The sequence below is a fragment of the Sutcliffiella sp. FSL R7-0096 genome (assembly GCF_038595065.1).
Lineage (GTDB): Bacteria > Bacillota > Bacilli > Bacillales > Bacillaceae_I > Sutcliffiella_A.
Map to the genome: position 1 here is coordinate 4,430,216 of NZ_CP152003.1, position 461,373 is coordinate 4,891,588.

General features: G+C 43.0%; 422 protein-coding genes, 4 tRNA genes, 4 pseudogenes and 2 riboswitches (2 of these 432 only partly in view). Of the genes and pseudogenes, 87 read left to right on the plus strand and 343 right to left on the minus strand.

All coding sequences use genetic code 11. From position 1 onward, the window contains the following. The 13 genes from MKY77_RS22770 to MKY77_RS22830 all read right to left on the minus strand — a co-directional run. Window positions 1-1,069, minus strand: partial view of an ATP-binding cassette domain-containing protein gene (locus MKY77_RS22770; protein WP_339147890.1) — the 5' portion only. Its footprint begins 575 nt before the window's first position; the window shows 1,069 of its 1,644 coding nt (coding positions 1-1,069); its start codon is at window positions 1,067-1,069; its stop codon lies beyond the left edge, outside the window. An 18-nt stretch (window positions 1,070-1,087) separates the two neighbouring features. After that, window positions 1,088-1,891 (minus strand): ABC transporter permease, encoded by an 804-nt coding sequence (locus tag MKY77_RS22775; RefSeq protein ID WP_339147891.1) that lies wholly within the window; start codon window positions 1,889-1,891, stop codon window positions 1,088-1,090. Then, window positions 1,888-3,168: a nucleotide sugar dehydrogenase gene (locus tag MKY77_RS22780; protein ID WP_339147892.1), complete on the minus strand. Its 1,281-nt coding sequence runs from the start codon at window positions 3,166-3,168 to the stop codon at window positions 1,888-1,890. The genes MKY77_RS22775 and MKY77_RS22780 overlap by 4 nt, the downstream gene beginning before the upstream one ends. A gap of 33 nt (window positions 3,169-3,201) precedes the next feature. Beyond that, complete coding sequence (locus MKY77_RS22785; protein ID WP_339147893.1) at window positions 3,202-5,421, minus strand: glycosyltransferase; 2,220 nt, start codon at window positions 5,419-5,421, stop codon at window positions 3,202-3,204. 27 nt (window positions 5,422-5,448) lie between these two features. Next, window positions 5,449-7,014, minus strand: a complete 1,566-nt coding sequence (locus tag MKY77_RS22790; protein WP_339147894.1) for a methyltransferase domain-containing protein — start codon at window positions 7,012-7,014, stop codon at window positions 5,449-5,451. Between the two features lie 40 nt (window positions 7,015-7,054). Further along, entirely contained in the window at window positions 7,055-8,332 is a 1,278-nt protein-coding gene (locus tag MKY77_RS22795; protein ID WP_342515733.1) for a glycosyltransferase, read from the minus strand. Between the two features lie 29 nt (window positions 8,333-8,361). Then, window positions 8,362-9,609 (minus strand): glycosyltransferase family 4 protein, encoded by a 1,248-nt coding sequence (locus MKY77_RS22800; protein WP_339147896.1) that lies wholly within the window; start codon window positions 9,607-9,609, stop codon window positions 8,362-8,364. A gap of 279 nt (window positions 9,610-9,888) precedes the next feature. Continuing rightward, window positions 9,889-11,019, minus strand: coding sequence for a UDP-N-acetylglucosamine 2-epimerase (non-hydrolyzing) (gene wecB, locus MKY77_RS22805; protein ID WP_339149894.1), 1,131 nt, complete (start codon window positions 11,017-11,019; stop codon window positions 9,889-9,891). A gap of 247 nt (window positions 11,020-11,266) precedes the next feature. Then, window positions 11,267-11,959 (minus strand): DUF4956 domain-containing protein, encoded by a 693-nt coding sequence (locus tag MKY77_RS22810; protein ID WP_339147897.1) that lies wholly within the window; start codon window positions 11,957-11,959, stop codon window positions 11,267-11,269. A 26-nt stretch (window positions 11,960-11,985) separates the two neighbouring features. After that, window positions 11,986-12,582 carry a leucine-rich repeat domain-containing protein gene (locus MKY77_RS22815; RefSeq protein WP_339147898.1) on the minus strand — a complete coding sequence of 199 codons (597 nt, stop codon included), beginning with the start codon at window positions 12,580-12,582 and terminating at the stop codon, window positions 11,986-11,988. Between the two features lie 19 nt (window positions 12,583-12,601). Further along, on the minus strand, window positions 12,602-14,368 hold the full coding sequence (locus MKY77_RS22820) for a CotH kinase family protein (protein ID WP_339147899.1): 1,767 nt from the start codon (window positions 14,366-14,368) through the stop codon (window positions 12,602-12,604). Window positions 14,369-14,380: 12 nt separating this feature from the next. After that, the gene (locus MKY77_RS22825; protein WP_339147900.1) at window positions 14,381-15,139 is read right to left on the minus strand and encodes a polyphosphate polymerase domain-containing protein; all 759 of its coding nucleotides are present in this window, start codon (window positions 15,137-15,139) and stop codon (window positions 14,381-14,383) included. A 191-nt stretch (window positions 15,140-15,330) separates the two neighbouring features. Further along, window positions 15,331-16,611: a nucleotide sugar dehydrogenase gene (locus tag MKY77_RS22830; RefSeq protein ID WP_339147901.1), complete on the minus strand. Its 1,281-nt coding sequence runs from the start codon at window positions 16,609-16,611 to the stop codon at window positions 15,331-15,333. Window positions 16,612-16,938: 327 nt separating this feature from the next. Here MKY77_RS22830 and MKY77_RS22835 point away from each other — a divergent pair, with 327 nt between their 5' ends. Then, the gene (locus MKY77_RS22835) at window positions 16,939-17,865 is read left to right on the plus strand and encodes a LytR family transcriptional regulator (protein WP_339147902.1); all 927 of its coding nucleotides are present in this window, start codon (window positions 16,939-16,941) and stop codon (window positions 17,863-17,865) included. A gap of 150 nt (window positions 17,866-18,015) precedes the next feature. Here the strand turns inward: MKY77_RS22835 and MKY77_RS22840 are convergent, their stop codons facing one another. From MKY77_RS22840 to MKY77_RS22855, 4 genes are all read right to left on the minus strand, one after another. Beyond that, window positions 18,016-18,714: a hypothetical protein gene (locus MKY77_RS22840; protein ID WP_339147903.1), complete on the minus strand. Its 699-nt coding sequence runs from the start codon at window positions 18,712-18,714 to the stop codon at window positions 18,016-18,018. Window positions 18,715-19,152: 438 nt separating this feature from the next. Beyond that, window positions 19,153-19,761, minus strand: a complete 609-nt coding sequence (locus tag MKY77_RS22845; RefSeq protein ID WP_339147904.1) for a class D sortase — start codon at window positions 19,759-19,761, stop codon at window positions 19,153-19,155. Between the two features lie 78 nt (window positions 19,762-19,839). Continuing rightward, a complete protein-coding gene (locus MKY77_RS22850) occupies window positions 19,840-20,157 on the minus strand; it encodes a hypothetical protein (RefSeq protein WP_339147905.1) in 318 nt (105 codons plus the stop codon). A 138-nt stretch (window positions 20,158-20,295) separates the two neighbouring features. Further along, entirely contained in the window at window positions 20,296-21,084 is a 789-nt protein-coding gene (locus MKY77_RS22855; protein WP_339147906.1) for an N-acetylmuramoyl-L-alanine amidase, read from the minus strand. Window positions 21,085-21,307: 223 nt separating this feature from the next. On the opposite strand from MKY77_RS22855, the gene MKY77_RS22860 reads away from it, so the two are divergent. The 3 genes from MKY77_RS22860 (at window position 21,308) to MKY77_RS22870 (ending at window position 26,780) form a co-directional block, all read left to right on the plus strand. Then, window positions 21,308-21,850 carry a BsuPI-related putative proteinase inhibitor gene (locus MKY77_RS22860; RefSeq protein WP_339147907.1) on the plus strand — a complete coding sequence of 181 codons (543 nt, stop codon included), beginning with the start codon at window positions 21,308-21,310 and terminating at the stop codon, window positions 21,848-21,850. 573 nt (window positions 21,851-22,423) lie between these two features. Beyond that, window positions 22,424-23,974, plus strand: coding sequence for a hypothetical protein (locus tag MKY77_RS22865; RefSeq protein ID WP_339147908.1), 1,551 nt, complete (start codon window positions 22,424-22,426; stop codon window positions 23,972-23,974). After that, complete coding sequence (locus MKY77_RS22870; RefSeq protein WP_339147909.1) at window positions 23,967-26,780, plus strand: DEAD/DEAH box helicase; 2,814 nt, start codon at window positions 23,967-23,969, stop codon at window positions 26,778-26,780. The genes MKY77_RS22865 and MKY77_RS22870 overlap by 8 nt, the downstream gene beginning before the upstream one ends. A 126-nt stretch (window positions 26,781-26,906) precedes the next feature. On the opposite strand, the gene MKY77_RS22875 is transcribed toward MKY77_RS22870, so the two are convergent. Further along, window positions 26,907-27,437 carry a VanZ family protein gene (locus MKY77_RS22875; RefSeq protein ID WP_339147910.1) on the minus strand — a complete coding sequence of 177 codons (531 nt, stop codon included), beginning with the start codon at window positions 27,435-27,437 and terminating at the stop codon, window positions 26,907-26,909. 289 nt (window positions 27,438-27,726) lie between these two features. After that, window positions 27,727-28,215, minus strand: coding sequence for a hypothetical protein (locus tag MKY77_RS22880; RefSeq protein WP_339147911.1), 489 nt, complete (start codon window positions 28,213-28,215; stop codon window positions 27,727-27,729). A 231-nt stretch (window positions 28,216-28,446) separates the two neighbouring features. Between MKY77_RS22880 and MKY77_RS22885 the strand changes: the two genes are divergently transcribed. Next, complete coding sequence (locus tag MKY77_RS22885; RefSeq protein ID WP_339147912.1) at window positions 28,447-28,848, plus strand: helix-turn-helix transcriptional regulator; 402 nt, start codon at window positions 28,447-28,449, stop codon at window positions 28,846-28,848. A 291-nt stretch (window positions 28,849-29,139) separates the two neighbouring features. Here the strand turns inward: MKY77_RS22885 and ssb (MKY77_RS22890) are convergent, their stop codons facing one another. Beyond that, window positions 29,140-29,715: a single-stranded DNA-binding protein gene (ssb, locus tag MKY77_RS22890; RefSeq protein ID WP_339147913.1), complete on the minus strand. Its 576-nt coding sequence runs from the start codon at window positions 29,713-29,715 to the stop codon at window positions 29,140-29,142. A gap of 343 nt (window positions 29,716-30,058) precedes the next feature. On the opposite strand from ssb (MKY77_RS22890), the gene MKY77_RS22895 reads away from it, so the two are divergent. After that, a complete protein-coding gene (locus tag MKY77_RS22895; protein WP_339147914.1) occupies window positions 30,059-30,487 on the plus strand; it encodes a YwpF family protein in 429 nt (142 codons plus the stop codon). A 472-nt stretch (window positions 30,488-30,959) separates the two neighbouring features. Here the strand turns inward: MKY77_RS22895 and MKY77_RS22900 are convergent, their stop codons facing one another. From MKY77_RS22900 to MKY77_RS22915, 4 genes are all read right to left on the minus strand, one after another. After that, window positions 30,960-31,604 carry a class D sortase gene (locus MKY77_RS22900; protein WP_339147915.1) on the minus strand — a complete coding sequence of 215 codons (645 nt, stop codon included), beginning with the start codon at window positions 31,602-31,604 and terminating at the stop codon, window positions 30,960-30,962. Window positions 31,605-31,633: 29 nt separating this feature from the next. Then, window positions 31,634-32,578 (minus strand): processed acidic surface protein, encoded by a 945-nt coding sequence (locus MKY77_RS22905; protein ID WP_339147916.1) that lies wholly within the window; start codon window positions 32,576-32,578, stop codon window positions 31,634-31,636. A 198-nt stretch (window positions 32,579-32,776) separates the two neighbouring features. Next, the gene (locus tag MKY77_RS22910; protein WP_339147917.1) at window positions 32,777-33,832 is read right to left on the minus strand and encodes an SEC-C metal-binding domain-containing protein; all 1,056 of its coding nucleotides are present in this window, start codon (window positions 33,830-33,832) and stop codon (window positions 32,777-32,779) included. A 188-nt stretch (window positions 33,833-34,020) separates the two neighbouring features. Then, window positions 34,021-34,167: a hypothetical protein gene (locus tag MKY77_RS22915; protein ID WP_339147918.1), complete on the minus strand. Its 147-nt coding sequence runs from the start codon at window positions 34,165-34,167 to the stop codon at window positions 34,021-34,023. A 224-nt stretch (window positions 34,168-34,391) separates the two neighbouring features. On the opposite strand from MKY77_RS22915, the gene MKY77_RS22920 reads away from it, so the two are divergent. From MKY77_RS22920 to MKY77_RS22930, 3 genes are all read left to right on the plus strand, one after another. Beyond that, entirely contained in the window at window positions 34,392-34,817 is a 426-nt protein-coding gene (locus MKY77_RS22920) for a hypothetical protein (protein WP_339147919.1), read from the plus strand. A 145-nt stretch (window positions 34,818-34,962) separates the two neighbouring features. Further along, a complete protein-coding gene (locus MKY77_RS22925; RefSeq protein ID WP_339147920.1) occupies window positions 34,963-35,487 on the plus strand; it encodes a hypothetical protein in 525 nt (174 codons plus the stop codon). Between the two features lie 581 nt (window positions 35,488-36,068). Further along, on the plus strand, window positions 36,069-37,424 hold the full coding sequence (locus tag MKY77_RS22930; protein WP_339147921.1) for a general stress protein: 1,356 nt from the start codon (window positions 36,069-36,071) through the stop codon (window positions 37,422-37,424). Between the two features lie 106 nt (window positions 37,425-37,530). On the opposite strand, the gene MKY77_RS22935 is transcribed toward MKY77_RS22930, so the two are convergent. From MKY77_RS22935 to MKY77_RS22960, 6 genes are all read right to left on the minus strand, one after another. Further along, window positions 37,531-38,568 carry a Gfo/Idh/MocA family oxidoreductase gene (locus MKY77_RS22935; protein ID WP_339147922.1) on the minus strand — a complete coding sequence of 346 codons (1,038 nt, stop codon included), beginning with the start codon at window positions 38,566-38,568 and terminating at the stop codon, window positions 37,531-37,533. A gap of 37 nt (window positions 38,569-38,605) precedes the next feature. Next, window positions 38,606-39,364, minus strand: a complete 759-nt coding sequence (locus tag MKY77_RS22940) for a helix-turn-helix domain-containing protein (protein ID WP_339147923.1) — start codon at window positions 39,362-39,364, stop codon at window positions 38,606-38,608. Next, entirely contained in the window at window positions 39,345-41,138 is a 1,794-nt protein-coding gene (locus tag MKY77_RS22945) for a sensor histidine kinase (protein ID WP_339147924.1), read from the minus strand. The genes MKY77_RS22940 and MKY77_RS22945 overlap by 20 nt, the downstream gene beginning before the upstream one ends. A 290-nt stretch (window positions 41,139-41,428) precedes the next feature. After that, window positions 41,429-42,706, minus strand: a complete 1,278-nt coding sequence (locus MKY77_RS22950; protein ID WP_339147925.1) for an ABC transporter substrate-binding protein — start codon at window positions 42,704-42,706, stop codon at window positions 41,429-41,431. Between the two features lie 94 nt (window positions 42,707-42,800). Next, entirely contained in the window at window positions 42,801-43,628 is an 828-nt protein-coding gene (locus tag MKY77_RS22955; RefSeq protein WP_237662964.1) for a carbohydrate ABC transporter permease, read from the minus strand. After that, a complete protein-coding gene (locus MKY77_RS22960) occupies window positions 43,628-44,596 on the minus strand; it encodes a sugar ABC transporter permease (RefSeq protein ID WP_237662963.1) in 969 nt (322 codons plus the stop codon). The genes MKY77_RS22955 and MKY77_RS22960 overlap by 1 nt, the downstream gene beginning before the upstream one ends. A 313-nt stretch (window positions 44,597-44,909) precedes the next feature. Between MKY77_RS22960 and MKY77_RS22965 the strand changes: the two genes are divergently transcribed. Continuing rightward, a complete protein-coding gene (locus MKY77_RS22965) occupies window positions 44,910-46,538 on the plus strand; it encodes a diguanylate cyclase (protein ID WP_339147926.1) in 1,629 nt (542 codons plus the stop codon). Between the two features lie 181 nt (window positions 46,539-46,719). Then, window positions 46,720-48,099 carry a Glu/Leu/Phe/Val dehydrogenase gene (locus MKY77_RS22970; RefSeq protein ID WP_339147927.1) on the plus strand — a complete coding sequence of 460 codons (1,380 nt, stop codon included), beginning with the start codon at window positions 46,720-46,722 and terminating at the stop codon, window positions 48,097-48,099. Between the two features lie 105 nt (window positions 48,100-48,204). Here MKY77_RS22970 and MKY77_RS22975 read toward each other — a convergent pair whose 3' ends face one another. From MKY77_RS22975 to MKY77_RS22985, 3 genes are all read right to left on the minus strand, one after another. Next, window positions 48,205-48,687 carry a VanZ family protein gene (locus tag MKY77_RS22975; RefSeq protein WP_339147928.1) on the minus strand — a complete coding sequence of 161 codons (483 nt, stop codon included), beginning with the start codon at window positions 48,685-48,687 and terminating at the stop codon, window positions 48,205-48,207. Between the two features lie 341 nt (window positions 48,688-49,028). Continuing rightward, complete coding sequence (locus MKY77_RS22980; protein WP_339147929.1) at window positions 49,029-50,099, minus strand: acyltransferase family protein; 1,071 nt, start codon at window positions 50,097-50,099, stop codon at window positions 49,029-49,031. 154 nt (window positions 50,100-50,253) lie between these two features. Then, the gene (locus MKY77_RS22985) at window positions 50,254-51,381 is read right to left on the minus strand and encodes a glycosyltransferase (protein ID WP_339147930.1); all 1,128 of its coding nucleotides are present in this window, start codon (window positions 51,379-51,381) and stop codon (window positions 50,254-50,256) included. Window positions 51,382-51,558: 177 nt separating this feature from the next. Between MKY77_RS22985 and galE (MKY77_RS22990) the strand changes: the two genes are divergently transcribed. Then, the gene (gene galE / locus MKY77_RS22990; RefSeq protein WP_339147931.1) at window positions 51,559-52,572 is read left to right on the plus strand and encodes a UDP-glucose 4-epimerase GalE; all 1,014 of its coding nucleotides are present in this window, start codon (window positions 51,559-51,561) and stop codon (window positions 52,570-52,572) included. 109 nt (window positions 52,573-52,681) lie between these two features. Here the strand turns inward: galE (MKY77_RS22990) and MKY77_RS22995 are convergent, their stop codons facing one another. Further along, complete coding sequence (locus MKY77_RS22995; RefSeq protein WP_339147932.1) at window positions 52,682-53,080, minus strand: hypothetical protein; 399 nt, start codon at window positions 53,078-53,080, stop codon at window positions 52,682-52,684. Window positions 53,081-53,220: 140 nt separating this feature from the next. On the opposite strand from MKY77_RS22995, the gene MKY77_RS23000 reads away from it, so the two are divergent. Together MKY77_RS23000 and MKY77_RS23005 are read left to right on the plus strand one after the other, a co-directional pair. Further along, entirely contained in the window at window positions 53,221-53,748 is a 528-nt protein-coding gene (locus MKY77_RS23000) for a competence protein ComK (RefSeq protein ID WP_339147933.1), read from the plus strand. Window positions 53,749-54,063: 315 nt separating this feature from the next. Continuing rightward, the gene (locus MKY77_RS23005) at window positions 54,064-56,922 is read left to right on the plus strand and encodes a leucine-rich repeat domain-containing protein (protein ID WP_339147934.1); all 2,859 of its coding nucleotides are present in this window, start codon (window positions 54,064-54,066) and stop codon (window positions 56,920-56,922) included. Window positions 56,923-57,023: 101 nt separating this feature from the next. On the opposite strand, the gene MKY77_RS23010 is transcribed toward MKY77_RS23005, so the two are convergent. The 8 genes from MKY77_RS23010 to MKY77_RS23045 all read right to left on the minus strand — a co-directional run bounded on the left by MKY77_RS23010 (window position 57,024) and on the right by MKY77_RS23045 (window position 67,364). Further along, window positions 57,024-57,956: a DMT family transporter gene (locus MKY77_RS23010; RefSeq protein ID WP_339147935.1), complete on the minus strand. Its 933-nt coding sequence runs from the start codon at window positions 57,954-57,956 to the stop codon at window positions 57,024-57,026. Window positions 57,957-58,123: 167 nt separating this feature from the next. After that, a complete protein-coding gene (gene galT, locus MKY77_RS23015) occupies window positions 58,124-59,656 on the minus strand; it encodes a UDP-glucose--hexose-1-phosphate uridylyltransferase (RefSeq protein ID WP_339147936.1) in 1,533 nt (510 codons plus the stop codon). Between the two features lie 31 nt (window positions 59,657-59,687). Continuing rightward, window positions 59,688-60,677, minus strand: coding sequence for a UDP-glucose 4-epimerase GalE (gene galE / locus MKY77_RS23020; protein WP_339147937.1), 990 nt, complete (start codon window positions 60,675-60,677; stop codon window positions 59,688-59,690). A gap of 15 nt (window positions 60,678-60,692) precedes the next feature. Further along, the gene (locus MKY77_RS23025; protein WP_339147938.1) at window positions 60,693-61,865 is read right to left on the minus strand and encodes a galactokinase; all 1,173 of its coding nucleotides are present in this window, start codon (window positions 61,863-61,865) and stop codon (window positions 60,693-60,695) included. A 28-nt stretch (window positions 61,866-61,893) separates the two neighbouring features. Continuing rightward, window positions 61,894-63,312 (minus strand): glycoside hydrolase family 43 protein, encoded by a 1,419-nt coding sequence (locus MKY77_RS23030; RefSeq protein ID WP_339147939.1) that lies wholly within the window; start codon window positions 63,310-63,312, stop codon window positions 61,894-61,896. A gap of 1 nt (window position 63,313) precedes the next feature. Beyond that, window positions 63,314-65,086, minus strand: coding sequence for a sugar-binding domain-containing protein (locus MKY77_RS23035; protein WP_339147940.1), 1,773 nt, complete (start codon window positions 65,084-65,086; stop codon window positions 63,314-63,316). Between the two features lie 14 nt (window positions 65,087-65,100). After that, a complete protein-coding gene (locus MKY77_RS23040) occupies window positions 65,101-66,201 on the minus strand; it encodes a M24 family metallopeptidase (RefSeq protein WP_339147941.1) in 1,101 nt (366 codons plus the stop codon). 125 nt (window positions 66,202-66,326) lie between these two features. Next, entirely contained in the window at window positions 66,327-67,364 is a 1,038-nt protein-coding gene (locus MKY77_RS23045) for a family 43 glycosylhydrolase (protein ID WP_339147942.1), read from the minus strand. A gap of 366 nt (window positions 67,365-67,730) precedes the next feature. On the opposite strand from MKY77_RS23045, the gene MKY77_RS23050 reads away from it, so the two are divergent. From MKY77_RS23050 to MKY77_RS23070, 5 genes are all read left to right on the plus strand, one after another. Then, entirely contained in the window at window positions 67,731-68,987 is a 1,257-nt protein-coding gene (locus tag MKY77_RS23050; protein ID WP_237662948.1) for an ABC transporter substrate-binding protein, read from the plus strand. Window positions 68,988-69,054: 67 nt separating this feature from the next. After that, the gene (locus MKY77_RS23055) at window positions 69,055-69,984 is read left to right on the plus strand and encodes a sugar ABC transporter permease (protein ID WP_339147943.1); all 930 of its coding nucleotides are present in this window, start codon (window positions 69,055-69,057) and stop codon (window positions 69,982-69,984) included. A 17-nt stretch (window positions 69,985-70,001) separates the two neighbouring features. Continuing rightward, window positions 70,002-70,835, plus strand: coding sequence for a carbohydrate ABC transporter permease (locus tag MKY77_RS23060; RefSeq protein WP_339147944.1), 834 nt, complete (start codon window positions 70,002-70,004; stop codon window positions 70,833-70,835). Window positions 70,836-70,838: 3 nt separating this feature from the next. Further along, a complete protein-coding gene (locus MKY77_RS23065) occupies window positions 70,839-71,501 on the plus strand; it encodes a YesL family protein (protein WP_339147945.1) in 663 nt (220 codons plus the stop codon). A 67-nt stretch (window positions 71,502-71,568) separates the two neighbouring features. Further along, on the plus strand, window positions 71,569-72,789 hold the full coding sequence (locus MKY77_RS23070) for an ROK family transcriptional regulator (RefSeq protein WP_339147946.1): 1,221 nt from the start codon (window positions 71,569-71,571) through the stop codon (window positions 72,787-72,789). Between the two features lie 169 nt (window positions 72,790-72,958). Here MKY77_RS23070 and MKY77_RS23075 read toward each other — a convergent pair whose 3' ends face one another. Further along, window positions 72,959-78,727, minus strand: coding sequence for a pullulanase (locus MKY77_RS23075; protein WP_339147947.1), 5,769 nt, complete (start codon window positions 78,725-78,727; stop codon window positions 72,959-72,961). Between the two features lie 381 nt (window positions 78,728-79,108). Further along, window positions 79,109-79,202, plus strand: a riboswitch (cyclic di-GMP riboswitch). A 41-nt stretch (window positions 79,203-79,243) separates the two neighbouring features. On the opposite strand from MKY77_RS23075, the gene MKY77_RS23080 reads away from it, so the two are divergent. Next, on the plus strand, window positions 79,244-79,420 hold the full coding sequence (locus MKY77_RS23080) for a hypothetical protein (protein WP_339147948.1): 177 nt from the start codon (window positions 79,244-79,246) through the stop codon (window positions 79,418-79,420). A 384-nt stretch (window positions 79,421-79,804) separates the two neighbouring features. On the opposite strand, the gene MKY77_RS23085 is transcribed toward MKY77_RS23080, so the two are convergent. From MKY77_RS23085 to MKY77_RS23100, 4 genes are all read right to left on the minus strand, one after another. Further along, a complete protein-coding gene (locus MKY77_RS23085) occupies window positions 79,805-80,230 on the minus strand; it encodes a DUF4064 domain-containing protein (protein ID WP_339147949.1) in 426 nt (141 codons plus the stop codon). A 391-nt stretch (window positions 80,231-80,621) separates the two neighbouring features. Then, a complete protein-coding gene (locus MKY77_RS23090) occupies window positions 80,622-80,900 on the minus strand; it encodes a hypothetical protein (RefSeq protein WP_342515533.1) in 279 nt (92 codons plus the stop codon). Window positions 80,901-80,920: 20 nt separating this feature from the next. Further along, on the minus strand, window positions 80,921-81,307 hold the full coding sequence (locus MKY77_RS23095) for a VOC family protein (protein ID WP_339147950.1): 387 nt from the start codon (window positions 81,305-81,307) through the stop codon (window positions 80,921-80,923). Window positions 81,308-81,758: 451 nt separating this feature from the next. Next, window positions 81,759-82,313 carry a hypothetical protein gene (locus MKY77_RS23100; RefSeq protein ID WP_339147951.1) on the minus strand — a complete coding sequence of 185 codons (555 nt, stop codon included), beginning with the start codon at window positions 82,311-82,313 and terminating at the stop codon, window positions 81,759-81,761. Window positions 82,314-82,499: 186 nt separating this feature from the next. Between MKY77_RS23100 and MKY77_RS23105 the strand changes: the two genes are divergently transcribed. Then, a complete protein-coding gene (locus MKY77_RS23105; RefSeq protein ID WP_342515534.1) occupies window positions 82,500-82,778 on the plus strand; it encodes a hypothetical protein in 279 nt (92 codons plus the stop codon). Between the two features lie 69 nt (window positions 82,779-82,847). On the opposite strand, the gene MKY77_RS23110 is transcribed toward MKY77_RS23105, so the two are convergent. From MKY77_RS23110 to MKY77_RS23205, 20 genes are all read right to left on the minus strand, one after another. Next, window positions 82,848-83,594, minus strand: a complete 747-nt coding sequence (locus tag MKY77_RS23110) for a hypothetical protein (RefSeq protein ID WP_339147953.1) — start codon at window positions 83,592-83,594, stop codon at window positions 82,848-82,850. 239 nt (window positions 83,595-83,833) lie between these two features. Next, window positions 83,834-84,019 carry a hypothetical protein gene (locus tag MKY77_RS23115; protein ID WP_342515535.1) on the minus strand — a complete coding sequence of 62 codons (186 nt, stop codon included), beginning with the start codon at window positions 84,017-84,019 and terminating at the stop codon, window positions 83,834-83,836. Further along, window positions 84,019-85,203 (minus strand): phosphopentomutase, encoded by a 1,185-nt coding sequence (locus MKY77_RS23120; protein WP_339147954.1) that lies wholly within the window; start codon window positions 85,201-85,203, stop codon window positions 84,019-84,021. Before MKY77_RS23120 ends, MKY77_RS23115 begins: the two co-directional genes overlap by 1 nt. Before the next feature lie 3 nt (window positions 85,204-85,206). Then, entirely contained in the window at window positions 85,207-86,358 is a 1,152-nt protein-coding gene (locus MKY77_RS23125) for a YhfX family PLP-dependent enzyme (protein ID WP_339147955.1), read from the minus strand. 18 nt (window positions 86,359-86,376) lie between these two features. Beyond that, on the minus strand, window positions 86,377-87,486 hold the full coding sequence (locus MKY77_RS23130; RefSeq protein WP_339147956.1) for an aminotransferase class V-fold PLP-dependent enzyme: 1,110 nt from the start codon (window positions 87,484-87,486) through the stop codon (window positions 86,377-86,379). Next, window positions 87,483-88,409, minus strand: a complete 927-nt coding sequence (locus tag MKY77_RS23135) for a phosphotriesterase (protein ID WP_339147957.1) — start codon at window positions 88,407-88,409, stop codon at window positions 87,483-87,485. The genes MKY77_RS23130 and MKY77_RS23135 overlap by 4 nt, the downstream gene beginning before the upstream one ends. A 25-nt stretch (window positions 88,410-88,434) precedes the next feature. Beyond that, entirely contained in the window at window positions 88,435-89,733 is a 1,299-nt protein-coding gene (locus tag MKY77_RS23140; protein ID WP_339147958.1) for a YhfT family protein, read from the minus strand. A 21-nt stretch (window positions 89,734-89,754) separates the two neighbouring features. Further along, the gene (locus tag MKY77_RS23145; RefSeq protein ID WP_339147959.1) at window positions 89,755-90,114 is read right to left on the minus strand and encodes a DUF2620 domain-containing protein; all 360 of its coding nucleotides are present in this window, start codon (window positions 90,112-90,114) and stop codon (window positions 89,755-89,757) included. A 24-nt stretch (window positions 90,115-90,138) separates the two neighbouring features. Further along, on the minus strand, window positions 90,139-90,453 hold the full coding sequence (locus MKY77_RS23150) for a PRD domain-containing protein (RefSeq protein WP_342515536.1): 315 nt from the start codon (window positions 90,451-90,453) through the stop codon (window positions 90,139-90,141). A 179-nt stretch (window positions 90,454-90,632) separates the two neighbouring features. Further along, entirely contained in the window at window positions 90,633-91,571 is a 939-nt protein-coding gene (gene yhfZ / locus MKY77_RS23155; protein ID WP_342515537.1) for a GntR family transcriptional regulator YhfZ, read from the minus strand. Window positions 91,572-91,671: 100 nt separating this feature from the next. Beyond that, entirely contained in the window at window positions 91,672-92,127 is a 456-nt protein-coding gene (locus tag MKY77_RS23160) for a hypothetical protein (protein WP_339147960.1), read from the minus strand. A 67-nt stretch (window positions 92,128-92,194) separates the two neighbouring features. Beyond that, window positions 92,195-92,572 carry a nuclear transport factor 2 family protein gene (locus MKY77_RS23165; protein ID WP_339147961.1) on the minus strand — a complete coding sequence of 126 codons (378 nt, stop codon included), beginning with the start codon at window positions 92,570-92,572 and terminating at the stop codon, window positions 92,195-92,197. 342 nt (window positions 92,573-92,914) lie between these two features. Continuing rightward, the gene (locus tag MKY77_RS23170) at window positions 92,915-93,394 is read right to left on the minus strand and encodes a GNAT family N-acetyltransferase (protein ID WP_339147962.1); all 480 of its coding nucleotides are present in this window, start codon (window positions 93,392-93,394) and stop codon (window positions 92,915-92,917) included. A 740-nt stretch (window positions 93,395-94,134) separates the two neighbouring features. Then, window positions 94,135-95,049 carry a nuclease-related domain-containing protein gene (locus MKY77_RS23175; protein ID WP_339147963.1) on the minus strand — a complete coding sequence of 305 codons (915 nt, stop codon included), beginning with the start codon at window positions 95,047-95,049 and terminating at the stop codon, window positions 94,135-94,137. Between the two features lie 164 nt (window positions 95,050-95,213). Next, window positions 95,214-96,152, minus strand: a complete 939-nt coding sequence (gene rarD, locus MKY77_RS23180; protein WP_339147964.1) for an EamA family transporter RarD — start codon at window positions 96,150-96,152, stop codon at window positions 95,214-95,216. Between the two features lie 104 nt (window positions 96,153-96,256). After that, complete coding sequence (locus tag MKY77_RS23185) at window positions 96,257-96,577, minus strand: hypothetical protein (protein ID WP_339147965.1); 321 nt, start codon at window positions 96,575-96,577, stop codon at window positions 96,257-96,259. After that, on the minus strand, window positions 96,574-98,055 hold the full coding sequence (locus MKY77_RS23190; RefSeq protein ID WP_342515538.1) for a DUF6792 domain-containing protein: 1,482 nt from the start codon (window positions 98,053-98,055) through the stop codon (window positions 96,574-96,576). Before MKY77_RS23190 ends, MKY77_RS23185 begins: the two co-directional genes overlap by 4 nt. 85 nt (window positions 98,056-98,140) lie before the next feature. Continuing rightward, window positions 98,141-98,809 (minus strand): hypothetical protein, encoded by a 669-nt coding sequence (locus MKY77_RS23195; RefSeq protein ID WP_339147967.1) that lies wholly within the window; start codon window positions 98,807-98,809, stop codon window positions 98,141-98,143. 141 nt (window positions 98,810-98,950) lie between these two features. Further along, complete coding sequence (locus MKY77_RS23200; RefSeq protein ID WP_339147968.1) at window positions 98,951-99,613, minus strand: hypothetical protein; 663 nt, start codon at window positions 99,611-99,613, stop codon at window positions 98,951-98,953. A 247-nt stretch (window positions 99,614-99,860) separates the two neighbouring features. Then, entirely contained in the window at window positions 99,861-100,019 is a 159-nt protein-coding gene (locus tag MKY77_RS23205) for a hypothetical protein (protein WP_339147969.1), read from the minus strand. A 334-nt stretch (window positions 100,020-100,353) separates the two neighbouring features. On the opposite strand from MKY77_RS23205, the gene MKY77_RS23210 reads away from it, so the two are divergent. After that, complete coding sequence (locus MKY77_RS23210) at window positions 100,354-101,049, plus strand: hypothetical protein (protein WP_342515539.1); 696 nt, start codon at window positions 100,354-100,356, stop codon at window positions 101,047-101,049. Window positions 101,050-101,129: 80 nt separating this feature from the next. Further along, the gene (locus MKY77_RS23215) at window positions 101,130-101,840 is read left to right on the plus strand and encodes a hypothetical protein (protein WP_339147971.1); all 711 of its coding nucleotides are present in this window, start codon (window positions 101,130-101,132) and stop codon (window positions 101,838-101,840) included. 287 nt (window positions 101,841-102,127) lie between these two features. Here MKY77_RS23215 and MKY77_RS23220 read toward each other — a convergent pair whose 3' ends face one another. The 5 genes from MKY77_RS23220 to MKY77_RS23240 form a co-directional block, all read right to left on the minus strand. Beyond that, the gene (locus tag MKY77_RS23220) at window positions 102,128-103,621 is read right to left on the minus strand and encodes a zf-HC2 domain-containing protein (RefSeq protein ID WP_339147972.1); all 1,494 of its coding nucleotides are present in this window, start codon (window positions 103,619-103,621) and stop codon (window positions 102,128-102,130) included. Continuing rightward, entirely contained in the window at window positions 103,602-104,168 is a 567-nt protein-coding gene (locus tag MKY77_RS23225; protein ID WP_339147973.1) for a sigma-70 family RNA polymerase sigma factor, read from the minus strand. Before MKY77_RS23225 ends, MKY77_RS23220 begins: the two co-directional genes overlap by 20 nt. Before the next feature lie 184 nt (window positions 104,169-104,352). Then, window positions 104,353-104,916 carry a thioredoxin family protein gene (locus tag MKY77_RS23230; RefSeq protein ID WP_339147974.1) on the minus strand — a complete coding sequence of 188 codons (564 nt, stop codon included), beginning with the start codon at window positions 104,914-104,916 and terminating at the stop codon, window positions 104,353-104,355. A gap of 27 nt (window positions 104,917-104,943) precedes the next feature. Then, complete coding sequence (locus tag MKY77_RS23235) at window positions 104,944-105,747, minus strand: nucleotidyltransferase domain-containing protein (protein ID WP_339147975.1); 804 nt, start codon at window positions 105,745-105,747, stop codon at window positions 104,944-104,946. 22 nt (window positions 105,748-105,769) lie between these two features. Then, window positions 105,770-106,123 carry a hypothetical protein gene (locus tag MKY77_RS23240; protein ID WP_342515540.1) on the minus strand — a complete coding sequence of 118 codons (354 nt, stop codon included), beginning with the start codon at window positions 106,121-106,123 and terminating at the stop codon, window positions 105,770-105,772. 455 nt (window positions 106,124-106,578) lie between these two features. On the opposite strand from MKY77_RS23240, the gene MKY77_RS23245 reads away from it, so the two are divergent. The 4 genes from MKY77_RS23245 to MKY77_RS23260 all read left to right on the plus strand — a co-directional run bounded on the left by MKY77_RS23245 (window position 106,579) and on the right by MKY77_RS23260 (window position 110,532). Then, the gene (locus MKY77_RS23245; RefSeq protein WP_339147977.1) at window positions 106,579-108,045 is read left to right on the plus strand and encodes a hypothetical protein; all 1,467 of its coding nucleotides are present in this window, start codon (window positions 106,579-106,581) and stop codon (window positions 108,043-108,045) included. Continuing rightward, complete coding sequence (locus MKY77_RS23250) at window positions 108,042-108,419, plus strand: GtrA family protein (RefSeq protein ID WP_339147978.1); 378 nt, start codon at window positions 108,042-108,044, stop codon at window positions 108,417-108,419. The genes MKY77_RS23245 and MKY77_RS23250 overlap by 4 nt, the downstream gene beginning before the upstream one ends. An 11-nt stretch (window positions 108,420-108,430) precedes the next feature. Then, window positions 108,431-109,420: a glycosyltransferase family 2 protein gene (locus tag MKY77_RS23255; RefSeq protein WP_339147979.1), complete on the plus strand. Its 990-nt coding sequence runs from the start codon at window positions 108,431-108,433 to the stop codon at window positions 109,418-109,420. A 185-nt stretch (window positions 109,421-109,605) separates the two neighbouring features. Beyond that, window positions 109,606-110,532 (plus strand): LD-carboxypeptidase, encoded by a 927-nt coding sequence (locus MKY77_RS23260; protein ID WP_339147980.1) that lies wholly within the window; start codon window positions 109,606-109,608, stop codon window positions 110,530-110,532. A 391-nt stretch (window positions 110,533-110,923) separates the two neighbouring features. On the opposite strand, the gene MKY77_RS23265 is transcribed toward MKY77_RS23260, so the two are convergent. After that, window positions 110,924-111,601 carry a hypothetical protein gene (locus MKY77_RS23265; protein ID WP_339147981.1) on the minus strand — a complete coding sequence of 226 codons (678 nt, stop codon included), beginning with the start codon at window positions 111,599-111,601 and terminating at the stop codon, window positions 110,924-110,926. A 217-nt stretch (window positions 111,602-111,818) separates the two neighbouring features. On the opposite strand from MKY77_RS23265, the gene MKY77_RS23270 reads away from it, so the two are divergent. Beyond that, a complete protein-coding gene (locus MKY77_RS23270; RefSeq protein ID WP_342515541.1) occupies window positions 111,819-112,115 on the plus strand; it encodes a DUF3889 domain-containing protein in 297 nt (98 codons plus the stop codon). 261 nt (window positions 112,116-112,376) lie between these two features. On the opposite strand, the gene MKY77_RS23275 is transcribed toward MKY77_RS23270, so the two are convergent. The 10 genes from MKY77_RS23275 to MKY77_RS23320 form a co-directional block, all read right to left on the minus strand. Beyond that, window positions 112,377-113,333: a carbohydrate kinase gene (locus MKY77_RS23275; protein ID WP_339147983.1), complete on the minus strand. Its 957-nt coding sequence runs from the start codon at window positions 113,331-113,333 to the stop codon at window positions 112,377-112,379. Window positions 113,334-113,403: 70 nt separating this feature from the next. Next, complete coding sequence (locus MKY77_RS23280) at window positions 113,404-114,885, minus strand: glycoside hydrolase family 32 protein (protein ID WP_339147984.1); 1,482 nt, start codon at window positions 114,883-114,885, stop codon at window positions 113,404-113,406. Window positions 114,886-115,001: 116 nt separating this feature from the next. Further along, entirely contained in the window at window positions 115,002-116,603 is a 1,602-nt protein-coding gene (locus tag MKY77_RS23285) for an extracellular solute-binding protein (RefSeq protein ID WP_339147985.1), read from the minus strand. 214 nt (window positions 116,604-116,817) lie between these two features. After that, window positions 116,818-117,720 (minus strand): carbohydrate ABC transporter permease, encoded by a 903-nt coding sequence (locus MKY77_RS23290; RefSeq protein ID WP_339147986.1) that lies wholly within the window; start codon window positions 117,718-117,720, stop codon window positions 116,818-116,820. Between the two features lie 15 nt (window positions 117,721-117,735). Further along, the gene (locus MKY77_RS23295) at window positions 117,736-118,641 is read right to left on the minus strand and encodes an ABC transporter permease subunit (RefSeq protein WP_339149897.1); all 906 of its coding nucleotides are present in this window, start codon (window positions 118,639-118,641) and stop codon (window positions 117,736-117,738) included. A 294-nt stretch (window positions 118,642-118,935) separates the two neighbouring features. Beyond that, window positions 118,936-119,580: a DUF624 domain-containing protein gene (locus MKY77_RS23300; RefSeq protein WP_339147987.1), complete on the minus strand. Its 645-nt coding sequence runs from the start codon at window positions 119,578-119,580 to the stop codon at window positions 118,936-118,938. 1,034 nt (window positions 119,581-120,614) lie between these two features. Continuing rightward, the gene (locus MKY77_RS23305; RefSeq protein WP_342515542.1) at window positions 120,615-120,848 is read right to left on the minus strand and encodes a hypothetical protein; all 234 of its coding nucleotides are present in this window, start codon (window positions 120,846-120,848) and stop codon (window positions 120,615-120,617) included. Next, the gene (locus MKY77_RS23310; protein WP_342515543.1) at window positions 120,841-122,163 is read right to left on the minus strand and encodes an ABC transporter substrate-binding protein; all 1,323 of its coding nucleotides are present in this window, start codon (window positions 122,161-122,163) and stop codon (window positions 120,841-120,843) included. The genes MKY77_RS23305 and MKY77_RS23310 overlap by 8 nt, the downstream gene beginning before the upstream one ends. 25 nt (window positions 122,164-122,188) lie before the next feature. Further along, complete coding sequence (locus MKY77_RS23315; protein ID WP_339147990.1) at window positions 122,189-123,781, minus strand: response regulator transcription factor; 1,593 nt, start codon at window positions 123,779-123,781, stop codon at window positions 122,189-122,191. Next, complete coding sequence (locus MKY77_RS23320; RefSeq protein WP_339147991.1) at window positions 123,762-125,549, minus strand: histidine kinase; 1,788 nt, start codon at window positions 125,547-125,549, stop codon at window positions 123,762-123,764. The genes MKY77_RS23315 and MKY77_RS23320 overlap by 20 nt, the downstream gene beginning before the upstream one ends. Window positions 125,550-126,555: 1,006 nt before the next feature. On the opposite strand from MKY77_RS23320, the pseudogene MKY77_RS23325 reads away from it, so the two are divergent. Then, a pseudogene (locus tag MKY77_RS23325) lies at window positions 126,556-126,956 on the plus strand (hypothetical protein); the annotation flags it as partial. Between the two features lie 73 nt (window positions 126,957-127,029). Here MKY77_RS23325 and MKY77_RS23330 read toward each other — a convergent pair. From MKY77_RS23330 to MKY77_RS23385, 12 genes are all read right to left on the minus strand, one after another. Further along, window positions 127,030-127,935 carry a Ppx/GppA family phosphatase gene (locus MKY77_RS23330; protein WP_339147992.1) on the minus strand — a complete coding sequence of 302 codons (906 nt, stop codon included), beginning with the start codon at window positions 127,933-127,935 and terminating at the stop codon, window positions 127,030-127,032. A gap of 83 nt (window positions 127,936-128,018) precedes the next feature. Continuing rightward, the gene (locus MKY77_RS23335; protein ID WP_339147993.1) at window positions 128,019-129,116 is read right to left on the minus strand and encodes a plasmid pRiA4b ORF-3 family protein; all 1,098 of its coding nucleotides are present in this window, start codon (window positions 129,114-129,116) and stop codon (window positions 128,019-128,021) included. 107 nt (window positions 129,117-129,223) lie between these two features. Continuing rightward, window positions 129,224-129,538, minus strand: a complete 315-nt coding sequence (locus tag MKY77_RS23340) for a multidrug efflux SMR transporter (RefSeq protein ID WP_339147994.1) — start codon at window positions 129,536-129,538, stop codon at window positions 129,224-129,226. A gap of 1 nt (window position 129,539) precedes the next feature. Beyond that, window positions 129,540-129,875 carry a multidrug efflux SMR transporter gene (locus MKY77_RS23345; RefSeq protein ID WP_339147995.1) on the minus strand — a complete coding sequence of 112 codons (336 nt, stop codon included), beginning with the start codon at window positions 129,873-129,875 and terminating at the stop codon, window positions 129,540-129,542. 68 nt (window positions 129,876-129,943) lie between these two features. After that, the gene (locus MKY77_RS23350) at window positions 129,944-130,513 is read right to left on the minus strand and encodes a TetR family transcriptional regulator (RefSeq protein WP_339147996.1); all 570 of its coding nucleotides are present in this window, start codon (window positions 130,511-130,513) and stop codon (window positions 129,944-129,946) included. 215 nt (window positions 130,514-130,728) lie between these two features. After that, window positions 130,729-134,394 carry a S8 family serine peptidase gene (locus tag MKY77_RS23355; RefSeq protein ID WP_339147997.1) on the minus strand — a complete coding sequence of 1,222 codons (3,666 nt, stop codon included), beginning with the start codon at window positions 134,392-134,394 and terminating at the stop codon, window positions 130,729-130,731. Between the two features lie 315 nt (window positions 134,395-134,709). Beyond that, window positions 134,710-134,862, minus strand: coding sequence for a DUF1540 domain-containing protein (locus MKY77_RS23360; RefSeq protein ID WP_339147998.1), 153 nt, complete (start codon window positions 134,860-134,862; stop codon window positions 134,710-134,712). A 676-nt stretch (window positions 134,863-135,538) separates the two neighbouring features. Continuing rightward, the gene (locus MKY77_RS23365; RefSeq protein WP_339147999.1) at window positions 135,539-136,441 is read right to left on the minus strand and encodes an NERD domain-containing protein; all 903 of its coding nucleotides are present in this window, start codon (window positions 136,439-136,441) and stop codon (window positions 135,539-135,541) included. Between the two features lie 74 nt (window positions 136,442-136,515). Continuing rightward, entirely contained in the window at window positions 136,516-137,820 is a 1,305-nt protein-coding gene (locus tag MKY77_RS23370; RefSeq protein WP_339148000.1) for a trypsin-like peptidase domain-containing protein, read from the minus strand. A 694-nt stretch (window positions 137,821-138,514) separates the two neighbouring features. Further along, entirely contained in the window at window positions 138,515-138,739 is a 225-nt protein-coding gene (locus MKY77_RS23375; protein WP_339148001.1) for a hypothetical protein, read from the minus strand. An 86-nt stretch (window positions 138,740-138,825) separates the two neighbouring features. Then, on the minus strand, window positions 138,826-139,296 hold the full coding sequence (locus MKY77_RS23380) for a DUF600 domain-containing protein (RefSeq protein ID WP_339148002.1): 471 nt from the start codon (window positions 139,294-139,296) through the stop codon (window positions 138,826-138,828). Window positions 139,297-139,306: 10 nt separating this feature from the next. Beyond that, on the minus strand, window positions 139,307-141,151 hold the full coding sequence (locus MKY77_RS23385; RefSeq protein WP_339148003.1) for a T7SS effector LXG polymorphic toxin: 1,845 nt from the start codon (window positions 141,149-141,151) through the stop codon (window positions 139,307-139,309). Between the two features lie 265 nt (window positions 141,152-141,416). Between MKY77_RS23385 and MKY77_RS23390 the strand changes: the two are divergent. Further along, a pseudogene (locus MKY77_RS23390) lies at window positions 141,417-141,680 on the plus strand (hydroxymethylglutaryl-CoA lyase); the annotation flags it as partial. A 286-nt stretch (window positions 141,681-141,966) separates the two neighbouring features. Here MKY77_RS23390 and MKY77_RS23395 read toward each other — a convergent pair. The 7 genes from MKY77_RS23395 to MKY77_RS23425 all read right to left on the minus strand — a co-directional run bounded on the left by MKY77_RS23395 (window position 141,967) and on the right by MKY77_RS23425 (window position 148,483). Continuing rightward, window positions 141,967-142,365, minus strand: a complete 399-nt coding sequence (locus MKY77_RS23395) for a YndM family protein (protein WP_339148004.1) — start codon at window positions 142,363-142,365, stop codon at window positions 141,967-141,969. A 268-nt stretch (window positions 142,366-142,633) separates the two neighbouring features. Then, window positions 142,634-143,572, minus strand: coding sequence for a ribokinase (gene rbsK / locus MKY77_RS23400; protein ID WP_339148005.1), 939 nt, complete (start codon window positions 143,570-143,572; stop codon window positions 142,634-142,636). Between the two features lie 9 nt (window positions 143,573-143,581). Then, window positions 143,582-144,517, minus strand: coding sequence for a substrate-binding domain-containing protein (locus MKY77_RS23405; RefSeq protein ID WP_339148006.1), 936 nt, complete (start codon window positions 144,515-144,517; stop codon window positions 143,582-143,584). Window positions 144,518-144,536: 19 nt separating this feature from the next. Beyond that, complete coding sequence (locus MKY77_RS23410) at window positions 144,537-145,526, minus strand: ribose ABC transporter permease (RefSeq protein ID WP_339149898.1); 990 nt, start codon at window positions 145,524-145,526, stop codon at window positions 144,537-144,539. After that, window positions 145,507-146,988 (minus strand): sugar ABC transporter ATP-binding protein, encoded by a 1,482-nt coding sequence (locus MKY77_RS23415; RefSeq protein ID WP_339148007.1) that lies wholly within the window; start codon window positions 146,986-146,988, stop codon window positions 145,507-145,509. Before MKY77_RS23415 ends, MKY77_RS23410 begins: the two co-directional genes overlap by 20 nt. 30 nt (window positions 146,989-147,018) lie before the next feature. Continuing rightward, the gene (gene rbsD, locus MKY77_RS23420; RefSeq protein WP_339148008.1) at window positions 147,019-147,417 is read right to left on the minus strand and encodes a D-ribose pyranase; all 399 of its coding nucleotides are present in this window, start codon (window positions 147,415-147,417) and stop codon (window positions 147,019-147,021) included. 46 nt (window positions 147,418-147,463) lie between these two features. Further along, window positions 147,464-148,483 (minus strand): LacI family DNA-binding transcriptional regulator, encoded by a 1,020-nt coding sequence (locus tag MKY77_RS23425; protein WP_339148009.1) that lies wholly within the window; start codon window positions 148,481-148,483, stop codon window positions 147,464-147,466. 296 nt (window positions 148,484-148,779) lie between these two features. Here MKY77_RS23425 and MKY77_RS23430 point away from each other — a divergent pair, with 296 nt between their 5' ends. Next, the gene (locus MKY77_RS23430) at window positions 148,780-151,851 is read left to right on the plus strand and encodes an Ig-like domain-containing protein (protein WP_339148010.1); all 3,072 of its coding nucleotides are present in this window, start codon (window positions 148,780-148,782) and stop codon (window positions 151,849-151,851) included. 108 nt (window positions 151,852-151,959) lie between these two features. Here MKY77_RS23430 and MKY77_RS23435 read toward each other — a convergent pair whose 3' ends face one another. The 5 genes from MKY77_RS23435 to MKY77_RS23455 all read right to left on the minus strand — a co-directional run bounded on the left by MKY77_RS23435 (window position 151,960) and on the right by MKY77_RS23455 (window position 157,474). Further along, window positions 151,960-152,529, minus strand: a complete 570-nt coding sequence (locus MKY77_RS23435; RefSeq protein WP_339148011.1) for a glycerol-3-phosphate responsive antiterminator — start codon at window positions 152,527-152,529, stop codon at window positions 151,960-151,962. 17 nt (window positions 152,530-152,546) lie between these two features. Beyond that, on the minus strand, window positions 152,547-153,332 hold the full coding sequence (locus MKY77_RS23440) for an HAD-IIA family hydrolase (RefSeq protein WP_339148012.1): 786 nt from the start codon (window positions 153,330-153,332) through the stop codon (window positions 152,547-152,549). Window positions 153,333-153,344: 12 nt separating this feature from the next. Next, window positions 153,345-155,111: an iron ABC transporter permease gene (locus MKY77_RS23445; protein WP_339148013.1), complete on the minus strand. Its 1,767-nt coding sequence runs from the start codon at window positions 155,109-155,111 to the stop codon at window positions 153,345-153,347. Continuing rightward, entirely contained in the window at window positions 155,108-156,232 is a 1,125-nt protein-coding gene (locus MKY77_RS23450) for an ABC transporter ATP-binding protein (RefSeq protein ID WP_339148014.1), read from the minus strand. Before MKY77_RS23450 ends, MKY77_RS23445 begins: the two co-directional genes overlap by 4 nt. Before the next feature lie 219 nt (window positions 156,233-156,451). Then, a complete protein-coding gene (locus MKY77_RS23455) occupies window positions 156,452-157,474 on the minus strand; it encodes an extracellular solute-binding protein (protein WP_339148015.1) in 1,023 nt (340 codons plus the stop codon). 549 nt (window positions 157,475-158,023) lie between these two features. Here MKY77_RS23455 and MKY77_RS23460 point away from each other — a divergent pair. Beyond that, window positions 158,024-160,348 (plus strand): glycerophosphodiester phosphodiesterase family protein, encoded by a 2,325-nt coding sequence (locus tag MKY77_RS23460; protein WP_342515544.1) that lies wholly within the window; start codon window positions 158,024-158,026, stop codon window positions 160,346-160,348. Window positions 160,349-160,423: 75 nt separating this feature from the next. Here MKY77_RS23460 and MKY77_RS23465 read toward each other — a convergent pair whose 3' ends face one another. The 6 genes from MKY77_RS23465 to MKY77_RS23490 form a co-directional block, all read right to left on the minus strand. Next, on the minus strand, window positions 160,424-161,017 hold the full coding sequence (locus tag MKY77_RS23465) for a flavin reductase family protein (protein WP_339148017.1): 594 nt from the start codon (window positions 161,015-161,017) through the stop codon (window positions 160,424-160,426). Window positions 161,018-161,091: 74 nt separating this feature from the next. After that, window positions 161,092-162,597, minus strand: a complete 1,506-nt coding sequence (locus tag MKY77_RS23470; protein WP_339148018.1) for a sodium:solute symporter family protein — start codon at window positions 162,595-162,597, stop codon at window positions 161,092-161,094. Next, entirely contained in the window at window positions 162,594-162,851 is a 258-nt protein-coding gene (locus MKY77_RS23475) for a hypothetical protein (RefSeq protein ID WP_339148019.1), read from the minus strand. Before MKY77_RS23475 ends, MKY77_RS23470 begins: the two co-directional genes overlap by 4 nt. A gap of 19 nt (window positions 162,852-162,870) precedes the next feature. Further along, window positions 162,871-163,482, minus strand: a complete 612-nt coding sequence (gene leuD, locus MKY77_RS23480) for a 3-isopropylmalate dehydratase small subunit (protein WP_339148020.1) — start codon at window positions 163,480-163,482, stop codon at window positions 162,871-162,873. Beyond that, window positions 163,479-164,903, minus strand: coding sequence for a 3-isopropylmalate dehydratase large subunit (gene leuC / locus MKY77_RS23485; RefSeq protein WP_339148021.1), 1,425 nt, complete (start codon window positions 164,901-164,903; stop codon window positions 163,479-163,481). Before leuC ends, leuD begins: the two co-directional genes overlap by 4 nt. Before the next feature lie 17 nt (window positions 164,904-164,920). After that, entirely contained in the window at window positions 164,921-166,123 is a 1,203-nt protein-coding gene (locus MKY77_RS23490; RefSeq protein ID WP_339148022.1) for a CoA transferase, read from the minus strand. A gap of 206 nt (window positions 166,124-166,329) precedes the next feature. Between MKY77_RS23490 and MKY77_RS23495 the strand changes: the two genes are divergently transcribed. From MKY77_RS23495 to MKY77_RS23505, 3 genes are all read left to right on the plus strand, one after another. Then, a complete protein-coding gene (locus MKY77_RS23495; RefSeq protein WP_339148023.1) occupies window positions 166,330-167,001 on the plus strand; it encodes a GntR family transcriptional regulator in 672 nt (223 codons plus the stop codon). Then, complete coding sequence (locus MKY77_RS23500; RefSeq protein WP_339148024.1) at window positions 166,998-167,876, plus strand: hydroxymethylglutaryl-CoA lyase; 879 nt, start codon at window positions 166,998-167,000, stop codon at window positions 167,874-167,876. Before MKY77_RS23495 ends, MKY77_RS23500 begins: the two co-directional genes overlap by 4 nt. Before the next feature lie 249 nt (window positions 167,877-168,125). Next, complete coding sequence (locus MKY77_RS23505) at window positions 168,126-168,947, plus strand: nuclease-related domain-containing protein (RefSeq protein WP_339148025.1); 822 nt, start codon at window positions 168,126-168,128, stop codon at window positions 168,945-168,947. Window positions 168,948-169,100: 153 nt separating this feature from the next. Here the strand turns inward: MKY77_RS23505 and MKY77_RS23510 are convergent, their stop codons facing one another. Further along, window positions 169,101-170,423: a hypothetical protein gene (locus MKY77_RS23510; RefSeq protein WP_339148026.1), complete on the minus strand. Its 1,323-nt coding sequence runs from the start codon at window positions 170,421-170,423 to the stop codon at window positions 169,101-169,103. Between the two features lie 186 nt (window positions 170,424-170,609). Between MKY77_RS23510 and MKY77_RS23515 the strand changes: the two genes are divergently transcribed. After that, window positions 170,610-170,888 (plus strand): hypothetical protein, encoded by a 279-nt coding sequence (locus tag MKY77_RS23515; protein WP_342515545.1) that lies wholly within the window; start codon window positions 170,610-170,612, stop codon window positions 170,886-170,888. Between the two features lie 521 nt (window positions 170,889-171,409). After that, complete coding sequence (locus MKY77_RS23520) at window positions 171,410-171,874, plus strand: hypothetical protein (RefSeq protein WP_339148027.1); 465 nt, start codon at window positions 171,410-171,412, stop codon at window positions 171,872-171,874. Window positions 171,875-171,941: 67 nt separating this feature from the next. Here the strand turns inward: MKY77_RS23520 and MKY77_RS23525 are convergent, their stop codons facing one another. The 7 genes from MKY77_RS23525 to spoIIID all read right to left on the minus strand — a co-directional run bounded on the left by MKY77_RS23525 (window position 171,942) and on the right by spoIIID (window position 177,411). After that, a complete protein-coding gene (locus tag MKY77_RS23525; protein WP_339148028.1) occupies window positions 171,942-172,139 on the minus strand; it encodes a hypothetical protein in 198 nt (65 codons plus the stop codon). A gap of 119 nt (window positions 172,140-172,258) precedes the next feature. After that, the gene (fabZ, locus tag MKY77_RS23530; protein WP_237662829.1) at window positions 172,259-172,690 is read right to left on the minus strand and encodes a 3-hydroxyacyl-ACP dehydratase FabZ; all 432 of its coding nucleotides are present in this window, start codon (window positions 172,688-172,690) and stop codon (window positions 172,259-172,261) included. 79 nt (window positions 172,691-172,769) lie between these two features. Beyond that, window positions 172,770-173,072, minus strand: a complete 303-nt coding sequence (locus MKY77_RS23535) for a DNA-directed RNA polymerase subunit beta (protein ID WP_339148029.1) — start codon at window positions 173,070-173,072, stop codon at window positions 172,770-172,772. A 183-nt stretch (window positions 173,073-173,255) separates the two neighbouring features. Further along, complete coding sequence (locus tag MKY77_RS23540; protein ID WP_339148030.1) at window positions 173,256-174,092, minus strand: flagellar hook-basal body protein; 837 nt, start codon at window positions 174,090-174,092, stop codon at window positions 173,256-173,258. A gap of 29 nt (window positions 174,093-174,121) precedes the next feature. Next, entirely contained in the window at window positions 174,122-174,943 is an 822-nt protein-coding gene (locus MKY77_RS23545) for a flagellar hook-basal body protein (RefSeq protein ID WP_339148031.1), read from the minus strand. A 520-nt stretch (window positions 174,944-175,463) separates the two neighbouring features. Beyond that, window positions 175,464-176,465 (minus strand): rod shape-determining protein, encoded by a 1,002-nt coding sequence (locus MKY77_RS23550; RefSeq protein WP_339148032.1) that lies wholly within the window; start codon window positions 176,463-176,465, stop codon window positions 175,464-175,466. A 682-nt stretch (window positions 176,466-177,147) separates the two neighbouring features. Continuing rightward, window positions 177,148-177,411, minus strand: coding sequence for a sporulation transcriptional regulator SpoIIID (gene spoIIID / locus MKY77_RS23555; protein ID WP_063559319.1), 264 nt, complete (start codon window positions 177,409-177,411; stop codon window positions 177,148-177,150). Window positions 177,412-177,803: 392 nt separating this feature from the next. Here spoIIID and MKY77_RS23560 point away from each other — a divergent pair, with 392 nt between their 5' ends. After that, the gene (locus MKY77_RS23560; RefSeq protein WP_339148033.1) at window positions 177,804-178,652 is read left to right on the plus strand and encodes a DUF4309 domain-containing protein; all 849 of its coding nucleotides are present in this window, start codon (window positions 177,804-177,806) and stop codon (window positions 178,650-178,652) included. Window positions 178,653-178,671: 19 nt separating this feature from the next. On the opposite strand, the gene MKY77_RS23565 is transcribed toward MKY77_RS23560, so the two are convergent. Continuing rightward, window positions 178,672-178,821 (minus strand): hypothetical protein, encoded by a 150-nt coding sequence (locus MKY77_RS23565; RefSeq protein WP_339148034.1) that lies wholly within the window; start codon window positions 178,819-178,821, stop codon window positions 178,672-178,674. A 172-nt stretch (window positions 178,822-178,993) separates the two neighbouring features. Between MKY77_RS23565 and MKY77_RS23570 the strand changes: the two genes are divergently transcribed. Next, the gene (locus tag MKY77_RS23570; RefSeq protein ID WP_339148035.1) at window positions 178,994-179,380 is read left to right on the plus strand and encodes a BsuPI-related putative proteinase inhibitor; all 387 of its coding nucleotides are present in this window, start codon (window positions 178,994-178,996) and stop codon (window positions 179,378-179,380) included. A gap of 17 nt (window positions 179,381-179,397) precedes the next feature. On the opposite strand, the gene MKY77_RS23575 is transcribed toward MKY77_RS23570, so the two are convergent. The 10 genes from MKY77_RS23575 to MKY77_RS23620 all read right to left on the minus strand — a co-directional run bounded on the left by MKY77_RS23575 (window position 179,398) and on the right by MKY77_RS23620 (window position 189,500). Beyond that, entirely contained in the window at window positions 179,398-179,841 is a 444-nt protein-coding gene (locus MKY77_RS23575) for a hypothetical protein (RefSeq protein ID WP_342515546.1), read from the minus strand. A gap of 69 nt (window positions 179,842-179,910) precedes the next feature. Next, window positions 179,911-180,555, minus strand: coding sequence for a 3'-5' exonuclease (locus tag MKY77_RS23580; RefSeq protein WP_339148037.1), 645 nt, complete (start codon window positions 180,553-180,555; stop codon window positions 179,911-179,913). A gap of 46 nt (window positions 180,556-180,601) precedes the next feature. After that, window positions 180,602-182,134 carry a DUF294 nucleotidyltransferase-like domain-containing protein gene (locus tag MKY77_RS23585; protein ID WP_342515547.1) on the minus strand — a complete coding sequence of 511 codons (1,533 nt, stop codon included), beginning with the start codon at window positions 182,132-182,134 and terminating at the stop codon, window positions 180,602-180,604. Between the two features lie 507 nt (window positions 182,135-182,641). Continuing rightward, window positions 182,642-184,294 (minus strand): sodium:solute symporter family protein, encoded by a 1,653-nt coding sequence (locus tag MKY77_RS23590; RefSeq protein WP_339148039.1) that lies wholly within the window; start codon window positions 184,292-184,294, stop codon window positions 182,642-182,644. 162 nt (window positions 184,295-184,456) lie between these two features. Then, the gene (locus tag MKY77_RS23595) at window positions 184,457-184,759 is read right to left on the minus strand and encodes a DUF4212 domain-containing protein (protein WP_339148040.1); all 303 of its coding nucleotides are present in this window, start codon (window positions 184,757-184,759) and stop codon (window positions 184,457-184,459) included. 566 nt (window positions 184,760-185,325) lie between these two features. Further along, the gene (locus tag MKY77_RS23600; protein ID WP_339148041.1) at window positions 185,326-185,829 is read right to left on the minus strand and encodes a hypothetical protein; all 504 of its coding nucleotides are present in this window, start codon (window positions 185,827-185,829) and stop codon (window positions 185,326-185,328) included. A gap of 161 nt (window positions 185,830-185,990) precedes the next feature. Then, window positions 185,991-186,605 carry a pyroglutamyl-peptidase I gene (pcp, locus tag MKY77_RS23605; RefSeq protein WP_339148042.1) on the minus strand — a complete coding sequence of 205 codons (615 nt, stop codon included), beginning with the start codon at window positions 186,603-186,605 and terminating at the stop codon, window positions 185,991-185,993. Between the two features lie 91 nt (window positions 186,606-186,696). Further along, entirely contained in the window at window positions 186,697-187,224 is a 528-nt protein-coding gene (locus MKY77_RS23610; RefSeq protein WP_339148043.1) for a chromate transporter, read from the minus strand. Then, window positions 187,221-187,784, minus strand: a complete 564-nt coding sequence (locus tag MKY77_RS23615) for a chromate transporter (RefSeq protein WP_339148044.1) — start codon at window positions 187,782-187,784, stop codon at window positions 187,221-187,223. The genes MKY77_RS23610 and MKY77_RS23615 overlap by 4 nt, the downstream gene beginning before the upstream one ends. 99 nt (window positions 187,785-187,883) lie before the next feature. Next, complete coding sequence (locus MKY77_RS23620; RefSeq protein WP_339148045.1) at window positions 187,884-189,500, minus strand: gamma-glutamyltransferase family protein; 1,617 nt, start codon at window positions 189,498-189,500, stop codon at window positions 187,884-187,886. A 261-nt stretch (window positions 189,501-189,761) separates the two neighbouring features. On the opposite strand from MKY77_RS23620, the gene MKY77_RS23625 reads away from it, so the two are divergent. Both MKY77_RS23625 and MKY77_RS23630 read left to right on the plus strand, forming a co-directional pair. Further along, window positions 189,762-190,271, plus strand: a complete 510-nt coding sequence (locus MKY77_RS23625) for a hypothetical protein (protein WP_339148046.1) — start codon at window positions 189,762-189,764, stop codon at window positions 190,269-190,271. 100 nt (window positions 190,272-190,371) lie between these two features. Beyond that, complete coding sequence (locus MKY77_RS23630; RefSeq protein ID WP_342515548.1) at window positions 190,372-190,674, plus strand: hypothetical protein; 303 nt, start codon at window positions 190,372-190,374, stop codon at window positions 190,672-190,674. Here the strand turns inward: MKY77_RS23630 and MKY77_RS23635 are convergent. The 38 genes from MKY77_RS23635 to spoIIR all read right to left on the minus strand — a co-directional run bounded on the left by MKY77_RS23635 (window position 190,658) and on the right by spoIIR (window position 228,152). Then, a complete protein-coding gene (locus MKY77_RS23635; RefSeq protein WP_339148047.1) occupies window positions 190,658-191,512 on the minus strand; it encodes a peptidoglycan DD-metalloendopeptidase family protein in 855 nt (284 codons plus the stop codon). The two genes, MKY77_RS23630 and MKY77_RS23635, sit on opposite strands and share 17 nt — an antisense overlap. 247 nt (window positions 191,513-191,759) lie before the next feature. Further along, window positions 191,760-192,788 (minus strand): stage II sporulation protein D, encoded by a 1,029-nt coding sequence (gene spoIID / locus MKY77_RS23640; protein WP_339148048.1) that lies wholly within the window; start codon window positions 192,786-192,788, stop codon window positions 191,760-191,762. A gap of 435 nt (window positions 192,789-193,223) precedes the next feature. Beyond that, window positions 193,224-194,528 (minus strand): UDP-N-acetylglucosamine 1-carboxyvinyltransferase, encoded by a 1,305-nt coding sequence (murA, locus tag MKY77_RS23645; RefSeq protein WP_339148049.1) that lies wholly within the window; start codon window positions 194,526-194,528, stop codon window positions 193,224-193,226. A 32-nt stretch (window positions 194,529-194,560) separates the two neighbouring features. Continuing rightward, window positions 194,561-195,361, minus strand: coding sequence for a YwmB family TATA-box binding protein (locus MKY77_RS23650; protein ID WP_339148050.1), 801 nt, complete (start codon window positions 195,359-195,361; stop codon window positions 194,561-194,563). A 332-nt stretch (window positions 195,362-195,693) separates the two neighbouring features. Continuing rightward, on the minus strand, window positions 195,694-195,924 hold the full coding sequence (locus tag MKY77_RS23655) for a DUF1146 family protein (protein ID WP_237662805.1): 231 nt from the start codon (window positions 195,922-195,924) through the stop codon (window positions 195,694-195,696). Between the two features lie 292 nt (window positions 195,925-196,216). Next, the gene (nuoN, locus tag MKY77_RS23660) at window positions 196,217-197,746 is read right to left on the minus strand and encodes an NADH-quinone oxidoreductase subunit NuoN (RefSeq protein ID WP_339148051.1); all 1,530 of its coding nucleotides are present in this window, start codon (window positions 197,744-197,746) and stop codon (window positions 196,217-196,219) included. A gap of 7 nt (window positions 197,747-197,753) precedes the next feature. After that, on the minus strand, window positions 197,754-199,292 hold the full coding sequence (locus MKY77_RS23665) for an NADH-quinone oxidoreductase subunit M (protein WP_339148052.1): 1,539 nt from the start codon (window positions 199,290-199,292) through the stop codon (window positions 197,754-197,756). Then, complete coding sequence (gene nuoL / locus MKY77_RS23670) at window positions 199,289-201,157, minus strand: NADH-quinone oxidoreductase subunit L (RefSeq protein ID WP_339149899.1); 1,869 nt, start codon at window positions 201,155-201,157, stop codon at window positions 199,289-199,291. Before nuoL ends, MKY77_RS23665 begins: the two co-directional genes overlap by 4 nt. A 260-nt stretch (window positions 201,158-201,417) precedes the next feature. Continuing rightward, on the minus strand, window positions 201,418-201,732 hold the full coding sequence (gene nuoK / locus MKY77_RS23675; protein ID WP_339148053.1) for an NADH-quinone oxidoreductase subunit NuoK: 315 nt from the start codon (window positions 201,730-201,732) through the stop codon (window positions 201,418-201,420). Next, window positions 201,729-202,274, minus strand: coding sequence for an NADH-quinone oxidoreductase subunit J (locus MKY77_RS23680; protein WP_339148054.1), 546 nt, complete (start codon window positions 202,272-202,274; stop codon window positions 201,729-201,731). The genes nuoK and MKY77_RS23680 overlap by 4 nt, the downstream gene beginning before the upstream one ends. Beyond that, window positions 202,271-202,690 (minus strand): NADH-quinone oxidoreductase subunit NuoI, encoded by a 420-nt coding sequence (nuoI, locus tag MKY77_RS23685; protein WP_047970231.1) that lies wholly within the window; start codon window positions 202,688-202,690, stop codon window positions 202,271-202,273. Before nuoI ends, MKY77_RS23680 begins: the two co-directional genes overlap by 4 nt. A 223-nt stretch (window positions 202,691-202,913) precedes the next feature. Next, window positions 202,914-203,924 carry an NADH-quinone oxidoreductase subunit NuoH gene (gene nuoH, locus MKY77_RS23690; RefSeq protein WP_339148055.1) on the minus strand — a complete coding sequence of 337 codons (1,011 nt, stop codon included), beginning with the start codon at window positions 203,922-203,924 and terminating at the stop codon, window positions 202,914-202,916. Next, window positions 203,924-205,024 (minus strand): NADH-quinone oxidoreductase subunit D, encoded by a 1,101-nt coding sequence (locus MKY77_RS23695; protein ID WP_237662799.1) that lies wholly within the window; start codon window positions 205,022-205,024, stop codon window positions 203,924-203,926. The genes nuoH and MKY77_RS23695 overlap by 1 nt, the downstream gene beginning before the upstream one ends. A gap of 3 nt (window positions 205,025-205,027) precedes the next feature. Beyond that, complete coding sequence (locus MKY77_RS23700) at window positions 205,028-206,320, minus strand: NADH-quinone oxidoreductase subunit C (RefSeq protein WP_339148056.1); 1,293 nt, start codon at window positions 206,318-206,320, stop codon at window positions 205,028-205,030. A 2-nt stretch (window positions 206,321-206,322) separates the two neighbouring features. Beyond that, window positions 206,323-206,835, minus strand: a complete 513-nt coding sequence (locus tag MKY77_RS23705; RefSeq protein ID WP_010200368.1) for an NADH-quinone oxidoreductase subunit B — start codon at window positions 206,833-206,835, stop codon at window positions 206,323-206,325. Further along, complete coding sequence (locus tag MKY77_RS23710; protein WP_010200369.1) at window positions 206,826-207,200, minus strand: NADH-quinone oxidoreductase subunit A; 375 nt, start codon at window positions 207,198-207,200, stop codon at window positions 206,826-206,828. The genes MKY77_RS23705 and MKY77_RS23710 overlap by 10 nt, the downstream gene beginning before the upstream one ends. An 853-nt stretch (window positions 207,201-208,053) precedes the next feature. After that, complete coding sequence (locus MKY77_RS23715) at window positions 208,054-208,455, minus strand: F0F1 ATP synthase subunit epsilon (RefSeq protein WP_339148057.1); 402 nt, start codon at window positions 208,453-208,455, stop codon at window positions 208,054-208,056. A gap of 25 nt (window positions 208,456-208,480) precedes the next feature. After that, window positions 208,481-209,899 (minus strand): F0F1 ATP synthase subunit beta, encoded by a 1,419-nt coding sequence (atpD, locus tag MKY77_RS23720; RefSeq protein WP_060664610.1) that lies wholly within the window; start codon window positions 209,897-209,899, stop codon window positions 208,481-208,483. Window positions 209,900-210,074: 175 nt separating this feature from the next. Further along, window positions 210,075-210,935 carry a F0F1 ATP synthase subunit gamma gene (locus MKY77_RS23725; protein ID WP_339148058.1) on the minus strand — a complete coding sequence of 287 codons (861 nt, stop codon included), beginning with the start codon at window positions 210,933-210,935 and terminating at the stop codon, window positions 210,075-210,077. Between the two features lie 113 nt (window positions 210,936-211,048). Then, window positions 211,049-212,560 carry a F0F1 ATP synthase subunit alpha gene (gene atpA / locus MKY77_RS23730; RefSeq protein ID WP_339148059.1) on the minus strand — a complete coding sequence of 504 codons (1,512 nt, stop codon included), beginning with the start codon at window positions 212,558-212,560 and terminating at the stop codon, window positions 211,049-211,051. A gap of 18 nt (window positions 212,561-212,578) precedes the next feature. Continuing rightward, window positions 212,579-213,121, minus strand: coding sequence for a F0F1 ATP synthase subunit delta (locus MKY77_RS23735; RefSeq protein ID WP_339148060.1), 543 nt, complete (start codon window positions 213,119-213,121; stop codon window positions 212,579-212,581). Further along, window positions 213,118-213,663 (minus strand): F0F1 ATP synthase subunit B, encoded by a 546-nt coding sequence (atpF, locus tag MKY77_RS23740; protein ID WP_339148061.1) that lies wholly within the window; start codon window positions 213,661-213,663, stop codon window positions 213,118-213,120. Before atpF ends, MKY77_RS23735 begins: the two co-directional genes overlap by 4 nt. Window positions 213,664-213,890: 227 nt before the next feature. Next, window positions 213,891-214,103 (minus strand): F0F1 ATP synthase subunit C, encoded by a 213-nt coding sequence (gene atpE, locus MKY77_RS23745; protein WP_010200387.1) that lies wholly within the window; start codon window positions 214,101-214,103, stop codon window positions 213,891-213,893. Window positions 214,104-214,161: 58 nt separating this feature from the next. Next, complete coding sequence (gene atpB / locus MKY77_RS23750; RefSeq protein ID WP_339149900.1) at window positions 214,162-214,914, minus strand: F0F1 ATP synthase subunit A; 753 nt, start codon at window positions 214,912-214,914, stop codon at window positions 214,162-214,164. Window positions 214,915-214,916: 2 nt separating this feature from the next. After that, window positions 214,917-215,303, minus strand: a complete 387-nt coding sequence (locus MKY77_RS23755) for an ATP synthase subunit I (protein ID WP_339148062.1) — start codon at window positions 215,301-215,303, stop codon at window positions 214,917-214,919. 2 nt (window positions 215,304-215,305) lie between these two features. Then, window positions 215,306-215,527 carry an AtpZ/AtpI family protein gene (locus tag MKY77_RS23760; RefSeq protein WP_063559278.1) on the minus strand — a complete coding sequence of 74 codons (222 nt, stop codon included), beginning with the start codon at window positions 215,525-215,527 and terminating at the stop codon, window positions 215,306-215,308. Window positions 215,528-215,967: 440 nt separating this feature from the next. After that, a complete protein-coding gene (locus tag MKY77_RS23765) occupies window positions 215,968-218,277 on the minus strand; it encodes a S8 family serine peptidase (protein WP_339148063.1) in 2,310 nt (769 codons plus the stop codon). 160 nt (window positions 218,278-218,437) lie between these two features. Continuing rightward, window positions 218,438-219,067, minus strand: a complete 630-nt coding sequence (gene upp, locus MKY77_RS23770) for a uracil phosphoribosyltransferase (RefSeq protein ID WP_339148064.1) — start codon at window positions 219,065-219,067, stop codon at window positions 218,438-218,440. A 351-nt stretch (window positions 219,068-219,418) separates the two neighbouring features. After that, complete coding sequence (glyA, locus tag MKY77_RS23775) at window positions 219,419-220,660, minus strand: serine hydroxymethyltransferase (RefSeq protein WP_339148065.1); 1,242 nt, start codon at window positions 220,658-220,660, stop codon at window positions 219,419-219,421. Between the two features lie 379 nt (window positions 220,661-221,039). Then, window positions 221,040-221,609, minus strand: coding sequence for a TIGR01440 family protein (locus MKY77_RS23780; protein ID WP_339148066.1), 570 nt, complete (start codon window positions 221,607-221,609; stop codon window positions 221,040-221,042). Window positions 221,610-221,708: 99 nt separating this feature from the next. Further along, window positions 221,709-222,146 (minus strand): ribose 5-phosphate isomerase B, encoded by a 438-nt coding sequence (gene rpiB / locus MKY77_RS23785; protein ID WP_339148067.1) that lies wholly within the window; start codon window positions 222,144-222,146, stop codon window positions 221,709-221,711. 518 nt (window positions 222,147-222,664) lie between these two features. Next, the gene (locus MKY77_RS23790; RefSeq protein ID WP_339148068.1) at window positions 222,665-223,954 is read right to left on the minus strand and encodes a methyl-accepting chemotaxis protein; all 1,290 of its coding nucleotides are present in this window, start codon (window positions 223,952-223,954) and stop codon (window positions 222,665-222,667) included. 60 nt (window positions 223,955-224,014) lie between these two features. After that, window positions 224,015-224,443 (minus strand): low molecular weight protein arginine phosphatase, encoded by a 429-nt coding sequence (locus MKY77_RS23795; protein ID WP_339148069.1) that lies wholly within the window; start codon window positions 224,441-224,443, stop codon window positions 224,015-224,017. 140 nt (window positions 224,444-224,583) lie between these two features. Continuing rightward, the gene (locus MKY77_RS23800; protein ID WP_339148070.1) at window positions 224,584-224,862 is read right to left on the minus strand and encodes a hypothetical protein; all 279 of its coding nucleotides are present in this window, start codon (window positions 224,860-224,862) and stop codon (window positions 224,584-224,586) included. A 95-nt stretch (window positions 224,863-224,957) separates the two neighbouring features. Further along, the gene (locus tag MKY77_RS23805) at window positions 224,958-225,512 is read right to left on the minus strand and encodes a manganese efflux pump MntP family protein (protein ID WP_339148071.1); all 555 of its coding nucleotides are present in this window, start codon (window positions 225,510-225,512) and stop codon (window positions 224,958-224,960) included. A gap of 121 nt (window positions 225,513-225,633) precedes the next feature. Continuing rightward, the gene (locus MKY77_RS23810) at window positions 225,634-226,686 is read right to left on the minus strand and encodes an L-threonylcarbamoyladenylate synthase (RefSeq protein ID WP_339148072.1); all 1,053 of its coding nucleotides are present in this window, start codon (window positions 226,684-226,686) and stop codon (window positions 225,634-225,636) included. 269 nt (window positions 226,687-226,955) lie between these two features. After that, entirely contained in the window at window positions 226,956-227,396 is a 441-nt protein-coding gene (locus MKY77_RS23815) for a hypothetical protein (protein ID WP_339148073.1), read from the minus strand. A gap of 66 nt (window positions 227,397-227,462) precedes the next feature. Beyond that, window positions 227,463-228,152 (minus strand): stage II sporulation protein R, encoded by a 690-nt coding sequence (spoIIR, locus tag MKY77_RS23820; protein WP_339148074.1) that lies wholly within the window; start codon window positions 228,150-228,152, stop codon window positions 227,463-227,465. 279 nt (window positions 228,153-228,431) lie between these two features. Between spoIIR and MKY77_RS23825 the strand changes: the two genes are divergently transcribed. Then, window positions 228,432-228,743, plus strand: coding sequence for a hypothetical protein (locus MKY77_RS23825; RefSeq protein ID WP_339148075.1), 312 nt, complete (start codon window positions 228,432-228,434; stop codon window positions 228,741-228,743). Window positions 228,744-228,871: 128 nt separating this feature from the next. On the opposite strand, the gene prmC is transcribed toward MKY77_RS23825, so the two are convergent. The 13 genes from prmC to MKY77_RS23890 form a co-directional block, all read right to left on the minus strand. Then, window positions 228,872-229,741 (minus strand): peptide chain release factor N(5)-glutamine methyltransferase, encoded by an 870-nt coding sequence (gene prmC, locus MKY77_RS23830; protein ID WP_339149901.1) that lies wholly within the window; start codon window positions 229,739-229,741, stop codon window positions 228,872-228,874. An 8-nt stretch (window positions 229,742-229,749) separates the two neighbouring features. Continuing rightward, the gene (gene prfA, locus MKY77_RS23835) at window positions 229,750-230,826 is read right to left on the minus strand and encodes a peptide chain release factor 1 (protein WP_082380790.1); all 1,077 of its coding nucleotides are present in this window, start codon (window positions 230,824-230,826) and stop codon (window positions 229,750-229,752) included. 150 nt (window positions 230,827-230,976) lie between these two features. Then, window positions 230,977-232,809 (minus strand): hypothetical protein, encoded by a 1,833-nt coding sequence (locus tag MKY77_RS23840; protein ID WP_339148076.1) that lies wholly within the window; start codon window positions 232,807-232,809, stop codon window positions 230,977-230,979. Beyond that, window positions 232,809-233,879: a bifunctional glycosyltransferase family 2/GtrA family protein gene (locus MKY77_RS23845; RefSeq protein ID WP_339148077.1), complete on the minus strand. Its 1,071-nt coding sequence runs from the start codon at window positions 233,877-233,879 to the stop codon at window positions 232,809-232,811. The genes MKY77_RS23840 and MKY77_RS23845 overlap by 1 nt, the downstream gene beginning before the upstream one ends. 268 nt (window positions 233,880-234,147) lie before the next feature. Further along, window positions 234,148-234,585 carry a hypothetical protein gene (locus MKY77_RS23850; RefSeq protein ID WP_339148078.1) on the minus strand — a complete coding sequence of 146 codons (438 nt, stop codon included), beginning with the start codon at window positions 234,583-234,585 and terminating at the stop codon, window positions 234,148-234,150. A gap of 255 nt (window positions 234,586-234,840) precedes the next feature. Continuing rightward, complete coding sequence (locus MKY77_RS23855; protein ID WP_339148079.1) at window positions 234,841-235,446, minus strand: thymidine kinase; 606 nt, start codon at window positions 235,444-235,446, stop codon at window positions 234,841-234,843. 130 nt (window positions 235,447-235,576) lie between these two features. Continuing rightward, a complete protein-coding gene (locus MKY77_RS23860; RefSeq protein WP_010200435.1) occupies window positions 235,577-235,822 on the minus strand; it encodes a type B 50S ribosomal protein L31 in 246 nt (81 codons plus the stop codon). Window positions 235,823-236,196: 374 nt separating this feature from the next. Further along, window positions 236,197-237,468, minus strand: a complete 1,272-nt coding sequence (gene rho, locus MKY77_RS23865; RefSeq protein WP_237662774.1) for a transcription termination factor Rho — start codon at window positions 237,466-237,468, stop codon at window positions 236,197-236,199. A gap of 509 nt (window positions 237,469-237,977) precedes the next feature. Further along, window positions 237,978-238,946 carry a class II fructose-bisphosphatase gene (glpX, locus tag MKY77_RS23870; RefSeq protein WP_063559259.1) on the minus strand — a complete coding sequence of 323 codons (969 nt, stop codon included), beginning with the start codon at window positions 238,944-238,946 and terminating at the stop codon, window positions 237,978-237,980. A gap of 342 nt (window positions 238,947-239,288) precedes the next feature. Continuing rightward, entirely contained in the window at window positions 239,289-240,581 is a 1,293-nt protein-coding gene (locus MKY77_RS23875; RefSeq protein ID WP_339148080.1) for a UDP-N-acetylglucosamine 1-carboxyvinyltransferase, read from the minus strand. Between the two features lie 456 nt (window positions 240,582-241,037). After that, window positions 241,038-241,682, minus strand: a complete 645-nt coding sequence (gene fsa / locus MKY77_RS23880) for a fructose-6-phosphate aldolase (protein ID WP_339148081.1) — start codon at window positions 241,680-241,682, stop codon at window positions 241,038-241,040. 282 nt (window positions 241,683-241,964) lie between these two features. Beyond that, window positions 241,965-242,822, minus strand: coding sequence for a class II fructose-bisphosphate aldolase (locus MKY77_RS23885; protein ID WP_064099593.1), 858 nt, complete (start codon window positions 242,820-242,822; stop codon window positions 241,965-241,967). A gap of 260 nt (window positions 242,823-243,082) precedes the next feature. Next, window positions 243,083-243,457 (minus strand): response regulator, encoded by a 375-nt coding sequence (locus tag MKY77_RS23890; RefSeq protein ID WP_237662771.1) that lies wholly within the window; start codon window positions 243,455-243,457, stop codon window positions 243,083-243,085. 338 nt (window positions 243,458-243,795) lie between these two features. Between MKY77_RS23890 and MKY77_RS23895 the strand changes: the two genes are divergently transcribed. From MKY77_RS23895 to MKY77_RS23905, 3 genes are all read left to right on the plus strand, one after another. Next, window positions 243,796-244,338, plus strand: a complete 543-nt coding sequence (locus tag MKY77_RS23895) for a DUF2529 domain-containing protein (protein ID WP_339148082.1) — start codon at window positions 243,796-243,798, stop codon at window positions 244,336-244,338. Window positions 244,339-244,487: 149 nt separating this feature from the next. Further along, window positions 244,488-245,051: a GNAT family N-acetyltransferase gene (locus MKY77_RS23900; RefSeq protein ID WP_339148083.1), complete on the plus strand. Its 564-nt coding sequence runs from the start codon at window positions 244,488-244,490 to the stop codon at window positions 245,049-245,051. Next, entirely contained in the window at window positions 245,051-245,332 is a 282-nt protein-coding gene (locus MKY77_RS23905) for a hypothetical protein (protein WP_339148084.1), read from the plus strand. The genes MKY77_RS23900 and MKY77_RS23905 overlap by 1 nt, the downstream gene beginning before the upstream one ends. A gap of 299 nt (window positions 245,333-245,631) precedes the next feature. Here the strand turns inward: MKY77_RS23905 and MKY77_RS23910 are convergent, their stop codons facing one another. The 10 genes from MKY77_RS23910 to MKY77_RS23955 form a co-directional block, all read right to left on the minus strand. Next, the gene (locus MKY77_RS23910) at window positions 245,632-247,245 is read right to left on the minus strand and encodes a CTP synthase (protein WP_339148085.1); all 1,614 of its coding nucleotides are present in this window, start codon (window positions 247,243-247,245) and stop codon (window positions 245,632-245,634) included. 497 nt (window positions 247,246-247,742) lie between these two features. After that, the gene (locus tag MKY77_RS23915) at window positions 247,743-247,952 is read right to left on the minus strand and encodes a hypothetical protein (RefSeq protein ID WP_339148086.1); all 210 of its coding nucleotides are present in this window, start codon (window positions 247,950-247,952) and stop codon (window positions 247,743-247,745) included. 123 nt (window positions 247,953-248,075) lie between these two features. Beyond that, a complete protein-coding gene (gene rpoE / locus MKY77_RS23920) occupies window positions 248,076-248,645 on the minus strand; it encodes a DNA-directed RNA polymerase subunit delta (RefSeq protein ID WP_339148087.1) in 570 nt (189 codons plus the stop codon). Between the two features lie 233 nt (window positions 248,646-248,878). Then, on the minus strand, window positions 248,879-252,130 hold the full coding sequence (icmF, locus tag MKY77_RS23925; RefSeq protein WP_339148088.1) for a fused isobutyryl-CoA mutase/GTPase IcmF: 3,252 nt from the start codon (window positions 252,128-252,130) through the stop codon (window positions 248,879-248,881). After that, a complete protein-coding gene (locus tag MKY77_RS23930) occupies window positions 252,108-252,764 on the minus strand; it encodes a TetR/AcrR family transcriptional regulator (RefSeq protein ID WP_339149902.1) in 657 nt (218 codons plus the stop codon). Before MKY77_RS23930 ends, icmF begins: the two co-directional genes overlap by 23 nt. A 19-nt stretch (window positions 252,765-252,783) precedes the next feature. Then, the gene (locus MKY77_RS23935; RefSeq protein WP_339148089.1) at window positions 252,784-253,923 is read right to left on the minus strand and encodes an acyl-CoA dehydrogenase; all 1,140 of its coding nucleotides are present in this window, start codon (window positions 253,921-253,923) and stop codon (window positions 252,784-252,786) included. 442 nt (window positions 253,924-254,365) lie between these two features. Beyond that, the gene (locus MKY77_RS23940) at window positions 254,366-255,502 is read right to left on the minus strand and encodes an acyl-CoA dehydrogenase (protein WP_339148090.1); all 1,137 of its coding nucleotides are present in this window, start codon (window positions 255,500-255,502) and stop codon (window positions 254,366-254,368) included. 285 nt (window positions 255,503-255,787) lie between these two features. Further along, complete coding sequence (locus MKY77_RS23945) at window positions 255,788-256,642, minus strand: 3-hydroxybutyryl-CoA dehydrogenase (RefSeq protein WP_339148091.1); 855 nt, start codon at window positions 256,640-256,642, stop codon at window positions 255,788-255,790. A 28-nt stretch (window positions 256,643-256,670) separates the two neighbouring features. Next, window positions 256,671-257,849 carry an acetyl-CoA C-acetyltransferase gene (locus tag MKY77_RS23950; protein ID WP_339148092.1) on the minus strand — a complete coding sequence of 393 codons (1,179 nt, stop codon included), beginning with the start codon at window positions 257,847-257,849 and terminating at the stop codon, window positions 256,671-256,673. 308 nt (window positions 257,850-258,157) lie between these two features. Beyond that, complete coding sequence (locus tag MKY77_RS23955; protein WP_339148093.1) at window positions 258,158-260,272, minus strand: (Fe-S)-binding protein; 2,115 nt, start codon at window positions 260,270-260,272, stop codon at window positions 258,158-258,160. A gap of 266 nt (window positions 260,273-260,538) precedes the next feature. Here MKY77_RS23955 and cls point away from each other — a divergent pair, with 266 nt between their 5' ends. Next, window positions 260,539-261,744 (plus strand): cardiolipin synthase, encoded by a 1,206-nt coding sequence (cls, locus tag MKY77_RS23960; RefSeq protein WP_339148094.1) that lies wholly within the window; start codon window positions 260,539-260,541, stop codon window positions 261,742-261,744. A gap of 26 nt (window positions 261,745-261,770) precedes the next feature. Next, window positions 261,771-262,724: a UV DNA damage repair endonuclease UvsE gene (uvsE, locus tag MKY77_RS23965; RefSeq protein ID WP_339148095.1), complete on the plus strand. Its 954-nt coding sequence runs from the start codon at window positions 261,771-261,773 to the stop codon at window positions 262,722-262,724. Window positions 262,725-262,791: 67 nt separating this feature from the next. Here uvsE and MKY77_RS23970 read toward each other — a convergent pair whose 3' ends face one another. From MKY77_RS23970 to speE, 5 genes are all read right to left on the minus strand, one after another. After that, window positions 262,792-262,968, minus strand: a complete 177-nt coding sequence (locus MKY77_RS23970; RefSeq protein ID WP_339148096.1) for a DUF1427 family protein — start codon at window positions 262,966-262,968, stop codon at window positions 262,792-262,794. A gap of 94 nt (window positions 262,969-263,062) precedes the next feature. Then, window positions 263,063-264,733, minus strand: a complete 1,671-nt coding sequence (argS, locus tag MKY77_RS23975; RefSeq protein WP_339148097.1) for an arginine--tRNA ligase — start codon at window positions 264,731-264,733, stop codon at window positions 263,063-263,065. After that, entirely contained in the window at window positions 264,730-265,185 is a 456-nt protein-coding gene (locus MKY77_RS23980) for a DUF1934 domain-containing protein (RefSeq protein WP_207556172.1), read from the minus strand. Before MKY77_RS23980 ends, argS begins: the two co-directional genes overlap by 4 nt. 396 nt (window positions 265,186-265,581) lie before the next feature. Next, window positions 265,582-266,454, minus strand: coding sequence for an agmatinase (gene speB / locus MKY77_RS23985; protein WP_237662757.1), 873 nt, complete (start codon window positions 266,452-266,454; stop codon window positions 265,582-265,584). 324 nt (window positions 266,455-266,778) lie between these two features. Further along, the gene (speE, locus tag MKY77_RS23990; RefSeq protein WP_237662756.1) at window positions 266,779-267,606 is read right to left on the minus strand and encodes a spermidine synthase; all 828 of its coding nucleotides are present in this window, start codon (window positions 267,604-267,606) and stop codon (window positions 266,779-266,781) included. 565 nt (window positions 267,607-268,171) lie between these two features. Here speE and MKY77_RS23995 point away from each other — a divergent pair. Continuing rightward, the gene (locus MKY77_RS23995) at window positions 268,172-270,244 is read left to right on the plus strand and encodes a PBP1A family penicillin-binding protein (protein WP_339148098.1); all 2,073 of its coding nucleotides are present in this window, start codon (window positions 268,172-268,174) and stop codon (window positions 270,242-270,244) included. A 328-nt stretch (window positions 270,245-270,572) separates the two neighbouring features. Here the strand turns inward: MKY77_RS23995 and MKY77_RS24000 are convergent, their stop codons facing one another. Continuing rightward, window positions 270,573-271,088 carry a YwhD family protein gene (locus MKY77_RS24000; protein WP_339148099.1) on the minus strand — a complete coding sequence of 172 codons (516 nt, stop codon included), beginning with the start codon at window positions 271,086-271,088 and terminating at the stop codon, window positions 270,573-270,575. A gap of 136 nt (window positions 271,089-271,224) precedes the next feature. Here MKY77_RS24000 and MKY77_RS24005 point away from each other — a divergent pair, with 136 nt between their 5' ends. Continuing rightward, window positions 271,225-271,410: a 2-hydroxymuconate tautomerase gene (locus tag MKY77_RS24005; protein WP_339148100.1), complete on the plus strand. Its 186-nt coding sequence runs from the start codon at window positions 271,225-271,227 to the stop codon at window positions 271,408-271,410. A 163-nt stretch (window positions 271,411-271,573) separates the two neighbouring features. On the opposite strand, the gene MKY77_RS24010 is transcribed toward MKY77_RS24005, so the two are convergent. From MKY77_RS24010 to MKY77_RS24025, 4 genes are all read right to left on the minus strand, one after another. After that, window positions 271,574-272,854: a DUF2254 domain-containing protein gene (locus MKY77_RS24010; RefSeq protein WP_339148101.1), complete on the minus strand. Its 1,281-nt coding sequence runs from the start codon at window positions 272,852-272,854 to the stop codon at window positions 271,574-271,576. Window positions 272,855-273,159: 305 nt separating this feature from the next. Then, window positions 273,160-273,666, minus strand: a complete 507-nt coding sequence (locus MKY77_RS24015; RefSeq protein WP_339148102.1) for a YwgA family protein — start codon at window positions 273,664-273,666, stop codon at window positions 273,160-273,162. A 30-nt stretch (window positions 273,667-273,696) separates the two neighbouring features. After that, window positions 273,697-274,995 (minus strand): HD domain-containing protein, encoded by a 1,299-nt coding sequence (locus MKY77_RS24020; protein ID WP_339148103.1) that lies wholly within the window; start codon window positions 274,993-274,995, stop codon window positions 273,697-273,699. A 357-nt stretch (window positions 274,996-275,352) separates the two neighbouring features. Next, window positions 275,353-275,577: a DUF1450 domain-containing protein gene (locus MKY77_RS24025; RefSeq protein WP_339148104.1), complete on the minus strand. Its 225-nt coding sequence runs from the start codon at window positions 275,575-275,577 to the stop codon at window positions 275,353-275,355. Between the two features lie 425 nt (window positions 275,578-276,002). Between MKY77_RS24025 and MKY77_RS24030 the strand changes: the two genes are divergently transcribed. Then, window positions 276,003-276,782 (plus strand): RsfA family transcriptional regulator, encoded by a 780-nt coding sequence (locus tag MKY77_RS24030; protein WP_339148105.1) that lies wholly within the window; start codon window positions 276,003-276,005, stop codon window positions 276,780-276,782. Between the two features lie 56 nt (window positions 276,783-276,838). Here MKY77_RS24030 and MKY77_RS24035 read toward each other — a convergent pair whose 3' ends face one another. Continuing rightward, window positions 276,839-277,705 carry a biotin/lipoate A/B protein ligase family protein gene (locus MKY77_RS24035; protein WP_339148106.1) on the minus strand — a complete coding sequence of 289 codons (867 nt, stop codon included), beginning with the start codon at window positions 277,703-277,705 and terminating at the stop codon, window positions 276,839-276,841. Window positions 277,706-278,115: 410 nt separating this feature from the next. Continuing rightward, the gene (pta, locus tag MKY77_RS24040; protein ID WP_339148107.1) at window positions 278,116-279,090 is read right to left on the minus strand and encodes a phosphate acetyltransferase; all 975 of its coding nucleotides are present in this window, start codon (window positions 279,088-279,090) and stop codon (window positions 278,116-278,118) included. 278 nt (window positions 279,091-279,368) lie between these two features. On the opposite strand from pta, the gene hemQ reads away from it, so the two are divergent. Together hemQ and gerQ are read left to right on the plus strand one after the other, a co-directional pair. After that, on the plus strand, window positions 279,369-280,112 hold the full coding sequence (gene hemQ / locus MKY77_RS24045) for a hydrogen peroxide-dependent heme synthase (protein WP_339148108.1): 744 nt from the start codon (window positions 279,369-279,371) through the stop codon (window positions 280,110-280,112). A 277-nt stretch (window positions 280,113-280,389) separates the two neighbouring features. Further along, window positions 280,390-280,920: a spore coat protein GerQ gene (gene gerQ, locus MKY77_RS24050; protein WP_339148109.1), complete on the plus strand. Its 531-nt coding sequence runs from the start codon at window positions 280,390-280,392 to the stop codon at window positions 280,918-280,920. 139 nt (window positions 280,921-281,059) lie between these two features. Here gerQ and MKY77_RS24055 read toward each other — a convergent pair whose 3' ends face one another. The 9 genes from MKY77_RS24055 to MKY77_RS24095 all read right to left on the minus strand — a co-directional run bounded on the left by MKY77_RS24055 (window position 281,060) and on the right by MKY77_RS24095 (window position 286,861). Then, window positions 281,060-281,428: a DUF423 domain-containing protein gene (locus MKY77_RS24055; protein ID WP_339148110.1), complete on the minus strand. Its 369-nt coding sequence runs from the start codon at window positions 281,426-281,428 to the stop codon at window positions 281,060-281,062. A 170-nt stretch (window positions 281,429-281,598) separates the two neighbouring features. After that, window positions 281,599-281,898: a hypothetical protein gene (locus MKY77_RS24060; protein WP_339148111.1), complete on the minus strand. Its 300-nt coding sequence runs from the start codon at window positions 281,896-281,898 to the stop codon at window positions 281,599-281,601. 128 nt (window positions 281,899-282,026) lie between these two features. Continuing rightward, window positions 282,027-282,368 (minus strand): YwdI family protein, encoded by a 342-nt coding sequence (locus MKY77_RS24065; protein WP_339148112.1) that lies wholly within the window; start codon window positions 282,366-282,368, stop codon window positions 282,027-282,029. Between the two features lie 227 nt (window positions 282,369-282,595). Beyond that, on the minus strand, window positions 282,596-283,117 hold the full coding sequence (locus MKY77_RS24070; protein WP_339148113.1) for a DUF420 domain-containing protein: 522 nt from the start codon (window positions 283,115-283,117) through the stop codon (window positions 282,596-282,598). 14 nt (window positions 283,118-283,131) lie between these two features. Further along, complete coding sequence (locus MKY77_RS24075; protein ID WP_342515549.1) at window positions 283,132-283,314, minus strand: hypothetical protein; 183 nt, start codon at window positions 283,312-283,314, stop codon at window positions 283,132-283,134. A 131-nt stretch (window positions 283,315-283,445) separates the two neighbouring features. After that, window positions 283,446-285,146, minus strand: coding sequence for a methyl-accepting chemotaxis protein (locus MKY77_RS24080; protein ID WP_339148114.1), 1,701 nt, complete (start codon window positions 285,144-285,146; stop codon window positions 283,446-283,448). 11 nt (window positions 285,147-285,157) lie between these two features. Continuing rightward, complete coding sequence (locus MKY77_RS24085; protein ID WP_339148115.1) at window positions 285,158-285,340, minus strand: hypothetical protein; 183 nt, start codon at window positions 285,338-285,340, stop codon at window positions 285,158-285,160. Next, window positions 285,337-286,146 (minus strand): ion transporter, encoded by an 810-nt coding sequence (locus MKY77_RS24090; RefSeq protein ID WP_339148116.1) that lies wholly within the window; start codon window positions 286,144-286,146, stop codon window positions 285,337-285,339. The genes MKY77_RS24085 and MKY77_RS24090 overlap by 4 nt, the downstream gene beginning before the upstream one ends. Window positions 286,147-286,183: 37 nt before the next feature. Further along, complete coding sequence (locus MKY77_RS24095; RefSeq protein WP_342515550.1) at window positions 286,184-286,861, minus strand: uracil-DNA glycosylase; 678 nt, start codon at window positions 286,859-286,861, stop codon at window positions 286,184-286,186. A 358-nt stretch (window positions 286,862-287,219) separates the two neighbouring features. On the opposite strand from MKY77_RS24095, the gene zwf reads away from it, so the two are divergent. Both zwf and MKY77_RS24105 read left to right on the plus strand, forming a co-directional pair. Continuing rightward, entirely contained in the window at window positions 287,220-288,698 is a 1,479-nt protein-coding gene (gene zwf, locus MKY77_RS24100) for a glucose-6-phosphate dehydrogenase (protein WP_339148118.1), read from the plus strand. A gap of 191 nt (window positions 288,699-288,889) precedes the next feature. Further along, on the plus strand, window positions 288,890-289,504 hold the full coding sequence (locus MKY77_RS24105; protein WP_339149903.1) for a cyclase family protein: 615 nt from the start codon (window positions 288,890-288,892) through the stop codon (window positions 289,502-289,504). Window positions 289,505-289,907: 403 nt separating this feature from the next. On the opposite strand, the gene gndA is transcribed toward MKY77_RS24105, so the two are convergent. Continuing rightward, window positions 289,908-291,317, minus strand: a complete 1,410-nt coding sequence (gene gndA / locus MKY77_RS24110) for an NADP-dependent phosphogluconate dehydrogenase (protein WP_339148119.1) — start codon at window positions 291,315-291,317, stop codon at window positions 289,908-289,910. A gap of 138 nt (window positions 291,318-291,455) precedes the next feature. Beyond that, window positions 291,456-292,127 carry a DUF1836 domain-containing protein gene (locus MKY77_RS24115; RefSeq protein ID WP_342515551.1) on the minus strand — a complete coding sequence of 224 codons (672 nt, stop codon included), beginning with the start codon at window positions 292,125-292,127 and terminating at the stop codon, window positions 291,456-291,458. Between the two features lie 141 nt (window positions 292,128-292,268). Between MKY77_RS24115 and htpX the strand changes: the two genes are divergently transcribed. Further along, complete coding sequence (gene htpX, locus MKY77_RS24120) at window positions 292,269-293,147, plus strand: protease HtpX (RefSeq protein WP_339148121.1); 879 nt, start codon at window positions 292,269-292,271, stop codon at window positions 293,145-293,147. An 86-nt stretch (window positions 293,148-293,233) separates the two neighbouring features. Here the strand turns inward: htpX and MKY77_RS24125 are convergent, their stop codons facing one another. Then, window positions 293,234-293,491 (minus strand): GlsB/YeaQ/YmgE family stress response membrane protein, encoded by a 258-nt coding sequence (locus MKY77_RS24125; RefSeq protein ID WP_237662731.1) that lies wholly within the window; start codon window positions 293,489-293,491, stop codon window positions 293,234-293,236. A gap of 354 nt (window positions 293,492-293,845) precedes the next feature. Here MKY77_RS24125 and MKY77_RS24130 point away from each other — a divergent pair, with 354 nt between their 5' ends. Both MKY77_RS24130 and MKY77_RS24135 read left to right on the plus strand, forming a co-directional pair. Then, the gene (locus MKY77_RS24130; RefSeq protein WP_339148122.1) at window positions 293,846-294,316 is read left to right on the plus strand and encodes an SRPBCC family protein; all 471 of its coding nucleotides are present in this window, start codon (window positions 293,846-293,848) and stop codon (window positions 294,314-294,316) included. Window positions 294,317-294,539: 223 nt separating this feature from the next. Further along, on the plus strand, window positions 294,540-295,121 hold the full coding sequence (locus MKY77_RS24135; RefSeq protein WP_339148123.1) for a VanZ family protein: 582 nt from the start codon (window positions 294,540-294,542) through the stop codon (window positions 295,119-295,121). A gap of 61 nt (window positions 295,122-295,182) precedes the next feature. On the opposite strand, the gene MKY77_RS24140 is transcribed toward MKY77_RS24135, so the two are convergent. The 5 genes from MKY77_RS24140 to ccmA form a co-directional block, all read right to left on the minus strand. Continuing rightward, window positions 295,183-297,945, minus strand: a complete 2,763-nt coding sequence (locus MKY77_RS24140) for a M14 family zinc carboxypeptidase (RefSeq protein ID WP_339148124.1) — start codon at window positions 297,943-297,945, stop codon at window positions 295,183-295,185. Window positions 297,946-298,342: 397 nt separating this feature from the next. Then, a complete protein-coding gene (gene nfsA / locus MKY77_RS24145; protein ID WP_339148125.1) occupies window positions 298,343-299,092 on the minus strand; it encodes an oxygen-insensitive NADPH nitroreductase in 750 nt (249 codons plus the stop codon). Window positions 299,093-299,156: 64 nt separating this feature from the next. Then, window positions 299,157-299,780, minus strand: coding sequence for a TetR/AcrR family transcriptional regulator (locus MKY77_RS24150; protein ID WP_339148126.1), 624 nt, complete (start codon window positions 299,778-299,780; stop codon window positions 299,157-299,159). 26 nt (window positions 299,781-299,806) lie between these two features. After that, a complete protein-coding gene (locus tag MKY77_RS24155) occupies window positions 299,807-300,817 on the minus strand; it encodes an ABC transporter permease (protein WP_339149904.1) in 1,011 nt (336 codons plus the stop codon). Window positions 300,818-300,819: 2 nt separating this feature from the next. Continuing rightward, window positions 300,820-301,545 (minus strand): heme ABC exporter ATP-binding protein CcmA, encoded by a 726-nt coding sequence (ccmA, locus tag MKY77_RS24160; protein WP_339148127.1) that lies wholly within the window; start codon window positions 301,543-301,545, stop codon window positions 300,820-300,822. A 145-nt stretch (window positions 301,546-301,690) separates the two neighbouring features. Here ccmA and MKY77_RS24165 point away from each other — a divergent pair, with 145 nt between their 5' ends. Together MKY77_RS24165 and MKY77_RS24170 are read left to right on the plus strand one after the other, a co-directional pair. Then, window positions 301,691-303,202, plus strand: a complete 1,512-nt coding sequence (locus MKY77_RS24165) for a BCCT family transporter (RefSeq protein WP_339148128.1) — start codon at window positions 301,691-301,693, stop codon at window positions 303,200-303,202. Window positions 303,203-303,362: 160 nt separating this feature from the next. Beyond that, the gene (locus MKY77_RS24170; RefSeq protein WP_339148129.1) at window positions 303,363-304,688 is read left to right on the plus strand and encodes a short-chain fatty acid transporter; all 1,326 of its coding nucleotides are present in this window, start codon (window positions 303,363-303,365) and stop codon (window positions 304,686-304,688) included. A 52-nt stretch (window positions 304,689-304,740) separates the two neighbouring features. Here the strand turns inward: MKY77_RS24170 and MKY77_RS24175 are convergent, their stop codons facing one another. The 9 genes from MKY77_RS24175 to MKY77_RS24215 all read right to left on the minus strand — a co-directional run bounded on the left by MKY77_RS24175 (window position 304,741) and on the right by MKY77_RS24215 (window position 314,358). After that, window positions 304,741-305,271, minus strand: coding sequence for a hypothetical protein (locus tag MKY77_RS24175; protein ID WP_339148130.1), 531 nt, complete (start codon window positions 305,269-305,271; stop codon window positions 304,741-304,743). Window position 305,272: 1 nt separating this feature from the next. After that, window positions 305,273-305,746 (minus strand): hypothetical protein, encoded by a 474-nt coding sequence (locus tag MKY77_RS24180; protein ID WP_339148131.1) that lies wholly within the window; start codon window positions 305,744-305,746, stop codon window positions 305,273-305,275. Between the two features lie 293 nt (window positions 305,747-306,039). Then, window positions 306,040-307,482 (minus strand): sucrose-6-phosphate hydrolase, encoded by a 1,443-nt coding sequence (locus MKY77_RS24185; RefSeq protein ID WP_339148132.1) that lies wholly within the window; start codon window positions 307,480-307,482, stop codon window positions 306,040-306,042. A gap of 15 nt (window positions 307,483-307,497) precedes the next feature. Next, the gene (locus MKY77_RS24190; protein ID WP_339148133.1) at window positions 307,498-308,442 is read right to left on the minus strand and encodes an aminoimidazole riboside kinase; all 945 of its coding nucleotides are present in this window, start codon (window positions 308,440-308,442) and stop codon (window positions 307,498-307,500) included. 189 nt (window positions 308,443-308,631) lie between these two features. Then, on the minus strand, window positions 308,632-310,017 hold the full coding sequence (locus MKY77_RS24195) for a sucrose-specific PTS transporter subunit IIBC (RefSeq protein WP_339148134.1): 1,386 nt from the start codon (window positions 310,015-310,017) through the stop codon (window positions 308,632-308,634). 404 nt (window positions 310,018-310,421) lie between these two features. Then, complete coding sequence (locus MKY77_RS24200) at window positions 310,422-311,255, minus strand: PRD domain-containing protein (protein ID WP_339148135.1); 834 nt, start codon at window positions 311,253-311,255, stop codon at window positions 310,422-310,424. A gap of 114 nt (window positions 311,256-311,369) precedes the next feature. Beyond that, window positions 311,370-311,879 (minus strand): PTS glucose transporter subunit IIA, encoded by a 510-nt coding sequence (locus MKY77_RS24205; RefSeq protein ID WP_339148136.1) that lies wholly within the window; start codon window positions 311,877-311,879, stop codon window positions 311,370-311,372. Between the two features lie 303 nt (window positions 311,880-312,182). Continuing rightward, the gene (locus tag MKY77_RS24210; protein WP_339148137.1) at window positions 312,183-313,064 is read right to left on the minus strand and encodes a carbon-nitrogen hydrolase family protein; all 882 of its coding nucleotides are present in this window, start codon (window positions 313,062-313,064) and stop codon (window positions 312,183-312,185) included. A gap of 421 nt (window positions 313,065-313,485) precedes the next feature. Further along, window positions 313,486-314,358, minus strand: coding sequence for a Cof-type HAD-IIB family hydrolase (locus MKY77_RS24215; protein WP_339148138.1), 873 nt, complete (start codon window positions 314,356-314,358; stop codon window positions 313,486-313,488). Window positions 314,359-314,540: 182 nt separating this feature from the next. Here MKY77_RS24215 and MKY77_RS24220 point away from each other — a divergent pair, with 182 nt between their 5' ends. After that, window positions 314,541-315,572 carry an HD-GYP domain-containing protein gene (locus tag MKY77_RS24220; protein WP_339148139.1) on the plus strand — a complete coding sequence of 344 codons (1,032 nt, stop codon included), beginning with the start codon at window positions 314,541-314,543 and terminating at the stop codon, window positions 315,570-315,572. 144 nt (window positions 315,573-315,716) lie between these two features. Continuing rightward, complete coding sequence (locus MKY77_RS24225) at window positions 315,717-317,072, plus strand: YjiH family protein (protein WP_339148140.1); 1,356 nt, start codon at window positions 315,717-315,719, stop codon at window positions 317,070-317,072. Window positions 317,073-317,139: 67 nt separating this feature from the next. Here MKY77_RS24225 and MKY77_RS24230 read toward each other — a convergent pair whose 3' ends face one another. The 3 genes from MKY77_RS24230 to MKY77_RS24240 all read right to left on the minus strand — a co-directional run bounded on the left by MKY77_RS24230 (window position 317,140) and on the right by MKY77_RS24240 (window position 320,392). After that, complete coding sequence (locus tag MKY77_RS24230) at window positions 317,140-318,093, minus strand: alpha-L-glutamate ligase (RefSeq protein WP_339148141.1); 954 nt, start codon at window positions 318,091-318,093, stop codon at window positions 317,140-317,142. Between the two features lie 38 nt (window positions 318,094-318,131). After that, a complete protein-coding gene (locus MKY77_RS24235) occupies window positions 318,132-319,184 on the minus strand; it encodes an LLM class flavin-dependent oxidoreductase (RefSeq protein WP_339148142.1) in 1,053 nt (350 codons plus the stop codon). A 281-nt stretch (window positions 319,185-319,465) separates the two neighbouring features. After that, window positions 319,466-319,571, minus strand: a riboswitch (SAM riboswitch). A 320-nt stretch (window positions 319,572-319,891) separates the two neighbouring features. After that, window positions 319,892-320,392 (minus strand): hypothetical protein, encoded by a 501-nt coding sequence (locus MKY77_RS24240; protein ID WP_339148143.1) that lies wholly within the window; start codon window positions 320,390-320,392, stop codon window positions 319,892-319,894. 443 nt (window positions 320,393-320,835) lie between these two features. Here MKY77_RS24240 and MKY77_RS24245 point away from each other — a divergent pair, with 443 nt between their 5' ends. Together MKY77_RS24245 and MKY77_RS24250 are read left to right on the plus strand one after the other, a co-directional pair. After that, window positions 320,836-322,479, plus strand: a complete 1,644-nt coding sequence (locus MKY77_RS24245; RefSeq protein WP_339148144.1) for a PTS transporter subunit IIBC — start codon at window positions 320,836-320,838, stop codon at window positions 322,477-322,479. A 6-nt stretch (window positions 322,480-322,485) separates the two neighbouring features. Continuing rightward, window positions 322,486-323,280, plus strand: a complete 795-nt coding sequence (locus MKY77_RS24250) for an endonuclease/exonuclease/phosphatase family protein (protein WP_339148145.1) — start codon at window positions 322,486-322,488, stop codon at window positions 323,278-323,280. Between the two features lie 77 nt (window positions 323,281-323,357). Here MKY77_RS24250 and MKY77_RS24255 read toward each other — a convergent pair whose 3' ends face one another. The 3 genes from MKY77_RS24255 to MKY77_RS24265 form a co-directional block, all read right to left on the minus strand. Then, entirely contained in the window at window positions 323,358-324,455 is a 1,098-nt protein-coding gene (locus MKY77_RS24255) for a PRK06851 family protein (protein WP_339148146.1), read from the minus strand. Window positions 324,456-324,801: 346 nt separating this feature from the next. Then, window positions 324,802-326,991: a DNA topoisomerase III gene (locus MKY77_RS24260; protein WP_339148147.1), complete on the minus strand. Its 2,190-nt coding sequence runs from the start codon at window positions 326,989-326,991 to the stop codon at window positions 324,802-324,804. Window positions 326,992-327,162: 171 nt separating this feature from the next. After that, a complete protein-coding gene (locus tag MKY77_RS24265) occupies window positions 327,163-328,188 on the minus strand; it encodes a S16 family serine protease (protein ID WP_339148148.1) in 1,026 nt (341 codons plus the stop codon). Between the two features lie 175 nt (window positions 328,189-328,363). Here MKY77_RS24265 and MKY77_RS24270 point away from each other — a divergent pair, with 175 nt between their 5' ends. Then, entirely contained in the window at window positions 328,364-329,917 is a 1,554-nt protein-coding gene (locus MKY77_RS24270) for an ABC-F family ATP-binding cassette domain-containing protein (protein WP_339148149.1), read from the plus strand. Between the two features lie 62 nt (window positions 329,918-329,979). Here MKY77_RS24270 and MKY77_RS24275 read toward each other — a convergent pair whose 3' ends face one another. Beyond that, window positions 329,980-330,672, minus strand: coding sequence for a tryptophan 2,3-dioxygenase family protein (locus MKY77_RS24275; protein ID WP_339148150.1), 693 nt, complete (start codon window positions 330,670-330,672; stop codon window positions 329,980-329,982). A 369-nt stretch (window positions 330,673-331,041) separates the two neighbouring features. After that, complete coding sequence (locus MKY77_RS24280) at window positions 331,042-331,935, minus strand: NAD(P)/FAD-dependent oxidoreductase (RefSeq protein ID WP_339149905.1); 894 nt, start codon at window positions 331,933-331,935, stop codon at window positions 331,042-331,044. Window positions 331,936-332,098: 163 nt separating this feature from the next. Here MKY77_RS24280 and MKY77_RS24285 point away from each other — a divergent pair, with 163 nt between their 5' ends. Both MKY77_RS24285 and MKY77_RS24290 read left to right on the plus strand, forming a co-directional pair. Further along, entirely contained in the window at window positions 332,099-332,443 is a 345-nt protein-coding gene (locus MKY77_RS24285; protein ID WP_339148151.1) for a general stress protein, read from the plus strand. A 159-nt stretch (window positions 332,444-332,602) separates the two neighbouring features. After that, complete coding sequence (locus tag MKY77_RS24290) at window positions 332,603-334,000, plus strand: hypothetical protein (protein WP_339148152.1); 1,398 nt, start codon at window positions 332,603-332,605, stop codon at window positions 333,998-334,000. Window positions 334,001-334,054: 54 nt separating this feature from the next. Here the strand turns inward: MKY77_RS24290 and MKY77_RS24295 are convergent, their stop codons facing one another. Continuing rightward, a complete protein-coding gene (locus tag MKY77_RS24295) occupies window positions 334,055-335,251 on the minus strand; it encodes a class I SAM-dependent rRNA methyltransferase (RefSeq protein WP_339148153.1) in 1,197 nt (398 codons plus the stop codon). Between the two features lie 91 nt (window positions 335,252-335,342). On the opposite strand from MKY77_RS24295, the gene MKY77_RS24300 reads away from it, so the two are divergent. Next, window positions 335,343-335,501, plus strand: coding sequence for a hypothetical protein (locus tag MKY77_RS24300; RefSeq protein WP_342515552.1), 159 nt, complete (start codon window positions 335,343-335,345; stop codon window positions 335,499-335,501). On the opposite strand, the gene MKY77_RS24305 is transcribed toward MKY77_RS24300, so the two are convergent. Continuing rightward, window positions 335,485-336,354, minus strand: coding sequence for an ATP-dependent Clp protease proteolytic subunit (locus tag MKY77_RS24305; protein WP_339148154.1), 870 nt, complete (start codon window positions 336,352-336,354; stop codon window positions 335,485-335,487). The genes MKY77_RS24300 and MKY77_RS24305 overlap by 17 nt on opposite strands. 285 nt (window positions 336,355-336,639) lie before the next feature. On the opposite strand from MKY77_RS24305, the gene MKY77_RS24310 reads away from it, so the two are divergent. Next, window positions 336,640-337,596, plus strand: a complete 957-nt coding sequence (locus MKY77_RS24310) for a M20/M25/M40 family metallo-hydrolase (protein WP_339148155.1) — start codon at window positions 336,640-336,642, stop codon at window positions 337,594-337,596. A gap of 167 nt (window positions 337,597-337,763) precedes the next feature. On the opposite strand, the gene MKY77_RS24315 is transcribed toward MKY77_RS24310, so the two are convergent. Continuing rightward, window positions 337,764-338,195 (minus strand): hypothetical protein, encoded by a 432-nt coding sequence (locus MKY77_RS24315; protein WP_342515553.1) that lies wholly within the window; start codon window positions 338,193-338,195, stop codon window positions 337,764-337,766. Between the two features lie 335 nt (window positions 338,196-338,530). Here MKY77_RS24315 and MKY77_RS24320 point away from each other — a divergent pair, with 335 nt between their 5' ends. After that, window positions 338,531-339,538 (plus strand): DUF3231 family protein, encoded by a 1,008-nt coding sequence (locus tag MKY77_RS24320; protein WP_339148157.1) that lies wholly within the window; start codon window positions 338,531-338,533, stop codon window positions 339,536-339,538. Between the two features lie 453 nt (window positions 339,539-339,991). On the opposite strand, the gene MKY77_RS24325 is transcribed toward MKY77_RS24320, so the two are convergent. The 37 genes from MKY77_RS24325 to MKY77_RS24505 form a co-directional block, all read right to left on the minus strand. Continuing rightward, window positions 339,992-342,730, minus strand: coding sequence for a GTP-binding protein (locus MKY77_RS24325; protein ID WP_339148158.1), 2,739 nt, complete (start codon window positions 342,728-342,730; stop codon window positions 339,992-339,994). A gap of 496 nt (window positions 342,731-343,226) precedes the next feature. Next, window positions 343,227-343,799: a hypothetical protein gene (locus MKY77_RS24330; protein WP_339148159.1), complete on the minus strand. Its 573-nt coding sequence runs from the start codon at window positions 343,797-343,799 to the stop codon at window positions 343,227-343,229. A gap of 13 nt (window positions 343,800-343,812) precedes the next feature. Beyond that, complete coding sequence (locus MKY77_RS24335; RefSeq protein ID WP_339149906.1) at window positions 343,813-344,991, minus strand: ParM/StbA family protein; 1,179 nt, start codon at window positions 344,989-344,991, stop codon at window positions 343,813-343,815. A 324-nt stretch (window positions 344,992-345,315) separates the two neighbouring features. Then, window positions 345,316-346,089, minus strand: coding sequence for a PDR/VanB family oxidoreductase (locus MKY77_RS24340; protein ID WP_339149907.1), 774 nt, complete (start codon window positions 346,087-346,089; stop codon window positions 345,316-345,318). A gap of 34 nt (window positions 346,090-346,123) precedes the next feature. After that, window positions 346,124-346,282, minus strand: a complete 159-nt coding sequence (locus MKY77_RS24345) for a hypothetical protein (RefSeq protein WP_339148160.1) — start codon at window positions 346,280-346,282, stop codon at window positions 346,124-346,126. A 21-nt stretch (window positions 346,283-346,303) separates the two neighbouring features. Then, complete coding sequence (locus MKY77_RS24350) at window positions 346,304-346,777, minus strand: hypothetical protein (RefSeq protein WP_339148161.1); 474 nt, start codon at window positions 346,775-346,777, stop codon at window positions 346,304-346,306. After that, window positions 346,774-347,733, minus strand: a complete 960-nt coding sequence (locus MKY77_RS24355; RefSeq protein ID WP_339149908.1) for a DUF3445 domain-containing protein — start codon at window positions 347,731-347,733, stop codon at window positions 346,774-346,776. The genes MKY77_RS24350 and MKY77_RS24355 overlap by 4 nt, the downstream gene beginning before the upstream one ends. Window positions 347,734-347,835: 102 nt before the next feature. Continuing rightward, entirely contained in the window at window positions 347,836-348,639 is an 804-nt protein-coding gene (locus MKY77_RS24360; RefSeq protein WP_339148162.1) for an alpha/beta hydrolase, read from the minus strand. 65 nt (window positions 348,640-348,704) lie between these two features. After that, window positions 348,705-348,902, minus strand: a complete 198-nt coding sequence (locus MKY77_RS24365) for a helix-turn-helix transcriptional regulator (protein WP_339148163.1) — start codon at window positions 348,900-348,902, stop codon at window positions 348,705-348,707. Between the two features lie 5 nt (window positions 348,903-348,907). Continuing rightward, a complete protein-coding gene (locus MKY77_RS24370; RefSeq protein ID WP_339148164.1) occupies window positions 348,908-349,432 on the minus strand; it encodes a DUF6773 family protein in 525 nt (174 codons plus the stop codon). A 354-nt stretch (window positions 349,433-349,786) separates the two neighbouring features. Beyond that, a complete protein-coding gene (locus MKY77_RS24375; protein WP_339148165.1) occupies window positions 349,787-350,764 on the minus strand; it encodes a zinc-binding dehydrogenase in 978 nt (325 codons plus the stop codon). Between the two features lie 173 nt (window positions 350,765-350,937). Continuing rightward, on the minus strand, window positions 350,938-351,429 hold the full coding sequence (locus tag MKY77_RS24380) for a lactoylglutathione lyase family protein (protein ID WP_339148166.1): 492 nt from the start codon (window positions 351,427-351,429) through the stop codon (window positions 350,938-350,940). 266 nt (window positions 351,430-351,695) lie between these two features. After that, window positions 351,696-353,735: a catalase gene (locus MKY77_RS24385; RefSeq protein WP_339148167.1), complete on the minus strand. Its 2,040-nt coding sequence runs from the start codon at window positions 353,733-353,735 to the stop codon at window positions 351,696-351,698. 665 nt (window positions 353,736-354,400) lie between these two features. Continuing rightward, the gene (gene murQ, locus MKY77_RS24390; RefSeq protein WP_339148168.1) at window positions 354,401-355,318 is read right to left on the minus strand and encodes an N-acetylmuramic acid 6-phosphate etherase; all 918 of its coding nucleotides are present in this window, start codon (window positions 355,316-355,318) and stop codon (window positions 354,401-354,403) included. 32 nt (window positions 355,319-355,350) lie between these two features. Beyond that, entirely contained in the window at window positions 355,351-356,175 is an 825-nt protein-coding gene (locus MKY77_RS24395) for a carbohydrate ABC transporter permease (protein WP_339148169.1), read from the minus strand. Between the two features lie 10 nt (window positions 356,176-356,185). Beyond that, complete coding sequence (locus tag MKY77_RS24400) at window positions 356,186-357,139, minus strand: sugar ABC transporter permease (protein ID WP_339148170.1); 954 nt, start codon at window positions 357,137-357,139, stop codon at window positions 356,186-356,188. A gap of 187 nt (window positions 357,140-357,326) precedes the next feature. Beyond that, the gene (locus tag MKY77_RS24405) at window positions 357,327-358,607 is read right to left on the minus strand and encodes a sugar ABC transporter substrate-binding protein (RefSeq protein ID WP_339148171.1); all 1,281 of its coding nucleotides are present in this window, start codon (window positions 358,605-358,607) and stop codon (window positions 357,327-357,329) included. A gap of 220 nt (window positions 358,608-358,827) precedes the next feature. Then, window positions 358,828-359,838, minus strand: coding sequence for a serine hydrolase domain-containing protein (locus MKY77_RS24410; protein ID WP_339148172.1), 1,011 nt, complete (start codon window positions 359,836-359,838; stop codon window positions 358,828-358,830). Then, window positions 359,831-360,691 carry a MurR/RpiR family transcriptional regulator gene (locus MKY77_RS24415; protein WP_339148173.1) on the minus strand — a complete coding sequence of 287 codons (861 nt, stop codon included), beginning with the start codon at window positions 360,689-360,691 and terminating at the stop codon, window positions 359,831-359,833. Before MKY77_RS24415 ends, MKY77_RS24410 begins: the two co-directional genes overlap by 8 nt. Before the next feature lie 209 nt (window positions 360,692-360,900). Next, window positions 360,901-362,313, minus strand: a complete 1,413-nt coding sequence (locus MKY77_RS24420) for a sodium/glutamate symporter (RefSeq protein WP_339149909.1) — start codon at window positions 362,311-362,313, stop codon at window positions 360,901-360,903. 728 nt (window positions 362,314-363,041) lie between these two features. Beyond that, window positions 363,042-363,242: a helix-turn-helix transcriptional regulator gene (locus MKY77_RS24425; protein ID WP_339148174.1), complete on the minus strand. Its 201-nt coding sequence runs from the start codon at window positions 363,240-363,242 to the stop codon at window positions 363,042-363,044. A 304-nt stretch (window positions 363,243-363,546) separates the two neighbouring features. Then, complete coding sequence (deoC, locus tag MKY77_RS24430; RefSeq protein WP_339149910.1) at window positions 363,547-364,194, minus strand: deoxyribose-phosphate aldolase; 648 nt, start codon at window positions 364,192-364,194, stop codon at window positions 363,547-363,549. Window positions 364,195-364,374: 180 nt separating this feature from the next. Next, the gene (locus MKY77_RS24435; RefSeq protein WP_339148175.1) at window positions 364,375-364,638 is read right to left on the minus strand and encodes a EutN/CcmL family microcompartment protein; all 264 of its coding nucleotides are present in this window, start codon (window positions 364,636-364,638) and stop codon (window positions 364,375-364,377) included. Then, window positions 364,635-364,910 (minus strand): BMC domain-containing protein, encoded by a 276-nt coding sequence (locus tag MKY77_RS24440; protein WP_064099689.1) that lies wholly within the window; start codon window positions 364,908-364,910, stop codon window positions 364,635-364,637. The genes MKY77_RS24435 and MKY77_RS24440 overlap by 4 nt, the downstream gene beginning before the upstream one ends. Then, window positions 364,911-365,195 (minus strand): EutN/CcmL family microcompartment protein, encoded by a 285-nt coding sequence (locus MKY77_RS24445; RefSeq protein ID WP_063559153.1) that lies wholly within the window; start codon window positions 365,193-365,195, stop codon window positions 364,911-364,913. Between the two features lie 16 nt (window positions 365,196-365,211). Further along, on the minus strand, window positions 365,212-365,667 hold the full coding sequence (locus MKY77_RS24450; protein ID WP_064099691.1) for an RpiB/LacA/LacB family sugar-phosphate isomerase: 456 nt from the start codon (window positions 365,665-365,667) through the stop codon (window positions 365,212-365,214). Between the two features lie 3 nt (window positions 365,668-365,670). Beyond that, on the minus strand, window positions 365,671-366,510 hold the full coding sequence (gene tpiA / locus MKY77_RS24455; RefSeq protein WP_339148176.1) for a triose-phosphate isomerase: 840 nt from the start codon (window positions 366,508-366,510) through the stop codon (window positions 365,671-365,673). Between the two features lie 13 nt (window positions 366,511-366,523). Next, complete coding sequence (locus tag MKY77_RS24460) at window positions 366,524-366,802, minus strand: BMC domain-containing protein (protein WP_339149911.1); 279 nt, start codon at window positions 366,800-366,802, stop codon at window positions 366,524-366,526. A 125-nt stretch (window positions 366,803-366,927) separates the two neighbouring features. Next, the gene (locus MKY77_RS24465; protein ID WP_342515554.1) at window positions 366,928-368,361 is read right to left on the minus strand and encodes an aldehyde dehydrogenase family protein; all 1,434 of its coding nucleotides are present in this window, start codon (window positions 368,359-368,361) and stop codon (window positions 366,928-366,930) included. A gap of 2 nt (window positions 368,362-368,363) precedes the next feature. After that, window positions 368,364-368,663, minus strand: coding sequence for a EutN/CcmL family microcompartment protein (locus tag MKY77_RS24470; protein WP_339148179.1), 300 nt, complete (start codon window positions 368,661-368,663; stop codon window positions 368,364-368,366). Between the two features lie 192 nt (window positions 368,664-368,855). Further along, window positions 368,856-369,599, minus strand: coding sequence for a hypothetical protein (locus tag MKY77_RS24475; RefSeq protein ID WP_339148180.1), 744 nt, complete (start codon window positions 369,597-369,599; stop codon window positions 368,856-368,858). Next, window positions 369,571-370,260 (minus strand): phosphate propanoyltransferase, encoded by a 690-nt coding sequence (locus tag MKY77_RS24480; RefSeq protein ID WP_339148181.1) that lies wholly within the window; start codon window positions 370,258-370,260, stop codon window positions 369,571-369,573. The genes MKY77_RS24475 and MKY77_RS24480 overlap by 29 nt, the downstream gene beginning before the upstream one ends. Further along, window positions 370,241-371,212: a sugar-binding transcriptional regulator gene (locus MKY77_RS24485; protein ID WP_339148182.1), complete on the minus strand. Its 972-nt coding sequence runs from the start codon at window positions 371,210-371,212 to the stop codon at window positions 370,241-370,243. The genes MKY77_RS24480 and MKY77_RS24485 overlap by 20 nt, the downstream gene beginning before the upstream one ends. 600 nt (window positions 371,213-371,812) lie before the next feature. Continuing rightward, window positions 371,813-372,763, minus strand: a complete 951-nt coding sequence (locus MKY77_RS24490) for an ABC transporter permease (RefSeq protein ID WP_063559147.1) — start codon at window positions 372,761-372,763, stop codon at window positions 371,813-371,815. 3 nt (window positions 372,764-372,766) lie between these two features. Continuing rightward, window positions 372,767-373,861, minus strand: a complete 1,095-nt coding sequence (locus MKY77_RS24495; RefSeq protein ID WP_339148183.1) for an ABC transporter permease — start codon at window positions 373,859-373,861, stop codon at window positions 372,767-372,769. Beyond that, complete coding sequence (locus tag MKY77_RS24500) at window positions 373,858-375,381, minus strand: ABC transporter ATP-binding protein (RefSeq protein WP_342515555.1); 1,524 nt, start codon at window positions 375,379-375,381, stop codon at window positions 373,858-373,860. Before MKY77_RS24500 ends, MKY77_RS24495 begins: the two co-directional genes overlap by 4 nt. A 326-nt stretch (window positions 375,382-375,707) precedes the next feature. Continuing rightward, the gene (locus MKY77_RS24505; protein ID WP_339148185.1) at window positions 375,708-376,814 is read right to left on the minus strand and encodes a BMP family ABC transporter substrate-binding protein; all 1,107 of its coding nucleotides are present in this window, start codon (window positions 376,812-376,814) and stop codon (window positions 375,708-375,710) included. Window positions 376,815-377,207: 393 nt separating this feature from the next. Between MKY77_RS24505 and MKY77_RS24510 the strand changes: the two genes are divergently transcribed. From MKY77_RS24510 to MKY77_RS24530, 5 genes are all read left to right on the plus strand, one after another. Continuing rightward, window positions 377,208-377,915 carry a pseudouridine synthase gene (locus MKY77_RS24510; protein WP_339148186.1) on the plus strand — a complete coding sequence of 236 codons (708 nt, stop codon included), beginning with the start codon at window positions 377,208-377,210 and terminating at the stop codon, window positions 377,913-377,915. Window positions 377,916-378,156: 241 nt separating this feature from the next. After that, window positions 378,157-379,269, plus strand: coding sequence for an ABC transporter ATP-binding protein (locus MKY77_RS24515; RefSeq protein ID WP_339148187.1), 1,113 nt, complete (start codon window positions 378,157-378,159; stop codon window positions 379,267-379,269). Continuing rightward, on the plus strand, window positions 379,259-380,062 hold the full coding sequence (locus MKY77_RS24520; RefSeq protein WP_339148188.1) for an ABC transporter permease: 804 nt from the start codon (window positions 379,259-379,261) through the stop codon (window positions 380,060-380,062). Before MKY77_RS24515 ends, MKY77_RS24520 begins: the two co-directional genes overlap by 11 nt. Window position 380,063: 1 nt before the next feature. Further along, on the plus strand, window positions 380,064-380,870 hold the full coding sequence (locus MKY77_RS24525; protein WP_339148189.1) for an ABC transporter permease: 807 nt from the start codon (window positions 380,064-380,066) through the stop codon (window positions 380,868-380,870). Further along, on the plus strand, window positions 380,867-381,940 hold the full coding sequence (locus MKY77_RS24530; RefSeq protein ID WP_339148190.1) for an ABC transporter substrate-binding protein: 1,074 nt from the start codon (window positions 380,867-380,869) through the stop codon (window positions 381,938-381,940). The genes MKY77_RS24525 and MKY77_RS24530 overlap by 4 nt, the downstream gene beginning before the upstream one ends. Before the next feature lie 34 nt (window positions 381,941-381,974). Here the strand turns inward: MKY77_RS24530 and MKY77_RS24535 are convergent. Continuing rightward, window positions 381,975-382,136 (minus strand): annotated as a pseudogene (locus MKY77_RS24535) (glycosyltransferase family 2 protein); the annotation flags it as partial. 139 nt (window positions 382,137-382,275) lie between these two features. Here MKY77_RS24535 and MKY77_RS24540 point away from each other — a divergent pair. The 4 genes from MKY77_RS24540 (at window position 382,276) to MKY77_RS24555 (ending at window position 386,186) form a co-directional block, all read left to right on the plus strand. After that, window positions 382,276-383,121 carry an ABC transporter ATP-binding protein gene (locus MKY77_RS24540; RefSeq protein WP_339148191.1) on the plus strand — a complete coding sequence of 282 codons (846 nt, stop codon included), beginning with the start codon at window positions 382,276-382,278 and terminating at the stop codon, window positions 383,119-383,121. After that, the gene (locus MKY77_RS24545) at window positions 383,072-384,013 is read left to right on the plus strand and encodes an iron-hydroxamate ABC transporter substrate-binding protein (RefSeq protein WP_339148192.1); all 942 of its coding nucleotides are present in this window, start codon (window positions 383,072-383,074) and stop codon (window positions 384,011-384,013) included. The genes MKY77_RS24540 and MKY77_RS24545 overlap by 50 nt, the downstream gene beginning before the upstream one ends. Window positions 384,014-384,171: 158 nt before the next feature. Next, on the plus strand, window positions 384,172-385,185 hold the full coding sequence (locus MKY77_RS24550) for an iron ABC transporter permease (RefSeq protein ID WP_339148193.1): 1,014 nt from the start codon (window positions 384,172-384,174) through the stop codon (window positions 385,183-385,185). Then, on the plus strand, window positions 385,182-386,186 hold the full coding sequence (locus MKY77_RS24555) for an iron ABC transporter permease (protein WP_339148194.1): 1,005 nt from the start codon (window positions 385,182-385,184) through the stop codon (window positions 386,184-386,186). Before MKY77_RS24550 ends, MKY77_RS24555 begins: the two co-directional genes overlap by 4 nt. 58 nt (window positions 386,187-386,244) lie before the next feature. Here the strand turns inward: MKY77_RS24555 and MKY77_RS24560 are convergent, their stop codons facing one another. The 3 genes from MKY77_RS24560 to MKY77_RS24570 form a co-directional block, all read right to left on the minus strand. Further along, entirely contained in the window at window positions 386,245-386,922 is a 678-nt protein-coding gene (locus tag MKY77_RS24560; protein WP_339148195.1) for an ABC transporter ATP-binding protein, read from the minus strand. After that, window positions 386,923-388,563 carry an iron ABC transporter permease gene (locus MKY77_RS24565; RefSeq protein ID WP_339148196.1) on the minus strand — a complete coding sequence of 547 codons (1,641 nt, stop codon included), beginning with the start codon at window positions 388,561-388,563 and terminating at the stop codon, window positions 386,923-386,925. It lies immediately after the preceding gene. 153 nt (window positions 388,564-388,716) lie between these two features. Beyond that, window positions 388,717-389,823 (minus strand): Fe(3+) ABC transporter substrate-binding protein, encoded by a 1,107-nt coding sequence (locus tag MKY77_RS24570; protein WP_339148197.1) that lies wholly within the window; start codon window positions 389,821-389,823, stop codon window positions 388,717-388,719. 234 nt (window positions 389,824-390,057) lie between these two features. Between MKY77_RS24570 and MKY77_RS24575 the strand changes: the two genes are divergently transcribed. The 3 genes from MKY77_RS24575 (at window position 390,058) to MKY77_RS24585 (ending at window position 392,998) form a co-directional block, all read left to right on the plus strand. Next, window positions 390,058-390,753 (plus strand): DUF421 domain-containing protein, encoded by a 696-nt coding sequence (locus MKY77_RS24575; protein ID WP_339148198.1) that lies wholly within the window; start codon window positions 390,058-390,060, stop codon window positions 390,751-390,753. Window positions 390,754-391,019: 266 nt separating this feature from the next. Continuing rightward, window positions 391,020-391,535, plus strand: coding sequence for a PH domain-containing protein (locus MKY77_RS24580; RefSeq protein ID WP_339148199.1), 516 nt, complete (start codon window positions 391,020-391,022; stop codon window positions 391,533-391,535). After that, window positions 391,535-392,998 carry a PH domain-containing protein gene (locus MKY77_RS24585; protein WP_339148200.1) on the plus strand — a complete coding sequence of 488 codons (1,464 nt, stop codon included), beginning with the start codon at window positions 391,535-391,537 and terminating at the stop codon, window positions 392,996-392,998. Before MKY77_RS24580 ends, MKY77_RS24585 begins: the two co-directional genes overlap by 1 nt. Before the next feature lie 44 nt (window positions 392,999-393,042). On the opposite strand, the gene MKY77_RS24590 is transcribed toward MKY77_RS24585, so the two are convergent. From MKY77_RS24590 to MKY77_RS24635, 10 genes are all read right to left on the minus strand, one after another. Then, on the minus strand, window positions 393,043-395,025 hold the full coding sequence (locus tag MKY77_RS24590; RefSeq protein ID WP_339149912.1) for a TRAP transporter permease: 1,983 nt from the start codon (window positions 395,023-395,025) through the stop codon (window positions 393,043-393,045). 41 nt (window positions 395,026-395,066) lie between these two features. Next, window positions 395,067-395,534, minus strand: coding sequence for a DUF1850 domain-containing protein (locus tag MKY77_RS24595; protein ID WP_339148201.1), 468 nt, complete (start codon window positions 395,532-395,534; stop codon window positions 395,067-395,069). After that, window positions 395,524-396,501 carry a TAXI family TRAP transporter solute-binding subunit gene (locus tag MKY77_RS24600; RefSeq protein ID WP_339148202.1) on the minus strand — a complete coding sequence of 326 codons (978 nt, stop codon included), beginning with the start codon at window positions 396,499-396,501 and terminating at the stop codon, window positions 395,524-395,526. The genes MKY77_RS24595 and MKY77_RS24600 overlap by 11 nt, the downstream gene beginning before the upstream one ends. A 165-nt stretch (window positions 396,502-396,666) precedes the next feature. After that, the gene (locus tag MKY77_RS24605) at window positions 396,667-397,083 is read right to left on the minus strand and encodes a hypothetical protein (RefSeq protein ID WP_339148203.1); all 417 of its coding nucleotides are present in this window, start codon (window positions 397,081-397,083) and stop codon (window positions 396,667-396,669) included. A gap of 36 nt (window positions 397,084-397,119) precedes the next feature. After that, window positions 397,120-397,905: a hypothetical protein gene (locus MKY77_RS24610; protein WP_339148204.1), complete on the minus strand. Its 786-nt coding sequence runs from the start codon at window positions 397,903-397,905 to the stop codon at window positions 397,120-397,122. A gap of 18 nt (window positions 397,906-397,923) precedes the next feature. Then, window positions 397,924-398,646 (minus strand): hypothetical protein, encoded by a 723-nt coding sequence (locus MKY77_RS24615; RefSeq protein WP_339148205.1) that lies wholly within the window; start codon window positions 398,644-398,646, stop codon window positions 397,924-397,926. 36 nt (window positions 398,647-398,682) lie between these two features. Then, the gene (locus MKY77_RS24620; RefSeq protein WP_339148206.1) at window positions 398,683-400,131 is read right to left on the minus strand and encodes an LXG domain-containing protein; all 1,449 of its coding nucleotides are present in this window, start codon (window positions 400,129-400,131) and stop codon (window positions 398,683-398,685) included. An 18-nt stretch (window positions 400,132-400,149) separates the two neighbouring features. Further along, window positions 400,150-400,428: a YwqI/YxiC family protein gene (locus tag MKY77_RS24625; protein WP_339148207.1), complete on the minus strand. Its 279-nt coding sequence runs from the start codon at window positions 400,426-400,428 to the stop codon at window positions 400,150-400,152. Window positions 400,429-400,446: 18 nt separating this feature from the next. Continuing rightward, window positions 400,447-400,812 (minus strand): DUF5082 family protein, encoded by a 366-nt coding sequence (locus tag MKY77_RS24630; RefSeq protein WP_339148208.1) that lies wholly within the window; start codon window positions 400,810-400,812, stop codon window positions 400,447-400,449. Between the two features lie 614 nt (window positions 400,813-401,426). Continuing rightward, window positions 401,427-402,368, minus strand: coding sequence for a D-2-hydroxyacid dehydrogenase (locus MKY77_RS24635; protein WP_339148209.1), 942 nt, complete (start codon window positions 402,366-402,368; stop codon window positions 401,427-401,429). A gap of 194 nt (window positions 402,369-402,562) precedes the next feature. On the opposite strand from MKY77_RS24635, the gene MKY77_RS24640 reads away from it, so the two are divergent. The 3 genes from MKY77_RS24640 (at window position 402,563) to MKY77_RS24650 (ending at window position 406,164) form a co-directional block, all read left to right on the plus strand. After that, window positions 402,563-403,543 carry a TAXI family TRAP transporter solute-binding subunit gene (locus MKY77_RS24640; RefSeq protein WP_339148210.1) on the plus strand — a complete coding sequence of 327 codons (981 nt, stop codon included), beginning with the start codon at window positions 402,563-402,565 and terminating at the stop codon, window positions 403,541-403,543. 85 nt (window positions 403,544-403,628) lie between these two features. Further along, window positions 403,629-404,156 carry a DUF1850 domain-containing protein gene (locus MKY77_RS24645; protein WP_339148211.1) on the plus strand — a complete coding sequence of 176 codons (528 nt, stop codon included), beginning with the start codon at window positions 403,629-403,631 and terminating at the stop codon, window positions 404,154-404,156. Next, complete coding sequence (locus MKY77_RS24650; RefSeq protein WP_339148212.1) at window positions 404,149-406,164, plus strand: TRAP transporter permease; 2,016 nt, start codon at window positions 404,149-404,151, stop codon at window positions 406,162-406,164. The genes MKY77_RS24645 and MKY77_RS24650 overlap by 8 nt, the downstream gene beginning before the upstream one ends. A gap of 362 nt (window positions 406,165-406,526) precedes the next feature. On the opposite strand, the gene MKY77_RS24655 is transcribed toward MKY77_RS24650, so the two are convergent. The 21 genes and pseudogenes from MKY77_RS24655 to MKY77_RS24755 form a co-directional block, all read right to left on the minus strand. Next, window positions 406,527-407,471 (minus strand): biotin-dependent carboxyltransferase family protein, encoded by a 945-nt coding sequence (locus MKY77_RS24655; RefSeq protein ID WP_339148213.1) that lies wholly within the window; start codon window positions 407,469-407,471, stop codon window positions 406,527-406,529. Continuing rightward, window positions 407,464-408,240, minus strand: coding sequence for a 5-oxoprolinase subunit PxpA (locus MKY77_RS24660; protein ID WP_339149913.1), 777 nt, complete (start codon window positions 408,238-408,240; stop codon window positions 407,464-407,466). Before MKY77_RS24660 ends, MKY77_RS24655 begins: the two co-directional genes overlap by 8 nt. Beyond that, on the minus strand, window positions 408,215-408,973 hold the full coding sequence (gene pxpB, locus MKY77_RS24665) for a 5-oxoprolinase subunit PxpB (protein ID WP_339148214.1): 759 nt from the start codon (window positions 408,971-408,973) through the stop codon (window positions 408,215-408,217). The genes MKY77_RS24660 and pxpB overlap by 26 nt, the downstream gene beginning before the upstream one ends. Before the next feature lie 30 nt (window positions 408,974-409,003). Next, a complete protein-coding gene (locus MKY77_RS24670; protein ID WP_339148215.1) occupies window positions 409,004-410,233 on the minus strand; it encodes an NRAMP family divalent metal transporter in 1,230 nt (409 codons plus the stop codon). Window positions 410,234-410,541: 308 nt separating this feature from the next. Further along, window positions 410,542-411,408, minus strand: coding sequence for a DegV family protein (locus tag MKY77_RS24675; RefSeq protein ID WP_339148216.1), 867 nt, complete (start codon window positions 411,406-411,408; stop codon window positions 410,542-410,544). Window positions 411,409-411,535: 127 nt separating this feature from the next. Further along, entirely contained in the window at window positions 411,536-412,303 is a 768-nt protein-coding gene (locus tag MKY77_RS24680) for a YibE/F family protein (protein WP_339148217.1), read from the minus strand. Beyond that, complete coding sequence (locus tag MKY77_RS24685; protein ID WP_339148218.1) at window positions 412,300-413,421, minus strand: YibE/F family protein; 1,122 nt, start codon at window positions 413,419-413,421, stop codon at window positions 412,300-412,302. Before MKY77_RS24685 ends, MKY77_RS24680 begins: the two co-directional genes overlap by 4 nt. Before the next feature lie 174 nt (window positions 413,422-413,595). Then, entirely contained in the window at window positions 413,596-414,456 is an 861-nt protein-coding gene (locus tag MKY77_RS24690) for a pirin-like C-terminal cupin domain-containing protein (protein ID WP_339148219.1), read from the minus strand. A gap of 139 nt (window positions 414,457-414,595) precedes the next feature. Continuing rightward, window positions 414,596-416,104: a malate dehydrogenase (quinone) gene (mqo, locus tag MKY77_RS24695; RefSeq protein WP_339149914.1), complete on the minus strand. Its 1,509-nt coding sequence runs from the start codon at window positions 416,102-416,104 to the stop codon at window positions 414,596-414,598. Between the two features lie 640 nt (window positions 416,105-416,744). Beyond that, window positions 416,745-417,581, minus strand: a complete 837-nt coding sequence (locus tag MKY77_RS24700; RefSeq protein ID WP_339148220.1) for a MetQ/NlpA family ABC transporter substrate-binding protein — start codon at window positions 417,579-417,581, stop codon at window positions 416,745-416,747. 30 nt (window positions 417,582-417,611) lie between these two features. Then, the gene (locus tag MKY77_RS24705; protein WP_339149915.1) at window positions 417,612-418,274 is read right to left on the minus strand and encodes a methionine ABC transporter permease; all 663 of its coding nucleotides are present in this window, start codon (window positions 418,272-418,274) and stop codon (window positions 417,612-417,614) included. Beyond that, window positions 418,267-419,016, minus strand: coding sequence for an ATP-binding cassette domain-containing protein (locus MKY77_RS24710; protein WP_339148221.1), 750 nt, complete (start codon window positions 419,014-419,016; stop codon window positions 418,267-418,269). The genes MKY77_RS24705 and MKY77_RS24710 overlap by 8 nt, the downstream gene beginning before the upstream one ends. 481 nt (window positions 419,017-419,497) lie before the next feature. Beyond that, window positions 419,498-419,968: an inner membrane protein YiaA gene (yiaA, locus tag MKY77_RS24715; protein WP_339148222.1), complete on the minus strand. Its 471-nt coding sequence runs from the start codon at window positions 419,966-419,968 to the stop codon at window positions 419,498-419,500. Between the two features lie 203 nt (window positions 419,969-420,171). Continuing rightward, a complete protein-coding gene (locus MKY77_RS24720; protein WP_339148223.1) occupies window positions 420,172-421,065 on the minus strand; it encodes an EamA family transporter in 894 nt (297 codons plus the stop codon). 82 nt (window positions 421,066-421,147) lie between these two features. Beyond that, entirely contained in the window at window positions 421,148-421,744 is a 597-nt protein-coding gene (locus MKY77_RS24725) for an AraC family transcriptional regulator (RefSeq protein WP_339148224.1), read from the minus strand. 145 nt (window positions 421,745-421,889) lie between these two features. Further along, on the minus strand, window positions 421,890-422,171 hold the full coding sequence (locus tag MKY77_RS24730) for a DUF1232 domain-containing protein (RefSeq protein ID WP_339148225.1): 282 nt from the start codon (window positions 422,169-422,171) through the stop codon (window positions 421,890-421,892). A 246-nt stretch (window positions 422,172-422,417) separates the two neighbouring features. Next, window positions 422,418-423,002, minus strand: a complete 585-nt coding sequence (locus MKY77_RS24735; RefSeq protein WP_339148226.1) for a dihydrofolate reductase family protein — start codon at window positions 423,000-423,002, stop codon at window positions 422,418-422,420. Window positions 423,003-423,333: 331 nt separating this feature from the next. Next, window positions 423,334-424,413 carry a Ger(x)C family spore germination protein gene (locus MKY77_RS24740; protein WP_339148227.1) on the minus strand — a complete coding sequence of 360 codons (1,080 nt, stop codon included), beginning with the start codon at window positions 424,411-424,413 and terminating at the stop codon, window positions 423,334-423,336. Continuing rightward, a complete protein-coding gene (locus MKY77_RS24745; RefSeq protein ID WP_339148228.1) occupies window positions 424,410-425,501 on the minus strand; it encodes a GerAB/ArcD/ProY family transporter in 1,092 nt (363 codons plus the stop codon). Before MKY77_RS24745 ends, MKY77_RS24740 begins: the two co-directional genes overlap by 4 nt. 12 nt (window positions 425,502-425,513) lie before the next feature. Continuing rightward, a complete protein-coding gene (locus tag MKY77_RS24750) occupies window positions 425,514-427,043 on the minus strand; it encodes a spore germination protein (protein WP_339148229.1) in 1,530 nt (509 codons plus the stop codon). Window positions 427,044-427,492: 449 nt separating this feature from the next. Continuing rightward, window positions 427,493-428,128, minus strand: a pseudogene (locus tag MKY77_RS24755) (peptidase M14); the annotation flags it as partial. A gap of 134 nt (window positions 428,129-428,262) precedes the next feature. On the opposite strand from MKY77_RS24755, the gene istA reads away from it, so the two are divergent. Together istA and istB are read left to right on the plus strand one after the other, a co-directional pair. Further along, on the plus strand, window positions 428,263-429,807 hold the full coding sequence (istA, locus tag MKY77_RS24760) for an IS21 family transposase (protein ID WP_339149856.1): 1,545 nt from the start codon (window positions 428,263-428,265) through the stop codon (window positions 429,805-429,807). Further along, a complete protein-coding gene (istB, locus tag MKY77_RS24765; RefSeq protein ID WP_339149857.1) occupies window positions 429,807-430,571 on the plus strand; it encodes an IS21-like element IS643 family helper ATPase IstB in 765 nt (254 codons plus the stop codon). Before istA ends, istB begins: the two co-directional genes overlap by 1 nt. On the opposite strand, the gene MKY77_RS24770 is transcribed toward istB, so the two are convergent. The 7 genes from MKY77_RS24770 to MKY77_RS24800 all read right to left on the minus strand — a co-directional run bounded on the left by MKY77_RS24770 (window position 430,526) and on the right by MKY77_RS24800 (window position 438,513). After that, window positions 430,526-431,176, minus strand: a complete 651-nt coding sequence (locus tag MKY77_RS24770; protein ID WP_339148230.1) for a M14 family zinc carboxypeptidase — start codon at window positions 431,174-431,176, stop codon at window positions 430,526-430,528. The genes istB and MKY77_RS24770 overlap by 46 nt on opposite strands. A 665-nt stretch (window positions 431,177-431,841) precedes the next feature. Further along, complete coding sequence (locus tag MKY77_RS24775; protein WP_339148231.1) at window positions 431,842-433,689, minus strand: DUF3732 domain-containing protein; 1,848 nt, start codon at window positions 433,687-433,689, stop codon at window positions 431,842-431,844. Continuing rightward, the gene (locus MKY77_RS24780) at window positions 433,686-434,144 is read right to left on the minus strand and encodes a three component ABC system middle component (protein ID WP_339148232.1); all 459 of its coding nucleotides are present in this window, start codon (window positions 434,142-434,144) and stop codon (window positions 433,686-433,688) included. The genes MKY77_RS24775 and MKY77_RS24780 overlap by 4 nt, the downstream gene beginning before the upstream one ends. After that, complete coding sequence (locus MKY77_RS24785; RefSeq protein ID WP_339148233.1) at window positions 434,137-435,435, minus strand: hypothetical protein; 1,299 nt, start codon at window positions 435,433-435,435, stop codon at window positions 434,137-434,139. The genes MKY77_RS24780 and MKY77_RS24785 overlap by 8 nt, the downstream gene beginning before the upstream one ends. 1,088 nt (window positions 435,436-436,523) lie before the next feature. After that, window positions 436,524-436,799: a hypothetical protein gene (locus MKY77_RS24790; RefSeq protein WP_342515556.1), complete on the minus strand. Its 276-nt coding sequence runs from the start codon at window positions 436,797-436,799 to the stop codon at window positions 436,524-436,526. Then, complete coding sequence (locus MKY77_RS24795) at window positions 436,762-437,181, minus strand: hypothetical protein (protein WP_339148234.1); 420 nt, start codon at window positions 437,179-437,181, stop codon at window positions 436,762-436,764. The genes MKY77_RS24790 and MKY77_RS24795 overlap by 38 nt, the downstream gene beginning before the upstream one ends. Window positions 437,182-437,199: 18 nt before the next feature. Next, window positions 437,200-438,513 (minus strand): metallophosphoesterase, encoded by a 1,314-nt coding sequence (locus MKY77_RS24800; protein ID WP_339148235.1) that lies wholly within the window; start codon window positions 438,511-438,513, stop codon window positions 437,200-437,202. Between the two features lie 840 nt (window positions 438,514-439,353). On the opposite strand from MKY77_RS24800, the gene MKY77_RS24805 reads away from it, so the two are divergent. Further along, entirely contained in the window at window positions 439,354-441,078 is a 1,725-nt protein-coding gene (locus MKY77_RS24805) for a recombinase family protein (protein ID WP_339148236.1), read from the plus strand. Here MKY77_RS24805 and rlmH read toward each other — a convergent pair. The 22 genes from rlmH to ychF all read right to left on the minus strand — a co-directional run. Further along, a complete protein-coding gene (gene rlmH / locus MKY77_RS24810; RefSeq protein ID WP_339148237.1) occupies window positions 441,019-441,498 on the minus strand; it encodes a 23S rRNA (pseudouridine(1915)-N(3))-methyltransferase RlmH in 480 nt (159 codons plus the stop codon). The two genes, MKY77_RS24805 and rlmH, sit on opposite strands and share 60 nt — an antisense overlap. A gap of 82 nt (window positions 441,499-441,580) precedes the next feature. After that, a complete protein-coding gene (locus MKY77_RS24815; protein ID WP_339148238.1) occupies window positions 441,581-441,829 on the minus strand; it encodes a CxxH/CxxC protein in 249 nt (82 codons plus the stop codon). A gap of 16 nt (window positions 441,830-441,845) precedes the next feature. Then, window positions 441,846-443,099: a S1C family serine protease gene (locus tag MKY77_RS24820; RefSeq protein ID WP_339148239.1), complete on the minus strand. Its 1,254-nt coding sequence runs from the start codon at window positions 443,097-443,099 to the stop codon at window positions 441,846-441,848. Window positions 443,100-443,207: 108 nt separating this feature from the next. Then, the gene (locus MKY77_RS24825) at window positions 443,208-444,002 is read right to left on the minus strand and encodes an MBL fold metallo-hydrolase (RefSeq protein ID WP_339148240.1); all 795 of its coding nucleotides are present in this window, start codon (window positions 444,000-444,002) and stop codon (window positions 443,208-443,210) included. A gap of 6 nt (window positions 444,003-444,008) precedes the next feature. Next, complete coding sequence (gene yycI, locus MKY77_RS24830) at window positions 444,009-444,815, minus strand: two-component system regulatory protein YycI (protein WP_339148241.1); 807 nt, start codon at window positions 444,813-444,815, stop codon at window positions 444,009-444,011. A gap of 1 nt (window position 444,816) precedes the next feature. Continuing rightward, a complete protein-coding gene (gene yycH / locus MKY77_RS24835) occupies window positions 444,817-446,154 on the minus strand; it encodes a two-component system activity regulator YycH (protein WP_339148242.1) in 1,338 nt (445 codons plus the stop codon). Next, on the minus strand, window positions 446,151-447,986 hold the full coding sequence (gene walK, locus MKY77_RS24840; RefSeq protein WP_339148243.1) for a cell wall metabolism sensor histidine kinase WalK: 1,836 nt from the start codon (window positions 447,984-447,986) through the stop codon (window positions 446,151-446,153). The genes yycH and walK overlap by 4 nt, the downstream gene beginning before the upstream one ends. 5 nt (window positions 447,987-447,991) lie before the next feature. Next, window positions 447,992-448,693 (minus strand): response regulator YycF, encoded by a 702-nt coding sequence (gene yycF, locus MKY77_RS24845; protein ID WP_339148244.1) that lies wholly within the window; start codon window positions 448,691-448,693, stop codon window positions 447,992-447,994. A 326-nt stretch (window positions 448,694-449,019) separates the two neighbouring features. Next, on the minus strand, window positions 449,020-450,522 hold the full coding sequence (locus MKY77_RS24850) for a peptidoglycan DD-metalloendopeptidase family protein (protein ID WP_339148245.1): 1,503 nt from the start codon (window positions 450,520-450,522) through the stop codon (window positions 449,020-449,022). 1,235 nt (window positions 450,523-451,757) lie between these two features. Further along, window positions 451,758-451,830 (minus strand) — tRNA-Phe (locus MKY77_RS24855). Between the two features lie 35 nt (window positions 451,831-451,865). Beyond that, window positions 451,866-451,941 (minus strand) — tRNA-Asp (locus MKY77_RS24860). Between the two features lie 15 nt (window positions 451,942-451,956). After that, window positions 451,957-452,031, minus strand: a tRNA-Glu gene (locus MKY77_RS24865). An 18-nt stretch (window positions 452,032-452,049) separates the two neighbouring features. Then, a tRNA-Lys gene (locus MKY77_RS24870) sits at window positions 452,050-452,125 on the minus strand. Between the two features lie 341 nt (window positions 452,126-452,466). Next, the gene (locus MKY77_RS24875) at window positions 452,467-453,756 is read right to left on the minus strand and encodes an adenylosuccinate synthase (protein ID WP_339148246.1); all 1,290 of its coding nucleotides are present in this window, start codon (window positions 453,754-453,756) and stop codon (window positions 452,467-452,469) included. Between the two features lie 502 nt (window positions 453,757-454,258). After that, entirely contained in the window at window positions 454,259-455,626 is a 1,368-nt protein-coding gene (gene dnaB, locus MKY77_RS24880) for a replicative DNA helicase (protein WP_237662600.1), read from the minus strand. Between the two features lie 307 nt (window positions 455,627-455,933). After that, entirely contained in the window at window positions 455,934-456,383 is a 450-nt protein-coding gene (gene rplI, locus MKY77_RS24885; RefSeq protein ID WP_339148247.1) for a 50S ribosomal protein L9, read from the minus strand. Further along, window positions 456,380-458,350 carry a DHH family phosphoesterase gene (locus tag MKY77_RS24890; RefSeq protein ID WP_339148248.1) on the minus strand — a complete coding sequence of 657 codons (1,971 nt, stop codon included), beginning with the start codon at window positions 458,348-458,350 and terminating at the stop codon, window positions 456,380-456,382. The genes rplI and MKY77_RS24890 overlap by 4 nt, the downstream gene beginning before the upstream one ends. Window positions 458,351-458,383: 33 nt before the next feature. After that, window positions 458,384-459,331 (minus strand): YybS family protein, encoded by a 948-nt coding sequence (locus tag MKY77_RS24895; protein WP_339148249.1) that lies wholly within the window; start codon window positions 459,329-459,331, stop codon window positions 458,384-458,386. A gap of 322 nt (window positions 459,332-459,653) precedes the next feature. Then, window positions 459,654-459,893, minus strand: a complete 240-nt coding sequence (gene rpsR / locus MKY77_RS24900) for a 30S ribosomal protein S18 (protein WP_010197852.1) — start codon at window positions 459,891-459,893, stop codon at window positions 459,654-459,656. Between the two features lie 70 nt (window positions 459,894-459,963). Further along, window positions 459,964-460,479 carry a single-stranded DNA-binding protein gene (gene ssb / locus MKY77_RS24905; RefSeq protein ID WP_237662596.1) on the minus strand — a complete coding sequence of 172 codons (516 nt, stop codon included), beginning with the start codon at window positions 460,477-460,479 and terminating at the stop codon, window positions 459,964-459,966. Window positions 460,480-460,524: 45 nt separating this feature from the next. Next, on the minus strand, window positions 460,525-460,815 hold the full coding sequence (gene rpsF / locus MKY77_RS24910; protein WP_237662595.1) for a 30S ribosomal protein S6: 291 nt from the start codon (window positions 460,813-460,815) through the stop codon (window positions 460,525-460,527). Between the two features lie 391 nt (window positions 460,816-461,206). Beyond that, window positions 461,207-461,373, minus strand: partial view of a redox-regulated ATPase YchF gene (ychF, locus tag MKY77_RS24915; protein WP_226683773.1) — the final stretch only. Its footprint extends 934 nt past the window's final position; the window shows 167 of its 1,101 coding nt (coding positions 935-1,101); the start codon falls outside the window, past its right edge — the gene reads right to left on this strand; it ends in the stop codon at window positions 461,207-461,209.

Below are 461,373 nucleotides of genomic sequence, written 5' to 3' on the forward strand. Positions count from 1 at the left end.
TTGTATATTTAATACTTTCTTCTTTTTCGGTCTCTTCATCAATATTATTTTCTTGGTCAGCAACTTCTTTATTTACTTCGATTAATTTACTCTCCTGAGAGGAGGATAAATTTTTAAATATTGCTGCAGGTTCTTCAGCAAACATGAAATAAACACTTAAGAGAATTCCAAGGAAAAGAAATGAAATTTGCGTTATAAAAACAATACTTTTAGGTTTGTTTTTATTATTTCTCTCGGTCTTGGTTCTTGTATAGTTTTTGTTATCAATTATTTCTTTAGATTGTATTTTTAATTGTTCTAATTTATATTTCTTTTTGTCAGATTCATTTAATGTATTATACCATTTTATAAATTCATTGTAGTTTTTCAAGATGATATCAGTATTACCATACTCTTTAACTTGCCCATAGTGTAACCAAAGAACTTTATCAGAAATTGCTTTGATTTGTCCTAATGAGTGACTGATAAAGAAAATTGTTTTACCATTCTTCTTAAACTCATTTATTTTATCTAAGCATTTCTGGTAGAATGTATCATCCCCAACTGACAAAGCCTCATCAATAACAAGTATATCTGGATCAGTATATGCTGAGATAGCAAATCCCAGCCTTGACTTCATACCACTCGAATAATTTTTAACAGGTTGTTCAATAAAATGGCCAATGTCAGCAAAATTTGTAATGTCAGGAGTTATTTCCTTTATTTGCTCCTTTGTTAACCCTTGCATTAGACACTTCAATTCAATATTTTCCAATCCTGTAAGGCCATTATTCAAGCCGACTGAAATTGCGATTAAAGAAGTTTGTCCATTAATTAACACGTTCCCTGAAGAAGGGGGAACTATTTCCGCTAATAGATTGGAAAGAGTAGATTTACCAGAACCATTTACTCCAATAACACCAATTGTCTCTCCTTCATTAACTTCAAAGGAAATATTATTCAATGCATAAAATGATTTATTATTTTTTTTTCTATTTATTAAAAATAATTCTAAAAGTTTATCCGATTGTTTACTATAGAGGCTATATTGTTTTGAAACATTTTCAAACTTAACTTTTAATTTATTCATAAGGTGTTAGTCTCCATTTTACAAGTAATCCACAAACTTGTTTCGAAATTTTATATGCAAAAAGGATCCTACAGTAAGCATTAACAAAGTAATAAACCAAAAATAAAATGTATAACTCATATCGTTAAAAAACCATTCATCACCCAATAGAGTATTTCTGAATCCTTCTATAAGATAATAAAAAGGATTTAATTTCAAGAAATTTTGAAGATTTGTAGGCATTTCTCCAAAGTCCCATAATATTGGTGTAAGGAAAAACAAAATTCTCATTGTGGATTGAACTGCAAATTGAAAATCTCTTACAATTGTTGATAAAGTTGAGAATAATAGTGTTATAGAAAATAAGAATGTATACATTGCAAAGAAATAATAAGGAAGTTGTATTAAATAACTTCCCGGATTAATCCCATAAATATACAGTATCACCCCCAAAATCAAGAACATTACAATAAAGTTGAAGGAATTCTTAATAATGGTTATCATTGGTAATACACTTATAGGGAATTTCATTTTTGAAACTAAATTCACTTTAGAATATACACTGTTTGAAGCCTGAGTAATAGTTGGACTAATAAAGAACCAGGGGATAAGGCCTATAACCAACCAAACAAAAAATGGAACATCTCCAACTGGACTACCACCTCTAATCCCTAAACCAAAAACAAACCAATACACAAGAACTTGTGCAACTGGATTTAAAAATTGCCAGACCACCCCTAAATAATGCATTTGGTAGCTACTTTTAATATCATAAGTAGCTAGTCTGACAATTAGATGTGAGTTGGAAAATTGTTCACGTATGACTTGTGTCACAAAACTCATGCTAAGACTACATCCCGTGTCTTTAGGTTACTAGATAAATTTCCAAAATGAATATAGTTAAATTCCTCTGAGTGATTAACTACAATGTTCTTTGTATCAAAAATTTGCTTTGTAGCCATTCCATTCAATACATCATAATCTAAAAATTTAAATTCATTGTGATCAGCTAAAATTAAAATTAAATCCGAATTATTTACAGCTTCTCTTATGTCTTTTGTTACCATCTTATGATTAACATGGGGATCAAATGCCCTTACTTCATATTTCGATTCACCTTTAAGTAACTCAAATATTTCCAAAGCGGGACTTTCTCTTATATCATCAACATTCCCTTTGTATGTTAAACCGAATACGGTAATCACTTTTCCATTATTTTTTTCTAATAATGCATTTACATTTTGAATAACATACTTTGGCATAGATGTATTAATCTCTCTTGCCAGACTTATTAATTTTGCAGTTTCTGGAGCTTTCGAAACTATAAAGTATGGATCAACTGCTAAACAATGTCCACCTACACCAGGTCCAGGCGTATGCAAATTTACTCTAGGGTGTTTATTTGCCATTTCAATAACTTCTAACGCGTTTATGTCCAATTCATTACACACTTTTGTCATTTCATTAGCTAAAGCAATATTTACATCACGGAATGTATTTTCCATTAACTTTGACATCTCAGCAGTCTTTGCATTGGTTTTAATTACTTCACCTTTGACAAAGGTTCTGTAGACTTTTGCACCTGCTTCCGTACATTTATTAGTGATTCCGCCTACAATTCTATTATTATAAACTAGTTCGTGTAAGATTTGACCTGGTAAAACTCTTTCTGGACAGTGTACTAAAAATATATCTTCCCCAACTACAAAACCAGCTTCTTCAACAAGAGGCTTTACATAATCATCCATACTTCTTGGAGCGATTGTTGACTCTATAATTAATACATTTCCTGCAGTAACATGTGGTAATACCGCTGAAACTGCACTAAGTACATAGCTTAAATCACAAGATTTATTTAAATCATCATTATTAGGAGTAGGTACAGCAATAATAAATGCATCTGCTTCTTCTGGTTTAAGAGAAGCTTTAAACTTTCCATTTAACACAACTTCATTTAATGCTTCTTGAAGTCCAGGTTCCTCAATATGAATTCTCCCAGAATTTAATGACGATATCACCTCTGGTCTTATATCCACCCCTACTACATCTACCCCATGCTTTGCAAACATAATAGATGTTGGCAAACCAATATAACCTAATCCAACTGTACATAACTTCATATTTTTCCCTCCAGCTAATATATTTATTTGTATTTAACTTATAACGTGTTTATTTGAATCTCTTACTATCTGTTCAAAAGCATTAGTAGCTTCATTTATATTTCCTAGTTCGGATTTATATGGAAGTTCTAATCCACTTAATATACTCCCTTTTTCATAAATAGCCCATATTTTTATCCCACTTCCCAAATAGTCACTGATCTTTGAAGGAAGATATGGATTAATATCTTTTTTGTTTTTAGTATAGGCATCGTTAACTACGAGACAATCAAAAGCTGTAGTCAAATTTAGAAATTCCATATAACTTTCATATGGATTCACCTTAATATAATCCTTTATGTTACTATCACTCAAGCTATTTATTAATGTCTTAGGATCGGATGTGAAAATATGAAGTCTAATATCTTTTTTTATATTTTCTTTAACATTATCAAGTCCAATAAATAAATCATCTAAATTCCTTGTTTGATAAAATGTTCCAAAATAGGCTAAATTAACTTTCTCAGTATCAAGATGATAGTTACTTTTCTTGATATGATAATATTCTTTAGGTAATGTAGGTTGAGGAGATATTTTTGCTTTATTTTGTATAATTCCTCTAACTTTTTTTATAGGGAAAGTTTCTAGCATATATTCAAGCTGATTTATATTAGTGAAAATAAGTTCATCTGCAAATAAATAAGGTAGATATTCACACCAAAAGAATAGATTATTGTTTTCTACTCTTGGAAGTTTATGCATCTTACCTATTTTTTTGTTTGCTTCTTTTAGGAACGATTCATTTTCTATACTTGCCTCTCTATTTTTTCCATGTATATCTAGTAATATAGGATCCGAAAATTCTGCTACCCATTTAACTTTCGGATTAGACTTTTTATACAAATATGCCAAAAAATGAGATCCTGGCCACATCGCCCTACTATAAATTTCTTTATATTGTTTACCTTCATTTAAATTGCTAATTCCTATTTGACAAAATTCCTCTATCGCTTTCCAATTAGAAAAGCTAGGATATGAGGGAACTTCTATTCTTTCATCAATTAAGTCATCAACCAGATAATTAAGGTTATAATCTTTAGTTCTAACTTTGTCCATTTTATTAAAAATTACGTCTACAACCTCGTTCATGTTTCTTAACCTTTTCCCCATAACATTTCCACTCGTATCAACATAAGGAGGGAAACAGTATGAAATAATTAACTTTGTAGCCAATCCTTTATTAATTATTGGATAAGGTATATATGTTAAGTCTAATTTCTTAATATCAGAAATTACCTCAATTCTATTATTAGGATTTTCTTTAAGGAATTTATTAATAAATGTTGATTGGGCATTAATCTTTTGCTTTATAAAAACTACTTTATTTTGATCGGAAGCAACTTCAAGTAACTTATTGAGTTCTTTTATAACTGCTAACCTTTGTGTTATATAAAAATCATATGTCATTGCTTTTCTGGATACAGAATTTTCCCTAATTACTCTATAGTAGACAGCTTTATTTGGAATTGGAATTACTTTAAATTCAAAATCGTTATTCAAATATAATTCTGCAAAAAATACTATGTCTTCCCCGCTTCTTAAATCTGACTTGAACTTGATTTCCTTGACTTTTGTGGTAGGGATAAGTTTGCAAGCGTTTATGGTAACTACCATATTTAATGTATTAAGATTATTGGTATCATTTTCTTCAGATGCTTTAATGATTTCTTTGTTTATAGGATTTTTTTTGTCTATATTTCCATTAGCATCAACATTATATATTTGTGACACAACAATTCTGTTAGAATCTGCAATTCCTAATAATTCCTCAAGAAAGTTATCAGATACATAGTCATCATCATCTAAAAAAACAGTATAAGCCCTTATTGCTTTTTGAATTCCAAGATTTCTAGAAGAAGATGCACTTGCTATTGGTGAATAAATAATACTGATATTGTCTATTGCATAATCTTTTATAAATTCTTGTATAATATTTTCAGTATTATCTTTTTCGCCATTTATTACGATAATAACTTCAAATTTTTCACTACTTAAGGTTTGGTTTTTCATTGATTCCAAACATTTTTTTATTACCTTCTCGCCTTTGTAAGTAGGAATAATTACACTAATACCTTCTTTAAATAGTTCTTCATTTCCCCCCACTTCTTTAGTCTTAAGAAAATTCTCATTAATTCCAGGAGTAGTTAATTGCTCTAATTTCTTTTTTAAATTTTCGATTTCCTTTAACCTTGCAAGGATTTCTGCTCTATTCATTTAATTTACTCCTCATATTTTTCCTGGTTAATTTTTTATACTTCTTCTTAATTTCCAATACTTCAAGGTAATTTTACCTAATTTAGAACTTTTCAAAGCAGCATATTTTCTTTCTAACATAGATAGTTTCTTTTCTTGAGCTGATATAATTGTGAGATTTCTGTCAAGCTGCTCTTTTTGTTCTAAATATTTAACTAACACTTCTTCTTCAGAGGTTAAGCTTTTACTAAAGTCATTCTTTAGATTATTAATTTGGCTAATTAAATTTTCTACTTCTCTCTTCTTAGAATCAATTACACTTTTCATTTCTTTATTTTCCTTTAAGAGTAGAGAATTTTGGTTTTTCAGTATTGTAGAGGATTCTTGTTTTTCTTTACTCTCACTAACAATAAGGTTTTTTAGTTCATCTATATGATTAATTAAGGTTTGGCCCCCATCATTATTCTTTTCTAATTGAACAAATTTTTCATTTATCTGTTTTTGAAAAGCACATACTATTTCATTTTGTTCTTTAGAACGAAATTCATTTACATCAATTATTCCTTGAAGTTGAGTTTTTATAGAATTAATAAGGTTTCGGTCTTCCTTATTTCTTTCTAAGAGGCTGCTCATTGCAATGTTTTCTTTACTTGAATACATAAATATATCACTGCTCAATTTATTTATAGCAGAATTGTTATCTTTTGATTGATAAAGAATACTATCCATTTTTGTATTAATTTGAGTGTTTTCATCGATTATTTTATTCAATAACTGGTTATTAAGATTTTTTTCCTGAATTAAGTTTCTTTCTAACTGTTTTATAGTTTCCTCTTTTAATAGGAGTGTCTCTTTATACTCTTTAATATTATTTGCATATTGGGAATGGATATTTTTTATTTGGTTGTCTTTTTCTGTCAAGTTTTTGCGAGAGTATTCAATTCTATCAATTAAATCTCTTTCTACATCGTAAAACGCCTTTTCCAAAGTACGCAATGTTTCTTTGAAATTTTTTTCTTTCATTTGAGTTTCTTTAGATTGAACACCTTTTTTGATACATACAACTCCTGTCCACTTCCCTAGAAACTCTACTTTCACAATTTCAAAAAAGGTGGATAAATGCTCATATAACTCTAAATAATAGTAAGTTCTTTTGTGATCGAAATAATCATTAATTCCAAACGGGACAGTTACAATAAGCACACCTGAGCCTTTAAGTATTTCTTCTATTTTTTTTAAAAAACTTTTGGGATCTGAGATATGTTCCAACACCTCAGTAAGAAGCACAGTGTCAAATTGATAAGTTAATGTGCTTTCCGTCATAAAGTTTCCGACTCTAAATTCAATCTTCTCTTGTACAGAAATGTGCTCATTTTTCAAATTATTTAAGGCGTAATCAATTGATTCTTGCGCTATATCTAAACCTAGTACTTGTTTGCCTTCTCTGCCTAATATTATTGGAACAATACCTTGTGAACAGCCGATATCAATGACTTTCTCTCCTTGGACATGGTTAACAATCCAATTAATTCTATTTCTAGTTTTGTTTCCAAAATCTTTTCCCATCTCTCCATTATAGGCTTCAGTTATACGATCTAATGGTTTAATGCTCAACCGACTCACCCTTCACTTTCATGAATAATATCCCATTTTTTTAGTTTTTGGTGCATATATTATTGTAGATATTTAAGAATTCAAGCTTTTCATTATCCCAGTTGTATTTAGAACTGGCTACCAAGCTATTTTCACTTAACTCTTTTCTTAATTTAACGTCAGAAAGTAATTTATTTACAGCAGCTGCAATCTCATTGGGGTTATGAGAATCAATTGTAATACCAGTTTTTTCATTCTCAACAACTTTTTTTATTTCTGGAAAATCACATGCCACTACTGGTACACCGCTCATCATATATTCAAATAATTTGTTTGAGGAAGCAGAATAGTGATTAAAACAAACATTATTTAATACTTGAAATCCAATGTACGCATTTTTTGTATATTTCGGTAGATCGTTCAGTGGCACTTTTGGAAGGAATTTTACTTTCTCTTCAAGATTTAACTCTTTAACTTTCTTTATTAAATCCGGTTTGATTTTGCCATCACCTATTAATACAAGCGTACCTTCTTGAAAGTATGGAACTGCGTCAATTAATTTATCTAGACCTCTTCCTGTTTGTATTCCACCTTGATACAGTAAGATTTTTTCTTGGGTAGGAAGATTTAGTAATTCATGTATATTAAATTTCTCTATTGAGACTTCAAAATTATTGAATGGGTAATTATGCACTACATTAGGATAAAACCCATATAATTCTTTGTTATACATTGCTCTCGTATGGTTCTCAACAATCATAAAATCAATCTTATTAATATAGAAAGACTCCAATTTTGCATAAATACTACTGTTATAGCCTGTTCTACTTGTTTGAACTTCATGTGAATCATAAATAAGATACTTTTTATGCAATCTCAATTTTGCACATATGTATCCTTGTGTTAAAGTGTTTAAGTCATTGGAATGATAAATGTCATAATTCTTTTCAAATCCCTTTTTAATCATACGAATAACAATACTTGTTCTAATTAATAATGTTTTGAATTTCGTTTTAAGAGAAAGCAACATTAAGATAGAAAAACCTATAGTAATTAGTGGTAATAAATATAGTAATAGTAGATAAGTTGATAGAGCTAAAAGGCCTGCAACCTTATTACTTTTGCAGAAAACTACAAACTTTTGTAATTTAATTAGTAGAGAAGGATATCTTTTAACCCTATGAACTCTAAAATGCTCACTACGTTCTTCAAACAATGGTAGTGTTTTATCAGTTGGATCTTCTATACAAACTAAATCTACATTATAGTTATTTTCAGATAAAGCTGTGCATTCCCTTAATACACGGGCATCATTTGTAAAATGGTTCCACACAAACATACATACGTTCTTTCTTTTATTCATAATTATCATACCTTGCCCATCTGTTTATTATTAGTAAATCCCCTAATGTATTTTCTTTTAGGAGGTTCTTTTTCTATTAATTCAATTAATTTGTTAATATTTTTCTCCCAAATAAAATTTTTCTCTATATATCTTGTTGCATTTCTCGACATTTGATTATACATTTCTTTCTCGTTAATAAGTCTTATTATACCTTCTATCATCTCATCTATATTCTGAGAATCAGTTACGAACCCTGTCTTTTGTTCCTCGATAACTTGTTTTGATATTCCAGATACTGATGCTACAATAGGTACACCACAAGTCATATAGTCTATTACTTTACCAGGAAGAACCGTTTTAAATACCTCTTTATCACATAAGGTTACAATACCTATGTAATAATTTGATATTATAGAGAGACATTCTTTACGAGTTATGGGCTTTATAAAAGAAACATTTTTCAATTTGTTGTTTTTCACAAAATTCGCAAGTTTATTTACTTTCATCCCATAACCAATTATGTCTAGTCTAATATTCAACTCTGATAATCTTTCAGCTAATAGTTTTATTATATTAAAGTCTTGAGCCAGTCCTATATTTCCTGCATAAATAACATTAATATTATCTTTTTGGATATCAGAATACAATTCTTCGAGGTTCGCTCCATTAGGTATAAATATAATATTTTTACTTTTGTCTTTTGTTTTTTTTCTTATATGTTCAACAAACCCGAGACTGTTAACTATAATTTCATCTGATTTATTGTATAATAGTTTTTCTAAATAGCTAAAGATAGATATTATAATAGATTTATCAAGCACTCCTACTCCTTTTAAAGATTCTGGCCATAAATCCCTAACATCTAAAAACATCCTAGTTCTGTAACGATATTTAGCGATTAAGCCTACAAATCCTACAAAAATTGCTGGAGAAGTAACAAATATCAAATCGTACTTATTTTTGTCCCGAAAAATATATAACATCATTTTCAAAGCAATTTCTAAGTAATACATTAACCTATGAAATATATTTCTAGAATATTTTCTAGTTTTCACACTTACTCTATGAACATCTTTACTCTTCACTTCAGAATCATCCCAAAATTTTTCATCTTCATAAATACTTTTTTGGGGATAGGCTGGAACAGTTGTTATTACCTTTACACTGTAGCCTTGTTTATTAAGTAACTTATAAACATTTTTAATTCTGTTAGCGGCGCTTCCTATTTCAGGATAAAAGTTTTGTGAAATTAATAAAATTCTTTTTGACATCGTTGTTCCCCTTCATTAACTAAACTACATTATCTATACATCCTAAAAATTTTAGCTTTCCGCTTTTTAATGTAACTTGCCTTAAAATTGATTTAAGCACTTTTAATATTTACTATTAATGATTATGAACTAAAATACTTTAATTAGATAAATTGTCGAATTTTTCTTATTCAATAGTAAACGAATCATTTACTTATGTAAACACCTATCAATTTTTACCAAAAAATGTTGAGCAAAACAAATCCTCACTCCATTTTAGGTTAGTGAGGATATATTTTATTAGGTGCTAGTTTCAAATTCTATTGGCTTTAATTTATTGATATTAAAATGATATAAAATTGCTTCAACTATACGCCTGGATGCTTCTCCATCTCCATACGGATTAGATGCTCTAGACATACTTTCATACACTGTTTCATCTGTTAGAAGTTCAGATGCTAGCATGTAGATCCCTTCCTCGCTCGTTCCTGCTAATTTTAAAGTTCCTGCTTCAATACCTTCTGGGCGTTCTGTAGTGTCTCTTAGTACTAGAACAGGAGTCCCCAATGAAGGAGCTTCTTCCTGCACTCCACCTGAATCGGTCAGAATAATGTGCGCACGTGAAGCAAAGTTATGGAAATCCTGAACTCCTAACGGCTCTATTAAATGAATTCTGGAATCGTTCCCCAATACCTCATCTGCTAATTCACGGACTACAGGATTCAAGTGGACTGGGTAAACAACCTGTATATCGTTATATTCTTCAACTAATCTCTTAATAGCTCTAAACATGTTTCGCATTGGTTCGCCTAGGTTCTCTCTTCTGTGTGCAGTTAATAGAACCATACGGTCGTCTCCAATAATGTCTAGCACCTCATGATGATACTTTTCCGTCACAGTTGTTTTTAGAGCGTCTATTGCTGTATTTCCTGTTATATACACATTTTCAGTTTTTTTGTTTTCATTAATTAGGCTAATCGAAGCTTGTTGAGTAGGAGCAAAGTGTAAATCAGCCAATACTCCCGTTAATTGTCTGTTCATTTCTTCGGGAAAAGGTGAGTACTTATCCCATGTTCTTAGCCCTGCTTCGACGTGCCCAACTGAAATTTGATTATAAAAAGCTGCTAATCCAGCCACAAATGTAGTGGTAGTATCGCCATGAACAAGTACAATGTCAGGTTGTACTTGTTTTAAAACCTTGTCTAGTCCATGAAGTACATTGGAAGTAACATCAATCAAAGTCTGTCTTTCTTTCATAATATTTAAATCATAGTCGGGAGTTACATCAAATATTTCCAATACTTGATCCAACATTTCTCTATGTTGACCTGTGACGGTGACAATTGATTCTATATGTTCAGAGTTCTTTTGTAACTCTAATACTAAAGGAGCCATTTTTATTGCTTCAGGTCGAGTCCCAAAGACAGTCATTACTTTAATCTTTTTCACTTTGTGTACCTCCAAAGTTGTACATTAAAATTTGATATAAAGAATCTACTATATATAATCCAATTGATAAATTAATCCCCTATATATCCTAAAGGATTGGAATTGTAATGTAAATGTAATAAAGGAAAATTCTTTAAAAAGTTTCTGTAGACCTCACTAAAGAGAAGATTTCTAATTTAATAGTTTGATGGATATACGGGCCAATATAAGGAAGTTAAATTCTCTTCAACTACCTCCCCTCATACCTCACATAATTCATACTAACCTTCAAATTAGCATTACGCTCTCGAATCTCATCAATGATAACCTTATCACTTACATCCGTCTTATTATTAATGAGGTATTCCATTTGGATCATCGTTCCGAGATTAGTAGTTTCAACTTTTTGCAAACTGTAGGTTTCGAGATATTTCTCAAAGATGTCGTCGAATAGGTTTTCGTAGTGCAGGTTTTCCGGCACGGTGATTTTCAGACTTTTAGTTGCTTCTCCTCTGCGTCCGTAGTTAAAGAGGAACAGGATGTATATCAGGATGGATAGGGATACTGTGAATAGGATGGCAAGTAGATAGAATCCCAGTCCACATGCGATTCCTGTTGCCATTCCGAAAAAGATGAAGGCGATGTCTTTTGGGTCTGCCATCGCACTTCTAAACCGAATAATGGAAAAGGCTCCGACAAGGCCGAATGCTACTGCGACGTTATTACCTATAACAATCATGATGACCGAAACGACCACACCCATGATGATGATGGTATGTACAAAGGATTGAGAGTAGTTGTTCCCTTTATGTGTTCTTTTATAGACCTGTGTAATGATTATAGTCAGGACAAAGGTCAGGAATATGGCAATGAAGGCCTGGACAATCGTAAGCTTGGTGGTTAGATTAGCGAGTTTGGAAAACTCTTCGATTAGTTGGTTCATGCTTGTCACCTTTCTTTCTCTTCCGATTAAAAGTCTTTGTCTTCAATAGAAGGATAATAATGGTCAATCGGACTGTAGTCCGTGATAGGATTGCCTTCTAAGTAAAGGCGGATGGTTAAGTATTCGTGGTCCTGTAATGCTTCAATGTTCTCAATTCGATTATGTCTAAGGTTAACATCCTCTAAGTACGCTGTTTTTGAAAGAGGAGAAATATCCTCTATTAGGTTATTTCGTAGATTGAGTACCCTGAGATCTTCGAAATTCGTCAAAGTCGAGATATCGGCGATTTGGTTGCCCCTGAGATTTAGGTCAACAAGTTTGGTCAATCCCCCAATAGGTTTAATGTCAGTTATCCGGTTGTCTCGCAAATCCAATGTTTTGAGCTCTGTAAGGAAATGTATGCCTTCGAGATTCTCGATCCCCGCGTCACGGATAGCCAGTTCTTCAATTGTTTTTAATTGATCTTGGGTGATGAGACCGTCCTCTTGGATGACCTCACGCACTGCCTCTTCCACTTTTTTATCTGCAAAATATATCCCTTTTGGTGCGAGCTGGAACATAATGCCCCAAAGAATCAGTAGAGGGAGTAGTAACAATATAATGAACATTAGCTTTTTCTGCATAAATCGGCTCCCCTCCTTGCTATGGTTTTTTCAGTATGAATTCCTGTTTTTCTGACAGGTCGATAGACTTTACACTAGTTACTTTATTGGAGAATGGATTTACATAGGAATCTATTATGGTATTTACTGTACCGGCTTCATCCAGTTGAACAAGCTGCAAGTCCCACTGTTCACCAATAGATACGTCCTCATGGTACCAGTTTTCTTTTCCAATCCATCCTGTATCGTTTCGATAGTAAAGTGTCAGTTGTCCTTTCAAACTACCACCACTAGTTTCAATGACCCAGCAACGGTCAATGTCTGTAGATGAGCTGCTCGGTTGGACTGTAACGGTTAGGCTTTGGGCATTTTCATTACTTTCCACATCCACTTTTCCGATTACCCAACCCTCTTTGTCTCGTAAGTAAAGTACATCACTAGCCTTGACGTTGGTAACATCTATGGTGGCAGTATTTTTCACTGTCCCAAGTCCTTCAAGATATTGCGTTAGATATTGATAACGCAATTCAATGAAATCTAGTATGTTTTCTTTATAATACTCCTCATGCCCTTTTTCGCCTATGCTGTTCTTTTCATGCAAAATAAATTTCTTTTCCGCTGTATGTTCACCGTTTAATTCGAGGATGTTAGAAAATTCATCCATTTTATTTTGAAAATAATAGGACGAAAAGGTTTCAGACATCAAGTATTGCATTCGTTCATTTAACTGTGCTCTTAGCTCTGGTGTATCCAAAAACTTTTGGAGCAATTGGTTATCAAACCTTGATTGGATTGGGGATTCATAGGCAAAGAAATGGTTCCCCGTCCCTGCCCCTTGACGGTAATGGGAGCCAAAAGAAAGGTCTTTATCCCATGGAATCAGTTTCCATTTGGCTTCGTCTGTTTCTGAATCCAAGTACATCCAATAGTCATCGGAGAAAGCGTCTACATCAGCAATCAAAAAATGAACGATTAGCCAGTCGATAAAGGCCTGCGTATCCACCCGTTCTTCAATTCCATTAACAAAATCCGGGCCAGCCTCTGTATGATAGACCCATTCCAACAACTCTGAAAAAGCTTTCCAGTCCGGCTTATTTCGATAATTGGTGGTTTGCTCCAAAAACTCTGCTCTATTTTCTACCGTTTGAATATCAAAACTGAAGATCGAGGAAGACTCTACATTTTCCAGTTGCAGATTGTGTCTGAATTCGTCCCTAACCAATGTCCCACTAGGGTTCAATCCGAAATGGGCAAGCATGTGATCGTCAATTCTTTCAATATGAAGGTATAATCCTTCAAAACTACCATTTACATAAACATTGAAGTATTTTGTCCGGGGGGCAGGCAGCCCCAACTCATGAAACATATCAAATGATAGTTTCTCCCTCATCATGGAAGGGTCTGTGTACATGGCATTCAAGTTCATATGTGTCCCACCAAAAATAAACTCCTTTGGTGAATCAAATCGAATACTGAACGATTTCTTCGGAAGTCCTCTTGAAGAATTCCCTCTGAACCTAAGTTCTGCATTATGTTCCTTTAAAGACCCGTCTACCGCTATGGCTTGAATACGTTGATCGTCTTTAGCATCCCTGCTATATAGGTAGTCGAGATCAACCTCGTTCATAGTCAAATAAAGATTTCCGATTTGGTCATTTTCTTCTGGTGTGTTTTCAGGAATATGAGCTCCATCATTTTCTTGCAGACTAGTAGTCACTTTTTCAGGGGATGCCGCCAAAAAGAAAGCCAACCCGAACACACCAAGAAAACATATTGATAGTAGTGAAAGTGTTAACCATTTATTCATAGGAATAGCTCCTTAACCGGTATAGACCGCTGTATTCTCTAATGTTGAGCTTCTATTTTGTTCTTCTGCCATTAGGTCGATGCTCGTGCAAAATTTGGATACACTTTGCTTTTTGCACCGATAGTCACTGAGTAGTCTTGTAAGCCATAACGGCACACTGTGCGTAACCTTCACTTCCATAATGACAAGTTCAGGATTTACGAAATTTGTTCCAAGCGGCCCATTTTCAATCCGCAAACCATGAGACCGGCACATAAGATTATAATCAAATGTAACCCTTAAATCTTCATCATAAATACCGTGAAACGCTTGGCGGTCATAACTCACTACCACTTCCGGCTGCAATTGATAAAGAGTGCGAAAGGAATGAACTTCTTTCATTGTTTGGGGATTGGAAATGTTTAAATCCTGTGGAAGGGATAAATCGCTTTGATTTAAATAGCGGTATGCATCCTGCAGGGTAATTTTCGTCCTTCTTTTATTAACAACATTTTTATACTTTTGTTTTACTTCAAAAAAAGCGGGATCCTCCATTGTGACCTCGTTATAAACCCGTAATCTTAATTTCTGTCGGAAATTTAATTTATTCCGTGTTTCATAGTAGACCTTATAATCTGGGGAATCAAAATACAAACTAATAATGTTGTACTTTCCCTCTTCTCCAAATTTGTCATACCTCATGTATGGTTGCATTTCGTCCACAAGCTTCAAATACATGTCAAAGGGGATTAAGTACTTCAGTTCATATCTGCTGAAAATCTCTAGTGCCATAATGAATTCTCGTCCTCCTTTCTTCTGCTAATCTGGACCCTTCTTTCTTTTACATGTAAGTATAATGTTAATACAGTGTAAATATTTTGTAAACTTTGTTATAGGAGGAGGGGGAGTCCTCGAAAGAAAATCCGTTTCAAAACAAAAAAAGAGCTTGGGTGCAATTGTGCACTCCAAGCCCCTCTCACTTTCTATAATCTCCACAACGTCACATTTTCCGGACATTCTTCCTTTGCCAATTTACTCTTAATATCCACCACTACTCCAGAACTACCTTTCAATAGTTCGGCAAATTGGCTCCACCCTTTATTTACATACTCTTGATGTGGAACTGCGAATACTACTGCATCGGCCGGTTGTAGGTTCTCATAATCCACTAACTCAATGCCGTATTCTCTAATTGCATCTTCTTTTTCGGCATGTGTATCCGTAACCTGTACTTCAACACCGAACTCCTTCAATTCATCGATTACATCGATGACTCGTGAATTTCTTAGATCTGGCACATTCTCTTTAAAGGTTAAGCCAAGAACGGTGACTTTCGCTCCCTGCACCTTCATATCTTTTTTTATCATCTCTTTTATTAAGGAAGTAGCGATGTGTTTACCCATATTTTCATTAATTCTGCGTCCTGCCAGAATTACTTCTGGGTGGTAGCCAACACTTTCCGCTTTAGATGTTAGGTAATAAGGATCAACACCTATACAATGTCCTCCCACCAAACCGGGTGAGAAGCGAAGAAAATTCCACTTTGTCCCAGCAGCTTGGAGCACTTCATCTGTATCAATATCCAATCGATCAAAGATTAAAGCTAATTCATTCATCAGTGCTATATTCAAATCTCTTTGTGTGTTCTCAATTACTTTGGCTGCCTCTGCTACCTTAATGGTACTAGCTCTATACACTCCTGCCTCTACAACGGAATTATAGACAGAAGCAATTATTTCTAGAATTTCTTCATTTTGCCCCGATACGATTTTAGTGATCGTTCTGAATGTACGCTCCTTATCCCCCGGATTGATTCTTTCAGGTGAATAACCAATAAAGAAATCTTCTCCACCTTTTAATCCTGATTGTTCTTCTAAAATCGGTAAGCAAACTTCTTCCGTTGCTCCTGGATAAACAGTGGACTCGTACACTACGATCGTACCTTTAGATAAGTTTCTCCCTACGGTTTCAGAAGCCTTTTTCAAAGGTGTGAGGTCTGGAACATTATGCTTATAGATTGGGGTTGGGACCGCCACAATGATAAAGTCTGCTTTAGATAATTCTGATTCATTCATCGTAAAATTAATATTTGCTTTCACCAAATCTTCAGATGATACCTCATTCGTGTAATCTGTTCCTTGTTTCAATGTGTTAATTCTATTTTCATTAATATCAAAGCCGATGATAGGATGGTTTTTACCAAATTCTACCGCTACTGGTAAACCAACATAACCTAGTCCTACGACTGCTATTTTTCTATTCATAATCCATTTATCCTCCTTGGTTAAATACCTTAAGTGATGGAGATTTTTTATTTTATGATATAACTAAACTTTATAGTGAATTAAAATATATAGAATTACTCTATAAAACACAAGTGACACCTAAGGAAATATTATAGTTTGATATCCTAAAAAAATCTACTTTCAGCCCGGATTGTAAAACTAAAGTAATACTTTTAATCAAAAATACAGAATAATTCTACAAAAACTTACAATTAAAAGGAGCATTTTCCTTTAAATGTATTGTTTTAGATTCAATTTGACCATATAATCAAGAATATCGATAACTAACAGAAGGAAGAGTGCTGAATGTTCAAGAAAAAATGGTTCATTATATTAGTCAGTTTTTTAAGTGTCGCTACCATTGGTGTTGGAGTTTTTGCTTTTAGTATTTATAAGTCACTAGAAAATGCTGCCACCTCCATGCATACACCATTGGAAAGATCTAATTCGGAAAAAAGAACAACTGAAGTAGATTTCAGTAAGAAAGACCCGTTAGCCTTCTTAATCTTAGGGGTAGACGAAAGACCTGGAGACAAAGGCCGCTCAGATTCTATGATTGTACTCACTGTTAACCCTAATGACAAATCCATGCAGATGGTAAGCATTCCTCGTGATACAAGAACCGAAATCATTGGTAAAGGGTTCGACGACAAAATAAACCATGCCTATGCGTTTGGAGGTCCAGAAATGTCCATTGCTACAGTGGAGAACTTCTTGGATATCCCGATTGATTATTTTGTTCAGGTAAATATGGAGAGCTTTAAGGATATAGTCGATGCTGTGGGCGGAGTGACTGTAAACAACAAATTAGAGTTTAGCCAAGATGGACATCAATTTTCTTTAGGGGAAATTGATTTAAATGGAGAGGAAGCGCTAAGCTTCTCCAGAATGCGTTCTGTTGACAGCGATTTTGGTCGCCAACAAAGACAGCGGGATATCATTCAAGGCGTTATCAACAAAGGAGCTTCTATATCTTCCGTAACAAAGATTGATGACATCTTAGATATATTGGGGAACAGTGTACGTACAAATCTTACATTCAACGAAATGGTAGACATTCAATCCAACTATAAAGATGCCCGTCACGAGCTATCCCAACATCAGCTGACAGGCTCTGGTACAAGAATCAATAGCATTTATTATTTAATTGTTCCGGAAGAAGACCGCCTGGCTATCTCCAACCAACTGAAAAAACATTTAGAACTCGATTCAGAGGTTGCAAGCAATCACTAAATAACAAGAGGACTACCAACTATCGTAACGGGTTAGTTTTGAGGTGCAAGCATAGGAAAAATCATATCAATCCGCATAAGATTAATCCTATCAAATCATAGTAACTATCACATACAAAAAAGCATTGGAAACAATAGGTTCCTATGCTTTTTATTTTATGTATTCATATATCGCCCAAGGAAGCCATAAAACAGGTTCTGTACCTACATCTTCTTCATTACTATATCCACAATAGCGGGCAGCTTCTTCAAGAGAAGGTATAAATCCATTTTGGTTCAAAGTGAATTTAAAATGTTCATTAAAGTCTTTTTCTAAACCATTACACAAATATGAGTGAAATCCCCCGTTCTCGTATCCAAGGATTTCATAGCCAATAAATTTTGATTCCTTTTCTTCAATAGGGAGCCTGGTTAACAATAATTTTTCAATTCCGTATTGGTTTTCTGCTATGTTAAGAGGCTCTTCATATTTGATAAACTCATCAACATACTTTTCTGGTAATCCAATCCCGATAATTTTAGCATCAGATAAATGGCAAAGAAATTTGTAAAGGAATTCTTTTGCGAGTTCTTTTGTTGTAAATACCTGTGGATATGCAAAAATTCCTCCTTCAAAATTATCTCCAACCCAATTTTCTATTTCTTCATAGGTGCTTTGAGATATATTTATGCGTTGAATGTATTTTTGTTTTGCTTCTTTCGAGCGCCCCCATAAAGCATTAATTTCAGGGTGGAAATCACAAATACAATCACTAGCTGATAATATGGTTTCTGGAATTAAATGTTTATCTTTGTAATCAGGTCTTACAACAGGAGTTATGATGTAATACGCTCCTAAGATAAAATTCATTGTTACGCTTCCCCCCATTTCACACACTATTTCACAACTATTTTGGCACAAATAATCACACTGAACAACAAGCATTGTCACCCTCAAGAAAAGCGATGTGAATTTATCAAGAGAAATGATGATATAAGAAGGTAAAATGTTGATATAGCAATAAAAATAAAAGCGTGAATTCTTATGAGAATCCACGCTAGAAACTTAATGTGATTTACCATTTTGCACCCTATATCGGAACCCGTTACAACTATCGACAGCCCTCTTTTTTGTTATTTCCTTCATGATAATTAATCCTTTAACTAACAGTAGCATTTTCCATGAGTATGTATTTGCATCTAGACCGCATTCCCTTTCAATACCTGAAAGCGTCCATCATATGAAAGGTCCTCAAAGCTAGGGGCATCGCCGATAGGAACCCAAAAGAAAAACACCTCGAAAGGTGCCTCATCTTGTATCCACAGGTTTGGCATACAATATATATCTTTCCGGCGCAGCCCCGGTCAATGTGAACGGATAACATGTTGTCAAAAGTAAATCCTCTTTCTCTTTTTGCAGTGTGATGACTGTTCGGTCGTCTTCATCCACAATTTTCGAATCATAAATTTCATACATATAATCCCCGTAAGGCATCCTAACAAAAAATCTATCTCCCATCTCCAGCTCTCCTAGACGTAAAAATACCGTATCCCTGTGTCCCGAAAAGACAATCTGGCCGTCCTCACCCGGAAAGGATGCTCCCTTATAGTGTCCTACCCCTTTTTTAAGTTCGTCTGGATCCGTCCCCTCTACTATAGGAAGCTCAGCCTCCAGCTTTGGGATTTCCAACAATCCGATAATCTCACCTGTCTCCGGTGCAAAGTCATCCGGCTTCTTGGGGCGATCCTTTTTATCGGGGCTCGCTTTTGAATCGACCTTATCCTTTGTCATTCCGACCGCATCCCTTAAGGCCGCTTCCGTCTTTCTATCCATGCTGAGCTTCTCAAATAGGCCGTAGCCTATGAATGAAACGCCTGCAACGATAAACAAGAGGGCAATGATCATTCCCTTTTTCAATGTATTCAGTCTCCCAACAATTTTATAATTTAATTTTACATTATCCGGGAAAAACAACAAGCCCAGCGGTTCGACAAATTACAATACTTTATCAAATACCCCGGATATGTTTTTCATGATGATCGGTAAAAATGCGGCAATCAGGTGCAAGCCAATCAATGCGAAATGATAAAATTTACTCTTTGTCAATCGAAATACTAATGGAATGACAACCAATAGAATGCCCGCTACGCTGATCATGGAATATATCATTGTGCCCTGCGCTTCCCCAAAAGTCATAAGTAAATAGAAGAACCCAACAATACTTATGTTATAAAGTAAGAATAAAAATGAAAGTGCAAAGCAGATGAAATTGCTGAAACTCTTTATTTTTGACCGCCAATCAATAGATTTCATTCTTTCTATATCCCCCTAAATACCATTTCAGTTGTCTCCCCTATTCATTCGATAAATAAGTACATTTTCCCTGTTTTTTTCTTTATTTTGGAGAAAAAATGTCGAAATTAAAAAAAGCCCCTGTTCGGAGGCCTTTATTTATATGCTGATAAATGTTGAATATCCTTGTGATCTTAGCGTTGACGCCAAGCGATCCGCATTTTCTTTTTGGGAAAAGGCCCCTGCCTGCACTTTATATAAATTCTGCTCTCTGAACACAAACGTGTTAAAGCCTTTTCGATTTAATTCTGCTGCCAAGTTGTCGGCATTTTCCTTAGCTTGGAAGGCCCCGACCTGGACTCTATAGATCCTTGTAGTGGGCGGTGGTGACGGTTTGAGTCTCAGGTTGAAATATTCAACCAATCCCTCTGCAATGGCAATCGCACAGGTTCTGCGGTAGCTGTCTGTTTTGAGCAATTGTGCTTCCTGATAGAATGTCATAAAGCCGCATTCACACAATATCGATGCCATGTTCGTTTCTCTCAGTACATGGAAATTTGCGGATTTGATTCCTCTATCTCTCCGTCCTGTTGCTTGAATAAGCCTACGGTGTACCATGTTGGCAAGGCGGTCGGAGTTAGGGGAGTTGACCACTGGAGTATAAGTTTCTATCCCTTGAGTAGTATTCCAGCCCCCGTTACCGAAAGCATTGGCATGGATGGAGACAAACGCCCGCGCCCCCCAGCTGTTAGCTCTATCTGTACGTTCCTGCAACGGTACATCTCTGTCATCCGAATGGGTAAACAGGACCTCCACATCTTGATAGCGCAATAACTCCTGCCTCGCATACTGGGCAACCACCCTATTAAATTCATATTCTCTCATACCATCAGGTGTTCGCTTACCAGGTGTACTATAGCCATGACCAGCATCTAGTACTATTCTCATCAATTCCACCTCTTTCTACAGATTTAGACCATTTGCACTATCATTGTATGTCCCGAATGTAAAACATTTACAAAAAGAGGCATCTGACCAGTCCGTCCTCTTGTAACCTTTTATATAATTTAACGTCTAAAGTTACAAAGAGGGGTATGGTATATATAAAGTGTTAGCAAGTGCAGGAATGGTGCATTCCCCTATTACTAATCTGATGAACGGAGGTGTTGACATGTATAAAATAATACTTTTTCTAACAATGTTCCACATGCTTGCCGCATGTGGAACGAGTGGTAATTCCACCCAGGAAGAACCTGTCGAAAACAACTCCTCTACAGGCAGCGAAGTTTCAGATGGAAATGAAGAAGAAACCCCTGAATCGGACAAGGCAAAGGAAGAATTGAAAGAGAAGATGAAAGTAGAGGAAAACAAAGACGGGGAGCTCAACGGACAGATTGAGCGAAAAGATCAGGACTTCCTATTCACTGTCATAAACAACCAAGAAAAGGATGCAGAAATCACCTTTTCTTCCGGACAGGAATACGACTATGTGGTCATCGATGAATCAGGCAAAGTCGTTAAAAAGCTGTCCGAGGGGATGATGTACACCCAAGCTATAAAAGAAGTCGTTTTAGCACCAGGTGAAAAGCTGGAATACCCAGTATCCTATGACGACGTAACAGCAGACCTAGCTGTTGGAGAATACACCATTGAATTTTTCTTCACAGACTCCAACCACCACGCTTCAGCAAAGGAAACATTCACCATCGAATGATTTGGGCAACCTTTCATAAGGTTGTAACTCCACCGTAAAGTATCTATAATAGAATAAGAAGATTTTACCGCCAAAGGTCTACGAGTCGAAGTAGACCTTTTCGTTTTTTGGCTGTGGTATAAAATTTATAAAATAAGGCCCATTTTGTGAAATGGGGTTCACCCTGTTGACTGAAGTGCAAGGTGAGAGACTCCTCGAAAATGCTAGCGCTTTTTCTTCGTGCGATGAATCGCTTCCGTAGCCTTCCTTGTCCTGAGGGAGGAAGGGACAGGGAAAACCCTACAACGAAGGAGGCCACTGAAAAACCTTAAAACTTATCTTCATTTTGGTTTCTAGCTGTTGATTGGAGCAATAGGCGAAGACTCCAGCGGGGTAGTAGCGACATTCTTGAGACCCCGCAGGGCGTAGCCCCGCGGAAAGCGAAGCCGTTTGCGGAAATCAACAGCGGCGTTTTTCAGTGGCTTCCAACGAAGTGAGGAGGCTTCCGGACCGCCCCGCAGGTAAGCGAACGCATGGAACGAAGGAAACAGGAGTAATAGAATCAACTTACAAGCAAATGGAAGGTGACACAAAATGGAGCAGTTCACAACATGGCTGATAGATACATATCCGCTCACGGAAGAAACCAACCGGCACAACCTAAAAGAAGGCTTAAAACTCTTCCGCCAAGGTAATGTCATCAACGCCTACGAGGAAGGCACAAGCATATTCGGCAAAGTGCAGGATAACGGACAAAAGCACGTACTGCTCGATACCGAAATCGGTGACCTCAGCAGATGCTCATGTGGTGCCTCTACCCTTTGCTCCCACCAGATAGCCACCTTTCTAGCCATATGGTCAGAACATCATACCATTGCTTCCCTTATAGATAGCTGGAAAACTGAAACAACCGTAAATGCTGTTCCTGTCCTAGCTGCCACAGCTAAAAAGAAGGCAACCAGCTATGAGGAGAATTCCCTTTCTAGCTGGCTGGAATTTGTGAACGATCAGCATGAAGAATTCAAAAGCTCCATCCCGACAAAAAGGACCTACCTGACCGGGCTTACTCACGCATTTTTTCCAAAACTGCGTTTACAGGCTCCAAAAAAGGCAGAAATCCGTCCGTTATTTTTGTTGCATGCCTCCATCTATTGTATGGAGCAAGTGATCAAGAGTTATGATAATACTCAACCATATCAATACATAGCAGATATCCTGCACCGATTCGTGGACATTGTCGAAGAGGAAGCAAAAGGCCTTTTTCATAGTGCGATAGCCTTTCAACTTGACTCATTGCTGAAGGAAAGCAGACAGTTGATCCGCGAAAAGCTATTGCAGCAAGAAGAACCTTTTATACGGGAAATGTTTTATATCTACCAGTTCACCTGGAATGACGTGTTCCAGCGCCGCAACTGGATGGCATCAGAGTTGAAGGAATTGGAAGGGGATGCTTCCCTGCAAGCGGAACTGGCAAAAACCCACTTGCTTTTTTTACAGAAAAAGGATGAAGAAGCCTTGAAGCTAGTCAAAAAAAACGGCAACCAGTATGCCCCGTATATTTTTCATTGGTTACAGGCACTAGTTAGTGCCAAAGCGAAGGACAGACTGGACAGCTGGCTCTCCATCTCCCTTCCCATCGTGACGGACTATATCCATTCAGAGCCAACCTACGACCGGAAAAGGCAGCTGACCAAGCACCTGCTGAAACTGTTGACGGACTACGCGCTCGAAACAAAACATGACCGACTATACAAGGAAGCTCTACGTAATCTCATGCCTTACAGCTACGGCGAATATGAATGGTACCTTTTTGAAACGAAAAGTTTCCGAAAATGGGTGGAACTGCAACTCTGGATGGGCTTTGAGCTCAGCGGCTTGGAGGCATACAAGCTTAAAGAGATAAAAAAAGCAGATCCTTATGCCCTTTTTCCGCTTTATCATGTGGCGATACATAAGGCGTTAGAACAACGAAACAAGACCGCCTATAAAGAGGCCACCTCACTTTTAAAAGCTTTACATAGCCTCTATAAAAAAGAAAAACTAGAGGATGTCTGGCTTCAATACTTGCAGCAGTTAAAAGAAGGAACCAAGCGACTCCGCTCCTTCCAAGAAGAATTGAAAAAAGGAAGATTCAGTTATGATTAATGAGGCTTTATATGCCAATTCAACCTACATCGAAGAACAGAATCAGTTTTTTCTTTATGTAAAACTCAGATCTTCTGTCCTTCCGCCATCAAGATTCATTCCGCTCCTGTTCACCTGGCATGAAGGTTCTTTTTTCGGTTCCTTTTTTCAGGAGTCCACCCATGATGGGATGGCTGGGGTATTTTTAAATCCCGGTGATGCACTGGAGCTTTTTGCGAACAATACGGAGAACTCCTTTTTAGAGCTTGAGTGGTGCGATCAATCTGAACAATATCGCCTGATTGCCCCTGCTGTTTCAGATGTAATGAACCAAAGAGCCTTTCAACCGGACTTTGCAGCTTGGCAGGCTGGAAGGCTTTCCTTCTCCTTAACCGTAGAAGGAGAGGAGCTTATTAAGCAGAACCCCCTTCTTCCCTCCTATAAGGAAAAGATGGAGGAGTGGGTCGATGCCATCATGAAGGATTGGCTGGATCGGAAAGAGGAGGAAAATCTGCAAACCTATTGGATGAACTACTCTGGGGATCCACGTGTACTTGCTGCAGAAGGCAGACTTGTGCAGTATCTTGACGAAGAGGACTGGCTCCGGGACATCGGGTGGACAAAGGATTCCACTCCCTTTAAACTTGGCCTCCGTTTATTGGAGCCGGAAAAAGGCGAGCAGGATTGGAAGTTGGAAACCCTCCTGAAGGATAAAAAAACAGAAGAACTATATGTATGGGAGGAAGATACCCTTCCTTCTTCCTATAAAAAATACAAAAAAGAAGTGAACCGTGGATTTAAAAAATGGCAGCAACTGACTCCCTCCCTCTTTTCTAATGGCCAGATCAGAAGCTATTTAACGGAAGAAGACGCTTGGCGTTTCCTTGTGGACGGAAGCGAAAGGCTACTCGCAATCGGCAGCTTCATCCATCTGCCTCCATGGTGGCAGGCTATCAAGGATTCCAGGATTAAGGTGAAGGCTCGAGTAAATGGTTCTAAAAAAGGTGGTGGCCATTCACAGTCCTTCGTGGGTCTTCAATCTCTGGTTAATTTTGAATGGCGCTTTTCAACCCGCAACACAGAGCTATCCGAGGAGGAATTTCTCGCCATGGTCGAGGAGAACCGCCGACTTGTACAGATCAAAGGCGAGTGGGTTGTACTCGATCCAGGATTTATCGAAGAGATTAAACGGATGATGAAGCATGCGGAAGAGAACGGGATCCGCATGGAAGATCTGTTGAAAAGTAATGCGGCTGGCATGGGTGGAGAGATTCCGGATGATTCAGATTCCAATTCAAGCTATTCTGTCCAGGATATCTCTTACGAAGTGACCGGCTCAGCTGAGTGCCTGATTGAACAGCTATATCAGGGCAAGGACATCCCTCCTTTTGACGTCCCGGAGACATTTAAAGGGGAGCTTAGACCCTATCAGGAACACGGAGCAGCTTGGCTGTCCTTTTTAAGGGAGCATGGTTTTGGTGCATGTCTTGCAGATGACATGGGGCTTGGGAAAACGATTCAGCTTATCGCCTACTTCCTCTCCTGCAAGGAAAAGGAACCGGATGGGCCGCCAGTGCTGATCATCTGCCCTACCTCCGTCCTTGGCAACTGGCAAAAGGAGCTGGAAAAGTTCGCTCCTAGCCTGGATGTCATGTTGCATTACGGACCAAATCGCGGGAAAGGGTCTATTTTTCGGGAGGCTGTACTAGGGTTTGATGTCGTACTGACCTCCTATGCCATCTCTCATCTGGATGAAGAGGAGCTAGCGAGTGTCGGCTGGCGCACCATCTGCCTGGATGAAGCGCAGAACATCAAAAATGCAGACACGAAACAGTCACAAGCAGTACGGAACCTGAGTGGAGAGCATCATATCGCACTCACTGGAACGCCAATGGAAAACCGTCTATCTGAGCTGTGGGCCATTTTTGATTTTATCAATCCAGGCTATCTGGGTTCCCTTGGCTCTTTCCATAAGCAGTTTGTTCTCTCGATTGAAAAGGACCAAGATAAAAAGAAAATTCAGCAGCTTCAGATGCTGATTCAGCCATTCCTGTTGCGTCGGACCAAGCAAGACGAACAGGTAGCCCTTAACCTTCCTGCCAAACAGGAACAAAAGGAATATTGCCCGCTGACCATTGAACAAGCTTCCATTTATGAGCAACTCGTAAAAGAGACATTGGATAAGGTGGAAGAACTCGGTGGCATCCAGCGCCGCGGCCTTGTTTTGAAAATGCTTGGACAACTGAAGCAGGTCTGCGATCATCCTGCCCTTTATTTAAAAGAAGAGGCGCCGGAGAATCTGTTGATGCGCTCCAGTAAGATGGAAAAGCTCGTGGAGTTAGTGGAGCAGATCCGCTTGCGCGGAGAAAGCTGCCTTATTTTCACCCAATACATCTCGATGGGGAATATGATCATCGACGCTTTGGAGTCAAGTTTAGGGGAAAAAGGGAGATTTCTGAATGGAAGTGTGGTCAAAAAAGATCGAGATCAGCTTATCCAAGATTTCCAGGCCGGGGAATTCAATGTGTTGGTGCTTTCCTTGAAAGCTGGTGGAACCGGGTTGAACCTGACAGCGGCCAACCATGTCATCCATTACGATCGTTGGTGGAACCCTGCTGTTGAGAACCAGGCAACGGACAGAGCCTACCGTATCGGGCAGAACCGGTTTGTGCATGTGCATAAATTTATTGCCACCGGAACGCTTGAAGAGAAGATTGATGCCATGATCGAATCCAAGCAAGCGCTAAATAACCAGATCATCACTAGTGAAGGCTGGATTACGGAGCTTGATAATGAGGAATTGAGAGACTTGTTGACATTGCGGTGATGATGCTTCTTGGATAGTAATCGACGTAAAGAGAAGCCATAGTAATGTTGGGGATAATGACTACCTCACTCGCATTTTGGCGTTAGGATTGTCTTCATTACCAAAGAAAAAGAGCGCAGCTCCCATCTACATAGATGGATCTTCGCTCTTTTTTGTTTCAGCTTTACGGCTCTTCTTAATATAGGTGGACAGGAACCCAGTAATGATCCCCTTCACCCCACCCATACCATTCAACCAAACATCCGCCCACTGTCCGCTTCGTTCGGGGTGCAGATGCTGCAAATACTCGTCAAGCATCGCAATCGTAAGAAGTATAGATAGACTAAACAAACATACCCTCCAATACTTCCTCCCTAAAGAACTTGCAAAATACCGGACAAGCAGATAACCAAGGACACTATAAAAAAACAGGTGGGCTCCTTTTCGGAAGAGAAACTCCACAAACTGGTAGCCTCCCATATTGTCCACACTCACCGTGCTGTCCCTGTACGTAATTTCGACGTCGGAAAATACTTGGGCGATGTGTTCTTCCGCTACAAGCATTTGCAAGTACGGCCTGATATCCTGCTCCGCGTAGGACATAGAAGACAAATAGAACAATATGACGGTCCAGCCAAAGGCCAGGAACAAATAGTATAGGATTCTCTTATTTTTCATAGGAACCACCACCGTTAATGTGTTAGATCTTTTTATTGAGGCTCTTTTTTCGATGTTTGTTGCTATTCACTAGTAAAAAGTCGGCATTTGGACTTTTTACAGCCTATCAACTCTAAAGCAGGCATGTAGTTCATTATTTACAGCCGGAAAAAGAGCACGACAATGAGAAATATAACGGTCGTTTGTTAGGTACGGATAAGCAACCAATATTTACGAAAACAGCCTTTCAAGAAAAAAATTCTACTTAATTACGGTGTGTCCCAACTGGGCATCCCTTATACACTCACGATTAAATTCTCTTACTGGTCACACCCGGTTTCGATTCCCTCATTGTAAGATAGGCTGTTTTCCCTTTATGTTTTACAAAAATACGTTGCAATAGCTCTTCAATCACATCATGGCCCACTTGTTCTGGATAATCGACCTTGAGAAATGCTTTTCGATGCCGGTACCAGGCATAGGAGGAGATATCAAGCTGGTAACTTGGGAGATTGATGGTGACCGAAATGATCCTTTTATCCGCATAAGAACGGAAGTGCAGTTCAACAGCCTGGTTGCTGGAAGTGGAAATGCAACGCAAATTCTCTTTTAAAGATAATTCTTCCTTACTGATCTCCAATGCGTCAAAAAATGAAGCCCTTGATGCAGAATAGTCTTCCGATGGTTCTTTTATATAAATAAAGTACTTTTGCCCATCAGCGTTCCAGTCATCCGGACCAGGATGAAAGCTAACTGTCGTCAACTTGAAATCTGCCACATTCATCACTCCCTCTTGCATAATTCACTCCTCCTAAGTATAAATAAATTTACTTTTTATAGAAAATATAGGTAATTTTACGTTTCCGCTATGTTTTTCTAGGTATTCTTACCTATACTCAATCATTCTCTTTAAATTGCAAAATTCGACATTTTCCATATAGGAACATTAAGCGCCATTGTTCTATATAAGAACAGTCACTCCTTCTCTTATCTATTACGTTAAAAGAAATGCGGAAAAGAGGCAGGAGATATGATGAACACGTCCTTTTTAGCCAGAAACATCAAATACCTTCGCAATCAGAAAAACTGGTCCCAGCAAGACCTTGCCGATCGCCTGAACAGGGTACATGCCACCATCAGTAAGTGGGAAACGGAAAAGGAAGTGCCACCATTAGAAACCCTCATCGAGCTTAGCAAACTATTTAAGGTCTCCATCGATTATCTGGTAGGCAACCATTACGAACAAGAGCATTATGTAAAAGAATTCAACCGACTCTATCAGATTAACCAGACAGACGAAGAACTTATGCAAATTGTCGACTACTTGAAACAGCATCAAAAGTTCAAAGAAATACTACATAAACATACCAAGCAAAACATAACAGATAGAAAAGTGATGGAAGAAATGATGGGTATCTATGTGAATAAATGAGGGCTTCAAGACCCGATCAAGCTAACCAATATATCCGAAAAAAGCCAACCCCTCAAAGGCTGGCACCATGAAATGGAGATACATAGAGGCAATTCTTCTCTCTAGAGGAACCTGGAGGGCTTATCCTCTGCTTCATGCTGATAAGCAAAAAAAGAAAGGCAGCTTGTTTCCGCAAGTTGCCTTTTTCATGAAAGGCCAAAGCAAAAATGGGAGGGGAGCCCTTTGCTTTATAGGTAATAGGTTAAAAATCACTTGATACATAAATATGGACGAACTTAATTGGCGTTGAATTTAAACTTCGACTTTTTCAGGCTGCCTGCCCATGAAATTCGGATGATCCTGTGCATAGGAGGACACTTGGGACTCCTGTGTTTGATGGGAAGCGTTCTGATTATCTTGTGGGACCTGAACCTGGTTCCATTCCCGCGGTCTGGTTCTACTATCCGTTTGTCCTTGGGTTTGGGTGTACGGTTCATTGTCAGGGTTTGGCGGTGGCGGCGGGGGAACTGTTGAATGGGAAGCCGCAGGGACCTCCTGTTTTTCCTCTCGCTTCTTTTCCAGAAATCGCACATTGTCCACCACGATATCTGTCACAAAAACAGTGGTGCCATCCTTCCCTTCAAACCGGCTTGTCTGAATCCTTCCGGTAACTGCCACCAAGGCGCCTTTCCTACAATAATCAGCTGTTGTCTTCGCAAGATTTCTCCATGCAGTGCAGGAAACAAAATCCGCCTCAATGACCCCTTCGTGATTTTTAAAAGAGCGATTGACAGCCAAACGGAAGCTGGCAACCGGGATTCCCTCCTTTGTATACCGCAGGTCCGGGTCTTTCACCATCCTGCCAATGAGCACTACTTCATTTATCACTTTCTTCCCTCCTTTTTCTACAAATTTCGTGCTGCTTCGTTATCATAACTGCTCTTGGAGATCTGGTAAAATGAGGGTTTTAGGATTTTAATCGATGTTTTGTGTGTAAAAACATGTTTTTACCTTAGGAGAAAATACGATTTTGTTTGGCCATGTGCATGTCGAATTATGATATTGCAAGAAATGGTTTTTTTTTGAGCTTTCTTTTTGAGAAGGTATCTTTCTTTGCGCTTATGTTATAATAAGACAAAATATTGGTACATGTGATTGGTGTTCTCCAGTGCCTTTAACGTATGTTTGACACTGTGACCAAGCCAAAAAAATGACCCGTTGGAGGAAAATCATGAAAACGTTCAAACTAGTAGCATTATCCCTCGTACATGGTGAAGACGTTGAACAGCTGGATTTACAAGACGGTTTGATTATCAATAGAGAGTACGGAAAAGAAAACTGGCTTATTGAGGCATTGCTTCCAAAGAGCGAGCCGGAAAAATATGAAAAGTTCCGTGATAATGAAGAAATGCTTCATATTCAAGCTACCATCTCGAAACCGACAAATGACCCCGCTTCCTTTGAGGCTGTCGTTCGCCAAGTGGCTGTGATGGAGGACAAAATGAGCATTCTCTTTGAAGGCGAGCTCTTCCGCAAAAACACCAACTACCACGAAAAACTGCTCGAACGCCTCGTCCTTGAAGGCTACGCAGGCGAAGAACTCGTCCAAGCATTTAAGACAAAAGTCAAAGAAAAGCCTGTATTGGAGAAGAGTAAGTAGAAGGCTATAAGAGGGGTCTGACCCGCTGTGCGTTAATGCGCTAAAAGGGGTCTGACCCTCTATGCGTTAATGCGCTAAAATCACCGTTAGTTCTAGGGATTTTATTAATGGATTCAGGCGGACTTTGAGGTAAATGTCCGAAGTTTTTCTGTTTATGTCCGAAGTTTCCGGGAAGTTGTCCAAAGTTTCCGGATTTTTGTCCGAAAATTTCGGAAAGTTGTCCAAACTAATTTTTCAAATGTCCGAACCCTACCTTGTCATTGTCCAAACGAACAAAGTCTTTGTCCGAAATTAGCTGAAAAGGAATAACCTTTTGTCCGAACCTCATCCAAACTTGCACGAACACTTTCAGAAGCAATGTTTTTTAGAAATTCGCGCTCAATTTCGGGGGATTCTCGAAACCAATGTTGCACAAAGACATGGCCTCTCTCACTCACCTTTACCTATACGTCCCAACGTCTCACTAACTAACTCAACGACTTTCCCCCTCCATCCTTCTCAAAAACTCAGCCTCCACCACATACCGCTCAGGCGCACTTCCAATAAACCGAAATGGATAGCAAGTCGTGATCGTCAACACCTCACGTGCTCTCGGGACCACCACAGAAGTATCCTCTTTGTCTACAACCCTGACCCTTGCGACTTTATAAATATACTCCCCACCATCAAACCCCAGCACAACCTTATCACCGACTTTAAGCTCCCCAAGCCTCCGGAATACAGTGTCCCTGTGACCTGAAAGTACAATATTTCCCCCTTCTCCAGGAAACCGGCTTCCAGGAACATGGCCAACTCCCTTTACCAGCTCATCCTCAGAAACTCCATGGAAGACCGGCATTCCAACTTCCAAAACAGGAAAATAAACTTCGCCGATTTCTTCACCGACCGCCACCTTTGCCTCTACCTCTACAGACTCACCATGTTCCCCCTCCTCGGCAACCCGAGATTCGCCCAAACGCAAATCCTCCAAACCCGACGACGAAAACTCCTCAACAGTATCCGACCTCTCTTCCACCGCCGAAATCCCCTTCCAATACAAAAGGCCGCTTCCAACAAACAAAGCAGCCCCCACAACAAACAACACTATTCCACATATTCGAATTACATGCAGTAACATTCCAGTATAACCTCCAGCTCCACTACCCATCAGCTACCTCTGCGTGCCATGCCCATTCCACTCCATCTCACCAACACACCTGCCGCAACAAGCATACATAGCCCAGCCATTATCCCAAAACCATACAGGGAAGCCGTATCAGGCATTCTATTATGATAAAGCTCATCGCTCATCTTTACCCCAACCTGTCCTAGGTGGACAAGCTCGGTCCCCGTGGACTTCGCAAACGATGGAGACACAATCTGCTCATCCATCACCGCAGATGCAAGCAGGCTGCCTTCCCCATTATATAAATCTAGGTGGACATCCTTTCCTTCCAGCCAACCTGGTTGCATCAAGGTTTCCTCTGTCACTTGCACCCGTTCGCCGTCCTCTACATGCAGATCGGCATCCACCTGGAATACACTCATCATTTCTGTCCAAAGGGAAAACACCTTATCTACTGAATTCGGCTCCTCTTCAAGCATCCCCTCCAACCTTTCCAACTCTTCTGCCAGCACGTCTTTAGGAAGGCTTAAAATATGATGGAAAATTAACCTTGCTTCCTCGGCCTCAAATCCCATGGAAACAAGAAAATCCTCCGCTCGTGCCACTTCCTCCTCGTGGGTCATGTAAAAGTCCACGGCAAGCTCCAAATCCTCAATGAACGTATAATCCTGCACTTTTTCACCAAACCGAGATAACAGCACCTCCAACTCTTCTTTCGTCAGATCGTACGTTTCTAGCATAATCAAAAGATTTTCTTCGTTGATCGGGGTGCCAAGCTCATCACGAAGATGGTTGATATCTTTAAAGTCCTCTAGACTTACCTCATAAAATTTCAAATAGTTATCCAAGTCCTTTCTCGTCCAACCAATTTCCTTCAAATAGGAATCCACTTCCTCCTCTTTCGGTGCCGCAGCAACAGCGACCGGTCCAATAAACAATGTCGCCCCCACCATCAATGCACAAGCAAACAATAAAATCCGTTGCATACCATCATGCCTCCCTATTCTCGCTACATTTTTTTAGTAGGATGCGCACAAACGGAAAAATTATACAAAAGGAGATCGACCAATTGAGAAAAGGACAAACCCATTTTAAATGATTGTTTCCTCAAAAATCCCCCAACAAAAAAACACCCAGCCTCCCCGCCAAAATAAACGGTAGAGACTAGATGCCATTGAACTTTTTTAAGAAGCGCCTTTCAATGCGGCTTCAATATCCTCTTCAAATGTCTTCAGAACAGGCTGTAACACCTCATCAAGTTTGCGGAAGGTGGATGATACACTTCCGGGTGATCCTCCAAACTCCTCGGCTAGCGCCTTTTGGGTTTCCATTTGCTCTTTCATAAAATGGGTATCCAAGAAGTAAACCAAGGCTGCAGCGTAGTTCTGTTCATTGCGGATCATCGGACTTTCCTTCATGCAATAGATGGACCACAGCATGTTGGCAAATTCCAAGAACCTTTCCGGATATCCGCGTTTTTTCGCCGCCTCAGCAAACAGCTCCAATACTCGTTCCTGCGCCGCATCCTGGACAGGAAGCTCCTGAACATCCTCTTCACTCAACTCAAATTCAACCATGCGCCCTGCAAGGTCTGGGAAGTTTTCACGAATATAGTCTTCGTTTACAGCAATGTCGCTAAGTGCTTCTTGTATTTTTTCTTCCAAGCGGATCGTCTCCAGCACGCCCCGTTCAAAGGTCGACATGAATACAACTTTCTCCTGCTGATAAGGGACAAACATCCCGATGACCAGCTCGTTTTTGCTTAAGCTGTCCTCCCTGCCAATATAAGTGACCTTCACTTTTTCTTTGGTAAAAAAGTCTTCCATGGTATAAACATCCCCACGAAGATTCGCCACCTTGTAGATGGAAGGATAAGCGTCCTGCCAGCTTTCAGCCCACTCTTTTACTTGGGAACGAGAGAACTTCCCTGCATGGACTTCAACAAACTCCTCCACAATCGTGCGGCCGTTATCACGTTTTACCGTGAACATATACCAGAGATGGAGTAGCTCATTAAAAGCTTCTTCCTTCATCTCATCCATTGAAAATTTATGTAGGTATTTTGTGCTTACACTTTCAAGCTCTCCTGCAAATTTCTCATATGCAAATCGCATGATATCGACTTGCAAACCCATCAATTCCGACTCCAATACTTTTTCAAGGCCGTCCTGCTTCTTTTCACAGCATTTCTTATATTTCTTGCCACTGCCGCATAGGCATGGTTCATTTCTTCCAATCATTCTATCACCTTACACTTTTTGTATTTTCGTAGTTGATTGTCCTTCTAAAATAAAGACAACGAGTTTAATTCTAACATACTTCTTCTCTTCATGGAGGAATTCAGAGACTGGGTATGTTAGCCAGCGACAATAATAAAAAAACACTTCTGAACATTTAATTCAGAAGTGCCATCTATCAATCTATCAATTTATTTTATAAGAATCTGCAGCTTTTCTCTCATCTCATCTACAAGCTCCATCATGGAGATATTCTCCCGTTCTGTACCTTGTTGGTAGGCATACTGAAGAACTTTTATGATTTCATCTTTATTATCAATTACTTTATAGTCATTCATTTCTCAAAATTTCACCGCCTAATTAATTACAAAATATACTACAATTCTACTACTTTCTCGAAAAAAGACAAGATTATTTTGAAAATATTTCTAATAGTATAAAATTCACGTCGATATTTGTTTTATATTCTATAGCCTTTTCCCCATAAACTTAAACATATTTTTAAAATTTGCTTTTCCCCCTCCCAATTTTATATAGTAAAAAGAGAAAGCAGGTGTTCTACATGAAAGTAATCAAAGGAATATTTATCACTGCCATTGTGGTTGGCGGACTTGGTTTTGCAGGCTATTATTTCATTAATAAATATATGGAAGATCAGGCTGTGGAATATGTGGAAAATGATATGGTGAATAATAATGACCTTGCGGTGGCAAGGGAATATGTGGACAACTCCCCGGCACTTAAGAACTATATCGCAGAGGGTGCACAGGCAAATTTGGAAGAATTGCCGATTCAAACAAGGGAAGAAGCGACAAGAATGGTCATGAATAAGCTAAGCTTCCAAGAGATGCAGCAAATCCAATCGAAGGTTTCCAACGGCATGACGGAACAGGAAGCCATGGAGATGATCCAGACATTTGAAGATAAAATGACAGATGAGGAATTGCTGGCATTGAAGGCGATTGTATATAGGGAATTGTATGAATAACCAAAGATACCTGTAAGCCCCAGCAATATGTATGGGTTTACAGGCTTTTTATTTTTTCCTTTTCAAGGCTCCTACCGTCGCCAAACAATCATGACAAGCATATGTTATGGAGTGGATAGTATGTCTAAAGGAGGCATTTTATACTATGTCATTATATTTTGAATGGAGGAAGAGCTGCGGGTGCAGGGTACCATGTAATTGCGATATTCAGCCGAAGAAGGCGGAACCGCGCTACTATTTTAATCAGTCAGATGAAATGCTGACTATTCCTGCTGATACCCCGACACAGATCATTGAACTAGAGGTAACTACTCTTCTAACAAATGAACCTGTAAAATTGGATGCAATGCTGGAGGCATTCATCCTGACGGAAAATGACCCGTACTATAGCTTTATTGTCGAGTTTTCATTATTGCGGGGGACGACTCCCCTGACAAGTGAAAGCTTTGCCATGATCAATCAGGTGGGTAAAAGCGAAAGCGAGAAAACCATCATCAATACAACAAAAATCACGTGGACAGATATAGTCCCTCTACCGGGAACCTATACCTATGTCATCGAAGTAAATCATATTACCTTGCCTGACCAGCATATCGCCAGTGTCGAGGTACAGGATCGCTCGTTAACAGCCATCGCTTTTCCACCTCGTAAAATTTCAAATCCAGAATAGTAATTTTTGAACAAACGTTTGATTAATTGAATGTAAAAAGTTTGATTCCCCATGGGTTTCAGCTGTTGCATAATGGATTAACTTTTGAAAAAGCTATGTTGGTAACATTTATGAAGAGATGTCGAAACCCCTAGAAAAATGGGGATTTCTAGGATTTCTTTTTTGATTAATATAGCTTTTTTCAAACAAACGTTTGATTAACCGTAAACTGAAAGTTAGGATTCCCATAGGGTTCAGCCATTGCATTTCGGATTAACTTTTGAGATAGCTATATAAGAAAAATAAATCCCCCATCCATTACTAGATGGGGGATTTATTTTGGGTAGCTTATTGTTCGGCACGATCTAATATATGGTTCGCAGAACTTTCGCAGTAAGCATTTGTCATTAATTTCCCTAAATAGACGATTCCTTAACATAAAAGGTTGCCTTTCTAGATTATTTTTCAAGGTTGGTTTACGTTTTTTCGAGTACCGGGTATATAATCATTAAGCTATTTTCGTTCATATACGAGAAGGATAACGATGCAGAATACGGAATATGCCCATATAAAATAAAAGCAACCCTTGAGGAGGAAGTAGCATGACTGAGCAACGCATGGAAATTGTAGGATCTTACCTAATGGAAGAAGAGGCAATGAATAAGGTCAATTGGTTAAAAAATGAAGGCTACCATCCTGAGGAAATTTGGATCATCCGCGACCGACGTGGCGTGTTGGAGCAATTGGGAGAAGAACCGATCAGCGGTGTTTCTTCCTCAGAGGAAACCAATTACGCTAACACGAGTGCCACCAGTTCCGTTGTATCTCCCGGCAGCCTGCTGAAGCCTGAATCCAAAAGTGTCGCTGCTACCCTGATGGAGCTTGGAATCGATAAAGAAGAAGCCTACCGCTATGAATTTGATGTGAAGGTCGGGAAAATGCTGATTCTCGCTACCCCGGTACCAACCAGCGAAGTTGGTACGGCTGAGAGCCACGTGGATAACTATAGTGTGAGCGAGGAGCCGGCAATGATGATAGATGAAGATGATAAGCAAGGGGGGGCTATGAAGAGCACTTCCGAGCATCACATCAAGATAGATGGACCAGAGAATGTAGCCGGTACTTCCAGCCATACTTCCGGGAATGCACCTGGTAGCTCCATCAACAGACCTATGCCGGATGCCAATATTGATGGCACTGTTCCTCTTGACGAGCAATTGCTTAGGGAGGAGCCGGTTGTGGATGAAAAAGTGGAAAAGGATTTCGCTCGGGAGGAGGTAATTTCCCTGCATGACCAGGCAAGTGTCACCAATGAATCACCTACAATGGAACGGGAGGAAATGCGAGCGGATACTCTCTCACGTGAGTCAAATAATGGCAAGCGTTATGCGGAAAACAAAACAGAGGAAGATGTAGATAAGGCTCTACTTTATGAGCATGGCCAACCATTTCCAATGGAAAAGCCGTATGAAGAAGAAGTATACGATAAAAATGTCATCGCAGACGGGCCATTGCATGTCGAGGATGTTCCGGGTGATGCCACTACAACCGAACGGGAAAAACCGTTATTTCAATCTGATGAGGGTGTGAGACCAAAGTCTGCACTAGAGCAGGAAGAAGAAATGTCGAATGAGGATAACGGTCCCATACTCTTTGAGGATACGTTGAACGAGATGGAGCGCGACAAACCTGGTGTGGGGATGGAGCCTGGTTTGGATGAGGAAGGAACGCTTGTGACAGAGAGCCAAGAGGATCTTTACACAACCGAGTATGAAGAAGGCGAATTGGTTGATGAAGAGGCCGATATCTATCCTGAAGCACCTTCCAACTACGAGAATGAGACTTCTGTTTTTGAAGAGGATACCCCGGAGCCATTTTCCTCCCGTAAAAAAGAGCGAATGGAAACAAGACGAGCTGAACTCTTTGACACAGAGGACGATGACCTGTTCCGCAAATAGTAGGATAATAGTAAGGGGCACCAGCCGGGGGCTGGTGCCTTTTTAATAAAAAAGAAAAAAAAGGGGTCAGACCCCTAAAGGATTTTCCCCCTCGACGTCGAAGCCCCTATAAACTAACACTCTTCCCTGTTTCACTGCTACGGTAAATCGCATCGATGATCATTGAGGTTTGCATTGCCTCTTCAGGCTTGACCACCAGTTCCTCCAACCCTAGGCAGCTGTTTACGAAATTCAATGCTTGTGGCAGACTTGGATCCTCCTCGCCTGGTACCCACTCAGCTTCTGTATTCAAGAGCATCCCATGTTTCATCTGGTTGACGTGGAACGGGAATAGGTCCACTCCCCCACTCAGACCGGAAATGCTGACACTCTCCTCATCACTCTTCACATTGGCAGACCAGGACGTTTCAAACAGCATCGACGCTCCACCCTCAAACTTGATGTATGCGGTCACATGGTCGTCCACTTCAAACGTTTCATGATCAAAGCTTCCCCACTGATTCACCTGGCCGGGTATTTTGCTTAACTCATTATAAGTTGATCCCATCACTTCCACCGGTTTCGGATTGCCAAGCAGCCATAAGGACAGGTCCAATAAATGGCAGCCATAATCGATCAGGCTTCCACCGCCCTGCAACTCCTTATTCGTAAACACACCCCATCCAGGAACCTTGCGACGACGTATCCCTTTTGCCCTTGCCACCATCGGGCGACCGATTTCATCCTCCAACACAAGGCGCTTAGCGGCAACCGACTCCTTCATAAATCGGTAATGGTATGCAATCGCCAGTTTTTTCCCGGCAGCTTCTGCAGCAGCGATCATCGCTTCACATTCATCAGGACGCATCGCCATCGGTTTTTCACAGAATACATGCAAGCCAGCCCCAAGCGCCGCGATTGTAATTTCTGCATGGAACTTGTTCGGTGTACAGATGGTCACTGCATCCACATCCCCAAACATATCGGCATAATGCGCATACACTTTGGGAATACCGAATTTCTCTCCCACCATTCTTGCTGTCGCTTCATTCACATCACTGATCGCGACAATCTCCACTTTATCGCTCATTTTTAAAAACGTCGGGATATGGCGGTTCTGCGCAATGCCACCCACTCCGATAACTCCCATTTTTAACTTTTCCATTTATCTGCACCTCATATCTGTTCTCTATGTCTGGTTGTCACTTTACTAGTGAAGTCCTGTATTCATTAGGGGTGACCCCATAAAACTTTTTAAAAACCTTGCTGAAGTATTTTTCATTATGATAGCCAATATGATAGGCAATTTCATAGATTTTAGATCCCGGATTTGCCAGGAGCTCCTTCGCCTTTTCCATCCGGATCCGCGTCACATAATCGGTGATGGTCTCATGATATTCTTGTTTAAATTTACGCGAAATATGCTCCCTGCTCAAATAGAAGCAGTCCGCGATCTCCTGGAGGGTGATATCCTGCTGATAATTCGCCCGCAGATATTCTTCTATTTTTTCCATACTAGAGGGCGTCCCAAATCCAGAAGTGGCAGGAATCGTTTCCACACTGCCCGAAGACCTCCGTACCAGTGCCTCCTCCTTCCACTTCTTCACCGCCCGCTCCAACGTTTCATTTAACAAATCAGGGTCAATTGGCTTCAGGATATAGTCAAAACTTTTATACGTAATGGCATTCCGCATAAAGGTGTAATCGTCATAGCCACTGACCACAATCGTGATGCTCGTGAGTTCTGATTCGGCAATCCACTTCAACAAGCTGATGCCATCCAGCTTTGGCATTTGCATATCGGTGAAAATGATTTCGGGGCGATGCTCTTTGATGAGCCTGATTGCCTCGTCCCCATCTTCGGCTTCATATACCGTATCGATTCCATTTCCTTTCCAATCGGCCAGCAACTGCAGACCATCTCTCACATGCTTTTCATCATCAATGATGATTGCCTTCATCCTGTTCACCCCCAACCTCGAGCGGAAGCTTCAGTGTTACCATGAACCCACCGTCCTGATGATTTTCCAAACGAAGCGCCGCTAAATTATCATAATATAATTGCATACGAGTATAGATATTTCGGAGTCCTATATGTGTTTCTTCTTCATCAGAACCAGAATTTCCTTCCGGAAAGCCCTTGTAAATTTCGGCCAGTCTGCCATCACTCACCCCTGCACCGTTGTCACGGATGGTCAGATGCAGATGCTCACCCTTTACTTTTCCGGTAATATCGATCTTCCCGACGCCATCCCGGATATCAAAGCCATGTTTAAAATAGTTTTCGATGACTGGCTGAAGGATCATTTTTGGCACCTCAACATTCAGCGCTTCCTCTTCCACGTCAAAGTCATATTCAAAGTGCTCCCCGAATCGCTCCTTTTGCAGCAAAAGAAAAGCTTTCAAGTAGTTGATCTCCTTTTTCAAAGGGACCATGTCCTCCTCCATGTTCATGCCGTAACGCATAATCTTGGACAAATGAGTCAGGAGCGTATAAATCTGAGGGACATTATTTTTCAATGCCAGTGTTCCGATCGATTGAAGGGCGTTATAGAGAAAGTGTGGATTCAGCTGGGATTGCAAAACCTTTAATTGATTGGTCTTGTTTTCAATCTCAAGCTTATACTCCCTGTTAATGAGCATATTAATGCGCTCCATCATCTGCTTAAAACGATATCCTAAAATACCGATTTCATCATTCCCCAATGACTCAAACTGTACCTTCATGTTCCCCTCTTTAACCTGCTGGATATTTTGCAAAAGCACCCGGATCGGAGAAGTTATTTTAAAAGAAACAATCAAGGAAGCCAAGATGACAAGGCATAAACCGATGACGCCAAATAAAATATTAATCTTCGTCACAACAAAAGCATTATCATAGAGGGTCGAATACGGAACGCGCTTGACCAAAATCCAACCACCGACTGCAAGCTCTGTCCGGTCAAACATCATCACGCCTTGGAACTCACCATTCTCCCACTCCATCGTCCCTTTCTCAGCGTCGGATTGCATGATGGCGGGGATCCATTCTTGTTCCTCCTGCTCTGTCGCTACCACGGGATTCGAACTGTAGATAAGATCACCTGTTGGGGAAAGAATGAAAAATTCCTCCGTTTCCCTCCTATAGAGATTTTCACTCAACTCTAAAATCTTTTCCGTTCCTACTTCAAGTGTAAGAAAAGCGAGTACCCTGTCGGAAGGTACATTCCTCAGCACCCGATGCACATATATTGTATTGCTACCCTGTTGAAGCTGATCTGTTTCGATATGGTAGTTAAACGGACTGATTTGTGCAAGCTTATAGGCATCGTCATATGCATCCGAAACTCTATCAGAAAAGACAACCGTCGAACGCTTGGAGGCAGTGATCCCCCTATTGTCATCTGCAAAAGAAATCTGCACCCTAGTGATATTATCCTCTGCATAAAGGATAGTCTGAAGGACGTTCCGGACCATTCCTATTGTTATATAGTTATCATCCTTATCAGGAGCCCTCATATAGTTGATAAAATCAGGATTATTATAGAGGGATAGCGTAAGTCCGTTCAGCTCTGATAAATAGTTTTGGAGATTTATTTTTCCCTGATAGAGCAGATTGCTATTTTCTTGGACGACCAGGTCCTTGAATGCCTCTTTGGTCTGGTAGTAGGTGATGATGATGGATGTTCCGAATGGCAGGATGGTGATGATCAATAGAAGTGCGATTAGCTTATTACGAATACTTTTCTTGAACATCCCAACTACCTCCGAAGCGCTTACATTTAATTGTGTAAATTCTTTTAACTCCCTGTTTCCTTGCGTTCCAGGTGTTCACTTTCCGCGGGGCGGTGCTTGAGCCTCCTCGGCGTTCGCCTGCGGGGTCTCAAGCTACCGCTACCTCCCGCCGGAGTCTCACGCCTTGCACTCCAGTCAACAGGGGGGAATTTCTCTAACAAAAACCTCTTTTTAAGGGGAACTCAAAACCTTTTCTATCATTATAGCAGAAAAGCATGCCCGCTAAGAGACATGCTTTTCGAAAAAAGTACTTATTTTAGGTTATCCCAAGTAGTCTGGAAGCGCTCAAGAACTGTGTCGTAATCGATTCTTCCGGCTGCATACTCCTGAATCGTTGCAGCAAACTCTTTGTTTGCTCCGTCCGGCCACATGAACCAAGTCCAAGGAACCGTTTTTTCCGCAGTAGAGTACTCAAGGATGGATTGACCAAGATCACCTAGGCCAGCAGGCTCGATGTTATCGAATGCCGGGATGAAGGCGAACTCTTCTGTGATGAAGCGTTGACCAGTTTCAGAGGAAACCATCCAGTTAAGGAATGTTTTCGCTTCTTCGATATTTTTAGAGTTTTTGTTGATTGCCCAGTTGTTTGGAACCCCAACAGGCAGGCTGTCAGCACTTGCATCGTCGTTGATCGGAATCGGCAAGAAGCCCATGTTCATGTCCGCATCAATTTCATAGATCATGTTCTCTGTCCAGTTACCTTGTTGTAGCATGGCTGTTTTACCGCTAGCAAACTGAGTTACTTGCGTGTTGTAATCTGTTGTTAAAGGATTTGCGTTCCCAAAGTTGATTTCTGCATCAAGAACCTCTTTGAAGTCCTCGAAATGCTTATTGCCAACGATTTTCTCCGAACCGTCATATAGACCTGCGATGAACGCTTCCGGGTCGTCTTGTTGTGCAAATGGAATGTTAAGTAGATGTTGACCGATTACCCACCACTCTCCATATCCTGCTGAGAAAGGTGTGATGCCTGCAGCTTCCAATTTTTCAGCAGCCGCTTTTAATTCTGTGATATTAGTTGGAGCTTCTGTAATTCCAGCTTCTTCAAATAGATCTTTATTGTAGATGAATCCATATCCTTCAAGGTTGACTGGCATTCCGTAAAGTTTGCCGTCTTCCGTATCTGTCATTGGAACTTTTCCGATTGGAAGTACGTGTTCTACCCAAGGCTCCTCAGAAAGGTCAGCCAAATGCTCTTTCCATAGCTCAAGCTCTTTGAATCCACCGTTGTTGAAGATGTCAGGCTGTTCACCGGATGCGAATTTCGCTTTCAGCGCCGCACCGTAATCAGCACCCCCACCAACTGTTTCAAGCTTCACTTTGATATTTGGATGCTCTGCTTCGAATTCTTTGATCATTTCCGCCAGTTGATCGGCGATTTCCACTTTAAATTGGAAAAGGTTCAATGTTACTTGATCTCCATTCCCTGAGTTATTGCCATTGTTGCCGGAAGAATTATCGCTAGAACATCCTGCGAAAATCCCCACAACCAATGACAACGATAATAATAGAAGTACTAAGCGTTTCATTGAAATGCCCCCCTTGTTTTTAAATGAAAAATTTTATAGTAACTTGGCAGGGACTGCAAAGTGTGCGATTTGCAGCATGCAGCCCTTGCAAAGCTTACTTAACAGAACCTGCAGCAATACCTTTGATGATATGCTTTTGTAAAAATAAGAAGAAAATGATGATTGGTGCGATACCGAGCATCAATGCTGCCAGCCCCATATCCCACTGCTTCGTATATTGGGCGAAGAACGAGCTTGTGGCAAGCGGAATCGTTCTAAGCTCTGCCGATTGCAGTACCAGTAATGGCAACAGATAATCGTTCCAGATCCACAGTGTATTCAGGATGACGACGGTCACCGTGATCGGCTTAAGCAACGGGAATACGATTCTCCAAAATACCCCGAACTGACTGCAGCCATCGATTCTTGCCGCTTCCTCTATCTCCACTGGGACCGTTTTGACGAATCCGTGGTAAAGGAAGAGCGATAACGGAACCCCGAAACCGAAGTACATGATGATGATTCCTGGGATGCTGTTGATCAGATTAAGTGCTCCACCTAGCTTCATCAATGGGATCATGACAGTCTGGAACGGAATGACCATAGCTGAAACGATGATGACAAATAATATTTTACTAAACTTTCCGGGAGTGCGTACCATTTTCCATGCCGCCATCGAACTGATGACCACAATTCCGATGTTACTGAGAACCGTGATGATCAGCGAGTTCCAGAAGGCACGCGGGAATTGGATGATCTCCCATACCTTTGCATAGTTGCTGAAAAGGATTTCTGTCGGCAATGCCGCTGCGTCAATCAGTATTTCACTGAAGCTTTTTACCGAGTTTATGATGACAAAATAAAAGGGAATGAGGAAGATAATCGCTATTAAGATGCCGATGATCTCCAGCACAAAGGTTCGTTTTGTATACTTTTGATCCATTATGCCTCAACCTCCCTTTTCTTTGTCGCCATTACTTGGAATGTCGTGAAGATCGCTACTACCACAAAGAAGATGATTGCTTTTGCCGTTCCAAGGCCATATCGGTTATTCTGGAACGCTTCTTGATAGATATTGATGGCCACCGACTGTGTCGAATTGAATGGTCCACCGCCTGTTAAGCTCAGGTTCAAGTCGAATATTTTGAATGCCATTGCGATCGTCAGGAAGAAACAGATCGTAAAGGCCGGTAAAATTAAAGGGATGATGATTTTGGTGATAAGGGTGAAGCTGTTGGCTCCATCGATTCTTGCAGCTTCGAGCAGGGAATTGTCCACCCCTTGTAGGGCTGCGATATAGATGATCATCATGTAACCGCTGATTTGCCAAGCGAACACGATGACGATCCCCCAAAATGCCGTTGTTTCATCTCCAAGCCATGGTAGCTGGAAGAAGGAAAGTCCGGTAAGTTCCCCAACGGATGCGAATCCTCTTACGAAAATGAACTGCCAGATGAAACCGAGCAATAGTCCCCCGATGACATTCGGGATGAAGAAGACGGTTCTGAGTATGTTTTTCGTTTTCAGTGCTGCGTTTAATAACAGCGCGAGGCCGAAGCCTATCAAGTTACTGATGATAACTGCCGCGAACATGAATTTTGTCGTGAACATGAAAGAGTTGAAGAATACTTCATCATTTGTGAAAATTCGTTTGTAGTTCGCAAGACCCACCCATTCAATGGCTGAACTGACACCATTCCAGGAAGTAAAAGAATAATAGATTCCCATCAGGAACGGGATGATTTGGATTACAAAGAAAAAGATAAGTGCAGGGCCAACAAACGCCGTGTACGTCAAAATACTCTTAAGCCTGGCTTTCCTTTTCGGATCGCCCTTCACATCATGCAACTTCGTCCTGCCTGACGTATTCGGCACAACAGGATCCACCTTAGGTTCAATTTTAGTCTCCATCGTTACTCACCGCCTATTTGTAAACGCTTTCCTACATTATAAAACGCTTACAAGGTATTTCAGGGTCACTCAATTGACACCTTAGGAGTACTAAATTGACCGATGGACGCAGGGATTCGACATGAAGACGGAAAATCCTTGAGGGGTCTGACCCTTTTTTTAAATATTTTTGCACCTTCGACTTGAGAGGAGAAATTCCTGCAAGGGTCTGACCCCTTTCCCTTTCTTTTTTCACTTATTTTTGTTAATTCGCTCCATTTATTTGGTATAATGAGAGGAAATTTTACTATATTTCAAGAAAAGTAGGAATAAAATGAATATTAAGCTGCAATTTTCATTGTTTTTTGAAAACATGGCCGATTTGGTCTTTTTGGTAGAGTGGAAGAATCATGAGCTGTGGTACACAGACGTAAACCCAGCTGCCCAGCAGAAGCTTAAAATAGATATGGTCGGAAAGAGGCTAGTAGATGTTCTTCCCCTATCCGTATATACCTTATTAAATGAGAACTATTTAAAATGTATTGAAACCAGGCAGCCTCTCACCTATTCAGACCTTAATCTTTTTGCTGCAGACTTACCTGCCTCGGAAACAAGCCTGACCTTTATTGAAGAGGAAGGAAAAACTTTCGTTCTTGGTATCACTAAGACCTTGAATGCCCAAAAAAAGAAGGCGGAAGATTATATTTTCCTCGAATCCTTAGTGGAAAATACAGTAGATGCCATGCTCGTCATCGATACTGATGGTTATATTCTTAAAATTAATAAAGCCTTTGTCCGACAATTCGGCTGGGATGCATGCGAACTTATTGGAAACCCTTTGGAGTCACTTGCTGTTATTCCAGAAGAATTGAAACAGAAATCATTGCATACCCTTGCCTTACTTAAGGAGGCAAAGTCCGTACCCACGGAAGAAGCTATCCGGTTGACTAAAAAAGGAGTTGCAATTCATACTTCTATCAGCTATTCCCCTATCCTCAATGAGGATAGTAAAGTCGTCGCCATTTCTATGATTTATCGAAACATACAACATTTAAAGGAACTGGAAGAAAAGCTTGAGGAAAGTCATGACGCGTACAAATCATTATTTTCCTATCATAAAAGTGCGGTTTGTATGGTAGATAATGAAGGGATAATTGAAGATACTAATGATGCCTGTATGACAATCACAGGCTACTCTAAAGAAGAGATTATTGGTTTTAATATTGTAAGATACGCAAAAAAAGTTGTACCTGAACTTGACCTGGACAAGACAAAGCGTGGTAAGGTGGCAAACTTCGAAATACTTTTTCCCAATGCCAAGGGACGTGACCTTTATTTATCCGTAACGAATGTCCCAATTATTGTAAAAGGCGTCACCAAGGGGACTTATATCATCGCACAGGACATTACTGACAAAAGAATTATTGAAAAAGAAAGAGAAAAACTTCAAGAGCAGCTAACCTTTCAAGCCTATCATGATAGCCTGACAGAGCTGCCTAATCGCAGAATGCTGAAGGACAAGCTAGAAGAATCATTAGCCGAGGCCAAAAAAAATGAAGCCCTGCTTGCCGTGTTTTTCCTTGATTGCGATCATCTTAAGGTAGTGAACGACACATATGGGCATGAAGTTGGAGACGACCTACTTATCGCTTTTTCCAAACGCTTATTAAAGTGTGTAAGAGAACGAGATATGGTGGCCAGAATAGGCGGGGATGAATTTGTCATCCTGTTGCGCAATATCGACGACTTGGAACAGGTGGACCAAGTAGCAGAACGCATCCTGACAACCTTGGCAAACCCATACACCATCCAAGGGCACACCATACATGTCACCTCTTCCATGGGTGTCTCCACCTACCCAGCCAACGGCACAACCGTTAAACAACTCTTCCGTAAAGCCGACCAAGCCCTCTACGCCGCCAAACACGCCGGCCGCAACGGCTACAAAATGAGTGGGTTTTAGTGCGGTAGAGGAGTAAAAGGGGTCTGGCCCTCACCCCTTTAAAATGGCAACGCGATAAAAGGGGTCTGACCCTTTTTTTTTGACCCCTTTTTTTAGCACCCTCGAGTAAGCCTTCTCGAGGGTGCTTCCTTTTTTATTATGTTATACTTTTTAGAAAATATAGAGAATATGGAGGTCTTTTATGATTAGCCAGACGAGAATGATTGTACAGGAGTCTTTGGATGCTTTGCTGGAGGATACTGCGTTCCTGCCGGAGCTTGTTGGAGAAGCAAGAAAGCAGGCATTTACATCGCTTGGTGCTATCCTTTCCACACCGAACCATTTACATAAGTCGTTTTTACGAATCGCGCTTGAAAATGGAAGCGTTGTCAGAATTCCGGCATTCAGGGTCCAGCATAACAATGCCCTGGGACCTTATAAAGGCGGGATCCGCTTTCATGAATCGGTGAATGAGGATGAAGTCATCAACCTCGCTTCCCTGATGACGTTGAAGAACGCATTACATGATGTACCTTATGGTGGTGGTAAGGGTGGTATTGTGCTGGACCCCCGATCTTACACCGAGAAGGAACTACATCTAATCTGCAAGAAATATGTCCAATACTTCAGTGACATTTTAGGACCGGACAAGGACATCCCGGCACCTGATATGGGATCTGGGGAGCGTGAAATGGATTGGATGATGGCGGAGTACAAAAGCATTCGGCCAGGCCAGGCTTATAAGGGAAGCTTTACCGGAAAGAGTGTCATAAACGGAGGATCTTTGGGACGGCGGGAAGCAACCGGTAAAGGTGTGTATTTTACATTCCGCTATTTGTTGCATGACTTCCTAAAAAACCAACGGAAATTTCTATCTAATACGGACAATGCATTTGCTAAAACTGCTTTGGAATACGAGGGAAGCCCTTTGACAATCGCCGTGCAGGGTTTTGGAAACGTTGGGTCGGTAGCTGCGCTTGAGGCTTATCAATGCCAGCATTTACAAAACAAAGTGGTGGCGGTCAGTGATCGGAATGTCACCCTGCACAACCCTGACGGATTGGATATTCCAGCATTGATAAAATTTGTTGCCCTGAATAATGGCGATCTACCAACCAGCGAGAATCAGCTCTTAGATGCAAATATAAAAGCAACCATTATGGACAGAAACGGTTTATTGTACATGGACGTGGACGTATTGATCCTTGCCGCACTTGAGGACCAGATCCATGATACCAATAAAGAAAGAATCAAGGCACGCATCATAGTAGAAGGAGCCAATGCTCCAGTGACAAGCGCGGCAGACGAATACCTCATCGACAAAGGGGTCATCATCATACCAGATATCCTTGCGAACGCAGGGGGAGTCATCGTCTCCTACTTAGAATGGATGCAAGGGCGCGAAACCCAATTCTACTCAGAGGATCAGGTATATAAACTCCTGCTCGACAAAATGAAAAACACCATGGACACCATACTACCAGCCTTCTTCGGTGACCCCCACCCACTAAGGCAAAACTGCTACATCCACTCCGTCATGAAGCTCTCCACCGTACTTTATAGGCAAGGGAAGCTTTATTGAGGTAGCGTGTTAAAAGGGGTCTGACCCTCAATCAGTTAAAGCACTAAAGCACCTCTTAAAAAAAGCCTGAATGCATAGGGTTCTCCCTTGCATTCAGGCTCTAGTTTAGTTTGTGGTTTCATCCGTGGTGTTTTTCTTTTTTAGATGTCTGCCTACTAGATAGAGTCCAATTCCTGTTAGCGCCCCTGCGCTGTCAAGTATCACATCACTGAACTGTCCGCTTCTTCCAGGAACATAGAGTTGATGTACTTCATCAGATATTGCATAAACAACAGATAAAAATAAAGCGAAAATAGCACTTTTTTTCAAACTGACACCACTTGTTCTTATCGCATTTAAACAAAGCAATCCAAGCAACAAGTAGGCAAAGAAGTGCGCATTCTTTCTTACAAAATAGCTTATTGCTTCTACATTTATATTTGCTTGCGGAGCAACCTGTTCAACAAGCACCTTCACCGTTTCGGTAATACCCCCACTTAGACTTGCCGATTGTTCCCCATGTTGGGCAGATAGGAAGAATATGAGTCCCATCCAACCAAGCACCAATCCCCAGGACAAAAACATCCAATAAAAACTTCTCTTTTGCATTCTTATACTCCCTTGAAACTGTTAGAATTTAACTGGTAAATATATCATAATTATAGCATATAAGTATCCTTCCCTATATCGATATAGAAAGGAATTGCGGCAAACGATACAGTGTACCCTGACATCCGATATCTGTATTTTCACACCTTGGTCGATATGATGAGGAAATAACTGAGGCCGACCACCACCTATAACAACTAAGATTGGCAATAGTTCGACACAACTTGTTATGAAACCTACTATTTCCTGAGAAATCTTCATTAATTTTCGACACAGTGGTAAATAAAGAGGCTAAAGTAGAGAATTTCCCCTCCACTTTAGTCTCATAATGAATACCTCGATTAAGTAGAACTAGGTTGACGTTTATCTTTTAGCTTTTTAGGCTGGCGGATTGGACCGACAATATATTTTCCAAAAGGTAACAAGTTAATGATCCAAGCAAGTAAGATCGAACCAAAAACTCCCGCCAAAAATAAAATCAAAGCATACCATTTAATGTTCATTTCCGGTAGGACAAGGTTAATTAGGTTGAATGACAGATAGTGTAATAAGAATATCGGAAATGAATACTTGCTAATAAACATGATAATTTTCGGAACAGATGGCAAATAAGAAAACAAGTAAAAAAATACAAAGAAAAGAGAGACGGTATAAAACAAAATATCAAGTCTTACGGAAGATAATAGTGTATAAGTTCCTGATATAAATATGTTGACTAATAAATATCCGGTAATCCCGGTAGCTATGAGAGAGAATGGGAAAGCCCATTTCCTGTTTTCCTTTAATTCGTCTATATATCTTCCCGCATAGTAAGCGACTGTGAAATAAAATATCCAACCAATAAATGGCATTCTAACAAAAGGGAGCCACTCTTGCATAATTTTCGGGAGCATGTCCGTTTGATAGTTAGCAATGTAGAGGTAAGTTACATTGATGATAAATGTAATTGATAGCATGGTCCATGCAGAGATATTTTTGAACCACTTTATATATATCCAGTGGATGAACATAAACTGTAATATTATAACGATAAAATACCCATGCCAAGCACCTAGGAGTATATCATCTAGTATGTCTCCTTTGACTTTTTCAATAGAGGCATTGTTTATAATCAAGTGATATAAACCATATAAAAAAGGTGTAAATAAGTAGGGTAAGAATAGGAACTTGAATCTTTTATTAAAAAAACTTTTTGGCAAGCTATCCGGATATACCCTTGAACTGATGACTTCTGAAATCAAGATGAACATCGGTGTGGCAAACATCAATAATATTTGTATGGTTTGTAACAACTGGACAGTGCTTCCCGGTACTTCATAGTTGGAGTATGTTCTTGTTAATGCATGGATGAACACTACACTTAAGCATGCAGTTGCCCTTATCCAATATATCTCATTAATCTGTTTTTTCATGATGTCCCTCCAATCAAATACTGTTCATTTTAACATTCCTTTAATTATTTCTGCCTATGTATCAGGATTTGTTATTAGAATGTACGGAACAGGATATGTTTGAAACTTTCATGTAAAATGAGAAACCCCGGAGTAATTACATCCGGGGTTTCCATTATTTATATAGTTTTAAATATTTATTGCCTATATTCCTCCAATTAAAAGGTCGTGCTTCTTTTCTGCAACGATTTGAAATTTCTATATAGTTCTCTAAAATGGAATGAATGGTATCAGTAATCATGGTTTCACTATTAGGATCAACAGCATAACCTACTTCCCCATCTTTGAACATTCCATCCAGCCCTTCTCCTTTTGCATAGATAACAGGAAGCCCTTTTGACATGGCTTCTATATACACAAGGCCGAAGGTTTCTCTGAAGGACGGCATGACAAAAATATCCGAATGCTCCATTGTCTTAGCTATCACTGTTTTATCGGTAATGTAACCATGAAAGTTGATTTTTTCTTGAATGGACAATGACTCGGCCAAGTTTTTACATTCTTGTTCAAGTGGACCATTCCCGAATACCTCTAATGATGTTTCAATACCTTGTGAGTTAAGCAATGCACAAGTTTTCATGACCGTTCTAATATTTTTATTTTCATCAAGAATTCCTACGAAGACAAGTTTGAGTTTATTTGTAGGTGCTGATTTCTCAATAGATATGGCATTTTCATGCCAGTATTCGTCAATGCCATTAGGTATGATCAGACATTTATCTTTAATCTTATGAAGCACTTTGTCAGGCAGCAATTCGAACACCTTTTTTTGATACGCATCAGAGATAAAAACTACATTCTTCGCATTTAGAAGTACTTTATACATAAAAGGACGAAGATGGATACCATATTTGTAAAAGAAGTTAATATCCGTACTTCTCACTGACACTACGTAATCAATATTATACTTCTTGTGAATTTTGTAAGCAGATCCACCATCACTGAAAATGGTATGAGCATGAATGATGTCGATTTGATTTTGCGATAAAATGTCCTTTTCAATCTCTTTCATTTGTTTGTTGATCTTATGAAAGAATAAAAATTTGTCGTGAGGTTTAATCATGTGTTTGAAATGATAGTGAACGGTTTTATTTTCAGCAGGTAATTGATTTACTCCTATGCTTCCACTACTTTTTACAGGGATGAAAACATGTTGTTCCAATCCCTCAGTCGATAATTGCTTAAATAAATTCATGTATAATTTATTCGTTATATAGTACGATGATAGGTGTAGTACTTTCATTAATTAGATCATCCTTTAACATATTAGAGAAATCATCTCATAGTTTTTTTCTATTCTATCATAATTTATACATAATGCACGAAATCACCTTTTCCGGTATTATTACTTTAAAGCTATTTAAATTTCCATTATGATTGTAATGGGAATAGTCATTATAGAAAATTGGAGGAACTTAACATGGCAATTTTAATTACTGGCGGTGCCGGTTACATTGGCAGCCATACTTGTGTAGAGTTATTAAATGCTGGCTATGAAATTGTAATTGTCGATAATATTTCCAATAGTAATCATGTCTCATTAGATCGGATCAAAGAAATAACAGAGAAAGACTTTTCATTTTACGAAGTGGACCTTCTAGATAAAGACAAGCTAGACAAGGTGTTCGATGCCCATAAAATTGATGCTGTCATTCACTTCGCTGGCTTGAAAGCGGTCGGAGAGTCTGTGGAAAAACCTTTATTTTACTATCACAACAATATAACTGGGACGTTATATTTGTGTGAGGTTATGCACAAGCACGGCGTCAAAAATATGGTATTCAGTTCTTCTGCAACCGTTTATGGTTTACCTGAGAGTGTGCCTATTTCAGAGTCTTTCCCATTAAGCGCTACAAATCCTTATGGGCAGACAAAATTAATGATCGAGCAAATTCTGCGTGACCTTCATGTTGCAGACGACGAGTGGAGCATTTCGCTATTGCGCTACTTCAACCCAATTGGAGCGCATGATAGCGGACGAATCGGTGAGGATCCGAATGGTATTCCAAACAACCTTATGCCATTTATCACACAAGTTGCCATTGGGAAGTTACCAGAACTACAGGTGTTCGGAGATGATTATGACACGGTGGACGGAACAGGAGTACGCGATTACATCCATGTGGTGGATCTTGCGAAAGGGCACCTTAAGGCACTTGAAAAAGTCTTGAATGACAAAGGTGTGCATGCGTACAATCTAGGAACAGGAAAAGGCTACTCTGTGCTGGAAATGGTAAAAGCTTTTGAAAAAGCATCCGACAAAGAAGTGCCATATAAGATAGTTGCAAGAAGACCTGGGGATATTGGTGCATGCTTTGCGGATCCGGCTAAAGCTAAGGAAGAATTGGGCTGGCAGGCGGAAAAAGGACTAGAGGAAATGTGCCAAGATTCTTGGAAATGGCAAAAGAACAATCCAAACGGATATAAAGAATAACCTAATAAAAACAGAAGCACTGCTGACAAAACAAGCAGTGCTTCTATCATTTACCATTCAACCCAGAGCATTACACTTTAGTACAATAGAGGATGAATAGTCCTGTGTACTACTCTTCTATCAAACAGTCTTCTAAAAACTCTTCCCATTCTTCCTTAACAGCTTTAACTGGTTCATCTATCAATTCACCCGTCACCTTACTACCCATAATTCTTTTTGAAATAGGCATACCTAAGAAATAACGATTACATTCCCAGATATTGAGAGAATGTAGACTAAACGCTTCCTCCCCTTTTTCTGCTACTCCGATGTTAATAAAAGAGTTATAACCAGGCTTAAATGGGTCTTCCCCTTCCCTAAAAAAACTTATGTCTAGTTCCAGGGCTCTTTTTATAAAAATAGGCTTGTATTTTTTTAGAAGTTCCCTCATATGACTTTGTAGCATCATTTCGTTTTTTCTAATTTTGTTTAATAACTCATTCGAAAAGTCACTCTGTTGATACTCCATAATTCGTTCACTCCACTCCATCTACATTTTTTTACAAAATATCACAAAATCTTAAGAAAAAGCTAGGTATTTTTTACCACTTTCTATATAATTAGTTTTGTAAGCGCTTTATTTATTTTGTATGGGAGGGATTTAAGGATATGGGGAATGAATTACCTGTGATTCATCAATATCGGATTGGCCTTTCGACGATGGCATTGCTGTCCTATCGTCATCCTCAGTATCAGACAAAGATAATGGATATGGAGGGGAAATTCATGACAGATGAGACAGCTAAGGAAATTTTGCATAGGGGCTGTCTAGATGACAGTTGCACCTATGAAGGGAGAAGAATTGCTACCATCCACTTCACCAATTACATTCAGAAAACACCGATTCTGATTGACCAAACAGAAGGAATAATAGCCATCCCAACTCATTCACCTGATCAGGAAGCCTGCTGTTGGCTGTTCCTGCAGCACTTATCACATGTTGAGTCTGTTTCCTCCACAAAATGTATTGTGTTTTTCAACAATCATGAATATCTGGAGCTCAATGTTTCTGCCATTACAGTTTATGAACAAGTGAAAAAAGCCGCTGTAGTATTAACAAGGTTCTGCTCCAACAAACAATTCAATTTCTCGTTAAATCCAAAAGTAAGGCGCTCGCGAAAAGATATCAGGAGATAAAAGCTTAACCCATTTTCACCATGAATTAGTAAGATATTGCTGCAACCTTAATAGGGGACAGGTTACAACAATCTGTTACTAATAGACAGGATTCCAGGTTCTCGTTGCAATTCTTTGAAATGGAACAAGAACCCGGATACTTACCTCTTTTACACTTTTTCGCCCTCCACCACTCATCTCCCAGGATACGATGATTATTTTCCACTTTTTTCTACAAAATTACATAAAAAAGTAATTCTCTAAAACGAACTTTGGTAGTATAATCTTTTTGTTGGATATTATTTTATATAATTTAGAATTGGGGGATTGTTTTAGTTGAAAAGAAGTTTTTGGCTAAATGTAACAGTTGTATTTACCTTACTACTTTCTTTACTTAGTCCTGCTGCACAGGCTTTTTCGGAAGGAACCGAATATGTGCTTGCCAAGGTATCATTAAAGGAAGCAGTATCATCGGAAGAAGGCAATGTTTTAGTGTGGGAAACGTATGGCGAGGATTTGACATCTTCCGCTGATGTTCAGAGTTTCCTACTAGTTAGGAATGGTGAAGAAGTAGAAGTTACCCCTGAAGAAGTGGCTAGCTTAGCTACTGAAAGCAAGAAAGTCTATACATATACGGACAAGGTAGAAGAACCAACGGCTATCGTGTACAGTGTTGTGTGGAAAAATGCTGAAGAAATTCACCAGAGTAACGAACTTACTGCAGAGGTACCGGCAGCACCTGCAGAGGAAGATGTATCTTCTGACGAAGAAAATGTAGATTCATCTGAACAAGCGCCGGAAGAAACAGTACAGGAAGATGTATCTGAAGATAGCACCACCGTCACAGAAGAGGAGCAGACGGAAAATATCTCCTCGGAACAGACTGCAACCGAAGATGTTGTTGAGGTCGACGAAAGTGCTCCCGTTTCCGTTGAGGAAGTAGAAGGAGCAGAATTGAATTTTGTTCCATCAGAAAAAGAGAATTATCTAAAAAGCACCCTAATTGATGAAAATGCGGAAGCTTTCATGTTTCTTGACAAAATGTTCGTTAATGAGCACTCTTTTGCTGTAATGTGGTATGGCTATGTCGATAATAGCCTAGGGCGTATTTCGACTTACGAGTTATACCTTAATGATACACTCATCACATCTGGTGGACCTAGATTATCAGACTACGAGTTTACTAATTTAACACCAAACACCGTTTATGAGGTTAAGGTGAGAGCGTTAAATAAAACGAATGATGTTTTAGTAGAAGAAACGTTGACAATAAAGACCCTTCCTAAACCAACTGGTAAGATTGTTAAGTTTGAAGACGCAAATTTGAAAGAGGCCATTCAATCCCAGATGAGGCTTGACAGGGAAGTCTTTGAGAGCGATTTGGAACACTTGACTATGCTTGATGCAAGCTCCCTTGGGATCAAAAGCCTAGTGGGTCTTGAGAAAGCAGTCAATCTGGAGGTCCTATTCTTATACTCCAACAGCATTGAGGATATTACCCCTCTGACAGGGTTGACGAAGCTTTTCATCCTTGACTTGGAAGAGAATAAAATAAAGGATGTTTCAGCTTTAAGTAAATTAACAGACCTTTATATTTTAGGCTTAGCTAACAATCCAATCACTAACATCCAACCGTTGGAGGGATTAACGAGTTTGGAAGGTTTATTCCTTCATAATACCGAGATCAGTGATATTTCTTCATTGGAGTATCTGCTTAACTTAACTTTTATTACATTAGCAGACACCAATATTGATTTTTCACCGGACTCGGTTGTTTGGGACCTACTAAATGTTTGGGCCGACGCCGGAGTATATGTTGATGTACTTGAGGAAGAATACTTTGAACCTCTAGAATTAAGCATTTATGGTACCACTGAGCAAAGCATTTCTATTGGCTGGTGGTATTATTCAGAGAATGAAGAGGACTATGAAAAAGAATACCTCTACAAAGTGTACGTAAATGACAAATTTTACAAGGAAACAACTTTAACAGAGCTGACTATTTTAGGTCTTGATTCGCAGAAAGACTATATCGTGAAGGTGGAAATGTATGATACAGACGGGACGTTTATGTACGATACATTTGAGATGGCACAGACTCTCGCGCCACCATCAGGGGATATCGTCAATATTCCTGATAAAGGCTTAAATGATGCTATTCGTCAACAATTGGGACTTCAAGATCTCGACCGTGAAATTTACCAATCAGATATGGAACGCCTTGAGTCTTTATATGCTTCCTGGATGGGAATTAAAAAACTGAACGGACTTGAGTATGCAATTAACCTATTTGATCTGGATATCAGTGGAAATGAAATCAAGGACCTTTCTCCTTTAAAAGGACTAGAATTCTTGCATTTTCTAACTCTATCAGACAATTTGATCACAGATATCAATCCGTTAAAAGGATTGAACATCTATTGGCTTGATCTGTCTTATAATCCAATTACGGACATTTCCGGCTTGAACGGGTTACTTGACTTGCAAGTGCTACACTTGCATAACACAAACATCGCAGACATCAGTGTCCTTCTTGAGCTTGACTACCTCTGGGAAGTTACTTTATTCGATATAGAAGGATTAACCTTCGAAGAAGGCTCACCTGAGCTTGCTGTTGTAGAAAAGCTAAGAGCTATAGGGATTATGGTTTATCTTTCAGAAGAGGAGTATCACGGTCCCATTCCTTACACGATTGAAGTGGTGAGTGTAACAGAAAGCACCATTGAGATTGAATGGACTTACGAGTATGAAGTAGAATTTGAAGTGGACTATTACGAAGTGCTTCTTGATGGGGAAGTTATTGATACTACGGATGGGAACTCCTATGTCTATACGGACCTTGAAGCGGATACAACTTATGAACTTGCCGTTGTACCAGTTGATTCAGCAGGCGAAGAGCTGGATTATATCTACATCTCCGCTTCTACTCTACCGGCTGCAGAAGAGCCAGTAGAGGAAGAAGAGCCTAAGGAAGAAAATAAAGATAAAGAGAAAGAAGATAAAACACCAGTTGTCGTAAAACCCGTGGATAAAGATAAAAACAAGACAGATAAAAAGACAGCTACCGATACGAAAAAAGGAAATATGCTTCCTTTCACTGCTACTAATACATTAAATTACATCCTGATTGGATTGGCCTTATTAGTGGTTGGTACAGCTGGACTTTGGTGGACTCGACGTAGAGTTATAGCTTGAGTTTCTAATTGATTTAGACTTATGCATGCTTCAATAATAATAACAGCCGAGCGGAGATTCTTTCCCTGCTCGGCTGTTTTCAATTTGAATGGCTATATTATTTATCTTCCGATTCCCCTTAAATGATTGACCGGTTCTTGTCTCGACAATTTTTTACGCTCCAATGCACCAGATCCCAATAACACTCCTGCCACGATTAGAACTAGCCCTATCAGATGGAAGATTGTGACCTTTTCGCCAAGCAAAAAGACCGATCCAATGAGTGCGAAAAAAGGCGTGAAATTCAAAAAAATAGAAGCTTCTGCCGGACCAATTTTCCCAATGATAAAGTTATAGGACATATGTCCAAGCGCCGTCGCTATGATGGCTGAAGTAAAAAATGCCAGCCATACCTGCCAGGATATCGTAGCAAATTCCTTTACTGCTCCTGGCTCCGTCATCAGTCCAATAACCATGAGGGCACTTGCCCCAATTACCAGCATGTATCCTGTCAGCAAGCGTGGATCCAGGGTTTTTGCCAGTTTACTGATGAGGATGAAGCTGAAGGCTTGGGTGAGAATCGAAATGAAAACATAAATATCTCCGATGTTGATTTCGGATACACCATTGCTTCCTACAAGGATGGTGACTGCAACACCTGCTCCGCCGAGGAGGAAGCCGGTCCATCGTTGAAAGGTTGTTTTCTTTTTGAGTAAGACAGACGCAATCAAGGCAGTCAGGATCGGTCCCGCTCCCAAGATGATACCTGCATTTGTGCCAGATGTACCTTTTAGGCCAATCGATAGAAAGTAATGATGGCAGACTACATTAAGGAAGGATCCTAGAATGATATAGTAGAATTCTCTTTTGGTTGGAAGCCTGACAAGCTTGAATATGGAGAGGATCAGAAAGACGGTAAGGCCTGCTGTCATGATGCGGAAAGCGGTCATGGTGACAGGGCTCAAGTTCTCCACAAGGATTTTAACTAACGGAACGTTCATGCCCCAGAATATCATGATGAGTAGGAGCGATAGATAGTATTTAGTTTGGTGCATTGCGGCTGGGCTCCTTGGTACGGAAGTGTGATATCAGTCCTTCCGTAATTTTGTTTCTTCATATGGTAGCATAAAGAAGATTCAACCGTATAGTGGCAAGTTCTAGTTTTTCATTAGATGTTTTCCAATTCCTTGTCATATTCCAGCCTCCAACCTACACCATCAAGTTACAACGTCTGGCAAAACCTCCGAAATGCCTCCCTGCCTTCCTCGTTGCGTTTAAAGACTCCAGCATGTTCGAGGATCGACGCAAATATCAACCCAACTTCTTTTTTCAAAATCGCCTGGACATCCACGTCTTCCAAAGGTGTGCGGATCTCTGGATATTTCTCTATTATTCTCTTAGCCCAATGTAGATGTTTTTTCATATTGTCATCAGCTAAACGGTCCAACCCATCATCAGATACCATCAATTCCCCAAGAATCCGAAACTCTTCCTGAAGGCGGCCGGGTAGGACAGCAAGTCCCATTACTTCTATAAGGCCGATGTTTTCTTTTTTGATGTGGTGCACTTCCTCATGTGGGTGGAAGATTCCCATAGGGTGTTCTTCACTTGTTCGATTATTCCGCAGTACTAGATCCAATTCGTATAGTTCCCCTTTTCTGCGGGCAATCGGGGTCACAGTATTGTGCGGGATATCCTCCGAATAGGCAAGAATATCAACCGTCTCATCGGAGTAATTTTTCCACGCTTGATAGATGGTATCTGCAGCCTCGATGATTTCCTCTTTTGCAAGGCCATTGAGGCGAATGACACTCATCGGCCAAGAAAGCCACCCTGCGGTCACATTGGGGAAGCCTGATAAGGAAAAGGATTCCTCTATCTCTGCTTTGGCCATCGGGAAATCATGAAATCCACCTTGGAAGTGGTCATGACTAAGGATGGAACCACCTACAATTGGGAGGTCAGCGTTAGATCCGACAAAATAGTGTGGGAGTTTGTCAGTGAACTCTACCAATCTGTGAAAGGTGTTTTTTGAAATTTTCATCGGTTCGTGTACACCTTTTAATATAATGGCATGTTCGTGGTAGTAAACATAAGGAGAAAATTGAAGATGCCACTGTTCCTCCATTAAGGAAAGAGGAATGGTCCGGAGGTTTTGACGTGCAGGATGATTCACCCTCCCACCGTAACCTACATTTTCCACACATAACAAACAGGATGGATATCCTGTCTCTTTCATGTTCCGTGCAGCGGCGATAGCTTTTGGATCCTTTTCAGGTTTGGAAAGATTAATGGTTATTTCTAGATTGCCATACTCCGTTTCCGCCAACCAATGCGCATTTTTTTCAATACGATCTCTTCGAATATAATGGGAGTCATTCGCTAGTTTATAGAAATAATCTGTCGCCTGAACCGGCCCTTCCTCTTCATTGATCCGATTAAATTCTTTTGTTACCTCTGATGGTCTTGGTACAAAGCAGCCCATTATTTTCGTATCCAAAAGGTCACGGTAAGTGACAGTATCGGCCTCCAGCAAGCCTTCGTCTGCCGCCCAATCTAAAATTTTCTCTAAAATCGGGACAGGAGAGTGAAGTTCGCCAACCTCCACGGAATTTGGAGCTGGTGTATAATCCTCCAGCTTTAAAATGGATAGGATGGAATTCCTTGTGTGAGCTATATCTTGGTCCTCTATCAGCTTCGTTTGCAGGCCATATTGAATGAGCTGGTCTATCTTTCCGTAAATATTTACAGTCACGTTAAGACACTCCTTCCATTTCGATAAAACTTTAATTCTCGTATCTCTCGGGATGTTGTTGATGCCACTTCCAAGCGCTTTGAATCATTTCTTCCATGGAAGAGTGCTGTGGATTCCAGCCTAATTCTTCTTTTGCACGGAGAGAGGAGGCGACCAGTTTAGCAGGGTCCCCAGCTCTGCGCGGGGCAATTTCTGCCGGGATTTCTTTTTGTGTCACCTTCCGGGCGGTTTCGATTACTTCTTTGACAGAAAAACCGTTTCCATTGCCAAGATTATACGTCCCATTCCCTCCACCATTTCTCAGCTTATCTACTGCAAGCAAATGAGCAGAGACCAGGTCGGTGACATGTATATAATCGCGGATACATGTACCGTCTTCTGTTGGATAATCATCTCCAAAAATCATGATCTTCTCCCTCTTCCCGAGTGCTACCTGCAAAATAAGGGGAATCAGGTGGGTTTCTGGTGTATGGTCCTCCCCGATATCTGCTTCCAAGTGGGCGCCCGCCACATTGAAATATCTCAAGACAATGAAATTTAATCCATAAGCAACCGAGCTCCATTTCAGCATCCTTTCAATGGCAAGCTTGGTTTCACCGTAAGGGCTTGTTGGATTCGTTGGATCTGTTTCCAGAATAGGGATGCTTTCGGGTTCACCATATGTTGCAGCGGTGGATGAGAAGACAATTCGATGCACTTGATGCTTTTTCATCATTTTTAAAAGGCAAAGTGCCCCATAGACATTGTTGTCATAATAAGCCAATGGATTTTGGACACTTTCTCCAACAAGGGAATCTGCTGCGAAATGTATAACCGTATCGACTTCATTTTCGTCAAAGACCTTTTCTAAAAAGTCGAAGTCCCGAATATCTCCTTCATAAAAGCGGACATTTTCGTGCAATGAGCCTGCATGCCCTGTTTTAAGGTTATCAATTACAATGACAGCTTCCCCTCTTCGCACCAGGTCCACGACCGCATGGCTTCCAATATAACCGGCTCCCCCACATACTAATACAGCCATCTATTTATCATCTCCTTAGCCTATATTCATTTCCCTTGCCCCGTCACCAATTTCTACTGTGTAAAATTCAGGAATCAATCCGGTTGCTTCTTCATATTGCCATTTCACATTTTTCAGGAACTCATCCAAATGTGCATTCTCCACGAGATTGACAGTACAGCCGCCAAATCCAGCTCCAGTCATTCTAGCTCCTATGGTTCCTTGTTGATTCCATGCTGCTTCCACAAGAGCATCCAGCTCAAGCCCAGTCACTTCATAATCATCTCTAAGGGAACGGTGGGAGTCATTCATCAGCTGGCCAAAACCTTTTATATCACCCATTTCAAGCAAATGCACGGCTTCTTTCGTCCTGTCATTTTCATACACGGCATGTTTGGCTCGCCTTTGGATGACATCATTGGATAAGTGATGTTTCACTTCTTCAAACTGGCTTGGTGTGAGGTCACCTAAAGATTGTATGGAGTGGTGCTCCTGTATTTCCTTTAATGCCTGTTCACACTCTGTTCTTCGTTCATTGTATTTAGAATCTGCAAGCCCACGCCTTTTGTTGGTGTTGCCAATAACCAGAGTAGCATCCTTGAGGCTGATTGGACTGTATGTGTAAGAAAGTGTATTGCAATCAAGCAGCAACGCATGATTTGCTCTCCCCATTCCAATGGAGAATTGATCCATAATGCCGCAGTTTACCTTCATAAATTCATTCTCTGCCTTTTGACTCATCTTCACCATGTCGACCATCTCCACCTGCAAGCGGAACAATGCCTTCAGGAGGACAGATGTAACAAGTTCAATGGATGCAGAGGAGGATAAACCCGCACCATTTGGAATGTTTCCGAAGAACAAAACGTCCAAGCCAGCATTCGGCTCATAACCATTCTTCACAAATTCGCGGATGACACCCTTAGGGTAATTGGCCCATTTGTCTTTCTCATCGTAAACTAGGTGATCAAGCTGGAAATTAATGATTCCTTCTTCAGGGAAATTCTTGGAATACACGTTCACTTCCCTGTCGTTCCTAAGCCTTGCGATTGCATACGTCCCAACACTTAATGCACAAGGAAAAACATGCCCTCCATTGTAATCGGTATGCTCTCCAATCAAATTGACACGGCCTGGTGCGAAAAATGCCCGGACATGATGAGCATCACCAAACACCTCTGCAAAATCCTTTACTAACCCTTCAAGCATCAAGGGCACCTCCTTTCAATTTAAAGCATCATTTCCCCTTCAAGGATGTCAAGACTGTACCTTCCACTTGAAGCCCTTCATCCTCGCGAAAAGGAAGATTAATAGTACCATCGGCCTCTCCCTCCAGTTCAATGGAGCAGACAAGTAGTTGGTTTAAATAGAGAGAAAGGGTAGAATTCCTTTTCTTGACCTGAACAAAATGATAAGCAGAAAAATCATAAGCATCAGGCAATGGATATTCATCCTTTACCTGCTCGGACTCTCCAAGTATTTTTGTTTTGAGAATGGATTTTTCCATATCAAATGACCATATCACCTTATTTCCGTTGCTTTGGAGGAATGATAAGAAATGCACCAGTTTCACACCGCCACTTGGAAGAGAGATATTTGTCTCAAAATGAAAATCTGGATGTTGATGCGCTAAGAGTCCTGCATTCAAATCACTGATGGATGAAGTAAATCGACCATCATAAGTCGGCACGACAGGGAGTGGCAGTTCACCTTTCACTGGAGGCTCCAACCATATGTGGTCCCCTTGCCATTGAAAGCGGCCAACCCTGACCCTTCTTTCCCCGACATTCTCTTCAGGTTCATAGCCGTGGTAAACGATATAGTCATCTACGCCATTTGGGCCTTTCACCACGACATGATGGCCCGGCCCATGACATGCCTCATTGGTTTTTAAAATAGGCTCTCCGCCTTTCCATTTCGACCAGCTCTTATCCTCCATCCCCTTGTCCCCCATCGGCTTGGAAGAGGTTGCATAATAGACGCCGTACGTATCATCTCCAAAGAAGCCTGCACTGTACATCTGATAGTAAGTACCATCTCTCTTCAAAACAAAAGGTCCTTCATTCCAAAAGAAGCTGTGCTCTTTGTTTCCTTCCCACAAATGCTCTGGAGCAACTACCATGGTTGGATTCCCGCTCAACGTTTCCAAATCTATCATCCGATCGACCACATTTCCGGTTCCGATGACATTGTTTGGCCCCCTGGTGTACTCGTTGCGGACATTATAAAACATATAATAGCTTCCATCCTCGTCCTTGAAAGGGTGGGCATCGATGGACCATTCATCTGTCAATGGCTCTTTTGCAAGCGTGAATGGGCCTGTCGGGCTTTTACTTTTAGCCACTCCTATTCTTCGTATCTCATCATTCCCGTGGCCATTTTCATTTCTGACGGCACCTGTCACATACATATAAAAAATGCCGTTTTCATGGATGATTTCTGGCGCCCATAAATCAATCTGAGCCCAATGGTCCTGGTCATCAGAGGCATGCAATGCAATTCCGCACGCCTCCCAATTCACTAAGTCCGTTGAGGTATAAACTCTTATTTCCCTTGGTCCTGTATGATAAAGAAAATAAGTGCCGTTATATTTAAGTACCGCGGGATCTCCATGGTCCAATCCCGCAATAGAAATAACCGGATTTTGATAAGTCATCTTACTTTACCTCACTAGAAAAACGTTTGACCGAACGGCCTTCATTGATTTCCTTGATAATCTCTAAATCTATTTTCGGCTTGCGGTCATAGGTTAATAGCCCGTTTATTTCCTGCTCCACATCTGTCAGTTGGGTGTAGCAAAACCCTTGGACAAGAGGCGATTCCAATAGAGCGGAAACAACATCGTAATAGCGGTTGGCAAAATCCTGATCATCAGATGCCCCAGAGTATCCCCAGCCTTCCCATTCACTCTTTTTATAGGCGATGCCGCCAAATTCGGATACTTGAATCGGCACTCCATCATAGTGATGGCCAGGTACATAAATAAGACGGCTACCCGGGGTTGCCTCCATAATTTTCTCCACTGTGCTATATCGTTCCTTTAGCACCTCTTTGTTGCTTTCATAATCATGGATGGTGCAAATATCGGATTTTGTATGCTCCCAGCCGTCATTGGAAATCACCAATCTGGTAGAATCCAGCGATTTAGTCAGGTAATACATTGCAAGGGTGTGGTTTTGCTGCCTTTTATCTGCCAAAAGCTTTGGGACACCCCAGCTTTCATTGATAGGAACCCATGCAACGATGGATGGATGGTTGTAGTCCCGCTCAATTGCTTTTTGCCACTCATCCGTTATGCGGCGGACGGCGTCTTCGGTATAGGTATAGCTGTTGGCCATTTCTCCCCAAACCAACAATCCAAGTTTATCTGTCCAATAAAGATAGCGGGGGTCCTCAATCTTCTGGTGCTTCCTCGCTCCATTAAAGCCCATTTCTTTCGTAAGCTCGACGTCTTTACGGATGGCATCATCAGATGGAGGTGTCAAAAGTCCATCAGGGAAATACCCTTGATCTAGAATAAGCTTCATATAATACGGCCGGTTATTCAGCATGACCTTTCCATTTTCAACGGAGACCTTCCTCATTCCAAAGTAGCTGCTCACTTCATCCAAGACAGTCCTGTCATCTTTTAACCTGAAGACAACATCATAGAGATTTGGTTGTTCCGGGCTCCACAAGCGTCCTTCGTCATGAACATGAAAATCATTTAGAAAAATGGAGCGTGACCCTTTATTATTAATCAATTTAAGAGATTCAGAGGCTACCAGATTCCCTTCAAATGAAATTTCTATGTCGAGGAACTGTGAATCGGATTCCCCATTCACAACATATTCCATTATGATTTCATCTTTATCGATATCAGGAGTCATCTTTACTTTTTCAATATAGGACGACTCTACCATCTCAAGCCATACAGTCTGCCAAATGCCGGTGGTCCTTGTATAAAAGATTCCTTCAGATTTCTCTTTCCAGTATTGCTTTCCGCGTGGTTGATCTAAATCCTGCGTCACATCCTCTACTCGAACCACCAATTCATTCTTACCAGCAACCACAGCTTCGGTTACTTCCAATTGAAAAGGTACATGCCCTCCTTCATGGGAACCGATATACTTACCGTTCACCCACACAGATGCTCGATAGTCCACAGCCCCGAAATGTAGGATGAGGCGTTTTTGTTCCCATTCTTTCGGGATATCAAAGCCTCTTTTGTACCAGACAAGATCATGGAAATCCGTATCATGGATTCCGCTCAGCTCACTTTGGTAGCTGAATGGGACAGTAATTTCCTTAGTGAACTTTTTTTGAAGATACCATTTTTCCAAAAGCCCCTTGTTTGCGTCATCATAATCAAATTGCCATTGGCCGTTAAGGTTCTCCCAGTTTTTACGGATAAATTGCGGTCTTGGGTATTCAGATCTTGGAATAGACATAATGTAATTCTCCTTTAGTCACGTATTAGGATATCAGGTCGTTGATAATGTCGGCCTTGATGTTCTACTTCTATATATGGCCAGTTGCCGGTATGGGTAAGAAAAGTGTTCTCTTTCTCTTCTACTAAAATCGTATCTTCAGATTTAATCCCACGTATGGCAGGATTCCAGGCGTATGCTTGGTGTAAGACAACCTCTTCTTCACTGTTCATGTTAGCTAAATATTCCCGAGAGGCAAAGCCAGTCAATCCACCCTGATGCAAAAGACGCCAATCCTCAGGAAATCCTGCCTCTGCATACGCTTTCAATCCAATCTGAAACACATCCTTCACCTTACTGCCCGGTCGGGTAGCGGCATTCATCCATACATCTATCTTGGCAAGCTTCTCCTTATTTATCTTCAAATGCTCTGGCAGTGGACCAAAGTGTACAAAACGCGTCACATTTGCAACAAGCCCGCCTTTTTCTGCACAAAGGACTAATATTGCATATTTATCAAGCTTTTTCTCGGTAGGGATAGGATGACGGTAATTGTAAATCCGTTCATCCGTTGCAACAAGGATCACTTGAGGGTTCACTCCCTCTTTTATCGTTTTTGCTGCGACTAAAGAAGCTATTTCAAACTCTGACATGCCAGGCTGAATTTCCCTTGCAACACCTTCCAGGGTATTTGCAGAGAATTGACCAAGCCAGCGGTATTGTTCCCGCTCCCTCTCAGATAATTGACTCCTTAGCTGCACCAGCTCTGAGGAAGCATCCTTCATGCCGTTCATATCGGTGTCTGAAACCACCTTTTTATCTTTACAAAGCCTGTTAATCAATGGTGTTGTGCTTTCATACCATTCACATTCCACCAGTTCATATCCAAGGCCTTCTAATTCCTCTTCCATAATCCTTCTGGATTCCATTTTTACAGTAATGCAATATTTTTTATCATCCAAAAGCAAGAGATCAGCTACACCATATTCAATGGTATTGACGATATGATTGACTTTTCCTTCTGTAAGCCACGAGAAATTCTGCCTTTTGCAGACCAAAAGTCCGTCATACCCTTTTTGCTGAAGCCAACTTTTCACCTTTTGCTCTGGAGAAAGCGCGGAGATTTGAATGTTCATATAAAGATGTCCCCCCTCTATGAATATTTTCAATTAACTGTTAGTAAATTAAATTTATTAACTTGTTTTCATACTACGCTACTAGGCAAATGGTTTCAAGATTTTTCTTAATATTCTATTAAAAATCATCTATTTGTCACTGGACCTACTAGAGTTCCTTCTCCCGGCTTTCCTCCTTCTATACTTGGCCAACCGTCTTCCCATTTCACTTTATCCAACATTAATGGCCTTCTCGTAGTTCCACTGCCAATCCACGGTGTTTCTTTATCAATCGCATGATAAATAATCCAATCATGACCTTCCCCGTCCGTTATGATGGCATTATGTCCTGGTCCAACAAAACGATCTCCCCCTTCTAACAGGAGGGTTCCACTAGTATCCATGATGTCCTTGCCGTCCTTATCAAAATAAGGTCCATTTACTGTTTCAGCACGTCCAACCGCCACTCGATATGTACTCCATTGTCCCTCACAGCAAGAACCCATGGAACCAAAAAAGTAATAATGATCGTCCCGTTTCACAATATAAGGCGCTTCAAAATCAGTTCCCGCAATTTGAAATTTTTCTCCGGTGTAGGTTAAGCCGTCTTCACTTAATTCAATGCCCCATATTCCATGCCAGCTCCCCCAAAAAAGATAGGCCGTCCCATCCTCCTCTACAAATAGCTGCGGATCAATAGAGTTGTTCACACCTATTTCCTTACTATCAAATAACTTTCCTTTATCTTCAAAAGGTCCCTCAGGATTATCTGCTACCGCAACGCCAATAGCTGGGTTTGCATCTCCCCACGTGGATTGAGAATAATACATATAATATTTATCGTTAAAAAAGGAAACATCCGGTGCCCATATTCCCCCCTCTTCCTTCCAGGCTGGTTTTTCTGTAAATGCCTCGCCCGCATATTCCCATTCTACAAGATCCTTTGAACGTACAATCGGGACAACCCTTGCACCCATTCCGTCTCCCCAATTGTCTTCTGTTCCATACACATAATAATAACCGTCCTCTCCTTCCACAATGGAAGGATCCGCAATTACCGGTTCAAATATCGGATTTTGATATTCCGGTCCTTTCGTTTGGGAAACATTATTGATTACAAGAAAGCTGATCCCAGCTAACACAACCAATATCAGTCCACTACCAATCCACCACTTACGATTCATTCAACTACCCCCTCCAAGAAAGTAAATTTAATTAATAAACTTAATTTAGATAATAACAGGTACTCATGACTTTTGTAAGCGTTTATTTAAATATTGCGAATTATTTAACTGTTATCAAGGAAACTGCAGAGGGAATACCTTTTATCTCTTTTTTATTTTTATAATATTTAAATTTATTTGTAAATTAATGTTGCCAGCTGATAATGTATGCGTTATCATAAATCCCAAGATAATAAATTTATTTAACAAACTACCTTTTTTAGCTTGCTGGCTTTTTGGGTTGCGAATCAGACTATGTGCCGGGAATACGGATGACTTCTCATCCTTCCATAAATTTTTATCCAAAAGAACATAGGGGGTTATGTGATGAAAGGGTTAAAAGTAATGTTCTTGTTACTGATCTGTTCGTCGTTGATATTTGCAGGCTGCAGCAATGGCGCGAACAGTGGCGGGAATGATGGGGAAATTACCTTGGAGTTCTGGAATGGGTTTACTGGTCCGGACGGTGAGGACATCGGTAAAATCATCAATGAGTTTAACGAAGCACATAAAGGCGAGATTAAAATTAACACGCAAACGATGCCATGGGGGAATTTTTACGATCAGTATAGAACCGTTGTAACAAACGGAGAAGCACCTGATATCGCTATTATGCATTTAGATTCGATTGCTGGATATGCAAGATACGGGCTGTTGACTCCATTAGATGATCTGGCTGGTGACATTGGTTTAAGTGAAGGGGACTTTATTGAAGAAGTATGGGATGCCGGGGTTTATGAAGACCAACGATATGGGATTCCATTGGATGTACATCCCCTGACTTTGTTTTATAATGTAGACCTACTTGAACAAGCAGGCTACACAGAAGCACCAAAAACGTATGATGAACTATTGGAAATGTCTTTAGCAGTGCAAGAACAGACAGATGCTTGGGGAATCGCGATGCCTGTTTTCTGGCCTAGTAATATGATCTTCTATACTTCCTTAATGTCTCATGGAGGTCAATCTGTGAGTGAAGACGGACTTACTCCTCTCTATAATTCACCAGAGGGAGAAGAAGCCCTTCAAAAGATGGTGGACCTTGTTTATGAACATAAGGTATCACCTTCAGACGTTCAAGCTGATGGGGAAGTTACATTATTCCGCCAAGGAAAAAGCGCATTCCACCTGAACGGCATCTGGATGATTGCAGGGTTTGAAGAGCAAGATGGATTAAACTTTGCAACGGCACCAGTACCGGCTTTCGGAGATCAAGAAGCAGTTTGGGCAGGTTCTCATAACTTTGTCATACCGGCCCAAAAAGACGAAGATCCTGAAAGACTGGAAGCTGCGATGAAGTTTATCAAGTATGTATCTGAAAACAGTTTACAATGGGCAAAAGCCGGACAGGTACCTGCAAAATATTCTGTCCTTGAGAGCGAAGAATTCAAAGCCCTTGAACATCAATACAAAGCATCACAACAAAACTTCGTCTTCCCTCCTGCCACTCCTTTCTATGGAGATGCTTGGGGACCTACAGGACCTGCAGTCGATGAAGCGATGCTAAATCAACTTTCTCCTGCGGACGCTTTGGAACGAGCAGCAAAAGAGGGAGAAGCCAACGCGAAAGAAGCATCACAATAATAATCATCACTAATGTATAAGGAGGGTCCCCCTCCTTATATTCATTATTCATGGGAGAGGGTTGCAAATGAATACATTGGAAGCCAAAAACAGCCAGCCTTTCCGTAAAAGGAAAAGTTGGAAAGAAAAACTAATCCCCTTATTATTTATAGGTCCTCATCTATTCTTTTTTATCATTTTCCTTGCCTATCCAACCTTGAACGGACTTTTTATCAGCTTTCATAATTGGAACTTCTTTACCGACATGAGGTTTGCGGGATTGGAAAACTATGCGAACATCCTGTGGAATAAGGATAGTCTCTTCTTTACTTATTTCTGGTCTGCCTTCCGGGCCACTTTGCTATTCGTAGTTCTTTCCGTGCCATTTTTAGTTATCATTCCTTTATTCATCGCAGTAGCAATTAACGCGCGACCTCCAGGGCATAGCTTTTTCAGAGCACTATTCTATGCCCCAAGTTTATTTTCAGTTGTCACTGTAGTATTGATTTGGATTTGGCTACTTGATACAAATGCAGGGTTAGTGAACTACTACATAGGGCAATTGGGTCTTGATAACATCCCTTGGCTCACAAGGACTCCTTGGGTATGGGTTTCACTGGTGGTCATGACGATTTGGTGGACGATCGGGACCAATATGATTTTGTTCTTGGCTGCCTTGGGTGAAATTCCGGATCATTTGTATGAAGCAGCAAAAATCGATGGTGCGAACAAACTGCAGCAATTTTTCCATGTTACCTTACCTGGTTTGAGGGGACCGATGGCCTTTGTCCTGATCATCACGACTCTTGCCTCCTTCAACGTCATGGCACAGCCGCAGCTTGCCACAGGCGGTGGACCAGGGTATGAAACTAGAGTATTAATTTTATATATTTATGAAGTAGGATTCACAGGCGGAAATCCAAGGGCAGGTTTGGCGGCTGCCATGTCTGTTGTGCTTGGACTGATACTTCTGAGTATCAGCATGATTCAATTTAAACTGATGATGAAAGAGAAATAAGACAGGAGGCAAAGAAAATGGCAATAAAAGATAAATCATCCAAAAGATTCAGTTTCCTCTTTTTATCTGTTGCGGCTCTATTTTGGATCATCCCTTTCCTTTGGGTCATCTCCACATCTTTAAAACCTGAGAGCCAAGCGATATCCTGGCCGATTCGCTGGATACCGGATACCATTACTTTCAAAAATTTCACAGATGTATTTGCAAGAAATGACGTTCCGATTCTTCGATGGTTTTGGAACAGTTTTTTCATAGCAACCATTCATACAGGATTGATGCTTTTATTCAATTCCATGTCTGCATATGCCTTTGCCCGCCTGAAATTTAAAGGGAGAGACTTGTTATTTTGGGCTTTGATGGGAACCATGATGATCCCCCCTGTCATGAATCTCGTTCCTTTATATGGACTTGTAAGTTCACTTGGCTGGACCAACAACTATGCGGCCATGATCTTCCCTGGCCTTGCGAGTGTATTTGGCATCTTTCTTCTTCGCCAATTTTTCATTGGAATCCCAATGGAACTCGAAGAAGCGGCGAGAATTGATGGAGCATCAAGCTTCACGATTTATTGGAAGATTATCCTTCCACTTGCTAAACCTGCCTTGATTGTATTGGCACTATTTACATTCATGGGGAACTGGAATGACTATCTATGGCCATTGATCGTGACTTCAAGTGCAGAAATGAGGACATTACCAGTAGGACTTGCTATCATGCAAGGACAATTCAATATACAGTTTGCCAAGTTGATGGCCGCAACCATTTTCTCTGCCCTTCCGGTTATTATCCTGTTTATCTTTGCCCAGCGCTTCCTTGTAAAAGGTATAGCGTTATCAGGAATAAAAGGTTAAGCCATGAAGAACGCATGGATTGTTTTTAACCGTTCTGTATTTGATGCCTATCAACAGCTGGGCACGATCATTAAATTCACTATCCTTTGGTGGCTTTGTATGCTGCCAATCCTGACTTTGGGCCCGGCTACCGCTGGGCTGTTCTCCATTATAATTAAAAGCAAGAAAGGTCACCGTATAACTGTAAAGGATTATTTCCAAGCAGTTCATCAACACATTGGGATTGGGATGAAGTTATCTCTCCTGTATCTATTTATCATGGTACCTGGAACCGTCTATACTATTATCCTCTTTTCAAATGGAAGTGTTGCGACCAATATTATTGGAATCCTTCTCATATATATACTGATTATATGGAACCTCATTTTCCTGTATATGTTCCCTTTAATGATCATACAGGAAGAGCAAGATTTGACCACCATTGTCAAACAGGCTTGGAAGCTAGTAACGGAGAATTACTCATTTACCTTTAATATCGCCTTATATATTTTAATCACTACCTTAACATGCAGCGTTTTGACCATCATGCTCATTGCATGGAGCGGCTTGTTGGCTTTAATTTCCTATAATTCTCTTTCCTTTTTATTACACAAATATAATCCGAATGAATACAGTTTTGATTATAATGTTAAGTGGAGAGGGTTAATCAGACCTTGGAACAACTAGGAGTTCAATGTGCAGCGAATCGCCTATTAATAGCATTTAAGAATTTTTAAAGAATTGAGGAACAAATATGTCTTTTATACCGAAAACTGGTAGCTTTGAAGGAATGAAATCACTTAACAAGTCTGCCATTATGAATTTGATCCGTTTACAGGGACCGATTTCCAGAGCCGAAATTGCAAAACTGACGAAATTAACTCCTCCTACAGTTGGCAGCATCGTTTCCGAACTGCTGGAGGCGGACTTTATTAAAGAAGAAACCGGCTTCGCGAAATCACAAGGTGGAAGAAAGCCGATCATGCTAACCCTTAATTCATCAAACTACTTTATTATTGGCATATATGGATCTGCTGAGGTCATCACCACTGTCATCTCCAACCTTGATGGGGAGATTATTTACAGTAAAGATAGAGAGGTTTGGAATACTCCAAGTGAGTTAGAATTTCTAACCATGCTAAAAGAATGCATTCAAGTCACTTTAGATGAAAATGACCTCCTCCACTCCTCCATCATCGGTATCGGTGTGGCCATGCACGGCTTAGTGGATCCAGAGAACGGAATAGCCATTTTCGCACCGCATTTAAACTTGTCGAATATCCCGATTAAGAAGACCTTAGAAGAAAAGTTCTCCATTCCGGTACTTATGGAAAACGATGTAAGGGCTCTGACACTGGCTGAAAGTTGGTACGGCAAAGGCAAAGATGTATCCGATTTTATCTGTATAAGTGTAGGTCGAGGGATTGGTTCAGGCATTGTCCTGAATCATAAAATCTATAATGGCGTATATAACAGCGCAGGAGAGATCGGCCATACCATCGTCGATGTGAATGGTCCCAGATGTAAATGCGGCAACTATGGATGCCTAGAAGCATTCTCTTCAGAGGCGGCAGTGCTCGAGCGTGTCAAGCGAGGCATTCGGTTAGGGCGAGATTCTATATTAGCTGCAGAAATTAATGAAGACAGCCAGTGGGATATTGAAATGATATTCCGCGCCGCTGAAAAAGGGGACCAACTGGCACTAGAATCCCTTGAGGAATCAGGTCGCTATCTTGGTCTGGCCATCGCCAATTTCATTAATATCTTTACCCCATCTAAAGTTATCTTAGAAGGAAAGTTATTCGATGCAGGAGATCTCATTCTTTCTCCGATCCGCACCATGGTGGAAAGGAGCACCCTGAAAAGCTCCCCTGGCGCTGAAGCCATTGAATGCTCCACTTTAGGAAAAAAGGGAATGGCCGTTGGTGCTTGCACCTTGGTTTTACGGAGTTTGTTTAAACCAGGGGGATTTTAAGTTATTTTGTAGAATTGTGGAGAACGGCATGAATTTTGTTAGTTTGATAAATAAAATGGGCTGTATTGAAAATAACGTATAGTGGATCATAAATCTACAATGAAATAGTGCCTTATAAAAATGAAAAAGTGTGGCGGGATATTCCCTTGCCACACTTTTTTCTATTTTATCAGGCTCTTTCTTTCAATTCCACTCTTCTTCTCCAAAAGAACAACACTCCACCAAAAACCAGCATTACCGTTCCAAGCAGCATATTATTATAAGAAGAAGTTGCTGTATAGGGAAGCTTGTTCCCCTTACCTGGGTTCTCCCCACCTTTACCCGGTGGTGTCTTATCGTTCTTGCCTTTTCCTTTTTCACTGCCTTTGCCAGGGTTCTCTCCACCTTTGCCTGGTGGTGTCCCCGGCTTGTTTCCATTTCCGTTGCCTGGAGGAGTGTTACCATCGCCATCACCGTCCCCAGGAGTTCCGTCCCCATCACCAGGGTCCATCCCTTCCTGCTCGCCAACGCGAATGACTACAGTCGTCAATGGTTCCATCGTTATGCCTTTTGCTGTCAGCTCAAAACCTGAAGGCGCTGATACTCCAGCCATACCAGCTTCATCCGCATCGACTACTACCACACCGTCCGTCAGATCCTGCTCTAACGTCAATGTTCTACTAGAAGTATCAGCATTCACGAATGTGTAATATTCCACACCAGCAGTCGACACGCTACGGTATGCAACAACCAGGTCTTGCTCCTTGATTTCAGGTGCCTTCACCATCGTTACGTTGGAATCTACCAACTCACGAGAGCCCAAGCGGAAGGCATCAGTTGAACGACGCAGCTCGATCAAGCCTTTCGTGTAGTCACGTGTCACATTGTTAACAGGGTATTTCTCAGCATCTGTCGCCTTTTCCCAATCAAAACGATTGATGATATCCGAGGAATCATAGGAATCGTGAATGAAATAAGGATAGACGAACGGGTTGCCTTCAGAATCTGTCATATACGTAGATTTGTATGGTGCCTCTGTTGCAGGTGCTCTCCATTGCTTCGTACGTCCAAACTCTTGTCCAGCATGCAAGAACGCCGTTCCTTGAGAAGTCAGTACCATTGCATTACCCACGCGGATACGCTTATGAATTTCCAAGTCGTTTTCCGCGATTTCCGGATCTTTTTTAATAGATTGTGCGATGACATCGTATAGCGTCAGGTTGTCATGCGCCTCAATGTATTGGACCACATCGCCTGGTTGATCCGCTTCAAAGTTATACGGCTGTGCTTTAATGTTATCGAAAATTTGTTGCACGTTGCGCGCGCCACCTGTGATGAATCGTGGCTGTCCTTCGCTTCCGAAGCCGGATTTCAGTTCGTTACGGAATTCGTCGGAGAAGCTTCCGACCGCTTCCGTATATTGCATCCATTGCTGATCAGCCGCTTGGACCGGTTCGCCTTCGTCACCGGCAAATGTTACCCAGCCTTCCCCGATCATCACGATATTCGGGTTCAATTTTTTCGCTTCGTCAAAAGCGATCTGAATACTTTCTGCATCATGGTCTCCCATCATGTCAAAACGGAATCCATCCACTTTGTACTCGTCGACCCAGTGCTTGATGGAATCCACCAGCACACGGCGGGACATTTCATGAGTCGTTCCTAGACGACCGCCCCCAAAGCTTGTTCTAGGCGTTCCATCAGCATCCATGAAGTGATAGTAGTTTGGTACAAGGTCCTCGAAAATGTGGACCTGTGCCGTATGGTTGAACACCACATCGAGTACCACACCCATGTCGCGCTTATGAATCTCGTTGATCAGATTCTTGAATTCTTTGATTCTCAGTTCCGGGTCCTCAGGATTCTCCGAGTACATACCGGATAAAGAGAAATAACTGTGCGGATCATAGCCCCAGTTATAGTTGGTGTTGGTAGAAGCATACTCCAGCATGCGCTCCCCAGACTCCAATTCATTGCTGAAGTAATAACTCATCACAGGCAACAATTGAATGTGAGTGACACCTAACTCCTGAATGTAATCCAGTTTTTCTACAAAAGAAGCAAATGTACCGAACTGGACTTTCAGGTCCTCGCCGATATTCGGGTCAGACGTGAAGTCACGTACATGCACTTCATAGATGATAGTATCTTCGCGCTTTTCAAAGCCTGGGATATCAGCATAATCAAGCTCTGGCCCAATGGAGCCGATGTCCACAATCGCCGCTTTTCCGATCTTTTCCCCCGCTTCGTTGTTCCATGCTGCCATTGATTTGGCATACGGATCTAAAGCAAGATTCGTTACATCACCATGTGTGATTTCATAGTGGTAATAGTAACCTTTCAAACTATCAAGGCCAGTATTACCCTTAGTTAGCTTTACAGACCAGACACCGCGGTCCCCTTTTGCCATTTTGATTGTGTCAACAATCTCGTTCTGGTCATCCTTGTCATAAACCACCACAGACACATTGTCCGCTTTTGGCGACCATATTTTTAATGTAGCCGTTCCATCTTCATGCAATTCCGCGCCAAGCTTGCCCTCATAGGCATACATTTCATCGATCAACTTCCAGCCGGATTTTACAGAAATGGTGCGGTCTCCATATGTCACGGTGAACGGAATTTTCTCCAAATCAAACTCGCCGTAGACATGGATCGTTTTTTCGCCTTCAATGGTCATGTCTGTAAAAGGCACATTGTTCCCATCTACATCCTTGATCTCTAATTGCTCTTTCAATTCATCCAAATCTAATCTATCTGTCTTGGTAAAAGTAAGACTAATCAACTTGTCTGACAAGACCTCCCCGGACACAAGCGCCAATGGCACCGTTCCGTATGGGTTCGTATAGACCTTATCCTCGCCTTCTTTTACAAAAAGTTGGTTGTATTGCTTCAGCATATCGAAACTCATATCTCCCGTTTGCGCCCCTGTTTGCTTATTTACAAATAGGAAGCCGATTTTGTTTGCATCTTCTTTAAGCTTGATGTCGTAGTAAGCACCGTATTTACCAATGCCTGCAGCATCTGCGGCACCGTTCGGCCAGCCATCAGATGGGGTCTCGACATCCTCCCAGTTCCATAAACCCCATCCGTCATAGTCGGCATTCGTTCTTTCATAATGAATGCGGACCGTGTTTTCCGGTAGGTTGGCAGGTTCATATAAAAATACTTCGTCAGAGCCCTGCTTGATCCATACTTCATTTAATTCTGGACTGAACAGCTCAACACCTTTGTCTCCGCCGTCCTTGTCCCCGTTTGTTCTGTTCAGTACAAGGAATCCGACGTTTTGCGCGCCTTCTGAAAGCTCAACATCGACATAAGCACCATAATCAGTTACATTGCCTGGTTCAAACGGTGTGCCACCTGATGGCCAGTTTTCAGAAGGGGCCGCCACGTCTCCCCAAAGCCATAGGCCAAGGTTTTCGTAGCTGTTGTCTGTGCGTTGATAATGGATTCGAAGAGTGTTTTCACCGATTTTCCCCGGTTCCGTTGGCTCTTCCTCTACAGGCGGTCCTGCTCCATCCACTTCAAGCAGAACAGTGCCCCCATCCTCCATTGCAGGTATGGTGAAGGTTACTTGCCCTTGATCATTTGCTTGGTACTCGTGACCAGAATAGTGGTCCGTCACCACTGCTTCGGAGGAACCAAAGTTCAGGGTAACATCTTTTGCAGTAGCTGCCGTATTCAACCCTACATAAACAGAATTCTCTCCATATGTGCGGGAGAAAACCAAGAATTTGTCGTTGTCAGATCCCGCTACCTTCTCACGGTCCCCTTTAGCAAACGTGTTCGGATTTTCGTTACGGAAGTCCAGAACTTTTTTATAATGCTCTAGAGTTTCATTGCCTTCCACGTCATCCCACGGCATATTCTGGCGATTGTCGTAATAAGGATAATTATTTTTACCAGGCAAGCCCAGCTCTTCTCCATAATAGATGACAGGCTGTCCTTTTGCCGTCAGTTGAAGGGACGCCGCTACCTGATACTTCCCGAGATCTCCCCCAACCAGCTCAAGGAATCGGTCCTCGTCATGACTTCCTAAAAACTGCCCTAGTGTTGATGTATTGTTCAACTTGCCGTTGCGGGCCTCCAGCTTTTGCTGGACCGCATCTAGTTGCCCGTTCACAAAATCACGTGCATAGTTCTTAAACTCAAAATCTAGTAAAGAATCCATCATCCCGCTGTTCAGGTAGCCTTGATCATCATTGACACTTGCACCCCACGCTTCCCCGATCAGCTTGTGCTCCGGCATTTCTTTTGTCAGAGCATTTTTGAACGCCATCCAAGTGGTGTCTTCCACATGTTTGACAGTGTCAACACGGAAATAATCAATGGTATTGCCTTTTGCCGTTCTAGACTTTTCGATCCAGTCCGTCTGCCATTGCACCACCTGCTCACGGACATCCGCATTTTCCGTTAGAAAATCCGGTAGGCCAGCCAACTCTCCGCGGATTGTATCCGAACCGCCATCTCGAAGCATTCCGTCGAATCGTGCACGGTCTTCGTCTGTCGGGAAGTTTGCGACACTGCTGTTGTCACCAGGTTTCAACCCGTAACCTGTGTGGTTCAATACGACATCGACCATGATTTTGATTCCGCGTTCATGGGCCTTGTCTATCATTTCATGGAAGTCATCCATGGAACCGAAATGCGGGTTCAATTTCCCGAAATTGTCCGCCCAATAGCCGTGGTAAGCATAATATGGCGTATCCGGTCCGTCGTTGTGTCGCACATCATATTTAATGTTATCGACAACCGGACTGATCCAGATCGTATTGATTCCAAGCTCGTCCAAGTAATCAAGTTTTTGCGTAATCCCCTTGAAATCCCCGCCTTGGTATGTACCAGACTTGCTTGTATCATAGCCAATTCCATGCGGATCATTGTTGGAAGAATCCCCATCAAAGAAACGGTCTGTCAGCATAAAATAAACAACCGACTGATCCCAATCGAAGTCCGCTTCTTCACCTGTATAAGTACGTGCCTGAATTTCTAATGTTGCAGACCCTTCGTAACGATTTCCGAATTCATCAATCGCTGTGATAGGCAAAGTTTTCACACCTGCTGTCACACTTTGCTTGACCGCGACCGTCAATTCATTCAGTGCAGGATCGATGGCCACCTTCTCTTTTCCGCCGATTTCTGATAGATTGATAGACATCTCACGGATTTTCGTCTCCGTTTCTGAGTGGATGTCCACCTTCACCACAGCATTTTGGTTATAATCAACCTTAGCCGGGGTAACTGAACCTGTCACTTTTAGATCTGACACCAAGTACTCCACAACGGATTTCCCATTCACTGTGTTATATGGATCCGTTACTTCCTTCGTTTCTCCATCCACTGTCACAAAATAAGTATATTCATGCTGTCCCGTAGGAAGGTCGTTTACTGTATAGGTAAAACGCTCCTTATCCGGCTCGGCATTCATTTCGTAATTTTCACCTAAAATGGATAGCTCGACTTTTTCGACCTTGTCCATTTCACCAGCTGCGTACAGGTCTTTATCACGGAAAAAGAAGTCTGCACTGCCGTCCGCGACAACAGGTGCGCTGCCATCAGGAAATTGCACGAATTTTTCCTGCTGACTTGTTACGTGCACTTTGGTGATGTCATCGATTTTGTTGACCGCTATCGAACGATCCCCATCAAAGTCCTTTTCTTCCCAATCCCCTTTGCGGACAATAAAACCAACTTTATCCGCATTTTCACTTACTGCAATGTCGGCATATGCAATGCCATCTTTAACCTCTGTAAAGTCTATCTGGTCATCCTTCACACCAGTCCCCCAGACCCACAGATTCCAGCCATCATATTTCCCATCAGGCCGTTCGTAACTGAATGCTATCCGCTTATCTCCCGTTGCGGCCACTGCTTTTGTTGGTAGATAGCCTGCAAACATGGAAACAACTAGTAGAACGGAAAGTAATACAGCCATTCCCCTTTGAAACCTTCTCATCGTGTCCCTGCCCCTTTCGTAATCTAAATCTCGACATCTTTGATAAAGACGAATTGCTTACTAATTTGCGGAAGCGCTTGCACATATTGTTAAGATCCACCGAGTTGCGAAACCGTTTGCACATAGTTGCACAAAAAGCAGTCCCACAACTATAAATCTACAGTATATGAAAACGCTACCATAATTCTACTTATAACATACTATGAATTCTGAAAATTTTCAATGGGTATTTTGGTTTGAGAGGATTGTGATCGCCAGCCATTTGGGTTAACCTTATTCATCCCTCAAATCCTACTTCGACAAAATATGACAATATGATTCTAAAGACCTATGTCATTACACCTCCTTAAAGACTACAATAGGAATGTACTTTTCATAAATCATGGAAAAAGGCAAAACTAGTGAAAGCTAGTGACGCAAAACTAAAGGGACTTCCGTTTGCTTTAAAAAGTGAACCAGTTAGCCAGTTACCCGCACCAACCTCCGTTGATTTATGAGTGAAAAGGAGGTCCTGCTATGAAGACCGTAAGAAACTTACAGTACTTCTGGCACTCTATGAGAGCCCACTATTACTCCGTCATTGCCAATGATTGTCTCGACAAGGGCATGAAACAGCAACTGGTGGAAAAAGCGGAATCCCATAGGCTAGAAGCCATTCAATGCAGAACGAAAATTCAAGATTTAACTTGTTAAATTTTGAGAAGCAGCTAAGATAAACAGATGAGAGAGGCCCTGGGAATTGTGGGCCTCTTTGTTTTTCTATTGATTGTTGTTTAAGGGACGAGCGTGTCAATTTGTTGGAGTTTGTGTCGAACGGCTCGTATATTCTGTTAATGGAAAATAAATTGGGCGTAACGGAAAGTATTTTGTGATTAATGGAAAGTATTTTTGGCTAACGGAAAATAAACTTCTTGTTCGGGGAAGATACCTCAAATAATAGGACATAATGGCGGAACATTCCAGGATGGAAGCTACTAAAAGGCCCTATGCTCTCAACAACCGAGCTTTATTTTACTCCATTCATAAAAAAACGGCAGAGAAGTCTCCTCCTCTGCCCTCTTGTTCGTCCATTCAATTTTAGATATGCTGTTCTGTCACTTTAGGTTTGCGTGCAAACGCCATGATACCCGCGATCAAGTAAAGAATTGCTGGAATGAATCCCAATCCAAATGTTCCGACTCCGATGACAAGTGCAGCCAAGATCAGCATGATTCCGGCAAGCACTGGCTTTTTGTTACCTTTGAGAGCGATAATTCCAATTACGCCAAGTATTAAAGAGAGAATTCCTACAGCGATCCAAGTTGGGCCTGCTAATGCCAACATGTCCATGAATGCTGCCATGTCCATTTCTTCCACCGCCGGGTCGGCTGCCATTTCTTCTTCCATCATCTGTGTAAATTCAGGACTGGACAGACCAAAATTCATCAATAATCCGAAAAGTGCTGTAATACCACTGATAATTACTGCGATAACAGTCATTACTATTTCTGCTGTACGTTTCATTCCTTGTTCCTCCTCTAGTTTATGTAGTTGTTTTATTGCTTTTGTAGTTTATACGGATAATAGCCAATGTTAGTTTCAAAAAACTCGAAAATTCGCGGCGGCAAAAATCCTATCAACAAGTATTTATTTTAACACGATGCCCATCAGGATAAAATAGTTAAATATTATCTTATTTTCCCATTAAATGAATCTGGTAAATAAACCCTTCCCTAATTTCATCCCTTCCTAATTTACATAAACCTACTTATTTCTGCTTATATTCGATAAAAATATTCAATAATCTAGCATTATCTTGCGGAAAATGTTGGATTTTTTGTTGTTTATATCATGTTAATAAAAGGTATTTTTCAACTATAGATGTTTAATCGGAAAATGACGACAAGGGGGAAGTTTAAATGAAAATTAAAGTGAAAAGCTGGAGAATGCTAACGGCACAGGATAAGATGTTTATTTTAAAGGCAGTCAGCCGCCAGTCGCAAGTAAAAGTTAGTGCGTAAGGAACGGATAGTCTGGTAAAGTGCAGGTCACTTCCAACTTCTTTCCTCTGGTATCTAGCTGCGTTACGCCAACCATAAAGCATAAGACCATCTTCTTCAACTTCTACTACATGACCTGTTTGATAAAGAGTAAGAATGCCAAGTGCCGGAAATAACATATCTGTACTTGGCATTTTTGTGATGACATTGAAATCTAATTTTCGTATAGTTCAATAGGCAAGCCATCCGGATCTTTAAAGAATGTGAACTTGCTGTTGGTGTGTTCGTCTATTCTTATCGGTTCGACCTTTACACCCTTTCTTTCCAGTTCCTCTACTGTCGCTACGATATCCGGAGTTCGAAATGCCAAATGCCGAAGACCCTGCGCTTCGGGGTAGCTTGGCCTAGTCGGTGCCTCCGGAAAAGAAAATAGTTCCAACTGAGTGCCATCGGGGAGGCTGAGATCCAGTTTATAGGAGTTCCGCTCCTCCCTATACACCTCACGGATTATAGGAAATCCCATCAGATTGGTGTAAAAATCTTTGGACTTTTCATAGTTGGAACAAATGATGGCGATATGGTGTATGCCCGTCAGATTCATTGGAGTGATCCCCCTTTTTTCTTACCTTATCAAAAACAAATAGAAAAGGACAGTTTTCACTGCCCTCCTTCGAGATGTAAAATCGTCTTCACACCCCCTTAAACCTTTTACAATCCACTAACAATGACCTTTGTCTCCGATGTTGATGCTTATTCCGAAGAGGTTGATGTTGAAATTGTTCTTGCATTTTTTGCAATGGTGCTTATCTTTGTGTTTCGGTTTGCAGTCCGTTTTATGGTCATTTTTTGAGCTAGCGTAGTAGTAGCATTTCATATGTTGTTGCACCTCCTTTTAAAGGTAGATGATTCAGAGACCCGTCTCTCTACCTTTTCTATTATTCTATGTAGTTTGCGGCGGGATGCATGGACTTGTGCCTTTATAGGTGTATTGAAATTAATAGATTAATAGTAAAAAGCAGAAGGGAGCCTCCCCCCTCCGCCTTCATGGAATGTTACCTGAACCTTGCTGCTTCAAATCGTGTACTGAAGTCAGGCGTATCGACTTCAATAATACCTGGTGTGGTACTAGTCAAAAATACTTCTACTAAATCACCTGCTTCCAATTGAAGGATTGTGTTGACGTTTATTGCATTCACATATCGGAATTGATCATCAATCTCTGCCCAATAGTCGTTATCGGCTGCAACACTTTCTCCATTCACATAAATCTGAACACGTACGCGGTATGGGATAGTGCCGTCATCTGCTATAAACGTCACCGTTCCAGCAACATAATAGACACCAGATCTGCGAGGGACAAATGTGGAGTTGTTAGAGTTGTAGATGTCACCGTTATCAAACTGCTCTTCCTGGAATAAAACTTTATAAAAGTCATTTGGTGTTTCAATTCTCTGCACTTCCGTATTCACTGCACGGAAAGCATCTGTTTCACGGTTGCCATCACCATTTCTGTCATCACATTTAATCTTGATGTTGATGTTAGTTTTACATTTTTGCACATGATTTGTCGTTTGGTTGTTGGGGCTGTATTTATAAAAGCATGCCAAAATTTCCACCTCCTTTTCTATCTATTTACTCTATTATTCTATGAATAGGAAGATAGATTGATTGGGTTGATTGGGGGGATAATCGCATATTTTTTGTCGTGCGAGGGTCGATCCGTTCATACCGATCATATTTCTCATGTTATCGCCATATATGTAGTGATGGGGTTATTCCATTTGGAGGTTACTATGTGGTTGATATTGATCGGAATTGCGTTTTTGTATTTTGTCGTGCAGGGGAATATTTTGGGGATCATTGTGGTGATATTGTTTACTGCTGTAGCACTACCAGGGATTGGTGGAAGAAAAACAATTGATCTAACGCAGTCCTCGCCTTTAGGGAAGGCTAAAAAGAAAGAGAAATATATAAAAGGTGACATTTATGGAATCTACACGGATCCGCTTGCCCTTCACCAACAACAGAAGGAACGAATGGAGCTAGAACGGAATGGAAGAGAGAGGATATAAAGGGAGAGCTCTTCCGCTACCACCACACCTTTATTAAGTAAGTGGCTAAGGAGCGGAAGAAATGCCCTTTTATTCTACTGGCACATATTTAAACGTATCGCTCGCATCAATGATCATGCCGTCGCTCAGCCAGACCACGTATTCTTTTACACCGAAGTCATTTCTATTGCTGATGATGGTGTTAACCTCGAGGCTACCATTTGACCCGTACACGACAAAGTTGCTTCCACTTGTGCCATTTGTCGTCACCTTGTACCTGCCAGAGGGAATATCAACACCAACGACGAAGTAGCCAGCAGGAAGAATTTTAGGAGCATCCTTCTTTTCCTTGATACCACCAACAATGGTGTCAAGCTCAGATTGTTTTACGGCAATCTCTTCTTTTAAAGAAGCAAGATCGGCATTCAAGCTCTCCAACTCAGCTTCTACTTCCTTTCTCCCCTCCGCTAACTCTTTTTCCAACTCGGCCTCGATATCTGAAAGCTTACCTTTTGTCTCGGTTAAGTCGTCCTCTATCTGTTCTTTGTCTTTGATAAGTGCTTCTGTAGCGCTCTTCTCATCTTGTAAGGTGGAAATCTCCTTTGCGACACCCTTCTTCTCCTCTTCCAGTGAAGTGATTTCTTCCTCTATATCAGCCTTCCGTTCATCGCGATCCGCTGCCATTGCTTCGATTTCTTGATCAATTGTACTTAGCTCTAATACTTTTTCATCCAGCGTTATCTTCGCCCCGCTAGAGCCAATCGCCGCACCAATAAAGAAAACCAATACAGCACCTAACACCAAACCAACAATCTTTAGAACTTTCTTCTTATCCAACTCGATTCCCCCATTCTATTGATGCGTGTTTCACCCGAGCTGTCCTACGGGGTAGCTACAAAATAAATTTCATATCATTATATGGGGGAATCTAAATGGTATTCTTCTTCCAATTTTATTTTATGAGATCAAATAGCATTCACTATTCTAATATACCCATCAATAAAAGTTGATTAATAAAGTATCATAAAAGGAGACCAGTCTATCAACTGCTTTTTTTCATTTAATCAAACGTTTGTTTAATTTAAACTATATTGAAATAGATTCAATAAGCATAGTGCCAATCCAGTGCTTCTATAAATAAACGCGTTTTCTTTATGCTTAGAAACAAGCGCATTTTCTTTAAAGTGAACTTTAATTGGGGACGGTGCTTTTTCTATTTCGCCATTCATCCAAAGAAGCAAAAGTACCGTCCCCACATCCATTACATCAACTTCAAAAAACTCTCCCCAAACTCCGGTTTTTCCACGTTAAGGTATTCTGCAATGGTCGCTGCAATGTCGGCCATGGTACTCCTTGTTCCTAGGTTGACTGGGGATAAACCGTTGCCCACCACGAGTATGGGGGTTTGTTCGCGGGTGTGATTGGAGTGGCCAATGGTTGGGTCGTTTCCATGGTCGGCGGTGATGATCAGTAACTCTTCTTTCTCTAAAGTGGGGATGAACGCAGCGAGAAACCGATCCACCTCTTCCAGGACTTCTTTATACCAATTGCTGTCTTCTTTGTGACCGGCAAGGTCTGTTTCCTGGACATTCACGAGGAAGAGGGACTCTTCTTTCGTTGAGTTATATTTGTCATGAAATTGACGTAACACCTCTTTTGTTTCGACCACACCGTCTGCATAGCCATCCGCCTGAATGACATCTGCCGTTTTTCCAATCCGGAAGACTGGCAGCCCCTTCTTCTCCGCAAGATATGCTAGTTGTTTGCTACTGTCTACCCCATAGCCTAGGTGCAGTACATGGTAGCCTGGGCCGTAGACCTTTGCGTTTGGTGAATCCACTCCCCATTGCCCCGTATTTTTTTCATGGACGGTGGAGAGGATGATTTCCGTTGAGGTGGTCGTATTGCCGAAGACGATGACCCTGCTTGTGTCTACATTGCTTCGCACCACTTTTCCAATCTCACAGGCATCCTCAAAAGTAATCTGGTTAAGGTCACATACCACGTTGATGATGTTACCGAGTTGAGATTCAAGATTGTCTCCAATCACCACGGATTTTTCCACTAGAAGGACAGGCACCCCTTCTAGTGGATACTCCACTTTATACTCGTTCGCTTCCAAAGCTGCCTTCAATCCAGGGGCAATATCCTTCATCAATCTCTCTTTAGGCCTGCCCGGTTTGCTTCCCATCAACTCCTGATGACCCATATAAGTATCTGCTCCATAATGGGCGAGGTTGCTTTTTCCATGTGCCGCAATTGGCTCACCAGTTCCATCCGCTAATTTTTCCAGTCCGAGCCGGTAAAGGTTGGGAATCTTCAAATCTACCGTTTCACGGATGCTTTTATACGTGTTCGCTTCCATATCCTCCGGTTTGACAGCCTTGCAATCTTCCATTGCTCCAACTCCAAAACCGTCCAGGATCAATAGTGTGACTTTCTTCATCGCTTACAGCCCCCTTTTCTGGAAATAAACAACTTCAGGGCTTGAGGTACGAACCCCTCGCACAAATGCCACATGGGCACGGGTAACAAAGATTTGGGTACGGAAAGCGTATACCACTGTATCCCCGACATTCATGTTCTCCTTTTTCTCAAGAGCCCCGTAATAGTCGATGTTCTCAGGCGAAACAAGTGCTGTTTGGGTACGTTGGGTGAGAAGCGCTGTTTCGTCCCTTCCATATAGAGCAGCTTCCATGTTACCTCTCGCATAAAATCCGCCGGCAATGGTATAGGCAAAGTCCTGGTCCATATGGGAGATTTCCGAGACGTATACCATGGATGGCACTTCTGCGAGGTCTTCCCTATACGCATGCAATGGAGTGGTACCTGTTATGGCGTGCCCAGGCTCTCCATGTGTCACACCGCTTTCCTTCAAAAGTGGCATTGTATAGCAGCTTGTGGCACTTGGGGCGTTCACCTGCAGGACTTCGAGATCATGCTGTTCCAAGATGGCTTTTGCTGTATTGAGCGTTTGGATATTGGAGGTGAAGACCATGTCATTCTTCTCTTCATTCAATTGAAAGACCGGAAAACTCGTTATCCCGATAATCCTTATCCCCGGTAGCGTGATAAGTCGCTTGATTTCATCATCAAGCTTTTCCAAAAGAAACCCGCCGAACTGACCTGGGAACACCTGATCAGAAGGTTTGATTACCCTCAAAATGACATCCTGCCTTATTCCAAGCTCTAAAGCGGCTTTTGATAACTGTTGTGCCCTTTCATAGGAAAATAACGTGACCACATCCGGTTGGAGCGCTTCAAGGACATACTTCCACTGGCTTTTGGATGGCTGGACAAGATGGCCGAGGTTTCCGATCCGGCAACCGCCGCTCTTTAGCATGGCCGCCTCATCAATATCCACTCCGACAGCTTTTTCCATCCCATTCTGTTCGATGATCTGACCAATAAATGGACTTCTCCCTATTTGTTTGGTCATATAATAGAGCGTTATACCATGATCGGAAGCGGAGCGTGAGAGTGCTTGGACATTTCCCTCGATCTGGTCGAGATCCAACACATAAGTATTGGCCGGAATATCGCCATTTCGATGAAGCAAGGTCGCGGTCCTCACCAGCTCCTCATTTCTTTTCAGTGTCATATCAAGAAACATCCCAGATCACCTCGCTGCCATGTTCCCAAGCACTTGGTTCAGGATACGGATGACCGTGCTTGCCGAGGATTTCATCGGATTGATTCGTAGACCATACTCTTTAAGCTCAGGCTGGCTTTCCAAAAAACTCCCCGAAACACGATAAATCATCGGTATCAGTTCAAAGCGAGATTCCGCTCCGACAGGGTAAGTAGCTGCACCGAAGTCTGAAGCTGCCTTGATCACCTCCTGAGCGATTGGCTGCTCAAGTTCCACGATGACATTTTTGGATTGCGAATTGGTGATATACACCTCTTTTACAAGAGGGACTTCACCTGAAGCGATTCTCTCCCTCAACTCCTCCACCTGCTCGTTTTGAGTAGCGAGCATCACCGGTGCAAAGACAAGGCTCCTTAACAGTTCATGTGCCTCAAACCCTTGCACCTGGCCTCCACCCGAGTAATTACGGTGATGAATCTGTTCCATTGCTTCTTTCTTACCCAAAAGAATGCCTATCCCCTGGGGCCCAAGCAGCTTGAAGCCGGAAAAAGTGGAATACTCCGCCCCATATTGAACTCCTATTTTAGGCATTTTCATCGCACAATAATTATCATCCACAACGATGGGAAGGTCTGGGCGTACTTCTTTTACAAGTTGGATGACTTCATCTAATCGATAGGTATCTGTTGGTTGCTGCCTTGCGTGCTGGACGTAAAAAACTCTGGAATCGTTATCAGAATTCAAGTGCGCGCGCAGCTTTTCCAAGTCATTGAAGTCCACTTGCTTTTGTTTTATTCCCATCATCCTGAATGTTTCCTTGGTTGTCATATAGACCGGTGCTGTATGAACGATGCAAGCATCACCAGGTTCCACCAGCTGGCTCAAGATAATCCGGATCGCTCCAGTCCCGCTCCCCCTGACCAATGCGCATGACTCCGCATCAAAGGTTCCAGCAAGGACCCGCTCCACCCGGGCGGTCACATAGGGACGGTTAAAAGCAGGGTGAAGTCCGACATCCCCCGTAAGGAAAAACTCATTGTCCTTAAATTCCCTAGTAATCTCGTCAATTAGACGGAACTGAAGTTGCTGGGCTTCTTTCAAAGTCAAATTCGGTAAAATGGACTGTTCATATCTCATAAGCTCGCCTCTTTTCGTATGCTGAATGCTTGCTGAGGGTTTTTGGTGAGAAACTTCTGAATCACGTTTTCATCCACCCCATTTTCCCTTAGACTTGGGATGAAGCTTCGGAGCACCACGTCATAACCTTGACCACCTTTTGCCCGCATATGGGAATTGCGTGTCAGATCACTTGATAGTAACAACTGGTTTTCATAGCCTTTTTCTAAAAATTTCATGAGTGATGCGAGGCGGTCTGCATCTGTCCGGTAGTTTTCCTTGCCGATTGTATCAAGTGCCACAAAAGCACCAGAAGCAAGCACCTCCAGAACGACCTCATCTTGTTCATTCAGGTCCTGGTGACCAATGATTACCTGATTCAGTGGGAGGCCTTCTTTTTCAAACAGTTCGATCTGCTCCAAGGCCATTGTTCCGAGTGTTGTATGAGTGGATAATGGAAGCTTCGTAACTTTTGCTGCTTCAATTGCGCCATGAAAAAGCTCTAGTTCAATCGGCTCAAACTTATTGAGACTGCTGCCAATTTCGCCAATGATACCTGGAAGTACATCCGTCCCATCCATTCCATGGGTAATTTCATCGATCATCCATTGGCGGAATTCATCCCGCGTGTAGCTTGTCCGATCCTCCGGGATAAAAGGGTCTTTATAACAGCCTGTACTTGCGACAATCTGCAAATCTAGCTCACGGCCTATTTGGAGAAGGGCAGGAATATTCCTGCCCATCCCATAATTGGTTACTTCAATAACGGCTTTTCCCCCGTGTGCTTTAAAGCTTCTAAGGTCTTCCGTTACAAGCCTCACATCTTGCAGGGCCGTATCCGGATCTCCTTTGATCCTGCTTAGGTCAATGCTTAAATGCTCATGACACGCACATACCCCCAACTCTTCCGGAGCAATCGGGCCATAGATGGTTTGAATATACATGTAGATCGTCTCCTTCTAATCAAGTTTATTGCGGCGGTGTAAAGAGACCGAGTAACACTAAAATGTTTCCAATGACACCTACTGCAATGGCACCAAGAGGACCAACTGCCATGCGGACAATCGGGCGCCCGGCCGCTTCATTGAGCAAGTAAATACCTGCGATGGCAAAGAATCCGAAGCCAGGCACAATCGCATTGGCAGCGTTCGCTCCACCTATCAGCAATGCCACTTCAAGCACCCGTGTCATGGCAGTACGGATATTTTCACCAGAGGCGCGCACTCCAGGGTAGCGATCCAAAAACTTAGCCAAGTACGTCAACAACCAAACTTCCGCAAAAATAATCAGCGCCCCGGCAATGGCCGCAACCAGTGGGTTAGGTGACAGGATCCCTGCCCCAAAGACGAACGTGAACCCTGCAGGACCATATACTCCTGTTGCAATCGCGGTACTTGCAATTAGCGGTACAAATCCGATTGCTTTTGCAAAAGAGGCAATCGCACCCTCGGAGATTTTTCCTTCTGATAAAAGATTAAGAGATATCGGGTCTCCCGCAACAATCAGATAGTTGGCAGCTGCAGAAATAAGCGCCCCACTGACCATTAAAATCCAAACATGTTTCTTTATTCGATTCACACGATCCACAAACAGACTCGCAAGCGTAGACAAGCTCGTATCATCCGATTTCTCCCGGATGGCAAACGTCATCAAGAAAATCATCCCCACGACAAGAGCAATCCCTTCTGGACTTAAAACCACCGGCGTTCCTCCGATAGAAATAAGCTGCTCTGTGTTGGTGAAAACAATGATTTGACGTGCAAGAGCGGAAACTAAAAAGGCGATAATCCCTTTTTTTACCCCAAATTGCAGCGCAATCGCAATCGCCGGGAAGACCATAAAGGATACGACAACCGGCGCGCCTACTAGATTGAACCCATCAACAAAATTCAGCGGCAGCTTTTCAAACCCTGCCACCACAAATTGAAGGCCGAAATAAACACCAGCACCATAGAGTCCACCAATCAGACCGGCTAATGCAGTCGACACCTTTCCTTTGTTCAAGGAAAGCCCGATGATATCCGTTCCTAGTAAAATACTGTGAATCAACAAGATACCACCAGCAATGGAGATTGGTATTCCAAATCCAATGACAAGTCCAAAGCTCATTGCGAATGCAGTAACAGAAAGTTCTTTCCGTGACATGCGTCCTTCCAAATTTTCCGGTACGATCGGCCTCAAACCATCATTAAAAACAGCAATCCCCATATTCGCCATGACGGCTCCTACTACCCCTAGTAAAATTAATATTCCTGCTTCTAATACCATGAAAAACTCCCCCGTTTCTCCCTACTTTTTTAAAAGCTCAGCCAATAGCAACTCCACCGCTTTTTCCTTATGATCCCCTGTAAAACCGAAAGCTGTTGCCCCTTGCTCCACTGCCTCCTGCACCTTCGCCTGCACCGGTGGTTTCCCTGGCATGGAGATGGTGGCACATTTGTTTTTCCCAAGAAGCGCAATGGCCATCGCTAGTGCACCGCCTCCACCCGTATGGCAAGCCCCCACATAATAGTCTGCCTGTCCATTCTTCAACATCATGGCTGCCTCCAAATCCGGCTTGACTTGTGTTTCTACTTTTCCATTGCCATGCTCTTTTACCAACTTTTCAATTTCACTTTTTTCTACTTGCCCGCCAATTACGATTTTCATAGTTAAACCCTCCAGATTTATAGTTTAATTGGTTAAAGCGCTTACAAAATGCATTTGTAAAAAGGCTTTTTCCTCTTGTGGCAAAGGCTCCCCCAATTGCTGTTCAATCCATTCCACTCGTTTGTTTGCTTCATGGATATAAGGAGATTGTTGCACCTCCTCCATTATCATCTCGGGTGGTGCCGAGAGCTCTTCTCCCCTGTCCATCCTCGTCACCGCCATGGCCAAATGGGTAATGAGCATTTGGTACTTCTCTTCTTCTTGAGTGGAATTCACATAAGCTTCCATTGTTTTGAGTGTGATTGCCTGTGCACGTTCCGTAATGGTTTCCGTCGACATAAGAATATCGACCCTATTCTTTAGCATGCTCACTTTTTTTCACGACCTTTCTTTTAAATTAGTATCAAAATACAAAAAATTGTATTTTAGGATTATAGTAGTTTGAAAGCATTATTTTTCAAGCAGACTGCGGGGTCTTCTACAGTTTTTTTGCTGAAGACTCCGCAATTTATATAGTTTTAATACCTCGGGATCACTTCATTTCTCTCTACTTGCTTCTGAACTTCCCTTACCTCATCCATTGAAATAAGCTTTAATAGATATTCCAGTTTTCTATTTCCTCTGTTCATCAAGCATACGGCTTCGGTCATTTCCTCTTCCATCTGCAGAGCAGCTGAAGTAGTCAGAGGGCGGATGTTGATCTGATTTTGATTCCTTTCATCCACATTCCAAACAGTTGCATCAATTTTCCCTGCCTGCAGATTGGATAATAGATGCATATAGTTCAGCGAAATCAACTCGACATCTTTACCTTCTGTTTCTGCAAGTATCAACGTCTTTTGGTCAGTGGATGACGGGTCTACCCCTATCTTCATCCCATCCTTAATTGATTCGGAAGCTTCATCTGCAAACATAAGGGCATGATTGGATACATATGATTGGGGACCAAAAGCAAGTCCCAACTCTAGGTTGTTATCTTCCTCCATATGCTGCCTGGCGGAAAACTTCGATACCAAAGCAAGGTCATATCTTCCTTCACGGAGCGCCCCGACCCGAAGGCTTGAGCCTCTCATGAAAGCAATGTTAAAAAAGATATTCAGTTTTTCGAAGGCAAAGGTCAGACCAGTGGCCATCCCTTCATACTTTTTTGAATATGGCAAAGGCATCACCGCTGTTACCTGATTGACCCCTGCACATTTTAATAATTCGTTCGTATCCTTATACCGGAGAAACGTTCCAAGGTGGCCGCGCGACTCCAAGGAAATAGCCTCAAGCTTTACAAGCCTCTGAAGAGTCGTTTGTATGGTTCCCCGTCCGACCTCAAGCTCTTTTGAAAGATCCTCCACTCGCGGTATTCTTTCATTCATTTCCACAAAAAGCAGCTTCTCACTAAGCTTCTGCAGAATAATCCCGCTTTTTAAATATAAATTTACACCCTTTTTCAATAGCTTCACCATCACAATATACAATTTGTTGTATATTGTGATGGTAACATGTGGGAGAGGTTGTTTGCAAGCGTTTTCTTTTTTTAGAGGAGGGGGGAGTTGGGGGAAACAATTAAACTCCCACCACAATAATAATTCCCCCTTCTTCCATATGATAATTCTTAATTTTTCCTATTGGGATCTTACGAACAATCTCCCAACTATTAAAATCAATTCTAATATGCCCGCTCTTATAGGTAAGGTGCGGCGGCTTATCGAAAATGCGTTTATTAAGAATACTGAGGTTTAAGGGTTTGAGTTTCGCAATCTTGAAGATTAGCTCTCTACCTTCTATCCTGACTGGTTGGAGGATGATGGAAAAGGAGAGATCCTTCTTTGTCACCTTTAGGTCCGCTTGCGCTTTCCCGGTAATGTGAATTTCCCCCTTCATTATTTTTACGGTAACTTCTTGGAGTTTGTCGTTTCTTCGAAGGACTTCTTGCAGCATGGTAGCAGTGATTGGCACCGGAATGCCATTGGCGTCTTTGACGCGATTAATTCCACTCTTTACTTTTTCGAAAAAATCCATGGAAATCGCCTGCTTTCTTGGAATTTCACATTGTCTAACAAGTTGTTTTCCCCGTCACCTCCACCTATTAAAACATCCCATGCTCATTAGGCGTTTCTTCGGGAATTGCCTGGCCGACATCCCACAATTCCACAATCCTCTCGCCTTCAAAACGGAAAATATGAATCACTGCCGCTCCGAGGTCCATAGGATTCTGTTTAATATGAGAGTGAATGGCAACGGTATTTCCATCTGCAATAGCATGCTTCACTTCAAGCGTTTTGTTTGGGCTTTGAGCTGCGTTCTCCTCCATTGCTTGTATGAGCGATTCAGCATCCCCGCGAAAATAAGGATTGTGGTGACGGAAATCAGGGGCAATGTGGTTTTCAAATGCTTCACCGATTTTTCCGGAAACAACCATTTGGAGAAATGAGATGGCTGCCTCTTTGTATATATTACTATTCATTTTTATCTCAACCTTTCATGTATGTATTTATGTTGCTTACCTTAACATCTACCTCTACTGAACCACGATAATGCTCTTCATAAACTTCGTCTTTTGTTAGCATAAGTCCTTCACCATCCTAAAATAAAAAGACTCCTCTGCTACATAAGTAAAGGAGCCTGGGAATACCATGTACTTACGGATGGACCTTTTCGCCCTGGAAGTCTAAGTATGTAATACCGATCATGACTGTTGTTGAATGGATACCTGAACCGCAGGGTTCCCTAAATGGCAGGCACTGTTACCCCAAGCCATGAAGATAAGGTTGCGGGTAGGAAAACAACGTAATTGTTGCCCGGAATCTTACTCCACATTAAAATTTCTATTCAGCTTGTATGCAAATATCTCCTCGTCAAACTCTTCATCCACTAATCCCGTATTCACAAAACCATTCCGTTCATAAAAGGCTTTTGCAAATGAATTTTCTTTTATGATACTTAATACAATTTCCTCAACTTCATGATGTTCGGCAATGAATTCGATAATAAGTTGGAGAAATGCTGCTCCAAAGCCTCTCCCCTGAAACTTTGCATCCATCATAAAGCGATCCAGCCAAATATAGCGATTTTCCTTATTTTCTGCGCCGATCATGACGAATCCAACCGGTGTTATTTCATTAAACAAACCGTAGCATTTCCATCGGTGCTTTGTATCGTATACTGACTCCAGGAGGGAAATCTCATTTTGTTCGATATATTTTTTTTGATTGTCTGCGACTTGAAGAGCAATTATTTGACGCCAGTTTGATGAGTTGACTGGTTGAATTCTTAGTGAATCCTGCATTATTTACCTCCTATAAATATTATTGTGACTAGGTGAGTTATGAAGACAATCTCACTTTGTTTTTCCTCTTGAGATTGTCTTCGCCACCCTCTAATGACAATCTCACTTTGTTTTTCCTCTTGAGATTGTCTTCATCCACCCTCTAATGACAATCTCACTTTGTTTTTCCTTTTGAGATTGTCTTCATCCACCCTCTTATGACAATCTCACGCTGATTTTCCTCTTGAGATTGTCTTCATCCACCCTCTTATGACAATCTCACGCTGATTTTCCTCTTGAGATTGTCTTCATCCACCCTCTTATGACAATCTCACGCTGATTTTCCTCTTGAGATTGTCTTCATCTACCCTCTAATGACAATCTCACTTTGTTTTTCCTCTTGAGATTGTCTTCATCTACCCTCTAATGACAATCTCACTTTGTTTTTCCTCTTGAGATTGTCTTCATCTACCCTCTTATGACAATCTCACTTTGTTTTTCCTCTTGAGATTGTCTTCATCCACCCTCTTATGACAATCTCACTTTGTTTTTCCTCTCGAGATTGTCTTCATCTACCCTCTAATGACAATCTCACTTTGTTTTTCCTCTTGAGATTGTCTTCATCCACCCTCTTATGACAATCTCACTTTGTTTTTCCTCTCGAGATTGTCTTCATCCACTCTCTAATGACAATCTCAACCTGCATTTCCTCTCGAGATTGTCTTCAGCCATTCCGCAACAAAAGACTCCTTAAAAATGAATTAAAATTCATAGTGACGCAATTGTTTCTTTCCTTTACATTGCATATGTCTCTTTAAGGCTCGACTTATCGTCCGCTTTGGTAACACTTCACCACACCACTCAAAAATATTACTCGTGGTAATTTTCTTTTCTGGGAACAACATGGTAAGTTCTCTCACGTTTCTCATAATGAGGGATTCCGATATTTCTTTCTCCCCACAACTATTGCATCTACATTTAGTTGCAATAACACTCATCTCATATGCTCCACACTTTATACAAGTACTTCCTTTTCTAAGTTCATGAAATTGGTAGTTTGGAGGGAGATGAAAGGGTGCTTCTTGAATATGAAGGGAGCTAAGCTGATTGGCTAATATATTGTGGTTATTGTTCAATTTTGGAGAGTTAAATTGGAATCGCTGTAGGTATCTATCAATTTGGCCAGGAAAAAGAAAAGGCTTATTGATGGGTGCTTGGTATAGGGTGAATTTAGGGTTGATGAAAACGATTAATGCTTGGATAGGTAGGTTGCAGCCGAGGTTTTGGAGAAGCTGACGTAACAAAGATTCAGTCCTGTTTAGTTGGATTAAAGGATTGGTTACCTCTGATTGCGGAGGAATTCGAGTGTATAAGCGGTCTGAATCGTAGAAATAGTCACCATCAAAGTTCTTGATTTCAAATAGATAAACAGTGTCAGGGGCAATAATTAAAGTGTCTATTTGAAAGGTATTTCTATTTTGCAGTAGAAGCAGATCGTTGAGAATGAGACATTCAGACTGAAGGGTGACGGTTAAATTATCAAATTGTACTTCCCCTTCATATCCTTTACGGAGGTTGTATAGGTGCTTCCTCTCCTTTTCTGATAACTTAACTCGAGAATTTAAGTACTGGTAAACCCGCAATTCACGTGACATGGTTCGAGATTTATATAACATGGCACACTCCTTTTTGTATAAATATAACAGATTGAGTGTTAGTAGTGTGAATTTTTAATCATTTTCCTAGTTTATATGATGAAGACAATTCTCCGTTCATTTCCTCTCAGAAATTGTCTTCATCCACTCCCCCATTACAACACAATCCCCTCAACAAAAACTCATCAAACCCCCTTACCAACCGCCACTGCTCGCTTCAACCGCCAACCTCTCATCAACGTATACGTATAAATCCCAAGCGCCACCCAAATACACATAAACGCTACAAGGTGCGCGTCCGTAAACGGCTCATGGAACAAATACACACCCATGATCAGCTTGATTGTCGGGGCAAAATACTGCAAGAGGCCGACCATGGAAAGCGGAATCCTCTTCGCGCCGCTCGCAAATAAAAGCAACGGGACGGCCGTGACCACACCGGACAGCAACAGAAGCAACGTCACCGCTACCTCTCCTCCGAACGCTCCACCACCGCTACTCACGCCATGCACATAACTTAAAAACAACAACGCAAACGGTGTAATTAGAAGCGTTTCTATCGCAAGCCCGACCAACGCTCCCACCTGAACCATCTTCTTGATCAACCCATAAAAAGCAAAACTCAATGCAAGCATGATCGCGACCCACGGAAAAGTTCCAAAGCTGAATGTCAGCACGAGCACTCCCGCACCCGCTAGAATGATAGACAATGTCTGCAATCCAGACAGCTTTTCTTTTAACACAATGACGGCAAGTAAGATGCTTACCAACGGGTTGATGTAGTAGCCGAGGCTCGCTTCGATAACGCGGTCGGCATTCACCGCCCAAATGTAGAGACCCCAGTTAATGCTGATGAATATGGAGGCAAGGCTTATTCCAATCAACCTTTTCCGGTTCTTCAAGAGACCCTTGAGCTCCAATGTAAAGGAAGGGATTTTACGCAACGCTGCCAAAATAAGCAACATGAACACTAGCGACCACACAATCCGATGCGCAAGGATCTCACCGGCCGGGACACCGTCCACCAGCTTCCAAAATAGAGGAAGAATCCCCCAAAGTATGTAGGACAAACCCGCACAGATAACTCCTAATCCAAACTCCCTGTTTTCTGCTGTATGATTCATGTCAGTACCTCTTTTTTCTTTTTTAATTAGTTTAGAGGCGCTACTAAAAAAATGCAACGAAAATGTTTCGAGATACGAAAAAAGCGAGGGGCATCAAGCCGCACTCACTCCTCCTCATAATAAAGCGTATAATCCCTCACATGGGCCTCTTTAAGAAAAGCAGCGAAACGGGAATGGTGTTCAAATAGTAGACGGTGCTGATCTTGGGCTTGGGAAGTTGTGATGCGTCGGTACATTTCGAGGAATTGTTCCAGTGAATCGATGTATTCGCCTGCTTGGTTGGAAAGGTGCTTTTTGGACTGCACAATGCTTTCATTTATTTCTTCGTTTCTTCGCAGTAGGTTTTTTAAGGTTGGTGATGCGTTATGCAGGAACTCACCGGAGGAAAACGGAAATTTGTATGTATCTTTTATTATTGGGCTCATCTGCTTCCTCCTGTCACCATTTGCGCGGAACGAATGCTACCGGCTAGCTCCTTGTCTCTATCAAAAAGAACATCCAGTGTCCCCACAACATCTTGAATGAATTTCTCCAGATGCTTGATTTCCTGTTCAATCGTTTGTATGATCTCTTCAAGTGGCCCCAACACCCCATGCTCGATTGGTTCGAAGCTCTCATCAAACACAACACTTCTGGCTTTTCGCTCTTTCGGAATCCCACCCAGGATCCCAAAATTCGGCATCCTACTTTTAGGGAGTAGTACACTCGGATTTGCCTCCAAAGCACTTATGCCCATTCCTATGTCAAACTTTACTCCTAAATAGATTTCTTCCAGTTCACCATGGATATAGCCCCTTAACTCCCGAATGATTTGCTGCTTATCCCCCACACCATTCCGGCATCTTTCCATGAATAGCAACAATTCTTCCCTATCAAGGAGAATCGGCATACCACCAATTGGATCAAGCATATTGAAGTATGTCTTCATATGACCTGTTCGATATAGCTCGGTTAGATGTGCAATTCCATGATACTCTAGTTGGTCACGCTGTTGGTATCCTTGAACCAGCTGATATCCAAAATACGGGTTAAATATTAAAGGTTTTGCAGACTGATTTGCTTCTTTTGCAATATTTACTCCTAAAATGAACCTCCCCAACGGACTCTCATACATCTCTTTCGCTTTCTCCATCCCTATCTTCCTATCAAAATTCCCAAACCCTTCAATAAATGAAGAAACCCCAGCATTATACCGTAATTCCTGCAACTTAAAAAAAGGCATCCAGGTCAGATGGGAAAAAGGATACTGCGCAACATTCGTGAATTCCTCCGTGTCCAAGTCACCCAAATAATGAATCTGCGAACCTATGTAAAGCTTACCTCTGAAATCTTGAGCATACAGAGGCTCCCCTTTGACACGAACATGTTCAATGATTTGGGCAGGTTCGTTGTAGTACTCTTTGGTGTATTGGATTAGGTCTTTTTCTGGGAGTTTAGAAGGTCTAGCTATTCCTAAGCGGTTTCTAAGATGTCTCTCAAAAACTTCATCGAATTGATACATGGCGTAAACGTTTAAAGGCGCATCATTCAAGCCACGAACATTAACAAATTGTTGATGTTTATAATTAGTATTAACCTTCAACGCAAGATTAACAACAATGTGGCCGCCTAATGAATGACCATCTCCAAAAATTAATGGATTAGAACCCTTCTTCTCAATTTCACTGCTTACTTGTTTAAAGAATTCCTCTGCATGAATAAGTTGTGAAGTGTTAGTTGCTGCAGCAATTCCGGTAGTGTTGTAATAAATGTCTTTACCGTCATGGGTTCCGCGGAAAATATAGAAAACTTGATCTATATTCCTCTCAGGGACCTGGATATGAATAGCTAAACCGTCCATTCCGGATGGATGACCAATTTTAAATGATTCACTGCTATATAGGCTTAAATTGTCTTTAGTCAATGACAAACCCGTATCTATGAGACATCACCGTATTGAATTAACGTTAATTCGTTTCTAGCGTTTTTTGATAGAATCGATTCTTCTTTCATGACTCTTCCCTCAAGTTGGCGTTAAATTCGACACTTTCCATTAATGTCTTCATAAACTTTATTTCTTCACTTTCATTAATTGAACAACCATCGGGACATACAATAGAATAATCTAGTTCTAAAATTTGGTTAGACATCTTATCAGCCACAAAACCATAATAAACGTTGGCAGCTTCTCCTGTACTTCCTTGGATCATCTTATTTTTCAAAGCATCATATTTTTCTACTGATTTTCCAAAAAATATTATTAAATTATCATGTTCATATATCTCAAAATCCTGCTCTTTATCTCTATCAGTTTTTAAAATCTCTAAACGTGTTTCTACCTGCCCATCTTCGACTTCTTGATAAGTTCCTTTTAAGCCTAAACTATCCTTTCCTTCCAAGTCCACATATCCATTCCACAACTCAAAAAAATCACCTTGACGCCCATAAGCATCTGGTTCATTGTCAAGTTGAAAGTCACTCGGAAACAACATCTTATATGTACCAATTTTGGATTCAAACACATGGAACCCTTCAGGCGCCTGCTCCTCCTGTATGATAAAATTTCTGGTAAAGGAATCCTTTAATGCAGGCGTATCGTATTGCATGCCTTTCACGACGAAGCCTCCTCCAATCAATAAAATTCCGATAAAGCCAAGCGCTATCCATTTCTTATACAAATATAATCGCTCCTTTCTATAAGAGCTTTTTTCAAAATTATACCATGAAGTTACTATTCTGGCCTTTTTTGTTTGATCAGGGCCATAAGTTAGAGCGAAAGTCCTATTCATATCTTTTATGAGAACAAGAAAAGATAAGTTTTAGTTGTAAAATTCCACACTCTCTAACAATCCCTTCATAAATGACCACTCTTCTTCTACATCTATGGAACAATTATCTTTACATATAAGAGAATAATTTAACTCCAATGATTGATTAGTCTTTCTATTTGCTACAAATCCATAATAAACATTTGCTTCTTGTTCATTTGGGTCACCTAGTACCATTTTCTTCTGAATAGAATCGTATTTTTTAACCATCTTCTCAAGAAAGATGATCTTATCGTCATATTCATAAGTCTCATAATGCTTCGTTCTAATCCTTTCCGATTTTAAAGTTTGTAAGTTTCCTTCTATTCTTCCTTCGCCTAGTAATATAAATGTTCCTTTTAACTCAATCTTTGTTTTAGCATCTTTAGAAGTATCTAAATAAGCTAACCAGCTCTCAAAAGAATCCCCTTGTCTACCATAAAATTCAGGCGGATCGCTAACCAATTGAAAATCAATCGGAAACAACATAGTATATGTACTAATCTTAGATTTAAACAGATGAAATCCTTCCGGTGCTTGCTCGTCTTGTAAAATAAAGCTCCTTGTAAAGGGATCCTTTAAAGCGGGGGTAGAGAACTGCGCATCTCTTAATATAAAACTGGCACCTATTAGTAAAATACCAATTAAACCTAGAGCAATCATTTTTTTATACAAAGTTATTACCTCTTCTCCAATAAGACTATTTTTAAATTATACCGCTTAGATATTATTTACTGAGTAACTGGTTTTGTTTATAGAATGGAATTAGTATAGAAAGCAAAGACCATTTTTCTATATTAATAGTAAAAATGCTCTTGGAAATTAAAATTAGAAGTTTTTGAGTGGGTAAGATATATATAGTGGTGAGTACCTGAGAAGAGATACGAAGATTAAGGAAAGTTGAAACGTACCCAACTTTCCCCTAGCCGTTCAACAAGGTTGTAAAAACAATGGAAAGCACAAAACTTAATGATAAGGATATTAACCAATCTTTCTTCCTTGTCGTTTTCAGTAGTATATTTGCAGTTGAAGTAATAGCCAGTAGTATGCAAAAAACAAAAAGGATCATTATTAAATCCATCTTTATTGCCCCCTAACTTACCATTATTTAATATCGTTTTTATGGTATCACACTTGTAATTTTTAATATATATGTGAATTTAAGGGTCCGGTTGATTCTAGCTATCATTCCTGGTTTTAAATCCTTTTAGCACCATAGCCAACTAAATGATATAATACAGACGAATAGGTCTTATTACCTAAAATAAACAAAAGGAGCACCTCTACATATGGGAATCTATGACCCTGAACGAAACCTCAGAACCCACATACTCAAGCTCTTCCACTCACATCCAAAGTCAATCGAACACATCTTAAAAGACTACCATTCCAACTCCTCCCTTAACCACGCGCTAGTGACGAGTTTAAAGGAGAAAATACTCTTAAACTTAAGAAACTTTCCCGTATGGGATAGGTTTGAAGATGAAGAGATTGAGAAATTGATCGAGCTAGAACTGCACTATCACATCGAAAAAATGAAGTCCGTCCATAAAAAGCAAACGTTTAATGCTGGATCCTTTAGTTCTCATTTTCCTATTCAATTTGCGGTAACTTCGCTACTTATAATCTCACTACTCCTCTATACCATTTATCAGGTATTAGTAAAAGATTTCTCCCCCTCTTCAAACAACGTTCAATATATTAAAGGTAATATAGAGACCTCTAGTGGCTTTGTTCTTCTATTCATCGGAATTGCCTTCCTTCTAATCGCAGGGCCACGGGTTGAAAGATTGTACGGTTCTGTAAAATTTATATACCTGTTACTCCTACCAGGGTGCATTGTTTTTCCTTTTCAAAATGGAACAATAGTCGAGCTTTTATCTGGGTGTATCTGTGGAATAATGGGAATCTGTCTAGGATTGACCTTATTAAGAAGAGGAAGAGCTAGCTTGGATAAGGCTTGGGTGATATGGGGATGCTTTTTCATTTATCTTGCAACCTATTATAACAAGTTTGGATCATTGTTTAACCCTTTTCCACTTATTGTTGCTGCTGTAATCGGGCTTCTTTTCTCGAAATGGATAAAATTTAAAGTTCATGGAGTGAAGTAGGCCCACTTTCTAAATTTATAGGCGATATACCCTTGCAAAAATGCGATAAAACCATCATATTAAAAGGTAGGAGGTGCGATATGCGAAACGATATACAACCAAATGAACGGGCATATTCGACCAAAGAAGTTGCGGAAGAAGTGGGAATTGCCACACCTACAGTACGTAAGTATGGACAGATATTAGAGCGGAATGGGTACGAGTTTTTAAAAGATGGTGACAGACGAATCTTTGTTGAATCGGATATCGATGCCCTTGTAGCGCTACGCGATACGGACAAGCCACTCGACAGCACGGCACGCGACATTGTGGGGCTACAAAAAGAACGGTTAGAAAACACAACTGAAACGGACATAGCGCTACCCGATACGACCGATACTCTACCGAGCGATCCAAATCAGATTAAAGAAGCTTTTAGATATTTAGTCAATGAGCTAGCAGTAGCACGTGAGATGAATGTTCAGCTCAAAAACGATATGACACATATTAAAACAACAGTAGCTCAGCTTCAACAAGACCATCATGTGATTAGTTCCAGCATTGGAAACTCTGCACAACGAACTAATAACAAGATTGAAAGATTAACAGAACAGCAAAGAGCTAACTACGAAGCTTTACTAGAACAAGAAAGAGAAAGAACGGAACTCTTACAGGAAGAAATACAAAAAATGAGGGACGACCAGAAAAAAGAGTGGGTATCCCAGAATGATTTTAATAGACGATTAGAGGAAGAAATGCAAAAGCGTAATGGTGGCAATTGGAGTTGGCTGTTTTCTCTTTTCAAGAAATAAAGTACTGTTATTAGTAGCGTATCGAGGGGCGATATACAAGTGGTAGCCCTAACAAATACGCTTTTGAGCTAATACATATTGGATATCTCTTATATCGGTGCACGATACGATGTAAAAATACGATAGAAAAATCGCCTATGATACATTGTAATGTTATCATAGGCAATTTTTTAACTGAATTACGGGTTTTTGTGTCGTATCTTGATTTGTCAGCTCTCATAATTCAACAATTTCCCGAGAAATATCACATAAAATGACTGTATGTCGACACTTTCAGACTCCTCCGTTTATCTTTTCAAGGGCACTTCTTTTTCCAATGGAAACCACTTAGTAATACTCTGTATGTCTATGTTATAGATTTCGGTGTTATTTGGCATAGTGGTTTGAAAGACAAATGTACCTTCTGATGTAACACGGTTACTAGTGATTGCTGTACTGAAAATTTTATTATCACCTTTCACTTCCACGGTGAAATTTTCCACATTTTCTATTGATGTCCTTCCTGTTATTGTTACCAATTTAGCGTTTTCCGTTTCAGGCTCGGTTGTGACAGAATCAATGATCCAGTTATTCACTTGAACATTCTCGGATTGATCTGTTAGTTCAAATTGTGTGTTTTCAGGCTCGTGTATTCGGAAGCCTTGGACCACAAGTTTTAATTCTTCCTCTAGAGAGAGTTCCTCTTGGCCATCCCTTCCGTTTACCCTATTAGTGAATTCAAATTCTGTGGTGAAAGATTGCCCCATGTTTGAAAAAGAGCTTATGCCATCTGGGATGAGACTTTGTTCTCGATCTCCTGAGACAATCTTGAGTTCCGGCATAATCATGGAATATTCTTCTGTACCTTCTTCACGCGCATTTAATAAATTTTGGATCCGCTCTTTCTCCTCAGGCAAATACTCTGATGTAAGTGTCAGTATATGGGCATTCGTAGAGGTTTCCCAATCTTGAAAAGTACTAGTAAAACCAGCTCCAAGATAATCAAAACTAATGGGATTTTTGCTAGTTTTTGCCTTTCCTTCCCTGATATCAATTGGTATCTCCAGCTTCCAAGCCCCCTCCTGTAAAAACAGTTCCTCAAATTGAAACTGCATCTTGAAGGAATCAGGCAAGTTCTCCATTTCCCCTGGCTTTATCACGATGGAATTCTGGAATCTGTCATTGCCTCCCCATGCTACCTCTCTGAAGGGTAACTCCTGTCCGTTTGCGTCAACGATTTGCGCATTCGGTGGCATCCTTTCGTACTCATCATGAACTTGAATTATGTGTTCCACATTATGTTTCTTTAAGTAATCCTCTAACACCCATTCTTCCGGCTTTAATCGGTAAAAAACTTCTATTTTCAGAGGGCTTGCACTTATATCGGTGACTTCCAGCAAGACACCTTCGTCCTTCACTGAAAACAATGCTTCTTTTTCTTCTTCAAATACTGGTAGGCTAGCATTGCCCCCATCACATTCTTTTGTACCACTATAGAAGGCTGCTCCAACTCCTAATGCCAGGACAATGCTTGCAGCAGTTAACAACTGATACGGCCAGTTGCGCTTTTTCTTTCTCGCCTGATACGGCTCGAGCTTGCTTAACACTTCACCGTCAAATCCAGCGGGTAGTACCGGGGATTGAATCGCTTCTTGGAGGAAGGCATCCTCTTTTTGTAGTGCGCTCACCACTTCGCGACAGGATGGGCAGAACTCCAAGTGTTTTTCAACATGCTTCTTTTCATCCTGTGACAGTACTTCATCCACATAAGCAGCCAGCTGATCAAATTCGAAACATTTCATGAAAATAGCCCCCTTCCTCTCGTTTCATGTTTTCCCTCAATCGATTTTTTGCCCGGTGGATTCTGTTGGCTACCGTGTGTACGGGTATGTTCAGCACTTCTCCAATCTCCTCATAACTCAAGTCGTTCGTATATTTCAGAAGGACAATGAGGCGATCTTCTTTTTTTAGCGTTGCCAATAGGTTTTCCAACTGCCTGTATTTTTCTTTTTGAAGATAAACGACTTCCGGGGTGAGGGTCCCGCCACCAGTTTCGTCCAAATATTCCACCGTTTCTAGTTTCTTTTTTCGAAATGTATCCATGCAATGATTGACCGAAACCCGGTACAACCAGCTTGCAAAGGTCCCCTTTCGGTCATATTTATCAAGCTGCCCATACACCTTGATAAAGCACTCCTGTACAAGGTCCTTGGCGTCCTCCGGATTCTCCACCATCCGGAGGACCATCCCATAAAGCCTGTTCTTATATCGATTTATAATAAACGCGAACGCCTGCTTATTCCCCGCAAGCACCTGCTCCACAAAATAAAGATCATCCTGCTGTTCCAAAAACCCATCTCCCTTTGTACTTGATGCCCTGATAGTGCTACCTACTCATTATAACGTGTTGATTGTCGAGAAAATTTCAAGAAGAGAAAAATGATTTTTGTGGCGCCGAGGATCTACCGGGGGATTACATAGAAGTAGCCCGAAGTTATTTAACATAACCTCGGGCTACTTTTGTGTTCGATATCTATCTCTTTTCCAAAACGTTCAACAATGTGGCTTTAATACTCTCATAGACATATGTCCATAGAGTTCCATCCGCTACATATCTCTCCCTTAATGTAGCAATGAGTTCCTTCTGTTTTTCTGCAAAAGTAGGATCTTCTTTAGGTGGCAGCGCCGCGCGGAGTTCATCCACGATTTGTTGCACTTCAGGTGCTCGCGGTCCCCATTTGCCTAAAAGTTCGCCTTGTTCGCTCAAAATTAAAATCATTGGAATCGCACGGCCCCCATTTGTCAAATGGCGGTCAATCAGGCTTGTGTCTGCATCCCTTAAAGCTACTCGAACATCAATATCTGCAGCCTCGGCCAACTTGCGAATGACTGGGTTGATCATCATCGCGTCGCCGCACCAATCTTCTGTTATCGTCAGAAAGTGCAGGGACTGATGTTGCAACTTTTCTACCAATCCGTCGGCAGGCAATCGGAATTTTTCATAGACTGTGAAGCTTTCTTCTTTCAATGTACTCATTTCATCCATATATGTCTGTATGGATTTTCCTTCTAAGAAAAATTGTTCTTCGGTTTTCATTGTGGGATCCTCCTGTATGTTTGATGGTCAATCTCTTTTCTTTGCTTCCTTTGTAAAATGGTCAACTGCCCATTTACTTTCCTTTTCCAATATCGATAATGCTTTAAGCTTACCTTGAGGCGCATCATTAATCCATTGCTGAAATGTCTGTACCACATCTTTCTTTTCAGGAAAATATTGAAGGAAGATATCAGCTTGTTCCTCAAGCTTTGTCGACCATATCTGCGAGCGGGCCATGACCATAGAGTAGAAGGTTCTAATCAGTTTTCTGGCGAAGCCTTGTGTCGTTACGTGGAATTCAGCGTCAGTTGCTCCTTTTAGCTTTTTAAAATATCGCTCAGAAACTTCAGCTATATCTCCATTAAAACTTATCGCTATGTCCTCTGTCAGCTTATAAGGTCCGAACTGTCCGCGAAGGTCCTCTCCATCTACACAAACACAAAGTTCACATAGGAATGCCTGTTCGTGATAGTTATTCGGATTCATACAATAATCCAGAGTGGTTTTCGCAATGCCTACATCGCGGACCAGCGCGTGATACTTCTGGGACAAACTCTCTCCTAGCTGCTTCACTCTTTGTTGTTCGTTATTATGCAGGTCTCGGTTGAATATAGCCAGTATGTCCAGATCTGACTTACCCTTTTTCGCATCCCCCCTGGCTACACTTCCGTACACATAAACACTATGTAGCAGGTTAGGAAGCTGTAGATGAAGGGTTTCTATTGTTTCTTGGACACATTTTTGAAAATCGGTTGTTATTTTTTCCAATCCCACATCGCGGACAATAAATCCATTCTCATCCAGTCCATATCCTTTACGCATAAAGTTCATTAGGTCACTCCTCTCTCAAGGTTCAGTTTTTTTTCGGTAGTAATACCAAGTCGAAAAAAGATAATCCAAGCGACATCCCGAAAGCGATTGAGATAGATTTATAGTAGTTAGGATCACTCAAGTTTATGAGAAAGCTCAGTCCAAAGAATATGACAAAATAAAGAATGAATCGACGCGTCCTCCTTTGCAACTCCGGACGCGGTAACTTTCTTGCTTTCCATAAGATCGCAGAGAGGAAGTAACACAATGAAGCGATCAGGAAAATTGCATAGCCGCCTACCATCACCGTTGCGAATGGGTGATTTACATCCTTGGAAACTATGAAAATGGTTAGGATGGTGTAAATACCGAATATTAATAAGTATGTCATGGACATTCTTCGCATAGTTTAGACCTCAATTCTAATAATTTCCTTAAATTTAATTATTTCAGAGATTTAACGGTTGCTCAATAGAAAGATTAAAGGGAAAATCTCTATAATACCGTGTTTCCTTAGCTATAAGTTGTAAAAATATGGTTTATCGTTAATTAGAATTCAATTTTTCTATTCTTCGATGAATATATTGTAAATTCATCAGCTTTATTGTATATTTTGCTTATTTTTTTGAATACTTGAGATCCCACTTACTTCGGAAAACGCTTTGCACCCAAGCAAAAAGTGAGCACCGTGCTAATTCCCTCATCTCCTCCCGTTTCCCTATTGTCCAATTCCTATTTCTGTAATATAATCTATTCAGCTATTTTATTTTTTCTAATATAAGGAAACAATTTAATATATTACTAAAGAAAGAAGGACTTGGTTTTGGGAAACAGGTTTAAGGTGAGTTAGCTGTGAGTGCAGGTATGTTTCACTTTATGGAAAAACTTGTATTTATTATTTTTTATAGTGTTGTTGGTTTGATAGTCGGGATCAATTTGTTTGTATCGAGGGGGCATCATTCCATTAGTGCCATAGCTCCAGATTATTTTGGAGTAGGGACCATTGTTATTGTGCTATTCATACTGATAGCCTTTTTTAAATTTCGCACTTCCGTTTTTAGATTACTAGAGAAGGTTCCGGTGACCATTTGGGTTGCCGGGTTTTTAGGCTTTAGCATCATTTTTCAGCTGGTCGTGGTCAAGCTATTTGCAGTCAGGCCTTCTTGGGATTTTGGTGCGCTCGTAAATGGGACAAGGCTTTATCTAGAGACCGGAGAGGTAAGTGCCTATTTTTCCATTTACCCTAACAACATCTTTTTGTTTTGCCTGTTAGTAGTCATTGGGAAGGTCTTCACTCCTTCTGTAATCGTTTATCTTCTTTTTAATATTTTCATCATCACTATTAGTCAGTATTTGATTTTCACGATTGCCGGCAAGGTAGCAGGGAAATCCACCGCAATGGTCACCTTGGCAGTTAGTGTATTGTTTTTCCCATATATCTTTTTTGCACCGGTTGTTTATACGGATACGATATCGTTAGTGTTTTTGTTATTACCATTAAATATGCTGCTGGATAAGGATGGGGAGTTCAAAAGTAATCTTCCTACCCTTTTAGGGGCTGCGGTCATTTTCGCTTTCGGTATGTTGTTGAAGGGCTCCCTGATCATATTCATCATTGCTTTTGCTATCACGCTTTTCTTTTACATGAAAGGCTGGAAAAAGGCATATGTGATTCTTCCTTTTGTGGTGCTAATCATGGTGAAAACGATATTCAACAGTGCTCTATACCAATTGGAAATCTTAGATAAAAGACAACTTCAGCAAACTAGTTTCCCGGTTTCCCATTGGATGGTAATGGCTCAAAACGGGGATAGGTTCGGGAAGTATTCGGGAGATGATTTTGAATGGACTAAACAGTTACTTGAAGATCACCCACGAAATCAGGTTTCTGATATTCATTTTCAGGAGCTAAAAAATCGCATGGAGGAAAAAGGACTTCAAGGTAATCTAGTCTTTAATTTGGAGAAAATAATGCATACTTGGACAGATGGAACCTACTATTCCTTGAATAAAATCAAGCGAAATCCAGTAGTCCCTGAAAATATTACAAGTTTGCTCGACTACAAGTCCGGAGATCTGCTCCAAGGTTATGCGAGAGTGCAGCATTTAGTTTTAGTTATCGGGTTGCTTTTTGCGGCAAGCCTTTTGAGAGAAAAGAAGACGTTTGTGATGTTCTGTATGCTGGCAATCGTCGGTTACTTCCTATTCTTTCTTTTATGGGAGACGCGTTCGAGGTATTTGGTAAGTGTGACGCCGCTGATCATCCTGTTGAGCTGTATGGGTTATTTTAAAATAAAGATTAGGAGATTCATAGGATGAAGCGATTCCTTAAATTCGGGACGGTTGGGGTTTTCAACACGTTGATAACGTTACTTAGTTTTACGTCCTTTTATTATATTGGCATAAATTATTTACTGGCACATGTGATGGGGTATGCCCTTGGGGTGTTGAACAGTTTTTACTGGAATAAAAGATGGGTCTTCAAGGATGAGAGGAAAAAAACAGCAATTTTTTATAAATTTGTTGCGGTAAATCTGGTGACACTTGGCATTCATACCGCACTATTATACCAATTGGTTAGTAATGCCGGTCTTCAACCTGTACTAGCAAACCTTTTGGCAACAGGTGCAAGTTTATTGATTAATTATTTCTTAAATTCAAGATGGACGTTCCATCAACAGCAAGTAGGATAATGGAGGATATTATGCGAGAGTTAATTTCTATTGTGGTTCCCATGTATTTTGAAGAAGAAGTTGCCCAGGAGTGCTATAACAGGCTGAAGCATGTGATGGATGAAAATTATATAAATTATGAGTTTGTTTTTGTGAATGATGGCAGTACTGATCGGACGATGGAGATTTTAGTGGATATCGCTAGGTTTGATCCACAAGTGAAAATCATTAACTTTGCGCGGAATTTCGGACACCAAACTGCTGTGACAGCAGGTATTGATTATACATCAGGGGATGCGGTCGTGATTATTGATGCTGACCTGCAGGATCCGCCAGAAGTGATACCAGAACTTATTGCGAAGTGGCATGAGGGTTATGATGTGGTATATGCCAAGCGGAAGAAGCGTGTCGGGGAAACGAAATTTAAGTTACTTACAGCAAAATACTTTTATAAGTTCCTAAACTATATGTCAGATATTGACATCCCTAAGGATACAGGCGATTTCCGCCTGATTGACCGGAAAGTGGCGGATGTGTTCAAGCAGATGACAGAGCGTAACCGCTTTGTTCGGGGCATGTTCTCTTGGATCGGCTTTAAACAGACCTTCATCGAATATGAACGTGATGAAAGGTTTGCCGGCGAAACAAAATATCCTTTGAAAAAGATGATTCGATTTGCTTCAGATGGTATTATCGCCTTTTCTACCAAACCATTGAAGCTAGTGATGTCGCTTGGATTCTTTTCTGTATTGATTTCGTTTGGCGTATTACTTTACGCTATTCTCGTAAAGGTTTTCGGACATCAGGTGGAAGCAGGATGGGCCTCCATCATGGTAGCAATCACCTTCTTTAGCGGTATCCAACTCCTGGGGATGGGGATAGTCGGTGAATACATCGCAAGAATATATGATGAAAGCAAGAATCGCCCTATTTATGTGGTGAAAGGGTTGGTGGGTTTTGGGGAGAGCTATAATGACCCGTCATCTAGTGCTAAAGTGGAGGCTGGGCAGGTTGAGAATTGAGTGTATGAATAGTTTATAATGTTAAAGCGCCAAGGGGGATTTTCCTTTGCGCTTTTTTTTTAGTGTATTTTAAGGTTGTAATCTTCAAACTTGGGTCCACACAGGATTCCCTCTCCCCCTTCCCTTCTCAAAAAAAATTCCCGTCATATATATAGAAGTAATATGAATATTGAGGAGCGAAGAAAATGGCCATTAAACCACCTGTTCTACAAAGTGGAGATACAATTGGATTGGTTACTCCCGGAAGTCCCCTAGATGCAGCGATTATAAATGCGAGGGTGCAATTCTTGAGGGATATGGGGTTTAACGTTGTTTTTGGCGAGTACGTATATTCTATTGATGGGATTGTGTCTGCCCCTGCTGACAAAAGGGCAGAGGATATCATGGATATGTTCCAGAATCCAATTGTGAAGATGATTTTACCGACCCGTGGTGGAACAGGTGTGCAAGGTATACTTCCTTTTCTTGATTTTAATGTGATCAAGGAGAACCCTAAGCTTATTTCAGGATACAGCGACAACACGGTCTTGTTGAACAGCCTCTATCAGTTCAGTGATCTTACTACCTTTCATAGCTTGATGCTCATTGACTTCCGAGCGGAAACGCCTGCTTATAATTATAATCAATTTTTCGCAGCCACCTCCACGTTCACATCACCACGCGCCATTCAAAATCCACCAGAAATGACGCTTTTGAGTGTCACGCCTGGTAGTGTGACTGGTCCCATCGTTGGAGGCAATCTGACATCCATCGTGAATACCCTTGGCACTCCATATGAAATCGATACAAAAGGAAAAATCTTATTCCTTGAAGAAGTACATTCTCCTACTACGATGATTTTCCGCTTCCTGACCCAGCTGTCCATGGCAGGCAAATTCAACGATTGTATCGGCATTATCATGGGTGAATGCACGGATTGTCCCGCTTCCTACAACACTACATACTCAGACCTAATCAACTACTTTTTCGTTCCTTTAAGAAAGCCCCTTATGATCAACCTCGCCACCGGCCACGGCAGATACAAAGCCGCCATCCCAATAGGCGCCAGCGTCAACCTGAATACAACGAATAATACGTTAACAGTTCTGGAACCAACGGTATCGTGGGGGTAGGGGGCATCACAGGGACACACACCGTGACCCATAGTGGAATAGCACTTAATCGTAGTAGGGGGATGTAAATATATGAATTCTTGACTATTTGAGTGTGTTTTTTAAATAATTGGGAGCATTTTTTGTATGCTTATCCCCTTTATTTGACTATTTCAGCTTTTGAATAATTCACTTCACTGATCTAGCGTGGAGGCATTGGGGTCAATTCAGCAAGGTAACCTCTCTGCTCAACTGAAGTTATATCGATAAACTATTCAAAATTAGTCGATATATGACGCAACTCTCTTATTCCTAATCCAAAGGTACCGAAATTTAGTTTAATCAAACGTTTGATTAAAAATTTCTATCTTAAAAAAGTAAGAGCCTGAAAATCACTCCATAAACCTAAAAGTCAATCCTCGAAAAACTCATACAATTCCTCTACAACATTCGTCTTATAGACCAATTTCTCTTTATCAAAGACCAACATAATCGGAAATTCCGCAATCCCAAGTTCTTCTTTGTAATCCACCACATATTCCTTATCGTAAGGCCTCCAAGTAGCAACCACTTCTTTATTCGTAATTTCCAAAACCTCTCCATAAAGAGTCTCTTGCAACTCCGCAGGCAAGGTCGATCCTTCTTCATACATAACAACTAGATTATACCCGTCCACATGTGATAACAGCCTTGCATACTTTTCTTCGTAGGTCATCTCTAAAAGGATAATCTCTTTTGGCGTGCCTTCAAAGCTTCCTCCCCTAGGTGGGTTCACCAATACTTTTTGCCCCCTCTTTAGGTCTTCGATAGATGCCTCGGTTCCGTCCTCATGCTTAATTGTCGTTTCTTCCCCCACCTTAGCTATGTAAGAATAACCCTCATCTGTTCCATTTGGCCCTTTCCTACTTCGTTTTTCCCATTCGGAAATGTCAACTTCAACTTTACCTGTACTAACACCCCAGACATTTCCAATCATTTTATCATCTTCAAAATGTGAGTAAGCGCTCTCGTCATTTTCCACTGCTTGAGATCCACAAGCAGTAAGAAATAAAATACCAAACAAGATTAACATGAAAGATGAATGCCTCATAGCTTCCCCTCCTTGTATCATAGGGATTGGCGTCGATATTAAAATACCGCATGCCTCCTACCCTACTATTTTCTTCAGAACCTCTCTTTATCCTTCTTTTCCAAACACACTCTCTTTTTCAAACTAATCCAACAACAACTGGGCATTATACATAGTAATTGGAGGGATTAAAATGAGGAAAAGCACACTGTTTTCATGTATAGCATGTCTACTGTTTTTGGGATTTCAACCAATACCATTTATAGAGGCCACACAAGAATCAAATGAACAAACACCAAGCTATGCAAAATGGGGCCAACTCGCGATGAAACGGACAAAAGAGGAGTATCCAAAAGCGGATATCGTTGACTACCTTCATGTGGGTAGACAGGAGGGGCCAGTGTTAACAACGGAAAAATTTAGGCTATGGCTAAAAGAAGGTACCACCGAGTTCGGAGTGGAGGTTACAATTAGTTTTTATTCAAAGAGTGAGGCTGTTAAAGAGGTTGAATTAAAAAAAGTCGCGCGGCGGTAAGCTAACTCAGAACCTATCGCTAGGTACGATTAAATAGCCCAAGGTAAAGCCTTCAACCTTGGGCTCATCTAATTAAAAATTGACAGTATACCTGCTCCGTATCTCTATCCGCACGATTTCACCAACAATTATGCATCACCATATAACATAATGTCATTGGCCTCTTTTTTAGTGGAATTTCCCTCACTCTCTTTAAACTGCCAGCTGGAAATTAAATTGCTTACATCCGTCATTCCTGTTATAACCTCTCGAATACTGTATCTATATAACTTCTTCCAATGTTGGAATGGCTGTAATTGCCCCTACCTTTGTACAAACCAAGGCGCCTACTTTATTGCTGAATAAGATAATCTCTTTAAGAAGTTGAAAATCTTCCAGTATTCTTTCAGCGTTATTCCCATTGGAAAATTGAAAAAGTGCGGCTCCCACAAATGCATCACCTGCTCCAGTCGAATCAATGGAATCTACGGGAATACTAGGTATCGTTTCTTGTTGCTTTCCGTTTGAGATCAATGTGCCTCTTTTCCCCAATGTAATGGCCACTATTTTTGCTCCCAGTGCATGAAGAATTTGCACACCGGTTTCAAGCTCCTCGGTACCTGTAATGATTTTTAATTCCTCTTCACTGACTTTCACAAAATCAGCCAATGAGATTCCTTGTTTCACTAAATCGATAAAACTACTTTCCCTTCCTTTCCAAAGGTCCAACCGATAGTTAGGATCAAAGGATATAAACTGTCCTCTTTCTTTTGCCGATCGCAAGGAAGTTAAGTAGGTGGTTCTGAAAGGTTCCTGCAATAGAGCCGTTGCCGAACCGAAATGCAGGATGGCAGCTTGCTCCATTTTGTCTTGATCAAGTTCCTCCTCCAATAAAAAAGCATCTGCCCCCCGATTAAAAACAAAGTCTCTTTCGCCATTTTTCTTTAATGACACAAAGGCCAATGTTGTCGGGTTGATTTTATCGAATACAAGCATCGACGTATCAACCTTTACCCCGTCCAATGTATTTTTCAGAAAGTGCCCAAATGGATCATTCCCCACCTTTCCACTGAACAACGCATATCCTCCCAATTTCACAATGGTTGCACATACATTGGCAGGAGCTCCCCCTGCTTGCTTTTCAAAGTTTTTCCCTCTTACTAAATCAATGTCCACGTCTGTACAGAAAAAATCTATCAGTAGCTCTCCCATACAAATGATCGAATTATTTTCACCCATCAAAAGTTCCACCTTTCCATCAATAAAGCTCTAATCAGATTCCGATTAGAGCTTTTCTTTACATTACCCTTCACTTACTCCAGATTGATTTAAGAGGTGTAAGTGTTAATTGACGTACGTTTGCCGTTCCTTCTTTTGAAAATAAGCTCACCTTATCTGCTTTTTCATCAGGAAAAATCAGGCTGGTAACTGCAACCCTTCCATTGTTTGCAAAGACCTCAATGGATGACGCGTCCAGGAATACTTGAAGATTTATTGTTTTGCCTTCCATGTTCAAGGGGGCTTCCTGGATAGTAGCGAATGATTCTGAGAAGCTATTATCACCTGCAGCCGTACGATCAACCATTAACACTTTTTTCACTGCATCATAGGTGATGGTTGTTTTTTCCTCCTTGGAATTCAAGACGGATAAACCGAAAGAATTTGCGGTCTCTTTTTCGAATTCAATCTCTATCTCTGTTAATTCACTGATCTTGTAAGAAATCGATTCCTTTCCGTCAAGAGCTAGATTTCTAAATGACTCCCCTCCCCCGCGAATGCCATTGATTTCCGCTACAGGTAACTGCACGATTCGCAGACCTGTGGACGTGGTGGTTAAGGATAATTCTCTTGGTAATGTCATCGCACTGCGCCATTCTTTTGTTGGCACTTGATTAGCATAGCGCCAGTTGCTCATCCAGCCAATATAGATTCGTCTGCCATCCTCTTGTGGAATATCAGACCAACTGACACCTGCATAGTTATCTCTGCCATAGTCCAGCCAAAGAACTGTTTCTTCGGAATGTTGATTCACAAAGGTTGTGCCGTCAAAGTCTCCGACAAAATACTGTGTTCTGGATCCTTCTTTGAATTTTGGGTTATCTCCAATACTTACAAGCATGACCCATTTCTTGTTTTCCTGATTTCCATCAATGGGCAATTGGAATAAATCCGGACATTCCCAAACTCCGTCATGTGACCCTTCATGTAAACCAAACAGACTGGCAAACTCCCAATCTTTCAAGTTAAGGGATGTGTAGAGGGTAACGGTTTGACCTGTTGCGAGCACCATCACCCATTTGTTTGATTCTTCATGCCAGAACACTTTTGGATCACGGTAGTCTGTAATGTCCACATCAGAAAGGACTGGATTCCCTTCGTAAGTTACCCATGATCTTCCATCATCTTTGCTATATGCCAAGCTCTGACGTTGTCTTGGCCGCTCTGTTCCTGGATAGTTATCTGCATGTGTGAAAATTGCAACCAACCCCGGGGAGTCCTCAAAAAAACCCGTAGTATTATTCCAATCCACAACCGCGCTTCCGGAGAAGATGGCACCATACTCGTCCGGGTATAATGCAATAGGAAGCTCCTCCCAGTGGACCATATCTTTACTTACTGCATGGCCCCAGTGCATCGGCCCCCATGTCGTACCATGCGGGTGATATTGATAGAATAAATGATACTCTCCATTAAAAAAGACCATTCCGTTCGGATCGTTCATCCATTTTTCCTTGGGAGAAAAATGAAATTGTGGCCGATGTTTCTCTTTATATTGAATTTGAACTGTCATGAACACTCTCTCCTTTTCGGGGCTTTCTCCTGTCTACAAGGAAAATGCCGGACACCTCCCAATCTACTGACAAAGAACGTCCGTATTCCGTGAGGTGACAGGCACTTGTATAATGTTTACTGTCTATCGAATCCTGCTTGTTTAATTTCAAGCCATTCCGATAAACCTAAGCGCTCTAATTCTTCTAGATATTCCGGCCATTCCGCTTCGATTTTTCCATTGGTAATCCATTCTGCACGCTTTCTGTTTACATATGGAATCAAGTCCGCTTCAATTTTGGCAAGGCGATCAAGTTCCTCTTTATCGAAAAATACTCTCGGGTAGATATTTTCTGCTTTCATGTGTGGTACCATGACTTCTTTCATCAAGTTCAATCTCCACGCAGCATCGTCAGGCTTGGTTGTAACCGTACCATAGTAGCTGTCTAGAATGGCAAGAGGTCCACCGACAGAGGTTTTTTCACGCAATTCAACAGGTGCCGTACCGTCGAGAGGCAAGTGTCTTAGCATTTCTTCCTCTTCATCCCACTCAAAGATGTTTTGTTGTTCTTCATCGCCAAAGGTGCCCCAGTTGTTTTGTACGGATTGTGTTGGATTATACAGTTCATCAATCCATTTTGCTGTCAATTCAAGGTTTTTATTGGCACTTGTAATAACCATTCTGGAGCGGTCAAAGCCCATTCCATTGGTTCTTGTGACGTTCTTGTGGCCATCTGGTCCGAATAAAGGAGGCATTAAATCGTATTTGTCGTTCATACCTGTAATATTTCCTTTATCCCATGTGAAGTACATTCCATAGCGTCCTTCTTGTCCTTTGGCCACATATGCAGGCCATTCATGCTCAAATGCCTCAATGTCAAGAAGTCCTTCATCATACAAATCGTTCATAAATTTGATTGCTTCGATGTATCCTTCGTCCGCTGCAGTCAATTTTACTTCGCCATCATTCGTCACTACTGTGCGGTCCCAGTTATCGCCAAGGCCGAATGCTCCAAATAGGAATCCTGGATCTTGTCCACCATCATTAATGATAAAGGACATAGGGATTGTTTGGCCACCTCCTGCAGGATCGTTATCTCTGAAGGCAATCAATACTTCCTTCAATTCATCTGTCGTAGTTGGCATTTTCAGTCCTAGTTGATCTATCCACTCCACATTGATCCAAGGGAAATTATCAACAGAATGAATGCTTTCTTTCCCTTCTCCTAATTCTTCAATCCAAGGAAAGGCATAAATATTTCCATCAGGAGCTGTCATCATCGCCTCATATTGAGGAGCTTTCTCCAAAACAGCTTTCAGGTTTGGCATATAATCTTCAATCAAATCGTTAAGTGGAATAATTGCCTCGTCTTCTGCAAGCTTTAACAGTTCATAGTCACTGAATGCAGCATTTTTGATTGCATCCGGCATTTCGCCAGTAGCCATCGCAAGGTTTCTTCTTTCTCCAAACACTTCACCTGTGAAGTTTCTCCACTCAATGTGAACGCCTGTTTTCTCTTCTAATCTTTCATAAATCAACTTTTCGTTCGGATCATTAGGAGCCAGCGGAGAACTCGATGTCATTATTTTCAGTGAGATATCTTCCTGGTCCAACGGGAAGGTAATATCCTCTAACTCATAAGCATCGGACCATGTCTGTTCTGCATTATTAGAACAACCAGCAATCAATAATACACTTGCCAGCAAAGAAGCCATCAGTACTTTGTACATTTTTTTCATAACCTAACCCCACTTTTCATTTTTATTGGCTCTTTTCTCAAAGATTGTTGCTATATCCTTGTAAAAAGTCGGCAATTGGACTTTTTACTGCTTTCATACTCTATAAGGTACAAGTAGTTTCTTAAGTACTGCAGGGAAAAGAGCACGAAAGTAAGGAAAATAACGGTTAATGTATCCATACGAAAAAGCAACAAAGTTTACGAAAAGAGCCTTTTTATTTTAATGACCCAACCATAACGCCTTTTTCAAAATACTTCTGGAAGAATGGATACATAATCAATAAAGGTAAACTTGCCACAACAATGGACGAGTATTTGATCATTTCTGCAATTTTCTGCATCTCCGCACGAGCCAGTTGATCGGCAATCATACCTGGCTGTACCTCGTTCTGGATGAGTATTTCACGCAATACAAGTTGAAGCGGATAGAGTGAACGGTCATCCAGATAAATCATCGCTTGGAAATAAGCGTTCCATTGACCGATAAAGGCGAATAGTGCCAGTACAAAGATAATCGGTTTGGCTAAAGGCAAGACGATTTTCCAGAAAATCATCAAGTCTGATGCACCATCTATCCTTGCGGCCTCTTTCAGCTCATTTGGTATCGCTTTAAAGTAGGTCCTTGCCAATATAAGATTCCAAACTCCCACTGCACCCGGGAGAATAATGGCCCAAGGTGTATTCAGCAATCCCAATGAACGGACGACTAAATAGGTCGGAATCATTCCCCCATTGAAAAACATGGCAATCAAGAAGAAGATAACGAAGAACTTTTTCCCGACAAGATCGTCCACTGATATTGCATAACCGGCCAGAACGGTAAAACTGATGGCTACAAATGTAAATCCTGATGCATATAGGACAGAGTTGAAGAAGCCTCTCATAATCGTTCCATCTTGGAAGATTCGAATATATCCGTCAACCGTCCAATGTTCAGGGTTGAAGGACAGTCCTTTTGTAGCCAGGATTTGCGGCTGTAAAAACGAGCCAAGTAGGACATATAAGAGAGGGACTGTAACAACCACTACAACCAGACTCAACAACACTTTATTGACCAGAAGAATTATCCGGTCTGTTTTTGAGCTGTTTAGTAAATGGGTACTTTTAGAATTACTCATCGTTTTCCTCCTTTCCTAATAAAGCGTTTCGCCTTTAAGTTTTTTCACTACTTGATTCGCTGTTGCTAGCAATACAAGACCAATCACGGTATTGAATAAACCTACCGCAGCACCGAAGGACCAATCTCCTGCCAGGAGCCCCCGCTTATACACATACGTATCGATAATTTCAGAAGCTGGCAAGTTCCGATCTGTTTGTAACAAGTAGGCTTTTTCAAACCCGACACCCATAATTCCTCCAATTGCAAGAATGAAAAGAACCGCCATCACTGGCTTCAGTACTTGCAGATCAATATGCCAAATTCTCTGTAGGAGGGAGGCACCGTCGATTGTTGCTGCATCATGCAGCTGTGGATCAGAATTGGATAGGGCCGCAACATAGACAATGGATGCAAAGCCTGCTCCCTGCCATATACCCGATGTAATAAAGATGGTCCTGAAGTAATCAGGTTCGGACATAAATGAAACAGGTCGATTCATAAACAATCCAAGCAACCCATTGATCGGTCCTGCCGGAGATAAGAAGAGAAACAGCATCCCGGCTATAACTACCGTCGAAATGAAATAAGGTGCATAGATAACCAACTGGATGTTCTTTTTGATTCCCGACCTCCTGATCTGATGAAGCATAAGAGCCAATATGACCGGTACAGGAAACCCAATCAGCAATTCATAAGAACTCAGCTTTATCGTATTCAGGAAAATTTGTAGAAAGTTTGGTGAGGTCAGGAAACTGGTGAAATGGGCTAAACCAACCCAGTCGCTTCCCCAAATTCCTTTTGTCACACTAAAGTTCTGAAAAGCAATCAGCACCCCATACATTGGTATATAGTTGAAAATAAAAACAGATAATAAAGCTGGTGCCAAGAACAAGTAAAGAGCCCAATTTTTCTTTATGTAGGCCATACGGTTCCTCTTCATTTTTTTTGTTTTAGGAACTTTCGTGACCTGAGTTGTAATGTCAATCGGCTTGTCCAGAGGTTCTAAACCCTGACTCATCAATATCACCCCTTTATATATTTAGTAATTTGTCCAACAAGTTTAGATAGCGCTTTCTTAGTTCAAATATAGCGTAATGAAAGAAAAGAATAGTTTAATATTTTTGGGTTAAGTGTTTTAATATTTTCGGCAGTTGAAACCGGTTACACCCCTGACAAGCATAAAAATAAAAACCCTCGCTAAACACGAAAGGGTTTCTCAAAATCTTGAATACTATCAAAGCACTTCAGAGGGATAGCTCTCAGCATGTGAAGCTTTTTCTTTTCTCGGAAAGGAATAGGAAGCCACTTTTGTCATGAAATAGGCTGCGAGACTTATACCGAAAACGAGTATTAATGCCGGAAGTACCATATAAGCGTAAGCGACAACTGCAAGCAATGAAAGCAGGAAGATGGTATGAAACGGTTTTGCAACAGCAAGAATCACCGCATGTAATGGGTACTGCAAGAGCTTCAATTTAAAATGAACGAAGATCGGGACTATGTACAATAGAGTCAAGAGATAGAGAATACCTATGACAACCGTTGCACTTGCCAAAGCCAATTGAGGAATGCCGTTTTCCATCCCCTGCAGCACTCGGATATCCAAATATAAAATAAATCCCACTATTATCATCAAATATCCAATTACGTTGGACATGATAAATTCTGATTTAAAATGGCCCCAGAAGGATTTAATCACAGCTATATCTTCATCCTCTATCATCATTTGTTTTAAAACTGCAAACATCGCCGCAGTTGCGGGAAAAATTCCAGCTATCAAAAGACCTGATATAGAAAATATGATCCATAAAAGGTTGAGTAATACTAGATTAAATGCCCAATTTCCTAATCGAATGTACCATTGAGACATGTCAAGCATAGGATGCACACCTCCATCACAATGACGGAAAACACTCCGTCTTCCCTCTCACTTTATCAAAAATGACTGGGATGATAGTTTAATATTTTTGGTTGCGGACTTTTAATATTTTCGGGTATTGGAAACGCATTCAAAAAACCCCATAAGTTTTATTGGGGGTTCAGACTGGTGACAAACTAAAAACTAGTTAGGTTATCTGTTGGAAGAGTTGATCTTCGTTGCAGGAGCTTCGCTTTCCAGCGGGCGGTCCGGAAGCCTCCTCGGGCTAACGCCCTGCGGGGTCTTCCCTGTCCCTTCCTCCCGCAGGAGTCTTCGCTCCTTCCACTGCGATCAACTAGAGAATTTCATTTTTTTCAGCTTTGTCTTCACACTGAAAACCCCTAATAGTTTTTCTGGGGGTTCAGACTGGTGACCAACCTAAAATTGTTTAAATTCTAGTTTTTTTGTAATCTAATTTAAGTCGCTTGATTTTCGCATCCGGCCCACTTATCCAGAGGGCGACCTTGAGCCTCTCTCACTACAAGAGATCTAATAATGATGGCTTCCACCTACCTCGAAATGGTTTTCCATATATCCGATGATGACAATTTCAACAGAAATCCACCTTCGAGATTGTCTTCATACACCCGATGATGACAATCTCAACCGAAATTCACCTTCGAGATTGTCTTCATACACCCGATGATGACAATCTCAACCGAAATTCACCTTCGAGATTGTCTTCATACACCCGATGATGACAATCTCAACCGAAATTCACCCTCGAGATTGTCTTCATACACCCGATGATGACAATCTCAACCGAAACCCACCCTCAAGATTGTCTTCATACACCCGATGATGACCATCTCAACCGAAATTCACCCTCGAGATTGTCTTCAGACACCCGATGATGACAATCTCAGCCGAAATTCACCCTCGAGATTGTCTTCAGACACCCGATGATGACAATCTCAGCCGAAATTCACCCTCGAGATTGTCTTCATACACCCGCTGATGACAATCTCACCCGAAATTCACCTTCGAGATTGTCTTCATACACCCGATGATGACAATCCCATCCGAAATTCACCTTCGAAATTGTCTTCATACACCCGATGATGACAATCCCATCCGAAATCCACCCTCAAGATTGTCTTCAGACAGCCGAGAAAGTCACCTACACTAGCCGCGATATGGAACGAAGGATACGCAATAGCTATTGCGTATGACTTTGTCCACACACTGAAACCCCCAATAGTTTTATTGGAGGTTTTCATCTCATTCATTCTCCTCTAAGACATTGTTTATCTTCTCAACCGCTTCATCTGCCGCTTCCTTTACATCCCTACCTTTAATGCCCACATCTTCAAATAATACCTTGACTGTATCGCTAATTACAGAATAGTAGGGGGTAACCGGCCTGTTTTTGGAGTGATTCTGACCTTGTTGAATAAAGATATTCTTGGGATACTCGTTAAACTGAGGAAGTGCTTCTGCAACTGAATATCTAGCAGGAATTTCCCCCGTGATCTCGACAAACTTTTTGGAGCCCTCATAACTTGTCAGGAATTTAACGAGTTCCCAGGCCTCATCTGGATACTTCGTTTGGGACGATATCCCTACAGCCCAGCCTCCGCTAGGAGCCACCTGATACTCCCCCCTCGGCAACGGAGCGACTCCAAAATCTTCTTCTAGTGAAAAGTCTTGAATGTTCTCTAACTGTCGCAAATCCCAGGATCCCAAAATGGTCATCGCAAGCTTCCCCGTTTCAAAAGCTGCTGGGGGCAATTGCATCGTAGCCACATTATGTTCGAGATAGAGGTCTTGATAGAATTGCAGTGCTTTTAAAGATTCTTCGGAGTTCAAGTAACCTTCTGCTGTGGTTCCGTCAGGACTCAGTATACTTCCGCCGAACTGCCATAGAATAGGCATCTTAAAATAGGCGGGGCCTTCCCCGTCCGTGAATCCCTGAGCTGGATCTATTCCATATACTTCTTGATCAGGATTGCTAATTTTTAGTGCAATCTCCAAACCTTCTTCCCATGTCAACGGATTGTTTGGATCTTGTGAAGGAAAAGGGATGCCGGCTTTTCTAAACAAATGCTTATTGTAATACAGGGCAATGCTCGATTCTACAATGGGTGCAAGATAAATCTCCTCTTCAAAGGTTAATCCGGCAATGGTGGGCTTTGAGATGTCAGCAATATCGCCTTCCTCTTTCATGTACCGATCTAAAGATAAAAGCGATCCTGCATTGGCATAGAGCCCTAAGTTGGGACTGTCGATTGTCATGATATCCGGGTGGTTTTCGGCAGCCAATTCCGTACGAAGACGCAATTCATATTCCAGTCCCCAATACTGTGCCTGCATATTGATTTTTATATTGGGATGTAGCGCCTCAAAGTCCGCTACTAATTGTTCATACGCAGCATTGAATGACGCATTTCCTAGATTGCGCCAAAAGGTGAGCTCTATTTGTTCTACATTTTCCGCTTCCTCTCCGTTTTCCACCGTTTTATCAGAGAAGCCATTTTCAAACAGGACATACCCTGCTGCTATGACCAAAGCCACCATTACAAGGATAAGGGCTATCTTTTTCATAAGATCACCTTTCTTTCTATTTACCTCAGCTGTCACGGTTAATGGATTTACGATAATCTGCAGGTGAATAACCAAATTGTTTTTTGAAAACTGTACTGAAATACCCTGAATTGGAGAAGCCGACAAGGTGCGCAACGTCAATGATCTTAAGCTGTGGATCCTTTAAGAACTTTTTGGCATTCTCCATTCGCAGGCAATTTAGATAATCGCTAAAATTTTGGCCTACATGATTTTTAAAAATCTCGGATAAATAAGCACTATTAATATGGAATTGTTTTGATAAGCTGGAGAGTGTAATTTCGCTAGCATAATGGGACTCGATGAATCGTCTTACATTTTCCACCAATTCAGAACCACTTGAAGAAGATCGGACTTCCTTAACCTTCTGTACAATGGCTTGGGCCAATTGTTGAAGTTGCTCTTTCACCCTGATTTGGGAATTGAGTTCCCATATGCTTTGCTGACAATTCCAGATTCTATCTTTCATCTCCACCGTATCCACGTCATATTTTCTGGCAAGTGAGCCCAATAGAAATAGAACCCGGTTGGCCAGAAAGGAAAATGCCATCATGGAGAGATCTCCTCCTAAAACATCTTGAAGGGAATCTTGGAATGCCCTTTGGTCGGCATTTTCTATGGCATTCGTAAGTCTCTTCTCCACATCTAAGGTGAAGTTGAATACCTCGGTTTGAGCCGTCCCTTCAATCACCTGTGAATGTCCCCCAACCTGACTTTGACTCCAAGAGAGCAGTGCGGAAATATACCCATTCTTAAATTGCTGAAAACCTTTGACACCCTTTCCGATGCCGATAACCGTTTCTACTTTCAAATATTCTTTTACTTTGGCCTGCAAGTTTCTGATAAAATGCGATGAATGCGTTAAGGGTGCACCATGCTTTTGATGTAGGAAGTGAATCATATTAGAATAGCCTGCATCATAGAAGAAGTGTATACCTTCATTCCTTTCAGCATATTCCTTGCAGAGCATCTTGAATGGGAGCAGCAGCTTCTTCAATTCATCGGGATTTCCTTTTGCACTTCTCATTTCTACCGTTACGAATTGAACCTCGGTGTTCTCCTGTGCCAAAGTCTCCAGTTGCAACTGCTTTAACCTATCCTTGGCTACATTAAATTCCGTAAATTCCTCTTTCACTAAATACAGCAAATACTGTTCGCGCATCTCTTCCAGCTGGTTATGGACAACACGGCTTATGCGCTCCGATTCCAATCGCTTTTTCTTTTCCATATCTGCTTCGTGGCGGATTCGTTGCAGTGCATCCGCCAGTTCATCAGGAGCAACTGGCTTTAGAAGGTAGTCTTTTACTCCAGCCTTCATCGAGGATTTTGCATATTCAAAATCAGAATAGCCCGATAGCACAATCACTTTTATATCCGGGTACTCCACATGGCATCGCTTGACAAATTGCATCCCATCCATGATGGGCATGCGAACATCTGTAATAACGATGTCCACCTCTTTTTCTTTCAGAATCTCAAGGGCTTCCTGGCCATTTGCTGCCTCAGCTACAATTTCAAACCCTGCCTGTGCCCAATCCACTTTCATTCGGAGCCCTTTGCGTATTTGAATTTCATCATCACTAATCAGCACTTTCATCATGTATATCCCCCTTAATTTTTATACATAATGTAATCTTGGTTCCTTTGTTTTTCTGAGAATCAATATGAAAGCTAAAGTCGTCCCCATAATAAAGCTTCAATCTAACCAGGACATTCTTCAACCCGATACTTGTCCCTTTACTTGCCAGGACGTTCGTTGAATCCGTCATATCTGCATTCATCAAATCCAATTTGACTTCTTCTGACATCCCGATGCCATTGTCTTCAACCGAGATGAATACATGGTCCCCTTCTTTAACTGTCTTTATATTTATTTCTGCATGGGTGTTTTCCATAAAGCTGTATTTGGCTGCATTTTCCACAAGCGGCTGTACGATAAATTTGATTATCGGCAACGATTTTGTTTCAGGTTCCTCCACAATACTAATCGAAATAGCATCTTCGTACCTGACTTTGAGAATGTCTGTGAAATTGCGTATATAATTAATCTCCTGGCCCAAAGGTACAACATCGGTATGGGTATTCAACGAATAGCTCATCATCCTCCCTAAATAGACACTGACATTGATGACGTCTTTGTTTTTCCCCTGTGCTGCCAAGCCGCCAATAATCTCAAGCGTATTATTCATAAAATGAGGATTGATCTGGAGAAGCAAGGCTTTATATTCTGCATCTTTTCTTCGAAGATTTGCCTCATACTCAATTTTTATCAGCCTATTCAACCGGTCAACGGTCTGGTTAAATACTTTAATGTGATAGCCAACTTCGTCGTTTGGTTTCTTTATTGTAGGCATATAGTGTGTTGCACCTGTGAAATCTCCCCGCTCGATATATTCCATCGCTTTGGTCATCTTGCCAAGAGGTCGTACGATGGTGGTGGAAAACAAATAGGAAGCGAGAATCGTCAGAATAAAAATGATTCCAGAAGTATAAAGCAATCGATTTTGTAATTGATTTACTTTGGAAAACAACTCTGATTTGGTGATTTCACTGAAGAGAATCCAATCCCCTACAGAAAGTTTTTGATAGAAAACAAGATATTCCTCCCCATTGTGAGAACTTTCTATCAGGCCCTTACTACTTGCACTATTCACTATTTCCCTTAAACTATCTTTTAGAACAACCTCTGGAGTGCTTACGCTTCCTGTCAGAACATTTTCACCGGTGCTGCTCAATAAATGCACTCGGCCATTTTCCCCTAGTGTAACTTTTTCTAGGGCTGTTTCTAGCAAGGTTGATGGCAGATTCACTTTTATCACTCCGGATTGATGAAGCGTGTAGATATCATATAAAGGGATTACAAAACTATTTACATAGCTTTGTACATATGTTTGCTGATAGGCGTCTGTATGGGCCTTGATCCATCGTTGGTTTTTCCCTGAGTACTCTTGAAACCACTCGACCTCAGAGAGAAAGGGATGATTTGTCCATATTCCGGTGCCATCATTCAAAAAAACGGAAATGGACATGGTATTCGAATTATTTGAGGTCATCGTGAACAGCCAGTTTTTTAATTCATTTCGAATAAAATGGAGCTCGGCCAAAGAGGCATCGCCGCTCTCTTCCAACTGTAGCCATTGTTGGGTGGTCTGGTTCACTAACACCTGCTTACCAAGATCCTCTGCTTGTACCGTTACAGAATCCATATATAATGAATATTGATCCATCATATCAAGGGTGTTGTTTTTAGTCTGATCTTCAATAACCGAAGTAAACCAGCTTGGTATAATAATAGATAAAACAATAAATGGAACCGTTAACAAAAGTGTAAAAATAAAAAATAGTCGATTTCGTAAGGAAAAAAACATATTGGCCCCCAGGGAAGATATCATAGTAAGTAATAATTCTATTTTAATGGAATAAAGGTCTCATTTATAAGGTAATATTTTGCTGTCATACTATTCTTATAAATTAACAGATGAATCGGTGGCTGTCACTGTTGCATTTGAGGATTAATAATTAGAGAAGTATGTTTCAAGTTGGTTTATACTTTTTTGAGTCACAGGCTGAGGATGTTTTGATAGTTAAAAATAAATGCAAAAAATGCCCAATTACCATGGGGTTATTGGTTTGATGACTCGCCTATTAAGCTAATCTTTACATTCAGTCAGGTGATAGCACTTATCTGCCTTGTATTTACCGGGCTGCCATACCTGCCACTAGCGACTTCCACCATTTTGAAGTTGGCCGTTAGTCACGTAAACCGGCAGCGGGTCGGCTTTACCAACCTTTTAATCCGAGTTTCGTCAAATGTCCGAAGATTTTAAAAAGTTGGCCGAAGTTTTGGAAAAGTTGACCGAAGTTTGGTGGGAAATGTCCGAACGAAATTTTGGAGTGTCCGAAGGAGGTTGAAAGTTGACCGAACCTCGCTGCCAATTGTCCGAACCCTTAGTCTTTTTTCCCTTCAATTTTCCGAAGCAAAAGAATAAATGTCCGAACCGAATTTTTCCGACGAAAACACCTCCACTTTCTATCTAAATGAAGCTATTTTTTATCCGCCGCCGCTATAGACAGTGAACGGAAGTAAAAACAAAAAAATATGATGTGGAGATCCCTTTTGCTGTAGTTTAAAAGAGAAGTGGAACGAGGGTCCTGTCCCCGCGATCCCCCACCACTTACTTACACAAAAGGTTTTTCATTTGGCTAATGTTGTGCCGCTTCCACATTTACCAGCACCCCATTCCACCAAAAAACTATCTCACTAAACTATGCGAGAATAGTCGATATATCCCGAACTACTATAAATCCCCTATTACCAACCCAATAAACTCAATTAATCAAACGATTGTTCAAAAATAATTATTCAAGAAAAGCATGATAGAATAAGCCTTTGCAGTAGATGCTATCCTTGCTGCAGTTGCACTTGCCGTCATGCTTCCGACAACCAGCCTTCCGACAATCGGTGGCTTAGACGGCGGACATTTTGCTGTTTTTCTCGCAGGTGGGATCATCGGTTTGGTCGTCATGCGATTTGCGGGCAGCTATTTTGTCACCTTGTTGATAAACGCCCTGGACTTGAGACAGCTGCATTCTTTGTGGTCGGTTGGGTAGGGGTAAAACTTGGGGTGTACGCACTTTCCCACCCGGAGTTGGCAATCCTTTCAGAAGGATTTGCAAAAGGAGCTCCATGGAAAATTACATTCTGGTCCGTACTTGTGCTAATCGGGGTGCTTGGGTGCATGTTTTCTAAAGAGAGAACAAACGTGGAACATTGATGGGATGGGTCGCAGGGCCATGGTTGGTCCCTAGACCCATTTTACTTTGGCAAAAAAGGTTCTCTAAAATTTGTTAATCGCTAGCCCCTTGGCTTACCAAAATACCGTCCCTTATTGTTCTTTTGCTGAATATGAAATACGGTGCCTGGACTGTTTCGATTAGGTCAGCTATCGCTTCGATGCCTGGTAGGATAATGTCTTTCCTTTTTTTAGAGAGTCCTGCTATTTTTGTTCGTTCATTAAGCGATAATAGCGAGAGGTCCCTAGCGATAGATTGTACCTCCTCCAGTTTCATCTTGTGTTGCTTTGAATGGTGTTTGGCCTGATATATTTTCCCTAAATTACGGGCAGTGCCTCCGATCCCGATTATCGGTTTCTTGGCATCCCTTAACCAAGAAACAGTTTGGAAATTAGAGGATAGAAAGGAACGAAGCTTGTTTACCTGCATCCTAGATACGTGGGTGGTAGAGGTAAATTCGGCATTTAAGGAGACAGCACCAAATGGAAAGCTGTGGTATTGCACCAATTCTCTATCTTGAAATAAAGTAACTTCGGTACTTCCACCCCCTATATCGGCGATGATTCCATCCTTCATTGTGATAGAATCAATCACTCCTAAATACCCGTAATACGCTTCCTCATATTCGCTCAAAATACGGAATGAGTAACCTGTATTCATTTTAATCATCGAAATAATTTCTTCTTGATTGACCGCTTTTCTCATTACTGCTGTTGCAAACCCAATAACTTCTGAAACGCTTAAGGAATCAATCACCTGTTGAAATTGTTTTAACGTGTTCATGATGAGTTGGATTCCCTCCTGGCTCAGATGTCCATTCGCACTTAAAAACCCTATAAGCCGTGCTGCAACTTTTTCTTTTTTAATTTCTTCATAGTTTCCTGCAAGATCAATCGTATAGATAGCTAACCGAATAGAGTTGGATCCCAAGTCTATTAGTGCCACAACCTTTTCTTTCATTCCTTTGAGACACCGCCCTTGATTTTTGGCACAACATTCCTAGATCTAAATAATTTCTAAAACAGTTCGACTCATCTGTCCCCTCAAAACTTCCTCAACTTCCAATTAACTTCCCGAATATCAAACTCCTCATACCCCTGCATCTCTCCCCATTCTTTTGTTTGGTGGTGATCTTCATGGGATGGGTCGTTTATAATGGTGAGGAATGTCTCATAGCCCAGCTCTCCTCCCACATCTTCAGGCGGGGCATTGCCTTCACCGTCATTACAAATGGGGAAGTTGGCCGTGTAGTCATCAATAGCCTCTTCTACTTCAATTGTGTGCTTCCAGCCATCACCAAAATCATAATGATAAACAACTTTCGCCTCCACATAATCCTTTAGCTTTTCCTCTGTTTCCATTTTCATAGGAACCCCTCCCTGATAGGCAAGGGCCTCATCATTACAAACCAGGTTAAGGTTTGGTCGATCATGCCATCCGGAACCGTCTTCCTTCTTCTCAAAGATTTCAAAGTCATGAAGATGGCTATTTTGCCATGTGAAAGCAGTCTGTAAAACACTATGTAACTCTGGGAAAGTGATGCCTGCTGGAACGGTAATCCGCCTCCAGACATTGTACTTTTCAAGCTCCAGTGTGACCTTCAGCACCAATGCTTCCGTATTAAATACAGGTTGCCTTGAAAACTCCTCCAAGTCCTTATACATCTGAACATTTGGGTATAAATAAGCCTTCTTCCCGTCTCCGACCAACATGGAACTGATCCACTTGCTCATTTTTACTTGCACGAGTGAATCCGGTTCCCAGAAACTCTCTCCAAAATGCACTGCTTCACATGCCTTATTCAACCTTGCAACCAACTTACGGTCTTTCGTTTTGGTGTAAATCGTCTCTGTAGAGGAATTCAGATATGCTTCAATGACTTCCTCCTTGATAGATTCCGCCTGAAAAACCTCACGGATCGCATCCTTGATCAAGAGGTCAAAATTCTTCTTATCCTTCGCTTTCAAGCCATATAGCACAATGGCATACCGATTTTTATCATTGACCAAAACGAAGAATTTTGCCCTGCCAAATTTCATAAAATTAGCGTGCCACCCCAGCAGCGGATTACTTTCTTCGTTAGTTTCCCCAGGCGTAATTTTCAACTCGTCAAACAGTTTCTTCGTACATTGAATTAACATATGGCCTCTCCTTTAATCATGTTGCTTTGATTTTATCATAGGGATGGACGAAAGGGACAGGCACTGCGTCCCAATCGGGGTGTTGTGCCTGTCCCTCAACCCATCACTCAAGATACCAACTTCAAACCAGTAACCCCAACGATGATCAGTATCAAACTAAAAACACGGGAACCACTTTTGGATTCATCAAAGAAGAACATGTTGATGAGGACGGCTCCGGCTGTTCCGATTCCAATCCATACTGCATAAGCGATACTTAATTGTAGATAGGCAAATGCTTGATATAGCAGGAAAAAGGACATCCCGAATCCTCCTAGGAAGAGCGAGCCCGTTTTGATCGTTTTGTTGGTGCTGAACAGCTTCAGCCCGATGACACCGATGATTTCACTTATTGCTGCAAAGGTCACAAATAGCCAACCCATTTTACTGCACCCTTCCTTCCGTTTTGTTATCAGCTAGCTTTAACCCGATCACACCGGCTACAAGCACTCCGATGAAAAATAACTTAAGCATATTAATACTTCCTTGGAAAAGAAAATAATCCATCAAAACTGTTCCAATAGCCCCAACTCCCGCGAAAACCGCGTACACGGTACCAGTGGGAAGTCCTTCACACGCTTTTGCCAGAAAATAAAAATCTATGCCGATAACCAGTATGACTAGTGCCCATTGCCACACAGTCTGAGCTGTACTGAAGCCATAGACCCACACCATCTCCAGCGCACAGGTAATGATTACATAAATCCAATATTTGTTCATGCTGATTCACCTCTTATAGATTTTATGAATGACATTCATTCATTTTGTTCAAAAAATTAAAACACACTTCACGGACGTAAAGCATGTTCCAAGAAAGTCAGTAATTCTGCCTTCTGTTGTGCCTCATTTTCAGCTTCATATTCATTAAATAAGAAGACCTGCTCTGCTGCAGATTCTATCATTCCGAGTAATAATTGGGAGGTGCGATTTGGATCAACCGTATCCCTTATAAGTTTACGGCTTTGATTTTCCTCCAAAATAGAAGCTACCTGTTCATATAACGGTGTGTAGATGGTTTCCCATTTGCTGATATGTTCCGTGGTGGAAATACCTGCATAGACAATGGCAGAAACATCGCGGAACTCACCTGTTACGTGGAAAATGGCCTCCACCAATTGTGTGAGCTGCACCTCTAATGAAGCCTCAATCGATACATTCTCTTCAATTCTTCTCATAAAATTCAAGACAATCTGCTCTGCAACAGCAGGCATAACCGAAAGCTTAGAAGGAAAATACAAATAAAATGTCCCTTGAGCAATCTCCGCCCTCTTTACAATATCCGAGATCTTCGTTTTTTCTATACCCTTCTCCTTAAAAACCTCAATGGAGGCCTGAATGATTTTTTCCCTTTTATCCACTACATCAACTCCTCCAACCACAATGACTGAATATCATTCATTTTAGTTTAGGAGAGAAAATTTGTCAAGGAAGCAGGAATTGGTTCTCGTCCGCCGCGTCTCAGCATTTCTATAATATAAGAAAAAAGGAGCGAAGGAATTCTCGCTCCTTTAAAAATCCCCTTATTAGTCCCCACTTTAAATCAAAAATGGGTTACCCATCTATCCTTAACCTACTAGTTATTCTTTTTCCCGTTATCATGTGGAACCGTCACTGTTGCTGTTGCTTCAACAGTGTTTCCAGCATTGTCTGTTGCAAGATAGGTGATCGTATAGACTCTTCCTTTACCATTACCATTTCTAGATGCACGGACTTGGAATTCTGTATCTTCTGTACCAAAGCTTGCCCCTTGGATGTCCGCTTCAGGTGCTTGTTCGTTAATGGTAATAGACTTCAAAGTTACGGAGGCAATACCGGAATGTGCGTCGGAATAATCAAGGGTTGCCTTGATTGTTTCGAGTTTATTGTTAGGAGGGAACAGCTTCTCTTTATCAACTTTCACTGACAGCTTTGGCGCTGTTTTGTCTATCTTTACAACGACTGTCTTCGTTCCTTCCACATTTCCTGCAGCGTCTTCACTGCGGTATTCCACTTTATTTTCCCCTTCTTCCTGCAAGGTGAATGGGCCATTATAGGACTTCCACTCTCCATCATTTACACGGTATTGCGTACTCACTATCTCTGAGTCAGCATCCGTTGCATGGAGGTTGACCTTTACATCAGAAATATACCAACCATTTTGACCTGCCTGTCCTTCAAGGGAAGCTTCTGTCACAGGAGCGTCCTCATCCACACGTGTGATGGTGAATGTTTTCTCTGCTCTGTTTTGGGCTTCGTCCACTACGGAAAGCTTCACGGTGTTTTCACCAAGCGTCAAGCCAGTTACTTCTGTTGTAAATGCACCATCTTGGTCTAATTCCACAGGGAAAATGCCTACTTTTTCGCCATTACTGTTCGTGAGCTCATATTCTACGGTCAGTTTCTCATTTACATCATAGTCTTGGCCGAAAATTTCCTCGACTGTTGACTTAAAGTCGATGTAGGAATCGTTGATGCTTGCTGAAAGCTCATAAGAAGCGCTACTAACTGTGTAAGAGTTGTTCACCTGGATAACAGGTTTTGTCGTCTTGATATAAACAGGTCCTGTCCATGCGAAAGCACTTGCTGTTGTTATATCAATTGTGTAGACACCATCAGGTGCTAGGCTTGTACCAGTTGAACCCCATGGAGTATACCTTCCATTGAATGCTAATGTTTTCATACCTGTTGTTGTTCGGTTAGTGGCGAGAAGGTAACCTAAATAACCATCACCGTAAAAACCTCCCTCAGGGTTAGATGCATCCCATAATTCAATATAGGTGGTACCCTGTTGATTCCAGAATTCGTATCTTACCGTTGTGCTGTCCAATAGTCCATCGTTATTTGGAGAAATATCATTGTGATCTAGAGAAAAACTCTTCAACCCTGTCGGCGGCGCAAAATTCGCTGCAAACGGCAAGATTAACTTGGTCGTTCCGTTATTGATATGAACATAACCCAAAATTTCATTTCCATTGGACCCGGTTCCCGCCGGTACATTCAAGGATACTTTTAATGTTTTTTGGTCTGTCAAAGTAAAACTTGATTGATCTACTGTGACATTAGTTGCTGCAAGAGAACCTGTGGCAGCCTTTGTTACTTGGACAGTGACATCGTAGTCACTGGCATTGCCTGTTAAATTTTTTACGACAACATCTTTTGTGATCGTGGTCGCAGAACCTGTCGGGACATTCCCGAATGTGATGGTTCCTTTTACATTGTCTCGCGTGACATTGCCATAGGTTGTCTTATCCTGCGCATACGCAAGTGCTTCTGTTGTAGCCGCTTTTAATGGTTGTACACGGCCAGGTCCCTGAGCAAATACATCAAATCTTGTCGTATCGAGTTGCTTGGCAGTGTTGGAAAGAGCAACTTTGATGTCAAATGGCGTCCAATCTGGATGCTGTGATTTAAGCAATGCTGCAACTCCCGCTATGTGTGGGGTTGCCATACTCGTACCTGTGTAACGATCAAACGCCTTTGTATAGTCAGCATTAGGATAATCTTTTGCATATGCAGGTACCGTGGACAAAATGTTTGTTCCCGGAGCAGATACATCCGGTTTAATATCAAACACCGGGTTTGCAGGACCCCGGGAGCTCGAGGAGTTCATTTCGTCTCCTGCCGTCTTGTCATAGGTATAATCCTGGAAGTTTACTGTACCCTCTCCTGAATTTGCGTTAAGGGCACTAACTAGAGCAAGTCCAGCCTCTCTTGTCATATCAAAAGTCGGGATGAAATCAAATCCGTCCCCAAGACTTATTTTGATATGACCGGCAGCATTATTGTAAATGATGATTCCCGCCGCACCTTCCGCTTTTGCGGCTGCAACCTTGTCGACAAATGGCGTCGTACCACGTGATACTACCGCAATTTTCCCGTTTACGTCTTTATTAACATAGTCCTTTGGCTCACCCCAGCCACCAATGGCGACCAAGTCCTTCGCACCACCAGACAGCTTGTCCTCTGCACGAGTTCCGAATTCCCATGCCATTAGCTTTAATGGGCTCGTTGTAGTTGTGGAACCAACTGAAGACGTTCCTGTTGCAGCAATGACGTCTTCCTTCACAGTGGAATTTCCAACCGCAATCCCGAATGCAGCTGTTGCCGGGTTACCAATCGTCCCTCTATTAGGTCCGCTGTTCCCTGTAGCAATGACTGCTGTCACTCCTGCCATTGCTGCATTATTAATAGCGATGGCATCAGATGCTATCTGACTGTTGGAGCTCCCTCCAAGGGAAAGGTTGATGATGTCCATCCCTTCCTCTACTGACTTGTCAATTCCAGCGATGATTCCGGATGTTGCCCCGCTTCCATATGCCCCTAGTACTCTATAAGCATACAAATCTATTTTTGGTGCAAGACCAATCATGCCATAAGGGTTTTTACCTTGGGCTGCGATTGTCCCTGCTACGTGCGTTCCGTGGGTAGTGTAGAAGGAACTTCCATTTGCATTGAATTCCGCTCTATTGTCAGGTCTATCTAGTGGAGATGTTTCATAAGGGTCATCAAATGCTCTGTCTCTTGCGTACCCGGTTGTATGTGGAACAAAGTTGAATCCACCCTTATAAACTCCCTCAAAGTCCGGATGGTTATAATCAATTCCAGTGTCAAGCACGGCAACCTTGACGTTTTCACCTTCGTACCCCATGTCCCATACTGCTGGAACATCTAAATGATTAACACTTTCGATATAATTAGGTGCATTAGTATTTTCCGGATTGGAAAGGGCCTGAACCTCTAAATCCGGCTCTACGAGAACGACGCCTTCTAGTGCTGTTAGTTTTTCCACATCACTTTCTTTCAACGTCAATACCAAACCATTGATGGCAGAATCGAAAGTAAATCCTACCTTCGCTTTTATTCCTTTCTTGCTTAACTCTTTTTCAAACTTTTTATGTTGCGCGGCAACTTTATTCTTTACACCTTGTTCAGATGCTTTGGAAAAGCTCTTGCCTTGGAGCTTATTTATCCCCTTTACCATTGCCACTGGAAGCTCGTCCAATTGAACAATGACGGATATTTCCTTGTCGCCTTTCAAGTTTTTCAGATCGGCATGTAAGCTTGGACGGTTCGCAATCGCTGCTTTTTGTTGGGCAATATGATTCTTCATTTCGGATGCTGCTTCACTGCTTAATTGATCCTTCAGAGAGTTCGTTGACTGTGCTTGATTAGCTCCAACAGTAGGTGCAAATAACGAAAAGACTAGTAAAAAAATTAATAGACTACTGCATATTCTGCGAAAATACTTCTCTTTCTTCATTTCCGTTCCCCTTTTTTTTCTTTTTTTGTAAAACAAATCGAGCTAATCCCCCCTAAATATGTATATTCTGCAAAATAACCAGGCGGAATAATCAGAATTACCTGGTAATTTAGACTATAATATATGTAATAGGCATTAGATAGCATTTTTGTTCTACAAAGTTTTCAGGAAATGTCGGAATATGGGGTTGGTTAAGGGCACTTTGAACATGATATGAATTTGCAAAGGGTTATCAGATTTTGACTAATACTTCTTTCTATAACACAAATAAAGAAGCATGGAATCTTCCACATGCTTCATCTATATTTCCAATATTTATTCGGGTTTAAATGTTTTACAATCTATTTCATGACTTGTCTCCGCTTCTTTTCCTTTGTTGCTGGCTACGTAAATTTGAGGAGCTCCGCATTTGTTTCCTGATTTGTTATATACACAGTTGTTTACTTCACATAGAACATCCTGTGCCATAAGTTTAGTCACCTCCTTGTAACTATTTAATTATTTATTTACTACCCTTTTTTTCTATTAAATAACATGGAAAAAGAGAAGGAAGCGCTCCTAACGACATTCCCACCTCCCAATATGCCTTATGCAAGATACTGCTTACAACCACGAAAAGAATTCCATGTCCTATTCTTTTTAGAAGAGTTGTCCACTATTTTGGGGCCAGGGTTGGTGCTGGTTGGAATAATTGGGCTCATTTTTAAACTCTTCCCTTGCCTCATGACAAATAAAACTTATCTGCTGCTAGGAAATCCTCCAAACCAACTTATCATGACACTGGCTCTACAAACCCATCACTATCTCAATATACCTTGCAAAATTAGTCGATATTTATCCTAACCCTCTCATCCCTAATTTAAAGCGACAAAAAAGTTTTTTATTCAAACGTTTGATTGAATTTTATTATATGATGATATTGTGAATAATCTTCATGAGGGCAGACAGGAAAACCTAATGTTAAATACGAAAAAATACAGGTAATGACTTAAAGAAGGGGACAAAGAGATCGGATAAAAGGAAGGTTAAAGAGGAGAATAGAGCGGAAATCCAAAGGGAAAAAGTTAGATAGTGCAAGAGTCTAGGCTCTAGAAAAAATAACCCGAGGTTAATGTGCATTAACCTCGGGTTATCGGTAACATTATCATAGATTCAGAGAAAAAGTGGACTTCATCCTTGTCCCATCAGCCTGCCGAGTATACCTACAAACTGGAAATCCACTACACCCATAAAAAGATCCATATTTACCTTTTTTGATAGTAAGCTGCCCACCACATTTCGGGCATAATTCAGCTATGGCTTGGTTAAGAGTCTGTTTCTTGACTATCGGGTTTGTAGCCGCCGTTTTCTTTTCCTTTTGCTTATCCTTTATCGATTTCACATGTTGCTTATGTACCATTTTCTTTTGCTTTCCATCCTGAATGACCAATTGCTCTAAGGCTTTATTGATTCCTCGCAACTCCACCTCACTTATTTGACGATTTAACGACTCCCTTATGACCTTGTTTAGTTGCGGGATTTGGATAATCCTTGCAGAGCTGAAATCGTCTTCAAATTTCAACGTGGACCTGGTGGAGAAAGCAATGATAGATTGGTAGTTATAGTGCTCTCCAAGGTAACTCTTTAAAGCCTGGATATGCCCATAGTTCTGCCAAATAGGATTCAAAAATTTCTCTTTTCGCTTATAGATCACCTGCGTCCAGTTGCGGTGGTTTTCCTTCCCGAAGATCCATCCATCATAATGCTTTGTCTCAATAACAAAGATTCCAGTCGGAGAAGTCACCACATGATCTACTTGAGATGTACCACCATTTACACTTGGTACATATAAATCATGATACACAGTGAATAATGGTCCCAGTTTCTCTAACTCCTTGTTCACAGCCCTCTCCCCAACAGCCCCTTTTATCCTGGAATAGTTAGCTTTTAAATAAAGCATTCCTGCAAAAATTAGAAAAGGTACAACGATAGGAACTAAAAAATACAACACTGGTAATAAAATTATGCTACCTACAAAAATAACTACGACTTTCTGGAGATTGGACAAAGTGACACCTCCCTTTCTGAGTCATAGGGACAGGCACCGCGGCCCACGGAGGGTGGGGCGGCGTTCCTGAGCCCTCAACCCTCCTCTTCATTCTCTTCCTCTTCGTACCATTCATCATCTTCATTTTCTAAACTCTCATCATATTCATAGTCCCACTCACTTTCCTCGTACTCCACCTGTTCCTCATCGTACAAGTACCAGTCACTTTCCTCGTATTCATAATCTTCGTCTTCCTCATAATACCAATAGTCATCCTCATACTCGGCATCTTCCTCATAGTAGTCGTAGTACCAGTAGTCCGTTTCTTCGTCATAGTAGTATCCTTCGTCGATGTACCAATCGTAGAGCCAGTCGTTGTCATATTCCCAGTATTCATAGTAGGAAGAATCGTCGGAGTAATAGCCCCCATTGAAGTAGCCGTATTCAAACAACTCCCACAGGTAGTCGTAATAATAAATTCCATCAGCATAATAAAATAATGAAGCAATTTCTTGGTCGGACATTGGATTTTGGATCCATGCTTCTATTAGCTCTACAATCGTGTAGATGGGAATGCTAAACCCAATATTGGTATCTCTCGTGTCCTCAGCGGAATTGATGGCAATGATTTTGGCCGTTTTTTGGGATAATAATGGACCGCCACTGCTTCCTGGAGAGATTGGTGCAGAGATTTGGTAAAGGTCTTCATAGATGAAATTATCAATGTAAAAATCTCTGTTTGTCCCGGTTATATAGCCCATAGTTGCGGTATTCTCCAGTCCAAGAGGGCTCCCCAGGGCGATGATTTCTTCACCAATAACGGTGGTATCTTCTGTTTCCATTTTTATTGGGATTCTGTTGGTGAAATCCGGGACGGACAGAATAGCCACATCAATCTCATTTGAATATCCTATTACTTTTCCTTGATGCTCTGTGCCCTGTATGGTGCGAACAACTACATTCACACTTCCTTCCACAACATGGGCATTTGTCACCACAATACCTTCCTTATTGTATAAGAAACCAGACCCCTGACTTTTATCAGTAAAAATGGTGTAGACTTGCTGCTGGGCCTCCGCGATGATATCCGTGAGCTCTTTGACTTTCTCTGCCTTTGGTTCCTCTATTTTCACCACAGGCTGCACTGGTTGCTGCTTTTCTTCCTCGTGTTTCACCACTTCTTTTGCTTGCTGTGTCTGTGTAATCTGCGTCTGTATGGGTGCCTGCTTGCTTTCCAATATGTTCGTAATCTTTATAAAGACCAGTCCGCTTACCGTGAAAAATAGAAGAAGCACCATTGTAAAAATCAAATAAAGCTTCCAGTTACTCTTCCCTGTTCCACATCCACTACAGAACCAATTACCCTTTTGTTTTTCTATGCCGCATTTTGGACAGTACATAAAGTCCCCCCTCGAACTGTTTAGTAAAGATAAAAAGGAATAATATAACATTATTATACTCCTAAAATCCTATCCGAAAGGATAATTTTATAAATTTTGTAGTTTTAGGGGGTAAGGAGCCAGGAAGCTTGACCCGTTCTCCTTTACTCAAACTTGAGGGATTATAAATACAGGTTTATTGGAATTTTATGTCAAAATTAGGGGAGTTAACTTATGTTAAGTCATTCAATTCGAGGTGATTTTATGTTTTATTGGGTTTTATGTATATCCATGATACTCTATATTCTGGGTTTTATCATAAACAAACAGCATAAACAATTATTCTCCAGCACTTCTATCCACATGAGATGGTGGTTTAGCTCTTCAACCATTGTATCTTTAGGCATCTGTATCGAACAATTATCAAATGGTGTCCAAAATATAAAGGTGTTGGTTTTTGGCTCCATTTCTTCCCTTTTATTTCTAATAATCTCTTGGGTTACAAAAGATGACTTACCTCGCTAAAATATTGGTAAAAGGTTCAAGGGTTCTTGTTCCTTCAACCTATAAAATATTTTAAAGCGAAGACAGCTCAGCGCTCCTGTCACCACAACTCCCTTCTACCAGTTATCAATTGCTTCTTGAAAATTGTTCTCAAATTGGCAAGGCGGTTAAAACTTAAGCCCTTCCATCTCTTTATCTCCACCTTTAATACTTACAAACTTTCTAGTAGAGTTTTATAAAAATAATTACAGGCTTCTTCTTCAGTACTAAATCTCTTTATTTGTGACCTCAGACCTCTTTCACTATAATATACTTCCCATGTATTTTGACTTTTGTTTAAACAAAAAGCTTCATTAGGTAATCCCCCATTTAAATTGTATAAATCACTAGGAACATTTTCATTAATTAAGGTTTGCTGTAATTCTTGTTTATTCATATTATTCATCTCTCCCCTTATACCAAAAACGGATTGACATGCCTACACATACAACTTCCTTCTGAAAAAAACCTTGGCTGCTTAAGCTAACCAAGGTCTTTAAGGTAATTTCCCTTAACTTCTTCAAACCACAAATCAAAAATATCATCTGGCAGTAGTTCGGAGTCAGTCGAATAAACTAATTCGTATTTATATTTTCCTTTTAGGCTATTTTGTTTTACATTATAATGTAATTTCATTTCTGTTGGCATATCTTTATTGAACTCTTCACATTTCTTATGAATCAGCTTTAGATTTTCATTACCTATTCTAAGTGCTGCCTTTTGCCTATCTCTCGAAACATCATAAGCTTGATTATCTGATTCTTTTACAATCTTGTTTAACTGATGTTTATGAACTACTGCTCCTTTGATTTTATAAAAAAAGTCAAAAACATACATTTTAGGTTCATATGAACAATAAATAAAAATTTCATCTGCTTTATTTTCTACGTACTCTAAACAAATAGCCACCATGTCTGCTTGTAATTCTGAAAAATAATCCTCAAATACCTTCATTTAATCACCCCTAATTCTCTAAACTTATAAACCTCATACGTCCATCTATTTCATACTCTATATCAAAGCTACTTGGTCTTAAACTTTTTCCTTCGTAATTAATTTTAACATTAACTGAAACATCTTTTCCTTCTACTATTGCATTAGCCCATTGATTTTCTAGTTTTTTGTATTTACTCAAATTAACACTACTTGATTGAGAAACTAGATTATCTAAATCTGGAGAGCCTCCAAATCTATCACCCGCTAGGTGCCCTGCATGATCACCAGGTTCTTTACCAGGTGTGTTTGATTTATGTGGCAATCTAAATTCACGTTCTGTTAATTTTAAATCATCCGCATTAAATTCTTTAATCCTTCCAATGTCATCCGTCTTGTATTTATAATCATATTCACCCGCTTGGTAGGTAGTATTTGGTTTTAGATCCCCTGTTTTACTTATATGTTTTTTATCCTTACCCTTACTACCTTTACCTGCTAAAGCTTCTATCCTAGAAATGATATTTATATTTACTCCATTAACCTTTTCATAAATAGCAAAACTGTTCATAGCATTCGACGGCACACCTGCCATGGCTGGTGCCATCTTACTGTTCGGGAGCATACCACCCATCAACTCACGCACCCGCTCCAAACCAGCTGTAGAAGAACGCGGCACTGAACTCAACGCTTTTGCCTGCTGATCTTTCAGCTTGATATTGAGGTCTGCTTCCACTCGGCTACCAAGTCTTCCAACGGTACCACCCACTCTTGAGATCCCTTTGTCTCCAACAACGGCTGTTCCGATAATAGCGGTCGAGTAACCTAGCCATTCGCCTCGGCTATTCGCATCTCCGTGGATGACGGATTCTTTGAAGGAGTTGTAGAGTTCGTGGCCGATTTCTAGCAATATAGCTGGATCAGAGACTACAGCTTCTAAAAGCTCAATCGTTTCTTTCAACACTTGGTCAGGCTCTGTCACGAGACGTTTGAGACCGTCCCAAGTGTCTGAAACTGCGTCAATGGCTCCTGTTCCAAAACCGTTGGTGAAGTCCCAGAATACTTCCCCGGCTGTTTTCTTCTTCGGCTCCGGCCGCGCACAACTCGGGTTAGCCCACTGATCAAACGACGCCGCATACCCAACCGAATAAAACACCCCAAGCTCCGGATAATGCTCACTATTCCACCGCTGCTTGACGGTCTCGTTATACAACCTCGTCTGCAACTTTCCATAAGCCTCAAGGTCCTGAAGAATTACCGGTGAAAAGGTGGACAACTTAATCTTACCAGATGCAAACTGCTGGCTCATTTCCTCTATGTAACTCTGTATCAGAGATAAGTCCTCCATTAAGGACGTAAAAGACTGGGTTTGTTGGTAATCAAACTGGTGCAGCTTGTCCACGGTTTGTCTGGCCGATTGTTTGGCTTGCTGGAAGCCTTCGTGGAAATGGTGATCCTGCAGCCTTGGGAGGTACACGATGTCACCGACTCGACTGAGCTGGGAATTTGTCTCACCTGTCAGTTCTGCCACCATTCGGTTGATTTGATTCAATCCGTCCTCTAGTTCACTTGTCAGGAACCTCTCATCTATTAACCCGCGCGCATTTCCTTCTAGCCCATCCAACTCATATTGCAACTGGTTAAGCTTAGTTTGAAAGTTTGCGAGGAACGTTTGGAAGAATTGAAGAAATGGGAGATGTGCATATTCATAGAATCGCCTGATTGCGCTGGCACCCTTGCCACGAAAGGAATCCTTTGATGCAACAAAGGATCGAATCCCATTCTCCACGCCACTTAGCTGCTTTTCCAATTCCGATAACTTCCGGTTCATCCCCTTGATTCCCTCATGCAAGGACGAAACATCTAAAACCTTCATTATTCCCCTCCTCTCCCCATCATTTTACAAAAACTGTATATGCATAACTATCACGTTTCGACTTAAATGAGGATATTCCTGCACGGGATTGGAAAATGGGAGATTTGGACTATGAAGGGATAAAAATAAGAGGCGATGATTAAATCCCTCTCTAATTCAATATATTAGTGTTCACGAAAAAAGGCCCCCGCTATATTAATGCTGTAAATTACAAAAGGGTCGAGGGACATGTCCCCTCGACCCACTAGACCCTCCACACTTTCACAATACGCGCGGTTTGGGTCTTGCGAATACACTTGCAGGTTACCTAGCTGACGTTAAACGATTCGATTCCTCCATTGCTGGTCTTGGAGGCTACCCTTTCGCACCAAAAGCAGTTGGAAATGTATGCACGGAAGACATGGTCAACATGTTCCACGACATGGGCGTTCAAACCGGCACAGACCTCAATAAATTACTTGCCCTATCCAAACACCTAGAAGGAACCATCGGCTGTACGTTAGACGGCATGCTTATGAAAGCAGAATAAGCTACAGGTCCGTCACCTCAATGGGCGACGGACCTGTAGCTTTTATTTTTTCGATATACCATGCGAGATTAGTCGATATTTAGTAGTTAAAAGTAAGCCTAACAGAACAAAGCGGAAGTTTTGTTTGAACAAACGTTTGTTTAAAAATAACTATTCAAGTAAAACGTTTTTAGTGGATGAAGTTCTACTTGAAATTCTCCGTTATAGGTGTAGTCAACCAAACTATTTGCATGGGCACAAGAACCGGCACTCACCCATACTTGGACACCCTTGCCCTAGCCTAATGTTAATTGGTATAGCTTTTCTCGGTTTTATGAGGAGCAACTCTGTCAGATGATCTGCCATCGTATACATTTCTTAAGAGGTATTCATGGAAGAAGAATTCAAAAACCGTAACAGCTATGGCGGCAATTATTACTGTTCCGATGATTCCTCCATCTGAGAAGCTTGCAGCCATCAGCCATATCAGCAGAAATGCCAGTCCTAAATCAGCTATGGTAGCAGTCATGTTATTCGTCTTAGCCAGGATAAGCATATCCCCCACCATATAGGATACCAGACCAAGAACAACGGTAATCAATAGCACACTTCCAAAGGAGAGACCTCCGATTGCCCCTAGGATTACATACAACAGAACCAGGGTCGCTACAAACTTGATACCTATTGCAGTTAACAGCTTTGCCATATTACATGCACTCCTTTTTTGATTATTTACGACTTTTGTTCTTAGATTCCCTCGATTAACATACATAAACATTTTCAGGTTTATTTGGAGGCATAAGACAGTTAAACGACTATATGAGTTGTTAGAGAGGTTAATAGAATTGTTATAAATCAGTTTTTCATTTCACCATTAGATATTTATCAAAACACAAAGAAGGGTGGAGGCATCCCTCTCACCCTTCTTTCTTTTTTCGTCCCTGTATACTTTCAACCACTAAAGCCAAGACGAGTCAGCGTCCCTGTCCCCTCGAATTCCCAACCAACCTTTCCACTTCTTCACTATAAGGCATAGCAGGGGCTGTGCCTGGTTTGGTGACAGATATGGCTGCTACTGCATTGGCCATTTGGCAGGATTTTTCTACGGAGTTCCCTTCTGCTAGAAAGTGGGCGAATCCGCCGTTGAAGGCGTCTCCTGCTCCGGTTGTTTCGACGGCTTGGACTTGGTAGCCCGGGATGACTTTGCCGGTGCTCTCTCCTTTTTGTAAAAGGTAGCAGCCTTGTTTACCGAGAGTGATGATCACTGTGCCTATTCCCTTTGCTAGGAGTATTTCTGCAGCTTTTACTGCTGAGTCTTCGTCTGTCACTTCCACCCCTGTAAGATGGCCGGCTTCGGTTTCGTTAGGGGTGATATAGTTCACTTTTGCCAGTAGTTCATCTGATATTTTTTGGTATGGTGCCGGATTTAGAATTACTGGTTTTGATAGCTTATGTGCCAAGTTGATGGTGGTGCTGATGGCAGCCATTGAAGTTTCCAGCTGTACGAGAATGATATCCGCTTCTTGAAAGGCCGCTTCTGCTCTTAGGACTTCTTCTTCTGTAATGGTACCGCAAGCACCCAGCGATACGACGATCATATTTTCCCCTGAGTCATCAACGGCTATTAGGGCTGCACCGGTAGATTCGTCTTCCACTTGCTTGATGAATCGCGAATCAATGCCTTCATTTTTGAAATTTTGAATCGCATCATCCCCGAATAGGTCTTTCCCCACCTTGGTGACCATGGTAACTTGGGCTCCCAATCGTGCGGCAGCCACAGCTTGGTTTCCGCCTTTTCCGCCGGGACCCATTTTAAATGGGCCACCCAATACGGTTTCTCCTGGTTTAGGCATGTGGGGAGTTCTTGCTGTTAAATCTACGACATAGCTTCCCACTACTACGATTTTTGACAAGTTGATCACCTACCGTGTTTTAATTTCGTCTACGTTTTCTTCTGTTACTAATGTGTTTTCTAGCGTAATCAATTCTTCCACTTCTTCGTCATTTAGAATCTTAATCGCGGTATGAATGGCTTCTCTACCCAAGAAGAATGGAGGCTCTGCAATGGTCGCTTCCAATTTATTTTCACGGATTGCATCTAATGCAGGATTGATAGCATCTGTTCCGATGACAATGATTTCATCTAATCTGCCAGCAGCTTCAATTGCTGATAATGCCCCCATAACCATTTCGTCATTTGCTGCATACACTGCATCTATTTCTTTATTGGCTTGCAAGATGTCTTCCATTACCTTTAATGCTTGTCCGCGGTCAAAGTTTGCTGATTGACTTGCGACAATCTCAATGCCGTCAAAGTCTTTTAGGTGATCGTTAAAGCCTTGGCTTCTATCACGTCCTACGTTTGTTCCTAAGATACCTTGGATTTCCACTACTTTACCTTCTCCACCCAATGCTTCTGCGACAAATGTTCCAGCGATGTTACCTGATTTAAGGGCGTCGAATCCAATATGGGAAACCACTTCTCCACCTGCAGATTGTCGGTCAACCGTTATTACTGGTACATTCTGTTCATTTGCAATAAGGACGATTTGAGCTGCCGCATCACTATCTACAGGGTTTAAGATTAATAGATCGGGATTTTTTTGTAGGATATTTTCCACATCAGAAAGTTGTTTGGATGGGTCCCCTTGTGAATCTGTAATAATTAGTTCAATTCCTTCTTTTTTGGCAGTCTCTTCCGCTCCTTCTTTTAAGTCCACAAAGAATGGGTTATTCAATGTATTCATTGCCAAACCTACCTTTAAGGTATCTTCTCCATTAGAATTAGAAGCATTTCCACATGCAGCAAGTAATAGACCCAAAATTACAGCCATACTAAGAATCATCATTTTTTTCATCACTATTTCCCCCTCCACCTTACTGTTTTTGTAGTTTTGCTAGTTTACTATCAATAAGTACTGCAGCTAAAATAACCAAACCTTTTGCAATATCCTGATAGAACGGTGAGACATTGGCTAAGTTAAGTATGTTGTCTAGCACACCCATAATCAGGGCACCTATCAAGGTTCCTGTTACTCCCCCTTTTCCTCCCGTCAATCTTGTGCCACCGATGATAACAGCAGCAATGGCATCCAATTCGATCATGGATCCAGCATTAGGTTGTGCTGACATTAATCTCGATGTATAGATAAGAGCTGAAATAGATGCAAAGAAACCTGTAAGTGCATAAACACCTATTTTTACTCGGTCTACATTAATTCCCGCTAGCCGTGCAGCCTCTTCATTGCCACCAACTGCGTAAATGTTCCTTCCGAATGTTGTGTGCTTCAGAACCCAATACATGATGGCAAAAATCGCAAGCATCAAAATAACAGGAAATGGAATACCTGAAATCTTACCACTTCCCAAGAACCGATATCCCATGTCGGAAATTACGATTGGATTCCCTTGGGTATAAACTAGTGTCATTCCCCTTGCAATTACCATGACAGCCAACGTTGCAATGAAGGCTGGTACCTTTCCTTTGGCTACAATCAATCCGTTGATCGACCCCATGATCAGACCAGCAATCAAACAAATGGCTATGGCTAAAGGTATTGGCATTCCAGCAGTAATGACACCTGCTGCAATAGCTCCTGTCAAGGCTAGTACAGATCCAACAGATAGATCAATTCCTGCTGTCAAAATAACAATGGTCATTCCTACAGCGATAATGGCAACAATGGATACTTGTCTTAGTACATTGAAGAGATTGTTTACTGTAAAGAATGCATCTGATATAAAACTTGCAATCAGTAATAATACTAGAAATATTATAAATACCCGATATTTATCCAATAACAATACTGTTTTTACCCAATTACTATTTTCGCTGGCATTGGACAAGTTACTCACCACCCGTTGCATATTCAAAGATTTTCTCCTGTGTTGCATCTTGAATGTCCATTTCACCTGTGAGCTTCCCTTCATTCATGACGATGATGCGATGCGACATTCCAAGTAGTTCAGGCATTTCAGAAGATATTAGTATGATTGATATTCCTTTTGTTGAGAGTTCGTGGATGATTTTATAGATTTCAAATTTTGCTCCTATATCGATTCCTCTTGTCGGCTCATTAAGTATGAGAATCTTAGGATCCATTTGAAGCCATTTACCCAGTACAACCTTTTGCTGATTACCCCCACTCAGTTTTCTGACTTCAGATTCAGCGCTTGGAGTTTTTATTTTTAGATCTGTTACCCAGCGGTCTACAATCTTTTTCATGGTTGTTTTTTTCAACACACCAAATTGGGATATTTTTCGATAGCTAGGTATCAAAATGTTTTCCGCAACTGATAGATCAAGGACAAGCCCTTCATCCTTTCGATCGTCGGTTACAAGTGCGATGCCTGCATCAATGGCGCTTTTCGGTGAATAAACTTTCTCACCTTGCATCCTTACTTCTCCGCCAGAATGTTTTAAAAGGCCGAATATTGCTTTAGACAAATCTGTCTTACCTGATCCAAGAAGACCTGCGACACCAAGTATTTCCCCTTTTTTTACAGAGAAAGAGATATCGTGTAAACGCTTACTTACAGACAAGTCGTTTACCTCTAGAATGACTTCTTTTTGAGGGGGTACTCGTTCAGGATACATATTAGTAAGATCCCGTCCAACAAGCATCTTTACAATCTGCTCCTTTGTCAGATTTTCCACCTTGTCATCCCCAATATATTGGCCATCTCGCATTACAACTGCCCGATCTGCAACATTCATCACTTCATCAAGCCTATGTGTAATAAATATGATGCCAAGTCCTTCTGCCCGAAGCTCTTGCATTAGGGTGAGCAGCTTTTGGGTATCTTCATTATTTAAGGTGGCAGTCGGTTCATCCATAATTAAGATTTTAGATTCGAATGATAGGGCTTTGGCGATTTCAATCAATTGCTGTTCTGCAATGGAACAATCGTTGACAAGTCGATCTGGCGGAAGGTGCGCCAGACCAACCCTCTTTAATAGATTTTCAGTTTTAGCGTGCATTGCTGACCAGTTAATGATTCCCATACTGGAGGTGATTTGTTTTCCTAAGAAAATATTTTCAGCTATAGACAAGTCTTTGAGGAGATTAAACTCCTGGTGGATGATGCTTATTTTTAATTGCTGGGATTCTTTGGGACTACCAATTACCACTTCTTTGCCTTCTATGCTTATTTTTCCGGAGGATGGAAGGTGAACACCTGCAAGTATTTTCATTAAAGTAGATTTACCAGCACCATTCTCCCCTAGTAGCGCCACTATTTCTCCGGTATTAACCTCCAAGCTAATTCCATGCAATACTTCTAATCGATTAAATGATTTTCTGATGCCCTCCATTTTTAATAGGCTCATTGAATGCACCACCTTTTTGTTAGCTTTTAGTTAATAAACGACTCCTCCAACCAGTATGACGTTTGCATAAGGGGTGAATTCACCTGACCTTATTAATCCTCTCGTATGCTTCGTTTCTTCTTTGAATTCAACATGAGGGATATATTCCACTTCAATTGTTTCGAATCGTTTTAATATCTCTTTTTCCATATCAGGGCTTTTCTCTTTAATTTCCTCTGCCATGATAACTTTCTCTACAGAAAATTCTTCAAGTACAGTGTCCAGCAATTCTAAAAAAGGGACCATACCTTCTTTAAGGGCCAAGTCCACCCTCGTGTTTACTTCTTCCGGTATGGGTAGGCCTGCGTCTGTCACTACCAATCGCTCCATATGACCTGTCTCCGCAATCAATTTATTTAGTTGAGGATGCAATATTCCATTTCGTTTCATCTTACTTCCCTCCAAATGTAAACGTTTAGATTTTTATTCGAAAATTTCAGTTGAACTTTTGGCATGATTCTCGCACGATTAAGTAAGGTGATAGAATATGTTGTCTTTTTATTGGATCAATCTCTTGGCTGTTCATCATCCTATCTTGCAACAGTTGAAAAGCAATCTCTCCCAGGTTGCGCATATGTCTGGATACCATCGTTAAATTCGGCTTAATGAACGTAGCGATTTCAATATCATCAAACCCTACAAACGCGATATCTTCCCCTATTTTCCAGTCTAATTGCTGCAATGCTTTTACGGCTCCAATGCTCATAAGGTTATTGCAGGAGAAAATTGCTGTTGGGCGTTTGGTAGCGTTATAAAATTTCTTGGCGTTTGTAAACCCACTTCCTTCCCTGAAATCCCCATCCCCTATCCACTCTTGCCTAATCGGCAAATCATATTCCTTCATTGCTCTTTCGTAACCACGGTACCGTTCAAGTCCTGGTGTTGTGTCTTGCGGTCCCCGAATGATTGCAATGTCTGTATGTCCTTTACTGATAAGGTGTTTGACCGCTTCGTAGGCACCTTCCCGGTTACCCGTCAATACGGTATCTACATCATATTTATGTATTTGCCTATCGACAGCTACAATTGGAATCCCCGCTTTTATCACCGGATCCAAATGATCTCCCTTTTCATTTGCGGTAGTCACTACAAGTCCATCTACACCCCGCTCTATATAATGTTGCAGAATTTCATTTTCTATCATTTTTGATTCGTTCGAGCTACTGATGAGAGTAAAATAGTTCTTTTCAAGGGCTGCTTTTTGCAGCCCTGAGATCACTTCAGAAAAAAACGGGTTCGTGAAATCAGGAATGATTACCCCAATAGTTTTTGTTTCTTTGCGGACCATGCTTCTAGCTATCGCGTTCCTCACATAATTCAATTCATTTATTGCGCGTACAATTCGCTCCTCTGTTGCCTTACGGACGCCACCTTGCCTATTGACCACCCGCGAAACAGTAGCCACTGAGACATTTGCTGCTCTTGCTACATCCTCAATTGTCGGTTTCTTCTTCATGTCTCATCACCCAAATGTAAACGTTTAGATTTTATGTTAAAAAATTTTAAAGCGCTTTCATTACTATTACTATTAAAATAGCATTGATTGAGTAGAACAGCAAGAAAATTTTGAATAATCAGCATCCTGTTATTTTCTTAGAGGCTAATCTCACCCTTGCAATCCTTAATATCAGCAAGTAGTCTCTCCAGTTTCAAATTCCAATTTTTGATTATTTTTAACTATTTATTACATATTAAATCGTGATATATTTATAGAAGATTAGTAAGGAAAATAGAATAAAGTGAGGAATTAGGATGAGTAAGAGTAGGGCGAGCGTTTGGCTTAAGTTGTTGTTAGTTTGGGTCTTGGTTTTGGGGAGTTTTCCTTCTTATGGAAATGCAACGGAAGAAGGTACAAGAGTAAGTGGGACGTTGACGGAAGATACGACTTGGACGAAGGCGGGCTCGCCGTATCGTTTGGTTGGAAATGTGACGATTCCAAGAGACTTGAAATTGACCATCGAACCTGGTGTAACGGTTGTTGGTGAAATCGGAGTATTGATTCATGTATACGGAAAACTATTTGCCCTTGGTAATGAAGAAGAGAAGATAACGATTGATACTGCGTATATCCAAAGTCTTTCTCTTCCAGAAACACTTGTTCACCTCGAACATGCAAACGTCACCAGGGAATATAAAGGTGGTTTTCTATTAACAGGTTCGCAACTATATTTAGATAACAACCAATTTTCGAATGGGTCGATTTCTATCAGCATCCCGAAAATGATGGAGCCTACTATTACGAATAACATTTTTCACGATAATGCTAAGCTAGATGTTACGCTTGGCAGTAAGAATACTATCATTAATAGCAACACATTCATAAGTTCAGAAGAGACGACTAGTTCAAAAATTAAAGTGTATTGTGGGAAAGATTGCACATCAGAATTATTATTTTCCAGAAATAATTTTTTCGGATTTCACGAAAGAGCATTTTTTGAAGTGAATAGTAACAATGTAATGACGATTGAAGGATCTAATAATTATTGGGGAACGACAGATGAAACATTGGCGTCAAGATATATTATTGATGTCGAAGATAATAGCGGTTTTCGTGCGAAATTAGCGATGGATCCGATTTCCTATAAACCGAACAACTTGGGGCACCCCCTTGGTGAGCTGATGGCTCCAATCGTTCAACCAATAGGGAATAGTGATGAAGCGATTGTCGGTTTGACTGATGCTGATAGTTTAGTAGAGGTATGGAATGACCGGGTAAAAATGGGAGAAAGCCTATCAAGAGCCGATGGAACTTTTTCAGTGCCTATTCCAAAGCAACGAGACGAAGCGGAATTAAAGATCGTTGCGGTTGATAGCTTTAACAGGATGAGTCAAGAGGCTACTATTGTTGTGATGGATACAAGTCCCCCAGAAGCCCCTATCGTAAATGAAGTGACAGATGCGATGGACGTGATTACGGGAACAGCGGAGCCTACAGCGAAGATTCGGGTATTTCGTGGAGAAAGTGTATTAGCGGAAGGCGATGCGGATGAAAATGGTCGTTTTAACTTATACATCGGCCAGCAAAAAGCCGGTACCACATTGGAAATTCAGGCGGAAGATACGGCAAAAAATAAAAGTAAGCGAACCATCGTTGTCGTAAAAGATGTAACACCACCTGAAACTCCACAGCTTTTGGAGGAAATAACTGATGCGACAAATTATATCGAGGGAACAGCGGAGCCGGGTTCAACGATCATCGTACGAACAGCCACGGAAGAGCTTGCCCGTATTTCTGTCCAAAACAGTGGTTCATTTGAGAGTTATGTTGCTAAACAAAAAGCTGGGACTATCATTGAGGTCATTGCAATAGATGAAGCACAAAATGAAAGTCAACAACTTATTGTGGAAGTGAAGGATGTTACCCCTCCTAATCTTTATGTGTATCCATTAGGGGACAATATGAATTCCTTATATGGAATGACCGAAATTGGTGCGACAGTGACAATAGTGAAGAACGGTATTACATTAGGGGAGAAAGTTGTAAGGGATAGCTACGAATTTCAAATGGATATCCCGAGACAAATGGCAGGAACCAAATTAACGGTAACTTCTAAAGATCCTGCCGGTAATGTGGCAACTGTCAATGTAGAGGTGGTTGATTTTACCCCTCCCGGAAAACCAGTAGTAGATGTGGTCACGGATAAAAGCAGTGTGGTGACAGGGAAAGCGGAGCCATTATCAACAGTGGAAATTTTAAAGGGATCTTCTTTAATAGGTGCGGGTGAAGTAGCAGAGGACGGTTTGTTCTCGATTCCAATTGCCGTTCAAAATGCGGGCACCGTGTTAACCATCCGTGCAAAAGATGCTGCAGGAAATGTGAGTCTCTTAACGAATGTGACGGTAAAGGATGTAACACCTCCCGCAGTGCCCCAAGTAAATAAAGTGACAAATAAAACTACAGAAGTTACTGGTAAGGCGGAAAAAAGCTCTACCGTAACCGTGAAAATCGGGACAAAAAGCTATTCTTCCAAAGTGGATGCAGACGGTAACTATAGTGTTGGCATACCAGTGCAAAACTCTGGTACGACCATATCTGTGACAGCAAAAGATAGCGCTGGCAATGTGAGTGATGGGAAGTCTGTGACGGTTTCAAGAGTTGCGCCTAACATGCCTACCGTTAATAGTGTGAGCAATAAGGCTTCTACCGTGAGCGGGAAAGCAGAAAAGAGCTCCACGGTCACGGTGAAAATCGGAACGAAAAACTATACAGGAAAAGCGGATAGTTATGGTGATTTTAAGATTACCATACCTGTGCAAAATGCGGATAAAACTCTTTATGTAACAGCTACAGATAAAGATGGTAAGGTGAGTGCCAGTCGCACAGTTACGGTGAAACGGGTGGCACCGAATATGCCGGTGGTGAATAAGGTGACGAATAAAGAGACCGTCGTTTCTGGTAAAACGGAAAAGTATGCAACGGTTTCGGTGAAGATCGGAACGAAAACATATTCCAAAAAAGCGGATGTGGATGGAAACTATAAAGTAACGATACCGGTACAAAACGCTGGAACAAGCCTAAAGGTCACGGCAAAAGATAGCGCAGGTGCAATAAGTGCTACTAGGACAGTGAATGTAGAGAGGGTGGCTCCAGATGTCCCGGTCGTTAATGCAGTAAAAACTACTTCAACAAGTGTCACAGGTAACGCGGAGAAAAATTCGACCGTAACAGCAAAGATCGGGACGAAATCTTATTCGGCCAAAGTGGATGCATATGGGAAGTTTAAAATAACCATCCCAAAACAAAAAATAGGCACTGTCATCAAGGTAACGGCGAAAGACTCGAAAGGTAACGTAAGTGCCACTAGAGAAATAAAGGTAACGTAAAAGGAACAGGGGGTTAGCCTCCTGTTCCTTTTTTCCTGTTGCGGAATGGGGATTAAAATCCGCAGCTTACGCAAAAAACGCAAGAAAGCGGGTCTGCGTGCCTCTCCACTAAACCCCGCACCGCCACAAATCAGGGTTACCCACGGAGATAGCTAAAGCGCCAGCTTTTAGGGATTCATGGATTTCGGTTTCATTTTCGATAAGTCCGCCGGCGATAATGGGCGTGGGGAATGTTTCGGTTAGGTTGTAGATGACTCGCGGCATGATGCCTGGCAGGACTTCGACTGCATCGGGTTGGGATGTTTCGACCATTCTTTGGCCTTTTTTGATGGCGTTGTGATCGATCAGGAAGAGGCGTTGGATGGTATTCAGGCCCTCTTCCTTTGCGAATTTGATCAGGTGGTTCTTGGTGGTGATGATTCCTGTTGGTCGAAGGACTTGGGCGATGTATTGGATGCCGCTTTTATCATTTGATATGCCTTCGATGAAATCTAAATGGAGGAACACGTACATGCCTGTTTGTTTTAGTTGCTTTATGTAGTCTGGGAGTGTAAAGATAGTGCCGGTTAAGAGGAAGGCGATGTTCGCTTTGCTGTTTATGGCTTCCTGGATCTTTTCAGGTGCGTCTATTGCTGCAATCACTTGTGAATCAACCATGTCTACGATATTGATAGCCATCTTTTTACCTTCCTTTCTTATACTTCTACTTTGAGTCTTGGAATCTCTTTAATGCTGTTGAGGATGTAAGTAGGCTGGGCTAGGTTTGAGTTGATGCTTGTTTTTTCCGTTATTCCTGTCAGCACCAGGATCGTTTGCATGCCCACGTCATTTCCCATTTTGATATCTGTTTCCAGCCTGTCCCCAACCATGATACAGTCTTCAAGGTCCATGTTCAGATGATCTGCCGCGACCTGTGCCATGATTCGGGATGGTTTCCCGATGATCGTTGATATGACGTCCCCTGTCGCGCCTTCAATCGCTCCGATAATGGCTCCGCAGTCTGGAATCTGCCCTCCAGGAACCGGACAGGTGCGGTCCGGGTTGGTCGCAAGGAAGCTGGCTCCGTTTTTCCAAGCGAGAAAGGCCTGCGTCAGTTTTCCGTAAGTGAAGTCCCTATCCCATGACACTAGTGCATACGTTGCCTTTGTGGGGTCATGGGTGATGGGCACCTCCATCATATCCAGTTCCTCATATAAGGGGGATTCGCCGATTACCCATACTCTCTCATCCGGCTTCATGACTTCCTTTAAGTATTTGGCAGTAACGTAGCCTGAATTGATAATTTCATAGAGTTCCACGTCGATGCCCATTTTTTCTAGTTTTCTTTTGTAAGCCAGTCTTGAATTGGCAGGGTTATTGGAGAGGAAGACTACTTGGTCTCCCCTCTCTTTTAACAGTTGGATGGTTTCTGCTGCGCCTTCGATTACTTTATCCCCAAGGTAAACAGTGCCGTCGAGGTCGAAAATATATCCTTTTTTCATTCCCAACACCACCTAGTACAAGGAATTCCTTGAGATTTTTGTTGCAAGGAATTGCAGGAAGAGCACGATGACAATGATGAGAATGGCCATGGCAGAAGCGGTATAGACCTCTCCCCGGAGTAGATTCTGGAATACGACTAAACTCATCGGTGCCCAGCTTGATGGCGCCATAAGGATCGTGATACTCGTTTCCTTGATGACTGTTACAAACACAAGGATGGATCCAGCGGCAATCCCAGGTAGCATCAATGGACCAATGACGGTAATGATGGCCAAAAGCCTGGAAGCCCCAAGGTTGATGGATGCTTCTTCAATGTCCGGTTTGATGGACATCATCGTCCCCATCGTGGATCGGATCATATATGGCATACGTCGGATCGCATAGGCAATGATCAAGATTGTTGCTGTTCCTGTCAGTTGCAATGGTGCTGTATTGAAGGTCTGGATATAGGCGATACCAAGTGCGATTCCAGGTACAATTAGCGGAATGGAGGACATAAAGTCCAGCTTTGCGGCATTTTGTCGCACCACAAAGTAAGAGACAAGTGTCGATACCACTACACTGATACCAAGTGCACCAATGGCAAGAATGATCGAGTTCATGATGTTACTCGTTGATCTCGAGAAAATTGTCCGGTAGTGATCCAATGTGAATCCTCTTGGGAGAAGGTCAGCTCCCCAAGTGGTCGCAAAGGATTGCATCAGTACGGAAAGGACTGCTAGCAGCGGGATGGAAATAATGAACCCTGTGTAGACAGTCAATCCTGTTGTTACCCATTTGTTGTCGTTTAGCTTGATGGCTTTCGGTTTGCCAGATAAGGTTCCATAATTCATCTTCTTTGTGATTTTTCGTTGTATCCAGAAGAAGACCCCAGCTACAAGGACCATTACTACAGTTAAAATGGAGGCCCCTGCCCAGTTGAAGAATCCGGAAATTTCTCGGTAGGCTTCCACCACTATGAGATTAAGCCCTTCAGGTGCCAAGATGATTGGCGTACCGAAATCGGAAAAGCTTACAGTGAAAATCAGCAAAGCACTTGAGATGATACCAGGAATTGCAAGCGGGAATGTCACAAACACCAAGCTCATCCAGCTGCTTGAACCAAGGTTTTGGGATGCTTCCTCCAGGGAAATATCACTCAATTTGAATGCAGCAACCATCGGCCACAGGGCGAATGGGAAAAAGAAGAAAATTTGAACCAATACAATTCCAAGCATGGAATAGACATTGAACAAGACGCCGCTTCCACCGAGCTCCTGATAGATCGTATTGACCCATCCGGTCCGGCCGAACATGATGATGAAGCCTGCAGCGGAAATAAAGGTCGGGACGATGATCGGCATCGTACATAGGGCTGCAAATGTTTTTTTGAAAGGCATGGTTGTCCTAGCAAAGCCATAGGCTATCGGGATGCAGAGAAAAATGACTAACGTGGCCACCCCAAGGGATAAGGTTAAACTATTAGTGAGCGCTTTAAAGTATGTACCCCCGGACAAAAGCTTTTTGTAGTGATCAAGTGATGCATTAGAGAAACGCTCTATATTGGTTGCGAGTATATCAGGATTGACGAGAGAGCCGAGTATATTTACCGGCGCGCCTGTGAAACTGACAAGGAAAACTGATAGTAATGGAAGCACCAAAAAGAGTGTGAAAAACAGGATGACCAGAAGCTTCATAAAGAATAGGCCATCCATTTTCTCAAAAATGGAACGTCTCTCTTTTTTAGGAGAAGGCGGCTGGATTTGGACCTTCAATGGATCCTGCATTTCTGGCTTCATAGCAATAGCACCCTCTCCGGATCCACTGTCACCTTTACCATTTCCCCACTTGTTAAAATAGGGTCGCCTGGTACGTATACATGTTCAATGGCAAGCTCAGCGTTGCCCACCTTAACATCGTAACGGATGTTGGAACCTAAATAAGTATGAAGAAGTACTTTTCCTTCCATGACGTTTCCATGCATGATGTCCTCGCTTATCCGGTGAAGCTTCATGCCTTCTGGACGGATAAGGACTTTCACATCTTTCTTCGTGGTCTGTGCAGAAGAATGTAGTGTCCAATCTCCTATTTTCACCACAGTCCCTTTTTCATCAGAGCCGACTATCGTTCCGTCAAAAATGTTGGAAGACCCTACAAAGTCCGCGACAAAGGTGGAACGCGGGTTACTGTATAGCTCTGTTGGCGTGGCAACCTGGATGATTTCCCCGTCTTTCATGACGGCGATCCTGTCTGCCATGCTCATGGCTTCTTCTTGGTCATGGGTGACGAAGATGGTGGTGATGCCAACATCCTGCTGGATCCTCCTGATTGTGGTCCTCATGGTATTGCGAAGCTTTTTATCCAGGTTGGAAAGTGGCTCGTCCATCAGCAAAACAGAAGGCTCCAACACGAGTGCCCTGGCAAGTGCGACACGTTGTTGCTGCCCGCCTGACAGTTCATTCACTCCACGCTCGGATAGATGGCCAAGCTCTACATAGTCCAGTGCTTCCAACACTTTTTTCTCTACCTCTTTGGAAGGCTTGGCAAGTCTTTTGCTGATCAGCCTTGCAAAACTATTGATCTTTTTGGAAAAACTTCCTGTATTAAAGTCTCGGACGGTTAAACCATAAGCGACATTTTCAAAGACATTATAATGAGGAAAAAGAGCATAACTTTGAAAGACCATCCCGCAATTCCTTTTGTTAGCAGGCAGTTTATTGACTACTTTGTTGTTGATATAGATGTTTCCAGAAGTAGGATTTTCAAATCCGGCGATACAGCGCATGGTGGTTGTTTTCCCACACCCTGAAGGGCCAAGAAGGGCGAAGAATTCGCCTTCTTGGATATCAATATTCACGTTTTTCAGAGCTGTCACATCATTATATTTTTTGATTAATCCATCTACCTGTACTGAACCCATATGATTATCTCCCCGTCTGTCTTTAGATTGGCTGTTTTCGTAAGCTTTGTTGCTTTTTCGTATTATCCACCTAACCGTTATATTCCTTACTGTCGTGCTCTTTTCCCTGTTTTTCTGTATAGTCTACTTGCTTATTTTAGAGCAGGTAAGAGGACAAAAAGTCTAAATGCCGACTTTTTGCTAGTGGTTAGCAACAATCTTTTAGAAAAGAGCCTTAGATTATTGGAATTTCTCTCTCCACTCGTTACGTACGCGGTCATAGTTTTCGACTACCCAGTCGATATCAAGATCCATGGCATTGTCTTTGAGTCCTTCAAGCGTCAGTGGTGATTTACCTTCCACCTCTGGATGCATCGGGATATGGAACCAATCCGCTTTGATTTGCTGTCCTTCCTTGGAAAGCATGAAGTCTACGAATTTCTTTGCGCCTTCAGGGTTAGGTCCATCCTTCACGATAGAAACAGGGTTTACTAGAATAGGTGTATTCTTTGGAATGTGGAAATCAACGGATTCCCCACGGTCTTTCATTTGGTAAGCCATAAAGTCAAAGCCGACTCCAATGGATGCTTCCCCAGAAGCTACAGCATTGGCAGGAGCTCCACCGGAATCCGGCATTGCATTTGTCTGTTGAACCAACTTCTCAAAGTACTCCCAGCCTTCCTCTTCGCCTTTTTCCATCAGTTGGCTAAGCACTAACAGTGTTGCTGTTCCTGATGCTGCAGGGTTTGGAATCTGTAATTCCTTTTCCCATTTGGAGTCTAATAGATCATCCCATGTTTCCGGTAGATCTGCTTCATCCACTAGGTCGGTATTGTAGATCAGTCCAAGTACAAATACCTCCAAGCCAACCCAGTTCCAGTCTTCATGTCTTACTTTAATGCCGTTCTCATATACTTCCCAGTCTTTCACGGATTCCGGTGTGTAGCTTTCAATGAAGCCATGTTTAATCGCGGATTCAAACGGAAGGATTCCTCCACCGCCATACCACAGATCACCTTGTGGATTGTCCATTTCGGCAATCATCTGGTTAACAAGAATATTCGTTCCAGCATATTGTACGTTTACTTTTCCACCAGTTGCTTCTTCAAACGCTTCTGCAAGTTCACGGGTCATATCAGGTGTTTCCGGTGAATACAAGGTTACTTCGCCAACACTTCCATCAGAAGAGCTAGAGTCTGATCCACAGGCTACAAGCCCTACGCTCAACACTAGTGCCATCAAGATTAATAATGTTTTCTTCATAAATAATCCCCCTCGTAATTTTGTTTTAGCTGGCCAAAAGATTAGCAAAGTTAGTATTGTATACGCTTTCACCTCCAAGCAAAATAAAAAGAGAAACCACACAACGAAAGAAGCCTATAGCAGGCGCATCCGTTGAGGGTTTCTCTTATATTCTCTACCCAAATTATTTTACTTTTCTAAATTATACAATAAATTAAAGTAGAAATATAGTGTAAGGAAGAATTTATTTGTAAAAGAGTTCAGTCCCTCACTGATGCATATAGCATTCTATATTTGATAGTGGTACATTTCGACATCCCTCGCCCTTCCCCTTCAAAAATCGGCAAATTAATTGAAAAATATTACTTTTGTAGGAGAAGATGGTTTATGAACATAGGTATAATTAATTATTGAGAAAATTCAAATAACTATATATAGTTTAAATTGTAAATGAATAGTGGGCAGAGACACAGAGAAGAACCCCATAAAAGTCCTTATTGAATAAGGGTTTTCATGGTGGGCTCTTCTCTTTTATTTTGCCCTATTAATCTATCTTGAAGGAGGAATAACATGAAGAGGAAATCTTTTAAGCGTTTCGGAAGTATGGTCGTTTCGTCCGCACTAGCCCTTAGTTTGATAAACTTTCAGCCACAAATGAGCGTTCATGCCGAGCAGGATCATATGGAATTACTAAACGAAACATTTGATTCTATTTCAAATGGAGAATTGCCGGATAGCTGGGAGGTTGTTGTGGGTAATGGTGAAGTTCAAGATGGCAAACTTGTATTAAGCTCCCCTGCCACTGCCAGCCCATCAGTGGTAAAAGCGCCAATCGATCCTGAGTATGGAGACTATACGATGGAGGCGGATGTAACGTTCCTCTCTTCTGTGAATGATGCACGCTGGGCTTCCATCATGTTCCGGATTCAAGATGCCAATAACTATTATCAGTTTGCTGCCCGAAAAGGCACAAGCGCTTTGAATGGTTTGGAGTTTGCAAAAAGGCTTAACAACGCTTGGGCGGTTACTCAGACGAATTTCTATCCCGTGAACTTTGAGTACAATAAGAGTTATCGCCTTAAGGTCGTGGTTAGTGGCAACAGGGTACAGCAGTTTGTGAATAATGAGCTGGTGATCGACACTGCGGATGCGACCGAATGGGTTAATGGTGATGTGGGGTTTCAAGTAAGTGGCTCCACTGTGCAGTTTGACAACGTCCAGGTCACTACATACGATCAAGCTCTGCCACCTATAGAAGATTCCGGTGCCTTCCTTCCTGTTGAACCCGAAACCAATATCATTAACCCACCAACCATCATTACTGGCGCGGGGTATACAGGTGATGCAAGCCAAAGTGCTTCCAGCCTATTAGTGGTGGAACGCAATGCGGACGGGGAGTTAACAGCGAACGGGCTCTCTTTAAATGATCAACTACAGCAGATGAAAAATAAAAAGATCCCTGTGTTGCAGGTGGAGCAAGCAGGATACGGGGAACAGATCATTCAAAGTCTGAATGCCACCCAGACAACGGATGTTCATGTTGTTTCCTCTAATGCTGCGATCGTAGAGGAAATAAAATCCCTAAATCCTAAAATTCGTGGTGGATTGGTGTACACCGGAAACTCCTTGAATAAGAATGACTTGCGGGAATTGCCATTCCAAGTGCATTCGAGTGAAAGCAAGGTTGTGTTAATCCCACAAAAATTACTGACGAAGGAGATCGTGCATTATCTGCATAATCGGATGGTTGCCGTTTGGGGGATTGGAGCAGATTCATTAAATTCCACGCATGAGCTTATCCATTTAGGTGTGGATGGAATGATTACAGATTATCCGGAGTATGCTACGGAAGCGTTCAGTCAGTATCCAGAAAACACAATCGTTCAACGTCCTATGGTCGCTGCCCACCGCGGGGTCCCTTCCCTTGCTCCTGAAAATACGATGGTCGGTTACCGATTAGCGTACGATTTGGAGGCGGACATGATTGAGACGGACCTTCATGAAACAAAGGATGGCCATATCATCGTCATGCATGATACGACCGTCAACCGTACCACAAACGGAACTGGCGCGGTAGCCAATTTGACGCTCGATGAGATTAAACAGCTTGATGCAGGAATTAAGTTTGGGGAGGAGTTTGCAGGGGAGCCTGTGCCGACCTTTAAAGAATTCCTTCAGGAGTTCAAAGGCAAGGATGTGGTGCTTCTGGTAGAATTGAAGGCCGCTGGGATGGAGGAAAAAGTGAATGAGGAAATCTTGGCAGAAGGTATGCTAGATCAGGTTGTCGTCCAAAACTTTAGCTTAGACAGCATGAAGATCTTCAACCAGTTACAGCCAAACCTTGCAACAGGTTATTTATTCTCTGCCGCTGTCCCTGGATCCCTTCAAGCGAAATTGGATAATGCAAAGAAGCTTGTAGACTATGGAACTAGCGCAAACGTAACCCTTAATGCAAGTTATGGAAGTGTATATGAGGAGTTCCTTACTTATATGAGGCAACGTGGAATGTTAAGCATGCACTGGACGTTCCGGGAGGAAGATCCATTTGCGGACAAACTAAAAGAAGGCTTAATCGGACCAATTACCGATTACATGCAATGGCTGACGGAATCGCCTATCAGTCTTGAGTCACCTATTAAGAAAGCAAATTTGAAAGTAGGCAAGTCCCGTAACATCCAGGCTAAGGCTTTCCTAAGTTACCGGACAGGTGAGAAAGTGAATATCGAGACGGAGCTTTATACTGTTGGAGATAATGGGGTAGTAAGGATTGAAGGAAATGAAATAATTGCATTGGCACCGGGTACGGCACAGGTGTTTGTAAAACACACCTTTACGATGCTTGGGCAGGAGTGGAATTTGGTTTCGGAACCGATTGAGGTTAGGGTTTCGGAGTGATATTAAGGGAGAGGGTCTAGACCCTCTCCCACTTTTTGTTCTTTAAACAAACATGGGGTCCCCGTACCTGTCCCCTCAACCCAACTCCACCACTCTAGTAAAAGGAGAGTACGTCCCTGCCAACCTCCCCAAAGGCTGTAGTTCAGCAAAGTTGACTTTATGGTCCGGTAGATAGTATTGATCTTGAATATGGTAGTAGACCATTTGGCCAATGATGAGGTGGTCTGTTCCCAGTTTGATGACCTGTTCCAGTTTGCATTCCATTTGGATGGGGGATTCTTGGACGCGTTTTGGTTGGACTAGTTTGCTTTCGATCGGTGTGACGCCGACTGCTTGGAACTCGTTCACTTCGCTTGGAAGGTTTTCGGAGCTTTTGTGCATTTGATCGCCGAGCGCGCCTGTGACAACGTTGATGACAAATTCGCCCTGTTCGCGTATGTTGACGAGGGTATCTTTTTCGGTTCCTGCCCTCTCTCCCACCCCTGGTCCTACTGAGATGCATAGCATAGGAGGGTTCCTAGATACGACAGTAAAAAAACTGAATGGTGCAAGATTCATTTCGCCATCCTTCGATATGGTGGATACCCAGGCAATCGGCCTTGGAACAACAGAACCACTTAATAGTTTATATACTTCTTTTTCATTTAAATCTTTAGGGTTGAATTCCATTTCTGCTTCTCCGTCCTTTTCTTTTTTTTGATAGGAAAAAAGGGAATGTTTCCACTCCCTTTCCCTTTTGATACTTAGGCTTTCAGATTGTAGGAAGTCATATCCTCTTCCACAACTTTGTTTCTAGTCAATGCAGGTGCAATGGTGGTTCCGACCACACATATGACAAAGTTAAGCGCTAATCCGATAACGCCACCGTGTATGCCATAGATGGTTTTGTATCCTGTAAAGGTCATGGCACCAGCCAGTACGGCTCCGGCAAGCATGCCCCAGAATACGGCCTTTCCGTTCAAGTTTTTCCAGTAGAGTCCAAGAACGAAAGCCGGGAACACCTGGACCAACAGCTCAAACTTCAATACGAAAATCTCGTAAAGCGTCCCTGGTGGATTCCAGGCGATCCATAGTAGAAGGAACACGACGACGATTCCACCGATTTTTCCTACCATTACTTTTTTCTTTTCGGTTGCGTTTGGATTGACGAATTTTCCATACACGTCGTTGGAGAGCATGGATGAGAAACTTAGTAATACAGAGTCTGCTGTGGATACGATGGCTGCGACGATTCCTCCAAAGAAGATGATCATGACCCAATAATAGAATGGGTGGATGGCCGCAATGGCGTTTGCCATCGTTCCGACGAGTTGTTCCGATCCACTCGTGTCTAGACCCGGAAATAGCATGATACCAATGATTCCAACTAAAAAGACAAGCCCTGTTGTGATCGGCGGCATCCATGCCATGCGGGACAAGGATGTTTTGAGTGTTTTTTCACTTCTGGAAGAATAAATCCTTTGGACGGCATGCGGGTAGATACTTGCGCCAAGTCCTACGAGAAGGAGCATGCTGAGCCAATTTATACTGGTATCAAAGCCCGGAACTGCTGTTTTTGCTGGTTCCATTTCGGCTACATAGCGTGTTACATCGGAGAAGTTTCCTCCTGCAAGGTAGAGTCCGCCGATGAGAAAGACGATGATACCAACCATCAGGATCACCCCTTGCATGACATCGGTGAATGCGACGGCTTTCATTCCTCCCATCCACTCATAGGCGAGCATGACGAATACAAATGCCAGTACGGCGATTTGGTAGGGAATAGTCCCTCCTGTTAATCCTGACACAGCCTGTCCGATTGCCACCAGCTGTTCCAAAAGGTAGTTTCCTAGTCCCCATAACATCAAGAATATACTTAGAATCGTGACGCGTTTTGATTGAAACCGGTGGGAGATCCAATCGGTCGGGGTCACGAATTTGCGGCGCTTGGCGATGACATAAAGCCGCGGTGCGAACAAGAGATAGGCTCCGATGATGATGGTCATGAATGAGATTGATTGTAACCAGGAAAAGCCTGTACGATATGCACTCGGGGCATAACCCACAATGGTGTTTCCGCTGTATTGGGTCGCATAAAGGGTGAAGAATAATGCGATGAATCCCAGGTTACGACCAGCAAGATAGTAACCTGCTAGGCTTTCATTCAATTTACTTCCTCTTCCAGATAGATATCCGATTAGAAGCATGATGATGGCAAATACGGATAATATAATGATTCCATCTGTGCCTGAAAAAGCTAAATCCGTCATTCTTTCTCCCCCCTATTTGCTGCTAATTCCTCTTCGTCTTCCACCATGTTCCATTGTGACAAACAGAGCCAGCTTAAAAAGCCACATAAAAGAATAGAAAATATCGTGGAAATGAATGCCCATAGTGGGAAGCCTAAGATAAAGGGTTCTACTGCACTTGCAGGGAAATACCAAGGGACATTGCCAAGTAAAATAATGACGAGTACAATCCAGATCCACTTTTTGCGGATCGGTTCTTTTTGTTTTGGGTTCATGTTCGCACCTCCTGATTTGCTAGGTATTCAGGTGAAAAAAGATCTTATGTTCTTTTTCAAAGGATGCTATGCTTTCTTCTGCCTGTAGGGTGGAGCCTATTTCGTCTAAGCCGTTTAGCAACAAAGCCTTTCCGTAGGGAGTAACCGTAAATTCCTGTTTGTAGCCCAGTGAGTCTTCTACTCTCTGATTCTCTAAATCAACGGATAGCTGATAGCCAGAGAAGTCCTTGCATTTTTCAAACAGGAATGCCACATCTGCTTCTGGCAGTTCAATGGGTAAAATCCCGTTCTTGAAGCAATTGTTATAAAAAATATCGGCAAAGCTCGGGGCGATGATGACACGGATCCCGAACTCGGAAAGAGCCCATGGTGCATGCTCCCGGGATGAGCCACAGCCGAAATTTTTCCGAGCGAGCAAGATTGGTGCTTTGCGATAGGGTTCTTGGTTTAAAATGAAATCTTTTTTCTCTTGACCATTTTCGTAGCGCCATTCATAGAAAAGGTATTGGCCGAAGCCGGTCCTTTCGATGCTCTTAAGGAATTGCTTTGGAATGATGGCATCGGTGTCGACGTTGGCTGCATCCAGCGGTGCCACTATGTCTGTGAATCTACCAAAAGGCTTTCCGCTCATACCTTTTCCTCCTTTCTCTCGTTGGTTTTCCAGTGGCGCACATCGGTGAAATGGCCGGTGATGGCTGCAGCTGCTGCCATTTCGGGACTGACTAAATGTGTCCTTGCCTGTCTACCTTGCCTGCCCTCAAAGTTACGATTGGAGGTGGAGGCGCATCTTTCATTTGGCAGGACGATGTCTTCATTCATTCCAAGGCACATGCTGCACCCCGCCTCCCGCCACTCAAATCCCGCGTCCTTGAAAACCTGATCGAGCCCTTCTTGTTCTGCCTGGTCTTTGACTTGTTGGGAACCTGGCACCACAAGTGCCGTCACGCCTTCCGTCACCTTGTAACCGCTTACTATTTTAGCCGCATTTCTGAGGTCCTCCATGCGGCTGTTCGTACAGGAGCCGATGAATACTTTATCAATAGTGATATCGGTTATTTTTGTTCCAGATGCCAGTCCCATATAATCCAAGGCCCGCTTGGCCGACTTTTGTTGGTCGTCCGGGAGATCTTCCAGGTAAGGGACCTGTTCCTCTATTCCTATCACTTGGGCTGGGTTTGTCCCCCATGTCACTTGGGGTACGACATTGGATGCATCGAATGTGATGGTGTGGTCGAAAACGGCATCACTATCTGTATATAGCTGCTTCCATTCACTTAAAGCTTTTTCCCAATCCGGTCCCTTTGGGGCATAAGGTTTGTCCTTCAGGAACGCAAAGGTTTTTTCATCCGGCATGATCAATCCGGCCCTGCCTCCCATTTCGATGGTCATATTACAGACAGTCATTCGCTCTTCCATGGTGAGCGCTTCGATGGCTTCCCCGCGATATTCAATGACATAGCCAGTGGCAAAATCATGTCCATATGCTCCAATCAAAGCTAAGATCAGGTCTTTTGCCGTCGTACCGATCGGGAGCGCCCCATTTATCTTCACTTCCATGGTCTTAGAACGGAACTGCTTAAGTGTTTGAGTGGCCAATACATGTTCTACTTCACTTGTGCCAATCCCGAATGCCAGCGCTCCGAATGCACCATGGGTGGACGTGTGGCTGTCGCCGCAGACAATGGTTTGCCCTGGTTGGGTGATTCCCAGTTCTGGTGCAATGACATGGACAATCCCTTGGTTTTTACTTTGCAGGTCAAAGAGCTTTATCCCAAATTCTTTGCAATTCTTTTGAAGGGCATCCACTTGTTTCTTGGCTATTTCGTCACGAAATGGTAGATGACGGTCTTTTGTCGGGATGCTATGATCCATGGTGGCCAATGTCAGTTCAGGTCTTCTAACCCTCCTGTTTTGTTGCCGCAAGCCTTCGAATGCCTGGGGTGAGGTGACTTCATGAATAAGATGCAGGTCGATATAGAGCACTGATGGTTCGTCCTTTTTCTCTAGGACCAGGTGCTTCTCCCAGATTTTTTCGTAGAGCGTCTTCGGCATGTGAACCTCTCCTTTCTTTAAATAATGTTTTTTTCCTGCAGGACTGCTAGCTTCTCCTCACTAAATCCCAGTAACTCCTTGTAAATATCTTCGTTGTCTTTCCCCATCTTTTCAGCACCAACATGCTTTACTTCCCCTGGTGTCCGGCTAAGTTTAGGGACGATGCCTGGCATGGGGAATTCGCCCAGTTCAGGGTGTTCAAGCTTTAAAATCATCTCGCGCTCCTGGTAATGAGGATCTTCTAAAATGTCTTTTGCTGTATAGATGAGTCCGGAAGGTACCCCTTTCTCTTCCAAGATAGCCAGGGCCTCTTTTGCCGGCAATGTTTTGGTCCATTCTTCAATCATGGAATCTAGTAGTTTCATATTTTCGCCTCTGGCATGGTGGGTCGCAAATCTACCATCGTCGGCAAGTTCCGGTTGCTCCATTGCCTCACATAAGCGGCGGAACACTCCATCTGCGTTTGCACCGATGACAATATACGTTTTGTCTTTTGTAAAATATATATTGGAAGGTGCCACTCCTGGCAGGATGTTGCCCATTCTTTCCCTCACATAGTCTGCAAGCAGGTAGTCTGGAATGATGCTTTCCATGATGGAAAATACTGATTCATAAAGCGCAGTGTCCACTACTTGCCCTATACCGGAATGTTCTCGTTCATGAATAGCTACAAGGCACCCGATTGTTGCGAACAAAGCTGCCAAGGTGTCTCCCACCGATACACCGATGCGGGAAGGCGGTCGATCTGGAAAACCAGTGACATTGCGGAGGCCTCCCATTGCTTCGCCTACACTGCCAAAGCCGGCACGGTGCTTGTATGGACCTGTTTGTCCGTAGCCTGATGTCCTGACCATAACAAGCTTTGGATTAATTTCGGATAGGACTTCATAGGAAAGGTTCCATTTTTCCATCGTTCCTGGCCGGAAATTTTCGATAAGTACATCCGCTTCCTTGATCAACTCCTTTAGTACAGCCTGTCCTTCTTCTTCTCTTAAATTAAGTGTGATGGATTTTTTGTTCCTGGATTGAATGGGCCACCATAAACCTACCCCGTCCCTTGATTTACCCCAGTTACGCATTGGATCTGATTTTCCCGGGGGCTCCACTTTAATCACTTCTGCCCCGAAATCCCCCAACAACCTGCCAGTGAAAGGACCTGCCAAAAGGGTGCCAAGTTCAATGACACGGATATCTTCTAAAGGTAGTCGTTGTTTTGTCATGCTCATTCCTCCTGTCTTTCCTATACAACATAACTGATTGTAATTTTCTAAAAATTTATAACTTTGTATACAAATCTAAACCAATTGTATACAATAAGTCAACACCCAAAAATAAATCGGTTGTATCAAGTGGGCTTTTCGCCTTTTTTCAGAATATTCATTGTTAAAAATTCCTTTTTTGTATACAATCGAGATGAGGTGTTCATATGGATGCATACAGTTTTATAAAAGAAGCCATTATTCAAGGGAAATTCGAGCCCGGGGAAAGACTTGCTGAAGAGACACTTGCAAAGGAAATGAAAATCAGCCGGACTCCTGTCAGGGAGGCCATCAAGCAGCTATCTGCGGAAGGGTTGGTCATCCCGATGAAGCGTGGCGTAAGTGTCCGGCAATTCACCAAAGAAGACATCAGGCAAATTTACGATTTACGGACATTATTAGAAGGGTATGCTGCAAGCCAAGCTGCCACTTACCGTACTAGTGAAGACATCATTAAATTAGAGGAAGCCAATCAGTTTTATGAAAAGGCAATAGAAGAATATGTAGAGGGAGATGAACAGGGTTTATTAGAGGTTGTCCAGCATAATCAACAGTTTCATGAAGCAATTGTTGCCGCTGCGAAAAATACCCATATACACTTCCACTTATCCAAGGTTGTCGTGGTACCTGTCGTGTTTCGCTCCTTCTATTGGTATAACGCTTTTCAGATGAGGCAATCGCTTGAAGTCCATAAGACTATTCTCGAGGCAATTAGAAATAGAGAAACAGAGCGTGCACGGATTGCCATGCATGAACATATCTACCAAGGAAGAGATCATGTCTTAAAGCACTTGGAAGAAATCAAAAATAGTCATCTACTAAAGGAGGCATTAGAATGATTGAAATTTGTGAAGTTGGCCCACGAGACGGTTTACAAAACGAATGCAATATACTCCCCACCAAGGATAAGGTAGAGATGATTACTAGACTGATTGATGCAGGGATACGGAACATAGAGGCTGTTTCTTTCGTCAATCCAAAAGTGGTTCCGCAAATGGCGGATGCCGAAGAAGTGATGGCGCTCATTCCTAAACGGGAGGATGTTCGGTATGGGGGCTTGGTTTTGAGTGCTTCGGGTTTGAAGCGGGCACTGGAGACAGAGGTGGATTTCTTGCATGTTGTTACCACGACTAGTGACAGCTTTAACCTTAAAAATGTGAAGAGAACCGTAGATCAGGCTGTTGCTGAGTTGACGGTTGTGATACAAGAAGGTGTCGCGGCAGGCAAGGGAGTTGCTGGTGTACTCGGCACTGCCTTTGGTTGTCCTTTTGAAGGAGAGGTTCCCCTTTCCAATGTTCTCCGGACTGCAGAAAAGTTCCTAGAAGCAGGTTGCACGGAAATCACATTGGCTGACACTACAGGCATGGCGAACCCACAGCAAGTTCAACAGGTGGTTGATGCTTTTTACCAAGCATTTGGGGAGGATTTATCTTTAGGATTACACTTTCATAATACGCGCGGTTTGGGTCTTGCGAATAAACTTGTAGGTTACCAAGCAGGCGTTAGGAGATTCGACTCCTCTATCGCTGGTCTTGGAGGATGTCCTTTTGCACCTAAAGCGGTTGGGAATGTCTGCACGGAAGACATGGTCAACATGTTCCATGGGATGGGTGTTGAGACTAATACTGACCTAGAGAAACTACTTGATTTATCCAGACATCTAGAATCCACTATTGGCAGGACATTAGACGGCATGCTTATGAAGGCGGAATAAGGGGCGGTTCTAACCCTTCTCTGTATTACTAATATAGAAACTATAATTTAATTACTATTACAATGTTTGAGGTATCTGCCGGGTAACAGAAAATTTTTTATGTTTGAGCGATGGTAACTTCAAATTCTTTAGAAACTCTTACTCTATTAGTATTTTTAGGAATGAGTCTGTACTATGAAAATCATTTAATGTTTTTAGTGTCTTGACGATATTATACTTGTTAAAATCACAAGAATATGGGAGAACATCATGCTATTATTCCTAAACTTATTTAAAAAGAAAACGAGTATAGTGCCAAAAAGGCCAGCTACCATTAGCTCACCGAACACGCAAAACACTATGGAACAGGTTGCTGCTAGAAAAGGAGAAATAGGAGAATACAAGATTGATATCCAACTTGATCAGCTTCCAAAGGATTACCGATATTTAAGTGATCTATTAATAAAAAATCCTAGAGCAAAGTCTGGATATTCGCAGGTGGACCATGTTGTGATGACCTCTTTTGGGATATTTGTCATTGAAACCAAAAATTATCAAGGGACTATTTATGGTGGGAAAGACAGAAAGACATGGTTGGTTAATGGGAAGTTTAAAATGATGAACCCTTTTGTACAGAACTATGGTCATATCATGGCACTAACTTCACTTATTGATAAAAAGTATCATGATTTATTTATATCGATGGTTTCTTTTACAAAGCGCTGCACATTTAGAGTGGGTCTAGATTTTCGTAAAATAGCATCCAACGAAATTATCGTATACGATATTGAGCTGTCAGAGTTTCTTCACAGGAAGGTCTCTGTATTGAAGATTCATCATAAGGAGCCTCTGCTAAACGAGCGTGACATTTCTAGCATTTATACTGCTTTTTCTAACGCAAATATTACCGACTCCGCATTTAGAGAAGAACATAAGCGCCTATTAAGGACTGAGGTATCAACAGTTGGCAGTAGCCGTAATTGTTCTATTTGTGATAAACCTGTTTCGGATAAGGTTCAGGCATTTTGTTTATCAAATAAAAGATTCAAAGGGAAAATCTATTGTTTTGATCATCAAAAAATGATCGACTAGAAGAAAGCGTTCACGCATCGTGTTCAGTGTGAACTTATACACACAAATTTAAAAACACCAAAGATTGAAGAGGTTCCCCTCAATCTTTGGTGTTTTTACTGCTGAAGTTCTAAAGTACAGACGGGGCGCGGATGCTGTCCCCTAACCCTCCACTCATTCCTCTTTGATAAGGAGATCTTCCACAAATGCCACATTTCCTTGACCTGGTACATATTCTTGGGCGATGACTCGCGCGGTGACCAGAATTTCTAGGGATTCTTCTTTGCTTAGTTCCTCGTAGATTTCAGGATACTTCTGGCGGTGAAGGATGAGCGTCCACCCCTCAATAGCCCTTCCGTATGGAACAAATTGTTCTCCAAATGGATCTTCTACGACTCGGATTCCGAAATAGTGCCTTTCTATATCTTCGTATCCAATCGGGAGATGTGTGCTTAACTCGCCGGTACCTTCTATAAGAAAAGGCTTCCCAGAATGAGCATACTTATCATACATTACTTCCCGGTCGGTTAGTAATAGACCCCTTGCCTTCATGTATGCCAAGGCGATGTCTGATGGTTGCTCGAACTTTTCTGGCAGCGGTTCATATTCTGCAGCTTCGCCTATTGCTGATAGGTCTGTTGAGGAGAGGAACCGTTCCACAGGCATACTGGCTGTTAGTGTCACATGAACCATTCCTTCTAGGGCTTGTTCAAATAGTCCACGATATTTCTCCCTGTCTAATGCGACTCTCCAAAGCTGCTCATACAAGACTGTTTCATCTCGTACTTCTAAAACAAAATGAGTGGGCTCTAGATCTCTATATTCTGGATTTATGCGAGCATACGTCACAAGCTGAGCATATCCATTCAAGGCAAATGGCTTGTCTGACATGCCCTTTTTGTCGAATACGACATCCTTTGCTGTCAGCTCAACGTTATGTTTTTTCATATAGCCTGTAAGCTTCTCATCCAGAGGTTGCTCATCCGCTTCACTTTCTATAAAAATGATTTCTTCAGCCATTGCCATACGGTTTTGACCTACTTCAAAATACTCTGCAAGTATAGTGGCTGCAACATAAACATCCACCACACCTTTCTTTAATTCTTGAAAAAGTTCAAGAACATCCCCTCTAGGCACATATATATACCAAGACGGACCTTCGCTAACAACTTTCATCACATAATGTGTCGCTTCTAACTCCTTGTAACCATAGTTATAGTAACGGGTAAGTTGAGCCTTTCCCTGCAACGCAAAGCGCTTGCCAATAAACTCTTCTTCCATATAATAAGGAATGTCTTCGCCCACTAAATCTAAAGAACGCTCCTCCATAAATTCATCGAAGGTGTACTCCTTATCTTGAGCGGGGTGGTCGCTGACATTCTCCCCCTTATCCTCCTTTTGATCCTCCTGTGGCTGAGACACTACCTCTTGGTCCATTTTTGGAGAACAAGCCACCAAAAGCACGATTGTTATGGTTAAAAGAAAACCTTTTTTCACGTGTTTATGTCCCCCTAATTTTCCCCTTTAGTTCTAGCATACCATTGTGTGGGTTGAGGGGACAGGCACGCTGATCCATTATTTGAAGCGGCTCCCTTTGAAACTTGTCGGAACACAATGTGTCTATATAGTTTAAAAGGGGGATTAAAGTTGAGGAAATTTAAGTTATAAATAGTTTTTATGCTCTTGGTTTTCATGATTATAGCAGGTTGTTCCAACGATATAAAAGCTGGAGTAGAAGGGGAGCATACCATTGAAGTTCAGAGGCACCTTGGTGATAAAAATAAGTACGAGTTTTTTAAAGTTGTTACGGACGAAGAGGAAGTTATTAATGTGAAGTGTTTATTGGACCGTTTGAATTGGCAAAACGCAAAATATTTATGGTCCGTCCTGCTGATTATAGGTTTTCTTTCCCTGATCCAGAGGCCAAAGTCGTCTTATATGAACTTGGGTAAGCCTCGATAAAGAGACAATAGAACTTGTAATAAACGCGGAAAGTAGGTATGTGAAATTAGGAAAGAATCAGTCGGGTGACTTTTTGAGTTACTTACTGGGGGAGAATTGATGGATTTATTATGATTTCTTTCTGGAAGGCGGTGGGGCACTTCTTTGCTTTCTTAAATAGAAATAATTAATGAATTGAACCAGGCGCTCTATGAGACAACGTGAAATGTTAAGCAAGCGATGAAGATCCATTTGGACAGGATGAAAGAATGCTTAATCAGACCAATTACTGATTACATGTAATGGTTGACAGAATCGCCAATCAGCCTTGAATCACTAATAAAGTAAGCGAATTTGAAATTGTAAGTTCTCTGTAAAAAAAGAGGAAATTCCTAGAAAACGATATTAATTTTCGTGTAATAATTTGCAATTAAATCGGTTTTTGTCGAATGAGGGCTGAAGTTTGTCGAATGGATAATAAGCTGGAACTTTCTGCATATAAATGGTTGTATCTAGTGGACGAACATAGGGGAGATTTTTTTATGCGGAGACGGCGAGGAAATCCCGTATTGGTTATATTAATGGGTCTTACACTTACAGTCATTTTGGTCTATTTATTCTCTTCCATTTTCATGGGAACCGAGAGAAAAGCGAGGAAGGTGGTCCATGCGTTCTACGAATATGAAAGCGCAGCGGATTTCGGACGTTCCTGGGAGCTATTGCATACGGAAATGCAGGAAAAGTTTGGACGGGGCGCTTATGTCCAGGATCGTGCTCATGTATTTAATGGACACTTTGGATCGGATACTTTTACCTTTGATATTTCTGGGGCGAAGGAGAGAAAGAATTGGAGGATGGAGAAAGAGGGGGAGGCTTTTAGATCTGTTTACGAGTATGAGGTAAGGCAGGACTATCATGGGAAGTATGGTCATTTTGTTTTTGTGCAATATGTTTATGTTGTTAGGGAGGATGGGGAGTGGCGGATTGTTTGGGATTATAAGAAGTGAGTAACGCCTATTTTTGTGAACAACATAAAAGGGACAGCATACACTGTCCCCCGCTTTATGAAAGAGATTACTGCTGGTCTTCTTCCTCTTCCATGTTTTGATCTTCTTCCATGTTCTGATCTTCTTCCATTTCAGGATCTGCAGGTTCTTCCATTGGTGGGTTTTCTTCTGGCGGAGGAACATCTTGATCGTTTGCTGCACATCCTGTAATTAACATTGCCGCTAAAGCTGTACCAGATAATTTAATTAACCATTTGTTGTTCATATTAAACCTTCTCCTTTCGTATATGGAATTTCAAGACCTGTTTTACTCATTTTGCGTGGTCCCTTTTTATATTCCCCAACTTTCGAGAAAGTTTGCATGTTTTTTTGCATTTTTTTAATTTATTGCTTTTGTCCTAAGGCAAACATCATTTCTAATTCGCAGACAAGTTGGCCGTCAACCGTAGCCGTTCCCTTGCCTTTACCGATGCTGCCACGCACTCTAGTCATTTCGACCTCAAGGCGAAGCTGGTCCCCAGGTACTACTTGCCTTTTGAAACGGCAGTTGTCGATACCTGTGAAGAAAGCCAGGCGTCCTTTGTTTTCTTCTTTTTTCAACATTGCTACCGCTCCAACTTGAGCAAGTGCTTCCACAATCAGGACACCAGGCATTACCGGGAACTGCGGGAAGTGCCCGTTGAAGAATTCTTCGTTGGCAGTTACGTTTTTGAGGCCGATGGCACGTTGGCCTTCTTCGATTTCGATGATTCTGTCGACCAAAAGAAATGGATATCTATGGGGAATGATTTCTTTAATTTCGTTAATATCAAGCATGTTTTTGTGACCTCCTACTAATAGTTACTTCCAATTATATAGGAAGCCATAAAAAATAGGAAGTCCTTTGTAGACTCCCTTATTCTTTCTTAACTAGGTCGAGAATATGCTGCCAAGTTTCCTTGTTGAGCACATCCATCGGATCTCCCCCGCCAAGTACACCATAGCCGAACATAGCACCAGCGATAATTGCCACTGCCATCACGGCTAGGATGATGATAATGCGTAACCATATAGGAATCAGCCGGATCCGCCATTTAAGCTTTTTCGGCTTCTCTTGCTCTTCCGTTGCTGCTAGTTCCTCTTGCTGACTTGCTTTATTCTTTTGAGCTTTGCGCAATTCTTCCCTTGTTAAGCTCTTTTTCGGTTCTTTTTGTTCCATTGCGCAACCTCCTCTTGGACTAAAGTTATATTTATGTTGTTATTTTCGTAACCCTTGTTGCTTTATCCGTATTTATTAACTTGCAGTTATAATCCTTACTGTCGTGCTCTTTTCCCCGCTGTAAGTTAAAGATTTCATGCCTATTTTATAATAAGAAAACAGTAAAAAGTCCAATTAAGAGCTTTATGATTTCAATCCGTTCACAAGCCCCATCATCTGGTCGGCGAATTGAACAGATCGTGCGTTAAATTGGTACGAGCGTTGCATGAGCGTCATTTCCGTCATCTCTGATGCCAGGTCCACATTGGACTGCTCAAGCATCCCTTGTCTTAAGCTAATGTCCTGGCGTGCGGCTCCTTGAATGAACCCAACCACATCTTGCGGGTTAGCAATTCCTGCTGGTGGTAGGGCAAACAGGGAACCTGGTCTTGCTTCAAGCATCTGCGGGCGGATGACCTGTGCCATTCCGAGCTCACGTGCGATTGCTTGTCCATTATTTAATTCCGCTAGGATGACGCCTTCTGGTTGAAGCTTGATATCCTTCACGTTTTCCGGCAAGACGATCGGTTGTTCGTTACTGTCAAGAACGGGGTGTCCCTCTGCTGTCACAAGCATCACTTCGTTGTTGTTGATCGGTGATAAATAGAATACACCATTTCTCGTGAATTGTGTACTTGTCTGTCCGTTTTCGGTCACTTGAACGGTGAAGAATTGGTCCTCTATCGCTAGTGCAAAGTCTAGCATACGATCCGTGTTTTTCAAAGCGCCTTGTGTCAGGTTCAGCTTCGTTTGGGCCAGGCCAGCCCCTGAGGACATACGGATCCCAAGAGGTGTGTTCCTGACGGAGTCGTATTGGTTCAGTGTCTGGTTGTTGCTTTGTTGGACAAGTAATTCCTGAAACGTGGATTGTCGATTCTTATATCCGATGGTATCGACATTTGCGATATTATGTCCAATGGTGTCCAGCTGTTTTTGTAACTGATTCATCGTATTGGTTGCATTCAGCATGATTCTGCTCATGGTTATGGGTTCCTCCTCTCTATTTTTGGTTAGTTAATCCGTCCGATTTCGTTGGCCGCTTTTTGCATGCTCATGTCATATGCTTGGATGATTTTTTGATTGGCTTCAAAAGCACGGAAGGCAGCGGTCATGTCTGCCATGGTTTGGGCCGTGTCGACATTGGAGCGTTCAATATGACCTTGCAGCACTTGGAAAGCTATGCCTGGGTTATTGATGGCGCTTGGGAGCGCTTGGCCGTTTTGAAGTCGATACAAGCCGTTGTTGTCTCGTGTAAGGTCATTGGCATTAGGTGCAAGCGCAATTCCGATACGTGTGTTGATGACGCCGTTTTCTATGATGGTTCCATCCTGCTGGAGTTCGAAGGTGTCGGACTCCAGTTGGATCCTTGTGTTATTTTCATCAAGAACATAAAGGCCATTGTTGGTGGTCAGGTAGCCTTGCTGGTCAATGGCAAAGTTGCCGTTTCTCGTGTATCTTGGTGTGCCGTCCTGGTTTTCTACAGCGAAGAAGATGCTTGCTCCTTCAGGAAGGTTTTGGTTCAGGATTGCCAGGTCGGTCTGGTTGCCTGTTTGGCGCATATCTCCTTGTGTTTGCTTCGGTGCCGTTTCCTGCATGTAGACACCTGTATGTAGAGTCCCGATCGTTTGGTTTTGGGAGAATGAAATTGGTTTTGTAGTCGGAATGTTCGCCTGCTCCATTTTTTTCAGGAGGAGTTCAGGGAAAGCCCGCAAGGATGACTGGTCGGCTTTATAGCCCGGTGTGTTGGCATTGGACAGGTTGTTTGAGAGCATTTCCATACGGCGCTGCTGCGAAATCATACCTGCTGTTGCTGTGTGGAATCCACGTAACATAATTGGGTTCACCTCTTGTTTTTGGTAACGTACATATTTGCCTATTTTCTATTATAGTATATATTTCGAATTGTCGATATATGTAATTTTATGAATAATCCGAGAGAAAGAAAAAAAGCACCCAGTTAGGCGCTTAATTGGTAATGTTTTTGTAGTTGTTGTTTATGGTAATCGAGTTTTTTCGTGAGGCTTTGTTTCATTGTTTCGTCTAAACAGTCGTTTATGAGGATTTCATGGTAGTTTGCTCTGATTGTGTGCCACTTTATGATTAATTGTTGAATCATTTTGGGACACCTCCGGATTTGGTAGTTACTTTCTATATACCCTTCGAGGAGGTTTTGTAACTTTTCAGGGGTCGATGTAAGCTTTGAGGTGAATGGACTAGGTTTTTGGGGCTTAAGAAGGGAGTGGAAAGGGATTTCTGGATTAGTTGTGGGTCAGACCCCTATCCCTTTTCTTTTTGGGAATGGAAAAGGAGCAGCCGGTTGGGGTGCTCCTTGGGTTGTTGTTTTGTTTTTGGTTAGGCAAAGCTTTTGCTTGGCAAACGATCAATGTGGTCGAGCATGATGCCAGTGCCGATTGCTACGCAGTCCATTGGTTGTTCTGCGACTAGGACTGGTACTTTTAGTTCGTCTGCTAGGAGTTGGTCCATTCCGTGTAGGAGTGCTCCTCCACCTGTCAGGATGACGCCGCGGTCGATGATGTCTGCGGATAGTTCAGGCGGTGTGCGTTCTAGGACGCTTTTTGCTGCTTGAACGATCACTTGGACGGATTCCCTTAGTGCTTCTTCGATCTCATCGGATTTCACAGTGATGGTCTGTGGAAGCCCGCTCACCATGTCGCGTCCGCGGATGTCGATGGACTCGTTACGTCCGCCAGGGAAAACGGTTGCGATTTCGATTTTGATGTTCTCAGCTGTGCGCTCACCGATCAGAAGCTTGTACTTCTTTTTGATGTACTGAAGGATTTCAGCGTCGAATTTGTCGCCGGCCATTTTAATGGAAGATGCCGTTACGATGTCACCCATGGATAGTACGGCTACATCCGTTGTTCCGCCACCGATGTCGACTACCATGTTACCGCTCGGTTGGAAGATGTCCATTCCCGCTCCGATTGCTGCGACTTTTGGCTCTTCTTCGAGATAGATTTTTTTACCGCCGCTTTTCTCGGCCGCTTCTCTGATCGCTTTTTGCTCAACGGATGTGATGTTCGTCGGGCAGCAGATAAGGATGCGTGGCTTGGATAGGAAGCCTTTTACGTTCAGTTTTTTGATGAAGTGTTTGAGCATCGCTTCTGTTACTTCGAAGTCTGCGATGACGCCATCCTTTAGCGGTCGCATCGCGACGATGTTCCCTGGTGTACGGCCAACCATTTTGCGGGCCTCTTCCCCTACCGCCAATACTTTGCCTGTGTTCGTGTCAATTGCTACTACAGAAGGCTCGTTCAGGACGATGCCTTTCCCTTTTACGTGGATGAGTACGTTCGCCGTACCCAGGTCAATTCCAATATCCCTTGCAAACATCTTACTCTTTTCCTCCTTGCGTCTATGCTTTTTTGCTCGCGACTTTTTATCTGAATGTTCTTTGTTTGTTTAATTGCTAATGAACACTATCTTTAGTCCTAATTGTATATTCTATCACATTTTACTAAATAAAGGTGAAATTTAACAGTAGTTTCATGTCATTTTTGTGAGAAATTTGTCGAATGGGTTTGAGGGAGTGGGGGGATGGTCGGGAATGGGCGCTTTTTGGGGTGGGATGAAGACTTTTGTGGTGGGATTAGCGGGGGAGGTCTTCATGGCATCGATGAAGAACTCTTTCGATTGATTTTTGGGCTTAGGAGGTCCTCATAGCACCAATGAAGACCTCTCTCGATCGATTTTCGGGCTTGGGAGGTCCTCATAGCATCGATGAAGACCTCTCTCGATCGTTTTTCAGGCTTGGGAGGTCTTCATAGCCTCGATGAAGACCTCTCTCGACTGATTTTCGGGCTTGAGAGGTCTTCATAAGCAGGATGATGACACTCTCATCAGAACTTTCACGCTCAGATTGTCTTTATAGCATCTATAATGACAATCTCATCACAATTTTCGCGCTCAGATTGTCTTCATAAGTTGAAAGCTGCTTAAGCTGCTTGAAATCATCCCCCTCACACCACCAAAAAACCAAAAATACCAGAGCTGGCTTCGCCCTGGTACTCTCGCTTTATTTTACCGTTTCCTCTTCCTTCTTGTACTTCATCTTGGTTGCTTCGCCGCCCCGCAAATGCCTGATGGATTTATGGTAATCAAGGATTGTTTTCACTTCATTCGCTAAGTCTGGGTTGATCTCCGGCAGTCTTTCGGTCAAGTCCTTATGGACAGTACTTTTGGAAACGCCAAATTCTTTCGCAATCACGCGAACTGTTTTCTTCGTCTCCACGATATACTTTCCAATCTTGATAGTTCTCTCTTTGATGTAATCGTGCACACCACTCGCCCTCCCTAAATTGTGGATGTTGAGAAGTGTGAAATGAGACCCGCTTATTTCGATGTAACGAAGTGCATGTAATTAGAGTTGTATATAAAACAAAAGTAGGATGGCTGGTGTAATTCTTCGAGACAATCTACGATCCCTCACCTCAAACACTCTCTTTGTATGTTTGGTTTGTATCAGTTTATTAGCTTGGTTGGTTGTTTATGCCAACAATGTCAAGAGGGACAAGGGGTTTTGTTTGATTTTTTTGAAAATGGCATCATTTTAGTTATCTAAATGCTATAATTAGTGTGAAATCCAATATTTAGGGGGTTTTTAAAATTAAAAAGCTATTATCTTTATCTATATGCTATATACTGTTATTACTTGTGGGATGTCAAAATGGGATGGTTTTTCAAACAAGTGCGGATGCACCATTAGAAATATCAGAAGAAACGAAAGAAAAGAAAAATGAAGAAGAAATGCTTTCTGAGTTGGGGGTTCCCGAGTCAGAATTTTGGCAGGGGGATTGGTTGGTCCCTGAAGATTCACCTTTTGTCGGAAATCTCATAATTTATAATGAAACAGAGGAAGGCTTTGATTTTCATATAACAGTGAAAAATAATGAACCTATGAAGACTGAAAACTCTTCAAAACTAAGAATTTCCTCAAAGGTTACAAGTGGATACGCAAATAAGGATGGATTTGTCGCGCTTTCCGATAAAGATCCAAATGGTTGCGAGCTCACTTTCCGTTTTGGGAAGGAACGTATACTAGTGACAGAGTCAGAGGAATGTGCCGATCCCGATTTCACCGTTGACTACAATCAAACATTTACCCCTCCGGAAACCTTTGTCATTGATGAGCATTTTTTAGAAAGCATCAAGCAAGGTAAATTCACTCCAGAAGGTTATGGCATAGGAAATTCGATCAGGAGCATCATCCATGAGCTTGGTGAACCAGATGCTGAAATCCAGCGTAATGAAGCTTCTTACACCATTTATTCCAATATCGGCTACGGCACAACTGCGGGAGACAATATAGTTGGTTTACTCACTGTCATCCGCCCTGAAAAGCTGACACCAACTGATATCGAAGAGCTATTGGGCGAGCCGGAACAACAAGGTCTAAATGAACTAGAGGGGTTATATTTCTATTACTACATAATTGAGAATGAATATGAATTATATTTCGAATTCATACCAGAAGAAAAAACTTTATTGCGTTTCCATTTAAGAGAGTTTAAGTTGATGTAGATTCACGAAAAAATGCAGCTTACAGAAGCTGCATTAGTTTTTTACCATGATATTGTGATTTAGATAAGTATTTATTATATTGCTGGGAGTTCTCTTCGCTCGCCAACAGATAGTTATAATTGAAGTACCAGAACTTATGCCACTCTTTTTTCATGTTCGAAATCATCATAAAGACCTCCCTGTGAAGAATAAATGATTCTCTCTTACTTACCTTCATTGTAGCAAGCGAATGTAAATTCAAGGTAAAGGTTCTGTTACGTTTTCCTAAGTATTAAATTCGCTGCTATGTATATAATACCCTTTTTTCGGATTTGTAAATCATAAGAGGTATAGACGCGGTTTTGTCGAATATTTTAGTAAAGGAAATGATAGCGATGGGAGTGTTGTGGATGGGTTTGGAAGCAAAGTTAACGTATTCGGAAAGTGGTCCTGATTCAGTGATGTTGCATTTTGTCGTAGAAAATACTGGTGATGTTGGTGAGAAGGTGACCTTCCGTAGTGGGCAGCGATATGACTATATTTTGTATCGGGATGGCGCACGGGTTGAGCAATTTTCAGAAGGCAAGATGTTCACGATGATTTATGAGGAAATTATGGTGGAGGCCGGGCAGGAATTAAGTTTTGATATTCCGCTGAAGAATCTGCAACCTGGTCGGCATAAGGTATGTGTGTGGCTGGCTGATTCGGATTGGCCTGGGGTGAGGGATCGATTGGAATTTGATGTATAACCCTGATGGAAATTTTCTTAACTTATTGGTTGCAGACTTGCGCTACCTTCTTTTCTTCTTAAGTACATTAGAATAAAAAGGTAAATATATGCTTGGAAAATAACATAGAGAAATAAACTCATAGAAACACCGCCAAGCAGATATGTTAATGAGAAAGCAGCCAGTGCATAAGTGAAAAGTTGAAAAAGCATTTTATTTATTTTTGATGGCTTGAATTTTTTTATAAGTCCATCAGTAATGAGAGTTGTCGGTAAACCAAATATTATGTAGATGATCATAAAAGCGAATATAAATAATATACTTATATCCGGAGTTGCAGCATAGTTAGTGGTTTCTGATGGTACGAGTGGCGGGGCTGTCAAGATATTGTAGATATAAGTAGGCAAGTTGATTAACGTTGAGGCTATGATTGCCGCTAGCGCGATTTTCCAAAAGTACTGCATGCTCCATTCTCCTTCCATATGTGATATTTATAATTATAGCACTCCTTTTAGTATTGGAGTGCTTTTTATCGTTATGATATACACAAATTAATTAATCCCAATATTCAACAGGTCCCCCCATGTCTTAATTCCCCGTTCTTGGCAGATTTGAAGTAGCTCCGTGAACAGGAATGCCGTGGTTAGCGCGTCGCCTAAGGCTGAATGGCGTTGGTAGATTCTTGTGCCGAAGTCCCTGGCGTATTTTTCAAGATCACGCATGTCGTAGCTAGGGGCGATATAGCCGATAAGGTTGAGCGTATCAATGGCTTTAGGGCTTTTCCAGGTTAAGTTGTGGCGTTTTAATTCTGCCTGTATCGCTTGCATATCGAAGGCGACGTAGTGACCGACAAAGCAAGCGGACTGTCCGGCTGCGAAATCCCTCAGGTCTTCAATTGCCATCAGCGCTGTTGGTGCTTCCTCTGTTTGTTCCTTTGTAATGCCAGTTAGTTCAGTAATTTCCCGAGGAATTTGTCGATTCGGGTTAATATAGGTTTGGTATGTACTGTCTTCTATGACTTGCAGGTTCTTTATTTTAACGGCGCCCAGTTCTATGAGTCGGTCCTCTTTTGCCACGTTGAAGCCGGTCGTTTCTGTATCGAAGACAGTGAATTCGAGTTTGTCGACAGGTGTGGAAAGCGGTAAATTTTCTGCTAAATTGCTCGGGAAATAATGCTTTTTTGCGAATAGAAACATATTTTGTAGGTACCTCCTCTTGCTGGGATTTGTTGGCGGTCGGTCGTTAATAGTAGGAAAGCATGTGGCTTTGGAGCTCCTTGATGAGCCGGATGCTGAGCATGAGTTCTTCTTTTTCACGGGTGGTGAGGGTTGTCAGCATTAAGGTTGATGTAAGCTCCTCTCCATTTTGATGCTGTTGATGCCGATTTCGGACGTAATAGTTGAGTATGGTACTGATTGATGCTTTAAGATCCTTTTGGAAGTTTTCCGAGAGGATCTTTTTTTCATGGAGTTGATCTATCTTTTCGATTGGTGTCCCATAGGTGATGCCGTGCATGAGTGCGAGTATTTGCAGGCTATGATGGTATGGGAACAGGACTTCTTTTTTTAAGTCGAGTTGTTTTTTGTTGCGGCGGAACATGGAGCGGATTGGTTGTTCTAAGGTTGGTATTGGATTTTCCCGTTCTAGCTGGGAAAGTCTGTATAAAAATATTTTAGCTCGATCAAGTGAATCAGTTACTGTTTGTTGGAATTGCTGGTGCAGTGTATCGTCTCCCGCTATATGGCGATAGGAGAAAAAGTTCTGGGCTAGGAGCAGGCGGTCGTTGGTGGACTTTAGTGTCCATTCATGGAGGCGGGACTCCCATTCCTCAAGTGTGCCGCGCCAAATTTGGTTGGATGCCATCATATCTCCTGTGCATCTTTTGTAGCCTGCAAGTTCTAGGTTTTCGACGATTTTTTGTGATAAATCGGCGAAGTATCGGGTGGCGATATGGCCGCTATATGTGGTGCTGTTTGGTTGATTGTCTAGGTCTGACTGGTTCTCGTAGACGAGGAAATGATCCTGGTCGGTGAGAAGGAATTGTTCTTTTCTGGCTCCGCTTCCCATGAGGTAGAAACAGAATTTTGTTGGTGGTGCGGTTGGCATTTCTTTTACGGAAAGCTCGATACAACGGCTGATAAGCTGGTCGTATAGGGTGTTCATGACTTCAAGTGTTGTCAGGATCGGCACTTGTTGTTGGAGCATGGTGGTAAGTGTTGAGTATAGTTGCTGTTTGATCTGTGGTAGTTCTTCTATGGTGGCTGATTTGAGTGTTTCTGTGTTTTGGAGCATGGCTGTCGGTTGTTTGGCTTGCAGTAGGTCTGTCAAGGTGACGAGTCCTGCTAATTGGTTATTTTCGCTTGTGACTGGTAGGTGTTTGATGCCGTTTAGAAGCATGGTGGTGAGTGCTTCGTAGTAATAGGCGGTCCTTTGGATGGTGATCGGGTTTTGGGTCATGATGGTTTGAACTTGGTCTTGGGTGCTTTTGCCGCTAGTGATGACTCTGTTGACGAAGTCGTGCATGGTGACGATGCCTTGGATTATTTCGTTTTTTAGGATGATGGCGGCGGTTGTGGTGCTGTTTTTAGATAGTTTTTCAGCGACGGATTGGATGGTGTCGGTTGTTTTTGCTTGGATGGTTGCTTGGTTCGGTTGCATGATGTCTTGTACTCGTAGGATGGTCGGGTCTGCGGTTAGGCCCATGGTGGTGCTCATGTTGATTTGCTCGGCAAGTGAGTGATAGACATCATGAAGACGGGAGCTGACTTGGTCCAATAGGTAGTCTCGGAGGGCAGGTTCGCTCCATCTTTCTTTTAGCACCGTATAGGGAATAAAAAGCGCTTCCGTTTCGTCGATGGCACGGACTTGGATCAGGGTAGGATTGTGTTGCGCCGGCTGGTCTGGGAGCTGGTCCGGGTATAGGGGTGTGGTTGGGCCTGGTTGTTGGGTTTGCGGGAAATTAGTAGTGAGGAAATGGTGGATGTTGGACAGGCCGATGAGTTCGTTCGATTTGATGATTTCCAGTACTTCGTCTTGTGATTTTTGGGATGGAATGTAGACTTCTGCCATGCCGGAGAGCACAAGAAAGATGCCTTCGCGGCTATCGTTGGCGTGGAGGATGGTGTCGTTTTGGTTGTAATGGAAGGTTTGGCATTGGTTTTCGATTTTGGTGGCTTGGTCTTGAGTCAAGTTTTTGGTTAGTAGGTGCAACATGTTGGTGGCTCCTTTTTTTGCAGGAAAGAGGAGCAATGCGGTTTGCACTGCCCCTCCCTGCTATTTGGTTTATTTGTCGATCCAGACGTCCCCATTTTTGTAGGACATTTGTTCCGGATAACGAAGGTCGACTACTTCGTCTTGGATTTTTTGTGATGGTGCTTTTGTTCTTAAGGATACGACTATGATTGTGATGATGGCCGCTGCCGCTCCGAAGACACCTGCTCCTGTGTCGATGATGCCAAGGACGGTGAACCCGCCGTATTTTGCCGCAAAGATGTAGGATAGGGTGACGCCAAGTCCCACTAGCATTCCGGCGATGACCCCTTGTGCATTGGCACGTTTCCACCATACTCCAAGGAGCAGAGCTGGGAAGAAGGTTCCGGATGCGAGCGCGAAGGCCCATGCGACGATCTGCGTGATTGCTCCTGGTGGGTTAAGCGCTACAAGACCCGCAAGCACGGTCGCTGTGACAATGGTGACACGGCCGACCATTAGGCGGTTTTTGTCGGTTGCATTCGGTCTCATGACACGATAGTAGATGTCATGTGCGAATGAGGACGAGATGGAGATCATCAGTCCACCTGCTGTGGAAAGTGCGGCTGCCATAGCGCCTGCCGCTACGAGTCCAATGATGAAGACGCCAAGGTTGGCGATTTCCGGTGTGGCCATTACGACGATATCGTTTGCGATGATAAGCTCGTTCCATTGAAGGATGCCGTCTCCGTTAGTATCAGCGACTTGCAATTTGCCTGTGTTCACCCAGGATTCTGTCCAGGCTGGTAGCTGGTCGATAGGTTGCCCAGCTACACGTCTCATCAGTATGAAACGGGAGAATGCTGCATATGCCGGTGCGGATAGGTAAAGAAGGCCGATGAAAAGTAGGGCCCATGCGCCTGACCAGCGAGCTGCTTTCATGGTGGATACGGTGTAGAAACGAACGATAACGTGCGGCAGACCTGCTGTTCCGGCCATGAGTGTGAACATGAGGGCCATGAACTGCCATTTGGTGCCGTTGGTGAACGGTGCGAAATATTCTGATACACCGAGTTCTCGGTCGAGTTCACCCATTGTTTGGACGATTTGGCCGTAGGAAAGCCATGGTAATGGGTTGTTTGTTAGTTGCAGGGACATGAAAATTACCGGGATCAGGTAGGCGATGATCAGGATGATGTATTGTGCCACCTGGGTCCAGGTGATCCCTTTCATCCCACCGAATGCGGCATAGAATGCGATCAGGACTACCCCGATCATGGTTCCGATTCTTGCATCCACTTCCAGTAAGCGGCCGATTACCACTCCGGAGCCGGAAAGCTGGCCGATGGAGTAGGTGAAACTGATGATGATGGTACAGATTGCCGCGATGACGCGTGCGGTGTGGCTGTCAAAACGGTCGCCGATGAATTCTGGTACGGTGTAGCGGCCGTATTTTCTTAATTGTGGTGCTAAGAGGAAGGTCAGGAGCAGGTAACCGCCTGTCCAACCCATTATGTATGCTAGTCCGTCATAGCCGAGTAGCATGATGGTTCCGGCCATCCCGATGAATGACGCTGCACTCATCCAGTCTGCGCCGATGGCCATTCCGTTGAATACTGGTGGTACGCCGCGGCCTGCTACGTAGAAGTCGGAGGTTTGGCGCGCTTTGTTGTAGATGGCGATTCCGATATAGAGCCCGAATGTGATCAGGATCAGTGTGAGTGAGACGAGAAACTGGTTATCCAATCGTGGGTCCCCCTTTAGGTTTAGTGTTATTTTTATATGTGTGTTTGGTTTTGTTGTTGGTTTTTTGTGAGATTCCTGGTGTGTGTGTGCGAAAATCTCGGTTGTGAGATTTTCGGGTATGGGATGGTTAATTGTGAGATTCTTGGATGTGGGTTTGGCTTGTTAGTGATCTAATGTTTTGCCAGCGCTAAGGACTTCGTTGGCTTTTTCATCGATGCCGTATTTTGCGTCGATTTTGTCGCTCACTTTGGCGTTGACGAATAGCAGGATGATAAAAGTAATGATGGAGCCTTGTGCTCCCATATAGTAGTGGAACGGGAAGCCACCGAAAATGGTGAATTGTAGGGATTCGGCGAACAGGACGATGCCAAACGATACGCCAAGCCAGATTGCCAGGTAGATTAAGATGTATTTATTTTTCTCTCTGAAATAGGCATCCGCAACGGATTTTTCGATTTTCTTCAAGGGTTTGCCTCCTTTTAGTTTGGTGCTGGGGTTTCGACGTTGTTGTTGAAATTCCTTTAGGGGTCTGACCCCTTTTTTAATAAAATTTTTTATTACCTAAGGCTAAAAATGAATTTGACGGTGTCGAGGAAGGGTGCCGGTACTAGGGCGATTTCCACGACTGCGTAGGTGAATAGGGCTGCTATTGGGACTGAGAGTAGTATTGGCCTTTGTTTTTTGATTGCCAGGAAGATGCTTGTGATGGTGATGATCAGGAATAGATAGAATAAAAGCATTTGTTAATTCTCTCCTTTTGTAAGCGCTTTAGTTATCGTGTCGAATCTCCCTCCTTTTTGGCTTGGGATTATTCTGTATTAAAACAGAATTTTATAATAATTCTAATAATTAGATTATGGGACAAGGGCTGTTTGAAGTCAACTATTTGTTTTGGAAGAGAGTTCTACATTTTTCGAGGGATTTTTTGTATTGTGTATTAGTACAAATAGACTTTGGGTATAGAGTGTTGTTGTGAGAAACTACCAATTTAAAAAACCACCGAGCCAGTGGGCTCGGTGGTTGGTGTAGGGTTACAGTGCTTCGTCTGATTCGTCTTCGTACTCTACGCCGTGTTCATGCATGAGGTCTTCAAGTTTGGTTTGAAATTGGCGAATTTTGGTGCGACCTTTGTCTAGGTGTTCGTTTGCTTCAAATACTTTATCATAGTCTTGTTGTTCGAGGGCGACCCGGATCATTTTGAAGCCTTGGAGCTGGGAGTTGCTGCCTTCGATATAGATTTCATGGATTTCCCTGACAGCTTCTGATTTTGGGCGGATGTTTTCTAGCTCGGTGATGAATTCTTCGTAGGCTGGTATGGTGACGGTGTCGATGATTTCGTACATGGTCCAGTCGTCCGTATAGTTTTGGCCGGAGACGCTGCTGTAGGAGTCGATAGCTTCCCATTCCAAGTCAGCTACTTTTGGCAGTTCGGTATTTATATAGTTTATTAGGTCGTCTTTTTCCGAGTCGGTGCTTGAGCAGGCTGACAGCAGCATGACGATTAGAAGGGTAAACAGGCAGAGTTGTTTTTTCAATGGTGTGTTGCCTCCTTGTTGGATGGATTCTACCTCTTACCCTATTTCGGAGTGAATTTGTCTTATTACAGTTGGAGGGAATTTAGTGTGGTGGTTTGGCTTGTTTGGAACGTTGAAGGACCCTAACACGTGATTGGTGTGAGGGTCCTTTTGTGGGTGCATTAATTTAGCGTTTCGATGCTTAGTTTTATGGCGTTTGTGAGGTCCTGCTGGGACCAGCTTGGTGTATTTGCGAGCTGGACGGCCAGTTCGTGTGAGGCAGGGATGTGGATGAAGCCGGCCGGGATGTTAGTTTGATTGTTCATTAGGTAGTGCAGTGCTGCGTACATGACGTTATTGCACAGATAGGTTCCTGCGGTGTTGGAGACTTTTGCAGGGTATTGATTTTCTGTCAGATGGTTGACCATGTCACGAATAGGCAGGGTGGAGAAATATGCGGCCGGTCCTGATTGGTCGATTGGTTCGTCCTGGTGGATGACGCCGTTGTTGTCCGGTGCGCCGCCTGCGTCCTTGCAGTTGATGGCAATACGTTCGGGTGTGATGTGGGCGCGACCGGCGGCAAGGCCTAGGGAGATGACGGCGTCTGGCTTTATGTCGTTGATGTGGTGGAGTAGTTGGGCGGCTGATTGATTGAAATCTACAGGCAGGATGCTGCTATGGACCTTATAGTTGCCGATGGTTTGCTGGTCGAGTTCGTTTGCTATTTGTTCGGTTGGGTTGATGGTGAAGTTTAAGAATGGTACGAAACCTGTTAAAAGTAGGGTTTTGGTTTTCATTGGTGGAAGCTCCTTTTTGGGTTGGGTGTGGGGTCTGAGCTTTAGCGCTTTAGCGCTTTAGAGCGTTGAGGAACAGACCCCTTTTATCTCTTTAAAGTATTAGTGCACCATAGACCAGCGCGCCGACGATTACGTAGGCGGGGTGGACTTTCCATTTTTCTAGGAGGAGGTAGCTGGCTATGATGAGGAGGATGGTTTGGGCTGCTCCGGAATCTTGGTAGGATTCGGCGAAGAAGCGGTAGGCCATGACTCCTAGTAGGAGTGCGATGGTTGGTCGCACGTAGTTAGACATTCTTTTTACCTTTGGTGAATCTCTGAACTTGTATAGCAGGCTCATGAGGGCGACCATCAGGATCAGGGATGGTGCGACAGTGGCGAATACGCCGACGGCTGCGCCTAGGACTCCTGCTTGCTCGTAGCCGATGTAGCCGGCCATTTTGGTTGCGATCGGACCAGGAAGGGCGTTTCCGAGTGCGAGGACCTCACTGAATTCGGAGACGGTCAGCCATCCGTAGCGGTGAACTACTTCGTTCTCAACAAGCGGGATGGAAGCAGGGCCTCCCCCGTACCCGAGAATGCCTGGTATGAAAAAGGCGAGGAAAATCTCCCAATAGATCATGATGGGGTCCCTCCTTTTTCAGGTTTTGGTTTGTCTTTTTTCAAGACAGCCGCTGCGAGTAGCAGGGCAATGACGATTCCTGGATGGATGCCCAGAATCTCGATGAATAGGAAACTAGCTAGGATTAGCAGTATTGCTGCTGTCCAGCCAAGCCCCTTTTGTGATTTTGATAGAAAGTCCCAGGTCAGCACGGCGAGCAGGACACCCACTACAGGCAGGACTGCTTTGGTCATGCCTTGCACCCACGCTTGGTCCTTAAAGCTTGTGAGGGTGGTAAGCAGGACGATCATGAGTATGATGGTCGGGATGGTGGAAGCTAAAACGGCGTTCATCATGCCAGTATAGCCTCCGACGCGGTAACCAATATAGCCAGCCATCTTGGTGTTGATCGGTCCGGGCAGGGTGTTGGCGAGTGCGAGTATGTCCGAGAAATCGTCGTCTGTTACCCATTTGTATTTGCCCACTACCTCTTTATGTATAAGTGGGATGCTCGATGGACCGCCACCGTAGCCCAGCATTCCCGAACGGAAGAATGCGATGAATAGGTTCCATTGCTTCATGGTGTGGTGGTTTCCTCCTTTGATGAGGGTCAGACCCCTTTTTAGTTGTTTAATACTTTAATTGAGTGAGGGTCAGGCCCCTTTTACTCCTTTACCGCTTTACCAAGCTGCGATGCAGCCGTCGGTTCTTGGTTCGGTGCCGCCGGTGAGGGTGCCGGTTTGTGGGTCGCGCCAGATGATTTGGCCGCGGCCGAAGCTGCCTCCGTCGAGTGTGATTTGGATGTTATGGCCTTTGCGTTGGAGTGCTTGGGCCAGGTGTTGAGGGAAGTGATGCTCGACGTGTACGGTTTTGCCCTCCATCCACTGCCATCTTGGTGCGTCCAGGGCAGCCTGCGGGTTAAGGTGGAAGTCGACGGTGTTCATGACGACTTGCATGTGTCCTTGTGGCTGCATGTAGCCTCCCATGACGCCGAATGGTCCGACGGCTTGGTTGTCTTTTGTCAGGAAGCCAGGGATGATGGTGTGGTATGTCTTCTTCCCTGGTGTCAGCGCGTTTTCGTGTTCTGGTTCAAGGGAGAAGTCATGCCCCCTGTTTTGCAGGCCGATCCCTGTTCCTGGTACAACGACACCTGATCCGAATCCCATGTAGTTGCTCTGGATAAAGGATACCATATTCCCTTCCCCATCGGCAGTGGCCAGATAGACGGTTCCTCCTTTTGGTGGGGTTCCTGGTTCTGGCGTGAGTGCCGTATCTGTGATGAGGCTTCTTCTTTCTTTTGCAAAGGAACTAGAAAGCAATTCTTCTGCTGTGTGGGTCATCGTAGTTGTATCTGATACGTATTTCTTCGCGTCAGCGAATGCGAGTTTCATTGCCTCGATTTGTTTGTGATAGGTTTCGAGACTGTCGCGTTCGGTGAAAGTGTCTTCTTTTAACATATTGAGTGCCATAAGGGCGACGATTCCCTGGCCGTTCGGCGGGATCTCCCAGACGTCATAACCGCGATAGTTGACCTTGATCGGCTGCACCCATTCCGGTTGGTAAGCTGCAAGATCCTCATATGTAAGGAAGCCGTTGTGCTGTTTGGAGAAGTCCGCCATCTTGTGGGCTAATTCTCCGCGGTAGAAAGCTTCCCCGTTTGTTTCACCGATTTGTCTTAAGGTGTCGGCATGGCCTTTGGAGGACCAGGTTTCACCGATTTCAGGTGCACGTCCGTCTGGGGCGAAGGTTTCAAACCAGTGTGTGAATTCTTCAGTTGTGCAAAATTTTTTATAAGCGTTGTAGGCACCCTTCCAGTACTTGCCGAGTGTTGGCGAAATTGGGTACCCTTTTTCTGCGTAGTCGATGGCAGGTTGTAGCACTTCTGAGAGTGGTAGTTTGCCAAACTTTTTGGATAGCTCTGCCCAGGCGGATGGTGCGCCAGGAACAGTCACTGGGATGAGGCCCATTTTAGGCATGGTGTCGTGGCCTCTTTCTTTTACCGCTTCAATGGAGATGGATTGTGGTGCAGGACCGCTTGCGTTCAGGCCATGAAGCTCCCCTTTTGTCCAGACGAGGGCGAATGCGTCGCCGCCGATTCCGTTGGAGGTTGGTTCCACGACGGTCAGGCAGGCCGCGGTGGCGATGGCTGCGTCGATTGCGTTTCCTCCTTTTTTCAGGATATCGAGGCCAGCTTGTGCGGCTAGTGGCTGAGAAGTTGCAACCATGCCGTTTTGGGCGAATACGGTGTTGCGCTGTGATGGATATGGGTTGTTGAGATAGTCGAGTTTAAGTGTCATTTGTTGATCCCCCTATTATTTCGTTATGCGAATTATTTTCTATTATACTTAATTTTCTTTATTTTTTCAAAATAAGAAATTTTACTTTGTTGGTGGGGGTGAAATGGATTCTGGTATTCGGGGTGTTGACGTAGTGCGGGTAGGAACCATCGTGGTGGGTGGTGGAAAAGTATTTCAAGATGTCGGTTGTGGTGACGAGTGGGTCGTGGTGGTTGTTATAGTAGTATTGTCTGTGCTGCTGTATGGGTAGTCTTCCGGGTTATGGACCATTTGGGCGGTGACTGGGTTGAGGTGGATGTATTTGCTGACGTCGATCTGGTAGTCGATATCATGGATGAGGCTGGATTTGAATCTGCCTTCCAGGAGGTGGCCGGTGAGTCGGTATTTGCTGTTGATGTACTGGGCGTATTTGGTGTTGATTGTTTGCATGATCAGGCTGATGTTGGTGGTTTCGGTTTCGATGAGCAGGTGGGTGTGGTTGGTCATGAGACAGTAGGCGTGCAGTTTGAACGGGTATTTGAGTTTCGTTTCAAAGAGGATGCGCTTATAGGTTTGGTAGTCCTTGGACTCAAAGAAGATGATGCTGCGGCGGTTTCCGCGGGTGGTGATGTGGTACTTGGCTCCTGGGAACCAGATTCTTGGGTTTCGTGGCATAGTGGGCGGTACTCCTTTCGCGGGGGTGGGATTTTGGATGTGTGTGGGTGGTTTGGGTGGGAGATGGGGCTGGTGGTGCTGAGGGATGCTTCGACGGTGATGGTGGAAATCCTTTGAGGGTCAGACCCCTTTTCGTCCGCCAAATTCCGACACATTTCCTTACTTTGGTTGTATTCGTGATGGAGAGGGAAATTCCTGCTGGGGTCTGACCCCTTTTTTGAAATTTTTACCACTTATTAGAGGACATAAAAATACCGCCAAACGGTACCTACGTTTGGCGGTTGAGACATTCTCTGATTTTGTGCGCTGTTGTGTTGTTTGTGTATCGGTATTGTTAGTATACCCAGGTAGGCTTGGTTTTATTCCTGGTTGGGGTGGAAAGTCGGGAAAAAATTTGAATAGAAAAAGAGCAGCTTTCCGGGAAGCTTTCCCCGTTTGTAAGCTGCTCTTTGAGTCAATAGAGTTTATCGTTCTAGCATTTATTTTATCAACAAGACTTTGTATTATGTTAGAAAGCTAACGGATTCCTCTTGTTCTTCGTCAGAAGATCCTTCGTCGCCGTCTTTGTCTTCTCCGTCTTCAGGCTTGTCTTCACCTTCTGCAGGAGTTTCTTCTTTTTCTTGCTCACCAGCTGGCTCGCTTCCTTCTTCAGAAGCTTGTCCTTCTTCCTCTAAAAGAGAAGTGACTGGTTTGTTAAAAAAGCTGATTGGATTAACTGCTACATTGTCTTTACGGATTTCAAAGTGAACATGGACAGAGTCTTTGTTCAGTTGGTTTGTACCCGCTTTTGCAATAGTGTCGCCTTGCTCTACAAAGTCATTGACTTTCACTTGAACGTCAGTCAAGGATTGGTAGACTGTTTTTACACCATCTAAATGCTCGATTTCTACGACATTTCCTAGTAATGGATCATTTTCAACATGCGTTACTGTTCCACTTAGGGATGCGACTACTTCGAATGTTTCGCCGTCTTTCATTACGATATCGATACCTGTGTTTGGTTGGTATCTTCCATTGTACTCAATGAAAGCAGCTTCTTGCTCTTCTTTGGATCCATTTTCATCCCAGAATGGTTTTTGGATCAAAGATGAGTTCACATCTGTTACCGGCATTACAAAGTTTTCAACAGGGCTGTTTACTTCGACGGATTCTTGATCGCCGTAAGAAGTATTAGGTCCTTGCCCTTCTGCGTTGTTACCTGGATTAACCTCTGTCTCACTACCTGCTTGGAACATTAAAACCGCTGTCAAAATGATTGCTGCGCACCCAAGATAGATTGCTGGGAACACCCAACGCTTTTTCATTAAGCGTTGCCAATTTGAATTTTGAGAAGTCCGTTTCTTTTCTTCCTCTCTCATTGTATCATCACCTCAGCAATCATTCTGAACAGATTCCGAGAATAATATACATCTGGTGTGAAAAAATTTTTGAAATGCTTATTTTCCTTCATTGAGGCGGGTTTTATGCATGGGGATTGAAAAAAGTTTGAAAAGGGGTCAGACCCCGGCAGGAGCCGGGGTCTGACGGGTGAACCTCTATTCGACGTTGAGGGGGGAAATCCTTTGGGGGTCTGACCCCCAAAGTGAATTTTCTCTCTCCCCTCCTTTATTGCTTCGCGGTCACTTTGTTGAGGTATTGGTCGGCGCTGGCGATTTGGACGTCTTTGTAGTAGTGGGAGATGATTTGGGTATAGCTTTTTCCTTCTAGGGCCATGCCGTTGGCGCCGTATTGGCTCATGCCGACACCGTGGCCGAAGCCTTTTGTGGTGATGATGATATTGTCACCCTTGCGTTCCCAGGTAAAGTCACTAGAGCGCAATTTGAGGGTGTCACGCACTTCCCTGCCTGAAAGTTGCTTACCATTTATATCGACGGTGCTTACCCGGTTCCCTGTCGTACGGGAGATGATCTTCCCTACCGCTCCATCGTTCCCAAGCGTCACCCCTAGCATCGATTGGAACTCCTGAACAGTTAGGGTCACCTGGCTCAAGTATTTTTCCGAGTCAACGTCCCATGGGCTTGCGACGCTGCGCAAGTATGGAATTTCGTTTGGCCAATATTCTTCAGAGTTTTCGGTGTAGCCATTGCTTGTGGAGAAGTAACTCGCATCAATCGGTGCATTATTATAGGTAAGGACGGATCCTGCTGTCTCGGTCACCGCCTGTTTTATTTTCTCCATTTTCCAGTCGAAATCATCTGCTTCCCATATTGCTTTAAGTTCTTCCGGACTTTTATATACTTGGTGCTGCTCCGTATCAGTTACGTCTGCGCCATTGGGCGTCCCTAGCTTTTCATCAGCCATCAGCTGCCTTAATATATACGTGCGCGCAGCGAGGGCCTGGGCTTTCAAAGCCTCTAGCTCAAAGTCGGCTGGCATTTCAGAAGCCACCACTCCGACGATATAATCTTCCAATGGAATATTTTCGATCATCTCTTGCTTGTGGCGATACACAGCCACGTCAATCGGGGATTCAGCCACTTCCACTTGTGTTTGGACTTCTTGCTTTGATTGGAGTTCTTCCGCCAGCTGGCCGCTATCCTTATCGACAAACGGCATGACTAACAATGTTGGTACCATTAATACCATGACAAAAAGGACAGAAGTGAGTACGATAATTGGTTTCAAGTTTCTCATAGCGCTGAGCCTCCGATAACAATAAAATAGTAGGTTGTTGATGGTTGGATACCTTTACTCTTTCATTCTTATGGGAGTGGACAAGCAATTATGACTAAAAAATGGGCCGGATTGATAGAGTTTCATTGCGTGGGTTGCAAGGGAGAATGAAACGAAAAACTCCTACAAACTTCTATATTATATATACATAAGTCACCACTTTCTGAAAATACCTTCTTATTACCAAAAAAATTGGTCTGCCGGAAAAATAGATGGAATATTATTAAGTAGTTAGAAAAATAATTCTTTCAGGGGTCAGACCCCCGAAGGAATTTCCTCCTTTACATCGAAGGGGCCAAAAAAAATCACAGAAAAATGCAAAAAAAGGGTCAGACCCCTAAAGGAGTCTGACCCTCGATGTAGAATATAAATATATGATTGGCTATTTTGGCGTATTTAGGCTTCTTTGATTTGCTCTAGGATGATTGTTTGTTCTTGTTCCATGGAGCTTACTCGTTCGATGTCTGCGCCTAATGCTGCTAGTTTGTTGTGGAAGTTTACGTATCCACGATCTAAGTGTTTTAGCTCGGTTACACGAGTGTATCCGTCTGCGATTAATCCTGCTAAGGTTAATGCCGCTGCTGCACGAAGGTCTGTTGCCGCCACTTCTGCTCCTTGTAAGGTCGATGGTCCATTGATGACAACGGAACGTCCTTCGATCTTAATGTCGCCGTTCATACGACGAAACTCTTCAACATGCATGAAGCGATTTTCAAATACAGTTTCGGTAATCATGCTAGTGCCTTCTGCCGCTAATAATAAGGACATCATTTGGGATTGCATATCAGTCGGGAATCCTGGGTGAGGCATCGTTTTGATGTCAATCGCCTTCAGTTTCTCCGGTCCGATAACGCGTAATCCGTTTTCTACTTCTTCAAACTTAACGCCCATTTCTTCCATTTTCGCGATTAATGAGCTGGAATGTTCCGGCACTGCGCCTTCGACGATAACGTCTCCGCCTGTGATTGCAGCTGCTACCATGAATGTACCTGCTTCAATGCGGTCAGGGATGATGTTATGTTGACATCCGTGTAATTCGGAAACACCTTCAATTCTGATTGTTCCAGTACCTGCTCCACGAACTTTCGCTCCCATGGAGTTCAAGAAGTTCGCTAAGTCTACGATTTCCGGTTCTTTTGCAACGTTTTCCATGATTGTTGTACCTTCAGCAAGGGTTGCAGCCATCATGATGTTTTCTGTTGCTCCCACACTTGGGAAGTCCAGATATATTTTCGCGCCTTGTAATCTTCCTTCTACTTCGGCATCGATATAACCATTTCCAACTTTCACTTTCGCACCCATCGCTTCGAATCCTTTTAAATGCTGGTCGATTGGTCTTGAACCGATCGCACATCCTCCAGGTAGAGCAATTTGTGCTTTTCCGTTACGTGCAAGCAATGATCCCATTACAAGGACAGATGCGCGCATTTTTCGTACATATTCAAACGGTGCTTCTGTGTGAAGCTCTCTTGTTGCATCGACAATTATACGATTATTTTCAAAATCAACATCGGCATTCAAATAACGCAAAACCTCGTTAATCGTATAAACGTCGGAGAGCTCAGGTACATCTAAGATTTCGCATTTGCCTTTGCTAGCTAATAAAGTTGCGGCGATGACAGGTAGTACTGCGTTTTTTGCTCCCTCTACTTTAACAGTACCCTTTAACCTTTGTCCGCCGCGGACGATGATTTTTTCCAAAACGTTCCCCTCCGCGTCTTATATTCTATATATTAATATTCAACAGTAATAATTGGCGTGCCTACAATCACGGTAGTCTTATCGCCCATTCCTTGTGTTCGTAACCCAATTTGTAAGTTCATCTTTCCCTGTTGTGTCGGAAGAACATTATTCCATGCATCAGTATATGCTGAAACCGAAACAAAGGTATCTTCCTGGATTTCTTCCACTATTTGTGCTGAAAATGAGTCTAGCAAAATATTTGTCGTATTTTGCAAACCACCTTCAATTTTACCACTGAAATCACCGATCATACAACTAAATATTTCAAAGTCTTCCTGAGAAATACTGGTAAGATTCGAATGGAAATGGTTTATTATCTCTGTTGCCGAATCATCTTTCCAGCCATACCCTGTAACCTCATATAATAAGTACGAGCTTGGGGATGTCTTTGTGTGGGTAGTGATGAGCTGAAGAGTCTCTTCTTGTTTTAATGAATCGTTATAATAAGTCCCAACTGCCTTCCACTGATCCTCTTCTTCTAGCACATTCCACGTAAGATGGCCCATATTCTGTTTTAAACGATTTACCTCTTTTTGAAAAGCGACTAAATCCCTAATTTTATAGACGTTTGTTCGCCCAAAAAGTTTCCATTCCTGAACATTTATTTTTTCCTTTTGAAAAACTTCCGCGATTTCAAGTATCTCAGTACTGATATCGTTTGGTAATTGAGCTCTGCTTCTTTCATTCCCAAGAATTACCCCCGTAAAACATATTAATAAAATAAAAAATAGTCCTAGCAATCTATTAATATAAAGTTTCCACTTTTTTTCTGTCCATTTAGTATTAGTCATTATGTCCTTCTCGTTCACCGTATTATGTGTTTGATGCTCGTTCCACATATCCCCCACGCCCCTTTGCTTGTTAATAACAGTGTGGCCAGGTTGGCGGTGCGAGATACATAGGTTTGTTCGTCAAAATTTTTGAGATTTTTAATTTTTGGGGTCAGACCCCGGCAGGAATTTCTGTGAAGATGTCGAAGCTCCCCGCCGAGAAGGGGAAAAAGAAAATAAAAAAAGGGGTCAGACCCTTGGAGGAATTTCTCCATCTATGTCATACACTCGAAATAACTAAAAAACCAGGGGAGCCCTTCCCCTGGCAAGTCGAGTATTATGTTTTTCTAGTTTCACCAGATCATTGGCAGCCTCTGGGAGAGGAAAAGGTAGTCTAGAAAGAAGTTGCTTACTGTGGATCCGATGGCAATGGTGACAAGGATGAGTAGCAGTCTGATTTGGACGACTTTGTTTGGTTTCATCCATTTTTCGTATTGGATGGCTTGGAGTGCCCACCAGGTGATGCTGATGAATAGTAGGTGGGAGATGATGCTGACTAGTGCTTGTACTCCGATATCGATCATTGTGAAAGCAGCCTCCTCTTTATTGTAAATTAAAGCTCTGGATATACATCCGCTGTTGATTTTCCGCGCCAGGCTTCACTTTCCGCGGGAAGGTGCTTGATCTCCTCCCAACGCTTCAGGGGTCTCAACCAACCGTTATTCCCCCGCTGGAGTCTCCGCCTTTCGCTTCAATCATTAGCTCGATGCACCTTGCTTCATTAGTTTCTTCCTATAGTAATACACATGAAAAAGAAGGAGCTCCCCAACTCCTTCTTTTCTATTAAATCATATACCCCGATGTGGTGACAATTGGCTAGTTGTCTGTTACAAAGATATCCAATAGGATGTCAAAATTGTTGCCAAACATATCTATGGCTAGGCCTGGAAGGATTCCAAGCACCAATGTTCCAAGTGCGCACACAATGACTGTGATCCAGATTCCAACTGGAACATGGATCTTTTCTTGGCTTGCTGCTGGGCGGAAGAACATTTGTGTCATGATTCCGAAATAGTAAAAGTATGAGACGACGGTGGTCAGGATCAAGACGGACGCCAGGACGTAGGCGTTATTCGGTTCGGAAATGGCACCGACGAAAATCGATAGTTTCCCGATGAATCCGGCTGTTCCCGGGATACCGGCCAATGAAAGCAGGAACACCGACATTAATACAGCAAGAAAAGGTGAGCGCTGGTACAGTCCGGCGAAACGGCTCAGATCCTCTGAGTCATCTCGTGCAGTGACCACTTGCAATATCGCAAGCGCCCCGATGTTCATGAACAGATAAGCGACTAGGTAGAACCACATGGCTTCAAAAATGAAGATGAAGTTCACGGTTGCCAGTGGCACAAGCAGGTAGCCGGCGTGGGCCACTCCTGAGTAGGCGAACATCCGCTTGACATTGCGCTGGCGCAAAGCAACGAAGTTACCGATGATCATGGAGGCAACGGCCAAGACTGCGATGAATTCTCCCATCGAGAACAGCATGGATGAGCCTTCTGCTGACCGCGTTGGGAAGAACAGCGTAACGAACAGGCGCAGGACGATGATGAAGCCTGCTGTTTTGGATACGACTGCAAGGAATGCCGTCACTGGTGTCGGCGCGCCTTGGTAGACGTCCGGTGCCCACATGTGGAATGGTGCGGTCGCAAGCTTGAAGGACAGGCCGACGAACATCATCATGAAGGCGATGACCAGTAGGAATTGCATATCACGTGCGTTGATTTGTGATAGTACCATCCACATTTCCTGCAGGTTGGTCGTGCCGGTCAGGCCGTACACATAGCTCATCCCGAACAGGGTGATAGCGGTGGCGATTCCGCCGTTGATGACGTATTTCATGGCCGCTTCGTTTGATTGCAGGTTCTTTTTGCGAAGACCCGCTAAAACGTAGGAAGCCAGGGACAATAATTCAAGCCCGACAAACAATGTGATCAGGTCGCCGCTTGAGGACATGATCATGGCCCCGAGGACGCCCAGCAGTAAGAGGTAGAAGAACTCCCCTCTGTATTCCCGCAGGCCTTCTTTTGGCTCGTAGCTGATGGCCATGAGCATCACGAAGGCTGCTCCGACTAGGATGAGCGTTTTGAATGCCATCGCGAAGCTGTCGAGTCGATATGTTTCGTAAAGGATGGTGGTGACTTGCATTGGATCTTTATCGTACATGCCCACCAAGAATCCGAGGGCTACAAGGATACTGGCGAATCCGAGCCAGCCTAGTAGTCTCCGGTCTATTTTTTTCGGTAAAAATAAATCCAGTAGTGAGAGAAGGGTTGCTACACCAAGGATGATGAATTCCGGTGCCATGACGCTCCAATCAAAGCTGAGTAAGGTTTCTAAATCCATCTCCTTTTCACCCCCCTATCCCTAAAATTATTGTCTTGATGGTGTCTTGCAGCGGTTGTGCGAGAATGCTTGGGTATACTCCGATCAGGACGATGAAGAATAGCATGGCGAATACGGGAATGTATTCGACCCCACGCAGATCCACTACTTTCTCGCCATAGCCTGCCGCTTTCGTGCCGAAAGTCATTCCGAGCACGGCGCGTAAGAGGTATGCCGCTGTTAAGATGATGCCAAGGGTTCCGACTGCCGCAACGATCGGCATTTCATTGAAAAGTCCCATGAAGGCAAGGAATTCGCTGACGAATCCGGACATGCCAGGCAGGCCGAGTGAGGCCATGGCGCCGACAAGGAAGAATCCGGCTGTGAGTGGCATCGCTTTGGCCAGTCCGCCAAGCTTGCCGATGTCGGTCGTTCCGGTGCGTTCGTACATGACTCCGATCAAAAAGAACAGGAGTGCCGCGATGAAGCCGTGGGAGACAACTTGGAAGATGGCGCCCTGGATTCCCGCTTCGTTCAAGGCCGCAAGTCCGATCAGGACGATCCCCATATGCGAGATACTGGAGTATGCCAGCACCATTTTGAAGTCTGTTTGGATGAGTGCGAGGAACGCTCCGTAAAGGAGATTCACAACACCCAAGATTGCTAGAATGAAAGCGAGCTGGTCGAATTGCTCCGGGAAGATGCCAACTCCGAAACGGATCAGACCGAATGCTCCTATTTTTAATAAGACGCCCGCATGCAGCATCACGATGGATGGCGGTGCCTGGACGTGGACTTTCAGCATCCAGCTATGCAGTGGCACAATAGGAAGCTTGACACCGAATGCGACAAGCAATGCGATGAGAAGCCCCATGCGCAGGTCATCTGACACTTCGCCTAGGAACATTGCGTCGCTGTTGCCGGTGAACATGGCCGTGATTTCGGCGATATTCATCGTTCCTGTTTTGGTGAAAAGAACGACGAACACAATTAGTAGAATGGCAGAACCGAGACCATTGTAAATAAGGAAACGGTAGGCTGCACTTTCTTTTTCAAAATAGCCCCACTTTCCGATGAGGAAGAACATCGGAATCAAGGTGAGCTCGAAGAAAAAGAAGAATAAGAGCAGGTTTTCCGCTGCAAAGACACCGAGCATCCCAATTTGTAATAGAAGGAAGAGGATGAAATAGCCTTTCCATTCTTTTTTTACATGGACGCTTGCGATGGCTGCAAGGGTGGAAAGCACTGCCGTAAGCAGGATCATGACGAGTGAGAAGCCGTTGATACCAAGCTCAAAGGAGATCGGCTGGTAAACTTGTGCTCCATAAATTTCATCAGTCAAATCTTTGTTTCCGAATGTTATCCATTCACGCTTGACTGCAAATTGCTCCAGACCTGCCCCCGCCTTGTACTGCCAGAACGCGATAAGCGCGAGCAACAAAGATGGCAGGGTTGCGAGGAAACCGACGATTTTGATGGCTTCCACGTTTGTTTTAGGTGTAATAAGAAGTACCAAGATTCCTAAAAGAGGGGCAAAGATCAACGCTGTCAAGAATATGCTGTTCATCCGATGTACCCCCCTGTGAAGACGAAAATGATGATGAGAATGGCGAGCCCGACAAACGCGACTGTTCCGTATGTCTGGGTTTGGCCGTTCTGCACTTTGGCTCCAAGTCTACCGATCTGCTGGGACGCCGCGGCGATTCCCTTCATCGTTCCGTGGACAAGGAACTCGTCGATGTATTTAAGGAACAGACTGATGACGCGGGACCCGTAAACGAACGTCATTTTGTAGAATTCATCGACAAAATATTTGTTGCGTAAAATGCCGTAAAGATGCGGTGCGCCTTGGCTGAACGTTTCGCGCGCGATCGAGCGACGGAAGTAGATCAGGTAGGCAAATCCGATTCCGGCAGCCGACACAAGGATGGCGGCGATCATGATCCAAAGCGGTCCTTCGATGTGTGAAGGTCCGTATAGGTTGGTCCCTTCTGTCAGCCAGTCTCCGAGGAAATGGCCGAACCAAGGTGTATTCATATAACCAGCAACCACGGCGAGAACGCCAAGCACGATCATCGGAATGGTCATGACGGACGGCGATTCATGAACATGTCGCTGGTCTCCGCGCGCTTCACCTGTGAAGACAAGGAAGAACAGGCGGAACATATAGAATGCCGTGAAGAATGCGGCAATCAGTGCCAGTAAAAATAGGAACGGATTTCCGTTCACCCAGGCTGCAAGCAGGATTTCCTCTTTACTGAAAAAGCCTGAGAACAGCGGAACACCAGTGATGGCAAGCGTCCCGATTAAAAATAAGATTCCGGTGGTGCGCATTTTTTTCCAAAGCCCGCCCATTTCGTCGATGTTTTGGTTATGGACGGCATGGATGACACTACCTGCTGCAAGGAACAGCAATGCTTTAAAGAATGCGTGTGTGGTGAGGTGGAAAACCCCTGCCACATAGCCTGCAGAACCGAGTGCAAGCATCATGAAACCGAGCTGACTGACGGTGGAGTAAGCTAGTACCCTCTTAATATCCTTTTGCACAAGGCCGATGGATGCCGCGAAAATCGCGGTGAACGCACCGACGATCGCAACGGTCAGCATGGCTGTTTCGCTGGCATTGAATAACGGAAACAGACTCGCAACCAAATACACCCCTGCTGCAACCATCGTTGCGGCGTGGATAAGGGCGGAAACAGGTGTTGGACCTTCCATCGCATCAGGTAACCAGGAATGCAACGGGAATTGACCTGATTTCCCCATGGCCCCGATGAAAATAAGAATGGCGATGAGGGTCAGCATGCCTGCGGATATTGCGCCTGCATTGACTGCTTCAAAAATGACATCATATTCGAAGCTACCTACTTGCCAGAATAATAGGATGATCCCGATGAATAATCCGACATCCCCGATACGCGTCATGATGAACGCTTTTTTGGCAGCGGCTTTTGCATCGTTTTTATGAAAATAGAATCCGATGAGCAAGAACGATCCCACTCCGACAAGCTCCCAGAAAATGTAGAGCTGAAGCAGGTTCGGTGACATCACAAGTGCCAGCATGGCAAAAGTAAACAGACCCAGGTATGCGTAGAACACGTGGAGCCGTTCGGTGGCGTCCATATACCCTTTGGAATAAATATGTACGAGTAAGCTGACAAGTGATACTACGACAAGCATCAAGGCGTTTAATTGATTGACTTCATATCCCGCCGTCAGTACGACGTCTCCGATTTGGAGCCAGTCGAATGTGGCTTTGAAGGTTGGTGCTGAAAACCGCTCCCATAGTGCCATGAGGGAAAAGATGAGTGATAGACTGACGAGTGCGATTCCGAGGAATGCGCTCGATTCTTTCATTCTTTTGCCGAATAGCAGTAGTAGGATAAAGGAGATCAGCGGAAAAAGCGGGATGATCCAGGCATTTTCCATCATTGTATCAAGTCCCCTTCTTTTACGCAGCTTTGTGTTTGTGGCTGCGTTTTTGTGCAAGCTGGTTGCGGAGGTACGTTTTGTTATCTGGTAGACTCCCTGTTGATTTCCGTTCCGGGTATTCGCTTATCCTAAGGGCGGTGCTTGAGCCTCCTCACAACGCTTCAGGGGTCTCAAGCTACCGCTACCTCCCGCAGGAGTCTCATACCCTACACTTCAATCACCTGGGGTGACTAGTTTGCATTCTTACAATCTCTTTAACTTTAGTTCTTCAACGTATTCATGTCGTCGATGTTCACGGTGCGTCGGTTGCGGTAGAGGGCTATGAGGATAGCCAGGCCGACTGCGGCTTCTGCTGCTGCGACGGTGATGGTGAACAGGGAGAATACTTGCCCTGTGATGGACGGCGCGATGCCGAATTTGCTGAATGCGACAAGGTTGATGTTGACGGCGTTCAGCATGAGCTCGATACAGATCAGGACGATGACGGTGTTGCGTTTTGTGAGTGCCCCGTAAAGTCCGATACAGAATAAAATAAGTGCTAGTACCAGGTAGGCTGATAGTGGAACTCCGCTCATTCCTTGGTCGCCTCCTCTTTTACAATGTCACCGGCTTCTTCTTCGTCATCCCGTCTTGCCAGGATGATGGCTCCGACAAGTGCCACAAGCAGGATCACCGAGGTCAGCTCAAATGGAATGACGTATGTTGCATAGATGGCCACTCCGATCTGTTCGGTATTGTTCACATGCAGGTCTGCAGATTCTTGCGATCCAAGGTCAAGGCTATAGAGTCCTAAGTACATGACCGCTGCAAAGCCGAGCACCCCTGCCCCGACGAGTATTTTTCTGCCGAGTCCGGATGTTTCGGATTCGTCGTTGTGACGGGTTAGCATGATTCCGAACAGCATGATGATGGTGATGGCTCCGGAATAGATGAGAATCTGGACAGCCGCTACGAATTCAGCGGAGAGCATGACATAGATGCCGGCGATGCTGATGAAGGTGAACACTAGGGCTACGACCATGTGCACGACCTTTGTCAGATTCAGCATGAGCACTCCACCGGCGATCGCAGCGATTGCTAGGAAAAGAAATGCGATGAATTCACCGGTTATGGTCATGCTTTATTCTCCCTTCTGATGTTCGTATCGTTTTCATCGAGCCATTGCAGGTCTTTGAAAAGTCGATCACGGCTGTATTCGGCAAGCTCAAAGTTGTTGGTCATGATGATGGCTTCTGTCGGGCAGACTTCTGTACAGAGGTCGCACAGAATACAGATTTCAAAGTTGATATCGTATGTGTCGATGATTTTCCCTTTTTTCGTTGGATCCGGATGTTTTTTCCCGGTAAGCTGGATGCAGTCTGTCGGGCAGATGTTGGCACATTGGTTGCAGACGATGCATTTTTCCGGGTAAAATTTTTGGATGCCGCGGAACCGGTCCGGTAGTGGGAGCGGCTCGTTTGGGTAATCATAGGTGACTTTTTTCTTGGTTAAGTTTTGTAGGGTATATTTTAAACCTTTTGCAAGACCGCGCATTTCGCTTCACCCCTATTCTTCCGTTACTTTTTTGTAGTAATGAAAGTGAGTTTTGTTATTGAGTAAACACCGCTGGTGATTTCCGCACCGGGCTTCGCTTTCCACGGGGCGCTTGCGGAGCCTCCTCGGCTTTGCCTGCGGGGTCTCCTCTAAGCGCTACCTCCCGTAGGAGTCTTCGCCCAGTGCTCCAATCACCAGCTATAGATCTCTCTAAATTCTGGAGTTATTTAAAAAATAGTTCCTTCATGATGGCTGAGAAGAAGATGTTTGCCAGTGCTACTGGTAGTAGTACTTTCCAGCCGAATTCCATGAGTTGGTCTGCGCGCAGACGCGGGAATGTGACACGGATCCAGATGAGCACGAATACGACTACGCTGAATTTTAGCGCGAACCAGACGGCGCCCGGGATGAATCCGAGGAATTCGAATGGTGGCAGCCATCCGCCCAAAAATAGAACAGTGGTGAGTGATGCCATCGCGAATAGGTACACATATTCCGCCAGCATGAAGAATGCCCAACGGAAGCCGGAGTATTCGACATGGTAACCTGCGACAAGCTCTGATTCCGCTTCTGGCAAGTCAAATGGTGTACGGTTCAACTCTGCGACAGAAGCGATGACGAAAATAAGGAAGCCGACTGGTTGCAAGATGATGAACCAGAATGTTTCGCCTTGTGCGGCGACGATTTGATTTAGGTTAAGGCTTCCCGCAAGGAGGACAACACCGATTACAGACATGACAAGCGGAACCTCATAGGAAATCATTTGGGCCGCTGCACGCATGCCTCCGAGCAAGGAGTACTTGTTGTTTGATGCCCAGCCTGCCGCTACGACGCCGACCGTTGTGATACCGGAGATGGCAATGTAGTAGAGCAGGCCGACCCCGATGTCCGCAAACTGGAAGCGGTCAGTGAATGGGATGGTGGCAAGCACCATGAACGCTGGTGTGAAGGCGATGACAGGTGCGATAATGTATAATGGACGATCCGCAAGTTTCGGGATCGTGTCTTCTTTTAAAAGAAGCTTCAAGACGTCGGCCACTGTCTGGAGCAAGCCCCAGGAGCCCCCGACCTGGTTCGGTCCCATGCGTCCCTGCATGAAGCCCATTACTTTACGCTCGGCAAGGATTCCGTAGGTTACGAAACCCAGGACGGCAAGCAACAGTGCCGTTGCCAATCCAAAAAAGATGAAAAAATTCGTCCAGGATGGTGATGAATGCAGTAATCCTTCCATCATTATCCATCCACCTCCCCAAGGACAATGTCAATCGCCCCTAAAATGGCTATCAGGTTCGCCATGTTTTCTCCTTCAAGAAGTTTCGGTAGAATTTGCAGGTTGTAAAAGGACGGACGGCGGAATTTTAGTCGATACGGTTCTTTTTTACCGTCACTGGCAATGTAACAGCCGATTTCACCTCGTGGGGATTCGATTCGTACATATGCCTCTCCCTTTGGCGCCTTGATGATCCTTGGCACCTTTGCCATGATTTCGCCCTCTTTTGGGAACTGAGCGACTGCTTGTTCAATGATCTTAAGAGATTCTTCGATTTCCTCCATGCGGCAATGGTAACGCGCCCATGCGTCCCCGCCTTCGCGGGTCGGAACGTCAAAATCAAAGCGGTCATATATGGAATAGGGCTCATCTTTGCGAAGATCCCACTTTACGCCGGTACATCTGAGGTTCGCGCCACTCAGGGAGTACGCAAAGGCATCCTCCTTGGTGTAACGGCCGACACCCTTCACACGGCTCATGAAAATTTCATTGCCTGTCACAAGGTCGTGGTAGCCTTTCAGCTGCTCCCTCATATATGGAACAAACTCTTCCACTTTCTCGATCCAGCCCTCAGGTGCATCCCACTTCACGCCTCCAACACGCATATAGTTGAAGGTGAGTCGGGCCCCTGATAGTTCATTTAATAGATTGATGATCATTTCGCGCTCACGGAACGCATATAGGAACGGACTGACCGCCCCGATATCTAGCAAATATGTACCATACCAAACTAAGTGACTAGCAACACGCCCAAGCTCCATCGCCAACACCCGAAGGTATTCTGCGCGGTCTGGAATCTCGAGCCCCATCATCGTTTCGACTGCGTGACAAAGCACATAGTTGTTGGTCATGGCGGATAGATAGTCCATCCGGTCCGTGTACGGGATGATTTGTGTATACTGGAGGTTCTCCGCGAGCTTTTCGGTTCCGCGGTGAAGGTATCCAATGACCGGGGTCGCTTCCTTGATGATTTCCCCATCGATTTTTATGACAAGTCGGAACACCCCGTGGGTACTCGGATGCTGTGGTCCGACATTCAGTAGCATCTCCTCTGTGCGAATCATCTGCTACACCTCCACATCGTACGGCTCATAATCTTTGCGCAGCGGATAACCTACCCAATCATCCGGCATCATGATGCGCGTCAAGTTCGGATGTCCTGTAAACTGAATGCCAAGCAGATCGAATGTCTCCCGCTCCGGCCAGTTTGCCCCTTCCCATAATGGCTGCAAGGATGGTATGACAGGGTTTTCCCGATCTATTTTTACTTTCAAGGCTACAGACTGCTTGTTCTTATAAGAGTATAAGTGGTTATAGATCTCCATATGCGTCTCAAAGTCCGTGCCGTGCATTTCTGATAGAAATTCAAACGTCAGCTGCTCATTGTAACGCAGGAATGATGCCACTTTAAAATAGTTCTCAGGTTTCGCGACAAGCGTCGGGACATCTTTGGAAAGCGGGTTGATGTACGCGTCTTCCAGGGTGTTTTCACCGAGGTTGTCGTTGATCACTTTTACGTATTTATCTAGGTATTTCTGGTTTGGTGATGGTTTGGCTGGTGTTTCTGTTCCGTCGGATGTTGCCCCTTTGGCTTTTGCGGCAGCGGCGGCTTTCGCTTTGGCTACTTTGGCTGCCTTTGCCTTGGCTTTCGCGGCTGCGATGGCTTTTGCTTTTTCGTCTTGCAGGTTTGTTGCGTCGGAGTCTGCATCGGTGCCCGTTGCTGTGCCTTCACGCTGTTGTTTGGCCAGTGTGGCGGATTTGGCCTTGGCGGCTGCTGCCGCTTTCGCTTTGGCTGCTGCGATGGCTTTGGCTTTGGCATCGTCCCCGTCGGTTGCTGGTGCTTCGCCTGCCTCGCGTTTTTGTTTGGCCAGTGCGGCAGCCTTTGCCTTGGCAGCAGCGGCTGCTTTTTTCTTCGCTAGTTCTTTGGCGTCGTCAGTGGCGGAGGAATCCGTGGTAGAGTCAGCGCCTCCTTCTGACGCTACGGCGGCGGCTTTGGCTTTTTGTTTAGCTAGTGCGGCGGCCTTTGCTTTTGCTGCGGCTGCTGCTTTCTTTTTGGCTAGTTCCTTCGCGTCGTCACCGTTGTTTTCGGTAGGTGTTTCCGTTTCAGAAGCGGCTTGTTCTTTTGCTTTCTGCTTAGCAAGTGCGGCTGCCTTCGCTTTAGCTGCGGCTGCTGCTTTCTTTTTGGCTAGTTCTTTCGCGTCGTCACCAGTAGGTGCTTCCGTTTTTTCGGTTGGTTCTTCTTTATTTGGAGAAGCCTGCGCTTCCATCTTTTTTTTTGCTTCTAATTTTGCAAGTGCGGCAGCTTTTGCTTTGGCTGCGGCCTCTTTCTTTTTTTCTTCCAGGCTTTTCTCATCGCTCACTGCTAGATCACCTGCTTCCCTGTCTTGGCTTCATAGCGGATTTTTTCGCGGAGCTTGTTGATTCCATAAATAAGAGCCGCTGGGTTTGGTGGACATCCCGGTATATACACATCTACGGGTACAATCTGGTCCACTCCTTTGACAACGGCATAGGATTTGATATACGGACCACCCGCAGTTGCACAGGATCCCATCGCAATGACCCATTTCGGCTCAGGCATTTGATCATACAAGCGCTTCAATACTGGTGCCATTTTTTTCGTCACGGTACCAGATACGATCATACAGTCGGACTGACGCGGAGATGTACGAAAGAAGGATCCAAAACGGTCGAGGTCATAATGGGACGATCCCACCCCCATCATCTCGATTGCACAGCAAGCAAGACCGAAAGTCATCGGCCACATGGAATTGCTGCGGGCCCAAGCTTTCAGCTCCTCCAATGTTGTCAGGAAGACCGTCTGTTTTAGCTCTTCCATTTCCTCTGGTGAAATACTCTCTAGATTTAGATCCATTTCAACACCTTCTTCTTCCATGCGTAAATTAATCCGATCAGTAGTAAAACTACGAAAATAAGCATTTCAATCAGTGCAAAAATCCCCAACTTCTCGTATGCCACCGCCCATGGATAAAGGAACACCGTCTCCACATCGAAAATGACAAACAATAGGGCAAATATGTAATAACGAACATTAAACTGAACACGTGAATCATGAAAGGGATCAATTCCACTTTCATAGGTCGTCTGCTTGGCTGCTGATGGCTTATTCGGACGTAAAACCCGTCCAATAGCAAGCGCCACGACCGGAAGCAATACCCCTAGAGCCAAGAATACAACCACTATCAAATAGTTATTTTGATATAAGTTTAGTAGATTCATGCCCGCCCCCTCCGAAGTCTCTCTTTCATTTTCAGACTGCTCACAATATTTAAAAATGTAACCGATAACAATTATATCAAATACCCATATCTGTGTCGACAGCAGATATCCTTATTATGGCTATTGTTTTTAGGGGGACGAAAGGAATTGTTTTTGTTGGTGGTGGGATTTTTGGGTTTGAGGTGTGTTTGGTGAGAAGGAGATCTGTGGAGTTTGGGATATATCAACCGGGGTTGTGGTTTATCAATCTGAATTTATCGACCAATCTCAATCATCCAGTGGCTGATGGGTTTTCTAAAAGAAGCAAATTAGGGTTTTTGATCAAATTTTTGTTTTAGAAGAGCCTCAAGAGGCCCACTTTAAGCAAAATTCAAAAGATAATTACCTTGTTTTAATAAAGTGCATGCTTGGGTGATTTATAGAGCCAGGGAGACTGGGGTATTCTGTGGGGTTTTTGTTGAAAGTAGGTAATATGGTTCTCTGATATCATGAAATATCCGGATATATCCGGAAAATCTCCGATATATCATGAAAAATTTAAAAATATCCGGAAAACTAGGAATTTATCATGAAATTTTGGAATATATCAAGAAATTGACACACATCGAGCCAAATCGACACCGACACTCCCCTTTACCTCAGTAACAGGCTACCACCTTGCGTGCGATTACCCTTGCTTTAACACATCACCGTGGAGCGGGTCAGACCCCTTTTACTCCTTTAACACATCACCGCACAGCGGGTCAGACCCCTTTTATCCCTTTACCCCTTTAACACACAAAAACCCCCTCCCTCCAAAGCACGTCTGCTCGGGAGAGAGGGGGTTTCGATAAAGTATGTTTACAGGGTATTGTTACCCTCTTTTGGCTACGTTGATGCGGTTGATTGCGCGTTGAAGGGCAAGTTCGGCACGGCGGTAGTCGATGTCGTCCTGTTTGGACTGTAGACGTTGCTCGGCGCGTTTTTTTGCTTCTTCTGCACGTGTAAGATCGATTTCCTCTGCTGCTTCTGCAGTTTGGGCAAGGATCGTTACTTTATCAGGACGCACTTCCAGGAAGCCTCCGTTTACTGCCACTTGTTCGGTTTTGCCGTCTTTTTTCATACGGACGCCGCCGATTTGAAGTGGAGCAACCATCGGGATATGTCCTGGTAGAACTCCGAGCTCACCGCTTTGAGCGCGGGCTACTACCATTTCTACGTCTGATTCATAAACCGGGCCATCGGGAGTAACTACGCTGACTTTTAATGTCTTCATTTCATTCCCTCCTAGGTCCCTTTAATTAAACTTCTACACCCATTTGCTTCGCTTTTTCCACAACTTCTTCGATGCGTCCAACTAGACGGAATGCATCCTCTGGAAGGTGGTCGTATTTGCCGTCAAGGATTTCTCTGAATCCTTTAACTGTTTCCTGAACAGGAACGTAAGAACCTTTTTGTCCAGTGAACTGCTCGGCTACGTGGAAGTTTTGAGATAAGAAGAACTGGATACGACGAGCACGGTGAACGGTTAATTTATCCTCATCCGTTAACTCATCCATACCTAAGATAGCAATGATATCTTGTAGTTCTTTGTAACGTTGTAAAGTGGATTGCACTTCACGCGCTACTGCATAGTGGTCGTCTCCAACTACTTCTGGTGCCAATGCACGGGAAGTGGAAGCTAGAGGATCAACCGCTGGGTAGATACCCATCTCGGAAAGCTTACGCTCAAGGTTAGTTGTTGCATCCAAGTGAGCGAAAGTTGTTGCTGGAGCCGGATCCGTGTAGTCATCGGCAGGAACGTAGATCGCTTGGATAGACGTTACAGACCCTACAGATGTAGACGTGATACGCTCTTGTAATTGACCCATTTCCGTAGCAAGTGTCGGTTGGTAACCAACGGCAGATGGCATACGGCCTAGTAGGGCGGATACCTCAGAACCTGCTTGTGTGAAACGGAAGATGTTGTCCATGAAGAATAGAACGTCTTGTCCTTGGTCATCACGGAAGAACTCAGCCATTGTAAGACCTGTTAGTGCCACACGCATACGTGCTCCAGGCGGCTCGTTCATTTGTCCGAATACCATGGCAGTTTTCTTGATAACGCCAGAATCCGTCATCTCGTGGTAAAGGTCATTTCCTTCACGAGTACGCTCACCAACACCTGCGAATACGGAGATACCACCGTGCTCTTGTGCGATGTTGTTGATCAATTCTTGGATAAGAACCGTTTTACCTACACCGGCACCACCGAATAGACCGATTTTACCACCCTTGATGTAAGGAGCAAGTAAGTCTACTACTTTGATACCAGTTTCAAGGATTTCAACGTCTGTTGAAAGTTGTTCGAATGTAGGAGCTTGTCTGTGAATTGGATCACGACGAGAACCTGCTGGGATTGGAGCATCTAAGTCAATGTTTTCTCCTAGTACGTTGAAAACACGACCAAGTGTTACGTCCCCTACTGGTACAGAGATAGGGTGACCAGCATCTTCTACTTCCATGCCACGAACGACACCGTCTGTAGAAGCCATAGCGATTGTACGCACTGTGTTGTCTCCAAGGTGAAGAGCAACCTCAAGCGTTAAAGTAATGTCTACTTCATTTCCGCTACGCGCTTTATGATTAATATGAAGAGCGTTGTATATTTCAGGAAGATGTCCGCTGTCGAATTTTACGTCGACAACTGGACCCATGATTTGAGTAACGCGACCTTTCATCGTATTCCCTCCTAACTTACTTTTGCAAAATTTTAGTTCAGTAACGTTCTTGTCTAGCTCCGACGGCTATCCCCTCGAGGTCATAAGCCGTTTTTACTGCGGAGGTAAAAACAACCTCCTCCGTAAACCCGTCTTATGCTTGTCGGGGCTGAACGAGCCGCCTCTGCTTTTCGGTCTATTCTAGAGCTGAAGCTCCCGCAGTGATCTCGGTAATCTCTTGTGTGATTGCTGCTTGACGTGCACGGTTGTATGAAAGTGTAAGGCCTTGGATAAGCTCTTTTGCGTTATCTGTCGCACTTTGCATCGCTGTCATACGAGCAGCATGCTCACTTGCTTTTGCATCTAGTAATGCACCGTAAATCAGGCTTTCCGCATATTGCGGTAGCAATACTTCAAGGATACCTTCTTGGGAAGGTTCGAACTCATAGGATGTAATCTTGTTGGTTGTAGGTGCAATGTCAGTAAGAGGAAGAAGCTTCTTCTCTGTTACTTCTTGGGAGATTGCACTTACGAAATGGTTGTAATACACGTATAACTCATCAAACGTTCCATCCGCGTACATGCTGACTGCACGATTCGCAATATCCTTGATGTCTGAGAAGGATACTTGGTCGCCTAGACCAGTAATTTCGGAGAATACAGGGACATTACGCTTTCTGAAAAAGTCGCGGCCGATTCGTCCGATGGCAATTACTGCGTATTCATCTTGAGACTTGTGACGTTTTTGAACCGTCTGATGAACCGTACGTAAGATATTACTGTTATAGGCACCTGCAAGACCACGGTCAGAGGAGATTACGATGTAGCCTGTTCGTTTTACCGGACGGCTTTCTAGCATTGGATGCGATACATCTGTACTTCCTAGTGCGATACTTGCCACAACCTCTTGGATTTTATCCATGTAAGGATTGAAAGCTTTTGCATTTGTTTCGGCACGATTTAGTTTCGATGCGGAAACCATCTGCATGGCTTTTGTGATTTGACTAGTCTTCTTCGTCGAGGTAATTCTCGTTTTAATGTCGCGTAATGATGCCAAAGGATCTCACCACCTTTTTAACCCTATTCAGAGCGGTTAGACACATGGAAAGGAGGAATCGAAGGTTGGTTCGGTTTCCTCCATTGCATGGTGTAACTCACTATGTCAATCTATTACTTTTCAGAAGCTACGAAAGTCTTTTTGAATGCATTGATTGCTTCAGCCATCGCTTCGTCGCTTGGTAACCCTTTAGTTGTACGGATTTCTTCTAAAAGTTCTTTACGGTTGTGCTCTAACCAAGTAAGCATTTCGTCTTCGAAACGAGTTACATCTTGTACAGGAACATCATCGATGAAGCCTTTTGTAAGAGCGTAAAGAACTGCAACTTGCTTTTCTACTTTAAGTGGCTTGTTCAAGCCTTGCTTAAGTACTTCAACTGTACGAGCTCCACGGTTAAGTTTCGCTTGAGTCGCTTTATCTAAGTCAGAACCGAATTGCGCGAACGCTTCTAGCTCACGGTAAGATGCAAGGTCAAGACGTAATGTACCTGATACCTTCTTCATCGCTTTGATTTGAGCGGATCCTCCAACACGGGATACGGAAAGACCAGCGTTGATCGCAGGACGAACACCAGAGAAGAATAGGTCTGATTGTAAGAAAATTTGTCCATCAGTGATGGAGATAACGTTTGTCGGGATGTAGGCGGATACGTCACCAGCTTGTGTTTCGATGAACGGTAAAGCTGTCAAGGACCCAGCGCCTTTTGCATCACTAAGCTTCGCTGCACGCTCTAAAAGACGAGAGTGAAGGTAGAATACGTCACCAGGATATGCTTCACGACCTGGAGGACGTTTTAATAGTAGGGAAAGCTCACGGTATGCAGCAGCTTGCTTCGTTAAGTCATCATAGATAACTAGAACGTGCTTGCCTTCATACATGAATTCCTCACCCATAGTAACTCCAGTGTAAGGTGCTAAGAATAGCATTGGAGCTGGTGCAGATGCAGATGCAGTTACAACGATTGTGTAATCAAGTGCACCATGCTTACGTAGAGTTTCTACCACTCCACGAACTGTTGATTCTTTTTGACCGATGGCAACATAGATACACACCATGTCTTGGTCTTTTTGGTTAAGGATCGTATCGATCGCAACAGATGTTTTACCTGTTTGACGGTCTCCGATAATTAACTCACGTTGTCCACGCCCGATTGGTACAAGCGCATCGATCGCCTTGATACCTGTTTGAAGTGGCTCATGAACGGATTTACGATCCATTACACCAGGAGCTTGCCCTTCGATTGGACGAGTTTTGCTAGTTTCGATTGGACCCAATCCATCAACTGGTTGTCCCAATGCGTTTACTACACGGCCGATAAGTGCTTCACCTACCGGTACCTCCATGATACGGCCTGTACGACGAACTGCATCGCCTTCGCGGATTTCAGTATAAGGTCCTAAGATTACTATACCGACGTTGTTTTCCTCCAAGTTTTGGGCAAGACCCATAACTCCGTTAGAAAATTCAACTAGCTCTCCAGCCATGACGTTGTCGAGACCATGAGCACGAGCGATACCATCCCCAACTTGGATAACAGTACCGACATCGCTAACTTCGATTTCAGACTGATAATTTTCGATTTGCTTTTTTATCAGCGCACTAATTTCTTCAGCTTTGATGCTCATGAATTTCACCCCTATCTACTATCTATTCGTTGTAAGTTGACGTCCTAGACGTTCTAATTTTCCACTGACACTTCCATCAAAAATACGGTTACCGATGCGGATCTTCACACCGCCGATTAAGGATGGATCTACGATATTGCTGATGTTAAGTGAAGCTTTTCCAACCTTCGCTGCGAATACAGCGGAAAGCTGTGCCTGCTCTGCATCAGTTAATGCGCGAACAGAGTACACTTTCGCGTCTGCCACATTGAGGGCTTCATTGGAAAGTGCTTTGTACTCGTCAATCATATCGATGACGATACCTTGACGGTGACGGTCTATTAAAAGCTGTAACGTGTTTACGATAAATGGTGATGCAGAAGCAAATGCCTCACGGACGATTTGCTTTTTAGAGTCTTTGCGTACTTTTGGGTTGCTCAGGACAACATCAAGTTCCTTGTTGTTCAAGAACACCTTTTTCACTTCTGCAAGCTCAGCATCAAACTGTGCATAAAGATTGTTTTCTTTTGCCAGTTCGAAAAGAGCCAGTGCATAACGCTTTGCTACTCCGTTTTTGCTCATCGCACTTCGCCTACCTGTTTCACGTAATCATCGATAAGCTTTTGCTGATCTTTTTCGTTTAGTTCTTTTTCAATCACTTTAGAAGCGATCAATACGGACAAGGATGCAACCTGTTCACGCAAAGCAACAACTGCTTGCTCTTTTTCCTGAATGATTTCTTTTCTTGCCGCTTCTTTCAGACGTGCAGATTCCTCTTGAGCAGCTCTTACGATATCTGCTTTTTGATCTTCTGCAACTTTTTTCGCGCTTTCCACTAAAGCCTGAGCTTCAGTACGAGCTTCTTTTAATAGAGACTTCTGCTCTTCAACTAGAGCTTTCGCTTCTACATTGCTTTGTTCAGCCGCTGTAATTTCGTTCGCAATGTGATCTTCACGTTGCTTCATCATTCCAACTAGCTTATCCCAAGCAACTTTTCTAAGGAAATATAGTAAGATTAAAAACGTAATTAACTGGAATAGTGCATCTCCTAAAGTTAGGGATCCTGCACCAAGCACTAAGTGATCTAAGCTATACAATGCTTTCACTCCCTTCGAGGAATACATAAGAAAAGCACAAGCACCTAAAGGGCACCTTGGCTAGACATTTTGTTTACTTACAAGGCGAAATACTTGGAAACCCAAGTATTTTTATGCTGCGTTAAACGTCGCTGAAGATTTCCGCACTGGCTTCATTAATCAGCTAAAAATTGTTCATACTAAAGGAAAGGCGAAGGTTCTCGTGTGAGACGGACTTCGCCATTATGGAACCTAAGAATTATTCAGGCAGTTAATTAACCACCGATAACCATGAACGCGATAACAACGGCGATGATAGGAATCGCCTCAACTAGTGCTACCCCGATGAACATTGTAGTTTGAAGAGTGGATTTAAGCTCAGGTTGACGAGCGATCCCTTCTACTGTACGACTTACGATTAATCCGTTACCAATACCTGCTCCTAGTGCTGCTAAACCAATTGCAACTGCTGCTGCTATAAGACCCATTGATAATTTCCTCCTTATGTTTAAAAAAAGTTTTTTGTGGTTATTAAAAATTTATAAATTAATGGTCATGACTCACTTTGTGTGCCATATAAACCATTGTTAACATGGTGAAGATAAATGCTTGGATGGTTCCAATGAAAAGACTGAATGCTTGCCATACCAACATAGGTATGATTGCAACCGCTGTTCCAATGATTCCGGACATGAAGCCCATTTGATAACCGTTAACTGCAAGTCCAGCAAGCAATCCTAGCAAGATTTCCCCTGCAAAGATGTTACCGTAAAGACGCAGACCAAGCGTTAATGTGTTAGCAAATTCTTCAATGATCTTAAGTGGGAATAAGAACGCCATCGGTTTGAAGAAGTCCTTCCCGTATTGCTTGAAGCCTTTCATCTTAATCCCATAATAATGCGTCAACGCTACTACCATTGCCGCGAGACTAAGCGTAATAACAGGATCTGCTGTCGGCGATTTCCACCATAAAGTGTGGTCGTCACCAAGGATGATCGCAAATGGCAATCCTAGCATATTCGCGACAAATACATACAACATAATTGTCAGAGCTAATGCAAGGAATCTACCCCCTGTTTGCCAATCCATGGTACTGTTAATGATACCTTTAGCAAAGTCAACCAACCATTCAATGAAGTTCTGCGCTCCGGTAGGTTTCAATGCCAGTGTTCTTGTGCACAAATAGGCAATAAGAAACACGATTAAGGCTGTTATTATAGTCATCATAATATTTGACAAGTTGAAATGCAGGTCGTAACCAAACAAGTCAACCGTCCGTATAGGAGCACTGTGACCCAACACTACTCACCTCTCTTCCCCACTGCTTTAAAGAGTGTTACAAATGAATCTATGATAATGACAATATAGGATGTCATAATCCCTATGATGACGCCGTAGAGATTCAGAGTTTCCGGAAATCTCATAGCGATGACCACCCCTAGTACGGCTGCGGCCATTCTTGAAAAAGAACCTAGTGTGATAGCTTTCCGACCCTCGGCAACCGCTTCCGTGAACTTCTTCACTTTCGAATGCAACAGCCAATGGTTGTACACGCTTATCACCGTCCCCAGGATCAATCCTGCGAACCACTCTTGATGGGAAGTGAATCCCCACCCTACTACAAAAAAGGCAAGAAAAAATAAGAAATACTTCATATGCCTCATAAACTTTTCGGTTGATTCAGGCATATTTACGACTCTCCTGAGAAGAATTTTTGGACAAGGTATAATACTCCCATCACACCTGCTGCTAGTCCTAAAAGAAGTCCAATGATAAGGAACAATGGTTCTGTACCAATCTTGCCATCCAGCCATCTTCCTGCAAATAATCCAACTAAGGTGGGACCGACTAAGTAGGAAAGGATTCCGGACATCAAAGCCATTGCTTGGAATGGGCGGCGTTTATCTTCCATAGAAAACACCCCGTTTTACATGCGGTAAAAAGCTTGAGGTCTTGCTTATAAATCGATGCTAAATATGTATAAAACTGGTTTTTAAAAACCTATGAAAACCCTATCATTTTATACCCTTTGTAAGCATACAATAGCACTTTGTCAATGTCAATGTGTTCAAGGGAAAAATCGACAATCTTTTCGATGGTAAGATTTCTCTCTTTTTTTACCCTTCAATGATGCTTGAAACCGGCCGTGTTCCGCATTGAATTTTACCCAGAAAAAAACAGCCAAATGATGAACACTTTTCCTCATTCGGCTGTTGTATAACATTATTTTATCATATTTGTCATAGAGATTAAGTTTGTCGATTGTGAACATTATGTGACTATTCGTTCGTTTTAGGGCTAGTTGCTTGACACCTTTCGACAATAATGTCCAAGGGGCAATGGTTGGCAAGGTCACTCAAAATAAAGGTCGGCCTCCACGGTGTCTTCCTTGTCCAGCTTCTTGGCAAAGACGACTGCTTTTACAAGGCCTTTCACTTTTATCCTGTCTGCGGGGATCTGGTTTTTATAGAGCCCGCGCGGAAGGTCCCGCTCCCAGTCAAGGTAATCGATAAAGTGGAGGGTATCCACTTCATAGAGCGCAATCCCCAACTCTTCTGCACCTTCCGGCAGATAGACCTCATACTGGTACTCGCCTTCCTTGTCTCCGTAGCCGAACTGGAATCCCATGATCCGAGGGTAATCCGGTTCTTCTATTATATAGAGGAAAGGCAACCGGATCTTTTGGCTGCTGGCGTTGACAACGACCTCTCCCTCATGCATGCCAGGCTTCTGCTGATTTGGCGTAATGTCGAGGGTGATTTTCATTTCGCGTTTTTCCTTCGGTTTTAGCGTGAAAGTGATCGGCGTCTTCCACTGGATGCCTTTTTGTTGTTTTGGCTGATCGAAGGAATAGGTAACTTCCCGGTCCGAGACATTCTCGATGGTTATCGGAATCTCCTTCTGCGTTCTCGTCTCTTTTTTCTCAAGCATCCCGAAGTTAAGGGAACCTGGGTACACGAGGCTGTTCGTCTGGATGGCTTCCTCCAGCTGGATGCGTCCCGTTCCTTGTTCAAGGACAGAATAGTCGCTGCCGTCTTCTTTTATAAGCGGCTTGGTCGTATTCATCAAGGCGGCCTTCACCTGAGCCGGCGTCCAATCGGGATGGGCCTGTTTGATGAGCGCACTCGCACCTGCAACATGCGGTGCCGCCATGCTTGTCCCTTGAAGCGCGAGATATCCGTTTGGAATGGTACTATCGATTGCCACACCAGGCGCGACGACATCAGGTTTAATCTCCCATGTGTGTGTCACCGGCCCGCGGGAGCTGAAACTCGCAATGTCGTCCTTGTGCCATCTGAAAGTCGTCTTTACCATCGAAAAGCTCCGTTTCAGCTGCTTTTGTAAAAACTCTCCGTCCTCTTTTGAAATAGAAACCACAGGCATATCCATTTCCACTTCCAAAGTCCCTGTAAAATTCCCGTCCATATTGTTGTAAATCACCACGCCGGCCGCCCCGCGCAACCTTGCATGATGGGCTTTTTCCGAAAAGGGAATCTTCCCGCGTTCAAGCAGCACAATCTTCCCTTCCACCTTCTTGCCCTCCCAATCATCCTCTTCCCCAAGTCCCACATACACCATGGCCATTGGTTTCGTTGGAAAATCCCATGGCATGGAGCCTTGCAACGGAAGCATTTCGATCTCCCTTTTTGAGAAGATTGGTTTCAGATGTGGAATGTGAAGGGGTGGTGTAGAAGCACCGACCGAGATTGCCTCAGTGGACGTCCCCGGCGATCCGACCGTCCATAGGTTTGGTCCGGAATTACCACTGGATGTGACCGCGACTACCCCATGTTCCACCGCTTTGTTCAGCGCAAGACTTGTCGGCCAATCCGGTCCATTTATCGTGTTTCCAAGGGAAAGGTTGAGCACATCCACCTTGTCATGAATGGCCCTCTCGATCGCAGCAATCACATGCTCACTTGAACCATGTCCACCCGGACCAAGCACTCTGTATGCGATCAGTTCCGCATCCGGCGCCACTCCATGAAGATGCCCATTTGCCCCGATGATCCCGGCAACATGCGTGCCATGGAGGGTCGGCATCCCCTGCGACCGCTTGGTTTCCATTGGATCCTCATCCTCATCGACGAAATCATAACCACCACCGTAGTTGTTGCGGAGATCCGGATGCGTATAATCGATACCCGTATCAATGATTCCGACTTTCACCCCTTTGCCGGTGAGGCGGTCCCCCTCCTTGTCATAAAATCGGCGCATCTCCGCTCCTCCGATAAAAGGGACACTTTCATCGATGTGTTGAGTGTAATTGGTGACTGGGGAAACCTCCAGGATGCCGGGTTCTTTTTGCAGTTGTTCCAGGTCTTTTAATGGACCATGAATGGCAAACCCTTTGAACACGGCGGTATAGGTACGCTTTATGGTTAGGTTAGGATATTTTTGTTGAATGATCGTTTGGACAGCGTTTTGGCTATTGTCCTCCACGATTAAGATAACCGTTTGTCCCTCGTTGCCTGTTTTGCTAACAGGAAGAGGCGGCCTTTGTGGATATTTGGTTGTGTCTGTTGTATGTAAAGAGTCGTTTGTTCTTGCGTTCGTCATTGCGATGGTGGCTGCTGCTGTGCTTTTAGTCGACAGTGGAAGTACTGCTTCTAACATTTGTACAGGCAATTGAGCTGTTATCAGCAGTGTTGTAAGTCCCATGCATATTAAAATCTTCCCTATTCTCACATCTTTCACCTCTGCTATCTAGCATTTGTTATTGAGGTGGGATTATGCATGAGAAACAGTAATACAAAAAACTGCCCAATGGTCGGCGTCTTTCTCGACCTTTGGGCAGTTTTATTAGAATTTGTTTGTAAGATTATTTTGTTCCGTATAGTCTGTCGCCAGCGTCGCCTAGGCCTGGGACGATATAGCCTTTTTCGTTAAGCTTTTCGTCAAGTGCCGCGATGTAGATATCAACATCCGGATGCGCTTCTTTGATGACTTCCACACCTTCTGGAGCAGCGATCAGGCACATGAACTTGATGTTCTTCGCCCCGCGCTTTTTCAGGGAATGGATCGCTTCCACAGCAGATCCGCCTGTTGCAAGCATTGGGTCAACAACGATGAAGTCACGCTCTTCTACATCAGATGGTAATTTTACATAATATTCAACAGGTTGCAGCGTTTCAGGGTCGCGGTATAAGCCGACATGTCCAACTTTTGCAGCCGGGATCAACTTCAGCATCCCTTCCACCATGCCAAGACCGGCACGAAGGATTGGAACGATCCCTAATTTCTTACCTGCTAATACATTTGATTTTGAAACGGAAACTGGTGTTTCCACGTCCACTTCTTCAAGTGGTAGGTCACGGGTAATCTCGAATGCCATTAAGCTTGCCACTTCATCCACTAGTTCGCGGAATTCTTTTGTACCTGTATTTACATCGCGGATATATGTAAGTTTATGCTGAATTAACGGGTGATCAAATACGTACACTTTTGCCATTCGAAATCTCTCCTTTTTGTCATGAGTTGCCATCGCATATTTTTCGCCTATGCGTATAAAGAATTCTGACGATGTTGCCGTCGTGCTCTTTTCCTGCAGATACTTGTAAATCGGCTGCAATTTATCCTACTAACCACTTGTAAAAAGTCCAACTGCCGTCTTTTTACTATGGACAGGTAACAAACCTTTATGAAAAGAGCCTTAATGTCAGATAGCTGCCGGCCTCCTCTTTCAGAACGGGCCTGGCTCTCAAATCACACTTCCATTGATTCTACATAAAAAGCTATCTTGATTCAAGTTATTTTGCACAAAAAAGAGAGGTCTAACCTCAGACCTCTCCAATAAAAACCTTTATCCTAAAGAAGGATATAACTCATATTTACCAGAAACTGCTTCCACGCGAGCTTTTGCTTCTTCCAGTTTCGCTTCATCTTCATGATTTTTCAGCGTGAAGGCGATGATGGACGCAATTTCATCCATATCTTCCAACGTGAATCCACGGCTAGTGACAGCCGCTGTTCCGATACGGATACCGCTTGTGACAAACGGGCTTTCCGGATCGAATGGGATGGTGTTTTTGTTTACCGTGATCCCTACCTCGTCCAACACTTTTTCAGCAATTTTCCCTGTGATGGATAAAGAACGTACATCCACTAGCAATAGGTGGTTGTCCGTTCCGTCAGAAACAAGGGAAATGCCTTCTCCTTTTAATGCTTCTGCCAAACGTTTGGCATTGTCGATGATTTTTTGTGCATAGTCCTTGAAGGATGGTTGCAACGCTTCGCCAAACGCAACCGCTTTAGCCGCGATGACATGCATTAGTGGGCCACCTTGAAGTCCAGGGAAAATAGACTTGTCAATTTTCTTCGCCCATTCTTCCTTACAAAGGATCATTCCGCCACGAGGTCCGCGCAACGTTTTATGCGTCGTTGTTGTTACAAAATCAGCGTAAGGTACCGGGTTAGGGTGCAGACCAGCTGCAACAAGTCCTGCGATATGCGCCATATCCACCATTAAGTATGCTCCCACTTCGTCCGCGATTTCACGGAATTTCGCGAAGTTGATTTGACGAGGGTATGCACTTGCACCGGCAACGATCAACTTTGGCTTGTGCAATCTTGCTTTTTCCGCTACATCTTCATAGTTAATAGTATGAGAGTCGTTGTCCACTCCATACTCCACAAAATTATATTGAATACCACTGAAGTTCACTGGGCTGCCGTGTGTTAAATGGCCACCATGTGAAAGGTTCATCCCAAGGACGGTGTCGCCCTGTTCAAGAATAGTAAAATAAACCGCCATGTTCGCTTGGGCGCCAGAGTGCGGCTGAACATTTGCATGCTCGGCTCCGAAAATTTCCTTCGCACGGTCGCGGGCAATGTTTTCTGCTACGTCCACGTGTTCACAACCACCATAATAACGACGGCCTGGATAACCTTCTGCATATTTATTTGTCAGTACAGATCCTTGAGCTTCCATAACTGCTTCGCTCACGAAGTTTTCAGAAGCAATCAACTCGATTTTCGAGCGTTGTCTTCCCAATTCATCCTGGATTGATTGAAACACTTGTTGATCCTGTTGCGCTAATTTCACTTTCGGAATCCCCCTTTAAGTATGAACATCAGATTTTGAAATGTCGGCTCTGGTAAACACCGCTGGTGATTTCCGCACCGGGCTTCGCTTTCCACGGGGCGCTTGCGGAGCCTCCCGTAGGAGTCTTCGCCCTATGCTCCAATCACCAGCTATTAGATTCTTTAAATTAATCAAACCGATTATCAGAGCTAACAAAAACAACTATATTCGGCTTTTCAACCTTTATCTCCTTCATTTTATCACGCAACCAAAAAGATAGAAACAGAAAAGGAAGATTGATAGCGCTTACCTTTAAAAACTTTCGTGAAAATAAAAAAAGAAAAAAAGGGGTCAGACCCCTAAAGGATTTTCGCCCTTCACGTCGAAGGGCGCCATCATTCTATTTTTTTGCTTCTTCAAGTGCAGCGGTTTGGTAGATTGCTCTTGCGCCGCCGATGAGTTTGGGGCGGGTGCGGGCGATGGTGATGTGGGCGTTTCCGACGGATTTGACGGAGCTGCGCACTGGGACTGCGACGTGCTTGATGTGCATGCCGATCAAGGTGTCCCCGATATCGATTCCTGCGTCGGCTTTGATGTGCTCCACCATGACCGCATTTTCAAGCTGATGGTAGGCATATGAGGCCATGGCACCGCCTGCATGACGGACCGGCACCACTGTCACCTCATCAAGCCCCCGTCTATCAGCTGTTTCCCGTTCCACCACTAACGATCGGTTCAAGTGCTCACAGCATTGGAATGCAAGCTCGACACCGGTCTGTTCGCGAAATTCATTTAGCACAGCAAAAAGAGTTTCCGCCACTCCTTCTGTTCCCGCTGTACCGATTCTTTCCCCGATCACTTCACTTGTACTGCATCCTACAACCAAGATCTGGCCCTTCTTTAGCTGAGCCTGTTCCTGCAGGTCTACCAACACCTGTTGCAACTGCTCTCTCCACTCGTTATTCATCATTCAATTACCCCTCTTTTCAAAAAACGCCCATGAACATTGAGTACAAAGCAACAACTCACATCCATAGGCATTTTGTATTTTTCTGCTAAATTAAGTCCATTAGCCTTCCAGCTGATGAATCTTATTCACACGATTCTCATGACGGCCGCCTTCAAATTCAGTGGTCAGCCAGATTTTTGCGATTTCACGTGCTAGTCCCGGTCCAATCACACGTTCTCCCATTGCCAACACATTGCTGTCATTGTGCTCACGCGTCGCTTTTGCGCTGAACATATCGTGCACGAGCGCACAACGGATACCCTTCACTTTATTGGCTGCAATGGACATCCCGATGCCTGTACCGCAAATAAGGATTCCGCGGTCGAACTCACCTTCCGCCACTTTCGTCGCCACCGGCTGTGCGTAGTCTGGGTAATCCACGGACGTTTCACATTCACATCCGAAATCTTCAAACTCTATATTTAACTCTTTTAATAAACTTTTGATTTCTTCCCGGATTTTCATTCCACCGTGGTCTGACGCGATTGCCACTCTCATGTTTTCATCCCCTGTCCGTTTGATGGTTATATGTACATCTTACCCCCCATCAGGGAAAAAATCCAATGTGTTGTTTATCATTTGGGTATTGTTTAACTCCACTGGGTTAGCTTTCAGCGGGGCGGTGCTTGGGATTAATTATTGGTGTTGGGGGCGCCGCTCTGCTTTATTGTTTATGGCTATCTCGTTCAAATGTCCGAAGTTTTCGGGTTCTTGTCCAAAGTTTTCCGAAAGTTGTCCGAAGAAATCCGAAACTTGTCCGAAGTTTTCAGATGATTGTCCGAACCAAAAAATTCATTGTCCGAACGCCAGTAAATGGTGTCCGAACCCCACTGGTAGTTTGTCCGAACATACCACTAATTGTACGGTTAAATGTCCGAAGTACGTAGAAAAGTGTCCGAACCTTATTTTCATAACAAAAAAACTGCATTTTTTATCGTAAACCTTTCTCTTATGGCTATCAAAACAACAAAAGCCCAGGCACCTTTATCAGCGACCGGACTTTCTTTTATTCAAAACTACACCCTGAACTTCGCGATCATCCGCTGCAGGTTGCTTGCTTGTCCTGCAAGTTCTTGGGAAATTTTCTCCACATCTGCTATCATGCTTGCCTGGTCATGGGTTGTCGCGGTGACTTCCTCTGCACCGGCGGAGGTTTCTTCAGCGATCGCTGCTACTTCTTGTGATTGGCGGGCGGTCGTTTGGATGCTGTCCATTTGGCGGTCCACAAGGTTTGCGATTTGCTTGACGGATGCTGCCACCTCCATCACGGAGTTGGTCATTTCGGCGATCACTTCGTTTGTGGCTGTTCCTTTTTCCGCTTCGACATTTGCGGCCTTTACTTGGCCCGTGATTTGGGTGACGACATTCTTCACTTCTTCTTGGATGTTTTTGATAAGTTCGGAAATGCCTTGTACTGCCTTGGCGCTCTCATCTGCAAGGGAGCGTACTTCCTCGGCAACTACGGCAAATCCACGGCCATGTTCACCGGCGCGAGCCGCTTCGATAGAGGCATTCAATGCCAAAAGATTCGTCTGACCCGCAATATCGCCGACCAACGAAATGATGTTTTCCACTTCTTTTGCATTTTTTTCAAGACGCTCCACCGTCTTTAAGGATGTCTGGTTTTCACTGGCCAACTTCTGGATGCCGGACACCAAGGAATGGATGACCTCTTTGCTTTCGTCGAGATCTTTTACCATTTCTTCTGAAAGTTGTTGGGAAGAGGTTGCTTTTTCATGGACCTCATCCGCGATCTTGATGACTTCTTCCACTGATTCTGCCGTGTCCTGGATGGCGGATGCAGAGCTTTCGGCACCCTTGGCAATCTCTTCAATGGTCAGTGAGATGCTTTCCGCCTGCTCGGAGGCCTGCATGGACACTTCACTGATTTCTTCCACCTTTTCATTCGTTTTCTCAAACGTCTGGTTGATGGTTTTTACCATGTCGCGCAAGTTATGTAGCATCAGGTTAAACGCAGTCCCAACTGCGCTGATTTCATCACGTGAGCTGGAAACCGGCACGTCTTCTGACAGATCTCCGTTTGCAGCTTTTTGTGCCACTGCCTCAAGCGACTGCAACGGTTTTGTGATATAGCCCGCTGCAAAGAACGCCAGAATCCCGGACCAGACAATCCCTAGTATCAAGGTCAACACAGTAAAGAGATTTGTATTCATGATCCCTTCCACATAATCGACTATAAAATAAATGAAAAATCCACTCACCGTATAGGTGATGACCGCTAAGATCGTGGTAAACAACACGAGCTTGTAGCGCAAACCAAACTTATACTTCCCTTTTTCCCCCATCGTAGTTCCTCCTTCACGCAGGAACGCTTTTCTCTTTTTACATCGCCCGCTGCATGAGTGCTATTTTATTTTTTTCAAAACCGAATCTATAACCTCTTGAAGCTCCTCGAATGTCTCGCGATATGTGGCCACAGAACCTCCGAATGGATCTGATATCTCCCCCGTCTGTTCTACAAACCCCTTTAGTGTATGCGTCTTTCCCACACTTTGCGGATAACTGTTTTCCAATAGCATTTTATGCTGGGATGTCATCGTGAAAATATAGTCCGCCCACTCGACAAGCTCATCGGTAACTTGGGAGGAACGATGCTCCACCGGCAGGGATTTTTCCTTTAACACTTCCCTGGCCTGGCTTGAGGCCTCACTCCCCGGCATGGCAAACACACCGGCCGATTTTACCTCAACACCCTCTATCTCACGCCCTGCCATAATAGCGGCAGCCATTGGACTTCGACACGTATTGCCTGTGCACACAAATAATATATTCATATCCTGACTCCTCCTTTTTCCTTATTATAGACAAAAAGAAAGAAGAAGAAATAGTCACAAAGACACTCTCCCTTCTTATGTCGGCATAATGCCTGAAACTTTTAAGCCTAAAACGAAAAAAAGACCTACAACAGGTCCTCTTACGTACCAAATAATAAAAACGGGAAAACAAGATATACAAGTGTCGTGGAAAACTTGAAAATATACACCGATTTCTGCTTCTTCAGCTGCATATCTTCCATTGCCAAGGCGAAACTGATCACAGCCAGCAACCAGAACACTATTTTGAATTGAATCATATTGAATTCCACCAAAAAGTTCACCGCCAACAGACCAAGGATCATAGCACTCCCTATTGCCTGTATGAAAAATACCGGCTTAATCCTCTTCGCATAAGCCTCTCTCCAATTGTTGACCAAGAGATCACCCGCTTTCTTTTTCTATACAGTATTTTCTACACGAAGGACAAATATTCCTCCTAGTAAAAAAGGCCCTGCGTCAGAATTTTTCAGATTCAGGTGAAAAACAACAGCTTTATCCCGAAGCCTAGTAGGATGCTCCCCCCAAGTGCCTCACTATAAGAACCAAGCCAGCCCTGCAGTTTCCTTCCAAAAATAAGGCCCATCCACGTCAATAGCATGCTTACCGCACCGAATAACAGAATCGTCAACATCGTCCTTGCTCCATATATCCCAAGGCTCAACCCGACGGAAAAGCTATCCAAGCTCACACTTAACGCAAAAATGAACAGGCCCGCACCAACCGGTGAAATCATCGGCCCCTCCTCATTTTTAAAAGAAGAAAACATCATTTGAAGCCCGAGCATCACGAGCAACAAACCTCCTATGAGCGTCGCAATCGAACCGAATTCCTCCGACAGCACCTTCCCGATCACCATCCCGCCAAGCGGCATCACAATATGAAAAATCCCAATCGTAACTCCTATGTAAAAGATCTGCCTCAGCCTCAGCTTGATCATGCCCATCCCAAGCCCAACCGAAAAAGCATCCATCCCAAGTGCTATTGCCATCAATAATAATGTCATGAATTCCCCAACCATGATCGTCATGCTCCGCCCCCCTGGACTTGTCTACTTCAAGATATGCACAAGCCATCGGGAATAGAATGGAATTGGTACAAGTTGGGGAAGGGAATGAAAAAAGGACCTCATGGTGGCGAGGTCCTTTTGATTATTCTTTTATAATCTTGTGTCCTGCTGCTTTTTCCAGCCTGTTCATGATCGCTACACCGACACCTTGTTTCGGAAATGTTTCGCTGAAAATAACATCCACCTCGGTGGCGTTGAACGCGCGAAGAGCATCGTAGAGCTGGGTCGCCACCGTAGCAAGGTCGGTTTGGGTCCCGCAGGCAATGGCCGTTATGCCGGTTATGTCCGTTTGGGAAATGGTTTCCTCTGTTGCTAAAAGACCAACCCTCCGTCCTTCCGATTGGGCAGTTTCTATTGTTGTATGAAGATGTTGATTGCTTCCCTCCACTAGATAGACAGGTGCCACTGGCGCATAGTGCGTGTACTTCATGCCAGGTGACTTCGGTTTATGCTGTTCTTCCTGGGTGAGAAGTGCCGGATCCACTTGGACCTCACCCACCACTTCCTCCAACTGTTCTTTTGTCACGCCGCCCGGACGTAATATGAGCGGAATTTCCGTCGTACAATCCACAACCGTGGATTCCAAACCCACTCCTGTTGCGCCACCATCCACAATTCCGGATATCTTGTGGATGAGATCCTCCTCCACATGTTTCGCGGTGGTAGGGCTTGGCTTACCGGACAAGTTGGCGCTCGGAGCAGCGAGCGGCAGGCCAGAAACCTCCATCAATGCAAGTGCCACCGGGTGATCCGGCATCCGGACAGCAAGTGTATCAAGGCCTGCCGTCACATATTGCGATACCCCTTCCTTCTTAGGGAGAACCAGCGTCAATGGCCCCGGCCAGAAAGCGTCAATCAATTTATGGGCAGTCTGCGTCAAGTTATCCACAAGTCCTGTGAGTTGCTCTCGGTTCGTTATATGCACAATCAACGGGTTGTCACTTGGACGCCCCTTTGCTTCAAAAATCTTTAGTACAGCCTGATCTGACAAGGCATTGGCACCAAGTCCATACACCGTCTCCGTCGGAAATGCCACCACTTCCCCCTGTTGTAAAAGGTCGGCAGCCTCCTTAATCTGTGGATAACTATGTTTAATTGGATTATCTTTATCCACAGCCCATAATTTTGTATTCATCACTAATCCCTCATTCTACAATCTATTAACATGTGAATATGTAAGGTTTTTCTCCTGAAAGTATAAAGAACTTCCACAAATAACACAAGCCTTATCCACAAACTGTGGATAAAGCCTGTCCATTCCGTGGATAACTTTGTGGATTTAAAGGATAAAAAGGGGGTCAAAAAGGGGGTCTGACCCGCTGTGCGTTAGTGCGTTAGCTCAATGAAAGGGGTCTGACCCGCTATGCGTTAATGCGTTAGCTCAGTGAAAGGGGTCTGACCCCTTTATAGTTCACATACCATCAAGGTGCAGTCCGCTTGTTGGGTGATTTCGCTGAAGAAGTCGGATGCGAGCATGGTTTGTGGTGCTGTGTGTATAGGTTGTGGATAGAAGTTGAGCAGTTCGAAAAATTGTATGAAGTTGTTTTTGTTGGTAACTAGGTAGAGCTGCTCAAGACCCTTTTTCCTAGCATGCTGTTGGGTGTGCTCGAACATCTGTAATAGCTGAAACTGTTTGACAGCCGGCCCGATGACGAGAGATCTCAACAACCCTGTATTTCCATACGTTTCTATTCCTATTGTTCCACAAATACCCTCATTCTCTTCTTCCAGAATAATAAAATCCCCTATTTTATCTTCCAAACCAACCACATGTATATTGGCTCTTCTTAAAAATACCTGTAATGCCCAAAGGTCGTCCTGTGTTGCAGACCGCAATATTTTCATTTTTCTTCACCTCAACTAGTAATTTTTCTATTACTACTCTATTGAGATGGGTGAAAAAGTAGAACCTTATCCAGCAATTTTATTCCATAGAGAAGATAGAAGTTCTACTAGAAAGAACTGTACCTCTACTTCTTCAGGTTCCTCGTCAACGACAAATTCTTGTGTTTTTTCTGTTGATGTATCGGCCTCTGCTGTTACAGACGCTACTTCAGCAGTCTCTTCTTCTTCAAATGGACTTGCAGTTGCTTCGCCGTTTGAAAAGTCCAAGAAGCATAATGGCGGGAATAGTACGCACCACCAGTTGGCTCCCGTACCTTTTCCAAGCGTAATCAGGATCGCCTCATAATCTCCAGCAGGATAGATGAATTTGCCGTACATTTTAGTTGGAAAGTCCACTCTGCCAAAATCAACGTCATAGTTCTGAACCATGCCCTCTTCCACCATAACTTCTTCCACGATTTGTTCAATCTCATCCATGTTGCCAGTGATCACTTCGCGCGCATTCTCCATCGAAGTCAACCCTTCCACCCAAACCGTGATCTCCTCGTTCACACGGTCACGGATCTTCCGCTTCAACTCCTGATCCTGCTCGTCATCACTATTGGCCAAGATACGAAGCCTGATCGCCTCATCCGGAATCACCATCGCACCATTCTTCACGTCCGCTCCAGCCGTCGCCTGCTCTCCCAAAAGCGAAAGATAAGCCCCCACAAAAAGTAATACTATATATAAAGTGATTTTATTTTTCTTCAACATATCCCCCAACTCCCCTCTAGCAAACAGTCTAGGCAAAAACCAAAAATCCTAAACTACTAAAATGCAAAAAGTTGAGAGATAAAACTAAAAAAAAAATTTAAAAAAGAAAAAAGGGGTCAGACCCTCAAAGGATTTTCCCCTTCCACGTCGAAACCCCAGCAACTGAATGGAGGTTTTGGTAGTTTGCTAGTTTGGAGGTTTTAAGGGTGGTGGGAGCGGGTATATGAATAGGACGTGTTACTTTAGATTTTTATATTTTAGGAAAGGAAGAATAGTTTTATGAGATCGTTTACTTGCAACATTGAAGCATTTCGCATTGGAGAAATGAAGGGTGCGTTCAATCACATCAGCATTCCCATCGTTTTCGAAATATTGGTAGGCGGCAGATGGATGACCGGCAAAGTCTTTTATCATCACTACCATCGCTCAATCTCTTATGATTCGAACCTATCCCAGTTGATAAATTTATGCACAGCGGAAAAAAAGGAAGAAATCCGCCAAGCTTTTGTGAAGTTCGTTGAAGAAAAAACAAATAGAGGCCTGACACTTGCCAGACCTCAGCAGGAAGACGGAGCTATGATGGAAGCATAAATCTGGGGCGTGAAAACCCAAACGCTTCCGCCGACCGATAAACAACCACACCTTGCCCAAACCAGCCGCAGCAAGGTGCAGCTCCCTTCTTCTATTTACTTGGACCCAATCAGACAACCTGTCTCCAATTAGCCTATCTCAGCAAATACCATCCGGTCTTTTCCGTTGATGTCGAGCACAACCTCCACCGTCGCATGAGGAAATGTCTTTTCCAGCAACGCTTTCACATCTTCACCTTGTCCCATGCCTACTTCAAACGCCACAATTGCCCGCTCTTTCAGCACTTTTGGAAGCTCGTCCATGAAACGCTCATAGAATTCCAAGCCTGACACACCGCCAACCAATGCGCGGTACGGTTCAAAATCCTTCACGACCGTCGATAATCCCTCATATTCCTTTTGCGGAATATACGGCGGATTGGAAACGACCACATCCACCTTGATATCTTGTTCGATGAATGGAAGAAGCAAGTCCCCTTGAAGAAACTCTACATCCGCCTCCAATGCTTCCGCATTATCCATTGCCACTTCCAGGGATTCACCGGCGATATCCGTTGCCTTCACCGAAAGACGGCTATTTTCCAGCGCCAATGTGATCGCAATGGCGCCACTGCCTGTCCCGACATCCACGACGCTCAATTTTTCACCAGCACCTTCAAAGCCAGCACCAAAATGTTTTTTCACCCGGTCCAACACGCCGACAACAAGCTCTTCTGTCTCCGGCCTTGGAATCAACACTTCTTCACTTACAAAAAAGCTTCGGCCGTAGAATTCCTCTTTTCCCATCAAGTACTGCACTGGAATTCCAGCTACATGTTTATGCACGTTGAAAATGAAAGAGCTTTGCATCTCCATCGGCATCATTTCTTGCATTCTACTAAAAAGCTGGGCACGATCCAGTTTCATATGGTGTCGCAACAATAATTCTCCCGCATTTTCGTCGCGATCGTTCTTTTTTAAAAAAGAAGAAGCCCAGTTCAGGGCTTCGTACACCTTCATGGCCTTCATCATTTCTCCATCTGTTCCATTCTTAGCGCTTGGTCTTCCATGATCAGTGCGTCAATGACTTCTTGAAGCTTTCCTTGGAGGATCTGATCAAGTTTTTGAATGGTCAGGCCGATACGGTGATCGGTTACACGATTTTGCGGGAAGTTGTACGTACGAATTCGCTCGGAGCGGTCACCGGTACCTACCGCCTGCTTACGGTTCGCATCATATTCAGCTTGTACTTCACGTTGGAACTTATCGTACACACGGGCACGAAGAACTTTCATCGCTTTTTCTTTATTTTTGATCTGTGATTTTTCGTCTTGACAGGAAACCACCGTGTTTGTCGGGATATGTGTCAGACGAACGGCAGACATCGTCGTATTAACGGATTGTCCCCCTGGCCCACTCGATGCGAATGTATCCACGCGGATATCCTTGTCATGGATTTCGATCTCGACTTCTTCCGCCTCAGGTAATACAGCAACCGTCGCAGTTGAAGTGTGAATTCGGCCGCCGGACTCCGTTTCCGGAACACGTTGCACACGGTGTGCGCCATTTTCAAATTTCAGCTTGGAGTATGCCCCTTTACCAGTGATCATGAAAATGATCTCCTTGTAGCCTCCGACACCAGTGGACGCCGCTTCCATCACTTCTGTTTTCCAGCCTTGGGCCTCGGCATATCGGCTGTACATGCGGTATAGATCGCCTGCAAACAGCGCCGCCTCATCTCCACCCGCTGCTCCGCGGATCTCCATGATTACGTTCTTGTCGTCGTTCGGATCTTTTGGCAAAAGAAGAATATGTAGGCGCTCTGCCAAGCTTTCCTGTTGCTCTTCAAGCTCAGAAATTTCCTCTTTCACCATCTCGCGCATATCGGCGTCCAATTTATCCTCAAGCATCGCTTTCGCATCGTCCAGCTGCTCCTTGACAGCTTTGTACTCACGGTACGCTTCCACTGTCTCCTGAATATCGGACTGCTCTTTAGAGTACTCGCGCAGCTTTTTCGTATCGCTGATGACTTCCGGATCACTCAATAGCTCCGTCAATTTCTCGTAACGCATCTCTACTGCCTGCAAACGATCAAACACGTGCATTCACCTCTATAATGTATACAGATAAACTCTGCAATTATTTTATATCTACAACATTCTAATTATAGTATAGGTTAGATGGCGCGTCAAAACCATCATTATATAGCAAGATGGAAATACGCTTAATTGCTGAATATCCTCTTTAGGGATGACTTATTTGATCGGCTCAAGTTCCACTTTATCTTCCTGAAAATTGATCCGGTAGACACCTGAAGTACTCTTCTCCGTTCTAAAGTCCTCCAGTAATATTTCTGATCGTTCATCTTTCCCTACCAACACAAAATACTCAGATGATTTTATTCTATTTATGAACGAAGTTTCCTCCTCGTCGGTTTCGATACTTCTGAGTACTGTAAATTTATGATTGGTTTGTTCAAAACGCAAGACATAGTCAAGGAAACCCCTGTCATCGAAGCTGTCGGGACTATAGTAAAAGACTTGTGGATTAGTTGGTGCATCCCTTAAAATTTGTTTATACTGATCCTTGATTCCCAGACGGATGGAATCGGAAGCGTCAGGCTTGTTTAAGACAATTGACTGCATACCCCCCCATTGCGGATACATAAATACCATTACAAGTACAATTACTGCTCCTATTCTACTAATGTTCTTGCGTTCTTTTATCCAAGTCAGCCATACTTGGGATAATGCAACCATCAAAATACCTATACAATATACCAGTATCGTCATCAAATACCGGTTGAAGCCGGCAAGTCTTACTGCTTCGTTTTCTGGCATTAAAAATAAGTACATCAAATACAAGGTGAATATATAAAATATATAGATGCTGTTTACAAAAAAAGTTATTGATATTAATCGACTGGCCAATTGTCTATGCACGATTGAATAGATTATGATTGTAGCCAACGCAAGACCATTCAAAATCAACATGTGTTTGATTCCGCTATTATTCCTATCGGTAGCAGCATTGATGATCATTGGCGCTAGATTTCCTTTGAACTCTTCCGTCTTATCGTTATTGAGTATTTTTCCCCTGTCGACGGTGAATTTATTGTAATGATTATTTTGATAAGCTATATCTACATATTGCCCCCACAAGAAATTCAAAGAAAGAGGCAAAAATGCCGCAAACACTAGCATCAATAGGGCTATACGAATGTTTTCTTTTTTAAGGATTTTACCTTTCAGATAATAAAAGTGTGCAAACCAAAAGATTATCACCAGATTGAACAGGAAGAAAACCTTTCCGCTGTCTTTAATGAGTAGAAGCATGATAAGGATTGGAGTATTGGCAAGTAACCCTTTTTTCCAATCTTTTCGGTAATAATATGCTATGACTGAAATTGCAAATGCCACCACACCAAGCAGGCCGTCCACTAAAAGTGTATAAATGTAGTTACCATTGATACTGAACAGAGTCAATGAGGCAGCTAAGGCAGTAATGATGACTCCCGGGCGATTCCAGCTGGAAAAAATAAAAAGGACTGTCAGACTGGCTACGATCAGAAAGCCTTGAGCCATGAAGGCGTAGCTCTCGGAGTAACCTGTTATCGACAATACATAATAAACAAATGTCGCGCTCCCCGGAGGGTAATTAGTAAAACTTATAATCGTACGGCCATCCGGTAACCCATTAACCTGAAACATTTCTTTAACGATCAGTCCCCAATGACTGAAATCATCGTAATGAGTATGTATAGTCCCTCTTAAGAATACTATCAATATCATTACTGCTAAAAAGAAAAAAATGGTTGAAGGGGCAACTCTCATTACCACTTTTCCCTTTTTGATTATGAACAAGTAAAAGTAATAAAGACATAGACCAATGCCACCAATAAAAAGAAGAAAGACCATGAATGGCATGACATTCAGCAAACCGGAAACAAACAAGATGGCCGTCATTCCGGAAAAAATAAACAATGGAATAACAGCCTGATGAAGTTTTAACTTATGGGCGGAGAGGATCCCCCACCCGATAAATGATAAAAACAAAACGGAAAAATAAAACATTGAAGTAACCAACATTAACCTGCACCTAATTCATATTTTCTCTTAAATACCCATTCTCTTTGGATAACATAACTGATTAAGAATAGAATACCATCAACGATGACTTTAATTCCAACTTCCCCAAATCCGATTGCCTCATATATTAAAAACACTCCACCGGCCGAGGCAAGCATTTGAGCAACTGCCAGAGCAAAATACTTTATAAGCGTATGGGAGCTTGTAGACTTGAATACCACTTTTCTATTAACAGTATAATTGAATAACGCTGAAAGAACACGCGCTATTACAGTTGCTATAATTATATATGACTCTATGAAAATACCATTTAATATCATGACAAAAAGAGCAAATAATGCGATGTCCAATATGAATGAAAGAGCCGACGAGAAAGCAAATTTCAAAAACACTGCATATATCCGGATGGAATCCTTTATAGGATTAAAGTGGGAAGATTCATTTTCTTCAATATAGATCGTTTGGATTTTAACTTCTTCTATCTCTACATTATTAGGTTTGCACTCCACTAACATATTCATTTCGAATTCATATCTTTGACCAGCAACAGAAAGCAGTTTCCTAACAAAATGAGATGGTATTCCCCGCAATCCTGTTTGGGTATCCGTGATTTTTATTCCACAAGCGAAACGCGCCACTCCTTTAGTTAACATATTCCCAAACCTGCTTCTGAACGGAATATCCTCGCCTGAAAAATCCCTTACGCCCAGCACGAGGCAATCTGGACATTCGCGAAGGCGCTGCGAGACTTTCTCCACATCCTCCACTGCATGTTGTCCATCAGCATCTACCGTAACCAACCCAAGGTTATCAGGGAACGTATCCAAAAAATATGAAAAAGCAGTTTTCAACGCCTGGCCTTTCCCATAATTCACATCATGTTCCAGTATAGTACACTGTTCTATCTTTTTAATTTGATTAAATATAGGTTCACACTCACTTTTACTTCCATCATTCACAATTAATATTTGCTGAAACCCTTTTTTTACGATTTTTTTCACTAGTTCCATTAGTTTATAATCCGGATTGTAGGCCGGTATTAAAACCGTAACTCGGTTATCACTTATCAAGGCAATTCCCTCCAATAATATTAACTTTTAACCATCCCTCAATATTTACCCTTTTCAAAAAACGGTAGCTTTTAAACTGATACCCAATTAAATTAGATTTTTTTTACATTTCCCTATTTTGACGAATAAGAAACGCAAAGAGTTTTAAAGGTTCCATTATTACTCAAGATATATCGCATATTGTTATAGGAGGAGGATGGGATTTAAGGAAATTAACTTTGACAGCCAAAAAGAAAAACCCGTCCCAAAAATTCAGAACGAGTCATGCTTATCTTTCTTTAATTGTCAGTTTGACGTGGTAGCGGGGTGTGACCTCAAGAAACTTTTCCTTGAGCTCTTTTTCCACACGTTTCTTTTCTTTTTTTGAGATGCCGCTTGGCGCAAAGGCGGTGACTCTTGCCGTGTCCCCGGTTATGTAGACGGAACCAGGTTTAAGGTCGCTGTTCATCTCAATCACTTCGGCAAATTTATTTTGATCGTCTCCATAGTCGATGCGATCTTCTGAAAGATCAAGGAAATTTGGATTTTGGTTGGTGTTGTAGTCTTCTGTGTCGAGGTCTCGTCTATAAAAGCCCTCTTGATTATCATTCCTCACACCAATCAACCGTTCTCCCGCGAAATCCTCCCTCGCGCCAAAGCGCCGATCTTCGCTGCATCCACTAATAAAAAAAGAGCATATCACCAGTAACAGGACTGCATGTTTCATGCAAACACCTCCTGTTTCTTAGGGTATCCTCTTCTTCTTATTTCTTACAGACTAAATTTAGGAAATATTATTGGTTGTTTTCGCAAACATGGTGCTTATTTATGTTAGTATCATCCGTTGACTACGTTACTGTCGTGCTCTTTTCCTGCTTGTATTAAATAGAACACTTGCATATTGGATGAACTAAAGCGGTAAAAAGTCCAAAACCCGACTTTTTACTTAATGATAGCTACAATATTTGAGAAAAGAGCTTAGTTATTTTTTCATTTCTTGCAGTACGGACACTTTGTGAGGAACTTCATGATGATGGCGACAGCGAGGTTCGTATGATTCCGAAGCGCCCACCAAAATGATTGGGTCATCGTAACAAGCCGGTTCACCATTGATCAAACGTTGTGTACGACTTGCAGGGGATCCACAGACGGCACAAACCGCTTGCAGCTTTGTGACGGATTCTGCTATTGCCAAAAGCTCCGGCATTTTTCCGAACGGCTCTCCACGGAAGTCCTGATCGAGTCCAGCAACAATGACACAGTAGCCTTTGTTGGCCAATTCCTGTACCACTTCCACAATTTGATCATCGAAAAATTGCACTTCATCAATGCCGACAACATCCGTATTCTCTTCTACCTGGTCCAAAATCGATTGCGATGTTGGTACCGGCATGGCAATGATGGAGGTTCCATTGTGGGAAACAACAGCCTCATCACTATAACGGTTATCGATGGCTGGCTTAAATACTTGAATTTCCTGCTTGGCAAATTGGGAACGTCTCATGCGGCGAATCAATTCTTCAGATTTACCCGAAAACATGCTGCCACAAATCGCTTCCACCCAACCGGAATGCTTCATTACATACATAAACGGCCTCTCCTTTTTGAAAATTTTACGTATAAAAAGTGCTTAGCGACCTGAACCTAAGCACTGAATTATGTAAAAATAGAAGTAAAAAAACAGGCAAGATATAGGATAACCTGCCTGTTTTACTTTATTACTTAAGGCCGTATTTTTTGTTGAAACGCTCAACACGTCCATCAGCAGCAGCATGCTTCTGACGTCCAGTGTAGAATGGGTGAGAATCAGAAGAGATCTCAACTTTGATTAGAGGGTAAGTAGTACCGTCTTCCCATTCAATAGTTTCGTTTGTTTTCATCGTAGAACCTGTGATGAATTTGAAACTAGTGTTGATGTCCATGAATACAACTTTACGGTAATCCGGGTGAATTCCAGCTTTCATTCTTGTCATCTCCTTTTCGCCCTGAGTCTTTCGAAACAGAGTTATCATTCAAATGATACCAACCACTTGGGTCGCCATCACTTATCTTAAAAACACACTGATGAAATTATATCAACTTATGACACGTTTTGCAAGATTACTTTTGGAGTTATATGCAAAGGTTTGGTAGCCAATGTTTTCCTTGTGGGGGCTGTTGATGGGCTGGGCTTGGGGAATGCTTCATTTTTTTTGGGGGAAAAGCATTAGTTTTTTGCTCGATTTTGAGGTGGTGGAACTGGGTTTGGACATTTACTTTTGGTCACACACTCCGCCCCTCCCCCACCTCAATACAAAACGCACCCAGCTGTAGCAGGGTGCGCATTAGTTTTATAATGTTAGCGTTTTGCCGTTCCAGCCTTTTGGTCCTCTTCCAGCATTTCGAAGAATTCCTGATTTGTCTTGGATTGGCGAAGTCTACGCAATAGTTTCTCTGCAAAATCCGGGGAGTCGGACATCGTTTTGCGGATGGCCCATAGCTTATCCAGATGATCTTTTGGAATAAGAAGCTCTTCTTTACGCGTACCGGAGCGACGGATGTCGATGGCCGGGAAGATACGGCGTTCAGCAAGCTGACGGTCAAGATGCAGCTCCATGTTACCTGTACCTTTGAATTCCTCATAAATGACATCATCCATCCGGGAACCTGTGTCCACAAGTGCGGTCGCAAGGATTGTCAAGCTTCCACCCTCTTCAATATTACGTGCAGCACCGAAGAAACGCTTTGGACGGTGGAATGCTGCTGGGTCGATACCACCGGAAAGTGTGCGTCCACTTGGCGGGATGACCAGGTTGTAAGCGCGTGCCAAGCGTGTGATGCTGTCCATCAGGATAATAACGTCACGCTTGTGCTCTACAAGGCGAAGGGCACGCTCCAATACTAGCTCAGCCACTTTGATATGGTTTTCAGGCACTTCATCAAAAGTGGAGCTTACCACGTCTCCAGCAACGGAACGTTCGATGTCTGTTACTTCCTCAGGGCGTTCATCAATCAAAAGGACAATCAGTTCCGCTTCCGGATGATTTGTCGTGATGCTGTTCGCAATTTCCTTGATCAGCATCGTTTTACCAGCTTTAGGAGGGGCAACGATCAGTCCACGCTGACCGAAACCTACCGGTGCGATCAAGTCCATGATACGTGTGGAAAGGCCTTTAGGCTTTGTTTCCAACACAATTTGGCGATCCGGATATAAAGGCGTCAAAGCTGGGAAATGCACACGTTCTTTTGCAGATTCTGGATCGTCTCCGTTCACCGCTTCTACATGTAAAAGTCCATAATAACGCTCATTCTCTTTTGGAGGACGAACCTTTCCAGACACCTTGTCCCCATTTCGAAGGTCAAAACGGCGGATTTGTGATGCGGAAATATAGATGTCTTCTGAGCTTGGAGAATAGTTGATTGGACGTAGGAAACCGAAGCCTTCCGATTGGATGACTTCCAAAACCCCTTCCATGAATAACAGGCCGTCTTTTTCAGCCTGAGCTTTTAAAATAGCAAAAATAAGTTCTTTTTTCGTCAGTTTACTGTAGTAGGAAACCTTGTGCTGACGGGCAAACTCGTATAATTCTTTCAGTTTTAAATTTTCTAAGTGAGAAATAGTTAAATCCATAAAAAGAAAACACCACTCTATTCGTTTAATTGTTGTAACAGTCGTATGAATTGTAAGTCTTCCAACACTGATTCAAGCTGAATTTAAGTTCGAAGGATGGGAAATACGGCGAGTCTCTTCACTTTGTTTGGATAAATGAATTGGATGCAAGTGAGGACTGATTCCCTCGTGTTTGTGGGATAAACTCTCCTTATGAAGAAAATGTAGAAGAATCGCTAGGAAGATATAAGGTAGATTTTGCATAAATACTCGTAGTATTGTTTATTTTACCCACAAATTGCCCTTTTAAGCAACTATTTTCTGTAGACAAGCTTTGATTGTTCCGTTTATTTTCTGGGGAATATTCTTGTATTTCCTCTAAATCTGTCGATAATGGTAGGTCATCTAGTACACTATTCGAGGAGTGGGTAGTTTTTTTGACGTATTTATATTGGAAAACCGTAAATGGGAGGTTCCATTTACGGTTTTGTGAGTATATTCATCGACACCTGTTGATTACCTAATTACAATTAAGGCTTGAATACCAAGTTAGGTTTTTTCTTGATGTTATGCTGGCCGTCGATGAAGCGGACGGTTCCTGATTTTGCACGCATGACAACGGAGTGGGTAGTTGCATTTGTCCCTTTGAACTGGACTCCGCGAAGGAGTTCACCATCAGTTACGCCTGTTGCAGCGAAAATCGCGTCATCTCCACGCACAAGGTCTTCCATTCTTAGGACGGCATCGATGTCTTCAATTCCCATCTTGCGGCAACGGATTAATTCTTCTTCATTTTGTGGTAGTAATTTTCCTTGGATTTCTCCCCCAAGACATTTCAATGCAACGGCAGCAATCACGCCTTCCGGTGCGCCACCTGAACCGAACAGGATATCTACGCCTGTATGATCGAACGCTGTGTTGATGGCTGCAGCAACATCTCCATCATCAATCAGCTTGATGCGAGCGCCTGCTTCACGAAGTTCTGCGATGATCTTTTCGTGGCGAGGTCTGTTCAATATGACGGCCACTACGTCTTCGATATCCTTGTTTTTCGCTTCCGCGACCGCTCTCAGGTTATCTGTGACGGAAGCGTTGATATCAATTTTCCCGACCGCAGCAGGACCTACGGCTATTTTATCCATGTACATATCCGGGGCGTGAAGAAGATTTCCGTGATCGGCTATCGCAAGTACCGCCAGTGCATTCCAGCCTCCTGATGCTACGATGCTAGTCCCTTCCAGCGGGTCAACCGCAACGTCGACGCGTGGTCCATAGCCGGTACCAAGCTTTTCGCCGATATAGAGCATAGGTGCTTCGTCCATTTCCCCTTCACCAATCACGACCGTCCCTTTCATCGGCACCGTGTCAAATACGTCACGCATGGCGGAAGTAGCCGCACCGTCCGCGCTTTCTTTGTCTCCCCGTCCCATCCAGCGTGCAGATGATAAAGCTGCCGCTTCTGTCACTCGAATCAATTCCATGGATAAACTTCTTTCCATTTGTCCCACTCCCTTTGTGTTCTATGAATCTAGTTATTTTATGTTAGGCCTGGAGGTTGTCTGTGCAACCAAAGGCATTGTGCTATACTTTTCGTTAATAGTATATCACAATTGTCGAGATTTGAAAGTGGAATTATGAAAAAACCAAATATGATACTTCCGGACAACTCTTGTTCCCTACCGTTCCGGGTGTACGCTTTCTGCAGGGTGGCGGTGCTTGAGCCTTCTCACAACGCATCAGGGGGCTCAACCTACCGCCGAAGTCTCTCACCTTGCACTCAGTCCACAGGTGGCAACGCAAAAAAAGAAGGAACCCACTCGGATTCCCTCTTTCTTATAAAATTATGAATTCTGCATTTGCTCGATTTCTTCTTCTGTCAGCTTTTCGCGCCAGATGGTTGCACCTAGTCCTTCAAGCTTTTCTTCGAGGTGGCTGTAGCCACGGTCGATATGCTCAAGGCCAGTCACTTCTGTCAGTCCGTCAGCCAAGAGGCCTGCAATGACAAGTGCTGCTCCTGCACGGAGGTCGCTTGCCTTTACTTTGGCGCCTTGCAGTTGGACAGGGCCGTTGATGATGGCAGAGCGGCCTTCCACTTTGATCTGGCCGTTCATGCGACGCAGTTCATCCACGTGCTTGAAACGGGCCGAATAGATCGTGTCGGTCACGATGCTTGTTCCTTCTGCTTTTGTCAGCAGGGTTGTCATCGGCTGCTGGAGGTCGGTCGGGAAACCCGGATGGACGAGCGTTTTCACGTCGACCGCCTTCAGTTTTTCGCCAGGAACGACAAGTACCTGATCCTGGTCGTTGTTGATATCGATGCGCACGCCCATTTCACGAAGCTTGGCAATAAGTGGCTCCAAGTGAGTTGGGATGACATTATCGATGATCATTTCGCCACCAGTTGCAGCAGCCATGATCATGTATGTACCAGCTTCGATACGGTCAGGGATGATCGTGTGTTTGCAACCATGAAGGTTTTCGACACCATCGATACGGATGACATCTGTTCCGGCACCTTTGATTTTTGCTCCCATGCTGCTTAGAAGGGTTGCCACATCAATGATTTCGGGTTCTTTTGCAGCATTTTCAATGATGGTTCTGCCTTTTGCCTTTACTGCTGCCAGCATGATGTTGATCGTTGCGCCTACACTTACCACGTCAAGGTAAATGCGTGCCCCTCTCAACTCTTTAGCGCGAAGGTAGATGGCGCCTTGTTCGTTTGTAACTTCTGCTCCAAGTGCTTCGAAGCCTTTGATATGCTGATCAATCGGTCTTGGGCCTAAATGACAACCACCAGGCAGGCCGACTACCGCTTTTTTGAAGCGGCCAAGCATCGCTCCCATCAAATAATAGGAAGCACGAAGTTTTTTCACTTTTCCGCTTGGTAGAGGCATCGCAATCATTTTGGATGGGTCGACTGTAAGGTCTTCCCCTTCCAATGATACGCTTCCGCCGATTTCCTCAAGTAGGCTGCTTAAAATTTCTACATCCGATATTTGCGGTAACCCTTCGATCGTTACGGGTGAGTCCGCTAGAATGGTTGCAGGGATCAATGCCACTGCACTATTTTTCGCTCCACTAACGCGTACGGTTCCATTTAACTTATTACCACCAAGAATCTTTAACTTTTCCATATAGTTCTCCCTTCAAGGCGAGGTTGGTTTCCAAAAGTGCTATTGTCTATTATACACAATTATTACCAATCGTAAAATTTTACGTTACCTATTAGTTTACACGAAATATTTATTTTCATATATGAAAAAGCATGATTCTTTATCAAATCGTAATATTTGATACCATACGCCTATATTCGACACATCTTTTTTGTCGAAATTTATTTTAATCGATAAAAAAATACCCCCGCATCCTGTGCAGGGGCAAACAAACTTTAATAAAATTGGATGTGTTAAACGTCACTGTTGATTTCCGCAATAGGCTTCGCTTTCCGCGGGGCGACCTTGAGCCTCCTCGCAACACTTGAGGGGTCTCAAGATTGTCGCTACTCTCCCGCTGGAGTCTACGCCTTTTGCTCCAATCGCCAGCTAGAAACAGGTCATAATCAACAACTAACTTTAACAAAGCCATAAAATTTATTGCTGGCGGTTATTCCAATCAGCCAAGAACTTCTCGATGCCCTGGTCTGTTAACGGGTGTCCGAAGAGCTGCATCAGCACTTTGTAAGGAACGGTCGCGATGTGCGCACCTTTTAGGGCAGCCTCCGTAATGTGCATCGGGTGACGGATGGATGCTGCGATGATTTCCGTTGGGATATCGTGGACCGCGAAAATATCAGCAATGGTGGAAACAAGGTCCATTCCATTTTGTCCAATGTCATCAAGGCGTCCAAGGAACGGAGAAACATAAGTAGCTCCCGCTCTCGCTGCCATCAATGCTTGATTTGCGTTGAAAATGAGGGTGACATTGGTTTTGATGTTCAGGTCGCTGAATGCTTTTACCGCTTTCAATCCATCTGGAGTCATCGGCACTTTCACCGTGATGTTCGGCGCGATTGCCGCAAGTGCTTTCCCCTCTTCGATCATGCCTTCTGCATCAAGGGCAATGACTTCCGCACTGACAGATCCTTCTACAAAAGCAGTGATTTCGCGTAGACGGTCTTCGAATGAAATGTTTTCTTTTGCCACAAGACTAGGATTTGTCGTTACTCCCGCAAGTAGCCCCAGTGCGTGCGCTTCTTTAATTTCTTCCAGGTTCGCTGTGTCGATAAAAAATTTCATGTTTGTCTCTCCCTTTTGCCTTTATTGTTTACGCTTTCATTGAAAATAGAACAAAACCGCCTGGTGTGGCGGTTCTGTGATGGTTGCCTTGTTGTTGGTTGAATTATTTTGTTGGTTGAAACATAAATGTATCTGTTGTTACTCCTGTTGATTTCCGTTCCAGGTGTTCGCTTATCCTTTGGGCGATGAGTCTCCTCGGCTGCGCCTGCGGAGTCTCAAGCTTCCGCTGTCTCCCTCAGGAGTCTTACATCTTGCTCTTCAATCAACAGGGGGAACTATGATTTACGCTTTGTTGGAAGATCCAAATTCGCGCATTTTGCCTTTTACTGTATCTTTGATTGCGTCGCGAGCAGGCCCTAGGTATTTACGAGGATCGTACTCTTCTGTTTTTGCAGCAAGTGTTTCACGAACTGCTTTTGCAGATGCAATTTGGTTTTCTGTGTTTACGTTGATTTTAGCAGTCCCAAAAGAGATTGCTTTTTGGATGTCATGCGTAGGGATTCCAGTTCCACCGTGTAATACTAGAGGAACACCAGCACGGTTGTTGATGTCTTCCATCTCTTTGAAGCCAAGGTTCGGTTCACCTTTGTAAGGACCATGTACGGAACCTAAAGCTGGAGCTAGGCAATCAATACCTGTGCGCTTTACTAGCTCTTCACACTCTTGTGGATCAGCATAGATTACGCCATCAGCGATAACGTCATCTTCTTGTCCACCAACTACCCCAAGCTCTGCCTCAACAGAAACTCCGTGGAAGTGCGCTAATTCTACAACTTTAGAAGTTGTTTCAATGTTCTCCTCAAATGGATGGTGAGAAGCATCGATCATTACAGAAGTAAATCCAGCGTGGATCGCTTTTGCACAAGATTCATAGCTTGAACCATGGTCTAAGTGAATCGCTACAGGTACAGTCACACCGTACTCTTCCATTAACGCTTTAACTAATGCTACGATTGTTTTGAAGCCACCCATATAACGAGCCGCACCTTCAGAAACACCTAGGATAACTGGTGAATTCTCCTCCTGTGCCGCTTGTAGAATCGCTTGTGTGAACTCTAGGTTGTTCAGGTTGAACTGACCTACTGCATAGCCTTCTGCATTTGCTTTTTTCAGCATTTCTGTCATGGAAACTAAAGGCATAATAACATCCTCCTTCGTATTATATTCACTCCGAAAAGTTTTTCCCGTTTGTAAAATATCACCCATAATAAAAATAGCTTGACCAAATGGAAAACCAGTTATGTATAGGTGAGGAACAAAGTCAAAACTTGACGGTTGATTTTTATCCAACACCTAGCATATCAACTATGAAGAAAAACGGCAACTGTTGTAGCATGCCGTTTCCCCATGTAAGCGATAACACCTTAAATGTTTTAATATTCAGTTAGATTTTTTGCGTTTCAGACCGAATGACGCGGCATATTTTTGCGTACCGCATCTCTGATTTCGTCAATATCGAATGGTTTGGCAAAATGAGTGATCGCTCCGAGATCCTTGGATTCTTGAATCATATCCAGCTCCCCATAAGCGGTCATGATGATGACTTGGATATCGGAATTGATCGCTTTTAGCCTCTTTAAAATCTCAATTCCGTCCATCCCGGGGATCTTCATGTCTAACAATACTAAGTCCGGTGAATGCTTTTCTACGATATCTAATGCTTGGTAACCGTTCGCTGCCTGAAACGTTTGATAACCTTCCTTCTGGAACACTTCATTCAACAAGATCCGTATCCCATACTGGTCATCCACAATCAGTAATTTTTGACCCACCACTACACCCCATTTCTAAATATAATCAATCCGTTTCCATCCACCCACCTAATTCTACTATAATAGTCTTATTTCCTCCTTTTTCGACCGGGAAATTTTTTGGTAGTGAGAAAATTTTCAAAAGGGGTCAGACCCCGGCAGGACTTTCCCCCTTGACATAGAAGGCCCCGGCCGACTTGATTGGTGTCGAAATTTGTAGGAATAAGAGGAACGAAAAGGGGTCAGACCCCCCTAGGATTTTTGCCCTTCATGTCGTACTGCCTTCTTTTTGTTGGTTTTTTGGGGAATGGTAATAGTGATATTTCAGGTAATTTATTTGGTGATGGAGTGTGATGGTTAGGATGTTGAAGATTTTTACGACGCAGTTGCAGGGTGTGTTTAATAGAATTGGTTCGAGTGAGGAGTTTGCCTTTGAGGATGCGGCTAGGTTACTCGCTCAGGCGGCTGTCGGGGACGGACGCATTTATGTCCATGGAGTGAAGGAAATGAAAGCGATCGAGGCGGAGGCTACAGTGGGAGCTGAGCCGCTTGTAGGGGCTCAACTTTTATCAGACCTGGACAGCTATCACGATCTCACCGATACAGATCGTGCGTTGATTGTGTCCCGTTTTTCGACAGATGAAGAAGCAATCAATACGGCAAAGGCATTGAAGGAGCTTGGCATTGAGATTGTCGGAATTTCGACAGTGGTTGATGCTACAGAATCGGCAGAAGCTGAAACCTTGGAAAATTTGGCCGATGTACATATCGACATGAAACTGAAGAAGCCTTTGATCCCTGGAGATGATGGGGATAGATTCGGTTTTCCGTCCAGCATGGTGGCCCTATATGTCTACCATGGGCTGGCATTCACATTGAAAGAGATACTGGAAGAACAGGAGTAGTCGGAGGCATTTGAATATCATTAAATAACAAAAACCATGCAGTATCCGCTTAATCCGACAGAAAATGAAAATCCCCTCTCGTTTAAAGGGTTTTCCAATTTTTTATCGAAAAAATCCTTTATTGTTATTTTTCATGGGAGGTTTGATGCGTGTTGTATCAGAATTTAGTAATCGAGAAAGCTTCGACGGAAACTGGTCCGTCCATATTGGACTTGCTCAAGAGCCGGGCTAGCCATTTGAAGAGCAAGGGATCTAAGCAATGGAGCTTCCTCCTCACCGGGCTTGAGGATGCCGAAATTTTAGAGCTCGTTTCAAAGGGGTACTTTTACAAGGTGCTCTACCAATCAAACAATCAGAGCATGGGCGTAGCAAGTCCTCTTGTGGCCACCTTTATGCTATCAGCACAACAGGAGGAGTGGGATATTCACCTCTGGGGACAAGAGGAATCCCCCGATACCGTCTATTTACACAAATTGGCCGTCTCACTGGACCATAAAGGCGAGGGGCTTGGTGATCAGCTATTGGACTGGATCAAGCAACATATACAGAAGCGTGGGTATACAAAGATCCGGTTGGACTGTGTGGCAGACAGCGAGAAGTTAAAGGATTTTTATGAGAAGAATGGTTTCGTACTACTAGATATGGTGGATAAGCACTGTTTGTACGAGTGGCAACCAAGTGTTCGCCCTGCTAATATCGTTGGAGGTTCGTGATGGAAAGTGAAAAATGCGATGTAGCGTCCAAAAATGGTGTGAAGGAAAAGCAATCAGAAGTGATCGATGGGTACACGATAAAATACCATGCAAACGGAAAGACAATGTGGTCAAAGGGTAAAATGATGGATGATCAACCAGAGGGCTACTGGGAGTGGTATCGTGCCGATGGGACCATCAAGCGGTCCGGGTATTTCGAGAAGGGCGAACCTGTTGGGGAATGGATCACCTATGATGGCAAAGGTGAAAAATACAAAACTACGAATCGGAATAAAAAATAAAAATCACATAAAAAAAGCTCAGAGCATTAGAACTCTGGGCTTTCAGTTTGTAGACTAAGCTTAAAATATGAAATTCTCTAGTTGATCGCAGTGGAAGGAGCGAAGACTCCTGCGGGAGGAAAGGACATGGAAGACCCCGCAGGGCGTAGCCCGAGGAGGCTTCCGGACTGCCCGCGGAAAGCGAAGCTCCTGCAACGAAGATCAACTCTTCCAACAGATAACCAAACTAGTTTATAGTTTCTCAACAATCTGAAAAGCTCAGAGCATTAGAACTCTGAGCTTTTTGTATGTCTATAAAATTACGCCATTACCTCGGCATTTTTCAAAGATGCTGCCACAAAGTCGCGGAATAGCGGTTGTGGGCGGTTTGGTCTGGAAGAGAATTCTGGGTGGAATTGGGATGCAAGGAACCATGGGTGGTCTTTAATCTCAATTACTTCTACCAGGCGGCCGTCAGGGCTTGTACCGGAGAAGATGAATCCGTACTCTTCCATTTGTTGACGATATTGGTTGTTGAACTCATAGCGGTGACGGTGGCGCTCATAGACCACTTCGTCTGCGTAAGCTTTTTGTACCAAGGAATCGTCGTTCAACTTACAAGGGTATAGTCCTAGGCGCAATGTTCCGCCAAGGTCCTCGATGTCTTTTTGCTCTGGTAAAAGGTCGATGACTGGATATGGCGTTTCCGGGTTAAGTTCAGCGGAATGCGCGCCTTCAAATCCAAGAACGTTACGCGCAAACTCGACAGAAGCAAGCTGCATGCCAAGGCAAATACCGAAGAATGGCACCTTGTTCTCACGCGCATAGCGGATCGCTTCTATTTTCCCTTCCACTCCACGGTCGCCGAAACCACCTGGTACAAGGATTCCGTCCGCACTGTTCAATAGCTCTTCCACATTCTCAGCAGTTACTTCTTCGGAGTTGATCCAGTTGATTTTCACATCTGCATCGTACTCATAACCAGCATGACGCAACGCTTCTGCAACAGATAGGTAAGCATCCTGAAGCTCCACATATTTTCCGACAAGGGCGATTGTCGTTTTCTTGGAAAGGTTTTTCACCTTGTTCACAAGTGCCGTCCATTCGGTCATGTCTGCCTGCCCTTTTGTCTCAAGCTTCAGATGGTCCACCACGATGTTGTCCATGTTTTGCGCCTGATAAGCTAGTGGCACTTCGTAAAGCGTGTCGGCATCGATGGATTCGATGACTGCCTTCTCGTCGATATCACAGAATAATGCAATCTTGTCTTTCATGTCTTGGGAGATCGGCATTTCTGAACGCAATACGATGATGTTTGGCTGGATACCGAGTCCGCGAAGTTCTTTTACACTGTGCTGTGTAGGCTTTGTTTTCAACTCGCCTGCCACACGGATATAAGGAACAAGCGTACAGTGGATGTACATGACGTTGTCACGACCTATGTCACTCTTGATTTGGCGGATTGCCTCTAAGTATGGAAGTGACTCGATGTCCCCAACCGTTCCGCCGATTTCTGTGATGACTACGTCTGCATTTGTCTCACGGCCAGCACGGAACACGCGCTCTTTGATTTCGTTTGTGATGTGTGGGATAACTTGAACCGTTCCGCCCAAGTAATCGCCGCGGCGCTCTTTCTTCAGGACAGTGGAATAGATTTTCCCTGTTGTCACGTTGGAATACTTGTTCAGGTTGATGTCGATGAAACGCTCATAGTGACCTAAGTCCAAATCTGTTTCCGCACCGTCACCTGTCACGAATACCTCACCATGCTGATAAGGACTCATCGTACCTGGGTCCACGTTGATATATGGATCAAATTTCTGGATCGTCACGTCCAATCCGCGATTTTTTAACAATCTGCCTAAAGATGCAGCAGTAATCCCTTTACCTAGAGATGACACAACGCCACCTGTTACGAAAATATACTTTGTCATGCTGTCTCCCCCTCGAAATAATTTTATTTAAAAACAGTAATAAGTAACGAACATGCTTCTTGAGAGGCATTTAACATTTTTATCATTAGTTAAAAACACGAAATTCATTTATTAAAAAGGCTCTTTTCTCAAAGATTGTTGCTATTCACTAGTAAAAAGTCGGCAATTGGACTTTTTACAACTTGGATACTCTCGATATGCATATAAATTGTGTTCCAGCAAAAAGAGCACGACAGTAAGTAATATTACGGATGGTTTAAAAATACGTAATAGCAACAAAGTTTACGAAAACAGCCATTAAAAAATGAAGCTGCCCCTAATTTCTCAGGTACAGCATATGGATGTTTATTCACTAATAAAATAAAAAACGCCCCACTTGCCAGCATTTGCAGCAAGGGGAGCGTGTATATGTTTAACAAATCATACGTGTCCTTTTTTAAGGAGCCCAAAAAAGATTCTACCTAGTACAGGGTGAAAAGTCAAGGACTGAAATCAACTTACGAATTTTCACTCTTCTTCCCCTTAATCATGAAATTTGACGATAAAAGGAGCGAAATGCCGATAAAAATATAGGCCGTAGCTATCGAGCTGCTCGGCACAAGGACAAAGTAGTCCAGCATCTCAAACCTGATAAAAAACCCAAAAATGAAAAAAAGAAATCCAATCCAATACGTCACTTTCCCTAACGTCGTATGTTTTTTCACCATACCCCCCCTCTTCGGTTACTTTTTCCTTTTCTACGCATCAAAAAGGAAAATGTTCCCACTGTTGGTGGATTCAATAAAAAACACTCCCCGCGTTTTGTCCCGGGGAGTGTTTACTAGTAGTGATTAAAGGTTTTCTTCCTCGTCCTCATCCACTTCTTCTTCCTCATCGTCTTCAAGTTCGTACTCGTCGTCTTCGATCAGGTCTTCTTCAAACTCTTCGTCATCATCTTCGTCTGCATCATCATCATCATCATCATCGGCATCGTCAAAGTCTTCCTCTTCGACTTCATCCTCTTCATAATCATCCAGATCATCGAATTCCAATTCTTCTTCATCCAACTCATCGAATTCGTCCGCATCGATATCGTCCTCATCTGCGGCCTTCTTCTTCTTTTTGGATTTCGCTTTAACCTGAGGAGTTGTTTCTTCTTCTATTTGATCATAAGGATACCATGCACGAAGTCCCCATTGGTTTTCTCCAATACAAATGAAACGGCCGTCAATGTTCAGGTCTGTATAGAACTGAGACAACTTGCCTTTAAGATCTTCATCTGTAAAACCGGTGATTTTCTTGATCTCCGTAATTAGTTCGCCAAAAGTCACAGACTGCTTCTGTTCGTTAAATAAAGCAGTAGCGATTTCGATCAATGACATCTCTTGCACTTCTTCTGCCGTTAAATGGTTTAATGCCAATGTCTGCACATCCTTTCTATATATGTAAAAAGACAATATTCATAGCAATTCCTAGAAAAATCCATACCACTCATTATAAACAAAATACCAATGTTTAATCCAGCATAAAATAAATCTTTCCCTCAAAAAAATGAAAAACGTATAAAAAAGAGAAAAAAACAACAAAGGGGGGTCAGACCCCCAAAGGTATTTCTTTCTCCACGTCGAATTCTATATGGTTTATGTTTTTGTTGTTACATATTCCGTCTAAATTGGCCGCCGACTTCGTAGAGGGCTGTGGTGATTTGGCCGAGGCTTGCGACCCGGACGGTTTCCATCAATTCTTCGAAGATGTTGCCGCCGCTGATTGCCACTTGCTTCAGCCTGCTCAAAGCCTCTTCCACTTCCGCGGCATTCCGCTCCTGGAACGCTGCAAGGTTTCGGATCTGCGTTTGCTTCTCCTCTTCTGTGGAGCGTGCAAGCTCGATATCATTTAGATCGTCTTCAGAAGGCGGATTAGGATTTTTATACGTGTTCACCCCGATGATTGGAAGCTCTCCCGTATGCTTTTTCATCTCATAATACATGGATTCATCCTGGATCTTCCCACGCTGATACTGCGTCTCCATCGCACCAAGCACGCCACCGCGGTCATTCAGGCGTTCAAACTCTTGCAGCACCATTTCTTCCACAAGATCTGTCAGCTCTTCCACCACAAAGGCACCTTGTAATGGATTCTCATTTTTCGCCAATCCGTGTTCTTTTGTGATGATCATTTGAATCGCCATTGCACGGCGCACAGATTCTTCTGTCGGCGTCGTTATTGCCTCATCATATGCATTCGTATGCAACGAATTACAGTTGTCCTGAAGCGCCATCAAGGCCTGCAGCGTCGTACGGATATCGTTAAAGTCGATTTCCTGGGCATGCAAGGAACGACCGGACGTCTGAATATGATACTTCAGCTTCTGACTGCGCTCATTGGCACCATATTTATTTTTCATGACCGTTGCCCAGATACGGCGTGCCACGCGACCGATCACCGTGTACTCTGCATCCAATCCGTTACTGAAGAAGAATGACAGGTTCGGAGCAAAGTCATCAATCTTCATGCCACGACTCAAGTAATATTCGACATAGGTGAAGCCGTTGGCAAGCGTGAACGCTAATTGGGTGATCGGATTCGCACCCGCTTCAGCAATATGGTAACCAGAAATCGAAACCGAATAGTAGTTGCGCACTTTTTTATCGATAAAGTACTGCTGGATATCCCCCATCACACGAAGCGCAAACTCGGTCGAAAAAATGCACGTATTCTGGCCTTGGTCTTCTTTTAATATATCCGCCTGCACCGTTCCGCGCACCGTCTGCATGGTCACAGCACGAACTTCCGCAAACTCTTCCACCGATAACACACGGCCAAGTTCCTCTTCACGCTTTTGCACCTGCTGATCGATTGCCGTGTTCATGAACATCGCCAAAATAACAGGTGCCGGACCGTTGATCGTCATTGAAACGGATGTGCTTGGCGCACACAGATCAAAGCCTGCATATAACTTTTTCATGTCATCAAGGGTACAGATGCTCACGCCGCTGTTCCCGACTTTTCCGTAAATGTCCGGACGTTCTGCCGGATCTTCTCCGTATAATGTAACCGAGTCGAACGCCGTACTCAAGCGCTTCGCATCGTCATCCTTACTTAAATAATGGAAGCGGCGGTTTGTACGCTCAGGCGTTCCTTCTCCTGCAAATTGGCGCTTCGGATCTTCACCCTCACGTTTGAACGGGAACACACCGGACGTATAAGGGAATTCCCCAGGGACGTTCTCGCGGTACACCCACTTCAAAATCTCCCCATAGTCCACATACTTCGGCAGGACCACTTTCGGGATCTTCAAACCGGACAAAGTCTTTGTAGTAAGCTTTGTGATGAGTTCTTTGTCGCGGATTTTTGTGACAAACTGGTCACCGGAATATTTCTTTTTCTTCTCTTCCCAGCCTGCTAAAATTTTGCGTGAATCACTAGTCAATTTTTCCTCGTACTCACGGCGAAGCTCGGCAAGCGAAGCCACTAGCTCCTCGTTTCCAACTCCACTGGCAGCTTCCATCGCCCCATCCAACTGGAACAATTTCCGTGCCAACTCGACTTGCTCAGCAGCCATTTTATGATAATTGCGGACCGTGTCACTGATCTCACGCAAATAATAGCGACGGTCATTCGGAATGATCACATTCTGTTTTTCCACATCTTTGGACGTCGGCAGGCTGCTAGCATAAGAAGAACCCGTCTTCTCATTCATTAACTCAAGCAACGCGGCAAAAAGCGTGTTCGTGCCCAAGTCATTGAACTGACTCGCAATCGTGCCATATACCGGCATTTCATCAAGCTCTTTATCCCATAAAAGACGGCTGCGTTGGTACTGCTTTTGTACCTGGCGCTTCGCATCCTCAGAACCTTTGCGCTCAAATTTATTGATGACAATCAGGTCTGCATAATCGATCATATCGATTTTTTCCAATTGAGATGGCGCACCGAACTCACTTGTCATCACATACATCGAGATGTCGCAGATCTCTGTTATCCCTGCATCCCCCTGCCCGATTCCACTCGTCTCGACGATGATCAAGTCAAAACCTGCCGCCTTCGTCACAGCAATCGCATCTTGGATCGCCAAGGAAAGCTCGGAACGAGAACCACGGGTTGCAAGCGAACGCATATAAACACGCGGGTTAAAAATGGCGTTCATGCGGATGCGGTCTCCAAGCAATGCGCCACCTGTCTTCTGCTTCGTCGGATCGATGGACAAGATCGCCACCTTCTTATCCGGTACTTCATTGATAAATCTACGGATCAGTTCATCGGTAAGCGAGCTTTTCCCCGCACCACCTGTACCAGTAATCCCAAGAACCGGCACGGTTTTCTGCTTTTCTTTTACCTTCGCAAGGGCTGTTTGGGCCGTTGCCGCCACCTCTTCATCCGAAGTCACCTGCAGTTCGGATAAGGTAATCAGTTTGGCAATCGCCTGATGATTATCGGCATCCAGGCGCTCCACTTCATCGCCAAGGGATTTGACCGTCATAAAGTCACAATCCTTCAGCATCGAGTTGATCATGCCTTGCAGTCCATGCTCCCTGCCGTCCTCCGGCGAAAAGATGCGAGCGATCCCGTATGCATGCAGTTCTTTTATTTCACTAGGAATGATGACCCCGCCGCCACCGCCGTAAATGCGGATGTGAGAGGCACCTTTTTCCTTCAGCAAATCATACATGTATTTAAAATACTCGACATGTCCGCCCTGATAGGAGGAAATCGCGATTCCCTGCACATCCTCCTGGATCGCCGCGTTTACGATCTCTTCCACGGAACGGTTGTGGCCAAGGTGGATGACCTCGGCACCGCTCGCCTGGATGATGCGGCGCATGATGTTGATCGAGGCGTCATGCCCGTCAAATAGACTTGAAGCTGTCACAAAACGAATATGGTTAGTTGGACGATATACTTCCATGTTTCACATTCTCCCCCTTTGTAATTCCGTGCACTAAAAGTTCAATCTGGCCCTCGATATAGGTATCCAGCTCAAAGTGCCTGTGCAGCACCCAGCGCCGGAATCCCCACATCTGGCCCTGTACGAAAATGTTATGGGCAACCAATTGAATCTGCTGTTCTTTCATTTCGATGTCCTCTGCTGTCATGCAGTTACGGATGACCTGCTCAAACATGGCCACCATCGCAAGCTCCTTGTTCAGCACGTAAGGAAGCGCATCTTTTGATAACGATTTTGCCTCCTGATACATGACAAGGACCTCATCCTGCATTTCATCCATCACCCGAAAATAGTACCGGATCGCGGACTTCAAGCTCTCCAGGTTCCCCCGCTTCATGTCGAGCTCCTGCTGCAGGCGCTCGCCCACCTGGTCATAAATCCGGTCGCAGACGAGGTAAAGGACATCTTCCTTCGTTCTGATATATTCATAGAGTGTGCCGATGCTGAAACCGGCCTCTTTCGCAATTTCCCTTGTTGTCGTGCGGTGGAAGCCCTTCTCTTTAAAAAGGCTCACCGCCCCCTTGATCATCTGGTCGCGGCGCTTCTCGATCAGCCGCTCGTCTTTTACGGATGCATGTACTTGACGTTTTTTCATCATCCTGTCCGTCACCTACTTACTTAGTAAGCATTCTGGAGATTACGAGACGTTGTATTTCTTGTGTTCCTTCATAAATTTGCGTAATTTTCGCATCCCTCATATAGCGCTCCACCGGATAGTCCTTCGTATAACCGTAGCCACCGAATACCTGAACCGCCTCGGTTGTCACCTTCATCGCCGTGTCTCCAGCGAAAAGTTTGGACATCGCAGACTCCAAGCCATAGCTCAAGCCCTCGGACTCTCTCCAAGCTGCCTGGTAGGTGAGTAGTCTTGAAGCTTCCACCGTTGTCGCCATATCTGCCAGTTTAAAAGAAACACCCTGCTGCGCTGCGATCGGCTTGCCGAACTGAACGCGCTCTTTGGCATATGCAACGGCCGCATCAAGTGCACCTTGCGCAATCCCGACAGCCTGTGCAGCAATCCCGTTACGTCCGCCATCAAGCGTCGTCATCGCAACTTTGAAACCTTCACCCTCTGCTCCAAGCATGTTTTCTACCGGCACGCGGCAGTCTTCGAAAATGATTTCTGTCGTCGGTGAAGAACGAATGCCCAGCTTTTGTTCTTTTTTCCCAACGCTGAAGCCCGGGAAATCCGCTTCCACGATGAATGCACTCGTTCCTTTATGCTTGCTGGACGGATCTGTCACCGCAAACACCACATAGATGTCAGCGATTCCACCGTTTGTGATGAAAATTTTTGAACCGTTCAGGACATAATGGTCGCCGTCTAGCTTTGCCGTTGTACGCATTCCACCCGCATCAGATCCGGATCCTGGTTCTGTCAGCCCATATCCGCCAATGCTCGTTCCTTGTGCAAGTGGCACCAAGTATTTCTGCTTCTGCTCTTCTGTTCCGTACTTGTAGATCGGCCAGCTCGCAAGTGATGTGTGCGCGGAAAGGGTTACCCCTGTGGAAGCACATACTCGGGATAATTCCTCTACAGCGATGCAATAAGCCAGGTAGTCACTGCCGATTCCGCCGTACTCCTCTGGAAACGGGATTCCCGTCAAACCAAGGTCCGCCATCTTTTTGAAAATATCCATATCAAAGCGCTCTTCCTCGTCACGCTCGGCTGCTGTCGGTTCCACTTCGTTCTTGGCAAAATCACGGACCATTTTGCGAATCATTTCATGCTCTTCAGAAAGTAAAAAGTTCATATTTTTCATCCCCCGATGATTTAGTTTTTTAGACGCCGTTGCTTTCTGCACCAGGCACCGGGTTTCGCTTATCGCGGGGCCGGGCACGGCGGTTGGTATGGTTTAGTGGTCAATTTTACGACTTTTTCTCGTTTTTTTGCTATTTTAAGTGCACTTGAAAACCGTTCGGACATTTGAAAAGGGCTTTCGGACACTTTTGATGTTCTTTTGGAGGTGATTCGGACAAACTATGAACGTGATCGGACAACTTTGGTGGTGTGTTTGGACCATTGAAAAATCGGTTTGGACAATCTCGTGGAATCTTTGGACAACTTTGCGAAAACTTCGGACAAGAATCGAAAAACTTTGGACAACTTCCGCAAATCTTCGGACATTCCTACATTCCTTTTGAAGTCACCTAAAATCACCATCGCAGACCCCGCTCCAATTCATCCAACCTCAATCAATTCACCAAATGCTTCCCTATCACCATTCTCTGAATCTCGCTCGTACCCTCATAGATCTCACAAACCTTCGCGTCACGGAAATAGCGCTCAACCGGATAATCCTTCGTGTAGCCGTAGCCACCGAACACCTGGACCGCCTCGATCGCCACGTTCATTGCCGTCTGTGATGCGAAAAGTTTTGCCATGGAGGCTTCCTTACCGCAAGGCTTGCCTAATGCCCGCAGGTTTGCCGCGCGGTACGTCAACAATCTCGCACCTTCAACAGAAGTCGCCATGTCTGCCAGTTTAAAAGAAACACCCTGCTGTGCAGCGATTGGCTTACCGAACTGAACGCGTTCTTTTGCATAGGCTGTTGCCGCCTGCACTGCCGCTTCTGCTATCCCAAGGGACTGTGCCGCGATCCCGATTCGGCCAACGTCAAGGTTGGCCATGGCAATTTTGAAGCCTTCCCCTTCTTCGCCTAAAAGATTTTCCGCAGGAACCTTCGCATCTTCAAACGTCAGCTGGACCGTTTTGGAGCCGTGCAAGCCCATCTTGTGCTCATCTTTTCCGATGACAAATCCCGGAGTATCCTTTTCCACGATGAATGCGGAAACCCCCTTAGATCCAAGCTCCGGATTGGTGGATGCAAAGACGATGTACGTGTCTGCTTGCCCGCCGTTTGTGATGAATACCTTCGCGCCGTTCAGCACATAGTGGTCACCCTGTTTTACTGCACGCGTCTTGAGGCTCCCTGCATCAGATCCCGCACTCGGCTCCGTCAAACAGAACGCGCCAAGGTACTCGCCGGAAGCAAGCTTTGTGACATATTTCTGTTTTTGTTCCTCTGTGCCAAAATAAAGAATCGGATTCGTTCCGACTGACGTGTGCACGGAAAGGATCACTCCTACTGTTGCGCTCACGCGGGAAAGCTCATTGATCGCGATGATGTAGGAAGGAAAGTCCATTCCCGCTCCGCCGTACTCTTCCGGGATTGTCATTCCCATCAAGCCAAGGTCCGCCATTTTCTTCAATATTTCACGAGGGAATTCGCCCTCTTCCATTTTTTCCACGAAAGGTGCAATTTCTGTTTCCGCGAAATCGCGCACCATTTTCCGGACCATTTCCTGCTCTTCTGTAAAACGTAAATTCATGCCATTCGTCCCCTCTCCTGCTGTCTGAAAAAATTCCCCTTTGTCCTCTAGGCTACTGAAAAAGTAGTTAATTTTAGTAGTTGGATAAATACCACTGTTGATTTCCGCAAGTAGATTCGCTTATCTAGAGGGCGACCTTGAGCCTCCTCGGGCTATGCCCTGCGGGTCTCAACATTGTTGCTACTCCCCCGCAGGAGTCTTCGTATTTGCTCCAATCCACAGCTGGAAATTATCAATCGCTAAAAGTTTTCCGTTTTCCAGTGACCTCTTGCCATCAAGCCCCTATTACGTCTCGTACGTATAAAATCCTCGGCCCGTCTTGCGGCCCAGCCAGCCAGCTTTCACATATTTTCTTAGCAATGGACATGGACGATATTTGTCATCCCCAAAGCCTTCATGCAAGGTTTCCATGATGTACAGGCAAGTGTCGAGTCCGATAAAATCGGCAAGTGTCAAAGGCCCCATCGGATGGTTCATGCCAAGCTTCATTACTTCATCGATTGCCTCCGGCGTTGCTACACCTTCGTAAACGGTGAAAATTGCCTCGTTGATCATTGGCATCAACACACGGTTGGATACGAATCCTGGGAAGTCGTTCACTTCCACCGGCACTTTGGAAAGCTTTTTCGTCATATCTTCAATCGCACCGTATACTTCGTCTGCTGTTTGCAAGCCGCGAATGATTTCGACAAGCTTCATGACAGGAACCGGGTTCATGAAGTGCATCCCAATTACCTTTTCAGGTCTGCCCGTTGCTGCCGCAATCTCTGTGATAGGAAGCGAAGATGTATTTGTCGCTAAAATCGTGTGAGCTGGAGCGTGCTGGTCAAGTTCTGCGAAAATCTTCTTTTTGATGTCCATGTTTTCGACTGCCGCTTCAATGACGATGTCGACATGCTTCGCATCTTCAAGGGCGGTCGTCGTTTGCAGGCGACCCAATACGGTGGTTTTCTCGTCCTCCGTCATGCGGCCTTTGTCCACGGATCTGCTTAAATTTTTCGTGATGCCCGCAAACCCGCGGTCCAAAAATTCCTGCTTCAAATCGTTCATATATACGTCATAGCCGGCCATCGCACAAACCTGCGCGATCCCTGAGCCCATCTGCCCTGCGCCGATCACCATTACTTTTTGAATTGTCATGTTCAATTTCCTCCTAAAAAATTTCTGCTTATACTTGGATCAAAATTGCATCGCCCTGACCGCCACCTGAGCAGATGGAGGCAATCCCAAGTCCACCACCGCGACGCTTCAGCTCATGGATCAGCGAAACGATGATACGTGCTCCACTTGCTCCGATCGGATGTCCAAGTGCTACTGCACCGCCGTTTACATTCACTTTCTCCAGATCAAGCCCTGCAAGATTTGCAGATGCCAACGCAACCGCCGCGAAGGCTTCGTTAATTTCAAAAAGATCGATGTCTTCAAGCTTTGTTCCTGTTTTCTTTAAAAGTTCCGTGATGACAAGTCCCGGAGTCTTCGGGAAATCCTTTGCTTCCACTGCGATGGAGGCATGACCAAGGATGGTCGCAAGCACTTCCTTCCCTTCTTTTTCCGCACGATCTTCGCTCATCAGCACAAGTGCACTAGCTCCGTCATTCACGCCTGGTGCATTTCCTGCTGTGATAGTCCCGTCATGGTCGAATGCCGGTCGCAAGCTCGCGAGTTTTTCAATGGATGTATCTTTACGCGGAGACTCATCCTTACTCACGACAATTTGGTCCCCTTTTCGCTGTGGTACGGAAACTGGGACGATTTCTGCATCAAAAGTGCCCTTTTCTGTTGCTTCAATGGCGCGCTGGTGACTCCTATATGCCCATGCATCCTGGTCTTCTCGAGTGATTTCCATTTCGTTTGCCACGCTGTTTCCATATGTCCCCATGTGCACGCCTGTGAAGGTACAAGTTAAGCCGTCATGGACCATCAAGTCCTGCACGGTGCTGTCGCCCATACGAAGGCCCCATCTTGCTTTTGGTAGCATATATGGTGCGTTGCTCATGGATTCCATTCCGCCCGCTACGATGACCTCTTCTTCACCGGAGCGGATGAGGATGTCGCCGAGTGTGACACTGCGCATGCCGGATGCGCATACTTTGTTGATGGTTTCCGTGCGTACTTCCCATGGGAGGCCGGCTTTTTGGGAAGCTTGCCTTGATGGAAGCTGGCCTTGGCCGCCTTGAAGGACGGTTCCCATGATGACTTCGCCTACTTGGTCACCTGATACGCTTGCTCTTGATAAAGCTTCTTTGATGGCGACAGCGCCAAGGTCTGAGGCTGATAGGGTGCTTAGTCCTCCTGCAAATCGGCCGATTGGTGTACGAACTCCGCTAACGATTACTGTTTTTCCCATGGTTGATTTCCTCCTTTTTATTTTTAAAAATTCGCTTTGACTCCCAGTTGCTTTGCGTTCCAGGTGTTCGCTTTCCTAGTGGCGGTGCTTAAGCCTCCTCACAACGCTTCAGGGGTATTCCCTGTCCCTTCCTCCCGTAGGAGTCTCACCCCCTACACTCCAATCAATAAGGGGAAATCCCGCAAACACTTTGTTACCGCTTACAATTAATCTGTTTTAAAAACTGAACGACCGCTCAGTTTGGATGAAAAGCATATGGTGCACGCAGCAAACTACGTACACCTTTTATGCTTGGATCTATTATTCTATTAAGATACTAATTCTCTTTTTTCGCCGATGACAGAGCGCTCAAGCAGTTCTGCGACGTCATATGTGCCGACATTTTCTTCTACTTCCTTCGCTTTCGTGCCGTCGGAAAGCATCGTCAGGCAGTATGGACAGCCGGAGCTGATGACGCTTGGTGCGACTTCGAGTGCTTGTTCGGTACGGGCGACGTTGACGCGTGTGCCTGTATCCTCTTCCATCCACATGAGTCCTCCACCAGCTCCACAGCACATTCCCGTTTCGCGGCTGCGGTTCATTTCGACCACTTTTACACCTGGGATGGCTTTCAGGATGTCACGAGGCGGCTCGTATACTTCGTTGTATCTTCCGAGGTAGCAAGAATCGTGATACGTGATGGTTTCTTTCACCTCGTGTACTGGTGTGAGTTTGCCTTCTTTCACAAGATCCGCCAACACTTCTGTATGGTGGTAAACTTCGGCTTCGAGTCCGAAATCAGGGTACTCGTTTTTGAAAATGTTATAAGCATGCGGGTCGATCGTGACGATTTTTTTGACTTCGTTTTTCTCGAATTCCGCGATGTTGCTTGTTGCAAGCTCCTGGAATAGGAATTCGTTTCCTAGACGGCGCGGCGTATCTCCGGAGTTCTTCTCCTTGTTGCCGAGAATCGCGAATTTCACGCCGGCTTCATTCAGTAATTTTGCAAAAGAGATGGCGATCTTCTGGGAGCGATTATCGAAAGATCCCATGGACCCTACCCAGAACAGATACTCGAACTCATCGCCTGCTTTTTTCATTTCTTTTACGGTTGGAATGCTTACCTCTGGTGCTGCTTCGCGCCAGTTTTCGCGCTCTTTGCGGTTCAGGCCCCAAGGATTTCCTTGGCGTTCGATGTTGGTCATCGCACGCTGTGCATCGGCATCCATTTTTCCTTCTGTAAGGACCAGGTAACGGCGTAGGTCGATGATTTTATCGACATGCTCGTTCATTACCGGACATTGGTCCTCACAGTTACGACAGGTCGTACATGCCCAGATCTCTTCTTCTGTGATGACATCGCCGATCAGGCTCGGGCTGTATTCAATCGTTGCCGCGCTTTCTTGTGCACCTTTCCCGGCAGCCGCCATGGCAAGCTGATTTCCTTGTGTGTTATTGAACGCATAAGTTGGTACCCAAGGGGATTTGGACGTGATGGCCGCTCCCTTGTCCGTCAGGTGATCACGGATTTTAACGATCAAATCCATCGGTGAAAGCATTTTTCCTGTGCCTGTAGCCGGACACATGTTGGTACAGCGGCCACATTCGACACATGCGTACATATCGATCAATTGGTATTGGGTGAAGTCTTCCACTTTCCCCACACCGAATGTTTCTTGTGTTTCGTCTTCAAAATCGATCTTTTCCAGTTTCCCAGCGTTGGTTGTACGGTGGAAAAATACATTCGCTGGCCCTGCAATTAAATGCGCATGCTTGGATTGCGGCACGTAGACCAAGAATGTTAATAGGAATAACAGATGGATCCACCAGCCGACATAGAATAATGCAATGGCAGCCGTTTCGTTGATCCAGCTGAACATTAGTGCGAATAAGGATGCCACCGGCTCACTCCATGTCAAACCATGGTCATGCCAGATGAGTCCCATTCCGTTTGAAAATAGTACGGACAGCATCAGTCCCCCGATAAATAATAGGACAAGCCCAGACTTGAAGCCTCTTTTCAAGCGAACTAATTTTTCCACATAACGACGATGGAAGGCCCATACCACCGCTACTAGAATCATCAAGGTTACAAGCTCTTGGAAAAATGTAAAGGCCGGATACAATGGTCCAAGCGGTAAATGCGCATTTGGAGCAAGTCCTTTGATGATCAGGTCAATGGCCCCCAGTTGCACCATGATGAATCCGTAGAAGAACATAACGTGGATGATTCCACTTTTCTTATCCTTCAATAATTTTTTCTGGCCAAAAACATTGACCCAGACTTTCTCTAATCGTTCTTTTACTTTATTGTCGAATTCAACTTTTTTACCAAGCTTGATGAATTGAATCCTTGTTCTGATCAAGTAAACAAATAGCGATACTGCGTAAGCGGTTACAATTATCGTTAAAATCCAATTGGCGATCAATAAACCGTTACTCACATCTCTCCACTCCTTTCGTGTCCCCTTTTACTGTCGGCCGTTTGCGTGTTTTTTGTTACGAAAGAGCCTCAATGTTTGGAAAGAATATAATTTTCAGAACTTTAGTAATTTACCTTTATCTTATAACTGAATGAGCATTCAGTCAACACATTTAGTTGAAATTCTGTGGCTTATTTTCAAGGAATGTGGGTATGGGTAATTAGTTATAGGATAAGATTGCCGTTTTACGTAAAAACTAAATGGACGTGTAAGCGGGAGGGATAAGCATGGAAGCAGTTTTGTATGTGTTATTGGCAATCGGAATATTTATCGCTTGGCTGGCGATTGATTTGCATTTAGGACGAAAGAAGCATTTGAAAGAGGAAAAAAGATTGAAGTTCCCAAAAAGACAGGGTGACATCCTCCTTTATTCCGATGGAAACCTGCTTTATAAAGATTTGTTTCATGATATGCGCAACGCCAGCCATCATATTCACTCTCTTTTTTACATGGTCCGCAACGACCATGCAAGTGAAGAGTTTTTATCAATTTTAAAGGAAAAGGCAGATCAAGGCATTGAAGTGCGGCTGCTTCTTGATTATTTTGGTTCGTTTGATGTAAAAAAAGACACAGTGAAAGAATTGAAATCACATGGCATTGAAGTGGAATTCCATCATAGGCCTGCATTTCCGTTTTTCTTTTTCAGTATCAATCAACGTAACCATCGGAAAATTACGGTGGTGGATGGAAAAATCGGATATGTTGGCGGTTTTAATATTGGAAAGGAATATCTGGGACAGGATCCGAAGTTCGGCGTGTGGCGGGACTATCATCTGAAACTTGAAGGTGAGGGTGTACAGGACCTACAATCACAGTTCCTCCAAAACTGGGAAGAGGCCGGGGACGTTCCTTCCCGTGAGTGGGGAGATGCTTACTACCCCGTTGCCACATCAGGGCCGATTACCCACGAGCTTGTACCGACCAATGGCAGTAAATTAACCGAAACGTTTGTCACCCTTATGCAACGGGCGGAGAAATCGATCATTATTTGCACCCCTTATTTCATTCCAAGTGATCGGTTGTTGGATGAGCTTCTGGCTGCGCTCGGTCGCGGTGTAAAAGTCACGATCCTTGTTCCCGCAAAAGCTGATCATCCACTTGTCATGGATGCAGCCTTTCCTTACTTTAAAGAAATCATTCCTGCCGGTGCGGAAGTATACCGGTTTTATCTTGGTTTTTATCATGCAAAGATCATGGTCATTGATGATCACACCTGTGATATCGGAACAGCAAATTTTGATAAGAGAAGTCTATTTTTAAATAATGAAATTAACTGTTTGATATTTGATAAGGAATTCGTCCAAAGAACGGTTGAGGAGATTCACAAGGACATTCATAATTCGGAAAAGCTGACGCTTGAGTTTATTCAGAAACGTTCATTTATGGATAAAAGTCGGGAACAGCTCTCTAAGTTCCTTTCTCCGTTGATGTGATTTTTTTGAAAGGAGACGCTTGTTTCATGAGGATTCGTTTTGGATTTGTATCACAGTCTTGGACGCTCTGGGAGGCCTCCCCTGCCAGGGCGTTGACATATACACGTTATAAAAAGATGTCTGCTGATGAGGGAAGGGATAAGCTGCTTTCGGTGACCCGTGAAAATTTGAAGAACACGCTACGTACCATCTATTTCTGCATCGCCCATGAAATCCAAGTATTCCGTTTCTCCTCCTCCATTGTCCCGCTTGCCACCCATCCGGATGTGAAGTGGGATTTTGTCAGTGAGTTTGAAAAGGAGTTCAAGGAGATCGGGGATTTAGTGAAGCGCTATGGGATGCGTTCGAGCTTTCATCCCAATCAGTTTACACTGTTCACGAGCGATAAGCCGCATATCACGGAGAATGCAGTGATTGATATGGTCTACCATTACGAGATGCTGAAGGCGATGGGCTTGGAGGATGAGGGCACCATCAATATCCACATAGGTGGGGCGTATGGAAATAAGGAGCAAGCGGTGGAACGATTCCGTGAAAATATTGTGGCGCTTCCTGATGAGGTCCGGGCGAGGATGACGCTTGAGAATGATGATAAGACCTATACAACGGAGGAGACCTTGGTGCTGTGCGAGGAGCTTGGGATCCCACTTGCGTTCGATTACCATCATGAATACGCCAATCCGAGTTCTGTATCATGGGAGGAGTTGCTGCCACGGGTGTATGCGACGTGGAAGGATATCGGCATCATTCCAAAGATACATATCTCCTCCCCTATTTCGGAGAAGAAATTGCGGCACCATGCGGACTATGTGAATCTGCAGTTTCTGATGGAGTTTTTGAAAGTCGTTGTTGGCTTAGGGGAAGATGTCGATTTTATGGTAGAAGCAAAAAGGAAAGATGAAGCAGCACTGCAGCTGTGCGAAGACATCGGAAAAATCCGAGGGGTGAAGCGGATTAGCGGTGGTGCGGTGGAGTGGTAAAGGGATAAAAGGGGTCTGACCCTCAGCGCTTTAAAGCGGTGAGGGTCAGACCCCTTTTTGATCTTTTTTAGTTGCCTGATTGAAAGATCGGAGCCACCCAAGTAAATAGGCGGTAACCGAGGTAGATGCCGACGATTCCTACGATTCCGGAGAATACGGGTGGTGCTGGGATTGGCAGGCGGAATAGGGCAAAGAGGAATCCTACGACCATGCCTGTTGCAAGTGCGAGTAAGCTTTCTTTCATTGTTGAAAACTCCCTTGTTGTTTTTGTCTTATGTTAGTTATTTTGGCCAAAAGAAAGCTCTCTACTCTAAAATCAGGTAGAGAGCTTTATGGGATTACATCTTCTCAGGTGCAGAAACCCCGATCAGCTTAAGTGCATCCTGCAGCGTGGTCTGAACGGCTTTCATCAAACCGAGACGCGCTCTGGATTTTTCTTGGTTGTCAGGATCCAATACTTTTTCCGCGTTGTAGAAGCTGTGCAATGCGGATGCCAGTTCGAATGTGTAGTTCGTGATACGGTGAGGGATGCGTTTTTCTGCCGCTTCCGCTACCGCAAGTGGGTATTCCCCTAGCTTTTTCAAAAGGTCGATCTCTTTTTCAGAAGAGATGTGTTCAAGCGCGAAGTCCCCTTCTAAGCTTAAGCCTTGTTCTTCTCCTTGGCGAAGCATGCTGCAAATACGTGCGTGCGCGTATTGTGCGTAGAATACCGGGTTCTCGTTGGACTGTGATACGGCAAGGTCCATGTCGAAGTCAAGATGCGTATCGCCTGAACGCATAGCAAAGAAGTAACGTACTGCATCCAAGCCCACTTCTTCCATCAAGTCACGCATCGTCACCGCTTTACCGGTACGCTTGCTCATTTTCATTTTTTCACCGTTTTGGAAAAGGTGAACAAGTTGGATGATTTCCACTTCCAGTGCGTCTTTTCCGTAACCTAATGCTTCGATTGCCGCCTTCATACGAGGGATATAGCCGTGGTGGTCTGCTCCCCAGATGTTGATCAGCTTGTCATGACCACGCTTCAGTTTATCCTGATGGTAGGCGATGTCCGGCGTCAGATAGGTGTAAGAGCCGTCATTTTTAATTAATACACGGTTTTTGTCATCGCCAAATTCTGTGGAGCGGAACCATGTCGCTCCTTCTTCTTCATAGATGTGGCCCTGTTCGCGAAGGGTAGATAGTGCCTCGTCGATTTTTCCGTTGTTGTATAGGGAAGTCTCGGAATACCATACGTCAAAACGAACGCGGAACTCTTCTAAGTCCTGTTGCAATTTTTTCATTTCGTATTTCAAGCCATATTCACGGAAAAAGCTGCGGCGATCCTCTTCTGATTCGTTGGCGAAACGGTCGCCGAACTCATCTGCGATTGCCTGCCCGATCCCGATGATGTCTTTTCCATGATAGCCATCTTCCGGCATTTCCATGTCATGACCAAGCGCTTGGAAGTAACGTGCCTCAACTGAAAGCGCCAAATTGTTGATTTGGTTACCAGCGTCATTGATGTAATATTCGCGTGTTACCTCGTAGCCTGCCTTGTCGAGTACATTACATAGGGAATCCCCCACTGCCGCGCCACGTGCATGTCCAAGGTGAAGGTCGCCTGTAGGGTTTGCAGAAACAAACTCGACATTGATCTTTTCACCGTTACCGACGTTGGAACGACCGTAGTTGGATCCCTCATTCAGGATCGTCGGGATTAGCTCTGTAAGGTAGGCATTATCCATGTAAAAGTTGATGAAGCCAGGCCCTGCGATATCAATCTTTTCAATGGAAGCTTTGGATTGGTCGAAATTCTTCACGATTTCTTCCGCAATCATGCGTGGCGCTTTTTTCGAAACACGTGCAAGCTGCATCGCCATATTGGTGGAGTAGTCCCCGTTTGCTTTATCTTTTGGTGTTTCCAGTACAACGTCCGGAATCTGTTCTTCTGTTGCCAAGCCTGCTTTCAGAACGGAAGCTTTAATCTCGGCTTTCAGGCGTTCTTGTACTTGTTCTACTATATTCATCTTGCCTGTTCCTCCTCGTAGTTGATTGTTATCAAGTATTGACCGGTTATTTGGTCTTGAACCTTCAATTTATAATCGAGCTGTAAACAGCCTCTTTTCTTTTCGGGATCCTTCATCATGACCACTTTTTCGGTTTCCGTTTCAAACTGGAAACCTGCGCCAACGCCCTGGTAGCTTCCTTCTGTCGTTTCACCGGCACGGAAGGATTGCAGCATGTTGATGTCACCTGAGCGCTTCAGGCGTACTTCTTTGTCCGTAATTTTATAAAAACAATCGACCTTCTCCTTCCCTTCGAGTTCCTCTGAGAAGACGATGTATTCTGATTCACCTTTTATGTAGTATTGACCATCTGCTCCAAACACAACAAATTCCCTGTCATTATCCGCATGTATTATTTCCGACTGGAACGTCACCTTTATCGGCATCTTTAAGTGATTTTGATTGTCAGCCATCTGGCCCCACATCCTTTTATCTATTACGCTTATTGGTTCGCGTCGATTTATCTATAACCTTCATAGTATAAAACAAGTAGTGGCGTGAGTTCAATAGAGGATATGGATTGGAAGGGAAAATTGATGGATTTTGGGAGGAGAAATGGTCTTCGGTCTGCTTTATGAGGGGAGACAATTTGGTTTGTGACGGGATTATGGGTGCTTGTGAAGGGATACTGAGGAGTTGAAATGGGATTATCACTCAGTATGACGGAATTCCACATTCTTATGAAGGGTTTAGATGAGAACTCAAGTATACTTCGCAAAATCCACCTTAAATACCCTTATGTTTAGCAAAAAACAACCCTATACCCCAAGCACTTTCGCGCTCAGAGAACAGGGCTGAATCACTAACTCTTATTTCACCCAACCTAAAATCATTTCACGGATCAGTTTGCTCGCTGTGTTGGCAGTCTGCTCGGACGGGTCATAGATTGGCGCAACTTCCACAAGGTCCGCTCCAACTACATTCACATCGGAGCCTGCGATTGCATGGATGGATGCAAGCAATTCACGGGATGTGATACCACCGCAATCCACTGTTCCTGTTCCAGGCGCATGTGCAGGATCAAGGACGTCGATGTCGATCGTTACGTAAACCGGACGGCCTGCAAGTGTCGGAAGGATTTCTTTTAATGGCTCAAGCACTTCGAATTTGGAGATGTGCATGCCCACTTCCTTCGCCCATTGAAATTCTTCCTTCATGCCGGAACGGATTCCGAATGAGTACACATTCGTCGGGCCGATCAGGTTTGCTGCTTTCTTGATCGGTGTGGAGTGGGAAAGCGGCTCGCCTTCATAGTCGTCACGAAGGTCTGTGTGAGCGTCCATGTGGATGATGGCAAGATCCGGATACTTTTTGTACATCGCCTTGATGACAGGCCAAGATACAAGATGCTCCCCTCCCATTCCAAGTGGGAACTTGTCTTTTTCTAAAAGTCCATCGATGTATTCTTCAATCATTTCGATGCTTTTTTGTGGGTTACCGAATGGCAATGGGATATCGCCGGCATCGAAATATTTTACTTCTTCTAGCTCGCGGTCGAGGTACGGGCTGTATTCTTCCAGTCCGATCGAAACTTCGCGGATACGGGATGGACCGAAGCGGGATCCCGGGCGGTAGCTGACGGTCCAGTCCATCGGCATGCCGTAGATTACTGCTTGGCTATCTTCAAAGCTTGGGTGGCTTTTAATAAATACGTTGCCTGAATATGCTTCATCAAAACGCATTGGGGGTTCCTCCTTTATCGAGGGTATGGTTTCGTGAAAAGAGTACTTACCTGGTTAACTCCCTGTTGATTTGCGTTCCGAGTGTTCGCTTTCCACGGGGCGGTGCTTGAGCCTCCTCGGCTTTGCCTGCGGGGTCTCAAGTCTACCGCTACCTCCCGTAGGAGTCTCACACCCTGCACTTCAATCAACAGGGGGACAATTTTTATCTTGAAGCATCTCTTTTACAACCCTCTTATTATGATAAATTTATTTAAGGGGTCTGACCCTTAGCGCTTTAAAGCGTTGAGGGTCAGACCCCTTTTATCTTATTAACCTTCTACCGCGTTACTTGATTAAATCTGCAACGAATTTTGGTAGGGCGAATGCTGCTTTGTGCAGGTCTTTTGTGTAGTATTTGGTTTCGATTTCGTGGAAGCGGTCTTCGCTTACTTCCAGTGGGTCGTGTTTTTTGGATCCGATGGTAAATGTCCACATGCCGCTTGGGTATGTAGGGATGTTTGCGATGTAAAGGCGTGTAATCGGGAAGATTTCACGTACGTCGCGTTGTACCGTTGTGATCAGTTCTGGTGTGAACCATGGGTTGTCCGTTTGCGCTACGAATACACCGTCTTCTTTCAATGCTTTGGAGATTCCTGCGTAGAAGCCTTTTGTGAATAGGTTTACAGCTGGTCCAACTGGCTCCGTGGAGTCTACCATGATGACATCATACTCGTTTTCGCTTTCCGCGATGTGCATGAAGCCGTCGCCGACCTTCACTTCCACGCGTTCGTTTTCTAGCTCCCCTGCAATTTCAGGAAGGTACTTTTTGGAGTACTCGATTACTTTTCCGTCGATTTCTACAAGTGTCGCTTTTTTCACGCTCGGGTGCTTTAAGACTTCACGGATTACACCGCCGTCTCCTCCACCTACAACCAACACGTTCTCCGGGTTAGGGTGAGTGAATAATGGCACGTGTGCCACCATCTCGTGGTAAACGAACTCGTCCTTTTGTGTCGTCATTACCATGCCGTCCAATACAAGCATGTTGCCGAACTCTTCTGTTTCCACCATATCAAGCTTTTGGAATTCCGTCTGCTCTGTATGTAAAGTGCGTTTGATTTTCGCTGTGATTCCGAAGTTTTTTGTTTGATATTCTGTGTACCATAATTCCATTTTGTACAACATTCCCTTCCAAAGTAAAATGATCTATCTGACTTGCGACCATAAGCGTTAGTTTCTATCGTTAAATGCTCGTTTTTATCGTTCCCTATCGATAAAAAATGAAACATTGATTAATCGGGATTTCTTGCTCGGGCTGTGCACAAAAAACTGCCTCCGCTTTTCTAATCACCAAGAAAAAAGTATAGATGAATCTAGCGAAAATTCAAGTATTAATTTTATTTTTTCATAAATGTTTAAAAAGGTTCAAAGAATTTCATACTAGGAAATAAAAACTGTTTATGTACTATATTATTTTGATTCTATATATAGCTGTTGATTTCCGTTCCAGGCGCTTCGCTTTCCGCGGGCGGTCCGGGAGCCTCCTCACTCCGTTGCGGGGTCTCCCAAGTCCCTTCCTCCCGCTGGACAAGGAAGGCTACGTGAGCGATTCATCGCACGAAGAAAATGCGTTAGCATTTTCGAGGAGTCTGCGCGCCTTACACTGCAATCAACTAGGGTTCTAAATTAATTATTTTTATTACTAATACTCACGCTAACAGATAGGGGGTTGAGAAAAGTGGAGTTAATCACTAATGACCGGTTTCAGCAGGTAATTAAATATGTTCGTGCTTTATTTTTTATTGGAATTATCCTATCAATCTCTTTCTTTCTGCTGTTCGGCGGTGTGTGGATTTATGCAAAATCTAAGGGTGCCCCTCCCCTTTCTGTGACGCAGTCTTCGATTATCTATAGCAAGGATGGCTCGATTATCGGGGAGGCTCATAGTGGCGAAAAGCGATATTGGGTTTCGCTTGAGGATATTTCTCCCTATTTGATCGATGCGACGATCGCGGTGGAAGATCGACGTTTTTTCACCCATCATGGCTTTGATCCAAAGCGAATTGGCGGTGCGATCCTAGCAGATATCAAGGCTCGCGCGAAGGTTCAGGGGGCGAGCACGATTTCCCAGCAGTATGCGAGGAATCTTTTCCTTGTGCATGACAAGACGTGGAAGCGCAAAATGGAAGAGGCCCTTTATACCATTAGAATTGAGGCCAACTACTCGAAGGAAGAGATCCTTGAGGGCTATTTGAATACGATTTATTATGGCCATGGCGCTTATGGGATTGAATCGGCGTCTTATTACTATTTTAACAAGCCTGCAAAAGAATTGACGTTGTCAGAAGCAAGCATGCTTGCCGGAATTCCGAAAGGTCCTGGGGTATTTTCCCCTTATGTGGACAGCGAGCGGGCTAGCCAAAGGCAGCAAGTGGTCCTGAATTCCATGGTGGAAAACGGCTCCCTAACGAAAGAGGCAGTCGAGGGAGCTTTGGCACAGCCACTGACCTACGGCAATCGTGAGCATTTGCCGAAAGAATTCATGGCTCCTTATTTTCAGGATGCGGTAAGGGCTGTTATCAGGAATGAACTGAACCTGCAAGAGGAGTTGGAGATGGGTGGACTCCATATCTATACCACCTTGGATCCCGCACTCCAGGCCATCGCCGAGGAAGAAGTCGAGAAAACGTTCAATCCGGAGTCCTCGATGCAGGTCGGATTTGTATCCATGGACCCGAAAACAGGCAGGGTGCTGGCGCTTGTCGGGGGAAGGGATTATGAAGAAAGCCCTTATAACCGGGTGACGCAGGCGGAAAGACAGCCAGGGTCCACCTTCAAGCCGCTACTGTATTACCGGGCGCTTGAACAAGGATTCACCCCATCGACCGGGTTCCGGAGTGAAGTGACGACCTTCCAGGTGGATGAAGGGCGCTCGACCTACACGCCACACAATTTCAATAACTATTATGCCAACGACACGTTGACGATGATGCAAGCACTACCTTTGTCGGATAACATCTATGCCGTAAAAACGCATCTGTTGCTTGGCGAGAAAGAGCTGACAAAGCAGGCAAAAGAGCTTGGTATCAAGTCACAGGTGAAGGATGTCCCATCACTTGCACTTGGGACCTCCCCAGTCCGGGTGCTTGATATGGCCAATGCCTACAGTGTGTTTGCCAATGGAGGAAAAGCGGTCAAGCCCGTCTTTATTGAAAAAGTAGTGAATTATCGCGGGGAGGTACTTTTTGAGCGGGAAAAAGAAACAAAACAACTGTTGGATCCTGATGTCACGTTTGTACTGAACCATATGATGACAGGAATGTTCGATCCCGCCTTGAACGGCTATATGGCAGTCACCGGAAATGCCATCCGTGACCAGCTGACAAGGCCGTATGCAGGTAAGTCTGGCTCTACAGAAACCGATAGCTGGATGATCGGGTATACGCCACAGCTTGTCAGTGCTGTCTGGACAGGCTATGACCGCGACCAATCCATCACACTTTGGGAAGAAAAGCATTATGCGAAAAATCTGTGGGCTGGCTTTATGGAACGCGCCCTGGATAACAAATCGGTCATGGCTTTCGCTCCAACAGAAGGCGTCGTCGGGGTGCAGGTCAATCCTCAAAGCGGACTTCTTGCCACAAGCGACTGCCCTGTTTCCCGGTTGAGCTACTATATAAAGGGAACGGAGCCGACGGAATATTGCATGGCCCACTTGAATGACGGTTCGACAGAAGAAACTGCACCGGAAGAAAGTCCTAAAGAGGAAGCACCGAAGAAGTGGTGGAAGAAGTTTGTGCCTTGGATGTAATTCCCCCTTTTGAATGAAGTGCAAGGTGTGAGACTCCCTAGGGAGATAGCGGTAGCTTGAGACCCCCGATCGTTGGGATGAGGCTCAAGCACCGCCCTAAGGATAAGCAAACACCTGGAACGCAAAAGGGAGTAAACGAGGTAAATAAATAATATCCTGAAAAAGTTAAAACCCCCGGGATGTCTCCCGGGGGTTTTAGGTGTCCTAGCTTTCCATGTGTTCTACACATGTAGGTTAAGTTTACTTTTTTTGTCGTAATAACTCAAGTAGGTAGAGTCGAACATTCAAAAAAATGTCACAACTTTATTTTTGGTAAGCTCTTGACAAATTAGTTTGTAGCCAATCCTTTTTTCAGATCCTCTGATGCTCGTTCCCACATTCCTTTGTCATGTGACTCCAGATAGTTTTGCAGGATAGCTTTGGAGCGATCATCCATGTGGTCCACCATGATGTGGCGCTTCATCGACTTATCCATTTTATTGACATGCTCCGGAAGCGATTTGTAGCCTCTGCGGATTTCACGATCCACCGTCATTTCACACGCCGTCACACCGGCATAATACGGTCCTTCTTGCTTGCGGTCAATCGTTACCCAAACAAGCCAGTACGGTTTTCCGTTCGGCACATCCTCCTTATTCGGAAGGAACTTGATGCCGCGTTCTACCGTGCTGCGCGCATGCATCGCACCGATGTCGACAAATGCTTCTCCGCCTTCCACATCTACAAATACAGGTGACACATTATCGAGGCTCAATGCCCCGATCCCGAATCCGCCGTGCCCATCTGTCGGGTCATTTTTTATGATATTAAAGCCAATCGGTTTCTTTTTCTTTTCCTGATCCATCCTTCTTGCCCCCTTACCTTTTATGTAACCGCGCTAGAGTGGCTGATGCGTTCCTGCCACTTGCGCTTTTCTTTTCATTATACAATAATTTATGAGAGATGGAAAAACAATAGAAGCCCAAAGGAGCGTGCATGTGATGCCATATGTAACAGTGAAAATGCTAGAAGGACGCAGCGAGGAACAGAAAAAGGCATTGGTGGAAAAGGTGACAACGGCTGTCAGCGAGACAACCGGTGCCCCGGAAGATAAGATTGTTGTGTTTATTGAAGAGATGACAAAAGGCCATTATGCTGTCGGCGGGAAGCGTTTGAGCGACCAATAAAGTAACTGGCTTTAGAGGGATTCGGACTGCGTTCGAATCCCTTTTACTATTTTATCGCTGATGAAAACTGCTGTTGATTATCGTTGCTTCACTTTCCACGGGGCGCTTGATGAGCCTGTGGGGTCTATGCCTGCTGCTGCAATCAACAGCTATTTGTCTAAAATTATTTTAACAACTCTTCTAAAACCGCCTTCTTCTCCTCAATCTTTTTTATATCAAGCGGCTCAAAGTATTGATCTTTGATGCTCCCCACTAGAAACTCATGCATGTTCTTTATTTTGTTCCGGATCGCCTTTTCGCTACCCTCCGCGGTCAGGATCAGGCACTCCAGTATCGTTAGCACCACCGAAATATCTCTTTCTCCATAGATGCGAATCTGGTAAAAGGCGGTGTAAAGGATCTCTTGGAATGTGCGTTGCGGGATGGTGACTCGTTGATCTTTGTTTTCATCCAGATAGGAAATGGCCTCTGCATCCACTTCACCGAACTCTATCAATAGCCTGCTCATATAACGGATGCAGTTGTTGGCGGTGTTCGGGTCGTTGATCCCAGGGGATATCGCACGCAACGCCACTTCCGCAAGTTTTTGAAGTGCAAATTCTGCATCCTGCAACGGCGTCCGCTCCTCCCCTACTTCTATGTAGGCGGTCACATCGAGCTCCTTGGAAGGCTTTTTTGTAAAATAAACCGTGGCAATCGTGCTGCGTTCGGTCACAAAATCACCGATTCGTTTTTTCAATACGAGGTGAAATCCGTGCTCTTTTGCCTTTTGGGTAAGTCCTACCATATCGATAACCTGGATATACCCGGTCGCTTTTGGCTGGAGTTCTAACGTTTCTTTGTAGTCTGTTGGTGATTGCAAAGTTTCAAAGGTGATTTTTCCCGCTTTATAAAGGAGCTTTTTCTTTTTTAGTGAAATCAAGCCTTCTTTCATGAGCCGCTCGATCAGCTTGCTGACCTGGATGGACCTTGCCACATGGTGGATAAAGAAAACGAAATACCCGACACAGATGACAGCGAGGATAACCCCGACACCAGATGCCAGCACCCGCTGATCATCCAGCCAATCTTTCATGAATAGCAAGGATGAAACCGTGTAGATAAAAGAACCTACAAACACACCAAGTACGCGCAGAGTGGTCTTTTCTGTCATGAAATCCTGCAGTGTCCTCGGGGAGAACTGACTCGAATAGGTGGTCAGCACCACCATGATGGTGGAAAACGAGATGGTCGTCATCGTGAGGATGGCTGTTGCAATCGAGCTTAGGATGGTCGTGCTAAGGTCTACATTGGTGAAGAATATTTTGGGAAGGTAGTTTTGTACGGAATCGGCAAAAACAGTATCGATGGAAATGATAATGGCTGTAAGGATGATGCTTGCCAGTGCATACAGGCTTGGAACAAACCAGATTTCCTTCCGTGCTCTAAGGGTCCATTTCTCCATATGAATGTTGCTCCTCTTTTTGTAAGCTTTTTGTAGGTAACATTCCCTTTTTGTGGTGAGGTTAAGCTTTTTATCTAGCCCAAGGCAGATCCACTGTAGAAAATTAGGTGGAATTCAGGTTATTGTGACTTTTTTAGCGGTTATTGTAACTTTTTTAAAGGTTATTGTGACATTTCTGAAGAGGATTGTAACTTTTCCAGTGGTTATTGTGACAATGGTACAATTTGACCAATGTATTCCGCACCTTCGTGACCAAAACAAAAAGCCCAAAAGGATCCAACCATCCTCTTGGGCTTTTACACATGCTATTGTGTGATGCATGCACGCAGGCTCTCGATGTACTCGTATGCCTCGTCCACTTCTTCCTCTGTGTAGCGCTGCTTGCTTTTCAAGGTGAATACTTTTTCCTTAACCTCTTCCCGCGGCAGGTTCTCAAAGAACAGCACAGTGGAGACAAGCTCTAAAAAGCGGGAGCTCTGTTCGTTCATCTGCCTCATGCATTCGTTCAGGTGTGGCATTTCCAGGTCATAATGTGTCAGGAACTCTTCCCCATTTTCGGTCAGGGAGTAGCGATATTGGGAGTAGCCACCCTTGTTCTCTTTGAGCTCGCTTAGGAAGCCTAGATTGCAGAGTTCTTCTACTCTTAGTGTCACTTCTTCTGAATATGGTCCATAGAAATGGAAATTGTATTTTTCATAGAATGGGTAGTTCAGCTTTTTTGCGATATACACCATTTTCTGTAGTTTCTTTCTTCCGATGACTTCTCCTGCCGATGCAAACACCTTCATTAATTTTGCGTGATCTGTCAACAAACCCTTTCATCTCCTAACCTTATCCGTTGCCTATATTCCTAGTATCTCTCTGATTTTTCTCTTTACCGTTTTTTTAGACGATAGATCTTCTAGCATGTCTTGTGGAAAATATAGCTTGTGATCGGTTCTTCTTTTGCCGGATATGGCATCCACAATCTCAGATTCCCTTGATAGCTCACGCACATCCCCGTTTGGCATAAGCAGGTGAATCGGAAGGCGCTCCTCTTCTTCCCCCGGACGATAAAAGTCGTACGGCAGGTCGGAGGAAGAGTCCACCACTAGATAGTATGCAGGGTCGATGCCCGCTTTCTTAAAGAGACTTGTCAGTTCCATCAAGTCCATCATTTGCTTATTAGGATTAAATTCGACGTATTTAAACAAATTCCTGTTCATAAATCGTCGACATAAGTCACTTAATATCGAATCTTCTTCTTCCTGCCAGGATTGGAAATAATACATAATCACAGCTTCATCAAGCTTTATGTAGTCCTCAACTGAAATTTCTTCCTCAAAAAGGGAGTAAAAGTGAACAGGATGAAATTTGAATGTGTAGTTATCTTGGTGTAATTGTTTGGCACGATGCAGGATCTTGGTCAATATCACTTCCGCACTTCGTGTGACGGGGTGAAAATAAACCTGCCAATACATTTGGTAGCGGCTCATGATATAGTCTTCCACCGCATGCATCCCGCTCGATTTGATAACAACCTGATCTTCCCGAGGGCGCATGACACGAAGGATACGCTCCATATCGAAATGCCCGTAGCTGACACCTGTAAAATAAGCGTCACGCTGCAGATAGTCCATCCTATCGGCATCAATCTGACTGGAAATCATGCTGACTACCAATTTATTTTTATATGTTTTTGCGATGACTTCAGCCACGTCCTTCGGAAAATCCTTATGGACTTTTTTAAGAACGGCATTCACTTCTGTGTCCCCAAGGATAATCGCTTGGGTAAAGTCCTCATGATCTAAATGGAATACTTTTTCAAAGGAGTGCGAAAACGGACCATGCCCCAAGTCATGCAGCAAGGCCGCACACAGACATAACAGGCGATCATCCGGATTCCAGTCTTGTCTTCCCTCAAATCCATCATCGATGATGCGGCGAACAATCTCATACACACCCAAAGAGTGGTTGAGGCGACTATGCTCGGCACCATGGAACGTCAAATAGGTGGTTCCTAGCTGGCGGATCCTGCGCAAACGCTGAAATTCCCTTGTTCCGATCAAATCCCAAACGACCCTGTCCCGTACATGGACATATCTGTGCACGGGGTCCTTAAACACCTTTTCTTCACTCAGTTTTTCGGTTGCATAACTCATTTCATTGACCTCTTTATTTTCGGCATAATATTATCTAACTCTATTATATCGTAAATATTTTACAAGAAAAGGATGGATTGTATGGGGTTTGGGTTAACACCTGTTAGTCTTCGTTCCCGGTGTTCGCTTATCCTAAGGGCGATACTTGAGCCTCCTTGGCATCGCCTGTGGGGTCTCAAGCTACCGCTACCTCCAGCCGGAGTCAAACTCCCTGCACTTCGACTAATAGGGGAAGCTTTTTATCATTTGCTACATTACAATCTCTTAAGGTTTACCCTACTTTTTAGCCACTTAGTCTTGGTTTTTCAAGAAATGGCGAATAAAAAATCACCTATGCAGGAATACAGAGGCGATTTTTTATTTCTTTAGTTTCTTCATAATTTTCTCGATCAGTTCATCTTCGGTTGGCGCGGATACCGGACGGTTGTTCACGAATGCAAACGACTTTTTTCTTCCCGGCCCGCAGTAGGATTGACAGCCCACTTCCACACATGCCCCGTCATCCACTTTTTTCAGTTTAGGAAGGAGGGTTTTCACGTTGGTTGCGTCGCAGTCATCACAAATGCGAAACTCATTTGCCATGGTTCTACACAGCCCTTTCTATTAGGCTCTTTTCTGAAGCTATGTTGCTATTCACATGTAAAAAGTCGGCTTTTTGGACTTTTTACGAACTTATATAAACAACATTGCAAGTGCCTTTTCTGTCAATGAAAGAAAAGGGCACGACGGCAATGTATAGGTGCGGTTTACCTTCATTTACGTAGGAGCAACAAAATTCGAAAATAGCCCTTCTTGTTCAAAAAGTGATTGGAATCACTTTATCGTTCGTTAGCTAAAAGGTATTTTACAGGGAATCCATGGACAATGCAAGTTCGTTTCTATGAGATTTTTGGCGAAATGCCGACAGATAACAATCTAGTAATTTTTTCTATGAATATGTATAAATATTTTTTTCTCCGTCAAAAATATAGACAGAACGATGATTAGATAAGGGAGTTGGATTATATATGAAAGATCGTCAAGATGCTTGGTCCGAAGAGAATGATTTGTTGTTGGCAGAAACCGTCCTGCGCCATGTCCGTGAAGGAAGCACACAGCTTAATGCCTTTGAGGAGGTCGGCGACAAACTGAACCGTACGTCCGCTGCATGTGGATTCCGCTGGAACGCAGTTGTACGCCATGACTATGAAAAGGCGCTACAGCTTGCGAAAAAGCAACGAAAGCAACGCCAGCGTGCCCTCGGGCAGCCAACGAAAAAGCTATTGTACACGCCACCTGAGACGGTGGTGAATGAGGAACTGCCGTTTGTGTTGGAGCAGATGGAGGAAAAGCCGAAGGAAACGTTTGAGCCATTTGAAACATATGCACCACAACCGTCCCAGCAGCCTGCGACAGCCCCTCAAACAAGGGTGGAAAGAAGAGCAGCCGAGATGAAGTCACAGCCTTCCTACCTGGGCTATGGCGGTGGAAATGGCTCGTCCCTTTCCATGGATCAGGTGATAATTTTCTTACAAACCATGAAACACTCAAACGTCCATACTAGTGCTCTACAACAGGAAAATGAGAGATTAGTAAAAGAAAATGACGAACTCGCGCGTGCGAACAGCGAACTGGAGAAACGGGTCCAAAAGCTACAAGACGAACAAGTCACCGTCCAGGAAGACTACGAAACACTCATGAAAATCATGAACCGCGCCCGCAAACTCGTCTTATTCGATGAAGAAGAACACGTGCCATCCAAGTTTATGATGGACCGTAATGGTAATCTGGAGAAACTGGCGGAATAGAGATAAGGGGTCTGACCCCACTTACGTTAATGCGTTAAAGTGGGGTCAGGCACCTTTTATTTTTTTCCTAGTACTTTTTCGTTCCGTTCCACGATTCTATCGTAGTATTGCTCGTACAAGTTCATTTCCTGTCCTTGCAGGGTGTTGGAGAAGATGGTACCGCTTATTTCCTTCAGTGAAGTCAGGAGACGCAACATCACATCTGGCACAGTTAGGTTCTGGCCTGTCAGCTCTGTTAGGGAAGCCATCACATTTGGCACAATGGTCGGGAAGGCAAACTTAGTTTGCTCCCCTTTAAGGGAACGTCTATAGAATTCGCCGATCATTTCGGCACGTTTGGATCCACTGCCATCGATGCACAGATAAATTTGCACAGCCACCCCTCCACGAATCCGGCGTTGAGAAATACCTGCAAATTTTTTATCTTCTATACTAAGGTCATAGCTGCCAGGGCAATAGGAACCGACAATTTCCTTCGCTTCCATGTTATGCGGCATATCTCTGAACATATGTTTTGTAAGCTCCCACATTGCATCATAGCCTCGGTTGATGTCGATCGACTTCTCCCCTTCCGGAAAAACAAGGGTAATGTTCAGGACGCCCTTGTCCAAGACGACGGCCAGTCCACCTGAGTTTCTGACAATCACTTCATAGCCTTGACTGTTTAAATAGTCGATCCCTGCTTGTAGATGAGGAAGGCGGGTGTCTTGAATACCCAATACAACCGTGTTATGGTGCACCCACGTCCGGCATGTTGCTTCACTGTGGCCTTTGCCAACAGCGGTGCATAGTGTGTCATCCATCGCAAATGATTGCAATGCGTGAAAGGTTGCCCCCAAAGATGATTGATCTATAATTCGCCAGCTCGGCTGCTTCAACAGCTGCAACGCCAGCTCGTAAGTTGGTTCTGTTGGTTCTACCATAATCCTTTTTGCTCCTCTTTACTTCCGTACTTATGATTCCTTTAGCATTATAATACATGCTTTTGGAGAAAGAAAGTAGCCTTTGGGGGTCAGACCCCCAAAGGAATTTCCCTTTCGACGTCGAATACTTAAAGGTTCTTCTCGTAAACTTTGTTGCTTTTTCGTATGGATACATCAACCGTTATTTTCCTTACTGTCGTGCTCTTTTCCCTGCCGAACTTAAGAAACTACTTGCACCCTATAGAGTATGAAAGCAGTAAAAAGTCCAATTGCCGACTTTTTACTAGAAAATAACAACAATCTTTGAGAAAAGAGCTTACTTAAAAGAGGTATGTGCTTTGGTTGGCACATACCTCTTTTTTGATGAATTTGTATGGTTCTTTTTGCTGTTATGGTGAGTGGATCAGGTGTTAGTTCACCGCTTGTCCTGCTGTGATCAGTGCCAGTTTGTAGACGTCTTCTACACTGCAACCGCGGGACAGGTCGTTTACTGGTTTGTTGAGTCCTTGCAGGATCGGTCCTACTGCTTCGAAGTTTCCTAGGCGCTGGGCAATTTTGTACCCGATGTTTCCTGCTTCTAGGCTTGGGAATACGAATACGTTTGCGTCCCCTTGGATTTTAGAGCCTGGCGCTTTCTTTTCCGCTACAGATGGTACGAATGCCGCGTCAAATTGGAATTCTCCGTCCACTACAAGTTCTGGCGAGCGTTCTGAAGCGATGCGCGCCGCTTCTACCACACGCTCCGTTTCAGGAGATTTCGCAGATCCTTTTGTAGAGAAGCTTAGCATCGCTACTTTCGGCTCGATCCCGAACATTTTTGCTGTAGCAGCACTTTCGACTGCGATTTCTGCAAGGTCGTTGCTATCTGGGGAAATATTAATCGCGCAATCCGCAAAAACATATTTCTCGTCGTTGCGAACCATTATGAAAACACCGGAAGTCTTTCGTACGCCTTCTTTTGTTTTGATGATTTGTAGGGCCGGACGCACGGTGTCAGCTGTGGAGTGTGCCGCTCCACTTACAAGTCCTTGCGCACGGTCCACGTGTACAAGCATTGTGCCGAAGTAATTAGGGTTCAACAGGATCTTGCGTGCATCCTCTTCTGTCGCCTTTCCTTTACGACGCTCGACGAAAGAAGTTACAAGCTCGTCCATGTTTTCATATGTTTTTGGATCATAAATTTCTACGCCATCTAACGTTAATTTCAACTCGGAAGCAAGTCCGTTGATCTCGTCTAGATCACCAACTACGATCGGCTGTACCATGTTCTCCGCAGCCAGTCTTGCGACAGCTGTTAATACACGCTCGTCATTACCTTCCGGGAATACAATCTTGATATCTTTTCCTGCTACTTTGTCTTTTAATGTTTGAAATAAATCACTCACAAAGGTCACTCCTTAATCCGCTTTATTTTCGCTTCTACAGTTTAGGATACTCCTTCAAAATGGAAAAGCAACCGTTACCGTCTGTTGTTATCGCTTACAGAAAAAAGTCTTTATTTTCTAAAAAAACTGCTCCTACTATGCCCTACTATTGTATCTGTGCTGACCTTTCCTATTCATGAAGCTTTCACAATTTAGGAGTTTTACTTACAGGAAGTCATGGCAAAACTGTGATATAGTAAGGAAGGATACATAGACAATCTTTATAAGGAGTGATTGTAATGAGTGAAGCAGCTCAAACATTGGATGGCTGGTATTGCCTCCATGATTTTCGTACAGTAGATTGGGCCCTTTGGAAGACGCTTTCTAGCGAAGAACGCCAAACGGCTATTAATGAATTTCTTGGCCTTGTGGAGAAATGGAACACAGTACAGTTAGAAAAGAACGGAAGCCACGCATTGTACTCGATAGTGGGTCAAAAAGCGGACTTCATGATGATGATCCTTCGTCCAACATTGGAAGAATTAAATGCAATCGAAAACGAATTTAATAAAACCACTTTAGCTCAATACACTATCCCTGTGCACTCTTATGTGTCGATTGTAGAGCTTAGCAACTACTTACCGGAAGGCGAGGATCCTTATCAAAACCCACAAATCCTTGCTAGACTATACCCGGAATTGCCGAAAGCGAAGCATGTCTGCTTCTATCCGATGGACAAGCGTCGTAACGGGGAAGATAATTGGTACATGCTACCGATGGAAGACCGTCGCCGCATGATGCGAAGCCACGGCATGATAGGCCGTCAATATGCAGGAAAAGTGAAGCAGGTCATCACTGGTTCCGTCGGTTTCGACGATTACGAGTGGGGCGTTACATTATTTGCGGACGAAGCGCTTCAGTTCAAGAAGCTTGTGTATGAAATGCGCTTTGATGAAGTGAGTGCACGTTTTGGTGAATTCGGTGCGTTCTATGTAGGGAATCTGTTGGAAGAGGATCACGTTTACTCTTTCTTGCATGTATAAAATACAGACTGTGTAAGTTTTACGTCAAGTCGACCGGCTGGATTACCAGTTTGGTGACTTGGCGTTTTTTTGTAAAAGGCTTTTGACGTTTAATAGCTCCCTACTCCATTACCCCCTGTCATATTCCTTCTTCAATTTTCATACAATCAAGTAGTGTGAATTAATTATTTGAATCTTAGCCCCCTTCCAACCCAATACAAATAGGAGTTTGCGGTTTGGAAATGGGAGTTATTTCTCACAACAAAGCAGATAAAAGTTTTTGAGGAGGGAATGACAGATGAATCATCAGTTTTCACAGGCAGCAGGTGCCCCTTTTTCTGCGGGGTACGGAGCAGATCCTTACTCATCCTATTACAGAAACTATGGACAGCAGTGGTACGGTGGTGGTGGCGGTTATCCGATGCAACAGGTGCAACAACAACCTCAACAGCAGCAAGTTGCAGGTCAGCAAACAGGCATACCTTCTTATCCTACTCAGTTTATAACTGGCCCTCAGCAACCCGTTCCTGAAGTACCGGGCATGCTTCCACTGGAGCAATCCTATATTGAAAATATACTCCGTTTAAATCGAGGCAAGCTGGCAACCGTATACATGACATTTGAGAACAACCGGGAGTGGAACGCCAAAATATTTAAGGGAATCATTGAGGCCGCAGGACGGGATCACATCATCCTGAGCGATCCGCAAACCGGCAAACGCTACCTGCTTCTCATGGTCTACCTTGACTACATCACATTCGACGAAGAGCTCGACTATGAATACCCGTTTGGCGGCACCCAAGGCCTCAGCCAATTCCAACCAAGATAGCCCAGAAAAGTAAAGTTGAATACACAAAAATTAAGGGTCTGACTACGCTGTGTTAACGCATTAACGCACAGCGGGTCAGACCCCTTTTACTTTGTTAACGCATTAATGTACAGCGGGTCAGATCCCCTTTATACCTTTTTTACCCTTTCACTGCCGCCACGATGATGAGTACCCAGCCGATGAGGAAGGCTACGCCTCCGAGTGGTGTGATGGCTCCGAGTATTTTGATGCCGGAGAGGGTGAGGATGTATAGGCTTCCGGAGAATAGGATGATTCCGATCAGGAATGACCAGCCTGCTGCGTTTAATAGTCCTGTACTGCTGAAGCGTTCCATCAATAGTGCAACAACGAAGAGACCACCTGCATGGAACATCTGATAGGTTACGCCGGTTTTCCAAATTTCAATCATTCTTTCGGACACTTTTCCTTCTAGGCCGTGAGCTCCAAATGCACCTAGTGCGACTGCAAGAAATCCGTTTATTGCTGCGAGGATGATAAATAAATTCATGATTATTTTCCACCTTTCTTTCCATCCAGTTCAATAAGAGATAGGAGATATTCCTTTAATGAATTATATAGTATTGGCTCTTCTGGACCAAGCAAGACACTATTGATTCCATTAATAAAGGGACGCTCTTACGCTTATATGAAGCGCAAGGACCGTCCCTTCTTTATCGGTTATCTTGAATGAAGATAAATCTGTAGAGCCTGTTTTAGCTCGCGTTCTTTTTTTTCCGTTTGTATATGATAATGATCACCATCTATGTTAGACAAAAAGTCGTAATATCCATGTGAATGCAAGAATTCATTGACACTTGTGACGTCTTCTCTAGTGGAGAGCAAGTTCTTCTGCCCAACAAAGTCACCATTTACATACACTTCATAACGATCGTGGGCTAGTTTTGTCGACGTATCAAAATTAGTGCTTACGAACGCCGCCATTAAACCATACATCGATCCGTCTGTACCACCAGGCATGTAAAACACCTCCATTACTTACTGGGGTGTTTATAGTTTAAGTTACAATGCCGTTTTTAGTATGGTAAGTTGTGGTGGCCAACGCACTTTCACTCATTAGAGAGATAAAAGGGATCTGACCCCTTTTATTAAAAATCAAACAACGAATCGCCATTCGCGTCGTCTTCTTTGATTGGTTTGGACGGGATGTTTGCGATTGGTGGCGCTTGGGTTGGTGGTGTGTAGATTGGTGCTGCTTGCTTAAAGGATGATGGTGCTTGTTGGCTCGGTTGGGGGCTGGGTGCTGTTGTTGGCAATCCTGCCGTTCTCGTATACGAGGAGCCTTCTTCCACTTCTGTCTCCAAAGCCAGCTCACACAAGGATTTCATCGCAGCAAGATGCTCCCGCTTTTTTTGCACATTTCCCGTGTCCATCGCCCGCTCAAGCTCGGACTCCAGGCGTGCGAGAACCTTATCCAGTGTTATGCTCATCTTTCATCCCTCCTTTTTTCAATAGCTCTGTTAACCGTCGCTGTTGATTTCCTCAATAGGCTTCGCTTTCCGCCGGGCGACCTTGAGCCTCCTCGCAACACTTGAGGGGTCTCAAGATTGTCCCTACTCTCCCGTTGGAGTCTACGCCATTTGCTCCAATCACCAGCTAGAAACGGGTCATAATCAACAACTAACTTTAACAAACCCTTTTCAACATACTCTCGACATTAGTAGTACGGCGATATCATCAAATACACAATTACACCGGTCAAGCTCACATATAACCATAATGGCATTGTCCAGCGAGCGATTTTGCGGTGGCGTTCCTTTTGCATGCTAAGGCCTGTGGCCAAAGAATACAACGCCAGTGGTACAATCACGACCGCCAACACGATATGCGTCAGCAAGATGAAGAAGTAGATAGATCGGATGATTCCTTCCCCTCCGAATGGCGTGGATTCTGTCAGGGAATGATACGTCACATATGTAACCAAAAATAAGGTCGTGGACGAGAATGCCGCTAGAATGAAACGGCGGTGGACAGTGATATTTTTCTTCTTGATCGCAATGAGTGCACATACTAAAAATAGGAAGGTGAAGCTGTTGAATATGGCATTCATCATCGGTAAGAAGGTCAAATCCACATGAGCCAATCCTTCATACTGAGGTAGGAAGAACAACACGACCACCACAGCATTTACTGCAATGGATATGCCAATGATCCAAGGCAAGAAATTTATCTTTTTCATTAAGTAATCTCCTTTTACACATAGTACCCGTTCTGGCCGGGTTTTATTGGTGCATCTTTTGACTCGAATTTCAAGCACGGGCTTCCGGAGGAGCGAAGTACGGCAACGGACGGGACTTGGTTCGTCTTGAAACCGAATGCCCGGCAACCTTTGGGAAAATTTGCATCCCATGTGACATAGTAATGCTTGCATTTCAAGCAATTTATCCGTTTGGCCATGCTACCCACCCTTTCTTTCAGCCCACGCTTTGTCCATCCTTCATTCTACCATTTTCCAACTTCCCATAAAATATAAAACCTGCGGAGAATCCACTCCACAGGCTGTTTGTTCACGATTTATTCATGTTTATGGAGGCGATGCTGGCAGCCAGATCTTCCGCGGTCTCTTTTACTGTATCAACCGTTCGTTTCATGTTATTAGAAAGGTCCACCTGATGATCGGCAGCCTTCACGACTTCGGCCATATCCTGCGTCAGTTCAGAAGAGGAAGCGACCAAATCATTCACAGAATGGACAATTTCATTGACACCCATACTGATTTCTTCCATCGTGACGGTTATGTGGGTTCCCTGTTCCAGCAACGCTCCACTACCTGAAGCAATGTCTTGAAATAGAGTTGCAGATGCTTCATTTTTTTCGTTTGTCTGCTCGATCGTTTCCTTGAATAGTTGGAATTCTTTCAGGACTTCATTGGTATCTTCTTGAATGCGACCAGTGATGCTATTGATTTGCTTGGAAAATAAATCGGTTTGCCCGGAAAGCTTGCGAATTTCTTCTGCGACAACGGCAAAGCCTTTTCCCGCTTCTCCCGCACGTGCCGCTTCAATCGAGGCATTAAGGGCAAGCAAGTTGGTCTGCGTCGTAATTTCCGTTATCCCTTTCAGGAAGCTGTTTGCCTCATCAATATCTTCTTTTATTTTCGAGAACCTTTCTACAATCGTTTCTGTTTCAGTGGAGGATTGATGCATGATGGTTACCATCTGCTGTAGCGATTCCGCCCCTCTTTTTGATAGGACCTCCATGCTTTCTAGGTTGCGCTTCATTTCATCGACGATGCTGTAGATTTCTTGTGTACTGGCAGAGGCCTGCTCGGTTACGGCAGAAATGGCGGTCGTCCCCTCATACTGCATCGAAACTTTTTCCGTCACCTGTTCCGAACGCTGCTTGATTTCCGTCGATTCCGTAAGGTTTTCTTCTGCGACAACCAATAGCTCCTGCATGACAACCTGCAGGCGCTGGTTTGCCCCAAGACTTCCTTTCATCAGCTGTTCAATATTTCCTCCCATCGTTGTCAAAGCACCCTCAATTTGACCGAACTCATCTTTTCGCACCGATTGAGAAGATTCATACATAAAATCGCCTTCTTGGTAGGCGTTCACCCGTCGCAGCACCTGACTGACCCCTTTGTTGAAAGCCATTCTGAACGATAACAGCGCAAGGATTGGCACGACAACAAGAATAGCCAGTGTCAATAAGGTCCAGCGTTCTGTCGAGGAAACTTTTGCTTGGATGGCTTGTCTATTTTCATCATTGTATGTCTGCAGAAACTCCATTCCCCCTTCATTCGCCCGCTCCACCTGATTCCGGGCTTTAGCCAGGTCTTCCGATGTCGTAATTCGCAGGCGGTCCATGTTAGCAGCATTGGAAACATCACTGATGATGTCGAATTGTTTTGACAATGTTCCATGTGAAACAACAAAATACTGCTTCCATTGTCCTAATTCTTCAAATTCCGTAAAATAAGGCTCGAAATCTTGTAGTTTTTCTTCGCTCTTTTTGAGACTTTCTTCAATTTTTGCAACATGTGTTTTGGAATAGCCATTGGATACGACGAAATACATATCTGCTAAGTTACTTTGATAGGACTGCACCAATTCAAAATAACTTTCATTCAGCTTTGTAATTTCATCTAACTCGTTGACCCCTTTTTGCACCTGTATGCCATTTATCCAAATAACAACGGAAGCAGCAAGCCCGATTCCTCCTATTAAACAAATCAGTACGATTAACCTTTTCCTCATACTCCCCATTCTTCTTCCCCCTAGTAAAACTGCCAATAAATAATGAAACCGTTTGCGCAAATCGTTTTCTCTCTTTGGTTATTATTTCGGCAGGAGGCGGCTGGGTCTTTAGTAACATGATGAGAAATTTTTATATTATTTCTGCTGCCTTCAAAAAAAAGAACACGAAGGCCAATGCCCGCGTGTTCTCCTAAAATCATCATCCACTATTCTTCTCTTTGTTTAACAAAAGCTGCTTCAGTTCTGAAATTTCATCCGTAATCTTCGCAAGTTCCTTTTTACTGACTTCTATCTTCTCTTCCTTCAATTCTTCTTCCTTTGCTTCCTGAATGTTGTTGAGGATTTCCCCGACGATCAGGTTCAGAACGATGAAGGTTCCAACAAGGATGAAGGAAACAAAGTAGACCCAAGACAATGGACTCTCCGCGAAGATGGGACGGAATATTCCACTTGCCCAAGATTCTAGTGTGATGACCTGGAATAGTGTCACAAGGGCCAGGTGAAGCGATCCGAAATATTCCGGCGAGATTTCACCGAAGAACATGACGCCCAATACGGCGAAAATGTAGAATACTAAAGATAATAGCATCATGATGGTACCCAAGGATGGGATTGTTTTCAGGAATGCTGTCACAAGCCTTTGCAAGGACGGGACGACCGTGATGGCACGCAGGACCCGGAATACCCTTAGGATACGGATGGCGGAAATGAAATAGGTTCCGCTAAATAAAAGCACCCCTGCCACAATGAAAAAGTCGAAGAGATTCCACCTGCTGCGAAAGAAGTGATGAAACTTCTTCTCCGCCAACATTCTCAGGATGATTTCTATGGTAAAAAACCATAAAAAGAAGACTTCAAATCCATGGATGATATCGTAATAATCCGCTCGCAGTGCGGGGTATGTTTCCACCCCTATCAAAATCGCATTTAGTAGGATGACGAACATGACGGCATTCATAAAGTACCGGTGTCCGACTATATGTTGTATCGTTGATTTCCATGTTTGCATGTCGTGCACTTCCTCTTATTTATCTTGTTTTTCTTTTCTACGGCGTCAATCGCCAATCAATCGCGTCCTCACCATTTTCAACCAGGATGGCATTCACTCTTGAAAACGGCCTGCTTCCAAAAAATCCTTTTCGGGCGGAAAATGGACTAGGATGCGGGCTTTTAAGGATGTAATGACGCTTGTTGGTAATCAGGTTTTCCTTTTGTTCAGCATGCTTTCCCCAAAGGAGAAAGATCACCGGCTTGTCCCGGTCATTCAACACCTTTATCACTTCGTCGGTAAACTGTTCCCAGCCCTTCCCTTTATGGGAGTTGGGTTGTTTCTCCCTGACGGTTAAAACCGTATTTAATAATAACACACCTTGCTTGGCCCACTCCATTAAAAATCCGTGCCGGACCGGCGATACCCCAAGGTCTTCCTGGAGCTCCTGGTAGATGTTTTTCAGAGATGGAGGGACCTTCATCCCCTTTTGGACGGAAAAGCTCATTCCGTGGGCCTGGTCCTTCCCGTGGTAGGGGTCTTGTCCGATGATGACAACCTTGACATTCTCATAGCTTGTCGCCTCGAACGAAGAAAAAATAGCGTCCTTTTCGGGATAGACAATGGTAGAGGCATATTCGTGGTCTAGAAATTGCATCAACTTTTTGTAGTAATCCTTGGAGGTTTCCTTTTCCAACAAAGCCTTCCAATCACCGCTCAGATTTTTCACTTGCATGATCCTCCGTTCCTTTTGTCCTTTTTACTTTATCATATAGCCAATTATTTTTGGGATGGGAAGTTTTGTGGATGCATGGTTTTGCTTGTATTTTTTCATACTAACGACGAGCCTATCATTCAGGAATTGCTGGCTGGATGTGTTATAGTAAAACGAAAAGATACCATTACCGCCAGAAGCTTGATTATTATATTGAATTCCTATCCACTTCCATATAAAATATCTGAGTGGTCTTTTTTCAAAATGTCCCATACTTATTAAGTAGATTTGTTACTTATTTACATAATTGTTTATCCTAATCAACCGATTAAGATAGCACATTCTTTTGAGACTAGTACATAAAGCGAGGTTCTTATCTGTGAATAAAAAAGAAAATCCGACTTCCTTGATTGTCATTTTTGGTGCAACAGGGGATCTAGCGAAACGCAAGCTGTACCCTTCCATCTATCGTCTCTATAAAAACGGAAGCATCTCCAAAAATTTTGCTGTGGTCGGCGTGGCAAGACGCCCGCTATCCAATGAGGAGTTCCGTTCGAACGTGTCCGCTTCTGTGACCGAAGTGGCTAATAATGACGGGAATGTCGAGGAATTCAGTTCCCATTTCTATTATCATCCTTTTGATGTAACAAGCAGCGAGTCCTACCAGCAGTTGAAGGGCCTATTGGGTGATCTGGATTCCGACTATGCCACAAATGGAAACCGCATCTTCTATCTTGCGATGGCACCTGAGTTCTTCGGCACCATTGCTACCAATTTGAAGTCAGAAGGATTGACCGAAACAGATGGCTGGAAGCGTCTTGTTATCGAAAAGCCTTTTGGGCATAACCTTCCTTCTGCAAAAGATTTGAATGAAGAGATCCGTCAAGCATTCGACGAGTCGGAAATCTACCGTATCGACCATTATCTCGGAAAAGAGATGGTGCAGAATATTGAGGTAATCCGTTTTGCCAATGCCTTATTTGAACCGCTTTGGAACAACCGTTATATTTCCAACATCCAAATCACGTCAAGTGAAGTGTTGGGTGTGGAAGACCGCGGGCGTTATTACGAAAGCTCGGGTGCATTAAGGGATATGGTACAGAACCATATGCTTCAAATGGTCGCGCTGCTTGCGATGGAGCCACCAATCAAGCTGAATCCAGAAGAGATCCGCAGCGAAAAAGTCAAGGTGCTTCGTGCGATGCGCAAAATTGGTCCCGATGATGTGGAGGATTATTTTGTTCGCGGCCAATATGGTGCTGGAATTTTGGACGGCAACCAGGTACAAGGCTACCGTGACGAGAACTCTGTCGATACCAACTCCAACACGGAGACGTATGTGGCAGGAAAGCTTTTGATCGATAACTTCCGTTGGGCAGGCGTTCCGATATATATCCGTACCGGAAAAAGAATGAGCGAGAAGTCCACGAAAGTGGTCGTGCAGTTCAAAGATATCCCAATGAACCTATACTACAACCGCGGGGAAAAGGTCGACCCTAACCTTCTTGTCATCAACATCCAACCAGAAGAAGGCATCACTTTGCATTTAAACGCAAAAAAATCGGGTAAGGATATTACAACGACCCCAATCAGACTTGACTATACAAACAATTGTATCGATGGCATCAACACACCAGAAGCTTACGAGCGCCTGATTTATGATGCCATGCGCGGTGACATGACGAATTTTACGCACTGGGACGAAGTGGCCCTGTCTTGGAGCTTCATTGACGAGATTTCAAGGGCATGGGAAAACACCAGAGCATTTGACTTCCCGAACTATGAGTCAGGTTCCATGGGGCCAAAACAGGCGGATGAACTGCTTTACAAGGACGGCTTCCATTGGTGGCCAATGTAACTGATCGTTTTTCACTAGCATGAACCATTTTGGAAAGCTCTTTTCTCAAAGAGTGTTGCTATTCATTTGCACGTAGCATATTTAGTATTTCAGGTAAAAGAGCACGACAGCAAGGGATTTAACGGTTGGTTTAAAAATACGTAAAAGCAACAAAGTTTACGAAAATAGCATTTTTGAGAGGAGTTTTACACATGAAAGTTTATGACGTATCTTCCCCGATTTATACGGGTATGCCAGTTTATAAAAATAAGCCAGAAAAGCAGCCGAAACAAACGACCAACACAAACGGATATGTAACGGAAACCCGCTTGGAGTTGGATGTTCACACCGGTACCCATGTGGATGCACCTCTTCATATGGTGGTGGATGGCGAAACCATCGAGACACTGCCATTGGACAAGCTAGTCGGGCCATGCAAAGTGTTCGACCTGACTGCTGTCGAGGACCGCATTACAGTGAAAGATATTAAAGGCCTTGATATTCAAAAGGACGACTTCCTGTTATTCAAAACGAAAAACTCTTTTGATGAAGAGTTCAACTTTGACTTTGTGTTCGTGGCGGAAGACGCTGCGAAATACTTGGCTGAAATCGGCGTGAGCGGCGTTGGTGTGGATGCACTTGGCATCGAGCGCAGCCAGGAAGGCCACCCCACACACAAAACGCTTTTCGCAAACAACGTGATCATCATTGAAGGCCTGCGCCTGAAAGATATCACAGAAGGCGAGTACATCATGTGTGCGGCACCATTGAAGCTGAGCGGCGTGGATGCTTCTCCTGCACGCATTGTTTTGATGGATATGAAGTGAGATTTGAGCTGATTGGCCACTCTGCCCAAGGGAAATTGGGGTAGGGTGGCTTTTTTGTGTGGACTTTTTGTGAAATTGGGTTGGAATGGGGACTTGAGGTTGGCGGGGGTCGGTAAAGTCTGAGGGTATATGCATTGGCTATGAGGGGTATCAGGAATTTTCGAGAGATATCCGGAAATCACAGCTGATATCCGGAATTTTTCGGATTTAACCGGAAATCACAACAGATATCCGGATTTTTTCGGATTTATCCGGAAATCACAGCTGATATCTGGAATTTTTCAGATTTATCCGGAAATCACAACAGATATCCGGAATTTTCAGGATTTATCCGGAAATCAAAAAAAAACCAACCCACAGCCCCCGCCCTCACGCGGGAACCATGAATTGGTCCAATCTCTACTTACTTCATCCACTCCGTATGGAAGATACCTTCCTTGTCCACACGTTGATACGTGTGGGCACCGAAGTAGTCACGTTGTGCTTGAATCAAGTTTGCAGGCAATGTCTCAGAGCGGTAGCTGTCATAGTATGCTAGCGCGCTTGAGAAGGATGGTACAGGTACGCCGTGCTGGATCGCAACGCCAAGGATTTCGCGAAGGCCGCCTTGGTAGCTTTCCACGATTTCTTTGAAGTATGGGTCAAGCAATAGGTTTGCAAGGCCCGCCTCACGGTCGTACGCTTCCTTGATTTTTTGCAAGAATTGTGCACGGATGATGCAACCGCCACGGAAAATCATTGCGATCTCGCCGTATTTAAGATCCCAGCCGTACTCTTCCGATGCCGCACGCAGTTGTGCAAATCCTTGTGCGTAAGAGCAGATTTTACTCATGTAAAGCGCTTTGCGGACGCTCTCGATGAATGCTTTCTTGTCTCCAGTAAAGCCAACTGCTTCTGGTCCACGCAGGATGCCACTTGCCTTCACGCGCTCTTCTTTCATTGCAGAGATGAAGCGAGCGAATACGGATTCTGTGATGATCGGAAGTGGAACGCCTAGATCTAATGCGCTCTTGCTTGTCCATTTACCAGTACCCTTTTGGCCAGCTGTATCCAGGATGACATCCACAAGCGGTTTGCCTGTTTCATCATCTACTTTAGTGAAGATGTCTGCTGTTATTTCGATCAGGTAGCTGTCTAATTCACCTTTGTTCCATTCTGCAAACACTTCGTGAAGCTCTTGTGCAGATAAACCAAGAACATTTTTCAATAAGTAGTATGCTTCACTGATCAGCTGCATGTCGCCATATTCAATCCCGTTATGCACCATTTTCACATAGTGGCCGGCACCGTCTGGACCAATGTATGTGCAGCATGCGTCGCCTTCCACTTTTGCAGAAATGCTCTTTAAGATGTCTTCGACCAGTTCGTAAGCTTCTTTTTGTCCGCCAGGCATGATGGAAGGACCTTTCAACGCTCCCTCTTCCCCACCGGATACGCCTGTACCGATGAAGTTCAAGCCAAGCTCGCCAAGCTCCTTGTTGCGTCGGATTGTATCCGTGTAAAGTGTGTTTCCACCATCAATCAGGATGTCACCTTTATCAAGATAAGGTTTTAAAGAGTCGATTGTTGCATCCGTTGGTCCGCCTGCTTTTACCATTAGTAAGATTTTACGAGGGGATTCTAAAGATTGTACAAACTCTTCGATGCTATATGTACCTTTGAAATTTCTTCCTTCTGTTTCTTGTAAAAATTCCTCTGTCTTTTCAGGGGAACGATTGAATACGGAAACGGAATAGCCTCTGCTTTCAATGTTCATCGCTAGGTTTTTTCCCATAACCGCCAAACCGATTACACCGATTTGCTGCTTTGCCATAATATAAAAACTTCCCTTCTTCAAGGTAATTTGTTTCGAGTTAGTCCCAATTGAAAATACCATACAAACTCAAGTGGAATCAAGCTTTACACCTATTATAACCTAAGTGTGAAAAGTGAAGCGTTTACACACTTCCTTTTATTCTTTTCCTTTTCCATCCATCACATACCGCTTTGCCCAAGCTTTAAGAAAATTGGTGCGAACGGCAAGGATCGCCACCATCAACGCAGCGAATATCTTTCCTTTATCCTCTTCCGTAAAACTTTCCTCTTTTTGCAGGTATTGCTGAATTTCCACTTTAATGTTTTCCTCCGATAATAATTCTGTTTGACTCACTAATTGCTCATACAAGCAAGAGTAAGCACTATAGAAGTGAATCGGGCTTATAATGTCGTCTTCCCTCTCCACCGGGTTATTGAAAATGGAACCAAGGATTTTCCGTATCGCTTCAAAATCGAGAAGCACCTTCAGATCTTTTACGATAAATAGCAACGCCACTTGCTGGATGGAGTATTTACGGCCGACTTGGGGCGCACCGATATATTCCTTTATCTCTCGTTTTACCCAATTCTTCAGAGCAGGTTCGGAATAATCCGCGCTCTCGAGTTGATTTCCAAGCCAGACGATATTGGACATCGTCAGGCCGATTTCTTCCCCGACCTTTTTTCGGAAAATATTTTGGAAATTTTTCGGCATAGTCTGCCTATATTCCACAGGGATTCCTCCCTGGCCCATCTTCCTCAAAAACTCTGCCATCTCCATCCTGGTCCACTCTTCGGCCATGGCCCACACACCCTTTTCATCCGTCATCCATGAACTTATAGTAAAATGGCAAGCCCGTTTCGTCAAATTATGTCAGACACTTTCGTTGAAAAGTTAGGCAATTCCATCTATAATAAAGACAAGAGAGATAGAGGTTCATAAGACCTCAAAACAATCAGGAGGAGAAACATGGCAAAACGTATATTCTTTTTTATCCTTACGAACGTACTTGTCTTAACGACGATTTCCATCATCTTTATGGTGACTGGTGCAGGAAGCTATATTGAAAATGGCAGCATTAATTTTGGCTCCTTACTTATCTTCAGTGCCATCATCGGTTTTACAGGTTCCTTCATTTCCTTATTGATGTCCCGTTGGATGGCTAAGAAAATGATGAACGTAAAGGTCATCGATCCAGATGGTCCGATGAATTCACAAGAGCGTCAAATTGTTGACATGGTTCACCGCATGTCTCGCGCTGCTGGCATCACAAAAATGCCAGAAGTTGGAATTTACCACTCCCCAGAAGTAAACGCATTTGCAACGGGTCCTTCTAAGAACCGTTCATTAGTTGCTGTTTCCTCTGGTTTATTACAAGAGATGGACGATGCTGCCGTTGAAGGTGTTATCGCCCATGAAGTTGCCCATATTGCCAATGGTGATATGGTAACCATGACTTTATTGCAAGGTGTTGTGAATACATTCGTGGTATTCTTGGCACGTATCGCAGCATTTATCGCGTCCCGTTTTGTAAAAGAAGAAATGGCACCGATTGTGCATTTTATCGCAATCATCGTATTCCAGATCGCATTCTCGATCCTTGGAAGCATTGTCGTATTTGCCTTCTCCCGTTACCGTGAGTTCCACGCGGACCGTGGAGGCGCAGATCTTGCCGGAAAAGACAAAATGGTTCATGCATTACGTTCCCTTCAGGCTTACACAAACCGTGTGACAGAAGAGAAGGATACTGCGATTGCTTCTCTGAAGATCAATGGTAAGAGAAAGAGTTCTCTGTTCTCTACTCACCCTGATTTAAATGAGCGTATCCGTCGTTTGGAAGCGAAATAAGCATAATAAAGAGGCAGCCGATTTGGTTGCCTCTTTTAATATAGCTATATATCGTTGATCTTTTCTATCATTTCATTATCCTACTATTATGTCGCGCTTCTAAGTCCTCTTGAAATTAATGTTAGCAAGAATACAAAGATCGCGGCACCGATGATGGCTGGAATAATGGCGAAATCAGCAACGACAGGTCCTAAAGAACCGAATAACCCGTGACCAATCCATGCTCCGACTAAACCTGCAAGCATGGCTCCCAAGATTCCTCCTGGCATTCTACCCGGTGCGATCGCACTACCGATCATTCCAATTACAATTGCTATTATAATGGTAATTAATAATCCTAACATAATGTTTTCCTCCTTAGATATTATTGTTGTTCAGCTTGTTACTGTGTATATTTCCGTTGATTGAACTTTTTAAACTTCCCTTTTTAAAAAGGCTCTTTTCTCGAAGAGTGTTGCTAGTGATTAGTAAAAAGTCGGCAGTTGGATTTTTTATTGCTTACACACTCTAAACACTGCAAGTAGTATTTTAAAGTTCAGCAGGGAAAAGAGACGACTGTTAGGAATATAACGGTTGGTGTATTAGTACGAAAAGGCAACAAAATTTACGAAAACAGCCTTTAAAAACTAGATTCGACTTCCTTTTTCTGTGCTATTATAAAATTACCAAATCATAATTCACGAGAGGAGCCGAATACAGTGCCAGATATCCAGGATTCCGTTATCATCTCCAAGCCGGTGGAAGAAGTTTTTGCTTTTGCTTCCGACATGGACAACTCCACAAAAATCATGGAAAATGTTGTCGCTATCGAAAAGCTGACAGAAGGCCCATTACAGGTAGGAAGCAAATTTAAAGAAACCCGTGAGATTCGCGGGCGCCAAGCTTCATCCATTATTGAATTTACTGAATATGTCCCAAGTGAACGGTATGTAGTAAAAAGTGAAGCTAATGGGTTGAAGGTCGTCTACCATTATGATTTCAAGCCAACTGTTGAAGGCGGCACAAAGGTGAATTTTCAAGGGGATATTTACACTTCCGGCATCATCATGAAGTTGACCAAGCCTATCATTCGAAAAATCTTGAAAAAAGAAGATGGGGATCACCTGAATCAGTTGAAGCGTCTCATTGAAGGTACAGAAGAAGTTGAAACGAACAAAGAAGAGGAATGACCGGGCAGGAATACAAAAAGGCTCTTTTCGTAAACTTTGTTGCTTTTTCGTATGGATACATCCACCGTTATTTTCCTTACTGTCGTGCTCTTTTCCTTGCCGTACTTAAGAAACTACTTGCACCTTATAGAGTATGAAAGCAATAAAAAGTCCAATTGCCGACTTTTTACAAGTAAATAGCAACAATCTTTGAGAAAAGAACCTTTATAGAAGAGGTATCCTTATGGTAAAAAAGTTTTTAGTCCCGATTATTTTTTCTTGTAGTTTATTTCTGTTATTGCGTCCTATCTTCGCACACCTGACAGCCAACCTGCATCCGATTGTTCTTTTAGTGGTGTTTGTTTGCATTTTTGTAGCAACCACCGCTATTTATTTGTTCGTGATGAACCTCTCCATCACTATCCCCCGGAGCCTATTTTACGGATGCTTTTTCCTTTACATGCTCGCCCTGTTGATACTCTTATTCATCCGACCTAATGATACAGGAATGAATTCAGTGAACCTGTTACCCTTTGATACCATCCATTTTTATTTTTCCGGCAACGTCCACTGGGTGATTGCTTTCTATAACTTGGCTGCGAACATTGGTCTTTTTATTCCGTTCGGAATTCTTTTTAGAACGAAAACCTCAAACAAACTGTTTCTTTTGGCCGTTCCTTTTCTGTTGGTGAGCGCCATTGAACTTAGCCAATATCTGACACGCAGAGGGAGCCTTGATATTGATGATTTGATTCTGAATGTCCTTGGGTTTTATATCGGCTACGTCCTGTATCCTTGGTTCCAAAGGGTGATTATACTTAGGTAATCCTGGCTCCATAATTTAAAACGGAGGAGAGCCATTATCAGCTCTCCTCCGTTTACTTTTGTTATCTCTGCTTCTTTCCTTTTCCCTTTTTCGACTCTTTTACTTCATCTAGTAAAATTGCATTCGCAAGCAGGCGGTAACTGTGTTCTGTGTGTGCTCGGAACAATAGGTCGTTTGAGAAAAGGGTGACATTTGCTCCGCTTTCGACAGTGGTGGTGAATGCCCAAGTCTGGCCTTTGGCATTTTCTTTCCCTGGCCACCAGCCGGCAACGAAGTAATCATCTGTATCGGCTACTTGAATCAGTGTTTCAGCCCCGTCTGGCACACTTGTTATCCATGAGCCAGTGGTTCCGTATAAAATTTCTTCCGCACCGTAACCGGAAGTGAGGAAGGAGTCTGTGTTTACGAATGTCTTAAGCAGCCCTTCATGTGTGAAGTTTGTCCGGGCAAAATCAAAGCCTTCGAGAATTCCGCTTTGTTTGACTGACTGAAGGACCCTCCCGCCAATGCCAATGTAGGAGGTTCCTGCCTCGATGGCTTCCTTGTTCACCTGGCCTGTAGCATCTACGATCACATCCGCTTCTTCTATACTAGTGATCTCAAAGCCTAATTGTTTTAATACAAAACGACTTGCACCGCTGCCTATGACGGCTACTTTTGGTGCACCTTCCAATTTTTCTACCTTTGATTTATTGTCTAGTGGAACTACTTCTAAATAGTAGTGATCCTTTACAGCCATTAGGTCATTACGGTGGATGACGTAGTCGCCCTTGCTGTAGCCATTGCCATCTGCTGTAGCTACGCTTACCGATTTCCCAGCGCTTAATAGCTCATTTACTGCTTTGACTGCTTCGTTGTTCACGTTTTTCACCACATAGTGGCCTTTGTTCTGGTCCACTGCTGTTGTAGGGTATTCGGCTTCTAGTACTTGTTCCGCCACACCTGCAAAAGCATTTTCCGTACGAACTTCTTCTATCGTGAAGCCGCGTAGGTCAGGGAAGTTCACGACAATGGCATCGTACATCGCATTCCAGTCGGAAATATCATCCCCTTGATAAAGGACAGCGTTCGCGAATCCACGCTTTGCCTGCTTCATCGGGACCACATATGTGCCTTCTGGATATACAATTCCATCAATCTCTACGGAAGACGTTGTTTTTTCAACTTTTATCCCGTTTCTCAACAGGTACTCTACCATTTCTGCCGCTTCCCATTTGTTCTTTTGCAGATCATGCATAGGAAGTACATAGTATTCTGGGAAAAAGTTTTCATTTACACCACGGTCACGACCGATGATATCCCCGTTTTGATTGACAAGGTGCTGATCGACTGCACGGTTATCTTCGCCTTCTACCCCGCGCTTAAATAATTCCAGTTGTTGTTTGAATAGGTCATCTTTATTTTCCAGCACAAAATTTGTTGCCCCAAGTCCGGTGTGGACCATGGCGTATAGGGATTGCTGATTTAATCCCGGCACTTCGATGGTGTGCCCAAGCGACCCATGTAACATGGAATAGATGGCCGTGTAGGCAGGAGTCATGTCATCCCAGCCATTTTCATAGTCTTCATATGGAATGGCATATGACTCATAGTCAGAGTTTGCCACGCCTGCCTGTCCCATGGCATGGGCCTGTGAAAGCATGTTTTCCAGTAACAGGTCATATTCAAAGTTCGGGTTATGTGGCGGTGTGCAAGGTTCGATCAGAAAGTCGCTCACATAGCCATGCATGTCCAAAAAGGACAATGGCGACCATTTCGCGATCTCTTCTGTGACATAGATAGATTCTTGCTGCGTTTGAAACGCGTTATCCCTGTTCAAATCAAATCCGTTGATATTGGCACGGGTGTTATGGACGCGGCCATCAGGGTTATGGGTAAAGTTGAAAAGGAAAATCACATGTTCCAACGCTTCTTCCACGTTCAGCGTGATTTCTCTTTCTTCCCCATTCTCCTCCACTGTTTTAAAGGTAATTTCGTCATCCTGTGAGAGTTTTCGGAACAGTTCAACCTGTGCGTCCACTCCTTCTACTTCATCCGGGTGGATATTATTGAACCAAATTGGCACCTGATAATCACCGATGGTTCCATCCTCTATTTTCTGTAAAAGCTCTGCCGGATTTTCCAAGGCGACAGGTAAGGTCTCATTCAAGTATTTATCTACTGCTGCCTGGTCTTTTGCCAGGGTAATGAAATGTATATCCCTTCCTTCATAGGACTGTCCAAGAGACTTGTATTCAATGAATCTACCATTTTCTGATTGTGCTGCCTCTGTTATTTCATCCAATTCCGGCTTCAGTTGTTCATATTTTAAGTATTCATCATAGACATTGTATGTAATTTCTTTACTTAACTTTTCACCAGACTCTTTATGTGTTACCGCCAGCTCATATGTACCGATAACTTCCGGATATAAGACTCTTATATTCCGTGGAGCTAAATTGTCTGTTCCATATATGAGGTCAAAGTCGAGGACTGCCTTTACGGTTGTAGATTCTCCAACATAGGCAGGAGGCTCTGCGAATGTAATGAAGGGTTCTCCCGTATAATCATTGTCCTTTGCGTTGTATGTTTTCCATTCATCCAAGGGCTTATTTCCAAAGGTCCACTCCAGCTTTTCCAGTGGAATCCTTTCACCAAAATCCACCTGGACTTCCATCTGCCTTTTTTCTGTCATGGAAACAGTGGAAATACTTGTCGATATCTCTTCTTCTGCAACTGTTTGTACGATACTTTCAGCCTGTGCCCCCTGTATTGGGATCGCAACAGCTAGAAGCATCCAAACAGATAAGAAGGCCAAAAATGGCTTTCTCCAGTTAACGTTCATCTCTCCAACTCCTTTATCATTTTCAAGTGTGGTCGAGTTTTTTAATAATTTGGTTCTGTTAAACACCGCTGGTGACTTCCGCACTAGGCTTCGCTTTCCAAGGGGCGACCTTGAGCCTCCTCGGGCTACGGCCCTGCGGAGTCTCAAGATTGTCGCTATCCCCCCGCAGGAGTCTCCGCCCATTGCTTCAATCCACAGCTAGGTTGCTGCAAAAATCAACAGTATAGTTTAACAGAGTCAATAATTTTAATATTAAAAAAACTACTAGTGAAAACGATACTAGTAGTTGTTATCACTTTAAAGAGGCAAAGGAAACAGTTCGCTGTCCTACTAAAGCATGAAAAAAGACAGCCAATGCCTGACTGCCCTTCTTCTTGCCTATATTTCTTCCAGATGTCTACTTCTTTGCAAATCCTTGCTTTTCGATGAAATCTTTCATATGCAACCTTTTTGGTTCTCTAAGCATGTTCGCCATTTGACTGGTCCACGTGTCGGAACGCTTTCCTTTCGTTCGTTCATGGTAATAGGCAGAGATTTCTTCGTTGTAGTCCTGCAACTGACTTTTAAATACTGATTCATCCTGTTGATACACGTCTTCGTGGTAGATATTTTCCATAGGCAAACGAGGCTTCACTCCGGTTTCTTGGGCCGGATAGCCTACAGCAAGCCCAAACAATGGAATAGTATTGGCTGGCATCTTTAATAGTTCTGCCACCTCTTGGATATTGGAACGGATCCCTCCTATGTAACAAATGCCAAGACCCATGGATTCGGCAGCAACGGAAGCGTTTTGTGCTGCAAGGGATGCATCGATGACGGCTACCATGAATTTCTCCGTACTTTCAATGGATGTGGTGACATCTGTTGTTTCCATGTCTCCGATGAAAGCATGGCGATGAAAATCGGCACAGAAAACAAAAAAGTGTCCATTGTCTTCTACATATGGCTGATTTCCTGCCAGTTCTGCCAGCCGTTTTTTCTTCTCTTTATCTTTCACCCCAATAACCGAATAAGCTTGTACAAAGCTTGAGGTCGACGCTGCCTGTGCACTTTGGACAATCGTCTTTATTTGTTTGTCCGTTAAAGCTCTGTCCTCGAATTTCCGGACGGACCGGTGCGATAGAATGGTTTGAATGGTTGGGTTCATGCTAGTTTCCCCTCCTGCTTGCTTTTCCCTTATTGTACACAGGAGAGGGAACTTATTTCCACTTTCAGTCCTTCGGTTGCTTCAGTCCGTCCATTAAAAATGTAATCGCCACTTCCAACTCTTGATCAAAATCCTGATCTATATCCAGGAAGCGTTGCGTAAAGATCGTTCCTGCAATGGTGGATATCGTCAAGCGAATGATTGTTTCGGGCGGTAGATTCTTCAGGTCCCCTTTTTCCTGAAAATGCACCACCACTTTGGTGAAATTAGGGAGAATCACTTCTTTGAAGAGGGTGAAATATGGCTTTTGAAACTCTTCATGAAACGCCACTTCCTGGATGAATATTTTTAGGATCGGGAAGTTTTGGTTGATAAACTCATAGCGGTTGTATGCTAGTTTTCTCAGGAAAGCTTCATAACTTTCATACTCTCCCTCCAGCACTTCCTTGGAAAAAGATTTAGCCATATGTGGTGCGACAAATTTTGCCACCGTCGGGGAAACGATGGAAAGAAGCAATTCCTTTTTTGTTCGATAATGTCTGAAAATAGTGCCCTCTGCAACACCGGCCTTTTTGGCAATTTCATTGGTAGAAGTTGCGGCATACCCCTTTTCGGCGAAAGTTTCGATGGCCGCCTCTAGTATTTTGCGGTGCTTTTCACTCATTTTCTTTTCATCTTGATTATTCATGCCTGCCCCTTTCCGCTTCAAGTCATTTATGTCGGACGATATTTTTTTAATGCTCTTATATTCAAAAGGATAAACAGAAGAGAGAATCCAAACAACAGAAGCACGTTTCCAACTATTTCTTCAAGTCCTTTACCTCTAATCATAATATCCTTCATTGCTCCGCCTGCATAGGTCAACGGCATAATCAAGCTGATTTTCTGGAGCCAATCAGGCATTGCCTCAATGGAAAACAGACCGGAAAAGAAAACTTGCGGTACGACAACAAGCGGAATGAATTGGATCATCTGCAGTTCGTTCCGGGCGAATGCAGACAACAGGGTACCAAGCGTCAGTGCTGTGATTGCAACAGTAAAGGTAACGAAAAGGATGGAAAAAATACTTCCTGCCATCTGAATGTCCAAAATGTAGATCGTAAACAAGACGATGATGCTGGATTGAATAAGGGTGAATATACCGAATCCTGCAACATACCCAAGGACAAGCTCCCACCTCTTGATTGGTGTAGCCATCAACCGTTCGAGCGTTCCACTTGTTCTTTCTCTAAGAAACGAAACACCTGCAATCAAAAATACAAAAAAGAAAACAAAGAATACGATGAGAAAGGGTCCGATATTATCAAACATCTCCATTGCATCTGAGCCGTATGCATACTGTATGTCAAGTTGCTTGCCATTATCTTCAGCTGGTTGAACCAATGCATGTATTTTTTGCAAGATTGCTCGGTTGACGGACGGGTCACTTCCCTCTAAAACTACTTTATCGGTTGTCAAAAAAGCATCCATTTCCGAGTCTCTAACTTTCTTCCAGCCTTGTGCTTCTGTTTCAAGTAAAATCACTTGAATGTTACCTTCCTGTAAACGGAGTTCTAATCGCTGAGCCTCTCCGACCAGGCCTATTTCAAGCGTTTGTTCCTGATCTGCAAACACCACATTCATCAAGGTTAATATTAGGATGGGCGCTATTATCATCAGGCCTAATGTTCTTTTATCGCGAACAAATTGACGTAAAATACGAATGATGACAGCAGTGACTCTCATACTCATACTGTTGCACCTCCAAGCCTAAGGAATGCGTCTTCCATATTCGTTGTCCCTGTAACTCTCTCAAGTTCTGCTGTGCTTCCTACCGCTAGCAACTCTCCTTCTCTGATCATGGCAAGCCTGTCGCATTTTTGCGCTTCATCCATAACATGGGTGGTCACCAGAACGGTGGTGCCTTTCTCACTGAGTTTTCTCAGTTCCTCCCATATAGACTTCCTGAGGAGAGGGTCAATCCCAACAGTAGGTTCATCAAGTATGAGTATTTCTGGATTGTGTAGAAGAGAGATTGCAAGGGAGAGGCGGCGTTTCATCCCACCCGAGAATTGTTGGACAGGCTTATGAAGATGTTCTTGAAGGTTGACAAGTTCCATCACATCTGTGATTCTTTGTTTCCTTTCTGTCGTTTTCATATTATATAGAGTTGCAAAAAATTGAAGGTTTTCCAATGCTGTCAGATCCTGATACAACGCATCTGACTGTGCCATATACCCGATTCTTTCCGACAGTGACAGGCTTGGCATTTTAACACCCAGCACCTCCACCTCCCCGTTATAAATTCTTTGAAGGCCTGCAATAGCTTTTACAAGTGTTGTCTTACCAGCTCCTGATGGCCCTAAAAAACCGAAAATCTCCCCTTTTTCTATGGATAAACTGATATTTTTTATAACATCTGTATTTCCGAAAGAAATAGATAATTGAGATACATTGCAGACATGATTGGTCATTTTTATTGCCTCCTTTTTAAAATGAGTGATTACTCACTTTTCTACTCAAACATACTGGATAGACGGCCCCGCTGTCAATAGAAAGTGTAAATCTCTAGTTATAGGGAAAGATAAAATATTGACCTAGTAAAGAGAGAAGAGGGATTTGAGGGTGAAAAAGCTAGATATTGTGTTTTGGTTTTCTGCCATAGTGGTAGCATTGCTAGTGATAATAGGTGCAGTTGCGCCAAAAGCTTTTGCTTCTGTGGCAACGGAAATTTTTAATTTTACCACTTATGCGTTCGGTTGGTTTTATTTGTTGGCGGTATTATTTTTTGTTTTATTTTGTATAGTCATTGCCTTGACTAAGTATGGAAGGGTACGCCTTGGAAATGATGAGGACCGTCCTGAATTTCCTTTTTTCACTTGGGTCGGGATGCTTTTCAGTGCAGGATTTGGCGTCGGGCTGGTATTCTGGGGAATTGCCGAACCGATGAGCCATTTTTTCACGCCACCCAGAGAAACAGTGGATGCTTTAGGGGTAGAGGCCGCACGTGTGGCCATGCAGTATTCCTTTTTTCATTGGGGTGTTAGTCAGTGGTCGGTCTTTACCATTGTAGGTTTGGCCATCGGGTATTTTCAGTTCCGTAAAAAAGAGGACGGGCTTATCTCCACGACACTGAAACCGATCATCGGGGAAAAGAAGCGTGAATACATACGAAAACCGATAGATATTCTTGCGGTCATTGCGACAGTAATGGGGGTTGCCACATCGCTCGGGCTGGGGATCCTCCAGATCAATGGGGGATTAAATGTAGTGTTCGGCATTCCGAATAATGGCATGATACAGCTTATTATCATGGTGGTCCTGTTGGTGCTCTACCTAACCTCGACTACCACCGGGATTGAGCGTGGGATTAAATACTTGAGCAACTTGAACCTCACTTTGGCACTGCTTTTGATGCTGTTTGTATTTATTGCCGGTCCGACTGTTTTTATATTGAATACATTCACGCTGGGGATTGGTGACTATATTTCGAGTTTCTTCAATACGAGCTTACGACTTACCCCTTATCAAGGAGGAACGTGGGTACGAGATTGGACGATTTTCTATTGGGCGTGGGCCATCGCCTGGTCCCCATTTGTCGGGGCATTCATCGCCAGGGTTTCTAGGGGACGAACCATTCGGGAATTCGTATTCGGGGTACTGATTGTACCTCCTGTTATTGCTTTGTTCTGGATTGCAGTATTTGGCGGGACCGCCCTACACTTTGATCTGTTTGGCGGAACAGAGATTGCCCAGGCGGTAGATAATGATATCACCTCGGCCCTGTTCGCAACCTTTGCACAGCTGCCATTTACATTTATTTTATCGTTGCTGTCGATATTGCTTATCTTTACTTTTTTAATCACTTCCGCAGACTCTGCAACCTATATTCTAGGCACAATGACTTCTGGGGGAAGCTTGAATCCTCCCCTTTTCTTGCGAATCATTTGGGGAACCTTGATGGCCGCGATTGCCGCCGTTTTGCTGATAGCAAGTGGACTAGAAGGTCTGCAAACCGCCTCTCTTGTCTCGGCGTTGCCGTTTACGATCATCTTGATAGCAATTTGCTATTCCCTTATTAAATCTTTAAGGCGGGAGCCTGGGTTGAAAAGGAGTAATAAAAAGATATAAATACAGAAACCAGGTAGCTATGCACCCTCTCTTGTCGGAGGGTGTTTTTTTCGGTATTGTCTGGACTAACCTAAAAAAAGCAGGAAAATATCTATAAGTATAGAAATGTAAAGGAGGGATGGGATAAATTTCGACAAAAAACTTAATGGGGGGAGTATTTGTGAAAGGAATCATTTCATTTTTTAATCGTATTATGCAGCGTTATTTACCGGATCCATTCTTATTTGTCATCATCCTGACACTTGTGGTATTCGGGCTTGGACTTATTTTCACCGATAGCGGGCCTACAGAAATGGTCCAGCATTGGGGTGGCGGTTTCTGGGCTCTGCTCACATTTTCCATGCAGATGGTTCTCGTTTTGGTTACTGGGTACGTCCTGGCAAGCAGCGCCATTTTCAAAAGGTTTCTCGGTGCATTGGCTTCCACCGCTAAAACTCCAGGAAGCGCAATTATTATTGTAACCATTGTCTCTATCATTGCCAGCTGGATCAACTGGGGATTTGGTCTTGTTATTGGGGCTTTATTTGCCAAAGAGCTTGCGAAGCGAGTTCAAAATGTCGACTATCGACTATTAATTGCAAGCGCTTACAGCGGCTTCATTGTATGGCATGGAGGATTTTCTGGTTCCATTCCGCTCACCATCGCAACAGAAGGACACTTCTCGGAAGGATTAATTGGAGTCATTTCTACGGATCAGACTATTTTCGCTCCATTCAATCTGATCATATTGGCTGCACTTTTTGTGACATTGCCTCTATTAAACCGATTTATGATGCCGGCTAAGGATGAAACCGTAACGGTAGATCCCGCCCTGTTGGAGGATGCATCAAGCCTTCAGGCGGCAACTGTCGAGAAATCTACCATGACACCAGCTGAGCGTTTGGAGAACAGTTGGGTTCTCTCTCTAACAGTCTCAGTAATGGGTCTAGTATTCCTATTCTACTACTTTGCCGATAATGGGTTTAAACTTAATCTAGATATTGTGAACTTTCTGTTCTTGTTCCTAGGAATTCTGTTCCACTGGCGTCCAAAAAACTTCCTTGAATCAGTTACGAATGCCGTGAAAGGGGCAAGCGGTATCATCATCCAGTTCCCTTTCTATGCAGGAATCATGGGAATGATGACATTATCAGGTCTTGCTGCTGTCATGTCTAAAGCGTTTGTTAACATTTCCAATGAACACACATTCCATTTCTTCGCTTTCCTTAGTGCCGGAATTGTGAACTTTTTCGTCCCTTCAGGCGGCGGACAGTGGTCCGTACAGGCACCTGTCATGTTGGAGGCTGCTCAAACGATGAATGTTTCTATTGCGCGGACTGCTCTTGCCGTTTCATGGGGCGATGCGTGGACGAACCTCATCCAACCGTTCTGGGCCTTGCCAGCTTTGGCCATCGCCGGCTTAAAGGCAAAGGACATCATGGGCTTCTGTGTCATTGTCCTTTTTGTAAGTGGTGCCATCATTTCTTTAGCATTTTTGCTACTATAAAGGGGCCGGGCACGTGCCGGGTACCAATTAATAAGTCACCCTCCACTCCCAATCATTGGTGTGGAGGGTATTTTTGTGGAATCTTTGTTACTTTCATGATGTAAAGATAGAGGGCAAGTGTCATACTCTGGATGTAAAAGTAGAAAGGATAGGAGTAAATAAAAATATAACCCTCTTTATAATGAAACACACCAAGATATGTAGCAATCCCTTCGGTGAACATCGCAATGATCGACCAAACGACAATATAGAGCATGTTAAAATAACCTTTGATTTTGAAGTAGCTATGAAAGTAGAAGAAAAGATAGCCAAAAGGGCCGTATTGAATATAGGACAGGAAATCAAACAGCTCGAAGTACGAACTATCATTCACATCATAAAAATCAAATGGCGGGATGCTAATTGTATGATCAAAAATGATACCGCTATTGAACCCAATTATGAGAAATAAGAGAGTGAGTGGTAATGGGAACCTTTTCGGTAAAAAGAAAATAAGGGCATAGCCAGCAAGCAGCGAAACAATGATAAACCATTCATTAGAATTAAAATAATAATCATAATTTATGATTGGTGTTGGTTCCATTTCAGTTGCTCACTATCCCTTCTTTTATTAATAGACGGCGATAGAATGAGGTAATTCCCAAGGCAGCCACAAGGTAAATTGCCGTGACCACAAAGGAGATGAAAAATGTCCACATATGGTAATGAATGATGGATAAATGAATGGCCAATGCTTCACTTAACAAAATGACAATCACCGCGAACAACCCTCCCATCACTTGAATGCCCCGTGATTTCTGGAAAACACTGTTGACGAAAATCAACAAGATCAATGGAAATATAATATTTCGTTGAAGCCAAAAACAAATGAACAAATGTGGTTCCTTGTTGTACATGATAAGACTTAGGTTCATGCTGATCATGGTAAGGACACATTTGTTCACAAAAAGAAAAAATAAGAACAGTAAAGAATTTTCTATCATGAGAAGGGGCTTCTTTTGGAAGAGGAAATAGGTTGCGATAAACCATGTGAGTATAAGATATATTACCAATTCCATTTTAGCGCCTCCTTCGGTGTATTTTTCAGGTACTTTCTCCTAAAAAAGCAGAAAAAATAGAGAAGCCGTTTTGAATAGTTCTCGGCTTCTCTTTAGCATTCCGCATAGCGGCTATCTAATACATTTCCTTTTTGGAGTTTGGGTTTTGGTGGGATTCGGACGAAGACAATTTCATGCTGTTTTTTTCGTCGATATTGTCTTCATACCGCTGATGATGACATTTTCACGATACTATTTCCGCCCAAATTGTCTTCATACCCCAACTACAACAAACAGTAATGCTACGCTTACTCTCACAATGCCCACGCATTTACTTGCACCAATGTACCGCTCCCAGAAACCCTAACTTCCCCGGTAGCAGAATCGCCCTCTGGGAATATCCGCGCCGTAAATACTTCTTCCCCACCATTCAAAAACACTTCGATGGAGGAAGTATCCACAAATGCACGCAGCTCAGTCAAAGCCCCTAGCTTGCAGCTCCTCGTTTCCCATTCTCCTGTCACAAAGCTCTTGCGATGAAGTGAAAACACACTTGATGAAGCGTCATAAGTCAGCTGTGCGGCTTCGCCCAGGTCAAGTTCAAAGGAGCACAAATGTCCAAAAGAAAAGCTCATCTCAAATACTCTTCTCTCTTCCATGGCAAATCCGACTTTGTCTTCAGATAACTGCATATCCGAAAGCTCGACCATACTTGCCTTTCTCATTTGAGCTAACTCCTCGGCAGGTATCTGCAGCAATTTTCCATCCAAGCATTTCAATTCACGCGGTACAGTCAGCGCATGAATCCACTTATGGGCAATTGTCGGATGCTTGTCCTCATCTTGCTCGGGAATCCCCATCCAGCCGACCATCAAGCGGCGCCCCTTTTCATCCAAGGTGGTTTGAGGCGCATAGAACTCAAAGCCCCGGTCCAACTCTACAAAATCACCATGCCCGAATGCAGCGTCCTCGTAATCAAGCTTTCCGATAAAATAGCCCGCCTGGTAAACGTTTTGATACTTCATACCGTCTGGTACAAGGCCCTGAGGTGACACGATAAGTACATCCATCCCATCAAGTTCAAACAGGTCTGGGCATTCCCACATGTAACCGAAATCCCCCAACCCATTCAAACCAGACCCTGCAATGGCACCAAGATGCTCCCAGTCTTTTAGATCAGCAGACTTCAGAAGCGCGACTTTACCAGTCATGTCCTCACTTTGAGCACCAACGACCATATACCATTCCGACCCCTTCTTCCACACCTTAGGATCTCGGAAATGGGCAGTGTACCCTTCTGGCAGCTCCACAACCGGCCCTTTCTTATCAAACGTTAAGCCGTCTTCCGAAACCGCCATGCATTGATAGGTCTCACGATTTCCGGAGGCATCTTTAACATTTCCTGTATAAAAGAGGACCATCTTTCCGTCATGCTCGATGGCACTTCCTGAATAGCAACCGTTCTTTTCGAACCATTCGCTCGGGGCAAGGGCAATAGGCTCATGCTTCCATGAAGTGAGATCTGCCGAGGAATAATGGCCCCAATATTTTGCACCGTGGCCGGTCTTGAATGGCATCCACTGATAAAAGAGGTGATAGGTCCCGTTCCATTGGATAAATCCATTGGGATCATTCAATAAACCGACAGGTGGCATAAGGTGGAAGCGCAACCGGTAAGGGTCGCTCTCCACCACCTTTTTATTTTTCTCAACTTCTTCCTCTGCAAGTCTGATAAGCTCTCGTTCTCTTTCCGTCATAAAAGAAACACTCCTTTATTTTGCTAGGATGGATTTTACCTGATCTAACGTAGGGAGTGCGGTCATGGCACCCTTTTCCGAAGCGGCAAGGGAACCGGAAATACTTGCGAAAGTCGCCATTTCTATGGCAGTTTCAAGTGTAAGGCTGCGGATATCCCCTTCCCATTCGTTCGCCATATAAAGAATTCCAGAAACAAATGCATCACCAGCTCCTGTGGTGTCCACCGTCTCTACCTTGCGGGCAGTTACGTGCTGATGCCCTTCTTTGGTAAAAACATAGCTTCCTTCTGAACCAAGTGTCACAAGCAGCAGAGGCATCTCATAGTTAGCAAGCTTTGCTGCCCCTTTTTCGATATCCTTCTCTCCCGTAATGAATTCCAGTTCTTCTTCTGATATTTTTAGAATATCGGCATATGGAAGCATGGAGATGATTTGCTCTTTCGCCGCTTCCTCGCTGTCCCAGAGACCAAGGCGAAGATTCGGATCGTAGGAAACCGTCATGCTATTTTCTTTTGCCAGCTTTACTGCTTTTATGGTAGCGCTCCTTGTAGGCTCACTAATAAGGGAAATGGAGCCGAAATGCAAAATCTTATTTTCCACAAATAGCTTCTCGTCAATCTCTTCTTCTGTTAAAAAACGGTCCGCACTTGGATTGATATAGAAGTCAAAGCTGCGCTCTCCGTTTTCTAGAGTGACGAACACGACACCTGTTCGGATATCGTCTGTCAGAAGCATAGAGCTTGTCTGGACGCCGTAGTCTGAAAGCGTCTTATGGAGGAACCTTCCTAGTACGTCATTCCCCACTTTCCCGATAAATGTGGATTTTGCCTGAAGGCGTGCAACTCCTACTGCTACGTTTGCCGGGGCACCCCCAGGGCTTTTTTGAAAGGTAATGTTGTCGGGATCAAGCGGGATGAAGTCTATCAGTGCTTCCCCTAGTGAGATGATTCCTTTTTTCATTGGATGGCTCCTCCTTTAAATCAGTTGTTATCCGGTTAACTCCCTGTTTCCTTTCGTTTCAGGTGTTCGATTTCCGCAGGGTGATGCTTAAGCCTCCTCACTCCGCTCGTGGGTCTCAACCTACCGCTACCTCCACCGAAGTCTTACACCTTGCACTTTTAGTCAACAGGGGAAACATATTTTTATTGATTACTTTACCTCTTCTTCCTTGATCCCCATAATCCATGTCGCAACAAAGGCACCCACTACCGCAATCGCAAAACCGATCAGGTAGTTGACGACATTGACTGTCCCGAACTCAACAAGAATGGCAATCATCGGGATCCCTGTCAGGCCATAAGCGTTGGCGACTACATTGGTCAATACGACATACGCTCCACCTAATGCACCACCAATTGCCGCTCCGATAAATGGTTTACGATATCTCAGGTTGACCCCAAAGATTACTGGTTCTGTAATTCCCAAGAAAGCAGATAGGGATGCAGGCAAGGCCAGTTCTTTCGTCTTTGCACGTTTTGCCAGGAAGTATACGGCAAGACCTGCTCCACCTTGTGCCACATTGGCCATGGACCAAATTGGCAACAGATAGTTGAAGCCTAATTCTGCAAGTAGTCCCGCTTCGATTGCATGGAAACTGTGATGGACTCCTGTAATAACGATCAACGAGTACATTCCACCAAAAATAAGTCCGGCAAAAACACTGCCATAATCATAAACAAAGTTCAGAACAACCGTGATACCGGAACCAATGGCATTTCCTAATGGCCCGATTGCAAGTAGAGTGATAAATCCAGTCAAAATGACGGTTACAAACGGTGTGACAAGCAAATCTACTGCACTTGGTACGATTTTACGTAAGTTTTTTTCAATCATGCTCATTACAAATACGGCAAGGAGGACTGGTACGACCGTCCCTTGATAACCGATCAAAGCAATATCCATTCCCATGAAGTCCATGTATTCAGGATTTGCATCTGCCAGGCCCCATGGGTTCAGAAGATCAGGGTGTGTCATGATTCCACCAATAACTGCTCCAAGGAATGGATTTCCTCCGAATTCTTTTGCTGCACTATAGCCGAGCAAAATTGGCAGGATGATGAATGCCGCACTTGAGAACATGTTCAGCATTTGTACAAAAGAACTGTCGTCAGCGACCCATCCGAATGTCGTCACCATTCCAAGCAGTCCCATCAATAGACCGCTTGCCACAATGGCAGGAATGATAGGGACAAAGATATTAGATAACGTTCTTGCAAAACGGGCGAACGGGTTCATTTTCTTTTTCGCCGCTTCTGAATGGTCTTGTGTTTCTTTTTCTTGCAATCCCACTTCTTCAGCAAATTCAGCATACACTTTATTGACGATACCTGTCCCAAAGATGACCTGGAATTGTCCGGAGCTGGCAAAAGCCCCTTTTACTCCATCAAGCTCTTCTATTTGGTCCCGATTGGCTGTCGCTTTTTCGTCGTCTTTCAAGACAAGTCTGAGGCGTGTGGCACAGTGTGTGGCACTGATGACATTGTCTTCTCCCCCAAGTAGGGGGATCAAGTCTTTTGCTATCTTCTTATAATTCATGATGAGCACCTCTTTTTCCTATTATTTTTATAAAAACTACGGCTCTGTTAAACAACGCTGTTGATTTCCGCAATGGGCTTCGCTTTCCACGGAGCGCTTGTGGAGCCTCCTCTAAGCGCTACCTCCCGTAGGACAAGGAAGGCTTCGACAGAGGTACATCGTACGAAGAAAATACATAGTATTTTCGAGGAGTCTACGCCCTTTGCTCCAATCACCAGCTATATAAGACTCGCTTAAGTAAATAAGTCTTTTCAGAGAAGAAAAACAAAAGACCTAAAACCCGCAAGGTGGGTAGGGCTCTCCCTACTTCCTTGCTAGTTTTAGGTCTTGCCTGCATTACCAGTCACAATCCTGTTTATACATGTTAGCGAATACGTTTACATTTTAAAATAGTAAAATTCTGTTTATTTTCCCTTTAAATCCGTCAAGCGTTGGATATGGAGTGTAATGTAACCAACTTCGGATAAAGGAAAATGGATGTCATACTCTGCAAGCAGAAAGTCCGCAATCTTCTGCGCAGTACCGAATGCTTTCCCAAATTTCATCTGAAGCAATTCCAGCATTTCCGGATCCATGGAGTGAAAAGGTTCCCCTTCTTCCACACGGTTAATGGCAAATCTTAGATGTGTGAGCAAACGTTGATAGTTGATTGATGTTTCTTCAATCGTCATGTCAAACTCGTTTTCAATCATATCGATCGCATCCCGGATGATGGAAGCAAGCTGCATGGTGTTTTGCATGCTTTTTGAACCCATTTTTGCGGTGTGAAGATGCAGGGCGATATGTCCGACTTCATCATCAGGTATGCTGACGCCAAGTCGTTCCTTTATCAACTGCTGTGCCCATTGGGCAATTTCGTATTCGGGTTTGTACAAGACCCGGATTTCGTTCAGCAATTTGTTTTGTATGGTGTAGCCTTTCTCCAACCGTTCAATCGCAAAAGAGAGGTGATCCGTCAAGGAAATATGAACATGGTTGCTTAAAGGCACCAATAGTTCCCCTTCGGCATAGCTGATGATCTCCTCCGCCACATCGATATGCTCGACAGGAAGAGTAGAAAGCAACTCTTGAAACTTGTCATTTTCCTCTTTCATGACAAAGATCTTTTCAATTTTGCTCCGGTCGACCAGGTCGTTTTTTCGCTTTTGGAATCCGACGCCAAGCCCCATCACTATCTTTTCCTGGTCATCCTCTTTCACGACGACCGAGTTATTGTTTAATACTTTGCTTATTTTCAATCTCGTCTCTCCCCAATTAAACCGCCCTATTTATCTTTTATTATAACCAATCCAATTGGCTATACAAAGCAGTTACTGCATCTGTACAAGAAAAACAGGGCGGAAACCGGCAAGTTACGCTTTTATATTCCAATCCACTAATACTGTTTCACCTTTAGTTGCTGTTTTGACAGCATGTTTTGTCACTGTATCAATGATGTCACCGTTTGTTAGGATAACAGGTGTCACAATGCTTTTGGCTTTTTCATTAATCAGCGCGATATCAAAATTTAATAATGGCGTGCCGACTTTGACTTTATCGCCTACTTCCACAAGCCCTTCAAACCCTTCGCCTTTCATTCCTACTGTTTCAAGCCCTACGTGGATAAGCACTTCCACACCAGTTTCAGATTTGATTCCGATCGCGTGCTTTGTAGGAAAGAATTGGACGATTTCACCGTTTACCGGAGATACAACCGTACCTTCTGTCGGTTCGATCGCGATGCCGTCGCCCATCATTTTTTGTGCGAATACAGGGTCTGGCACTTCTTCAAGCGGAATGATCTTTCCAGTGATTGGCGCTACCAAGACTTCTTCTGTTTTAACTTCTTCTTTGCTTCCGAAAAGCTTTTTAAAAAATGACATGTATTTTTCCTCCTAAATGTCTGAATTGTGCAGAAATAGAAAAAGACCCAATACGCTCCTCCTTTGTTGAGTAAGCGTATTAGGTCTTGCCTGCTTTACCAGTCACAATCCTATATGTGTGAGTATTTTATTAATTGGGCTAGGCTTCGCTTTCGCGGGGAGATGCTTTAGCCACTTTGGCAAGCCTGCGGGGTCTCAGCCTACCGCTACCTCCCTCTGGAGTCTTCGCCCTATGCTCCAAGCTACAGCCTTTTAACGGAGCTATTATGTTATTAAGGTATGACATATCGCTCTATTTGTCAATCAATACGTGAGGGTGCCTTTGACTAGCTTTTCCCAGTCTGGGTAGAGGTCGTTGCGGCGGTCACGCCAGGTAGTCACGGATCCACTTTCCCTTACTTTGTAGAGAAGGGTTAAATCCAGGTCACCGGTGATGATCATATCCGTGTTCAATTCTCCTTCTGCCACGATACCTTTTGGAGGAAATGGTACATCATTTGGTGAAATGATGGCAGCTTGTCCAAAGTTTCCTCGCATGAAGTCAACGGTCGGCAAGGAGCCGATTGTTCCTGTTGTCACAACATAGATCTGATTTTCAATCGTACGTGCGTGGCAGGAATATCTTACGCGATGGAAGCCATGTCGATCGTTTGTGCAGGATGGGCAGAACACCACATCCGCCCCCATTGCCTTCACAAGTCTTACCGCTTCCGGGAACTCGATGTCATAGCATGTCAGCATGGAGATGGGACCAAAATCTGTATGGAAGATCTTCAAGTCCTCACCAGGGGTCAGACCCCATTCATACACTTCTGTAGGTGTCAGGTGCAGCTTTGCCTGCGTTTCAATCCTTCCATCCGGGTAAAAGAGGTGGGCTGCGTTATAAAGTTTGCCTTCTTTTTCAATGATGTGTGTGCCACCGATGATATGCATACCAGTCTGAATGGCAATTCCACTGAACAGCTGCTGATAGTGTTCGGTATAATTCGGAAGGTCATGGATGGTCTGTTCTCTCCCGTCTACTGGAAAAGAAATCAGTTGGGTCGTCAAAAACTCAGGAAACAGGACAAAATCCGCGTCAAACTCAGCGGCAGTTTTCACATAATGAATCACTTGATTCGCAAACTCGTCAAAGCTTGAAATCGTATGCAATGGATATTGCACGGCAGAAGCACGAAACTTCATGGCAGCAGACCCCCTTAAATCTATGAAAATTAGTTCATTTGTTAGCCGAAATTCTTTGGTTGCAACTAGTCTATTATAAGGGATGGGAGGCAAAAGGAACAATGATGGATTTTTGGGATGTTTTGGTAGGTAGGGGAGGGGGAGATTGTTTGGAGGTAGTGCGTGTCGAGTGGTGGCGGTTTGAGTCGATTTCCTGATATATTTCAATTTTTCAGGATATATTTCAAAAATTCATGATATATCTCTAATTTTCCTGATATATCTTAAAATTTCAGGATATATCCCAAAATTTCAGGATATCTTCTTGCCCACACCTGAATTTGCGGACAAATCGCCCCCTCCTCACCAAGCCCCTAAATTCAAAAAACCAGGCAGCCCAAAAGCCACCTAGTCCAATGTTCGGCCGACATCCAATCCTCGATCAACCAACTTCCGTCTTCGCCATCGCCTCAATAATCGCCTTGGCAACACCGCTATTTACATTCGTATCCGTTATCATATGCGCTTTTTCTTTGACGCCATCTGGTGCATTTCCCATCGCTACTGCTCTGCCGACACGCACAAACATGGACACGTCATTATAGTTGTCACCAAGCGCCATCGTTTCTTCCATGGTTATGCCACGCTCGGCAGTGAATGTGGTCAAGGCAATGCCTTTTTGTGCATCCACACTTGTGATTTCCAAGTTGTCCTTACCGGAGGAGCTGACCGCAACAATTCCAAGGTCAAGCAGTTCGGAACGCGCAGCTTCGAGATTTTCCTTATCCAAGGAGAAGGCAAGCAGTTTATAGATTATATGGCTTTCCTCTTCCAGGATGGGTTCAAAACTGTCAACAAGCTTCACGTTGCCCTCTTCCATTCTCTCTTTGGCTGCCTTCAGTACTTTATCATAGTCATTTTCCTCACTTGCAGACATAAACACGTCCATGATGGTAGCAACGGCTTTGTCATAGTCTTTTGAATAGGTGCCGTCCTGGGTGTAGATTTCAAAATAGATATTGTGTTTGTCCAAAATTTCAGCAAGCTTTCTTACTTCGCTGTTTGCAATAGGATTTGTGGATACGATCGTACCGTCCGGCTTGCGTGCCTCTGCTCCATTTACACAGATGATCGGAGTTACGATTCCTGCTTCCGCCAGGACATCCTTTGCCTCCGAGTAGGCCCTGCCGGTGGCAATCACCACTTCCACTCCGTTCTTTTGGGCAAGTTTAATCGCGTCCGCGTTCTCTTCACTCACCACATGGTTATTGTTTAATAAAGTCCCGTCCATATCTATCGCTATGCATTTTACCAAGTGATTTCACCTTCTTCTATGTATTTATATCCTCTATCCTAGTTAATCTCCCTTCGCTTTTCAAACATTATACTGCGAAAACATTATGCTAAAAATTTCGAAAAGTATAATTAATTCTGTTTAAAAACGAGCTTATCCCTTATAATAAAGGTATTAATCGGAATCGGGTGGGGGTGAACTCTATGAAAATTTCCTCTAGTCATATAGGAAAAATCCTTAAAAATGATATTTACTCTTTATCAGGAAATCTTTTGCTGAAGAAGGGGACGGTTCTGAATGAAAAGCATGTGGAAAGCCTGCAGAAGCATGCCTATTATTTCGACCAGGCGTTTGTGGTGGACGAGCCTCATCATTTGTCTAAAGAGTATTTTCATCATGTGAAAAATATGTATGAAACAAGCATCCATGCCTTTCAATCTATTTTTTCCAACCTTGAGCAGGATAGCCTCCCACCATTGGAAGATATTCAACAGATGCTTGCTCCGCTTGTCGATAAACTCGTGGCCGACCCTGTTTTCACCCGTTACATAGAACAAGTAAAAAGCTATGATAATTACACGTATACACACAGCTTAAATGTGGGGATCTATTCCTCTTTGATAGGTAAGCTCCAAGGACTGGATAAAAGCAGCATCAGTTTGCTCGGTCAAATGGGAATGTTTCACGATGTCGGAAAACTGCTTATCGATAAGACTATCCTGCAAAAACCGGGACGCCTGACTGAAAAAGAGTGGCTAGAAATCCAAAAGCATACGACGTACGGCTATGATTTGCTACGAAAAAATAGAACCATCGATCCCCATATTCTCCAAGGGGCCCTCCTTCACCATGAACGGTTGGATGGAAGCGGTTACCCAACAGGGATCAAGCACTCCAAGATTCCATATTTCGTTCAGATCCTATCTGTGGCGGATATGTATGATGCCCTTTCATCGGAGAGAAGCTATCGACCGAAGCAAAATATATTTACCACTACTAAAATCCTGATACAAGAGGCAAATTATAATAGACTAAACCCGGCCATTGTCTACCCGTTTGTTAGATACATCCTCTCCAATCACCTCCGTGAAGAGGTTGTGTTGAATAATGGACAGCTTGCTGAGATTATCTTCATTCACGCTGACGAGCCACACTTACCGATTATAAAGATAGATGACCACTTTATTGATCTACGAAAAAATAAAGAGTTGGAGATTCTCGATTTTGCCAATTAGCCGAAAAATAGTATGTTTGCAGGTTTTATATGAAGGGTAAGAAAATGAGGGGAAATAACCGATTCCAATAACTACCTTTGAAAAGTTTCAAAAATGTATTAAAATGACTAACGTTGCATATTTACGCATAAGGAGATTATTACATTGAAAAACCATACATCTTTCAGAACTACGGATATACTAAAATTCATCATACCTTCACTTATCGGGATCGGTTTATTCATGTTCCCAGTTATGTATAAAGACGAATTGACGATTCCAATCGCCATTCTTGCCAAACTTTTGGGCGAATTGCTCGGGAATACCATCCCAGCCATCATGACCGCGATCATCACCATTACAGCAATCGCTACAGTCGTTACCAAAATTGCCAGGCCATCTTTTACAAAAAAAGCCGGCTTCTTTAATAATCTGTTGAATGTCTCCATCTTCTGGACAGTCGTGAGGGTGCTGGCAATGTTCCTTGCCATCATGACTCTGTTTGAAATCGGCCCGGAAGCTGTTTGGAGCGAGGTGACAGGTGCTGTCATTCTTTATGATTTACTGCCTGTATTACTGACTGTCTTCTTTTTTGCAGGTCTATTTTTACCTTTGTTATTGAACTTCGGTCTTCTGGAGCTTTTTGGAGCGCTACTTACTAAGATTATGCGCCCGCTCTTTAAGTTGCCTGGTCGATCTTCCATCGATGCCCTTGCATCTTGGTTGGGAGATGGGACAATCGGGGTTCTACTCACAAGTAAGCAGTATGAAGAAGGTTATTACACAAAGCGTGAGGCAGCGGTAATCGCAACCACGTTCTCCATCGTTTCCATCACGTTCAGTTTGGTGGTCATCACCCAAGTCGGACTTGGCAGTATGTTCATTCCGTTTTATATCACCATTGGTGTTGCAGGCTTAATAGCCGCGATTATCATGCCTCGTATCCCTCCATTATCCAGAAAGCCGGATACCTATTATAACGGGGAGGAACAGGCTGAAAAAGATTTGATCCCAGCAGGCCATTCTCCGTTGAAATGGGGCTACAGCCAAGCCGTGGAGCGTGCCGCAAAAAATAAGAGTGCCGGTAAATTTTTCCGAGACGGCGGCCGCAATGTCCTTGATATGTGGATGGGGGTTGCACCAATCGTAATGACATTCGGTACGATTGCACTTATTTTAGCAGAAAATACGAAATTATTCGTGTACCTCGGAATGCCTTTCATTCCACTGCTGGAACTATTGCAAATACCTGATGCAGCTGAGGCATCCAAGTCCCTTATCGTCGGATTCGCGGACATGTTCCTGCCAGCGATTTTGGCATCTGAAATTCCTAGCGAGTTAACCCGCTTCGTCGTTGCGGCAGTTTCTGTCACACAGCTGATCTATCTATCTGAGGTCGGGGGCGTTATCTTAGGTTCTAAAGTACCTGTTTCGCTTTGGGAAATGTTTGTCATCTATATCCTACGTACGTTGATTACGTTACCTGTCATCGCGTTAATGGCGCATTTATTTTTCTTTTAATAGAATGCTGAAAAAGCTATCCGGAGGGTTCCTTTCAGAACTCCTGGATAGCTTTTTTATCTGCGTTTTAAAGGACTTCTGCTCCCTTTAGACTCTCTAACTCTTTTTCAAGTAATTTTGCAAGCTCTAGCATACCGTACTTGCCGGCTGCTTTCTCAGCGTCTGCATTATAGTTTGTATTTGTGTTGACATCATATGTGTAGATGACGCCATTTTCATCGCGGATGAATTCAATGCCCGCTACTTGAATGTTGTTAGCTTGCAGGAAAACCTCGTATTTTTTTATGATCGGGTCGGCAAAGCCTTCCACGATACGGAATTTCGGCTTCTCTTCTACTTCTTCGCCTACCGGGCAGAAAAGATCGCCGATTTGGCAGGCATCCGCCGGGCACAGTTCGAACCCTTCCGATGTATCGACTTGGACCGCATAGACAAACTTCCCACCGATAAATTCACAACGGGTGATAAAAGGCTCCGGGGCCTGGATATATTCCTGGATCAGTGTAATGCCATCCACCGGTTCTTCAAAATCCGGGCCATAAAGATATTCTTCAAGCGAAGCGGTAGAGTGGAACAATTGTACTCCAAGCCCTTTTCCTGCGCGATTATGCTTCGTTATAAAAGAAGCTGTTCCGATTCGTTTGGCGGCCTGCAAAATGTTTGATTTCCCTACTGCAGCAATGGTCTTTGGCGTTTTTATCCCGGCCTTCTCGAGGGCCGTATATTGGTTAACCTTGCTTAGCTCCAACTGCAGGGCGCGGCTGCCGTTCAGTACTTTCCTGTCATGATGCTCCAGCCAAGCAAGTACTGACCCAGTCAATTCCGGTGCAAAACGATGGTTCCGTGTATGGGAAGAAGCGCTCATTCTATTGTAGAAAACGCCTTCAGGGGGCGCTTCTGTCAAAGGCACCACCCCTTCGTCCAGATGCCATTCTTCAAAGGGAAGTCCCAATTCTTCCAGTCTATTTGTAAGATGTGTCGTCCATTCACTATTTTCATGAATAATATAGATTTTTGCCACGATGTCTTCCTCCATTTTCTAAAAGTTTTCTGCTGACGTTACGCTTTGGCAAGTTCTTCCACTTGAGGGTGGACAAGTGGCATTACCTGTTTGGCAAAGCGCTCCATCTCCTCTAGTTGTGGGGAGAACTGCAACAACAATAGGTCCACCCCTGCCTCTTCGTATTCTTTTATTCTAGCGGCGATCTGCTCTGGTGTGCCAACAAGGTTAGGACGCAATCCTCTATTGGATACGGAATAATCCTGGAGCTGCAGTTGCTGTTCTAATTGGGATTTGCTTGTAAAATCCTTAAATCCTGCATATGCTTCCGATTCCTTCACATCTGTAATCCGTGCTAGTTCTGCTTGTGCCTCTTCCTCAGTATCCCTGCATATGACATAAGCAGCCATCCCAAAGGATTGAAACGATTGGTTGGAAGCCTCGGATCTCTTCTCTTTCATTCCAGCAATTTTTGTTGCCACTTCCTCCACGGTTCCGCCATGCATCACATAAGCATCGCAGTGGGAAGCAATGACCTCTTTGCCTTTTGGACTTTCCCCTCCCGCATAAAGAATCGGGTTGGGACGCTGAACAGGCTTCGGGAAAAGTTTCGTATCTTTCAGTTGATAATATTTTCCGTCATAACTAAAAGAGTCTTCCGTCCATAATCCTTTGAGTACCTCGATAAACTCCTTTGTGCGATCATAGCGCTCGTCGTGTTCCGTGAAGATTCCTCCATATTGACGAGCCTCCTCCTCCCACCAAGCAGAAACGACATTCAAAGTAAAACGCCCGTTGCTGATATGATCGATATTCGCTGTTGCCTTTGCTGCAATCGCCGGGTTATGGAACCCGGGCCTAATCGCCGTCATAATCTCAATCTTTTCCGTGACAGCAGCAAGGGCAGCCGCCGTCGACCATGCTTCCAACGTATCTTCTTGCGGTCCTTTAATATCATTTAAAAATAATTCCGCAATCAGTGTTGTATCAAATCCAAGCTGTTCGGCTTGCTGAATTACTTTTTTCGCATAATCAAATGTCGGAAGCATGTTTTCGTCCTCCACATTACGTAACCATCCGCCGAATACCGGCAACCAAAAACCAAATTTCATCTCACGCTTCCCCCTCAATATTTGTTGTAAAGCATTATAGGATATGTCGGCAGCCAACTTAGCTGGTGATTATAGCGAAAGGCGAAGACTCCGGCGGGAGATTGCGCTTGGGTGGAGACCCCGCAAGTTTGCTGGGGAGACTCCAGCGGCGCCCCCACGGAAAGAGAAGCCTAGCTCGGAAATCAACAACGGTGCATCAACAAACAAATCCTTCAAGTGGAAAAAGACAAACAAAAAAACTTCTCCGATAAGAAGAAGTTTGAGTATGATCCCGTAACATCCACTTATCTCTCAAGAACATTTGTCTTGCTGGAATTGGCACCAATACATCATCTGTATGGTTGCCGGGCTTCATAGGGCCAGTCCCTCCACCTCTCTTGATAAGAAAACTTACTATTCAATTATTATTAACTAAATTAATCCTATCACGAAACTTGGGAATGGACAAGTCTTTCGTATAACTAAATAAAGTTGGGGTATTGATAGCTTATTTATTGGATGGTTAATTAATGATTGGATGATTTCGGGTTTTTGCTTGTTTAGTGAGGGGATGAAGACACTTTCATGCTTAATTTCTCCTCGGAATTGTCTTCCTCCACCTTATGAGGACACTTTCGTGTTTAAAATCACAGAATTGTCTTCATCGAATCCAAAAAATTTAACCTAAAAAACGCCCTCCAAAATGGAAGGCGCCCCTCTAAAAACTATTACTGTAAATCTTTTTCAAAATTTGGCGCATGCAAGCCTGCTGATTCAAAAGTCTCTCCAATTTTCTCATGGAAACTTTGCAATGCAGCATCCATCTCGTCCATTTCAGACTCTTCTGCCAACGCTGCGGCACGCTCTTCGAAATATACGGCTAACAATTCGATGGACTCTTTCATGTCACCCTGAAGGTTAGAATTTAAGCTTTCCGCTATCTCTATCCCGCGAAGTTCGTTCGCGATGCGGTTGCTTGCTTTTACCGCTGCTTCATGATCTCCCGTTCCTTCTGATCTTTCATAGGATGTTACAACTTCCAGATGCTTGCGGATGGTCTGAATCATTTCCATCTGTATATTCATAAGGACTGTTACCGTTTCCCCATTCTGGTCAGCATCAGCAGCAACCTTTTCTGACTCGGTAATGTCCACTTTATTTGTTTCCTCTGTGCATGCAGATAAGACAATTATTAAAACAAGTATCATTGAAAAAATCCATTTTTTCATATTCAAATCTCCTTTCATTACGGAAATAGTGTACTCGTTTTCATGACCACTGTATAGAGCTAACTGCGATGTTAGATTCTTCAAAAAATTTTCCTGAAAGGCTGTTTTCTGATACTTGTTGCTTTTTCGCATTTATAAATAAATCGTTATATTCCTAGCTTTTCTGGCTATTCAAAATAGCTTACCTGTAAAAGGTCCAAATGCCGACTTTTTACTAGCGAATAGTACATTCTTTGAGAAAAGAGCCTCCCGAAATAATTTCATGTCATTTTTATGTTCCTTGTTAATTATTTATTAAAATAATATTTTCTTCTTGCATTGTCACCCGACATCTCTTACAATAGGTAAATGCAAACGGTTGCACTCCATGTGCACTAATTTATATAAAAATGAATTCGTTTTCATCAAAAAATAGAAAAATAGATAGAAAGAAGGCTGTTAAAATGAAAAATTTATTGTCTTTCGATTTTTGGCAGAAATTCGGTAAAGCTTTATTGGTAGTGGTTGCAGTAATGCCTGCAGCTGGTATTATGATTTCTCTTGGTAAGTTAGTTGGGATGACTGGTGGAGACATGGCTCTTGTGCAAACGATTGCAAGAGTGATGGAAGATATCGGTTGGGGGATCATCACCAACCTACACGTATTGTTTGCGGTTGCCATTGGTGGCTCGTGGGCAAAAGAGCGTGCAGGTGGAGCTTTCGCTGCGTTGATTGCATTTGTTCTTATCAACCGTATCACTGGTGCGATCTTTGGTGTTAACAATGATATGGTAGCGGACCCTGAAGCTACTTTCACCACACTTTTTGGGCAAGAACTTATTGTCGGTGACTACTTTACCACTGTGTTAGGAGCCCCTGCATTAAATATGGGAGTATTCGTTGGTATCATTGCCGGTTTCCTTGGTGCTAACCTTTTCAATAAATTTTACAACTATAGTAAATTACCAGACTCTTTATCATTCTTTAACGGTAAACGTTTTGTTCCATTCGTTGTAATTGGTGGATCTGTCATTGCGGGTGTTGTCCTTAGTGTTGTTTGGCCGTTCATTCAAGGATTGTTAAACGATTTCGGTGTGTGGATCGCTTCTTCTAGAGACAGCGCGCCAATCGTTGCACCATTTATATTCGGTGCGCTTGAGCGTTTATTATTACCATTCGGATTGCATCATATGTTGACGGTTCCGATGAACTACACGTCACTAGGTGGAACTTATACGATTCTAACTGGTGGTAGCGCAGGTTCTGTTGTAGCAGGACAAGATCCATTATGGTTGGCTTGGATTGCCGATCTAAACAACTTCCTTGCGGCTGGTGATACCGAATCTTATGAAGCACTTCTACGCGAAGTGGTACCTGCTCGTTTTAAAGTAGGTCAAATGATTCTTTCTTGTGCAGCATTAATAGGTATCGCTTATGCGATGTATCGCAATGTGGACAAGGATAAGCGTAAAAAGTACAAGTCTATGTTCTTATCTGCAGGTCTTGCAGTATTCTTGACTGGTGTAACAGAGCCAATCGAATTTATGTTTATGTTTGCTGCTCCAGTGTTATATGTGATGTATGCGATCATGACAGGACTTGCGTTTGCGATTGTTGATATCATTGATATTCGTGTCCATGCATTCGGGGTAATTGAGTTGCTGACTCGTACACCAATGATAGTAAAAGCTGGATTATGGTTGGATCTAGTGAACTTTGTGGTTGCATGTCTCGTATTCTTCGGATTGAACTTTGCAGTAGCGAACTTCATGATCAAGAAATTCAACTTCCCTACTCCGGGACGTAACGGAAATTACATTGAGCAAGAAGAAGGCGCTGGAAACGGTGCAACTGCAAGTGTACAAGCAGATTCCTTGGCACCTGCGATCATTGAAATGCTTGGTGGAGCAGAAAATATTGAAGACGTGGATGCATGTATGACTCGCCTTCGTGTTACAGTAAAAGATAGAGAAAAAGTTGCAAATGAAGCTGCTTGGAAAGAAAAAGGCGCGCTTGGGCTGATTGTGAAAGACCGAGGCGTACAAGCGATCTATGGACCAAAAGCAGATGTAATCAAATCTGATATTCAAGACTTGTTGGGAGCGTAATAAACGATGAAACTACTAACCCTTAACTGCCACTCGTGGCAGGAAGAGAACCAAATGGAAAAGATACAGCATATAGCGGGAGCCATCAAGGAACAAGCATACGATGTCATCGCTCTTCAAGAGGTTAGTCAAAGCATCGATGCCGAAGTTGTCACAAGTAACATTAAAAAAAATAACTTTGGTCTTGTTTTACAGCAAGAACTTGAGAAGATTGGGGTTTCAGACTACGAGTTAGTCTGGGACTTCGCCCATATGGGATATGACACATACGAGGAAGGCCTTGCCATCTTAACTCGCCATCCTATCCAAAAGACACACTCCTTCTTTGTATCGAAAAGTACGGACACTGACTTTTGGAAAACACGTAAAATTGTCGGGGTGACCATTGAAGTGCAGGGAGAGGAGCTATCCTTTTATGCATGTCATTTAGGTTGGTGGAGTGATGAAGAGGAGCCTGCAAAGTATCAGATGGAGCAACTTCTCACAAAGGTTAAGGGAACAGAACCTTACTTCCTGATGGGTGATTTCAATAATAGCTCACATATTAAAGGAGAAGGTTACGAATATTTGACTTCTACAGTCGGGCTGCACGACACGTATTTACTGGCTTCTGAAAAGGATTCAGGAGTGACGGTGGAAGGAAAGATTGCCGGTTGGGATGAAAACAAACAGGATTTGCGGATTGATTTGATCCTGTCAAGCTCCCCTGTTAAAGTCACTTCTTCACATGTTGTTTTCAACGGAAACAACAGAGAGGTTGTATCGGACCATTATGGGGTGGAAGTATCTTTGGAAATATAGTCGACTTTTGACGTATTTCCTGGGAAAATGTAAAAAGGTGAACGGCATTGGCTGTTCACCTTTTTTGTATTCAGGAATTACTTTGTAGCAGCAATGGCTTCTATTTCTTCTTGGATTGTCTTTGTCCATTCATCCACTACTCCGTAGTCCATTGCTTTTACGTAGATTTCCTCAAGTTTACCGTGCCATTCCTTTGCTTCTGCAAGTTTGCCTATTGCTTGTTGCATCGCTTCGGTATAGCGGTTTTTTACAGCCACAATTTCTTTCTCATATCGTTCGTCCGTCCCATTACGGATGGTGATATCATACATATCCACAATTGAATCTCCTTCCCGTTCTGGGAAATATTCATGTGGGGCGGTGCTGTCAAAAATGGCAAAACCAAGTTCTCGGCAGATAATCATATCGAGACTGTATGGATCGAACCCGCAATGATAGACTTCGACATCAAACCCTCTCTCTTCTGAAGCTCTAGCCAATTTTTTAAGCATGGTGGATTTCCCTGAACCTGGGCGACCTTTTATAAAATAACGATGTGTTAGCCCTTCTGTCAGGTTCGGCACGAAATCCTTTGCTCCAGCAGGCGTCGCAGCACCGAGGAAACGGTGTCTCACATCTGCTTTTTTATCAAGGCTCTTACCTTGGAACAAGTTATCCACGAGCTCCCCTGTCAGCTTATTTGCTGCTTCAAAATTCATATTATGGATATAGTATCGTTCCCAATCGTCATGTATTTTCAGGGCTCTTGCGAATGTCTGGTAAGCTGTCTGGAAGGCTTCTTTCTTCTTGGTTGCGAAGTGTTGTATTTCCGCTTTCTGTTCCGCAAGTAACTTGGAATCCCAGGCCTCGCCTAAGTTGATGTATTCCTCCACTGCCCCGGGAGCTTTCGGTTCGATGACATGGGGTGCCGTTCCATCTACAATTCCGATGCCAAGCGCCCGGATGACCACCCCGTCCACCGATGTGGTATCAGATGAACAGTGAAGCAGTTCAATGTCATACCCCTTTTCATTCCACTCTTTCCCGATCTTTTTGATGAGTGACGATTTCCCTGTTCCTGGCCCACCTTTTAATATAAAAATGCGGTCCAATCCTTCTATGTTCGATTCGTAAAGGCTATAAAAGCCACGCGCTGTATTTCCACCAGCATAATAGTTTAAAATTTTCCCTGCCAAGATCTAACACCCTTTCAATGGTAGGTTATATAACAATTGCGATTCCATTTAGCCTATGCGGCAGGGTTTAAATGGGTGAAAGCCTAGCTGTCGTGATGGGCTGACCAGCTAGCTTTTAGGAGGAGTAAGTGGGGCAGCTTCTTAATAAAGTGGAAGTTTTCCCGATAAACCTTGAGATTTCATGATATATTTCAATATTTCCTGATATATCGTGATTTTTCCTGATATCCTGGAAATTTTCTTGATATATCCTAGTTTTTCTTGATATATCGAGGGAGCGGTGCGAAAAATTAACTCTCTATCTAAAAAGAGCCGCACTCCCATACATAGAGTGCGACCCCAAACATTATTTCAACTTCAATTTCGCCAATGCATCCGCCAGTGCGGTATTCACCGGCTCGTCATTATTCTGTTTCTTCATGTACTGATTCACATCACGTTTGGATGCTTTCTGGTTGGCGTTGTTCTTGCGTCGTTCCTGGAAGGTGCTTAGTTTCTCGCGGTGTCCGCAAACACAAGCGAACATCTGGCCTTCCCCTTCCCCACGCAGTTCCAGCTTCTTACGGCATTTCGGACAACGCGCATTTGTCACTTTGGATACGTTTTTACGGTGACCGCATTCTCTATCCTGACAAACGAGCATCTTTCCTTTTTTCCCGTTCACCTCAAGCATCGGCTTATCGCAGTCCGGACAGCGTTTGCCTGTCAGGTTGTCATGCTTGAACTTTTGGTCGGTATTTTTTATTTCATGAACGATCTGTTTGGCATAAGCCTTCATTTCATTGATGAATGCTGCTTTTTTCAGCTGTCCTTTTGCGATCATGCCAAGCTTCTGCTCCCATTCACCGGTCAAGGCTGGGGATTTTAAATCTTCCGGTGCAAGGTTCAACAGCTGTTTCCCTTTAGATGTGATGTGCAGCCCTTTGCCGCGTTTCTCCATCAGGAAACTGTTAAAAAGCTTCTCAATGATATCCGCTCTTGTGGCGACCGTTCCAATCCCACCAGTTTCACCAAGGGTTTTCACGAGCTTCTTGTCCGTTTGCTCCATGTATTTTGCCGGGTTCTCCATCGCAGAAAGCAGTGTACCCTCGTTAAATGGTTCCGGTGGCTTTGTTTTTCCGGAAGTAAGTTCGACCTTTCTAATTGGAAGAACGTCACCTTTATTCAAACTTGGCAACAGTTGATCTGAAAGTCCGTCACTTCCATCCTCCTGTTCCTCCATGGAGCTGAAAACTTCCTTCCAGCCTTGGGAGATGACCGTTTTTCCTTTTGCCACAAACTGTTCTGTTCCAACAGAAGCAGTGATATTTGTCTGTTCATATAGGAAAGGCGGTAACAAGACTGCCAAGAAACGTTTTACAATCAGATCGTAAATCTTGTATTCCTTGTCGGAAAGCTTGCTTAAGAGAACAGCTTCCTCTGTCGGAATGATCGCATGGTGGTCTGTCACTTTTTCATTATTCACAAAAGACTTGTTCGCTTTGATCGGTTTCGTGAGCAACTTTGACGCAATCGGCTTATAGGAGTGCGCACGAATCGCCTCCACACGCTCTTTTAACGTATCCACCATATCAGTGGAAATGAATCTGGAATCCGTTCTTGGATACGTGACGATTTTATGTTGCTCGTATAAACGTTGCAGGATAGATAACGTCTCTTTTGCGGAATAGCCGAAGATGCGGTTGGCATCACGCTGTAATTCGGTCAGATCATATAGGGCAGGTGCATAACTTTTCTTCTCAGTTTTGCTTATATCGGTTACCTTTGCATCCTGATTCTTCACTTTGGTGTGCAAGCTTTCCATTGCAGGCTTGTTGAAGTTTCTCCGTTCTTTCGTTTTGGCGTCCTGCCAAACAAGCTGGAACCCCTTTTCTGTGGTTGCTTTCATTCCATAGTATTCTTTTGGTACAAAGCTTCTGATTTCTTCCTCCCGTTTGGCAATCATGGCGAGCGTAGGAGTCTGAACCCTTCCACAGGAAAGCTGGGCATTGTGCTTGGTGGTCAAGGCTCTTGTAGCATTCATCCCCACCACCCAGTCGGCTTCGGCACGGGCAACGGCAGAGTAATAAAGGTTTTCGTATTCTTTTCCATCACGTAGTTTTGCAAAGCCTTCCTTTATTGCGCGGTCTGTGACAGAGGAAATCCAGAGTCGTTTTACTGGCTTTTGAATGCGGGCTTTTTCCAGAATCCATCTGGCAACAAGCTCCCCTTCACGGCCGGCATCTGTAGCGATGACGATCTCCTTTACATCCTTGCGGGTGAGCTGCGCTTTTACAGCGCTGTATTGCTTGCTTGTATTTTTGATGACGACAAGCTTTGTTTCGTTCGGAAGCATCGGCAGGTCTTCCAGCTTCCACGCTTTGAATTTGGCGTCATAGGCTTCCGGATCTGCCAGGGTGACGAGGTGACCAAGCGCCCACGTTACGATGTACTTGTCCCCTTCAAAAAATCCATTTCCTTTTTTCGTGCATTTCAATACTCTTGCTATATCTCTACCTACAGAGGGTTTCTCTGCAAGAACGACAGTTTTTGGCATAATAACAATCCTTTCAAGCTTCTTGTCTTCTAATCTTTACATATTGTGTGAGGGTAGTCAAAAAGAGAAGACCTTTGTTTGCCTTCCCAGGTTGTCTAAATATATTTGGTCACCATTTAGCTAAGTTGATTACCGTTTCAGGGACTTCGATCAACAAGGTGATCTAAAAATCTAGTTCTTCTTCTCCGGAAGCTTCTGCAAGGCTTTTACGGCGTCTTCTATTGTGGCCACGGGAATCAAGGTGATGTCCAGCCCTTCTTCTTTTACGGTCCTTCTCGCAATGGTTTCGTTGTTTTCCCATCCGTCATCCTGTGGGACTATGAAGTAGTCAAAACCTGCGTTGGCTGCCCCGATCACCTTTTGTTTCACCCCGCCAATCGGTCCCACTTCCCCATCGATTGTAATGGTTCCCGTACCAGCAACCTCGTTTCCTTTGAGCAGGGAATCCTCCATCATTTTATCTAGGAGGGTAAGGGTGATCATCAGACCGGCACTTGGTCCGCCTAGGTTCTCAATATTTTGCCACTGAATATTTTCATCCTTGCTCGTTTCATAGACTTCTTCAAAAAACACGCCTAGCATTGTATTTCCGTAGTAATCCTTATGTGGGTAAGTGGATACCTCTACTTCCACCGTTTCCCCATCACGGAGCAAGGTTAACGTGGTGCTTTCATCGGCTTCCTTTTCCACGATCAGTTGATCAAGATGGTCATATGATTCTAGCTTTTCTCCGTCCAGTTCAACTAGTAGGTCTGTTACCTTCACCTGATCTTTATCAGCCCAATCCGGTAAGGTATAAACCGGATAAAATCCCAGTAGTTCCAGCTTCGGGTCCTCGTCAAGTACCCCTCTTGCTATGTATTCCGCCTTGATTTTCGATTGTTCCATCATTTGTTTATTTTGATAGTCCAAATCTTCTATTGATATATCGAGTTCTTCTGATACGGCAGGAACAATTTCTACTCCCTCTTCCAGTAGCAGCGTTATTATCATAAAGGGCCAAATGGTGTTTTCAAGGCTGGCCACATAGGTCATGCCCAAGTCCCCATCAAGCTCCGATCCGCCTTCGTATTGGACAAATTCATCTAAATTGATTGGGTCCCCCGCCAAGAGGATATCATACCCAGTCGGGATAAACCCGCTTCCTAAAATCACTAGCAAAACTATTACAACGATCCACGGTGCCCTTCTCTTCATCCGGTTCCCCCACCATCCCTTTTTATCTTCTCTTCATTTTATAGTAGATTGGTAGATTTTAGTATAGATAATCGCCAATAGAGGAAGAAACTTCTTTCATTTCCCACATAGCCATTCCTAGAAAATTTTAGTATGATGAAAAGTAGATATTTTTTTAGATAGGATGGATACAAACATGAGTTTATTGAGCATAGATGGGTTAAGCCATAGCTTTGGCGACCGTACGTTATTTAAAGATGTTTCCCTTCGCCTTTTGGCAGGCGAGCATGTTGGCCTTGTTGGGGCTAACGGAGTCGGTAAATCGACTTTAATGAATATCATCACAGGGGAGATTGTATACGACACAGGACGTGTGGAATGGACGCCAGGTGTCCATTATGGATACTTGGATCAGCATACGGTCCTGACGCCGGGAAGAACGATCAGAGACGTCCTGAGAGACGCATTTTTGCCTTTATATGAAAAAGAAAAAGAACTGAATGCCATCACCGACAAAATGGGCACGGCCACTCCGGAAGAATTGGAAGAGCTGTTGGAACAAATGGGGGAAATTCAAGACCACCTGGATGCTGGTGGATTTTACAACTTGGATATCAAGGTGGAGGAAGCGGCACGCGGGCTTGGTTTGGACGCAATTGGCCTCGAACGTGACGTTGCTGCGCTAAGTGGTGGACAGCGTACAAAGGTCCTTTTGGCAAAGCTGTTGCTTGAGCAGCCGCAAGTGTTACTGCTGGATGAGCCGACGAACTACTTGGACGTCGAACATATCCGCTGGTTGAGCTCGTACTTGAAAGAATACCCGCATGCATTCCTATTGATCTCGCATGATACCGAATTCATGAATGGCGTGGTGGATGTCATTTTCCATCTGGAATTCTCCAAGCTGACTCGCTACACAGCGTCTTACGAAAAGTTCTTGGAGCTTGCGGAAATTAACAAAAATCAGCATATTAACGCTTATGAGAAGCAAAAAGAATTCATCAAGAAACAAGAAGACTTTATTGCAAAAAATAAAGCACGTTACTCCACGACAGGCCGTGCGAAAAGCCGTCAGAAGCAGTTGGATCGCATGGAACGGATTGACCGTCCAGAGACATCGGCTAAGCCGACATTCGAGTTTAAAGAGTCCCGTGCAAGCAGCCGATATGTGGTGGAAGCGAAGGACCTTGAGATTGGATACGCTGACCCACTATTGCCGAAGCTTACGATGGAAATCGAGCGCGGGGATAAGATTGCGATTGTCGGGTGCAATGGTGTTGGTAAATCGACTTTGCTGAAGACGATCCTGGGCAAAATTGATCCTCTAGGCGGTTCTGTCATCCGTGGTGACTTCCTTTTCCCTTCTTACTTTGAGCAAGAGGTAAAAGCGAAGGATATCACGCCGATTGATGATGTGTGGAACGAGTTTCCATCTCTTGATCAACACCAGGTTCGCGCTATCTTGGCGCGTTGCGGGTTGAAGAACGAGCACATTTCCCGTCCCTTGAGCCAGCTGAGCGGTGGGGAACAAGCCAAGGTAAGATTATGTAAGCTGATGATGCATGAGAGCAACTGGCTGCTGTTTGACGAGCCTACGAATCACTTGGATGTGGTAGCGAAAGAGGAATTGAAGCGTGCTATCAAAGCCTATAAGGGCACCATCCTCCTTGTCTGTCACGAACCTAGCTTTTATGAAGACTGGGTGACGAAAGTGTGGAACGTGGAAGAATGGGCGGAGCAGAAACAATAGAGAGACAACAAAGAGCAGCATGGGGCATTCCCTGCTGCTCTTTTATTTGTCTTTTAGTAGTTTTACAACGGCTTCGGATCGTAACTCGAACCCGTCCAGTCCGTCAATTCACAAACTGCCTCCCAAAGCTTCGGGTAAAATTCGAACTTTGCTCCTCTTTCCAATGCCTGGGCAGGAATCCCTTTCAAACTCTTCGTATTCAAGCCGATCATCCTGCGCACAAGCTGGATGTGGTGCTTACGGAACGTCTGGAAGTTTTCATCAAACGCAATCAATTCTTGCATGAGCAAGAATAGCTCATAATTATCTTTCGCGGCCTTGTGCAGCATGAACGGTGTCATTTGCTTATCGTTCAGAAGCTGTTCAAACGGCGCCCATAATGTTGGTCCAAGTCTTAGGATTTCATTGAAGCCTGGTGAATCCTGCCCGCTTCCTCGTCCGAGTGCGAGTCTGATGGTATGGTAATCTCTTGGACTGATCACTTTCACCATATCAAACACTGGCGGTAGATGCTTAAGGTGCATATTCACCCTTTGGAGTTGTTGTGTTGCCTCCAGCACTTCCCCGTGCTGCATATTGGCATCCGCTAAGTGAATGTACTGAATGATCAGCTTGAAATGGAGCTCAGCGATTTGATGTATCATTTGAAACGTGAGTTCGTCCTCACAAGAGAGTTCCCCAGCTCCCTTTTGTAAGCTTAATAGCTCTTCCGTACGAATATACTTTTCATAATCTGTCACTTTTTTCTCTTCCATTTCTTCTCCTCCAAATACCGGATAAATGGAATGTCGCTAGCAACTAATATCTTCTATCTTCCATTCACACGTTTATGTAAACCCTTACATTCATGTTACGCACTCGGACAAATAACTGTCAAGCTACAAATGAGACCCCGTTCAACTTTGAGGCCACTGAAAGAGTAATGAACTTTAATATTTGGTTAACAGCGCTGTTGATTTCCGCAAACGGCTTCGCTTTCCACGGGGCGACCTTGAGCCTCCTCGGGCTACACCCTGCGGGGTCTCAAGATTGTCGCTATCCCCCCGTAGGAGTCTTCGCCTATTGCTCCAATCAACAGCTAGAACTATATTAAAGATAGGTTTTCAGGTTTTACAGTGGCCTCATCAATTTTCCAGCAAGCTTTTATGAATCCAGATTGCCGCCTGTATGCCGTCCCCCATCGCAATTGCTGCTTGTTCGGAGTGAACGGTAATATCACCGGCCGCCCAAACATTCTCCACAGGGGTCTTTTTTGTACGAGGATCTACAAGGATATGTTTATTGTCTTCCAACTCCATTCCCAGCTGCAAGGCAAGTTCTGTGTTTGGCTTGTTTCCTCCTAAAGCTAAAAAGGCATAAGAGAAATCGATCCGTTCTCCGTTAGCAAGCGTTACTCCCTTGAAACAATCGCGTTCCGTATGTATTTCATTGATTTCTTCTGAAAGGATCGTGATGCTTCGTTCGACTAACTTTTCCATTAAGTCCGCATCAATCTCCCCTTTTCCGTGATTAATAAAGGTAAGCGCATTTGTCCAGTATGTCAGGGTCAGCGCCATAGTGGCACCTGCATTACCTGAACCAATCACAAGGGATTGCTTATCAAGAATTTCATATCCATCGCAGTCCGGACAGACGAATACACTTATACCAAGGCACGGTATAAGTCCTGGAAAGTGTGGGATATTGTCTTTGATACCTGTTGCGAGTAAAAGTCTTTTTCCCAGGAATTGCTGGGACGTGGTGGTGGTTGCGCAGAAAAGCCCTTCCGCCTTTCGAACGGCCTCCACGCGTTGGTCCTCAAATTGAACACCCAACTTCTCCGCTTGCATTTTACCTAGACTCCTAAGCTTCTCCCCACTCACCCCATCCGGCCATCCCAAGAGGTTGTGATAACAATGACAGATACTCGACCGCCCTTTTCCATCATCCAATACAAGCACGTTATGTTGATACCTTCCTAGTTGGATGGCTGCCTGCAGTCCGGCAATCCCTCCCCCGATAATGATACAGTCATACATCACAGTAAGCTCTCCATTCTTTCATCATATGCTTTATAGTATTTGAAGTTTTCGGTGTATTATCAAACAAGTTTGGTTTGCAAATTAAAAAAAAATTTAAAGAGCATGTTTCACTTTCTGTCAGCCGGGTATCTTTATTACATAACCAAGGAGGCGATAAAAAATGAAACCCACTTATAAAGAGTTTCAAAATGACGAACAAGTAGTAGGAGCAGTACAAGAGCTAAAAACTAGAGGTGTCCACGAGGATGATATCTTTGTCATCACTCATGATGATGACCGTACAAAACGTGTAGCTGACAACGCTGATGCTAATACTGTTGGCGCCGGTCAAGTTGGTTTGGATACTTACGTGAAAAATATTTTCCGCAGTAAAGGCGATGAGCTGCGCGCTCAGTTCCAAGAGCTAGGATTTACAGCTCCAGAAGCGGAAGTATTAGAAGAAAAACTGGATCACGGCAAAGTGATCTTAGTTGTAAAAGATACAACAGCTAGCACAACGTTTTAATCGATTACTTTAAACTAGTTGACTCCCCCCCTTAAATATATAGAGAAGCGGATGGCCCATGGTCGTCCGCTTCTTCGTTTTTTCTTTTTTCCTTTTTCGTGTTACACTCTATATAAGCAATCTCTTAAAAAGGCGTACAACCAATTAGGAGGGAATTAGATGACAAATGAAACGACCATGATAACCATTCAAAATGAGAAAAAGCAATTACACCTCAAACCTACAAATTTATACATGTATCAAGGGTTTCAAGTCATAGAAGCTTGTCATAAAGAACTCGCAGAATGTTATTATTTATTTTTCTATAAGACATCATACCTCACCGGAAAATCTACATCTAAAATTAAGCGAAAATCCCGATTAAGCACCATTCTACAAAAAGGCATTCATTTCTCACCAGACCATCCACTATTTGCTTATCTACTCCATCATAATCGAATTCACACGTTCCCTGCCCTGACTCCGCTTTGGGAAAAAATCCAAAAAAAATACTCGCCACTTGAAGCTTCCAATATCCTTACCATTTTCGATACTTATATGAAAAAAGATAAAATAACCAGGGTGATGAAAGAGCTCGCCTTGCAATATCGTAGAGAAGGCCAGTTACTGCATACCTACCAACTTCTGCATCTCCTGACAGACATTTATCCAGCCAACAAATGGGCCCAAGAAATGTCCAAAACCCTGCAATACCAGTCCTATCAATCACTCTATAAGGCCCATCCATCCTCCCTGCTCTCCAAGGATCCGCTATATGTGGAGAAGTGCTGCTACCACCATTTAGAACAAAAAGAGTCCATGGCCCTTCTGCTGCAACTACTGCAAAAAGAAGACCGGAAAATGGAACAACTCTGCCTTTATACACACTTACTTATCACCAATTCGAACGATGATCACACCTACTATAAACAGATGATTGCAAGCTTACCGTCCGATTTCACAAATGATGAAAAAGTGAACCTTCTCCGTTATATCATGAGAAACCGCCCCACTCATCATGAATGGTTGTATCGTGATTTGCTCGGTTTATTGATATCATCCAATCAGTATGAAGACCTGTTAATTCTTCTTACGAAAAACAAAGCTCTTATCACCGCAAAAGACCTGCCAGATCTGCAGGAAGCATTGCTGCATGTAAAATGGATAGAGCATTCCGATTGGCTGAGTGAACTCACCTTCCAATTTGATGATGACATAGCACCAAAACAAGTTCAGGCCTTGTTTCAAAGCTTTGTGCCGAACCTACTTGAGTCAAAAGGGTTGGACTATACAGAGCAGTGGATCTCCCCTTATTGCTCAAGATATCCAGGCATACCCATTTTGATGAAAATAAAGAAAATGGCCTCCCTTAAGGACGACCCGGACCAAATGTACGCACTTGGGGAACTTTATTACGAATTTAAACAGCTAGCAGAGGCAGTGGAGTGCTTTAACTGGGAATTGGAGCTGGATCCGACCAATATCCGCTCCATCAAGTGGCTATCTAAGCTTTATCTCGAGATGGGGATGGTAGAGGAATCGAAGTCCTATCAGTATATGTTGAGGGATGGGTCTTAACAAGCCAGTGGATGTAACGCAAGGAGGTAGCAAAAACGCTACCTCCTTTCTTTTTCAGCCTATTCTCTTTATAAAAAGTACTTTCAAGTAGTTCCCTTCTTTAAACTCCTTAATTGTCGCGAAGTCGCTTGGCAAGGAAAACTCCTCTACAATTTTATATTTTACTTTGTTTTCTTTAAAAGCCTGGTCGATGAAACCTTTGAACTTATCCATGCCGAAAGTGGCTGCGTTGGTGGAAGCGACTATCAGGCCATTCTTTTCGGTGATGGCAATGGCATCAGATACTAGGCTTGTGTAGTCCTTTTCCGCCCGGAATGTCACCTTTTTCGAGCGCGCAAAGCTTGGAGGGTCCATGATGACTACGTCAAATTTCAGGTTTTTCTTTTTCGCATATTTGAAGTAGTGGAACACTTCTTCCACTAGAATGGATTGCGTTTTTTCATCTATGTTGTTTACGTTGAATTGCTCGGTCGTTTTTGGAAGGCTACGTTTTGCCAGGTCTACGCTCGTTGTTTTAATCGCGCCACCCAATGCTGCATAGACAGAGAATGCCCCTGTATAGGAGAAGGTATTTAAGACCGTTTTCCCTTTGGCGTATTTATCCCGGATGGTTTTTCTTACTTCCCGTTGATCAAGGAATACCCCGACCATCGCGCCATCGTTTAAATGCACGGCAAAATTAACGCCGTTTTCTTTGATGATAAGGGGTGATGGTGCTCGTTCTCCCCTTACAAAATCATCGCCCTCCACATATTGACCGTCCGAATTGAATCGTTTCTTTTCGTAAATTCCTTTATACTCCATGACTCCTTCAATGGCTTCAAGAATGTCCTTACTGAAGGAATAGATCCCTTTGCTGTACCAGTTGATGACCAGGTACCCGTCAAAGTACTCGATGGTAAAACCACCGATTCCGTCGCCTTCTCCGTTAAAAAGGCGAAATGCAGTCGTGTCTCCTGAATTCATAAGTGCTGAACGTTTGCTTACAGCTTTTTGGAGCGCACGTTTGAAGAAAGGCATGTCCATTTCTTCGTTCGAATCTTTACTGACAATCCATCCGTACCCTTTGTTTTGGTTACCATAGTATCCTTTGCCGAGAAAGTTATTTTGCTCATCTACCAGTTTCACGAGTGTGCCCTCTTCTTTTAACTCATTCCAGTTAATGAGGGATTGCTTGGTGATAAGCGGATACCCACTTTTATATTGTTTGGCGAATATATTTTTCACTTTAAGTGTCAGTTGCTGTCGCATGCTTTCATCCATTCTTTTTGGGTTTTTATTGTGGTTGTATTATAACGTAAATGAGGAAAAAAGCCGAATGTTGGGTTAGAAATTTCCTTCGATGATGGTTAGGGAATTCCGCTTAGGGGGAGAAAGCTTTTTCGCAAACTTCGACGACTGTATCATTTTTGGAAAAAATAAAACGCTTGGATTTGAACAGTCCAAGCGTTTAAACACTTATCCGAAGAGGATGCCCTTTATCATCATGATGACTTCTTAGCCTTCACAAACCGCTCTTTGTCATCGATCCAGCCTTCATAGTCCTTGGTATTTATGCAGACAGTTTTACCGTATTGAGTCGATTCGATCAGAGCCTTCACTTTTCCGCGCTTATTATCCGTGTTATTCAAATCGAGCTCTTTGGATATGTCATCAAAAATGGAAAGGATCAGCTTCTCTTCTGCCTTTGTGGGGTGGACAACGGGTAGGCCGATTCGTTCCACCTCATCCCGATAGAACCGGTAATTATGATGGGTATTGGATTCCAAGAAGTGCTGGATGATCTCTTCAGGCGGACGGTTGCTGTTACTGCCGATTAGAAGAGGCGCATAGGTCCTTATCTGGGAGACGGTTCTTTCGGCATGGCCGATCAGCAAGGGGTGGACCTGGCTATCTATAAGCGCATGCAACGGCTGTGTTGGAAGGCCGGTCGTACTCATGCTCAAATGACCGCTCGCGCTGGACATAAAATAGTTCATATCCCGCCAGCTGATATTCATTCCATTATTAATCCGCTCATTGCGTACAGAAGGATCAAAAGGGCTTAAGCTTGCCTGCCTCGTCATAAGGAGCCTGCTCGCCCCAAGGCTCAGCAATGTCCCTGCACTATGGGCAACAGTAGGGATGATAATCTCAAACTCTTCAAAGTACTGCTTGATCATATTTACTATATTAAAAGACGTGGTTGTATCGCCACCGCCAGTTCTTAGGAAAAGGGATAACCGCTGAGGTTCTTCTATGGCCTCCAAGTGTCTCGCCAATGGTTCCAGAACATCTTCATACATACCGCTTACCATGACAATAATACTGGAATCCCTCAAGCTTTCCAACGATTTGATATATTGTGATCTCATTCATTTTTCCTCCACTTTATAGGCTTGTCCAAAGGCACGGGTTATTATCTGTATATGCAAAAAAATTAGAGTTTAGAACTTGCCCTTCCGTACTAATATCGTCCAAATATTAGAGATATAAAACAAGACAATAAAATATGCCTCCACTTTAATAGAATCACAAAGAGGAGAAATAGATAGTAAGACCTATCTTGCTTTTATGGACTGTAAAATTGTTGAAACTATAAATCTTCTAACTTATAATTATTCAAGTATATTAATAATTATTAATACGGAGGGCGTAATATGAAGAAGGTAATGTTAGTAACAACATTAATATGGATGGTGGCAGTATCAGCGGTTTCCGCGGCCAATGGAGCTTCTTTGGTACATAAGACAGGATCACTTTCCTACAAGCACACACAATACCTGTCTGAAACTATCGGAGCACGTGTAGCTGCTTCAGATGAAGAAGCCCAGGCAAGGGAGTATATAAAAGTTCAATTTGAAAAGATGGGATATGAAACGAATGTCCAGGAATTTTCTTATGTACGCAGAGGAACCTCGTACGATTCTGCCAATGTGGTTGCATTTAAACCAGGTAAAAGCCAGAAAGTATTAGTGGTTGGAGCTCACTACGATTCTGTGGCAGCAGGGAAGGGTTCGGATGATAATGCTTCTGGCGTCGCGGTGATGCTTGAAGCGGCTGAAGTCCTGAAAAAAATACCAACGCCATACAGTATCGTGTTTGTGGCATTTGGAGCGGAGGAAGTAGGACTGCAAGGGTCGAACTATTTTGTCAGTCAAATGAGTGCGAAAGATATTCAAAATACTGTCGGAATGATTAATTTAGACAGCTTGGCAGTAGGGGATTATATGTATGTTCATGGTAGTCCTGGAGAGGAAGGTTTCCTGCGTGATCAAGCCCTTGCGATTGCTGAAAAGAAAAAATTGGACCTTCGCATCAACGAAGGATTAAATCCTGATTACCCTGCTGGTACAACCGGTGATTGGAGTGACCATGCTCCTTTCGATAAAGCGGGAATCCCATTTGCTTATTTCGAATCAACAAATTGGGAGATCGGGGATATGGATGGATATGAGCAGACCGAAGAGTATGGCGGGATATGGCATACCAATAATGACACCTTAGAATTCATCCAACTGGCCTATCCTGGCAGATTGGAAGAGAGATTATCTACTTTTTCTACTGTCTTGATTGATTTGCTGAAATTCACCGATAAGACTAGTACATCTAAATAATTGGTGGAAGTCCATAATTCTCTCCTTTAGGTTGATTGTTGCCTAGAGGGGAGCATTTTTTATGCAAAAGTTTATAAAAAACTGTTATATAAAGTAGAACCCCTAGTAGAAAATATATAAGACCTATTTATTTTACCGTGATTTGTTAGGTAAACGTAATGAATCAGTCACTCTACAGACTTTCCGTCTAATGACCAATTACCTCCTACTACTCCAGCAGAAGGCTTAATCCCGTAAGGAGCCGAATAACCGCCTACAATCTGACCTTCTACAACATAAACGTAGGTAGAAACTTTCCCTTTCGATTTTACACCATCGCAACATTCCCAATTATCTAACGGATGATTATTGACGATGAATTTTTCCACTTCTACTATTTTATTGAAATATGGCTCAGGGTCGTTTCCAGGTAAACTCCAATGGAGATGATACGGGATACTGTCCACTTTATACTTTGTAATTTTATAAGTTTCTAATTGCCCTTCGTAAGTAAGTACATTGTACCCCTGTTGTTCTAGGTATTCTTTTGCAACAGCAGCAGATTCTGATAACTCCTTTTCCTGACAACCAACAAGGACTAAAAATAGTGCAATAAGCATTAAATTTATTTTTATAGTATTCAATTTGTGCCCCCCATTAATAAAGATGGCTAAACAATCCTGCCCAAATCTTAATAGAGGAGCGATTTCACTATTCTACAATCGCTCCTAGATTGCTGAATAGTGGTATTGAACTAACGCCCCCGTTAGTACAATATTTCACAAACTTTTTAAAGTCCCCTATTGCTAAATATTTGAAAAGCCCTTTTAGTTATGATAACTCCCTTGTCAAACCAAGAAATTATTAATTTTCAATGCAATATTACATAATTGATAAAAAAATACCAGATACTTGTTATAGAATATAAAATTAAACTTAAAAAGGAATTGATTATATGGATAATACAAAGGCTGTAAAGTTAACTGCGGGTGAGCTAGCACACTGTTGGGAACAGTTAATGAATTATAGTATGTCAAATGTTGTTTTGGAGTATTTTACCTTAACATCAGAACTAGAAGAAGTTAAAACTCTTTGTAGTGAGGCGGGTTCTATTTCTAAATCTGCTGTACAATTTTTTGAATCTGTTCTACGAAGTGAAAACTATCCAATCCCTAAAGGCTTTAACATTAAAGATGATTTAAACCCAAATGCCCCTAAGATGTATACGGATGTTTTTATACTATTTTATTTAAATAATATGTCTAAAATTGGAATGTCCTTAACAAGTATTGCGCTATCCGATTCAGTAAGGGAGGATATCCGCAATTTTTTCCACGAACAATTAAAAAACGTTTCAAGTTTATTTGAAGGTACAACAACTATTCTATTGGAAAAGGGAGTATTTGTAAGACCTCCTTCAATTACTTCCACTCATGAAACAAACCCAATTGCAGATAAAGGATTTTTGGGGAACTTCTTTAATGATAATAGAGAATTAACGGCAAGAGAAGCAAATGAGCTACACAAAAATGTTTTTATGAATAATATTGGTAAAAACTTATTAATTGGATTTATACAATCTACATCTAATCAGCAATTAATGAGTTTATTGCAACATGGAAAAGAATTATCTTTAAATATTATAGACAAATTAGGTGATATTTTAGTTCAAAATGATTTGCCTATTTCAATGACTTGGGATACGAATGTTTTGGATGGTAAAACATCTCCTTTTTCAGATAAATTAATATCTTATCTATTAGACCAACTTAATCGTGATGGAATCGCCAGTTATGGATATAGTGCAGCAGTAAGTATCCGAAAAGATTTAAAAACTACATATGCAAAGATAATTGCAGATGTATATCAATATGAAGAAAATATAAAAACCTTTATGATAAAAAATGAGTGGATGGAAAAACCTCCTGTTGCACTAAATAGGGATAAGCTTGCTCAAGACTAAAAAAATAAAGCTACCAAGTACGGTAGCTTTTTTGTTTTTCAAAGGAGTATTCCCAAATCTCCTTTAAGAAATGGTGAGTGTACCAGATATATAAAAGCCATTATTCCACTAACCTGCCCTTTAACTGAATATCCATTATTTTCAATAATATCATAAAATTACTTACAAATAAGTTTCTGCGAACAAAAAATAGCAGGTCTAATTCATATGCGAATTAGCCTGCTATTTTTTGTGTTTTTTTATTGTCTCATCCAAAACGGAACCCGTTTTAGGAAGGTGTGATTGGAATTTTAGTAATGGCGTGTAGGGTCAGGCACCTGCATTACTTTGCTGTATTTCATCGTTTGGCTTCTTTTAGGTGACAGACCCTTGCGCCACCTTTTGATAATTCATTAATTTTCGGTTGTTGTAACCAAGGTTGAGAGTTTATCTCTTTTGATCTTTGTTTTTATTTTAGTACGTTGGCAGCATTTCGTTTTCTTCGCATGCTTTGACCATGAATTCGTATTGAAGTAGGCGGACTTCGAATAGTTTCAGTGGGTCGTAGTAGCGTTCTGGGCTTGCTTTCATTTGTTCGAGCTTTTTGTTGGCGTTGTGGATGGCGAGCTCTGTGTCTTCGACTGTTTGGTTCAGTTCTGTGAACGGTGCTTCGTAGAACATGTTTATGTCCGCTTTCAGTGCCTTTTCAAACAGGTCAAATTCAAGGAAGAACTTATCCACGACGGATTGTGCAACATCGGTGAAACGCTCGTTTTCGATATATTTTTTGTATTGGGTGAAGAGCAGCTGGTTACTCTGCTGCAAGGAACCGAACAGGCGACCTGCCCCCTTTAAAAGGTACTGTGTGGTGCTTGGACGGTTCAGGATATTCTCCTTCTCCACTTCCACCCTGCTTAGGATGCGGTTGATATCACGGCGCCAGTCTTCCATGATCTTAAAGTCGCAACTTAGATGCATTTTTTCTTCCTTGTAAAGGCCGTTGAACGTTGCACTCATTTCGTGCAGATATTCCTGGCTATCAATCAGTTCACGGTTGGATGTATCCAGCCATAATTGCAGTTCTTGTCGCAACCTAGGAAGCAGATCAGAATGCATATACGTCCTGATTGTCTCATTCATGCGCTCATTCAACTCATGATGCAACGTTTTAAAGTTGCTATCTTCTTTTACATAACTTGAGCACTCTCTGAGCAAACGAGGGATGGTTTTGGCGGCTTCGCGTTTCATCTCAATCGTCACTGCGCGGTAATTTTCTGTGATGCTATCGATCTTTTCGGATTCCGCATCGTGTAAGTGATTGATGAAACCACTCAATCTACTTAAAATATCCTCATTGAACTCTACGGTACTTGTCAGGTTATTTTCCATTGCGATGCGGCTATCAAGCAATTCTGTCAATGTGGAACGGATCAACTGAAGCAACTTTGTCGTACGGCGTTCTTCCACTGCTTTGGCACGAAGCTTGAAATTGGCTTCCATAAAGCTTGCCAACCCTTGGTGCTGCTTGCTTGCCGAACGAAGAGAAGAATAAGGGAACACTCTAGCATCTGGGAAAAATTCATTGATACGGTGCTTTGCCTCCTCCACAATTTGTGCTGCTTCCGCTTCATGGAAGGCTGTATCCATTTTATTAATGACAAAATGTACAGGTACTTCTGGTGCACGCTCTTTAATTTTCACCAATACCTTCAGTTCGTCTTCGGTAAATGGCGTTTGTGCATCTAAAATGTATAGCAATCCGTCTGCTAACGGAATGTATTTCATGGTTTCATTGTTTTCTATTTGACCCACACTGAATTCCGGCGTGCTAATCAAGGAATATTCCTGATCCTCCAAGAATTGTGAAGGCCATTTCAAATCGATCAAGGAGCCTTGCTGATGCTCACTAATATCCCCTAGTGCGGAAGTGCCGGAAGTAGAAATCTCATTCATTTCCGCAATATCTCCATCAGAAGAAACAAATACTGGAACCGTTTCATCTCCAAGGAGTTTTTCACCTATAAGGGAATTAATGAAGGACGTCTTCCCGTTTTGTACGGTACCTGTGACAACCAGATGCTTTCTGTTCAGATTGCTAAGTTGAGAGAATAACCATTTTTTATGGTGTGCCACTTCCAGGTGGTTGTCTTTCGCCCAGTTAATCAATGTTTTGAACAGTTCGACCGTGTAGCTCAGCTGGATGCTGTCATGCTCGTAATGGAAAATTCTATTTTCTGCATCATCCAGGACATGGGCAGGCAATGCTGTCGGGAATACCTCATTCCAGGACATGACCGCCGCAGATGCAAATAAGGATTTAGATCTATTGGATACTTTAAGCCAGTTTCCTAGTAAATCCGGAACAATTCCCTGAAGCTCTTTGATCAAGTACTTTCCTTCGATGAGGGATAAGTAGGTTCGTTGGTGTAACTCTTCTACTTTCGTCCAAGACACCTCTGAATCCCTTTCTAACGTCATGAATAGGCTGTTTGCTGTCTTTACCCACTCCAAGTAGAGCTGGTGACCTTCATAGCTGTACCACAGGGCCGCGGTGATGCCCTCAAACTTCTGTTGGTTGATCTCCATCAACTGAAGTAGAACCCCCTGGAAGTAATCCGGAGCAAATTCTTTGGTATAACCAATTTCTATATAATTCTTCAGACAATCGTACCATGCTTCTGAGCCAGTTCTCAGTGCCTCGCTGACAGCAAGCTCCACTGCATGTTGGCTGTCATTCTGTTCTTCATAGAATGTCCGTGCCGTCTGCGTGACGTGCGGATAGTCCGGGTTGATGGCAATGGCTTTTTTAATATTTTTATAGGCATGATCTAGCTTGCCTCGTTGGATGTATAGTGTAAATAATTGAAGTGCCACTTCAATTTTTAATGTATTATTATCAGTTGTAATCTTGGAATAGATATCTTCCGCCTCAACCAGCATTCCCAGTTCATAATAGGCATCTGCGATATTCTTTTTTGCCCAAGGCTCCAATTCATTGTGAACATTTTCCCATTTAAAAATGGCAGTCTCATAATCTTTGCTATGGAAATAGACTTCACCCTGTGCATAACGAATAAACGAAAGATCATACACCTCGTTTGTCTGCTCTGCCAAGAATGCTTCCCCTAGCACTTGAACCGGATGTTTCGTCTCTGCATCCATCATGAAAGTTTCAAAATACGTTTTACTGATAAATTTGTTTTCTTGTGTCATTTTACCCTCCACCAATCATTTCACATTATTTTCATAAGGCTCTTTTCTCAAAGATTGTTGTTATTCACTAGTAAAAAGTCGGCAATTGGACTTTTTACAAGAAAAGTTGGCAATTGGACTTTTCACTGCTTACACACTCTAGACATGCACGTAACATATTCAGTATTGCAGGGAAAAGAGCACGACGGTAATGAATATAACGGTCGGTTTAAAAATACGTTATAACAACAAAGTTTACGAAAATAGCCTTTCGTAATTAAAATGATCTAGTATCTTCGTCTCTTGCGTCCATTATAGGTTTACTGATATATAGTTCGAATGTCTTTTTGATTTTTGGACCATTCTATTCTATACCCTTTTAACAGTTACTATAACTATCTTTTCAAATAATTTAATGTCCCCATCCTACCATATTTCCCGGGAATAAAAAAAGAGTTCAAATAATCAAAAATACAGATAAAAAAGCCGCTAACTTCATAGCGGCCATTCATGTGAATCACTTATTCATGTGGGAGAGAAAATCGCCCAGCAGCTTGTCCACGTCTTCTACATCCAATTCTTCCTCTTCTTCGGTGGATGCTTGCTCTTGGAGAGCTGCGTCCCAGTCAAAAGAGTCTAAATCGTCATCATTCAACACGTTAGCGTTTACCATATCCTCTGTCTCTTCTGAAGGGTTATAAGGCTTTTCCTCCTGAAGATACAATGCTTGGTCAATATCTGTGGAATTGCTGTTCATCGCCGCCAAAATACTGGTTGCCCGAACGGGGTCAGACAGTAATTGATACACGATGTTTCCTAGCAACGCTTCAGAATGCTGATGCTTTAACCAATCTCTTTGTGTTTTAGATAGAGATTTGGGAAGCGGAATGGAAATAGTCTCTTTTTCCCTTGAATGGGAGCTAGTAACTCCCTGAAGGACAAATTCCGCTATTTTACTAGAGAAATTCCTTCTTTCCGTCTCCTTAAGACGCTGTAAATGCTTGATTAGATGGTCAGGTGTATCAGAAGGGATCCGAAATGATATGGCTTGTCCCCTCTGGATTCCCTGACTTGAATTGGTATTCTTCATCCGATCACCTTATTTATGCTTTCACAGGTTTTTGATCTTTGGACTCTTTCTCTTTGCCTGTTTTCTTTACATAATCAGCAATCAATTTGTAGTAGGCATTAGCCATCATCCAGATGCTTTCCTTTTCATCTTCAAAGAAATCGATGTTGTATCCGTCTAGATTGTTGTTTAGTGTTTTTAAGTATTCTTTTAATACAGTGGAACCACCGCCGACAAAATAGCAGATCTCTGTCTGGGAGTTTTTCTGCCAAACATTTCTCAAAAGGCGATATTGCTTTTTAGCAAGGTCCAAAAGAATACGGTCCGTAATATCATGTACGCTCGTTCTGCTACCGCGTACCATGATGTGGTTACGGTCATTCTTCTTCGTGATGATCTCGACAACATCTCTTCTGCTATCAAGCTCGATGCCGTGCTTGGAACGGATTTCTTCACGGATTTGCTCCAGTGCTTCAGAAACCCCAAGATTGAAGCCTTGTGCTTTATCGTCGTCCACATTACGGTTCTTAATGACAGCGATATCCGTGGATAGGCCACCAATATCTTGAATAAGGATACGCTTGTCGATCAGGTCCTTATTGATGATGTTTCCGTTGTTATCCAGCACAAGATTTATGTAAGCTGCAAAGCCCTCTGGATAAACTTTGATTTCGTCAAATTTAATATTAACTTTAATGCCTTGGTATTTTGGTGTAATCAGGAATTCTACCTGATGGACAGAACCTAGTAATTTGGAACGATAGCCAGCATCCTTGCCTTCTTTTACTTCTCTTAGCGGAAGACCCGTCCCTAACGTGTAATTTGCATCCACCACATTTTTGTTGCGGGGGAATGTTTTTTCATTTTTTGCACTTACTGCATCCAAAGCTAATGTAGCAAATAGCATAACCAATGTTTGATCTTCTTCTGATTTGCTGCTACCTGGGTCTAGTTCTGTTGCATTATTGCTTTTCGTCGCTAAGTTCCCGATACGATAGATGGCGTTATTGTCCATCAGGGCAGGGGAGTGAACACGAACATGGATACCATCTAAAGGATCCTTGCTGTCCAATTCTTCAATTCCAATCACTGGGCGATCTTCAATATCTCTAGCGATAACATTCGGAATGTTTAATTCAGAATCCAATTTTCCAAAAATAGCTTTAATAGAATCATTACCTACGTCAACTGCTGCAATTCTTGAATAACTCATCATTCATCTTCCTTTCTTTACCTCATTACTTTATTTGTTTCCTATAGAAGAAAATAAATCTAGTAAGTATACGTTAAGCGTACAGAAAGTTTCTCTACTATTCAATCATTCTCAAGAAAAGTAATGAAAGTGTAAAAATTGTTTACAACTAAGTATACAGACGTTTACATGTATACGTATTTTGTTTACTTGTATTCCTTCGCGTATACATCCCTTTATATCAACATGTACACGCATTCGTATACTTGTTTACTTATTTGTCTACAATTGTATACAACTTGTAAACTTGTCTACATAATTTGTATACTTCTAATAACTTCCATTTTAAACGTGTATTTTAATAAGGTTAATCTTAAGTTTTTCTGTTTTACTTCTGGATACACATGGTAAAAAACATGTTTGTAAATCTTTTTGTTTTGATGATAAGAAGGAATCGTGGTGCTCTGCCTCCCCTTCTAAAATGGGAAGCTGACAAGTTCCACAACGCCCGACTTTACATGAGTATGATACAGGGTATCCTGCTTCTATTAATGTATCCAAGGTAGATTTTTCGGCAGAAACAGACAGAAAACTACCATTTGCGAGTTCCAAAATAAAAGGACGAGGTTTATATATGTCGGGTGGAAAAAAATACTCGTAATGAATGCTTGTAGATGGATAGCCATGGGCGGTCGCAGCATGAGAAAAAGAGGTAGTAAACCTTTCCGGACCACATAAATATAAATGGGTGCCAATATATTGTTCTACTAGCATGCTGGGATCCATTCGATTTCCTTCTTTAGAAAAGTAGAAATGAGTCTGTTGTGGGTATTCCTTTAATAAATAGGAGTAGAACGCACAGTCGTTTTTTGTTTTTGTAGAATAGTGAAGTTCAAAGGATTTTCCTTGTTCTTTTAGTTCACGCATCATGGATAAAAAAGGAGTGATGCCAATTCCCGCTGCACAGAAAAGGTGGTGTCTAGCACGGGAACTAAGAGGAAAATAATTTTTTGGAAAACTAATTTGTAAAATATCTCCTATTTTAACTTTGGTATGTAAAAAGGCTGACCCTCCTGAGGATCTTTCTTGAAGTTTGACCGCAATTTGGTAATTAGATATGCTCTCAAGGTTCCCAACAAGGGAATACCTTCTTTCAAGCTCCCCTTCCCTTCATGTATACGATTATATGAGAACCCGCACTAAAAGCCGGTAATGGTTCCTCATTTGTCTGCATGAAAGTAAAACGTTTAATCGTGTTGGTTACTTTTGTTATTGCTTTTATCCTCACCTCTAACCTGTTATCTGCTACCATAATAATCCCCCCTTTATCTCCTTATACTTCTGCAACATAACCTAAATAGGCATCTTTTAGAGGAGAATAATAATCGGACACTTCCAGCTTCAAGCTGCATGCTGTACAGTTTATATACTCACCTGTATTCACTGTGTTTTCTAATCTAAATATGAAGTGGCATTTGCAACAAAACATCCTCTTTTCTTCCTCTCCTACTCTAAGAAACTGCGCTTCTTGAGAAGAATACCCTAGCTTATTTGCTGTAAACAATACTTCCCTAAGCCTCTCCCTTTCTGCTGCAACATATAAATAAGTTCCCATCTTCTGCTTACCAAGCAAATTGTCCACCTCAAGAGAACACCTTCGTTCCAGATGTATTTCTTCAAAAGACAACGCTCGATTCGTTAAGATTTTCTTTAATGGATTCAATCTACTTAAGCCCACCTCATCCGCACAAAGAACATAGTGCTTTTTACCCAGGTGAAAGATCAGTTTGTTCTTTATATCGATCAAAGATCCCTATCCCCTTTCTGTTCGATATAGGCTAAAACCTTTTCCTTATATAATGAAATCCCTTTATAATCTGCTATATGTGGGGGAAGCTCTACTAAGATTTGATATAGTTGATTTCGCCACTCAGGAATCTCTATCAGTTTCTCTAGAGATAAAAGGTGGGTATGAATGGTAAACAAAATCGCATTGGAGCGGGGCAGTCGAAATAACTTTTGAACCTCCACCCGCAAATGCACGAACTCACCTGCATTTTCTTTCGTTACCTTCCTCCTTTCTTTGCCCCAAACATTAAAGGTTTCTATGGAAGTATCCATTCTGTTTCCGGCCATAAGGGACCAGTTTTTCCTCCCCCATGGATTCCCTGCCTCCAAGTTTAATAAAAATTGAAGGATTCGTTCGTCCAATCCCTCTTCCTTAAACCCAGGAATGGGAAAATGTATGTTTTTAAAGCTCAGGCCGTGATTAAATGCCAGTGACCAATTTGCAGGAAAGCACAGTTGGCCGGCATCCAGATATAAATCGCCGTCCCGCTGCATCATGAGGATAAGATCTTCTTGCACCTGTCTTCCAATGAAATCCAAGGGCTCATAAGGTAAAGTGGAGTCGTCGCCCATTATAAATTCATGCTTTTCACAAAGAATGTGATTAGTGAAGATGTGCTTCTCATCTTCCACTTTAAGGGAAAAGCTTTCTGGAAAATAGGTGGCCAGATTTGTCATCACAAGCTCCATCGCTTCCCACTGAGCCTTGTTTGTAGTCGGAAAGGATTGAAAACATCGAGTATGATACTCAGTTAATAAGGATCTTTTTAATTTTATTTCCTTTTGATAAGTCCCTGTAATATCAATGCTTCTGGGTGGAGTCAGTAGAGTCGAGTTATTGGAATAGCGGTAAGTATCTCCTTTAAATGGATAGGGGAATCTCCTTAGTTCCTCGGTCAAGTTCAAATTAGCCACCTCTTTTTCTGAAAATTCCATACTTTCATTCTAAGGAAAAAGAACCGGTTCATCAACACGAAAAGGGCCTGGCCAGTCATTTCAACTGTGGCCAGGCACTTCTTAGAGTGATTTTATAAAATTGTAAACTTCCCTATTGAACCTTTCTGTTTCCTCTAGGAACGGACAATGGCAACTTTCCTCAAAAAGAACCAGCTCACTATTTGCGATGGATTCCTTCAAATGCTCCCCTGCTGCTACAGGTATGAGCTTTTCCTCTTTTCCAAAACAGAGCAAGGATGGTTTGGTTATGGAAGAAAAAGTGGAACGATAATCCACAATGGACTGATCAAAAAGAATGGCGCTTGCGACCCCTGTTGTAGGCTTCAACGTCTCCTCAAGCATCCAGTCCATTTCTATAGGTTCAACTTCCTCCTTGAACATGAGGGGAATAAATCCTTTCAGGAAGCCCTCCCTGTTTTCCTGAACCTCTCTCATAAAATGGATGAGAGTGGGCAGATCAAAGGCACCGATAGGAAAATCCGGCCATTTGAAGTCAGACGCGAGTTCATCTACAATGACCGTTCCTTTTACATTTGATTCCCCAAACTGCTGTAGATATTCCCATATGACAAATGCACCCATGGACCAGCCAACCAGCACGACATCCTTCAGTTCCAGCTTAGAAATGAACGCTTGTAGATCCTTCGCATACGTGGAAATGGTATGCCCTTCCGACACTTGTGCAGAGTCGCCATGCCCCCTTAAATCTATGGTGATAGCACGGTGTTCCTTTTTGAAAAAAGGCAGCTGCTTTTGAAAAAACTTCCTGCTCATCCAAACCCCATGAATGAAGATGACCGGTGTTCCTTCACCATGGTCGTCATAATAGAGTTCCACACCAGGTTTCACTTCCAGTTTTGGCAAAGGTATCCCCCCTAATAAACTGTCATACAAAATGTATATTTACCTATGGGGGGAATTATTTCTTTTTACTGCGCTTCCCAAAATAACTGGTCTAAGGTCTTCGATAAGGCTTTGCATATAGAAAGGCATAGACTGAGGCTTGGATTGTATTTCCCGAGTTCGATCAGTCCGATTGTCTGTCTGGAAACCCCTACAATCTTGGCCAGTTCTTCTTGAGACAAATCCTTTTCCACTCTTGCCATTTTCATTTTTATGTTTTTCATGTTGGTCACCGCTTTATTTCGTCTTCTTCTAGTTCTTTATCTGCCACCCTTTTGCTGCGGTTCATAGCAGCAAGGAAGGTACCACCTGATAATAGCACCAAGACAGGTATATATATGATTAAGGAAACAAAGAACACCATAAAAAAGTAGGAATATGCTTGTGCAGTTGTGTCAGCATAATTAAAGGCACTGTTTAGCCCGAAAAATATTGCTATGAAGACACCAAAAGCCAGCCCCCAAAGAAGAGTCTTCCACTTCATCGGAACTTTACTTTTACGATCATGCATCTCCACCTCATCTGAAAGCACGCCCAGACTTGAACCTCTTAATGTATAATAAACGCCCTGCAGAAACAGTATTGCTAGCTCTGTGTAAATTGGACTAACAGCAAAACCGTAATGGTAAAACTTGAATCCAATGGAAATAAGACAGATTCCCATTACGAGATAATAGATTTCTCTATAAATCTTGTTTTGAGCAGTCACAATTCGCTCATCTTCCACCTTTGTTGCCCCACCGAAAATATTCATTCCCAACACCCCTTTATAAAACTGGATTATATTTCATATTATACATTTTATATTACATTGTGCAATATATGTATGACATTTAGTCGTATATATTTTTATTTTCAGGAAATAGACTCATTCGGTCTAAATGGATTCAGCGAGCTATGAGCTTATAAAAAGCTTCCGGGCGATCATTATTAATTACGGGCGTTTTTTGGCATGCAATCGGGTGGAAATATAATTTTATGGGCGCTTCTAACTAGTATTCTGGCGAACGACAAAATCAGCTGAAAACGATTATTTAGACCTTATGTTTATACTATCTTCCAAGGAAAAAAGCCGAGATTAGAATCCCGACTTCCTTTTCCAAGCGTTTCACATTTTCACAATAATTTTCCCTTTAACATGCCTTCCTTGCAGCTCTTTCAGGCCTTGCACGAGTTCTTCCCGAGGAAGTACTTTTGTCACGAGAGAATTCAGTCTACCGTTTTTCACCATTCCCATTAACTCTTCTGCCATAAAAGCTAGGTTCTTAACTGCTCTCTCCTCTTCACTCGCGTGAGCTGCTCCTAGAGCCACTTCATGGATGGATGGGGATAGGGTGAATGGTTTGACACCAGAAAGGTCTGGAGCGCCTGCAATGTACGCCAGATGGCCTGAGAAGGCAAGGCGGTTTAAATCTTCTGTGGCGACATCGCGACCAACTGTATTTAAGATCATATCGGCTCCACGTCCGTTTGTTTCCTCCATGATGCGGTCCGTCACATTTTCTTCTTTATAATCGATGGCTACATCCGCTCCGAGTTTCTTCACCCAGTCATGATTGGAAGCAGAAGCTGTTGTAAATACTTTCAACCCTTGCATTTTCGCCAATTGGATCGCAAACCCACCTACCCCACCTGCACCTGCATGAATGAGGATGTTCTTCTTATGGGTGGCATTCAATTTCTGAACCACTGCTTCGTAAGCAGTCATGCCGGCACATAAAATGGCTGCGGCATTTTCATAAGATACACCATCTGGAATGTGTCCTGCAGCTCTTGCATCCACAACCGCAAGCTCGGCAAACGCACCTTTTTTTGCAAGGCTTGTATGAACTGCAACACGGTCGCCAACTTTATAATCCGTTACACCTTCTCCAACCGAAACCACCTCACCGGCAAGATCCACCCCGACAATATGCGGATAGCTCCAAGCCGGATTGCCGTTCAAGGCCACTTTATAATCAACAGGATTCAAGGAAACTGTTTTTACTTTGATCAGCAGCTCGCCGTTGTCCTCTTTCGGATCAGCGATCTCTCCCCATTCCATGTGGTCCAGACTTCCTGCTTCTTTTAATAACCATGCATTCATAACGTTTCCCCCTTCTAAAGTTAATAAGCTCTTTTCCTTGTAGTACGAAATTTATTACTGCATTTTTTAAAGTTTCTAATCAGTGAAAAGTCCAATTGCCGACTTTTCTTGTAAAAAGTCCAATTGCCGACTTTTGACTAGAAGATAGCAACAATCTTTGAGAAAAGAGCCAATTAATAAGCTCCTTCAGAGTAAGTCAGCTCATAGGAGTGCGAGTAAATCTCCACTAAATTGCCGAATGGATCTTCACAGTAGACCATGCGATATGGCTTTTCTCCTGGATAGTATTCACGGATTGGCATGCGCTGCTTGCCTCCATGCTCGACGATTTTCTCTACAAGGCCTTCTACATCGGGGTCCTGAACGCAGTAATGGAATATGCCAGTCTTCCAGTATTCGAAGTTGTTTTCCGGCTTTTCATTTTGCGGGAACTCAAACAACTCAATTCCGATTTTGTCTCCAGTAGCGAGGTGGGCGATGCGGAATTTCCCCCACCCTTCTCCGAAAACATCCGTACACATGACACCTATGGCAGAGTCATCTTCCACTACTTCAGCAGGTTCCATAATGACATACCAACCCATCACCTCTGTATAAAATTTCACTGCATGTTCCAGGTTGGGAACGGATAATCCTATATGCGAAAAAGTTCTTGGATATCTCAATGGTCATCCTCCTCGGTTAATAAAATTTGCTAATAATGAAAGGGTAAAATAAAATGCTTAAATAAAAAAGTAGGTACTTTTAAGTAACTGACCTGACAAAGAAAGGACTGTTTCACGTGGAACCGACAGACTTCCCTGTAAACCGCGCTCTAAACGTAATCGGTGGCAAATGGTGACCTCAAGTATATTGTGCCCTTGAAAATGGTCCTATAAAAAAACAGCCCAACCATTTACCTAATTGGACTGTTCTTCATCATATGCTAAAACTAAATCGCTTCCCTGTTCCAATGTCTATGTGCCGAAACAGCCTCCACAAAAGCCCTCACAAATTGATCTGCTTCACCGCTTACCACACCTGGAGCCTCGGAAATCTCCAGTTTCTCCAACCATCGCTTTCCTTCATGTGTAGCCCCGATCGGTTTGAAATGATCATAAGCTTCCTCCACGAAGTAGGTTGTTTCACGGTCGAATTTCTTATCAATGTCTTTTCCACCTACCACGTAAAGCGCATCGAAAAGAACAGAATCACACGTCAGGAACGTATGGTCTACCTCTAGCTCAACACCACCATTACCAGTCACCTTACCAAGCTTGCTACTGATAATCTCTGGCTGCATTCCCTCCGCCTTCAAGGATTCCAATACAGAGGCAACTTCCTTGCCATTGAAATCATTAGAGATGATAACGCCCACTTTTCTTGTGGCAGGCTTTTTCACCGTATTTTCCTGGCTGAGAGCAGGAGATGATTTAGTGACAGATGAGCCTGTCCCTGTTGGCGGAGTTGCCCCAATCTCTTCTGCCACTGCTTGTGCAAGCTCCATGCTGACATTGGCAAACATGTCGACCACCTGCTGTCTCACGTCTTCACTCTTTACTTTTCCAAGTTCAAAGCTGAACGCCTCTTTGATATGCTCTTTTTCCGGCTTGCTCATGCTATTCCAGAAAAGGGTCGCTTGTGTGAAATGGTCCTTGAAACTATCACTTCTCGCTCTCACTTTCCTACCTTCCACTTTCTCCTGATAGTGCACATAGCCGCCTTCCTCTTCACTTGCCGGTCTAGGGGTATTGGAAGCCAGGGAGTTTTTATGATAGCTTACCTGTCCCCTATTAATCGTTTGGCGACCGTAGCCATCTCGTTGATTATTATGAAACGGACATACCGGCCTGTTGATCGGCAACTCATGGAAGTTCGGGCCCCCTAAGCGGATAAGCTGTGTATCTGTATAGGAAAACAGACGTCCCTGCAACAATGGGTCATTGGAGAAATCAATGCCGGGCACAACATGACCAGGGTGGAATGCCACCTGTTCCGTTTCGGCAAATACATTGTCCACATTGCGGTTCAAGGTCAATTTTCCGATGATTTTGACGGGAACATCTTCTTCCGGCCAAATTTTTGTCGGGTCTAGAATATCAAAGTCGAACATGAACTCGTCTTCTTCTGAAAGTAACTGGACACCAAACTCGTACTCCGGATAATCCCCATTTTCAATGGATTCCCAAAGGTCACGACGGTGGAAATCCGGATCTTTCCCGTTGATTTTCTGTGCTTCGTCCCAAACAAGGGAATGGGTTCCAAGTACAGGCTTCCAGTGGAACTTCACAAAATGTGCTTTCCCTTCTGCGTTCACGAATCGGAATGTATGGACGCCAAAGCCCTCCATCATGCGCAGACTTCTAGGGATGGCGCGGTCCGACATCGCCCACATCACCATATGCGCCGATTCCTGGTTGTTGGCGACAAAGTCCCAGAACGTGTCATGGGCAGAAGCCGCTTGTGGCATTTCATTGTGTGGCTCAGGCTTAAGGGCATGAACCAGATCAGGGAATTTCATCGCATCCTGTATGAAAAATACCGGAATATTGTTTCCTACGAGGTCATAGTTTCCTTCTTCTGTATAAAATTTTGTTGCAAAGCCACGTGCATCACGAACGGTCTCCGCAGATCCCTTTGAACCTGCAACCGTCGAAAAACGAACAAATACAGGGGTCTTTACGGAAGGATCCTGAAGGAATTTCGCTTTCGTATACTTTTCCATTGATTCATATAATTCAAATTCGCCATGTGCCGCAAATCCCCTTGCATGAACAATTCTTTCTGGGATACGCTCATGATCGAAGTGTGTCATCTTTTCTCTAAAGTGGAAGTCCTCCATCAGGGTTGGTCCGCGTTCGCCGGCTTTTAAGGAAAACTCATCCTCTGAAACCTTGAGTCCCTGATTGGTGGTCATCGTCTTTCCTTCATCATCCACCCTGTACTGATCTAATTGGTCATGTTTGCTTTGCTCGTTCACTTTTTTACTCACTTAGCCGCTCCACTCCTTAAATTAGAATATGTAAAAAGGACATACCTTTTTTCCGTACCCTTTGAAAGTAGAGAGCAAACTAGATAAATGGAAAAGATAAGAAAAATTGGAGATAGAGGAAACTCCTTCTTTCCAGCATGCGGGTGGTAAGCACGTGCGCTTATGGAACCTCTTTGTTTGAATTGTGCTGAAGGGCAATTATATGGCTACTAATGGGTTTAACATGCTAACCTTGGCAAAATACTCCCGGTCCTGATACATCGATGAAGACACCTCCCTCTCGATTTCCGCTACAAGGAGGTCTTCATAACCTCCATGAAGACTTCTCCCCCTCGATTTTCACGTCACGAAGGTCTTCATAACCTTCATGAAGACACCTCCCTCTCGATTTTCACGTCACGAAGGTCTTCATAACCTTCATGAAGACACCTCCCTCTCGATTTTCACGTCACGAAGGTCTTCATAACCTTCATGAAGACACCTCCCTCTCGATTTTCACGTCACGAAGGTCTTCACAACCTTCATGAAGACACCTCCCCCTCGATTTTCACGTCACGGAGGTCTTCATAACCTCCATGAAGACACCTCCCTCCAGATTTCCACTTCACTGAGGTTAATCGAAAAAAAGGCACACATCCCAGTTGGAATGCATGCCTTTCACTTAACTATTTTCTTTTTTCTAGAGCCTTAATCGCCTTTGGGAAGTGGTCATGATTCTCGCGAATGACATTCTGTGCTTCCTGTACATCCAATCCATATAAAATCAACAGAATCGCGACTCTTGTGTCCCCATTTGCCTTGAGGTTCATCTCTTTTGCTGTCGCTTCATCCGCTCCTGTGATGTCCTGGATGATCGAGATCGACCGTTTTCTCAGCTTTTCATTTGTCGCTTGCACATTGACCATCAGATTGTTGTAGACTTTGCCCAACTTGATCATGGTCGCTGTTGTAATCATGTTCAGGACCATCTTCTGGGCGGTGCCGGCCTTTAGCCTGGTCGACCCTGTCACAACCTCTGGCCCTACGGGAAGATCGATCGGATACTCTGATAAGGAGCACAACACAGAACCTTCGTTACAAGAAATTCCCACTGTTGGAATGCCAAGCTCATTGGCCTTTTTTATAGCGCCAAGGACGTAAGGTGTTCTCCCACTTGATGCAATCCCTACGAGCACATCCTGTTTCGTCAGGAGGGATGCCACCTCGTCCGCTCCTGCCTGTTCGTCATCTTCTGCGTTTTCAATGGGAAAGCGTATGGCTTGCTCCCCGCCTGCAATTATTCCATTGACCAATGTCCCCGGTACCCCAAATGTAGGAGGGCACTCAGACGCATCCAGCACGCCAAGACGACCGCTTGTACCCGCCCCTATATAGTAAAGCCTGCCCCCTGATTCAAGCGCGCTTGTGATGGCATCTATGGCCTTTGCGATTTGAGGCAGGGCTTTTTCTACAACATTTGCAACCGTTTTATCCTCTTGATTCATCACTTGGATAATTTTCATCGTGGAAAAGTCATGTAGATTTTCCGAGTGAAGATTTTTCATTTCTGTTAAATGTATAGGGTTGATATCAAAATCATTCATTACGTTCCTCCAATCCGGTTCAAGCAGACACTTTATTTCACGGCCCCGGCTGTCAGGCCATCCATAAATTGTTTAGATGCGATAAAGAATAAGATGATCATAGGAAGGGAGGATAAGGTCAATCCGGCAAAAAGCGTCCCCCAGTCCGCGGAATATTCCCCAAATAGTGAAAGCATTCCCACAGGGATTGTCTTTTTCATTTCATCGGTAATAAATATTAATGGGAAGAAGAAATCATTCCATGATGAGATGAAGTTAATGATCATCACCGTCCCCAGAGCCGGTCGTATCAAAGGGATCAATACGCTCCACAAGACCCTAAGGTCACTTGCACCATCCATTCTTGCTGCTTCCTCCAACTCCACAGGCATCGTCCGGAAGAAACCGGTCAATATGAGGATGGATAATGGAATCCCCCCTGCTGTGTACATAAAAATAAGAGACCATAGTGAATTCAACAGGCCAAGGTCTTTCATTAAAATAAATAATGGCACAATCCCAAGTTTGATTGGAATCATCATCCCCATCAGGAAGAAGAAAAACAAAATATTATTCCACCAAAACGTATATCTAGCAATATAGAATGCCGCTAACGATGTTGTAACCAATATAAGGAGGACAGAAATAACACTTACAAACACACTGTTGAAGAAATAGGTACCAAACGGCACTTCCTCTAACAACTTCCTATACGTATCCAAGCTGAAGCTCTTTGGAAAAGCTAGAGGATTCATGAATATCTCTGCACTCGGTTTAAAGGAGGACAACACCATTAACAAAATCGGATACAAGCTGATCGTGGCGAATGCAAAGGCAATGATATAGTATAGTGGTCTCGTCCATAATGTCTGTTTCACCTTTTTTCACCTACATTTCCACTTGTTTTTTCTGCATGAATTTAAGCAATAGAGCGGTACATGTTGCAATAAATAAGAACAATACCACAGCTAGCGCGGAACCTAATCCGACTGCAGTTGAACTGCCGGCTGCTGAACCACCGAATGCTAAACGGTAAAAGAATACTGCCAGCAAGTCTGTGGAGTAATACGGCTCTCCTTGTGATCCCTGCATAGCATAGACAAGTTCAAACGCCTCAAAGGACTGAATGAAGGTTAAAACCGTCATAATCATGATGGAGGGAACCATTAATGGGAGGATGATTTTTGTAATCACCTTCGTACCATTTGCTCCATCAAGCTTGGCCGCTTCCATCAATTCTTTTGGAATGGATTGCAGCCCTGCAAGGAAGATTAACATCGCAAATCCAATGCCAAACCAACAGTTAACCAAAATGATGGTCATAAGTGCTGTTTTAGGGTCCCCAAGCCACGCCTTCTGTAAGGATTCCAAGCCGAATTCCCCTAAAATGACATTCAGTGCACCGAAGTTCGGGTTCAAAATTAGCTTCCATAGGAAACCAACCACAATGACGGACAATAATCGTGGTAAAAAGTAGGCAATCTTAAAGAATTCCGCCCCTTTGATCTTTTTGTAGATAATAAATGCCAAGACAAATGCAATCCCATTTTGAACGACCATCTGTACGACAAAATACAAAACATTGTTCTTTGCGGCATTCCAGAACATACTGCTGAAAGGTTGCAACGTGAATAGATCAATGAAGTTCTTAAACCCTACAAATGCCCCTCTTGAAATTCCATTCCAGTCGTAAAAACTGTAAGATAAGGCAGCTACTAGTGGATAAACGATGAAAACGCTGAAGATTAGCAGGGCGGGAACAGGGAAAAGATGGATGGCCCATCTTTTCCAGTTTCTTGTTTTCTTTTGTTTGACTATGGGTGTACTGGTTTCGATTTGCATATTCTCCGCCACCTTACATTATTGTGCTTTTCTGCTTGAACACCACTATTGATTTCCGCAAATGGCTTCGCTTATCCAGAGGGCGACCTTGAGCCTCCTCACAACACTTCAGGGATCTCAACATTGCCGCTACCCTCCCGCTGGAATCTCCGCCTTTTGCTCCAATCAACAGCTAAAAAACTATTACTTATTGAAATGGCTCAAACCAAGCCTCTGTGTTTTCTTGCAACGTTTTTACGACTCCGTCTACATCTTGCTCACCGATATACATTCCTTGTAGTTCTGTTTCGATGGTCACTTTGGAGGATGGGTTACCACCAGCAAAGTAGACAAGCATCATGTATGGTGTAGAGTAGTCACTTACCGCCGCGCTAAGGTCGTTTACCAATTCGTTATCAGATTGGACGCCTGGGATGGCACTGATCATCTTGAAGTTCGTTGTGAATAGTTCACCAAACTCTTCTGTAGTTAAGAATTCCAAGAATTTCTTCGCTTCTTCTTTATGCTTGGAGTTAGCATTGATACCGAATGATCCATCCACCCATGTTGTAAGGGTAGGCTCTTTGCCAACTGCTGAAGGCATTGGGAAGAAACCAAGCTCCAAATCAGGGTTCATTTCACGTAATACTTCAATTTCCCAGCTTCCTAGAGGGAACATTGCCGCCTGACCTGTGAAGAATAGTGTACGGATATCTTCCATGCCAAGACCTTCTGAGTTGTTAGGGAAGTATTCTTTCAATTCTTCCATTACTTCAATGGATTTCACGAACTCAGGGCTTGTGAAATCAGTTTCCCCTTTAGAGATCTTCTCTACAAATTCATTTCCACCCCAGTGTGCTGGACCGAAAATACCGTGAGCCAGAGATAATAACCAGCCCTCTTTTGTTCCGAATGCTAGAGGTGTAACTCCTTCTTCTTTCAGCTTTTCATTGATTGCCATGAACTCATCCCAAGTTTTCGGTTCTTCTAGACCATGCTCTTTGAAAATAGCTTTATTGTAAAAAACTTGTGTTGTACTTAAGTTCAAAGGAACACCATATTGCGTGCCGTCTTCGCCTCTTGAAGCCTGCAAGGTTTCATCCGGGAATGTATCCAATCCATTCAAGCCATCAATCGGCTCAATATAACCTGCTTTTGCCAATTCAAGTCCTGGCGCATATGGACGAAGGTGAATGATGTCCGGACCTTCTCCTGCTTGCAGGGAAGTGTTTAGAATCGTGTTATACTCTGTATTTTTGGACGGTTTGAATTCTACTTTAATTTCTGGGTGCTTTTCGTTGAATGCCTCAATTACTTTTTTATAGTTTGGTCCATCCTCTGTTCTCCAGCTTCCGATGGTCAATGTGACACTTTCTTCGTCCTTGTTGTTGTCGTTGTTTGATCCTCCAGATTCGTTGGAGCATGCTGATGAAACAACTAGCATTAGTGCCATTAAGCCAACTAACCAAATTCTCCCTATACCCTTCACTGTGAATCCCCCTTGTTTTTAAAATATGGCTCTGTTCGTACACCGCTGTTGATTTCCGCGCTAGGCTTCGCTTTCCGCGGGGACCTGCTGGAGCCTCCTCTGCAAGCCTGCGGGGTCTCCACCAAGCTCTACCTCCCGTAGGAGTCTTCGCCTATCGCTCCAATCAACAGCTAGAAATACCATGTATTATAAGAGCCAAAAATATTTATGAAATCTCCTCTTAGATGGAGGAGTATATCATCGTGTGTAATGTTTTTCTGATGGTTCTTATGTTGGTCGACCTTCCATAGTGGACCGCATTGGTCAGGAATGCCACAATCAGTTCTTCCTGCGGGTCGACCCAGACACTGGTCCCGGTGAAACCTGTATGGCCGAATGAACCTATGGACCAGTTTTGCCCACATGACAGCGGGTCCCCTTCCCCGTTCCACACTTCAAAACCAAGTCCCCGGTTCGATTGTTTATGCCTCGTTGCCATTCGCATCAGTTCTGGTGGAATGACATCCTGCTCCTCCGGATACAGAAAGTGTGCAGCAAACCTAGCGACATCTTCTGCCGTAGAAAATAACCCCGCACTACCACTCACCCCTCCCAGGTGGAAGGCTTTTTCATCATGAACTTCCCCTTGAACGAAACGAGCCCCGACCTTTTCAGTAGAAGCAGAGAGCGCTTTCAGATTTACCGGAAGATTAAAGCCTGTATTATGTAATCCCCATGGTGAGAAAATTTGCTCGTTCGTAAATACATCGAGTGGCTGGCCTGCGATTTTCTCAATGACTTTCCCTAATAAGATCATCCCCAGGTCACTATAAGCAACCTTCTTTCCTGGAGCTTGCTGAAGCTCCGTTTGATAGATGACAGCCATCACATCCCTTTGCCCGTCCCTTGCTACAAACGGAAGATCCGGTGGCAGGCCTGAGCGGTGTGACAGAAGATCCCCAACCGTCACTGCTGCATGATTGAATTCCGGCAGATAGTGTTGCACGGGATGTTCAAGGTGCAAGTCTTCTTTACTCAACAACAATAGACTTGCAGGCAAAGTTGCGATCACTTTGGTCAGGGAGGCAACATCAAATAAAGTATTTTCCGTTACGAGATATTGCTGCTCATCGGTCCCTATAAAGCTACCGACAGCTTTATGGCATAGAGGTTGTTTTTTTCTGCTCACATATAGGACTGCTCCAGGCAGCTCTTTGTTTTCTATCAAACTATCGATATATTTTTTATACATGTTGCTTGGACGCCTCCACTGCCTTACGCGTTTTATCCAATGCTTTGATATTTCGGTCCTGATCCAGCTTCATCACTCCGAAGAATAAAATATCAATGACATTCAGCTGGGCAATCCGTGAGCTTGTTGCGCCACTCCGGACATTTCGTTCTAAACTTGTGGTGTTCAGTTTTACATCTGCAAGTGCCGATGTCGGATTCTCACCCGATCTTGTGAGTGAAATAACAGATGCCCCATTTTCTTTTGCCACCTTCAGCGATTCGATGATATCCTTCGTCTGGCCGCTATAGGAAATGCCAAATGCGACATCCGCATCTGATAGGTTGGCAGCGATGGTCACCTGGGTGTCCTTGTCATAAGCCGCTTCACACCATTTGTTGATACGAGTGAGCTTCTGTTTGAAGTCCATGGCAATAAGGCCCGATGCCCCAATCCCATAAACAGCAACCACTCTGGCCTTTGAAATCAGCTCTATGGCTCTTTCTAACTCTGCTTCATCCAACACATCCACCGTATTATGGATCGCTTGTATATTGTTGTGGGAAACAGAATGAATCATCGAGGAAACCGAATCATCCCTCGGGATGTCCTCGTAGCCCTCCAGCTTCTTTTCTGCTTTCGCCTTTGCCAGGTCGTAGGCAATTTTTAATTTAAGCTCTTTGAATCCCCTGCACTGGAGCGAACGGGAAAGACGGATGATGGTCGCTTCACTGACCTGCGCATTCTCAGCTAGCTTCTGAATGGAGATATTCACCACTTCCGCCGGTTTTTCTAGTATAAATTCAGCTACTTTCCGTTCCGACGGCTTGAAGGTATGTAAGCTTTCCTGGATAAAAATTAATTCTCTATTCATAAGGCCTTCCTCTTTTTCAGATATTTCTTACTCTTTATTTTATAAAATAAAATTTCATAAATCAATCATTATTTTGTAGTTTTGTTTCACGCAACTCTTTTGGTAAAGAGAATATGCCCTAAAATAGAAAAGGAACCGGAGTTTTTCCCGGTTCCTTAGATAACTTTTATATGGGCACCTTACCAGTCTCCTCGCTTCGTTGCGCAATCTCAACTTCCCTGACTTTCCTGCTTTTTTCCAAAGTGGAAGATTCCCAGCAACAACCATCCGACCATGACCACAGTGGCCAGAATGAGAGCTGGGATTGGTCCAAACGCGACAATAAAGGGAATGGATGCAGCTGTTGCTATCCCGCCCCCGACTATGAGATCAAGTAACAACTGTTTATAGCTGAATCCTTCCTTTGCAGGACTCTCTTCCTCTGGGTCCGCTAAATTAATCAGTAATACACCAGCCGCACTCATTCCCATTGCTTGTCCGAGATCTCCAATTCCTCTTTCAAACCAGTAATTTGGCATGATACGAGGAGCGATAAAAATAAAAGCCAGAACATTCCAGCCGATTGCCGTCAAGGACATTAGTAAGAACGGCAACCAATATTCCCCGATCACTGTAAGAGAAAGGGTAGCGATAGCCGAGGTGATGAGAAGGTCAAGGGCAAATCCTTGAATCCTGTTAACGATACCAACGTCCAAAATGCTACGCTTCACAAACTTGCTCATAAAGAGTTGAACAAGGATGGCTCCCACCATTGCGAGGGGGAATAATGGCAAATGGGTAAACAATTCGATTTGATCCACCCATAGTGCTTCCTCGAGAAGAATTAACCCCTCTAATATAAGAAAACCTATCCCGATAGCAACACCTATGTAAGCAAAATGTACGGTGAACGTCTCAATAAATTCTGAGCGTGTCGTTTTATTGCCTACCGGCGCTTCCTCCTGATCCTCTTTTGCAATAATCCCGACCAACTGTTCATCAGAAATATCGTTGGGGCTTGAAAGTATTTCGGTCTTCCCTTTGCGTGCCCCCCAGTTAATAAGTGCCATCCCAAGCAGCACTCCCGTTAGTACACCGACTGTCGCTAAGCCCACCGCCAGATCTTTGCCTTCCTCAAAGCCTACACTCGAAAAGGTCCCTGATAAACCAGCAGCAGTCCCGTGACCACCGACAAAACTTATCTCAAGCAGTGCACCAGCAGCAGGGTTCAAATCGAATAGAGGAGTGAGGACCAAAATGGCCAACGTGATACCAACCACATATTGTCCCCATGAAATAAAGTGGGCAAAAGTAATTTGGGGTCCGGAGATTTTCCAGATTTTCTTAATGTGAGGAAGGGTTTTTCCAAGAAAAAAGGAAGCAAAAACGACACTGATCAACAATCCGGGAAGCTCTCCCCATACCTTTTGCATATTTTCCGGAAAAAGTCCTCCAGTATCAAACAGTTCCACTCCAAGCTTGCCTAGTATTTCAGGACCTAAAAGGAGTCCGATAAGACCTGCTAGAATGGAACTCGGGACAAAGAACTTTTGCAAAAATGGGAGCGATACACGCAGCCACTTTCCGGCAATCAAAAGGGCTCCTAAAATTATAAAACTGAAACCGATTAATTCAGGAGACATGTTCAAACGGACATCCCACCTTATATACTCTATTCTTCATATAAAATCAGTACCCTATTAACCAGAAGGATAATCATAGAAAAAGTCCGTCGTCATAGGGAGGGATGGAACCATCTTCTCCTCAAAAAGGGGAGAGTCAGTCGTCTTAGCAGGCCTATGGAACCACCATCTCCTCAAAAACGGGAAAGTCAGTCGCCATTGAGATCCTATGGAACCACCATCTCCTCATAAATGGGAAAGTCAGTCGGCATTGAGATCCTATGGAAACACCATCTCCTCAAAAAAGGGAAAGTCAGTCGCCATAGCGGGCCTATGGAAACACCATCTCCTCAAAAATTGGAAAGTCAGTCGTCTTAGCGAACCTATGGAACCACCATCTACTCATAAATGGGAAAGTCAGTCGTCTTAGCGAACCTATGGAACCACCATCTACTCATAAATGGGAAAGTCAGTCGGCATTGCGAACCTATGGAACCACCATCTCTTCATAAAAGGGAAAGTCAGTCGTCTTAGCGAACCTATGGAACCACCATCTCCTCAAAAAAGGGAAAGTCAGTCGTCTTAGCGAACCTATGGAACCACCATCTCTTCAAAAATGGGAGAGTCAGTCGTCATTGCGGAGGGATAGAACCAACAAAATACCGCTTGTATCGTCCTTAATAAAGAAAGGAGATGATTGCCACATAAAAAAAAGGAACCGGAGTTTCCCGCGGTTCCTTTTAAAACTATTATATAGACATGTCTCCAACAGAGAATGAGCATCTTAATACTTCTGAGAGCTTATGTAGGGTGGAAACTTGCACGTCCATTGTACCTGACTCGATTGCTGCGATGGTGTCTACAGGCAAGCCTGATAGTGCGGCAAGATGGTCGATTTCTATCTCTTGTCTGGTTCTTGCATTCTTAAGTTGATTTCCAATATGGTTCACCTAAATCCCCCTCCAGTAACTAATTGATGCAAACGCTTACAATATATTATATAAAAATATTTAGAATTTTTCAATATTTAAATATCTGTCATACACCGCTGATGATTTCCGCAAACGGCTTCGCTTTCCGCTTGGCGATTTTGAGCCTCCTCGGGCTACGCCCTGCAGGGATTCAAGATTGTCGCTATCCCCCCGCAGGAGTCTTCACCTATTGCTCCAATCAACAGCTATGTTACTTAACAACTATTAAAAACAACAGGATGCCGAGGAAGTTGTCCTTTTGGCATCCTGTATTGTTAACGTTTTAATATCCTGTCCCTTTGCCGCCTGTTACGATGGCGATCCCGGAGCTTGCGCCGATTCTTGTTGCGCCTGCTTGAACCAGTTTTCTGGCTGTATCCAAATCACGTACACATGCTGACGCTTTGACGCCCATGTCAGGGCCGACTGCTTCACGCATGAGCTTGATGTCCTCTGCTGTGGCACAGCCTGGTCCGAAGCCTGTGGAAGTCTTCACGAAATCTGCTCCGGCCATTTTTGCCAGAATACAAGCTTTCTTCTTTTCTTCTGTTTCCAAAAGACCCGTTTCAATGATGACCTTCACTGGTGCCTGGCCTTTTGCAGCAAGCACGACCGCTTCGATGTCTTTTTTGACGGTTTCAAAGTCGCCGGATTTAAGGGCACCGATGTTCATGACCATGTCAATCTCGGTTGCACCACTTGCAATCGCATCCCGAGTCTCGGAAACTTTTACAAAACTGTTGGTAGCACCAAGAGGGAAGCCGACTACTGTCGTAATCCCTACATTGGAACCCTGCAGCTCTTGAGCAGCTGTGGAAACCCAGTAAGGATTGACACATACTGTTGCGAAGTTGTATTCTTTCGCTTCTTCACATAGCTTGACGACCTGCTCTTTTGTGCTTTCTGGCTTTAATAGAGTATGGTCGATCATTCTTGCGATAGAAGGTCCTGTGATCAGGTTGGATGATGCATTCGCATAGCTGGTGCCGGTAGAAGCAGTTGAAGCTGCAGGTTTTCCTTCTGCCAGCTGTTGTTTATTTGTCAGTTGTTCCATGATTTGATTCGTAATTTGTTCCACCAATGCTTCCATTTGCATTGTGTTCACCTCGCATTAATGTAATCGGTCGACAATTCCGGCAATGACGGCATCAAAAGAGCCTTTGGGATCCTCTAATATATCTCTTGCCGCTCCACCTTCTTCGAGTATCAGTACATAGTCACCGGGACCTGCGTGAAAGCGGTCGAAAGCAATCATGGCATCGCCACATTCCTTGCCGCTCTCGTCCACCGGGATGACGACCATGAGCTTTTTGTTTTGATGACTTGGTGTTTTAATCGTCGAAACGACATTTCCAACGACTTTTGCCAGTTTCATAGAGTGGTTGGAAGAATTTTTTCGATATCGGAATGTGGTCTTGGGATCACATGTACAGATAGGAATTCGCCTACACGTTGCGCTGCATCCGCTCCCGCTTCTGTTGCTGCCTTTACAGCTCCTACATCACCACGTACCAATACAGTGATTAATCCGCCGCCAACTTGAACTTTTCCAACTAAAGAAACATTTGCAGCCTTCATCATGGCATCTGCTGCTTCGATTGCACCTACTAAACCTTTTGTTTCGATCATGCCCAAAGCGTTGCTCATTTATATTTCCTCCATTCGTTTTACGTTGTAATAGTCAATTATTCCTAGTATCCCAGCATCCGATGGGACAAGATCTTTGTTCAATGGCAGAGAGGATTCCCTGCTTTTAGCAAGATAAACAAGGTCCCCTTCTCCCGATTGACCGATTGTGTCAATAGCAACAAGTGGTTTGCCTTTATCCTGCAACTGATCATCTACTGGTTGGACGATTAACAGTTTCAACCCTTTGAGGTTTTCGTCTTTATGGGTACAGATCATATTTCCAATCACTTTTGCTACAAACATGGGTCTAAACCTGCTTTCAGCGTTTAATAAAACGACTTTCGATTTCCATAACTTTTGTGACGCGACGATCGTGGCGGCCACCTGCAAATTCGGTTTCCAGCCATTTTTTCACCAATTGCTTGGCAAGGCCTTCCCCGATGAACTGACCACCGATGGATAAGACGTTGGCGTTATTGTGTTCACGACTATTGATCACAGAGGACAGGTCCCAGCAGACTGCTCCGCGGACACCCGGTATCTTGTTTAATACCATGCCGCTCCCGACGCCAACACCATCAATCATGATGCCAACGTAATCCGGGTTTGTCGCGACACACTCGCCAACAAAGAATGCGATATCCGGATAATCCACCGATTCATTCGCTTTGCAGCCGAAATCGAGGTATTCATATCCAAGCTCCGTCAAATAGCCTTTTAAAGCTTCTTTAAGCTCGTATCCACCGTGGTCGCTACCGATTGCAACTTTTTTCATTTTCTACGCTCCTTTGGCAAATACAGCGATTATTTTCTGAAAAGAATCTACCTGCAGGCTAGCACCACCGACAAGCACTCCATCAATGTCGGTCATCGCCGCGAACTCTTTCGCATTGTTCTCATTTACAGATCCGCCATATAAAATGCTGACCTTCTCTGCGTTCTCCTTATCAAGATGAGCGAGAACAGCACGGATGTATGCATGGATGCGCTGTGCTTCCTCCGCTGTCGAAGATTCCCCAGTTCCGATTGCCCATACCGGCTCATACGCGAAAACCACCTGGGAAACATCCATTCCGTCCATGGCACCGAGAATCTGTTTGGTCAACACCTTTTCTGTCTGGTTCTGCTGCTTTTGTTCCAAGGTTTCCCCAATGCAGATGATAGGGGTCAGACCCTTTTTTAAGGCTTGTTTTGCTTTTAGGTTCACGGTTGCATCATCTTCTTGTGCGTATTGCCTTCTTTCGGAGTGTCCGATGATGCAATGAGTGCAACCAAGATCTTTTAACAGGCTTGCAGCCGTTTCCCCTGTGTAGGCGCCTTTTTCTTCTTGGTGAACATTTTGGGCACCTATTTGAATCTCTTTATTTTGTCCTTGGACGTAAAGCTTTGCGGGATACAGGAGTGGGGCAGGTGGGCAAACCACCACTTCCACCCCGTTTCCTTCTTTAAGCTGTTGTAAAAAGTCCAGCGTTTCCTGGATGTTTTTGTTCATCTTCCAATTGGCGATGACGTATTGCTTCCTGCCGGTACTGGATGGCAAGCTGTTCAAAGAACCAGTGGATTGCTCTACCGCCTCTTGGACAAGTTGTTTGATATAGGCTTTAATGGATTGATCCATCCTACTCTACCTACTATTTCGCTGCCGGTAGAATTCCGTTTACTTCGGAGTTTGGACGTGGGATTACGTGTACAGATACTAGGTTCCCGACTCGTCCTGCTGCATCCGCTCCAGCTTCTGTTGCCGCTTTTACAGCTCCTACATCACCGCGTACCATAACTGTCACAAGTCCGCCACCAACGAGTTCTTTTCCTACAAGTGTTACGTTTGCTGCCTTTACCATTGCGTCTGCTGCTTCAATTGCCCCGATTAAACCTTTTGTTTCGATCATTCCTAATGCTTCTTGACTCATTTGAATTCCTCCTAATGGTTGTTTAATAGTTTTGGATTTTGATTGCTTTTTCGTTTTTTTAGGTGGTTCCACAGGCTGTCCCTCTTGAGGTAGTTCATTCAGTTCTGCCATTTTTCATCCCCCTCCTAAATGATTCTAAAGCTGTCTACCAGCACGCAACGTCTTTGGCGGGTGAAGGTTTTTGCTGAAGTAAGCCCTTCTCCCGTCGGACCTGCAATGGTGAGGGTGGTAAACCCTTCACTCTGGTAGCCAAGACCTGCAACAGATGGACCGTTTTTCACAAAGATGGTTGCTTGAATTTCTTTTGCCATCTTTGTCAGGTTGGTGACATTCTGAGAATGCATGATGGCAGTGTGTCTGTTTCCTTTTTCAGCTTTCACAGCAAGACTGATCGCTTTATCCACATCTGATACTCTGACAATTGGCAGGATTGGCATTAGCATTTCAGTGTGTACCAATGGGTGATCTTCCTTTGTTTCTGCAATGATGAGCCTTACATTGGCGTCAGTCCTGATGCCTGCCGCTTCAAGCAGAACGGATGCGTTCTTTCCGATAAAATCGCGGTTCGGATAGTGCTTCTCCCCTTTTTTGACCAGCACTTTTTCAAGGAGCTTGTCCAACTGAAAGCCTTTCAGTTCGATGGCACCGTTTTTGGCCATCTCACTTTTTAAGGAGTTGGCTACTTTTTCGACAACGAACACCTCTTTTTCCGCTGTGCAGAGGACATTGTTATCAAAGCTTGCGCCGGTTACGATGTCTTTTGCAGCTTTGGAAATAACTGCTGTTTCATCCACGACCACCGGTGGGTTCCCGGGACCTGCGGCAATCACTTTCTTCCCGGAGCTCATTGCCGCCTGAACAACGATGCCACCGCCTGTTACGACTAACGCCTTTACTTTCGGATGCTTCATCACTTCGTTAGATGTCTCAATGTTGGGACTCGCAACAGAAGTAAGCGTGTTGGCAGGCCCTCCTGCAGCCACAATCGCATCATTTAAAAGCTGCATGGTTTTGATGGAAACTTGCTTAGCACTTGGGTGTGGGTTGAAAACAACCGCGTTCCCTGCTGCTACTAGAGAGATAGAGTTGTTGATGATGGTTGCTGCCGGGTTCGTGGATGGGGTGATGGCACCGTAAACACCAACTGGTGAATACTCGACTAGGGTCAGGCCCCCGTCCCCGGAATAGGTAGTGGCAACAATGTCTTCCACTCCAGGTGTTTTATCAGCAGCCAAGAGGTTCTTCGCCACCTTGTCCTCCACTCGTCCAAGTTCCGTTTCTTTGACTGCGAGCTCTGCAAGGGCTTGGGCATGCTCCCTGCTTACTTCCCGCATCTTTTCTATCATGTTCTTGCGTGTTTCAAGTGGGATCGCCCTCAGCTTGTCCCATGCTTCTGTTGCAGCATCTGCAGCTTCATCGACAGTGCGAAACACACCTTTTCCGAGTGGGACCTCGCTGTTTCCCTGTTCAGGAGCAGGTGAGGGCTGTTTGTTTTCCCCCCCAAGCTGGGCAAGGACTTGAGCAACCATTTCTTTTATGTCGCTTTCCTTGATTTGCACGTTTAATTACCTCCTTTTGTAAAGGTCAGGGATCCGTTCAGTTCTATCTGATCCACGATGCCTACAATGGCAGCGTCAACAGGTACCCCGTTCGTAATTTCTGTCTGTCTCGCAGAGCTTCCGCTTACGATCAAGACGACTTCCCCTACGCCAGACCCGACTGTGTCGATGGCAACAAGAGGTTTTCCATCTTCTTCGATTGTTTTTATATCAAGCGGTGTGACGATCAGCAGCTTTTTGCCTTTGAGTTTTTCCGCTTTGGTGGTTGCGACGATGGAGCCTGTTACTTTTGCAATGATCATGAGTGCGTTGCCTCCTTTCTAGGAGCCTATTAAAGCATATTAGTTTAACCGTTCCTTTTCGCTGCATGCATTCGCTTTCCGCGGGGCGACCTTGAGCCCTCCTCAGGCTACGCTCTGCGGGGTCTCAAGATTGTCGCTATCCCCCCGCAGGAGTCGAGTGCCTTCCGCTCCAATCCACTGTTCTCTTCAGACTTATGTTTCTTTTTGAATCTGGATCTTCAGCTCTCTTGCCATGTCTTTGGCAATGGGTGTGATTTTGCTATTCTTTGGAACCGATAAGGCTTTTACCTTACTCGTGGATGCACGCTCAATGTGCTTTGCAAGGACAAGTGGTTGCTTTTCCTGATATAGGTTGTGTTGTTCTATTGCAGTGCGTACAAGTTGATTCAACGGTACCCATTTCACTTGATCCTTTTGGGTGGTGCGCATGTAACTTTGCAGTTTTTCTTGAACAGAATAAGGTGCCAGAATTTGTTGATACACTCCAAGCTCCACTTCATTGTTGACGATGACGATCGGTTTTCCTAATAGCTGGAACTGGATGGCTGTCTGTGTGGTCCGGTCGTCATCCAGCATCATGGCAAGCTTTGATACTAATTGGAAGGAGGCTACCGGAAGAATCAGAAGGTCCGTCGATGTCCAGAGTGCCTGCAACTCCTGGTAACCTGCACTATCCAACGGCAGTACACCTTCTTCTCCTTCAAGTAGCTCCTTCCATTCCTTTGAAGCTACTATCCTCACCTGAAATGATGACTTTATTTCCGTAACCGCTTTCAAAATACTGTTTGGATCAGTAGATTGGTAGCTTAATAGGACGGTTATGGATGGCTTATTTTTAACACTTTTGGTAATGGTGGTTTCGGCTTGTTCGGACATGTACGCTTCGACAGCCCTTTTGACAAGCTCTCTAACCGTTTCCTTTACATCCACAGCCACAACCTCCCTCCTTTTCTGGAGAACACTGTATTGCGGTAATTTTACCAAGCTGACCATTTTTAATGTTGGCTGCATTGGCCTCATCTAGATCGATGTGCATCTCCAACTTATATTTAGGTGAGACTCGGATCAGAACATTGGAGTAGGTAAGACCGCGTGGACCATCAACTTTTATATCCACCATGTCTCCGTCCTTCACCCCAAATCTCTCTCCATCATCCGGGTGCATATGGATATGACGGGAGGCGCAAATCAAGCACTCTTCCACTTTTATTTGTCCTCTTGGTCCCATGATCGTGATGGATTCCGAGCCTGCTAGATCTCCTGATTGGCGGATCGGCGGAGTCACCCCTAAGGTGTAACCATCAAACAAGGAGATTTCCACTTGGGTTTTCCCTCTTGCCGGTCCGAGAACCCGCACATTTGGAATTCTGCCTTTTGGACCTATCAGTGTTACCGTTTCTTTTGCAGCAAACTGGTTGGGTTGCGAGAGGTCCTTCAGCTTTTTCAGCTCGTAGCCCCTCCCGAAGAGGCGTTCCACATGTTCGGGAGACAGATGGATATGCCGGTTGGATACGGCAATCGGCACCTGTTTCATAGAAGTTTGCATGGTGTTCTGAACTACCTCTTGCACCAGCGCCTTAATGGTCGCTCGATCCATTGTTCCTCTCCCCCATTTCCAACAAAGCTTTTGCTGTATATTGATCGGTGATCAGGACATTGGCATAATTACCATTAAGTGCCCCTAAGATGCCTTCCACTTTCTTGTTACCACCTGCCACAAGGATGCTGTATTCTTTTTCCGCCAAGTGGGAAAGTTCGATGCCAATGGTGCGGTCATTCAGAGATTGATTGCTGATATGTCCATTGATGTCGATGAAGCGCGAGCAGATATCCGCCACCGTTGCATTCTTCTTCAACGTTTCCACATCAGTGTCTAAAAAGTAACCCGCCCGCATAAGCGTCGACTGCTCCCCGGCCTCTCCTACAGTGTAGATGGCGATGTTGGCTTTTCGTCCGAGTTCCAGCACCTTGTTTATGTGTCTGTCTGCGACGATCGCCTGCTTTACGACAGGGTGATCCACCACTGCCGGGACAGGTAGGAAGTGCGGTGTGGTATGGAACGCCGTTGCGAGACCATTGATAATATCAGAAGCGTGGGTGTTAAGTTCCGAGTAACTCACACCGCCATTCAATTGCACAATTTCCACATCATGAACACTTTTAGGGTTAAGCTGCTGGGACAATTGATAAAGGGTTGTCCCCCAGGTAATACCGATCGTATCGCCATTTTTCACAATGCCATACAAGTATTCGGCCGCCGCCTCCCCGATTCTGCCTTTGATATGGTTATCTTCGTATGCCGGAACGGATGTGACAATGCAATCTTTCAGTCCGAAGGTTTCTTGGAGCCTTGCTGCCAGTCCATTTATATCTTCTGTCGGATCACAAATTTTGATATGTACAACGCCATCCTGTTTTGCCTGGTCAAGCAGTCGTGATACGGTAGGACGAGATACGCCAAGCTTTTTGGCGATTTCCTGTTGGCTGTAATTGAATAAATAATACATTTTAGCCACTTCTACTAAACGGGCTATTTTTTCATTCTGCATGTTCGTTTCACCCGATTTTCAAATTATGTTCATGGAAAGAGTACGAAAGCGCTTAGAAACATGGTGATTTATGTAGAAAATTAGGTTCTTTCTTTGGTAGTAAGCGCTTTAATAAACTTTTGTAAATCTACTAATGAACATATGTTAACTTTATTATAAACCTAGCAAAAATTCTGTCAATATATTTTATTCTTAATAGTCAGATATGTAAGCGCTTGTTTGGTATTATGTTTTTTTCGTATAAGGGTTGCTAAAGTAGAGGCGTTTTGGTCATCTATTAGAGTAGAAATAGTTAAAATTAAAAGCTTTATAGTGAATTTTTGATCAGAAAGTGCTTCCCTGACGTTTGAAATCTCTCCAAATTTGCCATCACCCGCAACCTACTGTCCGTATGGAGGGGAATATTGTCCGAATTTTTAAAACACAAACCAAACTCCCCCATTTACTGTCCAAGCTCACTTCAATACATGCCAATCGACAAATGGCATCAAGGTTCGACATACACAAACACCTCTTTATCCCTGACTCCCTGCCAGCGCGCCATTCTTCACACAAAAAAAACACGCCCTCCAAAATAGAGAGCGTGCCCATACTTCTAACTTATCGTTTCCCAGAATCAAACGGTTCACCAACTGCTTTTGGTGCCTGAGAGGATTTCGAGAAAATGATCAATGCGATCAATGTGACGACATACGGGAATACCTTCAAGAATACTGGCGGAATGACAGCCAATGAAGGGACTACCTGTGATACGTTCGCAACCGTAGTCGCAAAGCCGAAGAATAGCGTTGCCGCCAGGATTCCAAGTGGTTTCCACTGTCCGAAGATCAAGGATGCAAGTGCCAAGAAACCAAGGCCGGCAACCGTACCGTTGAATTCCCCGCCTGTTGTTACGATAAATACCGCTCCACCAAGTCCAGAGAAAGCACCGGAAATCATAACACCGATATAACGCATTTTGTATACGCTGATTCCGGCAGCTTCTGCAGCATGCGGATGCTCCCCGCAAGAACGCAAGCGCAAGCCGAATGGCGTTTTGTAAAGTAAGAACGCACTAAAAAGCAGAATGGCTAGAACCAACCAAGTAGTGGCATACGTTCTTGTGAAAAATAAACTTCCAATCACAGGGAGATCAGATAGAAACGGGATGTTAAATGGTTTCAATGTACTGATTTGGATGTTTCCGCTTCCTGTGATATTACGTGCCAAGAAGACCGTGATGGCAGCAGCAATCATATTGATGGCTGTACCACTGATAATCTGATTGGCATGAAGATTGATACTTGCAAAGGCATGAAGGAGGGAGAACAATAATCCCATCAAGGTTGCCAAGGCAAGACCGATCCAGATCGCTTTTTGCTGACCGGGCATCATCGCCTGCATCTTCAGGATGACAAGGGCACCTGTGAAAGCACCGATGACCATTAAACCTTCCAAACCGATGTTAACGACACCACTTCGTTCACTGAATAAAGCTCCCAGCGCTGTGATCAAAAGAGGGATAGTGAAGATAATTGCATACGGAGCTATTTGCTGAATCGTTGTCCACATACCTTATACCTCCTCCTTCTTTTCAGTCTCGGTCGTGTTACGAACGATCGCTGGTTGTTTTTTATTCTTCTTTTTATTGATGAAGTAACGGATCATTCTGTCTATCAGGATGCTTGTCGCAGCAAAATAGATAATGATTGCAATGATAGAATCCGCAATTTCAGGTGGAATGTCTGTCATGGCATTCATGAATCCACGGCCGGAATAAAGGAGACCGAAGAAGATTGCCGCCAATAAAACTCCGATTCCCGTGTTTGCTCCAAGAAGCGCTACAGCAATTCCATCGAATCCTTGCGTTGGCAAAATACCGATCTGAATGCTTGTCGCATTTCCAGCATAAAATGCCACCCCACCAAGACCTGCAAGTCCACCTGCAATGACCATGGATGTAACAATGCTTCTGTTTACCGCAATTCCTGCATATTCCGCTGAATCACGGTTAAAACCTACTGCTTTCAACTCATATCCAAGTGTAGTTTTATTAATGATAAAAGAGAAAATAATGACGGTGATGGCCGCAATGAATAACCCTAAGTTAATGTAAGAGCCATCAAACATGTCCGTTAAAATCGGTGTGCGTAAAGATGCAGATTCCGGAAGCTTTTTAGATTCCGTTTCCAAGAACTCACCTTTAAAGTACGCAGGTACCGCATAATAAACCGTCCAGTATGCAATCCAGTTCATCATGATGGTGGAAACTACTTCGTGAACATTGAATTTAGCCTTTAAAAGGCCAGGAACGAATGCCCAAAGAGCTCCTCCGATAAATCCAGCCAACACCATGCAAACCAGCAATAGAGGTCTGGAAAGATCGAATGTCAAACCTACTGCCACCGCACAAAAGCCTCCAAAAAGCATTTGTCCGGCCGCTCCGATATTAAACAAGCCGGTACGGAATGCAAAGGCTACGGATAAACCTGTAAAAATCAGTGGTGTAGCTGTTGCCAGCGTATTCCCTATTCTAGACAGGTTTTTCAAGCCGCCTTCGAATAAGTATTTATATCCTTCCACAGGATTGTTTCCTGTGACTGCCATCAATATCGCACCTGCAATCAGACCGAAAAGGACAGCAAGTAACGAGATTATGCCATTTCTCATTCCTCTTCCCCCTTCATCACGCCAGCCATCATTAGACCTAGTTCGTTTTCGTTTGTTTCTTTTGCATTCACGATTCCGACTAATTGGCCATTATTCACAACGGCAATGCGATTTGAAACATTTATTACTTCATCCAATTCCAAGGATACAAGTAGAACAGCTTTTCCTTTATCCCTTTGTTCCACAAGTCTTTTATGAATGTACTCGATCGAACCAACATCCAAACCGCGAGTTGGCTGAACAGCAATCAAGAGCGTTGGATCAAGCTCGATCTCCCGGCCAATAACCGCCTTTTGCTGATTTCCGCCTGATAGAGAACGGGCAATCGATTTCCCACCTTCTCCAGAACGAACATCAAAGCTCTTGATAATGGAATCTGCATGCTTTTTAATGGCGGAAAAATTTAGAACGCCACGTTTGGAATATGGTTCTTTGTGATATAGCTCTAGCACCATATTTTCTTCAATCGTGTAATCAAGGACTAGTCCATGCTTATGGCGATCTTCTGGAATATGAGCGATTCCGCTGGCGATTCTTGAGCGAACAGGCATTTTTGTTATATCTTTTCCTTCAAAAAGAATCGATCCGGAGTCTGCTTGCTTCAAACCTGTAATGCTTTCCACAATTTCAGACTGACCGTTTCCGTCCACTCCAGCAATTCCAAGGATTTCACCTTTTTTCAGTTCCAAGGACATGTTCTTCAAAGCGATTACATCCTTGCCCTTTTTCACAGACACATTATCCATTTTTAGGACGACTTCACCTGGTGTTGCTTCTTTTTTGCTGACTTTGAAGTTTACTTCGCGTCCTACCATCATTTCAGCCATTTGTTCTTTACTTGTTTCAGCTACATTAACAGTGCCAATTGTCTTTCCTCTTCTGATAACGGTACAACGATCTGCCATCGCTTTGATTTCTTTCAGCTTATGGGTGATGATGATAATCGATTTGCCTTCTGCAATCAGGTTTTTCAGGATCTTCCCAAGTTCTATGATCTCCTGAGGAGTAAGAACCGCAGTAGGTTCGTCCAAAATCAACACGTCTGCTTGACGATACAGCATCTTCAAAATTTCCACTCGCTGTTGCATCCCAACGGAAATGTCTTCAATTTTGGCATGCGGATCTACGTTCAGTCCATACTTTTTGGACAGTTCCTCAATCCTTTTGCTGGCAGTCTTTTTGTCGAGCACATACAAATTATGCAACTCAGAACCTAGCATAATATTTTCTGTTACCGTAAAGTTACTGACCAGTTTGAAGTGTTGGTGAACCATTCCGATTCCAAGTTTAGTCGCGACGTTAGGATTGGCAATTTTCGTTTCCTTGCCATTAATTTTTATCGATCCTCTATCCGGTTGGTACATTCCGAATAATATCGCCATCAGCGTTGATTTTCCGGCACCATTTTCCCCAAGGAGGGCGTGAATTTCCCCCTGCTTCAGACGAAGTGTAATATCATCATTGGCAACTATTCCAGTAAACTCTTTCCGGATATTGAGCATCTCCACTACATAGTCCATAGAGCGATTCTCCCTTTTTTGTTTTTGGCTGTTTTGGCGAAGGTAATTGTTTTTGCGTTTTCCCGTTTCTTTCCGCTACAGCCACTTGCTTTCCTCGGGGAGGGCCGAGAGCCTCCTCGGCTTCGCCTGCGGGGTCTCCCGTTTCCCTCTTTCTCCCGCAGGAGTCAAGTGGCTTTCGCTTCAATACACTAACAGGTGATGTCAGCATCAATCTTTACCAAAACAGTTTTTTTATCCCAAGAGGACAGACAACTAACCTCTTACATAGGCATTAAAAAAGGCGGGACCCCCCGCCTCTTTCTGTATTCATATGCCAGGCATTATTATTATTTGATCAGATCGCCTTGCTCAGAAGAAACTTCCACTTCACCAGATTTAATCAGTTCAAAGATCTCATTCACTTTAGAAGTTGTTTCTTCACTTAGGTTTGGATTTTCTTCAGGAAGACCAACACCGTCGTTTTTCGCATCGAACGTAAGAGTTTCTCCACCTGGGAACTTTCCATCGATTTCTGCTTTGATCATATCAGCTGCTGCTGTGTCGATTTTTTTCATTGCAGAAGTTAAGATAACTGAATCGCCATTGTCCATCTTTCCTTCTTCGTATTGGTCAACGTCTACTCCGACCATCCATACATCGTCTCCGCCTTCAACACGAGTTTTCGCTTCGTTGATTGCCCCAACTCCAACTCCACCCGCTGCTGCGAAAATTACATTTACTCCACGGTCGAACATTGCTGCAGCAATTTGCTGACCTGCAGCAACTGCATCAAACGTACCTTGGTATACTACGTTTTCTTCTTTAATGCTTACATTTGTATCTAGGTTTTCATTTGCATACGCGATACCTTGTTGGAAGCCCCAGTTGAACTTTTGAACTGGAGGAATTTCCATACCACCGATGAATCCAGCTTCGCCCTCTTTTAATTCAAGAGCTGTTGCAACACCAGCCAAGAAACCAGCTTCGTGCTCAGCAAAGAAAATGGAAACTGTGTTTTCGCCTACTACAGGATTGAAGTCCCCGTTGTGTGGAGCTCCATCGATTAGAACGAATTTAGCATCTTCAAATTGGCTTTGTGCTTGGAATACAGCTGTTTCAAATTTGAAACCTGGAGTTACGATAAATTTGAAGTCTGCATCATACAGGTTTGTAATCTCTTGCATGTAATTTGCTTCTGTTGTACCTGCAGGCTTTAAGTATTTTTCTTTAATGCCGAACTCTTCTTTCGCTTGAATGATTCCGTTCCAAGTACCTTCGTTAAAAGATTTGTCATCAATCGTACCAGCATCCGTTACCATTCCGACTAACATGCCAGATCCGCTGTTAGTGCCTGATGCAGATTCAGAACCGCCTTTATTGTCTGTTCCGCAACCTACTAGAAAGATCATCGTTGTTAAAACAGTGACGATCGTTGCAATTAAACCCTTTTTCATGCCTTAACTCCCCCAAAATTATAAATTTATAGTAAATTGAAAACCCTTACTATCATTACTATATTCGTAAACTTCTAATATTTCAATATATGTTTTTCAAAGATGAACATATTTTCATGAATAAAATTACCTAGTTAAAATAATTGTCGAAAACTTGTAGATAAATACTGGGTTTCTAGTATTTACATTGGTAGAAATTACATAAAAGGGGTCTGACCCGCTCCCCTTTAAAGCACTAAAGCAACACCTTAAAACCTCCACGCTCCGACTAGTTCCCGCACCATTTGTATGCGGTCCTTTGTTTATTGTATGATAAGGTACATATATAGAAATATTCCTCTCCTCTTCCTATATAAGAGGGGTTCATTTTTTCATATAAGGACGTGTATTAGTATGAGGATAAATAAATTTATTAGTGACTCTGGTGTTGCCTCAAGGCGCGGAGCCGATAAACTGATTGAGGAAGGTAGAGTTAAAATCAACGGTAAGGTCGCAAAGATCGGTGGACAAGTTAACCCCGGTGACGAGGTATTGGTCAATGGACAACTCATTCGGATTGCCAGGGATAATGTCTACATCGCCTTGAACAAGCCAATAGGCATCACCTCCACGACCGAAAAGCATGTGAAGGGTAATATCATCGACCTTGTGAACCATCCTCTACGCCTTTCCCATATCGGACGCTTGGACAAAGAATCGGAAGGTCTGATCCTACTGACCAATGACGGAGATATCATCAATGAGATTTTGCGGCCAGAACACAAGCACGAGAAAGAATATATTGTGTCTGTCGATAAACCGATCACCCCGGACTTTGTGAAGCAGATGTCCGAAGGTGTCAAAATACTGGGAACCAAAACCCTCCCATGCGAAGTGGAGCAGCTGTCGAAGTTTGATTTTAAAATCATCCTGACGCAAGGGTTGAACCGTCAGATCCGTCGCATGTGCGCAGAGCTCGGCTATGAGGTGCTTCGCCTTCAGCGGACCCGGATCATGAATATCGAGCTTGGTAACTTGCCGATGGGTCAATGGCGCGACCTTAGTAAGAAAGAAAAACGGCAGCTGTTTGCAGAATTGAATTATGAACCAAAAGAATGGTAAACAAAACGCCTGTCCCCATCCATTAATCCGTTGGGGGACGGGCGTTTTTTCATATTGTATTTTGAAACCATTCCTGTATAATTGTTCCGAATCACGAATTAATATACTTGAAGATACATATGGGGTTCTGTTAATCACCTTTGTTGGTTCACGCGTCGGGTTATACCTTTCGCTCCAACCACCAGCTAGATGCCACATTACAGCAATTAATAAATAGAAGCATATATATAGGGAGGTTGCTATGACTACCGCAATTATTCAGTTTAAAGATGTTCGCAAGCAGTTCGATAACGATCCTGCTGTGCTTAATGATGTCAGCTTTGAAATTGAACGGGGAAAGTTCTATACCCTGCTTGGTCCTTCCGGTTGCGGAAAGACTACGATTCTTCGTCTAATTGCCGGATTTACGGAAGCGTCTGCTGGGGACATTTATTTTAACGGCAATAAGATGAACGATGTACCGGCCAACAAACGTCAGGTAAATACCGTCTTTCAGGACTACGCTCTTTTCCCTCACCTGAATGTGTTTGAAAATGTAGCATTCGGACTGAAGATTAAAAAGATGAAAAAGGCTGATATTGAAAAAAAGGTGACCGAAGCGCTAAACTTTGTAAATCTCGAAGGCTTCGAATCTCGTGAAATCCGGGAAATGTCCGGTGGTCAGCGCCAGCGTGTAGCGATTGCTCGTGCCATCGTAAATGAGCCAGAAGTAATCCTACTGGATGAACCACTATCCGCCCTAGACCTAAAACTCCGTACAGAAATGCAGTACGAATTAAGGGAGCTTCAGCAACGCCTGGGCATTACCTTCGTTTTTGTCACCCATGACCAGGAAGAAGCACTTGCAATGTCAGATGAGATCTTCGTTTTGAATGAAGGGAGAATCATTCAAAGTGGGACGCCGACAGATATTTATGACGAGCCGATCAACCGCTTTGTCGCCGACTTTATTGGAGAATCCAATATTGTTAAAGGTCGGATGATCAAGGATTTCCTTGTGGAGTTTGCCGGCAAGAAGTTTGAATGTGTGGACAAGGGGCTGAAAAACGACGAAAAGGTGGACATTGTCATCCGGCCTGAGGATTTGGCCATCACCACGCCAGCAGAAGGCAAGCTGCAGGTACGGGTGGACTCCCAACTGTTCAGGGGCGTTCATTATGAGATAAGCAGCTATGACCAAGAAGGCAACGAGTGGCTTGTTCACTCTACCAAGAAAGCTACAGTCGGGGATCAGATCGGCTTATTCTTTGATCCCGAGGCTATCCATGTTATGCGCCTTGGGGAATCGGAAGAAGATTTTGATAGACGACTAGAAGGCTATTCCCTTGCAAGCGGAGAGAACCATGGGAAATAGACTGACGAAAAACCTGTATTTCATCCCTTATGCGCTTTGGATTGCACTGTTTGTCATAGCGCCGATCATACTTGTTCTCTATTATTCTTTTTTTAATATAGAGGGCAATCTATCACTAGAAAACTATCAAAAATTCTTCACGCCTGTTTATTTAAAAATGACGTTGAGTTCGTTTTGGTATGCGTTTCTGATCACGGCCATTACCCTGTTGGTTGCTTATCCGACAGCATTATTGTTAACACGGACGCGTCATAAGTACTTATGGCTTTTGTTGCTTATTGTTCCTTCCTGGATCAATTTGCTCCTGAAAGCTTATGCCTTCCTAGGTATCTTCGGTACTTATGGGATGGCAAACAGCTTGTTAGAAGTAATCGGAATCGGTTCCACACAAATATTGTTCACAGACTTTAGTTTTGTGTTCGTTTCGGTCTATATTTTTATTCCGTTTATGATCTTACCAATTTTCAACGCATTGAATGAGTTGAATCCGACATTGATCGATGCGGCAAATGACCTTGGTGCCTCCCGTTTTACGACATTTTGGAGGGTTACCTTACCACTAACGATGGATGGGGTGAAGGTCGGATGTCAGATTGTCTTCATTCCGGCTCTCTCCCTGTTCATGCTTACAAGACTAATAGCCGGAAACCGGGTCATCACGCTTGGAACGGCAATTGAACAGCATTTCCTTGTCACCCAAGACTGGGGGATGGGTTCGACCATTGCAGTATTTTTGATCATCATCATGTTCCTTTTCATGAAAATGACAAGCAGCAGAAAGCGAGGAATTTAACATGGGTAATAGAAAAACATCTCCGTTATCGGCGTTATTTCTCGTCTTGATTTTCGCGATTCTTTATCTACCTATTTTCTTCCTCGTGTTTTACTCGTTTAACAGCGGGGGAACGATGTATGACTTTGAAAGCTTCACATTGGAGTGGTATAGGGAGCTGTTCGCTGATACGCGACTGTTGATCATCGTACTGAACACACTACTCGTCGCCCTGATTTCAGCGTTGATTTCAACCATTATCGGCGTGATGGGCGCAATCGCTATCTATTCGTTTAAAAATAGAAGAACGAAGAGTACATTATTATCTTTGAATAATGTTTTAATCGTAAGTCCTGATGTTATTATCGGTGCTTCCTTCCTAATTCTGTTCACCATGGCTGGGATCAAGCTTGGGATGTATTCGGTTCTTCTTTCCCATATTGCTTTTTGTGTACCGATTGTCGTATTAATGGTATTGCCAAAGCTCTTGGAAATGAGCCCAACCTTGATTGATGCGGCACATGATCTTGGAGCAAGCCGCTGGGATGTGATGAGAAAGGTCGTCCTGCCATATATCACACCTGGAATATTTGCTGGCTTCTTTATGGCACTGACCTATTCCCTTGACGATTTTGCCGTCACATTCTTTGTAACAGGGAACGGATTCACAACGCTTTCAGTTGAAATCTATTCTCTTGCGCGTCGTGGAATTGCCTTGAACATCAATGCACTTTCCACCCTGCTGTTCCTGTTCACCATCGTGCTTGTGATTGTGTATTACTTCATGACCGTGCGCAATAAGCCAACTAGAATGGGGGTTAGACGATGAAAAAGCTAGTCCAATTCTTTCTTGCTGTTGTTGTGGCGTCAACTGTACTTTGGTACACGATCACCGAGTTGAACTCCTCTCAGGGGTACTCCGGCGGTAACACGCTGACCATCTATAACTGGGGTGACTATATCAATATGGATGTAGTCAGGCAGTTTGAAGAGGAAACCGGTGTGAAAGTCATTTACGAGACTTTCGATTCTAACGAAGCAATGAAAACGAAAATAGAACAAGGCGGAACCACCTATGATATCGCGGTTCCCTCTGAATATATGATTGATAAAATGATACAGGAGGAATTGCTTATCCCTCTGGATCATTCCAAGCTCCCAAACCTTGGGAACATCGATGAGCGGTTCATGGATCTTCCCTTTGATCGGGAAAATAAATACTCTGTGCCTTACTTCTGGGGGACGGTTGGGATTGTCTACAACCCTTCCATGCTTGGAGGAAAAGAGATTACAAGCTGGAACGACCTTTGGGATGAGGATCTAAGAAATGAGATCCTCCTGATCGACGGTGCCCGCGAAGTAATGGGGATGGGCCTTAACAGTTTAGGCTACTCCTTGAACAATACAAATAAAGAGCACCTGCTTGAGGCAAAAAGAAAGCTCGATACGCTCACACCCAACATCAAAGCCATTGTTGGGGACGAGAGCAGGATGCTGATCGAGAACGAGGAAGCTGCGATCGGACTTGTCTGGTCCGGGGTTGCTGCGGAATTGATGTGGGAGAACGAGGACCTTGAATATGTCGTACCGATCGAAGGGTCTAACCTTTGGTTTGATAATATGGTCATCCCGAAAACGGCTAAGAATGTGGAAGCTGCCCACCAGTTCATCAATTTTATCCTTGATGCGGAGGTTGCAGCGGAAAACACCGATTATGTGAGCTATTCTACACCAAACAAAGCGGCATTGCCGTTGCTTGATGAGGAACTGACAGGTGACGAGCGCTTCTATCCGCCACCAGAGCTGACAGAAAAGCTTGAGGTATATGAGAATCTTGGTAAAAGAAATTTAGCTTATTATAATGAGCTGTTTTTAGAATTTAAGATGCATAGTAAATAGTATAGTAGGAAAGGGACCATGCCCTTTCCTCTTTTTATGCTTCTTCCAACCTGCATAGCTGTTGGAATCTCGAGTTGAAGGGTAAACCATCCCATACAACCTTGCTAATAGCTTCCCTCTGCTTCACTTCCGGCTCCTCGAGCAACAACCAAAAATTTTCCGTGGGTAGCTTTCCTAATCCGTGCTTTTCGAATAAGTGAAACAGTCTCCATTATTGATATTATTTCTCAATTAGTCATTGACAACCCCTATTAATAGTCTTATAGTAATAATTGTTACGACATTGATAATCATTATCACTAGTGTAAACTTACTATAAATTGGGGGTTACATAAATGGTTCGCCTACATACAAAGGATTTGAACATTGGCTATGGTGAACGCTTGATAATAAAGAATTTATCGATCGAAATACCGGATAAGCAGATTACGACCATCATTGGATCCAATGGCTGCGGAAAATCCACCCTTTTAAAGGCTATCACCAGAATTATCGCCCACCAATCTGGCGCTATCCTACTGGATGGACAAGAGATTGCCAGAGAAAATACTAAATCACTTGCAAAAAAGATGGCCATTCTCCCCCAAACCCCTGAAAGTGTAAGCGGATTAACAGTTGGGGAGCTTGTCTCCTATGGCCGTTTTCCCTATCAAAAAGGATTTGGACGTTTGACCAAAAAGGATTATGAGGTCATGGACTGGGCACTTGAGGTAACGGGAACAACCGAATTTAAATACCGTCCGGTTGACGCGCTATCCGGCGGGCAACGCCAACGCGTCTGGATTGCCATGGCTCTTGCCCAGGAAACAGAAATCATTTTCCTTGATGAACCTACCACCTATCTGGACATGGCCCACCAATTGGAAGTCCTGGAACTTTTACAAAAGCTAAATAGAGAACAGGAACGCACCATTATCATGGTCCTCCATGATTTGAACCAGGCTGCCAGATTTGCCGATTACTTAATCGCCTTAAAGGATGGGAACATCATCAAGTCGGGGAATTGCGAAGAAGTAATTACACCGGATGTATTAAGACAAGTCTTTCAAATCGACGCCGAAATCGACCGAGATCCTAGAACAAATAAACCTATGTGCTTAACCTACAACTTACTTAAAGGAGACAACCACGATGAAAAAATTAATGATTCCCTTCGTATTCCTGCTATTGCTGGCCGTTAGTGCCTGCGGGAACACAAATAATAATGCAAGCAATAACAATGATGATACTTCAAAGGAAGGAAATGCTTCCTCCTCTGAGACTATTACCTATCAAGCCGAAACAGGACCAATTGAAGTACCAGCAAATCCTCAAAGAGTCGTTGTCATAAATTCTTTCGTTGCTGGAAATGTCATGGCCCTTGGAACGAATATTGTTGGGACTGACTCTTGGGCAATGGCAAATCCACGCTACAAAGAGTATTTGAAAGATGCAGTGGAAGTAACGGATCAAGATCTAGAGAAGATTATTGAATTAGACCCAGACCTTATTATTGCTGCCTCCAATGCAAACAATCTTGATAAGCTTGCGGATATTGCTCCTACTGTCGCGTACACATATGGAAATGTGGATTATCTTACACAGCATGTTGAAATTGGAAAACTACTAAACAAAGAAGAAGAAGCTCAAAAATGGGTGGATGACTTCAAGACCCGCGCTCAAGAAGCCGGAGAAGAGATTCGCGCTAAAATCGGCGAGGATGCGACTGTCTCCGTTATCGAAAACTTTGATAAAGAGCTATACGTTTTCGGCGACAACTGGGGACGTGGCACTGAAATAATTTATCAAGAAATGAAGCTGAAGATGCCTGAGAGAGTAAAAGAAGAAGCCTTAGAAGCTGGGTATCATATGCTTTCCTTTGAAGTGTTACCTGAGTTTGCTGGGGATTATGTGGTCTTTAGTAAAAATTCCGAGGGAGATACATCCTTCCAGGAAACGGATACGTATAAGAATATCCCGGCTGTGAAGAATGGACAGGTTTTTGAGGCGGATGCGAAAGAATTCTATTTTAACGATCCGATTTCCCTTGATTTCCAATTGGAGTTCTTTAAGGATAGCTTTTTAGGAAACTAAGACTTTTTTGGAGGGATGCTTCTTTTATTAGAAGGTCCCTCTTATTCTATTGATATCACTGTTACACTATCGTTTTTGCTTGAGCTCGTTGATCTCTGTTCAAGGCACTGCGGTCAACAAGGTTATAGCTCCATTCTGATATAGAAAAGATGAGGAATATGAAGATTGCGCTAGAAAGAAGCATTCCCTTTACAATTAAATTTATTGTGGCGCTCATCGTCTTTGTGGCGGTGTTTTTTGCTGCTATGGTTTTCGGGGCTGCTGACACTACCATTCGGGATGTGTGGTTGGCCTTAACTTCTCCCAATTCAAGTGGAGATAAAATACTGATCCTCCGTGAAATAAGGCTGCCACGTGAAGTAGCTGCGATATTTGTGGGTGCCGGCTTGTCGGTTGCAGGTGCCATTATGCAGGGAATGACCAGAAACCCTCTTGCAGATCCAGGACTGCTTGGTTTGACGGCTGGGGCGAACGCTGCCCTTGCTATTACCCTGGCATTCTTTCCTTCTATTAACTACTACGGAATCACCATTGCTTGTTTTATTGGGGCCGCAGTAGGGGCGATCATGGTATTTGGGTTAGGTGCGATGAAAAAGGGCGGATTTTCTCCTCTTCGCATCGTTCTGGCTGGTGCAGCAGTCTCCGCCTTTCTTTTTGCCATCGCTGAAGGAGTAGCATTGACCTTTAAACTATCACGAAATGTCTCTATGTGGACAGCCGGTGGGATTATCGGGACCACATGGGGGCAACTACAACTAATCATCCCTTTGATTACGGTTGGTTTGCTTGTGGCGCTTTACCTTTCCAGACAGCTTACCATCCTCAGTCTCAGCGAGGAAGTTGCTGTTGGGTTGGGGCAAAAGATTGCGGTGGTCAAAGGGATATTGTTTGTCGTAATTATTTTATTGACGGGTGCTTCTGTAGCACTTGTCGGGAATATGGCCTTTATCGGGCTGATGGTCCCACATATCGTGCGCGCAATCGTGGGAACGGATTACCGCTTTATCTTGCCGATGTCCGCGATAGTTGGAGCCATCTTCATGCTTTTCGCAGATACATTGGGCCGCACCATCAACGCACCTTTTGAAACGCCAGTAGCTGCTATCGTTGCAATGGTCGGGCTCCCCTTCTTCCTTGTCATTGTCCGTAAAGGAGGGAAAGCATTCTCATGATCCATCCATCTATTATAAAAAAACAACGTATAATGGTTTTTCTTTTAACTTTACTAATTTTGATCACCGTAGTTGTCGGTATTGGCGTGGGACCTGCCTCCTTGGCATTTGATCGGTTGATACCAACGATTTTGGGGCAAGGGACTTTTAAAGAAGAGTTTGTTTTGTTTTCCATCAGGCTTCCACGTATTGTGATCACGATTCTTGCAGGCATGGCGCTCGCATTATCAGGTGCCATTCTACAGGGGATTACCCGAAATGACTTGGCGGACCCAGGGATCATCGGGATTAATGCAGGAGCAGGGGTAGCTATATCCATTTTCTTCTTATACGTTCCGATTAATGTGGGCTCATTTGTCTATATGTTACCAGCTGTTGCCTTTTTAGGTGCGCTGATTACGGCAATATTGATTTATTTGTTCTCTTATCAGAGGGTTGGCGGTCTTCAGCCTGTCCGGCTCGTATTGGTGGGAGTCGGTTTTTCGATGGCACTTTCGGGTATGATGATCATCTTGATTTCTTCTGCTGAGCGTGTAAAAGTGGATTTCATCGCCAAATGGTTGGCAGGTAACATTTGGGGATCGGATTGGCCATTTATACTGGCTTTATTGCCTTGGCTGCTTGTGTTGGTTCCTTTTACCTTATATAGGGCTAATCGTTTGAACTTGCTTGGCATGAGTGAACCTGTGGCCATCGGGGTTGGGGTATCGCTTGAAAAAGAGCGCGTGGTATTGTTGTTGACGGCAGTGGCGTTGGCAGCTTCGGCGGTCTCGGTGACAGGTGGAATTGCCTTCGTCGGGTTGATGGCACCCCATATGGCCAAATCCTTGGTCGGGCCTCGAAATCAACTGTTTCTCCCCGTAGCGATCCTCATTGGTGGCTGGCTGTTATTGTTTGCCGACACAATCGGACGCAACCTGATCGATAGTGGAATTCCAGCAGGCATCATGGTCGCATTGATTGGAGCGCCTTATTTTATGTATTTGTTGTTGAAGAAATAAAAAAGGGGTCTGACCTTCACCGCTTTAAAGAGGTGAGGGTCAGACCCCTTTTATCCCTTTAACTCATTACCAAGTCACAGGCCCTATTCACTAGTTGACCTTCGTCAATATAGAGGATGCGGTCAGCAATGGCTTTGGCGTCTGCAAAGTCATGGGTGACGAAGATGGAGGTGATGCCTGTTTTCTTCAGGATCTCTTTTAACTCGTCACGGATTTTCTCTTGCAGATGGGCGTCTAGGTTACTGAACGGCTCGTCAAGGAGCAGTAGCGACGGTGCGGGCGCTAAGGCTCTGGCAAGGGCCACACGCTGCTGTTGCCCCCCGCTTAGCTCGTATGGATAACGATGTCCGTATTCAGCTAAATTGATTAAGCTGAGCATTTCTTCTAGCCGCTCCTGCTTTTCTTTTCTGTTCTTCTTTCGTAATCCATACTTGATGTTCTGGGCTACCGTCATATGTGGAAACAAAGCATAATCTTGGAATACCACTCCTATTCCGCGCTTTTCCGGTACAATGAATGTTTTGGGATCAAACATCACTTCCCCGTTTACTTTCATGCTTCCAGACGTAGGGTTTTCGAGTCCTGCAATGATACGTAACAGAGTACTCTTTCCGCTTCCGCTTTTTCCTAGGATGGAAACGATCTCCCCGCGCTCAATATCGACCTGGATATGGTCGAGCGTATTCTTTTTCGTATTTTTATACTGGAACTGCAAGTCTCTGATCTGGATAAACATTTAGTTTGCCTCCTTATCAAGTACTCGGTGAAAAATAAAGATACACAAAGCACTTATGAAGATGATCATCAGGGAAGCGATGGAAGCCTCCTGTACTCGTTCATCATTTGCATATTTGAAAGCCTGTGTGGCGAGTGTGGAAAAATTGAACGGCTGTAGGAACAAAGTTAACGGTAATTCTTTTAGAATATCCACAAATACTAAGATAAATCCACTAGCGATCGCACCGCGCAATAGCGGAAGGTCTACAAGGAAAAACGTCCTCAGAGTCGATGCTCCAAGCATCCTCGAGGTTTCCGAGTATCTGTTCCCTATCTTTTCAAAGCCTGCCTCAATATTGTTAAATCCAATGGCAAGGAATCGTATCACATAAGCGAATATCAACATCCCCAGGGTCGTCCGTAACACAAACTCCGGTTTCAGGTTGAATTGCGCCAGGAAGGTCACAATGTACTGATCCAATGACATGAATATCGTAATGACTGCAATAGCTATGGCAGCACCAGGAATGGAATAGCCAAGTGTCGTCACCCTTGAAATGAACTTGGTCAAAAGGCCTGATTGCAGCCTTGTATAGTTGGATATGATCAGTGCCACAAAGATGATGATAAGTGATGCAATCGTTGCTACGAAAACAGAGTTCTTAGCAAGGGTAATAAATTGTGCATTAAATACCTTCTCATACGTCATGAACGCCCAGCGCAACAACTGAAGTAACGGAATGATGAATGCGATGGTAAAAATCCCGAAACAATAAGCAAAAACCCCCCAGGCTTTAGCTCCCGTAAGTTTTTTCGGCTGGATCGGACGAACTTTGGAAGAGGGATCAAAGAATTTTTTCCTACCCCTTAGAATCCTTTCAAACATGAGGACGACCATCACGATGACCATCAAAGTCCCTGCCAGCTTCAAAGCGGAATCCAAATCCATCATCCCATACCATGTACGGAAGATGGCGGTACTCACAGTCTGTATGCCAAAATAGCTAGTTACCCCATAATCATTCAGTACTTCTAGGATAACGAGCGTCACACTCCCAACAATTGCAGCCCGAGAGATCGGCAAAGCGACCCGGAAGAACGTATCTATATCATTTCCGCCTAGCAATCTTGCATTCTCTAATACGGATGCAGATAAGTTCTGGAAAAAGCTTCTCGTAATAGCGTATACGTATGGAAACAGCGTAACTGTAAAAATGAAGATAGCTCCCTGAATGCTCATAATATTGAAGTATGACTGATTAACCTGCATATCAAACGAATTGCGCAGGGTCGTCTGTATGACACCGGTATAATTTAAAATGCCGTGAAACGTATAAGCGGCAATGTATGGCGGAATCGCCAACGGAAGAATCAGCGCCCACTTCAAAAAGTTTCGCATCGGAAACTGATAAATAGTGATCAGCCAGGCAAGACTTGTTCCGATCAGCATCGTCGCAAGTGACGTGAAAATAATGATTACTACTGTATTTTGAAGATAGTCCTTCAGTAAGTATTCTCTTATATGAAGCCAGTTGTCATTTCCTTCTGTAAAGAATTCAACGGCTATCAGTAAATTAGGTATTAATATAATCGTTATAAATAGAAGACTAGCAAGAGCCCATCCTTTATGGCGCACCCTTGACCAATGAAACCGACCCACAGATGACACATCCTTCGTTGGTAAAGACCTGTTGCCTCTTTGTTTCTCCATTCTAAATTATAACGAAAATCATTCTCAAATGGAACAGAAGATTGCAAATAAATAGAACCGAAGCACTATCTGGTGTGCTTCGGTTCATGGTTTGTTCATTTTTTATTTCCAGCCAACCTCATTGAAGATACGGATTGCTTCTTGTTGGTTTTCACCCAATTTGGAGAGGTTGATGTCTTGCTCCTTGAACTCACCCCAAGATTTTAATAGCTCGGAAGGTTCTACATTTGCATTTACAGGGTATTCAGAGTTTGCTTCGGCAAATTGGCCTTGTGCTTCTTCGCCGCTTAGGAACTCAATGAACTTGATGGCATTCTCTTTGTTTTTCGCGTGCTTAGTAACACCTGCACCACTGATATTGATGTGCGTTCCTGTTGTTTCTTGGTTCGGGAAGAATACGCCAACGTTTTCAGCAACCTTCTTCTCTTCTTCATCCGTTCCATTTAACATAACACCGATATAGTACGTGTTCATGATCGCTACATCTGCTTCGCCTGCTACTACGGCTTTGGCTTGGTCGCGGTCTCCACCTTCAGGGTCACGGGCCATGTTATCTGCAATCCCTTGTGCCCACTCTTTTGCTTGGTCTCTTCCCATGATGTCAATGAAAGATGCTAAAAGAGACATGTTGTACATATTTTCAGAAGATCTTACAACCACACGGTCTTTCCATTCCGGTTCAGTCAGAGCCTCATAAGTGGAAAGCTCCTCAGGGCTTACACGCTCTTTATCATAGACAATGACACGAGCACGTTTTGTCAAACCAAACCAATGATTGTCCATATCGCGTAATTTTTCTGGAATGTTTTCTGCTAGGACATCACTTTCAACTGCTTGTAATAGTTCGCGCTCTTTTGCTTGGTGAAGGTTACCAGCATCAGCTGTGATATATACATCCGCTTCTGTTGCTTCTCCTTCAATGTTTAAGCGCTCCATTAGCTCTTCGCCTTTACCTTCTACCACGTTCACTTTGATTCCAGTTTCTTCTTCAAACTTTTTGTAGAGTGCTTGATCCGCTTCATAGTGGCGGCTTGTATATACGTTCACTTCTCCGGATTCTTGCTCATTTGTTGCTTCTTCGTTTGTACCTTCTTCTGTATTGTTGCCTTGAGAAGCTGTATTTCCGTTGTTATTAGTGCTGCTCACACAGCCCGTTAATGCCAACATTAGAGCTAGCATCATACTTAAGATGACAGTAAACTTCTTCACTATGTACACTCCCTATAAATATATTAGTTTCACTAAAAATGATAATCACTCTCATTTACTATTTTAATGATAATAATTCTCAAGTCAATGCTATTTTAGTCTTTTTCTGAAATTTTTTTATGTTTCACGTGAAACTCTCTATTTCGAGCCGTTTATAAAGATTAAAAGCTCTATTTTTCGTACAGACTGCTAGATAAAGAGAAAGATCTGAATTGGTAGGGAGAGGTTTTTAAAGTGGAACTTAATTGGATAGAAATTTTGCTAAAAGTTGTATTGGGGTTCTTTATGCTATTCACGATTACACAAATACTTGGGAAAACCACCATTAAGCAGTTGACCCCCTTTGATTTTATATCCGCCATTGTTCTTTCAGAGCTACTTGGGAACGGAATCTATGAAGAGAAGGTCCATATTGCTTATATTTTTTTCACTATTTTCACTTGGGGAGTTTTATTGGTAATCATGGAAAAGTTGCTTTTGAAATTCAAGAAGCTAAGAGGCGTATTGGAAGGAAATCCATCCATTATCATCCGAGATGGGCAGATTGACCGCTATCAACTAAAGAAGAACCGCATGAATATTAATCAGTTGCTTAGTGTATTACGACAAAGTGAGACCTTCTCTATAAGAGAAGTCGCCTTTGCCATCCTGGAATCCAATGGTTCTATCAGCATACTAAAGAAAAGTAAATACCAGAAAGTTACTCTTCAAGATCTACAAATCCCGCCTCAACCGACCTACCTAAGTACATCTTTGATTATTGATGGCGAGGTCTTGGAAGACAATGTGAAAGACCTAGGCTTTGACTTGGAATGGCTTGAGCATCAGGTCCGCTCTAAAGGTTATTCCAAGGTAGATGATGTATTATATGCCGACTGGATGAGAGACGATGGGATCTATATCATCCCTTTTCGTTCTAAGGTCAATTAAAGAAAGGTGCCTTTTAATGGAATGGCACCTTTTAAGTGCTATTGGCTGTTTTTGTATACTTTGTTGCTTTTTCATGTCTTCAAATCTAAGAGACCTGCGCCAAGCTTTCATCATAAAAATATTTCAGTAACATGCTCTTCTTCCTCTAGTTTTTAGTCCGATTTAATCCCTTTATTCCCTGAGATAGCTTCTCCTTAACCTTTGATAATATTTTACTGAAACTTTCCTTTTGACCGGATCGTATAGGTAGTAGGAGTGTGAATAATATGTATATAACAATGAATGAACCAAGTGAGAAGATTGCCAATCAAGCCGTTCAAGTATGGCGCATTTCTAATACGATAGGACATGGCATTGCGCTCATGGTTTTAGGAATCCTCCTATATTGCAGTGAGCACTTTAATTGGTACAGTTGGATACAAATCAGTTTATTTGTACTAATTGGGCTAATTGGGCTGTCCGCTATATTTTCCATTTTTATAGAGCCGGTTTTTTTACAAAAAACATGGCGTTATGAGATCGATGAGGAATTCATTCAGATGAAAAATGGAAGATGGAATGAAAGTCATACGTTGGTACCCATGGAAAAAGTGGAATTTGTCCGGACAGAGCAAGGACCGATCATGAGAAAGTACGGACTATACAACCTTATAATAGGTACTACCACTAGCCAACATACCATTCCCGCCATTCCCGCAAAAAAGGCCAAATTGTTAAAAGTAAAAATAGCACAACTGGCAAAGGTGAAAGAAAGTGATTTGGCTGAAGGGGAGGAAGATTGATGACCCAAGAGGTGAAAAGATTTCATCCAGCGTGGATGATGTTTGAGGTAGTCAAGCTGATGAAGAATTCCATCGCCATCTTTCTCTTCCTATTTGTTTTAAAATTCAACTCTACATCCGAATGGGTAATTTGGGGACGTTACCTCTTTTTGGTTGGTATCGGCTGGACGCTGATTATGATTCTATTAAAATGGGTCTTCTATCGATACGAAGTGGTAGGAGATTCTATTGCCCTTAAAGAAGGGATCTTTGTAAAAGAGCATCGGACCGTTTCTTTTGATAAGATACAAAATCATCAAACCAAAACCACTTTCTTGCATAAATGGTTAGGCTTGACCTCGTTGACACTTGAAACAGGAACTTCCCTTGAGGAAGCAGCGGTTTATTTTCCTGTACTGAAAGCAGATGAAAAGGAGCGAATCCTATCTAGACTTGAAAATAAAAATCCTGAGACCGAGGAAAACACCGATATCAAGGTAGGGCAAGCAGGAAGGAAGATCCATTTCCGTTCCAACAAAAGAGATTCATTGAAGGCATCCTTTACTTCCTTAAGCTTTCTGGCCATTTTCCCCTTGCTATCTACGATTTATTTCAACCTGGCCGATTTCTTCGATGTAGAGGATACAGCAGAAGGAGCATTTGATTATTTGCTTTTGCATTGGTGGATGCTGATCATCCTTTTTGTGCTGGCAATGGCCATTTCCGTAGGCATCGGCTATTTGCAAACAACCATTAAGTATGGTAACTATGAAATCAGTGACGATGAAGCGCGGATTTATATAAAAAAAGGGGTAGGAAGCACGAGCAGTTTTGTCATTCAAAAAGAAAAAGTACAAGCTGTTGTAGTGGAGCAATCAATGATTAAACGCCTTCTGGGTCTTGCCTCTGTAAAATTGATCAGTGTTGGCGCGATGAAAACAGAAGAGCAGGAGACAAGTTCTCTCTATCCTTTTATGCCTAAACAGGAGGCATATCAGCTTATGGAGACCTTGTTGCCACAATATCCAATTCAAGAAAAAATGGACCGATTTCCAATTAAAGTGCTCTGGTACAAATTGCTGGTCCCTTACTACTTCACTATCATTACAGCTATCGGGCTTTTTATCTTCAAAAAGGAATGGATCTGGATTGCCGGTATTATTTTTGCAGTCACACTGATTACTCGCATATTGGACTATTTTTTTACCAGTTATCTCCGCCAAGAAAACACCGTTCAGATACGCAAGGGTGGACTTACAAACGAAACATTTATTACACATTACAAACGAATTCAACAGGTGTCGGTTGAACATTCCTGGCTGCAGAGAAAATTCGGGATTGCCTCTTTGTACTTTCAAAATCGGGCAAACCCTCTTCACATAAGTGAACTTCATGGAGTGTCGAGGGAAGAAGCGAGCGCATTTTTTAACTGGTTCAAAGAGAAGCGGAAGCGGCTTGTACACCGTAATAAAAAGATAAGCTAAAAAAAAGCAAGGACCCTATCAACATACTGGGACCTTGCTTTTTACTATACCGTTACATTGGGTTTCTCTTCTTGCTTCTTTCCTTGGATAAAATTGATTGCCATTGTCACACCCACAATGATAATACCGTAAATATCTGAATTGGATTCAGGCAGGATCATCATTAGCGCACCAGCACCCATCAGGATACGCAATAAAACATTCAGCCCTGTTCTGAAATAGCCTTCCACCGCTGCACTCAACGCGATAATTCCGATGATGGCTGTTACAGATATTAAAAGGATCTCCATGATCGGAGGCATGGCGAAATCCCTTGCATTTATCGCGACGTCTGTCGTGTCAATCATTAACATCGCAGGGTTATAGACAAATAGATATGGAATGATAAAACCTGCGATGGACAGCTTCAAGGCATTGAAACCGGTTCGCATCGGATCGCCACCTGAAATACCAGCACCGGCAAATGCTGCAAGTGCCACAGGTGGTGTGATATTGGCAAAAATCCCGAAATAGAACACGAACATATGCGCAACCAGGATAGGAATGCCGAACTCCGCCAAAGCAGGAGCGGCCATCGTAGCCGTAATGATATAAGCAGGGATGGATGGCAACCCCATTCCTAATACCATGGACGCAATCATCGTGAAGAACAGCGTTAGGAACAAGGAATCTGCCCCAAGGCTTGTGATGGATGATGTCATCACATTACCGAAGCTCGTCAAGCTGACAACACCAATGATGATTCCCACCACCGCACAGGCCACCATAACGGATAGGGACTGTCTCGCCCCATTTTCAAGCGCTCCAAGTATATCCTTGAAGGACATTCTTGTGTTCTTCCTGAATGCCGCCACAACTACCGTCGATATGATGGTATAGAACGCAGCGTGCGCAATTGGAAGGTTTTGATAAAGCAATACGATCAAAAAGACGATCGGTAGTAATAAATGACCGCGCTCTTTCATGATTTCCTTTACTTTCGGCAGGTTCGCTTTTGGGATGCCCTTCAGGTTATCCTTTCCTGCACGGAAATGAACTTGCATGATGACGCCAAGGAAGTAAAGGACAGCCGGAATTAAGGCAGCAAGCGCAATCGTCCCGTAGGCAATACCCGTTGTTTCGGCCATGATGAAGGCACTGGCCCCCATGATCGGCGGAAGGATTTGACCACCCACGGAAGCACTTGCCTCGACCGCACCGGAAAAGTTTCTCGAGTAGCCGATCTTTTTCATTAAAGGAATGGTAAATGCTCCTGTACCAACCACGTTTGCTACTGCAGCACCGTTAATACTCCCCATGAATCCACTTGAGATGACCGCCACTTTTGCGGGTCCCCCTTGCTTATGGCCAGCAAGAGCCAAAGCAAGGTCATTGAAGAACTGCCCCATGCCAGAACGTGCCAAGAAGGCGCCGAACAGGATGAACAGGAAGATGAAATTTACCGAAGCACCGATGGCGGTGGAATAAAGACCCTCCGTTTTCAAAAATAGTTGCCCAAAAATATCCCCAAGGTCATAGGGACGTGTTGCCATCTTAAGCGGCATCCAGTTCATATGGCTGACAAATGGATAGGCAAGGAAAATAAGTGCAATGATGGGCAAAATGATGCCTGTAACTCGCCTTGCCGCCTCCAAGACCAGAACGACGGTCATGATGGCCACCAGGATATCCAATGTATTAGGAATCCCTCCACGGGAAGTAACGATTTGCGTGTATTCTACAATCAGATAGCCTGCGGACCCAAGGGCCAGGAAAAATAAAATCCAGTCATACCAGGCTACCTTTTTGCGGTCCTGCTTTTTTGTAACAGGATACAAAACAAAGATCAAGGCAATCCCCACCGCTACGTGAATGGCCCTTTGTTGCAAGGCGGGCATTGGGTTGAAAGTAATATATAAATGGAATAAGGAATAAAGGATGGCGATGGCAGAAACCAATAAAACGATTTTTTTGTTTGCAAATTTGCGGACCTTGGACTCTGCATCATACTTTTCCAATACCTCGGCCTTTTTCTCTTCCGATATCATTTCTGTATCCTTTAATGGATCTGTCACTTTTTGCTTATCCGTCACTGTATCTCACCTCTTAGGAACTCCCACACTGGCAGTTTTTTTATTTCAATTTTTACACTTTCGTAGTCTGCTACCATTTCATAGAGACGGTACTCCTTTGAGTCCGTGGTAAGCGTTGTTTCCACATTCGCCGAAACGATTAAATCGATCGATTCCACTTCCCGGTCTATTTTCATATGGACATAGCCATCTGTGGATGGGATCACTTCCCCATCGGATGGAGTGCCTGCCCCAAACGTCTTAAATCTGGTCTTCACCAAATAGAGGCGACTCCCCTCTTTCTCATAGGTTTCCATCCACGCTTCTTTTTCAACAGAATGGATCCAAGAGACTTCAAACGAGTCCTCCTTTAAAGGAAAACCGCCATCTTCATATGATACATAAAGGGTCGGAACCTTCATAAAAAGGAAAAGAAGGAGCACGATCAAAACTGTGCTCCCAAGAATGAAAATCTTATTGTTCATCGTAGAACTTCTTTGCCCCCGGATGTATTGGCGCTACCATACCTTCTTGTGCATTCTTTAAAGAGATTTCCGTAGCAGCTTGGTGAGCATTTCCTAGTGTATCCAGGCTATCAAAGAACGTTTTCGTCAATTCATAGACATCATCTTCACTAAGATCACTATTAACCACCAGTGCATTCATAATTGCTGCAGTCGGTACGGCTTCTTCGTTGTCATATGTGCCTTCAGGAATATCTAACGCTACAAAATACGGTTGGTCTTTAGCGATTTCTTCAATTTTGGCAGAATCCACCGATACAAGCTTCAAATCTATTGTCTTTGCGAGTTCCAATACAGAAGCATTCGGCAATCCACTTGTCAGAAATGCAGCGTCGATGGATCCGGATCTGAGCCCATCAGCTGCTTCCGCATAGCCCAAATAGTCAACGGTGATGTCGTCATAACTAATGTCGTGACCAGCAAGAAGGTTTCTTGCATTCACTTCTACCCCTGAGTTCTGATCTCCTACTGCAACACGTTTCCCAACCAAGTCCTCAATTGTTTCAATTCCAGAACCTTCTGTCGTAACAATCTGTACAAAGTTCGGATAAAGCGTTGCAACTTGTGCTACATTTTCTACCTTTTCAGAGAAGTTGCCCGTTCCCTCTACCGCTTCTGTCAACACATCACTCATCACAAAGGCCATTTCAATCTTGCCTTCTTTGATCAGGTTGATATTCTCCACAGATGCACCAGTCGCCTGTGACTTGGAATTTACCCCGTATTCGTCAGAATAGATGTTAGCCAGAGATGATCCAATAATATTGTAAGGGCCAGACGATCCACCCGTTCCGATGGTTACCAATCTAGTATCCAAACCTTCGCCGTCCCCACCACTAGCACCTTCTCCACCGCCACATGCCACAAGCATGGAGCTAATAGCTAAAACGCTTACAATAGTTGTACCTAATTTCTTGAATTTTTTCATTGTTAACCCTCCCCTTTGTTGTGTAAAATCGTTCAAAAAAAGCTTTCGGAAATATTTTACCAGAATAATAGTTTTACTTCAAATAATATTCTGTATTTTTAGAAATTTTGTAGATAAATAAAGAGTGTCAGCCTTTATATTATAAGTCGGACACTCTTTTCCATTTTATTTATTATTCAAATACGCAATGGCCTCTTCTAATTTATCTGTGTAACATTCTGCGTTCTCGTAATCATACATGACCTTATGCTCTACTATCATATACTCATCTGGATGGATTGCGTTGAACAGCCTGTTCCACCTGTTCTTCCGCTCCATCTCTTTTATCGCCTGATTCACTAAATCCTCATGAACCCTGATGACAACATAACGAGGGAACGATGACAGCTGACTTTCAGGAAACTTTCTTTTTAATACTTCCCATTCTTTTACGTATCGATCGACTGTGATTTCACTTACTTCGCCAACACCTTTTAAGTCGTTAAGGGGCTCGGCAAGCTTGTCATATTCCTCCTGCGATAATTCGTTTTCTACCAAAATCGCAACAGCGTAATCTTCATATTTCCTTTTCTTTTTAAACATGTACACCCTCCACCTTTCTGTTTCAATCGTTGCAAGCTAGGAAGGCCGTTTTACTTTTACCCTTTTGACAACTCCTAGTATCTCCTCCAAGAGCTCCTGACCTGCTGACTGCTTTGCCTCCAGCATTTCGTTTCCGTCCTTCTGCACCATCCTTAATGTCCAGTTGCCGGAAGGAGATGTCAATAGATGCATGCCTTCCACCCTCCACTGCTCGTCTTCTCTGTAGAAGGTCATCAAGCGATTGGTATGTATTTTTCTCTGAATAGCAATATCCAAGTGTTTTACAACGGGGGCTTCTAGTGCGGCATGCCTTTCTGCTAGCTCGTCCCTGTTTTCTATTTTGGCATTTCCGCAATAGGTGGTGTATTCCTTTGGTGTGAGATACAGGCTTTTTTTCTGACGGGCAGGAATATTCTCTACGCCCATTAACATCCTTGGGATGATCACTTGATTCCATGTCCAATCAGGGGTAGGGTGGTTCTGAAGATCGTACTCCTCTTCATTGCGCTTCCTCACATCCACCACCCTGTCCTCACTAAAATAAAACAGGCACTGATCCGCTTGATCTGTCATGATTTCGGTGACCATGTTGGACCTTGCCATCACCCACAGTGTTTGAATAAAATTTTCTTCAAATTGCAACTCGCCTTCCACTAGGTCAACCAAGTCCCAGCCGTGGAGCTTCTTGAACGTGGCCTCCCATTCCTGTTCCATCTCATCCGCGCGATGCCTGAGGAATGGATTGGGGATGCCGACAAGGACTTTTGCGCCTAGCATCTTGGTTAAAAGGTAGAGATCTTTTATGGTTAGGGTCCAGTTCATAAAGCCATTCCCCCTTGGTTATTTTTTCTTCTTCTTTTGAAACGTTTTCCGCTGATTTTTCGGAAGTCCGAAATCAGGATAAATTTCTTTCACCAAGCTGAAATTTTTCTTAATGAAAAAATATTTATGTACGAATGTTGAAAAGAATGCTGTCACAATCGATAGTAAAGATATTAAGGAGACCAATAAAACGACTGTAAAGGAATCCGAATAGACGACAGACATAATTAATTGAGCCAAGAAGTACCCCACTCCTGAAGCTGCTATGATGGGAGAAACATTTATATTAGTCCCGTTCTTTTGCAGTTTAGCGTAAAGCCCTGAATACAGGGCTTTGATATTAAAAATGTTAAAGGTAATTAATATACCTCCATAAAGAATTGCTCCTACTATAAGTGGTATGGGGGAGCTTATATTTAAATGAGCATACATCAGCTTTTGTGTAGCGAGAAAATAGACATATGTATTGATAAATCCATATATCCCGAAAAACAAATAATAGGAGCGTTCAAATCTGTATGGATCAATAATATAAATGATCGCCCAAAGGTGGATGATAGCTACAGGAACAATTGCAGCTATAAAGTAATCCCATGCATATGGATACGCAAGTAGTGGCAAAAGACCAATTAAATCAAGTATTACGATGAAAAAGACTAAGATGTTTCCTCTATTTTCTTGTGGTGTTTGTAGATTTAAATATGATAATGCAATCTTGTTTTCTCTTTGATGCTTTTTCAATAGGCTCACCTCAGAACGATACCATTAGATTTTTATCTATTTCCCAAACCAGGAACCGACTTTATTAATAATACCTGTCGTTCCCTTTTTTATCGCATCTCCAATGGAATCTCTCTTCCCATCCTTATCTACATCCATAAATTTCAAGTCACTTAGCAAACTAGTAACAACAATACCTGCAGCAGCTCCAACAGCTGCACCAACAACTACACCGACTGGTCCTCCAAAAGCAGCACCAGCCACTGCTCCAATTTTAGCACCAGCTGCCGCAGAAGCTGCAATGGAAGCTCCCGCAACCACTACATCACCCGTTACATTCCCCGCAATCTCACTTGCAGATTGGTTGGTCTGTACCCCATGGACAATATCTCCTGTAACCGTAGCACCTACTCCAATATAACCCAAGCGATTACTAGTCCATTTAAAGGCATCTTTCACGCTTGCAGCGGGATTGACCATCTTCCACAACTTAGGATGGTTGGTGGCATTGGTACCACTATACGTTTTCTTATTAACCCCAGCTAGTTGGGGCTCACTTACTGTAATTCGCGGCTTGGTCACTCCTTGTGCGGTTGTATAACTGGATAATTGCACGCCAAAACCTTGTCTGGCAAGATTGATTCGTTTGGATGCCCCATATGCCGTGGCAGTAACGACCCCTAAATTAGTTGCTGCATTGATCGGCTGCTCTCTCCATTGATCAAAATTCAAACCGAGCGTCGGGGTAGGATCCCAATCAAACGGCACATCCCTACCAGTATCGGCCGCATCCACTCCGTTTGCGACAACTCGTGGATCTGTGGAAAATCCATAGAATGGATCTCTGCTTCCACCATTCTGGAGGTACTCTGGTGCATAGCAAAAGTTAGGGCTATAGGTGTCGATGGAGACACTTCCACTTGTAAAAAGGCCTTGTACTTGCTGGACATACTGATTCATAAACTGAAGGCCCTGCTCTACGGGGTCAAGGGCTCTTGTCTGTGTCTGATCAAAGCGGTGCAATTTTTCAAGTGTTTGGTCGACATGATTCCTGGCTGCATGAACCTGCCCTTGAAAAGTACCATCTTGAATTCTTGGTAAGGACACGATATCAGATACACTTTGGACCTTCCGATTAGTTTCGTCCGCCAGATCCATCACAAAATCCCTTGCCTGGTTCAATCCCTGGTCTACTTCGTGCTGAAGGAAACTTTCTTTTATTACGCCGTTTGAGGCCGGCTCCACACCGCTTAATTCATTCTTGAGCGCATTTAAAGTGGATTCATACGTATCCACTATTTCTTTGAAGAATTGCAGAAAAGGCTGGTGGCTGTCCTGGTAAAAACCCCGAATGGACTGCCCTGCTTGGCCTCGAAAAGAATCATCGAGGGAGGTGAAGTTTTTTACCGCAGATTCTAACGAGTTCACTTGCTCTTTATGCTGTGATAACTTTGTCAGCAATTGGTCCACACCGGATTGTAAGGTCGATACTTCAAGCGTTTTCATCCATTTCTCTCCTTCCTGCTACCGAAGCTGCATATTGGAGGATAGCTGTTGGTCTTTTTCCACCATTTGCTGGACAGACTGTCTGGTCATTTCTTCATTATGAAGCAAGAGTGCTTTATAATTTTCTGTCAGCTGCTCCAATTTACGGTTAATTTCATTTAATTTATTGACTACATCTAATTGATTACCGCTTCCAATAGAGGAGGGGAATGAGGAAGTAAGAGCTTCTGAGGAGGATTTCATTTGTGTAAGTGCCTGCTCTATTTCACTTTGCTTGATTTTGATTTCTGTGCTCATATGGAGACCTCCTTTGATTTAATTGTACCTTTTCGCAGCCCGTTCTTCTGCAAGCTGCAATTCTAATGAAGCGATGGTTTGCTTTAGTGAGTTGATTTCACGATGAAGTTGTTGGATTTTGTTGTCGATACCGGAGAAGATGGCACTGAACTGACTTTGTTCCATCTCGGAATAATAATGAAGCATCCCATTTGTCCTGATATCTTCAAATCGGTTGGCAAGTGTGCCCTGCCAGGTAAACGAGGAAAGTTCAGGCCTTGTGACAGAAGCTCTAAAACTGGCAAACTCCTGCTGTTTTCCCCTAAGTTGCCTTTGACAGTCTTGAAGCCGCTGGAGATGCTGCTGCTTTTCCCGGAGCAGAGCATTATAATATGCGATAGACATGTTCATCACCTCAAAAAGAATAGTTATGATTTATATGTAAACATCTGGTATGTTTCAATTTCTCAATACCTTTTACTATAACATGGAAGAAAAATACCAAAATGATGAAAACTATTTATTTTTGAATGAGTTAGGATGGGTAATTTGTACTATTTTGTGAGAAATGGATAGATTTGTGCGGAGTAAGTCGATTGACACCCAACCAAGCGAAAAGCACTACTAGTTACATAACACATTTTTTGGAAAATGAAACCTTGGTTTGTTGGTGGAGTTGAGGTAATGGTGGGCGGCCGATACCTTTTTATCCTAGTTTTATAGAAGTTATCGACCGGATTTTATGGGATATCATGCACTATGGAAGGATTATCAGCCGGAGATGGTGAGATATTAACCATTTTCGGTGGGATATCAACCGGATTTGGTGGGATATCACCCACTTTGGGTGAAACATCAACCAACTCCAGCTGGATATCATGAAAATTTGAAATATATCATGAAATTTCGCAGGATATCAGGAATTCCCACGATATATCAGGAAATTTTAGATTTTATCAGGAAATCGCCAAAAAAACGCCATTACTCCTGCCGATAACCTCCCTCACTACCCCTACCCTTCAATACCCCCGCCCAACATTCACCGTATTCCGCAACTCACGACCGCTCTCTACACCCTCCAACGTCTCCAGAAAACAAGCCACCGCTTCTTCAGGCGTCGTAATCGCCGAAATATGTGGGGTGATCGTCACACCACGATGACTCCATAACCGACTCCCAACAGGTAATGGCTCTTCCTCAAATACATCTAAGACTGCCGCTTTAACGTTACGGCTATCCAATGCAGCCAATAAAGCATCATGGTCTACAGTCCCTCCTCTTCCTACGTTCAGGAACACCGCTTGATTCAGCTTTCCAAAGAATCCATCATCAAACAAACACTCCGTCTCCACAGTAAGAGGCAATGTATTTATCACATAGTCAGCTTCTCCGATACAACTATCTTCAATCCCACCCAAAGGCATCACCTTACAAAAGTGGCTCTTTTCCGTCCCACTGCGGGATACCCCGTACACCTTCACCCCAAAGTATGCAAGGATCCGCGCTACCTCCTGACCGATCTCCCCTGTCCCAAAAATGACCACCTTCACTTCCTTCAATGCCCTTGGAGCAAGCATCTTCCATTCCCCACGCCCCTGCTGATCACGAAAAGTATCGTGATGCTGTAAGTCTTTTAGCATATAACTAAGCGTGTACTCTCCGATTTTCTGCCCAAATGAAGTGATCGTTCTTGTTAGGAGCACATCTTCGGGCCAATTCCCCAGTGCCATGTATCGGTCTACCCCGGCGCCAAGCGAGTGTACCCACTTCACATTTCCAAATTGAAAGTTCACTGTCGGTTGAAACGCCACATAAGCATCTGCCCACTCTAAGTCCTCCCGGCTAATCACACTTTCAGGAATAAAACGCAGATCTCTTCCTTTCAACGCTTCACTAGAATCTAACAACGAATCTAACTCTTTTATCAACCTACCTGTAAAAAGGATATTATTTATTTTCATTAAAGAGCACTCCCCACTACTACGTTTTATCTATTCACTATTTTAGCATGGTAGAGTACAAGTGTAATAGCACACACTCCTCCGAAGAAGAGTGATTATAACAGAAAACCGCCTAAATACTGGATTCACATTTGATAAATCTCTGTAATGAATGTAAAATAGGAGATGTTAAAATTATTATTAGGGGGAGTTCGATGAAAAAGAATAGTTTCTTAGCCTTATCTATGGTTCTAGTATTATCCTTATTCTTGGCTGCATGTGGTGGTGGAGATAATGGTTCTGGCGGGGAAGGCGGCAGTGAAGATCCAAAGTTCTTAAGCATGCTTACTGGTGGAACAAGTGGTACATACTATCCGCTAGGTGGAGCAATGGCTAAAATTATCGGTGAGAAAACAGATATCCAGACTGACGCAGTTTCTTCCAATGCATCTGCGGATAATGTAATCGCTTTATCTGAAGGCGACGCAGAGCTTGCTTTCGTTCAAACGGATGTTATGGCTAATGCGGTAGAAGGCACAAACGCTTTTGAAGGAAAAGCTGTTGATAATGTTTTGGCTATTGGTTCTCTTTATCCGGAAACAATCCAAATCGTTACAAAGGCTGATTCTGGGATTTCCAGTGTAGAAGACCTAAAAGGTAAAACAGTATCTGTAGGTGCTCCTGGTTCTGGTACGTACATCAACGCACAACAAATCCTTGAAGTGCATGGCATGACAATGGACGATATCAATGCTCAAAACCTTGACTTCGGTGAGTCCACTGGTGGAATCCAGGATGGAAACATCGACGCTGCGTTCATCACTTCCGGAACACCAACTGGTGCGGTAGAAGGTCTATCTGCTACTACATCCGTTAGCATCGTTCCAATCGCTCAAGATAAAATTGATGAGCTAGTGGAAAAATATCCATACTATGCTGCTGATACAATTGAAGCTGGAACATACAACATGGAAAACGAAGTGACGACTGTCGCGGTCCTTGCAATGTTAGCTGTTTCTAAGGACCTTTCTGAGGACCTTGTTTATGAAATCACAAAAGCAATCTATGAAAACACTGGGGAAATTGCCCATGCCAAAGGTGAGTTCATCACCCTTGAAACGGCAACGGACGGAATCGGTATCGACTTCCACCCAGGTGCTGAGAAGTACTTTAAAGAAGAAGGTTTACTCGACTAATATCAGCTATAAGAATAGAGATTGGCCGACACTTGGTTCCACTTTGCTGTCGGTCCTTCTTTTTATTTTTTCTAGGTGGGTTAAGATGAAAAAAAGAATGCTTGCAATCATATTATCCTCTACCATCGTTTTGCTATTATCGATATTCTTCTTGGTCCCTTTGCGGACAGCATTGGTTTTCGATACGCAAAACACCGGACACATCCAAGCATACCTCCCCATAAATAAAGAGGACACCTTTCAAATCACCTTTACACATTCCATCCATTTAACGGATGTAGTGGAAAAATATATGGTGACAGATGACCTCCAAATCGTTCAAACCGAAATTGTCTATGAAGAATTCGGAATTGGCATGCCATCCAATGCGGAAGACGGGGAGGAATTTGTCTATGAAGATGGCAAATACCATATCAAAGATTTGAATAATGTCTTCTCCTCTATGAATATCCGAAATGGTAAAACCGTTTCCAAAAATCGACTTTCTTGGGGCCAAAACGGAGAAAAAATGATTTGGTTCAACGAATACTTTACTCCAGGAGACTGGTATAATGTAAGAGTCGAAAAATTGACATTATGGCAGTATATGAAAGGAATGAAAATTCATGAGTGATACAAACGCTAATAAGGACAAGGCATTGACGGCAGAAGAGCAAGAACAACTGCTTGAAAAGTACGATCCAGATGCGAAAACCCGGCACCTGACAGGTTACGCAGGAAAAGTGGTCTTTTTCATGTTGATCGCCTTTTCCCTTTTTCAACTTTACACAGGGATATTCGGCCAATTTACGGCATATATCCAACGTACTGTTCACTTGGGCTTTGCCCTTACACTGATCTTTCTGTTGTTCCCTGCCAGAAGAGGGGCACCGAAAAATAAGGTCGCTTGGTACGATTACATCCTTGTCGGATTGACCATTGTCGTCTGCGGATACTGGCCAGTATTTTATGACACGATGATCCAACAGATCGGCAGCATCAATTCCCAACAAGCGGTAATTGGTGGACTGGCCATCCTTTTGGTTATAGAAGCGACAAGGCGTGCTATCGGGCTACCGATCACCATCATCGCTACCGTATTTATGATTTACGCCTTATTCGGGCCATATATGCCTGGAATGCTTGCACATAGAGGTCTCAGCCTTAATCAATTTATTCAAAGTATGTTCTTTACGACAGAAGGAATTCTAGGAACACCGCTACAGGTATCATCTACCTATATTTTCTTATTCTTATTATTTGGTGCGTTCCTTGTTCAAACCGGAGTCGGAAACTACTTTAATGATTTGGCCATTTCCCTAGCAGGCAGAAGAACTGGTGGGCCTGCAAAGGTTGCCATTTTCTCCAGTGCCTTGCAAGGTACAATCTCTGGAAGCTCTGTTGCGAATACAGTTACAACTGGTTCCTACACCATTCCTTTGATGAAGCGACTGGGATACCACCGCAACTTTGCCGGAGCGGTAGAAGCAGCTTCTTCCACTGGTGGACAAATCATGCCACCAATCATGGGTGCTGCCGCTTTCTTGATGATCGAATTTGCAGGTGTGGCATACTGGGATATCGCCAAAGCCGCTACCATCCCAGCAATTCTATATTTCTCAGGAATCTGGATCATGACTCACCTGGAAGCGAAAAAGCAAGGCCTGCATGGCTTGCCAAAAGAAGAAATACCAAAGAAGCGTGAAGTATTAAAGAAGATTCACCTGTTATTACCTATACTAATCATCGTATTCCTTTTATTCCAAGGCTTCAGTATTGAACGTACTGCCCTACTTGGTATTTTAAGTACGATCATCGTAAGTATGTTCCGGAAAGATACGAGAATTAATTTAGAGAGATTCATTCTTGCACTGACAAATGGGGCACGTACCGCATTAGGTGTTGCTGCTGCCACAGCGTGTGCTGGTATCATCGTAGGGGTCGTGACGAAAACTGGACTTGGACTTAAAATGGGGAACAGCCTTGTAGGAATCGCTGCATCCATTACCTCCACTCCAACATTGCTATTGTTATTGACTCTATTCTTCACGATGATTGCTTCGATCATCTTGGGGATGGGTTCACCGACGACAGCCAATTATATTATTACATCGACGATTGCGCTACCTGCCATCATCGCATTGAATAACCAGCTAGAAGTTGCCATTCCGATTCTTGCTGCGCACATGTTCGTGTTCTACTTCGGAATTGTAGCCGATATCACTCCACCAGTAGCCCTTGCCGCCTTTGCTGCAACCGGGATATCCAAAGGGGAGCCGATACGTACCGGAATAAATGCCTCCAAGCTTGCCATTGCGGCATTTATCATCCCGTACATGTTTGTATTCCAGCCACAGCTGCTTATGATCGATACGACCATTCCGGAAGTTTCCTGGATACTTGTGACCTCCATTGTCGGGATGATCTCCATCGGTGCCGGCCTTATCGGTTTCTGGTACAGAAAGCTTCACTGGATCGAACGTATCATCACCGTTTCTACAGGGTTGCTTCTAATTTACCCTGAGGCCAATACAGATATCTTCGGATTCATCGCCTTTGGTGTGATGCTAGCTTTACAGATTTTCTGGAAGCGAGGCAACACAGGAAAAGGTACGGAGAAAGCTGTAGTGGAAGCGAAATAACATTTTTAATTTTTAAAAACCTGCCTCCGATTTGTTTGGGGGCAGGTTTTTTTTATGTGGTATGAAGGTCTTTTGTTAGTCTTTTTCAGTTTGGAATGAGATTCTACTAGTATATTAGGCCCTTTTGTTAAACTTCCTACTAATTTGAAGGTAATCTCGGAAGTCGAAGTGGCCCAAGTGCCAAGTTGATGCCAAAATGAAGCAAGTTCGTACCAAATTGAGGCAAGTTCGTGCCAAAACACCCTGAGTTCATGCCAAACCCTATATTTCCTTCTTCCACAGCTCCCCCAACGGCAAACACCCCAAACAAAAAAGCAGTAGGGCGCAATCTCCCCTACTGTGAATAATCCTCTAAACTCTTATTATGTCAACTTCTCCAGCACACTAAAAAACTTGGCCCTCTTCACATACAATGCTTGTGCTTCTTCCACAGAAACTTCCCTGAATCGAATCTGAGTTCCTGGCTGTGCCTGAGCCAGTAGCGGTATATCATAGGAAATGACGGTAGCAATCCTTGTATAACCGCCGGTTGTCTGCCTGTCGGCCATCAATAGTATCGGGCTTCCATCTGCAGGAACTTGTATCCCCCCAAGAGGGATCGCTTCTGAGATGATATCTGCCGATGTTTTGTGCTCGATTTTAGGCCCTTTTAGTCTATAGCCCATCCTATCCGATTGCGGGGTGACTTCATAAGTGGAGGAAAGGAATGTTTCCACAGATGATTCATGAAAGGCCTCAAGATGGGGCCCAAGGCATACCCTTATTTCCATCTCTTTATTGTAGGAAGGTATCTCTTGGGGATGGATGGATCGTCTGGTTCGTACACCAACATGACCTTCTCCGTATAGTACATCGTCCTTTTCCAGCCCCCGGCCGTTCAACCCGCCAATTTTCGCTTTTAAAAAGGTTGATTTACTTCCCATTACAACCGGGACATCGAATCCCCCGGCCACACAAATATAAGAACGGGCACCCTCTATTGGCTTCCCGAACTCAAGAAGCTCTCCCTTTTTCACCTTGAAACTCTTCCACATGGATACTTTTTTCCCATTGACCTTAGGAGATAAATTCCCACCGCATATGACAACGACAACATCCTCTAAAGCCTTTAGCTCTGGCCCCATGAAGGTGACTTCGAGTGCCGCCTCCCCTTTATCATTTCCGACCAAAAGGTTGCCTATCTGAAGGGCGTACTCATCCATCGCACCTGAAACAACCACCCCAAACTCCTGAAGTCCTGTCCGCCCTAAATCCTGAAAGGTTGTTAATAGCCCTGGTTTCATTACTTGAAACAGAGGTTTAGTCATGGATCTCCACCACCCCAAAGGCTTGGATCTCCACCTGTTCTTCCTCCAATTTCGCTCTTAACTTCCGAACAAACTCTAAGGCTTCCGGTTCATCTCCGTGCACACAGATGGTATCTGCTTGAATGGAAATGTCCTGGCCGTCTACGGCTTCCACCTTTCCATCCGTCACCATTCTCAGTACCCGCTCTACTGCAAGGTCTGAATCGTGTATCATGGCATCTGCATGGGACCTTGGAGTGAGTGTTCCATCAGGTTGATAGGTTCTATCGGCGAATACTTCCTGTGCCACTTTTAAGCCGACTTTTTCTCCTGCCCGGACGAGTTCACTTCCTGCCAAGCCGAATAAAATCAGGTTCGAATCGACTGTGTGTACCGCTTTTGCAATGGCCATAGCCACTTCACTATCTTTAGATGCCAAGTTATACAAGGCACCGTGCGGCTTCACATGATGAACGTGTGTCCCATATACTGTTGCAGCAGCCTGTATTGCTCCAATCTGATAGACTACAAGGTTGAAGATCTCTTCTCGGCTCATAAACATATCACGTCGGCCAAACCCCGCCAGGTCGGGGAATCCAGGGTGGGCCCCAATGGAAACTCCTAGCCCTGCAGCTGTCTTAACGGTTTCCATCAACACATTGTAGTCCCCGGCATGAAAACCGCAGGCAATGTTTGCAGACGAAATGTACTTCAGTACTTCCTGATCATTTCCGATGGTATACGCACCATAGCTTTCGCCTAAATCACTGTTCAGGTCGATGGTTTTCATCATGTCCTCCCCCTTTTTGATAGCTTTTCACCTTATATTCACCAAGCTTGATGGCTTCTTCTATCTCTTCATATTCTTTTTGTCCAATAGGAACGAAGCGGATATAAGCCCCAGCAGATAAAAGGATCGGGTCCTCCCTCTCTGGATCATAAAGCTTCACGGGCGTCTTCCCGATAACCTGCCATCCACCTGGAGTTTCTAAAGGGTAGACACCTGTTTGCTCCCCCGCTATTCCTACTGATCCAGCCTCGATTTTTGCCCTCGGATTTTCTCGTCTTGGTGTGGCAATATCTTTCGTCATTCCACCCAAGTAAGGAAAGCCTGGGACAAACCCCATCATGTATATAAGATAGGACTGGGCAGAATGGATAGAAACGACCTGATTTTCCGTCAATCCATTGCAGCTTGCCACCTCTGACAAATCAGGCCCGACCTCCCCTCCATACAGGACAGGGATTTCATAGACGATAGAGTCAGAGTTTACATCTTCCCTTTGTGATTGGTCTTGAATTTCCTCGAGCTTTTGGCACAAATCCTTATAGTTAATTTTATCCGGTTGATAGAATATAGTGAGCGTCGTATAGGCCGGCACCCACTCTATAATGCCTTCGATATCTTGCTTCCTAAGGTGATCCGCAAACAGTCTAATCTGATGATTCGTTTTTTCTGATATGTCGGACCCAAATAGAATCTGTATACCTGTATCCCCTAATGGGTGAAATTGGACTTTCAATTTGGCTCCCCTCCTCAAGTTCTGTCTATATTATGAGAACAGCTTCGGCACCTGGTTGATTAACGTGACCGCTGCCAAGTAAGCTGTTGCGATAAACACAACCGCACCAAAAATCGTCAACCACAACGGGTGTTTGTAATCCCCGACAATCTCTTTTTTGTAAGCTGCTATCAGTAGCGTTCCAAGTGCGACAGGTAAAATAAGTCCGTTAAACGCACCAGCCAAGATCAACAATAGAACTGGCTCGCCAATGAAAGCAAAAATAATCGTGGATACGACAATGAACCCAATGATGACCTTTGAGTTATTTCGATCAATCTTTTTAGACAATGTTCGTAAAAAAGAAACAGATGTATAAGCTGCCCCGACAACAGAGGTGATCCCCGCTGCCCAGAGCACTAGGCCGAACATTTTATAACCAACCATTCCCGCTGCCTCCATAAAAACGGATGCAGGTGGATTGTTTGGATCTAATTTAAAACCGGCGGCAACAACACCAAGCACGGCAAGGAACAAGAATATTCGCATGATAGAAGCGATGACAATTCCTGATACAGAACTCTTCGTCACATGATGCAGGTTTTCCTTTCCGCTGATTCCGGCATCCAATAGCCTGTGTCCACCAGCGAACGTGATATAGCCACCAACCGTTCCACCAACCAGGGTAATAATGGCAAAGACATCAATGGTTTCCGGCGCAAACGTACGGAAAACAGCCTCCCCTACAGGCGGATTACTTTGGAATGCCACATAAAGGGTGAGCAAAACCATCATCAATCCCAAATAACGAGCAATCTTGTCCATTGCCACTCCTGCCTCTTTGGATAGGAATATCCCTATGGCAATGGCAGCGGTGATGACGGCTCCAATTCGCACATCGATACCAAAAAGTACGTTCATTCCGAGGCCCGCCCCACCAATGTTACCTACGTTGAATGCAAGACCACCCAAGGCAACGGCAAAAGCGAGGAAATACCCAAGTCCAGGCAGGACCATATTGGCAATATCCTGCCCCCTTTTCTTGGAGACGGCGATAATTCTCCAAACATTTACCTGTACCCCAATATCCAAGATGATCGACATTAATATGACAAAACCGAAGCTTGCAAGAAGCTGTTCAGTAAATACAGCCGTTTGCGTTAAGAAACCCGGTCCGATGGCAGAAGCCCCCATCAGAAAGGCCGCTCCTAGCAGGACACTCCAGTTACTTTTCGTCGGTTTATGTAAATCATCGTAGCTGTTCTTCTGTTTTGAAGACATATATCGAAAACCCCCTTTGCCTTTATGATTTTATAAAATTTGAACTATTATTCCAATATACTAACCCTACCACAAAAGTCCGAAGGATAAAAATCCTCAAAAAGGCACTTTTATATCCCCTAGTAAAAAGTCGGCAATTGAACTTTTTACTGAGTATTTACTCAAGATATGCATGTAGCATATCTAGTATTGCGGGGAAAAGAGCACGAAAGGAAGGAGTATTACGGTTGGTTTAAAAATAAGTAAAAGCAACAAAGTTTACGAAGAAGCCTACAAAAAAACCACCGCTATGGGTGGCTTCACGTACATTATTTTTTCTCAACAAAGAACATGGAAAGGGCACCAAGTCCCACATGGGTACCAACAGAAACGCCCATCTGCATGATATGGATGGCACCGGTGAAATCCGTTTCCTTTTCTAGCTTCACTTTCAGGTTCTCGGCAATCTTTATGTCAGAAGTGTAGCCGATGATAATAAAGTCCGTCACTGTTTCATCATTACGCTTGATGAACTCCTCCACATAATGCTTGAGGACCCGTTTCAAGCCTCTTTCTTTCGCAACGATGGCGCCTTTCCCGTTTTTCATGGTCATAATCGGCTTAAGCATCAGCAGCTTTCCGAGGAATGCACTGGCATTTGAAAGCCTTCCACTTTTAATTAAATGATCCAGATCATCCACGGAAAGGAAGTGTTTCACATTGGTTTTATAGTTCTCATTAAAATCAATCAACTCTTGGAAGGAGGCGCCTTTCTCCCTCATCATCGCGCTCTTTAACAAAAGCCAGCCGCTTCCATGACTCATACACTTGGAATCTACCACATGAATCTTCACTGGTGAATCTGGATTTTCCTCAAAGAAATATCCTTTTGCCAATTCAGCTGATTGTTGGGATCCACTTGTCCCACTGGACATGCAAATGCAAAGTATTTCCTTGTAGCCGCTCTCGACGGCCTCCTTGATAATGGTCAGATACTCTACCGGACTAGGCATCCCTGTCGTCGGAAACTCTGAAAGGGCCTCCATCATGCCGTAAAATTCATCCGGTTCTATGTCAACTCTATCTTTAAAGGTCTTTCCCTCAATATTAATGCTCAATGGTGCCAAACTGATGTCATACATCTCTAGCACGTCGTTGGATAAATCACAAGTTGAATCTGCCATTAGTTTAATCATTCGGTTCCTCCAATAAAAAACATAGTGCCTTCATCTTAACTGAAAGGGCTTTAATAGACTATTCTTTTCAGGTAAATAGTTGGAGGGTAAAAAAAGGAAAAGAGGGAGGAATGATAAGCTTCTCCCTCTAATGTCCTACCTTATTCGTTTTCACTAAAACATACGCCGTAATCCAGGAAGCGATCGGAATCACAATGGCGATACCTGTCCCGGCACAAAGGATCGTGATCATCTCGGCACTGAACACTTTAGAATTGATGATTTGCCCGGTAGAATAGGACAGCTCCTTAAACCAGATAAGCAAGGCCAGATAGCCTCCAAAAAAGGCGAAAAAGATAGTGTTGGCACTTGTCCCTAGAATATCCCTTCCTATGCTCATACCGGACATAAACAGTTCTTTTCGGCTGATGTTCGGATTATGATGATGTATTTCACGCATGGGAGATGTGATGGAGATGGCAATATCAACAATGGCACCGATCGTGCTCATGATGATGACGGAAGCCCCAATTTTAACAAAATCTACTCCTAGATACATGGAATACATGCCCATCTCTTCTATTTCTTCTTCACTGAACCCCTGGATCATGGAATGTTTCGTGATAAAAGAAATAAAGAGTAGCATGATGATGATAGAGATGACCGTCGAAATAAATGCAATGGTTGTTTTGACGTTCCATTCATTAATATAAAACAGGCTGACACAGCTAATGATGATGCAGGCAATCAAGGTCAAGACAATAGGATTCGCATTGGGATCTGTCATAAACAGAATGGTCATAAAGAGCACACCGAAATTAACGAAGAGTGCGATGAAGGAACGCACCCCTTTTTTCCCACCAACAAGAACCATCAAGAGGAACAAGATCGCTGCAAGTACAACTAATACATTCATGCCCTCGCCCTCTTCCGGTTGACAAAAAATATCGACACATATAAACCGATTGGAATCGTCAGCACAATCCCTATTCCCCCAGCCAATGCCCTGGCAAGCTCTAAGGAAAGGTTAAGGGATAGGGTGTAGCCGAAAGGCGAAGCATTCATAAAATATAAAATCAAGATGGGAATAGAACCGCTCACATAAGCGAAGAACAAAATGTTGGTCATGGTTCCCATGATATCTTTTCCGATATCCATCCCAGATGCCACAAGTGCCTTTACCGATATGTTCGGCTTCTTTTCATATAAGCTGAAAATGGAAGAGGACATTGTGATGGCAATATCCATTACCGCACCGAGCGACCCCACCAAGATCCCAGCCATGAACACCACCTCAGGAGGCCGGGTTAAAAACTGCATGTCCTCATACCTTAATCCATTTCCGGAAGTTGCCCCGATAACGAGATAGGTGATGAACATTAATGCCAAGGTGCCCAGCAAGGTAGAAATGACCGCCGCATAGGACTTTTCATTCCGTCCATTAACCAGCAAGAGAGAAATGACCGTGAACAATATCGCACTGATGCCGCATATCAACACCAAGCTGATATTGGAGGATTTCATATAAATAGTTAATGCATAGGATAATAACATCGCGTTCACGACGAGACTTACGATCGAATATATTCCCTGTTTCTTTCCTACCAAAACTAACACCAAGACAAACAACCATGCCGTTAATAGAAGAAATTTATCCCGCTTCACGTCCTCTATGTTACCTTTTAGCATGGCACCCTCTTCTTGGGAGGATTGGAAGGAAACAAAAAGCTCATTACCAACTCGGTATTCCTGGTCGTACCCCCCGGAATTCGAATACTCATTTGTTAAAAAGATTTGCTCACCTTTGTGCTTTCCGTTTTGCAATTCCGCAATAACCTGCTGCCTGTACATGACATCTTCATTCTCATACATATCAACCAGCTCTGTCTGATCCTCAAGCTTTGTTTCCACTACTTTGGCTATTGGCCGGTCATAAAAGGAATGGTTATTTTGGACAAAGAAAAAGGAGGAGAACATGCAAATGGCTAAAATAAGGTAGAGGGATATATATTTTCGTTTAGTAGTGTTGAACATGTCCAACCTCATTTCCCTATTTGAACAGAATAGATATTAATTATATGGGATCAAATTACTGATTGTCGAAACGATACAGGTTAACGTTTCAAGCTCCCCTTCGCCTATAATATCTATATTTACCCTATCTATCAACCAACCTTTAAAAAATGTCCCTCTACTTCTTAAGAGTGTTTATTGGGAAGACGGCCCAAACCTTCCCATACGGTAGTCCTCAAACGCATCTTCTATCTCCGCCTCCGTATTCATCACAAATGGCCCCCTCGCAACAAGCGGCTCCCCAATAGGTTTCCCCGTATAGATTAGCATTTTCGACCGCTCCAAAGCCTTGATTTGAAGAACATCCGTCTCACCATCTTCCGCACTCTCCTCATAAGACAACAGCCCCGCCTCTGTCTTCCCTAATGTCACTTCTTCCTCCAATCCAAAACTCATCTTGCCTTGCAGCATGTAGATATGGCCGTTGTGATTCGCAGGCAACTCCAAGGAATATTGCTCTCCTGCTCGCAAGTAGATTTCAAACATATTAATAGGGACCAATGAGTTCATCGGACCTGTCACTCCCTCTACACTTCCCGAGTAAACCCGCAACGAACCACCGTCCACTTCCACCAAAGGAGCATCTTCCAAAAGAACATTCTGATACGAGGATTCCGTTTGCTTCAAGCTCTTCGGCAAATTCAACCAGAGTTGCAACGTGTGGATGACATCCTCATCGACCGCTTCCTCGGCATGGCGGGCACCGCTCCCCGCATTCATGTACTGGACATCCCCTGCGTGCAAGACAGAATGCCCGCCCTGGTTATCGGTATGCTCTAGCCTTCCATCGATCACATAGGTGATGGTCTGGAAGCCCCTGTGAGGGTGATCGGAGAAGGTCCCTCGTTTGAACCAATCATCCGCCATCAGGATGAACGGGTCATACTCATACATCCGGTCTGGAGGCAAAACCCACCCTTGCTGGACATGGGGATAACCTGGATTTTTATATTGCACCTTCCAATGGTCCCTGATAACTCGATTAGCCTTTTTCATAAAAAAACCTCCTTAGGATCTTGGATATTACTTTCAGCATACAGAAGTTGGAATCTCCAACTCAAGTTTCCGGCTTTAAAAGTAACAAAAAAACCTTCAATCCAAAGGAGGGTCGAAGGTTTTACCGTTTATTCTAATTTTAATGAAAGGAAAGCTCTTTTTGTTCCTTACTAAGAAAGAGAGTTTCCGCGGTGGAGGCAAAAAGCTCATCAAATAGCGCAGGGTTATCTACTAAAGATACGCCATAGCTAGGAATCATTTCTTGGATTTTCTCTTTCCATTGAAACATCTGCTCTGGGAAGCATTTCTCAAAGACCTCAAGCATGACATGAACAGCAGTAGAAGCCCCCGGAGAAGCGCCAAGCAATGCTGCTATCGAGCCGTCACTGGCGCTGACCACTTCCGTTCCAAATTGAAGAGTCCCTTTGCCGCCAGCTTCTGTATCCTTGATGACTTGAACACGTTGACCCGCCACGACAATCTCCCAATCTTCGCTTTTAGCGTTAGGGATAAACTCGCGCAGCTCATCAATGCGCTTTTCATTGGATAACAACACCTGTTGAATCAAATATTTTGTCAGGGCCATTTCCTTGAATCCTGCAGATAACATCGTCATGACATTATACGGCTTCACGGATCCGATTAAATCCAGATTGGATCCTGTTTTCAAAAACTTTGGTGAGAAGCCTGCAAATGGGCCGAACAGCAGACTCTTCTTGTTGTTGATATACCTTGTATCAAGATGCGGTACAGACATCGGAGGCGCACCAACCTTTGCCTTTCCGTATACTTTCGCATGATGCTTCTCGATGACCTCAGGATTGTTGCATACGAGGAAGAGGCCACTTACCGGGAAACCGCCAATATTCTTCGATTCCGGGATACCGGTCTTTTGCAATAGAGGCAGGCTTCCGCCACCCCCGCCGATAAAGACGAACTTGGCATAATGAGATTCGACTTTTCCGGATTTGATATCACGGATCTTCAATTCCCAAGAGCCGTCCTTGGCACGCTTAAGGTCCTCCACACTATGCTCATAATGGACTTCCACATTGCTTTTCTCTAATTGGTCAAACAACATGCGGGTCAACGCACCGAAATTCACATCTGTACCAGAGTCAATTTTCGTTGCCGCAATCGGCTCCGTCGAGGTGCGCCCCTCCATCATAAGAGGCATCCATTCCTTCAGTTTTGCCGGATCCTCGGAATATTCCATGCCTTTGAACAGCGGATTCCTTGACAGCGCTTCCATCCGTTTTTTCAAAAACGTGACATTTTCTGTCCCTTCCACAAAACTGATATGTGGAATCGGCATGATAAAGTCCTGCGGATTGCTAATCAGGTTGCGTTTTACTAGATAGGACCAGTACTGTCTGGAAAGTTGGAACTGTTCGTTGACTTTGACCGCCTTGCTGATATCAATGGAGCCGTCCGCTTTCACGGATGTATAGTTAAGTTCGCATAGTGCAGCATGTCCCGTACCCGCATTATTCCATTCATTCGAGCTCTCTTCCCCAGCGCTTGCCAGCTTCTCGAATACTTTAATCTCCCAATCTGGCGCTACTTCTTTTAATAACGATCCAAGCGTCGCACTCATGACCCCGGCACCAATTAAGATAACGTCTGTTTTTTTCTGCATGTTGCTCATCATTACACATCCCCTAAGTTTATAAAAAAGCTCTTTTCTCGAAGATTGTTGCTATTCACTGGTAAAAAGTCGGCAATTGGACTTTTCTCTGCTTACATACCTAGAAATCACAAGGAGCAGTATGCTTCGTATAACAAAGAAAAGAGCACGTCAGCAAGTCATATAACGGCTATATTGAGTATACGAAACAGCAACAAAATTCACGAAAACAGCCTATAATAAAGAGCAGGCATACTTGCTAGAAAATAACCTTAAGCAAGACACCACCTATAAACACACTTGTCCATCTTAATTTCTATCATATCATATTCTACTAAAATATTTCATAAGAGTATCATTCTATTTATCTGACTATTATAAACTATTTTGAGCACTTAAAAAAGTGTGAAGTCTTTCCATGGAGCGGGTGGCCCGATAAATAAGCCAAGAGAAATTTGGAGCGAGTTCGCCTAAAAACCATTCGGGCGATTATTAATATATACGGGCGTTTCTCGAGTGCAATCGGGCGATAATATGATTTTACGAGCGATTTTCACAAGCAATCGGGCGAACGTCAAAATCAGCCTAAGCGAAAGACATAATGTTCATGAAAAAACCCTTCACCTATTCAAATAGGTAAAGGGTCTTGTCAAAAATAATCTTAAAATGCCGGAATCGCCGTTTCGTCATAGTTTTCTTCTAGAAATTCACGTACTTCCTGACTTGTCATGGCTTCAGCCAGCTTCTTGATAGCTTCTGCGTCCTTGTTGTCTTCACGGGCTACAAGTGTGATGGCAAATTCGTTGTCGGTTCCTTCTGTCAGTAGTGCATCACTTTTCGGCGTCAATCCAAGTGGAGCTGCGTAAGCTGGAGTCATGACCACCGCATCTGCGTCATCGTACATTCTAGCAAGCATCAGCAGGTCGACTTCTTCGAATTTATAGTTATTCGGGTTTTCTACGATATCTGCTTGTGTATGGTAAGGTCCTGTTTTTTCTTTTAACGTGATGACATCGTGTTGTGCAAGAAGTGCCAATGAGCGGTCGATATTGGAAACGTCATTTGCAATGGCAACGACAGCGCCTTCTGGCAGTTCTTCCATATCGTTGTAGTCTTTCGCATATACGCCATAGTTCGCATAATAGATTGGTGTGATCCCAACCAACTCTGCGTCGTTGTTACGGTTGAATTCCTCCATGTAAGGAACGTGCTGGAAGAAGTTTGCGTCCACTTCACCATTTGCAAGGGCGCTGTTTGGCTGGACATTATCGCCTAATACAACCACTTCTAAATCAATGCCTTCCTCTGCAAGCTTTGGTTTCACAAGCTCCAAAATTTCTGTCATTGGCGGAATAAGGGAAGCCACTTTTAGCGTTGCTTGTTCTTTTTCTTGATTCTGGCCAGCATCCCCAGCCTCTCCTTCATTTCCTTGATTATTTTGCGCGCAGCCAGCTAGCATTACGATAGCTAACGTCATTAAAAATATTAATTTTTTCATTAAGAATATCCTCCTGTTGCACATTCATGCTTATCTTTTATCAATCATTCTTGATACAGTCATGCCTGTAAATTGTATCAGTTGTACCAGTATGACCATAATGATGATCATATACATCATCAATTCGGTTTCAAATCGTTGATAGCCGTAACGGATGGCGAAATCCCCGATTCCACCGCCGCCTACCACGCCCATGATGGTAGAGTAGGAAATAAAGCTGATGATCGAGGTGGTCAATCCAAGGACAAGGCCGGACCTGGCTTCCACGTAAAGGAATTTAAAGACCACTTCCCTTACTGAAGCACCCATCGAGACAGCTGCCTCCAACACCCCTTTAGGCACATCCAATAAGGACTGCTCGACAAGGCGGGAATAGTGCGCGATGGCAATGATCGCAAGCGGCACGGTCGCTGCTGCCGTTCCGATAGCTGTCCCGATAATCCAGCGGGTAAATGGAATCAAAAATACGACCAATAGCAAAAACGGGAAGGAGCGGATGATGTTCACCAATAGATTCAACGTGGAGAAGGTAAGCTGATTGGCTAGCAAATTCCCTTTTCTGCATAGGAAAAGAAGTGTCCCTACCGGAAGCCCCACCAAAATCGCAGCGAGAATGGACATGCCGACCATGATGAAGGTTTCTCCTATGGACCGCCAGATTTCCGCTTCATACTGAAGTAAGATTTCAGGCATCATCTGTGTCAGCCCCCTTCACCAGCTGGTCGACAAAGTATTGTGGATTGCTGTCTATCTGTTTGACACCCTGCGGTTTTGTTCGCACCGTCTCATATACTTCCCCGTTTGCCATGACCGTCACGTTATGGCAGATACTTTTGATGACTTCCATTTCATGACTGACCACGACCACTGTGACACCAAGGCTTTTGTTGACATTTTCCAAAACACGTAGGACTTCAGCAGTTGTGTTTGGATCAAGCGAAGAGGTGGGTTCATCGCACAATAGCACTTCGGGATTATTCGCCAAAGCCCTTGCAATGGCCACACGTTGCTTTTGCCCTCCGCTCAACTGTGCAGGGTATTTCTCCACAAAACCTTCCATCCCTACAAATTGAAGGCATTCCATTACTCGTTGACGACGTTTTTTCCACGGAAAGCCTGACAATTGAAGGGATACGGCAACATTTTCGTAAACCGTTTTATTTGCCACCAAATTAAAATGCTGAAAAATCATCCCGATGGACTTTCGAGCCTCGCGGAGTTTGTTGCCCCGCAACTTTGTGAGATCCTGACCGTTCACTTCCACCTGTCCGGCGTCCGGGACTTCCAACAGGTTGATCAGTCGCAGCAAGGTTGATTTACCGGCACCACTGGCTCCAATAATCCCATGGATTTCCCCTTTATCTATTTTCAAAGAAACAGCTTTTACGGCTTGAAAACCTTCGAATTCTTTACTGACATGATGTAATGTAATCATAAAAAAACCCCTTCCCATTACATTGAAAGGTGTGTAATCACAACGTTCCTAATTATAGCGTAAGATAGCAAGGCTTGTCACTTTGGCATACGCTATGAGTTAACTTCACTACTGAGTTGGGCACCGGGTTTTGCTTTTGGCAGGCGGGGTGCTAATAAGTTCCATGAAGACCTCTCCCATCCTTTTCCTGCGTCACTGAGGTCCTCATAACCCCCATGAAGACCTCTCCCACTCCATTTCTTGCGTCACCGAGGTCCTCATAACCCCCATGAAGACCTCTCCCACTCCATTTCCTGCGTCACCGAGGTCCTCATAACCCTCATGAAGACCTCTCCCACCTCCATCTCCTCGTCACCGAGGTCCTCATAACCTCCATGAAGACCTCTCCCACTCCATTCCCTCGGCACCGAGGTCTTCATATCCAAGAAAAAAGCGGTACTGACAGGCTTTGATAAATCAGCCGACAGTACCGCCCTCCCTATTAATCTCGTTCTCTGGCATTTTGCGTATCTCGAATATTTTTCTGGATCGTGATTGCCGCAAATAAGCTTAGCACAAATGACATGCCGTAGAATCCTTTTTCACTTAAAATGATACTGCCCGCATTGTACAGCCCGATCGCCATCAAGGAAATGGCGACAATGACCGCAAACCAACTGAGTCCGTAGTAGATACCGGAAACAGGGATATCCTCTTCCTTATCTCTTACTGCTTTTTGGAGGGATACAGCTGCGTACAGGCCGAATACCAATACAGCAAAATAATAGCCCTTCTCATTCAGTTCCATCGCGGCATTGAACAGTCCGATGAGATAAGCTGAAACCCCTACCACAAGAGCAGCCCAGCTTGCACCTTTAAACGCAGCAGTCGGCTCGCCTTCTTTTCTTTCCACTTTGATCTTCGGTTTATTTTCATCCCTTTTCAATAAAGGATTTTCATTCATTTCAGCCATTATCTCTCCCCCTTTGTTCATATGTATATGGTTATTATAGCAATTTTTTACAAGTAATGGCCTGATGTTAAAAACTATTTTTGTTTTAGCCAACCTCTGCCCAGACAATTCTGTTCCTTCCGCCGTTTTTGGCGTTGTATAGCAGTTTATCCCACAAAATCAAATATTTTCCTTCCGTTGAAGGAAAGGGTCCCTCCACCCATCTAGCCTTTAAAGGATAAACGGGCAGAATTCCCTGTCCCCTTGGCTCCAACAACCAATAACCCGATTCCAAGCATTAAAAGGACCATACCAATCCAAGAGGTTGAATTCAATTGTTCTCCTAACAGAAACACCCCAAATAAAGCTGCCGTTAACGGCTCTGCCAGTGCAAGGGTTACCGCGGTGGATGAGGAAACATAGGTAAGCCCCTTCCCAAAAAGAAAATACGCCACCCCTGTCGTCATGATTCCAAGGTAAAGAATGATGCTCCAACCTCTTACCTCCACCATCCAAGACATATCAAAGATAAATAAGAATGGCGCTAAGAAAACGGCACTAAGCGTAAACACAACCGCAACAACCGAGAGGGATGGATATTTCCCTACCAGATCCCGGCTGACAATCGCATAAACAGCAAACGATAGTCCTGCACCCAAGGCCATCAACACCCCAACTGGATCCACGATGACAGACTCCTTATTTAAAAAGAGCATAAGACAGCCCGTAATGGACAAAAAAGTCGAGCCCCACCAAACTTTAGTCGGACGCCTTTTTAGGAAAACCCATTCCAGGAAGCCAGATAATATCGGCGCACTCCCTATCGCAACCACTGTCCCAATGGCCACCCCTGTGACCGTCACGGCAGTAAAAAACAATGGTTGAAACAGCGCCATGCTTAAAGCGGCTAAAATTGTTGATTTAAGCGGCCAATTTTTCAAGCTCAACCCGCCGCTCATAAAAACAAGGGACAATAACAATAGACCTCCAACTGCCAATCGGGCCGCCCCAATGGCAACCGGATGTGCCGCTTCAGGTGCAAATGTCTGTGCCGTACCGGTGGTTCCCCACAGTACCGCAGCTATTATAATAAAAAAAGGAGCTGTTTTTCCGTTCAAAATCCTCACCTCTTAAAAAAGAATACTAAACTTATCTTAGAAAATTCATCAAAAAATTTCTTTACCAAGTTTAATATCCTTTTTAGCCATTATGAATATGTCTGTATTTTTGAGGGGGCAATCCTTCCATGCGGACAAACCACCTTGTAAAAGAGGAAGAATTCTCAAAGCCTATTTCCTCCCCAATCCTCGACATCGTCCACCCTGTAGAAAGCAACAGGTTTTTAGCCTCCTTCAAACGAAGCTCAGACACATAGACCTGCAGACTTTTCCCTGTTTGTTTTTTAAACCATGAAGAATAGTAGACCGGGTGATAATGTTCCATTTCTGCTAGCGCTTCCAGCATGATGGCCTCCTTATAATGACGATGAACATACGCGATGGAAGGTGGTTTCGAAGTTTGAAGCTTGCTAGCCACGTACCTTGTCAAATCTGTTAACGAAGACCTCTCCTCCTGAGTTCTTGCCTCCTGCAAAAGCAAGTAGCGAATGGACGACCACTGCTCATCCAAGTGGATATACATACTGCTCGTACCCTCCTGCAAATAACGCATCGGAATATCCAATATTAAAAACTCGTTCCGATCCTTGGAACTAAAATGGTGGTCAAATGTTGGTGGGAGATAAAAACAGTAGGTCGGATCAAGATTTATCTCCTGCCACTCCGTCTTAATATCCAAGGAACCCTCCAAGGGGAACAAAAATTGCCCAAACGAGTGCTGGTGAGAGGTCAACTCTCTCGTATAAGATCTTTTTTCACAGGTTGGCTGGATTAGCGGTTCCATGGGACAGACTCCCCCTTCCTCACAATTCTAATCTGTCTATTCATTTATCCGAAAGCTTGTATTTCTCCTTTAACGAAGCAGGTGCCATCTTCACCATCCGCTCCAAAACAAACGTTACAACCATAATGTCATCCAAGACACCAACAAACAAAAGATAATCAGGAATAAGGTCAAAAGGGAAAATCAGATAACCTATTATGAGCAGCACTCCAGTTATTTTTTTCGTCCCGGACACTTCACCTGACTTAAAAAAATCTAGAAGAAAAGGCGTGAACCTCCAGAATGTAATTATAAATTTCAAACGCCTAAACACCCTCCACATGCTTCTCCCGCCTTTCCATTGTTAACCTTTATTATAGCTTTATCTACTCAACTTCTCATCTGCATAGATTAATTAAGTATTATGCACCGTTCAGTCTAGTAAAATATTATTAATGTAAAATGAAATCATTCTTTATTGAGATAAGGTACAGGCAGAGACTTCTCGTGGGGCTGATAAATTAGATTTAGGGTTAATTGGTTGGATCATTGCATCAAAAACAGCGGGAAATTTACATTCGCCGCTGTCTTAGTCATTAATGACTTTGCCAATCCTATTGTGGTAAGTTAATTGTACGACGCCAGAGGAAAACGTTCTTGTATGAACCAATTTTAAATTTAATCTTTTTCTGATATCTACAAACAAAGGTTTTCCTACTCCTAGAACAACGGGGTGGATGGATAATCTGAATTCATCAACGAGTCCTAAATTTATGAAAGTCGTAATCAGGCTTGCTCCGCCATAGAGCCAAATGTCTTTACCAGGCTTGTCCTTCAACTTCATCATCTCTCCATGAATATTTTCATTAATGAATATCGTTTTATCATCTGTTCCTTTTTGTGTTTTGGAAAAGACAACTTTCTCTTTACCATGAACCAAATTCCACATTACTTTGTCCATTTCGGAAACCTCGTCTTTAGGTGTATATTGGCCCCATAAATCGTAACTTTTTCTACCGTAAAGAATCGTATCTATTTCATTCAAGAATGTAGTGAACTCCATATCAGGATCCATAATGCACCAATCCACTTCGCCATTTTGCCCTTCAATAAAACCATCTAAAGTAACGGCTAAATCTAAAATAATTCTTCTTGGTCTTATGGTGTCAGACATGTTTTCACCTCCCCATCTAAGCTACTATTTCATCCCTATTATTTTATGATACTTTTGCTAGCGTGAAAAAGAATATAAAAATTAGCTTTTATATAATATAGCGCACGGTGGTGATTACATATGAAAAACAGCATTGGCAAACCTACCAAAGCTGTTTTTAAATAATTCATCAGCCTCACCGGATGAGCCTGGTAATGCCATAAAATCATTGAAAGAACTTTATATGATGCGGTTACTTCAAGGTTTCCCTGCTTTGAATGGATGGAGATTTTTTAAAAATAAGGCTCTGTTAAACCGCGCAACTGAGTAAACTTTTACGCCCGAGCATCCTTTATTCAATTATACCCGCTTGAATTACATGGACTTCCGTTTGAATATCTACCTTTAGATCCGGATAATGCTCCTTCCAAGTATTTTCATCAAAGATACCTTTCTGCCTGGCTTTCTCCCCCAGACCTAAAGGGTCCACATTAAGTTCTTTAAATTGCTCCATTAAGCTATAAGCTTTTTGGGTAATTTCTTCCGATGCTTTTTTCTCCACCTTCTTAATATTTTTCTCCTTTGATAAGTCCAACCCGCCACTTTCAGCGATTCGCCCTTTTATTTTGATTCTAAAATTCACTTCATACCCCTCATTTGATTTTCGGACTTCATAGTCTGTATGTGTATATAAGTTCTGCATGCTTATGTAGCCATCTTCCTCCTCCCCTTCCATTTCGAAATGGCCTTTTTGTGTATCTTCATAGAGGAGTTTAAAGATATAGCTTTTTTCCAATGGCACCATCCCTACATACTTATCATCTTCAAAAAGGGCGATCCCTAATACCTCTAATTTATTTTCCTTTTTTGTAACTAACGGCATGAACGGATCGAAGCCAGGTGTGTAATATTGAAAAAGGAAATGGTGGAAATTCATATCAGGAATGGTTCGTTCCATATTTTGATCTACGACATCGATAATATATTGTGACACCGTATCACTTTCTATATAATTAGTTTTTAGAATATCCGCTGCACTTCCTACAGAAACTGCCAAAAGAATATTTCTGCCAATACTAGAGTCCCGTTGAAAATTATCAATTAAGGGGAAAATCCCTTTAGATGCCACTTCCTCATTAAAAATTACCACTCCTACCCTTCCAATCTCAATAGGCTTCGCCGATAACGCTTGGATTTGTTGCCTTATTTGCTTTCCTGTTTTCCCAACCGTTGTAAAGACAAGATTCCTGGGTTGTGCATCCTCACCAGGTGGAATATAAGCGGCTCCAGCGGAACCTATAATTTCCTTCTCACTCTTATAGTCATAGCCCACAGATTGAATCAATTGGATATCCTCGAGTATTTTTGGAGAAGGAGTACATCCAAAAAGAATTAGAAATAGGGTAAAGCTTACCTTCCGATATTTTTTCATTTCTTTTTCCTCACTTTAAAACTTATATACTGAATGATGAACAATAATGGGATATAAATATAAATGGTATAGAACCCCACTTGAGATACAAATTTATTAAGGAAATCGATTTCCTTCCTGTCATTAATTAAAATAGCCAGCAATAGCAGAATAAAACACATGGCTCTTAGAGAAGTCCGTTGGCTGACTGGAAACAATCGGTGTGCCGCACGGCTTGCACACCAAAGGCCAATGCAAATATTGGGCAATACTATAAAGAACCAAATGCAAATACCTACATATTCAAAACGTTCAATAACGGCAAGGTCTACAATTTTCCATAATGTCAGTGTCGCCCAGGTAGTAGTCTCTAATTGTTCCAAACTAAAGTAGGCAAAAGAAACCAAGGCTATGACTAAATAAATGATTATCGTAAAAACAGTACCAAAGTGCGCCCATTTCTCTGATTTTGGGCCACTTCTGATAAAAGGATAGAAAAGAAATAGTACCTCAAAACCTAGATAATTCAATGTCATCGTTTTGGTTGATTGAAATAGCTCAGTTAATGTCAGTTCAAAGATTGGTAGTAGATTACCGAAATTGCTATCTTTTAATGGAAAATAAAGCGTTAATAACAAGGGGAGTCCATATATCACTCCAAGAAAGCTGATTCCTGTTACGACCCGAAAGCCCCCGATGACATAATAGTAGGCAATGAAAAGAATAAGGATTAAAAATATCCATGGAAATACATCGGGAAATACCCATACCTGAATGACTTCAACGTACGTTCTTACCAATACCAAAACAAACATGACATAATACACGATGAAGTAAAAGCTGATTACGCCACCAAGCCATTTCCCGAAAACATCATGATGGATGGCTATGACGTCATTATTTCCTCTATTTAGTATCCTGTACGAAATCCATATAAGCATGAGGATGGTGATACCAGAGAGAATTACGGAGATCCAAGCACTATGCCCTGCGTCTTTCGCTATTTGTCTTTGGAAACCTAATACCCCCACCCCTATCTGCATAGTATGAACTAAATAAAAGACAAAATAGGGAGAGACCTGCTTATCTAATTTCGGTAACGGATACATGAAAAATCTCCTTTAATCTTCTATGTCTCTTTTTTCTTTTTTATGTGGTCCATCCTGAAAACGTTGTTTAATTTTCGATCTCGTTTGAGTAGGCCTCTGCTTCTGAAGATACATCGGTAATCGGAAAAGGGAGTCTTTAAGATCCACCATTCGCAATGGATAGACTGGTGCTAAGTAAGGTCTTCCAAGAGATGTCAACTTCAGGAGATGACCAAGAAACAAAGCAAAAGTAAAGGTGACACCAAGCATTCCCCAAAGCTGAGCAGAAAGGAGGAATGGAAAGCGAATTAAACGGATGACATTACCCATCTGATAAACAGGAGTCGTAAAGGATGCCAAGGCTGCAAGTGCCACAATGATTAGTAGAACGTTACTTGTTAGACCCGCTTGCACGGCGGCAGTCCCAATAACGATACCACCAACGATACCAATTGTTTGTCCAATTTTAGTTGGAAGTCGTGCCCCAGCCTCTCTCAAAAGTTCAATGGTCAACTCCAATATGATCGCTTCTAAAATCGGCGGAAATGGAATCCCACTTCTTGAAGCAATCAATGGGTTTATCAGATTTTGAGGAATCATTTCATAATGATAGGTCATAATCGCCACATAGAGCGGTGTGGAAACCACAGAAAAAAAAACAGCCATCAGACGTATGAGCCGAAAAGCAGAAGCAAGATGCCAGGAAAGAAAATAATCCTCAAAAGCTGAAAAAAACTCCACTAATGGTGTTGGTCCTGTCAATGCATGAGGAGACCCATCCACTAATATGGTTATCTTCCCTTCCCCCAGCACCCCTATCACCCGATCGGGACGTTCCGTATCGATCATCTGTGGAAAGGGGGAGCTGCTATTATCCGAAATAATCTGGGCAATGAAAGAGCTATCAATAATACTATCAAAATCAATTGCTTTAATTCGTTGCCGTACCGTATTGATATTTTCTTCATTTGCAATGTTCCTTACATAGATGATTGCCACTCTTGTCTTCGTTAACCTTCCGACCTTAAGCTCCTCCACCACCAATTCTGGAATTGGCATGCGTTTTCGGATAAGGTTTAAATTGGCATCAATGGATTCAACAAATGCTTCCTTTGGGCCAACCACGCTATATTCCACTTCAGGTAAACTAACAGATCTTTTTTCAATGGAAACAGCAGGAATCATCAGTACCTCTTCTAGGTTTCCTTTCAATTGAAGCATGATATTACCCGTCAGCAGCAAATCCTGCACCGAATCTAAATCCTTAACAATCTGGGTATTATCTATAGAAAGCATGCTTCGTACCTCGTGAAGTGTTATTCGGGTACCACTCTCACGAACAATAGGCAAGACAATATCCTGAAGAATGTCTGGACTTATGATGCTCTTAAAATAATGAATATAGACATCGCTATTATCTGAGTATCGAAAGGAGACAAAATCGCTGGACTGCTTACAGGAATGCAGCAGTTCATCAATTTTTATATCATTGGATACAGTAGATTCCTTTGGAACATTCTGTTTATCATCATTTTTTAATTTCCTATTTCTCTTTTTAAGCAAGTGCTTCTCCTCCGGTACGTGATTGAATACCCTTAAGTTTGAAACTGTTGACAAACTTTAGATTCGCTGCAATCAACGGGGAAACTATTCCACAAAATTATTTTGTCTACACCTAATATTTTCCTTCGTTTTTAATAAAATATTCGTTTTAATTATCTTTTGGCATCTTTTATTGGAAAGACCAACATGAAAGGATAGGAGAAAAAATGGAAGATCAATGGGTTCTGGCGTTGGATAGGAAAAGGAAGGAGTGCGATGGAAAGTCTACCTTGCTATCACGGAAGGTTCGAGTTGCAACGGAAAAATTGAAACTCCTCTTTGTAAGTCGAAGATACCGGTTCTTCCCTCTTAATCCCAAATTTCTTTACCTTGGAAAAAGGATCTAAAAAGAACCATAAAAAAGCCACCAACTGTTATTGGTGGCCAATTAAATGAAATATTAAAGTTTATTAAAACCCAGGAGTACGCGAGCTTAAAGGAATATCCTCATATCTTTCAGGATCTAATTCGTTCACAGATCCATCGGCTACGCCGTTAATGATTCCCATCAAACCTGTTTCAACTGTTTTTACCAGCTGACCTTTTTTCTTTTGGCCGAAATTCTGGGTTTGCCCGCTTACTTCGAAGAGTACGGTTCCGCTTCCGTTCAATGCAAAGGAACCAAGGGCCGTTCCAGGCAGGTCAATATTTTGATCATACAGGGAAATATTAGTGAAGACCGAATTCCCTTTTGCCTGCAGAGCATCATAAAGTGCCAAGTTTAATTGGCGGGAGAAATCATAGTCATAATTATCCGCATAAGCATCATATTTTTCGCCGCCAGGACTGTTTGGATCAGTGACAAACTTTCCTGAAATGGACATGGTCACCCTGTCATCTGTCCCCTCGATATATGGGAATCCTTGATGATGGAGATCAACGAATACATCCACATTTCCAAACTCCGCCTTTAAATCCTTGTACACATCTCTTACGGTTTGCGCTTCAGGTGTGATATACCATCCATAGGCATTGGACGCTCCAGGGAAATCTTCCGCCTGTGGAACATAGTCCAGGTCGGGGTTGAAGTCACGGTTCACGTCAAAGCTGTAAACGCTAGAATAAAGTTGACACTTTTTGCTTGATAGGATTTTACACTTTTGCTCAATCAACCTATTACTTTAGTAAAATAGTTTGTGACGTTATTTTACTGGAGGTTAGGATTTTGGAGGAGAAGTTAGTGTTATATATTAAGATTCATGAATTACATAAAAGAAAGTTTAAAGTATCACAAATAGCTAAAGAGCTTAAGGTCTCAAGGCCAACTGTCTATAAGTATTTAGAAATGACATTCGATGAGGCTACAGCTTATACTGAACAACCTTTAGGAAAGAAGAAAAAACTAGATCACTATAAGGACTGGATACTTGCCTGGCTAGAAGAGTACCCTCATCTAAGTAGTGCTCAGATCCATGATTGGCTTTTAGAGAGATACCCCGACCTCGTGGTCGGTGGAAGTACTGTAAGAACATATGTGAGGGGTATTCGAGAAGTCTACCAGATTGAGAAAAAGGTGATTGTCCGTCAATACGAAGCAGTTCCTGAACAGCCTATGGGTAAACAACTCCAGGTAGATTGGGGAGAAACAAAACAGAAAACAGTAAACAACAAAGAAACCAAGCTGTACTTTATTGCCTTTGTACTCGCTAACTCTCGTTATAAATACATGGAATGGCAAGCACGCCCATTTACGACAAGAGATGCGATCCGTTGTCACGAAAATGCGTTTCAGTTTTATGGAGGGCGAACAGAAGAAATTGTCTACGATCAAGATCATTTAATCTCAGTGAGTGAAAATGCAGGACAACTGCTTTTAACAGCTGAATTTCAAAGCTATGTTAATGAGCGTAAATTCAAAATATACCTGTGCAGAAGAGCAGATCCCGAATCTAAAGGTATGATTGAAAATGTAGTGAAATACATTAAAGGCAATTTTGCAGACAGTCGTGTATTTAATGACATTGAAGATTGGAATGAACGTGCACTACAATGGCTCAAGCGTACTGGTAACCACCAGGTGCACCAGACAACGAAAAAAAGACCAGCAGAAGTGTTTCTCCTCGAAAAGCAACACTTACAGCCAGTCTCTTCGTTACTTTCATATGAAAGCACCAATAATCAAAGTATAACAAGAAGTGTAAGCAAGGACAACACGATTCGCTACAAGTCAAACCGTTATTCCGTCCCACTCGGGACTTATCAAACTATGAGTGAGAACCTTGTGTGGGTTGAAGCGAAGGTAGAAGATCACAAAACTCTTGTCATACGTAGAGAAGCAAATGGTGAAGTGATTGCCGAGCATGTCATCAGCTCGGAAAAGGGAAAACTTATTCAAAATCGTCACCATACCCGAGATCGCTCTAAAGGCATTAAGGAACTTAAGCAACGCCTCATTTCTCTCTTTGAAGAACAGCTTAAAGCAGCTGCATACTTGGATGAGGTTAGTCAAAGATACCCAAGGTATCAGCGAGATCAGTTTGCGATTATCTATAAAGTAATCCAGCAGTATCCGACCTTAGTTGATTCTGTTTTAACTAAGTGCATGACAGAGAAGCTTTACAATGCGAATGATTTTCGTGATATCGCTCATCATCTCGATACATTACAAGTTGAACCGGCTGAAGAGGTACAATCCTTTTACACAAATTCGTTAAAACACTCTCATATCAAAGCATCTACGCGTTCTCTTAATGCTTATACCAGTATTTTAGGAGGTAGAGCATGATGAACAAGACTGTACATGAACTACAAGATCAATTCCGTCAGCTACGATTGGCGGAGACTGCGGAGGAGCTTCCACTGCTTCTTCGCGAAGCTGAAAAAGCATCATGGACCTACTTGGAGTTTTTAGAGTCTATTACCCGACATGAATTAGCCAAACGTGAAGCGAAAAGCCTTGAAAAAAGAATGAAATGGGCACGCTTCCCTTTCGTGAAGTCATTAGATGAGTTTGAGCTGAAAGGACAAAACGTTCTGACGGCTCGACAGCTCTCCCAACTCCGTGAATTAAGCTGGCTGGAGCAACAATACAATTTAATTCTTCTTGGTCCCCCTGGCATTGGAAAAACATATATCGCAATTGGACTTGGACTCGAGGCTGTTTATAGAGGGTTCAATGTTTATTTCGCCACAATGGGTGAACTTGTGCAGCTTTTAAAATCAGAAGAGTACTTGAACAAATCTAAAGTCCAATTAAAAAGAATCAGAAATGCCGACCTAGTAATCATCGACGATTTAATGTATATGGCCATGGATCAGAGAGAAGCGAACCTATTTTTTCATTTGATTAATCATTTGTACGAACGAAGTTCGATTATCCTGACATCAAATAAAAGTCCAGATGAATGGGGCAATTTAATAGGAGACCAAGGGATCACCACAGCTATTTTAGATCGTTTACTTCATCGTGTGGAGGTCATCCATGGAGACGAAAAAGAGGAAAGTCATCGGATGAAAAATCGGAAGAGCATTTTTTCAGCAGAAATGTAAAAAGGAAATGAGCAAAAAGTGTAAAATTCAACTTGACGTCTACAAAAGCCTGGGTTCTGGTCATAATTCCAGACTCCAGGATAGGAATAATAGTTCCATGCAGGTGAGACCCCTGCAAGCTGAGGGAATGCTGCCACCACCTCTGCCCATTCCATTTCATTTGCACGTCGGCTCAATTCGGAACCATCCACGTTCAGCATAGGAATCGCCACAATCGTCAGCTCATCCAATATTCTATTTACTTCAGGAGAATTGCTGGATCCTAACTTCTGTAAAATATTGAGAAGTGCAACCGTACCTGTTTTCTCGTTACCGTGGATTTCACTTTGGATCAGGACTACCTTATCGCCATGGCCGACAGAAGCCTTATAAATACCGCGTCCCTGATTCGTATAGCCCGCAGTCTCCACCGTCACCTTCCCTTGGCTTGTCTGTTGAATCTGCTCTAATTTTCTTCCAAGCTCCTCATAATTGATGTACCCATTGATAGGCAAAGTTTCATTCGGCTGCGGACTCGGCCCCGGATCTGCAGAACCCATCGTCGGCACAGCCAGTAACGAAGCTGCTAAAGCTGTTGAACTTAAAATTTTCCATACCTTATTCATTCTAAATCCCTCCATGCTTTTATGTAGTTGCAAGGAAGGATTTCTACATTTTACGCTCGATTCCTTTCGGGTTCCGAAAAATGATTAGATATGACTAAATCGCTAAATGAAGAAGTGGGAGTTAATAATCATATTTTTCTGACTAATTTATAGATAGACGTTCTAATGAACTATTTAGATATTCGAAACTTTCGGATTACTAATTTTTATTGAAAATATCAGGTTTACTCTCAATGAGCATAATGGAGTAAACAATGAAAATATTAATTTAAAAACCACCTAAAACGCTATAATATCCACGTTCCAGGTGGTTCCTTTTAAAACCTCATTTACTTATGGTACGGTTCACCGTGGTTATTTAAGAGGCAAAAAACAGACAGGAAAAATACTTTCCTGTCTGTTTTTTAGGTCATATTTTTGTTCATAAAGTAACACAATTTTGAGTCGTGCGCGTCTGCCAATTCCGCCCAAACACGCTAGTAAAGGATTTTAGCCAATTATATCAATGCTTTTTGTGTTGTTGTCCATACGATTATTAAAGTACCCATAAATATTATATAACATTATTTAATAAATTTTAATAAATGAATCATGTATTTCTTAGCATTAAAACTATCTCTATACGTTTATACGGTTAAATCAATGTAAACATTTTTTATAAAATATTAATCTTCATTAATTAAAGCATTTCCATATCTAAACTCTTCAACTAAATGGAAGTTCTCCATTCCATCCCACACACTTGTTGGAATGTGCTCTAAAACAATAAATTGAAATTCCTCATTATACATTTTATTTACATGACTAATAAAATCATTTAACAACTTCATCGCAGTGGTGATTTTTCCTTTATCACTTACTTCGACTTTACTCCAATTGTCCTCTTCCTCACCATAATAGGGTCTGCTAGGTTGGTCTAAAATCATAAATTGAGGAATATAAGGAGATTTCTGTATGATACTAGCCTCATGTAACCCTAAAAATAAACACAAATGCATAAATAGATGATTAGAACTACTTCCCACATAAGAAGCATAAATTGAATTACTAGGTCTTAATGACAATGACTTATCCTTGAAGTTAAATAAAGCTCTATACCCTTCATAATTACCTAATGCACTACCGACCTTATCTAAGTAATTTTGTATCAAAGACTCTAACATACTTTTAAAGGCTTCTCTGTCGATTTTTTCATCCCGCACTAAATTATTTAGTCTCTTTAGCTCTTTTTCCTTCTCCTCAAGTTCTTCACTAAAGTCTTCATTTTCATCCCTTTTCTGATATAATGACAATTTATACTTTAGTTCCCCGAGGAATAAGAGTTTTTCTGTTTCGCTGCCTAATGAAAGATAATTTTCTTTTTGAGGATATTGTTCAAGTTTATTATTAATATGTGACAGTTTTTGTTCTAGTTTATTTAATTCATCACTGATGTTTAAGTTAAAAGGTTTCTTATTTTTCAACTGTTTTTTTATTGAATTAAACTCATCTTCTAATTGTTCTACCAGTGAGGACGTTTCTGGTAGTAACAATAGTTCACTAAAATTTTCTTTTACATATTTGATCGGCTTTAAGCTATCATAGTTATTTTTTTCAATTTCAAGGTAGGATTTATATTGATTTTCTAGTTTTTTGAAGTTCCTAATTTTCCTTATTATTAAATTTTTCTCTTTAGTTAATTCATCAATTTCAGAAAAAGAATTAGATATATCATACACCTTTTGTTCATTACATAATTCTTGTAAGGTATTAAGGTAGTTTTCAGGTCCGATAAATTTATCATCGATTAAGTTTAATATTCTTGCTTGTTTTATGTCTTTTTTAATGTAAGACTCAAATAAATTTTCTTCTTTCTCGAATAAAGTTTGTTTCTTTTTTATTCTATTGATTTCTTTTTCAATTAAAACTATTTTTTCTTTTAGTAATATATTTTCAATATCTTCAATTTTTAGGGCAATATCAAATATTCTTTCTAAAGCTTCTCTGTATCTAGTAATATTTTGCTTATCAAAATAAACTTCATTATTTGAAATAGTATTTCCAGATTGAGTATTAAATAATAAAAAATATCTAAATGATACCTTGTTTCCAGCCTTTATACTTTTACCACTATATGGTATTACCAATTTGCTACTTATTGAAAATTCTGTTTGAATTATTTCCTTAAGTTCTTCTTCTGACATATTAGTATGAGGCTTTTCTGGTACCTTTCCTGATGAAGAGTAATAATAGTTAGAAGAGCCACGTCTGTTTATTATTTTTTCCCTAGCTATAGTAAAACACTTGTCATTAATGAAAAAAGTTAATCCATACCATTCTACATTTTCATTAATTTTCTCTTCAGAAATTGCAGCATTACTTGAAAAAAAGCAATAATCAATAATTGACATAATCTCAGATTTGCCAGTGCCACTAGCACCCGTAATAACATTAACTTTATTTGGTTTAAATTTAATTTCTCTAATCCTATTCTTCTTCAACCATAATGTGACCGCTTCTATATAAAATTTCATAGTTCCACCCTTAATTGAAGATATAAATTTTTAGTATCTTCCATTAGTATTTGAGATAAGTTTTCAGCTCCAAGAATTATTTCTTTCGCTCTGTTTCCAAGACTTTTATTTTCTATTTCGAATACATTATCCTCTTTAAGTAATATTTCCCCATCTTTAATACTGATCAGTTTCATTCTATTCAAAAGAATAATTGAGTTTATTGATACAGGAAGAAGAGAGTAGAACCTTTCATTATAATTGGAAAAGTTTGATGGATACTTAATGATAAATTCTTCTAAACTTCTAACTTTTATATTCTTTCTTTTTAATACTTTTAAAGTATTATTATGTGAAAAAAACGGTAAAATCAGCATTGATTTCCCTATATTCATTTTTTTATGGTAATTAAGTACGGACAATATTGAAATAAGACCAATTAATTCGTTATTATAGATTGTTAGATTTTTATTCATTTTTATACCTCTTACCCCAATCGTATCTCCAACCAATCAAAGGCTTATCTGACAGTAAATAAAATTGACCATTGCTCATCTCTAGATCTAATTGTGTTTCATCAATGTTCAATTTCTTGCTTAAAATCTCATCTAAACATAGGTTTGCTAAACCAATTAATTCATTCTCATCGACATGTGTACCTTTTAATCTTAGTTTTCTTTTTAATTTTGAATAGGTACTATTAAATATAACTTCCCATTCATATATCGATTCTTCATCGAACCTATCTTTCTCTAGGCTCATTATTTCTCCTTCTTGCTTCCACTGTTCTAGGTTATTGAAAGTCAGCAGTTTTGCTATCGTTCTCTTTATAACCTGGTCTTTGTAGTCATCATCTTCTTCGGAGATAACTCCAATATCTTCTAGCTGTTTGATAAATAATTGCTCTTCGGGGTTCCCCTCAATTATAGGCTTATCTCTTCTTACTACCTTTTTATTTGTCTTTCCTAATAAAAAACACCTTGTATATTTCTCATATAAATCATCAAAACTGTATTCAATTCTTCCTCTTTGTTTAATAGTAATATAATTATCCCTTCTTATATTACTATCAAGACTGTTAAAAACATCGTCTATATTATTTTCTGGAATAAATTTTGCTTTAATTCTTAATCTAATTCTTCCAAATAAATCATCTTCATTAAGACTAAAACTAAGCTTTTCCAAGAAAACACTTAGCCATTCATCATTTTGATTTAATAATTCCTTTATATAAAGTAAGACTTTATTTTCTCCCTTTTCATCATCCTTCTTATCCTCTTGTTTTTTTATTCCAGCTCTATACTTTTCTTTTAGGTACTCTTTAAACTCTTCAATACTAAATACACCATCTTTAAACTTTCTATGATTAACTAAGAAATTATTTGTTGTATTATCAGCTTTATTAGAAATCAAAATAAAATTAGTCTTTTTTATAAATTCAAGTTGAGAATCTAAATCTTTTCTTTTTTCAACAGTATCATTTATAACTTTTATCCAGTTATAAATAGTCTTCCATAGGTCAACATCACTTTCTCTAAGGTTTATTATTTCATCCTGTGCATTAGTTTGTATGGAATGTTTTAATTGCATTAAGGTCTGGGTTCCATCTTGGTAGTCTATATGAATGTCATCCTTAATTTCCAATCCAATTGACTCGCCTGATTCTAAGCCCAGAATCAAATAAAGAAAATAGTAATATTGATATTCAAATCCAATAGACTTATCTTCCGCTGCTGTAATATCTTGATGTGACTTAACCTTTGTCATTTACTTATCCCCTTTTAGATTTGTATAAGAATATTGTAGGAGCATAATACAAACAGCAAGCACTATACACTTAATTTTTAAAATTAGCAAACAGTAAAATTATACCATAATTCATCTAAATTCTACAAAAATTTCAATGATTCCAATAATAATAACATTGGTTCCTTTATTCTTAATTAGATTAGTAATATAGGTTCGTAGAATTTTTGAATAGAATTTATGTATAGATGTACTACCTACTATAATAAAGGTAGGTGATATTTTTAAACCTGTTATCCCCCGTTTATTGTCCATTTCCTATTCTTATAACACAATAATCTATTAAATTAATTTCTAAATATTCTATAGTTGTAAATGTACACCTCTTAAGCTGACAAGATGTTCTACTTTCATAATATACTAGAAAACTCCTTCGAATCCATAAATTGTTAATTAATAGACGTAATTTATGATACTATTATCTTAAAAAGAAACAATGAGGCCACAAGTATGAGTGAATTAGTATTTGAAAAGAGAGATTTCAGACGAGATTCAAACTATAACCTTAAAACGGTCCAACTAAATAATTATCCTATTGTCTATATTCTTTATAATGAGAAAAAAAGGCCATCCGCTTATATCGGACAAGCCGTTCAAGCTACAAGAAGGTTAAAGAATCATTTAGAAGATAATAGGCGCAAAGATTTGAAAACTCTACTCCATAATGCTTCACCGTTCATTACTTTACACCTCGACACGCTAGATTATTACCATAATTATACATACCTTATACCCTTTTATCTATGTATATCTTCATATATTTGTATAAACAATAAACCCGCCAATCAGGTTATAGTCCCCTTGATTGGCGGGTCGGATCAATATCTTATATTTCAACGTCAAGCTCAATCCCGGACTTGAACTCTACAGTCACTTTATCACCATCAAGAGTTACCTTCTCATGTCATTTCAATGCGCAGTAAAAAGCTTAATACGAAAAAACGATCACCTAATAAGTGACCGCCTTCCTCATAAAATTGTTTGATTCCAAGTATATTTGTACTGTGCAGGAAAAAACTTTCATTTAACCCAAGGCCCTTTTTGGTGGTTTAGAGTAAAGGTATTGCTCTTTCTGTTTGGATAAAGTTTAAACTTTTTTCTTCCTGTTTAGTCAATAAAGTAATATCTAAAGTTATATTAAATTCATAAAAAAAAGTACAATACAAGTTCTTTCTCAAAAGAAGTATGTCTTGAATAGATATTTCGTCTTTATTATAAACTATTATTAAATCAATATCATTGGGTGAATTAGAATAAAGTAAAGAACCAAAAAGATAAAAATCTAAATTAGAATAAAGAACGTTTTCCTTTTTTAAGTTGTTCACGCTGGAACGGAGTAAGGTAATTAAGGAATAGGTTTCCTTCAAAATTTAAAGCCCCCATAAACTCATCAATGAGAAATAACCCAATTTTATTAGCTTTTGCAACTTCCTTTCCACTTACCGAGTAACTATTCCAAGTGCTGATGGTAACAATAGCATCAATATGATTATGACTTGACATTATTTCTATAACTTCCGCTTCACTTACGGAATAAAAATTTGTCAAGTGAACCAAAACGTTTCTCCCGTTCGTTTTGGTAATCTTAAAGAGTTGTTTTTCGACTTGTTCAATTTTTCTTACTTTATTGTGGCTACCAATAGCATCTAAAAAATATTGGATACTTTCTGGTCTAGGTATTTTTTCGTATCTTCCTCCCTCAGGCATAAATATCTTCCTCCTTATTTATTCTAGAATTGTTAGTATTTCTTTGGGAAATGTAGGAACTTTAGAACTTTTATATTTAGATAAATGATTCATTTCAAACCCTTCTATATGATTCTTATATAAATTAAGAACAAATAATTTGTCCTCTGAAATTAATTCTTTATTACTTTGTAGTATTTCTAAAATTTTTTTATTATTTGGAATAATATCAGTAATGCACTTTTCTTTCCACATATATGCAAACTCTGAAACTGGGGTATGCTGGGCTGTAATACTAAATGGTCCATATTGCTTAAAAATTCGTTCATTTTCTGAAAATAGTTCACTTAATTCTTTTTTTAGTTTATCTTTTTTACAATTTATTTCATCTTCTGATCTATTTTTATTATTTGAGAATTTTGGGATGTGATACTCCAAAACGCCATTTTCCATTTTCCTACCTAACGTATTATTTAATGTCCAATATTCATGTTCACTGTTCCAAATATATTGGGAAATTTTCGCAACGCCATCCTCGATTAAAAAGTCTCCGAAACCTCCTAGAGAATATTCATCTGAGTGCACTCCAGCACTAACAATATTTAAGAGATTATTATATTGATTTGCTTCTATATTGTATGCTGCTCTATGTACATGACCAGAAAGGTATAAATCAATATTAAAATCATCAAATAAACTTTTAATTGCATTTTTATCACTATCAGCCATACATTCTAATGTATGGTGCCCAATGGCAATAGACAATTTATTATTATCTACTCCTAAATTAGATAAACAATCCAATAATTTATTCTTCCCAATAAGTAATGCCCCTTCTTCTCCAGCTCTATTTGCAATAAGACATGTATTTAAATGCACTATATTATAATTTTCTGTTTCAAGTAAAAAGTGAATATTATTTAAGGGGTATTCTTTTGTTAAAAAGTCAAAATAGAAGGTTGAAAAAGAATCGAAACTACTCAATATTTTAGACTTATTCTCCTCATCTTCAAGATATTCATCTAATGTGTTTGAAGGGTTATTTGATTCAACGATTTCATTAATCAAATCAGTTCTATCACTATTTCGTCTGATGTCATGATTTCCAGGAATAATATATATTTGCTTTTTCGATAAATTAAGTATTCTAAAAATTTCTTCGAAAAATCTCATTTGATTTTCGTTAAAACCTTGTCCTTGATGGGAGAGATCTCCTGTTAAAATAACAAAATTAAATGGGTTTACTTGATTTAACTCATTTATTTTTGTTAATAGCCTCATCCTCATTCTTCTAGATTGATAATTTTCAACTTGAAAGTGAATATCAGAAATATGTAAAAAACGCAAAAGCATTGTATAGCACCTCAAATATTTAACATAAATTCGAATAATCTATTATATACTCTGAATTATTATTAGTATTCTACATCGCTTCCAATTTTTCCTTCTTCACTTTAACTGCTTCGTTATTTTGAGTGAAATCCTACACAAAGTCCATAGAATAAAGGAGGATTTTGCACATTATTACGTCTACTGTGCAACAGATTACAAAAAAGAAGCGGGATATATCGAACCCACTTCAACCCCAAAATACCTCGATATAAACAACGAATTTGATTTAAACTTGAATATATTAAGAAAATTCATGTTATAGAAATCATCCAGAATTTTTATATTCCATCTATTTAATGTTATATTTACTTCGTAAGCTGCCTAGTTCTTTCAGGGGTTAGAGTTAACATTACTCCTACATCCCTAAATTTCATAGGTTCATCACTGACCCCGTATATAGAATCTAAAATTAGTTGTTCTCTATCTGATAAAACACTCTTATTTTCTTAATGAACTTTTTATACTCTTGTGATTCTCTCTCCTTTATTATTTAATAATAGCGCTTTTTTTCATTTATCTTTTAATTTGTCCTTATCTCTATATAGTAAAGAACATCTTCCTTAGTTATCATATAAAATTTCAACAACTCCTTTTTTCATACTAGTCAGTAAATCACTCTAAAACATAATTCGACAACTAATGTTATATACCTCCAGAACTTGAAAAGCATGTGTTTTTATAACGTCTTCAGTTTTGTCATAACATTACCTTTAACCACTCATCTGTGTACTAATAAATCCCTAGTTTAATTAGGTATTTTTCCCCTCCTTTAAGACCAATACTGTTATAAACGATAATGGAGTGGTTAATCTGAATGAAATAAAAAGCGTAGCAATATACGTTCGTGTCAGCACCGAAGAACAGGCAAGTGAAGGCTATAGCATTTCTGCACAATTGCAAACCCTTCGCCAATTTACTCATCTTTACGGCTGGCAGATCGCTGAAGAATACGTCGATGAAGGCATTAGTGGTAAAGATATAAAAGGCCGACCGGCATTGCAAAGAATGATATTGGATGTGGAGAAGGACAAATTCCAAGCTGTATTGGTATGGAAGATATCACGTCTTTCAAGAAATATGTTAAATACTCTTGTGCTGCTAGATAAATTCGAAGAGTATGTTGTAAAGTTCATTTCCTACTCTGAGAATTTTGATACATCCAGTCCTATAGGTAAACTGGTCGTACAATTGATGGCATCCATTGCCGAAATGGAGAGAAATACCCTTTCTGAAAATGTGAAGCTAGGAATGACTCAACGTGCTAAAGTAGGAAGCTGGAACGGCGGCGTGGTTTTCGGATTTGATTCTATAGAAAAAGAGCTTATCATTAATCCAAAAGAAGCAGAGATTGTTCAACTTATTTTTACTCTATATGCAGAAGGTAAAGGTCTCAAAGCCCTCGCTAATCACTTAAACAAAGAAGGATATCGGACTAAACGTGGCAGACACTTCTCAATCAATGGTATTGCTACAATATTAGATAATCCTATCTATGTTGGTAAAATACGATGGTTACAAGTTGAGAACTGGGATAAAAAGAGAAGGCGTGGAAAAAATACGAATCCCATTTTAGTTGAAGGGAAACACGAAGCAATTATCTCCGACGAACTTTGGAATATCGTTCATGCCCGTAGACAAAGTAAGTCATTTAAGCAGCGTCAGTCTAACGAACCTTTTCTCTTAAGCAGTATCCTTAGATGTCCTAACTGTGGTCAAGGCATGGTCCCATCTATTACTATTTCTACTCGAAAAGATGGAACTAAACGAAAGCATCGCTATTATGTCTGTAGTGACTTCCACAACAAAGGATCATCAGCATGTAAAGCAAATTCAATTAAAGCCTACTATGCAGAAGATGCTGTCATTAATCGTATAACAGACTTCTTAAACGATTCAGCTGGCTTTAGTAATACTATAGAGAATATTAATGAAGACACGGTTCATACAAATGTGAAACTAAAAGAGCAGTTAGAGATGATTGAAGCAGAACTTAAAAAAGCCAATGCCATGCAAGAAAAATATATGGAAGCTTTTGAGCAAAATCTCTTCCCTGTATCCATACTACAGGAAAAGTTACACAAGTTAGCTAAATCGAAGAATGACTTAGTTCAAAAGAAAAATGAACTTAGCTTTCAACTAAGTTCATCCGACTCAAAAATTATTACACCTGACGTGGTTAGGCATTTATTAGAAATGTATGTACAAGTATTTCAACAGTCTTCGAGAGAAAAGAAAAAGCAGCTTTTTCAACTTTTAATAAATAAGATAACGATAATACAAGCTGACGGTCGCTCTCGAACGGTGGATAATATCGAACTCGATTTTGATTTTTCAGAAGTCAATCTGTCCAAAACATTTACACTTATTCACATCTTGTATCTTGAATCAGATCATTCAGAGCAAAATTCCTCTTCAAAACCTGATTCAAAAGACAAAATGCCATCTTATCTTCAGTTTTTTTTGCCTCTATTTATGGTACGGTTCCCCCCGATTAATCCGAAAACCCCGATAAACCTGCTCCAATAGTATCAACTTCATCAACTGATGCGGAAACGTCATCCTAGAAAAAGACAACGTATCATTCGCCCTCTTCATCACGTCCCCGCTCAACCCAAGCGATCCCCCAATCACAAACGCTACCTTACTCTTCCCATAAGTAGCCAGCTTGTCCATTTCCCTCGCCAATTCTTCAGATGAACGTTGCTTCCCTTCAATCGCCAAAGCAATCACATGGGTATCATCAGAAATCTTCCCTAGTATCCGTTCGCCTTCTTTATTTTTCACTTGTTCCATTTCGGCTTCGCTTAATTGTTCTGGGGCTTTTTCGTCTGGGAGCTCAATGATGTCTATTTTTGCGTAGGCACTCAAACGTTTCAAATACTCATTTATTCCTTGTTTCAGATACTTCTCTTTTAGTTTTCCTATTGTGATTATTGAGATATTCACATGTCATACCACCTTGCAAACAGTTTATCCACAGAAGTTATCCACATATCAACAATTTCTATCCACATTTAGTGGGCGAATATTAGTTCCCCACCATATATATTGCAGCTTCTTTACAAAATTCACAGGTTGTTGATAACTTTTCTTCTTCCGGTAACATCTCTAAAATTGGTGCTTCCTCGTGTTCATCTATGTACATTTCCATTGCTAACTCAATATGCTCTAAACAGCATTTCATTTTATCCACAATCCTTTCAAAACCTTCTTTAACTTCACTAGAATACCATTTATCCACATGTGAGGAAACAGAAAGGGAAGAGATTTCTGCCATCTCTCCCCTTTTCTTCTTATTCGCCGGTTGTATCTTCCGTTAAATTCACGGTTGTTGATTTTTGATCCTTGCCTCGATAGAAAGTTACCTTCATATCATCGCCGACCTGTTTTTCATTATAAAGATGCTTGCGCAACTCAATGACATCCCGCACTTGTTCGCCGTCAAGGTCCACAATAACATCATATTCCTGCAATCCTGCTTTAGCGGCAGGTGATCCAGGTGCCACTCCCGTAATATACACACCTGCACTTACTTCTTTCGGAAGCTTCAACGTCTGTTGCCAGTGGTAGCTTGATACATCGGACAACGAGCCAATGCTGACACCAAAGTATGGCCGTTTAACCTGGCCGTATTGCTCCAAGTCACTAATGATTGGAATCGCCGAGTTGACCGGTATGGCCAAACCGATACCTTCCACCGCGGACTGGGCAATTTTCATCGAGTTGATGCCGATGACTTTCCCTTGGATATTGATCAAAGCGCCTCCGCTGTTACCAGGGTTGATGGCAGCATCTGTTTGCATGACATCCGCGTGCCAATCCGGAGTGCCGTCCCTATTCACATCAACAGGAATGCTCCGATCTGTTCCGGAGATGATTCCCTGTGTTACCGAGCCGGAAAACTGCAGTCCTAGAGGGTTTCCGATGGCGATCACAGGCTCGCCTGTACGGACGCTGTCAGAGTCCCCGAAGTCCGCCACCTTTGTCACCATTTCATCTGCCATGGATAACACAGCAAGATCTGTCAACGGATCTTCACCGAGCACCTCTGCCGGTACCCTTGTCCCGTCAATCAGGCTGAGTTCCACCTGGGTTGCCCCTTCAATAACATGATAATTCGTCACCACATAGGCTTTTCCGTTCTCTTTTTTATAGATGACACCAGAGCCTGTCCCCGCCTCGCCTTCCTCATCTGTTTCGACTTCCGTGTCGTTCCAGAAGGAGGCATTTTGCAGGTTGATGACGCCGACAACTGCTTCTGCGACATTATCGACTGCTTCTGTTACACCTGATGTTACATTAACGGAGACATTGCGAATTTCCGCTGCAGTACCACCGGATTCTGACTGATTTGGCAACTGCCCGCGCTGTTCCACCGCTTGACGATTACTCCCATCCGGCATCACTCTTCCCGTCAAACCAGGGAAGGCCACAGCCAATAATAAAACGCCAAGTGACAACGCCACGATTCCAGGGAGAAAATACCTCCCTCTGTTTCCTTTTTGCTTAGAATGTTTGGATGGATCTTGTTTGTCGTAATATCCCATGTTGTCCTTCCTTTCTTTCACATCGCAACTACCATCGCCACTCCATGTAAAAGTCCTAAAGGGTCCAGGAAAAAAGACAAAAAGAAAGGCGCTATAAGCCTAAGACTTTTACACGAAAGCAAGCGCGGTTGGTTTCTCAGGATCTGTGTCATACAACTCCACTTGTTCTCCCACGATTACTCCCCGTGTGGCAAGTGTTTGCTGGACAGACATCCTCGCTAGATCTTTCATGTTATTATCTTTACTTAAATGCGCCAAATAAATACGCTTCGTTTTGTCTCCCATGACATCCGCCATGGCAAGGGCTGCATCCTCATTGGATACGTGTCCTACATCGCTTAAGATACGTCGTTTGATGCTCCATGGATAGTGTCCCATCTGTAACATCTGCACGTCATGATTGCTTTCAAAAACATAGGCGTCTGCATCGGAAATGATGCCTTTCACCCTGTCGCTGACATAACCAGTGTCGGTGATGACAACAACTTTTTTATCCCCATCATGGAAGGAATAGAACATCGGCTCTGCTGCATCGTGTGATACACCGAATGATTGAACATCCAGACCACCAAATGTTTTCACCTGTTCCAGCTCAAACGTGAATTTTTGCTCTGTCGGGATGACGCCAACCAGGCCGTCCATCGCCTTCCATGTCTTTTCATTGGCATAGATCGGGAGCTTGTACTTTCTGGCAAGTACGCCAAGTCCCTTAATGTGATCGCTATGCTCATGTGTCACCAAAATACCGGATAGATCTTCTATTTTTCTGCCTATCCCATTAAACAGTTCTTGCATTTTTTTGCCGCTCAAACCAGCATCGATTAATAAAGAATGCTCCTCTGTTGCGACATAAATTGCATTTCCTGTGCTGCCGCTTGCTAGCACGCTAAAATGCAGGCTCATGTCACTTCACTCCAATGTTCGATTGTCTTTTTTAATAATGGATCCTTCAAATGCGTTTACGAAAAAGTCCTGTTCAAGGTTCTTATTCTCGTTGATGACGATATGCCAAGTCGGGATCAATACATGCGAGTTCGTATTATCCAACAAGGTGTAATAGCCGAGTTCCATATGGCTGACATGGCTTCTTGACCGTAAATCGCCGCTGTTGTACAAGTTCTCCAATGCATTGAAAACAGAGATGACATCTTGCTCTACATCCATTTCCTCAAGATCCGTGATATATGTCTGCATATAGGAGACAATCTCACCCAGTTCGTTTAATTGTACCGTTACCATCCCACTCGAGTTACTGTAAATATGCTTTCCGTCATATTGCTGGAAAAAATATAACGTATTGCTAACAGGATTAAAGCCCCAGAACTTATATTGGTCGGCAAAGAGAATTTGATCTTGGAAAACCGTATTGAGCTTTGAGGTCATATTAGTTTCCGGAAGCGCAATCGGTTCCTTCCACTCAGCAAGTATTGTTGTTTCGTCTATACGCTTTACCTCTTGCCCCTTTTCCTCCATTAACTCCTTCACATCTTCATCAGTGAACACATAGCTGCTCCCGCTGATATAGCTTTCTTTAGAAGGTGCTTTTGGAAGGTCTGCATAGGTAATTTCATCTACCTCAAACTTCTCCTCTGTAGAGGCCTCAGCAAGTAATTCCAACTGACTTTTCTCTCTTTTATCAAGTATTTTTGCTCCAAGAAAGAGGTTTAAGACAAGGAACGTAAGGATGAAGATTGTCTTGGTTTTCCTCCAATCCATCTTACATTCCCCCTTCCAAATCATCGTTTTCCGTAAAGTTAAGCTTGGACCATGTTGAATGGCTTTCCTGGTAAACCCATATCGGTTCGATCGTGATGATCTCCGTTGTTTCAGAACTTCGCTTTAGTTCATAAGCGATTTTAATATCAGTCACTTTGCTGGGATCGATGTTCAACTTTTCCATTTCCCTCAATACACGCTCTCCTCTAGGAAGTTTCTTTTGGGGAGATCTAGGCACAATGATGCCAAATTCAAAGATTGGCCGAGTATACTCACGCAGTTCATTATTCCTCCAGGATTGTACAATCTCTGTGACCGCATCTGAATTAAAGTTGAATATTGGATAGTCACCAACATACATTCGATAGGAAACGGTGTCCTCCAAGGTACTCCTATTCCATTTATCCAGCTTATAATTTTCTACAGGTCCCGTCCAACCGCTATGATTATTCACAAACTCGATTCCTTGCTCAATGACATTGAATTCCAATGTATTTCCTTGTCCGGTGTTCCCGGGGTTTACATATTGGAGTTTATAATCATGATTGGTTACCCTCATCAGCCTGGAATCATCACGGTATACCTCCGCATCGAGCGTCATGTCTTTTGTTACAATGCTCGGCTCGCTAAAAAGTGCATCTTTGAAATCTTCCGGATTTAACTGATCGGTAAAATAACTATAGGTGCGTATTTGCTCCTCTTTCCTGTCCAGGGCAGGGAAGAATACATATCGATCATCCTGCGCTTTTAAAGAGAGGTAGAGCGGATTTGTTCTTCCTGTTTGATAAAAGGCACGCTCCATTTGGCTAAGCGATAGGTTGCTTACCCTTGCCGAATAAACTTCCTTCTCTTCGTAGTTGACCAAGAAGATGGTTTGCTCACTACCTTCAGATACAACGTTAAAATCAATCAGTATTCTGTTGATATTAATTTCCGGGATCTCACTATCCCTAAAGTTTGTTAGAAAACGGAACGTCTGCAACGGGATATCATCAGGAAATACCACTTCCATTTTTCTGTTGCCATGCATAAAAGAAGTAAAGTCATGGTTGTTATTGTCCACCCGTTCAATATCATAAAGGCTCCAACTTTTAAACTCATTCAGAAAGCGATCTGTATCCACATTCCCATGATGTACATCATCATAATGAAAAAGCATATGGCTTGGTTTTACAATTTGGTTGATTTCCTTCTTTTCCCTGATTTCCACATCACTGATGACTCGATCGCTGTTGATGTATTCATAGTCAGGTTGATAGGTCCACAGATTCCATGTAAGAACGAGGCTTAGTAGTACAAGAAAGGTTAAAATTAATGATTTAATAGTTTCATAATTCATGCCCAGTCATCCTCTTGTTCCTCTTGGGAGATAGGAAGTGTGAAGTAGATGGTAGTGCCTTTTCCTTCTTCACTCGATGCCCATATATCACCGTCATGGGCTTGGATCATTTCTTTGGCAATCGCCAACCCCAGTCCAGTACCCCCAAGCATTCTTGTTCTGGCTTTATCCACTCGGTAGAAACGCTCAAAGATTTTATTAATATCAGCCTTTGGAATTCCAACTCCTTGATCACTGATGCTTACCAAGATCTGATTGGCTGATTCTTCAATGTCAACTGTGAATATAATGGTCCCACCTTCTGGCGAATATTTCATGGCATTGGAAATAATATTATCCAGGACCTGCGTAATTTTATCTGTATCAAGGGAAACCTGAATTTTTTCTTTTGGAATGTTCCGTATGAAAGAAACCTTCTGAGATTTGGATAATTCAAACCTGTCAATAATCCTATTAAAGAATTCACCAAAGTCTATCTGTTTCTTATAAAAATGATAATCTCTGGAATCCATTTTGGAGAGTTGTAATAGATCATTAACTAACCTGATCATTCTTTCCGTCTCTGTTTGCGTGACATCCAAGAACCTAGGTGCGATCTCGTCATCCTTCCAGGCTCCATCAGCCAATGCCTCTAAGTAACTACGCATTGTAGTCAGTGGCGTTCTTAATTCATGCGATACATTTGCCACAAATTCCCGACGCTCCTGATCGATTTTTTCCTGTTCGGTGATATCGTGCAAAACGGTTATCAATCCATTAATAAACCCTGTCTCCTTCTGAATAACAGAGTTGCTCGCTCTAAGTATAAACGGTTTTTTCTCTGTACTGAAATCTAGAATCAAGGATTCCTGTTCGGAAATCAACAGGTCAAATGTGTGGGTTTCCTCAATGCCCAACACTTCAATGATCGATTTGTTTATAACTGTTTCACGTGGAACATCCAGCATCCCCAAGGCAGGTTCATTGATGAGGATGATTCTTCCTTTTCTATCCGTCGCAATTACACCATCTGTCATATGGGATAGAACAGAACTCAACTTTCTACGTTCGCCCTCAGTGGTCGCTTGAGCTTCCTGTAGCTTTTTTGTCAAGTTGTTGAAAGAGAGCGCCAACTGGCCAATTTCATCATTACCGTAAATATTAACCTTCCGGGAAAAATTCCCTCTGGCCATTTCCAGGGCCTGTTTTCTCATATCAGACATCGGTCTTGTAATTGTCTGGGCAAGGATAACGCCAAGTACCGCAGTAAATGCCATGGCAATGATCGTTCCTGTGGCAAAAATCCCATTGATTTGCCGCATCTGTGTATATAGTTTCTCCATGGAAGCCTCAACATAAATGGCACCGATGATCTCTTGGTTATTGGATTTAACAGGTGTAGCTATTTGTCTAACCCGATTCAAGGTCTGTCGATCTATTGCATCCTTAGGAGTTGACTTTCCCGTTACTAAAGCCCGTTTTACAAGAAGCTCTGTCGTCCTTTTTCCTACACTTGTTTGATTGTATGGATTAGAAGTCCCCAAGACCCTGCTGTTTGCATTCATCACTCGAATCTCATCAATGTCTTCCATTGTTACATCTTGCAGCACGGCACGGATATCTTCCTCAATGGTTGGAGAAGTATCATCCCGCTGCTTCTTTATTTCTTGCTCAATGCTGTATGCCAAAAGGTTGATACGCTCATTTAGGGATTCATTAAAGTTTTCAATCAGCTGATTTTCCAGCTTGCTGACAAAATAAACCCCGATGATCTGCATGGCAACCAAGATCAGCAATACATAGATCACCACAAACTTAAGATGAATGGATCGAAAAAAACCTACCTTTTTCATGTATATTATTCCTGCTCGGTTTGTCGCAGGTAATAGCCAACTCCTCTTCTTGTAACTATCCATGTCGGATGACTTGGATTATCCTCAATTTTTTCACGTAGGCGACGTACCGTTACGTCCACGGTTCTCACATCTCCATAATAATCGTAACCCCAAACCGTCTGCAGGAGATGCTCACGTGTCATTACTTGTCCAATGTGCTTGGCAAGGTAATGAAGTAATTCAAACTCACGGTGCGTCAACTCGATCATGTCTCCACGTTTTGTCACCATATATGCATCAGGATGGATGACAAGGGAACCAATCGAGATTTCCGTCGGTTCTTCCGTGTCAGCAGCCTTTTGCTGGTGACGGCGCAGGTTTGCCTTCACACGTGCAATCAACTCCCGTGTGCTGAATGGCTTCGTCACATAGTCATCGGCACCAAGCTCAAGCCCGAGTACCTTATCAATTTCGGAATCCTTTGCTGTCAGCATGATGATTGGCATTTCATATTTTTTACGGACTTCCCTGCATACTTCCATGCCGTCTCTTTGCGGTAACATGATATCAAGTAAAATTAAATCTGGACGCACTTCCTCTACCTTATTGACCGCTTCTTCGCCATCATAGGCACAGTACACTTCATAGCCTTCTTTTTGAAGGTTGAATTTCAATATATCGGCAATTGGTTTCTCGTCGTCTACCACTAATATTTTCTTTTCCATCTGAGTTTCGCTCCTTCAACTTCTATCTATTTATATCATTCAGTATTTACGAAAGCATTATACTATTTACTTTACCATGTAGAGCTTTGTAAAGCATCTATTAAGGGAAAGCTTCATTAACTCCTGTAGATTTCCATTCCATGTGTTCGCTTATCCAGAGGGCGCTATTTGAGCCTCCCCACAACGCTTCAGAGGTCTCAACCTTCCCCTACCTCCCGCCGGAGTCACCACAGCGTGCACTACAATCTACAGGTGGACTTGTAATACTCTTCAGCATATAAAAACCTCTAGCTAACTTTCAGGTTGCTAGAGGTTCGTGTATGTGTTTAGTTGCTTAAATACTGCATTGGATCTTTAAGTTGTCCGTCTTTGTATACTTCAAAGTGTAAGTGGATACCAGTTGACTGACCAGTCGTTCCCATCACACCAATTTTTGATCCACGTGAAACAGTTTCTCCTACTGATACACTCATAGAATCAAGGTGAGCATAAATGGTTTTCATGCCGTTCTGATGGTTGATGACAATCTTATTTCCGTAACCGCCATCCCATCCGGCAGATTCTACAACGCCGTTATCGGCAGCTTTGATCGTTCTGTCACTTGGACGGGCAATGTCGATCCCTTTGTGCATTTTGCCCCAACGGTGCCCCATTTTACTGGAGATATAGCCGCCGACTGCAGGCCATGCAAGTGAGCCGCTCCCACGGGAAGGAATCACTTTTGTTCCTTTTAGAACGATGTGTTTCACAGGCTCTTTCAATGTTTCATCATGCGTTACTTCCGTTTTCATCGTAACGCCGTTTTCCTTCGTCGTAATGGTGCGTACGTTCTTTTCACCATTTACTCCTTGTTGCTTCACTTTCGTTTCTCCCTTAGGAAGTTCTTTGTCTTCAATAACTTCCTGCTCGTAAGGGATTTCTTCATTTTTAGATGCTTCTTCTTTTACCAGTACTTTGAGGTATGGCTTTTTGGCGGACACATTCAATGTTTTTCCTACTGCAAGCAATGAACTCATTTCAATATCTGGATTCAATTTCAATAATTCTTCTGAAGTCAGGTCATGCTTTTCGGCAATATCCCCTAGGGAATCTCCTGCCTGCACTTCATATTTCTTCGCTTCTTTTGTTCCTTTTTTTATCTGTTCAAGAGCTTCTTTAACAGAAACTACATTTTCCGGACTAACATTTTTGTTAGAAAATGAAACTTTTTCCGAGATGGAAACGTCTAATATACGAGACTCATTTTTTTTCAGTTCTGGAAGTTCCTTAACAGGCTCTTCCTCACTTTGCTTTTTCTCTAAAGCTTTTAGGTCTTCCTTGGACACATATTCCAATTTTAGAAGCTCCATTACTTTTTCCGCTTCTTCCTTGTCTTTAAGAAGCACTACTTCTTTTCCGTCAATGGTCAATGCGGACGCACTTGCTTTTATTTCTACCTGCTCGACAACCGCATCTATCGTTTCTTGATTTTCAGCAGATGGTCGGAATACCTTTTCAGGTACGACAGAAACTTGGTTACCAACGGAAAGCTCCAAATCTTTATATTGCTTCTGGACAGAATCAATCTTTTCATTTACCGCTTTATCCAACGCTTGTTTATCGTCCACAGCTCCCACACGCTCACCATTCAGGTACACATGATAAATGGTACCTAGTAGGGAATTTTCACTTGCATGGACAGCCATAGCGCCCAAAGTGATGGTAGAAGCAGCTACAGTCGTTACCATAACTCTTTTTGTAAAAGTAGAAAGACGATTTTTTTGAGATATATGTTTACTATTTTGTTTTTTGGTGTATGTACTATATATACGCTTTAATCGGTTCATCATGGTCTTTATTTCCCCCTGATTTCTTTCCCCGTTCTTAAACAGTTTTTATTTAGGTTTACTAGATTCCTCGATTAGGTCTAATGATACCCATTTAAAATTTCCGACTACTTTACCATACCATATGTCTATCATTCAATAGAATACTAGAACAAAAGATGTAACCTAATTGTATTATTCTTGTCATATTTAGGCGATTCATAGGTTTTTTTCCTTATTTAGGTATGTTTTATGGGTAATTTTACATAGTTTTGGCGATAGCGTTGGTATAAGAGGGGATTTTATCCTTTATTGTTACAGAGGGGTAACATTAATAGAAGATGAAGTGCTTGGGCTTGTGGATTTATGCTTTGTGCCGGCGTGGTTTTTTGGTAATTTTGAAGGGGTTGGGTTTTTTAGGGGCGAGTCGTCATAGTGGGCCTATGCAACCATCAGACACTTATAAAATAGCAGCTCAGTCGTCATAGAGGACCTATGCAACCACCAGATACACAAAAACCAGCAGCTCAGTCGTCATAGAGGGCCTATGCAACCACCAAACACTCAAAAAACAGCTGCTCAGTCGCCATAGAGGGCCTATGCAACCACCAGAACCTCAAATAACAGCTGCTCAGTCGCCATAGAGGGCCTATGCAACCATCAGACACTCATAAAACAGCTGCTCAGTCGCCATAGATGGCCTATGCAACCACCAGAACCTAAAAAACAGCTGCTCAGTCGTCATAGAGGGCCTATGCAACCACCAGAACCTAAAAAAACAGCTGCTCAGTCGTCATAGAGGGCCTATGCAACCACCAGAACCTAAAAAAACAGCTGCTCAGTCGCCATAGAGGGCCTATGCAACCACCAGAACCTAAAAAACAGCTGCTCAGTCGTCATAGAGGGCCTATGCAACCACCAGAACCTAAAAAAACAGCAGCTCAGTCGCCATAGAGGGCCTATGCAACCACCAAACACTCAAAAAACAGCAGCTCAGTCGCCATAGAGGACTTATGTAAACACCAAAATCTCCAAAAGAGAAAGTCAGCCTGCTGCGTAATTCTGCAAATAGGGCCCTTCTATTTAACCTTTGGGGTTACTGGGACGCGCCTCGGGCATATAAGCCATTCTAATTGACCTTTCCTGGGCTAAGAGCGACGCTTCGGGCGAATAGATGTAATGTGGATCAGCCTTTGAACAAAATCCACCTAAACAAAAAAACAGCACATTCACCATAAGATGAACGCGCTGCTTTGAGATGGCTCGGGACGGAATCGAACCGCCGACACATGGATTTTCAGTCCATTGCTCTACCAACTGAGCTACCGAGCCTAACACTCTAAAAAAGAGCTATGAATATGTATAAATGGCGGTCCCGACCGGGATCGAACCGGCGATCTCCTGCGTGACAGGCAGGCATGTTAACCGCTACACCACGGGACCTAAGTAAAAAGAAAATGGTGACCCATACGGGATTCGAACCCGTGTTACCGCCGTGAAAGGGCGGTGTCTTAACCGCTTGACCAATGGGCCTTACTTTTTAAATGAAAATGGTGTGCCATGAAGGACTCGAACCTTCGACCCTCTGATTAAAAGTCAGATGCTCTACCGACTGAGCTAATGGCACCTAAGAACAACTTCGCCTAATGTAACTTTGAATCTCTTTTGACGACGTTTTTAATAATATCATACTATCATTAAATCTTGCAATAACTTTTTTAAAAAAATATTTACTTCTATAAAACTTCCGAAACCCCTTTTATAAAAAATAGAACCCGAAAAATGTAATGAGCACAATTTGGAGCAGTCATTTCAGTAGAAAGTGACTTCATCTGGTGTATGAAGACACTTTGGTGGAGATATATTTCTCTTAAGTGTCTTCATAACCTTAACCAACACCTTTAAAAGCACACAACCATATAAAAAGCCCCTTCAACTAAATACAGGAGAAGGGGCTAACTTTAAATATTACTTCGCATAAACACTGCGTACAACATTTGTCTGAGAGCGATCTGGCCCTACAGAGAAGATAGACAATGGAATGCCTGTAAGCTGGGATACGCGCTCAATGTAATGACGAGCGTTCTCTGGTAGCTCACTCAAGCTTCTAACGCCTGTGATATCTTCTGTCCAACCTGGCATTTCTTCATAAACCGGTTCACACTCAGCAAGCACCTTCAAGCTTGCAGGGAATGCTTCCATCACTTCGCCTTTGTATTTGTATGCTACGCATATCTTCAACGTTTCAATACCAGTTAACACGTCGATGGAATTCAAGGAAAGGTCTGTCATTCCACTTACGCGGCGTGCATGACGTACGACTACACTGTCAAACCAACCAACGCGGCGCGGACGACCTGTAGTGGTACCATACTCTCTTCCCACTTCACGGATTTGGTGACCGATTTCGTTGTCTAGTTCTGTTGGGAATGGACCATCACCAACGCGAGTAGTGTAAGCTTTCGCCACCCCTACAACATGGTCGATTTTTGATGGACCAACACCGGAACCAATCGTTACTCCACCCGCTACAGGGTTGGAAGAGGTTACGAATGGGTATGTCCCTTGGTCGATATCTAGCATAACACCTTGTGCACCTTCGAAAAGAACACGGCGTCCATCGTCAAGCGCATCGTTTAACACAACAGATGTATCTGTTACGTACTTTGAAAATTGCTGACCGTACTCGTAGTACTCATCCAGGATATCTTCTAACTTGAAGCCTTCTGTTTCGTACATTCTTTCTAATAGACGGTTCTTTTCTGCTAAGTTGTGTGCAAGTTTCGCTTCAAAAAGTTCACGGTCAAGCAAGTCCGCAATACGGATACCCACACGAGCTGCTTTGTCCATGTAAGCTGGTCCGATCCCTTTTTTCGTTGTACCGATCTTGTTTGCTCCTTTGCGCTCTTCTTCCACTTCGTCAAGCTTCAAGTGGTAAGGAAGGATCACATGAGCACGATCTGAAATGCGCAGGTTGTCTGTGCTCACACCGCGGTCATGTAAATATTTTAATTCTTTGATCAATGCTTTAGGATCTACAACCATTCCGTTACCGATAACACAAGTCTTGTCGTTATAGAAGATTCCAGAAGGTATTAAGTGTAATTTATATGTTTCACCGTTAAATTTAATTGTGTGTCCTGCGTTGTTACCGCCTTGGTAACGTGCAATAAGCTCTGCATTCTCAGAAAGAAAATCGGTAATTTTCCCTTTTCCTTCGTCTCCCCATTGTGTTCCTACTACGACTACTGATGCCATAGAGCGTACACCTCCACTAAATATGTAACTTTTTTAAATTCATTTTTCAACCAAAGTAAGTTTATCAGCTGACTGCAAGAAAGTCAACCAAAACACGAACAATTATATAAAATCAAAACTAATTTGTTCGTAATTAAGACTAACATCTAAACCTAAATTAACTTAAATACTGCACTTAGCTTGTTGATTTCCGCAAACGGCTTCGCTTATCCAGAGGGCGACCTTGAGCCTCCTCGGACTACGGCCCTGCGGGGTTCTCAAGAATGTCGCTATCCCCCCGCAGGAATCTTCGCCTATTGCTCCAATCAACCAGCTAGAAATTCATAAAAAAGATAAGTTATTGGGTTTTTCAGTGGCCTCCTTCATTGCGGGCCCTTCCATGTCCCTTCCTCTCGCAGAAGTCTTCGCGCCTTCCACTACAATCATCTTGGTTACCGCATCTTGAAGATAACTTAACTCTGTTTAATTAAATAAGGCACCTACATGACGTAGATGCCTTTTATTATGCCCCTGGAGGGACGGATTCATCATCAAATCGCCGCTCCAAGTTAACAAATTTATTATATTCTTTTACGAAAGCCAGTGAAACCGTTCCAACAGGGCCGTTACGCTGTTTTGCCAGGATGATCTCGATAATGTTCTTGTTTTCACTTTCTTTATCGTAATAGTCATCACGGTATAAGAATCCAACAATATCGGCATCCTGCTCAATACTTCCGGATTCACGGATATCGGACATCATCGGACGCTTGTCTTGACGTTGCTCCACCCCACGGGATAGCTGGGACAAGGCGATAACAGGGACTTCAAGTTCCCTTGCCAATGCTTTGAGGGAACGGGAGATTTCGGATACTTCCTGTTGACGGTTCTCTCCGCCTCCACGTCCACTACCCTGGATCAATTGAAGGTAGTCAATCAGGATCATTCCAAGTCCACTTTCCTGTCTTAGACGACGGCACTTGGAGCGAATTTCGCTGACACGTATACCCGGGGTATCATCAATGTAGATACCTGCATTGGAGAGGCTTCCCATAGCCATGGTCAGCTTGCTCCAGTCCTCTGCTGTCAGCTGGCCTGTCCTAAGGTTCTGCGCATTGATGTTTCCTTCTGCACAGAGCATCCTCATGACAAGCTGCTCAGCACCCATCTCCAGACTGAAGATGGCGACATTTTCACGGGCCTTTGTTGCGACGTTTTGGGCAATATTCAAGGCGAATGCCGTTTTACCAACAGAAGGACGGGCAGCGATGATGATCAAGTCATTTCGCTGGAATCCTGCGGTCATTTTATCCAATTCGGTAAAGCCTGTCTCAATCCCCGTCACTTCCCCTTTACGGTTATGAAGGGTTTCAATATTGTCATAGGTTTTTACCAAGACATCTTTTATGTTTTGGAACACACCGGAATTTTTCCGCTGTGACACTTCCAAAATCTGTTTTTCCGCTTCGTTTAATAATCCCGCTACTTCATCTTCCCGACTATATCCTTCTTGGGCAATATTCGTTGCGGTACGGATCAAACGGCGAAGAATGGACTTTTCTTCCACGATCTTCGCGTAATACTCAATGTTCGCTGCAGTTGGCACAGAGCCAGCGATGTCACTCAGGTAAGAAACCCCTCCGACCTCTTCCAAAAGCTTCAGGTTTGCAAGCTCCGATGTGACGGTGACCAAATCTACCGGCTCCCCGCGGTCGGAAAGATTGAGCATGCAGTCATATATCTTCTGATGGGCGGCACGATAAAAGTCATCAGGCATGACAAGCTCCGATGCCAATGTTAGTGAGGACGGCTCTAGAAAAATGGCTCCGATGACCGCCTGTTCCGCTTCTATATTTTGTGGTGGAATTCTATCTTCAAAAATATCACTCATCCCTGTTCCTCCTCCCCGGAAAACCGTTATATCTACTTCCGGCAATGCTCTTTTATCTTTTGGCTCTGTTAAACACCCCTGTTGATTTCCACACTAGGCTTCGCTTTCCTAGGAGCGTTTAGGGGAGCCTCCTCGGCTTACGCGCCTGCGTGGTCTCTCCCCTAAATTCTATCTACCTCAGGAGTCTTCGCCTATTGCTCCAATCAACAGCTAGGTTGCGGCAAAAATCAACCGTATCCTTTAACAGAGCCTATCTTTTAGAAAAGAGCTCTCATAAAGAAAACTCGGCAATAGCCGAGCATCTTTCTTACTTTTGTTCTGTCACATGCACCTTTAAGGTTGCTGTAACGTCTGTATGCAACTTTACTGGCACATTTGTGTAGCCTAAGGCACGAATGGCATCGTTCAGCTCCATTTTGCGCTTATCGATCTTTATTTTATGCTTCTTATGAAGCTCTTCTGCAATTTGTTTGGTGGTGATGCTGCCGAATAGACGGCCGCCTTCCCCAGCCTTTGTATGGAATTCAAGCGTCAGATTTTCCAACGTCGCTTTTAACTCTTTCGCGTTTTCAAGCTCTTGTTCCGCTTCTTTGGCTTCTTTGTTCTTTTGAGCTTCCAATGATTTAAGGTTACCATTAGAAGCTTCCATCGCCAACCCTTGTTTTAGTAGAAAATTATGGGCATAACCATCTGCCACGTTTTTCACTTCGCCTTTTTTGCCTTTACCTTTAACATCTTTTAAAAATATTACCCTCATTCCTTGGAACCTCCTTCTAAGTACTCCGTTATTGCTTGTTTCAGTTTTTCTTCCGCTTCATCGATGGTCGTGTTCATCTGGGTCGCTGCATTGGTCAGGTGACCACCGCCGCCGAGGTTTTCCATCACGACCTGTACATTGATGTCACCGAGCGATCTCGCACTGATGCTGACCTGTTCCCCGTTTCGATGGGCGATGACAAAGGATGTATTGATATCGCTCATTGCAAGGAGGGTATCTGCCGCCTGAGCAATCATGACCTGATCAAACGACTCTTCAGGGATTCCTTTGGCAATGACAATGCCTTCTTGGAAAAGATAGGCGCTCTCAATCAATTTCGCCCGTTTTACAAAGCGTTCCAGATTCTCTTTTAACAATTTTTGTACAAGAATTGTGTCTGCACCTTGGGACCGTAGGTAGGATGCTGCATCAAACGTACGGGAACCGGTTCGGACCGTGAAGCTTTTCGTATCTACTATTATACCAGCTAATAGGGCGGTCGCTTCAAGCATTGTGATTTTGATCCGCTTCGGCTGATATTGCAGAAGCTCTGTTACCAGCTCTGCTGTGGAGGAGGCATATGGCTCCATATAAACAAGCAATGGATCTTCTATAAAGTCTTCTCCACGTCTGTGATGGTCAATGACGACGACATTGTCCATTTTATTTAACAGCTTTTCCTCGATGACAAGGGATGGCTTGTGCGTATCCACCACGACCAGAAGGGTATCACCTGTCGCTATCTCTAAGGCATCCTCCGGTGATATAAATTTTTCCCATAACTCACTATGGCTTTTTAATTCTTCCAACAGGCGGTGAATGCCTGCATCCATTTCCTGTTGGTTCAACACGATATAGGCATCCTTGTGGTTGAGTTCCGCCACCTTGGCGATACCGATTGCCGCGCCAAGTGCATCCATATCTGGATAGCGATGTCCCATAATGATGACCTTGTCACTACCTTGGATCAATTCCTTCAGTGCATGGGAAATGACGCGTGCACGTACACGAGTGCGTTTTTCCATCGGATTGGTTTTGCCTCCATAAAAGCGAACCTTTCCGTTTGTCTGCTTGATCGCCACCTGGTCCCCACCACGACCTAATGCCAAGTCAAGGCTTGATTGGGCAAGGTGCCCAAGCTCCGGTAAGGAAGGAACCCCCGTGCCGATACCAACACTTAAGGTTAAAGGCATGCTTTGTTTGGATGTTTGCTCACGTACTTCATCTAAAATAGAGAACTTGTTCTTTTCCAATTGAACAAGAATATGTTCATTCAGCACGACAATAAATCGCTCCATGGACGTTCTTTTCAGAAAGACGCCATTTTCCATGGACCACTTATTGATAATAGAGGTTACCTGACTGTTGATCGCACTTTTAGTCTGATCATCCATTCCCTGTGTCACTTCATCATAATTATCAAGGAAGATGATGCCGAGGACCGTACGCTCATCCTCATATAACTTCTCGATATGAGTTTGTTCCGTAATATCAAAAAAGTAAATGAGACGCTCCGCTTTTTTGATGACCACTTTATACTTTCGATCATGTAAGGGAATGGTTTCTGTTTCGATATCCTGCTTCAAAAGAGGAATCAAGTTCTCCCCAACATCATATAAAGACCTTCCCACCAAAGTTTCCTCATGAAAACAGGAAGCAAGAAAAGGGTTGGTCCATTCGATTTGATAATCATCATTATAAAGCATGATCCCAATCGGCATTTCCATTAACGCTTCTTCCCCAACCTTTTTTAACCGGTAGGAAAGGGTGGATATATACGATTCCATTTCTTTTTTAGCCTTTTGTTCCACTTTGATGTAAAGATATACAACCAAGCCTAGGAGCAGAAAGCTGACAATCCCTATTTGCCATTGGAAAAACACGATTATCCCAAGTTGAATCAGTGCAATTATAAAAAGTAAATAAACGGGATAACGCAAATTCAGTTTTTCAAAATAATTAGGCATGTGTGTTCAGCTCCTAATTAATAGTTTCGCTAGTTATTTTCCTTTATTATTGCCCTGTATTCTCTCTCTCAATTGAAAGCCGATATCTACTATTCCTATCATTCTTATTATATAGACCAAAGGTGGGATAAGGAAGGATAAAATTAGGATTGTAATCGGCACCGCCTTTGATATTCCTTTTTTATAACAAAAGAAGAAAATGAACGAAAATCCTTGCACCGTCATCAGTAGCATCAGGATAAACGAAAGGTTAAGTACCGCCATATATAAGGTAGATCCCTCTTCCGGCTGCATGAGGGACAAAATCAATACAATCAAATAATACCAAAGCAAGCTTCTTGGCAGCATCAATTCCCTGAATGGAGGGAAAGGTGTCACCTGCATCTTCAACCTCCGCACAATAAAAACAGTGAAGAGCTGAGAGAAAAAGGCATGCACAAATGAAGTAAGCACAAACATGGCCGGCAAAAGATAGGTGGAATAGCCTAGGTACTCCTCCATTCTTTCAAGACCCTCTTGTGCATTCTCCTGTCCAAGAGAAGTGGCGATGGATTCTGATGCTTGCATCGACTCTCTGATCATCCCCTGCAATACTTCCATGAAATCAATGTTAAAAAGAACGATAGCAACAACGTATGCCAGAATATAATTGATTAAGTAAACCCCGGTAGCAGCGCCTAGAATAGCATAACGGTTAGCTTTGTTTCCGATGAGGTGTCCCATCACGACACCGACCGTGCTGGCTGGAATACTCAACACCAAGGCCAATGGCGATCCAAGCAGAACGCTTAAAAGGCCGGCGACCACAGTGAGCCAGATCCCTGATTTCCAACCGTTTCTGGCGGTGAACACGACAAATGGGACAACCATCGCTAGGAGGGTAATCATGCCCAGAAATGGAATATAGAGTGTGATGAGCAGTAGCAGCACGTAAATGCCAAGCAGTGTGGCTCCTTCAGTTATATGTTTGGTTTCTTTCACTATATAAACCTCCAAGAACGCTTAGTTACACAATATGTATAGTTTATCCTTAAGATTCTATTACAATCAAATGTTATGTTGGATGATATCGTAAACTCCCTGTTGTCCTTCGTTCCAGGTGTTCGCTTTCCGCGGGACGGTGGTTGAGCCTCCTCGGCTTCGCCTGCGGGGTCTCAACCAACCGTTACTCCCCCGCAGGAGTCTCACACCTTGCACTTTTGACAACAGGGTAGAACTTTATGATTATTTTTAAACGACTAGCAAAAAGGAAGGCAGCAAGATATTCTCTCACTGCCTTCCTTTTTACTTTTATTCGGCTTTATTACTCACCAGATACGTATGGTAGTAATGCCATTTGACGAGCGCGTTTGATCGCGATCGTTAATTTACGTTGGTATTTAGCGCTAGTTCCTGTTACACGACGAGGTAAAATTTTACCACGCTCAGAAACGAACTTTTTCAATACATCCGTATCTTTGTAATCGATATGAGTGATACCGTTAGCTGTGAAATAACAAACCTTACGACGTTTGTTACGTCCACCTCTGCGTCCTCCTGCCATTTTATTCACCTCTTCTTTTTTAGATTTTTCGGCTTATACAGCCATTTTTATAAAACGATACCTTCTAGAATTAGAACGGTAAATCGTCGTCGGATATATCAATTGGTTGGCCATCATTCTTGAATGGGTCGTCATCAACACGAGTATAACCTTGGTTGTTGTTATTGCTGCGCTGTTGGTTCTGATCATACCCAAAGTTAGGTGATGAACCATAGCCTTGATTTTGATTTGGATTAGGACGAGATGCATTTCCAGAACCTCCGGATCCCTTAGGCTCCAAGAACTGAACACTTTCTGCCACTATTTCCGTTACGTATACACGTTTTCCATCTTGGCCTTCATAATTGCGTGTCTGCACACGGCCATCCACACCAGCGAGGCTTCCTTTTTTCAGGAAGTTTGCTGCGTTTTCGGCTTGTTTTCTCCAGACAACACAGTTAATAAAATCAGCTTCGCGTTCGCCCTGCTGATTCTGGAACGTACGGTTTACTGCCAATGTAAAAGTAGCAACCGCCACTCCACTTGGGGTATAGCGCAATTCAGGGTCTTTGGTCAAGCGACCGACCAATACTACGCGATTTAACATCAGAACCACTCCTCCTTGAGACGACGTCCATAAAGAGGACAACTATTATTTTTCTTCTTTTTTCACAACGATATGACGGATGATGTCTTCGCTGATTTTAGCAAGACGATCAAACTCTTGAACTGCAGCTGGCTCAGCAGCTACGTTTACTAGCATATAGTAGCCGTCACGGAAATCATTGATTTCGTAAGCTAAGCGGCGTTTGCCCCACTCTTTTGATTCACTAAGATCTGCACCGTTGTCAGTTAGGATCGTATTGAAACGTTCTGTAAGAGCTTTTTTAGCGTCTTCCTCAATGTTTGGACGGATGATATACATGATTTCGTACTTGTTCATCACAGTCACCTCCTTTTGGTCTAAGCGGCCCTTGGTGGGCAAGGAGCAATCAATTATAAATAATCATTACTCACAAATTAAGATTATACCAGATGAGCCGATTTTTTGCAACATGTCCTAGTTGTTTGGTTTTGATGTAGGATTTTGGGGTTGGAGTAGTTTCCGTTGAGGCATAATTTGAGTTTGGCATGAACTCATACGATTTTGGCATGAACTCGAGGCATTTCGGCATCAGCCTTCATTTTGGCACGAACTTTTAATATTTGTTGCTTTCCAGAAGAAATCACATACTGCTTTTAATGTAGATAACCACCTTTTACAAGGAACTGCCACGAAACTTTATCCAAAAACACAAAAAAGAGAGGGAAAATTCCCCTCTCCATAAACAATTTTATACGTTAAAACGGAAGTGGATGACATCTCCGTCTTTTACGATGTATTCTTTCCCTTCTAGACGGACTTTCCCTGCTTCTTTTGCAGCTGTATGAGAGCCTGCTGCAAGTAAGTCCTCATAGGAAACCGTTTCTGCACGGATGAATCCGCGTTCGAAGTCGGTAT

Excerpts from the sequence above, each read along its gene's own strand:
- MKY77_RS23150 (WP_342515536.1), bottom strand. The coding sequence starts at position 90,453 with ATGTCGACGGAAACCATTACGGAACGTGCACAGGCAATCACACTCAAA.
- icmF (WP_339148088.1), bottom strand. The coding sequence starts at position 252,130 with ATGGAAGTATATCGTCCAACTAACCATATTCGTTTTGTGACAGCTTCA.
- MKY77_RS23185 (WP_339147965.1), bottom strand. The coding sequence starts at position 96,577 with ATGAGCCCAATAATAAAAGATACATACAAATTTCCGTTTTCCTCCGGT.
- MKY77_RS23710 (WP_010200369.1), bottom strand. The coding sequence starts at position 207,200 with ATGAATCTACTAAACTTATATCAAAATAACTATTTGATAGTGGTTGTA.
- uvsE (WP_339148095.1), top strand. The coding sequence starts at position 261,771 with ATGAGGATTCGTTTTGGATTTGTATCACAGTCTTGGACGCTCTGGGAG.
- MKY77_RS22880 (WP_339147911.1), bottom strand. The coding sequence starts at position 28,215 with ATGCAAGAGGGAGTGATGAATGTGGCAGATTTCAAGTTGACGACAGTT.
- MKY77_RS24650 (WP_339148212.1), top strand. The coding sequence starts at position 404,149 with ATGAGTGATACAAACGCTAATAAGGACAAGGCATTGACGGCAGAAGAG.
- upp (WP_339148064.1), bottom strand. The coding sequence starts at position 219,067 with ATGGCAAAAGTGTACGTATTTGATCACCCGTTAATTCAGCATAAACTT.
- MKY77_RS23330 (WP_339147992.1), bottom strand. The coding sequence starts at position 127,935 with ATGAAAGAAAAGGTTGTGGCACTAATAGACTTGGGATCCAACTCTATT.
- nuoI (WP_047970231.1), bottom strand. The coding sequence starts at position 202,690 with ATGCGCGGTCTTGCAAAAGGTTTAAAATATACCCTACAAAACTTAACC.
- MKY77_RS23810 (WP_339148072.1), bottom strand. The coding sequence starts at position 226,686 with ATGAATACAAAATTATGGGCTGTGGATAAAGATAATCCAATTAAACAT.
- MKY77_RS23650 (WP_339148050.1), bottom strand. The coding sequence starts at position 195,361 with ATGACTAATACTAAATGGACAGAAAAAAAGTGGAAACTTTATATTAAT.
- MKY77_RS23575 (WP_342515546.1), bottom strand. The coding sequence starts at position 179,841 with ATGGAAGGAGAATGGAGCATGCAGTACTTTTGGAAAATCGCGCTAGCG.
- atpD (WP_060664610.1), bottom strand. The coding sequence starts at position 209,899 with ATGAAAGGTCGCGTTACTCAAATCATGGGTCCAGTTGTCGACGTAAAA.
- MKY77_RS23115 (WP_342515535.1), bottom strand. The coding sequence starts at position 84,019 with ATGGATGTGGGGACGGTACTTTTGCTTCTTTGGATGAATGGCGAAATA.
- MKY77_RS24190 (WP_339148133.1), bottom strand. The coding sequence starts at position 308,442 with ATGAAAAAAGGAATCATCTCACTAGGGGAAGCACTGATAGACTTCATC.
- MKY77_RS24415 (WP_339148173.1), bottom strand. The coding sequence starts at position 360,691 with ATGAATAGAGAATTAATTTTTATCCAGGAAAGCTTACATACCTTCAAG.
- MKY77_RS24555 (WP_339148194.1), top strand. The coding sequence starts at position 385,182 with ATGATCCATCCATCTATTATAAAAAAACAACGTATAATGGTTTTTCTT.
- MKY77_RS24310 (WP_339148155.1), top strand. The coding sequence starts at position 336,640 with ATGAAGAAGGTAATGTTAGTAACAACATTAATATGGATGGTGGCAGTA.
- MKY77_RS23410 (WP_339149898.1), bottom strand. The coding sequence starts at position 145,526 with ATGCAACGGGTGGTGAGTAACTTGTCCAATGCCAGCGAAAATAGTAAT.
- MKY77_RS22945 (WP_339147924.1), bottom strand. The coding sequence starts at position 41,138 with ATGTTCAAGAAAAGTATTCGTAATAAGCTAATCGCACTTCTATTGATC.
- MKY77_RS23525 (WP_339148028.1), bottom strand. The coding sequence starts at position 172,139 with ATGAACAACAAATGGTTAATTAAATTATCTGGTACAGCTTTAGCGGCA.
- nuoL (WP_339149899.1), bottom strand. The coding sequence starts at position 201,157 with ATGATGGAAAATGCCTGGATCATCCCGCTTTTTCCGCTGATCTCCTTT.
- MKY77_RS24740 (WP_339148227.1), bottom strand. The coding sequence starts at position 424,413 with ATGAAAAAATATCGGAAGGTAAGCTTTACCCTATTTCTAATTCTTTTT.
- istB (WP_339149857.1), top strand. The coding sequence starts at position 429,807 with ATGAACAAGACTGTACATGAACTACAAGATCAATTCCGTCAGCTACGA.
- MKY77_RS23500 (WP_339148024.1), top strand. The coding sequence starts at position 166,998 with ATGATTGAAATTTGTGAAGTTGGCCCACGAGACGGTTTACAAAACGAA.
- MKY77_RS22855 (WP_339147906.1), bottom strand. The coding sequence starts at position 21,084 with ATGAGAATAGTACTAGATGCTGGTCATGGCTATAGTACACCTGGTAAG.
- MKY77_RS24155 (WP_339149904.1), bottom strand. The coding sequence starts at position 300,817 with ATGAGAGTCACTGCTGTCATCATTCGTATTTTACGTCAATTTGTTCGC.
- MKY77_RS24595 (WP_339148201.1), bottom strand. The coding sequence starts at position 395,534 with ATGAACAATAAGATTTTCATTCTTGGGAGCACAGTTTTGATCGTGCTC.
- MKY77_RS23260 (WP_339147980.1), top strand. The coding sequence starts at position 109,606 with ATGGCCATTAAACCACCTGTTCTACAAAGTGGAGATACAATTGGATTG.
- MKY77_RS24490 (WP_063559147.1), bottom strand. The coding sequence starts at position 372,763 with ATGTGGACAACGATTCAGCAAATAGCTCCGTATGCAATTATCTTCACT.
- MKY77_RS23355 (WP_339147997.1), bottom strand. The coding sequence starts at position 134,394 with ATGAAGAAAGAGAAGTATTTTCGCAGAATATGCAGTAGTCTATTAATT.
- MKY77_RS23550 (WP_339148032.1), bottom strand. The coding sequence starts at position 176,465 with ATGTTTGCAAGGGATATTGGAATTGACCTGGGTACGGCGAACGTACTC.
- MKY77_RS22820 (WP_339147899.1), bottom strand. The coding sequence starts at position 14,368 with ATGAATAAATGGTTAACACTTTCACTACTATCAATATGTTTTCTTGGT.
- MKY77_RS23505 (WP_339148025.1), top strand. The coding sequence starts at position 168,126 with ATGCTATTATTCCTAAACTTATTTAAAAAGAAAACGAGTATAGTGCCA.
- MKY77_RS22965 (WP_339147926.1), top strand. The coding sequence starts at position 44,910 with ATGAATATTAAGCTGCAATTTTCATTGTTTTTTGAAAACATGGCCGAT.
- MKY77_RS23070 (WP_339147946.1), top strand. The coding sequence starts at position 71,569 with ATGTCTTTTATACCGAAAACTGGTAGCTTTGAAGGAATGAAATCACTT.
- fsa (WP_339148081.1), bottom strand. The coding sequence starts at position 241,682 with ATGAAATTTTTTATCGACACAGCGAACCTGGAAGAAATTAAAGAAGCG.
- MKY77_RS23655 (WP_237662805.1), bottom strand. The coding sequence starts at position 195,924 with ATGATCGATATCGGAGTACAAGCACTAGTCAGCATCATCTCCCACCTA.
- MKY77_RS24590 (WP_339149912.1), bottom strand. The coding sequence starts at position 395,025 with ATGATATCGGAAGAGAAAAAGGCCGAGGTATTGGAAAAGTATGATGCA.
- MKY77_RS24770 (WP_339148230.1), bottom strand. The coding sequence starts at position 431,176 with ATGAATAAGGTATGGAAAATTTTAAGTTCAACAGCTTTAGCAGCTTCG.
- MKY77_RS23940 (WP_339148090.1), bottom strand. The coding sequence starts at position 255,502 with ATGAATTTACGTTTTACAGAAGAGCAGGAAATGGTCCGGAAAATGGTG.
- MKY77_RS24175 (WP_339148130.1), bottom strand. The coding sequence starts at position 305,271 with ATGGAACCAACACCAATCATAAATTATGATTATTATTTTAATTCTAAT.
- MKY77_RS24670 (WP_339148215.1), bottom strand. The coding sequence starts at position 410,233 with ATGTCTTCAAAACAGAAGAACAGCTACGATGATTTACATAAACCGACG.
- MKY77_RS24125 (WP_237662731.1), bottom strand. The coding sequence starts at position 293,491 with ATGTTAGGATTATTAATTACCATTATAATAGCAATTGTAATTGGAATG.
- MKY77_RS23565 (WP_339148034.1), bottom strand. The coding sequence starts at position 178,821 with ATGATGATTTCGAACATGAAAAAAGAGTGGCATAAGTTCTGGTACTTC.
- MKY77_RS23310 (WP_342515543.1), bottom strand. The coding sequence starts at position 122,163 with ATGAAAAAGATAGCCCTTATCCTTGTAATGGTGGCTTTGGTCATAGCA.
- MKY77_RS24080 (WP_339148114.1), bottom strand. The coding sequence starts at position 285,146 with ATGGGGAGTATGAGGAAAAGGTTAATCGTACTGATTTGTTTAATAGGA.
- MKY77_RS24020 (WP_339148103.1), bottom strand. The coding sequence starts at position 274,995 with ATGAGTTATGCAACCGAAAAACTGAGTGAAGAAAAGGTGTTTAAGGAC.
- MKY77_RS24055 (WP_339148110.1), bottom strand. The coding sequence starts at position 281,428 with ATGAATTTATTTATCATCCTCGCAGCAATAAACGGATTTCTTGCAGTC.
- MKY77_RS24515 (WP_339148187.1), top strand. The coding sequence starts at position 378,157 with ATGACTACCGCAATTATTCAGTTTAAAGATGTTCGCAAGCAGTTCGAT.
- MKY77_RS23240 (WP_342515540.1), bottom strand. The coding sequence starts at position 106,123 with ATGTCCATGACATACTTATTAATATTCGGTATTTACACCATCCTAACC.
- MKY77_RS22970 (WP_339147927.1), top strand. The coding sequence starts at position 46,720 with ATGATTAGCCAGACGAGAATGATTGTACAGGAGTCTTTGGATGCTTTG.
- MKY77_RS24325 (WP_339148158.1), bottom strand. The coding sequence starts at position 342,730 with ATGACACAAGAAAACAAATTTATCAGTAAAACGTATTTTGAAACTTTC.
- MKY77_RS24400 (WP_339148170.1), bottom strand. The coding sequence starts at position 357,139 with ATGCAAATCGAAACCAGTACACCCATAGTCAAACAAAAGAAAACAAGA.
- MKY77_RS23145 (WP_339147959.1), bottom strand. The coding sequence starts at position 90,114 with ATGAAAATCGTAATTGGCGGGCAAGTAGAAAAAAGTGAAATTGAAAAG.
- MKY77_RS24035 (WP_339148106.1), bottom strand. The coding sequence starts at position 277,705 with ATGGTAGAACCAACAGAACCAACTTACGAGCTGGCGTTGCAGCTGTTG.
- MKY77_RS23945 (WP_339148091.1), bottom strand. The coding sequence starts at position 256,642 with ATGACAATTCAAAAAGTAATGGTGATCGGCGCAGGGCAGATGGGCTCA.
- MKY77_RS24275 (WP_339148150.1), bottom strand. The coding sequence starts at position 330,672 with ATGGAAGAGAAAAAAGTGACAGATTATGAAAAGTATATTCGTACGGAA.
- yycI (WP_339148241.1), bottom strand. The coding sequence starts at position 444,815 with ATGGATTGGAGGAAAACCAAGACAATCTTCATCCTTACGTTCCTTGTC.
- MKY77_RS23340 (WP_339147994.1), bottom strand. The coding sequence starts at position 129,538 with ATGGGTTGGCTATTTGTGACCTTTGCAGCAATAAGTGAAATCATCGGT.
- MKY77_RS23680 (WP_339148054.1), bottom strand. The coding sequence starts at position 202,274 with ATGACCATAACCGGTGAATTCATCGCATTTCTTTTCCTAGCAATCGCT.
- MKY77_RS23050 (WP_237662948.1), top strand. The coding sequence starts at position 67,731 with ATGAAAGGGTTAAAAGTAATGTTCTTGTTACTGATCTGTTCGTCGTTG.
- MKY77_RS23980 (WP_207556172.1), bottom strand. The coding sequence starts at position 265,185 with ATGGCTGACAATCAAAATCACTTAAAGATGCCGATAAAGGTGACGTTC.
- MKY77_RS23105 (WP_342515534.1), top strand. The coding sequence starts at position 82,500 with ATGTGGTTGATATTGATCGGAATTGCGTTTTTGTATTTTGTCGTGCAG.
- MKY77_RS24060 (WP_339148111.1), bottom strand. The coding sequence starts at position 281,898 with ATGCCTGGTGGTACAGACGGATCGATGTATGGTTTAATGGCGGCGTTC.
- dnaB (WP_237662600.1), bottom strand. The coding sequence starts at position 455,626 with ATGAGTGATATTTTTGAAGATAGAATTCCACCACAAAATATAGAAGCG.
- yiaA (WP_339148222.1), bottom strand. The coding sequence starts at position 419,968 with ATGGCTGAAATGAATGAAAATCCTTTATTGAAAAGGGATGAAAATAAA.
- MKY77_RS24875 (WP_339148246.1), bottom strand. The coding sequence starts at position 453,756 with ATGGCATCAGTAGTCGTAGTAGGAACACAATGGGGAGACGAAGGAAAA.
- MKY77_RS24240 (WP_339148143.1), bottom strand. The coding sequence starts at position 320,392 with ATGAAAAAATGGATTTTTTCAATGATACTTGTTTTAATAATTGTCTTA.
- MKY77_RS23825 (WP_339148075.1), top strand. The coding sequence starts at position 228,432 with ATGAGATCGTTTACTTGCAACATTGAAGCATTTCGCATTGGAGAAATG.
- MKY77_RS22865 (WP_339147908.1), top strand. The coding sequence starts at position 22,424 with ATGGAGCAGTTCACAACATGGCTGATAGATACATATCCGCTCACGGAA.
- MKY77_RS23380 (WP_339148002.1), bottom strand. The coding sequence starts at position 139,296 with ATGAAGGTATTTGAGGATTATTTTTCAGAATTACAAGCAGACATGGTG.
- MKY77_RS24800 (WP_339148235.1), bottom strand. The coding sequence starts at position 438,513 with ATGCTTTTGCGTTTTTTACATATTTCTGATATTCACTTTCAAGTTGAA.
- MKY77_RS24245 (WP_339148144.1), top strand. The coding sequence starts at position 320,836 with ATGAAAAATTTATTGTCTTTCGATTTTTGGCAGAAATTCGGTAAAGCT.
- MKY77_RS23665 (WP_339148052.1), bottom strand. The coding sequence starts at position 199,292 with ATGAACAGCATATTCTTGACAGCGTTGATCTTTGCCCCTCTTTTAGGA.
- MKY77_RS24285 (WP_339148151.1), top strand. The coding sequence starts at position 332,099 with ATGAAACCCACTTATAAAGAGTTTCAAAATGACGAACAAGTAGTAGGA.
- MKY77_RS23385 (WP_339148003.1), bottom strand. The coding sequence starts at position 141,151 with ATGAAGGTTTTAGATGTTTCGTCCTTGCATGAGGGAATCAAGGGGATG.
- MKY77_RS24090 (WP_339148116.1), bottom strand. The coding sequence starts at position 286,146 with ATGCAAACATGGAAATCAACGATACAACATATAGTCGGACACCGGTAC.
- MKY77_RS23615 (WP_339148044.1), bottom strand. The coding sequence starts at position 187,784 with ATGAAGCAATGGAACCTATTCATCGCATTCTTCCGTTCGGGAATGCTG.
- MKY77_RS24235 (WP_339148142.1), bottom strand. The coding sequence starts at position 319,184 with ATGAAATTTGGTTTTTGGTTGCCGGTATTCGGCGGATGGTTACGTAAT.
- MKY77_RS23320 (WP_339147991.1), bottom strand. The coding sequence starts at position 125,549 with ATGTTTTTTTCCTTACGAAATCGACTATTTTTTATTTTTACACTTTTG.
- MKY77_RS23855 (WP_339148079.1), bottom strand. The coding sequence starts at position 235,446 with ATGTATGTAATGAAGCATTCCGGTTGGGTGGAAGCGATTTGTGGCAGC.
- MKY77_RS24525 (WP_339148189.1), top strand. The coding sequence starts at position 380,064 with ATGGGTAATAGAAAAACATCTCCGTTATCGGCGTTATTTCTCGTCTTG.
- MKY77_RS23475 (WP_339148019.1), bottom strand. The coding sequence starts at position 162,851 with ATGAACCCAAAACAAAAAGAACCGATCCGCAAAAAGTGGATCTGGATT.
- MKY77_RS23610 (WP_339148043.1), bottom strand. The coding sequence starts at position 187,224 with ATGATCTATTGGGAGATTTTCCTCGCCTTTTTCATACCAGGCATTCTC.
- MKY77_RS22850 (WP_339147905.1), bottom strand. The coding sequence starts at position 20,157 with ATGAAATCTATTGATTGGCGGTCAAAAATAAAGAGTTTCAGCAATTTC.
- MKY77_RS23360 (WP_339147998.1), bottom strand. The coding sequence starts at position 134,862 with ATGGCACAGGATGTTCTATGTGAAGTAAACAACTGTGTATATAACAAA.
- MKY77_RS24620 (WP_339148206.1), bottom strand. The coding sequence starts at position 400,131 with ATGAAAACGCTTGAAGTATCGACCTTACAATCCGGTGTGGACCAATTG.
- MKY77_RS22950 (WP_339147925.1), bottom strand. The coding sequence starts at position 42,706 with ATGAAACGCTTAGTACTTCTATTATTATCGTTGTCATTGGTTGTGGGG.
- MKY77_RS22955 (WP_237662964.1), bottom strand. The coding sequence starts at position 43,628 with ATGGATCAAAAGTATACAAAACGAACCTTTGTGCTGGAGATCATCGGC.
- MKY77_RS23140 (WP_339147958.1), bottom strand. The coding sequence starts at position 89,733 with ATGGTATTAGAAGCAGGAATATTAATTTTACTAGGGGTAGTAGGAGCC.
- MKY77_RS22975 (WP_339147928.1), bottom strand. The coding sequence starts at position 48,687 with ATGCAAAAGAGAAGTTTTTATTGGATGTTTTTGTCCTGGGGATTGGTG.
- MKY77_RS24290 (WP_339148152.1), top strand. The coding sequence starts at position 332,603 with ATGACAAATGAAACGACCATGATAACCATTCAAAATGAGAAAAAGCAA.
- MKY77_RS24180 (WP_339148131.1), bottom strand. The coding sequence starts at position 305,746 with ATGGAATTGGTAATATATCTTATACTCACATGGTTTATCGCAACCTAT.
- MKY77_RS23460 (WP_342515544.1), top strand. The coding sequence starts at position 158,024 with ATGAAGAGGAAATCTTTTAAGCGTTTCGGAAGTATGGTCGTTTCGTCC.
- MKY77_RS23300 (WP_339147987.1), bottom strand. The coding sequence starts at position 119,580 with ATGCTTGACATGTCTCAATGGTACATTCGATTAGGAAATTGGGCATTT.
- MKY77_RS23815 (WP_339148073.1), bottom strand. The coding sequence starts at position 227,396 with ATGAAAATATTGCGGTCTGCAACACAGGACGACCTTTGGGCATTACAG.
- MKY77_RS24105 (WP_339149903.1), top strand. The coding sequence starts at position 288,890 with ATGAAAGTTTATGACGTATCTTCCCCGATTTATACGGGTATGCCAGTT.
- MKY77_RS23545 (WP_339148031.1), bottom strand. The coding sequence starts at position 174,943 with ATGTTACGTGGATTCCACACAGCAACAGCAGGTATGATTTCGCAGCAG.
- rarD (WP_339147964.1), bottom strand. The coding sequence starts at position 96,152 with ATGAATCATACAGCAGAAAACAGGGAGTTTGGATTAGGAGTTATCTGT.
- MKY77_RS24540 (WP_339148191.1), top strand. The coding sequence starts at position 382,276 with ATGGTTCGCCTACATACAAAGGATTTGAACATTGGCTATGGTGAACGC.
- MKY77_RS24745 (WP_339148228.1), bottom strand. The coding sequence starts at position 425,501 with ATGTATCCGTTACCGAAATTAGATAAGCAGGTCTCTCCCTATTTTGTC.
- hemQ (WP_339148108.1), top strand. The coding sequence starts at position 279,369 with ATGAGTGAAGCAGCTCAAACATTGGATGGCTGGTATTGCCTCCATGAT.
- MKY77_RS23495 (WP_339148023.1), top strand. The coding sequence starts at position 166,330 with ATGGATGCATACAGTTTTATAAAAGAAGCCATTATTCAAGGGAAATTC.
- MKY77_RS24260 (WP_339148147.1), bottom strand. The coding sequence starts at position 326,991 with ATGCCAAAAACTGTCGTTCTTGCAGAGAAACCCTCTGTAGGTAGAGAT.
- MKY77_RS23970 (WP_339148096.1), bottom strand. The coding sequence starts at position 262,968 with ATGAAAGAAAGCTTACTCGCACTTGCAACAGGCATGGTCGTAGGATTC.
- speE (WP_237662756.1), bottom strand. The coding sequence starts at position 267,606 with ATGGAATTATGGTACACAGAATATCAAACAAAAAACTTCGGAATCACA.
- MKY77_RS24005 (WP_339148100.1), top strand. The coding sequence starts at position 271,225 with ATGCCATATGTAACAGTGAAAATGCTAGAAGGACGCAGCGAGGAACAG.
- MKY77_RS23580 (WP_339148037.1), bottom strand. The coding sequence starts at position 180,555 with ATGTTTCTATTCGCAAAAAAGCATTATTTCCCGAGCAATTTAGCAGAA.
- MKY77_RS22995 (WP_339147932.1), bottom strand. The coding sequence starts at position 53,080 with ATGGAGTATCAACAGAGTGACTTTTCGAATGAGTTATTAAACAAAATT.
- MKY77_RS22905 (WP_339147916.1), bottom strand. The coding sequence starts at position 32,578 with ATGCAACGGATTTTATTGTTTGCTTGTGCATTGATGGTGGGGGCGACA.
- MKY77_RS23445 (WP_339148013.1), bottom strand. The coding sequence starts at position 155,111 with ATGAAGCCAGAAATGCAGGATCCATTGAAGGTCCAAATCCAGCCGCCT.
- MKY77_RS24460 (WP_339149911.1), bottom strand. The coding sequence starts at position 366,802 with ATGAGTCAAGAAGCATTAGGAATGATCGAAACAAAAGGTTTAATCGGG.
- rpiB (WP_339148067.1), bottom strand. The coding sequence starts at position 222,146 with ATGAGAGTGGCAATCGCGTCAGACCACGGTGGAATGAAAATCCGGGAA.
- MKY77_RS24815 (WP_339148238.1), bottom strand. The coding sequence starts at position 441,829 with ATGGCAGAAATCTCTTCCCTTTCTGTTTCCTCACATGTGGATAAATGG.
- htpX (WP_339148121.1), top strand. The coding sequence starts at position 292,269 with ATGGCAAAACGTATATTCTTTTTTATCCTTACGAACGTACTTGTCTTA.
- MKY77_RS24485 (WP_339148182.1), bottom strand. The coding sequence starts at position 371,212 with ATGCAGAATGAAAAAATAGCCCGTTTAGTAGAAGTGGCTAAAATGTAT.
- MKY77_RS23950 (WP_339148092.1), bottom strand. The coding sequence starts at position 257,849 with ATGGGAAAAACAGTAATCGTTAGCGGAGTTCGTACACCAATCGGCCGA.
- MKY77_RS22895 (WP_339147914.1), top strand. The coding sequence starts at position 30,059 with ATGAAAACGTTCAAACTAGTAGCATTATCCCTCGTACATGGTGAAGAC.
- MKY77_RS24635 (WP_339148209.1), bottom strand. The coding sequence starts at position 402,368 with ATGAAAATAAATAATATCCTTTTTACAGGTAGGTTGATAAAAGAGTTA.
- MKY77_RS23850 (WP_339148078.1), bottom strand. The coding sequence starts at position 234,585 with ATGAAACATGCAGTCCTGTTACTGGTGATATGCTCTTTTTTTATTAGT.
- MKY77_RS22900 (WP_339147915.1), bottom strand. The coding sequence starts at position 31,604 with ATGTTACTGCATGTAATTCGAATATGTGGAATAGTGTTGTTTGTTGTG.
- MKY77_RS24450 (WP_064099691.1), bottom strand. The coding sequence starts at position 365,667 with ATGAAAAAAGTTGCAATCGGTAGCGACCACGGTGGATACGAGCTTAAA.
- yycF (WP_339148244.1), bottom strand. The coding sequence starts at position 448,693 with ATGGAAAAGAAAATATTAGTGGTAGACGACGAGAAACCAATTGCCGAT.
- argS (WP_339148097.1), bottom strand. The coding sequence starts at position 264,733 with ATGAATATAGTAGAACAAGTACAAGAACGCCTGAAAGCCGAGATTAAA.
- MKY77_RS22960 (WP_237662963.1), bottom strand. The coding sequence starts at position 44,596 with ATGGAGACTAAAATTGAACCTAAGGTGGATCCTGTTGTGCCGAATACG.
- MKY77_RS23765 (WP_339148063.1), bottom strand. The coding sequence starts at position 218,277 with ATGGGACTTACAACACTGCTGATAACAGCTCAATTGCCTGTACAAATG.
- MKY77_RS24030 (WP_339148105.1), top strand. The coding sequence starts at position 276,003 with ATGAAAGATCGTCAAGATGCTTGGTCCGAAGAGAATGATTTGTTGTTG.
- MKY77_RS22885 (WP_339147912.1), top strand. The coding sequence starts at position 28,447 with ATGATGAACACGTCCTTTTTAGCCAGAAACATCAAATACCTTCGCAAT.
- MKY77_RS23455 (WP_339148015.1), bottom strand. The coding sequence starts at position 157,474 with ATGAAGAAAACATTATTAATCTTGATGGCACTAGTGTTGAGCGTAGGG.
- MKY77_RS23715 (WP_339148057.1), bottom strand. The coding sequence starts at position 208,455 with ATGAAGACATTAAAAGTCAGCGTAGTTACTCCCGATGGCCCGGTTTAT.
- MKY77_RS23275 (WP_339147983.1), bottom strand. The coding sequence starts at position 113,333 with ATGGGTGAAAATAATTCGATCATTTGTATGGGAGAGCTACTGATAGAT.
- MKY77_RS24510 (WP_339148186.1), top strand. The coding sequence starts at position 377,208 with ATGAGGATAAATAAATTTATTAGTGACTCTGGTGTTGCCTCAAGGCGC.
- rplI (WP_339148247.1), bottom strand. The coding sequence starts at position 456,383 with ATGAGGGTAATATTTTTAAAAGATGTTAAAGGTAAAGGCAAAAAAGGC.
- MKY77_RS24480 (WP_339148181.1), bottom strand. The coding sequence starts at position 370,260 with ATGGATCGAGCGACCATTAAGGCGCTGGTGCAAGAGGTAGTTCAGAAC.
- MKY77_RS23695 (WP_237662799.1), bottom strand. The coding sequence starts at position 205,024 with ATGATTCGCACAGAGGAGATGCTACTGAATGTCGGACCACAGCATCCG.
- pcp (WP_339148042.1), bottom strand. The coding sequence starts at position 186,605 with ATGAAAACCAAAACCCTACTTTTAACAGGTTTCGTACCATTCTTAAAC.
- MKY77_RS24640 (WP_339148210.1), top strand. The coding sequence starts at position 402,563 with ATGAAAAAGAATAGTTTCTTAGCCTTATCTATGGTTCTAGTATTATCC.
- MKY77_RS24065 (WP_339148112.1), bottom strand. The coding sequence starts at position 282,368 with ATGAGCATAACACTGGATAAGGTTCTCGCACGCCTGGAGTCCGAGCTT.
- MKY77_RS24530 (WP_339148190.1), top strand. The coding sequence starts at position 380,867 with ATGAAAAAGCTAGTCCAATTCTTTCTTGCTGTTGTTGTGGCGTCAACT.
- MKY77_RS23885 (WP_064099593.1), bottom strand. The coding sequence starts at position 242,822 with ATGCCTTTAGTTTCCATGACAGAAATGCTGAAAAAAGCAAATGCAGAA.
- MKY77_RS23135 (WP_339147957.1), bottom strand. The coding sequence starts at position 88,409 with ATGTATATTCAAACCATCTATGGCCCGATTGCTCCGGAAGAGTTGGGG.
- MKY77_RS24625 (WP_339148207.1), bottom strand. The coding sequence starts at position 400,428 with ATGAGCACAGAAATCAAAATCAAGCAAAGTGAAATAGAGCAGGCACTT.
- MKY77_RS24700 (WP_339148220.1), bottom strand. The coding sequence starts at position 417,581 with ATGAAAAAATTAATATTTTTAATGACGTTAGCTATCGTAATGCTAGCT.
- MKY77_RS22800 (WP_339147896.1), bottom strand. The coding sequence starts at position 9,609 with ATGTCAAAAAGAATTTTATTAATTTCACAAAACTTTTATCCTGAAATA.
- yycH (WP_339148242.1), bottom strand. The coding sequence starts at position 446,154 with ATGAATTATGAAACTATTAAATCATTAATTTTAACCTTTCTTGTACTA.
- MKY77_RS24495 (WP_339148183.1), bottom strand. The coding sequence starts at position 373,861 with ATGAGAAATGGCATAATCTCGTTACTTGCTGTCCTTTTCGGTCTGATT.
- wecB (WP_339149894.1), bottom strand. The coding sequence starts at position 11,019 with ATGACTGTCTTTGGGACTCGACCTGAAGCAATAAAAATGGCTCCTTTA.
- MKY77_RS24550 (WP_339148193.1), top strand. The coding sequence starts at position 384,172 with ATGAAGATTGCGCTAGAAAGAAGCATTCCCTTTACAATTAAATTTATT.
- MKY77_RS23935 (WP_339148089.1), bottom strand. The coding sequence starts at position 253,923 with ATGAACTTTTTACTTTCTGAAGAGCATGAAATGATTCGCAAAATGGTC.
- murQ (WP_339148168.1), bottom strand. The coding sequence starts at position 355,318 with ATGAATGATTTTGATATCAACCCTATACATTTAACAGAAATGAAAAAT.
- MKY77_RS23620 (WP_339148045.1), bottom strand. The coding sequence starts at position 189,500 with ATGACACTTAAACTCGACTATCTCAACAACCCATATCCATCACAGCGC.
- MKY77_RS24820 (WP_339148239.1), bottom strand. The coding sequence starts at position 443,099 with ATGGGATATTACGACAAACAAGATCCATCCAAACATTCTAAGCAAAAA.
- mqo (WP_339149914.1), bottom strand. The coding sequence starts at position 416,104 with ATGAGCAACATGCAGAAAAAAACAGACGTTATCTTAATTGGTGCCGGG.
- MKY77_RS22935 (WP_339147922.1), bottom strand. The coding sequence starts at position 38,568 with ATGGAAAAGTTAAAAATGGGAGTTATCGGAGTGGGTGGCATTGCGCAG.
- MKY77_RS23335 (WP_339147993.1), bottom strand. The coding sequence starts at position 129,116 with ATGTTAATTCAATGTACGAAGAAACTGTTTGACGAGTTGAAAATTACG.
- MKY77_RS24270 (WP_339148149.1), top strand. The coding sequence starts at position 328,364 with ATGAGTTTATTGAGCATAGATGGGTTAAGCCATAGCTTTGGCGACCGT.
- MKY77_RS24445 (WP_063559153.1), bottom strand. The coding sequence starts at position 365,195 with ATGTTTGTAGCAAAAGTGATTGGAAATATGATCTGTACCCATAAAGAC.
- MKY77_RS24630 (WP_339148208.1), bottom strand. The coding sequence starts at position 400,812 with ATGTCTATCGCATATTATAATGCTCTGCTCCGGGAAAAGCAGCAGCAT.
- MKY77_RS23790 (WP_339148068.1), bottom strand. The coding sequence starts at position 223,954 with ATGGGGGAAAAAGGGAAGTATAAGTTTGGTTTGCGCTACAAGCTCGTG.
- rbsD (WP_339148008.1), bottom strand. The coding sequence starts at position 147,417 with ATGAAACGAAATGGAATATTGCATCCTCAACTAAATAAATTGATTGCG.
- prfA (WP_082380790.1), bottom strand. The coding sequence starts at position 230,826 with ATGCACGTGTTTGATCGTTTGCAGGCAGTAGAGATGCGTTACGAGAAA.
- MKY77_RS24850 (WP_339148245.1), bottom strand. The coding sequence starts at position 450,522 with ATGATGAACCGATTAAAGCGTATATATAGTACATACACCAAAAAACAA.
- MKY77_RS23220 (WP_339147972.1), bottom strand. The coding sequence starts at position 103,621 with ATGAAATGTTTCGAATTTGATCAGCTGGCTGCTTATGTGGATGAAGTA.
- nfsA (WP_339148125.1), bottom strand. The coding sequence starts at position 299,092 with ATGAACCCAACCATTCAAACCATTCTATCGCACCGGTCCGTCCGGAAA.
- MKY77_RS23025 (WP_339147938.1), bottom strand. The coding sequence starts at position 61,865 with ATGCTTGAAGGGTTAGTAAAGGATTTTGCAGAGGTGTTTGGTGATGCT.
- MKY77_RS23045 (WP_339147942.1), bottom strand. The coding sequence starts at position 67,364 with ATGAATCGTAAGTGGTGGATTGGTAGTGGACTGATATTGGTTGTGTTA.
- MKY77_RS24375 (WP_339148165.1), bottom strand. The coding sequence starts at position 350,764 with ATGAATGCATGGTTATTAAAAGAAGCAGGAAGTCTGGACCACATGGAA.
- MKY77_RS23040 (WP_339147941.1), bottom strand. The coding sequence starts at position 66,201 with ATGAACATTCAAATCTCCGCGCTTTCTCCAGAGCAAAAGGTGAAAAGT.
- galE (WP_339147931.1), top strand. The coding sequence starts at position 51,559 with ATGGCAATTTTAATTACTGGCGGTGCCGGTTACATTGGCAGCCATACT.
- MKY77_RS24295 (WP_339148153.1), bottom strand. The coding sequence starts at position 335,251 with ATGCGACAGCAACTGACACTTAAAGTGAAAAATATATTCGCCAAACAA.
- spoIIR (WP_339148074.1), bottom strand. The coding sequence starts at position 228,152 with ATGTTGAAGAAAAATAAAATCACTTTATATATAGTATTACTTTTTGTG.
- MKY77_RS24705 (WP_339149915.1), bottom strand. The coding sequence starts at position 418,274 with ATGCCTGAAATCTTACTTCAGTATGAAGCGGAAATCTGGCGGTCCATA.
- MKY77_RS23315 (WP_339147990.1), bottom strand. The coding sequence starts at position 123,781 with ATGATGAAAGTGCTGATTAGTGATGATGAAATTCAAATACGCAAAGGG.
- MKY77_RS24435 (WP_339148175.1), bottom strand. The coding sequence starts at position 364,638 with ATGAAACTGGCAAAAGTCGTTGGAAATGTCGTTTCGACGATTAAAACA.
- MKY77_RS24420 (WP_339149909.1), bottom strand. The coding sequence starts at position 362,313 with ATGTCTCCTGAATTAATCGGTTTCAGTTTTATAATTTTAGGAGCCCTT.
- MKY77_RS24780 (WP_339148232.1), bottom strand. The coding sequence starts at position 434,144 with ATGAATAAAAATCTAACAATCTATAATAACGAATTAATTGGTCTTATT.
- MKY77_RS23415 (WP_339148007.1), bottom strand. The coding sequence starts at position 146,988 with ATGAGCCTATTAAAAATGGAGGGCATCAGAAAATCATTTAATCGATTA.
- MKY77_RS23080 (WP_339147948.1), top strand. The coding sequence starts at position 79,244 with ATGAAGACCGTAAGAAACTTACAGTACTTCTGGCACTCTATGAGAGCC.
- MKY77_RS23170 (WP_339147962.1), bottom strand. The coding sequence starts at position 93,394 with ATGCAGGATTCACTAAGAATTCAACCAGTCAACTCATCAAACTGGCGT.
- MKY77_RS24365 (WP_339148163.1), bottom strand. The coding sequence starts at position 348,902 with ATGAAAAACATAAAAATGAAAATGGCAAGAGTGGAAAAGGATTTGTCT.
- MKY77_RS22835 (WP_339147902.1), top strand. The coding sequence starts at position 16,939 with ATGTTCAAGAAAAAATGGTTCATTATATTAGTCAGTTTTTTAAGTGTC.
- MKY77_RS23075 (WP_339147947.1), bottom strand. The coding sequence starts at position 78,727 with ATGAGAAGGTTTCAAAGGGGAATGGCTGTATTACTTTCCGTTCTACTA.
- MKY77_RS24135 (WP_339148123.1), top strand. The coding sequence starts at position 294,540 with ATGGTAAAAAAGTTTTTAGTCCCGATTATTTTTTCTTGTAGTTTATTT.
- MKY77_RS24560 (WP_339148195.1), bottom strand. The coding sequence starts at position 386,922 with ATGTTTATCCAGATCAGAGACTTGCAGTTCCAGTATAAAAATACGAAA.
- MKY77_RS23910 (WP_339148085.1), bottom strand. The coding sequence starts at position 247,245 with ATGACAAAGTATATTTTCGTAACAGGTGGCGTTGTGTCATCTCTAGGT.
- atpF (WP_339148061.1), bottom strand. The coding sequence starts at position 213,663 with ATGTATTCCTCGAAGGGAGTGAAAGCATTGTATAGCTTAGATCACTTA.
- MKY77_RS23930 (WP_339149902.1), bottom strand. The coding sequence starts at position 252,764 with ATGAAAAAACGTCAAGTACATGCATCCGTAAAAGACGAGCGGCTGATC.
- MKY77_RS23175 (WP_339147963.1), bottom strand. The coding sequence starts at position 95,049 with ATGTTATATAAATCTCGAACCATGTCACGTGAATTGCGGGTTTACCAG.
- MKY77_RS23635 (WP_339148047.1), bottom strand. The coding sequence starts at position 191,512 with ATGAGAGAGGAAGAAAAGAAACGGACTTCTCAAAATTCAAATTGGCAA.
- MKY77_RS22775 (WP_339147891.1), bottom strand. The coding sequence starts at position 1,891 with ATGAGTTTTGTGACACAAGTCATACGTGAACAATTTTCCAACTCACAT.
- MKY77_RS22930 (WP_339147921.1), top strand. The coding sequence starts at position 36,069 with ATGACTGAGCAACGCATGGAAATTGTAGGATCTTACCTAATGGAAGAA.
- MKY77_RS23780 (WP_339148066.1), bottom strand. The coding sequence starts at position 221,609 with ATGATGAATAACGAGTGGAGAGAGCAGTTGCAACAGGTGTTGGTAGAC.
- MKY77_RS23060 (WP_339147944.1), top strand. The coding sequence starts at position 70,002 with ATGGCAATAAAAGATAAATCATCCAAAAGATTCAGTTTCCTCTTTTTA.
- MKY77_RS22910 (WP_339147917.1), bottom strand. The coding sequence starts at position 33,832 with ATGATTGGAAGAAATGAACCATGCCTATGCGGCAGTGGCAAGAAATAT.
- MKY77_RS24680 (WP_339148217.1), bottom strand. The coding sequence starts at position 412,303 with ATGAATGTATTAGTTGTACTTGCAGCGATCTTGTTCCTCTTGATGGTT.
- MKY77_RS24775 (WP_339148231.1), bottom strand. The coding sequence starts at position 433,689 with ATGAAATTTTATATAGAAGCGGTCACATTATGGTTGAAGAAGAATAGG.
- MKY77_RS22785 (WP_339147893.1), bottom strand. The coding sequence starts at position 5,421 with ATGAATAGAGCAGAAATCCTTGCAAGGTTAAAGGAAATCGAAAATTTA.
- fabZ (WP_237662829.1), bottom strand. The coding sequence starts at position 172,690 with ATGCTTGATATTAACGAAATTAAAGAAATCATTCCCCATAGATATCCA.
- nuoH (WP_339148055.1), bottom strand. The coding sequence starts at position 203,924 with ATGATGGAAGGATTACTGCATTCATCACCATCCTGGACGAATTTTTTC.
- MKY77_RS24195 (WP_339148134.1), bottom strand. The coding sequence starts at position 310,017 with ATGAATTATAAGAAGATAGCAAAAGACTTGATCCCCCTACTTGGGGGA.
- MKY77_RS23030 (WP_339147939.1), bottom strand. The coding sequence starts at position 63,312 with ATGACTTATCAAAATCCGGTTATTTCTATTGCGGGATTGGACCATGGA.
- MKY77_RS24655 (WP_339148213.1), bottom strand. The coding sequence starts at position 407,471 with ATGACTAAACCTCTGTTTCAAGTAATGAAACCAGGGCTATTAACAACC.
- MKY77_RS23085 (WP_339147949.1), bottom strand. The coding sequence starts at position 80,230 with ATGAAACGTACAGCAGAAATAGTAATGACTGTTATCGCAGTAATTATC.
- MKY77_RS23370 (WP_339148000.1), bottom strand. The coding sequence starts at position 137,820 with ATGTACTGTCCAAAATGCGGCATAGAAAAACAAAAGGGTAATTGGTTC.
- MKY77_RS24710 (WP_339148221.1), bottom strand. The coding sequence starts at position 419,016 with ATGATTACATTACATCATGTCAGTAAAGAATTCGAAGGTTTTCAAGCC.
- MKY77_RS24280 (WP_339149905.1), bottom strand. The coding sequence starts at position 331,935 with ATGTATGACTGTATCATTATCGGGGGAGGGATTGCCGGACTGCAGGCA.
- MKY77_RS23560 (WP_339148033.1), top strand. The coding sequence starts at position 177,804 with ATGGTTTTTCAAACAAGTGCGGATGCACCATTAGAAATATCAGAAGAA.
- MKY77_RS23375 (WP_339148001.1), bottom strand. The coding sequence starts at position 138,739 with ATGAATAAACAAGAATTACAGCAAACCTTAATTAATGAAAATGTTCCT.
- MKY77_RS23095 (WP_339147950.1), bottom strand. The coding sequence starts at position 81,307 with ATGAATCTGACGGGCATACACCATATCGCCATCATTTGTTCCAACTAT.
- MKY77_RS24735 (WP_339148226.1), bottom strand. The coding sequence starts at position 423,002 with ATGTCTGACACCATAAGACCAAGAAGAATTATTTTAGATTTAGCCGTT.
- MKY77_RS24115 (WP_342515551.1), bottom strand. The coding sequence starts at position 292,127 with ATGACGGATGAAAAGGGTGTGTGGGCCATGGCCGAAGAGTGGACCAGG.
- deoC (WP_339149910.1), bottom strand. The coding sequence starts at position 364,194 with ATGATCGACCATACTCTATTAAAGCCAGAAAGCACAAAAGAGCAGGTC.
- MKY77_RS22815 (WP_339147898.1), bottom strand. The coding sequence starts at position 12,582 with ATGCAGAAAAAGCTAATGTTCATTATATTGTTACTACTCCCTCTACTG.
- MKY77_RS22875 (WP_339147910.1), bottom strand. The coding sequence starts at position 27,437 with ATGAAAAATAAGAGAATCCTATACTATTTGTTCCTGGCCTTTGGCTGG.
- MKY77_RS22795 (WP_342515733.1), bottom strand. The coding sequence starts at position 8,332 with ATGTTTGTGTGGAACCATTTTACAAATGATGCCCGTGTATTAAGGGAA.
- MKY77_RS23165 (WP_339147961.1), bottom strand. The coding sequence starts at position 92,572 with ATGAATAGTAATATATACAAAGAGGCAGCCATCTCATTTCTCCAAATG.
- MKY77_RS24370 (WP_339148164.1), bottom strand. The coding sequence starts at position 349,432 with ATGAATATTTTCGGTGGGGCAACAAAGGTGGAAGATGAGCGAATTGTG.
- MKY77_RS24600 (WP_339148202.1), bottom strand. The coding sequence starts at position 396,501 with ATGAAAAAATTCAAGAAATTAGGTACAACTATTGTAAGCGTTTTAGCT.
- MKY77_RS23295 (WP_339149897.1), bottom strand. The coding sequence starts at position 118,641 with ATGAAGAGGAACCGTATGGCCTACATAAAGAAAAATTGGGCTCTTTAC.
- MKY77_RS23435 (WP_339148011.1), bottom strand. The coding sequence starts at position 152,529 with ATGGCTATCAATATCGTAGACATGGTTGATTCACAAGTGATTGCAGCA.
- MKY77_RS24150 (WP_339148126.1), bottom strand. The coding sequence starts at position 299,780 with ATGAATAATCAAGATGAAAAGAAAATGAGTGAAAAGCACCGCAAAATA.
- spoIID (WP_339148048.1), bottom strand. The coding sequence starts at position 192,788 with ATGAGAAACTTGAAACCAATTATCGTACTCACTTCTGTCCTTTTTGTC.
- MKY77_RS23230 (WP_339147974.1), bottom strand. The coding sequence starts at position 104,916 with ATGAAAACCGAAGAACAATTTTTCTTAGAAGGAAAATCCATACAGACA.
- MKY77_RS24010 (WP_339148101.1), bottom strand. The coding sequence starts at position 272,854 with ATGGAGAAATGGACCCTTAGAGCACGGAAGGAAATCTGGTTTGTTCCA.
- MKY77_RS24545 (WP_339148192.1), top strand. The coding sequence starts at position 383,072 with ATGAAAAAATTAATGATTCCCTTCGTATTCCTGCTATTGCTGGCCGTT.
- leuC (WP_339148021.1), bottom strand. The coding sequence starts at position 164,903 with ATGCCGAAGACGCTCTACGAAAAAATCTGGGAGAAGCACCTGGTCCTA.
- MKY77_RS23425 (WP_339148009.1), bottom strand. The coding sequence starts at position 148,483 with ATGAAGAAGAAACCGACAATTGAGGATGTAGCAAGAGCAGCAAATGTC.
- MKY77_RS24785 (WP_339148233.1), bottom strand. The coding sequence starts at position 435,435 with ATGACAAAGGTTAAGTCACATCAAGATATTACAGCAGCGGAAGATAAG.
- MKY77_RS23535 (WP_339148029.1), bottom strand. The coding sequence starts at position 173,072 with ATGGAACAAAAAGAACCGAAAAAGAGCTTAACAAGGGAAGAATTGCGC.
- MKY77_RS23895 (WP_339148082.1), top strand. The coding sequence starts at position 243,796 with ATGTTGAAGATTTTTACGACGCAGTTGCAGGGTGTGTTTAATAGAATT.
- MKY77_RS24210 (WP_339148137.1), bottom strand. The coding sequence starts at position 313,064 with ATGAAGTTTCGTGCTTCTGCCGTGCAATATCCATTGCATACGATTTCA.
- MKY77_RS23405 (WP_339148006.1), bottom strand. The coding sequence starts at position 144,517 with ATGAAAAAAATGATGATTCTTAGTATGGCTGTAATTTTGGGTCTATTA.
- MKY77_RS24605 (WP_339148203.1), bottom strand. The coding sequence starts at position 397,083 with ATGTTTAAAAAGAAAAGGAAATATGAAGATTACGCTGTTGCGATTTTG.
- nuoN (WP_339148051.1), bottom strand. The coding sequence starts at position 197,746 with ATGGATTTAGAAACCTTACTCAGCTTTGATTGGAGCGTCATGGCACCG.
- MKY77_RS24645 (WP_339148211.1), top strand. The coding sequence starts at position 403,629 with ATGAAAAAAAGAATGCTTGCAATCATATTATCCTCTACCATCGTTTTG.
- MKY77_RS24410 (WP_339148172.1), bottom strand. The coding sequence starts at position 359,838 with ATGTATAAAAAATATATCGATAGTTTGATAGAAAACAAAGAGCTGCCT.
- MKY77_RS24315 (WP_342515553.1), bottom strand. The coding sequence starts at position 338,195 with ATGCTTATTGCACTATTTTTAGTCCTTGTTGGTTGTCAGGAAAAGGAG.
- MKY77_RS23305 (WP_342515542.1), bottom strand. The coding sequence starts at position 120,848 with ATGAATGAGATGAAAACCTCCAATAAAACTATTGGGGGTTTCAGTGTG.
- MKY77_RS22915 (WP_339147918.1), bottom strand. The coding sequence starts at position 34,167 with ATGAATGACTATAAAGTAATTGATAATAAAGATGAAATCATAAAAGTT.
- walK (WP_339148243.1), bottom strand. The coding sequence starts at position 447,986 with ATGAAAAAGGTAGGTTTTTTTCGATCCATTCATCTTAAGTTTGTGGTG.
- MKY77_RS24825 (WP_339148240.1), bottom strand. The coding sequence starts at position 444,002 with ATGAGCCTGCATTTTAGCGTGCTAGCAAGCGGCAGCACAGGAAATGCA.
- MKY77_RS23915 (WP_339148086.1), bottom strand. The coding sequence starts at position 247,952 with ATGGTGAAAAAACATACGACGTTAGGGAAAGTGACGTATTGGATTGGA.
- MKY77_RS23795 (WP_339148069.1), bottom strand. The coding sequence starts at position 224,443 with ATGAATATATTATTTGTGTGCACAGGCAATACGTGTCGAAGTCCAATG.
- MKY77_RS24070 (WP_339148113.1), bottom strand. The coding sequence starts at position 283,117 with ATGAAAAAGATAAATTTCTTGCCTTGGATCATTGGCATATCCATTGCA.
- atpA (WP_339148059.1), bottom strand. The coding sequence starts at position 212,560 with ATGAGCATCAAAGCTGAAGAAATTAGTGCGCTGATAAAAAAGCAAATC.
- MKY77_RS24610 (WP_339148204.1), bottom strand. The coding sequence starts at position 397,905 with ATGAACTGGACCCTAACCATAAAAGATCTCTACCTTTTAACCAAGATG.
- MKY77_RS23395 (WP_339148004.1), bottom strand. The coding sequence starts at position 142,365 with ATGGCAAAGCTGTTAACTGCAATAGGTATCAAGTTTGTAGCGACCCTG.
- MKY77_RS22940 (WP_339147923.1), bottom strand. The coding sequence starts at position 39,364 with ATGAAGGCAATCATCATTGATGATGAAAAGCATGTGAGAGATGGTCTG.
- MKY77_RS22840 (WP_339147903.1), bottom strand. The coding sequence starts at position 18,714 with ATGAATTTTATCTTAGGAGCGTATTACATCATAACTCCTGTTGTAAGA.
- MKY77_RS24440 (WP_064099689.1), bottom strand. The coding sequence starts at position 364,910 with ATGAGCAACGCTTTGGGCATGATCGAAACAAAAGGTTTAGTAGGTGCA.
- rpsR (WP_010197852.1), bottom strand. The coding sequence starts at position 459,893 with ATGGCAGGAGGACGCAGAGGTGGACGTAACAAACGTCGTAAGGTTTGT.
- MKY77_RS24305 (WP_339148154.1), bottom strand. The coding sequence starts at position 336,354 with ATGAGATCACAATATATCAAATCGTTGGAAAGCTTGAGGGATTCCAGT.
- prmC (WP_339149901.1), bottom strand. The coding sequence starts at position 229,741 with ATGAAGGTGTACGAAGCCCTGAACTGGGCTTCTTCTTTTTTAAAAAAG.
- MKY77_RS22985 (WP_339147930.1), bottom strand. The coding sequence starts at position 51,381 with ATGAAAGTACTACACCTATCATCGTACTATATAACGAATAAATTATAC.
- MKY77_RS23755 (WP_339148062.1), bottom strand. The coding sequence starts at position 215,303 with ATGCCTGAATCAACCGAAAAGTTTATGAGGCATATGAAGTATTTCTTA.
- MKY77_RS23290 (WP_339147986.1), bottom strand. The coding sequence starts at position 117,720 with ATGAGTAATTCTAAAAGTACCCATTTACTAAACAGCTCAAAAACAGAC.
- MKY77_RS24580 (WP_339148199.1), top strand. The coding sequence starts at position 391,020 with ATGTATATAACAATGAATGAACCAAGTGAGAAGATTGCCAATCAAGCC.
- MKY77_RS23465 (WP_339148017.1), bottom strand. The coding sequence starts at position 161,017 with ATGGAATTCAACCCTAAAGATTTAAATGAAAAAGAAGTATATAAACTA.
- MKY77_RS23215 (WP_339147971.1), top strand. The coding sequence starts at position 101,130 with ATGCGAAACGATATACAACCAAATGAACGGGCATATTCGACCAAAGAA.
- MKY77_RS24585 (WP_339148200.1), top strand. The coding sequence starts at position 391,535 with ATGACCCAAGAGGTGAAAAGATTTCATCCAGCGTGGATGATGTTTGAG.
- leuD (WP_339148020.1), bottom strand. The coding sequence starts at position 163,482 with ATGAGCGGAAAGCCTTTTGGTAGATTCACAGACATAGTGGCACCGCTG.
- MKY77_RS23430 (WP_339148010.1), top strand. The coding sequence starts at position 148,780 with ATGAGTAAGAGTAGGGCGAGCGTTTGGCTTAAGTTGTTGTTAGTTTGG.
- MKY77_RS23450 (WP_339148014.1), bottom strand. The coding sequence starts at position 156,232 with ATGGGTTCAGTACAGGTAGATGGATTAATCAAAAAATATAATGATGTG.
- MKY77_RS22980 (WP_339147929.1), bottom strand. The coding sequence starts at position 50,099 with ATGAAAAAACAGATTAATGAGATATATTGGATAAGGGCAACTGCATGC.
- MKY77_RS23250 (WP_339147978.1), top strand. The coding sequence starts at position 108,042 with ATGAAGCGATTCCTTAAATTCGGGACGGTTGGGGTTTTCAACACGTTG.
- MKY77_RS23860 (WP_010200435.1), bottom strand. The coding sequence starts at position 235,822 with ATGAAAGCTGGAATTCACCCGGATTACCGTAAAGTTGTATTCATGGAC.
- yhfZ (WP_342515537.1), bottom strand. The coding sequence starts at position 91,571 with ATGGTGAAGCTATTGAAAAAGGGTGTAAATTTATATTTAAAAAGCGGG.
- MKY77_RS24795 (WP_339148234.1), bottom strand. The coding sequence starts at position 437,181 with ATGCCTGAGGGAGGAAGATACGAAAAAATACCTAGACCAGAAAGTATC.
- MKY77_RS23345 (WP_339147995.1), bottom strand. The coding sequence starts at position 129,875 with ATGAACAAATATTGGATTTATGTAATCATTACCTGTGCGCTGGAGATG.
- MKY77_RS23470 (WP_339148018.1), bottom strand. The coding sequence starts at position 162,597 with ATGACGGATTTAGCTTTTTCAGGCACAGATGGAATCATTATATTATCC.
- MKY77_RS23540 (WP_339148030.1), bottom strand. The coding sequence starts at position 174,092 with ATGAGCAGAATCATGCTGAATGCAACCAATACGATGAATCAGTTACAA.
- MKY77_RS22825 (WP_339147900.1), bottom strand. The coding sequence starts at position 15,139 with ATGGCACTAGAGATTTTCAGCAGATATGAACTGAAGTACTTAATCCCC.
- MKY77_RS23520 (WP_339148027.1), top strand. The coding sequence starts at position 171,410 with ATGCGGAGACGGCGAGGAAATCCCGTATTGGTTATATTAATGGGTCTT.
- MKY77_RS24000 (WP_339148099.1), bottom strand. The coding sequence starts at position 271,088 with ATGGATCAGGAAAAGAAAAAGAAACCGATTGGCTTTAATATCATAAAA.
- MKY77_RS23440 (WP_339148012.1), bottom strand. The coding sequence starts at position 153,332 with ATGAAAAAAGGATATATTTTCGACCTCGACGGCACTGTTTACCTTGGG.
- MKY77_RS24250 (WP_339148145.1), top strand. The coding sequence starts at position 322,486 with ATGAAACTACTAACCCTTAACTGCCACTCGTGGCAGGAAGAGAACCAA.
- MKY77_RS23490 (WP_339148022.1), bottom strand. The coding sequence starts at position 166,123 with ATGACAAAACAACGACTACCTTTAGAAGATATCCGTGTCATTGAACTT.
- MKY77_RS23805 (WP_339148071.1), bottom strand. The coding sequence starts at position 225,512 with ATGACGATCATGGTTGGGGAATTCATGACATTATTATTGATGGCAATA.
- speB (WP_237662757.1), bottom strand. The coding sequence starts at position 266,454 with ATGCGTTTTGATGAAGCATATTCAGGCAACGTATTTATTAAAAGCCAC.
- ccmA (WP_339148127.1), bottom strand. The coding sequence starts at position 301,545 with ATGACCAATCATGTCTGCAATGTATCTCAATTATCTATTTCTTTCGGA.
- gerQ (WP_339148109.1), top strand. The coding sequence starts at position 280,390 with ATGAATCATCAGTTTTCACAGGCAGCAGGTGCCCCTTTTTCTGCGGGG.
- MKY77_RS23235 (WP_339147975.1), bottom strand. The coding sequence starts at position 105,747 with ATGAACTTTATGCGTAAAGGATATGGACTGGATGAGAATGGATTTATT.
- MKY77_RS24345 (WP_339148160.1), bottom strand. The coding sequence starts at position 346,282 with ATGGTAGCAGATAACAGGTTAGAGGTGAGGATAAAAGCAATAACAAAA.
- MKY77_RS22780 (WP_339147892.1), bottom strand. The coding sequence starts at position 3,168 with ATGAAGTTATGTACAGTTGGATTAGGTTATATTGGTTTGCCAACATCT.
- MKY77_RS24095 (WP_342515550.1), bottom strand. The coding sequence starts at position 286,861 with ATGCAAGTGAAAAATCTGAGCGGTGATTGGAAGGCTTTGTTGGAAAAG.
- MKY77_RS23160 (WP_339147960.1), bottom strand. The coding sequence starts at position 92,127 with ATGGATTTTTTCGAAAAAGTAAAGAGTGGAATTAATCGCGTCAAAGAC.
- MKY77_RS24500 (WP_342515555.1), bottom strand. The coding sequence starts at position 375,381 with ATGGACTATGTAGTGGAGATGCTCAATATCCGGAAAGAGTTTACTGGA.
- MKY77_RS23905 (WP_339148084.1), top strand. The coding sequence starts at position 245,051 with ATGGAAAGTGAAAAATGCGATGTAGCGTCCAAAAATGGTGTGAAGGAA.
- MKY77_RS23735 (WP_339148060.1), bottom strand. The coding sequence starts at position 213,121 with ATGAGCAAAAACGGAGTAGCAAAGCGTTATGCACTGGCTCTTTTCGAA.
- MKY77_RS24025 (WP_339148104.1), bottom strand. The coding sequence starts at position 275,577 with ATGGCAAATGAGTTTCGCATTTGTGATGACTGCGACGCAACCAACGTG.
- MKY77_RS23065 (WP_339147945.1), top strand. The coding sequence starts at position 70,839 with ATGAAGAACGCATGGATTGTTTTTAACCGTTCTGTATTTGATGCCTAT.
- MKY77_RS24470 (WP_339148179.1), bottom strand. The coding sequence starts at position 368,663 with ATGATCATTGCAAAAGTAACAGGCTCCATCGTCGCAACCACCAAAGCG.
- MKY77_RS23120 (WP_339147954.1), bottom strand. The coding sequence starts at position 85,203 with ATGAAGAAAGTCACACTATTGATCCTGGACGGTTTTGGAGTTGGAGCA.
- MKY77_RS23625 (WP_339148046.1), top strand. The coding sequence starts at position 189,762 with ATGGACCATTTGGGCGGTGACTGGGTTGAGGTGGATGTATTTGCTGAC.
- MKY77_RS23055 (WP_339147943.1), top strand. The coding sequence starts at position 69,055 with ATGAATACATTGGAAGCCAAAAACAGCCAGCCTTTCCGTAAAAGGAAA.
- MKY77_RS23760 (WP_063559278.1), bottom strand. The coding sequence starts at position 215,527 with ATGGAAGATAAACGCCGCCCATTCCAAGCAATGGCTTTGATGTCCGGA.
- MKY77_RS23000 (WP_339147933.1), top strand. The coding sequence starts at position 53,221 with ATGGGGAATGAATTACCTGTGATTCATCAATATCGGATTGGCCTTTCG.
- rho (WP_237662774.1), bottom strand. The coding sequence starts at position 237,468 with ATGGATTTAACTATTTCTCACTTAGAAAATTTAAAACTGAAAGAATTA.
- MKY77_RS23010 (WP_339147935.1), bottom strand. The coding sequence starts at position 57,956 with ATGCACCAAACTAAATACTATCTATCGCTCCTACTCATCATGATATTC.
- MKY77_RS24505 (WP_339148185.1), bottom strand. The coding sequence starts at position 376,814 with ATGAAAAAGGGTTTAATTGCAACGATCGTCACTGTTTTAACAACGATG.
- MKY77_RS23255 (WP_339147979.1), top strand. The coding sequence starts at position 108,431 with ATGCGAGAGTTAATTTCTATTGTGGTTCCCATGTATTTTGAAGAAGAA.
- nuoK (WP_339148053.1), bottom strand. The coding sequence starts at position 201,732 with ATGAGCGGAGTTCCACTATCAGCCTACCTGGTACTAGCACTTATTTTA.
- MKY77_RS24730 (WP_339148225.1), bottom strand. The coding sequence starts at position 422,171 with ATGTGGAGGGTGTTTAGGCGTTTGAAATTTATAATTACATTCTGGAGG.
- tpiA (WP_339148176.1), bottom strand. The coding sequence starts at position 366,510 with ATGGATCAATCCATTAAAGCCTATATCAAACAACTTGTCCAAGAGGCG.
- MKY77_RS24690 (WP_339148219.1), bottom strand. The coding sequence starts at position 414,456 with ATGAAAAAGGCTAATCGAGTTATCAGGGACCATTGGAAGGTGCAATAT.
- MKY77_RS23035 (WP_339147940.1), bottom strand. The coding sequence starts at position 65,086 with ATGTCTATTCCAAGATCTGAATACCCAAGACCGCAATTTATCCGTAAA.
- MKY77_RS24675 (WP_339148216.1), bottom strand. The coding sequence starts at position 411,408 with ATGATTAAACTAATGGCAGATTCAACTTGTGATTTATCCAACGACGTG.
- MKY77_RS24085 (WP_339148115.1), bottom strand. The coding sequence starts at position 285,340 with ATGATGATTTTAGGAGAACACGCGGGCATTGGCCTTCGTGTTCTTTTT.
- MKY77_RS22920 (WP_339147919.1), top strand. The coding sequence starts at position 34,392 with ATGAAAGTAATCAAAGGAATATTTATCACTGCCATTGTGGTTGGCGGA.
- atpE (WP_010200387.1), bottom strand. The coding sequence starts at position 214,103 with ATGGGTCTTATAGCAGCAGCAGTTGCAATTGGTTTAGCAGCACTAGGA.
- MKY77_RS24265 (WP_339148148.1), bottom strand. The coding sequence starts at position 328,188 with ATGAAGAGAAGGGCACCGTGGATCGTTGTAATAGTTTTGCTAGTGATT.
- MKY77_RS24520 (WP_339148188.1), top strand. The coding sequence starts at position 379,259 with ATGGGAAATAGACTGACGAAAAACCTGTATTTCATCCCTTATGCGCTT.
- MKY77_RS23125 (WP_339147955.1), bottom strand. The coding sequence starts at position 86,358 with ATGACACTGAAAAGAAATGAGGAGCTGGTGAGGACCGCGACCTTGCTT.
- MKY77_RS22870 (WP_339147909.1), top strand. The coding sequence starts at position 23,967 with ATGATTAATGAGGCTTTATATGCCAATTCAACCTACATCGAAGAACAG.
- MKY77_RS24330 (WP_339148159.1), bottom strand. The coding sequence starts at position 343,799 with ATGAAGAATACCAATTCAAGTCAGGGAATCCAGAGGGGACAAGCCATA.
- MKY77_RS22860 (WP_339147907.1), top strand. The coding sequence starts at position 21,308 with ATGTATAAAATAATACTTTTTCTAACAATGTTCCACATGCTTGCCGCA.
- MKY77_RS23280 (WP_339147984.1), bottom strand. The coding sequence starts at position 114,885 with ATGACAGTTCAAATTCAATATAAAGAGAAACATCGGCCACAATTTCAT.
- ssb (WP_237662596.1), bottom strand. The coding sequence starts at position 460,479 with ATGTTAAATCGCGTAGTATTGGTCGGTCGCTTGACCAAAGACCCTGAA.
- MKY77_RS24660 (WP_339149913.1), bottom strand. The coding sequence starts at position 408,240 with ATGAAAACCATCGACCTGAACAGTGATTTAGGCGAAAGCTATGGTGCG.
- MKY77_RS24300 (WP_342515552.1), top strand. The coding sequence starts at position 335,343 with ATGATGGTTAGGGAATTCCGCTTAGGGGGAGAAAGCTTTTTCGCAAAC.
- MKY77_RS24205 (WP_339148136.1), bottom strand. The coding sequence starts at position 311,879 with ATGTCATTTTTTAAAAAGCTTTTCGGAAGCAAAGAAGAAGTTAAAACA.
- MKY77_RS23090 (WP_342515533.1), bottom strand. The coding sequence starts at position 80,900 with ATGCCAAGTACAGATATGTTATTTCCGGCACTTGGCATTCTTACTCTT.
- MKY77_RS24185 (WP_339148132.1), bottom strand. The coding sequence starts at position 307,482 with ATGACGGAAAGAGAACGAGAGCTTATCAGACTTGCAGAGGAAGAAGTT.
- MKY77_RS24685 (WP_339148218.1), bottom strand. The coding sequence starts at position 413,421 with ATGTTCAACACTACTAAACGAAAATATATATCCCTCTACCTTATTTTA.
- rpsF (WP_237662595.1), bottom strand. The coding sequence starts at position 460,815 with ATGAACAAGTACGAAATCATGTATATCATCCGTCCAAACATTGAGGAA.
- MKY77_RS24220 (WP_339148139.1), top strand. The coding sequence starts at position 314,541 with ATGAAAATTTCCTCTAGTCATATAGGAAAAATCCTTAAAAATGATATT.
- MKY77_RS22925 (WP_339147920.1), top strand. The coding sequence starts at position 34,963 with ATGTCATTATATTTTGAATGGAGGAAGAGCTGCGGGTGCAGGGTACCA.
- MKY77_RS24140 (WP_339148124.1), bottom strand. The coding sequence starts at position 297,945 with ATGAACGTTAACTGGAGAAAGCCATTTTTGGCCTTCTTATCTGTTTGG.
- MKY77_RS24320 (WP_339148157.1), top strand. The coding sequence starts at position 338,531 with ATGGATAATACAAAGGCTGTAAAGTTAACTGCGGGTGAGCTAGCACAC.
- MKY77_RS23840 (WP_339148076.1), bottom strand. The coding sequence starts at position 232,809 with ATGTTGGTTACTTCAATGTTTTATTTTTCCGTTTTGTTTTTATCATTT.
- MKY77_RS23285 (WP_339147985.1), bottom strand. The coding sequence starts at position 116,603 with ATGAAAAAAATGTACAAAGTACTGATGGCTTCTTTGCTGGCAAGTGTA.
- MKY77_RS23705 (WP_010200368.1), bottom strand. The coding sequence starts at position 206,835 with ATGGATCTAAATCTAGAGAGTATTTCACCAGAGGAAATGGAAGAGCTA.
- MKY77_RS24890 (WP_339148248.1), bottom strand. The coding sequence starts at position 458,350 with ATGCCTAATTATTTTGAAAAACTGAATTTGCGTTATCCCGTTTATTTA.
- gndA (WP_339148119.1), bottom strand. The coding sequence starts at position 291,317 with ATGGCAAAGCAGCAAATCGGTGTAATCGGTTTGGCGGTTATGGGAAAA.
- MKY77_RS23205 (WP_339147969.1), bottom strand. The coding sequence starts at position 100,019 with ATGGATTTAATAATGATCCTTTTTGTTTTTTGCATACTACTGGCTATT.
- galE (WP_339147937.1), bottom strand. The coding sequence starts at position 60,677 with ATGGCTGTATTAGTATGTGGGGGAGCCGGTTATATTGGAAGCCATGCG.
- cls (WP_339148094.1), top strand. The coding sequence starts at position 260,539 with ATGGAAGCAGTTTTGTATGTGTTATTGGCAATCGGAATATTTATCGCT.
- MKY77_RS23265 (WP_339147981.1), bottom strand. The coding sequence starts at position 111,601 with ATGAGGCATTCATCTTTCATGTTAATCTTGTTTGGTATTTTATTTCTT.
- MKY77_RS23875 (WP_339148080.1), bottom strand. The coding sequence starts at position 240,581 with ATGGAAAAGTTAAAGATTCTTGGTGGTAATAAGTTAAATGGAACCGTA.
- MKY77_RS23130 (WP_339147956.1), bottom strand. The coding sequence starts at position 87,486 with ATGAGATATGAACAGTCCATTTTACCGAATTTGACTTTGAAAGAAGCC.
- glpX (WP_063559259.1), bottom strand. The coding sequence starts at position 238,946 with ATGGAAAGAAGTTTATCCATGGAATTGATTCGAGTGACAGAAGCGGCA.
- MKY77_RS22830 (WP_339147901.1), bottom strand. The coding sequence starts at position 16,611 with ATGAATAGAAAAATAGCAGTCGTAGGACTAGGTTATGTTGGTTTACCA.
- MKY77_RS22810 (WP_339147897.1), bottom strand. The coding sequence starts at position 11,959 with ATGAACCAACTAATCGAAGAGTTTTCCAAACTCGCTAATCTAACCACC.
- MKY77_RS24335 (WP_339149906.1), bottom strand. The coding sequence starts at position 344,991 with ATGAGTTATTCAAGAATTGCAGCAGTTGACGTAGGTAATGATTCTATT.